Annotated in this window: 406 protein-coding genes, 2 tRNA genes, 1 other RNA gene and 2 pseudogenes (2 of these 411 only partly in view); 199 read left to right on the top strand and 212 right to left on the bottom strand. The window is 61.1% G+C overall.

Annotated elements, in window-relative coordinates:
* Positions 1-244, top strand: partial view of a metallophosphoesterase family protein gene (locus GTW23_RS02550; protein WP_252914506.1) — the final stretch only. Its footprint begins 668 nt before the window's first position; only the last 244 of its 912 coding nucleotides appear in the window; the start codon falls outside the window, past its left edge; it ends in the stop codon at positions 242-244.
* Between the two features lie 180 nt (positions 245-424).
* Here the strand turns inward: GTW23_RS02550 and GTW23_RS02545 are convergent, their stop codons facing one another.
* From GTW23_RS02545 to leuA, 3 genes are all read right to left on the bottom strand, one after another.
* Positions 425-1,150: a hypothetical protein gene (locus GTW23_RS02545; RefSeq protein WP_252914505.1), complete on the bottom strand. Its 726-nt coding sequence runs from the start codon at positions 1,148-1,150 to the stop codon at positions 425-427.
* Between the two features lie 153 nt (positions 1,151-1,303).
* Positions 1,304-2,080 (bottom strand): alpha/beta fold hydrolase, encoded by a 777-nt coding sequence (locus GTW23_RS02540; RefSeq protein ID WP_252914504.1) that lies wholly within the window; start codon positions 2,078-2,080, stop codon positions 1,304-1,306.
* A 119-nt stretch (positions 2,081-2,199) separates the two neighbouring features.
* Positions 2,200-3,906 carry a 2-isopropylmalate synthase gene (gene leuA, locus GTW23_RS02535; protein ID WP_252914503.1) on the bottom strand — a complete coding sequence of 569 codons (1,707 nt, stop codon included), beginning with the start codon at positions 3,904-3,906 and terminating at the stop codon, positions 2,200-2,202.
* Between the two features lie 542 nt (positions 3,907-4,448).
* On the opposite strand from leuA, the gene GTW23_RS02530 reads away from it, so the two are divergent.
* Entirely contained in the window at positions 4,449-5,729 is a 1,281-nt protein-coding gene (locus GTW23_RS02530) for a hypothetical protein (RefSeq protein ID WP_252914502.1), read from the top strand.
* Between the two features lie 220 nt (positions 5,730-5,949).
* On the opposite strand, the gene GTW23_RS02525 is transcribed toward GTW23_RS02530, so the two are convergent.
* Positions 5,950-7,098, bottom strand: a complete 1,149-nt coding sequence (locus tag GTW23_RS02525; protein ID WP_252914501.1) for a hypothetical protein — start codon at positions 7,096-7,098, stop codon at positions 5,950-5,952.
* 302 nt (positions 7,099-7,400) lie between these two features.
* Between GTW23_RS02525 and GTW23_RS02520 the strand changes: the two genes are divergently transcribed.
* Together GTW23_RS02520 and GTW23_RS02515 are read left to right on the top strand one after the other, a co-directional pair.
* Complete coding sequence (locus GTW23_RS02520; protein WP_252915551.1) at positions 7,401-8,498, top strand: carboxynorspermidine decarboxylase; 1,098 nt, start codon at positions 7,401-7,403, stop codon at positions 8,496-8,498.
* A gap of 37 nt (positions 8,499-8,535) precedes the next feature.
* Entirely contained in the window at positions 8,536-9,777 is a 1,242-nt protein-coding gene (locus tag GTW23_RS02515) for a saccharopine dehydrogenase family protein (protein ID WP_252914500.1), read from the top strand.
* A 91-nt stretch (positions 9,778-9,868) separates the two neighbouring features.
* Here the strand turns inward: GTW23_RS02515 and GTW23_RS02510 are convergent, their stop codons facing one another.
* Complete coding sequence (locus GTW23_RS02510) at positions 9,869-10,399, bottom strand: GNAT family N-acetyltransferase (RefSeq protein ID WP_252914499.1); 531 nt, start codon at positions 10,397-10,399, stop codon at positions 9,869-9,871.
* A 148-nt stretch (positions 10,400-10,547) separates the two neighbouring features.
* On the opposite strand from GTW23_RS02510, the gene rsgA reads away from it, so the two are divergent.
* Complete coding sequence (gene rsgA, locus GTW23_RS02505; RefSeq protein ID WP_252914498.1) at positions 10,548-11,615, top strand: ribosome small subunit-dependent GTPase A; 1,068 nt, start codon at positions 10,548-10,550, stop codon at positions 11,613-11,615.
* A gap of 68 nt (positions 11,616-11,683) precedes the next feature.
* Here rsgA and GTW23_RS02500 read toward each other — a convergent pair whose 3' ends face one another.
* The 3 genes from GTW23_RS02500 to GTW23_RS02490 all read right to left on the bottom strand — a co-directional run bounded on the left by GTW23_RS02500 (position 11,684) and on the right by GTW23_RS02490 (position 15,141).
* Complete coding sequence (locus GTW23_RS02500; protein WP_382265820.1) at positions 11,684-12,268, bottom strand: ATP-dependent Clp protease proteolytic subunit; 585 nt, start codon at positions 12,266-12,268, stop codon at positions 11,684-11,686.
* Positions 12,269-12,445: 177 nt separating this feature from the next.
* Positions 12,446-13,894, bottom strand: a complete 1,449-nt coding sequence (locus GTW23_RS02495; protein ID WP_244615111.1) for a DEAD/DEAH box helicase — start codon at positions 13,892-13,894, stop codon at positions 12,446-12,448.
* 308 nt (positions 13,895-14,202) lie between these two features.
* The gene (locus GTW23_RS02490) at positions 14,203-15,141 is read right to left on the bottom strand and encodes a DMT family transporter (RefSeq protein ID WP_252914496.1); all 939 of its coding nucleotides are present in this window, start codon (positions 15,139-15,141) and stop codon (positions 14,203-14,205) included.
* Between the two features lie 57 nt (positions 15,142-15,198).
* On the opposite strand from GTW23_RS02490, the gene GTW23_RS23360 reads away from it, so the two are divergent.
* Positions 15,199-15,321 (top strand): hypothetical protein, encoded by a 123-nt coding sequence (locus GTW23_RS23360; RefSeq protein ID WP_290128855.1) that lies wholly within the window; start codon positions 15,199-15,201, stop codon positions 15,319-15,321.
* Positions 15,322-15,477: 156 nt separating this feature from the next.
* Entirely contained in the window at positions 15,478-16,452 is a 975-nt protein-coding gene (locus GTW23_RS02485; protein ID WP_252914495.1) for a threonine ammonia-lyase, read from the top strand.
* A gap of 57 nt (positions 16,453-16,509) precedes the next feature.
* On the opposite strand, the gene GTW23_RS02480 is transcribed toward GTW23_RS02485, so the two are convergent.
* From GTW23_RS02480 to GTW23_RS02460, 5 genes are all read right to left on the bottom strand, one after another.
* Positions 16,510-17,409: a cation diffusion facilitator family transporter gene (locus GTW23_RS02480; protein WP_152007679.1), complete on the bottom strand. Its 900-nt coding sequence runs from the start codon at positions 17,407-17,409 to the stop codon at positions 16,510-16,512.
* A 5-nt stretch (positions 17,410-17,414) separates the two neighbouring features.
* Positions 17,415-17,771, bottom strand: coding sequence for a c-type cytochrome (locus tag GTW23_RS02475; protein WP_252914494.1), 357 nt, complete (start codon positions 17,769-17,771; stop codon positions 17,415-17,417).
* Entirely contained in the window at positions 17,768-19,957 is a 2,190-nt protein-coding gene (locus GTW23_RS02470; RefSeq protein WP_252914493.1) for an anthranilate synthase, read from the bottom strand. Before GTW23_RS02470 ends, GTW23_RS02475 begins: the two co-directional genes overlap by 4 nt.
* A gap of 220 nt (positions 19,958-20,177) precedes the next feature.
* Positions 20,178-20,966 (bottom strand): DUF1206 domain-containing protein, encoded by a 789-nt coding sequence (locus tag GTW23_RS02465; protein WP_152007677.1) that lies wholly within the window; start codon positions 20,964-20,966, stop codon positions 20,178-20,180.
* Positions 20,963-21,718 (bottom strand): phosphatase PAP2 family protein, encoded by a 756-nt coding sequence (locus GTW23_RS02460; RefSeq protein ID WP_252914492.1) that lies wholly within the window; start codon positions 21,716-21,718, stop codon positions 20,963-20,965. The genes GTW23_RS02465 and GTW23_RS02460 overlap by 4 nt, the downstream gene beginning before the upstream one ends.
* Positions 21,719-21,904: 186 nt before the next feature.
* On the opposite strand from GTW23_RS02460, the gene GTW23_RS02455 reads away from it, so the two are divergent.
* From GTW23_RS02455 to GTW23_RS02430, 6 genes are all read left to right on the top strand, one after another.
* Positions 21,905-22,681, top strand: coding sequence for a YHYH protein (locus tag GTW23_RS02455; protein ID WP_252914491.1), 777 nt, complete (start codon positions 21,905-21,907; stop codon positions 22,679-22,681).
* Positions 22,682-22,845: 164 nt separating this feature from the next.
* Positions 22,846-23,199, top strand: coding sequence for a DUF4342 domain-containing protein (locus GTW23_RS02450; protein WP_252914490.1), 354 nt, complete (start codon positions 22,846-22,848; stop codon positions 23,197-23,199).
* 103 nt (positions 23,200-23,302) lie between these two features.
* Positions 23,303-24,832: a pyruvate kinase gene (locus tag GTW23_RS02445; RefSeq protein ID WP_252914489.1), complete on the top strand. Its 1,530-nt coding sequence runs from the start codon at positions 23,303-23,305 to the stop codon at positions 24,830-24,832.
* Positions 24,833-25,023: 191 nt separating this feature from the next.
* Positions 25,024-25,998 (top strand): L,D-transpeptidase family protein, encoded by a 975-nt coding sequence (locus tag GTW23_RS02440; RefSeq protein WP_252914488.1) that lies wholly within the window; start codon positions 25,024-25,026, stop codon positions 25,996-25,998.
* Positions 25,999-26,002: 4 nt separating this feature from the next.
* A complete protein-coding gene (locus GTW23_RS02435; RefSeq protein ID WP_252914487.1) occupies positions 26,003-26,875 on the top strand; it encodes an extensin-like domain-containing protein in 873 nt (290 codons plus the stop codon).
* A 414-nt stretch (positions 26,876-27,289) separates the two neighbouring features.
* A complete protein-coding gene (locus tag GTW23_RS02430; RefSeq protein ID WP_252914486.1) occupies positions 27,290-28,519 on the top strand; it encodes a hypothetical protein in 1,230 nt (409 codons plus the stop codon).
* A 60-nt stretch (positions 28,520-28,579) separates the two neighbouring features.
* Here the strand turns inward: GTW23_RS02430 and GTW23_RS02425 are convergent, their stop codons facing one another.
* A complete protein-coding gene (locus tag GTW23_RS02425; RefSeq protein WP_252914485.1) occupies positions 28,580-30,259 on the bottom strand; it encodes a formate--tetrahydrofolate ligase in 1,680 nt (559 codons plus the stop codon).
* A gap of 464 nt (positions 30,260-30,723) precedes the next feature.
* Between GTW23_RS02425 and GTW23_RS02420 the strand changes: the two genes are divergently transcribed.
* A complete protein-coding gene (locus tag GTW23_RS02420) occupies positions 30,724-31,833 on the top strand; it encodes a histidine kinase dimerization/phosphoacceptor domain -containing protein (RefSeq protein WP_252914484.1) in 1,110 nt (369 codons plus the stop codon).
* A 49-nt stretch (positions 31,834-31,882) separates the two neighbouring features.
* Here GTW23_RS02420 and putA read toward each other — a convergent pair whose 3' ends face one another.
* A complete protein-coding gene (gene putA, locus GTW23_RS02415) occupies positions 31,883-34,996 on the bottom strand; it encodes a bifunctional proline dehydrogenase/L-glutamate gamma-semialdehyde dehydrogenase PutA (protein ID WP_252914483.1) in 3,114 nt (1,037 codons plus the stop codon).
* 113 nt (positions 34,997-35,109) lie between these two features.
* Between putA and GTW23_RS02410 the strand changes: the two genes are divergently transcribed.
* Both GTW23_RS02410 and GTW23_RS23355 read left to right on the top strand, forming a co-directional pair.
* Positions 35,110-35,571, top strand: coding sequence for an Lrp/AsnC ligand binding domain-containing protein (locus GTW23_RS02410; RefSeq protein ID WP_152007668.1), 462 nt, complete (start codon positions 35,110-35,112; stop codon positions 35,569-35,571).
* Between the two features lie 141 nt (positions 35,572-35,712).
* Positions 35,713-36,426, top strand: a complete 714-nt coding sequence (locus GTW23_RS23355; RefSeq protein ID WP_290128853.1) for a helix-turn-helix transcriptional regulator — start codon at positions 35,713-35,715, stop codon at positions 36,424-36,426.
* A gap of 49 nt (positions 36,427-36,475) precedes the next feature.
* Here GTW23_RS23355 and GTW23_RS02395 read toward each other — a convergent pair whose 3' ends face one another.
* The 7 genes from GTW23_RS02395 to GTW23_RS02365 form a co-directional block, all read right to left on the bottom strand.
* A complete protein-coding gene (locus GTW23_RS02395) occupies positions 36,476-37,588 on the bottom strand; it encodes a DUF2333 family protein (RefSeq protein ID WP_252914482.1) in 1,113 nt (370 codons plus the stop codon).
* Positions 37,581-38,882 (bottom strand): DUF6638 family protein, encoded by a 1,302-nt coding sequence (locus tag GTW23_RS02390; protein WP_252914481.1) that lies wholly within the window; start codon positions 38,880-38,882, stop codon positions 37,581-37,583. Before GTW23_RS02390 ends, GTW23_RS02395 begins: the two co-directional genes overlap by 8 nt.
* Positions 38,879-40,795, bottom strand: a complete 1,917-nt coding sequence (locus GTW23_RS02385) for an AAA family ATPase (RefSeq protein ID WP_252914480.1) — start codon at positions 40,793-40,795, stop codon at positions 38,879-38,881. Before GTW23_RS02385 ends, GTW23_RS02390 begins: the two co-directional genes overlap by 4 nt.
* Positions 40,796-40,799: 4 nt before the next feature.
* On the bottom strand, positions 40,800-41,945 hold the full coding sequence (locus GTW23_RS02380; RefSeq protein ID WP_252914479.1) for a hypothetical protein: 1,146 nt from the start codon (positions 41,943-41,945) through the stop codon (positions 40,800-40,802).
* Positions 41,946-41,974: 29 nt separating this feature from the next.
* On the bottom strand, positions 41,975-43,063 hold the full coding sequence (locus GTW23_RS02375; protein ID WP_152007662.1) for a hypothetical protein: 1,089 nt from the start codon (positions 43,061-43,063) through the stop codon (positions 41,975-41,977).
* A gap of 194 nt (positions 43,064-43,257) precedes the next feature.
* The gene (locus GTW23_RS02370; RefSeq protein WP_382265494.1) at positions 43,258-43,656 is read right to left on the bottom strand and encodes a c-type cytochrome; all 399 of its coding nucleotides are present in this window, start codon (positions 43,654-43,656) and stop codon (positions 43,258-43,260) included.
* A 139-nt stretch (positions 43,657-43,795) separates the two neighbouring features.
* Positions 43,796-44,386 carry a thymidine kinase gene (locus tag GTW23_RS02365; protein ID WP_252914478.1) on the bottom strand — a complete coding sequence of 197 codons (591 nt, stop codon included), beginning with the start codon at positions 44,384-44,386 and terminating at the stop codon, positions 43,796-43,798.
* A gap of 243 nt (positions 44,387-44,629) precedes the next feature.
* Between GTW23_RS02365 and choX the strand changes: the two genes are divergently transcribed.
* The 8 genes from choX (at position 44,630) to GTW23_RS02325 (ending at position 52,114) form a co-directional block, all read left to right on the top strand.
* Positions 44,630-45,559 (top strand): choline ABC transporter substrate-binding protein, encoded by a 930-nt coding sequence (gene choX / locus GTW23_RS02360; protein ID WP_252914477.1) that lies wholly within the window; start codon positions 44,630-44,632, stop codon positions 45,557-45,559.
* A gap of 67 nt (positions 45,560-45,626) precedes the next feature.
* Entirely contained in the window at positions 45,627-46,481 is an 855-nt protein-coding gene (choW, locus tag GTW23_RS02355; protein WP_152007659.1) for a choline ABC transporter permease subunit, read from the top strand.
* Entirely contained in the window at positions 46,478-47,539 is a 1,062-nt protein-coding gene (gene choV / locus GTW23_RS02350) for a choline ABC transporter ATP-binding protein (protein WP_252914476.1), read from the top strand. Before choW ends, choV begins: the two co-directional genes overlap by 4 nt.
* 76 nt (positions 47,540-47,615) lie before the next feature.
* Positions 47,616-48,377, top strand: a complete 762-nt coding sequence (locus GTW23_RS02345) for an SDR family NAD(P)-dependent oxidoreductase (protein ID WP_152007657.1) — start codon at positions 47,616-47,618, stop codon at positions 48,375-48,377.
* Positions 48,378-48,393: 16 nt separating this feature from the next.
* Positions 48,394-49,140 carry a HugZ family pyridoxamine 5'-phosphate oxidase gene (locus GTW23_RS02340; RefSeq protein WP_252914475.1) on the top strand — a complete coding sequence of 249 codons (747 nt, stop codon included), beginning with the start codon at positions 48,394-48,396 and terminating at the stop codon, positions 49,138-49,140.
* A gap of 112 nt (positions 49,141-49,252) precedes the next feature.
* Positions 49,253-49,549 carry an ArsR/SmtB family transcription factor gene (locus GTW23_RS02335; RefSeq protein WP_152007655.1) on the top strand — a complete coding sequence of 99 codons (297 nt, stop codon included), beginning with the start codon at positions 49,253-49,255 and terminating at the stop codon, positions 49,547-49,549.
* 101 nt (positions 49,550-49,650) lie between these two features.
* The gene (locus GTW23_RS02330; RefSeq protein WP_252914474.1) at positions 49,651-49,863 is read left to right on the top strand and encodes a heavy-metal-associated domain-containing protein; all 213 of its coding nucleotides are present in this window, start codon (positions 49,651-49,653) and stop codon (positions 49,861-49,863) included.
* A gap of 10 nt (positions 49,864-49,873) precedes the next feature.
* Positions 49,874-52,114, top strand: coding sequence for a heavy metal translocating P-type ATPase (locus tag GTW23_RS02325; RefSeq protein WP_252914473.1), 2,241 nt, complete (start codon positions 49,874-49,876; stop codon positions 52,112-52,114).
* Between the two features lie 166 nt (positions 52,115-52,280).
* On the opposite strand, the gene GTW23_RS02320 is transcribed toward GTW23_RS02325, so the two are convergent.
* Complete coding sequence (locus GTW23_RS02320; protein ID WP_252914472.1) at positions 52,281-54,227, bottom strand: methyl-accepting chemotaxis protein; 1,947 nt, start codon at positions 54,225-54,227, stop codon at positions 52,281-52,283.
* A gap of 77 nt (positions 54,228-54,304) precedes the next feature.
* Positions 54,305-54,910 carry a hypothetical protein gene (locus GTW23_RS02315; protein WP_252914471.1) on the bottom strand — a complete coding sequence of 202 codons (606 nt, stop codon included), beginning with the start codon at positions 54,908-54,910 and terminating at the stop codon, positions 54,305-54,307.
* Between the two features lie 363 nt (positions 54,911-55,273).
* On the opposite strand from GTW23_RS02315, the gene GTW23_RS02310 reads away from it, so the two are divergent.
* The 3 genes from GTW23_RS02310 to GTW23_RS02300 all read left to right on the top strand — a co-directional run bounded on the left by GTW23_RS02310 (position 55,274) and on the right by GTW23_RS02300 (position 58,118).
* Positions 55,274-56,227: a nucleoside hydrolase gene (locus GTW23_RS02310; RefSeq protein WP_252914470.1), complete on the top strand. Its 954-nt coding sequence runs from the start codon at positions 55,274-55,276 to the stop codon at positions 56,225-56,227.
* Positions 56,228-56,263: 36 nt separating this feature from the next.
* Positions 56,264-56,968, top strand: coding sequence for an SDR family oxidoreductase (locus tag GTW23_RS02305; protein ID WP_252914469.1), 705 nt, complete (start codon positions 56,264-56,266; stop codon positions 56,966-56,968).
* Positions 56,969-57,047: 79 nt separating this feature from the next.
* Positions 57,048-58,118 (top strand): Gfo/Idh/MocA family protein, encoded by a 1,071-nt coding sequence (locus GTW23_RS02300; RefSeq protein WP_252914468.1) that lies wholly within the window; start codon positions 57,048-57,050, stop codon positions 58,116-58,118.
* 11 nt (positions 58,119-58,129) lie between these two features.
* Here GTW23_RS02300 and GTW23_RS02295 read toward each other — a convergent pair whose 3' ends face one another.
* From GTW23_RS02295 to GTW23_RS02285, 3 genes are all read right to left on the bottom strand, one after another.
* Positions 58,130-59,269, bottom strand: a complete 1,140-nt coding sequence (locus GTW23_RS02295) for a Gfo/Idh/MocA family protein (RefSeq protein ID WP_252914467.1) — start codon at positions 59,267-59,269, stop codon at positions 58,130-58,132.
* A 90-nt stretch (positions 59,270-59,359) separates the two neighbouring features.
* Positions 59,360-61,630: a glycoside hydrolase family 9 protein gene (locus tag GTW23_RS02290; protein ID WP_252914466.1), complete on the bottom strand. Its 2,271-nt coding sequence runs from the start codon at positions 61,628-61,630 to the stop codon at positions 59,360-59,362.
* A gap of 133 nt (positions 61,631-61,763) precedes the next feature.
* Entirely contained in the window at positions 61,764-62,600 is an 837-nt protein-coding gene (locus GTW23_RS02285) for an alpha/beta hydrolase (RefSeq protein WP_152007646.1), read from the bottom strand.
* Between the two features lie 203 nt (positions 62,601-62,803).
* Between GTW23_RS02285 and GTW23_RS02280 the strand changes: the two genes are divergently transcribed.
* The 4 genes from GTW23_RS02280 (at position 62,804) to GTW23_RS02265 (ending at position 67,299) form a co-directional block, all read left to right on the top strand.
* Positions 62,804-64,153, top strand: a complete 1,350-nt coding sequence (locus tag GTW23_RS02280; protein ID WP_252914465.1) for an NAD(P)-dependent oxidoreductase — start codon at positions 62,804-62,806, stop codon at positions 64,151-64,153.
* Between the two features lie 16 nt (positions 64,154-64,169).
* On the top strand, positions 64,170-65,480 hold the full coding sequence (gene preA, locus GTW23_RS02275; RefSeq protein ID WP_252914464.1) for an NAD-dependent dihydropyrimidine dehydrogenase subunit PreA: 1,311 nt from the start codon (positions 64,170-64,172) through the stop codon (positions 65,478-65,480).
* 190 nt (positions 65,481-65,670) lie between these two features.
* Positions 65,671-66,273 carry a DUF2799 domain-containing protein gene (locus GTW23_RS02270; RefSeq protein WP_252914463.1) on the top strand — a complete coding sequence of 201 codons (603 nt, stop codon included), beginning with the start codon at positions 65,671-65,673 and terminating at the stop codon, positions 66,271-66,273.
* A gap of 138 nt (positions 66,274-66,411) precedes the next feature.
* Complete coding sequence (locus tag GTW23_RS02265) at positions 66,412-67,299, top strand: YiiX/YebB-like N1pC/P60 family cysteine hydrolase (protein ID WP_252914462.1); 888 nt, start codon at positions 66,412-66,414, stop codon at positions 67,297-67,299.
* 2 nt (positions 67,300-67,301) lie between these two features.
* On the opposite strand, the gene GTW23_RS02260 is transcribed toward GTW23_RS02265, so the two are convergent.
* Positions 67,302-68,060 carry a helix-turn-helix transcriptional regulator gene (locus GTW23_RS02260; RefSeq protein WP_252914461.1) on the bottom strand — a complete coding sequence of 253 codons (759 nt, stop codon included), beginning with the start codon at positions 68,058-68,060 and terminating at the stop codon, positions 67,302-67,304.
* Between the two features lie 87 nt (positions 68,061-68,147).
* On the opposite strand from GTW23_RS02260, the gene GTW23_RS02255 reads away from it, so the two are divergent.
* Positions 68,148-68,684: a peroxiredoxin-like family protein gene (locus tag GTW23_RS02255; protein ID WP_252914460.1), complete on the top strand. Its 537-nt coding sequence runs from the start codon at positions 68,148-68,150 to the stop codon at positions 68,682-68,684.
* A 25-nt stretch (positions 68,685-68,709) separates the two neighbouring features.
* Here GTW23_RS02255 and arsH read toward each other — a convergent pair whose 3' ends face one another.
* On the bottom strand, positions 68,710-69,426 hold the full coding sequence (gene arsH / locus GTW23_RS02250) for an arsenical resistance protein ArsH (protein WP_252914459.1): 717 nt from the start codon (positions 69,424-69,426) through the stop codon (positions 68,710-68,712).
* Entirely contained in the window at positions 69,423-69,827 is a 405-nt protein-coding gene (gene arsC, locus GTW23_RS02245) for an arsenate reductase (glutaredoxin) (protein WP_252914458.1), read from the bottom strand. Before arsC ends, arsH begins: the two co-directional genes overlap by 4 nt.
* Positions 69,828-70,065: 238 nt before the next feature.
* Between arsC and GTW23_RS02240 the strand changes: the two genes are divergently transcribed.
* Complete coding sequence (locus GTW23_RS02240) at positions 70,066-70,824, top strand: SDR family oxidoreductase (RefSeq protein WP_252914457.1); 759 nt, start codon at positions 70,066-70,068, stop codon at positions 70,822-70,824.
* A gap of 12 nt (positions 70,825-70,836) precedes the next feature.
* Here the strand turns inward: GTW23_RS02240 and GTW23_RS02235 are convergent, their stop codons facing one another.
* The gene (locus tag GTW23_RS02235; protein ID WP_152011417.1) at positions 70,837-71,463 is read right to left on the bottom strand and encodes a TetR family transcriptional regulator C-terminal domain-containing protein; all 627 of its coding nucleotides are present in this window, start codon (positions 71,461-71,463) and stop codon (positions 70,837-70,839) included.
* A gap of 263 nt (positions 71,464-71,726) precedes the next feature.
* Between GTW23_RS02235 and aptA the strand changes: the two genes are divergently transcribed.
* The 12 genes from aptA to ade all read left to right on the top strand — a co-directional run bounded on the left by aptA (position 71,727) and on the right by ade (position 84,323).
* Complete coding sequence (gene aptA / locus GTW23_RS02230) at positions 71,727-73,055, top strand: omega-aminotransferase AptA (RefSeq protein WP_252914456.1); 1,329 nt, start codon at positions 71,727-71,729, stop codon at positions 73,053-73,055.
* 2 nt (positions 73,056-73,057) lie between these two features.
* Positions 73,058-74,548 (top strand): CoA-acylating methylmalonate-semialdehyde dehydrogenase, encoded by a 1,491-nt coding sequence (locus GTW23_RS02225; RefSeq protein WP_252914455.1) that lies wholly within the window; start codon positions 73,058-73,060, stop codon positions 74,546-74,548.
* Between the two features lie 14 nt (positions 74,549-74,562).
* On the top strand, positions 74,563-74,850 hold the full coding sequence (locus GTW23_RS02220) for a cupin domain-containing protein (RefSeq protein WP_252914454.1): 288 nt from the start codon (positions 74,563-74,565) through the stop codon (positions 74,848-74,850).
* 9 nt (positions 74,851-74,859) lie between these two features.
* Complete coding sequence (locus tag GTW23_RS02215) at positions 74,860-76,110, top strand: Zn-dependent hydrolase (RefSeq protein ID WP_252914453.1); 1,251 nt, start codon at positions 74,860-74,862, stop codon at positions 76,108-76,110.
* A gap of 4 nt (positions 76,111-76,114) precedes the next feature.
* Positions 76,115-76,876: a class II aldolase/adducin family protein gene (locus GTW23_RS02210; RefSeq protein WP_152007632.1), complete on the top strand. Its 762-nt coding sequence runs from the start codon at positions 76,115-76,117 to the stop codon at positions 76,874-76,876.
* A 76-nt stretch (positions 76,877-76,952) separates the two neighbouring features.
* Positions 76,953-78,410 (top strand): dihydropyrimidinase, encoded by a 1,458-nt coding sequence (gene hydA, locus GTW23_RS02205; protein WP_252914452.1) that lies wholly within the window; start codon positions 76,953-76,955, stop codon positions 78,408-78,410.
* Between the two features lie 94 nt (positions 78,411-78,504).
* Positions 78,505-79,290 carry an ABC transporter ATP-binding protein gene (locus GTW23_RS02200; protein ID WP_152007630.1) on the top strand — a complete coding sequence of 262 codons (786 nt, stop codon included), beginning with the start codon at positions 78,505-78,507 and terminating at the stop codon, positions 79,288-79,290.
* Between the two features lie 25 nt (positions 79,291-79,315).
* Positions 79,316-79,765, top strand: coding sequence for a GNAT family N-acetyltransferase (locus GTW23_RS02195; protein WP_252914451.1), 450 nt, complete (start codon positions 79,316-79,318; stop codon positions 79,763-79,765).
* Positions 79,762-80,649, top strand: a complete 888-nt coding sequence (locus tag GTW23_RS02190; RefSeq protein ID WP_152007628.1) for an ABC transporter permease — start codon at positions 79,762-79,764, stop codon at positions 80,647-80,649. The genes GTW23_RS02195 and GTW23_RS02190 overlap by 4 nt, the downstream gene beginning before the upstream one ends.
* Positions 80,646-81,515, top strand: coding sequence for an ABC transporter permease (locus tag GTW23_RS02185; RefSeq protein WP_252914450.1), 870 nt, complete (start codon positions 80,646-80,648; stop codon positions 81,513-81,515). The genes GTW23_RS02190 and GTW23_RS02185 overlap by 4 nt, the downstream gene beginning before the upstream one ends.
* 31 nt (positions 81,516-81,546) lie before the next feature.
* Complete coding sequence (locus tag GTW23_RS02180) at positions 81,547-82,539, top strand: ABC transporter substrate-binding protein (protein WP_152007626.1); 993 nt, start codon at positions 81,547-81,549, stop codon at positions 82,537-82,539.
* 83 nt (positions 82,540-82,622) lie between these two features.
* Positions 82,623-84,323, top strand: coding sequence for an adenine deaminase (gene ade / locus GTW23_RS02175; protein WP_252914449.1), 1,701 nt, complete (start codon positions 82,623-82,625; stop codon positions 84,321-84,323).
* A gap of 22 nt (positions 84,324-84,345) precedes the next feature.
* Here the strand turns inward: ade and bglA are convergent, their stop codons facing one another.
* Both bglA and rirA read right to left on the bottom strand, forming a co-directional pair.
* Complete coding sequence (bglA, locus tag GTW23_RS02170; RefSeq protein ID WP_252914448.1) at positions 84,346-85,998, bottom strand: beta-galactosidase BglA; 1,653 nt, start codon at positions 85,996-85,998, stop codon at positions 84,346-84,348.
* 155 nt (positions 85,999-86,153) lie between these two features.
* Entirely contained in the window at positions 86,154-86,612 is a 459-nt protein-coding gene (gene rirA / locus GTW23_RS02165; protein ID WP_152007623.1) for an iron-responsive transcriptional regulator RirA, read from the bottom strand.
* Positions 86,613-86,746: 134 nt separating this feature from the next.
* Here rirA and GTW23_RS02160 point away from each other — a divergent pair, with 134 nt between their 5' ends.
* A complete protein-coding gene (locus tag GTW23_RS02160) occupies positions 86,747-87,928 on the top strand; it encodes a serine hydrolase domain-containing protein (protein ID WP_252914447.1) in 1,182 nt (393 codons plus the stop codon).
* A 7-nt stretch (positions 87,929-87,935) separates the two neighbouring features.
* Here GTW23_RS02160 and GTW23_RS02155 read toward each other — a convergent pair whose 3' ends face one another.
* The 5 genes from GTW23_RS02155 to GTW23_RS02135 form a co-directional block, all read right to left on the bottom strand.
* Positions 87,936-89,096 carry an Mrp/NBP35 family ATP-binding protein gene (locus GTW23_RS02155; RefSeq protein ID WP_252914446.1) on the bottom strand — a complete coding sequence of 387 codons (1,161 nt, stop codon included), beginning with the start codon at positions 89,094-89,096 and terminating at the stop codon, positions 87,936-87,938.
* A gap of 89 nt (positions 89,097-89,185) precedes the next feature.
* Complete coding sequence (locus tag GTW23_RS02150; RefSeq protein WP_252914445.1) at positions 89,186-90,223, bottom strand: AbrB family transcriptional regulator; 1,038 nt, start codon at positions 90,221-90,223, stop codon at positions 89,186-89,188.
* A 210-nt stretch (positions 90,224-90,433) separates the two neighbouring features.
* Positions 90,434-92,005 carry a putative bifunctional diguanylate cyclase/phosphodiesterase gene (locus tag GTW23_RS02145; RefSeq protein ID WP_252914444.1) on the bottom strand — a complete coding sequence of 524 codons (1,572 nt, stop codon included), beginning with the start codon at positions 92,003-92,005 and terminating at the stop codon, positions 90,434-90,436.
* 296 nt (positions 92,006-92,301) lie between these two features.
* Positions 92,302-93,312 (bottom strand): glycosyltransferase family 4 protein, encoded by a 1,011-nt coding sequence (locus GTW23_RS02140; protein WP_252914443.1) that lies wholly within the window; start codon positions 93,310-93,312, stop codon positions 92,302-92,304.
* An 87-nt stretch (positions 93,313-93,399) separates the two neighbouring features.
* Positions 93,400-95,739, bottom strand: coding sequence for a cytochrome P450/oxidoreductase (locus tag GTW23_RS02135; RefSeq protein ID WP_252914442.1), 2,340 nt, complete (start codon positions 95,737-95,739; stop codon positions 93,400-93,402).
* Between the two features lie 109 nt (positions 95,740-95,848).
* Here GTW23_RS02135 and GTW23_RS02130 point away from each other — a divergent pair, with 109 nt between their 5' ends.
* Positions 95,849-96,523 carry an IclR family transcriptional regulator gene (locus GTW23_RS02130; RefSeq protein ID WP_252914441.1) on the top strand — a complete coding sequence of 225 codons (675 nt, stop codon included), beginning with the start codon at positions 95,849-95,851 and terminating at the stop codon, positions 96,521-96,523.
* Positions 96,524-96,647: 124 nt separating this feature from the next.
* Here the strand turns inward: GTW23_RS02130 and GTW23_RS02125 are convergent, their stop codons facing one another.
* The 8 genes from GTW23_RS02125 to GTW23_RS02090 all read right to left on the bottom strand — a co-directional run bounded on the left by GTW23_RS02125 (position 96,648) and on the right by GTW23_RS02090 (position 108,907).
* A complete protein-coding gene (locus tag GTW23_RS02125) occupies positions 96,648-97,334 on the bottom strand; it encodes a lysophospholipid acyltransferase family protein (RefSeq protein WP_252914440.1) in 687 nt (228 codons plus the stop codon).
* The gene (locus GTW23_RS02120) at positions 97,327-98,631 is read right to left on the bottom strand and encodes a glycosyltransferase (protein WP_252914439.1); all 1,305 of its coding nucleotides are present in this window, start codon (positions 98,629-98,631) and stop codon (positions 97,327-97,329) included. The genes GTW23_RS02125 and GTW23_RS02120 overlap by 8 nt, the downstream gene beginning before the upstream one ends.
* A 93-nt stretch (positions 98,632-98,724) precedes the next feature.
* Positions 98,725-99,897 (bottom strand): site-2 protease family protein, encoded by a 1,173-nt coding sequence (locus tag GTW23_RS02115; protein ID WP_252914438.1) that lies wholly within the window; start codon positions 99,895-99,897, stop codon positions 98,725-98,727.
* 99 nt (positions 99,898-99,996) lie between these two features.
* A complete protein-coding gene (locus GTW23_RS02110) occupies positions 99,997-100,902 on the bottom strand; it encodes an NAD(P)-dependent oxidoreductase (protein WP_252915549.1) in 906 nt (301 codons plus the stop codon).
* 39 nt (positions 100,903-100,941) lie between these two features.
* Positions 100,942-102,378, bottom strand: coding sequence for an aldehyde dehydrogenase family protein (locus GTW23_RS02105; protein ID WP_252914437.1), 1,437 nt, complete (start codon positions 102,376-102,378; stop codon positions 100,942-100,944).
* 10 nt (positions 102,379-102,388) lie between these two features.
* Positions 102,389-103,939, bottom strand: a complete 1,551-nt coding sequence (locus GTW23_RS02100; protein WP_252915548.1) for a trimethylamine methyltransferase family protein — start codon at positions 103,937-103,939, stop codon at positions 102,389-102,391.
* Between the two features lie 76 nt (positions 103,940-104,015).
* Positions 104,016-106,463, bottom strand: coding sequence for a GcvT family protein (locus tag GTW23_RS02095; protein ID WP_252914436.1), 2,448 nt, complete (start codon positions 106,461-106,463; stop codon positions 104,016-104,018).
* The gene (locus GTW23_RS02090; RefSeq protein WP_252914435.1) at positions 106,460-108,907 is read right to left on the bottom strand and encodes a GcvT family protein; all 2,448 of its coding nucleotides are present in this window, start codon (positions 108,905-108,907) and stop codon (positions 106,460-106,462) included. The genes GTW23_RS02095 and GTW23_RS02090 overlap by 4 nt, the downstream gene beginning before the upstream one ends.
* A gap of 135 nt (positions 108,908-109,042) precedes the next feature.
* On the opposite strand from GTW23_RS02090, the gene GTW23_RS02085 reads away from it, so the two are divergent.
* Entirely contained in the window at positions 109,043-109,906 is an 864-nt protein-coding gene (locus GTW23_RS02085; RefSeq protein ID WP_152007610.1) for a LysR family transcriptional regulator, read from the top strand.
* Positions 109,907-109,933: 27 nt separating this feature from the next.
* On the opposite strand, the gene GTW23_RS02080 is transcribed toward GTW23_RS02085, so the two are convergent.
* The 3 genes from GTW23_RS02080 to GTW23_RS02070 all read right to left on the bottom strand — a co-directional run bounded on the left by GTW23_RS02080 (position 109,934) and on the right by GTW23_RS02070 (position 112,725).
* Positions 109,934-110,527 carry a protein-methionine-sulfoxide reductase heme-binding subunit MsrQ gene (locus GTW23_RS02080; RefSeq protein WP_152007609.1) on the bottom strand — a complete coding sequence of 198 codons (594 nt, stop codon included), beginning with the start codon at positions 110,525-110,527 and terminating at the stop codon, positions 109,934-109,936.
* Between the two features lie 196 nt (positions 110,528-110,723).
* Positions 110,724-112,277, bottom strand: a complete 1,554-nt coding sequence (locus GTW23_RS02075) for an alanine/glycine:cation symporter family protein (protein WP_252914434.1) — start codon at positions 112,275-112,277, stop codon at positions 110,724-110,726.
* 10 nt (positions 112,278-112,287) lie between these two features.
* Positions 112,288-112,725 carry a universal stress protein gene (locus GTW23_RS02070; RefSeq protein ID WP_252914433.1) on the bottom strand — a complete coding sequence of 146 codons (438 nt, stop codon included), beginning with the start codon at positions 112,723-112,725 and terminating at the stop codon, positions 112,288-112,290.
* 218 nt (positions 112,726-112,943) lie between these two features.
* Here GTW23_RS02070 and GTW23_RS02065 point away from each other — a divergent pair, with 218 nt between their 5' ends.
* Entirely contained in the window at positions 112,944-113,414 is a 471-nt protein-coding gene (locus GTW23_RS02065; RefSeq protein WP_252914432.1) for an Lrp/AsnC ligand binding domain-containing protein, read from the top strand.
* Positions 113,415-113,459: 45 nt separating this feature from the next.
* On the opposite strand, the gene uxuA is transcribed toward GTW23_RS02065, so the two are convergent.
* The 9 genes from uxuA to uxaC form a co-directional block, all read right to left on the bottom strand.
* Positions 113,460-114,653: a mannonate dehydratase gene (uxuA, locus tag GTW23_RS02060; RefSeq protein WP_252914431.1), complete on the bottom strand. Its 1,194-nt coding sequence runs from the start codon at positions 114,651-114,653 to the stop codon at positions 113,460-113,462.
* Positions 114,650-116,098: a mannitol dehydrogenase family protein gene (locus GTW23_RS02055; protein WP_252914430.1), complete on the bottom strand. Its 1,449-nt coding sequence runs from the start codon at positions 116,096-116,098 to the stop codon at positions 114,650-114,652. The genes uxuA and GTW23_RS02055 overlap by 4 nt, the downstream gene beginning before the upstream one ends.
* On the bottom strand, positions 116,088-116,816 hold the full coding sequence (gene kduD, locus GTW23_RS02050) for a 2-dehydro-3-deoxy-D-gluconate 5-dehydrogenase KduD (protein WP_252914429.1): 729 nt from the start codon (positions 116,814-116,816) through the stop codon (positions 116,088-116,090). The genes GTW23_RS02055 and kduD overlap by 11 nt, the downstream gene beginning before the upstream one ends.
* Positions 116,813-117,637 (bottom strand): 5-dehydro-4-deoxy-D-glucuronate isomerase, encoded by an 825-nt coding sequence (kduI, locus tag GTW23_RS02045; RefSeq protein WP_252914428.1) that lies wholly within the window; start codon positions 117,635-117,637, stop codon positions 116,813-116,815. Before kduI ends, kduD begins: the two co-directional genes overlap by 4 nt.
* 13 nt (positions 117,638-117,650) lie before the next feature.
* Complete coding sequence (locus tag GTW23_RS02040; RefSeq protein WP_252914427.1) at positions 117,651-117,977, bottom strand: cupin domain-containing protein; 327 nt, start codon at positions 117,975-117,977, stop codon at positions 117,651-117,653.
* Between the two features lie 7 nt (positions 117,978-117,984).
* Positions 117,985-119,265: a TRAP transporter large permease gene (locus GTW23_RS02035; protein ID WP_252914426.1), complete on the bottom strand. Its 1,281-nt coding sequence runs from the start codon at positions 119,263-119,265 to the stop codon at positions 117,985-117,987.
* 2 nt (positions 119,266-119,267) lie between these two features.
* Positions 119,268-119,780, bottom strand: coding sequence for a TRAP transporter small permease (locus GTW23_RS02030; protein ID WP_252914425.1), 513 nt, complete (start codon positions 119,778-119,780; stop codon positions 119,268-119,270).
* A gap of 71 nt (positions 119,781-119,851) precedes the next feature.
* Positions 119,852-120,832, bottom strand: a complete 981-nt coding sequence (locus GTW23_RS02025) for a TRAP transporter substrate-binding protein (RefSeq protein WP_252914424.1) — start codon at positions 120,830-120,832, stop codon at positions 119,852-119,854.
* A gap of 25 nt (positions 120,833-120,857) precedes the next feature.
* The gene (gene uxaC / locus GTW23_RS02020; RefSeq protein WP_252914423.1) at positions 120,858-122,264 is read right to left on the bottom strand and encodes a glucuronate isomerase; all 1,407 of its coding nucleotides are present in this window, start codon (positions 122,262-122,264) and stop codon (positions 120,858-120,860) included.
* Between the two features lie 95 nt (positions 122,265-122,359).
* On the opposite strand from uxaC, the gene GTW23_RS02015 reads away from it, so the two are divergent.
* A complete protein-coding gene (locus GTW23_RS02015) occupies positions 122,360-123,064 on the top strand; it encodes a GntR family transcriptional regulator (protein WP_252914422.1) in 705 nt (234 codons plus the stop codon).
* Positions 123,061-123,954, top strand: coding sequence for a sugar kinase (locus GTW23_RS02010; protein WP_252914421.1), 894 nt, complete (start codon positions 123,061-123,063; stop codon positions 123,952-123,954). The genes GTW23_RS02015 and GTW23_RS02010 overlap by 4 nt, the downstream gene beginning before the upstream one ends.
* A 375-nt stretch (positions 123,955-124,329) precedes the next feature.
* Here the strand turns inward: GTW23_RS02010 and GTW23_RS02005 are convergent, their stop codons facing one another.
* The 6 genes from GTW23_RS02005 to GTW23_RS01980 form a co-directional block, all read right to left on the bottom strand.
* Entirely contained in the window at positions 124,330-125,073 is a 744-nt protein-coding gene (locus GTW23_RS02005) for an alpha/beta fold hydrolase (RefSeq protein ID WP_252914420.1), read from the bottom strand.
* Positions 125,066-126,085, bottom strand: coding sequence for an ABC transporter ATP-binding protein (locus GTW23_RS02000; RefSeq protein WP_252914419.1), 1,020 nt, complete (start codon positions 126,083-126,085; stop codon positions 125,066-125,068). The genes GTW23_RS02005 and GTW23_RS02000 overlap by 8 nt, the downstream gene beginning before the upstream one ends.
* A complete protein-coding gene (locus GTW23_RS01995; RefSeq protein ID WP_252914418.1) occupies positions 126,082-127,128 on the bottom strand; it encodes an ABC transporter ATP-binding protein in 1,047 nt (348 codons plus the stop codon). Before GTW23_RS01995 ends, GTW23_RS02000 begins: the two co-directional genes overlap by 4 nt.
* On the bottom strand, positions 127,125-127,925 hold the full coding sequence (locus GTW23_RS01990) for an ABC transporter permease (protein WP_252914417.1): 801 nt from the start codon (positions 127,923-127,925) through the stop codon (positions 127,125-127,127). The genes GTW23_RS01995 and GTW23_RS01990 overlap by 4 nt, the downstream gene beginning before the upstream one ends.
* Before the next feature lie 89 nt (positions 127,926-128,014).
* Positions 128,015-128,956, bottom strand: a complete 942-nt coding sequence (locus GTW23_RS01985) for an ABC transporter permease (protein WP_252914416.1) — start codon at positions 128,954-128,956, stop codon at positions 128,015-128,017.
* 58 nt (positions 128,957-129,014) lie between these two features.
* Positions 129,015-130,598, bottom strand: coding sequence for an ABC transporter substrate-binding protein (locus tag GTW23_RS01980; RefSeq protein WP_252914415.1), 1,584 nt, complete (start codon positions 130,596-130,598; stop codon positions 129,015-129,017).
* A 257-nt stretch (positions 130,599-130,855) separates the two neighbouring features.
* On the opposite strand from GTW23_RS01980, the gene GTW23_RS01975 reads away from it, so the two are divergent.
* Entirely contained in the window at positions 130,856-131,872 is a 1,017-nt protein-coding gene (locus tag GTW23_RS01975) for a LacI family DNA-binding transcriptional regulator (RefSeq protein ID WP_252914414.1), read from the top strand.
* A 50-nt stretch (positions 131,873-131,922) separates the two neighbouring features.
* On the opposite strand, the gene GTW23_RS01970 is transcribed toward GTW23_RS01975, so the two are convergent.
* Entirely contained in the window at positions 131,923-133,206 is a 1,284-nt protein-coding gene (locus tag GTW23_RS01970) for an ATP-binding protein (protein ID WP_252914413.1), read from the bottom strand.
* Positions 133,199-133,906, bottom strand: coding sequence for a response regulator (locus tag GTW23_RS01965; protein ID WP_252914412.1), 708 nt, complete (start codon positions 133,904-133,906; stop codon positions 133,199-133,201). Before GTW23_RS01965 ends, GTW23_RS01970 begins: the two co-directional genes overlap by 8 nt.
* A gap of 210 nt (positions 133,907-134,116) precedes the next feature.
* On the opposite strand from GTW23_RS01965, the gene GTW23_RS01960 reads away from it, so the two are divergent.
* Genes GTW23_RS01960 through GTW23_RS01945 form a run of 4 tightly spaced genes read left to right on the top strand, consistent with a single transcriptional unit; the run spans position 134,117 to position 137,687 of the window.
* Positions 134,117-134,518, top strand: a complete 402-nt coding sequence (locus GTW23_RS01960) for an EF-hand domain-containing protein (RefSeq protein ID WP_252914411.1) — start codon at positions 134,117-134,119, stop codon at positions 134,516-134,518.
* A 34-nt stretch (positions 134,519-134,552) separates the two neighbouring features.
* Positions 134,553-135,812 (top strand): HlyD family efflux transporter periplasmic adaptor subunit, encoded by a 1,260-nt coding sequence (locus tag GTW23_RS01955; RefSeq protein WP_252914410.1) that lies wholly within the window; start codon positions 134,553-134,555, stop codon positions 135,810-135,812.
* A complete protein-coding gene (locus GTW23_RS01950; RefSeq protein WP_252914409.1) occupies positions 135,809-136,987 on the top strand; it encodes an FtsX-like permease family protein in 1,179 nt (392 codons plus the stop codon). The genes GTW23_RS01955 and GTW23_RS01950 overlap by 4 nt, the downstream gene beginning before the upstream one ends.
* A 7-nt stretch (positions 136,988-136,994) precedes the next feature.
* Entirely contained in the window at positions 136,995-137,687 is a 693-nt protein-coding gene (locus tag GTW23_RS01945) for an ATP-binding cassette domain-containing protein (protein WP_252914408.1), read from the top strand.
* 91 nt (positions 137,688-137,778) lie between these two features.
* On the opposite strand, the gene GTW23_RS01940 is transcribed toward GTW23_RS01945, so the two are convergent.
* Positions 137,779-138,369: an alpha-ketoglutarate-dependent dioxygenase AlkB gene (locus GTW23_RS01940; RefSeq protein ID WP_252914407.1), complete on the bottom strand. Its 591-nt coding sequence runs from the start codon at positions 138,367-138,369 to the stop codon at positions 137,779-137,781.
* A 456-nt stretch (positions 138,370-138,825) separates the two neighbouring features.
* Positions 138,826-138,902: transfer RNA gene (locus GTW23_RS01935), tRNA-Met, on the bottom strand.
* A 354-nt stretch (positions 138,903-139,256) separates the two neighbouring features.
* Here GTW23_RS01935 and GTW23_RS01930 point away from each other — a divergent pair.
* Positions 139,257-140,222, top strand: a complete 966-nt coding sequence (locus GTW23_RS01930; protein ID WP_252914406.1) for a Gfo/Idh/MocA family protein — start codon at positions 139,257-139,259, stop codon at positions 140,220-140,222.
* Positions 140,223-140,309: 87 nt separating this feature from the next.
* Here GTW23_RS01930 and mnmA read toward each other — a convergent pair whose 3' ends face one another.
* Positions 140,310-141,503, bottom strand: coding sequence for a tRNA 2-thiouridine(34) synthase MnmA (mnmA, locus tag GTW23_RS01925; protein ID WP_252914405.1), 1,194 nt, complete (start codon positions 141,501-141,503; stop codon positions 140,310-140,312).
* Between the two features lie 250 nt (positions 141,504-141,753).
* Here mnmA and sciP point away from each other — a divergent pair, with 250 nt between their 5' ends.
* The gene (sciP, locus tag GTW23_RS01920) at positions 141,754-142,029 is read left to right on the top strand and encodes a CtrA inhibitor SciP (RefSeq protein WP_097105782.1); all 276 of its coding nucleotides are present in this window, start codon (positions 141,754-141,756) and stop codon (positions 142,027-142,029) included.
* A gap of 206 nt (positions 142,030-142,235) precedes the next feature.
* On the opposite strand, the gene GTW23_RS01915 is transcribed toward sciP, so the two are convergent.
* Positions 142,236-142,694, bottom strand: coding sequence for a paraquat-inducible protein A (locus GTW23_RS01915; protein WP_252914404.1), 459 nt, complete (start codon positions 142,692-142,694; stop codon positions 142,236-142,238).
* A gap of 138 nt (positions 142,695-142,832) precedes the next feature.
* Here GTW23_RS01915 and GTW23_RS01910 point away from each other — a divergent pair, with 138 nt between their 5' ends.
* Positions 142,833-143,111: a GNAT family N-acetyltransferase gene (locus GTW23_RS01910; RefSeq protein ID WP_252914403.1), complete on the top strand. Its 279-nt coding sequence runs from the start codon at positions 142,833-142,835 to the stop codon at positions 143,109-143,111.
* A 188-nt stretch (positions 143,112-143,299) separates the two neighbouring features.
* Here GTW23_RS01910 and GTW23_RS01905 read toward each other — a convergent pair whose 3' ends face one another.
* Positions 143,300-143,656, bottom strand: coding sequence for a flagellar export protein FliJ (locus GTW23_RS01905; protein ID WP_152007592.1), 357 nt, complete (start codon positions 143,654-143,656; stop codon positions 143,300-143,302).
* 437 nt (positions 143,657-144,093) lie between these two features.
* Here GTW23_RS01905 and ctrA point away from each other — a divergent pair, with 437 nt between their 5' ends.
* Positions 144,094-144,795 (top strand): response regulator transcription factor CtrA, encoded by a 702-nt coding sequence (gene ctrA, locus GTW23_RS01900; RefSeq protein ID WP_097105788.1) that lies wholly within the window; start codon positions 144,094-144,096, stop codon positions 144,793-144,795.
* 140 nt (positions 144,796-144,935) lie between these two features.
* On the opposite strand, the gene GTW23_RS01895 is transcribed toward ctrA, so the two are convergent.
* Together GTW23_RS01895 and chpT are read right to left on the bottom strand one after the other, a co-directional pair.
* Positions 144,936-145,298: a response regulator gene (locus GTW23_RS01895; protein WP_193217177.1), complete on the bottom strand. Its 363-nt coding sequence runs from the start codon at positions 145,296-145,298 to the stop codon at positions 144,936-144,938.
* 138 nt (positions 145,299-145,436) lie between these two features.
* Positions 145,437-146,087, bottom strand: a complete 651-nt coding sequence (gene chpT / locus GTW23_RS01890; RefSeq protein WP_252914402.1) for a histidine phosphotransferase ChpT — start codon at positions 146,085-146,087, stop codon at positions 145,437-145,439.
* 238 nt (positions 146,088-146,325) lie between these two features.
* On the opposite strand from chpT, the gene GTW23_RS01885 reads away from it, so the two are divergent.
* Positions 146,326-146,913, top strand: a complete 588-nt coding sequence (locus GTW23_RS01885) for a DUF1134 domain-containing protein (RefSeq protein ID WP_252914401.1) — start codon at positions 146,326-146,328, stop codon at positions 146,911-146,913.
* Between the two features lie 194 nt (positions 146,914-147,107).
* A complete protein-coding gene (locus GTW23_RS01880; RefSeq protein WP_252914400.1) occupies positions 147,108-148,472 on the top strand; it encodes a hypothetical protein in 1,365 nt (454 codons plus the stop codon).
* A gap of 73 nt (positions 148,473-148,545) precedes the next feature.
* On the opposite strand, the gene GTW23_RS01875 is transcribed toward GTW23_RS01880, so the two are convergent.
* Complete coding sequence (locus GTW23_RS01875; RefSeq protein ID WP_252914399.1) at positions 148,546-149,391, bottom strand: TrmH family RNA methyltransferase; 846 nt, start codon at positions 149,389-149,391, stop codon at positions 148,546-148,548.
* 2 nt (positions 149,392-149,393) lie between these two features.
* On the bottom strand, positions 149,394-149,789 hold the full coding sequence (locus GTW23_RS01870; RefSeq protein WP_152007587.1) for a hypothetical protein: 396 nt from the start codon (positions 149,787-149,789) through the stop codon (positions 149,394-149,396).
* Positions 149,790-149,818: 29 nt separating this feature from the next.
* On the opposite strand from GTW23_RS01870, the gene GTW23_RS01865 reads away from it, so the two are divergent.
* Positions 149,819-150,886, top strand: coding sequence for an RluA family pseudouridine synthase (locus tag GTW23_RS01865; RefSeq protein WP_382265565.1), 1,068 nt, complete (start codon positions 149,819-149,821; stop codon positions 150,884-150,886).
* Between the two features lie 165 nt (positions 150,887-151,051).
* Positions 151,052-151,954: an RNA polymerase sigma factor RpoH gene (gene rpoH, locus GTW23_RS01860; protein ID WP_152007585.1), complete on the top strand. Its 903-nt coding sequence runs from the start codon at positions 151,052-151,054 to the stop codon at positions 151,952-151,954.
* 1,098 nt (positions 151,955-153,052) lie between these two features.
* Here rpoH and GTW23_RS01855 read toward each other — a convergent pair.
* Together GTW23_RS01855 and GTW23_RS01850 are read right to left on the bottom strand one after the other, a co-directional pair.
* The gene (locus tag GTW23_RS01855; RefSeq protein ID WP_152007584.1) at positions 153,053-153,832 is read right to left on the bottom strand and encodes an ion channel; all 780 of its coding nucleotides are present in this window, start codon (positions 153,830-153,832) and stop codon (positions 153,053-153,055) included.
* A gap of 89 nt (positions 153,833-153,921) precedes the next feature.
* The gene (locus GTW23_RS01850; protein WP_252914398.1) at positions 153,922-154,821 is read right to left on the bottom strand and encodes an AraC family transcriptional regulator; all 900 of its coding nucleotides are present in this window, start codon (positions 154,819-154,821) and stop codon (positions 153,922-153,924) included.
* 184 nt (positions 154,822-155,005) lie between these two features.
* Between GTW23_RS01850 and GTW23_RS01845 the strand changes: the two genes are divergently transcribed.
* Together GTW23_RS01845 and GTW23_RS01840 are read left to right on the top strand one after the other, a co-directional pair.
* Complete coding sequence (locus GTW23_RS01845; RefSeq protein ID WP_152007582.1) at positions 155,006-155,425, top strand: hypothetical protein; 420 nt, start codon at positions 155,006-155,008, stop codon at positions 155,423-155,425.
* Positions 155,426-155,721: 296 nt separating this feature from the next.
* Entirely contained in the window at positions 155,722-156,783 is a 1,062-nt protein-coding gene (locus GTW23_RS01840) for an aminopeptidase (protein ID WP_252914397.1), read from the top strand.
* A 128-nt stretch (positions 156,784-156,911) separates the two neighbouring features.
* On the opposite strand, the gene GTW23_RS01835 is transcribed toward GTW23_RS01840, so the two are convergent.
* A complete protein-coding gene (locus GTW23_RS01835) occupies positions 156,912-158,642 on the bottom strand; it encodes a hypothetical protein (protein WP_252914396.1) in 1,731 nt (576 codons plus the stop codon).
* 54 nt (positions 158,643-158,696) lie between these two features.
* Positions 158,697-159,995 (bottom strand): adenylosuccinate synthase, encoded by a 1,299-nt coding sequence (locus GTW23_RS01830; protein ID WP_152007579.1) that lies wholly within the window; start codon positions 159,993-159,995, stop codon positions 158,697-158,699.
* Positions 159,996-160,256: 261 nt separating this feature from the next.
* On the opposite strand from GTW23_RS01830, the gene GTW23_RS01825 reads away from it, so the two are divergent.
* From GTW23_RS01825 to darG, 3 genes are all read left to right on the top strand, one after another.
* Positions 160,257-161,135: a DMT family transporter gene (locus tag GTW23_RS01825; RefSeq protein WP_252914395.1), complete on the top strand. Its 879-nt coding sequence runs from the start codon at positions 160,257-160,259 to the stop codon at positions 161,133-161,135.
* Between the two features lie 164 nt (positions 161,136-161,299).
* Positions 161,300-162,016: a DUF4433 domain-containing protein gene (locus tag GTW23_RS01820; protein WP_252914394.1), complete on the top strand. Its 717-nt coding sequence runs from the start codon at positions 161,300-161,302 to the stop codon at positions 162,014-162,016.
* Entirely contained in the window at positions 162,013-163,050 is a 1,038-nt protein-coding gene (gene darG / locus GTW23_RS01815) for a type II toxin-antitoxin system antitoxin DNA ADP-ribosyl glycohydrolase DarG (protein WP_252914393.1), read from the top strand. The genes GTW23_RS01820 and darG overlap by 4 nt, the downstream gene beginning before the upstream one ends.
* Before the next feature lie 329 nt (positions 163,051-163,379).
* Here the strand turns inward: darG and GTW23_RS01810 are convergent.
* A pseudogene (locus tag GTW23_RS01810) lies at positions 163,380-163,630 on the bottom strand (phosphoglycerate dehydrogenase); the annotation flags it as partial.
* Positions 163,631-163,664: 34 nt separating this feature from the next.
* A complete protein-coding gene (locus GTW23_RS01805) occupies positions 163,665-164,573 on the bottom strand; it encodes a LysR family transcriptional regulator (protein WP_252914392.1) in 909 nt (302 codons plus the stop codon).
* 98 nt (positions 164,574-164,671) lie between these two features.
* Here GTW23_RS01805 and GTW23_RS01800 point away from each other — a divergent pair, with 98 nt between their 5' ends.
* Positions 164,672-165,373, top strand: a complete 702-nt coding sequence (locus GTW23_RS01800) for a DUF4386 family protein (RefSeq protein WP_252914391.1) — start codon at positions 164,672-164,674, stop codon at positions 165,371-165,373.
* Position 165,374: 1 nt separating this feature from the next.
* A complete protein-coding gene (locus GTW23_RS01795) occupies positions 165,375-166,277 on the top strand; it encodes an NAD-dependent epimerase/dehydratase family protein (RefSeq protein WP_252914390.1) in 903 nt (300 codons plus the stop codon).
* A gap of 105 nt (positions 166,278-166,382) precedes the next feature.
* On the opposite strand, the gene serA is transcribed toward GTW23_RS01795, so the two are convergent.
* The 15 genes from serA to ybgC all read right to left on the bottom strand — a co-directional run bounded on the left by serA (position 166,383) and on the right by ybgC (position 183,276).
* A complete protein-coding gene (gene serA / locus GTW23_RS01790; RefSeq protein ID WP_252914389.1) occupies positions 166,383-167,978 on the bottom strand; it encodes a phosphoglycerate dehydrogenase in 1,596 nt (531 codons plus the stop codon).
* 87 nt (positions 167,979-168,065) lie between these two features.
* Positions 168,066-169,241, bottom strand: coding sequence for a phosphoserine transaminase (locus tag GTW23_RS01785; protein ID WP_252914388.1), 1,176 nt, complete (start codon positions 169,239-169,241; stop codon positions 168,066-168,068).
* A gap of 160 nt (positions 169,242-169,401) precedes the next feature.
* Positions 169,402-170,241, bottom strand: coding sequence for an outer membrane protein (locus GTW23_RS01780; protein WP_252914387.1), 840 nt, complete (start codon positions 170,239-170,241; stop codon positions 169,402-169,404).
* A 232-nt stretch (positions 170,242-170,473) separates the two neighbouring features.
* On the bottom strand, positions 170,474-171,325 hold the full coding sequence (locus tag GTW23_RS01775) for an outer membrane protein (RefSeq protein ID WP_252914386.1): 852 nt from the start codon (positions 171,323-171,325) through the stop codon (positions 170,474-170,476).
* Between the two features lie 209 nt (positions 171,326-171,534).
* Entirely contained in the window at positions 171,535-172,887 is a 1,353-nt protein-coding gene (gene glmM, locus GTW23_RS01770) for a phosphoglucosamine mutase (RefSeq protein WP_152007569.1), read from the bottom strand.
* A 173-nt stretch (positions 172,888-173,060) separates the two neighbouring features.
* Complete coding sequence (gene ftsH / locus GTW23_RS01765; protein WP_152007568.1) at positions 173,061-174,998, bottom strand: ATP-dependent zinc metalloprotease FtsH; 1,938 nt, start codon at positions 174,996-174,998, stop codon at positions 173,061-173,063.
* A 112-nt stretch (positions 174,999-175,110) separates the two neighbouring features.
* Positions 175,111-176,478, bottom strand: a complete 1,368-nt coding sequence (gene tilS, locus GTW23_RS01760; protein WP_252914385.1) for a tRNA lysidine(34) synthetase TilS — start codon at positions 176,476-176,478, stop codon at positions 175,111-175,113.
* 4 nt (positions 176,479-176,482) lie between these two features.
* A complete protein-coding gene (gene ybgF, locus GTW23_RS01755; RefSeq protein WP_252914384.1) occupies positions 176,483-177,385 on the bottom strand; it encodes a tol-pal system protein YbgF in 903 nt (300 codons plus the stop codon).
* A 166-nt stretch (positions 177,386-177,551) separates the two neighbouring features.
* Complete coding sequence (gene pal / locus GTW23_RS01750; protein WP_152007565.1) at positions 177,552-178,058, bottom strand: peptidoglycan-associated lipoprotein Pal; 507 nt, start codon at positions 178,056-178,058, stop codon at positions 177,552-177,554.
* 166 nt (positions 178,059-178,224) lie between these two features.
* Entirely contained in the window at positions 178,225-179,499 is a 1,275-nt protein-coding gene (gene tolB / locus GTW23_RS01745; RefSeq protein WP_382265824.1) for a Tol-Pal system beta propeller repeat protein TolB, read from the bottom strand.
* A gap of 57 nt (positions 179,500-179,556) precedes the next feature.
* Positions 179,557-180,612: a hypothetical protein gene (locus GTW23_RS01740; protein ID WP_252914383.1), complete on the bottom strand. Its 1,056-nt coding sequence runs from the start codon at positions 180,610-180,612 to the stop codon at positions 179,557-179,559.
* 10 nt (positions 180,613-180,622) lie between these two features.
* Positions 180,623-181,075, bottom strand: coding sequence for a protein TolR (tolR, locus tag GTW23_RS01735; protein WP_152007563.1), 453 nt, complete (start codon positions 181,073-181,075; stop codon positions 180,623-180,625).
* Between the two features lie 9 nt (positions 181,076-181,084).
* On the bottom strand, positions 181,085-181,801 hold the full coding sequence (gene tolQ / locus GTW23_RS01730; protein WP_152007562.1) for a protein TolQ: 717 nt from the start codon (positions 181,799-181,801) through the stop codon (positions 181,085-181,087).
* 243 nt (positions 181,802-182,044) lie between these two features.
* Positions 182,045-182,803 carry a type I methionyl aminopeptidase gene (gene map / locus GTW23_RS01725; RefSeq protein ID WP_252914382.1) on the bottom strand — a complete coding sequence of 253 codons (759 nt, stop codon included), beginning with the start codon at positions 182,801-182,803 and terminating at the stop codon, positions 182,045-182,047.
* Positions 182,803-183,276 carry a tol-pal system-associated acyl-CoA thioesterase gene (ybgC, locus tag GTW23_RS01720; RefSeq protein WP_152007560.1) on the bottom strand — a complete coding sequence of 158 codons (474 nt, stop codon included), beginning with the start codon at positions 183,274-183,276 and terminating at the stop codon, positions 182,803-182,805. Before ybgC ends, map begins: the two co-directional genes overlap by 1 nt.
* Before the next feature lie 125 nt (positions 183,277-183,401).
* Between ybgC and GTW23_RS01715 the strand changes: the two genes are divergently transcribed.
* From GTW23_RS01715 to GTW23_RS01705, 3 genes are read left to right on the top strand one after another with little or no spacing between them, the layout of a single operon-like run.
* Positions 183,402-184,622: an NAD-dependent epimerase/dehydratase family protein gene (locus tag GTW23_RS01715; protein ID WP_252914381.1), complete on the top strand. Its 1,221-nt coding sequence runs from the start codon at positions 183,402-183,404 to the stop codon at positions 184,620-184,622.
* Positions 184,619-185,491, top strand: coding sequence for a glycosyltransferase (locus GTW23_RS01710; RefSeq protein ID WP_252914380.1), 873 nt, complete (start codon positions 184,619-184,621; stop codon positions 185,489-185,491). The genes GTW23_RS01715 and GTW23_RS01710 overlap by 4 nt, the downstream gene beginning before the upstream one ends.
* Positions 185,488-186,375, top strand: a complete 888-nt coding sequence (locus GTW23_RS01705) for an NAD-dependent epimerase/dehydratase family protein (protein ID WP_252914379.1) — start codon at positions 185,488-185,490, stop codon at positions 186,373-186,375. The genes GTW23_RS01710 and GTW23_RS01705 overlap by 4 nt, the downstream gene beginning before the upstream one ends.
* An 83-nt stretch (positions 186,376-186,458) precedes the next feature.
* Here GTW23_RS01705 and GTW23_RS01700 read toward each other — a convergent pair whose 3' ends face one another.
* Positions 186,459-186,764, bottom strand: coding sequence for a YciI family protein (locus GTW23_RS01700; protein WP_152007556.1), 306 nt, complete (start codon positions 186,762-186,764; stop codon positions 186,459-186,461).
* Positions 186,765-186,874: 110 nt separating this feature from the next.
* On the opposite strand from GTW23_RS01700, the gene GTW23_RS01695 reads away from it, so the two are divergent.
* A complete protein-coding gene (locus GTW23_RS01695) occupies positions 186,875-187,483 on the top strand; it encodes a TetR/AcrR family transcriptional regulator (RefSeq protein ID WP_152007555.1) in 609 nt (202 codons plus the stop codon).
* Positions 187,484-187,573: 90 nt separating this feature from the next.
* Here GTW23_RS01695 and GTW23_RS01690 read toward each other — a convergent pair whose 3' ends face one another.
* From GTW23_RS01690 to ruvC, 8 genes are all read right to left on the bottom strand, one after another.
* On the bottom strand, positions 187,574-188,083 hold the full coding sequence (locus GTW23_RS01690) for an NUDIX hydrolase (RefSeq protein WP_252914378.1): 510 nt from the start codon (positions 188,081-188,083) through the stop codon (positions 187,574-187,576).
* Positions 188,080-189,117, bottom strand: a complete 1,038-nt coding sequence (gene ruvB, locus GTW23_RS01685; protein WP_152007553.1) for a Holliday junction branch migration DNA helicase RuvB — start codon at positions 189,115-189,117, stop codon at positions 188,080-188,082. Before ruvB ends, GTW23_RS01690 begins: the two co-directional genes overlap by 4 nt.
* Positions 189,114-189,512, bottom strand: a complete 399-nt coding sequence (locus tag GTW23_RS01680; protein WP_152007552.1) for a type II toxin-antitoxin system VapC family toxin — start codon at positions 189,510-189,512, stop codon at positions 189,114-189,116. The genes ruvB and GTW23_RS01680 overlap by 4 nt, the downstream gene beginning before the upstream one ends.
* Entirely contained in the window at positions 189,499-189,765 is a 267-nt protein-coding gene (locus GTW23_RS01675; protein WP_252914377.1) for an AbrB/MazE/SpoVT family DNA-binding domain-containing protein, read from the bottom strand. The genes GTW23_RS01680 and GTW23_RS01675 overlap by 14 nt, the downstream gene beginning before the upstream one ends.
* Before the next feature lie 69 nt (positions 189,766-189,834).
* Entirely contained in the window at positions 189,835-190,452 is a 618-nt protein-coding gene (gene ruvA, locus GTW23_RS01670; protein ID WP_252914376.1) for a Holliday junction branch migration protein RuvA, read from the bottom strand.
* Between the two features lie 7 nt (positions 190,453-190,459).
* A complete protein-coding gene (locus tag GTW23_RS01665; protein ID WP_252914375.1) occupies positions 190,460-190,870 on the bottom strand; it encodes a type II toxin-antitoxin system VapC family toxin in 411 nt (136 codons plus the stop codon).
* A gap of 3 nt (positions 190,871-190,873) precedes the next feature.
* Positions 190,874-191,125, bottom strand: coding sequence for an AbrB/MazE/SpoVT family DNA-binding domain-containing protein (locus GTW23_RS01660; protein WP_252914374.1), 252 nt, complete (start codon positions 191,123-191,125; stop codon positions 190,874-190,876).
* A 71-nt stretch (positions 191,126-191,196) separates the two neighbouring features.
* Positions 191,197-191,703, bottom strand: a complete 507-nt coding sequence (gene ruvC, locus GTW23_RS01655; RefSeq protein WP_152007547.1) for a crossover junction endodeoxyribonuclease RuvC — start codon at positions 191,701-191,703, stop codon at positions 191,197-191,199.
* Between the two features lie 144 nt (positions 191,704-191,847).
* Here ruvC and GTW23_RS01650 point away from each other — a divergent pair, with 144 nt between their 5' ends.
* On the top strand, positions 191,848-192,834 hold the full coding sequence (locus GTW23_RS01650) for an LLM class flavin-dependent oxidoreductase (protein ID WP_252914373.1): 987 nt from the start codon (positions 191,848-191,850) through the stop codon (positions 192,832-192,834).
* A gap of 60 nt (positions 192,835-192,894) precedes the next feature.
* Here GTW23_RS01650 and GTW23_RS01645 read toward each other — a convergent pair whose 3' ends face one another.
* Positions 192,895-193,641: a YebC/PmpR family DNA-binding transcriptional regulator gene (locus GTW23_RS01645; protein WP_152007545.1), complete on the bottom strand. Its 747-nt coding sequence runs from the start codon at positions 193,639-193,641 to the stop codon at positions 192,895-192,897.
* An 80-nt stretch (positions 193,642-193,721) separates the two neighbouring features.
* Here GTW23_RS01645 and GTW23_RS01640 point away from each other — a divergent pair, with 80 nt between their 5' ends.
* The 4 genes from GTW23_RS01640 to GTW23_RS01625 all read left to right on the top strand — a co-directional run bounded on the left by GTW23_RS01640 (position 193,722) and on the right by GTW23_RS01625 (position 196,279).
* On the top strand, positions 193,722-194,198 hold the full coding sequence (locus GTW23_RS01640; protein ID WP_252914372.1) for a GFA family protein: 477 nt from the start codon (positions 193,722-193,724) through the stop codon (positions 194,196-194,198).
* 94 nt (positions 194,199-194,292) lie between these two features.
* The gene (locus GTW23_RS01635) at positions 194,293-195,126 is read left to right on the top strand and encodes an MBL fold metallo-hydrolase (protein ID WP_252914371.1); all 834 of its coding nucleotides are present in this window, start codon (positions 194,293-194,295) and stop codon (positions 195,124-195,126) included.
* Positions 195,126-195,704: a tetratricopeptide repeat protein gene (locus tag GTW23_RS01630; RefSeq protein ID WP_252914370.1), complete on the top strand. Its 579-nt coding sequence runs from the start codon at positions 195,126-195,128 to the stop codon at positions 195,702-195,704. Before GTW23_RS01635 ends, GTW23_RS01630 begins: the two co-directional genes overlap by 1 nt.
* 107 nt (positions 195,705-195,811) lie before the next feature.
* Complete coding sequence (locus GTW23_RS01625) at positions 195,812-196,279, top strand: DM13 domain-containing protein (RefSeq protein WP_152007541.1); 468 nt, start codon at positions 195,812-195,814, stop codon at positions 196,277-196,279.
* 63 nt (positions 196,280-196,342) lie between these two features.
* Here the strand turns inward: GTW23_RS01625 and GTW23_RS01620 are convergent, their stop codons facing one another.
* Positions 196,343-197,167, bottom strand: a complete 825-nt coding sequence (locus GTW23_RS01620) for a TIGR00282 family metallophosphoesterase (RefSeq protein ID WP_252914369.1) — start codon at positions 197,165-197,167, stop codon at positions 196,343-196,345.
* Positions 197,168-197,186: 19 nt separating this feature from the next.
* Positions 197,187-197,747 (bottom strand): 5-formyltetrahydrofolate cyclo-ligase, encoded by a 561-nt coding sequence (locus GTW23_RS01615; RefSeq protein WP_252914368.1) that lies wholly within the window; start codon positions 197,745-197,747, stop codon positions 197,187-197,189.
* 242 nt (positions 197,748-197,989) lie between these two features.
* Here GTW23_RS01615 and GTW23_RS01610 point away from each other — a divergent pair, with 242 nt between their 5' ends.
* Positions 197,990-198,199, top strand: coding sequence for a helix-turn-helix transcriptional regulator (locus GTW23_RS01610; protein ID WP_152007538.1), 210 nt, complete (start codon positions 197,990-197,992; stop codon positions 198,197-198,199).
* A gap of 63 nt (positions 198,200-198,262) precedes the next feature.
* On the opposite strand, the gene ssrS is transcribed toward GTW23_RS01610, so the two are convergent.
* The 3 genes from ssrS to GTW23_RS01595 form a co-directional block, all read right to left on the bottom strand.
* Positions 198,263-198,419: non-coding RNA, 6S RNA (ssrS, locus tag GTW23_RS01605), on the bottom strand.
* Positions 198,420-198,614: 195 nt separating this feature from the next.
* The gene (locus GTW23_RS01600) at positions 198,615-198,977 is read right to left on the bottom strand and encodes a cell division protein ZapA (RefSeq protein WP_152007537.1); all 363 of its coding nucleotides are present in this window, start codon (positions 198,975-198,977) and stop codon (positions 198,615-198,617) included.
* 66 nt (positions 198,978-199,043) lie between these two features.
* Positions 199,044-199,316 (bottom strand): DUF4164 domain-containing protein, encoded by a 273-nt coding sequence (locus GTW23_RS01595; RefSeq protein WP_152011411.1) that lies wholly within the window; start codon positions 199,314-199,316, stop codon positions 199,044-199,046.
* A gap of 235 nt (positions 199,317-199,551) precedes the next feature.
* Here GTW23_RS01595 and tkt point away from each other — a divergent pair, with 235 nt between their 5' ends.
* The 7 genes from tkt (at position 199,552) to GTW23_RS01560 (ending at position 209,357) form a co-directional block, all read left to right on the top strand.
* The gene (gene tkt / locus GTW23_RS01590) at positions 199,552-201,543 is read left to right on the top strand and encodes a transketolase (protein ID WP_252914367.1); all 1,992 of its coding nucleotides are present in this window, start codon (positions 199,552-199,554) and stop codon (positions 201,541-201,543) included.
* A gap of 47 nt (positions 201,544-201,590) precedes the next feature.
* Positions 201,591-202,601 (top strand): type I glyceraldehyde-3-phosphate dehydrogenase, encoded by a 1,011-nt coding sequence (gene gap / locus GTW23_RS01585; RefSeq protein WP_152007535.1) that lies wholly within the window; start codon positions 201,591-201,593, stop codon positions 202,599-202,601.
* 231 nt (positions 202,602-202,832) lie between these two features.
* A complete protein-coding gene (locus GTW23_RS01580; protein ID WP_252914366.1) occupies positions 202,833-204,632 on the top strand; it encodes a potassium/proton antiporter in 1,800 nt (599 codons plus the stop codon).
* Between the two features lie 110 nt (positions 204,633-204,742).
* Positions 204,743-205,939: a phosphoglycerate kinase gene (locus tag GTW23_RS01575; RefSeq protein ID WP_252914365.1), complete on the top strand. Its 1,197-nt coding sequence runs from the start codon at positions 204,743-204,745 to the stop codon at positions 205,937-205,939.
* A 163-nt stretch (positions 205,940-206,102) separates the two neighbouring features.
* Entirely contained in the window at positions 206,103-206,996 is an 894-nt protein-coding gene (locus GTW23_RS01570) for a fructose bisphosphate aldolase (RefSeq protein ID WP_152007532.1), read from the top strand.
* 131 nt (positions 206,997-207,127) lie between these two features.
* Positions 207,128-207,877 carry an SGNH/GDSL hydrolase family protein gene (locus GTW23_RS01565; RefSeq protein WP_152007531.1) on the top strand — a complete coding sequence of 250 codons (750 nt, stop codon included), beginning with the start codon at positions 207,128-207,130 and terminating at the stop codon, positions 207,875-207,877.
* 241 nt (positions 207,878-208,118) lie between these two features.
* Positions 208,119-209,357: an MFS transporter gene (locus tag GTW23_RS01560; protein ID WP_152007530.1), complete on the top strand. Its 1,239-nt coding sequence runs from the start codon at positions 208,119-208,121 to the stop codon at positions 209,355-209,357.
* 50 nt (positions 209,358-209,407) lie between these two features.
* Here GTW23_RS01560 and GTW23_RS01555 read toward each other — a convergent pair whose 3' ends face one another.
* Positions 209,408-210,388, bottom strand: a complete 981-nt coding sequence (locus GTW23_RS01555) for an NAD(P)H-quinone oxidoreductase (protein WP_252915546.1) — start codon at positions 210,386-210,388, stop codon at positions 209,408-209,410.
* 152 nt (positions 210,389-210,540) lie between these two features.
* Between GTW23_RS01555 and GTW23_RS01550 the strand changes: the two genes are divergently transcribed.
* Both GTW23_RS01550 and rcdA read left to right on the top strand, forming a co-directional pair.
* Entirely contained in the window at positions 210,541-210,732 is a 192-nt protein-coding gene (locus GTW23_RS01550) for a DUF1192 domain-containing protein (RefSeq protein WP_152007529.1), read from the top strand.
* Between the two features lie 460 nt (positions 210,733-211,192).
* Positions 211,193-211,711 (top strand): protease adaptor protein RcdA, encoded by a 519-nt coding sequence (gene rcdA / locus GTW23_RS01545; protein ID WP_152007528.1) that lies wholly within the window; start codon positions 211,193-211,195, stop codon positions 211,709-211,711.
* 153 nt (positions 211,712-211,864) lie between these two features.
* Here the strand turns inward: rcdA and rpmE are convergent, their stop codons facing one another.
* Positions 211,865-212,086 (bottom strand): 50S ribosomal protein L31, encoded by a 222-nt coding sequence (rpmE, locus tag GTW23_RS01540; RefSeq protein ID WP_152007527.1) that lies wholly within the window; start codon positions 212,084-212,086, stop codon positions 211,865-211,867.
* Between the two features lie 203 nt (positions 212,087-212,289).
* On the opposite strand from rpmE, the gene GTW23_RS01535 reads away from it, so the two are divergent.
* From GTW23_RS01535 to GTW23_RS01525, 3 genes are all read left to right on the top strand, one after another.
* Positions 212,290-214,119, top strand: a complete 1,830-nt coding sequence (locus tag GTW23_RS01535) for an ABC transporter transmembrane domain-containing protein (RefSeq protein ID WP_252914364.1) — start codon at positions 212,290-212,292, stop codon at positions 214,117-214,119.
* 128 nt (positions 214,120-214,247) lie between these two features.
* A complete protein-coding gene (locus tag GTW23_RS01530) occupies positions 214,248-215,156 on the top strand; it encodes a fatty acid desaturase (RefSeq protein WP_252914363.1) in 909 nt (302 codons plus the stop codon).
* Positions 215,157-215,185: 29 nt separating this feature from the next.
* On the top strand, positions 215,186-215,971 hold the full coding sequence (locus tag GTW23_RS01525) for a phosphate/phosphite/phosphonate ABC transporter substrate-binding protein (protein WP_252914362.1): 786 nt from the start codon (positions 215,186-215,188) through the stop codon (positions 215,969-215,971).
* Positions 215,972-216,019: 48 nt separating this feature from the next.
* Here GTW23_RS01525 and GTW23_RS01520 read toward each other — a convergent pair whose 3' ends face one another.
* The 6 genes from GTW23_RS01520 to GTW23_RS01495 all read right to left on the bottom strand — a co-directional run bounded on the left by GTW23_RS01520 (position 216,020) and on the right by GTW23_RS01495 (position 221,474).
* On the bottom strand, positions 216,020-217,051 hold the full coding sequence (locus GTW23_RS01520) for a peptidoglycan -binding protein (protein ID WP_152007523.1): 1,032 nt from the start codon (positions 217,049-217,051) through the stop codon (positions 216,020-216,022).
* A gap of 3 nt (positions 217,052-217,054) precedes the next feature.
* The gene (locus GTW23_RS01515; RefSeq protein WP_152007522.1) at positions 217,055-218,077 is read right to left on the bottom strand and encodes a MotA/TolQ/ExbB proton channel family protein; all 1,023 of its coding nucleotides are present in this window, start codon (positions 218,075-218,077) and stop codon (positions 217,055-217,057) included.
* Positions 218,078-218,185: 108 nt separating this feature from the next.
* Positions 218,186-218,986 (bottom strand): inositol monophosphatase family protein, encoded by an 801-nt coding sequence (locus tag GTW23_RS01510; protein WP_152007521.1) that lies wholly within the window; start codon positions 218,984-218,986, stop codon positions 218,186-218,188.
* A 91-nt stretch (positions 218,987-219,077) separates the two neighbouring features.
* Positions 219,078-219,641 (bottom strand): elongation factor P, encoded by a 564-nt coding sequence (efp, locus tag GTW23_RS01505; RefSeq protein WP_152007520.1) that lies wholly within the window; start codon positions 219,639-219,641, stop codon positions 219,078-219,080.
* 121 nt (positions 219,642-219,762) lie between these two features.
* Entirely contained in the window at positions 219,763-220,770 is a 1,008-nt protein-coding gene (locus tag GTW23_RS01500; RefSeq protein WP_252914361.1) for a tetratricopeptide repeat protein, read from the bottom strand.
* A 50-nt stretch (positions 220,771-220,820) separates the two neighbouring features.
* On the bottom strand, positions 220,821-221,474 hold the full coding sequence (locus GTW23_RS01495) for a thiamine phosphate synthase (protein ID WP_252914360.1): 654 nt from the start codon (positions 221,472-221,474) through the stop codon (positions 220,821-220,823).
* Between the two features lie 92 nt (positions 221,475-221,566).
* On the opposite strand from GTW23_RS01495, the gene GTW23_RS01490 reads away from it, so the two are divergent.
* The 3 genes from GTW23_RS01490 (at position 221,567) to GTW23_RS01480 (ending at position 224,480) form a co-directional block, all read left to right on the top strand.
* A complete protein-coding gene (locus GTW23_RS01490; RefSeq protein ID WP_252914359.1) occupies positions 221,567-222,343 on the top strand; it encodes a sulfite exporter TauE/SafE family protein in 777 nt (258 codons plus the stop codon).
* A gap of 66 nt (positions 222,344-222,409) precedes the next feature.
* Positions 222,410-224,062, top strand: a complete 1,653-nt coding sequence (locus GTW23_RS01485) for an acyl-CoA synthetase (RefSeq protein ID WP_425494094.1) — start codon at positions 222,410-222,412, stop codon at positions 224,060-224,062.
* Positions 224,063-224,222: 160 nt separating this feature from the next.
* Positions 224,223-224,480, top strand: coding sequence for an ArsR/SmtB family transcription factor (locus GTW23_RS01480; protein WP_152007515.1), 258 nt, complete (start codon positions 224,223-224,225; stop codon positions 224,478-224,480).
* A 161-nt stretch (positions 224,481-224,641) separates the two neighbouring features.
* Here the strand turns inward: GTW23_RS01480 and GTW23_RS01475 are convergent, their stop codons facing one another.
* Entirely contained in the window at positions 224,642-224,818 is a 177-nt protein-coding gene (locus GTW23_RS01475; RefSeq protein WP_152007514.1) for a YdcH family protein, read from the bottom strand.
* 212 nt (positions 224,819-225,030) lie between these two features.
* Between GTW23_RS01475 and GTW23_RS01470 the strand changes: the two genes are divergently transcribed.
* The 6 genes from GTW23_RS01470 to GTW23_RS01445 all read left to right on the top strand — a co-directional run bounded on the left by GTW23_RS01470 (position 225,031) and on the right by GTW23_RS01445 (position 228,915).
* Positions 225,031-225,234, top strand: a complete 204-nt coding sequence (locus GTW23_RS01470) for a YdcH family protein (RefSeq protein WP_152007513.1) — start codon at positions 225,031-225,033, stop codon at positions 225,232-225,234.
* A gap of 14 nt (positions 225,235-225,248) precedes the next feature.
* Positions 225,249-225,749, top strand: coding sequence for a 5-(carboxyamino)imidazole ribonucleotide mutase (gene purE / locus GTW23_RS01465; protein ID WP_252914357.1), 501 nt, complete (start codon positions 225,249-225,251; stop codon positions 225,747-225,749).
* Positions 225,746-226,843 (top strand): 5-(carboxyamino)imidazole ribonucleotide synthase, encoded by a 1,098-nt coding sequence (locus GTW23_RS01460; RefSeq protein ID WP_252914356.1) that lies wholly within the window; start codon positions 225,746-225,748, stop codon positions 226,841-226,843. Before purE ends, GTW23_RS01460 begins: the two co-directional genes overlap by 4 nt.
* A gap of 150 nt (positions 226,844-226,993) precedes the next feature.
* The gene (gene ykgO, locus GTW23_RS01455; protein WP_003497670.1) at positions 226,994-227,119 is read left to right on the top strand and encodes a type B 50S ribosomal protein L36; all 126 of its coding nucleotides are present in this window, start codon (positions 226,994-226,996) and stop codon (positions 227,117-227,119) included.
* Positions 227,120-227,189: 70 nt separating this feature from the next.
* On the top strand, positions 227,190-227,795 hold the full coding sequence (locus GTW23_RS01450) for a tetratricopeptide repeat protein (protein ID WP_252914355.1): 606 nt from the start codon (positions 227,190-227,192) through the stop codon (positions 227,793-227,795).
* Positions 227,796-227,901: 106 nt separating this feature from the next.
* A complete protein-coding gene (locus GTW23_RS01445; RefSeq protein ID WP_152007509.1) occupies positions 227,902-228,915 on the top strand; it encodes an alpha/beta fold hydrolase in 1,014 nt (337 codons plus the stop codon).
* A 39-nt stretch (positions 228,916-228,954) separates the two neighbouring features.
* On the opposite strand, the gene pyk is transcribed toward GTW23_RS01445, so the two are convergent.
* Both pyk and GTW23_RS01435 read right to left on the bottom strand, forming a co-directional pair.
* Positions 228,955-230,394: a pyruvate kinase gene (pyk, locus tag GTW23_RS01440; RefSeq protein WP_152007508.1), complete on the bottom strand. Its 1,440-nt coding sequence runs from the start codon at positions 230,392-230,394 to the stop codon at positions 228,955-228,957.
* Positions 230,394-230,789, bottom strand: a complete 396-nt coding sequence (locus tag GTW23_RS01435) for a DUF1036 domain-containing protein (protein WP_152011409.1) — start codon at positions 230,787-230,789, stop codon at positions 230,394-230,396. Before GTW23_RS01435 ends, pyk begins: the two co-directional genes overlap by 1 nt.
* A gap of 300 nt (positions 230,790-231,089) precedes the next feature.
* On the opposite strand from GTW23_RS01435, the gene GTW23_RS01430 reads away from it, so the two are divergent.
* Both GTW23_RS01430 and GTW23_RS01425 read left to right on the top strand, forming a co-directional pair.
* Positions 231,090-231,872 (top strand): N-formylglutamate amidohydrolase, encoded by a 783-nt coding sequence (locus GTW23_RS01430; RefSeq protein ID WP_252914354.1) that lies wholly within the window; start codon positions 231,090-231,092, stop codon positions 231,870-231,872.
* A 126-nt stretch (positions 231,873-231,998) separates the two neighbouring features.
* Positions 231,999-232,265: a DUF2312 domain-containing protein gene (locus GTW23_RS01425; RefSeq protein ID WP_152007506.1), complete on the top strand. Its 267-nt coding sequence runs from the start codon at positions 231,999-232,001 to the stop codon at positions 232,263-232,265.
* 184 nt (positions 232,266-232,449) lie between these two features.
* Here the strand turns inward: GTW23_RS01425 and GTW23_RS01420 are convergent, their stop codons facing one another.
* Both GTW23_RS01420 and GTW23_RS01415 read right to left on the bottom strand, forming a co-directional pair.
* On the bottom strand, positions 232,450-234,234 hold the full coding sequence (locus tag GTW23_RS01420; RefSeq protein WP_244615102.1) for a peptidoglycan L,D-endopeptidase MepK: 1,785 nt from the start codon (positions 234,232-234,234) through the stop codon (positions 232,450-232,452).
* A 235-nt stretch (positions 234,235-234,469) separates the two neighbouring features.
* On the bottom strand, positions 234,470-236,008 hold the full coding sequence (locus tag GTW23_RS01415; protein ID WP_252914353.1) for a sigma-54-dependent transcriptional regulator: 1,539 nt from the start codon (positions 236,006-236,008) through the stop codon (positions 234,470-234,472).
* Positions 236,009-236,211: 203 nt separating this feature from the next.
* On the opposite strand from GTW23_RS01415, the gene GTW23_RS01410 reads away from it, so the two are divergent.
* The 8 genes from GTW23_RS01410 to GTW23_RS01375 all read left to right on the top strand — a co-directional run bounded on the left by GTW23_RS01410 (position 236,212) and on the right by GTW23_RS01375 (position 246,325).
* Positions 236,212-238,059, top strand: coding sequence for a M3 family oligoendopeptidase (locus tag GTW23_RS01410; protein WP_252914352.1), 1,848 nt, complete (start codon positions 236,212-236,214; stop codon positions 238,057-238,059).
* Between the two features lie 93 nt (positions 238,060-238,152).
* A complete protein-coding gene (locus GTW23_RS01405; protein WP_252914351.1) occupies positions 238,153-239,604 on the top strand; it encodes a homospermidine synthase in 1,452 nt (483 codons plus the stop codon).
* A 135-nt stretch (positions 239,605-239,739) separates the two neighbouring features.
* The gene (gene omp10 / locus GTW23_RS01400) at positions 239,740-240,102 is read left to right on the top strand and encodes an outer membrane lipoprotein Omp10 (RefSeq protein ID WP_152007502.1); all 363 of its coding nucleotides are present in this window, start codon (positions 239,740-239,742) and stop codon (positions 240,100-240,102) included.
* A 19-nt stretch (positions 240,103-240,121) separates the two neighbouring features.
* Positions 240,122-241,375, top strand: coding sequence for a phenylacetate--CoA ligase family protein (locus GTW23_RS01395; protein ID WP_252914350.1), 1,254 nt, complete (start codon positions 240,122-240,124; stop codon positions 241,373-241,375).
* Positions 241,376-241,515: 140 nt separating this feature from the next.
* Entirely contained in the window at positions 241,516-243,459 is a 1,944-nt protein-coding gene (locus tag GTW23_RS01390) for a 5'-nucleotidase C-terminal domain-containing protein (RefSeq protein WP_252914349.1), read from the top strand.
* Between the two features lie 180 nt (positions 243,460-243,639).
* The gene (gene hemH / locus GTW23_RS01385) at positions 243,640-244,686 is read left to right on the top strand and encodes a ferrochelatase (RefSeq protein WP_252915545.1); all 1,047 of its coding nucleotides are present in this window, start codon (positions 243,640-243,642) and stop codon (positions 244,684-244,686) included.
* A gap of 155 nt (positions 244,687-244,841) precedes the next feature.
* Positions 244,842-245,873 carry an SPFH domain-containing protein gene (locus GTW23_RS01380; protein WP_252914348.1) on the top strand — a complete coding sequence of 344 codons (1,032 nt, stop codon included), beginning with the start codon at positions 244,842-244,844 and terminating at the stop codon, positions 245,871-245,873.
* The gene (locus tag GTW23_RS01375) at positions 245,870-246,325 is read left to right on the top strand and encodes an NfeD family protein (RefSeq protein WP_152007499.1); all 456 of its coding nucleotides are present in this window, start codon (positions 245,870-245,872) and stop codon (positions 246,323-246,325) included. The genes GTW23_RS01380 and GTW23_RS01375 overlap by 4 nt, the downstream gene beginning before the upstream one ends.
* Here the strand turns inward: GTW23_RS01375 and GTW23_RS01370 are convergent, their stop codons facing one another.
* A complete protein-coding gene (locus tag GTW23_RS01370) occupies positions 246,326-247,321 on the bottom strand; it encodes a KpsF/GutQ family sugar-phosphate isomerase (protein ID WP_252915544.1) in 996 nt (331 codons plus the stop codon).
* Positions 247,322-247,458: 137 nt separating this feature from the next.
* On the opposite strand from GTW23_RS01370, the gene GTW23_RS01365 reads away from it, so the two are divergent.
* Positions 247,459-249,060: an outer membrane beta-barrel protein gene (locus tag GTW23_RS01365; RefSeq protein ID WP_252914347.1), complete on the top strand. Its 1,602-nt coding sequence runs from the start codon at positions 247,459-247,461 to the stop codon at positions 249,058-249,060.
* A 55-nt stretch (positions 249,061-249,115) separates the two neighbouring features.
* On the opposite strand, the gene galU is transcribed toward GTW23_RS01365, so the two are convergent.
* Positions 249,116-250,000: a UTP--glucose-1-phosphate uridylyltransferase GalU gene (gene galU / locus GTW23_RS01360; protein WP_152007497.1), complete on the bottom strand. Its 885-nt coding sequence runs from the start codon at positions 249,998-250,000 to the stop codon at positions 249,116-249,118.
* A gap of 194 nt (positions 250,001-250,194) precedes the next feature.
* Between galU and GTW23_RS01355 the strand changes: the two genes are divergently transcribed.
* Positions 250,195-251,412, top strand: a complete 1,218-nt coding sequence (locus GTW23_RS01355; RefSeq protein ID WP_152007496.1) for a lytic murein transglycosylase — start codon at positions 250,195-250,197, stop codon at positions 251,410-251,412.
* Positions 251,413-251,468: 56 nt separating this feature from the next.
* Entirely contained in the window at positions 251,469-252,623 is a 1,155-nt protein-coding gene (locus GTW23_RS01350) for an SGNH/GDSL hydrolase family protein (protein ID WP_252914346.1), read from the top strand.
* Positions 252,624-252,762: 139 nt separating this feature from the next.
* Here GTW23_RS01350 and GTW23_RS01345 read toward each other — a convergent pair whose 3' ends face one another.
* Genes GTW23_RS01345 through gltB form a run of 3 tightly spaced genes read right to left on the bottom strand, consistent with a single transcriptional unit; the run spans position 252,763 to position 259,288 of the window.
* Entirely contained in the window at positions 252,763-254,217 is a 1,455-nt protein-coding gene (locus tag GTW23_RS01345; protein WP_252914345.1) for a glutamate synthase subunit beta, read from the bottom strand.
* An 11-nt stretch (positions 254,218-254,228) separates the two neighbouring features.
* Positions 254,229-254,555 carry a heavy metal-binding domain-containing protein gene (locus GTW23_RS01340; protein WP_152007493.1) on the bottom strand — a complete coding sequence of 109 codons (327 nt, stop codon included), beginning with the start codon at positions 254,553-254,555 and terminating at the stop codon, positions 254,229-254,231.
* 5 nt (positions 254,556-254,560) lie between these two features.
* Entirely contained in the window at positions 254,561-259,288 is a 4,728-nt protein-coding gene (gene gltB, locus GTW23_RS01335) for a glutamate synthase large subunit (protein ID WP_455429337.1), read from the bottom strand.
* 575 nt (positions 259,289-259,863) lie between these two features.
* Here gltB and GTW23_RS01330 point away from each other — a divergent pair.
* From GTW23_RS01330 to GTW23_RS01310, 5 genes are all read left to right on the top strand, one after another.
* Positions 259,864-260,913 (top strand): threonine aldolase family protein, encoded by a 1,050-nt coding sequence (locus GTW23_RS01330; protein ID WP_252914343.1) that lies wholly within the window; start codon positions 259,864-259,866, stop codon positions 260,911-260,913.
* 180 nt (positions 260,914-261,093) lie between these two features.
* Positions 261,094-261,399 carry a BufA1 family periplasmic bufferin-type metallophore gene (locus GTW23_RS01325; protein ID WP_252914342.1) on the top strand — a complete coding sequence of 102 codons (306 nt, stop codon included), beginning with the start codon at positions 261,094-261,096 and terminating at the stop codon, positions 261,397-261,399.
* A gap of 32 nt (positions 261,400-261,431) precedes the next feature.
* Entirely contained in the window at positions 261,432-262,352 is a 921-nt protein-coding gene (gene bufB / locus GTW23_RS01320; protein WP_252914341.1) for an MNIO family bufferin maturase, read from the top strand.
* On the top strand, positions 262,339-263,142 hold the full coding sequence (locus GTW23_RS01315) for an HvfC/BufC N-terminal domain-containing protein (RefSeq protein ID WP_252914340.1): 804 nt from the start codon (positions 262,339-262,341) through the stop codon (positions 263,140-263,142). The genes bufB and GTW23_RS01315 overlap by 14 nt, the downstream gene beginning before the upstream one ends.
* Positions 263,139-263,729, top strand: a complete 591-nt coding sequence (locus GTW23_RS01310) for a DoxX family protein (RefSeq protein WP_152007487.1) — start codon at positions 263,139-263,141, stop codon at positions 263,727-263,729. Before GTW23_RS01315 ends, GTW23_RS01310 begins: the two co-directional genes overlap by 4 nt.
* Positions 263,730-263,823: 94 nt before the next feature.
* On the opposite strand, the gene GTW23_RS01305 is transcribed toward GTW23_RS01310, so the two are convergent.
* Positions 263,824-264,291 (bottom strand): Hsp20 family protein, encoded by a 468-nt coding sequence (locus tag GTW23_RS01305; protein WP_152007486.1) that lies wholly within the window; start codon positions 264,289-264,291, stop codon positions 263,824-263,826.
* Positions 264,292-264,678: 387 nt separating this feature from the next.
* Here GTW23_RS01305 and GTW23_RS01300 point away from each other — a divergent pair, with 387 nt between their 5' ends.
* Entirely contained in the window at positions 264,679-265,659 is a 981-nt protein-coding gene (locus GTW23_RS01300) for an alpha/beta fold hydrolase (protein WP_152007485.1), read from the top strand.
* Here the strand turns inward: GTW23_RS01300 and hisN are convergent.
* On the bottom strand, positions 265,646-266,422 hold the full coding sequence (hisN, locus tag GTW23_RS01295) for a histidinol-phosphatase (protein ID WP_252914339.1): 777 nt from the start codon (positions 266,420-266,422) through the stop codon (positions 265,646-265,648). The two genes, GTW23_RS01300 and hisN, sit on opposite strands and share 14 nt — an antisense overlap.
* A 313-nt stretch (positions 266,423-266,735) precedes the next feature.
* The gene (locus GTW23_RS01290; RefSeq protein WP_193217403.1) at positions 266,736-267,602 is read right to left on the bottom strand and encodes an N-formylglutamate amidohydrolase; all 867 of its coding nucleotides are present in this window, start codon (positions 267,600-267,602) and stop codon (positions 266,736-266,738) included.
* A gap of 228 nt (positions 267,603-267,830) precedes the next feature.
* On the opposite strand from GTW23_RS01290, the gene cpdR1 reads away from it, so the two are divergent.
* From cpdR1 to GTW23_RS01260, 6 genes are all read left to right on the top strand, one after another.
* Positions 267,831-268,196, top strand: a complete 366-nt coding sequence (gene cpdR1, locus GTW23_RS01285) for a response regulator CpdR1 (protein WP_152007482.1) — start codon at positions 267,831-267,833, stop codon at positions 268,194-268,196.
* A gap of 200 nt (positions 268,197-268,396) precedes the next feature.
* Positions 268,397-268,471 (top strand) — tRNA-Val (locus tag GTW23_RS01280).
* 308 nt (positions 268,472-268,779) lie between these two features.
* The gene (locus GTW23_RS01275) at positions 268,780-269,802 is read left to right on the top strand and encodes a nucleotidyltransferase family protein (protein WP_252914338.1); all 1,023 of its coding nucleotides are present in this window, start codon (positions 268,780-268,782) and stop codon (positions 269,800-269,802) included.
* Positions 269,803-270,052: 250 nt separating this feature from the next.
* Positions 270,053-270,454, top strand: a complete 402-nt coding sequence (locus GTW23_RS01270) for an XRE family transcriptional regulator (RefSeq protein WP_252914337.1) — start codon at positions 270,053-270,055, stop codon at positions 270,452-270,454.
* A gap of 351 nt (positions 270,455-270,805) precedes the next feature.
* Positions 270,806-271,063: a DUF2293 domain-containing protein gene (locus tag GTW23_RS01265; RefSeq protein ID WP_252914336.1), complete on the top strand. Its 258-nt coding sequence runs from the start codon at positions 270,806-270,808 to the stop codon at positions 271,061-271,063.
* 171 nt (positions 271,064-271,234) lie between these two features.
* On the top strand, positions 271,235-271,720 hold the full coding sequence (locus tag GTW23_RS01260; protein WP_252914335.1) for a hypothetical protein: 486 nt from the start codon (positions 271,235-271,237) through the stop codon (positions 271,718-271,720).
* Between the two features lie 556 nt (positions 271,721-272,276).
* Here the strand turns inward: GTW23_RS01260 and GTW23_RS01255 are convergent.
* From GTW23_RS01255 to GTW23_RS01235, 5 genes are read right to left on the bottom strand one after another with little or no spacing between them, the layout of a single operon-like run.
* Positions 272,277-272,759: a hypothetical protein gene (locus GTW23_RS01255; RefSeq protein ID WP_252914334.1), complete on the bottom strand. Its 483-nt coding sequence runs from the start codon at positions 272,757-272,759 to the stop codon at positions 272,277-272,279.
* A gap of 21 nt (positions 272,760-272,780) precedes the next feature.
* Positions 272,781-273,791: a DUF4424 family protein gene (locus GTW23_RS01250; protein WP_252914333.1), complete on the bottom strand. Its 1,011-nt coding sequence runs from the start codon at positions 273,789-273,791 to the stop codon at positions 272,781-272,783.
* A 14-nt stretch (positions 273,792-273,805) separates the two neighbouring features.
* A complete protein-coding gene (locus GTW23_RS01245) occupies positions 273,806-274,294 on the bottom strand; it encodes an SH3 domain-containing protein (protein ID WP_252914332.1) in 489 nt (162 codons plus the stop codon).
* A gap of 11 nt (positions 274,295-274,305) precedes the next feature.
* On the bottom strand, positions 274,306-275,019 hold the full coding sequence (locus tag GTW23_RS01240; RefSeq protein ID WP_252914331.1) for a hypothetical protein: 714 nt from the start codon (positions 275,017-275,019) through the stop codon (positions 274,306-274,308).
* An 11-nt stretch (positions 275,020-275,030) separates the two neighbouring features.
* Complete coding sequence (locus tag GTW23_RS01235) at positions 275,031-279,815, bottom strand: hypothetical protein (protein ID WP_252914330.1); 4,785 nt, start codon at positions 279,813-279,815, stop codon at positions 275,031-275,033.
* Positions 279,816-280,036: 221 nt separating this feature from the next.
* On the opposite strand from GTW23_RS01235, the gene GTW23_RS01230 reads away from it, so the two are divergent.
* Positions 280,037-280,633 (top strand): hypothetical protein, encoded by a 597-nt coding sequence (locus tag GTW23_RS01230; RefSeq protein WP_252914329.1) that lies wholly within the window; start codon positions 280,037-280,039, stop codon positions 280,631-280,633.
* A 981-nt stretch (positions 280,634-281,614) separates the two neighbouring features.
* Here the strand turns inward: GTW23_RS01230 and GTW23_RS01225 are convergent.
* The 4 genes from GTW23_RS01225 to GTW23_RS01210 are packed head-to-tail and all read right to left on the bottom strand — an operon-like array spanning position 281,615 to position 288,119.
* Positions 281,615-282,358, bottom strand: coding sequence for a M48 family metallopeptidase (locus GTW23_RS01225; RefSeq protein ID WP_252914328.1), 744 nt, complete (start codon positions 282,356-282,358; stop codon positions 281,615-281,617).
* Positions 282,359-282,360: 2 nt separating this feature from the next.
* Positions 282,361-285,375, bottom strand: a complete 3,015-nt coding sequence (locus GTW23_RS01220; protein WP_252914327.1) for a type I restriction endonuclease subunit R — start codon at positions 285,373-285,375, stop codon at positions 282,361-282,363.
* A 7-nt stretch (positions 285,376-285,382) separates the two neighbouring features.
* Entirely contained in the window at positions 285,383-286,639 is a 1,257-nt protein-coding gene (locus GTW23_RS01215; protein WP_252914326.1) for a restriction endonuclease subunit S, read from the bottom strand.
* The gene (locus GTW23_RS01210) at positions 286,629-288,119 is read right to left on the bottom strand and encodes a type I restriction-modification system subunit M (protein ID WP_252914325.1); all 1,491 of its coding nucleotides are present in this window, start codon (positions 288,117-288,119) and stop codon (positions 286,629-286,631) included. The genes GTW23_RS01215 and GTW23_RS01210 overlap by 11 nt, the downstream gene beginning before the upstream one ends.
* A gap of 147 nt (positions 288,120-288,266) precedes the next feature.
* Between GTW23_RS01210 and GTW23_RS01205 the strand changes: the two genes are divergently transcribed.
* Positions 288,267-289,232: a hypothetical protein gene (locus tag GTW23_RS01205; protein ID WP_252914324.1), complete on the top strand. Its 966-nt coding sequence runs from the start codon at positions 288,267-288,269 to the stop codon at positions 289,230-289,232.
* A 381-nt stretch (positions 289,233-289,613) separates the two neighbouring features.
* Positions 289,614-290,264 carry a hypothetical protein gene (locus GTW23_RS01200; protein WP_252914323.1) on the top strand — a complete coding sequence of 217 codons (651 nt, stop codon included), beginning with the start codon at positions 289,614-289,616 and terminating at the stop codon, positions 290,262-290,264.
* A 369-nt stretch (positions 290,265-290,633) separates the two neighbouring features.
* On the opposite strand, the gene GTW23_RS01195 is transcribed toward GTW23_RS01200, so the two are convergent.
* Positions 290,634-291,386 carry an NYN domain-containing protein gene (locus GTW23_RS01195; protein ID WP_290128845.1) on the bottom strand — a complete coding sequence of 251 codons (753 nt, stop codon included), beginning with the start codon at positions 291,384-291,386 and terminating at the stop codon, positions 290,634-290,636.
* A 162-nt stretch (positions 291,387-291,548) separates the two neighbouring features.
* On the opposite strand from GTW23_RS01195, the gene GTW23_RS01190 reads away from it, so the two are divergent.
* The 10 genes and pseudogenes from GTW23_RS01190 to GTW23_RS01150 all read left to right on the top strand — a co-directional run bounded on the left by GTW23_RS01190 (position 291,549) and on the right by GTW23_RS01150 (position 306,982).
* Positions 291,549-292,256: an endonuclease/exonuclease/phosphatase family protein gene (locus GTW23_RS01190; RefSeq protein ID WP_252914322.1), complete on the top strand. Its 708-nt coding sequence runs from the start codon at positions 291,549-291,551 to the stop codon at positions 292,254-292,256.
* Between the two features lie 1,002 nt (positions 292,257-293,258).
* Positions 293,259-293,753, top strand: a complete 495-nt coding sequence (locus GTW23_RS01185) for a hypothetical protein (RefSeq protein ID WP_252914321.1) — start codon at positions 293,259-293,261, stop codon at positions 293,751-293,753.
* A 104-nt stretch (positions 293,754-293,857) separates the two neighbouring features.
* Complete coding sequence (locus tag GTW23_RS01180) at positions 293,858-294,316, top strand: hypothetical protein (protein WP_252914320.1); 459 nt, start codon at positions 293,858-293,860, stop codon at positions 294,314-294,316.
* A 680-nt stretch (positions 294,317-294,996) separates the two neighbouring features.
* Positions 294,997-295,101, top strand: a pseudogene (locus tag GTW23_RS23540) (hypothetical protein); the annotation flags it as partial.
* A 62-nt stretch (positions 295,102-295,163) separates the two neighbouring features.
* Entirely contained in the window at positions 295,164-296,144 is a 981-nt protein-coding gene (locus tag GTW23_RS01175; protein WP_382265655.1) for a tyrosine-type recombinase/integrase, read from the top strand.
* A 289-nt stretch (positions 296,145-296,433) separates the two neighbouring features.
* A complete protein-coding gene (locus GTW23_RS01170; RefSeq protein ID WP_252914318.1) occupies positions 296,434-299,550 on the top strand; it encodes an AAA domain-containing protein in 3,117 nt (1,038 codons plus the stop codon).
* Complete coding sequence (locus GTW23_RS01165) at positions 299,522-301,096, top strand: coiled-coil domain-containing protein (RefSeq protein ID WP_252914317.1); 1,575 nt, start codon at positions 299,522-299,524, stop codon at positions 301,094-301,096. The genes GTW23_RS01170 and GTW23_RS01165 overlap by 29 nt, the downstream gene beginning before the upstream one ends.
* Positions 301,093-303,114 (top strand): McrB family protein, encoded by a 2,022-nt coding sequence (locus tag GTW23_RS01160; protein ID WP_252914316.1) that lies wholly within the window; start codon positions 301,093-301,095, stop codon positions 303,112-303,114. The genes GTW23_RS01165 and GTW23_RS01160 overlap by 4 nt, the downstream gene beginning before the upstream one ends.
* Positions 303,115-303,188: 74 nt before the next feature.
* Positions 303,189-304,622 (top strand): hypothetical protein, encoded by a 1,434-nt coding sequence (locus GTW23_RS01155; RefSeq protein ID WP_252914315.1) that lies wholly within the window; start codon positions 303,189-303,191, stop codon positions 304,620-304,622.
* Positions 304,619-306,982, top strand: a complete 2,364-nt coding sequence (locus GTW23_RS01150) for a hypothetical protein (protein ID WP_252914314.1) — start codon at positions 304,619-304,621, stop codon at positions 306,980-306,982. Before GTW23_RS01155 ends, GTW23_RS01150 begins: the two co-directional genes overlap by 4 nt.
* Before the next feature lie 285 nt (positions 306,983-307,267).
* Here GTW23_RS01150 and GTW23_RS01145 read toward each other — a convergent pair whose 3' ends face one another.
* From GTW23_RS01145 to GTW23_RS01090, 12 genes are all read right to left on the bottom strand, one after another.
* Complete coding sequence (locus GTW23_RS01145) at positions 307,268-308,872, bottom strand: hydantoinase B/oxoprolinase family protein (protein WP_252914313.1); 1,605 nt, start codon at positions 308,870-308,872, stop codon at positions 307,268-307,270.
* On the bottom strand, positions 308,869-309,966 hold the full coding sequence (locus GTW23_RS01140; RefSeq protein ID WP_252914312.1) for a M24 family metallopeptidase: 1,098 nt from the start codon (positions 309,964-309,966) through the stop codon (positions 308,869-308,871). The genes GTW23_RS01145 and GTW23_RS01140 overlap by 4 nt, the downstream gene beginning before the upstream one ends.
* A 19-nt stretch (positions 309,967-309,985) precedes the next feature.
* Positions 309,986-311,644 (bottom strand): hydantoinase B/oxoprolinase family protein, encoded by a 1,659-nt coding sequence (locus GTW23_RS01135; protein ID WP_252914311.1) that lies wholly within the window; start codon positions 311,642-311,644, stop codon positions 309,986-309,988.
* A gap of 14 nt (positions 311,645-311,658) precedes the next feature.
* Positions 311,659-313,734 (bottom strand): hydantoinase/oxoprolinase family protein, encoded by a 2,076-nt coding sequence (locus GTW23_RS01130; protein ID WP_252914310.1) that lies wholly within the window; start codon positions 313,732-313,734, stop codon positions 311,659-311,661.
* Positions 313,734-314,234, bottom strand: a complete 501-nt coding sequence (locus GTW23_RS01125; RefSeq protein ID WP_252914309.1) for a GAF domain-containing protein — start codon at positions 314,232-314,234, stop codon at positions 313,734-313,736. Before GTW23_RS01125 ends, GTW23_RS01130 begins: the two co-directional genes overlap by 1 nt.
* Positions 314,231-315,049, bottom strand: coding sequence for an ABC transporter ATP-binding protein (locus GTW23_RS01120; RefSeq protein ID WP_252914308.1), 819 nt, complete (start codon positions 315,047-315,049; stop codon positions 314,231-314,233). Before GTW23_RS01120 ends, GTW23_RS01125 begins: the two co-directional genes overlap by 4 nt.
* Positions 315,046-315,924, bottom strand: coding sequence for an ABC transporter ATP-binding protein (locus GTW23_RS01115; RefSeq protein WP_252914307.1), 879 nt, complete (start codon positions 315,922-315,924; stop codon positions 315,046-315,048). Before GTW23_RS01115 ends, GTW23_RS01120 begins: the two co-directional genes overlap by 4 nt.
* Positions 315,921-316,754 (bottom strand): ABC transporter permease, encoded by an 834-nt coding sequence (locus GTW23_RS01110; RefSeq protein WP_252914306.1) that lies wholly within the window; start codon positions 316,752-316,754, stop codon positions 315,921-315,923. Before GTW23_RS01110 ends, GTW23_RS01115 begins: the two co-directional genes overlap by 4 nt.
* Complete coding sequence (locus tag GTW23_RS01105) at positions 316,751-317,776, bottom strand: ABC transporter permease (RefSeq protein WP_252914305.1); 1,026 nt, start codon at positions 317,774-317,776, stop codon at positions 316,751-316,753. Before GTW23_RS01105 ends, GTW23_RS01110 begins: the two co-directional genes overlap by 4 nt.
* Positions 317,777-317,859: 83 nt before the next feature.
* Positions 317,860-319,455 (bottom strand): ABC transporter substrate-binding protein, encoded by a 1,596-nt coding sequence (locus GTW23_RS01100; RefSeq protein ID WP_252914304.1) that lies wholly within the window; start codon positions 319,453-319,455, stop codon positions 317,860-317,862.
* 35 nt (positions 319,456-319,490) lie between these two features.
* Entirely contained in the window at positions 319,491-320,141 is a 651-nt protein-coding gene (locus GTW23_RS01095) for a helix-turn-helix domain-containing protein (RefSeq protein ID WP_210385758.1), read from the bottom strand.
* A 690-nt stretch (positions 320,142-320,831) separates the two neighbouring features.
* Positions 320,832-329,261 carry a VCBS domain-containing protein gene (locus GTW23_RS01090; protein WP_252914303.1) on the bottom strand — a complete coding sequence of 2,810 codons (8,430 nt, stop codon included), beginning with the start codon at positions 329,259-329,261 and terminating at the stop codon, positions 320,832-320,834.
* Positions 329,262-329,591: 330 nt separating this feature from the next.
* Here GTW23_RS01090 and GTW23_RS01085 point away from each other — a divergent pair, with 330 nt between their 5' ends.
* From GTW23_RS01085 to GTW23_RS01045, 9 genes are all read left to right on the top strand, one after another.
* Entirely contained in the window at positions 329,592-330,668 is a 1,077-nt protein-coding gene (locus GTW23_RS01085; RefSeq protein WP_252914302.1) for a transglutaminase-like cysteine peptidase, read from the top strand.
* A 134-nt stretch (positions 330,669-330,802) separates the two neighbouring features.
* Entirely contained in the window at positions 330,803-332,500 is a 1,698-nt protein-coding gene (locus GTW23_RS01080; RefSeq protein WP_252914301.1) for a sulfatase-like hydrolase/transferase, read from the top strand.
* Positions 332,501-332,751: 251 nt separating this feature from the next.
* Complete coding sequence (locus GTW23_RS01075; protein ID WP_382265673.1) at positions 332,752-335,223, top strand: glycogen/starch/alpha-glucan phosphorylase; 2,472 nt, start codon at positions 332,752-332,754, stop codon at positions 335,221-335,223.
* A complete protein-coding gene (glgB, locus tag GTW23_RS01070) occupies positions 335,220-337,427 on the top strand; it encodes a 1,4-alpha-glucan branching protein GlgB (RefSeq protein WP_252914300.1) in 2,208 nt (735 codons plus the stop codon). Before GTW23_RS01075 ends, glgB begins: the two co-directional genes overlap by 4 nt.
* A gap of 30 nt (positions 337,428-337,457) precedes the next feature.
* Complete coding sequence (gene glgC, locus GTW23_RS01065; RefSeq protein WP_152010352.1) at positions 337,458-338,729, top strand: glucose-1-phosphate adenylyltransferase; 1,272 nt, start codon at positions 337,458-337,460, stop codon at positions 338,727-338,729.
* Positions 338,726-340,174 carry a glycogen synthase GlgA gene (gene glgA / locus GTW23_RS01060; RefSeq protein ID WP_252914299.1) on the top strand — a complete coding sequence of 483 codons (1,449 nt, stop codon included), beginning with the start codon at positions 338,726-338,728 and terminating at the stop codon, positions 340,172-340,174. The genes glgC and glgA overlap by 4 nt, the downstream gene beginning before the upstream one ends.
* A complete protein-coding gene (locus GTW23_RS01055) occupies positions 340,171-341,799 on the top strand; it encodes an alpha-D-glucose phosphate-specific phosphoglucomutase (protein WP_252914298.1) in 1,629 nt (542 codons plus the stop codon). The genes glgA and GTW23_RS01055 overlap by 4 nt, the downstream gene beginning before the upstream one ends.
* A complete protein-coding gene (gene glgX, locus GTW23_RS01050) occupies positions 341,799-343,778 on the top strand; it encodes a glycogen debranching protein GlgX (RefSeq protein ID WP_252914297.1) in 1,980 nt (659 codons plus the stop codon). The genes GTW23_RS01055 and glgX overlap by 1 nt, the downstream gene beginning before the upstream one ends.
* Positions 343,779-343,908: 130 nt before the next feature.
* On the top strand, positions 343,909-344,394 hold the full coding sequence (locus GTW23_RS01045) for a MaoC family dehydratase (protein WP_252914296.1): 486 nt from the start codon (positions 343,909-343,911) through the stop codon (positions 344,392-344,394).
* Between the two features lie 57 nt (positions 344,395-344,451).
* On the opposite strand, the gene GTW23_RS01040 is transcribed toward GTW23_RS01045, so the two are convergent.
* The 5 genes from GTW23_RS01040 to GTW23_RS01020 are packed head-to-tail and all read right to left on the bottom strand — an operon-like array spanning position 344,452 to position 349,950.
* Positions 344,452-345,006: a sarcosine oxidase subunit gamma gene (locus GTW23_RS01040; RefSeq protein ID WP_252914295.1), complete on the bottom strand. Its 555-nt coding sequence runs from the start codon at positions 345,004-345,006 to the stop codon at positions 344,452-344,454.
* Positions 344,999-347,995 (bottom strand): sarcosine oxidase subunit alpha, encoded by a 2,997-nt coding sequence (locus GTW23_RS01035; protein ID WP_252914294.1) that lies wholly within the window; start codon positions 347,993-347,995, stop codon positions 344,999-345,001. The genes GTW23_RS01040 and GTW23_RS01035 overlap by 8 nt, the downstream gene beginning before the upstream one ends.
* The gene (locus tag GTW23_RS01030) at positions 347,992-348,315 is read right to left on the bottom strand and encodes a sarcosine oxidase subunit delta (RefSeq protein ID WP_152010359.1); all 324 of its coding nucleotides are present in this window, start codon (positions 348,313-348,315) and stop codon (positions 347,992-347,994) included. Before GTW23_RS01030 ends, GTW23_RS01035 begins: the two co-directional genes overlap by 4 nt.
* A 14-nt stretch (positions 348,316-348,329) precedes the next feature.
* Positions 348,330-348,680, bottom strand: coding sequence for a cupin domain-containing protein (locus GTW23_RS01025; protein ID WP_375590522.1), 351 nt, complete (start codon positions 348,678-348,680; stop codon positions 348,330-348,332).
* A gap of 16 nt (positions 348,681-348,696) precedes the next feature.
* Positions 348,697-349,950 (bottom strand): sarcosine oxidase subunit beta, encoded by a 1,254-nt coding sequence (locus GTW23_RS01020; RefSeq protein ID WP_252914292.1) that lies wholly within the window; start codon positions 349,948-349,950, stop codon positions 348,697-348,699.
* A gap of 335 nt (positions 349,951-350,285) precedes the next feature.
* Between GTW23_RS01020 and rpsU the strand changes: the two genes are divergently transcribed.
* From rpsU to GTW23_RS01005, 3 genes are all read left to right on the top strand, one after another.
* Positions 350,286-350,522, top strand: a complete 237-nt coding sequence (gene rpsU / locus GTW23_RS01015) for a 30S ribosomal protein S21 (protein WP_152010362.1) — start codon at positions 350,286-350,288, stop codon at positions 350,520-350,522.
* A 190-nt stretch (positions 350,523-350,712) separates the two neighbouring features.
* Positions 350,713-351,504 (top strand): tetratricopeptide repeat protein, encoded by a 792-nt coding sequence (locus GTW23_RS01010; RefSeq protein WP_252914291.1) that lies wholly within the window; start codon positions 350,713-350,715, stop codon positions 351,502-351,504.
* A gap of 182 nt (positions 351,505-351,686) precedes the next feature.
* On the top strand, positions 351,687-352,187 hold the full coding sequence (locus GTW23_RS01005; protein ID WP_252914290.1) for a DUF992 domain-containing protein: 501 nt from the start codon (positions 351,687-351,689) through the stop codon (positions 352,185-352,187).
* An 80-nt stretch (positions 352,188-352,267) separates the two neighbouring features.
* Here GTW23_RS01005 and GTW23_RS01000 read toward each other — a convergent pair whose 3' ends face one another.
* The 8 genes from GTW23_RS01000 to GTW23_RS00965 form a co-directional block, all read right to left on the bottom strand.
* Entirely contained in the window at positions 352,268-353,668 is a 1,401-nt protein-coding gene (locus GTW23_RS01000) for an NAD(P)(+) transhydrogenase (Re/Si-specific) subunit beta (RefSeq protein WP_152010365.1), read from the bottom strand.
* Positions 353,669-353,678: 10 nt separating this feature from the next.
* A complete protein-coding gene (locus tag GTW23_RS00995; protein WP_252914289.1) occupies positions 353,679-354,098 on the bottom strand; it encodes an NAD(P) transhydrogenase subunit alpha part 2 in 420 nt (139 codons plus the stop codon).
* Positions 354,098-355,249: a Re/Si-specific NAD(P)(+) transhydrogenase subunit alpha gene (locus GTW23_RS00990; RefSeq protein ID WP_152010367.1), complete on the bottom strand. Its 1,152-nt coding sequence runs from the start codon at positions 355,247-355,249 to the stop codon at positions 354,098-354,100. The genes GTW23_RS00995 and GTW23_RS00990 overlap by 1 nt, the downstream gene beginning before the upstream one ends.
* An 80-nt stretch (positions 355,250-355,329) precedes the next feature.
* A complete protein-coding gene (locus GTW23_RS00985; RefSeq protein WP_152010368.1) occupies positions 355,330-355,554 on the bottom strand; it encodes an aa3-type cytochrome c oxidase subunit IV in 225 nt (74 codons plus the stop codon).
* A gap of 147 nt (positions 355,555-355,701) precedes the next feature.
* Entirely contained in the window at positions 355,702-356,439 is a 738-nt protein-coding gene (locus GTW23_RS00980; protein WP_252914288.1) for an N-acyl amino acid synthase FeeM domain-containing protein, read from the bottom strand.
* Between the two features lie 237 nt (positions 356,440-356,676).
* Positions 356,677-359,004, bottom strand: a complete 2,328-nt coding sequence (locus tag GTW23_RS00975; protein WP_252914287.1) for a putative bifunctional diguanylate cyclase/phosphodiesterase — start codon at positions 359,002-359,004, stop codon at positions 356,677-356,679.
* Positions 359,005-359,162: 158 nt separating this feature from the next.
* Complete coding sequence (locus tag GTW23_RS00970) at positions 359,163-362,645, bottom strand: indolepyruvate ferredoxin oxidoreductase family protein (protein ID WP_252914286.1); 3,483 nt, start codon at positions 362,643-362,645, stop codon at positions 359,163-359,165.
* 210 nt (positions 362,646-362,855) lie between these two features.
* On the bottom strand, positions 362,856-363,629 hold the full coding sequence (locus GTW23_RS00965) for an SDR family NAD(P)-dependent oxidoreductase (RefSeq protein ID WP_252914285.1): 774 nt from the start codon (positions 363,627-363,629) through the stop codon (positions 362,856-362,858).
* Positions 363,630-363,857: 228 nt separating this feature from the next.
* Between GTW23_RS00965 and GTW23_RS00960 the strand changes: the two genes are divergently transcribed.
* A complete protein-coding gene (locus GTW23_RS00960) occupies positions 363,858-364,442 on the top strand; it encodes a TRAP transporter small permease subunit (RefSeq protein WP_152010372.1) in 585 nt (194 codons plus the stop codon).
* On the top strand, positions 364,435-366,261 hold the full coding sequence (locus GTW23_RS00955) for a TRAP transporter large permease (protein WP_152010373.1): 1,827 nt from the start codon (positions 364,435-364,437) through the stop codon (positions 366,259-366,261). Before GTW23_RS00960 ends, GTW23_RS00955 begins: the two co-directional genes overlap by 8 nt.
* A gap of 382 nt (positions 366,262-366,643) precedes the next feature.
* On the opposite strand, the gene GTW23_RS00950 is transcribed toward GTW23_RS00955, so the two are convergent.
* A complete protein-coding gene (locus GTW23_RS00950; protein ID WP_152010374.1) occupies positions 366,644-367,750 on the bottom strand; it encodes a TRAP transporter substrate-binding protein in 1,107 nt (368 codons plus the stop codon).
* A 296-nt stretch (positions 367,751-368,046) separates the two neighbouring features.
* On the opposite strand from GTW23_RS00950, the gene GTW23_RS00945 reads away from it, so the two are divergent.
* The gene (locus tag GTW23_RS00945; RefSeq protein ID WP_152010375.1) at positions 368,047-368,817 is read left to right on the top strand and encodes a gamma-glutamyl-gamma-aminobutyrate hydrolase family protein; all 771 of its coding nucleotides are present in this window, start codon (positions 368,047-368,049) and stop codon (positions 368,815-368,817) included.
* A gap of 114 nt (positions 368,818-368,931) precedes the next feature.
* Here the strand turns inward: GTW23_RS00945 and GTW23_RS00940 are convergent, their stop codons facing one another.
* The 3 genes from GTW23_RS00940 to GTW23_RS00930 form a co-directional block, all read right to left on the bottom strand.
* Positions 368,932-369,906, bottom strand: a complete 975-nt coding sequence (locus GTW23_RS00940; RefSeq protein WP_252914284.1) for a 2-hydroxyacid dehydrogenase — start codon at positions 369,904-369,906, stop codon at positions 368,932-368,934.
* Positions 369,903-370,931 carry a LacI family DNA-binding transcriptional regulator gene (locus GTW23_RS00935; RefSeq protein WP_152010377.1) on the bottom strand — a complete coding sequence of 343 codons (1,029 nt, stop codon included), beginning with the start codon at positions 370,929-370,931 and terminating at the stop codon, positions 369,903-369,905. Before GTW23_RS00935 ends, GTW23_RS00940 begins: the two co-directional genes overlap by 4 nt.
* Before the next feature lie 80 nt (positions 370,932-371,011).
* Positions 371,012-371,584 carry a MarR family winged helix-turn-helix transcriptional regulator gene (locus tag GTW23_RS00930; RefSeq protein WP_252914283.1) on the bottom strand — a complete coding sequence of 191 codons (573 nt, stop codon included), beginning with the start codon at positions 371,582-371,584 and terminating at the stop codon, positions 371,012-371,014.
* Between the two features lie 79 nt (positions 371,585-371,663).
* On the opposite strand from GTW23_RS00930, the gene GTW23_RS00925 reads away from it, so the two are divergent.
* The 4 genes from GTW23_RS00925 to GTW23_RS00910 all read left to right on the top strand — a co-directional run bounded on the left by GTW23_RS00925 (position 371,664) and on the right by GTW23_RS00910 (position 375,683).
* Positions 371,664-372,407, top strand: a complete 744-nt coding sequence (locus GTW23_RS00925; protein ID WP_252914282.1) for a creatininase family protein — start codon at positions 371,664-371,666, stop codon at positions 372,405-372,407.
* A 122-nt stretch (positions 372,408-372,529) separates the two neighbouring features.
* Positions 372,530-373,495: an NAD(P)/FAD-dependent oxidoreductase gene (locus tag GTW23_RS00920; RefSeq protein WP_252914281.1), complete on the top strand. Its 966-nt coding sequence runs from the start codon at positions 372,530-372,532 to the stop codon at positions 373,493-373,495.
* 63 nt (positions 373,496-373,558) lie between these two features.
* Positions 373,559-374,680: a CobW family GTP-binding protein gene (locus tag GTW23_RS00915; protein WP_252914280.1), complete on the top strand. Its 1,122-nt coding sequence runs from the start codon at positions 373,559-373,561 to the stop codon at positions 374,678-374,680.
* A gap of 13 nt (positions 374,681-374,693) precedes the next feature.
* Entirely contained in the window at positions 374,694-375,683 is a 990-nt protein-coding gene (locus tag GTW23_RS00910; RefSeq protein ID WP_252914279.1) for a WD40 repeat domain-containing protein, read from the top strand.
* Positions 375,684-375,695: 12 nt separating this feature from the next.
* On the opposite strand, the gene GTW23_RS00905 is transcribed toward GTW23_RS00910, so the two are convergent.
* On the bottom strand, positions 375,696-376,142 hold the full coding sequence (locus tag GTW23_RS00905; protein WP_252914278.1) for a glyoxalase superfamily protein: 447 nt from the start codon (positions 376,140-376,142) through the stop codon (positions 375,696-375,698).
* A 297-nt stretch (positions 376,143-376,439) separates the two neighbouring features.
* Here GTW23_RS00905 and GTW23_RS00900 point away from each other — a divergent pair, with 297 nt between their 5' ends.
* The 3 genes from GTW23_RS00900 to GTW23_RS00890 all read left to right on the top strand — a co-directional run bounded on the left by GTW23_RS00900 (position 376,440) and on the right by GTW23_RS00890 (position 378,913).
* Positions 376,440-376,883, top strand: coding sequence for a sorbitol dehydrogenase family protein (locus tag GTW23_RS00900; RefSeq protein ID WP_252914277.1), 444 nt, complete (start codon positions 376,440-376,442; stop codon positions 376,881-376,883).
* 46 nt (positions 376,884-376,929) lie between these two features.
* Complete coding sequence (locus GTW23_RS00895) at positions 376,930-378,546, top strand: GMC family oxidoreductase (protein WP_252914276.1); 1,617 nt, start codon at positions 376,930-376,932, stop codon at positions 378,544-378,546.
* A gap of 94 nt (positions 378,547-378,640) precedes the next feature.
* The gene (locus GTW23_RS00890; RefSeq protein ID WP_252914275.1) at positions 378,641-378,913 is read left to right on the top strand and encodes a hypothetical protein; all 273 of its coding nucleotides are present in this window, start codon (positions 378,641-378,643) and stop codon (positions 378,911-378,913) included.
* A gap of 12 nt (positions 378,914-378,925) precedes the next feature.
* Here the strand turns inward: GTW23_RS00890 and GTW23_RS00885 are convergent, their stop codons facing one another.
* Together GTW23_RS00885 and odc2 are read right to left on the bottom strand one after the other, a co-directional pair.
* Positions 378,926-379,504, bottom strand: a complete 579-nt coding sequence (locus GTW23_RS00885; RefSeq protein ID WP_252914274.1) for a GNAT family N-acetyltransferase — start codon at positions 379,502-379,504, stop codon at positions 378,926-378,928.
* A gap of 99 nt (positions 379,505-379,603) precedes the next feature.
* A complete protein-coding gene (gene odc2 / locus GTW23_RS00880; RefSeq protein ID WP_252914273.1) occupies positions 379,604-380,737 on the bottom strand; it encodes an ornithine/lysine decarboxylase in 1,134 nt (377 codons plus the stop codon).
* Between the two features lie 544 nt (positions 380,738-381,281).
* On the opposite strand from odc2, the gene GTW23_RS00875 reads away from it, so the two are divergent.
* The 3 genes from GTW23_RS00875 to GTW23_RS00865 all read left to right on the top strand — a co-directional run bounded on the left by GTW23_RS00875 (position 381,282) and on the right by GTW23_RS00865 (position 383,941).
* Positions 381,282-382,175 carry a LysR family transcriptional regulator gene (locus GTW23_RS00875; protein WP_152010389.1) on the top strand — a complete coding sequence of 298 codons (894 nt, stop codon included), beginning with the start codon at positions 381,282-381,284 and terminating at the stop codon, positions 382,173-382,175.
* A 93-nt stretch (positions 382,176-382,268) separates the two neighbouring features.
* Entirely contained in the window at positions 382,269-382,925 is a 657-nt protein-coding gene (locus tag GTW23_RS00870) for a DUF1007 family protein (RefSeq protein ID WP_252914272.1), read from the top strand.
* On the top strand, positions 382,919-383,941 hold the full coding sequence (locus GTW23_RS00865) for a nickel/cobalt transporter (protein ID WP_375590504.1): 1,023 nt from the start codon (positions 382,919-382,921) through the stop codon (positions 383,939-383,941). The genes GTW23_RS00870 and GTW23_RS00865 overlap by 7 nt, the downstream gene beginning before the upstream one ends.
* Positions 383,942-383,947: 6 nt before the next feature.
* On the opposite strand, the gene GTW23_RS00860 is transcribed toward GTW23_RS00865, so the two are convergent.
* The 3 genes from GTW23_RS00860 to GTW23_RS00850 all read right to left on the bottom strand — a co-directional run bounded on the left by GTW23_RS00860 (position 383,948) and on the right by GTW23_RS00850 (position 385,416).
* Positions 383,948-384,172 (bottom strand): hypothetical protein, encoded by a 225-nt coding sequence (locus tag GTW23_RS00860; protein ID WP_252914271.1) that lies wholly within the window; start codon positions 384,170-384,172, stop codon positions 383,948-383,950.
* Positions 384,173-384,271: 99 nt separating this feature from the next.
* The gene (locus tag GTW23_RS00855; RefSeq protein ID WP_252914270.1) at positions 384,272-384,736 is read right to left on the bottom strand and encodes a GNAT family N-acetyltransferase; all 465 of its coding nucleotides are present in this window, start codon (positions 384,734-384,736) and stop codon (positions 384,272-384,274) included.
* Positions 384,736-385,416, bottom strand: coding sequence for a GNAT family N-acetyltransferase (locus tag GTW23_RS00850; RefSeq protein ID WP_252914269.1), 681 nt, complete (start codon positions 385,414-385,416; stop codon positions 384,736-384,738). The genes GTW23_RS00855 and GTW23_RS00850 overlap by 1 nt, the downstream gene beginning before the upstream one ends.
* An 82-nt stretch (positions 385,417-385,498) precedes the next feature.
* On the opposite strand from GTW23_RS00850, the gene GTW23_RS00845 reads away from it, so the two are divergent.
* Positions 385,499-386,677 (top strand): pyridoxal phosphate-dependent aminotransferase, encoded by a 1,179-nt coding sequence (locus GTW23_RS00845; protein ID WP_252915542.1) that lies wholly within the window; start codon positions 385,499-385,501, stop codon positions 386,675-386,677.
* Between the two features lie 211 nt (positions 386,678-386,888).
* Here the strand turns inward: GTW23_RS00845 and GTW23_RS00840 are convergent, their stop codons facing one another.
* The 8 genes from GTW23_RS00840 to GTW23_RS00805 all read right to left on the bottom strand — a co-directional run bounded on the left by GTW23_RS00840 (position 386,889) and on the right by GTW23_RS00805 (position 396,303).
* Positions 386,889-387,509: a LysE family translocator gene (locus GTW23_RS00840; RefSeq protein ID WP_252914268.1), complete on the bottom strand. Its 621-nt coding sequence runs from the start codon at positions 387,507-387,509 to the stop codon at positions 386,889-386,891.
* 211 nt (positions 387,510-387,720) lie between these two features.
* Positions 387,721-389,337: a TRAP transporter large permease gene (locus GTW23_RS00835; RefSeq protein ID WP_252914267.1), complete on the bottom strand. Its 1,617-nt coding sequence runs from the start codon at positions 389,335-389,337 to the stop codon at positions 387,721-387,723.
* 6 nt (positions 389,338-389,343) lie between these two features.
* A complete protein-coding gene (locus tag GTW23_RS00830; RefSeq protein ID WP_252914266.1) occupies positions 389,344-390,024 on the bottom strand; it encodes a TRAP transporter small permease in 681 nt (226 codons plus the stop codon).
* Between the two features lie 90 nt (positions 390,025-390,114).
* Positions 390,115-391,119 carry a DctP family TRAP transporter solute-binding subunit gene (locus tag GTW23_RS00825; protein WP_252914265.1) on the bottom strand — a complete coding sequence of 335 codons (1,005 nt, stop codon included), beginning with the start codon at positions 391,117-391,119 and terminating at the stop codon, positions 390,115-390,117.
* A 287-nt stretch (positions 391,120-391,406) separates the two neighbouring features.
* Complete coding sequence (locus GTW23_RS00820; protein WP_252914264.1) at positions 391,407-392,774, bottom strand: sigma-54-dependent transcriptional regulator; 1,368 nt, start codon at positions 392,772-392,774, stop codon at positions 391,407-391,409.
* 81 nt (positions 392,775-392,855) lie between these two features.
* The gene (locus GTW23_RS00815; protein WP_252914263.1) at positions 392,856-394,649 is read right to left on the bottom strand and encodes a sensor histidine kinase; all 1,794 of its coding nucleotides are present in this window, start codon (positions 394,647-394,649) and stop codon (positions 392,856-392,858) included.
* Positions 394,650-394,803: 154 nt separating this feature from the next.
* Entirely contained in the window at positions 394,804-395,502 is a 699-nt protein-coding gene (locus GTW23_RS00810) for a tellurite resistance TerB family protein (RefSeq protein WP_152010400.1), read from the bottom strand.
* Positions 395,503-395,664: 162 nt separating this feature from the next.
* A complete protein-coding gene (locus GTW23_RS00805) occupies positions 395,665-396,303 on the bottom strand; it encodes a 2-dehydro-3-deoxy-phosphogluconate aldolase (protein ID WP_152010401.1) in 639 nt (212 codons plus the stop codon).
* A 133-nt stretch (positions 396,304-396,436) separates the two neighbouring features.
* Here GTW23_RS00805 and trhO point away from each other — a divergent pair, with 133 nt between their 5' ends.
* The 3 genes from trhO to GTW23_RS00790 are packed head-to-tail and all read left to right on the top strand — an operon-like array spanning position 396,437 to position 399,647.
* Positions 396,437-397,378 carry an oxygen-dependent tRNA uridine(34) hydroxylase TrhO gene (gene trhO, locus GTW23_RS00800; protein WP_252914262.1) on the top strand — a complete coding sequence of 314 codons (942 nt, stop codon included), beginning with the start codon at positions 396,437-396,439 and terminating at the stop codon, positions 397,376-397,378.
* Positions 397,375-398,619: an NAD(P)/FAD-dependent oxidoreductase gene (locus tag GTW23_RS00795; protein WP_252914261.1), complete on the top strand. Its 1,245-nt coding sequence runs from the start codon at positions 397,375-397,377 to the stop codon at positions 398,617-398,619. Before trhO ends, GTW23_RS00795 begins: the two co-directional genes overlap by 4 nt.
* Positions 398,620-398,642: 23 nt before the next feature.
* Positions 398,643-399,647, top strand: coding sequence for a 4-hydroxyproline epimerase (locus GTW23_RS00790; protein WP_252914259.1), 1,005 nt, complete (start codon positions 398,643-398,645; stop codon positions 399,645-399,647).
* Here GTW23_RS00790 and GTW23_RS00785 read toward each other — a convergent pair whose 3' ends face one another.
* The 5 genes from GTW23_RS00785 to GTW23_RS00765 form a co-directional block, all read right to left on the bottom strand.
* On the bottom strand, positions 399,648-401,015 hold the full coding sequence (locus tag GTW23_RS00785; protein ID WP_252914258.1) for a GH1 family beta-glucosidase: 1,368 nt from the start codon (positions 401,013-401,015) through the stop codon (positions 399,648-399,650). It lies immediately after the preceding gene.
* A gap of 39 nt (positions 401,016-401,054) precedes the next feature.
* Positions 401,055-401,852, bottom strand: a complete 798-nt coding sequence (gene pcaD, locus GTW23_RS00780) for a 3-oxoadipate enol-lactonase (RefSeq protein WP_252914257.1) — start codon at positions 401,850-401,852, stop codon at positions 401,055-401,057.
* A 151-nt stretch (positions 401,853-402,003) separates the two neighbouring features.
* Positions 402,004-403,317: a xylose isomerase gene (gene xylA / locus GTW23_RS00775; protein WP_252914256.1), complete on the bottom strand. Its 1,314-nt coding sequence runs from the start codon at positions 403,315-403,317 to the stop codon at positions 402,004-402,006.
* Positions 403,314-404,768, bottom strand: coding sequence for a xylulokinase (xylB, locus tag GTW23_RS00770; RefSeq protein WP_252914254.1), 1,455 nt, complete (start codon positions 404,766-404,768; stop codon positions 403,314-403,316). Before xylB ends, xylA begins: the two co-directional genes overlap by 4 nt.
* A 48-nt stretch (positions 404,769-404,816) precedes the next feature.
* Positions 404,817-405,839: a LacI family DNA-binding transcriptional regulator gene (locus GTW23_RS00765; RefSeq protein WP_152010409.1), complete on the bottom strand. Its 1,023-nt coding sequence runs from the start codon at positions 405,837-405,839 to the stop codon at positions 404,817-404,819.
* Between the two features lie 273 nt (positions 405,840-406,112).
* On the opposite strand from GTW23_RS00765, the gene gltX reads away from it, so the two are divergent.
* Both gltX and lysS read left to right on the top strand, forming a co-directional pair.
* Positions 406,113-407,585: a glutamate--tRNA ligase gene (gene gltX, locus GTW23_RS00760; RefSeq protein WP_252914253.1), complete on the top strand. Its 1,473-nt coding sequence runs from the start codon at positions 406,113-406,115 to the stop codon at positions 407,583-407,585.
* Between the two features lie 4 nt (positions 407,586-407,589).
* Complete coding sequence (gene lysS / locus GTW23_RS00755) at positions 407,590-409,086, top strand: lysine--tRNA ligase (RefSeq protein WP_152010411.1); 1,497 nt, start codon at positions 407,590-407,592, stop codon at positions 409,084-409,086.
* 20 nt (positions 409,087-409,106) lie between these two features.
* On the opposite strand, the gene GTW23_RS00750 is transcribed toward lysS, so the two are convergent.
* From GTW23_RS00750 to GTW23_RS00725, 6 genes are all read right to left on the bottom strand, one after another.
* A complete protein-coding gene (locus GTW23_RS00750; protein WP_152010412.1) occupies positions 409,107-409,739 on the bottom strand; it encodes a hypothetical protein in 633 nt (210 codons plus the stop codon).
* 107 nt (positions 409,740-409,846) lie between these two features.
* The gene (locus GTW23_RS00745; RefSeq protein WP_252914252.1) at positions 409,847-411,136 is read right to left on the bottom strand and encodes an amidohydrolase family protein; all 1,290 of its coding nucleotides are present in this window, start codon (positions 411,134-411,136) and stop codon (positions 409,847-409,849) included.
* Positions 411,133-412,077 carry an ABC transporter permease gene (locus GTW23_RS00740; protein ID WP_252914251.1) on the bottom strand — a complete coding sequence of 315 codons (945 nt, stop codon included), beginning with the start codon at positions 412,075-412,077 and terminating at the stop codon, positions 411,133-411,135. Before GTW23_RS00740 ends, GTW23_RS00745 begins: the two co-directional genes overlap by 4 nt.
* A gap of 1 nt (position 412,078) precedes the next feature.
* Positions 412,079-413,128 carry an ABC transporter permease gene (locus tag GTW23_RS00735; RefSeq protein ID WP_252914249.1) on the bottom strand — a complete coding sequence of 350 codons (1,050 nt, stop codon included), beginning with the start codon at positions 413,126-413,128 and terminating at the stop codon, positions 412,079-412,081.
* Complete coding sequence (locus GTW23_RS00730; protein WP_252914248.1) at positions 413,118-414,668, bottom strand: ABC transporter ATP-binding protein; 1,551 nt, start codon at positions 414,666-414,668, stop codon at positions 413,118-413,120. The genes GTW23_RS00735 and GTW23_RS00730 overlap by 11 nt, the downstream gene beginning before the upstream one ends.
* Positions 414,668-415,705, bottom strand: coding sequence for a BMP family protein (locus tag GTW23_RS00725; protein WP_244615265.1), 1,038 nt, complete (start codon positions 415,703-415,705; stop codon positions 414,668-414,670). The genes GTW23_RS00730 and GTW23_RS00725 overlap by 1 nt, the downstream gene beginning before the upstream one ends.
* Before the next feature lie 271 nt (positions 415,706-415,976).
* Between GTW23_RS00725 and GTW23_RS00720 the strand changes: the two genes are divergently transcribed.
* Positions 415,977-417,137, top strand: a complete 1,161-nt coding sequence (locus GTW23_RS00720; RefSeq protein WP_252914247.1) for an acetate/propionate family kinase — start codon at positions 415,977-415,979, stop codon at positions 417,135-417,137.
* A 6-nt stretch (positions 417,138-417,143) separates the two neighbouring features.
* Here the strand turns inward: GTW23_RS00720 and GTW23_RS00715 are convergent, their stop codons facing one another.
* The 9 genes from GTW23_RS00715 to GTW23_RS00675 are packed head-to-tail and all read right to left on the bottom strand — an operon-like array spanning position 417,144 to position 423,975.
* Positions 417,144-417,542 (bottom strand): CBS domain-containing protein, encoded by a 399-nt coding sequence (locus GTW23_RS00715; protein ID WP_252914245.1) that lies wholly within the window; start codon positions 417,540-417,542, stop codon positions 417,144-417,146.
* Complete coding sequence (locus GTW23_RS00710; protein ID WP_193217348.1) at positions 417,535-417,699, bottom strand: hypothetical protein; 165 nt, start codon at positions 417,697-417,699, stop codon at positions 417,535-417,537. The genes GTW23_RS00715 and GTW23_RS00710 overlap by 8 nt, the downstream gene beginning before the upstream one ends.
* 12 nt (positions 417,700-417,711) lie before the next feature.
* On the bottom strand, positions 417,712-418,677 hold the full coding sequence (locus tag GTW23_RS00705; protein ID WP_252914241.1) for an FAD:protein FMN transferase: 966 nt from the start codon (positions 418,675-418,677) through the stop codon (positions 417,712-417,714).
* A 4-nt stretch (positions 418,678-418,681) separates the two neighbouring features.
* On the bottom strand, positions 418,682-419,902 hold the full coding sequence (nqrF, locus tag GTW23_RS00700) for an NADH:ubiquinone reductase (Na(+)-transporting) subunit F (protein ID WP_252914240.1): 1,221 nt from the start codon (positions 419,900-419,902) through the stop codon (positions 418,682-418,684).
* Positions 419,899-420,498, bottom strand: a complete 600-nt coding sequence (gene nqrE / locus GTW23_RS00695; protein ID WP_152010421.1) for an NADH:ubiquinone reductase (Na(+)-transporting) subunit E — start codon at positions 420,496-420,498, stop codon at positions 419,899-419,901. The genes nqrF and nqrE overlap by 4 nt, the downstream gene beginning before the upstream one ends.
* The gene (locus tag GTW23_RS00690; RefSeq protein ID WP_252914239.1) at positions 420,495-421,148 is read right to left on the bottom strand and encodes an NADH:ubiquinone reductase (Na(+)-transporting) subunit D; all 654 of its coding nucleotides are present in this window, start codon (positions 421,146-421,148) and stop codon (positions 420,495-420,497) included. The genes nqrE and GTW23_RS00690 overlap by 4 nt, the downstream gene beginning before the upstream one ends.
* 1 nt (position 421,149) lies before the next feature.
* Positions 421,150-421,950 carry an NADH:ubiquinone reductase (Na(+)-transporting) subunit C gene (gene nqrC, locus GTW23_RS00685; RefSeq protein WP_252914238.1) on the bottom strand — a complete coding sequence of 267 codons (801 nt, stop codon included), beginning with the start codon at positions 421,948-421,950 and terminating at the stop codon, positions 421,150-421,152.
* On the bottom strand, positions 421,943-422,761 hold the full coding sequence (locus GTW23_RS00680; protein WP_252914237.1) for an RnfABCDGE type electron transport complex subunit D: 819 nt from the start codon (positions 422,759-422,761) through the stop codon (positions 421,943-421,945). Before GTW23_RS00680 ends, nqrC begins: the two co-directional genes overlap by 8 nt.
* On the bottom strand, positions 422,758-423,975 hold the full coding sequence (locus GTW23_RS00675; protein WP_252914236.1) for a hypothetical protein: 1,218 nt from the start codon (positions 423,973-423,975) through the stop codon (positions 422,758-422,760). Before GTW23_RS00675 ends, GTW23_RS00680 begins: the two co-directional genes overlap by 4 nt.
* 278 nt (positions 423,976-424,253) lie before the next feature.
* Here GTW23_RS00675 and GTW23_RS00670 point away from each other — a divergent pair, with 278 nt between their 5' ends.
* The 15 genes from GTW23_RS00670 to GTW23_RS00600 all read left to right on the top strand — a co-directional run bounded on the left by GTW23_RS00670 (position 424,254) and on the right by GTW23_RS00600 (position 441,558).
* A complete protein-coding gene (locus GTW23_RS00670) occupies positions 424,254-425,339 on the top strand; it encodes a cytochrome c3 family protein (protein ID WP_252914235.1) in 1,086 nt (361 codons plus the stop codon).
* Positions 425,340-425,434: 95 nt separating this feature from the next.
* Positions 425,435-426,595 (top strand): cation:proton antiporter, encoded by a 1,161-nt coding sequence (locus GTW23_RS00665; RefSeq protein WP_252914234.1) that lies wholly within the window; start codon positions 425,435-425,437, stop codon positions 426,593-426,595.
* 216 nt (positions 426,596-426,811) lie between these two features.
* A complete protein-coding gene (locus tag GTW23_RS00660; protein WP_152010427.1) occupies positions 426,812-427,906 on the top strand; it encodes a TRAP transporter substrate-binding protein in 1,095 nt (364 codons plus the stop codon).
* 105 nt (positions 427,907-428,011) lie between these two features.
* Positions 428,012-428,599: a TRAP transporter small permease subunit gene (locus tag GTW23_RS00655; protein ID WP_152010428.1), complete on the top strand. Its 588-nt coding sequence runs from the start codon at positions 428,012-428,014 to the stop codon at positions 428,597-428,599.
* A 34-nt stretch (positions 428,600-428,633) separates the two neighbouring features.
* A complete protein-coding gene (locus tag GTW23_RS00650; RefSeq protein WP_152010429.1) occupies positions 428,634-430,001 on the top strand; it encodes a TRAP transporter large permease in 1,368 nt (455 codons plus the stop codon).
* Between the two features lie 2 nt (positions 430,002-430,003).
* On the top strand, positions 430,004-431,338 hold the full coding sequence (locus tag GTW23_RS00645; protein WP_252915541.1) for an amidase: 1,335 nt from the start codon (positions 430,004-430,006) through the stop codon (positions 431,336-431,338).
* A gap of 21 nt (positions 431,339-431,359) precedes the next feature.
* Positions 431,360-431,560: a hypothetical protein gene (locus GTW23_RS00640; protein ID WP_252914233.1), complete on the top strand. Its 201-nt coding sequence runs from the start codon at positions 431,360-431,362 to the stop codon at positions 431,558-431,560.
* Positions 431,557-432,519: a 2-hydroxyacid dehydrogenase gene (locus GTW23_RS00635; RefSeq protein WP_252914232.1), complete on the top strand. Its 963-nt coding sequence runs from the start codon at positions 431,557-431,559 to the stop codon at positions 432,517-432,519. The genes GTW23_RS00640 and GTW23_RS00635 overlap by 4 nt, the downstream gene beginning before the upstream one ends.
* An 87-nt stretch (positions 432,520-432,606) precedes the next feature.
* Positions 432,607-433,773: a carboxylate-amine ligase gene (locus tag GTW23_RS00630; protein WP_152010433.1), complete on the top strand. Its 1,167-nt coding sequence runs from the start codon at positions 432,607-432,609 to the stop codon at positions 433,771-433,773.
* Positions 433,774-433,877: 104 nt separating this feature from the next.
* Entirely contained in the window at positions 433,878-434,609 is a 732-nt protein-coding gene (locus tag GTW23_RS00625) for a DUF1194 domain-containing protein (RefSeq protein ID WP_425602789.1), read from the top strand.
* A 398-nt stretch (positions 434,610-435,007) separates the two neighbouring features.
* Positions 435,008-436,108 (top strand): ABC transporter ATP-binding protein, encoded by a 1,101-nt coding sequence (locus GTW23_RS00620; RefSeq protein WP_252914230.1) that lies wholly within the window; start codon positions 435,008-435,010, stop codon positions 436,106-436,108.
* 78 nt (positions 436,109-436,186) lie between these two features.
* The gene (locus GTW23_RS00615) at positions 436,187-437,296 is read left to right on the top strand and encodes an extracellular solute-binding protein (protein WP_152010436.1); all 1,110 of its coding nucleotides are present in this window, start codon (positions 436,187-436,189) and stop codon (positions 437,294-437,296) included.
* A 92-nt stretch (positions 437,297-437,388) separates the two neighbouring features.
* Entirely contained in the window at positions 437,389-438,972 is a 1,584-nt protein-coding gene (locus tag GTW23_RS00610; RefSeq protein ID WP_252914229.1) for an ABC transporter permease, read from the top strand.
* 344 nt (positions 438,973-439,316) lie between these two features.
* Positions 439,317-440,156: an ABC transporter permease gene (locus GTW23_RS00605; RefSeq protein ID WP_244615455.1), complete on the top strand. Its 840-nt coding sequence runs from the start codon at positions 439,317-439,319 to the stop codon at positions 440,154-440,156.
* Positions 440,157-440,325: 169 nt separating this feature from the next.
* Positions 440,326-441,558 carry a M24 family metallopeptidase gene (locus GTW23_RS00600; protein WP_252914228.1) on the top strand — a complete coding sequence of 411 codons (1,233 nt, stop codon included), beginning with the start codon at positions 440,326-440,328 and terminating at the stop codon, positions 441,556-441,558.
* 39 nt (positions 441,559-441,597) lie between these two features.
* On the opposite strand, the gene GTW23_RS00595 is transcribed toward GTW23_RS00600, so the two are convergent.
* The gene (locus tag GTW23_RS00595) at positions 441,598-442,392 is read right to left on the bottom strand and encodes a DeoR/GlpR family DNA-binding transcription regulator (protein WP_252914227.1); all 795 of its coding nucleotides are present in this window, start codon (positions 442,390-442,392) and stop codon (positions 441,598-441,600) included.
* 239 nt (positions 442,393-442,631) lie between these two features.
* Here GTW23_RS00595 and GTW23_RS00590 point away from each other — a divergent pair, with 239 nt between their 5' ends.
* The 5 genes from GTW23_RS00590 to GTW23_RS00570 all read left to right on the top strand — a co-directional run bounded on the left by GTW23_RS00590 (position 442,632) and on the right by GTW23_RS00570 (position 450,156).
* Positions 442,632-443,618, top strand: coding sequence for an ABC transporter substrate-binding protein (locus tag GTW23_RS00590; RefSeq protein WP_382265730.1), 987 nt, complete (start codon positions 442,632-442,634; stop codon positions 443,616-443,618).
* Positions 443,619-443,768: 150 nt separating this feature from the next.
* Entirely contained in the window at positions 443,769-444,791 is a 1,023-nt protein-coding gene (locus GTW23_RS00585) for a quaternary amine ABC transporter ATP-binding protein (protein WP_252914226.1), read from the top strand.
* Positions 444,792-444,814: 23 nt separating this feature from the next.
* A complete protein-coding gene (locus GTW23_RS00580) occupies positions 444,815-446,818 on the top strand; it encodes an ABC transporter permease (RefSeq protein ID WP_382265733.1) in 2,004 nt (667 codons plus the stop codon).
* Between the two features lie 3 nt (positions 446,819-446,821).
* Positions 446,822-447,718, top strand: coding sequence for a phosphotransferase (locus GTW23_RS00575; protein ID WP_252914224.1), 897 nt, complete (start codon positions 446,822-446,824; stop codon positions 447,716-447,718).
* Positions 447,715-450,156, top strand: a complete 2,442-nt coding sequence (locus tag GTW23_RS00570; RefSeq protein ID WP_252914223.1) for a GcvT family protein — start codon at positions 447,715-447,717, stop codon at positions 450,154-450,156. Before GTW23_RS00575 ends, GTW23_RS00570 begins: the two co-directional genes overlap by 4 nt.
* A gap of 15 nt (positions 450,157-450,171) precedes the next feature.
* Here the strand turns inward: GTW23_RS00570 and GTW23_RS00565 are convergent, their stop codons facing one another.
* Positions 450,172-450,804 carry a class I SAM-dependent DNA methyltransferase gene (locus GTW23_RS00565; protein WP_252914222.1) on the bottom strand — a complete coding sequence of 211 codons (633 nt, stop codon included), beginning with the start codon at positions 450,802-450,804 and terminating at the stop codon, positions 450,172-450,174.
* 102 nt (positions 450,805-450,906) lie between these two features.
* On the opposite strand from GTW23_RS00565, the gene GTW23_RS00560 reads away from it, so the two are divergent.
* Positions 450,907-451,818 carry a phosphotransferase gene (locus tag GTW23_RS00560; protein WP_252914221.1) on the top strand — a complete coding sequence of 304 codons (912 nt, stop codon included), beginning with the start codon at positions 450,907-450,909 and terminating at the stop codon, positions 451,816-451,818.
* A 74-nt stretch (positions 451,819-451,892) separates the two neighbouring features.
* Positions 451,893-452,597 (top strand): type 1 glutamine amidotransferase, encoded by a 705-nt coding sequence (locus tag GTW23_RS00555; protein ID WP_252914220.1) that lies wholly within the window; start codon positions 451,893-451,895, stop codon positions 452,595-452,597.
* Between the two features lie 106 nt (positions 452,598-452,703).
* Here the strand turns inward: GTW23_RS00555 and GTW23_RS00550 are convergent, their stop codons facing one another.
* The 5 genes from GTW23_RS00550 to GTW23_RS00530 are packed head-to-tail and all read right to left on the bottom strand — an operon-like array spanning position 452,704 to position 456,523.
* On the bottom strand, positions 452,704-453,951 hold the full coding sequence (locus GTW23_RS00550) for an ABC transporter substrate-binding protein (protein ID WP_382265831.1): 1,248 nt from the start codon (positions 453,949-453,951) through the stop codon (positions 452,704-452,706).
* Positions 453,952-454,000: 49 nt separating this feature from the next.
* Positions 454,001-454,408: a hypothetical protein gene (locus GTW23_RS00545; protein WP_252914219.1), complete on the bottom strand. Its 408-nt coding sequence runs from the start codon at positions 454,406-454,408 to the stop codon at positions 454,001-454,003.
* Complete coding sequence (locus GTW23_RS00540; protein ID WP_252914218.1) at positions 454,409-455,458, bottom strand: aldo/keto reductase; 1,050 nt, start codon at positions 455,456-455,458, stop codon at positions 454,409-454,411.
* Positions 455,445-455,801: a TIGR04076 family protein gene (locus tag GTW23_RS00535; RefSeq protein WP_252914217.1), complete on the bottom strand. Its 357-nt coding sequence runs from the start codon at positions 455,799-455,801 to the stop codon at positions 455,445-455,447. The genes GTW23_RS00540 and GTW23_RS00535 overlap by 14 nt, the downstream gene beginning before the upstream one ends.
* Positions 455,798-456,523 (bottom strand): GntR family transcriptional regulator, encoded by a 726-nt coding sequence (locus tag GTW23_RS00530; protein ID WP_252914215.1) that lies wholly within the window; start codon positions 456,521-456,523, stop codon positions 455,798-455,800. The genes GTW23_RS00535 and GTW23_RS00530 overlap by 4 nt, the downstream gene beginning before the upstream one ends.
* A gap of 99 nt (positions 456,524-456,622) precedes the next feature.
* Between GTW23_RS00530 and GTW23_RS00525 the strand changes: the two genes are divergently transcribed.
* The 5 genes in view from GTW23_RS00525 to GTW23_RS00505 are tightly spaced (each overlapping or abutting the next) and all read left to right on the top strand, a layout consistent with a single transcriptional unit that may run on beyond the window.
* A complete protein-coding gene (locus GTW23_RS00525) occupies positions 456,623-457,405 on the top strand; it encodes an ABC transporter ATP-binding protein (RefSeq protein WP_252914214.1) in 783 nt (260 codons plus the stop codon).
* Complete coding sequence (locus GTW23_RS00520; RefSeq protein WP_252914213.1) at positions 457,402-458,133, top strand: ABC transporter ATP-binding protein; 732 nt, start codon at positions 457,402-457,404, stop codon at positions 458,131-458,133. Before GTW23_RS00525 ends, GTW23_RS00520 begins: the two co-directional genes overlap by 4 nt.
* Positions 458,130-459,044, top strand: a complete 915-nt coding sequence (locus GTW23_RS00515; protein WP_252914212.1) for a branched-chain amino acid ABC transporter permease — start codon at positions 458,130-458,132, stop codon at positions 459,042-459,044. The genes GTW23_RS00520 and GTW23_RS00515 overlap by 4 nt, the downstream gene beginning before the upstream one ends.
* Positions 459,045-460,010 carry a branched-chain amino acid ABC transporter permease gene (locus GTW23_RS00510; RefSeq protein WP_252914211.1) on the top strand — a complete coding sequence of 322 codons (966 nt, stop codon included), beginning with the start codon at positions 459,045-459,047 and terminating at the stop codon, positions 460,008-460,010.
* Positions 460,007-461,373, top strand: partial view of an aldo/keto reductase gene (locus tag GTW23_RS00505; RefSeq protein WP_252914210.1) — the 5' portion only. It continues 100 nt past the right edge of the window; 1,367 of the gene's 1,467 nt are visible here — the first part of the coding sequence; it begins with the start codon at positions 460,007-460,009; its stop codon lies off the right edge, out of view. The genes GTW23_RS00510 and GTW23_RS00505 overlap by 4 nt, the downstream gene beginning before the upstream one ends.

The following is a 461,373-nucleotide window of genomic DNA, read 5'->3' as shown; positions in this document are numbered from 1 at the left end:
TACCCATCTCGACACGCTGCATTACCTGAAGGGCCGCGATGGCGAGGTGCCGGTGGTCGGCATAGCCTCGGCAAGCCAGGGCCCGGGCGGGCGCAAGCCGCTCGCCGGCTTCAACATCTTCGAAATCGACGGCGGCCCGGGCGATTGGCAGACCATTCATCGCCGCATGCAGCTGGGCGAAGACGGCCCGGGTTTCGCCGAAAATCCGGCAAGCGTCATCGCGCTGGAAGAACGTCTCGGCTGATCAGGTAGGGGCGGCACCAGCGAAAGCGGAAACCGGTCTCGCCCAAGGAACTGCCCTGAAACAAACAGATAGCGCATTCATCGCGATTGTGTTTTCGCAGAAAGCACTCTGGTGAGACGTGTAGCCGTCTGGAAGCGCAGATGCCACTCCGTCACCTTTGATTTCAGGGCATCATCGGCTTCAGCCGATCATGGCTGAAATCCGGTCCCAGAAGGCCACGACCAGTGCGGCCGCACCGGCCACGCAGCCGAGAATGAACCAGGAGGTGCCAAGCACCAGGCCGGCTCCGCCGGTGCGCGCAGGTACGGAAGTTTCGGTCGGCCTGGTCTGGTCAGCCCTGTCCGCTTGCCGCGCAGCTTCGCTTGCCTGCGGTTTCGCAGTCTCGCTCACGGTCTCGACGTCATTGTCAGGTTCGGTCCGGGGCATGGCGGGAGCGTCTGCGGCGGCTTCATCCGCCATCTTGTGCCCGGCGGCACCGGCCTTCAGTTCCTCGAAATCACCCGCCAGGATCCGTTCCCGCTCGATCACCCGTTCGGCAATATAGCGGCTGACCGCATCCGCCGTCGCTGCCATGTCGCTGGTATCGGACATGATCACCCGGCCAAGCCGCGTGTCACGGACAAAGCGGAACACCCTGCGATCATGGCCCATGTGGACATGCGCCACCGCATCGATCCACAGCCGTGGCTGCAGCCCCTTGGAAAGGCCGAAGTCGAAGCGGTCGTCGTCAGGATCGATGTCGGCCAGCACGGGCCGGATTTCCTCGGCCAGCAGTTCCAGCCGGGCGCGGTCGGCATCACGCATGTCGACCACCACATCGGTACGGTCGGCCGCGGCGATTTTCACGTCGCGCACGATATCCGACAGGCGGCGGTCATTCGATGGCGTCTTGGGTCGGTCGGTCATGGCATGGATCCAGGCGGAATCGGGGCTGGGAATTGGTTAACAACTCCTTACCACAGACCGGCATTGATGGCGACAATGCGGCAGCGCCCGATTGTGGACGTGGTAAAGACGCCAAATCCGGCTTTTCCGGCGCTTTCAAACCCTTCGGGATCCTCAACCCTCGCCGCCGACCGCCTCCGTCAGCACCCGCACCACCGCATCCGGCGCTTCCTCGGGCAGCATGTGGCCAAGACCCGGCAGCACGTTGAAGGCAAAGGACGCCGGCAGCGCCGATGGCTTCGGGCACGGCAGCACCGTGTCGCCGGTGCCCCAGATCACCGCAACCGGCATCGTGAGCGCCGCCAGCGCCTCGCCCGGCAGCACCCCCTGCCCCTGCTCGGGCCCGTCGGGGAACATCGCCCGGTAGGTCTCATCGAGCGCCTCGGTCTGGCCCGGCTTCGCGCGTGCCGCAGTGAAATGATCGATCACCGCCTCGGCTGTCACGAAATCCGGCGCCGACATCTCGTCGAGACAGCCGCGGATCTCGGCCTCCGTCGTGGCCTTGGCGTAACGCGCCAGCAGGTCCGCATTGATCTCTTTTGCCATGCCGCCCGGCGCCACCAGCGTCAGCGACTTGACCCGGTCGGGCGCCCGCATGGCAATCAGCGCCGACACCGCCCCGCCCATCGAATGGCCAGCGAGGTGGAACGCCATGACACCCGCAGCCTCAAGCCCCGCCAGGATCGCCTTCGCCATCCGCCCGGCGCCGCCGCGGCCATCCGAATTCAGCGAACCGCCATGGCCGGGCAGATCGACCGTAATCACCTGCACCGTGTCGGGCAGTTCCGCCCTGACCGCATCCCAGGCCGAGCCGTCGCCGCCAAAACCGTGCAGCAGCACCAGCGGCGTGCCGGTGTCAGCTCCTGAAAAGTCCATGTGAAGTCCGGTCACGGCGCGCTCCTCCTTGATCACTAAAAAACCGCCGCGCTTCTTACAGCGCCGCGCATCCTGTTGGATGCGCAAAGGTCGCTGTAACTCTTTTCAGCACGCGGCGGTCAATTCGTCCTGTCTCAGCCCTTTGCCGCCAGCGCCCGGTTGGCCGCCGACACCACCGCCTCGAGCGACGCCGCCACGATGTTGGTGTTGACACCAGCGCCGTAGAGCATGCCCGCCGGTGTTTCCATCTGCATGTAACAGATCGCCGCCGCGTTCGAGCCGTGCTGCATCGAGTGCTCGGCATAGTTCGCCACCGTCAACTCGATGCCGAGATAGGTCGCAAGCGCGTTGACGAAGCCGTCGATGGGCCCGGTGCCGCGGCCTTCGATCCGCCTGGTTTCGCCATTGTCGGTGATCTCCGCCGAGACAACCCTGATCCCCTTGTTGTTGGGGTCCGTGTGGGTGTGGTGATCGACGAAGCCGAGCCGCGCTCCGGGCTGGTTGACATAGAGCTCCATGAAGCTCTCGTAGATCCGCTTTGGCGGCAGCTCCACGCCCTCCTCGTCGGTGATCCGCTGGATCTCCTCGCGGAACTCCACCTGCAATGCCCGCGGCAGGTCGAGCCCGTAATCCTCCTTCAGGATATAGGCGATGCCACCCTTGCCCGACTGCGAGTTGATGCGGATGATCGCCTCGTAGGAGCGGCCGACATCCTGCGGGTCGATCGGCAGATAGGGCACTTCCCAGTCCGGCTTGTTGGCCTTGCGGATCGCCTTCATGCCCTTGTTGATCGCGTCCTGGTGCGAGCCCGAAAACGCGGTGTAGACCAGTTCGCCGACATAGGGGTGCCGCTCGCCGATCTTCATCTCGTTGGAATATTCAAACACCGCCTTGATCCGCTCGATGTCGGAGCAGTCGAGCTCAGGGTCCACCCCTTGCGTGAACATGTTCAGCGCCAGCGCCACCACGTCGACATTGCCGGTGCGCTCGCCATTGCCGAACAGCGTGCCCTCGACCCTGTCGGCGCCCGCCATCAACCCCAGTTCCGTGGCGGCAATGCCGGTGCCTCGGTCATTGTGCGGATGCAGTGACACCAGCACGTTCTCGCGATTGTCGATGTTGCGGCACATCCACTCGATCTGGTCGGCATAGATGTTCGGCGTCGACATCTCCACCGTCGATGGCAGGTTCAGGATCAGCTTGTTGTCGGGCGTCGGCTGCATCACCTCGACCACGGCGTTGCAGATCTCCAGCGCCACTTCCAGCTCTGTGCCGGTAAAGCTCTCGGGCGAGTACTCGAACCGGTAACCGCCGCCCGCCTTCTCCGCCATCTCCCTGACCATCTTCGCCGCATCGACGGCGATCTGCTTGATGCCTGCGACGTCCTTTTCGAACACCACCCGGCGCTGCAGCTCCGACGTCGAATTGTAAAAATGCACGATCGGCCGTGTGGCGCCTTCCAGCGCCTCAAAGGTCCGCGTGATCAGTTCCGGCCGGCACTGCACCAGCACCTGCAGCGACACGTCATCGGGCACCCCGCCCTGTTCGACGCACCAGCGGGCAAAATCGAAATCGGTCTGCGAGGCCGAGGGAAACCCGATCTCGATTTCCTTGAAGCCCATGTCGATGAGCAGCTGGAACATCCGCGCCTTGCGGTCATGCCCCATCGGGTTGATCAGCGACTGGTTGCCGTCGCGCAGGTCGACCGAGCACCAGATCGGCGCCTTGGTGATCTGCTTGGACGGCCAGGTCCGGTCGGAAAGGTCCACCTGCGGGTAGGCGTGGTACTTTTGGGCTGCCTTCGGCATGCCCTTCGGTCCGGATGCGGTATGTGCGGTCATTGGTATCTCTCGTTTCCTGGCCCAATCCCGGGAGCCGCGTGTAGCGCGACATCAACCGGCCTCAGGCCGTCATGTTGCATTCAGGAAAAAATGTAAAGTCGAGAGAGGAGCAGGAGTGCCACGCGGCGGTTTCGACCGCCGGACGCTCCTCAACGAGCCCGGCGATCGCCGCTAAGCGCGAGAAGAAGAAGACCGCCGAGACGCGCATGCGAGAACGCCGCCGCCGCAAAGCGGGCGAAAGAGGTCTCGGAGGGGCGCGGGGTCGTGTTCATGGGCGGAGTGATACAGCGGGCGGGGCGGGATGGCAAGGGGGATTGGGAGGCAAGACGGTAATGGGTTTCTTCCAATAAAATTTCTCGAACGTCAAACCGAACTCACGGATCCGATCTGCCCATACAGAGAACAATAGGCCGAACTGGTGCGTGCCACTTAACGATCCCAAAACTTCGAAAATTCTCACCGCATCTTGAGCTCGGTGTCGCTTGTGATTGCAGCATGCCCGGCGTATCAATTTCTATACATTGAAACCGGAGGTTTAATCGGTGGACAAGCAGAATTTTGAATTCGTAAATTTTCCATTTTCGTACTCAGCGCGTCCACGAGATGAAAAGAGCATAGAGAACATACGATACGCCGATCGAAACGCATACCTATTATTGAGTAAAATAGCGCTAAAATTACTGCCTAATGATGAGACGTATTTAAGAAACTATGTCAAAAAAGTTGTACAAAACATCTCCAATAGTGAAGACGTAGCTAAGCTATTGCCACCTCTTGGTGTGGATGCGGTTCAGGAGTTTTCAGCTCGGCTCGATAGCGTGTTATCCCAGTCACCTAATATTTACGCTCACATCGGATTTGCGCTCGTCTCAGCATTCCTCGTCGAGACCGCATACGCAGCAGGATCATCGCCTGATCTGGCGCAATCAAATTTTGGATCTGCCATTTCAATTGAAATCTCGAGTTATTTGAGCTGGAAATCATTGCAGGAAGTTGAAATTTCCACTCAAGGTTGGATATCCGAGGCAATTCAGAATTTTGAATTAAGTGGGCAAAATGCTATCGCGCACGCCTCCAAACAATTGGAGACAATGAACCAAAGAATCTTAGATCTCCAAGAAAACGAGATGGCGATTCGAAAGAAAACTGAAGGTCAAGAAATTGCTTGGGATCGCAGACTGGGTGCAATATCAAAGCAAACTAGCGGCCTTGAAAGCACGTTAAAATCATTACAAGCCCAAGCCTTTGAAAGCGCAAAGAAAATTGACCTGACTGACAAAAACATCGCTGCATTTAAAGAGGCACTCATTGAGGACGTTCGAGGAACGGAGACGCGGAAACTCTGGACAGATAGAGGCAACGACAGCTGGGTAGCTTTCCTCATTTCTGCTGGAGTTCTGGCGGTTTTTTTATTGGTGGTACCCATTGCAGGGTTTTGGAATTTGGACCAATTGCTCGGCGTTCTGAAACATATAGGCGATGCAGCTACTGAGGGAATTCCGCTCAACGCCACAAATACACAGCTAACCGTCGCAACCTTAAGTAGATTAGTCGTGATCACTTTCCCGTTGGTTTTGTATCTTTGGGTTATCAGGCTGGTTGTGAGATTCAATACACGATCTTTGGTGCTGCACGACGACGCGAGACAGCGGCAAACTATGATGGATACTTACTTCCTGCTCATTGCTCAACAGGCGGCCTCAAAGGAAGAGCGTGGATTGATTTTGAATGCACTTTTTCGACCTTCACCTGGCCACGGCAGTGATAATATCGAGCCACCATCATTCAGCGAGTTGGTTGGAAGAGGTGGCTCAAATCAATAGCTTGTTCACTGATCTATCAGACCGGATCTACGACCAACACGAGAATTACCTTTGTAGGCTATTCAAGCCCCCCCCAATCTCCGCCCTTGCGGGGGAGATGTCACCATAGGTGACAGAAGGGGGTGACACCGCAAACACCGGACCCGGATCAATACCCCCCTCTGCCCTGTCGGGCATCTCCCCCGCAAGGGGGGAGATCAGTGGCTGCACGCATCGCTCCTCACGGCGCCGCCAGCCGAAAGCTCTCCACCGCGGCGCGGATGCGTTTTTCGCCCTGGGCGTCGCCGAGGAAATGGTAGCCGACAACGGTGAAGCCGCGCTTCTTGTTCACCACATAGGCGGCGACGCTGCGCACTGTGGCGCCGTTGATTTCGCCCTGGTACTCGCGCAGGATCCCCGGCGTCTTGGCAAGGCCCACGCCCGGATGGTCCTTCTGCGGAACCGCAAGGCGGTTCTTCATGAAGAAGATCTTGTCGGCCAGCACCAGTTCCCAGGCGTCGGCGTATTCCTTCACCTTCGACGTCTTGGTCATATCGACCACAAAGACGATCACGCCTTCGACCCGGTCGGGATGCTGCATGTCGACGGAATAGGGTTCGGACTGATCGGCCTTGTTCGACCAGGTCGACGGCACCGCGATCCAGAAGTCGCGATCGGTGTTGTGCCGCCAGATCAGCGTTTCCTCGCTGCCCGGAGCCACGGCGTCGGGAACCTCGGTATCCTGGGCTTGACCCTCCGGAGCAGCGGGCGGCTGGGGGGCGGGTTGCTCGGGCGCGGGCTGTTGCGGCGCGGGCTGTGACGAAACCGGCGGCGCGGGCGTGCCCGCGGCCTCGATCTGCAGCGTCGCCGAGCAGTTCTGGAACACCCGCATCTCCTGATCGAAGCTCTCGTCGGGCGCCGAATAGGACATCAGCAGGAAGGCGCGCGGCGTGGTCACCACCATCTGGATATGCCGGAAAGCGCGCTGTGTGTCCGCCGTGTCCAGCGCCGTGTAGCCGGCGATGAGATACGGCACCTGCTGTCCGGCAATCGGAGCGGTCCCCTCGTTCAGGATCCGGCCGTCAGGGGCGCGGAGAAGCTGTTGTTTGAGCGCTTCAAGCTGCCCGGCCACTGTCTTTTCCGCAGCCTTGTCCTGCTCGATCACCTGGATGATGATGGTCGCGTCCGGAGCCTTCGCACTGGTGAAGATCCGGTCGAAATTACGCGCCTGATCGAAGTCCCAGTCCGACGGAAACTCGCAGGAGAACCCGGCGACATCCTTGTAGGTCCGGAATGTCACGTCCTGGGCCATGCCGGCCTGCGCGCCGGCGATCACCAAAAGCGCCGCCATCAGCAAGCGCCAAACCATGTCCTTGCCTTGTGTACGCATCAGCGTCGACCCTCACATTGCAGCTTTGCTATATTAGCAAGACAGAAAGGATCTCGGCATTGACCGAGGTCAATACATTCGCCACCAGCTTAGGACCCGTCACAGGAATATCGGCAGACCCGGCCCGCGCCGCCATGTTCAACCTTTGCCAACGCAGAGAAAACCTGGCTTTTTCGCCAAATTCCCGTTTCGGCCTTGCGTGTGACACCGGATTTTCCTAATTGCCCCTGACGCCCGGGTCCGCGCGACCGCGTGCAAACGCCTTTCCGTGACAGCCAGGATGCCCCAGGATGGATGAGACCGTGATCCAGACCCCCTATTATCTGATCGACAAGTCGAAGCTCCAGATCAACATGGAGAAGATCGCCCGGCTGCGCGAACTCTCCGGCGCAAAGGCGTTGCTGGCGCTGAAATGCTTCGCCACCTGGGGCGTGTTTGATTTCATGGCCGACTACATGGACGGCACCACCTCGTCGTCGCTCAACGAGGTGCGCCTCGGCCGCGAGCGTTTCGGCAAGGAAACCCATGCCTACTCGGTGGCCTATGCCGATCACGAGATCGATGAGGTCGTCTCCCACGCCGACAAGATCATCTTCAATTCCATAAGTCAGCTGACTCGCTTTTCGGATCAGTCGTCCGGCATCATCCGCGGCTTGCGGCTCAATCCCGGCGTCTCGTCCTCGACATTCGATCTGGCCGATCCGGCCCGGCCGTTCTCGCGGCTCGGCGAATGGGATCTCAAAAAGGTCGAGCCGGTGATGGAGATGATCTCCGGCTTCATGATCCACAACAATTGCGAAAACGGCGATTTCGCGCTGTTTGACCGGATGCTCGGCGACATCGAGCAGAAATTCGGGCCCCTGCTGAAAAAGGCCGAATGGGTCAGCCTCGGCGGCGGCATTCATTTCACCGGCGCGGATTACCCGCTCGAGCAATTCGCCGAGCGGCTCAAGCGCTTCTCCGGCGAGTATGATGTGCAGGTCTATCTCGAGCCTGGCGAAGCCTCGATCACCAAATCGACGACGCTGGAAGTCACCGTGCTTGATACGCTCTACAACGGCAAGAATCTGGCCATCGTCGATTCATCCATCGAAGCCCACATGCTCGATCTCTTGATCTACCGCGAAAGCGCCAAGATCGAGCCCAACACGGGCGGTCACCGCACCATGATCTGCGGCAAGTCCTGCCTCGCCGGCGATATCTTCGGCGAATTCGATTTCCCGGCCGAAGTGAAGATCGGCGACCGGATCTCGGTCCAGGACGCCGCCGGTTATACAATGGTCAAGAAGAACTGGTTTAACGGCGTGCAAATGCCGTCAATCGCCATCCGAGAACTGGATGGCAGCATCAGAACGGTCCGTGAGTTTGACTACGCGGATTTCGAACACAGCCTCTCCTGAGGCATCTGACGATTGGACACAGGAGTTAGTCCCCATCATGAAGAAGAACGTCCTCATCATCGGCGCCGGCGGCGTCGCGCAAGTTGTCGCCCACAAATGCGCCCAGAACAATGACGTGCTCGGCGACATCAACATCGCTTCGCGCACCAAGGCCAAGTGCGACGCCATTGTCGCCTCGGTTCACGAGAAGAACGCCCTGAAGCAGGAAGGCGTGCTGGCGGGCCACGCACTCGACGCCATGGACATCGAGGCCACCAAGGCGCTGATCAGGTCGACCAACTCCGAGATCGTCATCAATGTCGGCACCGCCTTCCTCAACATGTCGGTGATGCGCGCCTGTCTCGACACGGGTACTGCCTATATCGACACCGCCATCCATGAAGAGCCAGGCAAGATCTGCGAGACCCCGCCCTGGTACGGCAATTACGAGTGGAAGCGCGCCGACGAGGCCGCCGAAAAGGGCGTCACCGTCATCCTCGGCGCCGGCTTCGATCCCGGCGTCGTCAACGCCTACGCGGCACTGGCCAAGAACGACTATTTTGACAAGGTCACGGATGTCGACATCGTCGACATCAATGCCGGCAGCCATGGCAAGTATTTTGCCACCAATTTCGATCCGGAGATCAATTTCCGCGAATTCACCGGCGTGGTCTATTCCTGGCAGAACGGCGAATGGCAGACCAACAAGATGTTCGAGATCGGCAAGACCTACGACCTGCCCGTCGTTGGCCCGTCGAAGGCCTATCTTTGCGGCCATGACGAGGTCCACTCACTGGCCAAGAACATGGACGGCGCCGATGTGCGCTTCTGGATGGGCTTTGGCGATCACTACATCAACGTCTTCACCGTGCTGAAATCCATCGGCCTCCTGTCCGAACAGCCGGTCAAGCTGGCCAATGGCGATGAAGTCGTGCCGCTCAAAGTGGTCAAGGCCTGCCTGCCCGACCCGGCCTCGCTGGCGCCCGAGTACACTGGCAAGACCTGCATCGGCGATTTCGTCAAGGGCACCAAGGATGGCAAGGAACGCGAGGTCTTCATCTACAACGTTGCCGACCACAAGGACGCCTACAATGAAGTGGGCAGCCAGGGCATTTCCTACACCGCCGGCGTGCCCCCGGTCGCAGCTGCCATGCTGGTCGCCACAGGCGAATGGGACGTGAAGCGGATGGCCAATGTCGAGGAACTCGACCCAAGGCCCTTCCTCAACATCTTGAACCACAACGGCCTGCCGACCCGGATCAAGGATGCAGACGGCGACCGCGCGCTGGATTTCTCGTAAATCAAGCTATCGGTTGCACCATAGTCACCTGATATCAGGCGCAAGTTAAGCCCCCGTTGGTAATTCCGGCGGGGGCTTTTTCATGAAGCCGTTACCGCATGTGGCGGTAGACCAGCACCTCCGGCCCTGGGCGGTCCGGATCGAGTTCCAGCACGGCGCCAAGCCGCTCGGCAAGCTTGCGCGAGCGGTGATTGCCGGGATCGATGTGGCTGACCAGCGTTTCAAGTCCGCGGACGGTGAAAGCCCAGCGGCGCATGGCTTCGGCCGCCTCGAAGGCATACCCCCTGCCCTCGGCGCCCGGATAGACCATCCAGCCAAGCTCGTGCTCGGGAAACAGCGGCCCGTGATTGATGCCGACCTGACCCATGCATTCCCCGGTTTCCCGGTCATCGATCATCAGCGCGCCGCAGCCCAAGAGCGGCCATTGCGCGAGATCATGGCAGAACAGCCCCCAGGCCTCGGCCATAGTGTGCGGGCCTTCCATGTGAACCGCCCGCTCCGACATCATCAGGTTCGCATAGGCAGGCCAGTCCTGCATGGTCTGCGCCCTCAGTCGCAGCCGTTCGGTCTCAAGTGTCGGGATCAAGAAGCAGGCCTCGCTTTTGTCTGCTGTTTTCCACATGACGGAATCGTTTCCGCATCGATAGCATGGAATGCTATGATGAAAGCCTGTAGAGAGCGCCAGGCGCCGCAATGCAAGGCAGAACAAGCGCTGCAGCTGATATTCCGCATTCGAGTTTCAGGACCCGTGAGCATGAAAGCCATTCTTGATGACGCGTGACGCCACGCCGCCTGCCGGCAACGGCGAAAGCCCCGTACAACAGGTCACGCCGCTCAAAAGCCTCGGCTGGCAGAATGTCTTCGCCCAGCAGATCAGTGTCGATGACATGCACGCGACGCCGCCGGTCCGAGTCACCGAGGTGCATCGCAGTGGATTGCGCGTGCTCGGCGAAGGCATCGACATGATGGTCCCGCCCCGTGCGGATGCCACCGTTGGCGACTGGCTGCTGCTCGATTACAATCTGCCAAGCGCAAGCCAGCTGCTGGAACGCAAGAGCCTGATCAAGCGCCGCGCCGCCGGTCACGACCGCTCGGTCCAGCTGATCGCCGCCAACATCGACACCGCCTTCATCGTCACCTCCTGCAATCTCGATTTCAACGTCGCCCGGCTTGAGCGCTACATCGCACTCGCCTTCGACGCAGGCGTGACACCCGTGATCCTCTTGACCAAATCCGATCTCTGCGATGACCCGGCGCCTTACATCACGGATGCCGAGGCAATTTCCGCCGATGTTGCGGTGCTGACGCTCAACGCCAAGAGCGACGAGCCGGCATCGAAACTGGCACCCTGGTGCAAACCCGGCCAGACCATCGCCTTCCTCGGCTCCTCCGGCGTTGGCAAGTCAACGCTAACCAATGCGCTGTCGGTCAGCGAGGTCGCCGCCACGCAGGCAATCCGCGAGGACGACGCCAAGGGCCGCCACACCACCTCGCACCGCCAGCTTCACATCCTGCCCAATGGCTGCGCAGTGCTCGATACGCCGGGCGTACGCGAGCTGCAGCTGACCGATGCGGAAGAAGGCGTCGCGGAGGTCTTTTCCGACCTCGACGATCTGTCCACCCAATGCCGCTTCAACGACTGCAGGCACACGAGCGAACCCGGCTGCGCCATCCTCGCTGCACTTGAACGTGGCGACATCGACGAGGCGCGCCTGAGCCGCTGGCGAAAGCTGGTGGCCGAAGACCAGCACAACACCGCAAGCCTTGCCCAGCGCCGCTCGAAGGACAAGGCCTTCGGCAAGATGGTCAAGCAGGCCAAGAAGCTGAAATCGAAGTAAGGCCATCGATGCAAAAGCCCCGCCGGCTTGCACCGGCGGGGCTTGATAAGTCAGTCAGCGGACTCAGTTCAGATTTCGCTCTGATTGGTGATGATCTTGCCCACCAGGCCGTACTCCTTGGCGTCCTCTGCCGACAGCCAGTAATCGCGGTCGGTGTCGGCGGCGATCTTTTCGATCTTCTGGCCGGTGGCCTTGGCGAAGATCTTGTTCAGACGCTCGTTCATCTTGATGATTTCGCGCGCCTGGATCTCGATGTCCGAGACCATGCCGCGAGTGCCGCCGGACGGTTGATGCAGCAGGAAGCGGGTATTGGGCAGGCAAAGCCGCTGCTCCTTGGGCACCGAGACATAGATCAGCGCACCGGCAGAAGCCACCCAGCCGGTTCCGATGATCCAGACCTTGGGCTTGATGAAGCCGATCATGTCATGGATCGAATCACCCGATTCGACATGGCCGCCCGGTGAATTGACGAAGATGCGGATATCGTCATCGCTGGCCGCGGCAAGCGCTGCAAGCTGGGCGCAGACCTTGTACGCCAGTTCCTGCGTGATGCCACCGTAAATGAAGATCGAGCGCGATTTGAACAGGTTTGCTTCCGCTTCCTTGCCCAGCGGCAGTTCGGTCGTCTTGTCGTCTTCGTCGCTCATAAGCAGTCTCCGTGTGTTTGCATGTCTCGCAGATAGTACGATCCGGGCCACGAAACAATGGCAGAGCCGCGAATGGATCATCAACATGCAAACGGCGCCGCGAAAAATCGCGACGCCGTCCGGTTCTGGTTTGGAAGACGCCGATCCCACATCAGCGCCGGTCAAGGCTCAGGCGCGGCCCTGTCAGCCCTGCGCAACGGCCTTGTTGCCGCCCTGCTCGGGGCGCGGACGACGGTCACCGCTGCGACGGCGGCGGCGCGACTTGGCTGCCGGCTGGTCGCCGTTCTGGTTGGCTGCTGCGGCAGGTTGATGCCGGTTGGCGCCCGGCTTGCCGGCCTGCTGACCATTGGCAGGCTTTCCGCCCTGACCCTGGGCCTGCCGCCCACCCGGCTTGCGGCCCTGGCCCTGCGGCTTGGCGGCTCCCTGTGGCCGTGCACCCTGGCGCGGACGCTGGGTGCGGTTGAGCGGGGCAAAATCCCCATCCGGATCGGCCAATGCGTCGACATAGGTGCCTTCCGGCGCCTTTTCGACCGGGATCTCGGTCTTCAGCATCTTTTCGATATCGCGCAGCAGCGAACGTTCGTCCGGTGCACAGAAGGTCACAGCAGTGCCTTCGGCGCCGGCACGCGCGGTGCGGCCGATGCGGTGGACGTAGACTTCCGGAACATTTGGCAGTTCGTAATTGACCACCAGGCTGACGCCCGGCACGTCGATGCCGCGGGCGGCAATGTCGGTGGCGATCAGCACCGGCACGGTGCCGGCGCGGAAGCCTGCAAGCGCACGCTCGCGCTGGCCCTGCGACTTGTTGCCGTGAATGGCTGCAGCCGAGATGCCGTCGGCTTCAAGCCGCTTGGCGGCCTTGTCGGCGCCGCGCTTGGTGCGCGTGAACACGATCACCCGTTCGCCCTTGCGATCGCGGATCAGCGATGCGAGCGCGCCCATCTTCTGGGGCGTCTGGATGTGCATGACGGTATGCTCGACCCGGTCGGCGGTCTTCTTCGCCGGGATCACCGACACTTCCTTCGGGTTCTTCAGGTGGCGCGAGGACAGTTCGCGGATTTCCTTGGGCATGGTTGCCGAAAACAGAAGCGTCTGCCGGGTGTTCGGCGTCATCGCCAGGATGCGCTTGATCGCCGGCATGAAGCCGATGTCGAGCATCTGGTCGGCCTCGTCGAGGACAACGACTTCGATCTCGTTGAGCGACACCGCGCGCTGCTCGATGAGATCCATCAGCCGGCCAGGGGTGGCGATCAGAATGTCGACACCGGAAGCCAGCGCCTTGATCTGCGGACGGATCGACACGCCGCCGACCACGACAGTCGAGGTCAGGTGCAGCCTGCGGCCGTAATCCTTGACGCTGCGGGCGATCTGGGCGGAGAGTTCGCGGGTCGGCGCCAGGATCAGCGCACGGGCCTTCTTCGGCGCGGCCTTCTTGCCGGGCGCCAACCGGTGCAGGATCGGCAGCGAAAACGCCGCGGTCTTGCCGGTGCCGGTCTGCGCCAGGCCGATGACGTCGCCGCCCTCGAGCACAAGCGGAATGGCCTGCATCTGGATCGGTGTCGGCTTGGTCAGGTGAAGACCTTCAAGCGTATCGAGAAGGGCCTTGGAGAGGCCGAGTTCGGAAAACAACATGATATAACTTTCGAATTTTGGGCAATACGTCGGGGAGCGCCTGTGCGCTGCCATTCGCGGACCATGCCCGATAACAAATACCCGCCGTCTGCGATCAAACCGCAATCGGTGGAGTTCGGGTTGGGCGCATCGCCGCTGGCCGACGCGAAAATTTCAAGATGGATGTTAGGGGAAGTCAGAACACGCTCATCTCTAGGGAGGCGTGCAGCGGCCGAATGGGCCCCTATCCAGTTGGGTCTCTTAGGCCTGACAAATGCGGCCATGTCAAGGCGTGGCGCGGGATTTTCGCTGCGACGCAGCAAACAGGCTTAACGATTTGAACGATCCTCGCCTTCCACAGCGATGTTCGCCGCCACGCTGCGAATCGATCTTCCGGGCGTCAGCGCGATCGCCGATATGACGATGCCGCAGGCGATCCACTGGGTCAGCCCGACAGGTTCCGCAAAGGCGAACCAGCCCACCAGGAACATGGTTGGAAGCTCGAAGCTGCCGGCAATGGCGGTCCGCGCAGTTCCGATCACCGGCGCGCAGACTGTATAGAGCAGCTGCGGCACCAGCGCCGAACCGAACGCGATACCCGCCACCAGCCACCAACCTGACACGCTGCCGGGCATGAGTCCTGCCACCGGGGTAGCGGCCATCAGCGGCAGCAGCCCCAGCACCGAGCCGAGGCTGACACAGGCAATGCGCGCCAGCGGATCCAGTGCGGTGAGCTTGTGCACCAGCACGTTGATGCCGAAGCCAAAACCCAGCGGCGCGGCAAGGGACAGGATCAGCGCCGGTGCCTGTTCGGGCGACACCGCTTCTGGAGACGTGGCAAGGGCTGCGGCCGCCACGATCATCAGCGATGCCGCGACAGCCCGCCGGCCGGGCATGTCGCCGAACACCAGCCAGGCGATCAGCAGCGTGAAAACCGGATAGGTCATGTAGAGAATGCCGGCCGTCGACACCGGCACGATTTCCACCGCCCGAACATAGCCGACCCAACCGACGCCCATGCCAAGTCCGGCAAACAGGCCCCACGCGAGTGCTTTCCATCTCGCCCTGGCCCGCCAGACAAACGGCACAAGCACGGTTGCAGCGAAAGCGTAACGGAAGAAGGCGATTGCATGCGGCGCCATGCCTTCGGCCGTCAGCGTCCGGGCGAAATAGGGAACCAGCCCGAAACCCACCGACGCCGCGATCACGCCCAGCGTTGCAAGTCCCGGTCCGAGCAGATGCGGATGGTCGGTGTTTTCGACGCTCATGCAGGTTGAGTAGCAGCCTGTTCCTGCCTGGGCAATCGCCTGCTCAGCGAGGCTCCGGTGCTGGTCGTCATCATCGAGCCGGTTGCCGACCTCGCTGTGCTGGCAATTGCCAAGAACGTTTCAGGCATCGCGGGCAACCCGATGTTCAACGGCCGGCTGCACACCCCTGCCACCGCCTGATACTGGCTTTCACGATCTCTGAAACTGGGCCGCGCGGGACACCCTCGCGCGGCTTATTCTTGCTGGCAATGGTTCAATTCGCTTGGAGAATCAGCCCTGCCCGCCCTACCCTGCCCGCCCTACCCTGACCGCATCTTCGACATCGGGAAGTCTGACATGAACATCGAGATGATCCGCGCCGCGCGCGACCGGCTGGACGGTCATGTCCGCCGCACGCCGCTGCTCAATTCCCCGTTTCTCGACGAGATCGCCGGACGTCGGGTCTGGGTCAAGCCCGAATGCCTGCAGCACACCGGAAGCTTCAAGTTCCGCGGCGGCTGGTCTGCGGTCTCGGCCCCGTCGCCTGAAGACCGGGCCCGTGGCGTCATTGCCTTTTCCAGCGGCAATCATGGTCAGGGCGTGGCTTTTGCAGCCGCCCGCCATGGCGTCCCGGCGGTCATCGTCATGCCGTCGGATGCGCCGAAGATGAAGATCGACAACACGGGCGCACTGGGCGCCGAAGTGGTTCTCTACGACCGGGCCACGGAAAACCGCGACGAGATCACCGCACGTCTGGCTGCCGAGCACGGCCTGACACTGATCAAGCCCTTCGACGAGCCGCTGGTCATTGCCGGCCAGGGCACCTGTGGGCTGGAAATCGCCGAACAGGCCGCCGAACAAGGCATCGCCAAGGCCGATGTCCTGGTCTGCTGCGGCGGTGGCGGCCTTGCGTCCGGCATCGCGCTGGCGCTTGAAGCCGATGCCCCGGGGCTGCGCGTGCGACCGGCCGAACCCGAAGGGTTCGACGACATGGCCCGCAGCCTGCGCTCGGGAACCATTGAGCGCAACGCGCGGCTGTCCGGCTCGATCTGCGACGCGATCCTGACGCCGCAGCCCGGTGAGCTGACGTTTCCTATCCTCAGGCGTCTCGCCGGCCCGGGCATCGTCGTCACCGAGGACGAAGCGCAGCACGCCATGGCGCTGGCTTTTTCAAGGTTGAAGATCGTGGCTGAACCGGGGGGAGCAGTCGCCCTGGCCGCTGCGCTTTTTCACGGCGGCGAGATCGAGGGTGAGGACGTGATCGTCACGGTCTCAGGCGGCAATGTCGATGCAGAGGTGTTTCGCCTGGCGCTTGAGCGCTTCACCGGCTAACCGGACGCCGGCCCTCTTGCCCATGCCCCGCGGACGGCCCACCTCTGCCGAGATCGCTCAGCCCAGCACGACACCCTCGTCCTTGGCCTTGTGACCCGGCTCTACATGGATGATCACCCGGATGCCTTCGACCTCGGTGCGAAGCGCCGTTTCCAGCCGGTCGCAGATCCGGTGCGATTCCTCCACGCTCATCGCGCCATCGACGACCAGGTGAAACTCGACAAAGGAGGCGCGGCCCGCCATCCGGGTGCGGATGTCGTGCGCCTCGATCGCGCCATGGGCCTCAGCCTTGATGATCTCCTGGATGCGCTGCTCATCGACCGGATCGATCGCCCGGTCCATCAGCCCGTCGACGGAGGACGCAATCACCTTCCAGCCCTGCCAGAGCACGTTGATGGCAACGATCAGCGCCAGCAGCGGATCAAGCCGCGGCTGATCGAAGGCCAGCGCCAGACCCAGGCCGAAGATGACGCCAACCGATGTGACTACGTCCGACAGGATGTGGTGGCCATCTGCCTGCAGTGCCGGCGACCGGTAACGGCGGCCAAAGCGCAGCAGCACCGCTGCCCAGATCCCGTTGATGACGGCAGCGCTTGCATTGACGGCCAGGCCAAGCACCGGCGCCTCGATCCGGCGAGGTTCCAGAAGCCCGCCGATTGCTTCATGGACAATCAGCAGCGCCGCCACGACAATCAGCACACCTTCGAGAACGGCGGAGAAGTACTCCGCCTTGTGGTGGCCGTAAGGGTGCGAGATATCGGCAGGTTTCTGCGCGTAACCGATGGCGATGAAGGCCGCCGTCGCGGCAATCACATTGACGATCGATTCAAGCGCATCGGAGTAAAGCGCGATTGAACCGGTCAGGTACCAGGCGACGAATTTGAGCCCCATCACCCCGAACGCAAGCGGAATGGACCAGAACGCCAGCTGGCGGATGGTTCGTGAGGAGTGGGGCATGACGGCTAGTCCTGCAGGGACGCGATATAGGCGATGATGGCATCCATCTGTTCGGGTGTTGCGATGAACTCCGGCATGTCCGGGTGACCCGAATAGATCCGGCCGTCGGAGAAAGCTTCCTCCAGCGCGTCCATCGGAAACATGTCCGACAGTTTGCGGAAGGGCGGCGGCCCCTCATGCGGGCTGGCATCGGCTTCACCCACCGCATGGCACTTGCCGCAATTGACCTCGACCAGTTGCCGGCCCTGATCGATCCCGTCGCCGGACTGGGCCCGCGCCGGTTCGCCCGGCAGCAGCAAGAGCATCGAGGCCCCAAGCACCGCTGCCGCCACCAGCCTGTTCACGCCGCGTGCATCGATCATGCTGCCTCCACCTTTTTCCGCCGCGCCAGATGCGCGACCACGTTCTCGATCATCCGCATTCCGGCATCCTGGCCCAGCGTCATGATCGATTCAGGGTGAAACTGCACCGCCGCGATTGGCAGGCTTTCATGCTCGAACGCCATGATCACCCCGTCATCGGTCTCTGCTGTAACACGGAATTCCTTCGGCAATGTCGCGTAATCGGCGAAAATCGAATGATAGCGCCCGACCGTCACTTCCTTCGCCAGACCGGAGAATATCACCCCGTTCGACGATACCCTGATGCGCGACGGTTTGCCATGCACAGGCACTGCCAGTTCGCGCAGGCTGCCGCCGAAACTCTCGGCAAGCGCCTGCAGGCCAAGACAGACGCCAAAGACCGGCAACTCGCGCGTCCGGATCTTCTTGATCGTGGCAGCGCAATCAAAATCCTTCGGATTTCCCGGTCCCGGCGACAGCACCACCAGATCCGGCGCCACCCGGTCAAACACCTCGTCGGACACCGGCGAGCGCACTGTGGTCACCTTGGCCCCTGTCTGGCGGAAGTAGTTTGCCAGGGTGTGGACGAAGGAATCCTCATGGTCGACCAGCAGGATCGAGGTGCCCTCACCCACCTTTGCCGTTTCGCGGGTTCCCGAACCGGCATTGCCGAGCCGTGCATCCCGGATCGCCGAGAGCATCGCCGATGCCTTCAGTTCGGTCTCGGCTTCCTCTTCCTCGGGATTGGAATCAAACAGCAGCGTGGCCCCGGCGCGCACCTCGGCAATGCCGTCCTTGATGCGGATGGTCCTGAGCGTCAGGCCGGTGTTCATGTCGCCGTTGAAACTGACCATGCCAACCGCGCCGCCATACCAGGCACGCGGGCTCTTCTCGTTGTTTTCCAGAAACCGCATCGCCCAGAGTTTCGGCGCACCGGTCACCGTCACCGCCCAGGCGTGGCTCAGGAAGCCGTCGAACGCATCCATGCCATCGCGCAACCGACCCTCAATATGGTCGACCGTGTGAATCAGCCGCGAATACATTTCGATCTGGCGGCGACCGATGACCTTCACCGATCCCGGCTCGCAGACCCGGCTCTTGTCGTTGCGATCGACATCCGAACACATGGTCAGCTCCGACTCGTCCTTCTTCGAATTGAGCAGCTTGAGGATCTGCTCGGAATCCGCGATCGCATCCTCGCCGCGCTTGATGGTGCCGGAGATCGGACAGGTCTCGATCCGCCGTCCATTGACCCGCACGAACATCTCCGGCGATGCGCCGACCAGGTATTCCTGGTTGCCCAGGTTGATGAAGAAGGAATAGGGCGACGGATTGATCGCCTTGAGCCGCCGGCTGATTTCCGATGGCCGCGCCTCGCAGCGCTCGAAAAAGGTCTGCCCCGGCACAACCTCGAACAGGTCGCCGCGCCGGAAACTCTCCTTGGCGCGCTTGACCAGCTCGGCATATTCGCCCGGCGTATGATCGCCGCGCGGTGGCATCCGGTCGGCGGGCTTGAAGGCTTCGGGCGCGATCTCTGCATCACGGCCTTCCGTGGTCATGCCGTCGAAGCTGAAATCATAGCGGTCGATCCAGGCCTTGGCGGCGTGGTGGTCGACGATCAGGATCTCGTCGGGCAGGAACAAGAGCAGGTCGCGCTGATCCTCGGGCCGTGTCAGCTTCGGCGCCACCGGGTCGAACTGGAACGCCAGATCATAGCCGAAGGCTCCGTAAAAGCCGATATTGCCGTCTTCGGCCGAATGGAACAGATCGACAATCACCCGTAGCACTGAAAACACAGTCGGTGCGCGCGAGCGTTCTTCCTCGGAGAAGACCCGGTCAGGCCTCGCGATCTCGATCTCGATCTTACGCGCGTCCTTGCCGGTGATTGCAAATTCCGCGTGCCCCTCGAGCCGCCCGGCCAGAATGGAAATCAGCGCCTCGCCACGGCCGTTATAGGCCTCGATTGTCAGCTTGCGCTCCCGCGACGAGATCCCGAGCGGCGGATCGACGATCGCCGTATCCCACCGGGTGTAACGTCCCGGATATTCGTAGTTTGACGAGAACACCGCGCCGCGGCGGCTGTCGAGCGCATCGATATAGCCCGATATGGCATCCGCGTAAGGGGTTTCACGCCGCCGCCGCGTGACCAAAACCCCGCCGCGCGTCTGGTAGTGCGCAGCCTTGTCCGAAAGTTCCGTCGTGCCCATGTTCAAGCTCCGTTTGAACCGGCCGGAACTCTCTTGGCCAGCGGGTCAAACAAAAAGCCGCCGGACCTTGAGGTCCCGGGCGGCTTGTTGATCTCTAACGCGCATGCGTGGTCAAGGCCGCCTAGAAGCGAACCCACCACCAATTCTTCTGTGCCACGTGCATCGTCATGAGGAAGTTCTTACCGCAGGCTTTATGCCGCTTCAAGTGGAGATACACAGCTCATGCATCTTCGACGTTGATGCGCCGCCAGATGCCCTCCGAAAAGGAATAGAGCGAAAACAGCAGGAAGCCCGTTCCGGTTGCCCCAAGCAGCCATGCACCAAGGGGAAGGCCGGCAATGAAATCAAGCGCGTCCGCCAGGCTGGCCCGTCCTTCCTGCCCGGCAAGACCATGGCGGAACAGCAGGAAGGCGATAACGAGGAAGATGATACCGCGGGCGCAAAGACCGCCGATCGCGGCAATGTCGATCCACCTCTTTGCCTCCGCCGAAGCCTCAATGTGGTCGCGGTACTTGCGGCTGACCGCCTTCCAGATATGCGCCCCGCCGACAACGACGAATATCGAGCTCAGGATCAGGGATACAGGTCCGGCCCCGATGAAGCCGGCAACCGTGCGCGCAAACCCGCCGCCGGATCCGTCTTGAGACGAAAACATCCCTCCCCACCACAGGGACAGGGCGTAGAGCATGAGCAGGCCATAGGTCGCAGCCGATCCCAGCAGACCGGCACGCACAGCCAGGCCGGAAGGCTTTACGCCGTGATCATCGGTATCGAAGACAGCCTGCACGATGCGCCACAGGCAATAGCCGGCAAGACTGACAATGAGCAGCGGCGCGAGGATGGCACTTGCCGTGGACTGTGTGAGGAACCTCACCGCATCCTTCGAATCGCCGCCGCTGCCGGTTGTCATGGCAGCGCTGACGATGAAGAAGGCGAGCACCAGGTAAACCAGACCTCGGGCGCCGTAGCCAAGACGTGCGAACGGCTTGAACCAGTCATGCCAGCTCATCGTGCATCCTCCGTTTGGCGCAGCGGCAGTGCCCTTGCCCTGCGTCTTTGCAAGACATGCACGATGAGCCAGGAAAAACTCGCCCAGGCAACACCGAGCGCCCAGCCGGCGGCCACGTCGCTCGGCCAGTGCACGCCGAGATAGACCCGGCTGACGCCAACCATCACGGCAACCAGCACGGCTACAAAAAGCACATAGACCCGGGCCCGCGCGCGCTCGAGATAACCGATGACGATGGCGGCCAGTGTCAGATAGGCGACCGTCGTCACCAGCGCATGCCCGCTGGGGAAACTGGCGGTGTGAACCGCATCGAGATGATCCACAAGATCGGGCCGCGGACGACCGTAATACTGCTTGAGCGTCTGGCTCAACAGCGCACCGGATCCCACCGCCAGAACGGCATAAAGCGCCGCACCATGGCGCTTGGTGACGATGAAGAAGCCGGAAACCGCAGCCAGGGTCAGGATTATCAGCGGGTAGCCGCCGATCGAGGTGATCTCGAGCGCCGTCTCCTGCAACCAGGCTGGCCCCAGCGGTCGCGACGGGTCGGTCGCCTCCCGCATCATCAGGAACAGCATTTCATCCAGCTGCCGGATTTCGCCTTCAGCCATCTCGTCGGCAATTTCGATGAAGGCGTAGACGCCAAGCGTAACAACACCAAGCAGCATCACCGGCATGCGGTTGGCGTTGCCATTCTTGAGCCCGCGGACAAGCCATTCCCGCGCTGTTTGAACAATCGATTTTTCAGTCACTCACGCCCACCCCGGGATCTTTCTGTCGGAATCAACAACCTGCAAGCCGATGTTTCGTTCCACGAATTGCAGCATTCGCGCCCAAAACCTTACCGACACGTAACTTTCTCGCCACCGCGTGGAAAGGTTGGGGAGTTCATCTTCACCAGGTCCAGACCGGGACGCCAGATCTAAAAGGAGACCAGCATGGACCGTCCGTTATCCTATCTCGTCATCGCCGGTGTCACCATCATTGGTATTGTCGCAAGCGCCGTCGCGGCCGGGGCCGCATCCGGATCCGTTTCAATCACGAAAAGCCGTGGCAAGATCTGTATGACCTCGAACGGGTTGCCGGATCACGCCACCGGCAGATTTCCCAACCCGGGCAACCCGCACCGGATGACGGCGCAATTCATCGAGGTCTGCGTTCCCGAGAACCCTGTCAAAACCTCCCGCGCCACCCAGCTCCGCGGCTCGACCGGCTTTGCACTCAACGGTGTCATCATCCGCCCCGGGACCGCCGATTATTACGATCCATCCTCGCGGCGCGGTTTCAGCCGAAATCCGGCCTCGGGCTGGAAACTCGACGGCAAGGGCGCGGGCGCCATGCTCGGCCTCGACCAGAACAATGCCCATGTCGATCACCGTGGGCTCTACCACTACCATGCCATGCCAACGGGCCTGCTCAAGGGCAACACCTCGACCCTGGTCGGCTTCGCAGCCGACGGGTTTGAAATCCACTATGTCGGCTCGAAAGCGAAATCCGGGTTCACGCTCAAACCCGGAAACCGCAGCGGTGGACCCGGAGGCCGTCACGACGGCACCTATCTGCAGGACTGGCAGTTCACCGGCGGAACCGGGACGCTCGACCAATGCAACGGCGGAAGGCTCGACGGCAGGTTCGTCTACTTCGTCACCGACAGCTACCCATACTTCCCCCATTGCGCCTGGGGCGAGATCAGTCGCGATTTCGCCAGGCCCTGAGGGCCGGCCGCGGCTGTCATGATGCCTTATTGTCGTCGGGCTACAACTTCTTCGCTATTCCGGATGGCAGCTTCAGCCGATTGATCACCATCAAGGCTCTCACTGAAGCAACCGTCTAAGGAAAAACAGTCTCAATCACCTTCAGGCTCACCAAGGAGAAATCCATGAACACGCAGGACGGCAAGGGAAAGAGAACATTCACCGAAGAAATCGAGGTGCTGGGCGACCAGCTTGTGCAACAGGTCAAGGATTTGCTCAACGAAGGCAATGTCCGGCAATTGCGGATCAGGGCGTCCGATGGCGATATCGTGCTGGAAACGCCGCTGACCTTCGGCGTCGTCGCCGGTGGCGCGGTGGCACTCGCCGCCCCGTGGCTGGCAATCCTGGGCGCCATCGCCGCCTTCGTGACACACGTCCAGATCGAGGTGGTCCGCGAAGTCGAAGAAGCCGATGCAGAAACGGCCGACACGGCGGATGAAGCGGCAGATCCACCGGCCGACAAGTCCGGCGGCGCCTGAGGCGGCAACCCTGTCGTCCCGGTGAAATCCTATGCCGTTGCCCCCCCGGGGCAAGGCATCCCATCAGAAAACCGTCGCCTCCCACCGGCCAGGAAAGACCGTCGTGACCGAACAAGCCAGCCTTTCACAGCAACCCGGTCCTGCAAGCGGACCAACAGCCGGAACTTCCGCCATCAAGGACTGTCGCTGCCTGCTGGCTGAATGCATCGAAAGGATCGAAACTGACAGCACTGCGATCTTCAAGGATTGGGAAAGTGAAATCGCGCGTCCGGTTTTCCGGCCGGGCGCGGAAAACCTCGCCTTCTACCTGGCCGCCCGCCAGTACGATCTGACGGGTCTTCAATCAAACCTTTCCGTGCTCGGCCTGTCATCGCTCGGACGCTCGGAATCCCATCTGCGCAAGTCCCTCGCCGCCGTCAGCGCAACGCTTGACGGGCTGTCCGGACTGCCCGCGACATGGCCCGAACCGTCAGTTCTCGACGCAGGACTGGTGCAGATCACCAATGATCAGGCCCGTTTCTTTGGCGACTATCCCGGTGAGCGCAACACCCGCATCATGGTGACGGTCCCGCCGCAGGGCGCCACCGATCCTGCCTTTGTCGATCAACTCGTCGAGGCGGGCGCCAGCTGCTTTCGCATCAACTGCGCCCATGACGGACCCGAAGTATGGGCGGCGATGATCGCCAACATTCGCGCCGCTGCAGCCAAGGCCCGAAGAACCTGCCCCGTGCTCATGGACATCGCCGGGCCGAAATGCAGGATCGAAAGCATTACGCCGCCAAAGGCAAAGCGCCTGTCTCGCGGCGACCGGTTCAGGTTGCTGGCCAGGCCGCCAGCGACGCCCGGCCGGCTGCCCGCGATCACCATCACCTTTCCGGAGATTGCCGCCAGGCTGCAGCCCGGACTGCAGGTCTGGATCGATGACGGCAAGATCGGCGCGCGCGTTGTCGAACTGCTTGAAGACGGCGCCGTGCTGGAAGTCACGGTGGTGGCCGACAAGGGCAAGAAGCTTAAGCTCGAGAAGGGGATCAACTTCCCTGCCATCGATCTCGAGATCGAGCATCTGACCGCAACAGACCTTGCCAACCTTCCGTTTGTTGCGGCCAATGCCGATATCGTCGGCTGTTCCTTCGTCCAGCGCCCGGAAGACGTTCGCGGCATTATGGCGGCGCTCAGGCAGCATCGCGGAGACCGCCCGCCACAACCGCTGCTTCTCAAGATCGAGACCGGACTCGCAGTCCGCAATCTGCCCCGGCTGATTGTCCAGGCCGGGTCACATCATCCCGTCGCGGTGATGATCGCCCGCGGCGACCTGGCCATGGAAGTCGGCACCGAGCGCCTGTCTGAAGCCCAGGAGGAAATCCTCTGGCTCTGCGAAGCAGCGCACATTCCCGTGGTATGGGCGACGCAAGTGCTTGAAACGCTGTTGAAGACTGGTGCGCCTTCACGCGCCGAAGTCACCGACGCCGCCATGGGCCAGCGGGCCGAGTGCATCATGCTCAACAAGGGCCCCTATATTGCCGAGACGATCCGCTTTCTCGCCGGCATCCTGCGGCGCATGGACCGCCACCAGTTCAAGAAGACTGCGCGGCTTTCGGCGCTCACATCCTGGCGCGGTCCGCAACCGCTGTGAGCCGGCTGCTTTTACCGGGCCCAGCTCCCGTTCCCTCGTTTTCCCTCACCTGAACCAGGGGCACGGCGGATCACTTTGAAGCCTGCTGATCCCCACATGCATCTTTCTCGCCCTTCGTGCGTTGTAGCCATGTGACAGGCTTCGAGCATTTGCGACGACACGCCGTCACGGTCGCAACGGGAACACTGACGATGGACAGATTTCAGGTCATCCTAGCAATTGCCGCCGCCACATTTGCAGCGGCAGTGACATTCGCCAAGGCAAACGCCGCGCCCATGGATCCGGTGGCGATCAACGCCGCGACGTTTGCCGGTGAACAATTGCCCGAAGGCCAGAGCCCGCTGGCGGCAAAGTTGCAGATCCTGCTTGATCGGGCCGGGGCTTCGCCTGGGGTGATCGACGGCTATGCCGGTGACAATGTCGAGAAGGCGATCCGTGGCTTCCAACAGGTCAACCGGCTTCCTGACGACGGCCTTATCGATGAGATGACGTGGAACACCCTGCAGGCCATGGGCAACGACGTGATCGTCAGCTACATCATAACCGGCGCCGACGTCTCCGGCATTTCAGAACCCTTGCCGGACGACTATGCGAGGCTCGCCAGACTCGAGCATCTCGGCTATACCAGCGTCCAGGAAAAGCTTGCCGAACGTTTCCATATGGACATGGAATTCTTAGCCGAGCTCAACCCCAACGCGGCATTCAGCGCCGGCGAAACCATTTTCGTCGCAGACCCCGGCAGCGACCAGAAGGCTGATATCGCCAGCCTTGTCGCCGACAAGAGCCAAGCGCGGCTCTTAGCCTACGATGCCTCGCAAACCCTGGTCGCGATCTATCCGGTCACGATCGGCAGTGCGAGCACGCCATCGCCCAGCGGGATCCACACGGTCAACGCCATCGCCATTGACCCGACCTACAGCTACAATCCGGAAAACTTCGTTCAGGGCGACAACACCGAGCCGCTGACACTTCCGCCAGGGCCGAACGGACCGGTTGGCAAAGTCTGGATCGATCTGTCAGAACCGACCTACGGCATTCATGGTACTCCGGAACCCTCGAAGATCGACAAGACCATCAGTCACGGCTGCGTCCGCATGACCAACTGGGATGCCAACGAGCTTGCGCATCTGGTCAGCAAAGGTGTGACCGTCGAGTTCCGGGACTGAGAACATGCGCCGAGTGTTTTTGCTGCCCCTGATCGTGACGCTGTCCATGGGCGTAAAACTGCCGGAGACCGGCCCAGTTCCGGTTGAGAGCCCGCGCGGTGAGACCGCGAAGGGGAAAGCCGTCGCGGTTCCCGCAGTCCCGGCTCCTGCAGTCCCGGTCCCCGAAGCAAAGCCCGATGCTGACACGTCAACGGCCAAACCAGCCCCCGGCGCTTCCGAAGAAGATTCCGACCAGTCCGGTCAAGCCGGATCCGCCGGGCAAGAAGCCGAAGAATCGGAAAACGCTGACAAGCTTCCCGTCATCAGTGCGCCGCCGGTCGATGAGGCCGCACTCGCCAGCTGCGAGGCCGAGTTGCGTAAGCTTGGTGCCGTCTTTGACAGACAGGATTCTGTCCGCGGCGAAAACGGCTGCGGCATTGAGGCCCCCTACAGCATCGAACAGATCGTCCCCGGCGTTTCCCTCTCACCCGCCTCGCAACTGCGGTGCCCGACCGCCCTCGCCCTGGCGCGCTGGATGGAGGGTGTTGTCGTTCCTGCGACCGAAGCCCTGCCGGCCGCTGTCACGCTTGCGCGGGTCAATCACGGCTCGACCTATGTCTGCCGGCGCCGCAACAACTCCGCCACCGGCAAGATGTCGGAACACGCCATCGGCAATGCCATCGACATCATGAGCTTCGAGTTCAAGGGCCGGGACCCGATCCCTGTGTCGCCGCGCGCCGGCGACGGCACGGTGGAAGAAGCTTTCCAGCGCGCCGTGCGCGGCGGCGCCTGCCTGCATTTCACCACCGTGCTCGGCCCCGGCACCAATGCCAGCCACGCCGACCACCTGCATCTCGACATCATTAAGCGAAACCGCGGCTACAGGCTGTGTGAGTGACGGCAGGCCAATGGGAGGGATTGCCCGCCAAATCTCCGTTTAACGCGGGCTTTCGATCCCGCCAATATGATTGAGAGGACGTTCCCAACATTGAAAATCATACACGTAATGGTAGCATTTTAGAAACGGTTGCGACATAGGCTGCGCCGACATCAAACTGCGCAATAGGAGACCGCCGTGAAGTGGGTCGCGATAATTTTATCAATCACCATACCGGCGTCGATTGTAGGGTTTTTGAATCCCAATATTATTATCATCCTAATGTTCACCGGCATAGGAATACCGATAGCGCTTCTAATTATTTCAGCCCCCACAATATCTATATATACTATATATACTATAATTTCTATTTGGATTTCCGTATTAATTTATTCCGAACGTACCAAGAAGATAACAATATCAATAATTTCTACAATGATTATATTGTTTTCGTTGCCAACAGCAATGAACCTAATAACCAAATCTTCTGCAACCACGGAATATATTTCGGGCGACTTCAACGACATCGCGCAGCCAATGAGTGCATCCACAATTGCGGTTCGCCAGGACGTCGGAATTTACCCGGTGAAGGAAATCAAATGCGACGGGTTTTGTCTGCATGCGCTGTTGACCGGCGTCGCAGATAGAATTTTGATGTTGCCCACCAAACATCCGTTTGCTGAAATCGATCCGGAATTGGAATTGCTCAGTTACCGTTTCGAAAAACGGGACAGCTGTCCCATCGTCAATATCAATCCAAATTCCTCCCAATTTTCATTGCCAAGAAAACCGGGAGACAATCGAAAACAGCAAAATGCTGCAGAAGAGGCCAGGCTTCGGATCAGCGAAGGTCAATGCCTTATCGAGGAGAAAGCCAGGCTGTCGGATGCCGACATCATTCTGTCGAGAGGACAATTTTACAGCGCAGATACCCGGAAAATCTACTCGTACTCGCTGACCGCAGATACATTTTCAGTTCATCGAATTACCGCACACATTCCTAACGTAAAAGGTGAGTTTGAACTGGTGTTCAGAAGCACGACGGGCCAATACATGCCTCTGTTCGCACCCTTGATCCCGACATTTGTGAGCTCAGGACAGCTTCACGTTAAACCAGGGTGGCTGAGAACCAAAGAAAGCCTGAAAGCTTCCCGTCAGGGAGCGCAGACTTCCGACTGGGTTTATTTTCTAACCGCCACTCTAGGCTTGGACCTGGAGCTGAAAACTGACGATCTAAATAAAAGATATCGCCAACTTATCAATGTGATTCTCGATAATATAAATCCGCCCAGCGCGGCAGACGTAAGCACAATCGAGTCCTATTTTCGTCAGCTTAACACCTGGAAGAAGCCCGGAATGGGTAAAGCCGACCATGATCTGATCTCCCGTATCATGGATAGGCCTGATTTCCCACCTCCGCCAAAATTGTATGCCGTTACCCGCAGGTTGATCGATGGCGGTGATCGTCAGCAGATGAACAATTGGGTTACGAAAATGATTGATCGCTATGAGTCTGGGCAGACATGGTCCGGTGACCTTCCAGTCAACTGGACCATGGGGATTGAGCGGATTCACGGTGGTCTGAAAGAAACTCCAGCCAACCATACGAAAGCATATTCTGACCAGCTTGCGAAACTGGCGTCCGAATTGGACATGCAAAAATAGACACTCGACATAGGCAGCGATTGCAAGCTGACCGGGCGGACACGCCGCCCGGAAACTCGTCTAGAACAGCCCCTCGATCTGGCCTTTGTCATTGAGACAGATCTTTTCTGACGATGGCGTTCTTGGCAGGCCGGGCATGGTCATGATCTCGCCGGTGATAACGACGATGAAACCAGCGCCCGCCGACAGCCGTACCTCGCGGACGGGGACGGTGTGACCCGAGGGCGCGCCACGCAGATTGGGGTCGGTCGAGAACGAATACTGTGTTTTCGCCATGCAGATCGGCAGCTTGCCATAGCCCTGCGTTTCCCATTGCCTGAGCTGCTCGCGCACGGATTTCTCGGCAATCACCTCGCCTGCATGATAGATCGACTTGGCGATGGTTTCGATCTTGTCGAACAGCGGCATCTCGTCGGGATAAAGCGGCGCGAACTGCGCCTGCCCGGATTCGGCAAGTTCGACCACCTTGTGCGCCAGATCCTCGATGCCGGCCGAGCCCTGCGCCCAGTGCTTGCACAGGATCGCCTCGGCGCCGAGCGTCGCAACATAGTCCTTGACCGCCTGCACCTCGGCTTCGGTGTCGGTGACAAAATGGTTGATCGCCACCACCACCGGAACGCCGAATTTTTTCACGTTCTGCACGTGGCGGCCCAGATTGGCGCAGCCCTTCTCCACCGCTGCGACATTCTCCGGCCCGAGATCGTCCTTCTTGATGCCGCCGTTCATCTTCATCGCCCGCACGGTGGCGACGATCACCGCCGCATCGGGCTTGAGGCCGGCCTTGCGGCACTTGATGTCGAAGAATTTCTCCGCGCCGAGATCGGCGCCGAAACCGGCTTCGGTAACGACATAATCGGCAAGCTTGAGCGCCGTTGTGGTCGCCACCACCGAGTTGCAGCCATGGGCGATATTGGCAAACGGCCCGCCATGCACGAAGGCGGGATTGTTTTCCATCGTTTGCACCAGATTGGGCTGCATCGCGTCTTTCAGCAGCACCGTCATCGCACCATCGGCCTTGATGTCGCGGCAATAGATCGGCGTCTTGTCGCGGCGGTAGGCCACCACGATCGACCCCAGCCGCTGCTGCAGATCCTCGAGATCCCTGGCCAGGCACAGGATCGCCATCACTTCCGACGCCACCGTGATGTCGAACCCGGTCTGGCGCGGAAACCCGTTGGCCACGCCGCCAAGATTGACCACGATGTCTCTGAGCGCCCGGTCGTTCATGTCCATCACCCGGCGCCAGACGATGCGGCGCGCATCGATTTCAAGCTCGTTGCCCCAGTAGATGTGGTTGTCGATCATCGCCGAAAGCAGATTGTGGGCGCTGGTGATGGCGTGGAAATCACCGGTGAAATGCAGGTTCATCTCTTCCATCGGCACCACTTGCGCCATGCCGCCACCCGCGGCCCCGCCCTTCATGCCGAAATTCGGCCCCAGCGAGGCTTCACGGATGCAGATCATGGCCTTCTTGCCGATGCGGTTGAGCCCGTCGCCAAGTCCCACCGTGGTGGTGGTCTTGCCCTCGCCCGCGGGCGTCGGATTGATCGCGGTGACGAGGATCAGCTTTCCATCCGCCCTGTCTTTCTGCCGCGCGATGAAGTCGGCGGAGATCTTCGCCTTGTCATGGCCGTAGGGAACGAGATCCTCAAGCGGAATGCCAAGCTTCTCGCCGATCTGCTGGATCGGCTTCTTGTTCGCCGCGCGGGCGATCTCGATATCGGTTTTGTACTCAGCCATGGTGTCGTTGTCCTCTTCCCGACCCGGCCACATCTCCCGTGCGGCCTTGGCCATGAATAGAAACCGAAAGCAGGCTTCATGCTTGCATGAAACGGGACGCGCAATGCGCCAATTGCGACACTGGTGGCCCCCACCGCCGGATCCGCGGCATCAAGGCCGCGAAAACCACCTAATGCGACTCCGCCCCCTGTCTTCAAGCAGCGCGTTTACCTCTCAAGCATTAATCCCGCAAACACAATGCAGGTTAAAGAACGTCGGACACAGATCGTGTATCACTCCCACCATTCGCACATTTGCCCCGAGGCTTGCATGAGAGTCCACCCGGCAGCGTGATGCTGTTTCGACAGCGAAATCAGCACCACCCGGATACCGGCTGTAAGACATTGCCATTTGCGTCATTCCCCACGTGAGCAGAAGCGGCACGCTTTCTGACCGAACTCGAGAATTTGAAAAAGGTATAAGTTATGAAGGCTCCCCTGCACCCCCGCCAGGCCGAACGATTGCAGGCGCTGCATGCCTACGAAATGCTCGACAGCAATCCCGAAAAGGATTTCGATGACATCGTGCAACTGGCGTCCTCCATCTGTGGAACGCCGATCTCCCTGATGAGCCTGGTGGATTCCGAACGGCAGTGGTTCAAGGCGTCAGTCGGTCTCGATATCAGCGAAACACCGATCGAGAACGCCCTGTGTGCCCACGCCATCCTCGAAGATGAATTTATCGAGATCGAGGACACGCTGGGTGATGAGCGGATGAACGACAATCCGCTGTGCACCTCGGATCCGGATCTCAGATTCTATGCCGCGGCCCTGCTCAAGACACCTGACGGTCTGCCGATTGGCACCTTGTGCGTGCTTGACCGCAAGCCACGCAGCCTGACGCCGCTCCAGCGCGACACGATCAAGGTGCTGGCACGTCAGGTGATGGCTCAGCTGGAAATGCGAAAGGCGCTCGCAACCGCCGCCACCATGCGTCAGGAGGTCGACCACCGGGTGAAGAACTCGCTGCAGTCGCTTTCCGCCTTCGTCCGGATACAGGAGCGTCGGCTGCAAACGGAGGAAGCCCGGGTGGCTGTCTCCAAGATCATGACCCGTATCGATGCGGTCTCGACGCTGCACGAGTATCTCTACAAGACCGATGCCGGATCGAATGTAGATCTGGGCGTCTATCTCGAGAAGATCGTCGACTATTTGAGAGAAACCGCTCCGGCCAATGTCGAGATGGAATTCACGCCCGTTTCAATCACCGTCGGCTCGCAGCAGGCGGTCTCCGTCGGCACCCTGGTCAACGAATTTGTCGCCAACTCCTTCAAGCATGCATTTCCCGACCAGCGGAGAGGCGCTGTCAGCATCGTATTGGCAAAAACCGCATCGGGCGCGGTTTCTGTCACCTGTTCCGACAATGGCACCGGCATGACGCCGGATATCCCCAGCCAGTCCGGCGGCCTGGGCATGAAGATCGCCGAAATCGCCTGCATGGAGTTGAGGTGCGAGCTTGACCTGAAGATCTCCAATCAGGGCGTCACCGCCTCGATCGAGTTCACGCCCGAACCACGCCCCCAATACCGGAGCTAACTTCCCACCGCGCGGGGTTTCCCGACGCGGCCTCTCTTGGCGAGGACGGCTACCCGTCACCCATGGCGATCAACCCGGCATTGCCGCCGGCCGCTGCGGTATTGACCGAGACCGCCTGCTCGACCGCGAACCGCATCAGGTAGTGCGGACCGCCGGCCTTGAAGCCGGTGCCCGACAGGCCCGAGCCGCCGAACGGCTGGGTTCCGACCACCGCGCCGATCATGTTGCGGTTGATGTAGACATTGCCGGTGTCGAGCCGGTCGATGACCTTTCGCACCGTCGCCTCGATGCGCGAATGCACGCCGAGCGTCAGGCCGAAACCGGTGGCGTCGATGGCGTCGAGCACTTGGTCGAGCTTCTTCGCCTTGTAGCGAACCACATGCAGCACCGGACCGAAGATCTCGCGGTCGAGAGCTGCCGCCTCCTTGAGTTCGACAATATGCGGCGCAAAGAACAACCCCTGGTTCGGCGCATCTCCGGCATAGACCAGTTTCTGGGTTTTCGAGATCGTCGCGATGTGGTCCGCCAGCATCTGGCGCTGAGCTTCGTCGATCACCGGGCCGACATCGGTCGACGGTTTCGACGGATCACCGAGCTTGAGTTCGCGCGCGGCCCCCTCGATCATCTCGATCATGTGATCGGCAACATCATCCTGCACGAACAGGAGCCTCAGCGCCGAGCAGCGCTGTCCGGCGGAGCGGAACGCCGACATCACCACGTCGTCGGCCACCTGTTCAGCCAGCGCCGTGGCGTCGACGATCATCGCGTTGAGCCCGCCGGTTTCGGCGATGAACGGCACGATCGGACCGTCCTTGGCGGCAAGCGTGCGATTGATGGCGCGCGCCGTTTCGGTCGAGCCGGTAAAAGCAACGCCGCCGATCTTCGGATGCGAGGTCAGCGCCGCGCCCACATCGCCTTCGCCCGGCAGGCACAGCAGCACGTCCTTCGGCACGCCCGCCTCATGCATGAGGCAGATCGCTTCATGGGCGATCAGCGGCGTCTGTTCGGCCGGCTTGGCGATCACCGCATTGCCGGCGGCAAGCCCTGCCGAGACCTGGCCAAGAAAAATTGCCAGCGGAAAATTCCACGGCGAGATGCAGACGAAGACGCCCCGGCCGCGCCAGCCGAGCCGGTTTTCTTCGCCGGTCGGGCCGGGCATCGGCTGCATCTTCGAGAACATGTCGCGGGAGCGGGCGGCGTAGTAGCGCAGGAAGTCGACCGCCTCGCGGATTTCTGCAATGCCGTCATCGAGTGTCTTGCCCGCTTCGATCGACAACAGCGCCATGAACCGGTCGCGCCTGTCTTCAAGCAGGTCGGCTGCCCGGTCGAGCGCCGCCGCGCGGACACCCGGGTCTGTTCGCGACCAGCTCTTGAAGCCTTTCAATGCGGTGTTCACCGCCGTGTCGACATCCTTGGGATCCGTGAAACGCACCGTGCCTGCAACCTTTGACGGATCGGATGGCGAGCGAATCTCCTGCGCCGCACCAGCTTTCAGCCCCGGTGCCAGCGGTCCGGCATCCACTGTACCGGCGGAGCGCCCCATGCCTTCGGTGAGCGAGGCAAGCTGGAAGCGGTCACCGAACTCGACACCGCGCGAATTCGGCCGGTCAGGATAAATCGCAAGCGGCAGCGGAATCTGACTGTTGCGGGCCGACTGTCCCCTGGAGATACCGAGCTTGGAGTCCGGCCGTTCCAGCAGCGATTCGATCGAAATGTTCCTGTCGCCGGCCACCGCCACGAAGGACGAGTTGGCACCGTTCTCAAGCAGCCGGCGGACGAGGTAGGCCAACAGGTCGCGATAACCGCCCACCGGGGCATATATCCGGCACGGCACCCGGTCATTGCTCTTGCTCAGGCTCTCATAGACCACCTCGCCCATGCCGTGCAGGCGCTGGAACTCGAAGCCACTGCGGTCTTCCGCCATCTCCACGATGGTGGCGACGGTGAGCGCATTGTGCGTGGCGAACTGCGGATAGATCACATCGCGCATGTCGAGCAGTTGCCGTGAGCAGGCGAGATAGGACAGGTCCGTTGCAGCCTTGCGGGTATAGACCGCGTAGCCTTCGAGCCCGCGCTCCTGCGCCCGCTTGATCTCGGTGTCCCAGTAGGCGCCCTTGACCAGCCGCACCATCATCCGGCGGCCATGCTTGCGGCAAAGCCCTGCGACATGGTCGATCACCTGCGGCGCGCGCTTCTGGTAGGCCTGGATGGCGAGGCCGAACCCGTCCCAGCCGCCGAGCGACGGATCGGCGAAGGCACGATCGATCACGTCGAGCGACAGTTCCAGCCGGTCGACCTCTTCCGCGTCGACGGTGAAATTGAGGTCATGCGCCTTGGCCATCTGGGCGAGCTTGACAAGGTCCGGCACCAGTTCTTCCAGCACCTGCTCGCGGTGGGTGGCGAGATAGCGCGGATGCAGCGCCGAGAGCTTGACCGAAATGCCCGGACGGTCCGGCAGCTTGCGCCCGGCGGACACCTTGTCGGCAGATTTTCCGATGGCCGCGATGGCATCGGCGTAGGACTTGAAATAGCGCTTGGCGTCGGCGCGGGTCCGCGCCCCTTCGCCGAGCATGTCATAGGAATGGCGGAAACCCCGCGCCTCGTTCTTGGCGGCGCGGTTGAGCGCCTCGCCGATGGTTTCACCGAGCACGAAATGGTGCCCCAGGAACCGCATCGCCTGCCGCGTCGCCGTCCGCACCGTCGGCATGCCCATACGCTTGACCAGCCCGCGCATCACCCCTTCCGGCGTCTCGCCCGGCTTTATTACCCGCGCCGACATTCCGAGCGCCCAGGCGGAGGCGGACACAAACCAGGTATCGCCATGGCCTTCATGTTCGCTCCAGCCGCCTTCCTTGAGCTTGTCTTCGATCAGCCGGTCCTGGGTCAGCGCATCCGGCACCCTGAGCAGCGCCTCTGCCAGCACCATCAGCGCGAGCCCCTCACGCGTCGACAAGCCGTATTCGCGCAGGAAGTCCTCAACCCCGCCCATCTGGCCTGAATCGGTGCGGATCGCCTGGATCAGCTTCGTTGCGCGCGCATCGATTGCCCTCTCCTGGGTACTTGTGAACGCCAGACGTTCACTGAATTCGCGGATCAGACGATCATCGTCTGGCGCGTGGGCGGCATGAAATGCGGTGAGAGCGGGCGCGGCAGTAGCGGTCATGGCATTTTCTCCGTGGATGCCGCAGCATAACGCTTGATGACTAGCGTTTCTCTCTATATTTGGGTTCAAGATACAATTTATTCTCTAGAAATTTGACGTATCAGGGGGACTAAATGAAGGAACTGGATCGCATCGACCGGAAGATCCTTCGCGCCATGCAGGACAATGGCAGATTGACCAATCTCGAGCTCGCCGACAAGATCAGCCTCTCACCCACCGCCACGGCCGAGCGCCTCAAGCGTCTTACCCGTGACGGCTACATCCAAGGCTACACCGCAAAGTTGTCCGCCGAAAAGCTTGACAGGGGCATGCTGGTCTTTGTCGAGGTCAAGCTTGACCGCACCACTCCGGATGTCTTCGATGCGTTTTCACAGGCAGTGCAGAAGTCCGACGACGTGATGGAGTGTCACATGGTCGCCGGCGGCTTCGATTACCTGGTCAAGGCCCGGGTCAAGGGCATGGATGCCTATCGCAGCTTTCTGTCAGACGTCATTCTGTCCCTGCCCGGCGTTCGCGAAACCCACACATACCCCGTCATGGAAGAAGTAAAAAACACGGGCAAGCTGCCAGTCTGATTGAACCGTTACTTCATTCATAATAACATCGCCCGATGAATTCCCGGCAAAATAACGGAAAACCAGACCCCGCATGAACAGCCCGAAGGAACACTGGATCACTCATGTCGCGATTTGCGGTTCTGCGACGGCCGGGTTCTGATGTCCGACCACAACCACCTGCTGCAGGAATTGAGCACGATACGTACAGAAAGCGAATTGGTGTCCTTTCTGCGAGAGTTGTCGAGACACTTCGATTTTTCAGGCTTCATCCTCTTTACCATTCCAGCCGCAACCGACGAAGCCCTTAAGGGCCGCATCGAGCTCGCCGATTTGCCGCGCGGCATGATCGAGACCTACGACCAGCTCGGCCTGTTGAAGAGCTCGAAGATCTTTCAGATGCTGCGTCGGGCAACCATCCCGCTCACGCTCGACACGCTGACATCACACGACACCCGGACAGCCGCAGAAGCGCAGACCGCCGCCGATTTCTTTAGAAGCTACAGCATCACCACCGCCGCCTTCTTTCCGGTCCACGGCCCGGGAGGCGCAAGGGCGGCTTTCAGCTTTCTGGGCGACCGCAATCAGCTCACCCATGCCGAACTTGGCGAAATGGGCATGTTCACCGCCCACGCCTACAACGTTTTCGCAAACCTCAGGAATGCTTCAAAGGCGCCTGAAGATCTGCTGTCGCCGCGCGAACTCGAAGCGGTGCACTGGGTGGCGAACGGCAAGACCTCCAGCGAGATCGCCTCCATTCTCTCGCTGTCCGAACACACGGTCAACACCTACATCAACAACGCCATCCGCAAACTCGACTGCGTCAACCGGACCCAGCTTGTCGCCAAGGCACTCAGGCTGCACCTGATCCACTAGAGCCGCATACCCCGACCTGGTTCAGGCGATCGGCTTGAATCAGCACCACTCAGCGATCGAGAATATCGCGCATTTCCACCAGGTTCGAACGCACCCGCAACAGGTAGAATCCCATTGTCGCCAGGTGCGACGGCATGATCCAGCTCGCTTCGTTGCCGTTCGAGATGATGAACGGCGTCATGTCCAGCGCCTGGCGAAGCTGCTCTCTGGCAACATTCCAGACAGTGCCGATGCGACGGTCGGCGAAAACCTCGCTGAAATCGGATTCCGTCGCGATCAGGATGCCGTAATAGGCATAAAGCTGGCCGTAGGTGAACCAGAACCTGTCATCAGCCCGTGTATCGAACCACCCCATGTCGCTCGCTTCCATCTGGCCGCGCAGGATATCGGAGGTGGAACCGATGTCGCCGGTAACCCGGTCGAGAAACTGCAGGAGATTGTCCGTTCGCGCATCGAACTGGCCGCTGCAATCAGCCATTTCCTTGTTGAAGGCGTCCAGCGATTCAATCGCTGTACGATGCCGTTCCGGCGTCGATGGTTGAATGAAGGGCGCCGAGAAGGTCAGCCACCAGGCATCTTCATTGTAGGACATCGCCTCCTTGGCGTCCTGAAGATTCTGGTTGATCTGCGATGTGCCGCGCACCCGGCCAAGCCTGTCAGCCAGCTCGATCGTGGTCCGGCGGATGACCGTGTTGATACCGAGCTGGAAGGCGGCCTTGTTGTCCATGAAGGGTGTGTTCTTCCACGGCACACCGAAAAAACCGGCCTTTGACAGCGGATGCGAAGGAATCCATGTGTTCTGGTTGACGTTGAAATCAATCAGGCCCTTGGTCACTTCGACGATCTGCGAAGTCACGCAGCTGTTCGGGTTGGCAGCATCGACCGGCTCCCCGACAGTACCTGTCTTGACGCCTGCCTCATACTGCGCCGGATAGTCCGGGTTCCAGTTCACCCAGCGCTCCGCCACCCAGAGGAACTGTGCATAGCCGAAGACGATCGCCAGCAGCACGATGATGATCGGCACACGGATCAGCCAGTTGCGCTGCCGGTACCATCGCCCGATCGCCACGAATGGCCAGAGCAGCGTCGAGACAACGACACCGATTCCACGGCCAATGGCGTGAAACACACGCTCGAAGAAGGCGATCACGGGATCAAGCATCGTCTTGGTATCCTTCCAGTCCGTAAAGCCGCGCCCTCAGCGCCGCCTTGTTGTTCAGATAGGTTTTCCCGAGCACATCCACAACATGAGTACGATAGCTTTCGGAATAGCCTTCATAAGCTTCGTAAAATCCCTGCTTGTCAAAGACGAAGCGGCTGACAAAGTCAAACGGCGCCAGCCTGGCCAGAAGCCGGTTGATTAGCCACTGGTCCGGATGCTCGGGCACTGCACGGCACAGCATCAGCCTCCGGTCGGCCCGCACCTCCCGCATTTTCACCTGCCCGGTGGAGGCTACCTCCCGCATTGCTTCCTGCAGGAACGGATAGATTCCCTCCTCGGCTATCAGCGAGGAATTGCGGTGCATCCATGTCTGCAGCCAGATCCTGTCGGTGCCGGCAAGATCAACCGACGGATCGGCGCGGCGAATGAGATCGTCTATTGCCATTTCCGCCCGGTGCACAAAAAAGCCCGATGGCTCGACCCAGGACGCCCGCGGCAATTGCAACCGCTCCGATTTCGACAGGTACTCGAAGATCCGGGCATGGTCGCGGATGTCGATATAGCTCACTTCCCACGGCCGCGAGCGCCGGAACCCCGGCGCGTGACTGTCGCAGATAACGGTGGTGGTCCGGTCATCTCGAAAGATGAAGACACCACCGAAATGGTTGGCCCAGTAGGATGTGTGCGGAAACACCAGCCTGTCCGGCACCAGGGCGTTCTGCCGGATATCGCCGGTCTCGCGGGCAAGCTCGACCATCCTGTTGAGCATCACATCGTCGCGCCAGCCGTCCCGGGACGTCTTGAGCCGGTCGACAAGTCCGCGCAGTTCCGCGGCCTTGCCGAGCATGTTTTCGGCCGACATCACCCGGAAGCGGACCTGGTCGATCGACAACAGGTCCTCCACCCCGGTGACCTGGTCGACCGGCTCTTCGATCTCTCCGAACAACGCGTCCTTGATCGTCACCGCGTGCACGGCCCGGCGATTGCCGTCGAAGAACTCGTGCATCAGGCCGGCGGTGTTGGAGAACTGCGTGTGGACCACCGGCAGGTTCTCCTGCTCCGGGGTCAGCACCACGAACCGCCGGTTGACGCCGTTGGGATCGAGATACTGCACGTCGCCGAGCTCTTCCGCGATTTCCGGCGAAAACCCGGTCATGTCGATGCGGAACTTTTCGAGCTTGGTTTCCGGCAGTCCGAACGCGCTGAGCGCCTTGTTGTAGCGCGCGACGAGATGCGGCTCCGCCACCGGCAGCAACCGTCCATAGATCAGTTCGTTTTCGACGAGCCGCTTCATTGCTGCCAGCGCCCGTCCCGCTTCATCTCCTCGATCTCGCGGATCGCGCGTTCGCGCTGACGCTCACGCCGGATGATGTCATCCACCGCGGTGGCGTCGGAGCGGTCGGTGTAGCGGAATTCGGAATCGGCGTAGCGGTTGATCTCCTGCAGCACCATGTCGATGGTGAACGGCTTGCGCAGTTCCGAAATCATCGCGACCTTCTCATCATAGGATTTGTGCATGAAGGCTTCCGGTGTCGCAAACCATTCGTCGGGCAGATCGATGTCCATCGCCCGCATCTTGATGGCGTCAGTGATGTTCTTGATCGCCCGGCCGGTGAAGCGCGGTTCGGCCAGCTTGATGCGGTGCAGATAGGCGCCGATATCGGCGATGGTCGCAACCTTCCCCTGCTCGCTTTCGAACCGCTCCCAGACCGCAAGCAACCCCTCCTCCTGCGGCCGGTCATGGCCGTCGTAGGATCGTGCCACTGCCTGCTTTATTTCCTGGTTGGCGAAGAGGTCGTGCGAGCCGAGCGGGATCGAATGATTCTTGCCCGCCAGCAGCGCGAAGATGTCGATGTAGTCATCAAGCGATTGCGGCCCGTCGACCAGCCATCGCGCGCCGGCGCGCTGTCTCAAGGCATCGTCGACATTCTCCGGATAGTTGGAAAACATGCCGAAACTGCAATTGCCGCGCACCACGGTCGAGGCGCCGGCGAAGGCCTCCATCAGCACCGCTGTGACTTCCTGCTGGCCCGCCGACGCGCGGTCGTCCGAACGCTTGGCGGCGACCTGGTCAATGTCGTCTATGGTACCGAAACCGATCGCCCGCGGGTTGAGCACATTGTCGACAAAGGCCTTGCAGTTTTGCCCCGATTTGCCCTGGTAGGAGGAAATCTGGTCGACGCCAAAATTCTCGTAGTGGAACGGATAGCCTGCAACCTCGCAGTAATCATTGATCATTCCGGCCAGCATCTGGATCAGGATGGTCTTGCCCGTTCCCGGCGCGCCGTCGCCCATGAAGGTGAACAGAAAGCCGCCGAGTTCGACGAACGGATTGAGCTGGCGCTCGAAATCATAGGCCACGATCATCCGCGCCAGCCGCATCGCCTGGTGCTTGGCGAGATGGTTGCCGATGATCTCACCCGGCTTCTTGAAGCTCATCACCAGCGGCTTGCGCCGCTGCCCCGGCGCCACGTCGAAGCCGTCGAGGGTGAAGTTGTCGCTTTCCAGCCTGAGATGCGTCTGCGCGAAACTGCTCAACGCATCAAAGCGTGCCCTGCGGCTGATCAGGCCCTCGATCGCAACCCGGGCCAGAGCCCGGGCCCGGGCAATCATCGCAACCTCGTCCGGTGCACCCGAGATGGCCTCGTCCAGCGCCGCGACAATGGATTTCAGCGCATCCTGCGGCGTATCGAACTGGAAATCCGGCTCATCGGTGTCGTTGGCCGGTTCGCTTTCGCCATCGACCGTCTGCAGGATGTACGCCGCAAGTGTAAAAGCAGCCACATAGGCCGAGGCCGACAGCAACCGCTTGAAGCGCTCCGCCTCCTCGCCCTGCAGCGGCGCACCGGCATTGCGCGACTGCAGGCTTTCGAGATCAGTCTGCCGGGAGAACATCTCCGCCACCGCCAGCGCCACCGCAATCCCGCGCCGGGTGCGGTAAAGCAGCGTGTGCTGCGGAATCGACAGCATCTGGTCATTCGCCCGGACAGATTGAATTGTCTTGCCGAACTCGATCTCACGGGTGCGACGCATGCCGCTGGTCGACACCGTTGAAACGAACCGCCGGTTGGTCCCCGCGAGCGGCGTCGAGGACGATCCGTCCTGCGCAACCAGCACGACAACGCGCGTCACCATCGACTGCGCCACCGACTGGTGCCGCGCGATGTCTTCCTCGGAAAGTGTCGTCAGCCCCGTTGTCTGGCTCATGATCTCATACCTCGCTGATGACCTGGTTGCCCGAAATCACATGCACGGTGAAGCCCGCGAAGATGGTTTCGGCCTCGCCCGACGCATACAGCGCCTGGTAGGCCTCGTGCGGAACCAGCGCATGCTTCTGGTAGGCGCTGACACCCTGACGTGTTGCCTCCAGATCGTCGGTTTCGATGTGATACTCGTCGCGCGCCGGCTCCGAACTCCACAGTCCGCGTTTGGCCGGGCGCTCCGCCTTGGAAAACACCTCCTGCATGGTCCAAGTCAGCAGCCATGCATTCTCGTCCTTGCGCACCTTCGACAGGATCGTCGAGATCAGGTCGCTGTTCTCCGTCACCCCTGCCGAATAGAACGGCCCGAGCACGAAGCGGCGCAACTGCTTGGGATGCAGGTGTTCGAAATCGGCATCGAGATTCTGGGCGATCGTCACCGGCGACAGCGAATAGGCGCCGTTGCGTTCAGCCGAGGCGTCAAAGGCACGGGCGAATTCGGGATTGAGCAGGCCGCCGACAGGAAGCGGGATATCGACATCGGGGTTGAGCTTGCCGTCCCTGGTCACCAGCATCTTCGAGATCGATTCGCTCGAATCCTCGATCGTTGCCATGTAGACCATCGGCAACGTCTGACTGCCATCGAACACACCCCAATGCACCACGTAGAAGGGGCGGCCGTTTCTCGGATTGACCGAGACCCTGATTGTCTCCGGAAGGATGAACGGCGCAAACACCGCATCCTTGCCGATGTCTTCCAGATAGAGCCGTTCGGCAATCTGTTCCTGAAGAGCCGCGGGAAATTCCTTGTGGCGGAGGATAAAGTCGGCCATCTCGGCTTTCAGCGTCTCGACGTCCGGGATCGCCGCCAGCCGTTCTTCCGCCGTCGCCCGGTCGTTCTCCAGCGTCAGCACGTTCTGGAACATCGGAAAGCCGCTGTCGGCCCGGCTGATGCGAAAGCGTTCGATGAACCCGACCCGGTTTTCCCAGGCCGAGAAGGTCGCTTCCAGCCGGTCGATATAGGGAAGCACCACCTGGCCGATCAGGCCGTGGGCGTAGAGCGGAGAATCGGCATCTGCAAGGTAGACCCGCAGCCCTTTAAGGGCCGCATGCATCGATCGGAAATAGGCGCCGGCGGCGCCGGTATCAGCCCGCATGACCGGCTCCCGGTTTCATCAAGGCGCGCTTAGGACTTCACGTAGTTGGCCGAATTGTGCTTTTCCAGAACTTCCGAGAAGCGCCGGGCGAAGGCATCGTCGGCAAGCTGCTTGCGGCGCTGGATATCCTGCGTCGACAGCATGTTTTTCTCATGCATCTCAAGAAGGTCGCCGATATGGCTCTGCGCCGCAGCACCGATACCGGCCATGGTCTCTTCCGCCGCGGTGTCGACGCGGCTTCCCAGCGTATTGATCTTGTGCGCAACGTCCTGCTGGGCCGCGGTCTTCAGCGAATCCTCCAGCGCCTTGTAGAGCACAATGCGCTGTTCGGTATCGATAGTCAGCTTGTTGATCAGCGTGTTCTGGGCCGCGATCTGGTTGTTGAGCGAATCCACGAAGGTCTGGAACATCGAGGTGTAGCGCTCCAGCGTCTGGCTTTCGGCCAGCAGTTCCTGTTCCTTGGCCTGACGTTCATTGTATTCGGTGGCGAGCCTCGACCGCTCGCTTTCAAGATTGGTACGCGCTTTCTGATCCGTCGATGCCGCGATCTGGTTTTCGATGTCCATCAGCAGCGGATTGAGTTCCTCGATCCGCTGCTGTGTCGTTTCGAGATTGGCCATGGTCACCTTGCGGCGCTCGATCACCTTGATCAGGCTGGCCTCGGAAGTCTTGTAGCGGCTGTCGAGGATGTCCTTCTGGTCCTTCAGAATACCGGTAATCGTGTCGGATTTCTGCAACAGCTCCTGCAGATTGCCCGCAAGCGACATGTTGCGGACGCGGTCCGATCGCATCCGCTGCGCCCGCGCCTTGGAGAAGACCGCCACGAAGCGCTCCATCCCCGAAAAGCCCTTCATGCTTTCGAACTCGGCGCCGAACACATTGGTCGCATCCTCGAGCCCGATGATCAGGTCGGCAATGTTCGTCTCCATCATCCGCTGCTGGCGCAGGACGTCCTGGATACGGGCATTTTCGATGTCGAACTGGGGGTCGCCAAGTTTCGCATCCGCGTCCGAGAGCCTCTCCAGCACTTCGCCGGACACCTCGATCTTCGACCGCATGTCGTTGACGACGGATTTGGTCTTTTCGATTTCCGCGTCGAGCGCCTTGATACTGGCCATGTCCAATTCCCCTGTTTTCGCGCCCGTGAACCAAGGGCACCTGCAACCCGTCCAGTAGCGCCGGACACCATGGCTTTAGTAGCACCGGTTTGGTGCTCCGCAAACCTTAACCAGTCAGAACCTAAGTATTGTGAAGGCGAAAAAAAAGACCGTTCCCGAAGGAACGGTCTTTGATCTTTAAATTGCGGGGTGTCTTATTCCGCAGCAGACGGATCCTTGAGGTAAGCAATCACGTTTGCGACCTCATCATCCTTCTTCAGACCGGCAAAGGCCATCTTGGTGCCCTTCACCACGCCGCGCGGGTCGCGCAGATACGCGTCGAGTGCTTCCTCGGTCCAGGTCGGAACTTCCGCCGCGTGCTCGGTCATGGCTTTCGAATACTTGTAGTCTTCGACCGAAGCCATCGGGCGGTCAACGATGCCGACCAGGTGCGGGCCGACCCTGTTCTTGGCTTCGGTGGCCACGTGGCAGGCGGCGCACTTCTTGAACACCTTGGCTCCCGCAACTGCGTCACCATCGGCAAACGCCGCAGAAGGAGCCGCGAGGCCTGCGGCAACAAGGGCGCCAAACATCATGGAAAGGGAAATGCGCATAAGACAGTCTCCGTTCGTTTCACTCAGGTCGCAGTGTTTATAGTGCAGATGGCGGCAAGAACAATCCTCTCCGCCGGCACTTCGGCCCGCAACCGGCCGGTTTCAGGCCGAAGCGGGACACTGAAACGCCATTATGGCGCTATTTGGGTACATCCGGATTCATCACGTCGTCCCAGTGACGGCGACAATAAGACACATACTTCTCGTTGCCTCCGACCTCGATCTGGGCACCTTCGCGGATCACCTTGCCGTTCTCATCGGTTCTTACAACCATGGTGGCCTTGCGCCCGCAATGGCAGATGGTGCGGACTTCGCGCAATTCATCGGCCAACGCCAGAAGCGCCTGGGAGCCCGGAAACAGTTGCCCGCGGAAGTCTGTTCGGAGCCCATAGGCCATCACCGGGATCTTAAGGCGATCGGCGACGCGCGCCAGCTGCCACACCTGGGCCTCGGTGAGAAACTGCGCCTCGTCGACAAACGCGCAAGCGATTTCACCATCCGCCATGAGCCCCTTGAGGGTTTCGAAAAGATCATCCTCGGGCCGGAACGCGTGCGCCTCGCTGTCCAGTCCGATCCGGGAGGCGATGCGCCCGACCCCGGCACGATCGTCGAACGCCGCGATGAACAGAACCGTCCGCATGCCGCGTTCACGGTAGTTGTAGGACGCCTGCAGAAGCAGCGTCGACTTGCCGGCATTCATGGTCGAATAGCTGAAGTAGAGCTTGGCCAAGATGGACTCCCGAAAAACGTTCCCGACACCCGAAGCGCACCGGTTCGAGGCCCGGAACCGCCAGGCTGAAGGCTGGCCACCGGGGCTCCAATCTCTTGCCGGTCGGCGCGACCGATTTCCACCCCTCAAGCGCCGCTTTCAACAGCCCTTTTGCCCAGTCCTCAAAGATTTGAAGCCATTGCGGCTTGAGTTCCCGGTCCATAAGTGGTTGTTTCTGCGCTGGGAACACCGGAGAAAGATATCATGAAAAAAACACTGACACTGTCATTCGCCGCAATTCTGCTGGCCGGAACTGCGACCGTTCAGGCCTCTGACGCCGAATCCTGCAAGAATGTTCGTTTCGCGGATGTCGGCTGGACCGACATCCAGGCCACCACCGCCGTCGCCGGCGTCGTGCTTGACGCCCTGGGATATACCCAGGAAGTTCAGGTGCTTAGCGTGCCTGTGACCTACCAGTCGCTGAAGAACAAGGACATGGACGTCTTCCTTGGCAACTGGATGCCCTCGATGGCCGCCGATGTGCAGCCTTTCCTTGACGACGGTTCCGTTGAAACCGTTGCCCAGAACCTTGAGGGTGCCGGCTACGGCCTCGTCGTCCCGACCTATGCCGCCGAGGGCGGGGTCAAGAGCCTGACCGACATCGGCAAGTTCAAGGACAAGTTCGACGGCAAGATCTACGGCATCGAGCCAGGCAATGACGGCAACCGCATCGTTCTCGAAATGATCGACGATCCGGCCAATGGCCTCGATGGTTTCGAGCTGGTCGAAAGCTCTGAAGCCGGCATGCTGTCCCAGGCAGAGAAGGCGCTGAAGAACGAGGAATGGATCGCATTTCTCGGCTGGACGCCACATCCGATCATGGGCGAGATGTCCATCACCTATCTTGACGGCATGGGGGATTCAGGCTTCGGAGCGGCCACCGTCCACACCAATGTGCGCGCCGGCTTCATCGAGGAGTGCCCGAATGTCGGCAAGCTGGTCAAGAATCTGACCTTCTCGCTATCCATGGAAAACCAGATCATGGATGCCATCCTCAAGGGTGAGGATGCCAATGATGCGGGTCTCGCCTGGCTCAAGGCAAATCCCGATGCGGTCACGCCATGGCTCGACGGCGTGACCACCTTCGATGGTGGTGATGCCGCTGCGGCTGTCGCGGCAAAGCTGGGCATGTAAGACTGCTATCACGGCCCGGGACTGCCGCGCGCGGTCCCGGGCCGTGACTTATGTCGGGGGACAGGACATGGACGGAATGGCGGACTTCATCACCGCGTGGAAAATCCCGGTCGGGAAATGGGGCAGGAGCTTCTTCAACTTCCTCACCGACAATTTCGAATTTGTCTTTGATGCCATCGCCGACTCCCTGAAGTTCTTTCTTGATTCAATGATCGACGGCCTGCTTTGGCTGCCACCGTTGGTACTCGTCCTGGCAATCGCTCTGATCGGCTGGCGCATCCAGAAGTCATGGAGACTGGCGCTCGGGATCGTGCTCGGGCTGGTCTTCATCATCAACCAGGGCCTTTGGAAGGAAACCGTCGAAACCCTGGTTCTGGTGATTTCCGCCGCCTTCATGTCGATGCTCATCGGCGTGCCGATCGGTATCTGGCTGGCGCACCGTCCGCGGCTTTACACCTATGTCCAGCCGATCCTCGACCTGATGCAGACGATGCCCACATTCGTCTATCTCATCCCGGTTCTGATCCTGTTCGGCCTCGGCCTGGCACCCGGCCTGCTGGTGACCATCATCTTTGCCTCGCCGGCGCCGATCCGGCTGACCTATCTCGGCATCACGTCCGTCCCCAAGCCTATGGTCGAGGCGGGCCTCGCCTTCGGCGCATCGAAGCAGCAGCTTCTCAGGAAGGTCGAATTGCCCGCCGCCCTGCCGACCATCATGGCAGGTCTGACGCAATGCATCATGCTGTCACTGTCGATGGTTGTCATCGCCGCGCTGATCGGCGCCAACGGACTGGGCAAGCCGGTGGTGCGGGCGCTCAACACCGTCAACATTCCGCTCGGTCTTGAAGCCGGCATCGCCATCGTCATTCTCGCCATCATCCTCGACCGCATCTGCCGGGTACGCATCGGAGCCACATCATGAGTATCGATGCTGCGCGCGGCTCGGTCCGCATTGAGAATGTTTCCATCATCTTCGGTGACAACACCGTCGAGAGCCTGGCGCTTGCCGATGCCGGCAAGTCGCGTACCGAGATCCAGGAAGTGACCGGCGACGTGCTTGGCGTGCATGATTGCAGCGTCGACATCAACGAGGGCGAGATCCTGGTGCTGATGGGGCTTTCGGGATCCGGAAAGTCCACGCTTCTGCGCGCCGTCAACCGGCTCAATCCGATCAGCCGCGGCAAACTGACCGTTCACTGCGGCGAGGAGACTTTTGACGTCGGCGCCTGCGACGACAGGCAGCTCAAGCAATTGCGGATGGACACCGTATCCATGGTGTTCCAGCAATTCGGCCTGCTGCCGTGGCGCTCGGTCGCCGACAATGTCGGCTTCGGCCTCGAGATCGCCGGCATCGCCAAATCCGAGCGCGACGTGCGCGTGACCGCACAACTGGCGCTGGTCGGGCTTTCCGACTGGGCCGACCGCATGGTCGCCGAGCTCTCCGGCGGCATGCAGCAGCGCGTCGGCCTCGCCCGCGCCTTTGCCACCGGTGCGCCGATCCTGTTGATGGACGAGCCGTTCTCTGCTCTCGACCCGCTGATCCGCAGCCGGCTGCAGGATGAGCTGCTTGAGCTGCAGTCGCGTCTCGGCAAGACCATCATCTTTGTCAGCCATGACCTCGACGAGGCCATGAAGCTTGGCAACCGCATTGCCATCATGGAAGGCGGCCGCATCATCCAGTGCGGCACGCCGCGCGAGATCGTCAATTCGCCCGTCAACAAATATGTTGCCGATTTCGTCGCCAACATGAACCCGATTGCGATGCTTACCGCCCGCGATGTCATGGCAGCCGGCAAGCCCGACGGCACGCGCGGCCAATCGCCGCTGTCCGCATCGGTCACTCCCGATACCCCGCTGTCTGACGTCATGGATGCACTCGCAAGGCGCGATGGGACCATCGGCGTGATTGACAAGGGCGTCGTGACAGGGTCCATCACTGCCGACGACATCATCCGCGGCTTGACCCGGCATCGGCGTTGACCGCCTGACCCGGACGAGGTTCCACGGACAAGGCGACACGGATACATCACATCAGTCAAGTCAAGGAGACCAGAGTATGGAAGTGAAGGGCAAAGCCGCCATCGTGACAGGTGGAGGATCGGGGCTTGGTGCGGCAACCGCGCGGGCACTGGCAAAGGCCGGGGCAAAGGTCTCGCTGCTCGACGTCAATCTCGCACAGGCTGAAAAAGTGGCCGCCGAGATCGGTGGCAAGGCGATCGCCTGCGACGTTTCCAACGCGGCGGCTGCAGAAGCGGCACTCGCCGAAGCTGCCGAAGCCCACGGCGAAGCCCGCATCCTGATCAATTGCGCCGGGATTGCGCCCGCTGTCCGGGTCGCCGGACGCGACGGCCCGCATGATCTTGACCTGTTTCGCAAGGTCGTCGAGGTCAACCTCGTCGGCAGCTTCAACATGCTGCGGCTGTTCGCAGACCGTGCTTCCAAGCTCGAGCCGCTGGCTGATGGCGAACGCGGCGTGGTCATCTCGACCGCTTCCGTTGCAGCCTTCGACGGCCAGATCGGCCAGGCTGCCTATTCCGCCTCCAAGGGTGGCGTCCATGCCATGGCCCTGCCGATCGCACGCGAACTGGCCCGCTTCGGCATCCGCATCATGACCATCGCGCCGGGTATCTTCGCCACCCCGATGCTGCTCGGCATGCCGCAGGAAGTCCAGGACAGCCTGGGCGCCTCGGTGCCGTTCCCGTCCCGCCTGGGACAGCCCGAGGAATATGCCAGCCTCGCCATGCACATCATCGACAACGCCATGCTCAACGGCGAGACGATCCGCCTCGACGGCGCAATCCGGATGGCACCCAAGTAAAGGAAATCCGGTGGCGATGAAGGAGCCCGTCAAAACCATTCGTGACACGGACGAGGAGGCGCGCCGCCTGGCGCGTCGCCTTGTCCGGGGGGCTCGGTTCGGCGCCATCGGCGTCCTCGAACCGGAAACCGGATTTCCCTTCGCCAGCCGGGTTCTGACCGGCACCGACATCGATGGCGTTCCGGTGATACTGGTCTCTGCGCTATCGGTGCACACCGGCGCACTGACGGCAGATCCGCGCGCATCCCTGCTGTTCGGGGAACCGAAAAAAGGCGATCCCCTCGCCCATCCGCGGATCACCGTTCGAACCCGCGCCGAACGGCTCGCCCGCGAGGATCCCGCCCATGGACGCCTGCGCGCACGGTTCATTGCCAGGCACCCCAAGGCCGCTCTCTACGCGGACTTTCCCGATTTCAGCTTTTTCAGGATGGTGCCCGAATCAGCCAGCCTCAATGGCGGCTTCGGCAGGGCCTTCCACCTCGACGCTTCCGACCTTTTGATCGCATCACCGGCAGTCGAGGGGGTCGCCGGGATCGAATCCGACGCCATTTCCCACATGAATGACGATCATCCCGACGCCGTTGATTCCTATGCCAGAATTCACGGAAAATCGAAAAAACCCGGGTGGAAAGTGTGTGGAATCGATTGTGCGGGGCTGGATCTCACCCTCGGTGACGAGCTTTTGCGGGTCGAGTATGACGTTCCGCTCACAGACGCATCAAGCTTGCGCTTCAAGCTTGCCGAACTCTCGCGTACGCTATGAAAAAATAGGGGTGTACATTAACCATTTTATGGTTGAAGTATGGTTGTCGAACTTTTTTGAGCATTTGCAGAATTTATTGAGACCGTCTTGAGCGGAGGGATTAGAGATAGCCATGATTGATACGCACCGTTTGGAAACCTACTCCGAAGAAGCAGCCGACCTTCTGGCGGCAATGGGCAATCAGAAGCGGATGATGATCCTTTGCAATCTGGCCAATGGCGAGATGCAGGTTGGTACGCTTGCAGAGAAGGTCGACCTGAGCCAGTCCGCTCTTTCCCAGCACCTGGCGAAATTGCGCACCCGGCAGCTGGTCAAGACCCGTCGCGAGGCGCAGGCGGTCTACTACTCGATCAATTCGGAGCCGGTCCTGCAGATGCTCAGGACACTGACCAGAATCTATTGCAACTGAGCTCACGAGTCTGATCCCGGAGTCGGTGCGCCGTTCGTTGCGGACGGCGCTTGACGATCCTGCATGCCGCGCCCCATATGAGGCGGGAAAGGATCTCCCTCATGACTATCTCACTACAGATCGACGGCATGCACTGCGACGGATGTGTCGGGTCCGTCAAAAAGGCGGCGGCGTCAGTGGACGGTGTTTCCAACCTCTCCGTCGATCTGGAGAGTGGAAAACTCACGGCTGACATTGCGCGGCCGGAGCTTGCCGAAACGCTCAGGGGCGTGATCGAGGATTGCGGGTTCGATGTGACCGGTGTGGCAGGCTGAGACCGGCCGGGTGACCGCCAAGCCTGACCATCTGACCTTCGACATTACCGGCATGACCTGCGCAAGCTGTTCTGCCCGGGTTGAGAAGGTCTTGAGCCGCCAGCCGGGGGTTTCCGGGGCTCGCGTCAATCTGGCCCTCGAACGCGCCGATATCGAAGGCCGCGACCTCGATCCTTCCAGCCTCGCTGACGCCATCGGCCGGGCCGGGTTCGGCGCCGTGCTGCGCAGGGATGATTTCACCGCGCACCGCGATGCCGACGAGGCCCAGGCAGCGCTGCGGCGTGCCGATGAACGACAGACATTGCTGCGTCTGGTCACCTCCGCCCTGCTGACACTGCCCATCGTGATCGGCATGTTGCCGATGATGACAGGGCTTGGCGAGGCCTGGATCTCTCCCGCCTGGCAGGCAGTGCTTGCAACAGGCGTGATGGCCATATCCGGAAGCCGGTTCTGGCGTGAGGCCTTTGGCGCCCTGCGCGGCGGGTCCGCCAACATGGCCGTGCTGGTAAGCCTTGGAACCGGTGCGGCCTATCTCTGGTCGCTGTGGGTGATGGCCGGCACTTGGGCCGATCCGCACGCGGGCCATGGCGATACGATGGCCTCGCATCTTCACTTTGAGGCGGCAGCCGTCGTTCTGACCCTCATCATGCTGGGCAAGTATCTCGAAGCCCGGGCCAAGTCAGGCGCTGCCGGCGCATTGCGCGCGCTTGGCCGGTTGCAGCCCGACACTGCAGATCTCAGGACCCCCGGCGGATCGATCAGCACGATTCCGGTCGAGCGCCTCGCCGCCGGCGATGTCATCGTGATCAAACCCGGGATGAGGGTGGCCGCCGATGGCGTCATCCTGACCGGTCATTCCTCTCTCGATGAAGCCATGGTCACCGGCGAAAGCATGCCTGTCTCGCGCGGACCGGGAGACCCGGTCATCACCGGAACCACGAACAGCGAGGGCGTACTCGAAGTGGAGGTCCGCGCGGTGGGATCCGACACCCGTCTTGCCCGGATGACCCGCCTCGTTGAGGAAGCCCAGACCGGCCACGCTCCCGTGCAGAAACTCGTTGACCGGATCTCGGCGGTCTTCGTGCCCGTCATTCTTATCATCGCCCTGATCACCCTTGCCGGCTGGATGCTTGCGGGTGCGGGTTTTGAAGCCGCCATGGTGGCGGCCGTGGCCGTGCTGGTCATTGCCTGCCCCTGCGCGCTCGGCCTCGCCACGCCGACTGCACTGGTTGCCGGCACCGGCGCCGCTGCCCGGGCGGGCATTCTCATCAGGGATATCGAGACACTCGAGCGCGCCACCGATATCCGCCTGGTCGCCTTCGACAAGACCGGAACCCTGACCATGGGCACCCCCGAAGTGGCCGGGCTCAGTCCTGCAGAGGGCGCAAGCGAGGCGGAACTGCTGGAGCTTGCCGCATCGGTGGAGACCGGCAGCGAGCACCCGCTCGGCCGCGCCATCCTGAGCCATGCCGGACAGCAAGGGGTCGTCATTTCCCAGGCAGACAACATCCGCGCTGTGCCCGGCCACGGGCTGGAAGGCACCGTTGACGGCCGGCTCGTCCGGGTTGGCTCCGAACGTTACCTCTCCGAAGCGGGCATCAAGACAGGCAGCGCCGGCAAAACCTTGGGGCAGGACCAGGCAGGAACCCTCGCCTGGGTCTCTTCCGGCGACCGGCTCGTCGGCGTGATCCGCCTGGCTGACAGGATCCGGCCGCAGACCCGAGAGGCTCTGGCGGAACTATCATCGCGGGGTCTGGCCAGCGTCATGCTGACCGGCGACAATCAGGCCACAGCCCGGGCTATTGCCGCTGAGGCCGGAGTGAGCGATGTCCGCGCCGGTCTGCTGCCCGCTGAAAAACTCGATGTCATCCGCGAACTCGCCAGCAGCACCGGCGGGCATGTGGCATTTGTCGGAGATGGCCTGAACGACGCACCGGCGCTTGCCGCAGCCGATCTCGGAATAGCCATGGCCAGCGGATCGGACGCCGCCCGCGAGGCCGCCGCCATCACCCTGATGCGTCCGGACCTGCGCCTGGTGCCCGCGGCCCTCGATGTGGCTGCCAGGACCCGGCGCACCATCAGGCAGAATCTCGGCTGGGCCTTTGTCTACAATCTGATCGGAATCCCGCTGGCGGCATTTGGAATCCTGCCGCCCGTATTCGCCGGGGCGGCGATGGCCTTCTCTTCGGTCAGCGTCGTCACGAATTCGGCCCTGATGGCACGCTGGCGGCCGGGCTTTACAGACAACTGAGCGCCCGGTTCTCGGCTTGATTTTGCAGGACGCGGCAATTCCGCGACCAACGCCAGGCAATCACACTGATATTCCGAGCAAGGCCAGTCATGGGATAAACAGCAAAAGACCCGCCTCCTGGAAGGCGGGTCTTTTTATGCTTGCTAGCTGATGCTGTGGGTCTTGATCAGAACTCTTCCCACTCGTCCTGTGCCACCGCGGCATTGCCCTGGCTGCGCATCTGGGGACGGGCCGGGCTGGCTGCAGCAGGCTGACGCGCTTGAGGCTGGGATGTGTGCGCCATCATCCTGGCTGTCTGATGCAGGGCTGCGGACTGGGCGCTCGCCGATCCGTCGATCTTGAACTGGGAAATCAGCTCGCGAAGTTTTCCAGCCTCGGCCGCCAGTTCCGACGATGCGGCGTTGGACTGTTCCACCATCGCGGCGTTCTGCTGGGTGGTCTGGTCCATCGAGTTGACCGCCTGGTTGACCTCGGACAGTCCGGTCGACTGCTCCTTCGCCGATATCGCGATCGCGTCCATGTGCGTGTTCATGTCTGTAATGAAGCCGCCGATGGTTCGGAGCGCCTCGCTTGCCCGGCGCACCAGGTCGACACCGCTGGAAACCTCGGTAGAGGAGTTCTGGATGAGTTCCTTGATCTCCTTGGCCGCGTTGGCCGAGCGTTGCGCCAGTTCCCGCACTTCCTGGGCGACGACGGCAAAACCCTTGCCGGCTTCACCGGCACGTGCGGCCTCGACACCGGCGTTCAACGCAAGAAGGTTGGTCTGGAACGCAATCTCGTCGATGACCCCGATGATGTTGGAAATCTGCTTCGAGCTTTCCTCGATCCGGCGCATTGCGTCTTCTGCCTGACCGACCACTTCGGAAGACTGGTTGGCCGAGGAATTGGCCTGCGAGGCAACACCGCGGGCCTCTTCGGTGCGCTTGGTCGAGTTGACCACATTGGCGGTGATTTCCTCGACGGCAGCCGCGGTTTCCTCGAGTGCTGCGGCCTGGCGTTCGGTACGCTTGGACAGGTCGTCAGTGCCGTTGGCGATTTCGCGCGTTCCGGTTTCCATCATCGACACGCTGTCGGTGATGGATGCCATCGTCGTGCTCAACTGCTTGACCGACTGGTTGAAGTCGTGGCGCAGCGCTTCGAAGTCCGGTGCGAATGCCTCTTCGAGCTGGAAGGAAAGGTCGCCTGCAGCAAGTCTCTGCAAACCGGTTGCCAGACCGGACGTCGCGACTTTCAGGCGCGCGGCGGCATCGGCCTCGGCGCGTTCCTGCGCTGCGATGCGGTCGGCCTCGGCCTGCTTGCGGTTTGCTTCGGCTTCCGACTGCAAACGCTGGTTGGCAATACCGGCTTCGCGGAAGACCTGCATGGCTTCCGCCATCTTGCCGATCTCATCCTTGCCGCCCTTTTCGATCTCTACATCTAGATCACCGTTGGCGAGCTTCGCCGTGGCGTCGGCAAGACGGCCCAGCGGACGCGACACCAGCTGGAAGTTCATGAACCCCATGCCGGCGGCCATCAAGGCCACGAAGATCGAGGCCGCGAGGCTGATGAACTCGACAGCTGTAAGCGCCGAGGCCTGTTCGCTGGAGGCAACGGCGCTCTTCTGCTGGACGGTGCTCAGCAATCCGCCGACCTTTGCACCAAACTCGCCCAGAAGCTTCGAGCCTTCTCCAGTCAGTTCCAGCACCCGCGCCAGTTCAACCGTCATCGGGTCCCGCATCAGCAGGATCTGCCGGTCGACGACAGTGGTTCGCCACTGGTCGAACACCGCGGCGGCTTCGCCGAGCACCGCCGTTTCACTGCTGGCATGCTCGGCGTAAAGTCCGTCGAGCTTGTTAAACTGGGCGTCGATCGCAGCACTGGTGTCCTCGAACGCACTGACGAATTCGCGGTTGCCGGTGAGCAGGAAATTCTTCACGTGGAGATTGGCCTTGTTCACCTGCGTGTTGAGGCCCGCCGTTTCCGCCAGCAACTCACCCATTGTCTGGCTGTGCTTAACAAGCTCGTTCGCGGTCAGGGCCCGCATGTAGATCAGGCTGGAAGCGCCGATCGCGATGAACGCAAGGATGGCGAAAGCCGCAAATCCCTTCGTGCTGACGGAGATGTTCTTGAGCATGTTAAACGTCCTGTTGGGTCTGAGGTGGCGCGGCTTGAAGTGTCAGGAAGGCGATGACGCTTCGTACCCGTGCTTGATCACGCGCCGGCGGCGACACGCCGCTGGAGTTCTGTCAAATTGACTTCCATTGTCACGGCCCCGATGGATTCGCCGTTGTCGGTGATGGTGAAGCTGACCTGGCCGCGCCAGATCTTGTTCTCGTCATCCCACTCAGGTTCATCGATGAACAACGCATCACTGGACACGTCATAGGTTTTCTGGAACTTGGCCTCGTCACCCTGCCAGAAGTCACCCGTGATCGAGCTCTGACCGACATTCAGGCCGTTGTGGTCCATGACGAAGATTTCGGCATACAAACCAAGCGATTGTCCCTGCAGCCGGGTGAGGTACACCGACAGTGGATTGGAAAGCGTGGCGGCGATCAGCGGCTTGTCATCGCTCTCGCGCTCTTCGCGCCATTGGGTATCAAGAGCGTCAATCTGGTCCTGCGGAAGCTTCTTGAGACGCTCATTCTGCGCACCGATCGAAATTCGCACGATATCCGTCTCGATCCAGCTGCGCATCTCGTCCACCACTGAAGCGGTAATGAGGCTGTTTATATCTGGTTTGGCGGGTTCCGCGGATGCGGGCGAGATCAGCGCACAAATGGCGGCTGCGGCAAGTATACTTCTCGAAAAGCCCATGATTGTCTCCTTTTGTACAACTTCTGGACCAACTCCTTTAAAACATGGTTAAGCACTAATTTTTTTATTAGAGATTCATGAAAAGACAAACATGGCCGGCTTCGTGATCCGCAGCTGTGAAATCGCGGGCAACCCGGCAGACACGCGACCGCTCATGGGGACAACGCATCCGGACCGACAGATAGACGGGCGTTATCCGGCGAGAATAACGCCCGTCAAGCGACGGCAGGGAATCCCTGCCATGCCGCCGGTCGCTGGCGAAAATGACCACCCAATCTTGCACCGGCCTTACCTTGCAGACGACCACACTTGTCGCGGCGCGCACACCATGCCAATGGAAGGCGCATGCGAGAAGGACTTTCCATGAAGCACAAGATCATAATCGATACAGATCCAGGCATCGACGATGCCATGGCGATTGCCTACGCCGTGGCCCACCCCGACCTTGAGCTTGTGGCGCTGACCACCATTTTCGGCAATGTCCGGACCCACGAGGCGACCCGCAACGCCCTGGCCCTGCTCGACCACTGGGGTGTTGCAGCCGACGTGGCGGAAGGGGAGCACGCACCGGTTACCATGCCTGCCAATGAACCAAGCTATCTGGTGCACGGCCGCAACGGCTTTGGCGAGGTTGAGATCCCGGCCTCCAGCCGCAGCAAGCATGCCCTTGATGCCGTCGATTACATCATAGAGGCAACCAAACGACATCCGGGCGAGATCTCGATCTGCGCCGTCGGACCCCTGACCAACCTCGCCCGGCTGCTCGAGCGTGATCCGGGCGTAGTATCGCGCGTCAAGTCCGTTATCGTGATGGGTGGTGCCGTGCATCGCAAGGGCAATGTCACGCCCATGGCCGAAGCCAACTTCTGGAATGACCCGGACGCGGCCGATGCCGTTCTGGCGGCATCCTGGCCGCTGGTCCTTGCCCCGCTTGACTGCACCATGCCGGTGGTGTTCACGCCCGATTTCATGCAGGCCCTGGCAAGGGAAAACCCGACACTGGGAAAACCGCTCGCAGCCATGGCCGAATTCTATGCGCGGTTCTACCGGTCGCACCTGGGTATCGGCGGCTGTGTGCCGCATGATGTCATGGCCCTGTCCTGGCTGACGGTTCCCGGCGCCTTCCGGCTGCAAAAGGGCGCGCTCGCCGTCATCACCGAAGGCCCCGCCATTGGCCAGACCCTGTTCCAGCCCGCCGGCACCCAAAGCCGCGCCCGTTGCTTTGACGGACGACCGAACCATATGGTGATGGTCGACACGGACCCGGAAATGTTCATGGCCGACTACATGATGGTGATGACGCGCCACGCCGGCTGAATCCGTTCCGGTCGGCTGCGCCAGAGGAGCAGCGATTTGGACAGTTTGAAAAGCGATGGTCTGGCTGTGGTCATTGGCAGCACCGGAGGTATCGGTGCTGCGGTTGCCGACGCCCTGCGCCACAGCGGCGCCTTTACCGAAGTGGTTGGCTTTTCCCGCAGGTCCGAGCCCGGACTTGATCTGCTTGATGAGCAGAGCATCCTCCAGGCGGCGAACACCATCAAGGCAAGGCAATCCGAACTTCGGCTGGTGTTCGACGCCACCGGTTTCCTGCATGATGACGGGCTGTCTCCGGAAAAGGCGCTGAGCGCCGTCACGCCCGATCATCTGGCGCATGCCTTCGCGGTCAACACAATTGGGCCGGCGCTGCTGATGAAGCACTTCCTGCCGCTGCTGCCCAGGCAGGGAAAATCGGTGTTTGCAAGCCTTTCCGCCAAGGTCGGCTCGATCGGCGACAACCAGCTCGGCGGCTGGTACAGCTACCGCGCCTCCAAGGCGGCACTCAACCAGCTGGTCCACACCGCCGCGATCGAGCTGGCGCGGCGCAGACCCGAAGCCGTCTGCGTGGCGCTGCATCCCGGCACGGTCGATACCGGATTGTCGTCCGATTTCGCCAAGTCCGGGCTGAGCGTGCAGCAACCGGCAGACGCTGCCGCCCGCCTTCTGAGCGTCCTCGATCGCCTGACGGCTGCCGACACCGGCGGTTTCTTCGATTACCGGGGCGATCCGCTGCCCTGGTGATCGCCGGGTTTGGCCGACTGCATCGCCAGTCGGATCCGGCCTTTACCCGGTTTTCACCAGCCTTGGCCTATAAGCGGGCATGACCGAGAACACGACCATCCGCTGGGGCATTGCCGGCACCGGAACAATTGCCACGCAATTCGCCTCCGACATCGGCTTTGCCAGGGGGGCAACCTTGTCCGCCGTCTGCTCGCGCGATCTGGCGAAGGCACGGCAATTCGCCGTTCGTCATTCCGGCGTGGCTTCATTCGGCTCCCTGCAATCGATGATCAGTTCGGGCGAAATCGATGCGGTCTACATCGCCACCCCGAACGCGGTCCATCTCGCCCAGACGCTCGAATGCATTGCGGCGGGCATCCCGGTCCTGGTCGAAAAACCCCTGACCGCCAGCCTCGGCGAAGCCCTGGAGATCGAGAAGGCGGCCCGGGCTGCCGGAAGCTTCGTCATGGAGGCCTTGTGGAGCCGCTACCTTCCAGCCACCACCAATCTGCGCAGAGCCTTGCGCGATGGCCGGATCGGCACCATCCGCAAGCTCGAAGCGGATCTGGCCTGGAAGCACGACTACGATCCCGAAAGCCGCTTCTTCGACAAGTCCCAGGGCGGCGGCGCGCTTCACGACCTGGGGATCTACGCGATCTCACTGGCACGGTATCTTCTCGGCGACCCCCTCAGCGTCGAATCCTCGTGGCGGGCTGCACCTTCGGGTGTCGACATCGCTTCAACCCTGCACATGCGTTTTTCAGGCGTTACAGCCGAGATCCGCTGCGGTTTTAACCGACAGGGCTCGAACCGGCTCCTCATCGAGGGCGACAAGGGCGTGGTGGTGATCGCCGCTCCCTTCATCAAGGCAGAACGCTTTACGGTCTACCCCTCGCGCCGTCTCGCTGATCTGCTTGAACCCGGCGGCAACAGCTTGCCTGAAAAGCTGCGCCGCAAAATCTTCACCCGCTTGCCGCTGCCGGGCGTGGAGCGGCATGTTCACGGCTTTCAAGGCTCAGGTCTGCAGTTCGAAATCGAAGCCGCGTCCAGCGCCATCCGCCAGGGCCTCGGCGAGGAACCCGACAACCGCCTCGAGGACGCCATTGCCGCGCTGCGCGTCATCGACGCCGTGTTGGCCAAGCCCCCAGCGGCGCAAGACACCGCTGCCTGATTTCAAGGCCGCTAGAAATCGGAGCGCGGCCTGAAGTGACCCGCACCTTCGTTCAGTGTCAGCGCCAGTTCCGTCAGGTGCAGGGCTCGTCGGCCTGAAAAGAACGGCACCTGCCCGTTCGCAAGATCCGCCGCCATGGCGGCAATGCCCCGGGCAAAATCGATCTGCGAGGGAAACGAGGCAAGCTTGCCCGCCCTTGCCGGAGCCGGATAGGCAACAGGGCGCCCATGGGTCAGCCGCAACGGCAACACCCGTCCGCGTTTGCGTTCGAACCTGCCCGCAAGCCTTTGCAGCAGTGGCCGTTTTTCGTCAAAGCGGCTGAGATGCACCGGCGAGCGGTCATCCCACAGGTCCCGGACCACGATGGTCCCCTGCTCGCCGACAATGGTCAGCGACCGGTCGCGCGGTGCCGCAAGGCCGCAGGTCAGGCGCGCGGTCACGCCGGAGCGAAACGACAGGCACCCAACGGCGAAATCCGGGGCCATCGCGATGCCCGCGGCTCCCGGCCCCTTGTCCGGGAATGTCAATGCCGAGAAGGCCTGGCCTTCCTCGACGGCGCCGAACAGCGACACCAGCCAGGACAGGCCATAGCCCGCGTGTTCGAGCGTGCAGCCGACTTCGAACTCGTGCAGACCCGGCCATTTTGCCCCAGACAGCGAGCGCCACTCCGTCCAGTTGTCCTTGAACACCGGCCCGTCTTCCATCTCCGCATAGGCCAGCCGTGGCTGACCGATGCGCCCGTCGGCAATCAGGCCCGCGACAAGCTGCTGTGCATCGGAAAGCCCGTTGGCCGGAGCGCCGCAGACCGTCAACCCCAGGCGCTCGGCAAGCTCGATAACTTCGCGGGCTTCCTCGAACGTCATGCCCAGCGGTTTTTCGCAATAGACATGCTTGCCCGCATTCAGCGCCGCGCAGTTCAGCGCGAAATGGCTTTCGGGTGTGGTCAGATTGACGATGATCGCAGTCTCGCCATCGCGCAGGCATTCGTCCAGCGAACCGTAAGCCCTGACATCGTGAAAACGGCAGAATTCGGCAAGCCGCGGCGCATCGTGATCCCAGACCCCGGCAAGGCCGAGCTCGGGATGGTTGGCAAGCGTCGTCATGTAGTAGTCAGCGACGAAGCCGGCGCCGACAAGTGCAATCTTGGTCATGGGTCCCCAGGTCCCGGCCTGCTGTCGCCACCAGGCTAGCAAGGCCGCGTTAAGATGCGGTTGCCTTCATTTCTGTCGAAACTGCAAAGCTCATGGTGCATCGGCCAGAAAGGATGCGATCCAGGCCAGCGGCGCATTCCAGTTGATGGCGATTTCGTTGGTTGAAAACGACCGTGAATCATCGACATAGCAGGCCTGTGGCGCACATCCGGAGAGTTTGCGGATGGCATAGTCATCGGCGAGCCCGCTGTTGGGTCCGCCCGCCAGCGCTCCCTTCGGAACAGCCGGGTAGGATGGATCGACGGAGGCGGCAAACATGTTGGAATACTGCCGCTGGGCATAGAGCGTGCCGTAGCCGGTCACGTAGGAAATCCCCAGCGCGTTGCGCCCGAGAATGTAATCCATGCTTTCGCGCACCGCCTGCAGGTAGCGCCGGTCGCCGGTGATGTCATAGGCCGTGGCGACAACAATCATGTTCTGGATCACCGACTGGTTCGAGCCCCAGCCAAATCGCTCGGGAGCGTACATAAAGCCGAAGGCTTCCTTGCGCTGGTCCCTCATGTAGGCTTCCGCCGCGTCCCGGACGGAAACCTGGACCGCCTTGAGATCCCGCTTCGGCAGCGCGGAGGGCACCGACGCAAGCTGCAGGCGCGCAAGAGCGGCCACCGAACGCCAGTCGAAGCCGTGCTCCTGGAACAGCGGCCCCGACCAGTGGGGCGACGCCTTGGCGCGCTCGAGCCAGACCGGATCGCCGGTGCTCAGGTACAGCTCCACGGCGGCCCAGTAGAATTCGTCGGAGACATCGTCATCCTGGTAATCGCCACCACCAAAGCTGCCGTCGGTGTAGGGCGCATACAACGCCGGATTTGCTTCCGCGGCGCGGTAGGCGCGAACCGCGGCGGCAAGCAGTGTTTCCGCGTATGGGCGATCAAATCCGGCAAACAGCCGCGCCCCTTGTGCCGCAGCGGCCGCCAGGTTGAGAGTGGCGGCTGTCGATGGCCGGTGCAACACCCGGAGCTCGCGGTCGCGGTGCGGCAGGACCGGCCCCACCGTCCAGCGGTTGCCGTGCACCTTGTGATGCGCCATGCCCGCCTGAGGCTCGCCCTCGGGAACCGTCATCGACAGCAGGAAATCAAGCTCCCAGCGCACCTCATCGAGGATGTCCGGAACACCGTTTCCCGCTTCGGGTATGAGGGCCAGCCCGTCCGCAAGCGCCGGGGACGAGGCACGGCTGTGATGAAGCGCCCGCTCATAGGTCCCGAGCAGCTGCGCTGCGGCAATGCCGCCATTGACCACATATTTGCCGAAGTCGCCTGCGTCATACCAGCCGCCGGCGACATTGAGCTTGTAGCCGCAGCTCCACGCCTCGCCGTAGACCTTGCGCGCCGTGCGGGTGTCGACGCAACCGACCGACGTGTCGCCCCGGTTGGGCGCCTTGCCCAGGTGCCCCGCCGGACGGCCATAGCCCTGCCCGGCCAGTTCCTCGCGGATTTCGATGCCGCTGCGCACCTTGTAGAAATAGCCGAGCGCATCGCGGCGCAGCTGGCCATAGGCCGTATCCGAAACCGAGAACGGCGGGCTGACGTCGTCACCGACCACCAGCCGGTAGCCGTCGCCAGGGGTCCTCATGCCGCTGAAATCGATGATGTGCACATCAAGGCCCGAGGAGGGATTGCGGCCTTCGGGCCTGCTGAACCCGGATGCGACGGTCTCGCCAGAGGCGGCAGTCATGCGCCATTCGACCCGCGCCTTGTCCTTGCGCACCAGGGTGGCGTGCTTGGGGCCGTCAGGGAAATAGGCGAACTGGTTGACGCGGATCGCAGACAGCGCGCCCGAAGCTGTGTCGGCCTCCGGCTCCTGGCCGGACTGCAGCGAGGCCACGTGCAGACAGAACCGCCACGGCGTATCCGACCCACCGAGCTGAAAGACCAGCTGGGCGCTTGCATGGCTCTCGGCAGCGGTGAAGTCTTCGCTCAGCGTCTGCTGGCCAACGCGCACGCTGCGCGTGATCTCGCCTTCCGCGGTCCACGGTTCCTCGGCCTTCTGCGCCAGCGCGCGCATCGGCCCGCCCGGATCGCCCGACACCGTGATCGACAGACGGTACCGCTCGCCCTTTGTCAGGCTGAGCCCGTTGAACCCGAGGATCGCATCCCAGGGCTGGGCTGCCCCGCCGGCCACCTGACCGCACAGCGAACCGGGCCGGTACTCGGCCTTGATGTTCGGAGTGGCCCACCATTCGCCGGCAAGCGTCGATTGGCCAAAGGCCGGATCAGGCAGCATTTCATCGGCTGCAGCATGTGCGGGAATGGCGGGGACCGCCAGCAAAGCAAGGAGGCCCGTCATGGCCCTGAGGTGCGTCATCGCTGTTTCCGGATTTTTTGATCGGAAAATGTGGCTGCCCTGATGGCCGCCATGGCTAAGCTCTTGCAACAAAATTAGGGTGTTGCCGTGAACAAAGGCTTAATTGCGCTCCCTCCCCCGACTTTCCATGCTTTCAGCCCTCCAGTCCGAGAAAGGCACGGCAGAGCGGATGCTCCGGATCGGAGAGCCCGTCAATCACGTCGAAATGGTGCTTGCCGGCTTCTTCGCAGATCTGCATCGGGGTCTCGAACCCGCGCCACATTTCGTAAAGCGCCCGGTTCTGCCGGACGAATTCCGGCCGCTCGTCGGCCCCCACCCAGGCCATCACCGGGATCGGCGCCAGCGGAGCGAGCAGCACCGGGCTTTCCGTTTGTGCTTCGGCCGCATCGGTATTCAGGATGTCGTTCATCTCGGTGCGCATCAGCGGACGCAGATCGTGAACGCCGGAGATCGAGGTGACTCCAACGATGCGGCTGAGGACTTCCGCTGGCAGCAAGGGGGTTCCGCTGATCATCCGGGTCACAAGCTGGCCGCCGGCGGAATGGCCGGTAAGCCGGATCGGGCCGGTCACCTCCTGTGCCGCTGCACCGATGGCCGCGGCAATTTCCCTGGCAATCCCGGAAATGCTGTTGTCCGGGCAGAGCGTATAGCTCGGCATCGCCACCGCATACCCATGCGCCAGCGGCCCCGAGGCCAGATGCGACCAGACCGACTTGTCAAACGCTTTCCAGTAGCCGCCATGGACAAACACCGCCAGGCCCTTGGGCGTGCCTTCAGGCAGAAACAGGTCGAAACGATTGCGCGAAGCCGGCCCGTAGGCGAGATCCAGTCGCGCCCTCCCCGCATTTTTCAATTCGTCCCGAAAGCTCTCCGCCATCGCCGTCCAACGAGGTGGAAAATCAGCTGCACCGGGGATATGGGCTCCATTCGCATAGGCATCGTCGTAGTCCGTAATTGGGTAATCAGTCACTTCAGGCTCCTTGGTTCTCAGCATATTTACCGGGCTTCAGCCGAAGCGCAATGTTGACAGTAAAAGTCAAATTTTGATCAATTGATAAAAAATTTGACCTTTTGATAAAACCGTTTCATTCTTTCAAAACTGCGGCGGCAAGGGCACCGGTGAGTTGCCCAAAAAAGACCGCAGACGAGGTTCTCGCAACGAGAGGGGTTCTGATGACTGTGTCCGAGACGAGCGATGTGAAGGCGAACCGGCTTTCCAGCGCCGAATATGTCGACAATTTTTCCGACATCCATCCTCCATTGACGCCGCACGAGGCGCTCGTGGAAGCCGACAGATGCTATTTCTGTTACGATGCGCCGTGCATGACCGCCTGCCCGACGTCCATCGACATTCCGATGTTCATCCGCAAGATCCAGGCCGGCAATCCGGTCGGCTCCGCAAAGACCATCTTCGAGCAGAACATCATGGGCGGCATGTGCGCCCGGGTCTGCCCGACCGAAACCCTTTGCGAAGAGGTCTGCGTGCGCGAGACCGCTGAAGGCAAGCCGGTCAAGATCGGTCTGCTGCAGCGCTACGCGACCGATACCTTCATGGAACGCGAACAGTCCCATCCCTTCACCCGGGCAACCCCGACCGGCAGGAAGATCGCCGTCATCGGCGCCGGCCCCGCGGGCCTGTCCTGCGCGCACCGGTTGGCAACACTCGGCCACGACGTCACCGTCTACGAGGCCCGAGAGAAAGCCGGCGGCCTCAACGAGTACGGCATCGCCTCCTACAAGACCACCAATGACTTTGCCCAGGACGAGGTCGACTTCATCCTCCAGATCGGCGGCATCACCATCGAGAATGGCAAGGCGCTCGGCCGCGATGTCACGCTCGAGCAGCTGACCGCGGATTTCGACGCGGTGTTTCTCGGCGTGGGATTGCCCGGCGTCAATGCGCTCGGCGTTGACGGCGACGACGCGGCCGGCGTGATCGACGCCGTCGATTTCATCGGTGTCCTGCGTCAGGCAGATGATCTTTCACTGCTCGAGGTCGGCCGCAGGGTCGTTGTCATCGGCGGCGGCATGACCGCGATCGATGCCGCCATGCAGGCCAAGCTGCTGGGCGCCGAAGAGGTTACCGTGACCTACCGCCGCGGCCAGGAGCACATGAATGCCTCGCTCTACGAGCAGGAACTGGCCCAGACCCACGGTATCGCCATCCGCCACTGGCTGATGCCGAAAAGCCTTGAGGTTTTGGACGGCGCTGTCTCGGCGATCACGCTGGAAAAGACTGCGCTCGATGCATCAGGCAAGCTTGCCGGCACCGGCGAGACCGTCACCATCCAGGCCGACCAGGTCTTCAAGGCCATCGGCCAGACCCCGGATGCCGGCCCCCTTGCAGGCGTTTCGATCACCCTCGAGAAAGGCCGCATCAGCGTCGATGAAAACCGGCGGACCTCGCATCAGAAGATCTGGGCCGGCGGCGACTGTGTCGCCGGAGGCGAAGATCTCACCGTGGTCTCCGTCGAAGACGGCAAGATCGCCGCTGAAAGCATTCACAAAGCCCTGATGGCTTGAGGAAGGAAAAGATATCATGGCTGACCTTTCCACCAATTTTCTCGGTATCAAATCACCCAACCCTTTCTGGCTGGCTTCTGCGCCGCCGACCGACAAGGCCTACAATGTCGAGCGCGCCTTTGAAGCCGGCTGGGGCGGCGTCGTCTGGAAGACGCTCGGAGAAGCCGGCCCGCCGGTCGTCAATGTCAACGGCCCGCGCTACGGCGCGATCTGGGGACCGGATCGCCGTCTGCTAGGTCTCAACAACATCGAGCTGATCACCGACCGCGATCTCGAGATCAATCTGCGCGAGATCAGGGAAGTCAAGAAGCGCTGGCCCGACCGGGCGATGATCGTGTCGATCATGGTGCCGTGCGAGGAGGCAAGCTGGAAGGCCATTCTTCCGCGCGTCGAGGACACCGGCGCCGACGGCATCGAGCTCAATTTCGGCTGTCCGCACGGTATGAGCGAACGCGGCATGGGTGCGGCCGTCGGCCAGGTGCCCGAATACATCCAGATGGTCGCCGAATGGTGCAAGCAATATTCGAAAATGCCGGTGATCGTGAAGCTGACGCCCAACATCACCGACATCCGCTATCCGGCGCGCGCTGCAAAGGCAGGTGGTGCCGACGCGGTATCGCTGATCAACACCATCTCCTCCATCGTTTCGGTCGATCTCGACAATTTCGCGCCGATGCCGACGATCGACGGCAAGGGCTCGCATGGCGGTTATTGCGGTCCTGCGGTCAAGCCGATCGCCCTCAACATGGTGGCCGAGATTGCCCGTGACGCCGAAACCCGCGGCCTGCCGATCTCAGGCATTGGCGGCGTCCAGACATGGCGTGATGCGGCGGAGTTCATCGCGCTGGGTTGCGGCACGGTTCAGGTCTGCACCGCAGCGATGACCTACGGCTTCAAGATTGTCCAGGAAATGGCCCAGGGCCTGTCCGACTGGATGGACGAGAAGGGCTATGAGACCATTGCCGACTTCCAGGGCCGCGCGGTACCGAATGTCACCGACTGGCAGTATCTCAACCTCAACTACATCACCAAGGCGAAGATCGACCAGGACCTGTGCATCAAGTGCGGCCGCTGCCACATCGCCTGCGAGGACACCTCGCACCAAGCGATTACCTCGATGGTCGATGGCGTCCGGCATTTCGAGGTGATGGACGACGAGTGCGTCGGCTGCAATCTCTGCGTCAATGTCTGCCCTGTCGATGATTGCATCACCATGGTGCAGATGACCGAGGGATCGGACCCGCGGACCGGCCAGTCGATCAACAATGATTATGCCAACTGGACCACACACCCCAACAACCCGATGGCAAAGCAGGCAGCCGAATAGCGCCTGCCATTCCAGTTGCTCACGAAATGCAGACCGGCCGCGAACAACGGCCGGTCTTTTTTGTGAAGTAATGCCGGTGCATCCGGCCGCTCGACGTCGGGGCAGGTGATAAAACCACCTGATTGGTTGTCTGGAAGTCAGCCAGTTGCTAACAAAGTTCCAGGGACTGTCTACTGCCTTGGGGATAATCATGAGACTGTATTCTGTACTTGCTCTTCTTGCCTGTCTGGTGCTGGCCTCATGCCAGACCATGTCCAAGGAGGAATGTGCGGTTGCCGACTGGCGCGTGATCGGCGAACAGGATGGTGCCGCCGGCTATAATCCGCAGGATCGCTTTGCGCGGCACGTCAAGGCCTGCACCAGAGCCGGTGTCGCTGCCGACCAGACCGCCTGGTATCAGGGTTATCAGCAGGGCCTGCCCCGCTACTGCACACCGCTCAACGGCTTGAGTGTCGGCAGCCAGGGCAAGACCTACGCCAATGTCTGCCCCGTCAATCTCGAGACAGGCTTCCGCGAAGGCTACGAACTCGGACGTCTGCACCATGAGAAGAAGCGCGAGATCTCCAGTCGGGAATCGCGCATCCGCAGCCTTGAGCAATCCATCCGCGACGATGAGAAACTGTTGACTGCCGGCACCGAGGACCGCCGCGCGGTGGAACGGCGGATAGATGACAACCGCCGCACCATCCGGGATCTCGATCGCGACATCGGCCGGATGGAATCCGATCTGCGCCGCATCGAGGACGACATGGAGGATTTCCGTTACCGCGTGGTACCGTTCTCGCAAGGCTAGGACCTGCCGCCTTGTCTCCGTATTCTCTTTCACATGGGTTTTCGCTCCGCGCGATGGCGCCTGCCGGCTGACCGGAACCCCAACTGCTCGGCACGTCGTTGCGGCGCTGCACGAAACACATGATTACCGGGTCTGCGTATGCGTAACACTGACACTCTGCCGACGGTTCGCCGGATCACCCTGGCACTGCTTCTCATCCTTGGATCACTGCTGCAGGGATGCACGGGAATCGGGACTACCGACAAAGGTGTGAAACCCGCCAGGGCAAGCCTTCAGGCCTGCTGCACCAGCATGGAGGACTATCCGCGCTGGTATGTGGACATGGCGCGCACCGTCGCCCCGGCGCTCGGCACCGTGTTGAGCCATGTGTCCTGGCGCAGCGGCTATCTCAGGTCGAAGCAGGCCGCGCAGGAAGCGGTCATGGACGTCCTGCAGCCGCTCGACATCGTTCTGGTCAGTTCCAAGGGAAAACGCTCGGGCCAGATGATTCCGGGACTCTTCGGCCATGCCGCGATCTATCTCGGCACCGAACAGGAACTGCGGTACCTTGGCATCTGGTCTGCGCCGGAAGTTGAACCGCACCATGCGAAGATCCGCGCCGGTCAAGTCTTCATCGAGGCAGATGCCGAGGGCGTGCATCTGTCGAGACCCTCCATCGTCCTCAATACCGATGCGGTCGCAGTCCTGAGGCCGCGAATTGCCAATATTGAGCGGCGCCGCAGGACAGCGGTCGATTTCTTCGCGGCCATGGGGATGAAGTTCGACTTCCTGTTCGACGTCGATTCCCCCGACTGCACCTTCTGCACCGAACTCATCCACAGGACCATGCCGCAGCTCGACCTGCCGATCATGGAAATCTACGGCGTCCGGACCATCATGCCCGACAGTGTCGCCGTTTCAGCCATCCGCAGGCGCGGCGGCACCCTGGCCTTTGTCGGATATGTCAAAGCCGACCGCTCCAACTGGAAGCAGGGCTCGATCGGTGAACTGGCAAACGACATCGGCAGCCATTGGGCCGATCGCTAGCGTTAGACTGTGGCCCGCTGCTCGCCCGCGATGCCGCGCATCGCCAGTGGTTTCTGCCCGTAGTGCTGCCGGAAGGCCCTGGCAAAACCCTCCGGGGACCGGTAGCCGTAGCGCCGCGCGACAGCCTCGACCCGGTCTCCCTTCTGTAGGTCCTGCCGGGCCAGCGTCAGCCGCCAGCGCCTGAGATAGGCCGCCGGTGTTTCGCTGACCACCGCAACAAAGGTCTCGGCGAAACGGCTGAGCGAGAGCCCCGCGATGACCGCGAGATCGTCATTGCGCCAGTCCCGTCCGGGATTGCCGTGAATGGCGACGATCGCCCGGTTCAACCTTGCATCCGAAAGCCCCGAGAGCAGTCCCGGCCGTGTCGAGCCCGCTTCGATTTGCGCCCGCAGCAGCCGAACGACCATGACTTCGCCAAGCCGGTTGACGACCGAAGCGGACCCACAGCGCGCCGCCGCGAGTTCCGAGTGCATCAGCCGGACGAGACTGAACGCTTCCGCATCCGCGGAGAGGTCAAAGCAGATCCTGTCGGGCAGTGCCGACAGAAGCGGATTTGACGCTCCGCCCCACGCGACGGCGGCAGCGAACAGGACCGTGTCCGGGTCAAGGTCAGCCCCGACGCCGGCACCACCAAACCAGACAACACCGGGAGTGCCGTCTTCGCGGCCGGTTACCACCATCGTTGCCGCGGCCAGGGCCACGGGCTTCACTTCCAGCGTGAAGCGCTCCATCAGCGTTGTCAGTCTGTCCATTTGGCTCATGTCGGCGTTTCAGTCAGTTTAATCGGATTTTTCTGACTTTATTTCCGCTATGCTGAAATCACAACCCCGATGTGAAAGGCTTTACCCATGCTGCTTCCCCGCCAGAAAACCCCGGATCTTAAACTCCCGACGCTCGATCACGGCGAATTCGACCTGACGACCGACACGTCGGATCGTGGCACGGTGATCTGCTTTTACCGCGGGCTGCACTGCCCGATCTGCGCCACCTACCTCACCGAGTTTCAGAAACGGGTTGCAGATTTTGCCGAGCGCGGCGTGGCCACCATCGCCATCAGTTCCGACGGCGAGGAACGCACCCGCCAGATGGCTGAGAAGATTGGTGCCGACACGCTCCGGTTCGGCTACGACCTGCCCTTGGCCAAGGCGCGGGAATGGGGGCTCTACATTTCCACTTCGCGCGGCAAGACTTCGATCGGCATCGAGGAGCCTGCGTTGTTCTCCGAACCCGGCCTGTTCATGGTCACCCCGCAGCAGACGCTGTACTACGGCTCCGTGCAGACCATGCCGTTCGTCCGGCCGCATTTCTCGGAACTGGTCGGCGCACTCGATTTCGCCATCAAGAACGATTATCCGGCGCGCGGCGAATACACCGGCGCGGTATAATCCCGTCCAGGGATGAATGACGGCGCTAGATCGAGCGCTGGTTGACCCGCAGGGAGAGCGCCTCGGCGCTTTCCACGCGCTCGGAGTAGCGGTCGACGAGATATTCCGACCGTCCGCGCGTCAGCAGGGTGAACTTCATCAGTTCCTCCATGACATCGACCATGCGGTTGTAGAACGGCGACGGTTTCATCCGCCCTTCCTCGTCGAATTCCGCGAACGCCTTAGGCACCGATGACTGGTTCGGGATGGTGATCATCCGCATCCAGCGGCCCAGAACCCGCATCTGGTTGAGCGTGTTAAAGCTCTGCGATCCGCCGCTGACCTGCATCAGCGCCAAAGTCCGCCCCTGCGTTGGCCGCACGCCGCCGATCGGCGCCAGTGGCAACCAGTCGATCTGCGTTTTCATCACCCCGGTCATCGCACCGTGCCGCTCCGGCGAACACCAGACCTGGGCTTCCGACCACAGCGACAGCTCGCGCAGTTCCAGGACCTTGGGATGGCCTTCCGCCTCGTCGGAGACGAGAGGCAACCCGGCGGGATCAAACACTTTGACCTCCGCGCCGAGTGCTTCGAGCACGCGCTTGGCTTCCAGTGTGAGGAACCGTGAATAGGATCGCCCCCTGAGCGACCCGTAGAGCATCAGCACCCGCGGCGGGTGGCCGGGCTCGCCCGGCAGTGAAAGCGTATCCAGGTCCGGACGCTGAAAGCTGTCCGGCTCGATGTTCGGCAGGTCCTTGGTCATGGGGCGGTGATCACCTCTCCGTCTTCCTTGGTGTAGGTGGCGCCGGGCGCGACATCGAGAAGCGCAAAGATCGCCTCCGATGGACGGCAAAGCGCTACCCCCTTCCGCGTGCAGACGATCGGTCGGTTGACCAGAACCGGATGCTCGAGCATTGCATCCAGGATCACCTCATCGCTGACCGTCGGATCAGTCAATCCCAGCTCCTCCGCCGGAGACTTCGACACCCTCAGCGCCTCACGCGGGGTCAGGCCGGCGGCGGCAAACAGGGCCTGCAATTGCCCGCGGGTCCAGCCGGTCTTGAGATATTCGATGACCACTGGTTCGCCGGCAAACGCCCTGATGATTTCAAGCACGTTGCGCGACGTCCCGCATCCGGGATTGTGGTGGATGACAATGCTCATGATCGGCTCCTGCACCATTGGCGTTGATCGGGTCGCCTTAGCGCATGCGGCGGGACAATGCCAGACTTATATCAAGCATTCTTGATAGCTCAATCGCGGGCAGCCCCCTGTCCGGACCGCCTGTCCCGATTTTCCAGGCGCCGGGGATCCCGGCAACTGATCGCGCAGGAACCCGGCCCGGCATCTTGATTACCCGCGCCATCAATTGCACAAGGTTGACCGGATAAAGGAGACCATCATGAGCATTGATCTGACCGGCAAGACTGCATTGATCACCGGCGCCAGCCGCGGCATTGGCGAGGCAGCGGCCCGCATTCTCGCAGGCTATGGCGCCAATGTCGTCCTCGCGGCGCGGTCGAGTTCCGACACCGCCCGGATTGCGGCCGACATTGGCGAAAGGGCGCTTGCCGTAACCTGCGACGTGGCAGATTACAGCGATCTCGACGCCGCGATGACAAAGGCGGTCGACCGTTTCGGCAGCCTCGACATCCTTGTCAACAATGCCGGCGTGATCGACCCCATCGCCCGGATCGAGGAGTCCGACCCTGAAGCCTGGGACCAGGTCGTCGATATCAATTTCAAGGGCGTCTACCATGGTCTCCGGGCCGCGATCCCGGTGATGAAGCGTGGGGGCGGCGGCGTCATCATCAACATCTCTTCAGGCGCGGCCACCGGTGCGCTTGAAGGCTGGAGCCATTATTGCGCCACCAAGGCCGGGGTCCTGTCGCTCACCCGCTGCGCCCATGTGGAATGCGCGGCCGACAACATCCGTGTGGTCGGCCTTTCACCGGGGACCGTGGCCACCGACATGCAGCGCTCGATCAAGGACTCCGGCGTCAATCCCGTGAGCCAGCTCGACTGGTCCACGCACATCTCGCCCGAATGGGTCGGCGAAGCCATCGCCTGGCTCACCACGGACGCGGCGCGCCCATATGATGGCGATGATTTCTCGTTGAAGACCGAAGAGGGACGCCGCGCTGTCGGGCTGATCGACTGACTGCCTCCAGCCTCAGCCTTCGAGTGGTCGCGGTGCTGCGACCGTCTTTTCATTCGGTCGCAGCCCCTCGAGAAACAGCGTCTCGAGATAGCGCGCAGCATCCTCGAACCGGCCCGCGGCACCGCGGTCCGGGCCGAGGATGACCTGAACCTGGACATCGAAATCGGCATAATGCTGCGTGGTTGACCAGATCGAGAAAATCAGGTGGCGGGGGTCGACCGGATTGATCTTTCCGGCCTTCATCCAGCCCTTGAGCACTTCCGCTTTTTCATCGACCAGCGGCTTGAGTTCGCTTTCCAGGAGCCGCTTGATCCGCGGTGCACCCTGCAGAATCTCGTTGGCAAACAGACGGCTTTCGCGCGGGAAATCACGCGCCATCTCGAGCTTGCGGCGGATGTAGGATTGCAGCTCCGGCAAAGGATCGCCAACCGCATCAAGCTCCTGCAGCGGCTCGAGCCATTTGACCAGAAGACGGGCGATCAGCGACTCGTAGATGTCCTGCTTGCGCCGGAAGTAATAGAGCAGGTTGGGCTTGGACATGCCGGCATGTTCTGCGATCCGGTCGATCGTCGCACCCCGAAATCCATGCACCGAGAACTCTTCAAGAGCGGCGTCGAGGATGCGCTCCTCGTTCTCCATCTGAATGCGGGTCTTGCGTTGGGTTTCGGTGGCCCTTGCCTTCAAGTCATGTGCTCCATTTCATTCCCACGACTGGCGGCAATCCGTTGCACCGAAGCTGTTGCGCACAACGCCGAATTTGCCTTGACCGGGTGATTGACCCTGATAGAGTTTTATCAAACAGTCAATATTTCGCAACAAAGCACTGTCGGCGGATACAAGCCACGTGAAGTGGCACTTGACTGAAGGATCGGGAACCCCACGCGTCAGGAGGCGCACCAGCCATGTCAAACCGGCTCAACACAACCCCCAATGATCTGCGTGCGTTCTGGATGCCGTTCACCGCCAACCGCCAGTTCAAGCAGAACCCGCGGATGCTGGTCGGCGCCAGGGACATGCATTTCACAGCCTCCGACGGCCGCAAGATCCTTGATGGCACGGCGGGGCTGTGGTGTGTCAACGCAGGCCATTGCCGCCCGAAGATCACCGAGGCGATTGCCCAGCAGGCAGGCGAGCTGGACTACGCGCCTGCTTTCCAGATGGGCCACCCCAAGGCATTTGAGCTGGCCAACCGCCTGGTCGACATTGCGCCCGATGGCATGAACCATGTGCTTTTCACCAACTCCGGCTCGGAGTCGGTCGAAACCGCACTGAAGGTGGCGCTCGCCTACCACCGGGTGAAGGGCAACGGCTCCCGCACCCGGCTGATCGGCCGCGAGCGCGGCTATCACGGCGTCAATTTCGGCGGCATATCGGTTGGCGGCATCGTCACCAACCGCAAGATGTTCGGCACGCTGCTGACCGGCGTCGATCACATGCCGCACACTCATCTGCCGGCGCAGAACGCCTTCACCAAGGGCCAGCCCGAACATGGCGGCGACCTGGCAAGCGAACTCGAACGCATCGTCACCCTGCATGACGCCTCGACCATTGCCGCCGTCATCGTCGAGCCGGTGGCGGGCTCCACCGGCGTGCTGATCCCGCCAAAAGGCTATCTCAAGAAGCTGCGCGAGATCTGCACAAAACACGGCATCCTGCTGATCTTCGACGAAGTCATCACCGGTTTCGGCCGCCTCGGCTCTCCCTTCGCCGCCCAGCACTACGACGTCATGCCGGACATGATCACATCCGCCAAGGGCCTGACCAACGGCGTCATCCCGATGGGCGCGGTTTTCGTCACCTCCGAGATCCACGACGCCTTCATGCAGGGCCCGGAGCACATGATCGAGTTCTTCCACGGCTACACCTATTCGGGCAACCCGATCGCATCCGCCGCAGCGCTCGCAACGCTCGACACCTACAAGGAAGAAGGCCTGCTGACCCGCGCTGCCGAACTGTCCCCCTACTGGGAGGAGCAGCTGCATTCGCTGAAAGACTGCCCGCATGTCATCGACATCCGCAACACCGGCTTGATCGGCGCTATCGAGCTCGATCCGATTGCCGGCGAGCCGACCAAGCGCGCCTTCTCGGCCTTCCTCAAGGCCTATGACGACGGCTTGCTGATCCGCACCACCGGCGACATCATCGCGCTCTCCCCGCCCCTGATCATCTCGAAGGATCAGATCGACGAATTGTTTGAAAAACTGCGCACAGTGCTCAAAGGGGTCACGTAACCATGCAGATCATTGAAAATGCCATCGGCGGCAAGCTGACGATTTCCGGCTCGGACCGCAGGTCCCCCGTCTTCAACCCGGCGACCGGCGAACAGATCGCCGAACTGCCGCTCTCGACGGTCGAGGAAATCAACGCGGCCGTGGCCAACGCCAAGGCGGCCCAGCCGGCCTGGGGCGCGATGCCACCATTGAAGCGCGCCCGCTTCATGTTCAAGTTCAAGGAACTGCTCGACCGCCACGCGAGCGACATCGCCCGCGAGATCAGCCGCGAGCACGGCAAGACCCATGACGATGCACTCGGTGAAGTCACCCGCGGCATCGAGGTGGTGGAATTTGCCTGCGGCATCCCCAACCTCTTGAAGGGCGATTTCTCCCGCAATGTCGGCCCCGGCGTCGATTCCATCGCCGACCGCCAGCCGCTGGGCGTTGTCGCCGGCATCACCCCGTTCAATTTCCCGGCCATGGTGCCGATGTGGATGTATCCGATCGCGGTCGCCTGCGGGAATACCTTTGTCCTCAAGCCCTCCGAGCGCGATCCCTCCGCGCCGATGCTGGCCTGGAAACTGTTCCAGGAAGCAGGCTTCCCCGAGGGTGTGCTCAACATCGTCCATGGCGACAAGCTTGCCGTCGACACCCTTCTCGATCACCCCGATGTCAAGGCAATCAGCTTTGTCGGCTCCACCCCGATCGCCGAATATGTCTATTCGCGCGGCACCGCCAACGGCAAGCGCGTGCAGGCGCTTGGCGGTGCCAAGAACCACATGGTGATCATGCCCGACGCCGACATGGACCAGGCCGCCGACGCGCTGATGGGCGCAGGCTATGGCTCCGCCGGCGAGCGCTGCATGGCGATCTCGGTCGCCGTTCCCGTGGGCGAGAAGACCGCCGACGCGCTGGTTGCCAAGCTCAAGCCCCGTGTCGAGGCGCTCAAGATCGGCCCTGCCACCGACGAGACGGCCGAGATGGGCCCGGTGGTGACCAAGATGCATCAGGAAAAGGTGCTGGGCTACATCGACCAGGGCGTCAGCGAAGGCGCCGAACTGGTGGTCGATGGCCGCGGCTTTTCGCTGCAGGGCTACGAGAACGGCTACTTCGTCGGCGGAACGCTGTTCGACCGCGTCACCACTGACATGACCATCTACAAGGAAGAGATCTTCGGCCCGGTGCTTTCGGTCGTCCGCGCCGGCAGCTTCGACGACGCCGTCAAGATGATCAACGACCACGAATACGGCAACGGCACCGCGATCTTCACCCGCGACGGCGACGCCGCCCGCGCCTTCTCGGATTCCATCGAAGTCGGCATGGTCGGCGTCAACGTGCCGATCCCGGTGCCGGTCGCCTATCATTCCTTCGGCGGCTGGAAGCGCTCGCTGTTCGGCGATCACTCGATCTACGGCCCTGAAGGCGTCCGTTTCTACACCCGCCTGAAAACCATCACATCGCGCTGGCCCAACGGCATCAAGTCCGGCGCGGTCTTCACTTTCCCGAGCTGAGCCCGAGCTGAACCATGACACGCGAACCTGCCACCGCAACAACCCTGGTCGATGACGACCGCGTCCGCGTGACGCGCTTCGATTTCGCCCCCGGGGCGGAGACCGGCTGGCATGTTCACGGTCATGATTACGTCGTCACCCCGGTGACCGAATGCGTCATGATGCTCGAGGAGCCGGGCGGTGGCACCCGTGAAGTGACCATGGCGCCGGGCGAGGCCTATCGCCGCCCGCTCGGTGTCGAGCACAATGTCATAAATGCCGGAACAAGGCCGATGAGCTTTGTCGAAGTCGAACTGAAATAGGAGACCACCATGTCCGCACCCGCAGCAAACCTCCGCATCAACCCCGACCGGCTGTGGGACTCGCTCATGGAGATGGCCAAGATCGGACCGGGCGTCGCCGGCGGCAACAACCGCCAGACCCTGACCGACGAGGACGGCGAAGGCCGCCACCTGTTCCGCAAGTGGTGCGAACAGGCGGGGCTCACTATGGGTGTGGACACCATGGGCAACATGTTCATGACGCGGCCCGGCACCGATCCCGATGCGCTGCCGGTCTATGTCGGCTCTCACCTCGACACCCAGCCCACTGGCGGCAAGTATGACGGCGTGCTCGGCGTTCTGGCCGGCCTCGAGCTGGTGCGCACGCTCAACGATCTCGACATCAAGACCAGGCACCCGATCGTAGTGGTCAACTGGACCAACGAGGAAGGCACCCGCTTTGCCCCTGCCATGCTGGCCTCGGGCGTATTCGCCGGCGTGCACGAGCAGGACTGGGCCTATGACCGCGTCGACGCCAAGGGCAAGCGCTTCGGCGACGAGCTCGAGCGCATCGGCTGGAAGGGCGACGAGGAGGTGGGAGCCCGCAAGATGCATGCGCTGTTCGAGCTGCACATCGAGCAGGGCCCGATCCTCGAGGCCAAGGGCAAGGATATCGGTGTCGTCACCCACGGCCAGGGCCTGCGCTGGGTCCAGTGCACCGTTACCGGCAAGGAAAGCCACACTGGCTCGACCCCGATGCCGATGCGGCTGAACGCCGGCCGCGGCCTCGCCCAGATCACCGAGCTGGTGCACCAGATCGCCATGGACAATGCGCCCAACGCGGTGGGCGCCATCGGCCACATCGACATCTACCCCAACTCCCGCAACATCATTCCGGGCAAGGCGGTCTTCACTATCGATTTCCGCAGCCATGAACTCGATACGCTCAATGGAATGGTCGACCGGCTGATGGCCGAAGCGCCGAAACTCTGCGATGCCCTGGGCGTCGGCTTCGAAGCCGAGATCGTCGGCCAGTTCGACCCGCCGGAATTCGACCACGGCTGCGTCAAGGCGATCCGCGACGCCGCCGAGCGGCTGGGCTACTCCCACATGGACATCATCTCCGGCGCCGGCCACGATGCCTGCTGGATCAACCGCGTCGCGCCCACCGCCATGGTCATGTGCCCCTGCGTCGACGGCCTGTCGCACAACGAGGCCGAGGAGATCACCAGGGAATGGGCCGGCGCAGGCTGCGACGTTCTCATGCATGCGGTGGTGGAAACCGCCGGCGTGGTGGAGTGAACCGATGAACACATCAGCCAAAGTCGTGTCCCTCGAGAACTCCGAAGAGACTCAGCTTCGCATAGACCTTGCAGCCGCTCTTCGGCTCGCTGCCTATTATGACTGGCACGAAGGCGTCGCCAACCATTTCTCGGCCGCAGTCTCGCCCGACGGGAAAAAGTTCCTGATGAACCCGCGCTGGAAGCATTTCTCGATGGCCAAGGCCAGCGAAATGCTTCTGATCGACGCCGATGATCCCGACACCATGAAGCGTCCCGATGCGCCCGATCCGTCGGCCTGGTCGATCCACGGCGCCATCCATCGCCGCGTGCCGCACGCCCGCGTGGCGCTGCATCTTCATCCGCCGCACGCCACCGCGCTCGCGGGCCTGAAAGATCCCTCGATCAAGCCGATCGACCAGACCACGGCCCGGTTCTTCAACCGGCTGGCGATGGACATGGATTTTGGCGGCATCGCCAATGACGAGGCGGAAGGCGAACGCATCGCAGCCACCATCGGCAATCATTCCAACGTCATGATGGCCAATCACGGCGTCACCACCGTCGCCCGCACCGTGGCCGAGGCCTTCGACGCCATGTACCATCTCGAGCGTGCGGCGCGGACCATGGTGCTGGCCTACTCGACCGGCCAGCCGCTCAACGTGATGAACGACGAGCTGGCTGAATCCGTGGCGCGCGAATGGGAGGTCTACAAGGACGCCGAATTCTCGCATTTCGAGGAAATGAAACGCGTGCTCGACCGGGAAAACCCCGGCTATGCCGACTAGACGACCTGCATCTTGAGAAGGCCGCATAAAGACGGCCGATCAACACACGAATTGGAACAGCAAGAGGACGTGCATCATGAGCACCACCGTCATCAAGAACGGAACCATCGTCACCGCCGACCTGACCTACAAGGCGGACGTGATGATCGAAGGCGGCGTCATCACCGCCATCGGCCCCAACCTGGTGGGCGACAAGTCGCTCGACGCCACCGGCTGCTATGTCATGCCCGGCGGCATCGACCCCCACACCCATCTCGAAATGCCGTTCATGGGCACCTACTCCGCCGATGATTTCGAAAGCGGCACCCGCGCAGCGCTGTCCGGCGGCACAACCATGGTCATCGATTTCGCGCTCCCCTCGCCCGGCCAGTCGCTTCTCGAAGCGCTGACCATGTGGGACAACAAGTCGACCCGCGCCAACTGCGATTACTCCTTCCACATGGCGATCACCTGGTGGGGCGAGCAGGTGTTCAACGAGATGGAAGCGGTGGTCAGGGATCGCGGCATCACAACCTTCAAGCACTTCATGGCCTACAAGGGCGCGCTGATGGTCGATGACGACGAGATGTATTCCTCGTTCCAGCGCATCGGCGAACTGGGCGGCATCGCCATGGTCCACGCCGAGAACGGTGACGTGGTGGCACAATTGCAGCAAAAACTGCTCGCCGAGGGCAACAACGGCCCCGAGGCGCACGCGTATTCGCGGCCTGCGGAAGTCGAGGGCGAGGCCACCAACCGCGCCATCATGATCGCCGACATGGCAGGCACGCCGCTCTATGTCGTGCACACATCCTGCGAGCAGAGCCACGAGGCCATCCGCCGCGCCCGCCAGAAGGGCATGCGGGTCTGGGGCGAGCCGCTGATCCAGCATCTCACGCTGGATGAGAGCGAATACGCCCATCCCGACTGGGATCATGCGGCCCGCCGGGTGATGAGCCCGCCCTTCCGCAACAAGATGCACCAGGATAGTCTCTGGGCCGGCCTTTCGGCCGGATCTCTGCAGGTGGTCGCCACCGACCATTGCGCCTTTACCACCGAGCAGAAGCGCTACGGCGTCGGCGATTTCACCAAGATCCCCAACGGCACCGGCGGTCTCGAGGACCGCATGCCGATGCTCTGGACCTACGGTGTCGCCACCGGGCGGCTGACCATGAACGAGTTCGTCGCCGTCACCTCGACCAACATCGCCAAGATCCTCAACTGCTACCCGAAAAAGGGCGCGGTGCTGGTGGGCGCGGATGCCGATCTGGTGGTCTGGGACCCGGAAAAGTCCAAGACCATCACCGCAGGCAGCCAGCAGTCGGCGATCGATTACAACGTCTTCGAGGGCAAGCAGGTCAAGGGCCTGCCGCGCTACACGCTGACCCGCGGTCACGTCGCTGTCCATGATGGCGAAATCCGGACCCAGGAAGGCCACGGCAAGTTCGTCGCCCGCGAACCGGTCACCCCGGTCAACAAGGCGCTGTCCTCCTGGAAGGAGCTCACCTCGCCGCGCAAGGTGGAACGCTCGGGCATCCCGGCAACCGGGGTATAATGGCATGGTCCTTGCCAGCATCACCTTTGGCGCTGGCAAGGACTGACACAAGGCAATTCTCGGGGGAATGCAATGAAACAAAAAGCGGCAACTCATGCCTGAGACAGTGATATCTGCCCAAAAACTGGACCTCACCTTCGAGACCAATGACGGCCCGGTGCATGCGCTCAAGGATATCACGCTCGATATCACTGAGGGCGAGTTTGTTTCGCTGATCGGCCCGTCGGGCTGCGGCAAGACCACCCTGCTCCGGGTTATTGCCGATCTCGAGCAGCCGACCGGCGGATCGGTTTCGGTCAATGGCCTGACGCCGGAGCAGGCCCGCCTCGCCCGCGCCTATGGCTATGTGTTCCAGCAGGCAGCACTGCTGCCCTGGCGCACCATCGAGGACAACATCGCCCTGCCGCTGGAAGTGATGGGGCTTGATGCCGCCACGCGCACGTCGCGCATCAAGTCCAACCTGGAACTGGTCAACCTGTCGGGTTTCGAGAAGAAGTTCCCCTGGCAGCTGTCGGGCGGCATGCAGCAGCGCGCCTCCATCGCCCGCGCGCTCGCGGTCGAACCGGACATGCTGTTGATGGACGAGCCGTTTGGCGCGCTTGACGAGATCGTCCGCGATCATCTGAACGAGCAGTTGCTCAAGCTCTGGGCGAAGACGAAAAAGACGGTGGTCTTCGTCACCCACTCGATCCCGGAAGCGGTGTTCCTCTCGACCAAGATCGTGGTCATGAGCCCCCGTCCGGGCCGCATCTACGAGATCATCGATTGCAGCGCGCTGGGCACGGAACGGTCGCTCGATATCCGCGAAACGCCGGAGTTCCTCAAGATCGCCCATCAGGTTCGCGAAGGTCTCAAGGCAGGGCACAGTTATGATGACTAGCGCTGTCCGAAGCCGGGGTAGCGAGATGTCGCTACGCTACGCCACCGTGGCCGATCTTTCGGTCTGCGCGGCCATCATAAATGACTATATCGACGCGACGGAATGGCTTCCGCGCACGATTGATCACGCGGCTGTCGAGGCATTGTTCGTTCCGGCCTTGCTGGAGACCCGCACCCTGTTCGTGGCGGCAGAAGATGGCGAGATCCTTGGCTACCTCTCCATGAGCAATGACGGCTTTGTCCCGGCGCTTTACTTGCGCCCCGATGCGCGCGGAAAAGGCGTTGGCAAGATGCTGCTCGACGCGGCCAAGGCGGCACACCCGGAGGGACTCGAGCTCACCGTGTTCGAACGCAACACCCAGGCGCTGCGTTTTTATGAACGGGAAGGCTTCCAGGCGGATTTCACCCGTCGTGACACCGCCACCGAAGAAGGCATTCCGACGCTGTGGATGCGCTGGCCGGGAGAGGCTGCATGAGTGAGCACAGCCTTCTCCACGACAAGATCTTGCCCATCGGCACCGTGGTGCTCGCCATCATCGCGCTCTGGTATGCGGCGGCCGTCTTCCTCAATACCCCCTTCGAGCGCGACCAGGCGCAACGTGCGGGAAACACCATCAGCTTTTCGGAAATCCTGCCGCGCACCATGGCCCAGGAACGCCCGGTGCTGCCGGCTCCTCACCAGGTCTTTGCGGAACTGTGGGACACCACGGTGGGCAAGAGCATCACCTCGAAGCGCAGCCTCGTCTACCATTCCTGGATCACGCTGTCCTCGACCCTGCTCGGCTTCCTGATGGGCACCGTGCTCGGCGTGGCGCTTGCCGTCGGTATCGTCCATTACCAGACGCTTGACCGCTCGCTGATGCCGTGGATCATTACCTCGCAGACGATCCCGATCCTGGCGATTGCGCCGATGATCATCGTTGTGCTCAATGCCGTAGGCATCTCGGGTCTGCTGCCCAAAGCCACGATCTCGATGTATCTCTCGTTCTTCCCGATTGCGGTCGGAATGACCAAGGGGCTGCGTTCACCGGAAGTCATGCATCTCGACCTGATGCGCACCTATTCGGCCACCGCGTCCCAGACCTTCTGGAAGCTCCGCCTGCCCGCCGCCGTCCCGTTTCTTGTCACCTCGATGAAGGTGGCGATCTCGATTGCACTGGTCGGCGCCATTGTTGGTGAACTGCCGACCGGCGCGGTTGCCGGCCTCGGCGCACGCCTGCTGGCCGGTTCCTACTACGGCCAGACAGTGCAGATCTGGTCGGCTTTGCTGATGGCCGCCGCACTTGCCGGGATCCTGGTCATGACCGTCGACATTATTGGAGCCTGGGTCAACCGGCGCATGGGAGTGAAGCCGGCATGAATGGTCCCTTTCTCACGGCAATCGCGTTCTGGCTCGCGGCCTGGGCAGTCAACATCTGGCTCGCCCGGCTCAAACCCTCGAGCCCGACGGTCGCAAACCTCGTCAATATCCTCATCCCGGTGCTCTTCGGTGCCGCGCTGATCGCGCTGTGGGAAGGCGTCACCCGCGGCTTCAACGTGCCGAGCGTGCTGCTGCCCGCCCCGTCGATGATCTGGGGGCGCATCCTGACTTCCACCCACATCCTCTGGGCGGATTTCCAGCAGACCTATCTCAAGGCGGTGATCGCCGGTTACGTCATGGGATGCGGCATCGGTTTTCTCACCGCCATCCTGGTCGATCGCAGCCCGTTCCTGCGCAAGGGCGTCATTCCGGTGGGAAACCTGGTCGCCGCCCTGCCGATCGTCGGCGTTGCGCCGATCATGGTGATGTGGTTCGGCTTCGACTGGCAGTCCAAGGCCGCCGTCGTCGTCGTGATGACCTTCTTCCCGATGCTGGTCAACACGGTGGCGGGCCTTGCTGCCACCGGCTCGATGGAGCGCGACCTGATGCGAACCTATGCCGCAACACGCTGGCAGACACTGTTCAAACTGCGGCTTCCCGCAGCAATGCCTTTCATATTCAATGCACTCAAGATCAACTCGACTCTGGCGCTAATCGGGGCCATTGTCGCGGAGTTCTTCGGCACCCCGATTGTCGGCATGGGCTTCCGGATTTCCACCGAAGTCGGGCGCATGAATGTGGATATGGTCTGGGCCACGATCTTTGTCGCGGCACTGGCCGGGTCGCTTTCCTACGGGCTGATTGCGCTCGCGGAAAGGGCCGTAACTTTCTGGCATCCGTCCTACCGGCGCAGAGCCGGTGCATAACAAGACGGAGCCTCAACCAGAGGAGAATGGCATGAAAAAGACGATCTCAATCACAATGGGTCTGGCGCTTTCGCTGATGGCCGGATCGGCGCTCGCTGCCGACAAGCTGACGCTGCAGCTCAAATGGGTCACCCAGGCACAGTTCGCCGGCTACTACGTCGCCAAGGACAAGGGCATGTATGAAGCGGCCGGCCTCGATGTCGAAATCAAGCCGGGCGGTCCCGACATAGCTCCTCCGCAGGTCATCGCCGGTGGTGGCGCAGACGTCATCGTCGACTGGATGCCTTCGGCACTCGCCAGCCGCGAGAAGGGTGTACCGCTGGTCAACATCGCGCAGCCGTTCAAGTCCTCGGGCATGATGCTGACCTGCCTCAAGGAAACCGGCATCACCTCGCCTGCCGACTTCAAGGGCAAGACGCTGGGCGTCTGGTTCTTCGGCAACGAGTACCCGTTCCTGTCCTGGATGAGCCAGCTCGGCATCCCGACCCAGGGCGGCGATGACGGCGTCGAAGTGCTCAAGCAGGGCTTCAACGTCGACCCGCTGATCCAGAAGCAGGCCGACTGCGTCTCGACCATGACCTACAATGAATACTGGCAGGTCATCGACGCCGGGATTTCGGCTGACGATCTCATCACCTTCAAATACGAAGAAGAAGGCGTCGCCACCCTTGAGGACGGCCTCTACGTTCTCGAGTCGAGCCTCGAAGATCCGGCCATGGTCGACAAGCTTGCCCGCTTCGTCAAAGCCTCGATGGAAGGCTGGAAGTGGGCCGAGGAAAACCCGGACGAAGCGGCCGAGATCGTGCTCGAGAACGACGCCAGCGGCGCCCAGACCGAAAAGCACCAGAAGCGCATGATGGGCGAGATCGCCAAGCTGACCGCCGGCTCCGACGGCACGCTTGACGAAGCCGACTACCGGCGCACGGTCGACAGCCTGCTGTCGGGCGGTTCCGACCCGGTCATCACCAAGGAACCGGAAGGCGCCTGGACCTCCGCTGTCACCGACAAGATGAAGTCCATGTAATCACCCGTTTCGGGTAAACTGGACCGGCCGGCTGCAAAGCCGGCCGGTTTTTGATTCGGACCACTGGACAAGAGGAACCAGCAATGAGCAGCACACTTGGCGACATGATTGACCAGGGCCAGGGCAAGGCACCGGCAGACATCGTGCTCAAGGGCGGCAGGCTTTTCGATCTGACCACCGGGACCTTGCGCGAAGGCGACATCGCCATATGTGGTGACCGGATCGTCGGCACGCTGGAAACCTATTCGGGGGTAGAGGAAATCGACATCTCCGGCAGAATCGTGGTGCCGGGCTTCATCGACACCCATCTGCATATCGAGAGCTCGCTCGTCACCCCTCACGAGTTCGACCGCTGCGTCCTGCCGCGCGGCATTACCACCGCTATCTGCGATCCGCACGAAATCGCCAATGTCATCGGCGCCACCGGCATCCGCTATTTTCTCGACTGCTCCGAACAGACGATCATGGACATAAGGGTGCAGCTCTCGAGCTGCGTTCCCGCCACCCATCTCGAGACCGCCGGCGCGCGCCTCGACATCGAGGACCTGCTGCCGTTCCGCGACCACCCCAAGGTGATCGGTCTCGCGGAGTTCATGAATTTCCCTGGCGTCCTCTCGAAAGACCCCGCCTGCATGGCCAAGCTCGAGGCCTTCCAGGGCGGCCATATCGACGGCCATGCGCCGCTCTTGCGCGGGCTTGGGCTGAACGGCTATCTCGCCGCCGGCATCCGGACCGAGCACGAATCCACCACCGCCGAGGAAGCGCTGGAGAAGATGTCCAAGGGCATGCATGTGCTGGTGCGTGAAGGCTCCGTGTCGCGCGATCTCGACGCGCTGATCCCGATCATCACCGAGCGCAATTCGGCTTTCCTGGCGCTCTGCACCGACGACCGCAACCCGCTCGACATCGCCGAGCACGGCCATCTCGACTACATGATCCGCCATGCCATCGCCAAGGGCGTGGAACCGCTGGCGATCTACCGCGCCGCCTCGATTTCCGCCGCCCGCGCCTTCGGGTTGCGCGACCGCGGCCTGGTCGCACCGGGCTGGCGCGCCGACCTCGTGGTCCTCGACAGCCTGGAAGATTGCAACGCGCAAATGGTGTTCTCCGCAGGTCGACTTGTCACCGACGCGCTGTTCGCCACGCGCGCCACGACCGAACCGGTCGGCACCGACAGTGTGCGAGCACCAAAGGTTGAGGCCGCCTCCTTCACGGTGCGCAAGAACAGAAGTTCGACACCGGTCATCGGCATCGTTCCGGGCAAGATCATCACCGAGCGCCGAGATCTCGATCTGGCCATCGACAATGGCGAGAAGCAGATCGATCTCGCGCGCGATATCCTCAAGATCGCCGTGATCGAGCGTCACGGCAAGAACGGAAACATCGCCACCGGCTTCGTCCAGGGTTTTGGCCTCAAACGCGGCGCCATCGCCTCGACCATCGGCCATGACAGCCACAATATCTGCGTGGTCGGTGCATCGGAGGCCGACATGGCCGCAGCCGCCAACCGGTTGAGCGAAATTCGCGGCGGCTTCGTCGTCGCTGAAGGCGGCAAGGTGGTTGCCGAAATCGCCCTTCCGGTAGCGGGCCTGATGAGCGACCAGCCCTATGAGACCGTGCGCGAGACCCTGATCCCGCTGCGCAAAGCGGCGAAATCGCTCGGCGGCACGCTCGACGAGCCCTTCCTGCAGCTGGCCTTCCTGCCGCTGCCGGTTATCCCGCATCTCAAGATCTCCGACCGCGGCATGATCGATGTCGACGCCTTCGAGATCATCGACCCGTAACCGGCCCGGTCCGAAGGATGGATCAGACCAGCCGGGCGCAGAATACGTCGAGGCCTTCGAGCATCACGGTGCCGCCTTCATGGCCCGGCGCAAATCCCGGCATCCTGAGGATTTCGGCAATCTGCAGGTCCGAAGATGGCGTCCACTCGACCGGTTCACGGCCCAGATTGAAGACGAACAGCAATCGCTCGTGTCCTTCGCCCCGGATGAAGGCAAGCACATCCCCATTGGTTTCGAGAAAAGCCATCGGCCCGTCGACAAGGCAGGCGTGCGATTTCCGGAAGGCCAGCGTCTGGCGGTAATGGTTGAGCAGCGAACCGCTCAGATGGTCCTGCTGGTCGACCGCCTGCCTGAGATGGCTTTCCGGGACGGGCAGCCAGGTGCGCGGAGCATCGGAAAACCCGGCATGGGCGGCGTCCTTCTCCCAGACCATCGGTGTGCGGCAGCCGTCGCGCCCCTTGTAGGCCGGCCAGAAGCGGATCCCGTAGGGATCGGTCAGATCCTCGAAGGCGATCTGGGCTTCTTCCAGCCCCAGCTCCTCGCCCTGGTAAAGGCAGATCGATCCGCGGAATGAGGACAGCATGCTGATCGCAAACCGGGCCAGATGCTCCGGGTCGTCGCCATCCCGCATCCAGCGCGACACGTGCCGCTCCACATCATGGTTGGAGAAGGCCCAGCACACCCAGCCGTCCTGCACCACCGACTGGAAATTGGCGATGCTGCGGCGGAAATGTTCGGCGGAAAACTCTCCGCCCAGCATGTCGAACGTGTAGCACATGTGCAGCTTGTCGCCGCCATTGGTGTAGGCGGCAACCGTCTTCAGCGACCGGCGGCCATCCCCCACCTCACCCACCGTCGTCCGGCCTTCATATTCGTCGAGCAGCGCGCGCAGCCGCTGCAGGAAGACGATGTTTTCAGGCTGGGACTTGTCGTAGAGGTGGTCCTGAAAGCCGTAGGGATTGGTGTCAGGCGCATCGACCCCCATGAAATTGCCGTCTTCCGCGTTCTTCGACAAGGGCGGGTTGTCGCGCAGATGCTTGTCATGGACATAGAAATTGACCGTGTCGAGCCGAAACCCGTCGACGCCGCGGTCCAGCCAGAACCGCACCGTGTCGAGAATCGCATTCTGCAGATCCGGATTGTGAAAGTTCAGATCCGGCTGCGAGGCCAGGAAATTGTGCATGTAGTATTGCCGCCGGACCGTGTCCCACTCCCAGGCCGGTCCACCGAAGATCGACAGCCAGTTGTTGGGCGCAGTGCCGTCGGGCTTGGGATCGGCCCAGATGTACCAGTCAGCCTTGGCGTTGTCCCGGCTCGACCGGCTTTCCCTGAACCAGGAATGCTGGTCGGAGGAGTGCGAGATCACCTGGTCGATGATGATTTTGAGCCCGCGGGCATGGGCCAGTTCCACCAGCTCGTCAAAATCCGAAAGCGTGCCGAACATCGGATCGACATCGCAGAAATCCGAAACGTCATAACCGAAATCGGCCATCGGTGACTTGAAGAACGGAGACAGCCAGATCGCATCCACACCCAGCGACGCAATGTGATCGAGCCGCCTGATGACGCCGCGAAGGTCGCCGATGCCGTCGCCCGATGTGTCCTGATAGGATCGCGGATAGACCTGATAGATGACACAGCCGCGCCACCAGTCCGCTAAAATTGTCTCGCTCACGGTCTGCTCCCTTCCGGGACGCAGGCCCCTGCGGGTGATCATTCTTCTAATCGTTTAAAACAGCGGGTTTGCGCTGACAAGGTCCCGGGCAAAGGACCGCGGGAAAAGACCGGTGCCCGTTAAAACCGTCCGGGAAAGGGCAAAGCAGAAGGTGATCAGGCTGCCGGTACGGCCGATTTTTCCTCGAGGCCGAGCAGGAAGTTGATCGACGGACGCGATTTGACCAGATCATCGATGGAATAGCCCGCCAGCACCTCGAAGAAAGCTCCCAGAGCCTTTCTCAATGCAGCATTCAGACCGCACGAATCCACCAGAGGGCATTCGGTTGCGTCGTTCTCGAAGCACTCCGCCATGGCAAAATTGTCTTCCGTCACCTTCACCACATCAAGCAGCGAGATCTTTGCGGCTTCCCGGCCGAGCCGAATTCCACCATTGCGTCCACGCACTGATTCCACCAATCCTGATTTGGTCAGCGGCTGCAGGATCTTGAACAGGAAAAGCTCGGAGACCGAGTAGGCCTTGGCAATGTCGCCAATCCGGCTCAGCGGCGCATCATTGGCGGCACAATACATCAGGATCCGCACCGCGTAATTGGTTTGGCGTGTCAACCGCATTTTCCGACTCCAGTCATCAGGCTCCGCTTCCAATCGGAAGAGTTAGCAGTTTAGAATGCTTCCAGAAAAAGGAAACCCTTTCATTCAAGTTTTTGTCGCTTGCCGGCAGAAAGTCGTAAAACAAGAGGATACGCATGGCGAATGCAGCACATTTCGAGACATTGAACGGTTTCCCGCGTGAAACGATAACTCTGGCCAACTGGCGCACCCGTCCCTACAGCTTCTGGGCGTTTCGAAATGTGGCGGAAATGGTCCGCTCCGCCCGGATCAGGACCAACAGCCCCGCGCTTCTGCCGCCGGTCGCGGACAACCCGGAGCTGCTGGCGCGCCCGGCGAGCCCTGGTGCAAGCCAGTCGGTTGCCGGTCTGCTCACCGGCAGCCAGGCCGACAGTTTCCTGCTTTCCCGGGACGGTCGCCTGATCTGCGAATGGCACGCGGACGGCGTTGATCGCAGCGATCAGCATCTGGTGTTCTCGATCTCCAAGTCGATCACCGCGCTGGTCGCCGGCATTCTTGAAGACCAGGGCCTGCTTGATCCCTCCACACCCGTCGGCAAGCTGGTGCCCGAGGCGGGCAACAGCGCCTATGCGGACGCCACCGTGCAGCATCTGCTCGACATGCGCGTCAGTCTCGATTTTGACGAATCCTACCTTTCCGAGCTGGACTATGCCCGCTACCGCCGCGCCATGTCCTGGAATCCGCCCTCACCTGAGGGCGGCGACGAGGCCATGCTTTCGTTCCTGTGCAGCCTTAAAAAGGCGCCGGGTAAACATGGCGGCGACCACACCTATCTCTCGCCCAACTCGGATATGCTCGGCATCGTGCTGGAGCGGGTGACCGGCGAGCGCTTCCCGGATCTCTGCTCCCGGCTTCTCTGGCAGCCGCTCGGCGCGACGGCCGATGCCTTCATAACGGTTGATCCCGAAGGCGCGCCGCGCACCGCAGGCGGCGTCTCCTGCCGGCCACGTGATCTCTTGGCGCTCGGACAGATGCTGGTCAATGGCGGCAGCGCGAACGGACGCCAGGTCGTCTCTGAACGCTGGATCGCCGACATGCAGCAGAACGGCGATGCCGATGCATGGATGCGCGGCACCCAGGCCAGTTTCCTCAAAAAAGGCCGCTACCGCAACAACTGGTACCAGGTCGGTGGCGGATCGAACGCATTTCTCGCCGCGGGCATCCACGGCCAGTTTCTCTATTGCGATCCGGACACCGGCACGGTGATCGCCTGCACCTCGTCACAGCACGAACCGCAGACCGACGGGCTCGACCAGGCTCTGCTTGCGATGTTTGCACATCTCTGCCGGGAGCCTTGAACCGGTTCTACTCGAACACGATCTCGGGCATCTCCCGCCCGCCTGCGCCCGAAAGTTCGTCAAGGCGGGCACGAACCTTGGCCGCGATCTCGAGGTAAACCTTGGCGTGCGGCCCGTCTGGCGCCGTGGCCACCACCGGGCGGCCCGCGTCAGAGGTCTCGCGGATCGGCATAGACAGCGGAACCTCTCCCAGGAACGGCGTGCCGATCCGGGCCGCCTCGTCACGGGCGCCGCCATGGCCGAAGATGTCATGCCGGCCGCCGCAATCGGGGCAGACGAAATAGCTCATGTTCTCGACGATGCCGAGCACGGGCACGCTGACCTTGTTGAACATGTTGAGCCCCTTGCGCGCATCGATCAGCGCCAGATCCTGCGGCGTCGAGACGATGACCGCCCCGGCCAGCGGTACATTCTGCGCCATCGAAAGCTGGGCGTCGCCGGTGCCCGGCGGCATGTCGACAACCAGAATGTCGAGCTCGCCCCAGGCCACTTCGCGCAGCATCTGGTTGAGCGCCGACATCACCATCGGCCCACGCCAGATCATCGGCGTGTCTTCCTCGACGAGGAAGCCCATCGACATGACCTTCAGGCCGTAATTCTCCATCGGCTTGAGCATCCGGCCTTCGAGCTGCTCGGGACGTCCATTGATTCCCAGCAGCCGCGGCATCGAGGGGCCGTAGATATCGGCATCGAGAACGCCGACCTTGAGGCCGGTCGCCTGAAGGCCCAGCGCCAGGTTGACTGCGGTCGTCGACTTGCCGACACCGCCCTTGCCCGAGGCAACGGCGATGATGGTGCCAATCCCCGGAACCCCCGCCTTGGCTCGCCCTTGTGGCTGCGCTGGCTGTGCGGGCGCATGCGAATGCGAATGCGCTGCCCTCTGCGGTGCGGGTGGAGGCGTCGACGGTCCGGATCCCGGTTCGCGGCTGGCGGTCAGGGCCACCATGGCACCCTTGACGCCCGGCACCGTCTTGGTGGCGCGTTCGGCGGCCTCACGCAGCGGTTCGAGTTCCTGCGCGCGCGCGGCCGGAACGGTGAGTGAGAAATAGACCTTGTCATCGGCGACGAAGATCTCCGACACCAGTCCGAGATCCACTATGTTGCTCTCGAGATCAGGCCCCTTGACCGATTTCAGCTTCGCCAGAACCTCTTCTTTGGTCACGCTCACCTTGCACTCCAATGTTTGTCGTTGCAGACCACTCCCACATAATGCGGATGGTCTCGCAATAAAATGGCGCGACGCCGAAAAAACCGGACTCAGTCCTCATCCCGCCGGGCGCGCAGGACAAAGATGGGGACAATCGCCGTCAGCATCAAAAGCCGCGCCACGTGGTGGCTGGCCACGAAGGTCGGATCGATGCCGAGGATCACCGACATTGCTGCCATGGTTTCAAGTCCTCCCGGCGCAAAGGCGATCAGAATGGCAATCAGGTCCATGCCGGTGATCCAGTGGGCAATGACCGCAAAGACCGCGGCGAGAGCAACACTGAGCACCGTGACCAGAACACCTGCACCCAGCGACCGGCGCAATTGCGGCCAGGTGACGCCGGAAAATCGCGACCCGATAAGACCTCCGAGCGAGACGAAGGCTGCGGCCGCCAGCCAGTAATGCATAACGCCACTGACCAGCCCCGTAGCATGCCCGATCACCGACACCAGCATTCCGCCGATCAGATAGGCAGCCGGCAATCGAAGCCGCGCCAGGACATATCCGGCAAGCGCGGCGGCAATGATCATTGCAAGAAGCGGCACCGCTGCGGTTTCAGGCGGAATGTCCGGCGGCTGATCCGGAATCTCTCCGCTGAGGGATACAACCACCGGCGCCAGCAGCGTCAGAGCCAGAACCCGGATCGACTGCACGATGCTGACCATCTTGAGATCCGCCTTGGCGCCTTCGCTCAGACCGAGCACATAGCTCAGATGGCCGGGTGAAGAACACAGAAATGCCGTCGTGCCATCCATCCCCCAGAACCGCACAAGCAGCGCTGGCGTAAGCCAGATGATCGCAAGCAGGCTGGCAGCCAGCGCCGCAAGCGTGACCGGCCAGGCCTGCATCGCGTCGAACACGTCCGGCGTAACGCCCTGTCCGATTGTCAGCCCGAGGATGATAAACACCACATCGCGCGCACTCTGCGGAGGAGCGGCTGTCCTGATGCCCGCCAGCCCGGCAAGCGTGACCGCAATTGCCGGACCGGTGAGGAACGGAGCGGGAAAAGACAGGGCGTAGGTAAGCGCCGCGCCGACTGCCGCGATTCCGAAAGTCAGCAATGGAATCCGCCAGGCTTCCGCCGTCATCCGCCTCAATTCCTGTCAGGGTTGCGTTCATCCCAATGCATGTCGCGTTCAAACGGATCCGTTCACACGACAACGTACATGCATTCGATCAAAGTGTTACAGCGTTCTTTGCGCATCCAATCGGGTGCGCAAAGAACACTGTAACCGCTCCGGCAGAACCATGATGCTCAGCCTGAGCATGGTTGGCAAACAGCCCCGGGGCCAGCCCGCTCAGGCAACCCGCGAGTTTTCAGCATCGGCCGCAGGCTTGTTGCTGTAGTCCAGCCGCTCACGCGCAATGCTCTCGAGAAACACCGGTTTTCCAAAATAGTAGCCCTGGAAACGGTCACATCCTGCGGCGTTCGCGCGCAACAGGTCGTCCTCGGTCTCGATGCCCTCGGCGACGACATTCTTGCCGGACCGCCGCGCGATTTCCACCACGGCACTCACAAATACATCTGTGACGTGGTCCGTCCCGAGCGCGCAAATATAGCTCTTGTCGATCTTGATGACATCATAGGGAAGCGCGCGCAACTGGTTGAACTCGGAGTAGCCCATGCCGAAGTCATCGAGCGCGATGCGGAAGCCCGCATCCTGCAAGGCCGAAATCTGGCTTGCGATCCGCTCATTTGCTGCCAGCGATGCACTCTCGGTGATCTCGAGCACGATCCGGCGCGGATCAGTTCCGGTTTCAGCGAGGATAGACAGCATCTTCTCCTGGAGAGCCGGCATTGCGATCTGGTTGGCCGAAAGGTTGACGCTGACCTTGACGTCCGGCAGCCTGGGGAGGTCTTCGCAGACCTGCCGCAGCACGTAGTTGCCGATCTCGCCAATCATCAGCGCCCGCTCCGCAACCGGGATGAACACATCCGGCGGAATGACACCCCTGAGCGCATGCCGCCAGCGCAGCAGCGCCTCGAAGCCGATCAACCGGCCATTGACATCAACGATCGGCTGATACGCCACCCGCAGATGCCTCAGCAACATTGCTGCCCGCAATTCGCGAACCAGAGCCTTCTCGTTGCGGATGTCGGTCAGCATGTTTTCCTCAAACAGCGTCGAACAGGCGCGGCCGCCCTTCTTCGAGGCATAAAGCGCCATGTCAGCATTGATCACCAGCGAGCTCCAGGTTTTGCCATGGTCCGGGGCAAGCGCGATCCCGATCGATGACGAGACGGAGATTCGTTGCGCACCGATGTCTACTTTCCCGGCCAATCCGGCCGCGAACTTGGAACAGGCTTCATGTGCCCATTTGGCCGTTATCGGATCCGAGTGCTCGATCAACACCGCAAACTCGTCACCGCCCAGGCGGCCCACCCGGGCGCTTGGAAAATGGGCCCGGAGTGTCTCTGCAACGAAGATCAGCACCCGGTCCCCTGAAGGGTGACCGTGGGTGTCGTTGACCTGCTTGAAATGGTCGACGTCCACGAGGAAAAGCGCAAAAAACCTGCTCTTGGCACGTGCCTCCAGCGCCTGCTTGGCTTCGGAAACGAATGTCTCACGGTTAAGAACATTGGTCAGAACATCCCGCTCGGACTGTGCGAGAAGATTGTGGTAGCGCCTTCCAAGCGTGCGGATCTTGCCCTTCAGGTCGACATGCGCAATTGCAAGGTAGATGATGACAAGAGAAAGCGCACCGATGATGGCCGCATCGAAGTTTTTGGTGAAGAACTCGTATGTGTAGTCCGCATTCCGGAAAAAGAACTCAAAAACCACGACAAGTGCAAAAAGTCCGAAAACAATTGCTGAAAAACTGACCTCGGTACTCCAGTCAAACCACCTCTTTTGCAACTTTCTAGACATATGAACAGCTCCGCCGCCGAATGGGTGCCGGACGCAATATGCCCGGCACATAAAGTCAGTTAACAGGGAGCCCTGGCGCAAGAATCCGGGCGAAAAGTGCGCACCGGTCCAGCGATAGCAGGGCTGTCCCCAAATCCATGTCCGCATCATGCGCTGCAACAGACTATCCGACGCCTGTTAACGGAGAACGAACAAACGCTTGCAATTGTTGAAAAATCTTCAGTCAGTGCCTGCAATCAAGTCTGCAGGAGTTTGCGCCATTCATCCGATCCAGACCGAACCATGATGAACAGCCGCTAGCGCTTGACACCGTAGCTTTCGTAGGTGGCATCCAGAAACTGTCGGGCACAGGCCGCCCAGGAAAATCCGAGCGCCCGGGCGCGGGCATCGTCTTTGGAAAGATCGAGGCACGCCATGGCCGCCTTGTGCAGATCCGTGTCGACCACACCCGCACCGCTTTGGCCGATGATGTCCTTCGGTCCGGTGACCGGATAGGCCGCAACCGGCACGCCGGACGCCAGCGCTTCCAGCACCACCAGCCCGAACGTATCGGTCAACGAAGGAAACACGAAAACGTCGCCCATGGCATACAGAGCCGCCAGTTCGGGTCCTGACTTGGCGCCCGTGAAGGTGACCTCGGGATATCGCGCCTTGAAGTCCGCAAGCATCGGACCGTCGCCAACCACCAGCTTGCTTCCCGGTAGATCCATGGCGAGAAACGTCTCGACGTTCTTTTCGACCGCCATCCGCCCGACATGCACGAACACCGGCCGGGGCAGATCGAGAGGCTTGGGATAGCCCGGATGGAACAGCTCCGTGTCCACGCCCCGCGACCAGATATGCAGGTTGGTAAATCCCTTTGCCGCGAGCTCGGCGCGCAGGCTTTCGGTCGCCACCATGCAGCCGCGCCCGGCATTGTGAAACCAGCGCATGAAACGGTAGAGCCAGCTTTCGGGGATCGGATACCGGGCCGAGACATATTCGGGAAACCGTGTGTGGTAGCTCGAGGTGAAGCCGTTGCGTTTGAGCGCTGCCCGTCTGCCGAGCAGCCCCAGCGGCCCTTCGGTCGCGATCTGGATGAAATCCGGATTGGCCGCCTCGATCCGGCGGGCAACACGGCCGGGTGTTGCCAGCGCCAGCCTGATTTCAGGATAACCCGGCAAGGGAACAGTGTGGAATTCCGCCGGCGAGAGAATGTCGATCTCGATGTCGAACTGCTCGAGGTCCCGCACCAGGTTCTCGATCGACCGCACCACCCCGTTGATCTGCGGGCGCCAGGCATCGGTGACTATCAGGAGTTTGGGCATCACCGTTCCGCCTGGGCGATTGGACTGTATGAAGCGTTCACCCCCTGATAGTCGCGCCTCTGCCTCCGCGCAACATCGGCGGAGAAATCAGAGCGCCAGCCGCAGCTTCTGTCCCTTGGCCCGCGAGCAGCAGGCCATCATCCGCCCGCCCTCGGCACGCTCGGAAGCCGACAGTACCCGGTCGCGATGATCGACCCCGCCGTCAAGCACCCGCACCTCGCAACTGCCGCACAATCCCTCTTCGCAATCGCTCGGCACGTCGATGCCAGCGGCACGGACCACCTCGAGCAAGGTCTGTCCGGCGGGTACGGTAAGATTGAGATCCGAATCCTCGAGTTCGATCTCGAAAGCCGTATCGCCGGGCTGCGCCGCACCGGACGCATCGGTGACAAACAGCTCGCTGCGCAACGTGCCCTCGGGCAGATTGGCGCAGAGCTCGCCCAGGGAATCGAGCAGTCTGGCCGGACCACAGGCGTGAATGCGGGCGCCGCTCTTGCCACAGCCGGCGACGATCGACGCGAGATCGGCCCCGCTTCCCTCCTCCGAGACATGCAGCACCGCCCGCGCTCCATGCTCTGCAAGCAGACGTTCGGCAAACGCCATCGCCGTACGCTTTCGCCCGCAATAATGCACGGTGTAGTGCCGCCCGAGCTGCTTGAGCCGGTCGGCCATGGCAATGATCGGGGTGATGCCGATGCCGCCGGCGATCAGCAAGTGATGGTCCGCCTCCTCCTCGAGCCGGAAATAGTTCTTCGGCCCGCGCAGCCGCAGCGTCATGCCCTTTGTGACCTTGTCATGTATGAAGCGTGATCCGCCGCGTCCCTTATCTTCGCGCAACACCGCAATGGTGTATCCGGGGTCTGACGGATTGCCGCAAAGCGAATACTTGCGCGAGAATTCGCCTGCGACCAGATCGACATGCGCACCGGGGCTCCAGGCTGGCAGGGCAAGCCCGTCCGGATCTTCCAGATGCAGGATCCTGATCCCGTCTGCCGCCTCGGTGATGTCGGCGACGCGGACGGTGCGTGCGATCTCCTTGCTCGACGGTGCGCCGATGGGAAACGAGACACGGCGATCGACGAGGGCCGGATCGGACCGTTCCGGATTGAGCGCCGGATCCCATTCGACCAGGAGCTGTTGCGGCCCGCGGAAGGCCAGATTTGGCAAGTAGCTGAATTGCTGGTCCTCGCTCAGCCGCATGTGCGGCAGGCGCCGGGAAAGCTCCTCGATGAAGATCCGCATTTCCAGCCGGGCGAAATTCTTGCCCATGCACTGGTGACTGCCGTAACCGAAGGTCAGGTGCTCGGCGGCGCTGTCGCGGTAGATGTCGAGGAAATCGCCATTCTCGAAATGCCGGGAATCATGATTGGCCGAGGCGCTGACGATCAGCAGCTTGGCTTCCGCAGGGATCGCCACGCCGGCAATTTCGGTGTCGCGCGTCGCCCGCCGGCGCCAGGCAACCACCGAGCCTTCGAGCCGCAGGCATTCCTCGATCGCGTTCGGGATCAGCTCCGGAGTCTTGCAGATCCGCTCCCAGACCAGCCGGTCCGACAGCAGCAGCTTGAGCGCATTGGTGCTTGCCAGCGACGTGGTTTCATGGCCCGCGACAATAATCGCCATCATCATCGAATGCAGGTAGGAATCGGTGACCACCTCCGGAATTTCGGCATTCATCCGTATGGCATGATGCATCCAGCCGGTGCCATCCGGTTCCCTGCGCATCTTCTCGAGCACGGTCCCGGCATATTGCCAGAACCGGCCGACCGCATCGGCAACCTTCAGCTGCTGTTCCGGCGACGGCTTGCCCCAGGTGTTGACCGTATGCGCAACCGAGAATTCCTTCAGCGCATCCATGTCCTCCTTCGGCACGCCGAGAAAATGCAACGCCACGGTGAGCGGGATCTCCCACAGCATCGCCTCCACCAGATCGACCCGTCCCGAATCGACGAAGGCGTCAACCTTCTGCCGTGTCAGTTGCCGGATCATGTCTTCCTTGGCGGCCAGGTTTTCGGGCAGGAAATGCTCCATCAGAGCCCGCCGCCGCTCCATGTGCGCCGGCTCGTCCTCGTTCACCAGGGTCCGGTTCATCTGGTAATTGTAGCGCTTGAGCGTCTCCATCGCCTCGTCGCTCGGCGGCACCACCCGTTCAAGCGCGATCGAGGGCGAGAAGGTGACATTGTCGCGGAACACCGCCTTGACGTCCTCGTAGCGGCTGACCACCCAGTAGCCGAGCTGCGGGCTGAAAAACACCGGCTCCTGGTCCCGCGACCATTGCAGCGCCGCGGCCGGGTTCGCCAGGTACTCGGCGGCAAACGGATCGAAAGCCTGCGCCTGCGTCGAGACCGGGCATCCGCCTGGAGCGGCGTGGACCGGACAGCCTGACGGTGTCTGCAAATTGCTTTCTGTTCCGGCCAGACGATCCGTCATGCCTTGCTCCGTTTACTAATAGTGCACATTATGTTCTATATTTGTAACTCACCAATTGTCCCGTGGTCAACAAACCCCCTGGTCAACGCGCCCGAAGGCAGGAGATCGAATGAGCACTTTGCAAACCCTGTCCCGCGGGCTCCAGGTTCTGGAGATCGTCTCCCGTTCCTCCACCGGCCTTTCAATTGCCGAGATCGCGCAGGTGCTGGGCGTCCACCGGGCGATTGCCTATCGCCTTGCCTCAACCCTCGAAGAGCACTTGCTGGTCGTGCGCGACGATGAGGGCCGCATTGGCATTGGCGGCGGGGTCGTGGCACTCAGCGAGCGCTATCAGCCGCAACTGCGCGCCGCGGCGCAGCCGGTTCTCAGATCCCTGGCCGAGGCAAGCGGCGGAACGGCTTTTCTCTGTATCGCCCAGGGCGATGAATGCGTGGCCATCGAGGTGGCCGAACCGGAAACACCATTTTTGAAGGTGTCCTACCGCGTCGGCAGCCGGCACCCGGTAAGCAGAGGGGCAGCAGGCCTGGCCATTGCCATGCAGCGCGCGCCACGGCGCACCGACACTGAATACCTCCAGGCCGCAAGGCGCGACGGCTTCGCGCTCACACACGGACAATTGCAGCAAGGCGCCATCGGCGTGGCGGCACCACTTGCGCGCACCGGCCGCACCGGCCTCAGTGCCGAAGCCTGCATCGGCGTTGTCGCCCTGCACGCGCTCGATACCGAACAGGCAGCATCTGCTGTGCTCCAACACCGCGACCGGCTTCTGGCCGCCTTGTCCTAGAGCAGTTTCAGCGAAAGCGGGAACCGGTTTCGCGTCCGGAATTGCACAAAACGATAGGTTTGGGCATCTCCGGTGATTCCGTTTTCACCGGCAATGATCTGGACTCCGCAAGCTTGGCAGCCGCTCAGTCGTGCGGCATCCCGGGAAGCAGCTCCCGGGCTTGCCGCTCGACCGCATCCATCGCCTGGCGCACGATCTCTTCCATCGGCATGGCGCCACCCTCGTCCACCTTGTGATCGAGCTCGATCCTGTCCCCGACAGCAACCGCAACCCGGGAAAACGGCAAAGGCAGTTCCTGCTTGTCCCAACGGGATCTTATCACGATCTTGCGCGAACTCGCCACCCCGATGGGCGCCAGCACCACGCCGTGAACGGCACTGAGCGTAAGCGCACCCGAACGGATGCGGTGAAGCGGGCCGATGGGGCCGTCAAGCGCCAGGGCAATCAGGCTGGCGTGTCCCTTGACCTGGGCCACCAGCGCCGGGAATCCATGAGCGTTGACATCGGCCGGAAGCAGAACCGGCCGGTAGCCGAACCGCTTGCAGATCTCGCCGATCACCCTGCCGCGAAACGAGTCGATGGTGATGACCACTGCATGCTTGCCTTTCGCCAGCGGGAACAGCGGCAGGTATTTGCCGTGCCAGAACACCGCCAGCACCTGTCGGCCATCGGCCATGTAACGGTCCAGCCTCTCGAGTTGTGACGTCTGCTTGCGAAGCGTCGCGCTCCAGACCCGCAGGATGGCGACCATGACCCCGGCGACCAGACCCACCGCCATGGCAGTCGCGATCTGCCGCCAGCGCTCACCCATCCTTCGTGCCCGCCATACCGTCCTCGCCTGGCATCACGGCATCGGCAGCCGCATGCGCAAGATTGCCGATGATATCCATTTCCTTTGCAAGCGCCCGCCTGACGCGCGCCCAGAGGCTGTCTTCATGAACGGCGCGGACCTGAGTGCGCTTGAGCACCTCCAGGTAATAGTTCCGGGTTCGCGCCACGGTCCGTTCGATCGTGTAAGCCGCTGCGGTCTCCTGCGCGGCCTGTTTCAGGGTCTGAAAGTCTCGCGATCCTGCAGTGCCTGCAACGTCCCAAAGCGCAACTGCAAACCCGGACGCAGAGGTCCCCGCATCAAGCAGCCGGCCATTGACACGGTCGGTGACAACATCACGTGCGCCTGGCGCATCCAGCGCAACCACCGGGCACCCGGCGGTCATCGCCTCGACCAGCACCAGACCCTGGGTTTCCGACAGCGACGAGAATGCAAAGACATCCATCGCCGCATAGGCGTCTGCCAGCGCATTGTCCCTGAGCACTCCGGCAAAATGAGCCCGGTCCTTCATTGCCGCCCGTTCGAACGCCTCCGCCATGCTTCGCCGCGACGGACCGTCCCCGACGACGAGCACATGCGCCTGAGGCGTTCGCCGGAGGAACTGCAAAAGCGCATCGGTCAGAAAACCGAGATTTTTCTCGGGCGCCAGCCGGCCGACATGGCCAACCACGAAGGCCTGCTGCGGTATCGCCAGATCGGCGCGGCCACGGCTTGCCACGCCGCTGCCGAAAGCGCGCGCATCGACCCCGGTCGGCACCACGCTGACCGGGGCGGCGACGCCGTGCTCGGCCAGGAAATCTGCAATGCTGACGCTCGGCGCGATCACCCCGTCGCAGAGATCGCAATAGCCAAGCGAAAGATTCAGCGCTAGGCGCTTCAGGAGGTCCGAATCCTGGGCGACATAGTGCCCATAAAGTTCGTAACGCGTGTGATGAGTAAACACGACCGGGACATTGAGATAGCTTGCGGCGCGCAGCGCCGTGTCCCCCAGGAGAAACGGGTGATGGCTGTGAATGATGTCCGGACCAAATGCCTCCGCCGCCTTTGCAAGGCCGGGTGACAGCGGCAGGGGCACGGAAAAATCACTCCCCGCGAAGTGCTGCACCGCCGGCATCCGAAGCACCCCGGCTTCCTCGCACGGCATGTTTTCGAACTCCGGCGCCACCACGAGAACCGCGTCACCGGCTTGCCGAAGGCCGGCCGCCAGTTCGCTGACGCTGCGCGCCACGCCGCCGACATGCGGTGTATAGGTGTTGGTGAACATCAATATCTTCATCATCCACCCTTCATCGGCCGGCGGCAGAGCTGTCCCGGTGTCGAGTTCTCTCGACCGCCCGGCAATCCGGCACCGCCATCATACCGCGCTCGGCTCTCAAGCCTTTAGCCTGGTGCCGATCTCCTGTTCCAGCGCCATATGATGCATCAGGTCCGAAAGCGAGATCACACCGACCAGCCGCCTGCCCTCGACAACCATGAGCTTGCGTCGCGAGCTTTTCATCATGAACTTGAAGACTTCGTTGAGAGGCGTGTCGGCGGCTACCGTGTTCTCGGCTTCCGCCGGCACCAGGATGTCACGCACAGGCCGCCCGCCCCATTCCTCTCTCTCGAACCTGCGCACACCGGATGTATCGGCGTATCCGATCAGCGTCTCGCCGGAAAGCACCGGCACGAAGCTGACACCGTGACGCAGCATCACATCGTCGACAAGCTCGGCGATTGTGGCCTCGGCATCGATTGTGTGAAGCGTCTCGCTCATAAGCTGCTTCGCGGTCTTGCCGCGCAGCGCTGCCTTGACCAGCAGGTTCTGATAGCTGCCATTGGAGGCATTGAGAATGAAGAAGCCGATCAGGATCTGCCAGAAACCGCCGATACCGCCACCGGAGAACACGGCAAGCGCGCCGGTCAGCATCAGGAACAGCCCGAACACCGTGCCGATGCGGCTGGAAATGCGGGTGGCCCGCAACAGATCCTGTGTCACCCCCCAGATCAGAGCCCTGAGCACCCTCCCGCCATCAAGCGGAAATGCCGGGATCATGTTGAACACCGCAAGCACCAGGTTGATCAGCGCCAGGTAGCCGAACACGGCGCCGGCGTAACTGCTTCCTGTCTGGGGTGCGGCAAGCGTCGCGGCGCCGTAAAACAGCGCCGCGAGAAACAGGCTCATCAGCGGCCCGGCAATGGCAATCAGGAATTCCGACTTGGGATCGTGCGGCTCTTCCTCAAGCTCCGCCACACCCCCGAAGATGAACAGCGTGATCCCGCCAACTTTCAGCCCATAGGATCTTGCCACCAGCGAGTGCGACAGCTCGTGCAGGATCAGCGAGATGAACATGCCGAGCATCGCGATGATGCCGAGCGCCGTGTAGAACGTCGCCGTCTCGCCCGGCAGGGCCGGCGGGAAATAGGACGTCGAAAGGCTCCAGACAATCAGCGCTGCGATCAGGAGCCAACTCGGATCAACCTTGAGCTTGAAGCCGAAAATCTCGAACAGTTGCACCGCATTCTTGAACATGATGTCTCCCGCCTGAGCGCTTGTCAGGGTCATCATGCCTCATCGGAGACGATGGCGAATTGATCGACATCATACCGGCCCGGCGATTGCGTCGAAGCTGCAGGGGCGCAGGACGGCCGAAGGCCCTTGGCGCTATTCCAGTTTGGCGGGAAACCCCGGCGCGCGCAGATCGGTGCCCAGACGGTCTTCGAGCAACTTGGCGATCATCGGCGACTGGGCGTTTCCGCCATAGGCCGCCTTGGCTTCGACATAGGTCTGCTCGGTCATCGAGGCGAGTTCCAGCGGCACCCCGAATTCCCGTCCGAACTCCATGGCGAAGCCGAGATCCTTGAGCGCAAGGTCGATGTTGAAGGCAATATCGTAGGAACCGTTCAGGATCAGCGCACCCTCGGTCTCGTGCACGAAGGAATTGCCCGACGATGCCTTGATCGCCGCCCAGGCCTGGCCGAGGTCGAGGCCACCGCGCTTGGCCAGCATCAGCGCCTCACCGCAGGCCTTCAGATGAATAAAGGCCAGCATGTTGGTGATCACCTTGATGATCGAGGAATTGCCGAGCGGCCCCATGTGGAAGATCTGGTTGCCCATTGCTTCGAGCGCCGGCAGGTGCAGATCGAACAGGTCCTTGTCGCCGCCCGCCAGCATGGTGATCTGGCCCTGCGCTGCCAGGTGCACCCCGCCGGTCACTGGCAGTTCCATGGTGCGAACACCCTTTTCGGCGGCGATTGCGCCGAGCCGCAGGATCTCGTCCCGGCCGAGCGTCGACATCTCGATCCAGGTGGCGCCGGATTTTGCGGTGGTCAGCACCTCCCCGAGAACCTTTTCTGACACCGCCGGCGACGGCAGGCAGGTGACAATGGCGTCGCAGTCGCGCGCCAGATCCGCCGGGCTGTCCGCCCAGACGCCGCCCATCTCGACATGGCGCTTGCCGAGCGATGGATCGAGATCGTTGACCGTGACCTTGAAGCCTGCCTTGAGCAGGCTCACCGCCAGATGCCCGCCAAGATTGCCCAAGCCGATGAAACCATAGCGCATGGTGATACTCCTGAGAATTTGTGTGAGATGAGGGGATAAGCCGCCCTAGCCGTGGCCGATCAGCGCCTTGGTTTCGAGGTAATCGCGCATGCCCCAGTCGGCATATTCGCGGCCGTTGCCGGACTGCTTGTAGCCGCCGAACGGCGCAAACAGATCCCAATCGGGCGAGTTGATGTGGACCTGGCCGGCCCGCATCTGCCGGGCGATGGCCCGCGCATGCTCAAGCTCGCCCGATTGCACGTAGGCGGCAAGCCCGTAGACCGTGTCGTTGGCAATTTCCACAGCTTGTTCTTCGCTGTCATAGGGCATGATCGAAAGCACCGGCCCGAAGATTTCCTCGCGCGCGATCCGCATGTCGGGCGTCACCCCGCCGAACACCGTCGGCCTGACATAGTAGCCCTGGCTCAAACCCTCCGGCCGGTCTCGCCCGCCGGTGACCAGGATGGCGCCATCCTGGATGCCCGAGGCGATCAGCGCCTGGATCTTGTCATACTGGACCTGGCTGATCACCGGTCCGAGATTGGTGGCGGGATCGCGCGGATCCCCGGTCACCAGCTTCTCCGCAGTCTCTTTCGCAATGGCCAGGGCCTCGTCGTGCCGCTCCCGCGGCACAAGCATCCGCGTCGGCGCATCGCAGGACTGGCCGCTGTTGGCAAAACAGCCTTCGACGCCGCCGGCTACTGCGGACGCCAAGTCGGCGTCTGCCAGGATGAGATTGGGCGATTTGCCGCCGAGCTCCTGCGCCACCCGCTTGACCGTATCGGCCGCGGATTTGGCCACCAAGATTCCCGCCCGTGTTGATCCGGTGAATGAGACGATGTCGATATCCGGATGGGAACTCAGCACCTGGCCGACACCCGGCCCGTCGCCGTTGACCAGGTTGAACACGCCTGCCGGCACTCCGGCCTCGTGCAGGATCTCGGCAAACAATATGCCGCTCAATGGCGCGATCTCGCTCGGCTTGAGCACCACCGTGCAGCCCGCCGCCAGAGCTGGCGCCACCTTGCAGGCGATCTGGTTCATCGGCCAGTTCCACGGCGTGATCAGACCCGCAACCCCGATGGCCTCATGCACGATCAGTGTCGAACCGCGCTGTTCCTCGAAGCTGAACGCCTTGAGCGCGGTCATTGTCGCCTCGATATGGCCCAGTCCGGACCAGGCCTGGTCGGATTTCGCCATGGCCAGCGGCGCGCCCATTTCCGTGCTGATCGCCTCCGCGATCTCGTCAAGCCGGGATTCATAGACGTCGCGGATCCGCCCCAGGAGCGCCAGCCTGTCGGCAGCACTCCACCCGCTGAAGCCCGGGAACGCCGCCCGCGCGGCGGCGATCGCTTTTTCCGCATCTGCGGATGTGCCGAGCGGCACCTTGGCGACGCTCTGTTCCGTCGCCGGATTGATCACGTCGATCAGCGTTGCGCCTTGAGAGGGAGCAACCCACTCGCCGTTGATGTAGAACCGTCCGAGATTGCCGTAATCGGCCATCGTTCAAACCTCACACATAGATTTTGAAGGCCGCCCGGATCGCCGCGTCGGTGGCAGGATCGAACAAAGGCCCCGTGGACTGCGAAAGAATCCGATTCTTCCGCTCGATTGCCTTTTGTACCAGATCCGGCTTGCCGATTTCAGCCCATTCCTTCGGGCTGGTGCGGTCGGCGACCGCCGGGTAGACATATTCGGTCTGCATCACGCTCAGCGTCTGCTGGTGGCCGAGGTAGTGTCCGGGCCCTTCCAGGCACACTTCCCGCATCGCTTCCAGGCTGACGCTGTCCTCGGTAACATCGATGCCGCGCACACATCTGAGCACCTGGCCCAGCAGATCGTCGCCGAGCACCAGCGATTCCAGGCAGAAGCCCAGGAGCGAGGCATGCATGCCGACCGCTTCATAGACCATGTTGAGACCGCTGAGACCCGCCATCGTGTTGGAGATTGCCTGCTCCCAGCCCGCCTGCATGTCGGGCAGCTTGGAATCCGCAATCCCTGCCGCAGCCCCACCGGGCAGACCGTAAAAGCGGTGCATCTGGGCGCAACCCGCCGTCAGCAGCGCCTGCTCGCCCGACCCGCCCGACATTGCGCCCGAGCGAAGATCGGAGACGAAGGGCCAAGTGCCGAACACTGCCGGATGACCCGGCGCCATGGCGTTGACATAGACGACGCCCGCCAGGCATTCGGCCACAGCCTGCACGATCGCGGTGGCGAGCGGCGCCGGCGCCGTGGCACCCGCCTGCCCGGCTGACAAGAGCAGCACCGGCATGCCGGCGCGAATGCATTTCTCCATCGTGATGCAGCTCTCTTCCGCGAACTTCATCGGCGGAACCACGAAGCAGTTGGAATTGGAGACGAACGGACGCGCCCGCCAGGCTTCCTCGCCGCCGGAGATCATGTGAATGAGATCCATGCAGCCTTCGAAATGCGATGGATCCGAGAAGCTGGTGCCGACATGCTTGGTGGTTCCGGCACAGCACGCATAGAGCGTGTTGATATCCATCTCGAAATTGTCGACCACGTCACGGCAGACCATTGCGCGCTGGAAGAAATGCACATTGTCGAGCGCGTGGGTCAGCCGCGCCGCGTCATAGAGATCCTGCGCGGTGGATTCGCGGTAGCTCCGGTTCTCGATATCGACCACATGCACCGCCGCACCTGCCGTGCCGAAATGCACCCTGGTTCCCGACAGGTCGAGATCGAATTTCGGGTCCCGGCCAAACAGCACCAGATCCTTCTTGGCCAGCGCCAGCATGTCCTCGACCAGCGCGCGCGGAAACCGGATCCGCCCGTCATCTCCGAGGATGGCCCCGGCCTTGGTCATGATCTCGACGCCCGATGGCGGAGCCTGCGACAGGCCGATGGTTTCCAGCGCATCGAGTGCGGCTTCGTGGATGCGAAGCACATTGGCGTCGGTCAGCGGCGAATACTGCCCGCCGCTCATGCCCGGCCGGATCGGCCTCAGGTTTTCGGCCAATGGCGCCGTCCTGACGGCGACGCGCCCGGCACGGCCACCCGAGCGGCGACCCTGCCTTTCCAGAACCGGCGGTTCGATCGGCATTTCTGCCAGGGTTTCAATTGCGGGTTCGATTACAGGTTCCATCGCGGTCTCCAGGAGGTCCGAAGTAAAGGTCAATTCACATCCGGACGCGGAGCGCGCCGGGGTCGTACAAAGGCTTGAGGGAAGCGATCGCGGAATGGCGTTCCCCGGCTATCTCGATTTCGTAGGTTGAGGCGAGCACATCCTCGGCGCTCTCGCCCGCGCACGGCACGTAGCCGAGCCCGATGGCGCCGCCGAGATGGTGGCCGTAATTGCCCGAGGTGATGATTGAAACGATCTCGCCGTCGCGCACGATCACCTCGTTGTGGAACAGCAGCGGTTCGGGATTCTTGAGCTGGAATTGCACCAGCCTCCGGGCAAGCCCCTGCTCGCGCTTGGAAAGCACCGCGTCGCGGCCGATAAAGGCGCCCTTCTTGGTCTTTACCGCGAAGCCGAGCCCGGCCTCGAGCACGTGGTCCTCGTCGGTGATGTCATGGCCGAAATGCCGGAACGCCTTTTCGATCCGGCAGGAATCGAGCGTGTGCAACCCGCAGAGCTTGAGCCCGTGACCGCTTCCCGCGTCAGCCAGCGCCTCGAACACATGCGCGGTCTGGTCGCTGGAGACATAGAGCTCCCAGCCCAGTTCGCCGACATAGGTGACCCGGTGCGCACGGGCGAGCCCCATGCCGATCTCGATCTCGCGCGCAGTACCGAACGGATGCGCCTCGTTGGAAAAATCATTCGGGCTGACCGCCTGGAGCAGAGACCGGGCATTCGGCCCCATCACGCAGAGTACGGATTCCGCAGCCGTGATGTCGGTGATCACCACGAACTCGTCGCCGAGGTGCCGCCGGAGCCAGCTGAGATCACGCTGCAGCGTCGCGCCCGGCACCACCAGCAGGAACGCCGTCTCCGACAACCGCGTCACGGTCAGGTCGCACTCGATGCCGCCTCTTGTGTTGAGCATCTGGGTGTAGACGATCCGCCCCGGCTCGACATCCATGTCGTTGGCGCAGAGCCGTTGCAGATAGGCAGCCGCATCCCGCCCCTCGACCCGGATCTTGCCGAACGAGGTCATGTCGAACAGCCCGACCGCCTCGCGCACCGCCAGATGCTCGCGCTTCTGGTTCTCGAACCAGTTCTGCCGCTTCCAGGAGTACTGGTACTCCCGCGCCTGCCCTTCATCCGCGAACCAGTTGGCCCGCTCCCAGCCGGCGACTTCTCCGAACACCGCACCGCGCGCCTTCAATTGCTCATGGATCGGCGAGCGCCGAACACCGCGCGCCGTCGCCATCTGCCGGTATGGGTAGTGATCGGCGTAAAGCAGGCCGAGCGTTTCGGTGACGCGGCTCTGCAAATAATGCCGGTTCTTCTGGAACGGCTGTGCCCGGCGGATATCGACTTCCCACAGATCGAACGGCGGTTCGCCGTCATTCATCCATTGCGCCAGCGCAAAGCCTGCGCCACCCGAGGAGACGATGCCGATGGAATTGTAGCCGGCGGCGACCCAGTAGCCTTTGATCTCCGGCGCTTCGCCGAGATAGTAACGGTCGTCCGGCGTGAAGCTCTCCGGCCCGTTGAAGAAGGTGTGGATTCCGGCCGTGGCGAGAAGCGGCAGCCGGTTCACCGCCTGTTCGAGGATCGGCTCGAAGTGATCGAAATCCTCGGGCAGCTGGTCGAAGCAAAAATCCTCGCTGATTCCGTTCATGCCCCAGGGCTTGGCGACCGGTTCGAAGGCGCCGAGCAGCATCTTGCCGGCGTCTTCCTTGTAGTAGGCGCATTCGTCCGGCACCCGCAGCACCGGCAGCCGCGGCAGACCCTCGATCGCCTCGGTGACAATGTAGAAATGCTCGCAGGCATGCAGCGGCAGCGTCACGCCGGATTGGGCGGCGAGATCGCGCCCCCACATGCCGCCGCAATTGACCACGATATCGGCGTCAATTGTGCCCGCCTCTTCTCCCTGCTGCCAATTGACACCGGTGACCTTGCCCCCTGCGCTGTTGACCGAAGTGACCTTCACCCCCTCGATGATGCGCGCCCCGTTCTGGCGCGCGCCCTTGGCCAGCGCCATGGCGATGTTGGCCGGATCGCATTGCCCGTCGAGCGGCAGGTGAACCGCGGCGGTGACGTCGGAAATATTGAGATGCGGATACATCTTCAGCACCTCGTCGGGGCTGATTTCCTGCACGTCGATGTCGAACGCCCGCGCCAGCGACGCCTGGCGAAAGATCTCCTCCTTGCGCGCTTCCGTCAGCGCCACGGTGATCGACCCGCATTGCCGCATGCCGGTGGCGACACCGGTTTCCGCCTCGAGCTTGACGTAGAGATCGGCCGAGTACTTGGCGAGCCGTGTCATGTTGAGCGAAGCCCGCAACTGCCCGATCAGGCCTGCAGCATGCCAGGTGGTGCCGCAGGTCAGCTGCTTGCGTTCCAGGAGCACGATGTCGCGCCAGCCGAGCTTGGCCAGGTGATAGGCCACCGAGCAGCCGGACACGCCGCCGCCGACGATGACCACGCGGGCCTTCTCAGGAACTGTCACACTCATGCCCGCAGTCTTTCGTTGTTGGGATCCCACAGCGGCTGATCCGCCTGCACCGTGGCGGCAAAGCGTTCGCCGAAGATCTCGACTTCGAGCCGTGTTCCTGGCTCGGCCAGGTCTGCCCGCACCATGCCGAGTGCGATCGATTTGCCGATCCGGTGCCCCCAGCCGCCCGACGTGGTTTCGCCCACCACAATGCCGTCATGCCACAGCGTCGACATGTAGGGCGCGTCGCAGTCCCCGGCCTCGATGATCAGCGTGACGAACCGCTTGGAGACACCCTGCTGCCTTTCGGCCTCAAGCGCCGGCTTGCCGAGGAACTCCGGCTTGTCCCATTTGACGAAGCGATCGAGGCCGCCCTGCAGCACGGTGTAATCGGTCGAAAGATCGCCCTTCCAGGCGCGGTAGCCCTTCTCGAGCCTGAGCGAATTGAGCGCGAACATGCCAAAGGGCTTCAGACCATGCGGTTCGCCCGCCTTCATCACTGCATCGAAAATCTTCGGCGTATCCTCGACCTTGGAATGGATCTCCCAGCCGAGCTCACCGGCAAACGACACACGCACCAGCTGGCACCAGATGCCATCGACCTGCGCCGACTGATGTGTAAGCCAACCCTTACTCAAATCCGCATCGGTCACGGCGAACAGGATCTCGCGTGATTTCGGACCGGTCAGGATCTGGCAGGAGAACGCTTCGGTGACGTCCTCGACCGCGATGCCGGAACTCGCGGGAAGGTGCTTCGTCAGCCATTCAAAATCATGCAGCTGCGCTGTCGCCGCGGTAATCAGGAAGAAGAAATCCTCGTCCAGCGCCATCAGCGACATCTCGGTGACGATGCGGCCCTTGGCATCGGCGAAATAGCCAAGTCCTATCCGGCCCGGTTTCGGCGCCATGCCGGTGATCAGCGAATTGAGCCAGTCGCGCGCACCCGGTCCCTGCACCCTGAACCGCGAAAATCCGGGCAGATCGAGGATCCCGGCCGCGTCGCGCACCGCCAGGCACTCATCGCGCACCGCTCCGAACCATGAGCCCTCGCGCGCCCAGGTCTGCGTCGCCTCTTCGCTCAAATCATCGCCGGGCCGCGCATACCAGTTGGCGCGCTCCCAGCCATTGTAGGCGCCGAACTGGGCACCGAGCGCTGCCACCCGGTCATGCACCGGCGAGAGCTTCTTGTTGCGCCCCGCTGGCCAGGCATGATGCGGGAAATGCATCCCGTATTCGTGGCCATAGACCTCCATACCCTTTGCAATGGTGTAGTCCTGGTCGCAGAACGCGGTGAAACGGCGCGGGTCGCACGACCACATGTCCCACTCGGTCTCGCCCTCCATCACCCATTCGGCCAGCACCTTGCCGGCGCCGCCACCCTGGCAGATGCCGAAGGTAAAGACACAGGCCTCGAACGCATTGGGCACGCCCGGCATCGGCCCGATCAGCGGGTTGCCGTCCGGCGTATAGGGAATCGGGCCGTTGATGTTCTTGGTTAGCCCGGCCGTACCCAGCAGCGGCACCCGCTCGCAGGCATCGTTGATGTACCATTCCAGCCGCTCGAGATCGTCCGGATAGAGCTGGAACGAGAAATCCTCGGGCATCGGGTCGTCGGGCGTGACCCAATGGGCCTTGCAGTTGCGCTCGTAGGGGCCGAGGTTGAAGCCGTTCTTCTCCTGCCTCAGATAGTAGGAGCTGTCGACATCGCGCATCAGCGGCAGCTTGTGCCCGGTTTCCGCCGTCCAGGCGGCCACTTCCGGCACTTCGTCAAACAGCATGTACTGATGGCTCATCACCATCATCGGCACATCCCGGCCGAACCATTTGCCGACTTCGCGGGCATAATAGCCCGCGGCGTTGACCACGTATTCGCAGCGGATCTCGCCCTTCTCGGTCGAAATCACCCATTCGTCGTTTTCACGGCGCGCGCCGGTGGCCGGGCAGAAGCGGTAGATCTTGGCACCGAGATCCCGCGCTCCCTTGGCCAGCGCCTGGGTCAGCTGTGCCGGATCGATGTCGCCATCATTGGGGTCGTAAAGCGCCCCGGTGAGATCATGGGTCTCGGCAAAGGGGTAGCGTGACTTGATCTCGCCGGGCGAGAGAATGTCGAGATCCATGCCCTGGTAACGGCCCATGCCGACCACCCGCTGGAACTCCCTGAGCCGCTCCTTCGAATGACCGAGCCGGATCGAACCGGTGACGTGGTAGTTCATCGGGTAGTCGACCGCCGCCGCCAGCCCGCGGTAGAGCTCTGCCGAATAGCGCTGCATGTTCATGATCGACCAGGAGGAGGAGAATGTGGGCACATTGCCCGCCGCATGCCAGGTGGAGCCAGCCGTCAGCTCGTTCTTTTCCAGAAGCACACAGTCGGTCCAGCCGGCCTTGGCCAGATGGTAGAGCGCCGAGACGCCAACCACGCCGCCACCGATGATGACAACCCGTGCATGCCCTGCGATCTCGCTCACCCGTCTTCTCCCTCAGTTCGATCGGTCCGGAGCGAGTATCAAGCCCGAATTTTGAGTTCGCAATCAGGCCCGAACAGCATTATTAATCGACAAACTCGATTAGGGTGCAGGGCAACAATTTCCGGGAGGCAAGCCATGCAGATCGAATTGCTGGAGACGTTTCTCGATCTCATGGAGACAAAAAGCTTCAACCGCACTGCGGACCGGTTGAACCTGAAGCAGTCCACCGTGTCGGCCCGGATCAACACGCTCGAGGCCATGCTCGGCAAGAAGCTGTTCACCCGCAGCCGCGCCGGCACCCAGCCGACGCCTGCCGGACACCGGCTGCTCGACCATGCCCGCGCGCTGCGCCATCAGTGGAACGAGGCCCGACGCTCGGTGGCAAGCACCGGCAATTTCGACCAGTCGATGCGGATCGGCATCCAGCATGACCTTGCCTCCAACCACATTGCCGATTGGGTCGCGGGGTTTCGCACCATCCTGCCGAAGGCTGCCTTCTACATCGATCTCGATTTCTCCAACCAGATGAGCGTCGACCTGCTGGCTGGGGAACTCGATCTGTCCATTCTCTACACCCCGAAGAACCTGCCGGACCTTCATAACGAACTCATTGGCGAGGTCGGTTACCGGCTGATCAGCTCCAAGGCCCGGCGGATCGCGGAGATAGAACCAGCCAGCTATATCTTCACACGCTTCTCCCCGGCCTTCGAGAAGGTGCACAACCCGATGATGGCCGATCTTGCCGAGGCGCCGCTGTCGAGCGGCCAGAACATCACCGTCTGCGGCCTGCTTTCATCGCTTGGCGGCTCGGCCTATGTGCTCGAGGAATCCGCCAGCGAGATGGTGGCGTCGCAGGGCTTCGACTATGTCGACGACGCGCCGCGTATCCCCCAGGGCGTCTATTGCGCCATGCATCTGCGCAACCGTCATTCGCATGTCCACCGGCGACTGCTCGAAAGCGTGCGCCGGCAACTGGCAGCCGACCCCGGGCGGGGTTGAACAAATGCCCCACCAGACTGGGCCAGGCTAGGCAGCAACGCCCTGCGCGGTGCGGCCCGAAAGGTTCTTCCAGATCCGCCAGGCTTCCAGCGCCGCCAGCGGCAGGAAGTTGACCAGCGCCGGCCCGAGATTGTCGTGCACGAAGATCCAGTGCACGAGCGTCAGCACCGCCGCCGGATAGACGAACCGCTGCAGCGTCTTCCATTTCTTGAGCAGCCAGCGCTGTGAAATGTTGTTGCTGGTCAGGCCAAGCGGCACGAAGATCGCGAATGCCAGCCAGCCGGTCCAGATTCCCAGTTCCATGAACTCGGCCAGCATGGGCGCCAGCGCGCCCTTTTCCATCACGTAGACAACCAGGTGAAGCACGGCGTAGAGAAAGGCCGCCACGCCCAGCGCGCGGCGCCGGCGCATCAGCCAGTTGAGCCAGCCGGCCTTGGGAAAGATCATTCTGAGTGGCGTGATCATCATCGCGATGATCATGAAACGGGCGGAAAATTCGCCGGTAGGATGCAGCAAACCCTCGGCCGCGCCCGGATCCGAAGACAGCGTTATCATCATCGGCAGCGCCGGCAGGGCGAGCAGCGCCCAGAAGAAGTATCGTGAGGAGAGTATGCTTTTCACGGTTCGAGTCCTTTCCGATCTGTCTCCCAATCCGTTTCCTGCCTTACCCCCGTACGCAGACCGCTCCAAGTTAAACTCCTGTAACAAAACGCCGTGAACCATCCGCCGAAGACAAAACGGCGCCAGCGCTGCTGCGCTGACGCCGCGAGATGAAAGGGATGCGTCTCCGCACCCCTCGCTGTGGCAATCATGCCATCTAGTGCTTGAACTTCTTGATCTCGCCTGCGCTCAGCCGTGAGGCATAGGAACGCAGTTCCTTTTTCACCAGGCCCATCAGGAAGTAGAGGCAGAAGATGTTGACCACGGCCATGGCAAAGATCGCCGCATCGGAGAAGTCGATGACCGGCCCAAGGCTGGCTGCAGCCCCGATGACAATGAACACGCAGAAGATGATCTTGAAGGTCAGCTCCGAGTTCTTGCCTTCCCCGAACAGGTAGGTCCAGCTCTTCAGCCCGTAATAGGACCAGGAGATCATCGTCGAGAATGCAAACAGCACCACTGCGATGGCCAGCACGTAGGGGAACCAGCTGATGGCCGAACCGAAGGCCGCCGACGTCAGGGCCACGCCGCTCACATCCCCCACGGTGGCGATTGCGGACCCGGCTTCGTTGAGCTGGTAGAGCCCGGTCGCCGGATCGACGATCAGCTGCTGCGAGATGGTGATGACCAGCGCGGTCATCGTGCAGATCACCACCGTATCGATGAGCGGCTCGAGCAAGGACACGAAGCCTTCGGTGATCGGCTCCTTGGTTCTGACCGCCGAGTGGGCGATCGCCGCAGACCCGACACCGGCCTCGTTGGAGAACGCCGCCCGCTTGAAGCCCTGGATAAGCGCGCCGACGAAACCACCCGCCACACCCAGTCCCGTAAACGCGCCGGCAAAGATCTGGCCGAACGCCCAGCCGATCTTGTCATAGTTCACCAGCAGGATGATCAGTGCCGCGCCGACATAGAGAATGCCCATGAACGGCACGATCTTCTCGGTCACATTTGCAATCGACTTGATGCCACCGACAATCACCGCGAACACAACCGCCGCAAACACCAGCCCGGTTATCCAGCCCGGATAGTCGCCGACAATGCCCGAAATCTGCGCATGCGCCTGGTTGGCCTGGAACATGTTGCCGCCACCGAACGCACCGAGAATGCAGAAGATCGAAAACAGCACCGCGAGGATCTTGCCGCCGGGGAGACCCAACTCGCTGAAACCCTTGGAGATATAGTACATCGGACCGCCCGAAACCGTGCCGTCCTCATACTCGTTGCGATACTTGACCCCGAGCGTGCACTCGGTGAACTTGGATGCCATTCCGAGCAATCCGGCAAGGATCATCCAGAACGTCGCGCCGGGCCCGCCGATGCCGACGGCAACCGCGACGCCGGCGATATTGCCGAGCCCCACCGTGCCTGAAAGCGCGGTCGCCAGCGCCTGGAAGTGGCTGACTTCACCTGCATCATTGGGATCCGAATAGTCGCCCTTCACCAGCCCGATGGCATGGCCGAAGAAGCGGAACTGCACGAACCCGAAGTAAAGCGTGAAGACCGACGCGGCGATGACCAGCCACATGACGATCCACGGAAACGCCGTTCCCGGAAGCGGTGCAAAGATGAAACTGACAAACGGGCCGGTGACCGTGGCGAAGATGTCGTTGACCTTCTGGTCGATGGTCATCGCTTCCTGGGCATTGGCGGTGCTTGCCATGCCGGTCGCCGCTATCGCAAACAGCATGATTTTCTTGAAGTTCATCATGATTGTTTCCTCAGTTGACGACAGTCACGGGCACGGAAGCGTGCATGACCAGGTTGGAAGCGGCACTGCCAAAGATCCGCTTGGCGAACCCGCCTTCCGATGAGCGGCTGACAATGATCTGTTCGGCTTTTTCCTCGTCCGCCACGGACATCAGGATCGATGCCACGTCGCCGTGCCGGACCTTGCCGGTCGCCTTGATTCCGGCCGCCTGAACCTTGGCCACGGCCGGATCGACGACCCGCTGCATCGCCGTTGAGATTTCCTCCTCGCGGCGTTTGTGCCGCTGGGCGTTTTCTTCCGCCGTCTGGAACGAATAGGGCGACCATTCTACCACGTAGACAATCATCAGCTCGCAATCGCCAATGAGTTTGGCCAGTCGCTCGGCATAGGCCACGGCGCGCTCGCCCGACCCGTGGCCATCAAGGCCAACAACCAGTTTTGTCGTCATCTCAAGTCCCTCTCATTGAGTTGTCGCATCCCGGCTCGCTCTTCACACAACCGGCCGAAAGGGCCAGTCACAAGCGGTAAACAGACGCCGGAATACAGGTCCAACGCGGATACCCCCGCACAATTACTTTAGTCGAAAAGACTAGCCGTTGGACCTATTATTGGTCTAATATCAAGACTATTGGCTGAAATAGAGGAAATTGAAGGAAAAAAGACCAGATGAGAAGACAATTGGATTCCATTGATTGCCGCATCCTGAATGAACTTCAGTCTCATGGCAGAATATCTATAGTTGATCTTGCCGAGCGTGTGCATCTGACAAAGACTCCGTGTTCCGAACGGGTCAAACGGCTCGAGCGTGACGGTATCATTTCTGGTTACAGCGCCAACATTGACCCCGGCGAGGTCGACATGGGACACGTCATGATCGTGCACGTGAACCTGTCGAAGACCAGCGACAGCGCGCTGGAAGACTTCAACCGCGCGGTCCGCCTGATCCCGGAAGTCCAGAGCTGTATGATGATCGCCGGTCCGTTCGACTACATGCTGAAGGTCCGCACCCGGGACATCAACCAGTTCCGTCAGCTGCTCGGCGAGCGCATCAGCCAGCTGCCCTCTGTCATGCAGACCCATTCCTACGCGGTCATGGAATCTGTCAAGGAAACCGGCATGATCGAACTGCGGCCCTGAAGGATGCCCGGATCAGCCGTCTCTGCGGCAGGCCCCGGTATCGGGTCAGCGCTGCTGGTGTTGATGTCTGCCATATGACAGGCCGGCAATGACGCCGCGCAACTCTGCCAGTCCACGCATCCGTCCGATCAGCGGATAGCCCGGATGGGTGTTCCGGCTTGCATCATCGAGAAGCTCGTGGCCATGATCCGGCCGGAACGGGATCTCGCAGTCGGCTCTGCCGGCATCGCGGCGGCGGCCCTCTTCTTCGAGCAATGCCGCAACCAGATCCACCATGTCGGTGTCGCCACTCAGATGCGCCGCCTCCTCGAAGGACCCGTCCGCATCCTTGCGGACATTGCGCAGATGGGCGAAGTGAATCCGGTCCGCAAACCGCCGGGCGATCGCCGGCACATTGTTCTTCGGGTTGGCGCCGAGCGACCCCGCGCACAGCGTCAGCCCGTTGGCGGAACTGTCGACCGCCCCCAGAATCCAGGCGATGTCATCGGCATTTGAAACGATGCGCGGTAGCCCCAGGATATCGCGCGGCGGATCGTCCGGATGCACGCAGAACCGCATGCCCAATTCTTCGGCGGTCGGGATCACCTCTTCCAGAAACCGCTTGAAATGGCTCCGCAACACCGCGCGGTCGATCCCTTCATAGAGCTTCAGGGCCGTCCTCAGCCCGTCGGCATCATATCGGTCATAGGCGCCCGGCAGCCCGGCCATCACCGCGTGCATCAACCCGGCGCGCTCATCGTCGGAGGAGGCTTGAAACCAGCTCTCCGCCTGCGCGACGACCTCCGGCAGATAATCCCGCCGCGCCGCGTCCCGTCCAAGCATGAAGATCTCCAGCGCCGCCATTCTCGGTGCCGAGAAACGCAGGCAGCTTCCGCCCCGGTCGACAGGCGCGGCAAGGTCCGTGCGGGTCCAGTCAAGCAGCGGCATGAAATTGTAGCAGATCGTGTGGATACCCTCCGCCGCCAGGTTGGCCATCGACTGCCGGTAATTTGCAAACAGCGCAGACAGGTCCCCCTCGCCGCGTTTGATCCGTTCATGGATCGGCAGACTTTCAACCACCACCCAGTCAAAGCCGGCGGCCTCGATCTCTGCCTTCCGCGCGGCGATCGTCTCGCGGCTCCAGACCTCGCCATAGGGAACTTCGTGCAAAGCCGTGACGATGCCGTTGGCGCCCGTCTGCGCAATTTCACCAAGCGAGATCTTGTCGAGTGGGCCGTACCAGCGCCAGCTTTCCTTCACCGGACACCTCCGACAGCCTTGCGGGCACCCTGTGCGGCCAAGGTTTCATAAGCGCTGGTTACGGGCCCAACCAAATCAAGGGCGAGGCGCGCACTGAACACATCGCGGCAACCAAGCAGCGCGGCAACTTTCTCATCCGCCGTCTGCGCCGCATCAGAGAGCGCGCGCAACTGGGCCGCCAGCGGGTCCTTGACCTCGATCGGCTGGCCTTTCTCGTCGATTCCGCCGACGTAACGCATCCAGCCGGCGACAGCCAGCATCAGACCCGGGCAGGCTCTGCCCGCATCAAGATTGTCGGAGATCGTACCCAGGATCCGCTGCGGCAGTTTCTGGCTGCCATCCATAGCGATCTGCCAGGTCCGGTGACGGATGGCGGGGTTCGAATAGCGCTCGAAGAGCGCGTCCGCATAGGCTTCGAGATCAACACCCTCGGGCGGTGTGAAGGACGGCATGATCTCCTGCCGCCACAGCCGCTTGACGAACGCGGCGAAAACCGGATCCGCCACGGTCTCGGCGATGGTCTCGTGGCCTGCCAGGTATCCGAGATACGCAAGCGAGGAATGCGTTCCGTTGAGCATCCGGAGCTTCATGTTTTCATAAGGCGTGACATCCGCCACCATCTCGGCGCCCGCGGCGGCCAGGTCAGGGCGGGCGTGGGTCCCGTATGCAGGAACGAAATCATCCTCCACCACCCATTGCCGGAACGGTTCGCACATCACCGGCGCTTCGTCCCGGTAGCCGATTTTCTGCGCCAGCCGATCGATATCCTCGGGCTTCGTCGCTGGCGTGATCCGGTCGACCATCGTCGCGGGAAACCGGCCCTCGGCGGCAATCCACCCGGCAAGCGCCGGATCGATCCGGCCGGCAAGATCCAGCACCGCACGGCGGACCAGCCTGCCATTCTCCGGAAGATTGTCGCAGGTCAGCACCGTAAACGGCGGTCGCCCGGCATCGCGCCGCCGCTGCAGCGCCCGGACCAGAAAGCCCGGCGCGGACTTCGGCAGAGGATTGCCCAGATCATGGACGATGTCGGGATGTCCGAAATTCAGATTGCCCGTTGCCGGATCGTGGCAGTAGCCCTTTTCGGTCACCGTCAGCGTCACGATGCGGATCGCGGGATCCGCCATCCATGTCAGAACCGCCTCGGGACTTTCGGGCGCAACCAGAACATCCTGCACGATCTCGGTCTTGCGGAAGATTTCGCCTCCATCCGGTCCTTGCGTCACCACGGTGTAGACAAAATCCTGCTGAGCCAGCCTGTCCCGTGTCGCCGGGCTTTGCAGGCTGACACCTATGATCCCCCAGTCGCCGCCCGAAATTCTGACCGCGTCGTCGACATAGATCGCCCCGAAAGCACGAAAGAACGCGCCCAGTCCGAGGTGCACGATCCCCGGACCCGGCTGTTCGACCTCCGAGCGGCGCAGTCCTTGCTCGTCAGCGCGCAAGCCAGCCTCCGTCGACGTTGAGGATTGCGCCGTGGATGTATTTTGCCGCCGGCGACGCGAGGAAAACCGCCGTCTCGCCGATATCGTCGGGCTCGCCCCAGCGTCCTGCGGGAATCCGCTCGAGGATCGCCCTGTTGCGCGCCTCGTCCCTGATCAACGCTTCGGTGTTGTTGGTGGCGATATAGCCCGGCGCAATGGCATTCACATTGATGCCCTTGGCCGCCCATTCATTGGCAAGCAGCTTGGTGATGCCGGCAACGCCGTGCTTGGAAGCCGTGTAGGAGGGAACCCGGATCCCGCCCTGCAGCGACAGAAGCGATGCAATATTGACGATGGCGCCGGTCCCCTGGCGCGCAAGCACCGCACGCCCGAAGGCCTGGCAGGTAAAGAACACCGCCTTCAGGTTCACATCCAGCACATCGTCCCAGTCGCTTTCGCTGAAATCGACCGCGTCATTCCGGCGGATGATGCCGGCATTGTTGACCAGGATATCGATCTGATCATCCGCAAAAACGTCACGCGCCGCCATCGGGTCGGAGAAATCCAGAAGCAGTTCGCGGCCATCGGCGATCTGGCTCACGGTTTCGGCGCAGGATTGTCGTCCGGCGCAGATAACGCTCGCCCCGGCCCGGCCCATGGCCAGCGCGATAGCCTGACCGATGCCGGTATTGGCGCCGGTCACAAGGGCTGTTTTACCAGCCAGCGAAAATGGGCTCACCGAAGATCTCCCATCGCCACCATGTCCATGTCGGTGAAATCGACATTGTCACCGGCCATGGCCCAGCAGAAGGTGTAGGCGCCGGTTCCCGCGCCGCAATGGATCGACCAGGGCGGCGAGATCACAGCCTCTTCGTTGGCCATCACGATGTGGCGGGTCTCATCGGGCTGGCCCATGATGTGGAAGACCCGCTGCTCCGGTCCCAGTTCGAAATAGAGATAGGCTTCCATGCGCCGGTCATGCAGGTGGGCGGGCATGGTGTTCCAGACCGAGCCCGAAGCAAACTGGGTGTACCCCATCAAGAGCTGACAGCTGTCGGCCACTTCCGGGTGCAGGAACTGCAGGATCACCCGTTCGTTCGAGGTCTCCGCAGAGCCCATTTCCACCCGCCGCGCGTCTTCGATACGGATCAGCCTGCTTGGACAGGTCCTGTGCGCAGGCGCCGACAGGATGTAGAAACGGCCGGCGCCGGAAAAGGTCACCGGACCCGAGCCCATGCCGAGATAGAGCACGTCACCCTTGTTGACCGTGTAATCGGTGCCGCCGGCGGACACGGTGCCGCTGTCGCCGATGTTGAGAATGCCCATCTCCCTCCGGTCGAGGATCGAGGCGGTGCCGCATTCCTTGACCTGGTCCAGCGTCAGCTTGCCCGCACCGGGAACCGCACCGCCGAGGATCAGCCGGTCGTAATGGGTATAGACGAGCCGGATTTCGCCATCGGCAAAGATTCCGCCGGCATGGAAATGCGCACGCAGTCCGGCCGTGTCGAGGCCTTTGGCCGTAGCCGGATCGATTGCGTGCCGGGTTTCAACGGTCAGCATGAAAAGTCTCCCTTCAAGGGTTGGGCGTCAGAAAATCATCGCGCCGCGGCGCGAACGTGTCGATCAGGGTTCCGGGCTCAAGGCAGCGGCAGCCATGCACGGCGTTGGACGGAATGACGAAGCTGTCACCCGGCCCGACGTCGAAGCTCTCCCCGGCGACCGTGAACGCGAACCGTCCGGATTCGACATAGGTCGACTGCACATGCGGATGGTTGTGAAGCTTGCCTTCCGCGCCCGCGGCCTGGAACCGGAAGGCCACAACCATCAGCTCCGGACTGTCGCTCAGGACCTGCCGCTTCACGCCTGGATCGGCCTCGACTTCGGGGAAATGCTTGATCATGGGAACCTCAGTGGAACAGCGATGGAAGCCAGAGCGAAAGCGACGGGATGTAGGTGACCAGCAGCAGCGTGAAGACCGCGGCCCCGTAGAAGGGCCAGATCGTCCGGATCGCGTCCCAGACCGATATCCGGCCCACGGCGCAGCCGACGAACAGAACCGTTCCCACCGGAGGCGTGCAGAGCCCGATACCGAGATTAAGCACCAGAATGACGCCGAAATGCACCGGGTCGACACCGAAGGCCGTCGCCACCGGCAGGAAGATCGGCGTGGTGATGACGATCAGCGGCGACATGTCCATGAAGGTGCCGAGCATCAGCAGAACCAGGTTGATCATCAGCAGGATGATGATCGGGTTGTCCGAGACCGCCTTCATCAGTTCCACCAGCTCGGCCGGAATGCGAAGGAAGGCCAGCAGCCAGCCGAAGGAAGCTGCGCAACCGATCACCAGCAGCACCATGGCCGTGGTGCGAACCGCAGCCTTGGTCGCTTCGACAAAGCTGGTCCAGTTCATCGTGCGATAGGCCAGCGTTGTGACAAGCAGCGCATAGACCGCCGCGATGCAGGAACTCTCGGAGGCAGTGAAGATGCCCGAGCGAACGCCGCCGAAGATGATGACGATCAGAAGAATACCGGGAATGGCATTGAAGAAGATCGCCCCCAGCATGGCCCAGCCGGGAAACGTCTCGGTCGGATATCCTGCCTTCTTGGCGACGAACCAGGCGGTGATCATCAAGGAGACGGCGAGCAAAAGTCCGGGAATGATTCCAGCCGTGAAGAGATCGGCGATCGAAAGCCGGCCACCGGCCGAGATCGAATAGATGATCATGTTGTGCGACGGCGGCAGCATCAGAGCGATGATCGAGGAGACCACGGTGACATTGACACCGTACTCGACGCTGTAGCCCTTTTCCTTCATCTGCGGGATCATCAGCCCGCCGATCGCGGTCGCATCGGCGGCGGCCGACCCGGAGATACCGCCAAACAGCACCGAAGCCGTGATGTTGACCTGCCCGAGGCCGCCACGCATGTGCCCGACCATGGCGCCGGCAAGAGCAACTAGCCGCCGCGCGATGTCGCCGCGCACCATGAGCTCGCCGGCGAAGATGAAGAACGGAATGGCCATCAGCGCAAACACCGAAACCCCGGAATTGAGCTGCTGGAACACCACCACCGGCGGCAGACCGAGATAGAGGACGGTCGCGAAGGACGCCACACCGAGGCAGAAGGCCACCGGCGTACCGATCAGGAGCAGGAACACGAATGTTCCGAAGAGAACCCAGACTTCCATTTTCAATCTTCCAAGGGATCGGTTTCGCCAAAACGCGCGGTGGGCATGCCGGCTGCCCGGCGGGCCAGCCGTTCCATCGAAAACAGCACCATGAGGACACCGCCGCCGACGATGGGCAGAAAATCGAAGGCGCCGGATATGCCGAGTGAAGGCAACTTCACATCCCAGGCCGACAGCGCCAGTTGCGAGCCGAACCAGACCATTCCGACCCCGAATCCGGTCACGACCAGATCGGAGACGCTGTAGAGCCAGAGCTTGGCCGACTGCGGCAGGAAATAGAGCATCACGTCGAAGCTCAGGTGATAGCCTTCCCGGATGCCCACTGCGGCACCCAGAAAGATGAACCAGCCCATCAGGATGACGGCGGCGGGTTCACTCCAGACCAGCGAATCGTTGAAGATGTAGCGGGCCACGACCTGGGCCGTGATGAAGACGGTCATCATTATCAGCCCGGCTGCCGCAAGCCAGAGCGCAAGGCGCGCGACGTGGCGCAAGGCCCACGCGACGGATTTCATTGTGTCCTGCACCTTAACCCCCGGAAGCAAGGGACCATGGCGGACAACCCGCCATGGTCTTCAAGATGAGATCAGTCGGTTGACCGGATACGGGCAACCAGATCCTTGAGCTTGTCGGATGTCACGTGCTTTTCATAGACGCTGTCCATCGCCGCCATGAACGGCGCCTTGTCGATCTCGGTGATGACTTCGACACCGGCCGCACGCACCTTTTCCTCGGATGCCTTTTCGCGGGCCACCCACATTTCGCGCATCACGGAAACCGAATCCTTCGCAGCCTGGCGAACAGCGGCCTGGTCCTCGGCCGACAGCTTGTCCCAGGATGCCTTGGACATCACCAGCACTTCCGGAACGATCAGGTGTTCGTCCAGCGTATAGTAGCCTGCAACCTCGTAATGGCCCGAGGATTCAAACGACGGCCAGTTGTTTTCTGCACCGTCAATGACGCCGGTCTGGATGGCTGAGTAGACTTCACCATAGGGCATCGGCGTTGCGTTGGCGCCGAGTGCGGTCATCATGTCGACGAAAATGTCGGACTGCATGACGCGAACCTTCATGCCCTTCAGATCTTCGATCGACTTGATCGGCTTGACCTTGTTGTAGAAGCTGCGCGAGCCGCCATCGTAAAATGCCAGCCCAACGTAACCATGCGGTTCGAAAGCCTTGAGGATATCATCGCCGATCGGGCCGTCCATGACCCGGTGCATGTGGTCGACGCCCTTGAAGACGTAAGGCAGCGAGACGACCTTGGTCTCCTCGACCAGGTTGTTGAACGGGCCCATCGAGACGCGGTTGAGATCGATCACCCCGAACTTGGTCTGCTCGATCGTGTCCTTCTCCTGGCCGAGCTGGGCGGAATGGAACACCTCGACGCAGATGCGATCGTTTGTGCGCTCCTTGAGAAGCTTGCCCATATGCTTGACGGCTTCAACCGTCGGGTACCCGTCCGGATGCGTGTCGGATGACTTGAGCGTCAATTCGCATGCGCTGGCGGTCATCGCCATGGCTGCGGTTGCCAGCAGCACGCCGGCGAGTGTTTTCATCAGTTTCATGTCAGTCTCCTCCCAGAAAAGGCTCTCAGAGCCGGTAAGCTTGCTTGGCAAGCCGATAAGCAAGGTCATTTGCGACCTCGAATGCATCCTCCCCGGACAGCCGGCCGGTCGCGACCAGCGTGGCGAGAAAGGCACAATCCACCCGCCGGCTCACATCGTGCCTTGCGGGAATGGAACAGAATGCGCGGGTGTCGTCGTTGAAGCCGACGGTGTTGTAGAAGCCTGCGGTTTCCGTCGTCATTTCGCGGAACCGCCGCATGCCTTCGGGACTGTCGTAAAACCACCAGGCAGGCCCCAGCTTCAGCGCAGGATAGGCACCCGCGAGCGGCGCCAGCTCACGCGCATAGCTGGTCTCGTCCAGGGTGAAGACGATGATCGTGAGATCCTTCTCCAGGCCAACCGCATCGAGCAGCGGCTTGAGCGCGCGGACGTAATCCGTCCTCGTCGGAATATCGAAGCCCTTGTCGCGCCCGAAGGCAGACAGGATCGGGCCGGAATGGTTGCGATGGCTGCCCGGATGGATCTGCAGCACCAACCCGTCTTCCAGGCTCATGCGCGCCATTTCCGTGAGCATGTGCCCGCGGAAGGCATCGGCTTCCTCGGCGGTGCAGACGCCTTTCAGCGCCTTGGCGAACAATGCCGCCGCTTCGGGTGCCGAGAGGTTTTCCGTGCGCGCCGTCGGATGCCCGTGATCGGAAGATGTCGCGCCGAAGTCCTTGAAATAGGCGCGGCGAATGCGGTGCGCCTGGAGGTACCCTTCCCAGGTCGACGTGGCTTCGCCGGTCAGCGCGCCAAGCTGCGCCACATTGTCGGAGAAACCCGCGAACTCGGGGTCCACAACCGGGTCCGGACGGTAGGCGGTCACCACCCGCCCCTTCCAGCCGCTGTCCCGGATCATCCGGTGCCAGCGCAGATCGTCGAGCGGGCTTTCGGTGGTGGCAATCGCCTCGATGTTGAACCGCTCGAACAGGGCCCGCGGCAGGAACTCCGGCCTGGTAAGGCACTCGGCGATATGATCATAGGTCTCGTCAGCGGTTGCCTTTGACACCGGTATGGTCATGCCGAACACATCCTGGAAAGCGTGGTCGAGCCAAAGCCGCGAAGGCGTGCCGCGAAACAGGTGATAGTTCTCGGCAAACAGCCGCCAGATCTTGCGGCCGTCGGTTTCGGTCGCACCGCCATCGGCCCGCGGCACGCCGAGGCTTTCAAGGCTGATGCCCTGCGAAAACAGCATGCGGAAGACGTAATGGTCGGGCGTGATGAACAGTTGCGCCGGATCGGCAAACGGCTGATTCTCGGCGTACCAGCGCGGGTCGGTGTGACCATGCGGACTGATGATCGGCTTATCGGCAACGCTCTGATAGAGTTCACGGGCGATTCCGCGCGTCTGCGGATCAACCGGAAACAACCTGTCAGGAACCAGAAGTGTCACCCTAATCCTCCATGCAGGCCCGCTCCCAACAGGCCTTTCAATCAATCTGGTAATGTAATATGCTAGTATGCATAGCAAGTCAACGGAGTGAACGCATGCCCGTATCTTCCTCCTTGCGGAACCTGGAACCGCTCAATCGTCCCTCGGTGGCCGACACCGTATTCGACGAATTGCACAGCCAGATTCTGCTTTTGGAACTGCCGCCGGGGACCAAGATGTCCGAGGTCGAGGTGGCCAAGGCGCTGGGCGTGTCGCGCCAGCCTGTACGGGACGCGTTCTATCGTCTTTCCAAGCTCGGCTTTCTTTCCATCCGCCCGCAACGGGCGACGCTGGTCTCGCAGATTTCCTCCACCGCTGTGCTTCAGGCCCGCTTCGTGCGCAACGCGCTTGAAGCGGAAACCGTGCGCACCGCCTGCAGGGTCCTGACCAGCGAGGATCACGCGGCGCTCGATGAAATCCTGGAAATCCAGCGCAAGGCGGTGGACGCCAAGGATCCGGTCAGTTTTCACGGTCTCGACGACCAGTTCCACAAGGAAATATGCGAGCGCTCGGGCCTCGGATTTGCCTGGGACATCATCCGCGAGAACAAGGCGCACATGGACCGCGTCCGGTTTCTTTCGCTCTCCTTCGCCTCCCAGGACGCTTACGGCGACCATTTGAAGGTCATGGAGGCCATCCGCGCCCGCGACGAGGAACAGGCAATGCACCACATGCGCATCCACCTCTCGCGCATCAAGGAGCAGATCGTTCGCATCAGGGCCGACCATGGCCGCTATTTCGCTGACGAGACTGAGGCATGAAACAGACATTCCTGTCGATCGGCGAATGCATGGTCGAAATGGCGCCAACCGCATCCGGCGACTATCATCTGGGCTTTGCCGGCGACACGCTGAACACGGCCTGGTACGCAAGACAGACACTCGCACCGCACTGGGACGTCGCCTATTTTACCGCGGTGGGCCAGGATGCCATTTCCCTGCGGATGACGGATTTCATCGGCAACGCCAGTATCCGCACCGATCTGATACGCCGTCTGCCCGACAGGACCGTCGGCCTCTACCTGATCCAGCTCGACAACGGTGAACGCAGCTTCGCCTATTGGCGCTCGGATTCAGCCGCCCGCAAGCTGGCCACGGACCTCGCGGCGCTCAGGGAAGCACTGTCGACCGCAAGCCTCATCTTCTTCTCGGGAATAACCCTTGCCATCCTGTCGCCCGGAGACCGTCAGGCATTGCTCGACGCCATCGCCGAAGCCCGCGGGGCCGGCGCCACGGTGGCCTTCGATCCCAACCTTCGCCCGCGCCTCTGGGAAGATCCCGACACCATGCGTACCGCCATCATGGCAGCGGCTGCTGTCAGTGACATCCTGCTGCCCTCTTTCGAGGATGAGGCGGCAGCCTTTGGCGATACTGCCCCGGACGACACCGCGCGCCGCTACGCCGATTGCGGCGCAGGGCTTGTCGTCGTCAAGAATGGAGCGGATGAGATGATCGCCCTGGACAAGGGCCAGACCATCCGTTTCACCCCTGCCCCGGTGACCGGGATCGTTGACACCACGGCTGCCGGCGACAGCTTCAACGCAGCGTTTCTGGCAGCCTACCTTGAGCGCACCGACCTTGCGCAAGCGATCAGGGCCGGCGCAGAGCTGGCCGCGAAAGTCATTTCAAAACGCGGAGCCCTGGTGGATTAAGCGGCAATGAGCGCGCCGGCACCATTCAACACCTTCAGAAGCGCTTGATGCCAGCGACCTGATGACCCAGTCATAACCATAATGAATGCCCCTCTCCATGGCAGCCGATGCTGCGTCGCCGTCCCCGCGCTCGATCGCCTTGATCATCCCAAACTCATGCCTCCTGCCCGGCCGCAAAAACCCCAAGATATTTTTCTCGCAAACAGGCGTTCCGCAACCGGTTGCACATGCAGGGCGCCGCCGTGCTCACGCGGCGGTCGCGGGCCGGATCGGCAGATCCATCGGCAAGTGGGATATCTCCGGCCTGAAGGATCTGCAGCGACACCTGCTCGACACAGGCCGGGAACGCGGTCCAAGCTGCACAGGTCCGAGCTTCTAGCTGTCCTGAGTTTGCGCCGCCGGTTGCGGCTGAGTTCCGGAATTACGCGAGAACCACGTCTCCAGAAGCTGGTTGACCTGTTGCGGGTGCTCAAGCGGCGGACAATGACCGGTGTTTGGGATCGTAATGAACTCGGAGCCTGGTATGCCCTTGTGAATTTCCAGGGCGCGGTCGGGTGGCGTGACTTCGTCGCCATCTCCGACAATCACCAGCGTCGGGCATTTGACCAACGGAAGATTTGCCCGCCCGTCCGGCCGCTTGATGATCGCGTGCTGCTGCGCCCGGAAAGCTTCAACACCGAGATCGACCGCACTTTGCTTCAGGGCCTCACGCTGCGAGACCTCCAGGCTGTCCACATCCAGGCAGCTGAACGCCAGGCTGCGCTCGTTGGCTGCAGCCATTCCCTCCTGCTCAGCGGTCGCAAGGTTCTCAAGCCGTCTTTCGGTGTTGGCCGGATCTTCGGGCCGGGCAGATGTCGAGATGAGAACGAAGCTTATCAATCGGTCGCTGATCCTCGGAAGCATCTGCAGCGCGATGTACCCTCCCATCGACCAGGCGACAAAGTGAAAGCGGGGCATCAACTGGTCGGTCACGCAATCAGCCATTTCGGCAATGCTGGGCCTGGAGTGATAGCCCGTTGGTACAAAAACGTCATAGCGGCTCTTCAGGTGTTCGATCTGGTAGGCCCATGATGTGTGATCCGACTGGAGGCCGGGAAGCAACACGACTGTCTCACGCATTGTCTGTCTCTATCTCGTCTTGGTTGAGAGTTGCCTGGATATCTTCCGCATGATGGCACGCGGCCTGCTGCGCACCGCCAATCACACGCAGGACAGGCACTTCGGCAGCACAGCGTGCATCGGCGAACGAACATCGGGTACGGAAATGACAGCCGGAGGGTGGATTGAGCGGGCTGGGCAGTTCACCGCTGATCCGCGACCGCTTGCCTCGGCTCGAAGGCATCGGGCGCGGCACCGCTGTCAGCAGCGTGCGGGTGTAGGGATGCGCCGGCCGGCCAAACAGATCTGCCGTCTTGCCCAGTTCGACAATTCTGCCCAGATACATCACCGCAACCCGGTCGGCGACATGGGAGACGACGGAAAGGTCATGCGAAATGAAGACCAGCGTCAGTCCCATTTCCTCCTGCAGCCGCACGATCAGATTGAGAATTTGCGCCTGGATCGACACATCAAGGGCTGACACCGGTTCATCGGCAACAATCAGGTCCGGACTGAGAGCGATAGCCCGCGCGATGCCGATCCGCTGACACTGCCCGCCGGAGAGTTCGTGGGGAAACCGGTCAAGATGGAAGCTGCTGAGGCCGACCTGGATGGCCAGTTCCTCCACGCGCCGATTGATCTCTTCCGCATTGCCCTTTCGGAAATTGACCAGTGCTTCGGCGATGATGGCCCGCGCTCTCATACGCGGGTTGAGGGATGCGTACGGGTCCTGAAAGATCATCTGAAAACGCTGCCGCGCCGCCTTCAGCTCCGTCGCGTTGAGCCCGGCGGGATCGACCCCGTCGAATGCGATTGCGCCCGAGCTGGGTCTTTCCAGTTGCATGATCAGACGTGCGAGCGAAGATTTTCCGCAGCCGCTTTCGCCCACCAGTCCCAGCGTTTCGCCACGCGGCACATCGAGCGATATCTGGTCGACAGCCTGCAGGAAACGTTCCGGTCCGCCGAACTTTTCCCGCCCCAGCGCATAGGTCTTGCTGATCTTGTCGAGTGAAAGATAGGGTTTGGAACTCATGCCCAGGCCCTCACGATGTCTGTGTTCCTGATCGTCTCGAAAACCGTTTCGGAATGGATGCAGCGCGCGCTGTGTTCAGGTTCGATCCTGCGCGGCGGCGGCAGCGGATCGAGACAGGCCCCTGTCGCGAAGCTGCAGCGCGGCGCGTAGGCGCATCCCTCGACAACCTTGTCCAGCCGCGGCACGGATCCGGGGATTTCGGCCAGAACATCGCGGTGCCGGGTCTGCGTTCCCGGAAGCGACTGCAGCAATCCGGCCGTATAGCCGTGTGACGGGCGGGCGAATAGCTTTTCCACCGGCGCTTCTTCGACAATGCGACCGGCATACATCACCATCATCCGGTCCGCCGTGCTCGACACCACGCCAAGATCATGGGTGATGAAGATCACGCTCATCCCGAGGTTTTGCCGCAGGTCGGCGATGAGATCGAGCACCTGGGCCTGGACCGTCACATCCAGTGCGGTGGTCGGTTCGTCGGCAATCAGCAGTTCCGGATCGCACGCCAGTGCCATGGCAATCATCACCCTCTGGCGCATGCCGCCGGACAATTCATGGGGATAGGCGCCAAGCCTGTTGCGGGCATCGGGGATACGCACCAGCTCGAGCATTTCCAGCGCCCGCGCCCTGGCCGCCGCGCCAGACAAGCCGCGATGCTGGCGCACCACCTCGGCGATCTGCATGCCGATCGTGTGGACCGGATTGAGAGAGGTCATCGGATCCTGGAAGATCATCCCGATCCTGTCACCGCGGACCCGCCGCATGGTCCGCTCGCTGGCGCCCAGCAGCTCCTGCTCGCCCAGCCGCACAGACCCCGAGACAATGCGGGCACCATGCCTTGGCAGCAGCCCCATGATGGACATCGCGGTCACGCTCTTGCCGCAGCCCGATTCCCCGACCAGGCTGAGGATCTCGCCCTTGCGCACGGCGAAGGACACATCATCCAGCGCGCGCACCACACCGGCGCTGTTGGAAAACTCCAGGCTGAGATTGGACACCGTCAGCACGTTCTGCCCGGTATCGATATGGGGTGAAACGGCGGTCATAGCGATCCCCTGCGGGTCTTGCGGGGATCGAGCGCGTCACTCAGCCGATCACCAAGAATGTTCACCACCAGCACCAGCATCGACAACAGTGCGCCGGGATAGGCCATCAGCTCGGGATGAATGCGGAAATAGGATCTGGCATCGGCCATCATGCCGCCCCAGCTTGGAACTTCCGGCGAGGTGCCGACGCCCAGGAAACTCAGCACCGCGGAAGCGATGATCGCCGAGGCGCAGGCATAGGTCGCCTGAACCAGTACCGGGCCGAGCGTATTGGGCAGGATGTGCCGCCAGACCATCGCCAGTCCCGAGGTCCCGATCGAGGTGGCCGCGGCCACATAGGGCTGCTCGCGCACCCCGAGCACCACCGATCGCACCAGCCGCACCATGCGCGGGATTTCCGGAAGCGTTATGGCGATGATCACCGTTACCACTCCCGCATTCATCAATGAGGCCAGTGCAATGGCCAGCAGGATCGCGGGAATGGCCATCATCGCGTCGTTCAGCCGCATGATCACCGCGCCGCCAATCCTCGACATGCCGGCATAGATGCCGATGGCGACACCGAACAGTGTCGTCAGCCCGGCAACCGAAAATCCGACAAGCATCGATGTCCGGGTGCCGTACACCGCGCGGGCGAACACATCGCGTCCGAGATGATCGCGCCCCCAGATGGCGCTTTCCGATGAGGATGTCAGCCGCTCGGCGGGATTGAGCGCGATCGGGTCGCCCGCAATGAGCGGAGCAAAAATCGCCACAAGCACAAAGAACAGCAACACCGCCACGCAGCTAGCCGTCATGGGCTCGCGCCCAACCCATCCGATCAGGCGGCTCGGCTGGAAACCTTGGCGCGGACGGAGATCGGCAATTGAGTTATCCGGCACCGGCACTAGCCTTTCACACGCGGATCAAACAGCGCGTAGCTGAGATCGACGAGAAGATTGATGAGAATGAGCAAGGCGGAGAAAAACAGGATGACGCCCTGAACGACGGGATAGTCACGCCGGGTGATGGCATCGACCGTAAGCCGCCCGATACCGGGAATGTTGAAAACGGATTCGGTGACAACAACGCCGCCGACCAGGGTTGCGAAGCCGATGCCGATCACCGTGATGACCGGCACGCCGGCGCTCTTGAGCGCGTGCACGACCAGGATGCGGAATGTCCCCAGACCCTTGGCGCGTGCCGTCCGCGTGTAGTTCTCGTTGAGCGCCTCGAGCATGGAGGCGCGTGTCACCCGGGCGATCAGCGCGGCAAAGACAAGCGCCAGCGCCACCGATGGCAATGTCAGCGAGTGCAGCGTCGCCAGCACGCCATCCTCGAGCGGCTTGTAGCCTTGCACCGGAAACCATTTCAGCCTGACCGCGAAAACATAGACAAGCAGGTAGCCGATCACGAAAACCGGCAGTGAAAATCCAAGCACGGCAAAGGCCATGATCAGCCTGTCGGCCAGACCATTGGCCCGCCACGCCGCAATCACCCCCAGCGGCACGGCGATCAGGACGGTAATGACCAGTGTCACGACGGCCAGCATCATGGTTGGCTCGATGCGTTGAGCGATCAGCTTGGTGACCGGCTGGTTCGAATAGACGGAATCGCCGAGATCAAGCTGCAGCGCGTTCCCCGCCCAGATCCCGAACTGCACGATCACCGGCTGATCGAGATGCAGCCGCTCCCGGATCTTTTCCACCTGTTTCGGATTGGCGTTGTCTCCGGCCAGAAGCACGGCCGGATCTCCCGGCATCAGATGCACCAGCGAAAAGATGAAGATCCCCACCAGGGCGAAGATCGGAACGGCAGCCAGCAACCGTCCAACAATATAACGAAGCATCGCAAACCTCTAACGACAGGGCCATCCGGCAGGCGCCGGATGGCCTGTATATCACCACCTACTGAGTGCGGCGCACATTCCAGAAGAACGGCACGGGGCTTTCGATGAAACCTTCGAGATTTGCAGCAATGCCCTGCGAGGGAAAGCTCTGTCCCAGCGGCACATAGCTCACCAGATCATGCGTAAGAACCTGCATCTGTTCGGCAAGCTGCTTCTTGACGTCCGGATCCATTTCGTCGGCGAACTTCTTTCGAAGCTCCTGCAATTCCTCCGAACAGGCCCATCCGAACCACCCGTCGCCGCAGGCACCCGCAACATAGACATTGGTCATCGGGTTGGACTGATCGACAAAGCCCCAGCCGGTGAAGAACAGGTTCCAACCGCCATCGGCAACAGGCTCCTTGCTGGCGCGTCGCGTGGCAACGGTTGCCCAGTCGGTAATCTGCTCCTCGACAACGAAGCCGGCTTCTTCAAGCATCGGCTTGAGCACGGAATAGTAGGCGTCATGCGCCGGAATATCGGTGACGTGCATCAACAGCACCGGCGTCCCGTCATAGCCGCCCTCTTCAAGCAAGGCCTTTGCCTTGTCCAGATCGCGCGTCAGCACGGCTTCGGTCCCGGCATCGGATGCATACGGCGTGTCACAGAAAAACACTGCCGCGCATTCGAGATAGCGTTCCGTGGCATTGCCGTAGGCCGCCTGCAGGAACGGGGTCTGCTCGACCGACCATTGCAGCGCCTTGCGGATCTTCGGATTGTCGAAAGGCGGGTTGAGATGATTGACGACCAGCTGCATCGAGTTGCCCGATTGCCGCGCCGCGATCGGCTTTGCACTGTCCACGCCGTCAAAGAACGCAATCATGTCCGACGGCACCTCCTCGATCCAGTCGATCTCCCCGGCAATCAGCGCGTCCACCGCGGTCGCGGTATCGGGAATGTAAACCAGTTCCACCCGGTCGAAATGCGCGACCTTGCCACCGGCAGCCATGCTGGCCGGCTCGGAACGCGGCTTGTAGTCCTCAAACTTCTCGAACACGGCAATGCTGCCGGGCACCCACTCCTCGGGCACCAGCTTGTAGGGCCCCGAGCCGATAGGCGTAACCACCGGATCCGTGGGATCATTGGCAGCCATGCCTGCCGGCATGATCACCGGAATGTTCGAGGAGATTTTGCCGATCGCCGGGATCACCTGACCCCAGGGTTCATTCATCTTCAGCACGATCGTCTTGTCATCGGGCGCGGCAATGGAGGCCATCTTCGCAAACAGCGTCTTGCCCAGACCATCCGCCTTGCCCCAGCGCTCGAGCGAGGCAACCGCATCGGCAGCGGTGACCGGGGTGCCGTCATGGAACTTAAGGCCGTCACGCAGGGTGATCGTGTAGGTCAGCCCGTCATCCGAAAGTGTATAGCCTTCCGCCATCTGCGGCTGGACTTCGTAGTTCGCGTCCATCGAAAACAACGTGTCGTACATCAGATACGCCGCGTTCCGGATGGTAAAATTCGTCGTGGCAATCGGATCCAGCGTGTTGATGTCGCCATTCATGCGCAAACGCAACGTTTCGGCCGCGCTTGCGGCTGACACGCAGACGCTCAACATGGCGCCGGCCACAATCGACGCCAGCAGTGACTTGGTTCGTACCATGATATTCTCCTCCCAACCGCTCCCTGGCGGCACAAAACGTTACGTTACGAGCATCTTCAACTACCAATTTTTACCCATTTATTGGCATTTGGATAACACGAAACGATTTGTGTTTACAGATTACAGAGCTGCCTGACAAGGGTCTGAAGTCCATCACGGGAAACCGCTATGTGGAAAAAATCCCGGTCACCAGCAAAAAATGGCATTAACGTAACGATTTGTGTATCGTTCCCGCTTCTGCATGGAGAGGGATGAAATTGTCGACCATCAAGGATGTGGCGCGTATCGCGAAAGTGTCGATCACCACGGTTTCTGCCACGATAAACGGCACCGCGCCCGTCAGCAAGGCGCTGCAGGAACGCGTCTGGGAAGCCGTCAAGACAGCCGGCTACCACCCCGACCCGGTTGCGCGGAACCTGCGTATGGGCACCTCCAAGACCATCGGCCTGATCGTCCCGGACATCGCCACCCCCTGGGCGGCGCATCTGGCCAAGGCCATGCAGCGCGCTTTGTCGGATATCGGTTACAACATGCTGTTTGCCAGCAATGACGATGATCCCGAACGCGAGTTCCGGGAGATTGAACTGTTCAGCTCCCATCGCGTCGCGGGCCTCATCATTGCTCCGACAACGCATGGGGAAGATTACGCCGGCCGCCTGGCAGATGCCGTGCACACCCCTGCGGTCCTGGTCGACCGCGTCATCGAGAACTCGCGCTTTGACTCGGTCACCGACGACAATCATTTCGGTGCCCAGCTGATCACCCGCTATCTGCTCAAACTCGGCCACAGGGACATAGCGTTCATGGTCGGCCGCCCCGGCATATCCTCCTCGGACGAGCGCTATGCCGGGTTTCTCGAAACCATGGCGGCGGCGAACGTCACGGTCCGCGATGAGCTCATCCATCACCGCATTCATCTGCGTGAGCATGCCTTTGCATCCGTTCAGAAACTGATGACCCTGCCGCGCCCGCCGACGGCCATAGCCTGCATCAACATTGCGCAATTGCTGGGCACCATGGCCGGGCTGCAAAACATGGGATTGCGTGTGCCCGACGATGTATCGGTGATAAGCTTTGACGGCTTCCACCCGGCCGAAGGCTGGAACCCGAGCATCACCGCCCTGACCCAGGACATCACCACAGTGAGCACCAGGGCCGCCGAACTCCTGCTTGCCCGAATAGAAGGCAAGGTCGACACGCCCCCCCAGATCATTCGCGTCGCCCCGAGCCTGACGGTCAGAACATCCTGCCGCGCTGTTCCCGGCACGGCATGAACACTGATTGCCCCCTTTGAATCCAGCCGGAAGGCAACAAGAGGCTTTTCCTAGCAATTTTTCTGGATCAGACGCAGTCGAGCCGTGAATCTATTGGGACCCTGTTCAAACTCCACGATGCCGCCGTGGGCCCTTGCCACCTGATCGACGATTGCCAATCCCAGTCCGGCGCCTTCGCCACTGCGTGCCGAGCTGCCGCGCGCAAAGGGGCGCATCAGCACCGGCACGTCGTCTGCAGTCATGCCTTGGCCGGCATCCCGCACTTCGATCGTCAGGACGTCTTCTTCAATCCGCGAGACAATCTCGATTGGGGGTTTCCCATACCTAACGGCATTGCCCAGAAGGTTCTCGAGCGCCCTCAGGACAGCGGCCTCCTTCACTCTAACCACGAGATCCGTCGGCACGTGCAGCACAACGGCCTCAGGCAAGTCACAGGCCTGCCTTACCTGCTCGACAAGCGGTCGCAACGGGACCGCCCGCGTCTCTTCCTCTTCGAAGCCACGGGCGAAATCAAGAAACTGGCGCAGCATGCCTTCAATCCGGATCACGTTGCGTTCCGCCGTTTTGACGAGATCGGCGTCGGCACCCTTCAACATCGCCAGAGACAGGCGGAGCTTGGTAAGAGGAGTACGCAGGTCGTGGCTGACGCCGGCCAGCATCAATGCCCGATCGGCTTCTGCCGTATGCAGCCGTGCCGACATGTCTGTCAGCGCCCGGGACACTGCGGCGATTTCGCGGGGATGTGCAATCTCTATGTCGTAGATATCGGACGGTCTGGACATGCGATCAACCGCTTCCTCCAGATGCTTCAGCGGTCGAGCGATCCTTTTTTGCAGGGCGATGCCACCGGCGAGAGCCGCCAGCAGAGCTATTCCGAAAGCCACAAAGAGACCTGCAACGGGATCGGTGGCGGGCAAGGTCCTGAGCGACAACCAATAGGGCTGGTCGGCAGTGGCCATGCGCACCCAGACATGGCCTTTGGTATCAATCGAGACATCGGACGGGGAAATTCCGTGATGGTTCGACAACACGCGCAGGAAGTACCGCGAGAACCAACTGCGTTGCATGTTGGCGTGCTTCGGCGCAGTGTCGGCCACGAGGACATCAGGGGCCTCGTTTGCACGCAGGGCTTCAGCGAAGTGGATCTGCTGAAATGCGTCCATCTGTTGGAAGGACAGCTCGAGACTGCGGATCAATTGTGCAGTGTCGGCGGCCGACCGCTCGATCTGGGGCCGCAGTACAAGACCAGCGATCAGGACGAGCGACACCAGCAAAGCGGCAAGAATGGTGGCAGAGAGAACCGCGATGTTCTGTTTCAGGAGGGAATCAAGCACTGTCGGACACCAAGACGTAACCTATGCCCCAGACAGTCTTGATCAGTTCGGCATCGCCAGCCCGCTCGCCAATCGCACGCCGCAGGCGCGCGATCTGGACATCGACTGCACGATCCGTGACCTCGGCATCGCGCCCAAGCGCTCGCTCTATCAACTGCGCCCTGCTGAGCGGACGCCCGCGGCTGCGCACAAGCGCTGCAAGCAGGGCAAACTCCCGGCTTGACAGCTTCAGCGGAACACCATCGCGCTTCACCATGTGGGTCGAGAGGTTGATTTCAATCGGACCGACCGTGATGATGTCCTCGGTACGAACATCGCGCATGCCTTGCGTCCGCCGGAGTACAGCCGTTAAGCGGGCCACCAGTTCGCGAGGTTCAAAGGGTTTTGGCAGGTAGTCGTCGGCTCCACTCTCAAGGCCGATTATTCGGTCGATCGGATCACCCCGTGCCGTGAGCATGACGATGGGCGTAACGTCACCTGAAGACCGCAGGCGCCTGCAGATAGCCAGTCCATCTTCCCCCGGGATCATCAGATCCAGCACGATCGCATCGGCGGGATTGCGCGCAAGCTCCCGGTCCAGGGCAGCACGGCCATCAACGGCCCGCGTCTCGAAGCCATGCTCGGTGAGGAACCGGCGCAGCAGCGCGCGCAGTTCCGGATCGTCGTCAACGATGATTATTCTGTCCGGTTTCCAGTTCATGCCATCGACCTTGCCATGATGGCGGTTTGGGGGCAGCATCAAAGTATTGCAAATTGTTACATTTGGCGTCTCGTGTCACAGTTTGACGCATCCTCGCCGAAATCTGCAACATTCACGAAACATCATCACTTCAAACACTGAGCGTGCCCGGTCATTTGCCTTCATTTGATGGATGGGCACTGAAACACGTCCCGTTTGAAAAGGTCTGCTATGTCTCGCACGATCCTTCTGATTGCGGTTCTGTCGATTGCCGCCGGTCCCGCACTGGCGCAATCGCAAGACCCGATCCAGCAGCTGGCCGCCAATTTCGAACGCATCGATACCAATGGCGATGGCGCCATCTCCCATAGCGAATTCCGCGTCGTTCAGGCCGCACGATGGTCCCAGATCGATCGCAACAACGATGGCTACCTGGGCGAGGATGACTTCCCTCGCATTGCGCTCAATCGTGCCAGGACGCAACTTGCTGAGATTTCTTATCTCGATGCAAACGGTGACGGCCGGATCAGCCAGAGCGAATTCCTTGATGGCCCACCGCCGATCTTCCGCCGCGCTGACCGAAATGCCGACGGGGTACTGACCAGGTCCGAACTGGAAGCGGCAGCGCCTTAGCCGTGTGGTGCAATCAAGACAAACGGAGGCCAGCATGACTTCGTCCGAAACGAACTCCGGAACTGAAGACCGGTCGGCAAAACTTCCGCTCCTCGACAATGGCAAGGATCATTCGTCATTGAAGCCGCCATCAACCCGGAAGCGCAGCTGGTTGGTGCAGGTGCTGACCGTATTTGCGGTTCTGATCGTCGGAGCAATAGTCGGTATGTATTTCCAAGGCCCGGCATTGCGCGCGGTGTTCGAATGGACTTCGCTTGAACCTGGCGCGGGGGCCAGACAGCCGATCGCTCTGCCGGTGGACCGCGTCCCTTCTGCTCAGCGCGTCGCCGAAATGGCAACCGGGGATGTTGTCGCGCTTGGACGCCTTCAACCAAAAGCCGGGATTGTTTCGGTGGCGCTTCCCCAGGGGGCCGGCGATGCGCGCCTCGACCAGGTTCTCGTGACTGAGGGCGACATCGTCGCTGAAGGGGAGGTCCTGGCGGTGCTCGACAGTCTCCCGCTCTATGAGGCTGCACTGACAAGCGCCGAGAGCACGCTGGCGATCCGACGGGCGGTGCTGGCCCAGACCCGGGTGCAGATTGCGGCGACCGAAGCCGAGCTTCGCGCGCAAATCCGCGGCGCGGAGGCGACGGTGTCGGCGTCCGAACGCGAACTTGCGCGGGTGAGAAGCCTTATAGAACGGGGCGTTGCAACCCAGGCGACCCTTGAAGCGGCCATCCGGGCCAACGACAACGCCCGCGCCGATCTCGACCGCTTGCGAGCATCGCTGGCTCGCTATCAGCCCGGACCGGGCGGCGAACAGGTGGATGTTGCCGTGGCCTCCGCTGATCTCGCTGCGGCCGAAGCTGCGGCGGAGCAGGCGCGCAGCGATCTTGACCGTGCCCGGGTTCTCGCGCCGCGGGACGGAACGATCATCGAGGTGGCGGCGCGCACCGGCGAGCGTCCTCCCGCCAACGGTCTTTTGCAAATGGGCGACACGGCGCAGATGGAGGCCGAACTCGAGGTGTTCCAGATCATGGCGCCCCGGGTTGCTGTCGGACAGAACGTTTCGCTCGTCTCCGGAGTGCTGGGCGCCGAACCGCTCACAGGAACAGTGGCGCGCATCGGCACGCTCGTCGGCAGGCAGAGCGTGACGGCGGAAGATCCCGCGGCGAACACCGATGCACGTGTGCTTCTCGTCAACGTCGCGCTGGACGAAGCGTCGAGCATTCGGGCCGCGCGCTACATCAACCTCGAGGTCGTGGCCCGGATATCGGTCGCCGAAGGCAGTCCGTCGGAAGGCTTGGAACAATGACCACCTTCCTGACCCGGCTGCTTGGGCGATTGCCAATCGGGTATCTGCAGCTCACGCATCATCCGGGCCGTCTCCTGGCCGCGTTGGCCGGTGTGGCCTTCGCCAACGTGCTGGTTTTCGTCCAGCTGGGTCTGGCCGGATCGATGGCCGAGTCCGTCGCCATCCCCTACAGGCTGTTCCAGCCCGATCTGCTCATTCTGTCGCCGGCCGAATCCGAGGCGTTGTCTGATGCGGCCACACTCCCCCGGCAAAGGCTCTTTCAGGCGCTGGTGCACCCGGATGTGACAGGCGGCACGCCGATCTACATGGGCCGTTCGACCTGGATCTCGGGACATGATGCATCCTCGTCGATCCAGTTCTTCGGCATCGCCCCCGACGCGACTGCCTTCTTTCATGATGCGCTGGCAGCACCGCTGACCAGCCTGTCGTTATCGGACACGGCACTCGTCGACACGTTGACGCGTTTTGTCGACATGCGCAGCTTTGCCGCCGCGCAACCCGAAGCACCGGTGCCCTTCGAGATACAGAGCCGCCAGCTTGGAGCGATCGGAACCGTGTCGATCGGCGGCGGATTTGGAGGGGACGGCGTCTTTCTGGTGTCCGACCAGACCTTTTTCCATCTGTTTCCGCAGCGCAGCTCAGCAACGCCGAGCCACATCCTCCTCGCGCTGGCCCCGGGCGCCGATGCCGGGCGGGCAGCTGCGGAACTGGTGCAGCTCTATCCACCGGATACTGTCCGGATCCGCCCGGTCTCCGAAGCCATGGAACAGGAAGTCCGTTACCAGATGACCGAACGCCCGACTGGCCTGATCTTCGCATTCGGGGTGGCGATCGGGATCGTCGTCGGGATTGTCATTGCCTACCAGGTCCTGTCGGCCGACGTCGCCGATCACATCCGCGAATACGCGACCTTCAAGGCCATGGGGTTCCGGCAGGGCTTTTTCATCGGGATCATCCTGGAGGAGGCGATAATTCTCGCCGCGATCGGCTTCTGGCCGGGACTTTTGTTTTCGCAGCTGTTTTATGAATCGCTCGCCTACCTTACGAACATTCCGATCTTCATGACGACAGAGCGTGCGGTCGCTGTCTTCATCGGCACCATCATCGCCTGTGCCGTCTCGGGCATGCTCGCCATGCGCAAGCTGGCCGCCGCCGAACCGGCCGATCTGTTTTGAGGACGCCATGACTGACGCAGCGATTGATGTCAGAGGTCTCGATCACTTCTTCGGCGAGGGGGAAGCGCGGAAGCAAGCCCTGTTCGACGTAAACCTGTCGGTGCGGCGTGGATCTCTGACCATTCTCATGGGGCCGTCGGGCTCCGGGAAAACCACCCTCCTTACCCTCATGGGATGTCTGCGCGAGGTCCATGGCGGGAGCATAAGGCTGTTGGAGCGGGAACTGTTTCAGTCCGAAGAGGTCACGCGGATCGACATGCGCCGGCGGCTCGGCTTCATCTTTCAGGCGCATAACCTGCACGCCAGCCTGACGGCTCGGCAAAACGTCATCATGGGCTTGCAGGTCCATGGCCGGGGCGTTCCCAAACGCCATGCCGCGGCCGCAGATCATCTTCTGGACATGCTGGGCTTGGGCGAGCGGCTTGAGTACCTGCCGGGCAACCTGTCGGGAGGCCAGAAACAGCGGGTGGCCATCGCCCGGGCCCTGGTCTCGAATCCCGACATCATCTTCGCCGATGAACCGACCGCGGCCCTCGACAAGATCAGCGGCATGGCCGCCGTGCAGCTGTTCAGGGATCTCGGCCGCACGCGCGGCACAACGACCGTGATGGTGACCCATGACCCGCGCATCCTCGATCTGGCTGATCGGATTGTCACCCTGGAAGATGGGCGCATCGTCCAGGACAACGTGCGCACCTAAGCACCGTGCCACCGCGAGACAATCGGAGTTTTGTCCTTGGGCTAACAGCGTTGCCGGCCATGAGATTTTCTCAGCATGCAATTCTCGCCGATTAGGTTTTTCGAACAACCTTCCGGAAGGTCAGCGAGATCCTGCGCGACCGCTCGATCCTCCTGCCATCGACATGGTCGCTCTTGCGCGCAGGGATTTCGTGGGTCCAGTCGTAACGCGCCGCGCCCGTCATCACCAAGGCGGAACGGGGATCAAGAATGATCGCCCGCGCCGCGCCGTCCGGCCTATGCCGGAAAACCATCTCGCATCGGGACAAGAGACTGATTGAGATGATCGTGTCATCGAAGCAAGGCAGACATTCGACATGGGCACTGATCCCCTGCCCGGGCAGGTATTCGTTGGCAATCACCTGATCCGGCGTGCCGTCAGCGAGGCCCGCCACCACCAGCCGCGCTCCCAGACGCAGGAGCCAGTCAGGCAAGGCTCCCAGATAGGCGTCTGCTGTCACCGCCCGTGCCCGGTAATCATAGCGGTATCCGAAGTGCTGCACCCGGCGCTTGAGCTCCGAATTCCATTCACCGCCGTCCAGATGGCCAACAAGCGCTGCTTCCTCTTCAAAGGAAATAAACGAGGGCAGGTATAGAGCTTCAGGCGGCAGATCCTCGGATGTGTTGCTCGACCAAGCACCCATTTCCTCGCCACCTGCTTCTTCCGGTGAAACACATGGGTCAAGAACGCATCGCCCTTGCCGATGGCGCTTGAACCATCATCCTTCGTCTTGACATGAGAATAGCCCGGACAATCGGAAAGTAGAACGGATAGGCAGCGGGAATCTCGTATAAATTGCGTTGAGCCGCGCCGTCGACATCACATGCCCCATCATGGTGAGGGCTGTTAACCGCAGACATGGCAACATTGCCTTTGCCAGTCAGATACTCGGTCGCACTTTTCACAAAACGGCGAACCGGAATATGGTCCGGATTCCGTCCGTACAGTGGGTTCCTGCTCCCAACATTCGGGAACTGAAAAACAAAGAGGTCAAATTGTTGGCGAAGCAACCAATCAAAGCAAGATGGACCGTCAGGATCATCAGGCCATGCATCCACGCGCCCCCAGTGAACGCATGCGATCATATCTGTTGCATGAATGGTAGCGGGAGAGGGACTTGAACCCCCGACACGCGGATTATGATTCCGCTGCTCTAACCAGCTGAGCTACCCCGCCGCCAGCGGCCGATTGTTATCGGGCCGGACGGGCGGCATATAAGGTGCGGCCTGCTCTGGTGTCAAGCGCCGTTCCGGCTTTTCTTGCCTTCTCGCTGATCTCACCGCAGGCAGGGCCAGCCGCGGCTAGTTTAATGCGGATTTGCCGTTGGCCTTGCAGGGCTGAACCGGCGCCTCAGGACACCGTGCCGTGCCGCTGCGGGGCGGACGCTTGTCCGCTCTGCCCCACATTGCCGAAGCTCGCCCACCTCGCCCCCTTGCCTCGTCTTGCCCCACCTCGTCTTGCCTTGTTTCGCCATCGGGTCTAATCCCCTCAGCCAAGGATCTCGAGAAAGAAAACAGGAAACGCCCTGCCATGCAAAGCGCCCCCGCCCCCAGGATCGCCGTCGTCGGATGTGGTTACTGGGGCACCAACCATGCCCGTACCTTTGCCGAACTCGGCGCGCTTCATGCCGTCTGCGACCGTCATCCCGACCGGGCCGGCCAGCTTGCCGGCGTCCATTCGGTCAGCGCCATGACCATCGAGGAGGTTCTCGCCGATCCCGAAATCGACGGCGTGGTGCTGGCCTTGCCGCCGCAATATCATGCCGACCAGACCATTGCCGTGCTGGAAGCCGGCAAGCATGTGCTTGTGGAAAAACCCATCGCGTTGTCGGTCGCCGATGCGCGGCGCGTTGTCGACGCGGCTTCGAAGTCCGGCCTGGTGGCCATGACCGGCCACGTGCTGCGCTTTCATCCCGCTTTCGAGGCGCTTGAGGCGATGATCCGGGCCGGAGAGCTCGGCGCCGTGCGCTACATCCATTCCCACCGGGTAGGCCTCGGCAAGTTTCACGCCGAGAACGACGCCCTTTGGGACATCGCCCCGCATGATCTGTCGCTGATCCTGGCGCTGACCGGGGAAAAACCGATCAGTGTGCGCGGCGTCGGCTCGGCCATGCTCAACCGGCTGTCGGATTTCGCCCATCTGCACCTGCAGTTCGCCAGCGGCGTGCGCAGCCACGTCTTTGCCTCCCGGCTCAATCCCTACCGCGAACGCCGTCTCACCGTCATCGGTTCCAAGGCCATGGCGGTGTTCGACGATGTGGCGCCTTGGAACCAGAAGCTCGCAGTCTATCGCCACAAGCTGTGGGAGGACGACAATGGCTGGCAGTCGGAAATGGTCGATCCTGACTATGTCGATCTTCCCGACGGCATGCCGCTGACGCGCGAATGCGCCCATTTCCTCGACTGCATCCGCACTGGGGAGGAGCCACGCACGCCGGTCGCCGACGGTCTGGCGGTCATCGAGATCCTGTCGGAAGGCACAGTGCGCCACGACTGAGGCTTGCGGCGGCGGCAACACACCCCGCAGGAAAATGGCAGCAGGCGATTTTCCTGGGTTCGCTGCGACCAGCCTCAGGCGTCAACCTCAGGCGGCGGGCTGCAACAGGCTCGACAGCATTGCCTCGGCCGCCGGTGACCGCTCCGAGTGATCGATGAACCCGCCGCCGAACACCCGTGCCTCGTCACCCGGGCCCGAATAGAGCACGCAGGCCTGCCCCGGGGCCACGCCGGCCTCGCCTTCAACCAGCTCGACCGAAACCTCTCCAGTCTCGCCAAGCCGGACGATCGCCGGCCGCGGCGGGCGCGTCGAGCGCACCTTGGCAAAGCAGGAAAGCCCCTCGGGGCCGGTCTCGGCAAGCGGCATGTCGCCAAGCCAGTTCACATCGCGCAGGATCAGACGGCGCGTATCGAGCGCTTCACGCGGGCCGACGATCACCCGCCGCGAGCGGGCGTCGAGATGCACCACGTAAAGCGGATCGCCGGTGGCCACGCCCAGGCCCTTGCGCTGGCCGATTGTGTAATGAACGATACCGGGATGCTCGCCGAGCACCCGCCCGTCGATATGGACGATGTCGCCGGCCAGCGCTGCATTCGGCTTCAGCTTGGTGATCACATTGGCATATTTGCCCTGCGGCACGAAACAGATGTCCTGGCTGTCGGCCTTGTCGGCGACGATCAGCCCCATTTCCTCGGCCAGTTCCCGGGTCCTGATTTTTGGAAGTTCGCCGAGCGGGAAGCGGACATAATCGAGCTGCTCCTGCGTCGTGGCGAACAGGAAATAGCTCTGGTCGCGGTCAGAATCGACCGGCCGGTACAACGCCCGCCGCCCGGGATTCTCCGGCGACGGGTTGGCACGCGAGCGGATATAGTGACCGGTCGCCAGCGCATCCGCGCCCAGGTCCCGCGCGGTGGCCAGCAGATCGGCGAACTTGACCGTCTGGTTGCAGGCAACGCAGGGGATCGGCGTTTCGCCGGCCACATAGCTTTCGGCAAACGGATTGATCACCGCTTCTTGGAAACGCTTTTCATAGTCGAGCACGTAATGCGGGATGCCGAGCGTTTCGCAGACGCGCCTGGCATCATCAATGTCCTGGCCGGCGCAACAGGCACCGGCGCGGTGCACCGCGGCACCATGGTCATAGAGCTGCAGGGTCACGCCAAGCACATCATAGCCATCGCGGGCCAGAAGCCCCGCGACGACCGAGCTGTCAACGCCGCCGGACATGGCGACCACCACCCGCGTATCGCGCGGGTCCTTATCAAAATCGAGACTGTTCACTGTCTTCCCCGGCATTCAACAGCGTTCAAGGCGCTGATCAAGCGGTTGCAAAAACGTCCCTGGGGACCTTCCCATTATAGTGTCTGCGGCCGCGCTCAACAAGGTGCCTGCCCAACCGCGCGGCAATTCGGCCGGACCGCGCAGACCGCCTGTGCCAAAACTTACCAAAACCTTGCCGGCCCCTTAGCCAATTTTTAAATCCCCGCCTGTAGTCTCTGCTCGATAGGTCTTGAGTGTGTAAGAGAGTCCAATGACCGAAATGGTTCGACCACGTGTCAAATATGTCATCGGCCCCGATGGGAGCCCGCTGACAATCGCCGATCTGCCTCCTGCCAACACCCGCCGATGGGTGATCCGCAGAAAGGCCGAGGTGGTGGCTGCAGTTCGCGGCGGCCTTCTCAGTCTCGAGGAGGCTTGCGAGCGCTATACCCTGACAGTTGAGGAATTCCTCTCCTGGCAGTCCTCGATCAGCGATCATGGCCTCGCCGGCCTGCGCACGACGCGCATCCAGCAATACCGGCATTGACCAGGCCCGGCCACGGCCGGGCAGCCTGACCGGCAACGCGTGAGCGCAACAGCATATCCCCTGCCGCCAGGCGCATCCCGACAGGGTCGCGACGGGTGCCGCCTGTGCTCGACCGCGGCGCCGGCCGGGCGCTCCACCTCAAAATCTGCCCTACATCGACAACACCGTTGATGATCGCTCTTGCGCGGCGCCGGACAGCCACCATGTCAGGCCCTGTCCGGCCCACCTGCCCGACCGGCCAGGCCGTGGGCGATGGCCGCCAGCAATGCTGATCCGCCATATAACCACAGTCCCGGCTGCGAAAACGCCTCGGCTAGTCCGCCGGTCTTGGCTGCCACGATCACCAGCGCCACCAGCACCACGTCCATCAGCGACCAGCGGCTCAGATGCGGCAGCAACCGCATGGCAAGGCCTGAGCCGCGCGCAAGCCCGACGGCCTCGGCGGAAATTGCCACCAGCTTGACCACCGGAAACACCACCGAAACCAGCCCGACCACCACCGCCAGGACCGGGTCATCGCCGGTCCACAGCATCGCGATCACGCCGAGCAGCGATGGCGACTGGTTGAAGAAGTACAGCGTCTCGAACCGCATCAGTGGAAGCACGATCCCCAGTCCGAAACACAGAGGAGCAAGCACCAGCGTCAGGGCAAGCAGCAGTCGCATGCACTCGTTCTCCTGTTCAACCCTCGTCCCGCCGGATCCCGAATCTGGTTCCCTGGCGGGCTGCCATGCATTAGCCTGTGCCGACCATACCGCTCCTGCTTAAAGGACTGCGGCCGGGATTGGCAATCAGGAGCGCACATGCAGATCACCGAGGAAAATGGCCCCACCGGCGGGCGCTACATTGCCAGGCTGGAAGGGACAGAGGCGGAAATGACCTTTTCGCGCGCCTCGCCCACGCTCGTGATCATCGATCACACCGGCGTACCTGACGCGTTGCGCGGCAAGGGCGTCGGCCAGGCCCTGGCGCTTCACGCCGTCGAGGCGGCACGCGCCGGCGGCTGGAAGATCATCCCGCTCTGCCCGTTCTTCAAGGCCCAGGCCCAACGCAACCCGGACTGGCGGGATGTGATTTCATGAACCGGCATAAGCTTGCCGGCTGAAACAGGTCAGCACATCGACAGGATGAGCGGGCTCGAAGGCGCATCTTGCACCAAAGCCCTGCAGCGCGGACGCAGCCACCCCCAACACAAACGAAAGGCGCGGGCAACCACCCACGCCAGGCCTGACGGCCATTCTGGATAAAACCGGCAGTGACAGCCTGAGGATCAGACTGCGCGGTTCGAACGGTGCCCGGCGTCGCGCACTTCCAGTGCGGCTGCCTTGTCGTATTCGGCCTGCGCTTCCTCGAGCGCCAGTTCGGCCGCATCAAGCTGCACCTTCAATTCCTTGATGGAAGTCTGCAGATTGTCGGACCGCTGGCGCGCGGCTTTTGCAAATGTTGGATAGGCGAAATGGGAAGGATCGGTAATGCCCGCCTTCTTTTCCTCGGCGGTGATCTGGTACTCCAGCTCGGCTGCCATTTTTTCCATTTCAGCCATCATCAGCTGGATCTGCCCAAGCTGACGGGTTTTCTCGTTGACCTGAAATTGCTTCAGGCGAACATGGCTCTCACGCGACTTCATACGCAATACTCCCGTGATGCGAGATCCCGGTTAATGAAACTCGTTACACTGGCCACATGCCAGTCCCGATGTGCAAATAATGACCACGACGTTAACTTTTTGCCCGTCGCGGTAACCATTCGTTTACGGGCATCGTTAATACTAACTCTCATGGTTTAAGGCGGGGTAAACGGAAAGCATGATTTTTTCACCCGCCATTCCGGAGTCCTTTGAATCACTTAGAGCCATTTCTTGATGTGTTGAATCAAGAAATTCTGAGAGTTTTTTTGGAATGAAATCAGGAGTCTGCCAGTGATAATTAACATTGTGATAGTGGTTGCCTAACCTGATCAGAATTTGTTAACCATTCCATGGCAGCCTCCAAATCAGGCAACGACTGGATCCGTATCGCGTAAGTGGATCTCAAAAACCTTGCGGCGGCGGAAAAGGGGATAAATATGCGGGTTCTACTGATCGAGGATGACAGCGCCACAGCTCAGAGCATCGAGTTGATGCTGAAGTCTGAAAGCTTCAACGTGTACACCACGGATCTGGGCGAAGAGGGCGTCGATCTCGGCAAACTTTACGACTACGACATCATTCTGCTCGACCTCAATCTTCCGGACATGTCCGGATACGAAGTCCTGCGGACCTTGCGGCTTTCCAAGGTCAAGACACCGATCCTGATCCTCTCCGGCATGGCCGGCATCGAGGACAAGGTTCGCGGTCTCGGGTTTGGCGCCGATGACTACATGACCAAGCCGTTCCACAAGGACGAATTGGTGGCACGCATCCATGCGATCGTGCGCCGTTCCAAGGGACACGCCCAGTCGGTCATCACCACTGGCGACCTGGTGGTCAACCTCGATGCCAAGACCGTCGAAGTGGGATCGCAGCGGGTGCACCTGACCGGCAAGGAATACCAGATGCTGGAGCTGCTTTCGCTCCGCAAGGGCACGACCCTGACCAAGGAAATGTTCCTCAACCACCTTTATGGCGGCATGGACGAGCCGGAACTGAAGATCATCGACGTCTTCATCTGCAAGCTGCGCAAGAAGCTTGCGACATCCGCCGGCGGCAAGAACTACATCGAAACCGTCTGGGGCCGGGGCTACGTGCTGCGCGAACCCGACGAGAACGAGATCCTCGAAAGCGCCTGATCTACCCTCCCCTTCACGGGATTGGGCCTTGAAACAAAAAACCCGCCGGACCGGCGGGTTTTTTGCTGTCTGCCAAACTGATCGCCAGCTCGGGAATACGAACGGATCTTCTTGCTCTCTTGGCGAATTCTGTGGATCGGTCAGGCAGCCGCCGCGTAGGGCGCAAAAGCTTCCGTCAGGCTGCGCCGGTCGAATGGCTTGAGCAGGAAATCATCGGCTCCGGCTCGCTTGCCCGCCATCATCTGCTTGAATTCCTTTTCGATCATCAGATAGAAAATGCGCACATCCTTGCCGCCCTCCATCTGACGAACCGACGAGATCAGGTCCAGCGCACCGGTCATGCCTGCATCGACGCAGAGGATATCGGGAAGCTGCGCATCGCACATGATCATCGCCTCTCCGGCGTTCGACGCTTCGATCACGAGATAATCAAGCCCGGTCAGGATGCGCTTGGCAACCTTGCAAATCACGGCGGAATCATCGGCGATCATAAAGCGGCGCATGGCACGTCTCCTCTGGCGTCTTTGGGACGCACCGATTTGCCGGTGCGTCCTCATTACCCAGGAGACTAGCCGAAACCAGCGAAGATTTCGTAATCAGACAGGCTTAACGGAGCGTTGCCGCCCGTTCGGCTGCCTGTGTCAGCCCGCGGCCTTCGGCTCGGCGGTGAACACCACCTCGTCCGCATTGGCCGAGCAGGACAGGGTCAGCCCTGCCTCGTCTGCGAGCAGCACCGTGTAATAGGGCTGGATCGAATGGGCATCGATCGCCTCTTCGATGTTGCCTGAATAGATCTCGAGAAACTTTGGCGGCACCCGCACCATCTTGCCCCTGCTGACCAGCCGGAAACGCGGCTCGGTCTCGGGCGTCTCGATCGTGACGTCGATCTGGCCGCCGCGCGGAATCGCCCCATAGGCGACGAGAAACAGGTTGAGCAACAGCTTGACCTGGTTCTTCGGAATGATCGCCCGCGGACCGCTCCAGCTGACTTCGGTCTTCTTGTCGGCCGACACATAGTCGATCACCGCCTTCTCGGCCTCTCCGGTATCGATCGATGCGCCGACGGAGCCCGAAGCGCCAAAGGCAAGCCGGGCAAACTTGAGCCGCACCGAGGCGTTGAGCGCGCTGGTACGGATCAGGTCCATGGCATCGGCGTCCGCACCCCCCTCGTCGAGCAGCTCCAGCCCGTTGTTGATCGCGCCGACCGGCGAGATGATGTCGTGGCAGACACGGCTGCAAAGCAGCGCAGCTAGGTCAGGACCTGCCAGGGTCAGGTTGTGATTTTTCGACATCAAGAATCTCCTCTTTGTGCCCCGCGCGTCGAATCGGCTGGGCAGCAAAATCGCACCGGGTGCAGTTGTTCGCAAGCGCTTGAGGCAAGAAGCCGGTTATTGGCCGCTTGCCGCAAGGCGCCTGAACGATCTCGCCCTAAAGACACCACATTTGGTAAACTGCTTATTAAGATCGCCGCGCCACAATGTGCTCAATCTTTCCTGCGGTATATACCGGCCAATCAACGGAGTGGACCTCATGATCGCGTCCCGCCTTTGCCTTCGCGCATTCGCCACTTTTTTCCTCGCAGCCCTGGTCATCGCCGGAACGGTGTCCGGCACCCGGGCCCAGGCAGCGAATTCCTCGCAGTACGACATGCAGGAGATCATCGACGCCGGCCATGGTTTCTTCGGCTCCACCTCAGGAGGCCTCGCCAAGCTTGTCGAAAAGGTGTTCCAGTCCTACGGCCTGCCGAACGGCTATGTGCTTGGCCAGGAAGCCTCAGGCGCCCTGATCGGCGGATTGACCTATGGCGAAGGCCAGCTTTACACCAAGAACGCCGGACAGCACGACGTGTTCTGGCAGGGGCCTTCGCTCGGCTGGGACTATGGTGGCGAGGGCAACCGCACCATGATGCTGGTCTACAACCTGCCCAGCGTGGAAGGCGTTTATGGCCGTTTCGGCGGCGTTTCGGGGTCGGCCTATGCGGTTGCCGGCCTCGGCATGACCGTCCTCAAGCGCGGCGGCATTCTCGTGGTTCCGATCAGAACCGGCGTCGGCGCAAGGCTCGGCATCAATATTGGCTACCTGAAGATGACACCGACACCGACCTGGAATCCGTTCTAGACAGGTTGAACCGGAAACTGGACTCAAGCGGCTGGAGACGGCCGCTTTTTCTTGAAATGATCTTCCATACACTGCGCCAGCCATGAGCTCATTCTGCGCTTGACGCTTGCCGATCGGGCGCCGCCATGCTTAATGCTTTTGCAAGTTTTGGCCGGAGGCGTCTTGAGCCCGGCATGTGACTGTGTGGATACGGTGTGATCGAGTTTGTCCTGTTATTTGCGCTGGGTTTTCTGGCTGCCGCTCTCGTTGCGCTGATCGTCGCGCCGATCATCCACCGGCGCGTGGTCAGCCTGACCGAGCGCCGCATTCGCGCCAGCGTGCCACTGTCGGTGGCCGAGATCCGCGCCGAGAAGGACATGGCGAGAGCCGCCTATGCTGCCGAAAATGCCCGCCTTTCCGTCGATCTCAAGCACAATCGCGACCAACTCACCGAAAGTGTAGCGCGCGGGACCCGGCTGAGCAACGAGCTGGTTGCTATCCGGGCCGAGAAACTCGACGCGGTGAAAACAATTGAGGAGCAGGAATCCAGCATCCGCGACCTCAATGCCCAGATGCATGATCGCGACGCGAAGATCACCACCCTGACCGGAAATTTTTCCGACGCCGCGCGGCTCGCCGAGGCCCGCAAGCACGAAATCGCCATGCGCGACGATCAGATCAACCGCCTTGGCTCCGAAATCGAGGAACTCCGCATCGATCTGGTCACACTCGACACGGAAGCGGAAAATTTCAAATCCCAGATCCGCGAACTCCGAACCGAGCGCAACCAGTTGCGCGAAGCCCTCAAGGACGCCGAGGCAACCAGCCGCGATCTTGAAAACCGGCTGAAGAGCAATGACGAGCGGCTGACGCAGAACGACGAAAAGCTCGCCAAGACCATCACCGCGCTGACCGATCGCGAGAATGCGCTCGAGCGGCGGATTGCCGAAGTCGACCGGTTCAAGAAGAAGAACCGCGAATTGTCCGACGAGTTGCGAGCCACCAAGTCGGCGCTGAAGGAAGCCAACAGCCAGGCCAGGAAGGCAGCCGCTGGAACCAGGAGCCAGCCGGTGACGCCGGCAAGCTCCAGCGCTGAGGCTGCCGGCAACGAGGACGCGGCCGCAAGCGAACCAGCCGAGGAAACCGAAGTCTCGGCACCTGAACCCGCATCCATTACGACCTCGGCCCGGCCGAGCGCCGAGATCCACGAGATCGTCCGCGAAAAGCCTGACGGAACCGCCAGGCCAGCGGCGGCGCAGGCTGCGGCGAAACCATCTGCGCCCCCCGCCGCCGAGCAGGCCGACACCCTCAGCGACGATGAAAAGGTCGACCGCCTCCGCGCCCGCCAGGCCGCCCTGATCGAGCGACTGCTGAAGGCCGACAAGGACGACAACGACGCCGCTTTACGCCGCGAAATCGCGATGGTTGCGGCCATGATGGTGGAACTGACCGCAAGCAGGGATGGCGGCGCATCGCCGATCCACAACATCCTCAAGGGCAGCGAAGACGCTTCGCAAACCCAAGGCGACGACCCGAGCCTCGCCGCCCGCTCAAGGGAACTGCTGTTCGGAAACCGCTAGAACTGCGACGTTGACCGGACCTGGTCCGCGGCAACATCCCAGCCAGCACTGCAGCCTGACATGAAGAAGGCTTCTAGGCTCTCGTCCGGCCCATCCGCGTGGCCGCATGCCACAGCGCAATGCCGCTCGCCGTCGCCACGTTGAGGCTGTCCATACCCGGCGCCTGCTCGATCCTGAGCGTCCGGATCCGGCTGACAAGGTCTGCGGGCAGTCCCTCCCCTTCCGTTCCGGCAAGCAAGGCCAGCCGTCGGCCCGGCTCAAAGCTGCTCAGCGCCCCGGTTCCGCGCGGCGACAGCCCGGCAACTTCGAAACCGTGCGCGGAGAGCGCCGACACCATCTCCCCGATCGAACCGGCCCGGCAGAACGGAACCCTCAGCGCCGCCCCGACCGAAACCCGGATCGCCTTGCGGTAGAGCGGATCGCAGCAGGAGCTATCCAGCACCACGCCGTCAGCGCCAAACACCCCGGCATTGCGGAAGATACCGCCGATATTGTCATGATTGGCAATGCCGCAGGCAGCCACCAGCAAAGCCTTTTCCGGCAGGCCCGACAGGAATTCCTCGAACGAGCTTGCCGGCAGATGCCGCCCGACAGCCAGGATGCCGCGATGCATGGCAAAGCCGACGGCGGCATCGAGCACCTCGCGGCCCGCAACATAGACCGGGCATGCGGGATCGATCCGGCCGAGAACGTCGCCAAGCCCGTCGACGCGGTTTTCAAGGATCAGCGCCTTCTCGAGCACGAACCGCCTGGACCCGGCCTCGGCATCCATGAGCGCCTGCAGCACCACCCGGCCTTCGGCGATGAAGCGGTCGCCGCGCCCGGCCAGGTCACGGTCGCGCATCGCGGTGAACTCGGCAATGCGCGGATCCAACGGATCCTCGATCCTGATCAGCCGGGCCGGGCTTTCGGAATGCATGATCAGCGGGTGATCACGACGATGTCGCTGACAATCCGCCCGACCGCAATGTCGTGAACGATAACGCGCCGCGAACCGTCGGCGGCCCGGCCGAAAAAGCCGATCCGGTTGCCGTCGAGCGACACGCTTTCGACGACGAACCCGGCCGGCAGCGCCGCCACGCCCTCCACCGGCGCATCGGAGGGAACGCTGCCTGCCGAGCCTGCCACCTGCGCGGTACCCGCCGCCGGGTCGTCGGCCTGCGTGAATTTATAGACAATCGCGCCCAGCACGGTCATAAGACCGATGAACATGATGCCGATCGACACGGCCAGCAGCCGGACCATCTTGCGCCGGACTTTTTCCATCTCTGGATCAAGCGGCTTCTCGTCGAGATCGTCCTCGTTGATTTTCGACATTTCCATTCCTTGCCGGGCGGACCCTGATAGTGAAGAACGCGACACCGTTTACCGAAGCCGACAGCGATAGGGAAGCCCAAGATGCCGATCAGGGCCAGCCGGGCGCCCAGACCCTGGTCGCCGGCGAAGATGCCGAGGGCCGGCTCGATGCCTGGCTCGCAGCCGAACTCGAGCCGGACCTGTCGCGCAGCCGCATCAAGGCGCTGATCGAGGCGGGGGCTGTGACCGTCAACGGCGTGACTGCCAAGCAGGCCAAGCACAAGATCCATCCCGGAGACCGGGTCGAACTCGAGATGCCCGAACCGGAAGATCCCGATCCCGTCGGCGAGGACATTCCGCTCGAAATCCTTTATGAGGACGACGACCTCATCGTCATCAACAAGCAGGCGGGGCTGGTGGTCCATCCCGGCGCCGGCAACTGGACCGGAACGCTGGTCAATGCGCTGATCCATCATTGCGGCGACAGCCTCTCAGGCATCGGCGGCGTACGCAGGCCCGGCATCGTCCACCGGCTCGACCGCGACACCACCGGGGTGATGGTGGTGGCCAAGAACGATCTCGCCCACCGCCACCTGGCCGAGCAGTTCGCCGACCACGGGCTGACGGGGCCGCTCGAACGCGCCTACCAGGCCATCGTCTGGGGCAAGCCGCAGGGGCTGAAGGGCACCATCAATGCCAGCCTCGGCCGCGCTCGGGACCGCATCCGACGCGCCGTGCGCACCGACCACGGCGACGATGTCCGCCACGCGGTCACCCATTATCTGGTCTGCGAGCGCTACGAGGAAAAACCCGACGGCACCTGCGCCGCGACGCTGGTGGAATGCCGGCTCGAGACCGGCCGCACCCACCAGATCCGCGTCCACATGGCCCATATCGGCCATCCGCTGATCGGCGACCTCGACTATGGCGGTGCCTTCCGCACCAAGGCCAACCGGCTGCCCGAGGAAGTCCGCAACGTCGTCAACGCCTTCCCGCGCCAGGCGCTGCATGCCTTCCTGCTGGTGTTCGAACACCCGACCAGCGGCGAAACCCTGCGTTTCGAGGCCCCGCTTCCCGCCGACATGGAAGCCTTGCGCGCGACCCTTGCAAGCCTCTGAGAGCGGTCGCCCGCCGCGGATCACATCACCGTGATGCCGGTTGCACCTTGAACCCGGCTTTCGCCACAATTAAATGCCATGTCAGGGCAGTTCGGGTGCGATGTTCGGTCCGAACCTGCAGGCTTGCCGCAAGGAAGCCGAAAATCGGGATAAGGGGGTGCTGTCATGGCCCAAGTCAAATTGCCGTCGATCTCTGCCGGCGAAAACGGTCTCAATCGCTATCTTGCCGAAATCCGCAAGTTCCCGATGCTGGAACCGCAGGAAGAATACATGCTGGCCAAGCGTTTCCTCGAGCACGAGGACACCAAGGCCGCCCACAAGCTCGTCACCAGCCATCTGCGCCTGGTCGCCAAGATCGCCATGGGCTATCGCGGCTACGGCCTGCCGATCGGGGAAGTGATCTCCGAGGGCAATGTCGGGCTGATGCAGGCTGTCAAGAAATTCGATCCGGAGCGCGGCTTCCGGCTGGCGACCTACGCCATGTGGTGGATCAAGGCCTCGATCCAGGAATACATCCTCAGGTCCTGGTCGCTCGTCAAGATGGGCACCACCGCCAACCAGAAGCGGCTGTTCTTCAACCTGCGCAAGGTCAAGAGCCGCATCCAGGCCGTCGAGGACGGAGACCTCAGGCCCGACCAGGTGGCCGAGATCGCGACCAAGCTTAACGTCAGCGAGGAGGAGGTCATCTCGATGAACCGCCGCCTCTCCGGCGATGCCTCGCTCAACTCGCCGATCCGCGCCAGCGAGGGCGAGTCCGGCCAGTGGCAGGACTGGCTGGTCGATGAATCCGACAGCCAGGAAGACATGCTGGTCGAGCAGGATGAGCTCGAAACCCGCCGCGCCATGCTCAAGAGCGCGCTCGGCGTACTCAACGAGCGCGAAAAGCGCATCTTCGAGGCCCGCCGCCTGCGCGACGACCCGATCACGCTGGAGGATCTCTCCACCGAGTTCGACATTTCCCGCGAGCGCGTCCGTCAGATCGAGGTCCGGGCTTTCGAGAAGGTCCAGGACGCCGTCCAGAAGGCTGCCGCCGCCCGCGAAAAGGCGCTGGTGACCGTCGAGGACTGAGGCTCGCCGCACGGCGAAACATTCAAGACCCCGGACGCGGAGACGCTTTCGGGGTTTTTTGTGTGTGCTCCAGAGTCGTCGTCCCTTCCACTGCCCCCTCACCAACAAAATCTGCGACTTATCTGCGCTAAGACGGCGATTTTGTATCCTCTCCCACGAGGGGCGAGGAGAGGGACACGCGCTGTCTGCGATCCTCCCTCTCCCCTTCGTGGGAGAGGAAGTAATTTCAGCATCTTAGCGCAAGCTAAGTGCTATAAATTGCAGGTGAGGGGGTTGGCGCCCTTCCCTGCCCCTCCATCCCACGGCAAAATCCCGCGCGCGAAAAACTTCGCCGGCGGCATGGGAGCAGTCTCGGTTTCCGGAACTTGTCCGGACTCGTGGGGCGCGGGCAACGGCCCGTGGTGGTTGGAAGAATGTGGCTTGGCGCGTTCACCCGCGCCCCACCGGCAAGGGATGCCCGCGCCTTCCGGGCGCGAGGCCGGCCCTCCTTCAAGCAAAGCATCACGCAAGCCCTGGGCGGTCTCGTCACGTTCGGCCCTTCGGGGACCAAACCCGCCCTCTCCCACCCGCGCCGCCGAAAAACTCCACCCGGCGCGGCAGGGACGTGTCAGACCAGCGTCCGGGGTGACGCCGCATCGGCCCGGGGGCCCGGCCGGCCCTCAAAACCATGCGGATCGGACGCCGCCGGCTGCACTCCAATCCAGAAGGCAACCGGTTCCGGCCATTCGCGCGAAACGCCCTTGCGTCCATCCACCCCGATGGAACAGGCGCCCGCGCTGGCCGGGGCAAAGCTTCGCAAGCTTCCGGCCCGCAGGTACGGCTCCCGCCAACCGGAACTCACCGCCTCCCGCCGGCCCGGGCTCCGTGGGCCCCGGCCATCCGTTCAGGACGGAAGGCAGGACAAGTGTGGCACGGGGCGGGAGGGTGTGGAAAAAATCTCCGGTTTCACCCGGAACGTTCGGGCCGAGAGGCGACAACGGGCGAACAGCTGATGTCCTTGCAATAGGCTTGATAGCCCATCGCGGGGAAAGAGCCGACCGTCACATCCCATGCAGCGGCGCTCAGGACCGGGGCATGCCGGCCCCTCACATCCCGGCTTCACATCCCGGTTTCGCCTTCCGTCTCGATCTTCAGCGGCTCTCCGCAATGCTTGCAGTGGATCGCATCCGGTTCGTGCCGGTTCAGGCCGCATTCCGGGCAATCATACTTGACCTTGGACGGCTGGAAGATCGCACGCGCCAGCTGCACGAAAAGCGCCACGCCCACGACCATGATGAACACCGACAACAGCTTGCCGCCCGGCGTCGTCATGGTGATGTCGCCGAAACCCGTTGTCGTCAGCGTCGCCACGGTGAAATAGAGCGCATCGATATAGCCCGCGACACCGGCCTGCTCGTCGAAAGCCAGAACGAAAACCAGCGACGTGATCACGAAGATGAAGACGAACAGGTTGACCGCAGCGAGGACCGCGTCCTCGTGACGGCGAAAGAACAGGCTCTCGCGCCTGAGGTCTCGCAGCAGATGATAGGCGTGGATCAGGCGCAAGCCGCGCAGCACCCGCAGGAAAGCCAGATTCTCGGCAAGCAGCGGCCCGAGCAGCAGCGACGCGACCACGACGAGATCCGCAAGCGTGTAGATCCGCGCAAGCTCCCGCCGCCGGTTGTCCGATATCCAGAACCGGGCCGCGAGGTCCAGGAGAATGAGCACGCCGAGACCGGCGTTCACCGCCATCATCATAGGCGTCATTGGCAATGCAGCGGTTGCGATGAAATAGGCGATCGTCAGCGCGTCGAAGACGACGAGCCCGTAGCGAAACCGCCGCGCGCCCTGGCTTCGGCCGGTGTAGAGCAACCTGATCGTTCTGTGCAATTCTTCCATGTTTTCAACATGCCACACCTTGCCGGCGGGAACCAAGTGCCGGAAACCGGCATGGGTGCGGACAAGTCCGGAGCCAAACTCGCACCTTTCTAGTGTTTACTCAGGCTTGCTGGCTCCGCAGCCTTTCGCAGACGCGGCGGATGACCGAACTCGCGCGAAAATTCGCGGCTGAACTGCGTCGCGCTCTGATAACCGACGTCGAGAGCGACGTCGGTCACGGTCTTGTTTCCTCGCTCCAGCAATCGGCGCGCTTCGAGGATACGAAGGATTTTCTGGTATTGAAGCGGCGAATGTCCCGTCACGGTCTTGAACTGTTGATGGAAGGCCGAAAGGCTCATGGCTGATAATGCTGCAAGCTCACTGACAACCAAACGCTCGCGGTAATGGTCCTGAATGTGGCGGACTGCGTGGGCGATGCGCCCGGCGTAGCCATCGAAACGCAGTACCTCTCGGAGCATCCCGCCATGATGCGACTGCAGCAGTCGAAAAACGATCTCGCGATGTATCAGGGGCCCCAACACCTTCGCTTCGAGCGAAAGCTTGCGAATGGCCAGCAATCGCTTCATCGCCTCAATCAGCGCTTCATCCGCCTCTCCAGCGTCGATGCAGCTTGTCGTTGAGGCTGGCGCAAGCTCATGCGCGACTTCCACGTAAAGACTTTGGATCGCGGCAATATCGAGCCGCGTCACCAGAGCCAGGTAAGGGTGCTGTTGTGTCCCCTCCACGACCCTGGTCGTCACCGGGACGTCGTGGCTGACGATCAAGGCGCTGCCAGGCCGCATCTCGATGCGTCTCGGTCCGATGACAATTTCCTTGCGGCCCTGCAGCACAAGGCAAAACAGGGGTTCATAGACCTGCCTATCCACACTGTCGGATGCCTGATCGCACACGATTGCAAGGTTGAGCCCCTGGATCAGATTGATCGACGATCCGGGATCAAGTTCCGAAAGCGCACGGTAAGTATCTGATATTAAGTGATCCAGAGACATGGCAGTGGGTTCCTTAGCGCCGTCTGATCATATGAGAGCAATTGCTCTGGTTCTACAGAAATCCTCAAGCATGGAGAATCGGGCAGAACATCAGGATAAATAGGCATGCTCCCGGTGATGGCGATCTTGTACAACAATCGTATTCGCCTTTCCCGTTACTTTTTCCCGCACGTGAGAGCCCGCCATGCAAAAGCTGACCGATTTGAAATTCCTGTTCCTGGCGGTTGCCATACTGGAGTTCTTCTATTTCGCCGCCGCAATGATGCCGCCGTCCATCATCCCCGTGCTGACGGGCTGGAACTTGAGCCCGGACGGACATTGGATTGTAAAGATCACGGGACTTGCTCTCGGCACCATGGGATACTTTGCATGGATATTCCGGCACGACCCGCATCTCGGTGTCGCGAAAGGCCTGGCTTTTTATCAGATGGCGAGTGCGACGGCGGACTGGGTCATGTGGCTGGTGATGCGAGACCAGGGAATTTTTGACAATGGCCTGGCGCAAACGACGGTGACCGCTGCGATCGTGTCACACTACTTTTTTGGAGTTTGCCTCATCCTGGCAATCAGGAAAAGCCAGGGCGGCGCAAGAGTATCGCAGTAACAGCGGGAGGCACATGGCGCCGATACATTTGTTGCCCGCTTGGCTTGAACGCGCCCGCAGCCCGGCTTTGACGCCGCAACGAAACCGTCAATGGCGGGCTGCATCCCTCCCTTGGGTGACAATGCTGAATGGCCGCTGAGCGCCCAAAGCGCCAGCGGCCCGCCGCACCATCCTGAATTGACCGAGGCCCGCCCGGCCACTTGCCCAAACCCGCCCGCCGCTTTACCAATGACCCGTCATCGCCAGCCTCTCGCGCCACCGGCGCCGGGGCATGAAAACAACCCGCCGGGCATACCGTGAAGCGCAGCCTCTTTCTCCCCCTGCTCCTGACCGCCCTTGCCCTGGTCCTCTCCGGCTGTATCGGGCCCGGCTATTATGCAGAATCGCTCAACGGGCATCTCAATCTCATGGCGGCGCGCAAGGATGTGGCGCGGCTGATTGCCGATCCGGCGACGCCTGGCGCCCTGCGCGGGCGGATGCAGACGGCAAGCGCGATAAGGCAGTTCGCCAGCGACGAACTCGATCTGCCCGACAATGCGAGCTACCGCTCCTATGTCGATCTCGGCCGGGACTATGTCACCATCGCGGTGTTTGCTGCGCCCGAATTCGCGCTGGCGCCTCTGGTCAAGTGCTTTCCGGTGTTCGGCTGCGTGCCCTACCAGGCCTTCTTCTCGCTCGACACCGCGCGCAAGACCGCCTCAGGGCTCCGCGAGGACGGCCTTGATGTGCATGTCTCGGGCGTCACCGCCTATTCGACGCTGGGCTTTACCGCCGACCCGCTGCTCTCCACCATGTTCCGCGATGACGACGCCTACCTGGCGGCGCTGATCTTTCACGAGCTCGCCCATCAGCGCCTCTACGTGAAGGACGACAGCGCCTTCAACGAGGCCTTCGCCGTGGCCGTGGAAACCAGCGGCGTGCGCAGATGGCTGCGCGCGGCGGACGATGGCGAGGGCTTGCGCCGCTACGAGGCCGCCCGCGCGCGCAATGCCGATTTCCTTTCCCTGATCGCGCAAGCGCGCGAGGAGCTGCACGCGGTCTATGGCGGCCCGGGCACCGCTTCCGAAAAACGCGCAGGCAAGCAAGCCGCGATCGAGCGGCTGCGCCAGCGCCACCGGCAGATGCGGGACACGCGCTGGGGCGGTTATGACGGCTATGATGCCTGGTTCGAGGCGCCGATCAACAACGCCAAGCTCGCCGCCACCTCGGTCTACAACGACCTGGTGCCGGCCTTCCTGCGCCTGTTCGACCTGTGCGGGGGCGACTACCCGCGCTTCTACACGGCGGTGAAGCGGCTGGGCGCGCTCGACAGGTCGGAACGGCCTCAAGCGCTTGAGGCAGCAAAGGCGTGTGAGTGAGAGGCAAGGCTGGACAGGAGCGCCGGCCAATCGCCCCCCTTGCGGGGGCGATTGGCCGGAGGCTGCACCCGACCATCCTTCGTCCCTGAAGAGGGGGAAATGGGAGGCAGCTGAGAAGCCTTACGCGCTCAGTTCTGCGGTTCGGCGCGCGCCCAGGCGTCGAGCGCTTGGTTGAACACCTCGGTGCCCGAAGTGCCCTTTTCCAGCGTGATCAGCGCCTGGCGGCCATTGGCGTAGACCACCGGGATGTCGATCCAGCTGCGGTCGCGCAAGAGCTCCACATTGGTGCTCCGGGCTTCCTCGAGATCGTTGAGCGCCACCATGTAGAAATCTTGGGTGATCTTGGCCGGCACCGCGATCAGCGGGGTGCCCTGGTCGGCCTCGGTCTGTTTCAGCGCGATGCGCTGCAGCTGGTCGATCGAGCCGCCGTCGAACTCCGCCGGCAGGGCAAAGACGATCTCGACCAGGTGGCTGGCGGGCAGCGACGGATCGGTGTTGCGCTTGATCGTCAAGAGCGCGGAAAGCCCCTTTTCCGGATTGTTGATCTCGCCGCGGATCACCTGCTCGTCAGGCCCGTCGCCCGACGGCTCGCTGACCAGGGTCCAGACCACGGTGCCCGGCTTGACCTCGAGCTGCTGCTGGCCGAGACGCTCCTCGTAAAGGATCATCTTCTGCTGAACGCCGAGCGGCTGGGCATCGGGCGCGGTGGCGTCTTCCGGTGCCACGGCCGCATCGGCGGTGGCGGCCTCGGCAACGCCTTCATCTGCAGGCGCCGGATCGGTCAGCTCGGCCACCGAGCGGCCCTCGACGGCATCGCTGCCGGCCGGGCCGGGCGCGGGACCGGCATCGGTTTCGCTACCGTCCGGGTTGAGCCGCTGGGTGAACTTGCCGTCCTCCGCGGGAACCGCCTCTTCGGTCAGCGCGGTTTCGACCGGCGCCGTCTCCTGCGCCGGTGCGGGAGTCTCGGCCGCGGTTTCCTCGGCAGCAGGCTCGGCATCCTCGCTGGCAACCGGCGTCTCCGCCGTGGTCGAGCCGAACAGCGCCAGAACCGTGTCCTTGTAGAGGAAGCCGCCGGCGGCAACCGCGGCTGCGAAGATCACGATGAGAAGGATCGCCAGCAGGCTGCCCCCCCTGCCGGACTTGCCGCTCGCGCGTCCGGCCGAGGCAGGCGCGTCGCGCCGCGGGGAATCATCGAGTCCGAACACCTCGTCATGCGCCTCGTCGACCAGGTCCGCCGGGCGGCGGGCAGGTTCCGGCGCGGGCACATAGGCTGGCTCGGGCGTATAGGCTGGCTCGCGCGGGTAGACCGGCTCCGGTTCCGGCTGCGGGCCGGGCTCAAGCTCCGGATAGGGCTCGTTCAGCGGATCATAGGCCGGCGCATCCTCATAGGACCGCGAAGGCTCCGCCCGGTCGGGATAGATCTCGTCTTCGGGCTCGTGCACCGGTGGCGCGACGGGCTCCGGTTCCGGTGCCGGCTCCGGCGCGACCGGCGGTGGCGGTGGCGCGACCGGCTGCGGCGCCGGCTTCGGTTCGGGCTTGGGCGCAGGTGCTGGCTTGGGTTCGGGCTCGGTGACGACGGGGCTTTTCTCCACCATCGATTCAAGCTCGGCCATCAGCGCGTCGGCTTCGTTCTCGTCGGCCGGCAGCGCCTCGGCGTGCTCGCTTTCGACCTCGTCGATGGCCGCACCGAGCTTGTCGAGCTGGCGGGCGATCACCTCGTCCGATGGCGGCGGGTTGATCGCTTCCAGCTGGCGGCGGATGGCGGCCCGCGCCTTGTCATAGACCTTGGCCCGGTTCTCCGGCGTATTGCTGGGCAGGCTATCGACCGCCTTCCGGATGACTGCTACAAAATCCGCCATGCTCTACCCTGGTTTGATCTCACAAAGCGCTCCAAATCACGCGAGTGCGCTAACCTAGTCTTCAAACGGGTCCGTCACAAGTATGGTGTCGTCCCGCTCGGGACTTGTGGACAGAAGCGCCACCGGCGCGCCGATCAGCTCCTCGATGCGGCGGACATACTTGATCGCCTGCGCCGGCAGGTCGGCCCAGCTGCGCGCACCCACAGTGGTGCCCTTCCAGCCCTCGATGGTCTCGTAGACCGGGGTGACGCGGGCCTGCGCGCCCTGGCTGGCGGGCAGGTGATCGATCTGGGTGCCGTCAAGCTCGTAGCCGACGCAGATTTTCAGCTCTTCGAGGCCATCAAGCACGTCGAGCTTGGTCAGCGCGATGCCGGTGATGCCGTTGACGGCGACTGACTGCCTGACCAGGGCGGCGTCGAACCAGCCACAGCGGCGCTTGCGGCCGGTCACCGTGCCGAATTCATGGCCGCGCTCGCCCAGGAACTGCCCGGTCTCGTCGTGAAGCTCGGTCGGGAACGGCCCCTCGCCCACCCGCGTGGTGTAGGCCTTGGTGATGCCCAGCACATAGCTCAGCGACCCCGGGCCCATGCCCGAGCCCGCCGCCGCCTGGCCGGAAATCGTGTTCGAGGAGGTGACGAACGGATAGGTGCCGTGGTCGACATCGAGCAGCGTGCCCTGCGCGCCCTCGAACAGGATGCGGGCCCCGGCGCGGCGCTTCTTGTCGAGCAGCAGCCACACGGTCTCGCGGAACGGCAGGATGCGGCTTGCCACCGAGGTCAGCTCCTCGAGGATGGTCTCGACCGAGAATTCCGGCTGGCCCAGCCCGCGGCGCAGCGCGTTGTGATGGGTGAGCAGACGGTCGACCTTGGCCGGCAGCGTCTCGAGATTGGCGAGGTCCATCACCCGGATGGCGCGGCGGCCGACCTTGTCCTCGTAGGCCGGCCCGATGCCGCGCCGCGTGGTGCCGATCTTGGTGCCGGAATTGGATGCGGCATCCTCGCGCAGCGCGTCGAGCTCGCGGTGCAGCGACAGGATCAGCGTGGCATTGTCGGCAATCCGCAAGTTCTCGCCGTCGATGACGACGCCCTGTTCGGCCAGCCGGTCGATCTCGCTCACCAGCGCATGCGGATCGATCACCACGCCATTGCCGATGACGGCGAGCTTGCCCGGCCGCACCACGCCCGAGGGCAGCAGCGAGAGCTTGTAGACCTTGCCGTCGATGACCAGCGTGTGGCCGGCATTGTGGCCGCCCTGGAAACGCACCACCACGTCGGCGCGCTCCGACAGCCAGTCGACGATCTTGCCCTTACCCTCGTCACCCCATTGCGACCCGACGACAACCACGTTGGCCATGACAACCCCTTGGAAAATGGCCTCTCGCACGAGGCCCGGAAAACAAAACCCGCGCATGCATACAGAACTGGGCTGGCAAAATCGACCCTTGGACACACAGTTCAGGCTTTTTTGCGTGACAATTTCCCCGCATCCCGGCAATCAGGGGCGGCGGCATTCCACAGCCCGTCCGTTTTGCCGCGCAATCGGCTGCGAGCCGGCCGGTTCCGGCCCTAAAACCGCTCGTGGCAGCCCCTGCCCGGCAAACCCGAAAGAGCCATCTTGATCCTGCGCGCCTACCTGTTCCTGATCATCACAGCCTTGTCCTGGGGCGGCAACGCGGTGGCGGGCAAAATGGCCGTCGGCCACATCTCGCCGATGCTGCTGACCTCGGTGCGCTGGGGTCTGGCGCTGACGATCCTGCTCGCCTTCACCCTGCCGCAAGTGCGCCGCGACCTGGCTGTAATCCGCGCCAACCTGCCCCTGCTTGTCGGCTACGGCGCGGTCGGCTTCACTTCGTTCAACATCCTGCTCTACTCGGCGCTCGAATACACCACGGCGATCAACGTCGCCATCGAGCAGGCGGGCATGCCGATGGTGATCTTTCTGGCCAATTTCATCCTGTTCCGGATCCGCGTGACGCCGGCCCAGATCGTCGGCTTCATGCTCACGCTCGCGGGCGTGGCCATCACCGCCTCGAGCGGCAGCCTGACGCGGCTGATCGGGCTCGAGCTCAACCGCGGCGACGCGCTGATGTTGCTCGCCGTGCTGTGCTATGGCGGCTACACCGTGGCGCTGCGCTACAAGCCGCAGCTGCACTGGCAGTCGATGATCACGGTGATGGCGGCCTCGGCCTTCCTCACCTCGCTGCCCTTCGCAGCCTCCGAGGTCATGCGCGAGACGGTAACCTGGCCCGACACCACCGGCTGGCTGGTCGCGGCCTTTACCGCGGTGTTCCCCTCGCTCGTCGCCCAGGTGCTGTTCATCAGGGGCAACGAGATCATCGGCTCCAACCGCGCCGGCATCTTCATCAACCTGGTCCCGATCTTCGGCACCCTGCTCTCGGTGATGATCCTCGGCGAGATGCTGCATCTGTATCACGTGGTGGCGCTGGGCCTGGTGCTTGGGGGGATATGGTTGTCGGAGCGGGGGAAGAGGTAGGGGGGCTTCAGTCCGGGAGTAAACATCAACAATCAGCAGGAACGGACGACCTAGGCCAAAATCGAAGCGAGCAAATAGCTTCAACTTGAGTTCGCTACCTAGTTGAATAACATCAGAAAATCAATACATATTGGTGTACGTCAAAACAAGTGGAAGGCCCTAGATTGCCGAAACGTTTCATTTTCAGACAAGTGTACCATGAAGATTTGGCCACCTTCCTTGCGGATGGCGAAATACGCGCCAAGCGTTATCAACCCATCCAACGGTGCCATCAAACGTCATATCAAGAAATTGTGGATCGAAGGGGAACGAATGAGTTCCAGATGCCCAACGGCGGCGTAGTGAACGACTTTGTTCCTTTTTACTTTAGCCCGATAACCTCATTCACATACACTATTTTCAGAAAAAACGTTCCCTTGGTCTCGCCGGACGGAGAACACCTTAGACAAGCTTGCGAAGATGAACGAATCTTTCTCGTGAGCTCACCGGAGATGTTTCGCGGGTCTGATTTATTTACATGTTTCAGCGATTTCGCATTGAATTCGAAGGCGCCCCTCCCAACTGTGGAAACAGATTTGGACAAGCTTGAGGCCCATGTTCACTGGGACGTATTCGATGAGAATCCGCAAATTGCAGCGATACCAGAGATCGGCTACGCTGGTGTCTGCCAGTGGTTTCAAAACATGGCAAGCCCAGCCAATCGGATGACTCGAAGCTCGAAGCGTATGGCGGAGTTCCTTGTTCACCAAACTGTACCGCTAGACAAGGTCCTTTGCATCATTGCCAAAACTGACGCGATGAAGGATACCGTGAGTGCGATGATGGCGGCTTCGGCTTGGAACATACCAATATATAAAAAGCGTGGATGCTACTACGGATGACGATAATTACCAAAAAAGGCGACATGTTTGCGGAGCCCGTAGAGGCCTTGGTCAACACTGTAAACTGTGTTGGCATCATGGGAAAAGGCGTCGCTTTAGAGTTCAAGAACCGCTGGCCCGCCAATTTCCGAGCCTACAAAAAACTGTGCGATGCCAAGAACCTGAAACCCGGGCAAATGTTTGTCTACGACACCAAAGAATTATTCACGTCAAACGGACCGCGATTCCTGATCAACTTCCCGACCAAAGCACACTGGAGGTCGAAGTCAAAGATCGAATACATTGAAGACGGTCTCGATGCGCTCTCCAGCGTTATTCGCGAGAATAGGATAAGATCTATCGCTATCCCGCCTCTTGGATGCGGCAACGGCGGTCTTGATTGGGCTGATGTCCGGCCTTTGATCGAGGCGAAGCTTTCAACCCTTGAAAACATTGACATCATCTTATTTGCTCCAAAGCACACTGCTGACGAACCGGAACATGTTCACTCTGGTCTTCCAATGACATATCCCCGCGCGGTGCTCCTTAAGGCGCTCAATGATCTCGAAAGTTTTTTTGACGGCTCCTTCGACAGAATTTCTCTGCAAAAACTTGTCTACTTCCTTCAAGCGTTAGGTGTCGATTTCAATCTCAAATTCGCTCGCAACCTGCATGGCCCCTATTCGGAAACCTTGAAACTGGCTTATGTTGCGTTGGAGCATCATGGAATGATTAGTGGATTCCTCACCGGCGACCGGCAAGCGCATGTCACGAATAGTGGATGTGCTGTTGCGGAGGATTTTTTGAGCAGATCTGATTCAAACGCCGCTGAGATCGTGGATCGTTTGAGCAAACTTATTCAAGGCTACGAGAGCCCCTATGGCCTTGAGTTATTGTCTTCGGTGCATTGGCTTGCCCGCCATGAAGGTCATTTCCCAGTCGAAAAGATCATTGAGGAGATGATGAGCTGGAATGAGACTAAACGTAATACGTATAGCGCGGAAGCTATCCGAGGGGCTTACGACCGTCTCAAAGAAGATAGCTTACTCCATTAAAAGGATAAGGAGATTAGACTCTCTCTATGCGAAATGAATCACGATAGTTCTTAGTGTGACGTCTATCGATGATGATCAAGTGCGTCCTCAATAAATTGTCGAACATACCGCTCTATACGCTTTGAAAGTACACTCAACGTTGATTGGCTAGGCAATTCTTGACCATCTAAGCAGCGTCAACCACGACCGCAGTGAGCACCAAGACTACGACAGGCTTGCAATCTGCACATAACGGATACGCGTGTATACTCCCCCCAAAAACCAAAACCGCCCCCCGAAACCCTCAGGCTGCGGGAGGCGCGCATTCAGGCACCAGTGCCCAGCACCCCTCAGTCCACGTTGAACACCAGCGGCTTCGCCTGCTTGATGGCGTGGTGGGCGGTGAGCTTGTCGAGCACGTCCTGGCTGACCAGCTCGTCGACATAGAGCAGCGCGATGGCGTTGCCGCTTTCCTTTTCGCGGCCGAGCTGGAAGTTGGCGATGTTGACGCCGGCGTCGCCGAGCGTGGTGCCCATGAAGCCGACATGCCGGGCACGTCGGTGTTGGCGATGTAGATCATGTGCTGGCCGACTTCGGCTTCCCTTTTCGCGGTCCGGGGGCTTCGCCGCCGCCCCTCACTCCATCTGCGCCTTCAGCTCGGCGCCGAGATGCGTGGCGATGTGGTCGTAGGCGCGGCGGACGCGGGTGCTGGTCCTGAGTTCGCTGTGGCAGGTCAGCCAGACCGGGAGCGTGAAGCTGGGGGTATCGGGCAGCACCCGCACCAGATCGGGCCTCGAGCGGCCCTGGAGGAGCTGCGCGACGCCGATGCCGCAGCCGGCGGTGAGCAGCTGCCAGGCGGTGAAGCGGTCGTCGCAGCGGTAACGCAGGCTTTCCCGGTCGGTATCAAGGCCGAGCGTTTGCAGCCCCTTCAGCACCTGGCCGTCGGCGTCGCCGCCGATCAGGTCGTGGGCCGCGAGATCGGCGACCGATGCGGGCGTTCCGCGCCGGTCGAGATAGGCGCGCGTGGCATAGAGCCCGAAGCTCAGCTCGCCGAGCTTGCGGGCGATCAGATTGGACTGGGTGGGCCGGAACATGCGAACCGCGATATCGGCTTCGCGCAGCAGCAAATTGGCCTCGGCGTCGCTCGGGACCAGTTCGAAATCGATCTCCGGCTCTTCCCTGGCGAGCCGCTCCATCACTTTTGGCAGCAGGAACCCCGACACGCCTTTTGAGGCGGTGATGCGCACGGTGCCGACGATCGCCTGGTCGCGCCCCGCCGCCACCGAGGCGAAGCGGTGCGCCGCCTTCGTCAGATCGGCCGCATGCGCAAAGAGCGCAACCCCGGTCTCGGTCAGCGACAGCCCGTCGCCGCGCCGCACGAACAGGGTGACGCCGAGCTCGGCCTCGAGCGTCGAGATATGGCGGCTCAGGGTGGCGGGACTGCCGCCGAGCGCCTTGACGGTTGCGGCCAGCGAGCCGTGCTCGGCCACCTGTGCAAAGGACTGGATCAGCTGCAGTTTCGGCAGGCGCTCGTGTCTGTTCATTTCAAAAATGGAAGCCTCTGTTCCGACATCCGCGATATCGTTCTGATTTTGATACTGCTAGCAAGGATCAGATGCAATTGATTTGATCGGAGCATGCCATGACGACTTCCAGGTCCCTGTTCATTGTCGGCGGTCTCGTCGTCGCCGAAGCTGCACTTCTGTTCGTGCCGCTCGCCATTCTCGGCGCGGCGATCAGCTGGCCCGACAGCCTCGATTTCGCCCCGTCCGAGGCGCTGCCGCTGATCTTTGATCAGATCGGCCAGGTGCGGCTCGGCTACGGCATCTACCTCGTCTATTCGCTCGCCTGGGCCCTGATCGGCCCGGCGATCGCCTGGATGGCGCTTGGCAGGAACAGGCAGATGGGACCGCTGTTTGTCACCGCGGTCGCCCTGATCTGCGTCTCGGCGCTGGCGCGCGCGATCGGCATCATCCGCTGGCTCACCGCCTCGACGCTGCTGGCCGAAAGCTATGGCGCGGCAACGCCCGAGCTGCGCCAGACGATCGATTTGCTGCAGTCCGCGGTCAATGCCTGGGGCGGCGCCATCGGCGAGATCCTCGGCGTCTCGCTGTTCACCGTCGGCTGGCTGATCGCCGTCTCGCTGATCATCCTGCGCAATGACGGGCTGCCGAAAATTCTCGGCTGGGCCGGCCTGATCGTCGCGCCGGTGCTGGCCTCGCCGGTGGTCGAGCTGTTCGGCATGGAGGCCAGCATTGCCCTCTCGACGACATCGATCCATCTCTGGCTTTTCGCCACCGGTTTCACCATGATCGGCATGGCTCTGTTCGGAAAGGGACACTGACATGGGATATCATGCGGTTCTTGGCGGCGACGGCGCCATCGGCGGCGCCACGCTTCAGGCGATCAAGGCAAGGGGGCTCGACGGCAAGGCGCTGACACGCGCCGACGCCAACGCGATGGAGGCCGATGAGCTGGTCAGGGTTCTCGACGGCGCGGACGTGGTCTACAACTGCGTCGGGCTGCCCTACAATTCCGACCTCTGGACCACGGGCTTTCCGGCGATCTCCAATGCCCTGGTCACGGCCTGCGAGAAGGTCGGCGCCAGGATTGTCTATTTCGACAATGTCTATCTCTACGGCCCGGCGCCGCTGCCGGTGCCCTTTGATGAAGAGACATCGCGCATCCCGCCGTCGCGAAAGGGCAAGGCGCGGAAGACCGCCGTCGAGATCGTCATGGCCGCCCATCGCGCCGGCCGGGTCAAGGCGACGGTCGGCCGTGCTGCGGATTTCTACGGCCCCGGCGCGCTCAACTCGCCCTTCTACATCAGCTTCCTCGAGAACATGCTCAAGGGCAGGCCGCCGCAAGTCGCCATGCCGGAAGGCCCGGTTCACACCTATGCCTATGCCGGCGACATGGGACGCGGACTGGTCGAACTGGCGCTTGACGAGGGCGCCTGTGGCGAGGAATTCCACCTGCCCGTCGGCCCGGCCGTGAAGGTGTCGGAGATGGCGGCGCTGTTCAACAGGGAGCTCGGCACCGCGCTCAAGGTGACCCATATCCCCGACATCGTCCTGCGCGGCCTGTCCCTGTTCAAGCCGCTGATCCGGGAGGTTCATGAAATGAGCTACCAGTTCAAGACCGACTACATCATGTCGGACGGCAAGTTCCGGCAGCGCTATCCCGAATTTGCTTCGACGTCTTACGAAGACGGCGTTGCCGCGATGGTCGCGCATTTCCGGGCATGAGCCTGGCGCCCGTAGTGCCACCCGAAGCATGGCCGGACACAAAACCGCCCCCCGGAACGCATTGTCCCGGGAGGCGGCCTGTCCGGTCCCAGAGTGCCGGCCGTCTCAGTCGACGTTGAACACCAGCGGCTTGGCCTGCTTGATCGCGTGGTGGGCGGTGAGCTTGTCGAGCACGTCCTGGCTGACCAGTTCGTCGACATAAAGCAGCGCGATGGCGTTGCCGCTTTCCTTCTCGCGGCCGAGCTGGAAGTTGGCGATGTTGACGCCGGCGTCGCCCAGCGTCGAGCCCATGAAGCCGATCATGCCGGGCACGTCGGTGTTGGCGATGTAGATCATGTGCTGGCCGACTTCCGCGTCCATGTTGATGCCCTTGATCTGGATGAAGCGCGGCTTGCCGTCCGAGAACACGGTGCCCGCAACCGAACGGGTCTGCCGTTCGGTGGTCACGGTGAGCTTGATGTAGCCGTCATAGACGCCGGTCTTGTCGCGCTTGACCTCGGAGAGCACGATGCCCTTCTCCTTGATCATGATAGGGGCCGAAACCATGTTGACGTCGGCCACCTGGTTGCGGATCAGGCCGGCGAGCAGCGCGGACGTCAGCGCCTTGGTGTTCATGCCCGCGGTGACGCCGTCATAGAGGATCTCGATTTCCTTGATCGGGCTTTCGGTGACCTGGCCGGCAAACGAGCCGAGCACATCGGCGAGCCGGATGAAGGGTTTGAGGATCGGGGCTTCTTCCGCCGTGATCGACGGCATGTTGATGGCGTTGGAGACCGCGCCGCGGACGAGATAATCCGACATCTGCTCGGCCACCTGCAGCGCCACGTTTTCCTGCGCTTCCGTGGTCGAGGCGCCCAGGTGCGGGGTGCAGACAACGTTCTCGAGACCGAACAGCGGGCTCTCTGTGGCGGGTTCGGTCTCGAACACGTCGAAGCCGGCTCCGGCCACGTGGCCGGATTTGATGGCGTCTGCCAGGGCCGCCTCGTCGACCAGGCCGCCGCGGGCGCAGTTGATGATGCGCACGCCGGGCTTGGTCTTGGCCAGCGCCTCGGCACCCAGGATCCCGCGGGTCTTGTCGGTCATCGGAACATGCAGCGTGATGAAATCGGCGCGTGCCAGCAGCTCGTCGAGCTCGACCTTGGTCACGCCCATCTCCTCGGCCCGCTCCTTCGACAGGAACGGATCATAGGCCAGCACATGCATGCCGAGCCCGATCGCCTTCTTGCAGACGATGCCGCCGATATTGCCCGCACCGATGACGCCGAGCGTCTTGCCGGTGATTTCGACGCCCATGAATTTCGACTTCTCCCACTTGCCGGCCTGGGTCGAGGCGTCGGCGGCGGGCAGCTGGCGGGCGACGGCGAACATCAGCGCAATCGCGTGCTCGGCGGTGGTGATCGAATTGCCGAAGGGCGTGTTCATGACGATGATGCCGCGGCGCGAGGCAGCCGGGATATCGACATTGTCGACGCCGATGCCGGCGCGGCCGATCACCTTGAGATTGTCGGCGGCAGCGATCAGCTTTTCGGTCGCCTTGGTCGCCGAGCGGATCGCCAGGCCGTCATACTGGCCGATGATTTCGAGCAGCTTTTCCTTGTCCTTGCCGAGCTTCGGCATGAAGTCGACTTCGACGCCGCGATCGCGGAAGATCTGGACGGCTGTTTCCGACAGGGCATCGGATACGAGTACGCGAGGTGCCATGATGGCCTCCATTGAGAGTAACTGAAGAAGGGAGTTGGGCAGCCGGACCGCACCGGGGACAGCCGGTGCGGTCACGAGGGCGTTGGATCAGGCGGCCTGCCTGAGCGCGGCCTTTTCCTGGGCGAAGGCCCAGGAAAGCCACGGCATCAGCGCCTCGAGATCGGAAGTCTCGACGGTGGCACCGCACCAGATCCGAAGACCGGCGGGGGCATCGCGATAGGCGCCGATATCGAGCGCCACACCTTCCTTGTCGAGACGCGAGACCAGCGCCTTGGCGAACGCCGCCTGCGCGTCGGCGGGCAGTGCGGTAATCTCTGGGTCGGCAATCACCAGGCATACCGAGGTGTTGGAGCGGGTTTCGTCGACCTTGGCGAGGTTGTCGATCCAGTCGTTGTCAGCCACGAAGCGGTGCAGCACATCGGCGTTCGCATCGGCGCGCGCCATCAGGCCCTTGAGGCCGCCAACGCTCTGAGCCCAGGTAAGCGCGTCGATATAATCCTCGACGCAGAGCATCGACGGCGTGTTGATGGTTTCGCCGACAAAGATGCCCTCGATCAGCTTGCCGCCCTTGGTCATGCGGAAGATCTTCGGCAGCGGCCAGGCAGGAACGTAGCTTTCCAGCCGCTCGACGGCGCGGGGGCTGAGGATCAGCACGCCATGGCCGCCCTCGCCGCCCAGCACCTTCTGCCAGGAGAAGGTGACGACATCGAGCTTGGCGAAATCGAGATCCTGCGCAAACGCCGCGGAAGTTGCGTCGCAGATGGTCAGGCCCTGGCGGTCGGCGGGGATGAAATCGGCATTCGGGACGCGTACGCCCGAGGTGGTGCCGTTCCAGGTGAAGACCACGTCGCGGTCGAAATCGATCGTCGAAAGATCCGGCAGCTCGCCATAGGGCGCGGTGATCTTGCGCACGTCATCGAGCTTGAGCTGCTTGACCACGTCGGTGATCCAGCCGTCGCCAAAACTTTCCCAGGCCACCATGTCGGTACCGCGGGCGCCAAGCATCGACCACATCGCCATCTCGACGGCGCCGGTGTCCGAGGCCGGAACGATACCGATGCGGTAGTCATCGGGCACGCCGAGGACCTCGCGGGTCAGGTCGATCGCCTGTTTGAGTTTGGATTTGCCGATCTTGGCCCGGTGCGAGCGGCCCAGAGCCGCGTCAAGGAGCGCTTCGGGCGTCCAACCGGGACGCTTCGCGCAGGGACCAGAAGAAAAACGGGGATTGGCCGGACGCAGGTCCGGCGTGGGTAGGTTCGTCATAATGGCTATCCTTCCAGATAGTGGCCCCTCGTTGGGGAGGGGTGGCCCACTGACCGGGTTAGTCCCGGGCCGATCCGAAGTCAAGCGGCATTATGCGGCGCACCATACGAAAAAGGGCGGAGATGATCCGCCCTTCTGGATGTCTGTGGAGCCACTGCGCCTACCAGAGCGAGTAGCGCAAACCGACCCGGACCTCGTGCTTGGCAAAGCCCTTGTCGACAACCTGGTAGCCTGCGGCACCGGCTGCGATATTGGTTGAATCGAAAGCCGCCTGGTTGCCGGAACCGATCTTTGAGTACTTGTAGCCCATGTCGAGCTTGATGTTGCGCGAGACATCATAGGAGACGCCGGCCATTAGCGCGTAGGTGAAGCGCCAGCTGTCGGCACCGATGCGGGTTCTGTCGGTGGCGGGGGTAGCGCCACACACATTACCGACAGCCGAGACACAGCTCACGTCATTGTTGTACAGCTCCCAGGCGACCCGGGTCACACCGGCGCCGGCACCTACATAGGGAGTGAAGCCGACAAAGGTGCCCAGATCCACATAGCCGTTCGCCATGAAGCCGTACTGATCAAAACCCTGTGTATCGGCGCTGGCGCATTGCCCGGTCGCCAAGCCGGCGCAGGCGGCTGTCGAACTCGTCGCGCCGGAAAACGTGCCCTTGGTGAAATCGAAGGTCAGGTCGCCACGAAGATAATCCGTGAAATTGTAGCCGACACCCAGGGACCCGGACCAGTCGCTGTCGAGACTTGAGGAATCGTACGCTGTGCTTGTGTAGGTGGACGGAGGACCGGCGCTGAACACCGAATAGCTTGTCGCCGGGCCACGGGTCTGGACCGAGTAGCCGAGATCGCCACGGAGATACCAACCCGACCCAATCTCGACCGGCTTGGTCACCGGCAGTTCCTTGGCATAGATGATCTCATCGAGATCCGCCGCATGGGCAGGTGCTGCAAGCCCCATCAACGTAGCAAGTGCGGTTCCAACAGCAAGTCGCATGAACATAGCCAAAATCCCTTCAATTGATCCGGCCCCGCTCGAATGCGTCCCGAATACGTGTGAAGGTCACTATGGCCACGACTGGTTAAGTCTCGGTTAAGCATGTTTATTAAGCATGTCTGTTAACCGGTTTCCCGGGCCGTGCCGGCATTTCTGCAGGCAACGAAAAACCGCCCGGCTGGAAGGCCGGGCGGCTTGAAGCTGATGGACGAAGGCCTGGTTGCCTTAAGGCTTACTTGTAGACCGCCGGCATGATCGGTGCAGGCTCGATGTAGACTTCCTGCTCGGCGCAGCCGCCGAAGCCGTAACGAAGACCGCCGCGCACCTCGTGCGAGGAGATGCTCTTGTGGTAGCCCTGGTAGCCCTGGCTGGTCAGGCTCTTGAACATCGCGCCGCTTGCCATGTTGCGGTAACGGTAGCCGACATCGCCCTTCAGGTTGCAGGTGATGTCAACCGAGGCACCCGCCATGAGAGCATAGGTGAAGCGCCATCCCTTTGCGCCGCCGTGATTGAAGGACGGATCGCAATTGCTGGAGTTGCCGGTCTGGCAGGAGGTGTTGTTGAGGTCGTCCCACTTCACGTGGGTACCACCGACACCGGCACCAGCGTAGAAGGTGAAGCGGCCCTTCTTGTAGAGGTCGACATAGGCGTTTGCCAAAAGACCGAAGCCGGAAATGCCGGACAGGTCGGTCGAAGTACAGGCCGTCGCCACACCACAGCTGCCGGTGGTCGAGCCCCGGAACTTGGCCTTGGAGAAGTAATCCAGCGTCACGTCCGTGCGCAGCCGCTGATTGATCTGGTAACCGACACCACCGCCAATGCTGTAGGATGTGCGAAGCGCAGCGGTGGTGAACGGCGCATAGGTGCCCAGGCCGCCCTGGAGGAAGTCGACGCCCCGGAGCTTGTTCCACGAGTAGCCGACGTCGCCGCGCAGGTACCATCCGCCAGACGACTCGACCGGATGTGAAACCGGCGATTCATAGATCGGCGCGTCGATGATCGGGGGAGGCAGCACGTCAGCCGCACCAGCTGCGCCTACACCGGCTAGCACCATGGCCGCGCCGGCCAGGAAAATCTTTCTCATGATTGGCTCCATCGTCGAGACATGCGCTGTCGCCGGTTCTGGTGACAACACTCTTGTTGGTTCGTGATGGAGAATGAAGCAGAAAGGTTAAAGCGCGCTTAACCACATCTATTTACCAAGAATCGCCAAAATACAGAAAAAAACGTCTCCACGACAGTTCCCGCAAGAACTGTCGCCGGCCTGCCGGACGAATACTGCCTGAGCAAAGGTCAGGCGGCGTTGCGCACTCCGGAAATCACATTGATCAGCTGGTCGACAACGGTTTCGATCATCTCGCGGTCGTCGCCTTCGGCCATGACCCGGATCAGCGGTTCAGTGCCGGAAGGCCGGATCACCAGGCGGGCGGAGCTTCCAAGTGTCGCTTCGGCTTCGGCAATGGCCGACTTCACCACTGCGTCGTTGAGCGGATTGCCGCCCGAATGCCGGACATTCTTGAGCACCTGCGGCACCGGTTCGAACCTGCGGCAGACTTCCGAAACCGGCCGCCCCATCCGCTGCACGCAGGCCATCACCTGCAGAGCAGCAACCAGGCCGTCTCCGGTGGTGGCGAAATCCGACAGCACGATATGCCCCGACTGCTCGCCACCGACGTTGAAATCATGCTTGCGCATATGCTCGACCACGTAGCGGTCGCCGACCTTGGTGCGCGCCAGCGACATGCCGTTGCCTTCAAGGAAGCGCTCGAGGCCAAGATTGGACATCACCGTGGCGACGATGCCGTTGCCGCGCAGCAGACCGTCAGCCGCCCAGGATTCGGCAATCAGCGCCATCAGCTGGTCGCCGTCCACCACCGCGCCGGTCTCGTCGACGATCAGCACGCGGTCCGCGTCTCCATCCAGCGCAATACCGATATCAGCGCGCACTTCGTGCACCTTGCGCGACAGCGCAACCGGGTGGGTCGAGCCGCAATTGAGATTGATGTTGGTGCCGTTCGGCTCCTCGCCGATGGCGATCACGTCCGCACCCAGTTCCCACAGGGCTGCCGGTGCCACCTTGTAGCCGGCGCCATTGGCGCAATCGATGACGACGCGCATGCCCGCAAGCGTGATGTCCTTGGGCAGGGTGCGCTTGGCGAATTCGATGTAGCGGTCATGCACGCCGTCGACGCGCTTGGCGCGTCCGATGGCATCGGGACGCGCGAGCTGCAGATGGATGTCCTCATCCATCAGCTCCTCGATCCGGTGCTCCAGATCATCCGACAGCTTGAAGCCATCGGGACCGAACAGCTTGATGCCGTTGTCCTGATAGGGATTGTGCGAGGCCGAGATCATCACGCCGATATCGGCGCGCAGCGAGCGGGTCAGCATGGCCACGGCGGGTGTTGGAATTGGCCCGAGCAGGAACACATCGAGGCCGGCCGCGGTAAAGCCGGCCACCAGCGCGTTTTCGATCATGTAGCCCGACAGCCGGGTGTCCTTGCCGATCACCACGCGGTGCCGGTGATCGCCGCGCCGGAACAGGTTTCCGACCGCAATGCCCACCCGCATTGCCAGATCCGGCGTCATGGGCGCCTTGTTTGCCTGGCCACGAATACCATCCGTGCCGAAATATCGCCTGCTCATGGAAAGCCCCCGGTAGTGTCCCGACTGTTTGTTTTTGTATCCCGCTTGATCCAACACATCGGCACAAGAATACAATCAGATTTTGTTACAGATCGTTGCAATACACACAAAACAGCCGCCAAACGGCGGCTGTCAACAGATCTCGGGGGTTATGGTTTACGCCACGAGCGCCTTTACTGCGGCTGCGGCTCGAGCCCGGCATCGGGCTCATCGCCCTTTTTGCCGGCCCCGCCCTTCTTTGCACCGGCGGTCGGCACGGCCGTTCCACGGGTCGGCGGCGTATCGTCGCCGATGTCGCGGGAGGGCTTCTCGCCGCGGATCAACGCCTGGATTTCATCGCCGGTAAGCGTTTCGTATTCGAGCAGCCCTTCGGCGATGGCGATGAAACCCTTCTTCTTCTTGGTCAGGATTTCCCGGGCTTCATTGTAGGCCTGATCGATCAGACGGCGGATTTCGCTGTCGATCTTCTGCGCCGTGGATTCCGAGACATTCTTCTGCTGGGCAACGGAATGGCCGAGGAACACTTCCTGCTGGTTTTCGCCATAGGCGACCTGGCCGAGTTCATCGGAGAAGCCCCACTCTGTCACCATTGCGCGGGCAAGCTTGGTTGCCTGGACAATATCGGACGAAGCGCCGGAGGTGATGTTTTCCTTGCCGAAGGTCAGTTCCTCGGCAACACGGCCGCCCATCATGATGGCGAGGCGCGAAACCATCCACTTGTAGCTCATCGAGTAGCGATCGGCCTCGGGAAGCTGCATCACCATGCCCAGCGCACGGCCGCGCGGGATGATCGTTGCCTTGTGCACCGGATCGGCCGCGGCAACGTTGAGCGCCACGATGGCATGCCCGGCTTCGTGATAGGCCGTCAGTTTCTTTTCTTCCTGGGTCATGGCTGTCGAGCGGCGCTCGGCACCCATCATCACCTTGTCCTTGGCATCCTCGAACTCGGCCATGGTAACGAGGCGCTTGTTGCGGCGAGCAGCAAGCAGCGCGCCCTCGTTGACCAGGTTCATCAGATCCGCGCCGGAGAACCCGGGCGTGCCGCGGGCCAGGACCTTGAGATCGACATTCGGCGCCATCGGCACATTGCGAACGTGAACCTTGAGGATCTTCTCGCGGCCGTTAACGTCAGGCAGCGGCACAACGACCTGGCGGTCGAAGCGGCCCGGACGCATCAGCGCCGGGTCGAGCACGTCCGGACGGTTGGTGGCCGCAATCAGGATGATGCCTTCATTGGCTTCGAAGCCGTCCATCTCGACGAGCAACTGGTTGAGCGTCTGCTCGCGCTCGTCATTGCCGCCGCCGAGGCCTGCGCCACGATGGCGGCCGACGGCGTCGATTTCGTCGATGAAGATGATGCACGGCGCATTCTTCTTGGCCTGCTCGAACATGTCGCGGACACGGCTGGCGCCAACGCCCACGAACATTTCGACAAAGTCGGAACCGGAAATGGTGAAGAAGGGAACATTGGCTTCGCCGGCGACGGCGCGCGCTGTCAGCGTCTTGCCGGTGCCGGGAGGGCCCACGAGCAGAACGCCGCGCGGGATCTTGCCGCCGAGCCGCTGGAATTTCTGCGGATCACGCAGGAACTCGACGATTTCCTCGAGGTCCTGCTTGGCTTCATCGACGCCGGCCACGTCGGCAAAGGTCACCCGGCCATGTGCCTCGGTCAGAAGCTTCGCCTTCGACTTGCCAAATCCCATGGCGCCGCGGGAGCCGCCCTGCATCTGCCGCATGAAGAAGATCCAGACACCGAGGATGAGCAGGATCGGCAGCCAGGAAATCAGGTACCCGACGAGTGTGTTGGAGCTGTCCACCTCAGGCCGCGCAGTGATCGACACGTTGCGTTCGTTCAGGCGGTCGATGAGACCGGAATCTCCGGGCGAGTAGGTCTGAAACCCAGTCGCGGAATCGGTGTAATTGCCCGAGATCCGCTCGCCGACGATCGTCACGTCACGGACCCGCCCCGCATCAACATCCTTGAGGAACTGCGAATAGGCGATGTCACGCCCTGCAGTGCGCTCGCTCGGACTCTGGAACATGTTGAACAATGCGATCAACAGGAGCGCGATGATTGCCCAAAGGGCAAAATTGCGGAAGTTGGGATTCATGCTCTTCCTCGGGATCAAGGTCTGCAGCCACCGGCGCGAGACCGAATTAAGAATGGTCAATCTACAACATAGGAGCCTGAGGGTGTCTTGCCAAGGCTGGCAGCGGCGTTTGTCATTCCGCTTTCGTCGTCTCGCCGACAGCTTGCTTCATCGCGGCAGGCCACGGACACGCCGGAAATGGCCTCAACCCGGCCAATCGCGCCACCGCCTGTGCCACCGGCAGCTGGTAGACCGGCAGGATGCGCGATGCACGGCCGGCCAGCGCCTGACAGATATAGCCACCAACGACGCCCTCTTCGGCTGTCAGGATACGCTGTGAAGCGCCATTATCGCGGCCAAAACAAGGCATGATCCCGTGTTCTCCGCCACCGGCCACCTTGAGCGCCGTGCTCCGCGAGAGATTGCGGATCTCAAAGCGCCTGTCCCAGATGCCGGTCTCTCCCGGCTCCAGCACCAGCTTGCCGATGTCGCGGTTTTCACGCCGCAACACAAGGTGGCCATTCAACCGCCGGATCAGCACCCGCCCGAGATTGGTCGCGGCCCCCTCCCCGCCCTTGGCTCCTGAAGCGATGAAGCTTGCAAGCGTCGCTTTGCCGCGCCTGTCGAGCGGTCGCGCCGCCCCGCCGAGCCAGTCAATCAGGGCTTCGAGGGCCGCCATGGCGGGATCGGACGGATCATGCGCCTCGCATCGCATCCGGACCAGGCCTGCCGCATCGACATGACACCGCTCGTCGATCAGACCGGCTGCCTGCCGTGCAAGATGCGACCGGCGGGCCGCGATGTCCGCGCCGTCCGATCCTTGTCGCAGCGCTGGATGGTCCGCAAGCCGGGCCCGAACCCGGACCCTTTCAAACCGCGGATCCTGATTGGAGGGATCCTCGATCCAGTCAGCCGCGCCGGCTTCGCGCAGGAACTGGCGTACCTGCTCCCGGTGACAGTCAAGCAGTGGCCGCAGGACCCACATGCGTCCGTCAAACAGCGTGGCCGGCGGGATGCCCGCAAGGCCCGGCGCTTCTTCCGAGGTGCTTCGGGCCTGCCGCATCACCAGCGTCTCGTTCTGGTCGTCGCGCGTGTGCGCTGTCACCATCGCCGAAAGACCAAGCCTTTCGCACGCCTCCGCAAGCAGACCGTACCGGGCGGCACGGGCCGCCGCCTGCAGCCCCGTCACCGGCTGGCCGCTTTGCCACCTGAGCGTTTCATGCCGGATACCGAGCCGCCGGCAGCGGGCCTTGACCCGCCGCGCCTCCTCTGCCGATCCGGCCCGCAATCCGTGATCCACGGTCAGTGCGACGAGTTTTTCAGGGCGCATGACCGCCGCGAGCCCGGTCAGCAGACCCAGCGAATCCGATCCGCCGGACACGGCGACGCCAAGCGGCCGGTGGTCGGTCAGGTTTGCATGAAAATGTCTCAGAAGCTCAAGATATGCGGGCGGCTGTGCCGCGGTGTCTCCCGAAAGATCTGACTTTGCGGGATCCGACAAGAATTCAGCAGCTCGCCAGCTGCTGTTCTTCGCTGACCTTGGCGCGAACCGCTGCGGAAGCGCCCGGATAGCGGATCAGCACCTCGCGCAGTGTCGCACAGGCCGTCTCGCGATTGTCGAGCTTGGCCAGCGACATGCCCAGCTTGAGCAGGGCGTCGGGACCCTTGTCGGCGCGGGGAAACTGCTTGTGTGCGTCGAGAAAGGTTTTGGCCGAATCCTGATAATGGCCTTGCGAATACTGCGCCTCGCCCAGCCAGAACATCGCATCCGCGGCCCGGGGATCTTCCGGATTGTTCGCCAGATAGTCCGCGAAAACCTGCTCGGCAAGCGCGTAATCGCCGGCCAGCATATGATTGTAGCCGGCCTGGTACATGTCTTCGGGAGAAGACAGCGAAGCCGTTTCGCTGCCGCCATCCATCGGTTCGATGATGCCGCCGATAAGGTCGCCATTGTCATTGAACCGGATGGTTCCGAGATCCGTCGCAGGCGCACCAAGCCCCTGGGTGTCCGGGGTGGTCGACGCGGTGCTCGACTGCTCGATCCCCGGCTGGGTGACCGCCGGGCCGGCATCTCCACGCTGATTGCCGGTCTTCTCAAGCTCCTGGAAGCGGAACTCGTTGTCCTGCTGCATCTGGCGCATCTGCTCCTGCATCTGCAAGAGCTGGAATCCCAGCTCCTCGATGCGGCCATTCAGTCCGCGGACCTGCTCCTCGAGCTGTCCGATCCGGAACACCGGATCTCCGCTCTGCGCCAGGATCACCGGCGCGCGGAGCGTCTCCGGAGCATCGATGGACGCCGGCGGCACCGGTGCTTGTTGCGAAAAGGCGGAAAGCAGCGGTGCAGCACTCACGGGATATGCAAGTGCGCTGATCGCCGCCGCGGCTAGTAGTCTGGAAATGGATTTCATCGGCCTGACCTCATGACGCGGGACATGTGCCCGGACAACTCGAATACCGCATGGCAGGACCCCAAATCAACGCACAAACCGGCCAAACTATGGTGAAAAGCGCCTGACACAAAAAAGATGGCGGCCCTGAGACCGCCATCCTGCATTCAACGCCCGCTATCTGCGGTCAGCTTCCGGCGCCGCCGAGAACAGTGACTGCACGCCGGTTCTGCGACCAGCAGGAGATGTCATCGCAGACCGCGACCGGACGCTCCTTGCCGAACGAGATCGTGTTGATGCGGTTTGCAGCCACGCCACGGGTCGAGAGATACTGCCGTGTGGCAGCGGCGCGGCGCGCACCGAGCGCGAGGTTGTATTCGCGGGTGCCGCGTTCGTCGGCATGGCCTTCAACGGTGATCTGATAGTTCGGATACTGGTTGAGCCACTGCGCCTGGCGATCAAGCGTCGCCGCGGCATCAGCGCGGATGACCGAAGAGTCGGTGTCGAAGAATATCCGGTCACCGACATTGACGGTGAAGTCCTGCTGCGTGCCCGGGGCTGCGTTCCCCGCAAGACCGAGATCGGCGGCATTGTTGGGCAGATTGTTCTTTTTCGATGCGCAGCCTGTCAGCATGAGCGCAGCAAAAAGCGCGATCATCGCCGGGTTGCGGGCAAGTTCTTGCATGCGGCGCATGGCCGGACTCCTTGGAAGTGTTTGGTTGACCGTTTGTAACCGGTCGCGGTTAATCGGCGTTGAACAAAGACAGTTAATTTTTCAACATTTTCGTTCCTGATTGCAGCGTTTGAACGCACAATGAGGCGCAAAGACGGCGAAATCCTGCCGTTTTCAGGATCTACCCCTACTCCAGCAAGGGCGACCAGGCCGGGTCCGACGCATAGCTCGGCGTGCTGACCAGTTGCTCGTTGTAGCCGGTCAGGTCGATCGAATAGATCTGCGGACCGCCGGCCCCTGCAGGCTGGCGGAAGAACATCAGAACCCGCCCGTTGGGGCTCCATGTCGGCCCCTCATTGTGAAAGCCGGTGGTCAGGATGCGTTCGCCGGACCCGTCGGTCTTCATCACGCCGATCGAGAACTTGCCGCCCGACTGCTTGGTGAAGGCGATCAGGTCACCGCGCGGCGACCAGACCGGCGTTGAATAGGATCCGTCCCCGAATGAGACACGCCGCTGGTTGGACCCGTCGGCACCCATGATGTAAAGCTGCTGGCGTCCGCCGCGGTCGCTCTCAAAAACGATCTGGTTGCCATCGGGCGAGTAGGACGGCGAGGTGTCGATGGCGGCGGTGTTGGTCAGCCGCGTTGTCTGACGCGAGCGCAAGTCCATGGTGTAGATATTGGCATTGCCATCCTGCTGAAGGCTCATGATCACCTTCTGCCCATCCGGCGAGAACCGCGGCGAGAAGGTCATTCCCGGGAAGTTGCCGACCAGTTCGCGCTGACCGGTTTCCAGCTGCAGCAGGTAGACCCGCGGCTGGCCGCCCTCGAACGACATGTAGGTGATTTCCTGCCGGCTTGGCGAGAACCTTGGCGTCAGCACGATGTCATTGGCATTGGTCAGCATGCGCAGATTGGCGCCATCCTGGTCCATGATCGCCAGTTGCTTCTGGCGCGCGGTCTTCGGACCACTTTCCGATACGAACACGACCCGGCTGTCGAAATAGCCCTTCTCGCCGGTCAGCCGCTCATAGATCGAATCGGCGATGATGTGCGCCACGCGCCGCCAGTTCTCCGGCCGCGTGAAGAACTGCTCGCCCGAAAGCTGCTGGTTCGCAAAAGTGTCCCACAGCCGGAACTCGGCCCGCAACCGTCCATCGGCCTCCCGCGCCAGCCGGCCCGTGACAAGCGCCTGCGCATTGATCACCCGCCAGTCCTGGAACCGCGGCGCTGCATCTGGATTGGAAATCTTCTCGATGAAGGCGGCCTTGTCGATCGGCGCAAACAGCCCCGACCGCTTCAGGTCGGCCGAAACAACCGCTGCGATCTGCGCACCCAGCTCGTCGTTCGAAATGAAATCGGTAATGGCGATCGGCAGCGGCTCGACATTGGCGCGGTTGATGTCGATTTCCACCACGGCGCGCGCCGGCCCGGCCGTGAGCAGCAGCAGTGCTGCAACCATGGCCAGGGGAACGCCAAGAATGTGATTGATCATTTTCATAATGCAGCCTTTCAGCGCTTAGAACATCTGGCTGGGATCGAAGTTGACGATCACTTCCGCCCATGAATCATACTTCTCTTTCGGCAACTGGTAGGGCTGCGCCCTGAGAACCGCGCGACGGGCGCTGCCCGACAGCGTACCACGGGTTCCAGCCGAACCGCCGCTGGCCGATACATCCGGTTCACCGATGATGTTGCCGGCCGGATCAAGCCTCATCTTTACCGTCACCCGCACATCGCCGCCATCGGCCATGCCCGGAATGATGTTCCAGTACTTCTGGATCTGTCCGCGCAGCGCATCCATCTCGCTCTGGCTGAGCGTGTTGCCCCGGGTTGTCCGGGTGCCGCCAAGCGAAGCGGTTTCGGTCGACCGCTTCGCGCCGCCACCCGCGGCATCCTGCTTGTTGAGCAGCGCTGCCACCTGATCGGCATTGAAATCGCTCTCCTTCGACGAGGCGGTTTCCTGCGCGGGCTTCGGTGCAGCCTCCCTTGCCGGCTCCGGACGGGTTTGCGGCACGGGTCCGGCACTCGGCAAGGCAGCAAATTGCGGTTCGGCCGGAGCCGCCTCGGTGATTGCTTCAGCCACCGGATCAGGCGTCGTCTCGGCCGGCAGCGCGGCGACATCGACCGGAGCCGGTGTCGGCTCCGCCGGCTTTTCAGCCGCGGGCTCTGGCACTGGGTCGGGTGCCGGCGTCGGCTCGGCCACCGGTTCCGGCGCTTCCGGTGCAGGCTTCGGGGCCGGCTGTTCTGCAGGTTTGGGCGGCGCTTCCGAAACCACTTCCCTGGGGCTGGGCGTGGCCGCCGCGCTGGACGTCAGATCAACCGAATTGTCTCCGGCGTTTTCCGCGTCCGGCACCGGGTTGGGACGTGACGTCGGCATTGGCGCAGCCCTCTCGGCGATGGGCGCGGTTTTCTCACCCTGCTGGATCTGGGTGATCTCCTCGACCGGCACGATGCTGACGGGAAACGATTCCACATCCGCGACCTCAAGCGTCCGCGGCGCGGTGAAGGACGACAGCGCAGCCCCGAGCACCAGCACATGCAAAACCGTAGATGTCGCCAGACTTCCCTTCATCAGCGCGCCGTCAACTGTCCTGTTCCTGCAGCGTCACCAGGCCGAGGTTCTTGAACCCGGCCGCGGAAATACGCGCCATCACCTTCATGACAGTGCCGTAATCCGCATTGGTATCGCCGCGCACATAAATCCGTTCATCATAACCGGTGGTGGCAATCGCCTCGAGCTTGGCCACCACTTCGTCAACGGCGATCTCGGTTTCCTGCAGAAACACCTGACCAGACGAATTGACCGAAACCGTGATCGGCTGGGTTTCGGAATTCAGTGCCCTGGCCTCGGTTTCCGGCAGATCGATCGGCACGCCCACGGTCAGAAGCGGCGCGGCCACCATGAAGATGATCAAGAGCACAAGCATCACGTCGACGAATGGCGTGACGTTGATCTCGCTCAGAAGCTGCTTGCGGCGGCCACGTCTGCCGCGGCGCGAACCGCCGCCCTGGCCGCCTGATACGGACATGCCCATTCCGGCCCCCTATTCTGCGGCCTGACGGGCGTTCATCCGCTCGTCGATCTGCCGCGACAGGATTCCGGAAAACTCGTCGGCAAAACCTTCCATCCGCGCGGACAGCTTGCCCGCATCGGATGAAAACTTGTTGTAGGCGATCACCGCCGGAATCGCCGCAAGCAGGCCGATCGCGGTGGCAAGCAGTGCTTCGGCAATGCCCGGCGCCACCACGGCAAGATTGGTGGATTTCGATCCGGCGATGGCCTGGAACGAGGTCATGATGCCGACCACGGTGCCGAACAGCCCGATGAATGGCGCGGCCGATCCGATCGACGCCAGCGAGCCGAGCCGGGATTCCAGAGCTTCCGCCTCACGCGCCAGCGCCACATCCATTGCCTTGTCGATCCGCATCTGCAGACCGATTGGCGACTTGGCGCCGCGCTCGAAGGACTTTTTCCACTCGCGCATGGCCGAGACGAAGATCGCACTCATGCCCGACGATTTCCGGTCCGACAGGGTCCGGTACAATTCCTCAAGCGACTGCCCCGACCAGAACACCTGCTCGAACTGGTCGAGCTGGCGCCGGAACTTGCCGAACGAGATCCATTTGTCCGCGACAATGGCCCAGGTCCATATCGATGCACCGATCAGTCCAAGCATCACCAGCTTGACCACAAAACCAGCCTGCATGAAGAGCGACCAGAGCGTTACGTCGCTGGTTGCTGCAAGTCCAACCTGTTCCATTCAATTAACCCTCGAATCCAAACGCCCGGCTTCATTACCGGGCGGCCAAGACGTCACTTTTACCGGGAGACCAGAAGTGAGCGATTGCCGCCTAACCACTTTCATTGTCTTCTCGCGGTCAAATTTGGTCAAAGGATGGCGCACGCGATCCGCGCAATCCTAATGATTTCTCTAATAAATTATTATGGTTAAGGCTTGGTTAGGATTCGGATCCGGTTGCGAGGCAGCCTCCGGCGCCTTCCATCAGTCCGGAAGCGTGAGGATGATCGGGCCGTTGCGGCTTGCGACAACGGTGTGTTCGAACTGAACCGTCAGCGCGCGTGGGAGGGAGTAGAGCGTCCAGGCGTCATTTTCATTGTCGCCGTCTTCGGCCAGCGTTGCTCCGAAGGACAGGAACGGTTCTATCGTGAACACCTGTCCATCCTGCATCAGGCGCTTCTCGCGACGGTCCGGCCAGGTGGCAATCTCCTCTGGCTCATCATGCAAGGACAGGCCAACACCGTGGCTGGCCAGATTGCGAATGAGCGTATAGCCGTTCTTCTTGGCAAACCGGCCGATGGATTCACCGATTGCCGCATAGCGCGCGCCACTCTTCACCTGGGTGAGACCTGCCGAGAGCGCCCTCTTGCCGTCCCGCAGCAAACGCTGGGTCTTGTTGGCCACCGGTTCGATGCCGAAGGATGCGCCGGTATCGCCGAAATAGCCGTCCTTGAGCGCCGAGACATCGATATTGATCAGATCGCCGGCGGCAATGACACGATCACTGGGAACGCCGTGAGCGACCTCTTCATTGATCGAGATGCAGGTCGCACCGGGAAAATCATAGCAGAATTCCGGCGCTGACTGCGCCCCGTGAGACTCGAGGTGCCGCCTGCCGATCCCGTCGAGTTCACGTGTCGTCATGCCCGGCTCCATTGCCTTTGCCATGACCTGTATCGTATTGGCGCAAATCTTCCCGATCTCGCGAAGCTTTCCGAGTTCATCGTCCAAGGAAACAATCACTATGCCTGCTCCTCGGCTGGCTTGTCCTCCGGACCGGAGCCGGCCAACCGCTGCATCAGCGTTTCCGGCAGCCGTCGCGCCCGGCCGAAACCGTTGATCACCGCCACAGTCACCTCTGCAGACGCCAGCACTTCATCCTCACGCCTGATCACCTGGCTGAGCAGCATCCGTGCCCCCCGCACTTCTGCCGGCGTCGTCTCGATGGTCAGCACATCGTCCATCCGCGCCGGAGTCCTGAAATCGATCTCCATCCGCCGGACCACGAAGGCAACCACATCCGCGGGATCGCTCTGCGCATGCAATTGCCCCTGCGAAACCCCGAGAAGCCGGATGAAGTCCGTGCGGCCGCGCTCGAAGAAATGCAGATAGCGGGCATGATAGACGAAACCGGAAAAATCCGTGTCCTCGTAATAGACACGCTGCGTCAGCCGGTGGCTGCCGTCCTGCATCTGTCCCGATAGCGATATGTCCATGTTTCCGGCCTGCCCGATCCTCTGCGCACTTGTCCACAACCCGAAGATGGGTTTGAGACAATCGTGTTTCTGTCATAAAACCGATCTATCAGGATGAAAACCATGCAGGCACAGGAGAATCATCGATGAAGATTGCAATCATGGGCGGCGACGGGTTCGTCGGCTGGCCGACATCACTGCATCTTTCCAATGCCGGGCATGAGATCCACATCATCGACAACCTGTCGCGGCGCTGGATCGACACCGAACTCGGAGTACAGTCGCTCACCCCGATGGATTCGATCCAGGAGCGCACCCGCATCTGGCACGCCGAGACCGGCCGCAAGATCCATTTTCACCTGATCGACATGGCACGCGACTATGACGTGCTGAAAAACTGGCTCGCCAAAGAGCGCCCCGACGCGATCGTGCATTTCGCCGAACAGCGCGCCGCGCCCTATTCGATGAAGACCGACCGGCACAAGAACTACACCGTCAACAACAACGTCAACGCCACCCACAATCTGCTCAATGCGATGGTGGAGCTCGATCTCGATGCGCATCTGGTACATCTGGGTACCATGGGCGTCTACGGTTACTCGACAGTTGGCGCGGCGATCCCCGAAGGTTATCTGCCGGTCGGCATCGACACGATGGCCGGCGAGACGGTGAAGCAGGATATCCTCTACCCGTCCAATCCCGGCTCGATCTACCACATGACCAAATGCCTTGATCAGCTGATCTTCCAGTTCTACGCCAAGAACGACAATCTGCGCATCACCGACCTGCATCAGGGCATCGTCTGGGGCACCCACACCGACCAGACCAGGCGTCACGATCAACTGGTCAACCGCTTTGACTATGACGGCGACTACGGCACGGTGCTCAACCGCTTTCTTATTCAGGCCGCCATCGGCTATCCGCTCACCGTGCACGGCACCGGCGGCCAGACACGCGCCTTCATCCATATCCAGGATTCCGTGCGCTGCATCGAGATCGCGCTTGAGAACCCACCGGCACGCGGCGCCAAGGTCGAGATCTTCAACCAGATGACCGAGACCCACCGGGTCCGCGATCTCGCCAAGATGATCTCCGGAATGACCGGTGCCGACATTGCCTGGCTGCCGAACCCGCGCAAGGAAGCTGCCGAAAACGACCTCGTTGTCCGCAACGAGAAGTTTCTCGGCCTCGGACTTGAGCCGACGACACTGAAGGAAGGCTTGCTGGAAGAAGTCGTCGACGTCGCGAAGAAATTCGCCTACCGCGTCGACCGTTCGCGTGTACCGGCGGTGTCGGCCTGGACCCGGGATATAGCCAATACGATCAACCGCGACCCGGAAGGCAAGGCGCTCAAATCCGTTTCATGAGCACCGCCGCCCCCCTGCCCGAGGGCCTGATCGCTGACAGGCCGGCCGCAAGCGACCGGGCCTATGTCACGCTCGTCACCAACCGGGACTACGCCATGGGCGCGCTGGCGCTGGCCCGGTCGATCCGGCACACCGGTGCGGATGCGGATATCGTTGTTCTGCACACCGGCGGAGTCGAGCAATCATCGCTGGCGCCGCTGTCGGATCTCGGCTGCCGCCTGGTCCGCACCGAGCTGCTCGACACCTCGGACGATTTCAACGCGCGCCATGCCCGCGGCAGGCTGCACGCCGATGCGCCCTTCACCAAGGGGCGCAAGCCGGCGTTTCATTCGCCGCTCGACAATTTCTGCAAGCTCAGGCTCTGGCAGCTGATCGATTACCAGTCGTGCGTCTTCATCGATGCCGATGCACTGGTGCTGCGCAACATCGACAAGCTGTTCGACTATCCCGAATTCTCCGCTGCCCCCAATGTCTACGAGACCTTGCGGGATTTCCACCGGATGAATTCCGGCGTCTTCGTTGCCAAGCCGTCGCTCGAGACCTTCGCCGCCATGCTTGAGATGCTGGACCAACCGGACGTGTTCTGGCGGCGCACCGACCAGACGTTCCTTCAGACTTTCTTCCCCGACTGGCATGGCCTGCCGGTGACCATGAACATGCTGCAATATGTCTGGTTCAATCTGCCGGACTTATGGGACTGGAAACAGATCAGCGTGCTGCACTACCAGTATGAAAAACCCTGGGAGGCCGACCATCCCAAGGCGGACAGGCTGCGGCCACTGATCGATTTCTGGCATGCGTTTCACGAGGGCAAGGCGATCCCGGACATTGCCTCGCTCGCCAATCCCTCCGGATCGGACGACGGATGAAGGCCCTGGTCACCGGCGGCACCGGCCTGGTCGGGCGGTATATCGTCGAGACGCTGCTTGATGCTGGTTACGATGTGACGGTTGCGGGCAGGACGCCGCCTGCCAATGACCTGTTCCCCAAGGCCGTCGCCTTCCGCCCCGCCACGCTCGATCCGGAAGCCTTCGACCAACATCTCTGTGCCGGGATCGATGCCGTTGTCCATGCCGCCTTCGACCACCTGCCCGGACGCTATCGCGGCGGAGAGGGCGATGATCCGGACCGCTTCCGCCGGCTCAATCTCGATGGCAGCATCCGGCTGTTCGAAGCCGCGAAGAACACCGGTGTACAGCGCGTGGTGTTCCTCTCAAGCCGCGCGGTCTATGACGGTGTGGCGCCGGGCACGCCACTGACGGAAGACCTGAACTTGAAGCCCGCTTCGCTCTACGGAGACATCAAGCTTCTGGGGGAACAGGCGCTCGCGGCCCTGAATGCGCCGGACTTCACCACCTCGAGCCTGCGCCTCACCGGCGTCTATGGTGATCTCAGACCGAACAAGTGGGACGACCTGTTTGCTGACTACCTGGCCGGACGCCCGGTCGAGGTTCGCGCCGGAACCGAAGTGCACGGCCGTGACGCCGGGCAAGCCGTGAGGCTGATGCTGGAGACGGATGCAGACAAGGTCGGCGGACAGAGCTTCAATGTCTCGGACATCGTCACCGACACGCACAAGATCCTCGCCTGTGTGAAAGCGGAAAACGGATGCGATGTGCCGCTACCCGCCCCCGCGGCCCGCGAGGACGTTGCAGCGATGACGACGGACAAGATCCGCGCTCTCGGCTGGCAACCGGGCGGACAGCCACTGCTCGCCGCGAGCATTGCCGAACTGGCTGCCCGATTCCGTTAGAACTTGGCCGTCCACAGGATCCAGGCACCCCAGGCGGCGACGGGCAGCGTGACCGGGAATTCCAAAAACCATGTCGCCACTGCTCAGAACTTCAACTGTTCGGCGACTTCGATGGTTCCGCCAAGCGAGAAGATCGGATTGCGGCCTGCGATTTCCAGCGCCGCCTCGATATCGGCGGCTTCGACCACGGTGTAGCCGGACAGAGGATTTCCCGCGGTTTCCTCCTGTCCCGGGCCCGTCAGAAAACGGGACTTGCCGAGGCCCGCGCCCGGGTCAACAAGCGCGTCCCCCAACTCGCCCATCCAGGTATTCCAGGCCTCCATCATTTTCGCTCCCTCTTCGGGTGATTTCGGCATGCCGCCGCGAAACGCAAGCAAGTACTGGCTCATATCGTGATTACTCCCTGTTGCTTTACAGCCAGGATGGCGGGCTCCAGAATATGTTCAAGAACATATTTTGATTCCGTGCTTTTTGTGCCGGGAACACAGGAGACTGCGCGATGCCCTACCCCAGTGACCACAAGCAGAAGACGCGCCAGCGGATTGTCGAAGCCGCAAGGGTGATGTTTAACCGGCGTGGTTACGACCAGGTCAGCATTGATGAGATCATGGCCGAGGCCCAGCTTACCCGCGGCGGCTTCTACGCTCATTTCCGCAGCAAGGAGGAGCTCTTCGCGGAAGCAACCATCAGCTTCCTGGGCGGACGCGGCGCTGAGTGGCGCCGGGAAGCCGGGATCAATCCCGCCGTGCGCGAAGCGCTCAATGCGCGCCGTATGGTGGATGCCTATCTTTCGCGCGAGCATCTGGAGGACAATGACGGCCAATGCCCGTTGATCGCCTACGCCACCGATGTCGCCCGTGCCGGGCCGCAGGTTCGTCAAAGCTATCAACGACTGGCGGAGGCCATGACTGGCCTCTTCGAGATGAATCTCGACGGCGAAGAGGATGAGCGCAGGCGCCGGGCATTGTCGATGACGGCCCTGTGCGTGGGAGGCATGATTCTCTCACGCGCCCTCAAGGACACCCACATCGGCGAGGACATCCGGGCAGCGGCGCATCAAGCGGCGACGGATATCTGGCACGACGGCGCCGCCGTTGCAGCGGAATGAAACCAGTGCGGAGGCACTGCAGCATTGCCGGCAGGTTCTGGTCCGAAGCTCGCACGCATCATGTCGCCAAGCATGCTCAATGCCACGGGTTCAGAGCACGCCGTCGTCCCAGACGACATGCTCCGTGGTGTCCGGCAGGACCTCGATCCGGTCCGCCAGGAACACCGGCGGCAATGGCAGCGCCGCGAGGCTATCGCGAGTCGCCGGCACCCATTTGAATTCGAGCCGGTTCTTGCCGTCGACAATCTCGTGGATGATCCTTCCATCCGTCGAAAACGGGAAGTCATGCGGCAGGTCCATCAGGTAGTACCAGCCGATCTCGTGCCAGGCACGGCCTTCGAAATCGAAGAAATTCTCCACCAGGAAAACCAGCCGTCCGACGCTGACCTCGATGCCGAGCTCTTCGCGCATCTCGCGTACGAGCGTCGCCCGGCTGTCTTCGCCAAGTTCCGCGGTTCCGCCGGGAATGGTCCAGAACGGCTCGTGCACGGCACGGTGGATCAACAGCTGGCCGTCGCGCAGCGCCAGTCCGGCGACGCGGGCATTGAAGCGCCGGCCCTCGTCGTTAAACCGGATCGTACGGCGTGTTGGCTGTGTCATTCGTCTTCGAACAGGCTGGCCTGGGTGGCGGCAAGGTCCTTTGGCGGATTGAGCCCCATATGCCCCCATGCCCGCGCGGTCAGCACCCGGCCACGCGGCGTGCGCTGCAGGAATCCCTGCTGGATCAGATAGGGCTCGATGATGTCCTCGATGGCATCGCGTGGCTCAGACAATCCGGCGGCAATCGTCTCGATTCCCACCGGCCCGCCACCGAAATTGCGCACGATCATGTCGAGATAACGCCGGTCGAGCTGGTCGAGCCCGATGCTGTCGACCGACAGCCGGGTCAGCGCCTCGTCGGCGATCTGACGGGTCACGGCTTCCGCCTTGGCCACTTCCGCGAAATCGCGCACCCGCCTGAGCAGACGCCCGGCGATACGCGGCGTGCCGCGTGCCCGGCGGGCAATTTCCAGCGCACCGTCATCGGTCATGCCGAGCCCCATGATCCGCGCCCCGCGCCGGACGATAAGCTCGAGCTCCTCGACCGTGTAGAACTGCAGCCGCACCGGAATGCCGAACCGGTCCCTGAGCGGCGTGGTCAGCAGCCCGAGCCGCGTCGTGGCGGCGACCAGCGTGAACCGCGACAGGTCGATCTTGACCGAGCGCGCCGCTGGCCCCTCGCCGATGATCAGGTCGAGCTGAAAATCCTCCATCGCCGGATAGAGGATTTCCTCGACCGCCGGATTGAGCCGGTGGATCTCGTCGATGAACAAGACGTCACGGTCTTCGAGGTTGGTCAGCAGCGCCGCGAGATCCCCGGCCTTGGCGATCACCGGACCCGACGTCGAGCGGAAATTGACACCCAGCTCCTTGGCCATGATCTGCGCCAGCGTGGTCTTGCCAAGTCCGGGAGGCCCGACAAACAGCACGTGGTCCAGCGCCTCGGCCCTTCCCTTGGCCGCTTCGATGAACACTTTCAGGTTGGCGCGCGCCTCGGCCTGGCCGGTGAATTCATCCAGAGTTTGCGGCCGCAGGGTCGTATCGACATCCTCGCCGCGCTTGTCCGGGGAGATCAGGCGATCGGGCTCGCTCATGCCAGAAGCTCCATACCAGGGACAGATTGGGCGGCCTTGCGGTCGAACGTCATCGTCGTTTCACATCCATTCGCGCTGTTGAGTCCGGCAATGATGACATCAGAGAAGTCCGGATGCGGCGATTTCAGCCACTCGCTCCAGCCGTCCATCTGCATAGTCTCCGGCACCTTGATTTCCACTGTGTCGAGCAGCCCAGCCACTTGCTTTCGGGCCGTCGCCCGGTCGGTCTTGTAGATTCGCTCGAGCACCCAGATGGTTTCGGCAACCACAATCGGATTGACAAACAGCGGCCTGTCGGGACCGCTGGCCTTCACCAGCCGGACCGCAGCGTCGAACTGTTCGGGATCATCCCGCGTCAAGAGCCGGACGATGACATTGGTGTCAATCCCGATCATGCGACCGCTCGTATCGGTCGGAGACAGACTCGCCGATTGCCTCGTTCATGGCTTCGACGGACACCGGTTCGCGGTCTGGTTCAAAAAGGACACCTGCGAAATCGAGGGCGCTCCGGTTCTTCGGCACCAGCACCACCTTACCGTCGACGAATTCATAGCCGATGCGATCGCCCGCCCCAACTTTCAGATATTCACGAACCTCGATCGGGATCGTTGTCTGGCCTTTGGTGGTAATCTTTGACTCCACCCCCATGTCCTTGCACTCCCATTGAATCCTTACATTTTAAAATAGTAAGGCCCTCCCCAAAAAGCAAGGAATTCGCTACCGTGCCAGTTCCTTCAACCCCAGCCTGATCAGCTTGGCTGAATCCGGATCGTCGCCGGCCACCTTCATGGCTGCAGCCACGGCATTGGCGGCCTGGTCGCGCGAATAACCGAGATTGGACAACGCCGAGACGGCATCGGCCACCGGCGCGGAGGCAACGCCCTCACCCAGTTCCTGCTTCAGCCCCATGGCTCCGCCGGCATCGCCGCCAAGCGCCGGCGCCTTGTTCTTCAGTTCGGCAACGATCCGCTGCGCCACCTTCGGCCCGATGCCCGGCGCCCGCGCCACCGTCGCCTTGTCCTGCAGCGCGATCGCATTGGCGAGTTCGGATGCCGTCAGCGTCGACAACACAGCCAGCGCCACCTTGGCGCCGACGCCCTGGACGCTCTGCAGCAGCCGGAACCATTCCCGCTCCAGCGCGCTCTCGAAGCCGAACAGCCTCAGCTGGTCCTCGCGTACATAGGTCTCGATGAACAGCACCGCCGCCTCGCCAACCGAGCCCAGCCGCGACAGCGTTCGCGATGAGCAGAACGCGACGTAGCAGACGCCGTGCACGTCAATCAGCACGTGATCCTCGCCGATTTCCTCGATGCTGCCTTTGAGCTTGCCAATCATTGAACTCTCACGAATGGGTGTCTGGCGCGATCACGTCGACACCGGGAAAATAGGTTCTGTAACCACGAGGATCACGCGTCAGCACCGAATAGCCGCGCACGGCGGCATGGGCGCCAATAAGAAAGTCTGGAAGCACTTTCTCCCTCTCTCCGCCCCGCAGCCGGTAGAGCCGGAAGGCTTGGCCAGCAGCATAAGCCGCCTCCCAAGGCAGGTTTTCCCGCTGGAACTCTTCGAAATCCAGTGCATCCATAGCCGCATCGTAGGTCTCGTAGCGGACACTGAACTCGGAAAAAACGATCGGGTTGATCACCAGTCCCCGTTCAAAGGCTTGCATCAATGCCGTCCGCGACCATTGTGCCCAGTCCGGATCGCTGACCGCCACATCCACCAGTACATTGGTGTCGACCAGCACCCGCATGTCTCACCGGTCCCGTGTTATCTGCATCAATTGATCGGCGTTGATCGCTTGATCCCCGGTTCCTTCGAGTTTGCGCAATGCCTGCATGAAACGCTCCAACCTCGCCCGGTTGGCCTTTTCCGCCTGCCGGTCGGCTGCCGCGATGATCAGCCTTCCTCCGTCAAAATCCACCGTCACCTCGGAATTCGGAGCAATCCCGGCCCGTTCCCTTAGGTGTTTGGGGATTGTGATCTGGCCTTTTTCCGACACACGCATGAGATTCACTCGGTTAGAATTTATCAGAAATTGTCAGAATTGAGTGAACAAGTCAAGAACATGGCGTTGACTCACTCAGCTGCCATCCGCCACTCCGGCGATGTGCGGTGATGGGCATGACAGATCGCGATCGCCAGAGCATCGGCGGCATGATCGCTGTCGAAGGTGGCTTTCGGGATCAGCATCTTGACCATCATCAGGATCTGCTTCTTGTCGCCATGCCCGACACCGATCACCGCCTTCTTGACCGCGTTCGGCGCATACTCTGCAACCCTCAGCCCGGCGCGCGCCGGTGCCAGCATGGCAATGCCGCGCGCCTGCCCGAGCTTCAGCGTCGCGGTGGCATCCTTGTTGACGAACGTGTTCTCGACCGCTGCCTCGAACGGCTGGAACTGGTGCAGCACCGTCTCCAGCCCGTCGTAGAGTTGGTTCAGCCGCGAGGCGAGATCGAGCTTGTTGTCGGACTTGACCGTCCCCGAGGCGACAAAGCGCAGCGAATTGCCCAGACTGTCGATCACGCCCCAGCCGGTGTTTCTCAGCCCGGGATCAATCCCGATTATCCGAATCGCTTCTTTCATGGAAAAACCCTAGCTGCATGCGTCAGACCATTCCATCGAAATGTGAACAAACCAAAAACAAACATCCTCTGGCGAAATCGCTTTGGCAATGCCGGCACGACTTCCTACATTGGGCCGACAGTGCACCGGAACCGAAAGACATTCATGACCGCCTTTTCCATTCTCGATCTCTGCCCCATCGTCGAGGGCGGCACCGCAAGAGACGCACTCGCCAGCACACGGCGGATGGCCAAGCAGGCGGAGGATGCCGGCTATACCCGTTTCTGGCTGGCCGAACATCATGGCATGAAGGGCATCGCCAGCGCCGCCACGTCTTTGGTCATAGCCGAGGCCGGCAATGCCACAACCACCATCCGCATCGGTTCGGGTGGCATCATGCTGCCCAATCACGCGCCGCTGGTCATCGCCGAGCAGTTCGGCACGCTCGAGGCGCTGTTCCCGGGCCGTGTCGACCTCGGCCTTGGCCGTGCGCCGGGTACCGACATGAACACCGCCCGCGCGCTGCGCCGCAACCTGGAAGCAGGAGCCAACAGCTTCCCCGACGATATCATCGAGTTGCAATACTATCTGGGCGAACCCGATGAACGCATGCTTCTCGCCGTACCCGGCGCCGGTTCGCACGTGCCGCTCTGGATTCTCGGATCCAGCATCTACAGCGCCCATCTCGCTGCCGCGCTGGGGCTGCCCTATGCCTTTGCCTCACATTTCGCACCCGACATGCTGATGGAAGCGCTCGACATCTACAGGAGCAAGTTCACCCCGTCGGCGCAACTCGACGCGCCTTACGTCATGGCTGCAACCATGGGCGTGATGGCGGATACCGATGCGGAGGCCAACCACCTGTTCACGACGCTGCAGCAGACTTTCGTCAACATGCGCCGCAATGCCCGTGGCAAGATGCCGAGGCCAATCGACACGATGGACGGCTTCTGGAGCGAGATGGAACAGATCGCCGTCGAACACACCTTGCGCTACGCCGTGGTCGGCGGCCCGGAAACCGCGTCGCGCAAGATGCAGGATTTCATCGCCGCCACCAAGGCCGACGAGATCATGATCTCCATGCCGATCCATTCCATTGAGGCCCGATTGAAATCCGTCGAGCTTTTCGGCGCCATGCGGTCCGCCCTTTGACCCATGAAAAAACCGCCGGTCGCAAAACCGGCGGTTCAAGATTGGCAGCGACAGGTCCGGTCAGGCGGACAGTTTCGCCATGACCTCGTCGGAAACCTCGAAATTGGCATAGACGTTCTGCACGTCGTCGTCATCATCCAGCGTCGCGATCAGCTTGAGCACGGAGAGCGCCTTGTCTTCATCGACAGGAGCCGACGTCTGCGGCTTCCACACCGCCTTGACCGATTGCGCTTCGCCAAGCGCCTCCTCGAGCGCAGTCGACACCTCGCCGATATCCTCGAACGCGCAGAGAATGACGTGCTCCTCTTCTCCGCTGGTCACATCCTCTGCGCCGGCCATGATCGCGGCTTCCATGATCGCGTCGGCATCGCCCGCGTCCACCGGATAGATGATTTCGCCCACGCGCGAGAACATGAAACCGACCGATCCGGTCTCGCCAAGCGCGCCGCCGGACTTGGTGAACGCCGCGCGCACGCTCGATGCGGTGCGGTTGCGGTTGTCAGTCAGCGCCTCGACGATAACGGCCACGCCGCCGGGGCCGTAGCCCTCGTAGCGCACTTCCTCGTAGTTCTCGCTGTCGCCCCCGGTAGCCTTGTTGATGGCGCGCTGGATGTTGTCCTTGGGCATCGACTGTGACTTGGCATTCTGGATTGCCAGTCTCAACCGCGGGTTCATCGCCGGATCCGGCGAGCCCATCTTCGCAGCGACAGTGATTTCGCGCGCGAGCTTGGAGAACATCTTGGAACGGACGGCATCCTGCCGTCCCTTGCGGTGCATGATGTTTTTAAATTGTGAATGGCCGGCCATAACGCCTCTGTTCTTTGCTCTGGAATCTGGTTTGGCGCGTTATAAGGTCCTTACCCCGTTTCGTCCAGAAGGTTCAGACCATGCAGAAAACCGCCATACCACCCCTGCCTCTGACCGGTGGATGCCAGTGCGGCCGCATCCGCTACCGGATGCTCGCAGCTCCTCTGGTGTTCTATCTCTGCCATTGCACCGAGTGCCAGCGGCACACTTCCTCGGCCTTCGGCGAAAGCCTCCGGTTCAAGCGTGAAGACATGGAGGTCGATCCCGGGCTGGTCAGCGTCAGCCGCATGAGTGAATCCGGCAAGGAGCGCCAGGGATGGTTTTGCCCCGACTGCGGTGTGCGGATCTGGCACGGCACCAATGGCTCGCCGGAGATCAACATCAAGGCCGGCACGCTCGACGATACATCCTGGCTGGTTCCGGCCGGGCATATCTGGTGCCGGTCTCGCCAACCGTTCATGAGGATAGCCGAAGATGAACTCAGTTACGACGCCCAGCCAACCGACGGCTATGAAGCGCTGAAGCTGCGCTGGAGCGAGATGACAGGCGCGCTTTGACCATGCTTGGGGTATGGCGCATCGAATTGCCCCTTTACCTTGGTTGGCCGCGCTCTAAACTCCTAGTGTGAGACTGTTTCACGGAGCCGCCGTCATGCACCGTTTCAAGGCCTTCATTCTCGTCGCCGCAGCGTTCCTTCTTGCCTCACCGGCGAGCGCGCAGGAAAGCCAACGCCCCTTCAGCCAGTGCCTGGCAGTGGCGCAAAGCCTGCCCGGCGTGACTTACGCCAACCTCACCCCCGAGGATCTCGACCTGAAGCCAGACCCGGCCGCGGCCGGAACGGGCGAGGTAGAGATCAGCTTCGCCGGCCACTCGACCTATGTCATCACCACACCCGGCGGCATCACCATCGCGACGGACTACAACGGATGGGCGGGCAACGTCGCTGTCCCGGACGTCGTCACCATGAACAAGGCGCATTCCTCGCATTTCACCCTGTCGCCGGACGAGCGGATCGGGCATGTGCTGCGCGGCTGGAATTTCGACGGCACACCGGCCGATCACGACGTGGTGGTTGATGATGTCTATATCCGCAACGTCACCACGGACATCCGCAATTTCGGCGCCATGGAGCCCGATGGCAATTCCATCTTCATCTTCGAGGTCGCGGATCTGTGCATTGGGCATCTCGGCCACCTGCATCACCCGCTGGAAGACCGGCACTTCGCCCAGATCGGCCGGCTCGACATCGTCATGGTCCCGGTGGATGGCGGCCTGACATTGAGCCACACGGCAATGACCGGAATTGCCCAGCGTCTGCAATCCTCGATCCTTCTGCCGATGCACCGCCGCGGCGCGCCCCTGTCGAGCTTCATCGAGATGATGGGCGACAAGTTCGCAACCGACTTCGTCAATGACACGGGCTTTACCATTTCGGCCCGCACATTGCCGCGCCAGCCGACAATTCTTGTTCTCAGGGGCGTTTGATGCTCGACCGCCGGCGTTTTCTGATCACGGCCACAGGTTTCCTTTCGATCGCAGCGACCCCCTCCTTGCGGGCCGAGACCTCCAGTGAACGCGCCAGGCTGTTTGCGGCGTTGAAAGCTGCAGAAACCGAGCGCGAGGGACGTCTCGCAGAGAGCGCGATATGGCAATGGTGGTTCGACCAGGCGCCCACGATCGACGTCCACGAGGCAATAGACTTTGGCATGAAACGACGCAGCAGCTACGACTACGAGGCGGCCGAAGAGGCCTTCGACAAGGCCATCGACCTCGCGCCCCAGTATGCCGAGGGCTGGAACCAGCGCGCTTTTGTCCGGTTTCTGCGTGACAATCCGGACGGCGCCCTGTCGGATCTGGAAAAGGCGGTCGCGCTTGAACCAGATCATTTTGGCGCCTGGTCGGGAATGTACCATGTCCTGATGCGCATGGGCCGCACCGAGGTCGCCGTCTCCGCTCTGACGCGCGCGGTGACAATCCATCCATGGATCCAGGAACGCGGACTTCTGCCTCCGGATCCGGATGCCAAGAGGCCTGTTGTGAAGGGCAAGCAACAGGAGCTGTGAAGCGATCCTCGAGCCTGCCCGCAAACCGCGGGTGGCTTTGGCTGATTGACATGCCCGGAAGCGAACCGCTATCGCTTTGACAGCAAACCTGCCGGGAGGGAAATACCATGCGTTGGATCGTTCTGGCCGCAACCCACGGCTTCATGCTGGCGGCAGGTTTTGCGCTCGGGATCTATCTCCTGCCGATCATCACAGCCCCGCCTTCGCCGGACCAGGCCATGCTCGAAGAGAGTGCGGCCTCCGCGCTTTATACCGCGGAATTCAGCCGCGATCTCAGGGGAAGCGATTTTCTGCACTGGGGCGAAGGCACGGTCAGCGTTTCACCCGAGCGGATCACCCACCGCGGAAGCCTGGCGCCCGGCCCGGACTACAAGCTTTACCTTGTGCCTGAGTTCGTCGAGGATGAAGCCCAGTTCGAGGCCATCAGGAACGAAGCGGTCCGCATCGGCGACATCAAGACCTTCGACGGGTTCCTGGTCGATATCCCGCCGACGGTCGACATCGAATCCTACACCACCGTCCTGGTCTGGTGTGAAACCTTCGGCGAGTTCATCAGCGCTGCCAGGTACCGCTGAGCGCAAGCGAGCCGACGGAGAAACCACCGTTGCCTCCTTGACCGGCGATTAAACCGGCCGGCTCTAGCTCCAGAACTCCGGATACGTTTCGGCCAGGCGCGGCCCGATCCTGAGCGGCGCGATCTTTTCGGCCAGCCCGGTCCGATCGGAAATCTCGACGGCGACGCCGCAGATCGTTGCCGGTCCCGAAGCCACCTCGAACCGGCCCTTCGGGATCTTGGAGACGAACCGGTTGACCGGTTCTTCCTTGTCCATGCCGATGGAGGAATCATAGTCGCCGCACATGCCGGCATCGGTCAGATAGGCTGTGCCGCCATTCAATATCTGTGCGTCGGCGGTCGGCACATGCGTGTGGGTTCCCACCACGAAGCTCGCCCGCCCGTCGACGAAATGCGCAAAGCAAAGCTTCTCGCTGGTGGCTTCCGCGTGAAAGTCGAACACCACCGCATCGGCCACTTCGCCCAGCGGGCACGCGGCGAGGATGGCTTCGCCGGCGGCGAACGGATCGTCGAGATCGGGATGCATGAACACCCGGCCCATGATGTTTGCGACCAGCACGCGCGCGCCGTTGCGCGCGATGTAGAGGTTGGAACCCCGTCCCGGCGTTCCGGCGGGATAGTTCGCCGGCCTGAGGAAACGGTCGTGCCGGTCGGCATAGACCAGCGCCTCGCGCTGATCCCAGACATGATTGCCGGTGGTCACAACATCGGCGCCGGCATTGAGCGTTTCGAGGAAGATTTCCTCGGTGATGCCGAAACCGCCCGCTGCGTTCTCACCATTGACGATGACGAAATCCAGCTTGTGATCGCGGATCAGGCCGGGAAGGCGGTTCCAAACCGCGGTGCGGCCGGATCGTCCGACCAGATCTCCAAGAAACAAAAGACGCATTCGCCCTCTATAGAGGTTGCTAAAACGAGCGCAAGCCTTGCTCTGTCAGGATCATGTCGAGGGCCACGTCATGATCATCCGCCGGCAGCGCCTCGACCTCCTGGACCGAGAAGGCGGCTCCGATCAGCGCGGGCGACTTGCCTTTGGCCCTGAGCCTTGCAATTGCCCTGTCATAATGACCGGCACCGTAGCCCAGGCGGTTGCCACGCGCATCGAAGGATGACAGCGGCATCAGCAGCAAGTCCGGGTCGATCACCTCGGCCTCCTCGCCCGGACCGGATGTGCCGAAGCCGGTCTTGACGAGATCCGCACCCCGGACGAAATCGCGGAAAACGATCGTCTCCCGGTCCAGCACCACCGGCAGGCAAAGCCGGGCGCCGCGCTCGCGCAGACGCGACAGCAACGGCCGGAGATCGGGTTCCGACCGGATCGGCAGGTATCCGGCAATCACGGCTCCCGGATCGAAGGAGAGCGTTTCCGCGACATCCACCATCGCAAGGCTCATCTCGATCCGCTGTTCCGGTGCCAGCGCATCCCGCCTGGCCAGAACCTTTGCCCGTATGCTTGCCTTGCTGTCCATCACCTGCTCCGTCGAAACCCAACCGCGGGCGGCGTAGGCTGCGCGCTGCCGCACGTCAATGGCTTCCGGCCATCCGGTCGCCCCGCGGCAGTCGATAGCATTTTAAGGATGCACTTCATCCCCCGTATACGACATCTGCGCTTTTCAATTGCCGTCGCAGGCGAGACAAGGCTATTCCCGGACTGCTGCTCGACAGCAGCTATGCTCATATTTTATTTGAACAATTTGTTTTACGGACAAAGATGACGGACTCCACGGATAGATTGACCCATTCCGAGAGAGCGTGCCTGCAATCGGTGGCGCGGGGACTGGACCCCGAGGCAACGATTGACCCGGATGGCAGCCAGGCAGGAAGCGCCCGCAAGCATCTCGAATCCGCGCGCCGGAAGCTGATGGCAAGCACAACCATCGAAGCGGTGGCGCGCGCCCTGAAGATGGGACTGATCGAATAGGCAGGAAGTGTGCAGCCGTTGCAGAGACGCCCGGTTTCCGAGCCGTCAGACCGTCAGGTGAAGGTGCGATCCACGGCAACCGATGGATTTATTGATCCTGGGAACCTACAACGTAGGTGGGCGCCATATGTCCGGACCCACGGGTCCGGTCAGGGACAGCTCCCTTTGGATCAATTAAGGCCCCAGGGATTACGTATCCTGTCGAGAGGCGCAGACCGCTTCCGCTATATAGGTCATGCCGGGCCCAACTCCAATCGGCAAATTGCGGCCCGGAGCATTAAACCGATGATGTGATGAAGACGGCCTGGCTGCAAGCACTTCAAGACCCTTGCCGGCATGGCGATGCACCTGAAGACCGCTCCTCACAAGATACGTGCGGTTGATCGGTTTCAGGCACAGACCCCGGCTCGGCCCCTCAGGCGCGTCCGGAGAGTTTTCCCGCGATCTGCTCGATCTTGCCGGTCACCTCCGAAAGCGCCTCGGCCAGATCGTGGTCTGTCTTGTCGACCTGGCTCAGCGCGTTGTCCCTGGTCTTTTTCAGGGTGTCGACCTCCGCCTCAAGCCCGCGCATCCGGCGCTGCAGCTCGTGCAACTCATCCATCACCATGATCCCCGCCATCACCGTGATCCGCAAATCGCCAATTTCGCCGAACTGGTTCTTCAGATGCCCGACATAACGGTCAAACCGCCCGGCGAGATCGCTCAGGTGCTCTTCCTGCCCCTCTTCGCATGCCATCCGGTAGGTCTTGTTGTCGATGGTAACCGTTACCTGCGCCATTCAACACGTCCTGTTCTTGCACGGCCTTGCGGGATCGAAGGCTGATGAAAATTGATAAACTATGCCTTAGCGATCCAGAACCGCCCTGATCGTTTCCATGGCAGTCACCAGACGGCGGGAGACTTCGCGGTTGGCTTCCTCGAGGCGGTTGGCCCTGTCCTGAGACTGGTCGAGTTCCAGCGCTATGCGTGTGCGATCCTCGATCATCCGGTCCAGTTCAGCCGCCGCCTCTGTCGAACTTCGGCTCGCTTCAACCTGCCGGTCAACCTCATTATCGAGCTGATTCAAGGCATTTTTCAGTGCCTCAAGTGCGGATTGTACTGTCTTTTCAACCGGCATCATCAGCTTCCCTGGATCTGGACTACAAGCCGAATCGCTTGAATTCCGGATACTTGTGAGCACGAGTTTACGCATCAGCCGAACAGGGCGTCAACAAAACCGCCTTTTGCATCCCCAGCCGTTTGCGGCCAAGCCATTTGTTGACTCCGGCGAAGCAACTGCTATGTGTGCGCGGCCTTCGGTCCGGACTAGTTCAAGCCCGGACCTGACATGAACGCGACCAGGCGGAACCATCATGATTTCACGCGAAAAACACGACCGGATGGCGAATGCAATCCGGTTTTTGTCTATGGATGCTGTAGAGAAAGCCAAATCCGGGCATCCCGGCTTGCCGATGGGCGCTGCCGATATCGCCACGGTGCTGTTTTCCCGCTATCTGACCTTCGATCCGAAAAAGCCCGACTGGCCCGACCGCGACCGCTTCGTACTGTCCGCCGGCCACGGTTCGATGCTGATCTATTCGCTGCTCTACCTGCTCGGATACGACGACATCACGCTCGACGACATCAAGAATTTCCGCCAGCTGGGTTCGCCCACCGCCGGCCATCCGGAATATGGCCACGCCGCCGGCATCGAAACCACCACCGGCCCGCTCGGCCAGGGCATCGGCAATGCTGTCGGCATGGCCATGGCAGAGCGCAAGCTTGCCGACGAGTTCGGCTCCGACCTGGTTGAGCACTATACCTATGCGCTTGCAGGCGACGGCTGCCTGATGGAAGGCATCAGCCAGGAAGCGATTTCGCTGGCGGGCCATCTCAAGCTCAACAAGCTCATCGTCTTCTGGGACAACAATTCGATCTCCATCGACGGTCCGGTATCGCTGACCGACTCGACCGACCAGCTGGCCCGTTTCGCGGCCTCCGGCTGGAACACACTCGACATCGACGGCCACGACCCCGACGCGATCGCACAAGCCATCGAGGCCGCGCAGAAATCGGACCGGCCGACACTCATCGCCGCAAAGACCGTGATCGGTTTTGGCGCTCCCAACAAGGCCGGAACCAGCGGTGCCCATGGCTCGCCGCTTGGCGACAAGGAAATCGTCGGCACGCGCAAGGCGCTCGGCTGGGCCGAAGAGCCTTTCGTCGTTCCCTCCGACATCCTTGACGCATGGCGACTTGCCGGTCTGCGTTCGGTCAAGGACCGGAAGGCCTGGGAATCCCGCCTTGCCGAGGCGGAAAATGATGTCCGCCTGGCCTTCGAACGCCGGATGAACGGTGAACTGCCTGGCGAATTCGAGCCGGCGATCACCGCCTACAAGAAGAAGCTCGCCGAAGACCTGCCGACCGTCGCCACGCGCAAGGCATCGGAGATGGCGCTGGAAGTGATCAACGGAGTGGTTCCCGAGACCATCGGCGGGTCCGCCGACCTGACCGGGTCCAACAACACCCGCACCAGCCAGACCAAGGCGATTACCCCGGATGACTTCTCGGGCCGCTACATCCATTACGGCATCCGTGAGCACGGCATGGCCGCGATCATGAACGGCATTGCGCTGCATGGCGGCCTGATCCCCTATTCGGGCGGCTTCCTGATCTTTTCCGATTACTGCCGTCCGTCGATCCGTCTGGCGGCACTGATGGGCATTCGTGTGATTCACGTTCTGACCCATGATTCCATCGGCCTTGGCGAGGACGGACCGACCCACCAACCGGTTGAACACATGGCGGCGTTGCGCGCCATCCCGAACCTGCTGATGTTCCGCCCCGCCGACGCCGTCGAAACAGCGGAATGCTGGGAAATCGCGCTCGAGCAGGCAAAACGTCCCAGCGGCATTGCCCTGACCCGACAGAACTTGCCGACCGTCCGGACCGATTTCACCGAGGAAAACCTCTGTGCCTATGGCGCCTATGACCTGGTTTCGGCCAGCGACGCCGAGGTGACGATCTTCGCCACCGGTTCCGAAATCGAGATCGCGCTGGAAGCCCGGCAGATGCTTGAGGCGAATGGTCACACCACCCGCGTGGTCTCGGTGCCCTGCTTCGAGTTGTTCGAAGAGCAGAGCTTGGAGTATAAAAAGGCCGTTATCGGGGATTCCAGGGTCAAGATCGCTATCGAGGCGGGCATCCGCCAGGGGTGGGACCGTTTTATCGGTTCCGACGGCCTGTTCATCGGCATGAGCGGCTTCGGCGCATCGGCACCTTACAAGGAACTCTACGAGCATTTCGGCATCACCGCCGCGGCCGCAGTGGCTGCGGTCGAAGCCCGCTTACATGACGAAGCCTGATCCCTTGCAGGGACAGGCGTACTCGGACCCCAGGACGGAGAACTAACATGAAGACCAGGATTGCCATCAACGGATTTGGCCGTATCGGCCGCAATGTTGTGCGGGCCATTTACGAATCCGGCCGTACCGATATCGACATCGTGGCGATCAACGATCTCGGTCCGGTTGAAACCAACGCCCACCTGATGCGCTGGGATTCGGTGCACGGAAAGTTCCCCAAGACCGTTGAGGTTGACGGCGACACGATCCGCATCGAAGGCGGCGACTCGTTCAAGGTGTTTGCGGAGCGCGATCCGAAGAACCTGCCCTGGGGCGATCTCGGTATCGACATCGTCATGGAATGCACCGGGATTTTCACGGCACGGGAAAAGGCTGCCTTCCATCTGGAAGCCGGCGCCAAGCGCGTCCTGGTCTCGGCCCCGTCCGCGGGCGCCGACAAGACCATCGTCTACGGCGTCAACCATGATGTGCTGACCAAGGACGACCTCGTCGTCTCCAATGCGTCGTGCACCACCAACTGCCTGGCGCCCGTCGCCCACGTCCTGCACAATGCCATCGGCATCGACAAGGGCATGATGACGACGATCCATTCCTACACCGGCGACCAGCCAACGCTCGACACCATGCACAAGGATCTCTACCGCGCCCGCGCTGCCGCCATGTCGATGATCCCGACCTCGACGGGCGCCGCCAAGGCCGTCGGCCTGGTGCTGCCGGACCTCAACGGCAAGCTCGACGGCATGTCGATCCGCGTCCCGACCCCGAATGTCTCCGTGGTCGACCTGAAGTTCATCGCCAAGCGCGACACCTCGGTGGAGGAAATCAACAAGGCCATCCGTGAAGCTGCTGACGGCGCTCTCAAGGGCGTACTGGGCTACACCGACGAGCCCAATGTCTCGATCGACTTCAACCACAACCCGCATTCCTCGGTCTTCCACATGGACCAGACCAAGGTCATGGACGGCAACATGTGCTCGATCCTGACCTGGTATGACAACGAGTGGGGTTTCTCCAACCGCATGGGCGACACCGCGGTTGCAATGGCGAAGCTGATCTGACGACCCTCTGCCGGGTCACGCGGCAACGCAGGCCCGGCCAAACACCTGAACATACTGGCGCCACCGTTCGAAGGGACGGTGGCGCTGGTGATTCAACACCATGGATGACTTGAGCCGGATGTCACGGCAGCCATGCGTGAAGGATCATTGATCGGCCCGGTCCGTGCCTCCATACTTGTTGGCAGAACAAAGACCTGACCGCAGCAATCAATCACGGACAAGGGGTGACGGTTGGACGCTTTCTATCTGGTGACGCTTGCCTCGATGGCGCTCATTCTCATTGCTGCCTTTTCCAGCCTGCTGGCGGAACGCTTCGGAGCACCGTTGCTGTTGCTCTTCCTTCTCATCGGCCTGCTTGCCGGTGTCGACGGGCTGGGCATCGACTTCTCCAACAACTCCGCCGCCTACATGCTCGGGTCGATCGCCCTGGCAATCATCCTGTTTGACTCCGGCTACGGCACATCGCTGCATTCCTTCAGGCAGGCCTCCGCCCCGGCGCTGACGATGGCGACCATCGGCGTATTGTTGACTGCGGTTCTGTTCGGCATCGCCGCTCGATTTCTGCTCGGGTTCACCTGGCTTGAGGGCCTGCTGATCGGCTCCATCGTTGCCTCCACGGATGCGGCGGCCGTATTCTTCCTGCTGCGCACCGGCGGCATCAACATCCGTGACCGGGTCCGTTCCACGCTGGAAGTGGAATCCGGTACCAATGATCCGATGGCGATCTTTCTCACCAGCGCGCTGGTCGGCATCATGGCCAGCGGCGAGGACCTCGGTGGAGCCGGGCTTGAGTTACTGGTTCTGTTCATCGAGCAGATCGGTCTGGGTCTTGTCGTCGGCCTCGCCGGCGGCGTTCTCATCGTCCAGATCATCCGTCGGGTTCCGGTCGAGCGCGGACTGGCTCCGATATTCGTACTGGCGCTGGCGCTGCTGGTCTTTGCCGCCACGTCGGCAATCGGAGGCAGTGGTTTCCTGGCGGTCTACGTCGCCGGGATCTACGCAGGCAACAAGAAGATCCAGCCCAAGGCATCGATCATGCGCTTTCAGGAGGGCATGACCTGGCTGGCCCAGATCGTCATGTTCCTGGTTCTCGGGCTGCTTGCGACACCGTCCCAGTTCCCGCAGATCATCCTTCCCGCCATCGGGCTTGCTGTTTTTTTGGTCTTCATTGCCCGCCCGCTTGCCGTCTGGGCATGTCTGCTGCCCTTTGACTTCACCCAGCGAGAGACCGGGTTTGTCGCCTGGGTGGGTCTGCGCGGCGCGGTTTCGATCCTCCTCGCCATCCTGCCCATCCTCGGCAATCTCGAGAACGGCCAGCTCTATTTCAACACCACCTTCATCGTGGTGATGGTATCGCTCGCCATACAGGGCTGGACGATCAAGCCGATGGCCCACAGGCTCGGCCTGATTGTCCCTCCACAAATCGGCGCCATCGACAAGCTCGAGCTTGATCTCCCCGGCACCGCCAGTCACGAGCTGCTTGCCTACAGGGTGGTGGCGGACAGCCCGGTCCTGCGCGGCGAAAGAATCCCCCGCTGGGCCCGCCCGTCACTGGTCATCCGCGACGGCAAGTCGATGCGCTATCAGTATGCCGGGCGGCTGCGCGAAAACGACCAGGTCTACCTGTTCATCGCCCCTGGCTTTTCCCGTCTGCTCGACCGGCTGTTCGCCTCCAAACTCGCCGTCAGCGAAAATGACAACGAGTTCTTCGGCACCTTCACAATCGATCCGTCAGGAAAGTGTGAGGAACTCGATGCCGCCTACGGGCCCGGGCTTCTTGGCGAGGCCGAGAAATCGCTGACCATTGCCGAACTGATGGAACAGCGGCTTGGCGGCAAGCCGGACTACGCCGACCGGGTCAAGATCGGGCGCATCGTTCTCATCGTGCGCGACACCCACGAGAACGGCCTGATCAAGACCGTTGGCATCTCGCTCGAACCGGTGGCACCCGCAACACGGCTGCCGCTGTTCCTCAACTTTCGTGAAATCCTGCAAATGGCCCGGGATTTTGCCGGCAGGCGAAAGGGTTGAGGCAGGAAGCCGCGACGGGTATTTACGTCCCCGGCTTGCGTCGTGACACATCCGGTGTAATCTCCGCGCCGAAATCCCGCCAGACCCCAACTTGACGATCGGAATATGCAATGACCACTTTCAAGACACTCGATGATCTGGCCGATCTTTCCGGCAAGCGCATTCTCCTGCGCGTCGATCTCAATGTCCCGGTCAAGGACGGCAAGGTCACCGACACGACCCGCATCGAACGGGTCGCTCCCACGATCATGGAACTGTCCCGCAAGGGCGCCCGCGTGATCCTGCTTGCGCATTTCGGCCGTCCAAAGGGCGAGGCCGTGCCGTCGATGTCGCTCGGCCCGATTGCCGGCATCGTCGAGAACGTTCTCGATCACCGGGTCCATTTTGCCGCCGACTGCATCGGCGAAGCCGCCCAAAAGGCAGTGGAAGCAATGGTCGATGGCGATGTGCTTCTGCTTGAGAACACGCGCTTTCATGCCGGCGAAGAAAAGAACAACCCCGAGTTCGCCAAGGCGCTGGCTGAAAATGGCGACATCTTCGTCAACGACGCCTTTTCAGCGGCCCATCGCGCCCACGCCTCGACCGAGGGCCTGGCCCACCTGCTGCCAGCTTTTGCCGGCCGGACCATGGAAGCGGAACTGGTCGCGCTTGAGAAGGGTCTCGGCAAACCGGCACGGCCGGTTGTCGCCATTGTTGGTGGCGCCAAGGTTTCCACCAAAATCGACCTCTTGCAGAACCTGGTCAAGAAGGTCGATGCGCTGGTGATAGGGGGTGGCATGGCCAACACCTTCCTTGCCGCTCGCGGCATCGACGTCGGCAAGTCGCTGTGCGAACACGATCTCGCAGAAACCGCCAAAACCATCGAAGCCGAAGCATCCAAGGCCGGATGTGCAATCGTCCTGCCGATAGACGGCGTTGTCGCGCGTGAGTTCAAAGCCGGCGCCGACAACGAGACGGTCGACGTCTCCGCAATCCCCGCTGATGCCATGATGCTCGACGTCGGCCCCAAGTCCGTCGAGGCCATCAACGCCTGGATCACAAAGGCTGACACGCTTGTCTGGAACGGTCCGCTCGGTGCCTTCGAGATCCCGCCCTTCGACGCCGCGACCGTATCTGCGGCGCAGCACGCGGCCCGCCGCACCCGGGAAGGCCTGCTGGTCTCCGTTGCGGGCGGCGGCGACACGGTGTCCGCACTCAATCACGCCGGTGTGGCTGCAGACTTCACCTATGTCTCGACTGCCGGCGGGGCATTTCTCGAATGGATGGAAGGCAAACCGCTTCCCGGTGTTGATGTGCTGAAAGCCTGAAGAGGGTCAACCGGCCTCGCCCGCGTTAACTCTGGTTGGCTTTCTCCAACCCATTTAAACGATTGAATTTTTTTCAATCGATTCAAGCTGCATCCAGGCTATTTTCTCTCTGTCGCGGCATCTGATAAAGGAGCCGCAAGACAGAGACAAACAGGGGTAAGGCATGATGAACTCGACCATGGCGAAACAGATGGCGGAGAAGGACGGCTTCATTGCCGCGCTCGACCAGTCGGGCGGCTCCACGCCAAAGGCGCTGAAACTCTACGGGGTTGCGGAAGACGCCTACGCCAATGACGAGGAAATGTTCGCGGCTATCCATGCCATGCGGGCCCGCATCATCAAGTCGCCTGCCTTCACCGGCGAGAAGGTCATCGGCGCGATCCTGTTCGAGCGCACCATGGACGGCGAGATCGACGGCGTACCAACCGCCGATTATCTCTGGAATAAGCGCGGCATTGTTCCGTTCCTCAAGGTCGACAAGGGCCTGCTCGACGATCAGAACGGTGTCCAGCTGATGAAGCCGATGGACGGCCTCGACGCGCTGCTCGACCGCGCCGCGGCCAAGAACATTTTCGGCACCAAGATGCGTTCGGTGATCAATGCCGCCGACAAGGACGGCATCGAGGCGATTGTCGCCCAGCAGTTCGAGATCGGAGCGCAGATCCTCGGCCACGGGCTGATGCCGATCATCGAACCCGAGGTCAACATCAAGATCGCCGACAAGGCCGAGGCCGAAGAATTGCTGCTGGCCTCGATCCTCCGTCATCTCGACCAGGCGCCCGCCGGACAGCAGATCATGCTGAAACTGTCCCTGCCGACAGTTGCCAACCTCTACAAGCCGCTGGTCGACGACCCGCGTGTGATGCGTGTCGTGGCATTGTCGGGCGGCTACTCCCGCGATGACGCCAACCGTCTTCTGAGCACCAATGACGGTGTGATCGCATCCTTCTCGCGCGCGCTGACCGAAGGCCTGTCGCATGGCCAGACGGATGCCGACTTCGACGCCACGCTCGCCGCAACCATCGACAGCATCTTCGAGGCCTCGCGCAAGGCCTGAACACCAGACTGAGAAAACCCTCGTCAAATGGCTGGGTTTCAACCCGCCGCGGCAACGCGGCGGGTTGCATTTTGCAGTGATCCCATTGTCTAAGGCTGTATGCTGAAGCCATGGGAGACACGACCAGAACCATGAACACTTTCCTTGCAGGTCTCGTCAGTTGGGTGCTGGTGCCGGTCGCCGTGGCCAAGGGTCTTGGCGTACGCAGAATCGTGCCGCGGCTGCCACCACCCCGCGGCCGTCCGATGGGACAGGTCGGCCAGGGCAGCGCGGAGATCAGGATTCTGGTGGTTGGCGATTCTTCCGCCGCCGGTGTGGGCGCCGACCGGATCGAGGATACGCTCGGTCCGCAGCTCGCCGCGATCCTCGGCAAATCAACCGGCAAGACCGTTGCCTGGCGCAATGCCGGGGCCAATTCCGCGATTGCCGCCCAGGTGCGCGATCATATGGTCCCGCATATCGAAGAGCGTGATTTTACCCATGTGATCCTGGCTGTCGGCACCAATGACGCCAAGAACTTTGTCACCAGGTCCGCCTTCAAGAAAGGGTTCGGCGGCTTGCTTTATGCACTCCATGCCCGCTGGCCGGAAGCCAGCGTCTACTGGTCACCGGTTGTTGCGATGGCGGATGTGCCTGCGTTGCCGCCGTCTCTCGCATATATCCTCGGTCTGCGCGCACAGATTATAAACGCCATCGGCACGCAGCTTTGTCGCGAGCGAACAGCCACCCCACTGGATCCTCTTCCTATCGAAGGGGCCGAAGGCTTCGCGATAGACGGCTTCCATGCCAACGCACTGGGCTACAGGCACTGGGCCGAGCACATTGCCCGGATCATTCTGGCCGAAACACCAGCGCCATCATCATCGCAAAAATCAGAATAAGCGCGATTTTCCACACATCGCTGCGCCGTTTGAGGCCGGGAAGACCGAACGGCTTGATCAAATGCAGGGACATGGCCACGAGAACCAGGACCAGCAGGATTTTTGTCGACATTCATTCCGCCTTTTTCACTTAAGCCATACACCTGTCATGATCCTGGTCAATCAGCTAGGCTTGACGAATGCGGGGCAATGATTCCCGGTTCATCGCAATCCCGAAACACTTTTTGCAAACCGGATTACCATGCGCAGCAATCTCCTTCCCGTTCTCTCGTTGCTTCTGGGCACGGCCTTTCTACTGGCAGGCAATGGTCTTCACGGCCTGCTGCTGCCAATGCGCGGATCGGCGGAGGGCTTCTCGCCGACATCGCTCGGTCTTCTGGGTACCGCCTGGGCAACCGGCTTTGTTCTGGGCTGCATCTTCTCGCAGCGGCTGGTCAGGCGTATCGGCCATGTGCGCGCATTCTCGGCCTTTTCGGCGACTATTGCCATCATTGCGCTCCTCACAGGCCTGCTGGTCGATCCGGTAAGCTGGATCCTGCTGCGTGTCGTCACCGGCTTCTCCCTGGCCGCGGCCTTCATGATCATCGAGAGCTGGCTCAATGAACGCGCCACCAACGAGACCCGCGGTCTCATCTTCTCGCTCTACATGACGGTGACCTATGTCGCCATCGTCGCCGGCCAGATGAGCGTCGCTTTCGGCGATGTCACGCAGACGACGTTCTTCATCATTGCAGGCATACTTTACTGCCTGGCGCTTCTGCCGACGGCCGTATCGACGGCATCGAGCCCGGCACCGCTGAAGGAGGTCAAGCTCGATCTGGGCATGATTTACCGGAACTCACCGGTCTCGTTCATCGCGATCCTGCTGATCGGCGTCGCCAACGGCGCTTTCGGCACGCTCGCGCCGGTCTTCGGTGCCGATGTCGGGCTGAGCACCTTCACCATCGCCACGATGATGTCGATCACGATATTTTCCGGAGCCGTCATGCAGGTTCCCGCCGGCCGCGTCTCCGACCGGATGGACCGGCGCTATGTCCTGGCGGGCCTCGCAGCCATTGCCGGTTTTTCAGGCCTCGCCATCACCCTCATCAAGCCTGATGGTCTCACCATCCTGTTTGGGCTGATTTCGCTTTACGGGGCGATGTCCTACACCCTCTATTCCATCACCGTGGCGCACGCCAACGACTTTGCCCCCAGCGACAAGTTCGTGACCGTATCCGGCGGATTGCTACTGCTCTACGGTGTCGGCACCATCATCGGGCCGCTTCTCGCCGGCCTTGCGATGGCCACGGAGCCACATCTTCTCTTCGTCGTCACCGCTGTCGCGCATCTCGGCGTTGCCGGCTACGCCCTGTTCCGGACCCGGGTGCGCGCGGCCATTCCAGTCGAAGAGCGCGAGAACTTCACCTCGACACCTTCCGCCCGCGCCGCCACGCCTGAATCGATCAATCTCGATCCGCGCGCCACGCCGGACGCCTAAGCTGGCAGGCGCTGGGGTCTGTCGATTGCCTGGCCTGTTCGGGACCAGCTTCAGCTCATGTCGAGCACGATCTTGCCGATATGGTCGCCATCCTCCATCCGCCGGTGGGCGGCAGACGCCTGATCCAGCGGAAAGATCGAATCCATCACCGGCAGCACTTTCCGCTCGCTCAGCAGCGGCCAGACATGCTTGCGCAGTTCCCTGGCGATCTCTGCCTTGAAGGCTACGTCGCGGGCCCGGAGCGTCGACCCGGTATGGGTCAGGCGCTTCGTCATCAGCAGGGCAAAATCTGCTTCCGCCTTGCGGCCACGCAGGAAGGCAATCTGAACGATACGCCCCTCGACTGCCGCAGCCTGGTAATTCCGGGTGATATAGTCACCGCCGACCATATCCAGAATGAGATCGACGCCCTTGCCGCCCGTGGCCTCCTTGACCGCCTCGACAAAATCCGTTTCGCGATAATTGATCGCAACATCGGCCCCCAGCTCCCGCATCGCCGTGCACTTGGCCTCGGAACCAGCCGTTGCCAGCACCGTTGCGCCAAACGATTTCGCGAGCTGGATGGCGGTCGTGCCGATGCCGGAGGTTCCACCGTGCACCAGGAAGGTTTCCCCCGATTTGAGCCCGCCGCGCTGAAACACGTTGTGCCAGACGGTGAAGAAGGTTTCGGGGATTGCCGCCGCCTCGGTCATGGTCAGCGCCGCAGGGGCCAGGAGCGCATTCGCCTGATCAACCGTGCAATACTCGGCGTAGCCTCCACCCGCCACCAGCGCACAGACCTGATCACCAGGCTTGAAGCCGTCAACGGAAGCACCGACCGCCTCAATCTCGCCAGCAATCTCCAGCCCCGGAATATCGGAAGCACCCGGCGGCGGCGGATAAGCCCCTTGCCGCTGGAGGCAGTCAGGGCGGTTCACCCCGGCGGCGGCAATCTTGATCAACAGTTCGGTCTCACCGTGCGCGGGCTTGTCGCGCGTTGTCAGTGTAAGAACCTCGGGGCCACCCGGTTCCCGGATTTCGATTGCACGCATCACGTCATTCTCCTGCTCACACTTTTCCACAACTTAGGCACGGGCTAGGATGACGGCAATGCCATTGGATGATGTGGATCGGAACAATACACGGGAAATCCCGGATTGTGCGTATACGGTCCACGCGAGCACCAGAACGGGAGAACAGAACCATGTTTGCAGATGACGAGAGTCCCAAACCGAAGCAGCGGCATGAAATCGGCTGTGACCTCAGTTTCCTGTCGGCTGGCGAACTGGAGGAGCGAATCGGCCTCCTTGAGGATGAAATCGAGAGGCTGAAAGCAGAAAAAGCGTCGAAAACATCAAGCCGGAGCGCTGCCGAGAGCTTTTTCAAGTCAAAATAGGCCATATGAAGCAAGGCCTTAGAAAATTAGTACTGGCTGTTAAGCTTCGGTTAAGCTTTACAAGTCTTTACTATACACATCCAGGCTTCCTGGATTTGACAGTCTGACTTGAGGTCACACTGTTTGACGCCTCCCTGTTAAACTCTTGAGAGCCGCTGATGCGGCTCTTTTTTTGCCTTGATCCTGGCCGGCAATCGCTCCTATGGTGAAGCCGCATCACGCCTATGGTTTGCGCGGGCGGCCTTCCCGGCCCGCGGCGAAGACTGCGGATCGCGCTGAAAAGTGGCGTATCCCGGTCCGGAACACAGGTGTTTTTACCGCCATTTTGGCGTTAACCTTTTCTTAAGAATAGACTTGCCGGAAGCGGGCCTGCGGTCCATTCTATTCCGGCAAGACAGAGAGTTCTCTGCCCCTGTACAAGCCGCCTACCCAGTATTTTGTAATCAGGAATTTCCGGCCCATGTCTGAAACCAGCCTCAACACCGTCAATCTCGCCGATCACATGGCCAATTCGGCCCAGTTCAAGGCGCTCTATGCCGAAGGAATGGGACTGGTTGAGGAAACCGCGAACTATCTTGACGGCCCCGGCCGCGCGGCCTCGAAGGGCCTGCCACGCCTGGCCGGCGTTCTGTATGCGGCGGAATCCATGCGGCTGACCACCCGCCTGATGCAGATGGCGTCATGGCTGCTGCTGCAGCGGGCCGTCAACAATGGCGAGATGAACCGCGACCAGGTTCTCGCCGAGAAGAACAAGGTGCGCCTGGACAGCTTCAATTGCGACCGCACTGCCCAGGGCTGGAGCGACCTGCCGGACGCATTCAAGGATCTCGTCGAGCGCTCGCTGCGCATTCAGAACCGGGTGGCGCTGCTCGACCGCGAAATCTACCGCCCGGCGGAAGCCGCGGCGCTGAAGCCGGACAACGAAAACTCCGTCCAGGCCCAGCAACACTTGCTTCAGACGGTCTTCAGCAAGCGCTGAAGCCAGTCGTCAGCACCGATTTTACCTGCAAAGCCCGCGGCACGGTCCGCGGGCTTTTTGCATGCGCATGGCAGTGATCGGCCGGATTGAAATCCGGACAACAAAAAACCCGCCGGGACCGGCGGGTTCTGTTGTCGGCAATTGCCGTACGTCTTAGAGGCTGAGGCCTTCGAAACGCTTCTTGAACTTCGAAAGACGGCCGCCACGGTCCAGCATCTGCTGGTTGCCGCCGGTCCATGCCGGATGCGACTTGGGGTCGATTTCGAGGTTCATGGTGTCGCCTTCGGCACCCCAGGTGGACTGGGTCATGTATTCGGTGCCGTCGGTCATGACCACCTTGATCATGTGATAATCGGGATGGATGTTCGCCTTCATCTTCTTTGTCCTGCCGTTGGGAGGCCCCTGCGCAGCGATGCTTGCGGCATTTTGGCCAAACACATAAATGAAGCCGGTGTCCCTAGGAACAACGACTTCCCAATTCGATGGCGAGCCTATACATGAAGGCATTGGCGATAACAAGGGCCGTGTCCGTTTTTGCAGGTCAGCCAATAAGGTGAGTACGCATACCAGGAGCAGACGTGGCTGAACAAACCGATACACCCAAGACGGCTCGCCTGTCGGTGCGGCCACTCGCCCGGCTCTTTCCCTACATCACCCGGTATCCGCATCTGGTTGTCGGCGCGCTCGTCTTCCTGCTGCTGGCCGCGGTCACCACCCTGACCCTGCCGATGGCCGTACGCCGGATGATCGACCATGGCTTTTCCGCCCAGGATGCCGGCTTCATCAACACTTACTTCTCGATGCTCGCAGCCATTGCCATCATGCTGGCGCTGGCCTCGGCCTGCCGCTACTATTTCGTCATCACCCTGGGCGAGCGCGTCGTGTCCGACATCCGCCGCGATGTCTTCGATCACGTCACCCAGCTGTCCGCGGCCTTCTATGACGCCAACCGCTCGGGCGAGATCGTCTCGCGGCTGACCGCGGACACCACCCAGATCAAGTCCACGGTCGGAGCCACCGCATCGCTGGCCCTGCGCAACACGATCCTGTGCATCGGTGCCGGCGTGATGATGTTCATCACCTCGCCAAAACTGTCCGCGCTGGTTCTGGTAGCCATACCCGTTATCGTCTTCCCGATGGTCGGCTTCGGACGCAAGGTTCGCAAACGCTCCCGTCTCGCCCAGGACAGCCTCGCCGAGGCCATGACCTTTGCCGGCGAAGCCATCGGTGCAACCCGTACCGTGCAGGCATTCAACACCGAAGCCCGGGCCCGCACCCGTTTCAGCCAGGCCGTCGAAGCCGCTTTCTCGGCAGCGCGCCAGTCCATTCTCGCCCGCTCGATTCTCACCGGCTTCGCCATTGCGATGGCGTTCGGCTCCGTCGTGGCCGTGCTATGGTACGGCGCACAGTCGGTGCTCTCGGGTGAACTCTCACCCGGTACGTTGGGCCAGTTCCTGCTCTACTCGGTCTTTGCCGCGGGAAGCCTTGGCGCCCTGTCGGAAGTCTGGGGAGAATTGTCCCAGGCTGCAGGAGCCGCCGAACGCCTGAGCGAATTGCTTGATGAGGTGCCTGAAATCCGTGCGCCGCAGGCACCCAAACCCCTTCCCTCGCCGGCCATCGGCGACATCCGCTTCGATGACGTGCATTTCGCCTATCCGTCCCGGCCTGACACGTCAGCACTCACCGGAGCGAGCTTCCACGTCCGACCCGGAGAAACGGTCGCGGTGGTCGGCGCATCCGGCGCCGGCAAGTCGACCTTGTTCTCGCTGATCCTGCGCTTCTACGACACCAGCGCCGGAACCGTGCTTGTCGACAATGTCGATGTCCGCGAAGCCGACCCGGCCGACGTGCGCTCCCGCATCGCCCTGGTCCCCCAGGACGTGACGATCTTTGCAGGCAGCGTTGGTGAGAACATCGCCTTCGGCAGGTCGGACGCGAGCCAGGCCGACATCGAGGCCGCGGCCGAGGCAGCCCAGGCGCACGAGTTCATCATGGCGCTCGACCAGGGATACGACACGCCGGTCGGCGAACGCGGCATCACACTGTCGGGCGGCCAGCGCCAGCGGGTGGCAATTGCCCGCGCGATCCTGCGCGATGCCCCGATCCTGCTGCTCGACGAGGCGACCTCGGCGCTCGATGCGGAAAACGAGAAACTGGTGCAGAAGGCCCTTGAAGGGCTCATGCTTGACCGCACCACGATTGTCATTGCCCACCGTCTGGCGACAGTGCTGCGGGCCGACCGCATTCTGGTCATGGACAAGGGCCGGATTGTCGAGGAAGGCACCCACGCCGAGCTTGTTGCCCGCGGCGGGCTCTACGCCCGTCTGGCCAGGCTGCAGTTCGAGCATGGCGCCGAAGCCCTGACAAGCGACGCTGCTCTGACGCTCGAATCGACAGCCGGCAAATAAATAGCCGGCGGCATTCTTGTGAAACCCGTCAAATCAGGATAATTCTCTGGCGTTCGTCTGGAAGCCACGCGGAGGAAGGGACCTCTGTCCGCGGGCTATAACGGGAACATTCAGAAGGTGTATCCACAATGCGGAATGACGCGGAGTGGCGGACCCTGCTGTTGGCAGGAGTTTGCTATGCTGTGTGGTTGTTGCTGGCGTTCGGATGGGCTGACCTGCCGGACATTCTTCGTATCCTGCTGCTGATCCCCGTGATCACGCTGCATTCCTCGCTGCAACATGAATTTTTGCACGGTCATCCATTCAGGAACCAGAAGTTAAACGATCTCTTGATATCACCGCCAATTGGAGTGCTGGTACCCTACCTGCGCTTCAAGTCCTGCCATCTCACCCATCACATCAATGAAAACATCACCGATCCCTATGATGACCCGGAGAGCTACTATCTCGACCGGGACATCTGGGCGACGATACCCAAATGGGTCCGGGGCCTGCTCATTGCCAACAATACCCTTGTCGGCAGGATTACCATCGGACCGGCGCTTGCCACGGTCGGCTTTCTGCGCAGCGAATTCGTTCGCACCCGGGCCGGGGACACCCTCATCCCTAAGGTATGGCTGCGTCATCTTCTGGCAGTAGCCTTGCTGTTCTGGCTGATCGGCACCTATGGCAGCCTTCACCCGGCGGGCTATTTCATCGCCGCCTATTTCGGCATGGGCCTGTTGATGGTGCGCTCCTTCATCGAGCATCAGGCCGTCGAGAAAGCCAACCAGCGCTCGGTCATCATCGAGACCCGGGGGCCGCTGAGCCTGTTGTTTCTCAACAACAACTTCCATTCCGTGCATCACGCCTATCCGTCGCTTGCCTGGTACCGGATTCCCGCGTTCTTCCGGGAGAACCGGGCGCGGTTCCTGCGCATGAACGGCGGCTATCGCTACCAGAGCTACTGGGAGGTCTTCCGCCGCTTCGGCTTTCGGCCCAAGGAACCTGTGGCCTGGCCGATAGAGCCCCGCAAGCGGCGGGACCGCGGCACTTGAATGGCTCACCAACAGCAGGAGGCAGCTCTTTGACAGGTGCTGTCTCCCTGCCCATGTATGACTGGCCGGAGGTCCGTGAGGCGACTGACCGCCTCTGGGTGACCATCCAACGGGAATTGACGGAACGCGGCATCGACGCGCCCGAGTCTCTATTGCGCTGCGCCGATCCGGAAGCGCTGTGGACCGACCCAAGCCTGCTGCTGTCCCAGACCTGCGGCTACCCCTACGCCACAATGCTGGCCGGCAAGGTGGCTCTCATTGGCACCCCGGCGCATGCCGTCACCGGCGCAGCCCCCGGAAGGTATTTCAGCGTACTCGTCGCCCGGAAGGGTGAAGCGCCGCGCGATACCGGCAAACTCGCAGAAAGGCGCTTCGCCTTCAACATGGCTCAGTCCCAATCCGGTTTCGCTGCACCTGCCAGGCTGCTTGCCGCAACTGGTCACGCATCCTTGCCGCAACCACTTGAAACCGGCGCCCACCGCGCCTCCATTTGTGCCGTGGCTGAGGCCCGGGCCGACTGGGCGGCAATCGATGCCGTCACCTGGGAACTGGCCAAACGCCATGAACCTGCCGCAAGCGATCTGGTTGTCTTTGCAACAACGCCACAAACACCGGCCTTGCCGTTGATCACCGGCTCGAGGAATTCAGAGAAAGCCGGCGCGATTGCCGATGCAGTGGAGGCGGCCATCGCGGCGGCGGACACTGAGGTTCGTGATGCGCTGTTCATCACCGGACTAACGCGTTTCAGGCCGGCGGACTATGCGCCGCTTTCAGCACCCGTGCCGGCGCGCCAGGCATTTCCGAACCTTGCATGAAACTCGCTGTAGATTGAACGTCGCTGGGACAGGCCCCGAGCAACACGATCAACGTTCGGTCAGCTTGAGCTCGATGCGGCGGTTGGTGGCGCGATCCTGGTCGGTATCGCCTTCGGCAATCGGCTGGAACTCACCAAATCCGGCAGCCACCAGACGGTTGGCCGGTACGCCCTGGGTGATCAGGAATTTCACCACCGACGTTGCGCGCGCGCTGGAAAGCTCCCAGTTGTCGGCATAGCGGCCATTGCCCGACAACGGCACATTGTCGGTATGGCCGTCGACCCGCAATACCCAGTTGATTTCATCGGGAATCTCGCGGGCAAGCTCGATGATCGCCTCCGCCAGCTTGGCCATCTGCTCCGTGCCGGCCGGGTTGAGCTCACTGCCACCCGACGGAAACAGCACCTCCGACTGGAAAACGAACCGGTCGCCAACCACCCGCACATCTTCGCGGCTCGCAAGGATCTCGCGCAAGCGTCCGAAGAAATCGGACCGGTAGCGGTTGAGCTCCTGCACCCGCTGCGCCAGCGCGACATTCAGGCGACGTCCGAGGTCGGCGATCTTTGCCTGGGTTTCGCGGTCCTTGGTTTCGGACACTTCCAGCGCGTCTTCAAGCGCCCCGAGCTGGGTCCTGAGGGCTGCAATCTGCTGGTTGAGCAGATCGACCTGGTTGAGCGCCCGCTGCGAAACCTGCTTCTCCGCGTCCAGCGTTTCCGTCAGCGTCCCGATCCGGGCTTCTGCCGCTTCACTTGCCCCCGATCCGCTCGCCAGCAGTTCCTGCAGCCGAGAGCGGTCGGACTCCGATTCCGAAAGCGAAGCCTGAAGGTTGGCCAGCGTATCCTCCAGATCCTGCTTGCCCGATCGCTCCAGCGCCAGGAGCTGGGTCAGTTCATTGATCTGGCTGTTGAGCCGGTTGAGCACCTGGTCCCGGCCGGATATCTCGCGCGACAGGAAAAACTGCGCCAGAACGAACACGGTGAGCAGAAACATGATGGCAAGCAGCAGCGTCGACAACGCGTCGACAAAGCCAGGCCAGTAATCGACCGTGCGCTCGCGCCGCCGGTTTCGTGCCAGCGCCATAGCCTATTTTTCCCCGATCTTGTCGGACAGCTTGTCAAGGGTCTCGCGCATCCGCCGCGATTCCACCTGTTGCGCCTCGATCCAGTCGCGGAGCATCTGCTGCTCGTTGCGCATGTTCTTGACCAGTCCCTGGATGCCTTCCGCAAGGCTCGCCATCGCCGCAGTGGTGCGTGGGGTCATGCCGGATTCCTGCGACATCTTCTGCATCCGCTCCGACAGCATCCGGATCTCTTCGGTGGTTCCGGCGCTTTCAGCCGGCATCACCATGCCCGAATCGAGATCCGTCATCGTCGACAGCCAGTTTTCAAGCTCGGTGTAGAAGCGGTTCTGCGCCCGGCCCGCCTGCAGGTCCAGAAAGCCCAGGATCAGCGACCCGGCCAGACCGAACAGCGAGGACGAAAACGCTGTTCCCATGCCGTCGAGCGGCGCCGACAGGCCACTCTTGAGCGTCGACAGAACGTCCTCGGTGCCGCCGCTCCCCGGATCCAGCGACTGGATCACCTGGTTGATCGAACCGATCGTGCCAAGCAGGCCCCAGAACGTGCCGAGCAGCCCGAGGAACACCAGAAGACCGATCAGATACCGCGAGGTGTCGCGGGATTCGTCAAGCCTCGTGCCGATCGAATCGAGGATCGAGCGCAGCGAAGACGTCGACAGCGCCATTTCCTGGCGACGACCAATCAGCGCCCGCATCGGCGCCAGCAGCACCGGGTCGCGCCCGACCTTTTCCGCGTCACCGGTGGCCCGCAACGAATTGACCCAGCGCACTTCCGGACGCAGCCTGAGCACGTGGGTGAACACCAGAAGCACACCGACGGCGAGAACCCCAACAATCAGCCCGTTGAGGCCCGGATTGGCGAGAAAAGCCGTCTGGATCTGCCGGTAGAGAATGGCGGCAACAAATCCGGAGAGGATCAGAAAGATCATCATGCTCCAGAAGAAAACCAGCGGGCTGGAAAGCTTGTGCGGATCCGCTCCGCTGCCGTCTTCGGAGATACCCCATCCAGACAATGTCAGTTTCGCCATGCGCTGTCCGTCCCGGCCCTTGCACCAAATCAGAAGATCAGGCGGAGACTAACCGATATTATGGCGGAAATGAAAGCACGCTTTCAAAACAACGCTGTGACGAAGCCGTCAGGCCTTCGGAACGGGTCTTTGAACCAAGTCCAGAACGCCCTTGAGGATGTACTCGTTGCCCGCAGCCACGGATCTTGAGCCGAACATGTCTGTTCCGCCCGCGGTATCGGCGACAAATCCGCCCGCTTCCCGGATCAGGATGATGCCCGCCGCCATGTCCCATGGCTCAAGCGGGGATTCCCAAAAGCCGTCCAGCCGGCCGGCGGCGACATAGGCCAGATCCAGCGCCGCGGCACCCATCCGGCGGATGCCCGCGCATTCGCCCATGACATGGCGCAGCTCGACCAGGAACTTGCCGTGATGGCCGCGGCCAAGATGCGGAACCCCGGTGCCAATCACCGCATCCGACATCGCCTTGCGTCCGGCAACCCTGAGGCGGCGGTCGTTTAGAAATGCCCCGCCCCCGCGCTCGGCCGTGTAGAGCTCGTCCGTGGAGGGGTTGTAGACGACGCCCGCAACGATCTCGCCGTTGCGCTCGAGCGCGATCGAGACCGCGAAATGCGGCATGCCGTGCAGAAAGTTGGTGGTGCCGTCCAGCGGGTCGACAATCCAGCGGTGAGCCCCGTCGGTGCCTTTTTCCTCAACGCTTTCCTCGCCCATGAAGCCATAGGTAGGACGCGCGCGCATCAGTTCGGTCTTGATGATGTTTTCGGCCTTGCGGTCGGCCTGGCTGACATAATCGCCAGGCCCCTTGAGCGAGACCTGCAGGTTCTGCACCTCGCCGAAATCGCGCGCGAGCGAGCGACCGGCCTTGAGCGCCGACTGGACCATCACATTGAGAAGGGCTGAACGCGCCATCTGTCTTATTCCTTGGTGTCGGCAAAGCGCGGATTGAACGCGCCATGGACCGTTGTCTCAGGGCTCAAGGGAGCAGTGACCTGTGGCCGGCTCAGTCGGCGCGGCGCAGATAGGTCAGTTCGTTGGTGTCGACGACCACCCGTTCCCCGGCGGAAATGAACGGCGGCACCAGAATGCGCACACCATTCTCGAGCGTTGCCGGCTTGTAGGATGATGCCGCGGTCTGTCCCTTGACGACGGGATCGGCCTCGGCAATCTGCAGCGTCACGTGATCCGGCAGGGCGATGCCGATCGGGCGCTCTTCATGCAGTTCGACAGTCACCATCATGCCGTCCTGCAGGAAGGCGCGGCGGTCGCCGACAAAGTCCTTCTGCAGTTCAAGCTGCTCATAGCTTTCCAGATCCATGAACACCAGTGCTTCACCCTGCTCGAAAAGGAACTGGAAGTCCTTCTGTTCCAGCCGGATGCGCTCGACGGTCTCGGAAGCCCTGAACCGCTCGTTGAGCTTGGTGCCGTCGATGAGGTTCTTCATCTCGACCTGGTTGAAGGCGCCACCCTTGCCGGGCTTGACGGCATTGGTCTTCACAACCGCCCACAGGCCGCCATTGTGCTCAAGCACGTTGCCGGGGCGAATTTCATTTCCGTTGATTTTCATGAGAGCGTTCCGCGTCGAGCTTTGTCCGGGCCCGGTTTTCGGCCCCGCTTGGCGGCTTCAAGACCACAAAAAGCGCAGCTTTTCAAGTCTGCCCCTTGGCAGGCGGACTGATTGGGCGAAATCAGCGCTTGCTGAACTTGTTCGCCGCCTCGATCGCCTGTTTCTGCTCTTCTTCGGTCAGCCCCTGATAGAAGTCATCAAGTCCGCGGTCATTGAAGCCGGCACGACGCGAGATGATGTACCATTTTGCCGCTTCGATAGGGTCGCCCCTGGTCCCGATCGCGTTGATGTGCAGCACCGCCATCCGGTTCTGCGCAACCACATTGCCGCGCATGGCAGCCACCTGCATCCAGCGGAAGCCGGCCTCGTAGTCCTTCGGACCGCCAACGCCGTCAATCAGCCAGATCGCGTAGTCCAGCTGTGCGGTCTCATAGCCGGCTCGTGCCGCCTTTTCCATGAACGCCCGCGCACGCGCGCGTTTTTCGTCCGGAACGCCTTCGGTGTTGCTGTAGATCTGGGCCAGAGCGTACTGCGCATCGGCAATGCCCTGCTCGGCAGCCTGCTCGAAGTAGGGCAGTGCCTCAAGCACACCTGCATCGCCGGGCTTTTCCGAAACCAGTATCTGTGCATGATTGAACTGGGCGAAAGCATTCCCGGCATCCGCGGCCTTCTTCATCAACTCTTCGGCCTTGGCCCGGTCCGCCTCCACATACTTGCCCTCGAGCAGCATCACCCCATACTTGAACTGCGCGGAAGCATCGCCAGCTTCGGCGGCCTGCTTGTACCAGAAGGCCGCATCATCCATGCTCCGCGCCACGCCCAGCCCGGCGGCGAACAGTTCCGCAAGCAGGGTCTGCGCAGCCGGGTCCCCGAGTTGGGCCCGCGGCAGCGCCAGTTCCATTGCTGTCAGATAATACCCGCGCTGAAAGGCGCCGAACGCGCGGGAAGTGGCGTCGGTCGCAGGCTTGGTCTCCTGGCCATTCCCTTCCTCCGCGGTCTCGGCCTCCACCGCGGCCTCTGCCTCGGTTTCTGAAGGAGCCTCATTGCCCGCAGTCTGGGCAGCCGAAGGCCCGCCGGCGAGTGCCAGCATCAGGACCAGGGACAGCAGACGAAACAATTGCGGGATCATGGCATTCAGCTTGCGTAAGGCACTATTGCCGGGGTCGGACATCCTCGCCATTATGGGCCGAACCGTGGCGCTTTTTCGTCAAGGACGGCATTGATTTCGGCGACGATCCGCGCGGCATCGGCCGGATCATGGAAAACGGCTTTGGAAAAGGCGATGAACTCGGCTCTGGTTTGCGCCATCTCTTCCACGAACGCGATGCTGGTCCCTCCCATCAACAGGCAGGGGATCTCGATCATGTCGGCCCACCATTCCGCCAGCGCGATGTTCTTGGAATGCGGTTCCGGTTTGATGTCGCCATCGATTGATCCGAAGATCACATAATCGGGCTGCGCCTCGCCGATCGAAAGCGCGGAATGGCGCTCGCGCGCATTGCCGCCGCCGACAATCAGCCCCGGCGCGTATTTCTGAACCGCTTCGGCCATCGCCGTGGGCCCAACCTCGATATGCAACCCGTCGGTCCGCACCCGCCCGGCAACCCGGGAATCTCCAGCGACAAGGGCTGCCGCACCTGCAGCCTGGATCACCGGAACAAGGGCCTCGCACCGCTTCTGGAAGCTCTTTTCGTCCAGATCGTGCTGCGGAATGATGACGGAAGCCACATCACCGCCACGCAGTGCATCCCCCGTCAGCCTCGCCAGTTCGGCGGCATCGGCAATGTCGGGTGTCACAAGGACGAGACGGCAGCGGTCGATCTTGTCGGTCATGGGAATTCCTGTTTGGGCCGGCGCTTGAAGCCGATATGGCCAATTTGCTCCAAACGGGATAGACCGGCGCGACACAAGGATCAACTGCCCCGATGATGACAGACCCGTACTTCTACGCCGCCGCCATTCCGGCGGTGATCATGGTAGGCCTGTCCAAGGGTGGCTTCGGCGGCGCCATGGCATTGCTTGGAGTCCCGCTGATGGCACTGGCGATTTCGCCGGTCCAGGCAGCCGCCATTCTGCTCCCGATCCTGATTGTCATGGACATCGTCTCTTTATGGACCTGGCGCGGCAACAGCGACAACAAGACCCTTGTCATCATGTTGCCAGGCGCCTTGCTCGGCATCGCCATCGGATGGGCGACCGCCGCCTGGGTCACCGCACCGATGGTCCGGCTGATCGTCGGCACCGTGGCACTGTGGTTCGTCATGCGTTACGTGGCGCAGAAATTTGCGGCCGCCCGCAATGGCGGCACCCCGCTCCCGCAGGGGCACCGGCCAGTCGAGGGCACGCTTTGGGGAACGCTTGCCGGGTTTACGAGTTTCGTTTCCCACGCTGGCGGTCCACCCTACCAGATCTACACATTGCCGCTGCGCCAGGACCCAAAGATCTACACGGGAACGAGTGTCCGCTTCTTCGCCATCATCAACGCCATCAAGCTGGTGCCTTACTTCGCGCTCGGTCAGTTCGACGCCACAAACCTGTCGACCTCGCTGGTGCTGGCGCCGCTGGCACCGGTGGCAACGCTGGCAGGTGCCTTCATCGTCAGGCGCATGAAACCCGACATTTTCTACCCGTTCATGTACGTGATGGTGTTCTTTACCGCGCTCAAACTGATCTGGGACGGAACCGCTCATCTATTGGCCTGATGACAAGCCCGCATTCTGATGATTTGATGCCGCCCTGTCCCGGACACGATGCATTGGAACCTGACCTTGAGCGCCAATCCCTACGAAACCGATCTTGACCGCAACCCGGCCAACTATCAGCCACTGACGCCGCTGGCACATCTTGAACGCGCTGCGCTGATCCATCCCGATCACCTGGCCATCATTCATGGCTCGATGCGCGTCACCTACCGACGCTTCCTCGAGCGCTCGCGACAACTGGCCAATGCACTGACCGATCTCGGAATTTCAAAGGGCGACACCGTCTCGGTGATGCTGTCGAACACACCGGCCATGCTTGAGGCCCATCACGGCGTGCCGATGATCGGAGCCGTGCTGCACTCCATCAACACCCGGCTTGATGCCCAGGCCATTGCGTTTCAGCTTGATCACGCCGAGTGCAGGGTTCTGATCGTCGATCGCGAGTTTTCGGCCGTCATGGCCGAAGCGCTCGCCCTGGCCCAGGTCAACCCGGTGGTCATCGATTATGACGACACCGAGTACCCCGAGGATGCACCCTTCCCGAAAGGCGCCCGCATCGGCTCGCATGACTATGAGGAGTTCGTCCTCGCCGCGTCCCCCGAGTTCACCCGGACCCTGCCCGCCGATGAATGGGAGGCCGTTTCGCTGAACTACACGTCCGGCACCACCGGCAATCCCAAGGGCGTTGTCTACCATCACCGCGGGGCCGCCATGATGGGGTATTCAAACGTCATCGCTTCGGGAATGGGGCGTCATCCCGTGTATCTGTGGACCCTGCCGATGTTTCACTGCAATGGCTGGTGCTTCCCCTGGACGCTCGGTGTCGTTGCAGGCACCCATGTCTGTCTTCGCTGGGTTCGCGCCAAGGCCATGTATGATGCCATCGCCGATCATGGCGTCACCCATCTTTGCGGCGCGCCGATCGTCATGTCGACGCTTCTCAACGCGCCCGATGACGAGAAGCGCGAATTTGACCAGACCGTCAGCTTCAACACCGCCGCGGCACCGCCCCCGGAGGCCGTTCTGGCCGGCATGGCCGATGCCGGTTTCGAGGTTGTCCACCTCTATGGCCTGACGGAGACCTACGGTCCCGCCGTCGTCAACGAATGGAAGGCGGAATGGTCCGAGCTTGACCGTGGTGCCCGCACCACCAAGAAGGCCAGGCAGGGCGTCCGCTATCCGGCGCTGGAAGACCTGGCGGTAATGGACCCCGAAACCATGGAGAAAGTGCCGGCCGATGGCGAAACCATCGGCGAGGTCATGTTTCGCGGCAACATCGTCATGAAGGGATATCTGAAAAACCCTGCGGCCAGCGCCGAGGCGTTCCGCGGCGGCTGGTTTCATTCCGGCGACCTCGGCGTCATGCATCCAGACGGCTATCTGCAGCTCAAGGATCGCTCGAAGGACATCATCATATCGGGAGGCGAGAACATCTCGTCGATCGAGGTCGAGGATGCGCTCTACAAGCATCCCGGGATCATGGCGGCAGCGGTCGTCGCCCGCCCCGATGACAAATGGGGAGAGACGCCTTGCGCCTTTGTCGAGCTTCGGCCCGGCTATGATCTGAGTGAAGAGGACGTGATCGAGCATTGCCGCAGCCTGCTGGCCCGGTTCAAGTGCCCGCGCACGGTGATCTTCCATGAAGTCCCCAAGACCTCGACCGGCAAGATCCAGAAATACCTGCTGCGCGACGAGGCGAAGACGCTGGGCTCTGCATGAACTTACTCCTCGGCAAGTCAATATCATCGTGAGCACCAGGAATTGATTGATCCATCCAAGGTTCACCGGATTTAATCAGCTTGCAGCCCAATAGAACAAGGCCGTTTGCAGTGCACACAAAAGACTTGCCGGGCCGGAGTCTTTTATCTAGCTTGCATCCATGACCATGGATGCTTTCCAAGCCATTGCTGATCCGAACAGGCGTTATCTCCTTGAGGAGTTGCGGCGCCAGCCAAGAACAGTCAATGAATTGGCGGAAGGCCTGCCGATCAGCAGGCCGGCGGTCTCGCAGCATCTCAAGGCGCTTCTCGACAGTAAGCTGGTAACGGTCACCAATCAGGGCACGCGCCGGATCTACACCGTGAGAACCGAGGGCTTCATGCATCTCAACCTTTGGGTCGACCAGTTCTGGTCCTGAGCTGATCAGTGACCCGTCTCGGCGCCTCCGGCACGACAGGTCGGTGCGATTGAGGGGATGAGCCCAGCCGTGGAGTTCACCATGGCCAAAAACACATTTCAAAAACAAAAGACGCGGGAAAATTCCCGCGCCTTCGTCATCCTCGTGTCATGCAAATCTGGTCAGTGTTGGGTGTCGGCCTTCAGGCGCTTGATCTCATCCTTCAGCCGGAGCTTGCGCCGTTTGATATCCACGATCATCTCGTCCTGGACGGATGGTCGGGCTTGCACCGTGCGGAGTTCTGCCTCCAGTTCGCCATGCTTTTTCTCAAGTGTGGCAAGGTGAGCATCAATCGACATAAGCGACTCCTTTGTTGGAATGCGCCGGCGCCGGAGCACCGGTGCAAATCGTTAGTGGACACTAAAGAGTGTGCCATGCCTTTTTCGATTTGTCGAAGATGATTTCTTGAACAGGGATAACTTCCCGTTACACCTGTTTTTGTGGTACGAGCGCCGCCATGAAACCCGGACCGGACCATGCGCCGGCAGGGTGCGTAAAACGGGGAAACTGCATGTCCGATCAGGAACAGGCGGAGCTTCGCATGCTGGTGGCGCGTCTGCGTCACGAGCACGAAGACTTCGACGTAGCCATCAATGCAATGATTCAGACTGGCTGCGACCAGCTTCGCATTCAACGCATGAAGAAGAAGAAGCTGGCGATCAAGGACAAGATCACCGAGATCGAGGACCAGATCATACCGGACATCATAGCCTGACCGGGGAGTAGCCGATGACAAAGCCCGAATCACCCAAGGTCGCAGTCATCATGGGCAGTCAATCAGATTGGCCAACCATGAAACACGCGTGCGAGATACTCGACGAGCTCGGCATCAGCCACAAGCCGTTGATTGTTTCGGCTCACCGGACACCGGACCGTCTGGTTTCCTTTGCCAAGAATGCCCGCTCAGAAGGCTTCCAGGTGATCATTGCCGGCGCCGGGGGTGCTGCCCACCTGCCCGGCATGACCGCTGCCTTCACTCCTCTGCCGGTTTTCGGCGTTCCGGTTGAATCCAAGGCCTTGTCCGGCCAGGACAGCCTGCTGTCCATCGTCCAGATGCCGGCCGGCATCCCCGTGGGAACGCTGGCGATCGGCAAGGCCGGCGCCACCAACGCAGGGCTGATGGCAGCCAGCGTCCTGGCGCTCGCAGATGAAGACCTGGCGCATCGCCTCGATGCCTGGCGACAGGCCCGAACCGAGGCCGTGGCCGAACAGCCAGTGGATCGGTCATGAGCTCCGAACCACTCGCACCCGGCGCAGTCATCGGCATTATCGGCGGCGGCCAGCTCGGCCGCATGCTTGCCATGGCTGCGGCCCGGCTGGGGTTCAAGACCATCGTTCTCGAGCCCGACAGCAATGCCCCTGCCGCCCAGGTCGCCAACACCCAGATTGTCGCAGATTACGATGATCCGGAAGCCCTCCAGCAACTGGCGGATCTGTGCGATGTCGTCACCTATGAGTTCGAGAACGTCCCGGTGAAGGCGGTTCAATGGCTTGAGGCACGTGTTTCCGTCAGGCCAGGATCGAAGGCTCTCGAGGTCGCCCAGGACCGGCTGCTGGAAAAGGCCATGGCACGGGAACTCGGCGCGGAAACAGCACTGTTCGCGGCAATTTCCGAGCGCGGCGATCTGGATGAGGCCATGGATATCACGGGGCTTCCCGCGGTCTTGAAGACAACCCGTCTGGGCTACGACGGCAAGGGACAGGCGAAACTCCTGCGCCCCGAGGACGCCGACACGGCCTTCGAGGCCATGCTCGGCCAGATGGCCATCCTCGAATCCTTCGTTCACTTCGAGTGCGAGGTTTCCGTTGTCGCCGCCCGCGGCCTGTCGGGCGAAGTCCGGGCCTATGACGTCGCTGAAAATGTGCACCGCAATCACATCCTCCACACCTCGACCGTTCCCTCCGGCCTCGGACCGGAAGTCCAATCGGAGGCGCTGGAGATCGCTGCGGCGATCGCCCGGCATCTGGACTATGTCGGCGTCTTCGCGGTTGAGTTCTTCGCCGTCCGCGAGGGTGACCGGCACCGCCTCCTCGTCAACGAAATTGCCCCGCGCGTTCATAATTCGGGTCACTGGACCGAAGCTGCATGCGCCATATCGCAGTTCGAGCAGCATATCCGCGCAATCACCGGCCTGCCGCTCGGAGATCCCCGGCGTCATTCCGATTGCGTGATGGAGAATCTGATCGGCGCCGACATTGGCAGGACTGCCGAACTGGCCGGAGAACCTGATGCGGTGTTGCATCTCTACGGCAAGGCTGAAGCCAGACCCGGGCGCAAGATGGGCCATGTCACCCGGATCAGTCCCCGCACGACGCGGTCATGAGCCCGATCAGGACGGGAAAAAGCCGTGCCGGAGTTGACAGCAAATGCCCAAACAGCTACATGCCGTGCCAACCGATGAGCGCGTCCCTGGCTGGCGCGCTTTTGATTGAATAGGCGGCGTTTCCGCCCCGACAACTCGCGGATCAGAACAATGAAGATCAAGAATTCGCTTAAGGCGCTCAAAGCTCGTCATCGTGACAACCGTCTGGTTCGTCGCAAGGGCCGGGTTTACATCATCAACAAGCAGAACCCGCGCTTCAAGGCTCGTCAGGGCTGAAGCCGAAGGCCTCCCGGCCTTCACATAATTTTGCATTTGATATTTGGCGCAGACGGACTAGCTTTCCGTCATGCGCCATTTTTCGTTTTCCGGATTTATCCCCGTTCTCCTCGCCATGCTCCTGGTTGGCGGTTCCGCTGACATATCCGCTTTCGCCCAGAACAGGGCCGAAGCCGACACGGCGTCGGTTCAGCCGGCAGACAGCCTCGACACGCTGTTTGCCGAACTCAAGCGGGAACGAGACGAGAGGCAGGCCAAGCGGATCAGCGAGCGTATCTGGGCTGAATGGCGCGATTCCGGCAGCGCGACGGCAAACCTGCTGATGCAATGGGCCGACAAGGCGGTGACGGACAAGAAGAACAGCCTTGCGCTGGACCTGCTCGACCAGGTCGTCGTGCTGATGCCCGACTACGCGGAAGGCTGGAACCGGCGGGCGACGCTGAATTATGCGATGGGCAATCACGACAAGTCGATGGCCGACATCAGCCGCGTCCTGGCGCTCGAACCGCGCCATTTCGGCGCAATCTCGGGCATGGCCGCCATCATGGCGGCTGCGGGAAACGACGAACTCGAACTCAAGGCCTGGGAACAGATGCTGGAGATCTATCCGGCAAACCGGCAGGCGCAGGAAAGGCTCGGCGAGCTTGCAGACAAGCTTTCGGGCAGCAGAATCTGAAACTTTTCCCCTCCGGCATCCGTAAGAAGCCAGGAAAGCCCCAAACGATTTTCCCATTCATTGGCAGCACCTTCCCATGCTCGCATCAAGACCGGTCCGCACTTCCATGATTATTCTGCTCTCCATTCTCGTCCTGCTCCTGGCAGGTCTCGCCATCTGGACCAGGGCAAAGGCGCGCGACATCGAGGCACAGCACCCCGCGACGGGGGAAATGATCGATGTCGGCGGTTACAGCCTGCACGCCGTGCATGTTCCGCGCCCTTCCGGCGCCGACCTTCCTGCGCTGGTGTTCATTCACGGCGCCAGCGGCAACCTGCTTGATCAGCTGGTGCCGTTCCAGCCGGAGTTGGAAGGCCGCGCCGAGATGCTGTTCATTGACCGGCCCGGCCATGGCTGGTCCGAGCGCGGCGGTGCTGCCAACGACACGCCCGACGGCCAGGCCGCAGCCATCGCCCGCGCGATGCAGGCCAAGGGCATCTCCAGCGCCATCATCATCGGCCATTCCTTCGGCGGCGCCATAGCGGCGAGCTTTGCGCTCGCCCATCCCGAGATGACCGAGGGTCTGGTGTTCCTTGCACCTGCGACCCACGCCTGGCCCGGCGGCATTGCCTGGTATTATGGGCTGACCCGCACACCGGTGATCGGGCCACTGTTTGCCAACACCATTGCGCTACCGGCCGGGTTGACCCGGCTTGAAAGCGGTTCGGCCTGTGTCTTTGCGCCCAATCCGAAACCCGATGACTATGTCAGCAAGACTGCACCGGCCCTGGTGCTTCGGCCCCAGGCGTTCCGCTTCAACGCCATCGACGTCGCCAATCTGAAACCCTATGTCACCCGCGTCGCGTCGCGATATTCGGAGATTGCAAGCCCGACCGTGATCATCACCGGCGACAGTGATTCGGTTGTTCTTGCCCACATCCACTCCGAAGGCCTTGCCCGTGACATCGAGGGCTCGGAACTCGTCTGGATCCGCAATCTCGGCCACAAGCCCGACCATGTGACAACGGATCTTGCGGTCCGTGCCATTGAGAAGGTCGCAGGCCTTGAAGTCGACCTGAAGGCCGCAGCGGCGCGCGCGGAAGCCTCCCTGGCAGAGGACAGCGCCGTCTGCCAAGGTTAGGCTTGTGCCGTCAGACTGATGAAGACGGCCTGCCGGTTCTCAGATGCCCGTCATCCCGTCGGAACCGATATAGGCGATACGCAGCATGTTGGTTGAGCCCGGCGTGCCAAGCGGCACGCCGGCGGAGATGATTATACGGTCCCCTGGCTTCCCGAACTCCTCGCGGAAGGCAATCCGGCAGGCGCGATCCACCATGTCGTCGAGATCGGTGGCATCCTGGGTGACGACGCAATGCAGCCCCCAGACCACCGACAGCCGTCGTGCCGTCTGGATCACCGGTGAAAGCGCGATCACCGGCACCTGCGGCCGCTCACGCGCTGCACGCAGCCCGGTATTGCCCGAAGATGTGTAACAGACGATTGCCGACAGGTTCAGTGTCTCGGCAATCTGCCGTGCCGCCAGCGAGATCGCATCCGCACCGGTGGCGTCCGGCTGCGGGCGCTGGGAATAGATGATGCCGGGATAGTTCGGATCGCGCTCAACCTTGCGGGCAATCGAGGCCATGGTCTCGACAGCCTCGACCGGGTAGTCGCCGGCAGCCGACTCCGCCGACAGCATCACCGCATCAGCGCCTTCGAACACCGCGGTGGCAACGTCGGAAACTTCGGCGCGGGTCGGAACCGGCGCAGAGATCATCGATTCGAGCATCTGGGTGGCGACGACCACCGGCTTGCCTGCCTTCCGGCAGGCGCGGGTAAGCTGCTTCTGGATGCCGGGCACCGATTCGATCGGCATTTCCACGCCGAGATCGCCACGGGCAACCATCAGCGCATCGGACAATTCGATGATCTCGTCGATGCACTCGAGCGCCTGCGGCTTCTCGATCTTCGACATCAACCCGACCCGGCCGCGGGCGATCTTGCGCACCTCGGCGAGATCTTCCGGCCGCTGGATGAAGGAAAGCGCCACCCAGTCGACATCGTTGACCGCGAGCACTGCGTCCAGATCGCTGCGGTCCTTCTCGGTCAGCGCGCCCACACCGAGCGTGGTGTCCGGCAGGCTGACGCCTTTCCGGTCGGAGATCTTGGTGCCGCTCACCACCTTGCAGACGATCGAGGTCTTGTTTGATTCGACCGCCAGCAGCTGCAACCGGCCATCGTCGATCAGAAGCCGGTGTCCGGGCTGAACCGCCTCGAGAATTTCCGGATGCGGCAGATAGACCCGGTTCACATCGCCCGGGAGGTCCTGATCATCAAGCGTGAAGGTCTGGCCAGGTTTCAGCGTCACCGATCCTTCGGCAAACTTGCCCACCCGCAGTTTCGGTCCCTGAAGATCGGCGAGGATGCCAATCGGGCGTCCACAGTTTTTCTCCACCGCACGGATACGGCCGACCAGGGTGCGCATCAGCTCATGGCTCGAATGGCTCATGTTGATGCGGAACAGATCCGCACCTGCCTCATGGAGCTTCTGGATCATCGCCTCGTCCGACGACGCCGGTCCGAGCGTGGCGAGGATTTTTACATTGCGTAGGCGCTTCATCAATTCTGGCTTTCTGGCGCTTCCGGGGCATCCGATAACTGGACCATCCAGCTGCCTTGTCTCCCGGTATCGTACTCTTTGAACCCCACGCGCTGAAAACCACGGGCGAAACAATCCTCTACACCGACAATGCGGAATTCATTGTCGGCGACGCACATGTTGATGTCCCCCGCCCAGCGGCCACCGCCGCCGGCATCCTCGGCATAAAGATAGTAATATCGCGAGCCGAGCTGGCCCTCGATCAGGGTCGCGCAGGAATTGGCGGGAATCTGCCACCAGCCCTCGGTCACCCAGCCTTCCGCCGTGCGATAACCGATCGCGCCGCCGACCAGCGATTGAGTTCCGTTACAGACCCGGAAGTCAGCTCTCGCGTCCTGCGCCGAGGCGAGCATCATCGCTCCGGCAGTCAACGGTATGAGCGCAGCGAATCTGACGATGAGGAGATAGGCTTTTGGCAACTTGCGAAACAACAATTTCGGTCAGTCTCCACTCTCGATTTGTGCTTTGCTTTTTGCGCCGGGGGGCCATGAAAGTCAACGAAGGACGATAGACTAAAGTCAAGAACACCGCCCGCCATGCCTCCGCATTCCATTCTTCCTCACAGACTGCATGATTCGGGCAGTTGCTCGTAGACCAAGCCTGTGCAATTGATCCCCAACCCCTCATACTTTTCAGATCCGGTTCCGAAATCCGTCATGCCAGGCTTCCAGCCATTTGAAATCCTTCCCGGCGATCCCAGCCACGCATTGGTAATCCTGGCCGACCACGCCATGAACCGGTTACCGGCCGAGTATGGCGATCTGGGATTGCCTGCCGAAGCATTCGCACGCCACATCGCCTACGACATCGGCGTTGAGGACGTGACCCGCAAACTCTCCGCCAGGCTGGGCGTTCCCGCAGTGCTGGGCTGCTTCTCCCGCCTGCTGATCGATCCCAACCGCGGTGAGGACGACCCGACCCTGATCATGAAGCTTTCGGACGGCATGGTGATTCCCGCAAACCATCCGCTCTCCGCCGGAGAACGCGAGCACCGTCTCAACCTGTTTCACCGGCCCTATCACGATGCCGTCGCGACCGTGATTTCCGAAACCTGGCGCAAGTCCGGCAAGGCGCCGCTGGTGATTTCGATCCACTCGTTCACCCATGCCTGGAAGGGCGTTCCCAGACCATGGCACGCAGGCGTTTTGTGGGACACGGATCCGCGTGCGGTGCGTCCGCTGATCGATGCGCTGAGTATGGATCCGGCGCTGATCGTCGGTGACAACGAGCCCTATGACGGGGCGCTCAGGGGCGACACCATGCACCGGCATTGCTCGATGACCGGCCTTCCCCATGCCCTACTCGAGATTCGCCAGGACCTGATCGGTCATCCCGAAGGTGTCCAATCCTGGGTCGACCGGCTGGCGCCGATCCTCACGGATCTGACCGCACGGCCGGGCATCCACGAGGTCGAATTGCATGGTTCGCGGGTGGTGTGACGCGCGCCCGCCTCAGACCGGGATTATTCCCCGGGTATGGCGCAAACACCCTTGACCCGAAGCCTCGCTTTGGGCACTTGAAGCCTCACGAACATCACCCCTCGTTGTCCCTACAGGAGAGACCTCATGTCTGATGCCGGCGCAGTCGCCCGCGACCAGCTCCGTTCGATCGTCGAACGCATTGAACGGTTGGAAGAAGAAAAGAAGACCATTGCCGACGACATCAAGGATGTCTACGGCGAGGCAAAGGCCAACGGCTACGACGTCAAGGTGCTGCGCAAGGTCGTCGCCATCCGCAAGCAGGACCAGAACGACCGTCTCGAGCAGGAAGCGATTCTCGATACCTATCTGCATGCTTTGGGTATGGCGCCCGAACCGGAAGACGCAATCTGACCGGACACGCCTCACTCCTGCGGGAGTGACAGGCCGTGAGACCTTCATGTAAATCCAAAAGCCGCGCATTGTCCGATGCGCGGCTTTCTTGTTTCTTTCCCAAGGGTAAGCCGGCAAGGCACACCGGGAAAAGCCGGACAGGAAATCAGGGTGCGGTACGGCGCAATCTGCGGCGGTACATGCCTCAGTCGCCGAATCGGGCCACCGTGATGAAGTTCACCGCCGATCCGGTGAACTGGCTGTGCGGAAGCTCTCCGCCATCAGGGGAAAATCCGTTTGCATAGACCACTTTGGGCGCTTCCCTCAGCTGCGCGCCGACAAACCTGCGCGGCTTTCCGGGTTCCGAAGCCATGGTCTTCATCCGGTCCTGGGCAAGGGCCCATTTCGAGATGATCCTGTCGGTCAGCATGGGTTCGGTACGGATCGAGCTGCGTTGCGGCTGCTCCGCGGCAATCGAGGCTGTCGGACGGGCGCCCTTGCGGGCGGAGGAGGCGCTTGTCGAAAGGCTGCCGACCCGACCGCCGCGCGAGACAGGCTCAAGCGAGGCCACCTCGATTTCCCGCGACGCGGTTACCGGAGCCCTGTCACCGGCGCGCTCTCCCGGCCTGCGGATCGGAAGCGGAATAAAGTCTTCCGCCGAGGGCAGAGTTGCAGCTGCTGCAACCGGCCCACCGTTCTGCGCGTCTGCGGCCCGGTCAACCAACGCGGCGGCAATCTGCAGATCTTCCGCGGCCTGTTCCGTGGTACCGACCTCCATGCGGGCCTTGATCAGGTTCGGTACCGGCAAGGCGGCCAATTCCACCGCTGCGGGTTGGGCTTCATTTGCAGGCTGGCTCGACCGTTCACTGAGCAGTTGCGGTATTGGCGCGCGAATCGAGGCCAGGTCGACAAGCCCGGACTGGGCTTCAGGCTCGAGCGCCGGGGCCGCAACCTCGGCATTTGCGGCGGCGGCAAACGCGTTGATTTCGCTCTGCGCCGGCAAAACGGGATTGGGCGGAGCAAGTGCTGCCACCACCACCGGCTGCGGCTCTTCGATGACCGGCCGCGCCACAGGAACCGGCGGCTGCAAAGGCAAGACCAGGGCAGTCTCCACGGCAGGCGCGACCTGCGCAGGTGCATCGAGAACCCCTGGCAGAGCGGCAACCTCCGTCTGTGGCGGAGCCGGGACCGGCTTCGGCGCAGATGCGACGGCATCTGGTTCTTCATCCTCGTCACCACCGCCAAACAGGGCGGCAAGCAGACCACCGGAACGTTTGCTGTTGCCGGAATCGCCGCTGCTGGTCGAGACGATGGCTCCGCCGCGCCTCTTGTAATCGGCAAGCGCGGTCTGGTAGCCGGGCAAAGGCTTTCCGTCCGGTGGCAGGTGCAGGGTCTTGCCATCCGGAAACAGCTTGACCAGTTCCGGCCTGCTCATCCGCGGCCATGCACGCACACCGGCAACATCGAGATGGACAAAGGGCGATCCGGATTTCGGATAATATCCAACCCCGCCGCCCTGCAGCTTCATGGCCGTGGCGCGAAGCTTGCTCAGGCTGACGCCGGGGATGTAGAAATCCATTGCCTTGCCGAGCGTGTGCTGGCTTTTCTTGGCTTGGCCGCCGCGTGTCCGCCGCAGCATGTCGTTGGTCGCCGGAGACCGGTAGGCAGACACGACATTGATGTAATCACGCGCGCCGACCTGCTGGTAGACCTCCCACACCAGATCGAACAGCCTCGGATCCATGTTCGTCGGCTCATTGCGCCGCCAATCCCTGAGGAACCGGTTGAGCTTGTTCAGCCCGGCCTTGTCGTAACGGCCATTGCGTTTGAAAACGATCTCGGCCTTTTCCTTGGTGTGGATGTAGTAGAGCTTGAGAGAACGGGTCTCGGCAAAGGCTTCAGGCGCGGCGGCAAATCCCGCACAGGACGCGATGACCGCGATCAGGAGGGCACGCAGCGTAGCGATGCGCGCGATGTGCCAAAAGCGCACATTGCTGCGACAAGCAGCCGTAGGCAGTACTGATACTGTTTTCAATGTCGCCAATGCTGTCCCCGGACGCCGGAAAACCGTTACAGATCACCATTTGGTGATCAAATGCGGTGACACAATGGCAACCGCTGCCACGCATCGCTGCAGGGACACTTATAGTGAATGATCACTTAACAGGGAATGAAGCAGATCAAACAGGCAACACTATTTTCCTTACCAGGTGGAAATCACCCGCTCACGCCGCCTCCTGATCCGGATCGTCCGGGTTGATCGCGTAGTCCTTGAGCTTCCGGTAGAGCGTCGAGCGGCCGATGCCGAGCCTGCGGGCAACCTCGCTCATCTGTCCGCGATAGAACGACAAGGCAAACCGGATCAGTTCCTCCTCGACTTCCGCAAGCCTCCGCACCTCGCCCTCCGGCGTCACGGCGTTCACCGCCGGCATGCCCGTGTCGACCGGAAAGCTCGGTTCGGCGAGAACCGGATCGGCAGTGGGGTCGGCGTGAGCGGCTTCTTCCCGCTGCGCCAGTCCCGGACCCTGAGGTGCCTGCAGAGACACAGCCTGGGTTTCGTCTCCGGCTTCCAGCCCATCAAGCTTGTAGCCGGGAATCTGCGCGGCAATCTGCGGGAACAGGTCGGCGGTCAGCGTTTCGCCGTCGCACAGCACGATGGCCCGGTGAATGGCGTTTTCAAGTTCGCGGATATTGCCGGGCCAGTCATGTGCGGTCAGCAGCGCCATCGCATCCGGAGCGATGCTCCGAATCCGCTTGCCGCCGATGGCACCCGCAAATCGCTCGGTGAAATGACGCACCAGCTGCGGAATGTCTTCCTTGCGCTTGCGCAGGGCCGGAACATGGATCGGGAAGACATTGAGCCGGTAGTAGAGATCTTCCCTGAAACGCCCAGCCTTGACCTCTTCGATCAGATCCTTGTTGGTCGCCGAAATCAGCCGGATGTCAACCTTCCTGGGCATCCGCGAACCGACGGTCTCGATCTCGCCCATCTGCACGGCGCGCAACAGCTTGACCTGGATTTCGAGTGGCAGTTCACCAACCTCGTCAAGGAAGAGGGTACCGCCATCAGCTTCGGTGAATTTGCCCGCATGGCGTTCGGTTGCGCCGGTGAACGCTCCCTTTTCGTGTCCGAAAAGAATGCTTTCGACAAGATTTTCGGGAATTGCCCCGCAATTAACGGTCACGAACGGTTTGTTGCGCCGGATGCTTTCGGACTGAATCGCATGGGCGATCATTTCTTTGCCGACACCCGACTCGCCTTCGAGAACCACCGGAATGGTCGACGCCGCAGCCCGCTTTCCAAGCGAGATCACCCGTTCCATGGCGGGGCTTGCCGCCACGATGCCATTGAAGCCGACGTGACGCGGCGAGGGAATTTGGGAGGAAGTGATCCGCGCGGCCTTCAGCGCGTTGCCAAGCGCCAGGGTCAGTCGTTCCGGCGATACCGGCTTGACGACAAAATCGAATGCACCTGCGCGCATCGCCTTGACCACGGTCTCGATACCGCCCTGCCCGGTCTGCACCACCACGGGAATAGTGCTGCCGACCGCCGAGAGCCGTTCCAGCACTTCAAGCCCGCCCATTTCCGGCATCATCAGATCGAGCACAACTGCCGCGAGTTCGTGATCGGGCTCCACCAGGCGGGCGAGAGCCGACCGGCCCTCGTTTGCCAGTTCGACCTCGTAGCCTGCTTTTTCCGCGGCCGCCTTGAGCAGGCGGCGCTGAACCGGGTCGTCATCAACTATCAGAATTCGTTTGGACACGGATCTCGTTTCCTCATTCCCGGTGGAGTCATCAAGGGGTCTGACCATTCCCGGACAATGGCAGCAAAGGCTGAAAAACGGATTTCGAGAAATGTTTGCATTTTAATCGTCGCTGCCGGTAAAACCGGGTGGCGCCTGGCGGGCGCCATTCGATGACCTATTTCCTCACGGGTCCGACACCGATCTTGAAAGAGAGTGCCCTGATGCCGAAATCAATTCTGGACCACGCACCCGTTCGCGCCCCCGCAACGGCACATGGCGCGGATTCTCAGCTTGGGACCCTTCCGGGCTGGAACCTGAGCGACCTCTATCCCGGTCCGGAATCCGCGGAATTCAAGACCGACCTGGCCGCAGCCCGGACCGGCGCACAGGCCTTCGAGGCCCGATGGAAGGGAAAGATTGCCGAAGCCGCGGCGAACACCGGGGATGAAGGCCTTGGTGCGGTGATCGAAGCCTATGAGAAGCTTGAGGAACTGATGGGGCGGATCATTTCCTATGCCGGCCTGGCTTATTTCACCAACACCTCCGATCCCGCGATCGCCAAATTCTACGGCGATGTGCAAAGCACGATGACGGATATCAGCGCCCATCTTCTTTTCTTCGCGCTCGAACTTAACCGCATCGATGACACGCTGATCGAGGAGAGCCTCGGCAAGGATCCGCGCGCCGCCCGTTACACACCCTGGATCCATGATCTCAGGCTGGACAGGCCCTTCCAGCTCGAAGACCGGATAGAGCAGCTCTTCCACGAAAAATCGATGACCGGGCACGCCGCCTGGAACCGGCTTTTCGATGAGACCATGAGCAGCCTCGAATTTACTATTGATGACCAGGCGCTGCCGCTAGAAGTGACGCTGTCTCTGCTGCAGGATGCCGATGGCGCCCGGCGCAAGAAGGCAGGCCTTGCTCTTGCCGAGACGTTCAAGGCAAATCTGCGCACCTTCACCCTGATCACCAACACGCTGGCCAAGGACAAGGAAATATCCGACCGCTGGCGCGGCTTCGAGGACATCGCCGACAGCCGTCACCTGGCCAACCGGGTCGAGCGTCCCGTCGTCGATGCGCTGGCACAGGCGGTGCGCGAGGCCAGCCCCCGGCTGTCGCACCGCTACTACGCCATGAAGGCCCGCTGGCTCGGGCTCGACAAGCTCGAATTCTGGGATCGCAACGCACCTTTGCCCGAGACACCCCGCGAGACAATTGCCTGGGACGCGGCCAAGAACACGGTGCTTTCGGCCTATCACGGCTTTGCGCCCGAAATGGCCGACATTGCCCGCCGGTTCTTCGACCGCAGCTGGATCGACGCGCCGAGCCGTCCGGGCAAGATATCCGGTGCCTTCGCCCATCCCACGGTTCCGTCGGTGCACCCCTATGTGCTGGTCAACTACCTCGGCAAACCGCGCGACGTGATGACGCTGGCGCACGAACTTGGCCACGGCGTGCATCAGGTGCTTGCCGGCGATCAGGGCGCGCTGATGTCGTCAACGCCCCTGACGCTGGCCGAAACGGCGTCCGTGTTCGGTGAGATGCTGACCTTCCGGGCCTTGCTGGCCCGCACCACCGACCGTCGCGAACGCAAGGCGATGCTGGCCCAGAAGGTCGAGGACATGATCAATACCGTGGTGCGCCAGATTGCCTTCTATGAATTCGAACGGCGTGTGCACACCGCTCGCCGGGAAGGCGAGCTGACCTCGGAGCAACTGGGCAGACTCTGGCTCGACGTGCAGTCGGAAAGCCTCGGCCCGGCGGTCAACCTGTCGGAGGGGTACGAGACCTTCTGGGCCTATATCCCGCATTTCATTCATTCGCCGTTCTACGTCTACGCCTATGCCTTCGGCGATTGCCTCGTGAACTCGCTGTACTCGGTCTATGAGAAAACCCCGGACGGTTTCCGCGAACGCTATTTCGAGATGCTCAAGGCCGGCGGGACCAAACATCACTCGGAACTTCTCGCTCCGTTCGGACTTGATGCATCGGATCCAGGTTTCTGGAACCAGGGTCTTTCGATGATAGAGGGAATGATCGACGAGCTCGAAGCCATGGACGGCTGACTTGTCTGATTTCGCTTTATTGTAACAGCGAAGTATGGTTTAGCCGCCGCTACCGCCGCAGACGGCTGCAGCGCCATTTTTGGAGCGAATGACATGTCCCAGCAGGATTATCCGGTTTACGCGGAAATCACCGGCCCAATCGTGATGATAGGGTTTGGGTCCATCGGCCGCGGCACGCTTCCGCTCATCGAGCGCCACTTCAAGTTCGACAAGAGCCGCATGGTGGTGATCGATCCGCGCGACGACGCCGGCGACATGGAAATCCTGGCCCAGCACGGCATCCGTCACATCAAGGCGCATGTGACAAAGGACAATTACAAGGAGCTGCTCAAGCCGCTCCTGACCGAAGGCGGCGGACAGGGTTTTTGTGTCAACCTTTCCGTCGACACCGGTTCGCTTGACCTGATGAAACTGTGCCGCAAGCTCGACGTGCTCTACATCGACACCGTGGTCGAGCCTTGGCTCGGCTTCTACTTCGACAAGGACATGAAGAACTCCGAGCGCACCAACTACGCGCTGCGCGAGACGGTTCGCCACGAGAAGAAGAAAAATCCCGGCGGCACCACCGCCGTGTCCACCTGCGGCGCCAATCCCGGAATGGTTTCCTGGTTCGTCAAGCAGGCGCTGGTCAACCTCGCCAATGATCTCGGCATCAACTTCGACGAGCCCGGCCAGCATGATCGCGAGGCCTGGGCCAGGCTGATGAAGAAGGTCGGCGTCAAGGGCGTCCACATTGCCGAGCGTGACACCCAGCTGACCAAGCTGCCCAAGCCGCTCAACGTGTTCTGGAACACCTGGTCGGTGGAAGGCTTCATCTCGGAAGGACTTCAGCCAGCCGAACTCGGCTGGGGCACCCACGAGAACTGGATGCCGAAGAACGCCAGGAAGCACAAGAAGGGCTGCAAGGCGGCGATCTATCTCGAGCAGCCCGGCGCCAACACGAGGGTGAGGACCTGGTGCCCGACCCCCGGCCCGCAATATGGTTTTCTCGTCACCCACAACGAGTCGATCTCGATTGCCGACTATTTCACCGTCAGGAACAAGGACGGCGATGTCACCTACCGCCCGACCTGCCATTATGCCTACCATCCGGCCAATGATGCGGTGCTGTCGCTGCACGAGATGTTCGGCAACGGCGGCAACGCCCAGCCGGTCCTGCACGTGCTCGACGAGAACGAGCTTGTCGAGGGCCTGGATGAACTGGGCGTGCTGCTCTACGGCCACGGCAAGAACGCCTACTGGTATGGCTCGCGCCTCTCGCTGGAAGAAACCCGCCGTCTCGCGCCCTATCAGAACGCCACAGGCCTTCAGGTGACGTCAGCGGTGCTGGCCGGCATGGTCTGGGCACTCGAAAACCCGCAGGCCGGCATCGTCGAGGCGGATGAGGTCGACTACAAGCGCTGCCTTGAGGTTCAGTCTCCCTACCTGGGACCGGTGGAAGGTCACTACACCGACTGGACGCCGCTTGACGGTCGCCCGGGCCTGTTCCCGGAAGACATCGACAAGAACGATCCCTGGCAGTTCCGCAATGTGCTGGTTCACTGACACCACTCTAATCCCAGCTGTTCCGGCCGGCCGCAAGTCCGGCCGGCAAGTTGCTGCCTTGCTTTCAACACGCCGGCGCTGCATTCTTTCATAGATGGAATCATATTGATGACGGCTCGAGGGGAACACCGGATCATGAACCTGCATCGCATCATCGTCGTGGGCGCCCTTGCCGGGCTGCTTGCCGCCTGCCAGTCGGCCACCTATTCGCCGCGTCCCGTGGCGGTTCAGCCCCAGGGTATCGACGGCCAGTGGACCGATCCCAACGGCATCATCTCGAGCTTCTACAATGGCCGCTTCGAGACCCGCACGACCGACACCAATTCGCTGCTCGCGGAAGGTTCCTACCGCTACGTGTCGGACCAGATCGTGGAGATCGAATTGACCTCGCTCCTGCGTCAGACAACGTCGCGGGTCAATTGCGCCCTCGCCTCGCAGTCGCAGCTCAACTGCACCTCTTCGACAGGAGCCCAGTTCACACTGGTACGACGCGTCTAAGCAAGCACAGGCCTTTTTCATGACCAGCCATTTCGATGATCGCGAAACGCGCGCGCCGGACGCCCGTGAACAGGAAACCTTCGATGGGCTGAGGAAGCTGCTGACCGGCAGTCTCAAGCGGCTTCCGGCGCTTGCCTCATGGCTCGGCAACCCCGATCCCGAAAGCCTGGTCGATCGCGCCGCACTGGCAAGGCTTCCGGTCCTGCGCAAGCCCGACCTGATGCAGATGCAGGAAGCCAATCCCCCCTTTGGCGGTCTTGCCGATCCCGATGCGCTCAAGGGCAACCGCGTGTTCATGTCTCCCGGCCCGGTCTGGGAACCCCAGGGCCTTGGTGTCGACCCTTGGGCCTCTGCCCGCGCCTTGTTTGCAGCCGGGTTTCGTTCGGGTGACCTGGTACATAACAGCCTCGCCTATCACATGACGCCCGGTGGTTTCATTCTTGACGAAGGTGCGCGGGCATTGGGTTGCCTCGTGTTTCCCGCAGGCATCGGAAACACCGAAGCCCAGGTTGACGCCGCTGTCCGGCTCAAGCCGTCGGGCTTCACCGGAACCCCGGATTATCTCAAGACCATTCTCGAGAAAGCCGATGAACTCGGCAGCGATCTGTCGTCCATCCGGCGCGCACTGGTGTCCGGCGGGGCATTGTTTCCGTCGCTGCGCCAGTATTACAGCGACCGAGGCGTTTCAGTGCTGCAGAGCTATGCGACCGCCGACCTCGGCGTGATCGCCTATGAGAGCGCGGACGCCAATGGCGCGCCGCATCCCGGCATGATCGTCAATGAGGACATGATCGTGGAAATCGTCCGGCCTGGTACCGGTGATCCCGTGCCCGAGGGCGAGGTCGGCGAACTCGTTGTCACCACCCTCAACCCAGGTTATCCGCTGGTCCGCTTCGGCACCGGTGACCTCTCGGCAATCTTGCCAGGGGTCTCGCCCTGCGGCCGCACCGGCCAGCGCATTCAGGGCTGGATGGGCCGCGCCGACCAGCGCACCAAGGTCAGGGGCATGTTCGTCGATCCCAAGCAGGTGGCCGAAATCCTCAAGGCACATCCCGAAATCTCCCGCGCCCGCCTCGTGGTCAGCCGCGCGGACGATGCTGACGTGATGACCCTGCTGGTGGAGCCCGCAACCGGCGCCGCTCCTGCTGCGGACAAGATCGCGAAGACCCTGACAGCCATCGCCAAGCTGCGCGGCACAGTGGAAATCGTGGCCCCGTCAAGTCTGCCAAACGACGGCAAGGTGATTGCCGACGAACGCGACTACTCGGCCTGAATCCAGCCAAATCTTCCGCACGGCAGCATCGGGTACTTGAAGTTCCAAGCCGATAGTGAAACCATCACTTCAAGCCTGCCGTGGGTAGCCGCGAAGACGGTATTCTGGCACGCCTTGAGCTGCGAAACAGGGAGTTCTCAATGAACAGATTCATCAAGCACGCGTTGTTGTCGGTCTCGGCCCTCGGGTTGTGTTCAGGCGTGGCATTTGCCGATTACACGCTCAACATCCTGCACATCAACGATCTGCACTCACGCATCGAGTCGATCAACAGGTTCGATTCGACCTGCTCCTCCGAGGACGAGACGGAAGGCAAGTGCTTTGGCGGCATCGCCCGCGTCAAGACCAAGATCGACGAACGCCGCGACGCATTGACCGGCGAGGGCGCCAATGTGCTGGTGCTTGATGCCGGTGACCAGTTCCAGGGCTCGCTGTTCTACTCGACCTACAAGGGCAAGGCCGCGGCAGAATTCATGAACGGCATCGGCTTTGACGCCATGGCCGTCGGCAACCATGAGTTCGACGATGGCCCCGAAGGCCTGCGCGATTTCATCGACATGGTCGAGTTCCCGGTCATCTCCGGCAACACCATCAGCGGCGCCAATTCGGTGCTCGGTGACCGCATCAAGCCCTACATCATCAAGGAAATCGGCGGCGAGAAGATCGCGCTGCTCTCCGTGCTTGCTGCGGACACCGTTGAAACTTCCTCTCCCGGCCCCTCGGTTCTCATCCTCGATGAAATCGACTACCTGAAGGGCGCCGTTGCTCAGATCGAGGAAGAGGGCATCAACAAGATCGTGCTGGTGTCCCATGTGGGCCTCCCCAAGGATCAGCAAATCGCGGCACAGGTCGACGGGATCGATGTCATCGTCGGCGGTCACAGCCACACGCTTCTGTCCAACACCGACGACGGCGCTGCCGGCCCCTACCCGACAATGGTCAACAATCCCTCGGGCGTCGCCGTACCGATCGTCCAGGCCTACGCCTATTCCAAGTATCTCGGCGAAATGAAAGTGACCTTCGATGACACCGGCAAGGTCGTCACCGCCGAAGGCGATCCGCACCTGCTCGATGCCAGCGTCACCCCCGACGAGGCTTTCGCGGCACGCGTCAGCGAGCTCGGCGCCCCGATCGAAGAACTCAAGACCAAGGTGGTTTCCGCGTCCACCGCGGATATCGACGGAAGCCGCGATACCTGCCGCGCCGGCGAATGCGAAATGGGCAACCTCGTCACCGACGCCATGCTCGACCGCGTTGGCGATCAGGGCGTGACCATTGCCATCCAGAACGGCGGCGGCCTGCGTGCATCGATCGACACCGGCGAGATCACCATGGGTGAAGTGCTCACCGTGCTGCCCTTCCAGAACACCTTGGCGACCTTCGAGCTCAAGGGCTCCGACGTGGTCGCGGCACTCGAAAACGGCGTCGGCCAGGTCGAGGAAGGCGCCGGCCGCTTTCCCCAGGTCGCAGGCCTTCGCTACAGCTTCGACAAGACCGCCGAACCCGGTTCGCGCATCACCTCGGTCGAGGTCAAGCAGGGCGATGGTTTCGCGCCGATCGACCCGGAAGCCGTCTACATGGTGGCAACCAACAACTACATGCGTGGTGGTGGTGACGGTTACGCAGTGTTCAAGTCCGGCGGCATGAACGCCTATGACTACGGCCCGGGCCTTGAGCAGGTGGTTGCCGATTATCTGGCCAAGAACAATCCTTACACGCCATTCACCGAAGGCCGTGTGATGGCTGCTGCGGAAAAGCCGATGGAAGAAGCCGCGCCCGCAGCCGCGGAAGCTGCTCCTGCGGCTGAAGCAGTTACGATGCCCGAGCCCCTGCCCGGTTTCAAGGATCTGACCACTTCGGCGCCGATGATTTCCGAAGAAGCCGCGCCGAGCGAGGAAACGGCCGCTGAAACCGCCGCAATGCCCGGCAAGCAGCATGTCATCGCCGCCGGCGACACATTGTGGGATCTCGCGAGAACCTATTACGGCGACGCCACCATGTGGACCAAGATCGCCGAAGCCAATCCTTCGGCCACGGCCAAGGATCTGGTGGTTGGCGAGACCCTGTCGATCCCGGCCGAGTAGGCTTTTTTCCCGACCGAACAACAAGGGCCCGGATCTCCGGGCCCTTTTTATATGCTCAAAGTTCAATATACGCCTGCCCGATGATTGATTTGTCGGCTTCCATCGCTATGTTCCGTCCCAACGATTGTGCACTGCCGAGAAAACAGAGAATTGGACGCGACCTTGAACACTCATGCGATTATGTCCGACGAGACCAGCCGGGCCATTGGCGAGCTGCCGGCGCAACACCCGCCGGTAAAAATCCAGAAGATTGGCGTTCTCATCGTCAACCTCGGCACGCCCGATGGCACCGACTTCACCTCGATGCGCCGTTATCTCAAGGAATTCCTCACCGACAGGCGGGTGATCGAATGGTCGCGCTTCCTCTGGTACCCGATCCTGTTCGGCATTGTTCTCAACACCCGCCCGGGCCGCGTCGGCAAGGCCTACGAGGAGATCTGGAACAAGGATCTCGATGAGAGCTATCTGAGAACCTACACCCGCAACCAGTCCGACAAGCTCGGCGCCGTCCTTGCCTCCCATCCTTCGGTCATGGTCGACTGGGCGATGCGTTACGGCCAGCCTTCCATCCCGGACAAGCTCAACGCGCTCAAGGATGCCGGCTGCGACCGCATTGTTTTGTTCCCGCTCTATCCGCAATATGCAGCGGCAACTACGGCGACGGTCAACGACAAGGCGTTCCAGGCCATGATGGACATGCGCTGGCAGCCGGCGCTCAGGACCGTGCCGCCCTATCACGACGATCCCGCCTATATCGAGGCGATCGCCCAGTCGATCGAGACCCATCTCGCTGGGCTCGACTGGGAACCGGAAATCGTGCTGGCCTCGTTCCACGGAATTCCGCAGTCCTACTTCCTCAAGGGTGACCCCTATCACTGCCAGTGCCTGAAGACGGCGCGGCTGGTGCGTGAACGGCTGGGCTGGTCCAAGGAGAAGCTGATGCCCACCTTCCAGTCCCGCTTCGGACCGGAAGAATGGCTGCAGCCCTACACCGACAAGACCGTCGAGAAGCTCGCCAAGGACGGCGTCAAGCGCATTGCCGTGATCAACCCTGGCTTCGTTTCCGATTGTCTTGAAACGCTTGAGGAAATCGCCGGCGAAGCAGGCGAGATCTTCCACGAGAACGGCGGCGAGCAGTTCACCCACATCCCATGTCTCAACGACAGCGATGGCGGCATGCAGGTGCTCGAAACCATCGTCCGCCGGGAGCTTCAGGGCTGGGTCTGAAGCCGGGTGCCTGCCGGCTGCCACGGTTCCGACGCGCAAACCGGCAGGCAATATAATCGCCCTGGAAGATTGCAAGCTTTGACAAGACCCACTACCTGTTTTGGCGTGGCTGCAGCAACCGCCACGCCGGATCAGGGCAGAGGAGGTCTACGGGCATGTTGGGACTGGACATCACGGTCATCGTCGTCGTTGTCATTGCGATCCTGGTTCTGTTTTCAGGAATCAAGACCGTACCGCAGGGCTTTGCCTTCACCGTCGAACGTTTCGGGCGCTACACAAGGACGCTGACGCCGGGCCTGAACATCATCGTTCCCTTCGTCGACCGCATCGGCCGCAAGATCAACATCATGGAGCAGGTGCTCGACATTCCCACCCAGGAAGTCATCACCCGCGACAACGCCTCCGTGTCCGCCGATGCCGTGTCCTTCTACCAGGTGCTCAACGCGGCGGAAGCAGCCTACCAGGTTTCGGATCTCGAACAGGCGCTGCTCAACCTGACCATGACCAACATCCGCTCGGTGATGGGCTCCATGGATCTTGATGAGCTTTTGTCCAACCGCGACGCCATCAATGACCGCTTGCTGCGCGTCGTCGACCAGGCCGCCGCGCCCTGGGGCATCAAGATCACACGCGTCGAGATCAAGGATATTGCGCCTCCGCTCGATCTGGTCGAGGCCATGGGCCGGCAGATGAAGGCCGAGCGCGAGAAGCGCGCCGATGTGCTTGAAGCCGAAGGCTCGCGAAACGCGCAGATCCTGCGTGCCGAAGGCGCCAAGCAATCCGCCATTCTCGAGGCGGAAGGCCGGCGCGACGCAGCATTCCGGGATGCCGAGGCCCGCGAACGCCTGGCGGAAGCCGAAGCCAAGGCGACGCAGATGCTGTCGACCGCCATTGCCGAGGGCGATATCACCGCAATCAACTATTTCATCGCGCAGAAATACACCGAAGCGCTGGGCCAGATTGCATCGGCACCCAACCAGAAGGTGATCCTGATGCCGCTGGAAGCTTCCTCGCTGATCGGCTCTCTGGGCGGGATCGGCGCGATCGCGCAGGAAGTGTTCGGCAAGGATGGCGGCGATGGCGCCACGCCGGTTGCAAGGCGCACGCCCGGCCAGCCGCCACGCCAGCCGCGCCCGACGACAACACCCGGATATCCTGCCGCTCCGCAGGGAGACCAGGAAACATGATCGCTAGCATCGTCGCCGAGCTCGGTCCGTGGAGCTGGTGGATCATCGGACTGGTCTTTCTCGGCCTCGAGATCCTGATCCCCGGTGTCTTCCTGCTCTGGGTCGGACTGGCGGCCATGGTGGTCGGCGTCCTGTCGTTCCCGCTCTGGGGCACCGCTTTCTGGGGGTGGCAGGTCCAGCTGGTCGTCTTTGCCGCCCTCGCCCTCGCTTTCGCCATGATCGGCCGCCGCATCTCCGCTTCCAGCGCGGAAAGCGATCAGCCCATGCTCAACCGCCGCGTCGAAGGGCTGGTAGGCCGCACCGCAACACTGGAAGACCCGATTTCCGAAGGCAAGGGTCGGATCCGGCTCGATGACACGACCTGGATCGTTCAGGGCCCCGACTTGCCGGCCGGCACGCGGGTCCGCATCACCACGGCTCAGGCCGGTGGGCTTACTGTCGAACGGGCCTGATCAGGCGACGCCGATCCTCAACAGATCGTGGAAATGGACGATGCCGATCGGTGACAGGTTCTGGTCGGTCACCATCAACGCGCCAATCGAATTCTTGTTTAGAATCGCCATCGCGGTGCTGGCCAGCGCGGTCGGCGCGATCGTCTTGGGCTGGCTCGTCATGATCGCATCAATCGGCTGATCGACCAGGTTGCGGCCCAGATTGCGGGCCACATCGCCGTCCGTGACGATGCCGATAAGGCGTCCGTCCGGCCCGGTTACCCCGACACAGCCGAACTTGCGCTGTGACAGCGTCATAATCGCCTCTGGAGCCGGTGTTCCCGAGGGAACCAGCGGAACCGAATCGCCGGTGTGCATCACATCGGCCACATGCGCCAGCGTCGCACCGAGTTTCCCGCCCGGATGGAACGTGTGAAAATCGCCCGCGGTAAATCCCTTGGCTTCGAGCAGGGCAACCGCAAGCGCATCGCCAAGCGCCAGTTGCATGAGTGTCGAGGTTGTGGGCGCAAGCCCGTGCGGACAGGCCTCCTGCTCGCGCGGCAGCAGCAGCACGATGTCCGCCTCCCGCCCGAGCGCGGAATCCGCGCCCGCCGTAAAGGCGATGAGCGGAATTCCAAAGCGGCGCGAATAGGCCAGAATGCCCTTCAACTCGGCACTTTCACCTGACCAGGACAACACAATGATTGCATCGTCCTTGGCAATCATGCCCAGGTCGCCGTGATTGGCTTCCGCGGGGTGGACGAAATGCGCCGGCGTACCGGTGGAAGCCATTGTCGCCGCGATCTTCGCACCGATATGGCCGCTCTTGCCGACGCCGGTCACGATGACCCGTCCGGAGATCACTCCAAGGGTTTCGACCGCCCGGGCGAAAGCTTCAGCCAATCCGTTGTCGAGCGAAACAGCAAGCGCCTCGAGCCCGGCTTTCTCGGTCTGGATGGTGCGAACGGCCGAGGCCAGGATCTCGGTGTTCGTAAAGTCTGGCAGGATCTTCTTCATCTGGCCCGAATACCCCTTACCCGCTTGCGTGTCCATCAACCACATCAGTGATCAGCAAAGCTGCCGATCGAAACCTTGCGTTAACCACAAGTGTTTACGCTTTGACAAGATTTGGACAAGTCCGGAACCCGACACGCATGCGCAACCGCATCAAGACGGCACAAACACGACTGGCGGTTGGTCGCAACGGCTTTCGGATCAGCGTGTCGGCAATCTGTGTCCTGTCGGCACTCGCTCCGGCCGCATCGCAGACACTTGGAAATCAAAGTGCCTCGGAATCACCCTATCAGTTACGCGGCACCACCGGCAGCAGCGTCACAGGTACGGCCAGTGCGGCCTCGACGCTTTACGGAGCCCTCCCTGCGGCCCGCCCGACGGGCGCCATATCATCATCCGGGGTCGGCGATGCGGGGAGCCTGGGCGCAACCAGCGCACGGCCGACCGGCGCGGGCGGGTTTGACGCAAATGCATCGGCGGAAGATCTGACCGGATCCATCGGCTCTCCGACGGGTCTCAGCCAGGCCGATCAGGATTATGCTGCCAGCCTTGCCCGCCAGAACGAACGTGTGGGCACCATCGACGGCCTGCCACTGGATTCCTCGTCGGATGCAGCCGAATTGCCGGGATTTGCCATCGGAACTCTGACCCTGCGCCCAACGCTCGACCAGCGCATCATCCGCGAAGCCGTGCGTTTCGGAACCTCGAAAACAAGCCGCACCTACAGCCAGACCAGCCTGTCCGGAACCCTTCAATCCGACTGGTCGCGTCATCAATTGAGCATCGACGGAACCGGAACCTGGCAGGAAAACATTTCCGGGACCGGCACCGAATCCCCGAGCGCCGACATCAACGCGCGGCTCGATCTCGATCTTGTCAACGACATCACGGCACGCCTCGGCGCAGGATACAGCTATTCTCAGGAAAGCCGCACAGACCCCAACGCCATATCAGGCGCGTCCACCCAGTCCGGCATTCATGAATTGCGGGCCAGCATTGGCCTTCAGAAGAACCTTGGGCTTCTGCGCGGAACCACGGGGCTCGAAGTCACCCGCAGGATGTACGGAAACGCCACGCTGCCGGACGGCACCAGCATTTCCGCCGACGACCGCGATACGCTCGGGGCAAATCTGACCGGCCGCATCGGCTATGAACTGTCGCCGGCACTGGTGCCATTTCTGGAGGCATCGATCGGCCGGGAGAAGTACGACCAGCGCGTCGATTCAACCGGCGCCGAACGCTCTTCCAACACCTATGCCGTCCGCGCCGGGGCAGAAGTCGACCTTGGCGAGAAGCTTTCGGGCGAATTTGCCGCCGGCTATGTCTTCCGCACCCTGGACGACAACAATCTGGCGGATATCTCCGGCTTGAGTGCGAACGGGGAGCTCAACTGGTCCCCGGCACGCGGAACCGACGTCAATTTCGGGCTGGCCACCACACTTGAATCGGCCACCATTGCCGGACAATCGGGCGCCATCGTCTATGAGCTTGATTCGACCCTGACCCAGCAGATCCGCAGCGACGTGGTCGCAAGGCTCGGCGCAACCGCGAGCTATCGCGACTACGACAGCGGAAGCGGCCGCTCCAACCAGCGCAGCTACGGCGCATCGGTCGGCCTGACCTGGAGCGTCAACCGCTATCTCGATCTGGAAGCCGACGCCAGTTACGAGCGGACCGAGGAACCCGGCGCGACCGATGAGGAAACAACCCGCATCGGGCTTGGTCTCAAGCTTCGGCGGTAGCGACAGGCGGGATCAATGAACCCCGCCTGCTCCCGACACCTCTTCCATGCTGCATTCAGACCCTTGAGATCAGGGCCTTCAACTCTGCGGCCACATCCGGCTTGATGTCTTCCCGGTCTAGCGCAAAGGCGACATTGGCCAGAATGAAGCCGGCCTTGGAGCCGCAGTCATAGGTTTCACCGCCGAATGTATAGGCCGAGAACGGCTGCTGATCCGCCAGTTTCAGCATCGCATCCGTCACCTGGATTTCATTGCCGGCACCACGTTCCTGTTTCGACAGGATATCGAAGATCTCCGGCTGCAGGATGTAGCGCCCGTTGATGTAGAAGTTTGACGGCGCGGTGCCTTCAGCCGGCTTTTCCACCATCTCGGTGATGCGGAAGCCGCCGTCCAGCGTCTCGCCCTTGCCGACGATGCCGTATTTGTGCGCCAGCGCCGGATCGCATTCCGCGACCGCGACAATGTTGCCTCCGACCTTCTCGTAAAGGTCCACCATGCCGGACAGGCAGCCGACGCTGTCGCGCATCACCATGTCCGGGAGCAACAGGGCAAACGGTTCGTCCCCGACGATATCGCGGGCACACCAGACCGCGTGCCCCAGACCCAGCGGGGCCTGCTGCCGGGTAAAACTGGTGGCCCCCGCTGTCGGCAGCATGTCTTCCAAGGATTTCAACTCCACCGTCTTGCCGCGCGCCCGCAAGGTCTCTTCGAGCTCGGGCTGGATATCGAAATGGTCTTCGATGACGGATTTGTTGCGGCCGGTGACGAACACGAAGTGTTCGATGCCGGCAGCCATGGCCTCTTCGACAACATACTGAACCACTGGCTTGTCGACGACGGTCAGCATCTCCTTCGGCACGGCCTTGGTTGCGGGAAGAAACCGGGTCCCGAGGCCTGCAACTGGCAAGACGGCTTTTCTGACTTTACGTATTTTCGTCATCTATTTTCCTCATTCTTCATAAATGATCTTCCCGGTGCATCCCGGCGCTTGCTGGCCAATACGCACCATTTGTTAGGAAGAGGCAAACGCCGAGACCGGGGCATGCAACATGGTAAACGATTTGTTGACGGCTGGGGTGATAGGATCGTCAATCAGTCACCCGCAATTGCCCTAAACCACAGGATGCTTGGAATATGATCCGATCACCCAGGAAATTTGTTCGCGCCGCCAGCCTTTTCCTCCTTGCCGGTGTTTTTGCCCCGATGTCCGCAAAGGCCGATGCCGGCTTCCAGAAATGGGTCTCGGGCTTCTACAGCACCGCCGCCAAGGAAGGCATTTCGCGCTCGACCTACGAGACAGCATTTAGGGGCGTGACCGCTCCAGATCCAGTGGTGCTCGAAAAAGCCCGTTATCAGCCCGAATTCACCACCAAGGTCTGGGACTATCTCGATTCCCGTGTAAACCCCTATACCATTGCCAAGGGACGCGAGATGGGCGCCAAGCACGCCAGGACACTGTCTGCCCTTGAGCGCCATTTCGGGGTGGAGGCATCGGTTCTCCTGGCGATATGGTCGATGGAATCCAATTACGGGGAAATCCTTACCAAGACCGATCGTCTGCATTACGTGCCCCAGGCGCTTGCAACCCTCGCCTATGCCGATCGGAAGCGGGCAAAGTTCGCACGCCAACAGCTTGTCGCGGCCCTGAAGATCCTCCAGTCGGGGGACGTCACCACCAGGGAAATGACCGGGTCCTGGGCAGGCGCCATGGGTCACACCCAGTTCATTCCGACCAGCTATCTTGCCTACGCAATCGATGCAGACGGCAATGGACATCGCGACATCTGGAACTCGATCCCCGATGCGCTGGCCACGGCGGCAAACCTTCTCAAGAAGAACGGCTGGCGCACCGGCGAAACCTGGGGTTATGAGGCCATAGCTCCGCGTGGCGGCGCCAAGTACGATGGCCAGACCAAGACCCTGTCGCAATGGGCGGCCCTTGGTTTCGCGCGGCCCGGCGGCAAGGGTTTTCCGGTAGGCGACCGCCGCGCCGAACTCAAGATGCCTGGCGGTGCCAATGGCCCTGCCTTCCTGATGACGAAGAACTTCTTTGTCATCAAGCGCTACAACAATTCCGATTCTTACGCTCTCGGCGTGGGTGTTCTGGCTGACGAGATTGCCGGATTTGGCGGTGTTGACCAGCGCTGGCCCCGGCCCGCGGGCACCCTCGATGTGAAGGAAAAGTTCGAGTTGCAGACCCGGCTCAAGCAACTGGGATACTATGACGGCGAAATCGACGGCAATTTCGGTTCCGGATCCCGCGCGGCCATAGCGGCGTTCCAGTCGCGGGCCGGGTTGACCGGCGAGGCGATTCCATCGCAGAAGATACTCGACGCGATCCGCCGCTACTGACGACCGGCGCGGCTTGAACCAACGGGGCAAACTGCCCAGCAGGAGATGATTTCCGCGTGTTCCACCGCCTGACCTTGTTGCGCAAGACAGTTGTTGTACTCGCTGCTGCGGTAACGGGTATGGCTGCGCTGCATCTGGTGGAACCTGCGGCAGCGCAGGAACGCGTTGAACGGAAATCCATCCTGCAGCTACTGTTTGGCGGCGGAAACTCGAGCAAGTCCGAGGCTCCGCAGCCCGAGCGGACCAGCCGCGTCAAGCGATCCGAACCTCGCAGCGCGGCCCCTGCGCCAGAACCGGTCGTTGAAAAGCTCGAGAACGCCCGCAAGATCCTCCTCGTCGGGGACTTCCTCGCCGGCGGCACGGCGGACGGGCTGAGCGCGGCCTTTGCCCAGGCTCCGGGGGTGGTCGTGGTCGACCGCTCCAACGGCTCCTCCGGCCTGGTCCGCGACGACTATTATGATTGGCCAGGAGAGGCGCGCGGTATCGTGGAAGAGGTCCAGCCCTCGATCATCGTGGTGCAGCTCGGCTCCAACGACCGCCAGCAGATGCTGGTCAATGGCGAACGGGAAGCAGTCCGCTCTCCCAACTGGCTCGCCGAGTACGAACGGCGCACCCGCTCACTTATCGATGCATTGGGAGGCCGCAACACCCCGCTTTTGTGGATTGGTCTGCCGGCCTTCAAGTCACCTTCGATGAGCACAGACATGGTTGCGCTCAACAGCGTCTTCCGTGCCCAGATTGAAAAGGCAGGCGGCGAATTCATCGATATCTGGGACGGATTTGTCGATGAAGATGGCAAGTTCATCTTCACTGGATCCGACATCAACGGACAACAGGTCAGGCTTCGCGGATCAGATGGCATCAACGTGACTGCAGCCGGGCGCCGCAAGATCGCGTTCTATGCAGAGAAGTCGATCAGAAGACTGTTGGGAGATGCCGCAGCTGAAGGTGTCTCCTCGATCGATTCAGCCGGTTTTCCGGAGATCTTCATGCCTCCGGCACCCGGGGAGAACGCCGCGGCGGTGATGCGGACAATGCCGGTAGCCATGACCGATCCGGCACTCGACGGCGGTTCGGCACTGCTCGGTGAAATGCCCTCGACCACGGGGCTTGTACGTTCGCCCCGCGATCAACTGGTGCTCGACGGCACCCTGCCCGAACCGCCACAGGGCCGTGTCGACAACTTCGCCTGGCCGCGAACCGACCCCTGAGCGTTTCTCCGCAATCGCCTGCCCAGCTGCGGACCCCGTATGACGCCCTAATTCACAAAAGAACAGCGCCTGACGCTCTCACGCAAAGCGCCCGGACCGTCTCCGGCCGGGCGCTTCGTGGTATTCAGTGTTTGCGGGATCAGCGCGGCAGGTCGGTGGCGCCCATCAGGCTCAGATCGATTTCCCGCGCGGCCTGACGTCCCTCGCGGATAGCCCAGACCACCAGGCTCTGACCCCGGCGCACGTCGCCCGCAGCCCAGAGTTTGTCGACGGAAGTCCGGTAGTCTTTCTCGTTGGCGGCAACGTTGGTCGAGCCGCGCCTGTCGGTGTCCATCGACAGACGGTCGCCCAGATCGCTGACCACACCCGTGTCAAGAACTCCGCGGAAGCCAATCGCCACGAACACCAGGTCCGCCTTGATGACGAATTCGGTGCCCGCCACAGGCTTGCGCTTTTCATCCACCTGGCAGCATTTGACGCCGGCCAGGATGCCGTTCTCACCCACCAGCTCCAGCGTCCCGACCTGGAATTCGCGAACGGCGCCTTCTGCCTGTGAGGACGATGTGCGCATCTTCGTTGCCCAGTAAGGCCAGACAGCGAGCTTGTCTTCCTTCTCCGGCGGCTGCGGCCGGATGTCGAGCTGCGTGACCTTGACCGCGCCCTGGCGGAAGGCAGTGCCGACACAGTCGGAGGCGGTGTCGCCGCCGCCGATGACGACCACATGCTTGCCCCCGGCAAGAACCGGATCGGACGGCCAGCCGACATTGTCGATGCTTTCGCGCGCAACCCGCTTGTTCTGCTGCACCAGGTAAGGCATCGCATCGTGCACGCCGACCAGGTCGGCGCCCGGAATGCCCACATCGCGCGGCTTCTCCGAACCGCCGGTGTATAGCACCGCGTCGTAGGTTCCGAGCAGCTCTTCCATGCTCTTGTCGACGCCGACATTGACGTTGCAGAAGAAGGTGACGCCCTCGCCTTCCATCTGCTCGATCCTGCGGTCGATGAAGTGCTTTTCCATCTTGAAGTCAGGAATGCCGTAGCGCAGCAGGCCGCCGGGGCGGCTTTCGCGCTCATAAACATGCACTTCGTGCCCGACGCGACCGAGCTGCTGCGCGGCAGCCATACCTGCAGGTCCAGATCCGATGATTGCCACCTTTTTGCCGGTCTTGGCCGTCACCGGCTGCGGCACGATGAAGCCCATCTCGTAGGCCTTGTCGGCAATCGCCTGTTCCACCGTCTTGATCGTGACCGGCGCGTCCTCGAGGTTGAGCGTGCAGGCTTCCTCGCAAGGCGCCGGGCAAATGCGGCCGGTGAATTCGGGGAAGTTGTTGGTCGAATGCAGGTTGCGGATCGCCTCTTCCCAGTTGTTGTTGTAGACCAGATCGTTCCAGTCGGGGATCTGGTTGTGCACCGGACACCCGGTGGGACCATGGCAATAGGGGATGCCGCAATCCATGCAGCGCGCCGCCTGTTTCTGCACTTCCTGGTCGCTCATCCGGATGGTGAACTCGCGGAAATGGCGAATCCGGTCAGACGCCGGCTGATACTTCGCCGTCTGCCGGTCGATTTCGAGAAAACCCGTTACCTTACCCATAATCTACTCCCTCACCGGATGACGACCGCAGTCCCCGATGCTGATACCATCAGCATCGAACCACTGGATCCGGTTGAAATATTTTCGTAGTCGAGATCGATGCCAATGACTGCATTCGCACCCAGTTTCCGCGCTTCGTCCTGCATCTCGTCAAGCGCGATTTCCCGTGCTTCGCGCAGTGCCTTCTCGTAGGCGCCCGAGCGTCCGCCGACAATGTCGCGAATGCCGGCGAAGATATCGCGGAAGATATTGGTGCCAAGAATGGCCTCGCCTGTGACGATGCCTCTGTACTCGGTGATCTCCCGGCCTTCGATCGTGTTGGTGGTTGATGTGATCATCGAACTCACTCCGCCGCCACGCCCATGCGCATCCGCTCCATGTCCTCAAGCGCGCGCCGGTATTCGACCGGCATCACCTTGCGGAACTTGGGACGATAGTCCGCCCAATTGTCGAGGATCTCCTTGGCCCGCGTCGACCCGGTGTAGTGCATGTGGTTGGAGATCAGCTGGAACAGCCGCTCCTCGTCATGCCGGGTCATGTCGCCCGATACGTCGACCCGGCCCTTGTGAGCCAGATCGCCGCCATGGTGATGCAGCTTCTCGAGGATATCGTCCTCCTCGGGAACAGGCTCGAGCTCGACCATCGCCATGTTGCAGCGGCTGGCAAAATCGCCGGCCTCGTCAAGAACATAGGCGACACCACCGGACATGCCGGCTGCAAAGTTGCGGCCGGTCTCACCGATGACAACCACGAGACCACCGGTCATGTATTCGCAGCCATGGTCGCCCACGCCTTCGACCACCGCGATGGCGCCCGAGTTGCGCACGGCAAAGCGCTCGCCGGCAACGCCGCGGAAGTAGCACTCGCCCTCGATCGCACCGTAGAGCACGGTGTTGCCGACGATGATCGAGTTTTCCGCGGTGATCGATGAGTTCTCCGGCGGGCGCACAATGATGCAGCCGCCCGACAGGCCCTTGCCGACATAGTCGTTGGCGTCGCCGGACAGATCGAAGGTGACACCATGGGCGAGGAACGCACCGAACGATTGTCCTGCGGTCCCCGAGAGCTTGACCGAGATGGTGTCTTCCGGAAGGCCCTTGTGGCCGTACCGCTTGGCAACTTCACCCGAGAGCATCGCACCGGCCGAACGGTCGACATTCTTGATATCGACGTCGAACTCGACCTTCTCCTTGCTCTCGAGCGCAGGCATTGCCTTCTCGATCAGTCTCCTGTCGAGAATATCGGCGATCGGGTGGTTCTGCCTTTCGGTCCAGTAGGTCTTTTCCTTCGGCGCATCGGGCTTGTAGAAGATCCTGCTGAAATCGAGACCCTTGGCCTTCCAGTGTTCGATCATGCCATCCTTGGCCAAGAGTTCCGACTGACCGATGATCTCGTCGAGATTGCGGTAGCCCATCGCAGCCAGCCACTCGCGCACTTCTTCCGCGATGAAGAAGAAGTAGTTGACCACATGCTCGGGCGTGCCCTTGAAGCGCTTGCGCAGAACCGGATCCTGCGTCGCCACGCCCACCGGACAGGTGTTGAGATGGCACTTGCGCATCATGATGCAGCCCGCGGCAATCAGCGGAGCGGTGGAGAAGCCGAATTCATCGGCTCCGAGCAACGCGCCGACAATCACGTCGCGGCCGGTCTTGAGCCCGCCATCGACCTGCAGCGCGATGCGCGACCGCAGGCCATTGAGCACCAGCGTCTGGTGGGTTTCGGCCAGGCCGATTTCCCAGGGGCTGCCGGCATGCTTGAGCGAGGTCAGCGGTGATGCGCCGGTGCCGCCGTCATAGCCGGAGATCGTGATGTGATCGGCGCGCGCCTTGGCCACACCGGCCGCAACCGTTCCGACGCCGACTTCCGATACCAGCTTGACCGAGATATCGGCCTCCGGGTTGACGTTCTTCAGATCGAAGATCAGCTGCGCCAGGTCCTCGATCGAATAGATGTCATGGTGCGGCGGCGGCGAAATCAGGCCGACGCCAGGTGTGGAATGCCGGGTCTTGGCAATCGTCGCATCGACCTTGTGGCCGGGCAACTGGCCGCCCTCGCCGGGCTTGGCGCCCTGTGCGACCTTGATCTGAATCATGTCGGCATTGACCAGGTATTCGGTTGTCACGCCGAACCGGCCCGAGGCCACCTGCTTGATCGCCGAGCGCTCCGGATTGCGGCCGCCGCCGTAAAGAGGCAGGTAGCGATCGGGCTCCTCGCCGCCCTCGCCGGTGTTCGACTTGCCGCCGATCTGGTTCATCGCGATTGCCAGCGTCGTATGCGCTTCCCGGCTGATCGATCCGAACGACATGGCGCCGGTTGAAAAACGCTTGACGATCTCCGCAGCGGGCTCGACTTCATCAAGAGGTACCGGCTTGCGCCCTGCGGCCTCCGCCGTGCGGATATCGAACAGGCCGCGAATGGCGTTCATCCTGAGCGTTGAGCGGTTGACCATCTCGGCGAATTCCCGGTAGCGGTCCTGGGCATTGCCGCGCACGGCATGCTGCAGCGTAGCCACCGCATCGGGTGTCCATGCATGTTCCTCGCCACGTATCCGGTAGGCGTATTCCCCGCCCACTTCCAGCGAAGTGGCAAGCACCGGGTCGTTGGAAAATGCCAGGCGGTGACGTTCGGCGGTCTCGGTTGCGACTTCATCGAGCCCGACGCCTTCGATCGTGGTCGCAGTACCGGTGAAATAGGTGTTGACGAAATCACTCGACAGACCGATCGCGTCAAAGATCTGCGCGCCGCAATAGGACTGGTAGGTCGAAATCCCCATCTTCGACATCACCTTGAGGATACCCTTGCCAATCGCCTTGATGTAGCGCGAGACAACCTCGTACTGGTCGACTTCCGGCGGAAACTCGCCGCGCTTGTGCATGTCGAGCAGCGTGTCGAAAGCCAGATAGGGGTTGATCGCCTCGGCGCCATAGCCCGCAAGGCACGCAAAATGGTGCACTTCGCGCGGCTCGCCGGATTCCACCACCAGGCCCACGGACGTGCGCAGACCCTTGCGGATCAGGTGATGATGCACGGCTGCGGTCGCCAGCAGCGCCGGAATTGCAATCCGGTCAGGGCCGATCTGCCGATCGGACAGGATGATGATGTTGTAGCCACCGGTGACGGCTTCCTCGGCCCGGTCGCAAAGCCGCTCCAGCGCCGCCTTCATGCCGTCCGAGCCCTTGTCGCTCGAATAGGTAAAGTCGAGCGTCTTGGTGTCAAAGCGGTCCTCGGTATGACCGATCGAGCGGATCTTCTCCAGATCGCCATTGGTCAGGATCGGCTGACGCACCTCAAGTCGCTTCTTCTTTGCAGCACCCTTGTGGTCAAGGATATTGGGCCGCGGTCCGATGAAGGAGACCAGGCTCATCACCAGCTCTTCGCGGATCGGGTCGATCGGCGGGTTGGTCACCTGGGCAAAGTTCTGCTTGAAATAGGTGTAGAGCAGCTTCGACTTCTGCGACATGGCGGAAATCGGCGTGTCGGTGCCCATCGAGCCGATGGCTTCCTGCCCGGTGGTCGCCATCGGCGCCATCAGGATCTTGGTATCTTCCTGCGAATAACCGAAGGCCTGCTGACGGTCGAGCAGCGAAACATCCTTGCGCAGCGCCCGCGGTTCGACCGGCTTGAGGTCTTCCAGGATGAGCTGGGTGCGTTCCAGCCATTCCCGGTAGGGATCCTTGGCGGCCAGCCGCGACTTGACTTCCTCGTCGGAAATGATCCGGCCTTCTTCCATGTCGATCAGCAGCATCTTGCCGGGCTGCAACCGCCACTTCGCGACAATCGTACTTTCATCAACCGGCAGCACCCCGGCCTCGGACGCCATGATCACCCGGTCATCGCTGGTGACGATATAGCGCGCGGGCCTGAGCCCGTTGCGGTCCAGCGTCGCGCCGATCTGGCGGCCATCGGTGAACGCGACGGCGGCAGGACCATCCCACGGCTCCATCAGCGCCGCGTGGTACTCGTAGAATGCCTTTCGCTCGGCGCTCATCAGCGAGTTGCCGGCCCACGCTTCCGGGATCAGCATCATTACCGCGTGGGCCATCGAATAGCCGCCGCGGATCAGGAATTCGAGCGCGTTGTCGAAGCAGGCCGTATCCGACTGCCCCTCGTAAGAGATCGGCCAGAGTTTGGAGATATCGTCGCCGAACAGCGGCGAGGACACCGACGCCTGCCGTGCCGCCATCCAGTTGACGTTGCCGCGCAGCGTGTTGATCTCGCCATTGTGCGCGACCATCCGGTAGGGATGGGCAAGTCTCCAGGACGGGAATGTGTTGGTTGAGAACCGCTGGTGCACCAGCGCAACCGCGGATTCAAAACGCGGGTCGCTCAGATCCTTGTAGTAGGCGCCAACCTGGTAGGCCAGGAACATACCCTTGTAGACGATCGTCTGGGTCGAAAGCGAAACGAAGTAGAAGTCCTTGTCACCGTTCTCGGCTTCGTGGTGAACCCGGTTGGAAATCACCTTGCGGAGCACGAACAGCTGGCGTTCGAAGGACTGCTGATCCTCGACGCCCTCGCCGCGGCCGATGAAGACCTGGACATGCCGGGGTTCCGTCGCGGCGATTTCCGGTGCCTTCGACAAGGATGAATTGTCCACCGGCACCTCGCGGAAACCGACCAGGACCTGGCCTTCGGCGGCAACGACATCAGCGATGATCTTTTTGAAGTGATCGCGCTGGGTTTCGTCCTGTGGCATGAAGACGAAGCCGACCGCGTAGTCGCCGGGCGCAGGCAGGGTGAGGCCCTGCGCGGCGAGCTCCTCGCGAAACAGCCGGTCGGGAATCTGCACCAGCAGCCCCGCGCCGTCGCCCATCAGGGGATCGGCGCCGACAGCGCCGCGATGCGTCAGGTTTTCGAGCATGAACAGGCCATCACGCACGATCTGGTGCGACTTCTGACCTTTCATATGCGCGACAAATCCGACGCCGCAGGCATCATGCTCGTTGCGTGGATCGTAAAGACCCTGTTTGGGCGGCAATCCAAAGGTATGCGCGGTGGCCGGCTTGGTCTCGGAACGAGCCTCACAAGCGGTAACGTCCGTCACAGATGGTAAAAGGTCTGCCATCTTCATTCCTCCTTCATGGCCGCCGTGGCGGTTGATCCCGGCTCATCGTTCGCCCCCGCCGGGTGCGGCGACGCTTCACGTTCCGGATACTTTTATCGTCTGGCCTTGCGCGCCTGTAAGGCTTCACCCGGTGTGCGCGGGCGCGCGGCGTGGTTTTGTATCATGAAGGGGCAGTACGGTCACGTTCCACCGATGGATCGCAAATAGCGACTGCCACCGCCAGCCCCTTGCATCCGCCTTGGTCAATATCGGCCCTGACAGACACAAATAGGACAGCAAGGCTGTCCTATTTCGGATGTTCTATGACAGAATGCGGACCTCAGCGCAAGATAGAGACCTTAAAAAACCTTTGCCAGACGACCGTAAATGACCTCTGCGACAAAATGCGCGCAACAATATTGCGCAGCAAGGCCTTTTGCCGCCTTTTTGCTGTTGTCAGGACGGAATCAGCGGTGATCGACCTTCCCGGTGCCGGGAAGCCTGGCTGGCGCCGATCAACCGACTTCGGCTTACACGCCCTTTGAAAGCCGAAAAAATCATGCGATAGCCGCATCAATGAAAGCTACCGGAGTCCCCATCTCATGATCTTCACCTCGGACAACTGGGCCGGCGCCCACCCGGCCGTTGCAGCCTCGCTGACAGCCCATTCCAGCGGCTTTGCCCCCGCTTACGGTGCGAGCGATCTGGACCGCAAGGTCGAGAAGACATTCAACGAGGTGTTCGGGCAGGAAGTTGCGGTTTTCTTCGTGGGCACCGGAACCGCCGCCAATTCGCTGGCGCTGTCGGCGATCAACCTTCCCGGCGGCGTGTCGTTCTGCCACCGGGAAGCGCATGTGATCGCCGATGAGTGCGGCGCACCGGAATTCTTCAGCCATGGCTCGAGGCTCGTTCCCGTGGATGGGCCGGAGGGCAAGATGGATCCGGCAGCGCTGGAAGCGGAAATCGCCCGTTTCCCGGCCGGTTTCGTCCATGCCGGCCAGCCCATGGCCATCACCCTGACCCAGGCAACAGAAGCCGGAACCGTCTATACGCCGGACGAGATCCGCGCGATTTCAAGGATTGCCAAGGCCCACGGCCTGCCGCTGCACATGGATGGCGCCCGTTTTGCCAACGCGCTGGTGGCGCTCGACCTCACACCTGCACAGATGACATCTGAACTTGGCGTGGATATCGTTTCCTTTGGCGGCACCAAGAACGGCTGCTGGTGTGCCGAGGCGCTTGTCTTCCTCAATACTGATATGGCCAGACAGGCTCCCTTCATTCGCAAGCGGGCAGCCCACCTGTTTTCCAAGAGCCGGTTCATAGCCGCCCAGTTCGATGCCTATTTCGAAAATGGCCTCTGGCTCGAGACCGCCCGCCACGCCAATGCCATGTCTGCGCGTCTGCAGGCCGGGATTGGAAACTCCGACAATGCGCGACTAGCCTGGCAAAGCCCGGCCAATGAAACCTTTCCGATCGTCTCCAAGGCGCTCGCCGCCGACCTCGCCAAGAAAGGCGCGATGTTCTATGAATGGTCGGCGCCACGCTCCGCCGCCCACCTCGTCGGGCCCGGAGAAACCATGCTGCGCCTGGTGACCAGCTTCGCCACCACTCAGGATCACGTCGACCAGTTTGTCGACCTCTTGGGCTAAGCCCGGTCAAAGCCACGCAAAACCGCAAGTCGAAAGAATAGACAGCATCACGCCTGGCTCACGGCCAAGTGATGCCGGATAACGTGCGCTTGATTTCCAAGTGATGCGACAATTCGTCATGGTTCTCCTGCCGGACACGAAAAGTCCGGGAATGGTTTTGAAACATCCAAGGAGAACACCATGTCGCAGAAAGCACTTATCGGCGCTTCCACTCTGGCCGGCGCAGTAGCGATGGCCATTTCGGGCGCAACTTTCCTCGCATCGACCCAGGGCGCAGCAGCCGCAACTGAGAAGTGCTATGGCGTTGCCATGGCCGGCAAGAATGACTGCGCAGCCGGCCCCGGCACCACTTGTGCAGGCACCTCGAAGGTCGACTTCCAGGGCAACGCCTGGAAAACCGTCGATGCAGGCACCTGCACCACGATGAGCGTTGAAGGCGGCCGCATGGGCTCGCTCGAGCCGCTCGACCGCGATCTTCCGGCCTGATCCGAAATCATCTGGAAAACGGGAAACACGAAATGACACAGTCCGCCCCCAAACCGCCGATTGTCGAAAACTCGCGTTTTCCGTCCGGCCCTCTCCCGCCTCGTGCGGGAGCGGGTCTGAAGACCGACCACGTCGATGCCATTCTCGCTGACGACTACAGGATAGGGTTTCTTGAAGTTCACGCGGAGAACTACATGGGCGAAGGCGGTCCCGCCCATCGCGCGCTTGCCGCGATCCGTAGCGAATTCCCGCTGTCCGTTCACGGGGTCGGCCTGTCGATCGGGTCCGAAGAGGGCATCGACACGGCACATCTGGAACGCCTTGCCCGCGTCGTGGACCGCTACCAGCCCAGCATGGTCTCCGAACACTTGGCCTGGTCGAGCCATGATGCAGGCTATTTCAATGATCTCCTGCCGGTTCCCTACGATCGGCAGACGCTTGATCGTGTCGTCGCCCATATCAGCCAGATCCAGGACCGGCTCAGGCGCCCGATCCTGCTCGAAAACCCATCCACCTACGTGGCCTTCGAGCAGTCGACGATGAGCGAGACCGATTTCATCCGCGAGATCGCCCAGAAATCCGGCTGCGGGCTGCTGCTCGACATCAACAATGTCTTTGTCTCCGCCACCAACCACGGCTGGAAGCCGATGAACTACCTGCGCGACTTCCCGCTGGAACTGGTGGAAGAAATCCACCTCGCTGGTCATGCCGAGGATGTCGACGACGAGGGTGATCTCATCCTGATCGACGCCCATGACCGCCCCGTTGCCGATGCCGTCTGGAAACTCTACGAGACTGTCATCTGTCAGGCCGGCGCCCTGCCGACGCTGATTGAATGGGACAATGATGTTCCCGAATGGCCGGTGCTGCGCCGCGAAGCCCGTCTCGCCGATGCCATTCTCGACCGGCTCGGACCGGCCTCGCTGCTCGGATCCCGTCATGCCGCGGAATGAACCAATGGTCGGCTCCGGCCAGCACGATTTCGGTGCGGCGCTTCTCGACCCTGACCTGCCGTTGCCCGAAGGCATTACCGCTCCGAACGGCAAGAAGGCCGCCAGACGTTTTGCCATTTACAGAAACAATGTCACTGTCAGCCTGATTGACGCCCTTGCAGGCATATTCCCCGCGCTCCAGCGTCTGGTCGGCGAGACGTTCTTTCGTGACATGGCCCGGCTGTACCTTGTCCAGGAGCCGCCGCGGTCTCCGGTCATTTTCGAGTATGGCGGCGGCTTTGCGGATTTTCTAAGCCAATTCGAGCCGCTCGCCGCGTATCCCTACCTGCCGGATGTGGCCCGGTTGGAACGGGCATGGCTTGATGCCTTTCATGCTGCCGACGCCGATCCACTGCACCCCGGCAGCCTCGGTGCCATTCCGCCCGAACGCCTGGCTGACACGACCTTCACCCCCCACCCGGCAACCCGGATCGTGCAGAGCCGGTTTGCAGCGATCTCCATCTTCTCGGCAAGTCGCGAGGAGCGAACACTTGATGGGATTCGGCCAGCCAACGCCGAAGACGGGTTGATCACGCGACCGGCCTATTCCGTCGAGGTCCGCCAGCTGCCCGCAGGTGCCGCCGATTTCTTCCTGGCGCTGATTTCGGGCGCCACCCTCGGGGAGGCAGCTGATTCAACTATCGCGCGATATCCGGAGTTCGACCTTCCATCAGCCATTTCAGCCATGCTCGAGGCCGGCGTATTTTCCGCCTGTTGGTTCGGCGAGCCAAATTCGGAGGACCCTTCATGACATCGACAATCGACTTCCTTACCGGTCTCCATGCCCGTGTTTTTGCCGGGATTGAGCGTCTCGGCGACAGCTGGCTGCTTGGCCTGATCGCACGGTTCGCCTTCGCCGCGGTGTTGTGGAACTACTTCCTCCACTCAGCAAACACCAAGGTCGGAGACGGACTGCTGGGATTTTTCTCGATCTCGCCGGGTGCCTACTACCAGATCGCCCTGCCGGCGGTGGAAGCTGCCGGAGGCGATGTCAGCGCCGTTCCGTTCTTTCCCTGGGGCCTGCTAGTGGTCATGGGCACCTATGCGGAGTTCATCCTGCCGCTTCTCGTTGTCATCGGTCTGTTTTCACGCCTGGCCGCACTTGGCATGGTTGGCTTCATTGCGGTGCAGACATTCGTCGACATCACCGTGCATCAGATTGGCGCCGAAAGTATCGGAACCTTGTTTGACCGTTTTCCCGATGCCATCATTGCCGATCAGCGGCTTTTGTGGCTGGTGCCGCTTGCCGTCATCATCATCAAGGGCCCGGGACTGCTCTCCGTAGACGCATGGCTCAGCCGCGCACGCGGCGGCAAGCCACATTACGCTCCCGCGTAAACCCCAGCAGCCTGAATTGCTGCAGGCTGCAGACCGAAAAAATGGCGCTCAGTCTCCTGAGCGCCACGAAACCTGTTCCATCTGGGGGAATGGATCAGGCCTGTTTGGCTTCGATCTGCTTCGGGTTTCCGCCAGCATCCTTGCTGATTGCAATCCGCCTCGGCTTCATTGCCTCGGGGATTTCCCGCACCAGATCCACATGCAGCAGACCGTTGCGCAGCGATGCGCCGGTGACCTCGACATGATCGGCGAGCTGGAAGCGGCGCTCGAATGCGCGCTTGGCGATCCCGCGATACAGGAACTCCGTACCTTCGGACGAAGTGTCTTCGGCCTTCTCGCCCTTGACCGTCAGCACGTGTTCGCGTGCCTCGATCGAGATCTCGGTTTCATCGAAACCTGCAACCGCCATGGTGATGCGGTAGGTGGTTTCGCCGGTTCGCTCGATATTGTAGGGCGGATAGGATTGTGACTGGTCGGCGGGAGCAAGGCTGTCGAGCATCGTCAACAGCTTGTCGAAACCGACCGTCGAACGGTAGAGTGGTGAAAAATCAACGTGACGCATGGGTGTCCTCCTTCAGAGCGACTTGAGTTTGCGTTGTGGCCACTGGTCTGCCCCGCATTGGGCGGCATTCCGGCCAGCAGACCCGGTATCCGGCGCCTGCAGGATCAATGTGGGAACTCCGTTGAACCGGTTCAAGACCTTCCACCAAGCCCAATCCGCCGCGACCCAAGCCGTGAACGCACAATGAACAGCCCGTTCGGCCCGCATTCAGTCGCCGGTCGCTATCCTCGCCCCATCAGACACGCAAGGTCTGAATCGCCGGGAACATCCCGTCCCTTCTGTTCCGGGCATCTGGCCGGGGTTGTCCGCAGGGCCGCCCCGGCCTTTTTGCGTCTCGTGACCTTTTCCTTTTGACCAAACAGGGGCGAAGCACTAATCGAAAGCACCATGAGTGACGATACTCCCCTGCTGATTGAGACCGAAGGCAACCCGTTGCCTGGCAATCACGTCGCCGGCTGGTTCGAAGGATCCGGCGGCAAGAGGCTGCGCTATGCCATCTTCAAGTCCGACGTGCCTGTCGCGCGCGGCACGGTCGTTCTGCTGCAGGGACGCAATGAGTGCATCGAAAAATACTATGAAACCATCCGGCATTTCACCGGCCGCGGTCTGTGGGTCGCAACCTTTGACTGGCGGGGCCAGGGACGGTCCGACCGCCTCGTGAAAAATCCGCTGCGCGGGCATGTGCGCCGTTTCCGAGACTTTGAAGCAGACCTGTCGGGGTTTCTGGAATCCATCGTGCTGCCCGAAACACGGCTGCCTTTCTGCCTCGTCGCCCATTCCATGGGCGCGCTGGTCGCACTTTCCATGGCGCCGCAACTGTCGAACCGGATAGAGCGCATGGTCCTGACGGCTCCCTTTATTGAGCTGTCAAATCAGCCTCTGCCGACCTGGAGCCTGCGCATGATGACCAGGCTGATGCGCATGATCGGGTTGGGCTGGGTTGGTTCGGGCAGAGACAGCTTTCCAAGACCATTCGACGGCAATCCGCTCACGACCGATATCGAACGGTTTGCACGCAACCGGGCGCTCTACACCAGCCATCCCGAACTCAGGCTCGGTCCGCCCAGTCTTGGCTGGATCAGCGAGATGCTCAACGCGATCGATCGCGTCACCAGGTTCGAACATCTTGACCGGATCAAGGTCCCGACCTTGCTGATCGGTGCCGGCAATGACCGCATCGTTGCACCGCAGGCCATAGAAAACCTTGGCAACCGCTTCCGTGCCGGTCGGGCAATCGTGATCGATGGAGCACGTCACGAATTGCTGCAGGAAGCCGATCGCTACCGCATCCCGACCCTGGCTGCCATAGATGCCTTCATCCCGCCGGACCAGGCATCGGACGCACCGGCCGCCGTCAGTTCCGGTTGAGCAGGTCCAGAACCGTTTCATGCAGGGCGGCGGAACCGCTGGCCACGATCGTGCCACCCATTTCCGGACGACCACCGCTCCAGGTCGTCATCACCCCGCCCGCCTCCTCGACCAGCGGGATCAGCCCGCCAACGTCATAGGCCTTGAGATCGGCTTCGACGACGAGATCTATGTAGCCGGACGCCACCATCGCATAGGCGTAGCAATCGCATCCGTACCGGGCCAATCGGACGCTGTCCTCGACCCGCTTGTAGCGCGGTTCATGCGCCTCGGAGAAGATCTTGGGCGAAGTCGTCATCATGATCGCCTGGTCGAGGGCCACACCCTGCCGGGTGCTCAGCCGGGACGTGGTCCCGTTTCGCCTGACCATCGCCTCGCCCGGCCTGGCGATGAAGCGCTCCCCGGTGAAGGGCTGGTCCATCATCCCCATCACCGCCTTGCCCTTGTGATAAAGACCCACGAGTGTGCCCCAGACCGGCAGTCCGGAAATGAAGGCCCTTGTTCCGTCGATCGGATCGATCACCCAGACATAGTCCCGGTCCAGTCCGACATCGCCATGCTCTTCGCCGAGAATGCCGTGATCGGGAAACCTCTCGGCGATGATCTGCCGGATCGCCTTTTCGGCGGCCCTGTCGGCTTCGGTGACCGGGTCGAACCCGGCCGCATGCTTGTTGTCGATCGCGACCGGCATCCGAAACCGGGGCAGCGTTTCCGCAGCAGCCGCTTCGGCAATGGCGTCAAAAACAGTGATGTCGGGAAGCATTGGATATTCCATGAAACGCAGAGGGTGTCTGGGCCCAGGGGCCCGCTTTGAAGGCACTCCTGGCCGGGCTTGACCGGAAATGCAAGTTCAGGCCGGAGTTCGGATGAGTTGTTTCGCACGCGCACAAAGAACAAGGCGCCAGCCATTGACATTTGTGCGTTGCAGCATTAGGCTTTTCTATACAGTCTCTGACTGTAAATGCCCTCCTTGGGCGTTTCCTCCCTAGATTTCACCGCGCCAACAAGCGCGGTTTTTTTTGACCCGTCTCGCCGGTCCGGGCAAGAGCCGAGGATTTCCCGGACCGCAACATGTGTTACTCCGCAGCCAACCGGTCTTCCGACAAGCCTTCTCGGACATGGTCCATCATCTGGCCGGCGAATTCTGTCAAATCGGCCTTGAGCACATCAAAGCCGGAGGTTTTCTCGAGCCTTGCCTCGTCAACATAAAGCCCCCGGTTCACTTCAATCTGCAGCGCATGCAACCCGCGTGAAGGCCGCCCGTAGTGCTCGGTGATGAAACCACCGGCATAGGGCTTGTTGCGCACCACGTGGTAGCCGAGCCCCGACAGGAACGACACCGCGGCGCGCGACAGGTCATGTGCCGCGCTCGCCCCGTAACGGTCGCCGATGATGATGTCGGGTCTGCGGCTGCCACCTGCCACACGGACACTGGCCGGCATCGAATGGCAGTCGATCAGGATCGCCTTGCCGAACTGGACATGAGTCTGCGCGATCATCCGGCGCAGGCTGGCGTGATAGGGGCGGTAGACCCGCTCGATGCGCGAAAGCCCCTCTTCCACGCTCAGCCGTCCCCGGTAGATATCCATGTTTTCCGCCACCAGGCGCGGAATTGTTCCCAGACCGCCGGCAACCCGCATCGACCCGATATTGGCAAACGGCGGCAGCGGGCCGTCGAACATCCGCGGATCGAGTTCATAGGGTTCGCGATTGACATCAAGCCAGGCGCGCGGGAATTGCGCCGCCAGCAAAGGCGCGCCCAGCTGAACCACCCCGGCAAACAACTCATCGACGAAATGATCTTCCGACCTCCGTATCGACAAGCGGTCAAGCCGCGATGACTGGACGAATGGTTCGGGGTAGATCCGGCCTGAATGCGGAGAATTGAACACGAAGGGTTCTGTCTGCTGCACGGGGCGATGTATCTCGAAGGGAGCGACCATTGTTGAACCCGCATCCGGCGTGCCGCCCGTGGCGGGCCTGTCGGCTTCCTGCATATCTGTCCCTTTGCCCCTGCAACTGCCCCGTTCACATTGCCAGTTGCCCCGACGGCTGTCCAGTCCGCCACAAACGCATCGCAAAATCGTCACGATTCACCTGATGTTTACTGGACTGCTCCATAGATGGACGAGATAGAGCTCGAAGAGCACGCTGACAGGTTTGGAAACAGAATGACCCCGAAAATTCTCCTTGCGGAAGACGACAATGATATGCGCCGGTTCCTGGTCAAGGCTCTGGAAAAAGCCGGTTACGAGGTTCGTTCCTTTGACAATGGCGCCAGCGCCTATGACCGCCTGCGCGAAGAGCCCTTCTCGCTGCTCCTGACCGATATCGTCATGCCGGAAATGGACGGGATCGAACTGGCCCGCCGCGCCACCGAGCTCGATCCGGATCTCAAGGTCATGTTCATCACCGGCTTTGCCGCCGTTGCGCTGAACCCCGACTCGAAGGCGCCCAAGGACGCCAAGGTCCTGTCCAAGCCCTTCCACCTCCGCGACCTGGTCGACGAGGTCAACAAGATGATTCTCGCGGCCTGATCAAACAGCCCCGCCTGTCACACCCCTGCTGGCGAACTGGTCTTGAAACCCGGGCATGTCTGTCCGGGTTTTGCCGTTCCGGGCGGGATTGTCCGCCCCTCCGGCGGGCCTCTGCGCCGGTTCGGCAGACAGCCCGAAAAAACGCGATAATTGCGTATTGACGCCGCAGGGGTTTCTGTGGTGTATGCGGCCCATCGGATGGGCGTATAGCTCAGCGGGAGAGCACTACATTGACATTGTAGGGGTCACAGGTTCAATCCCTGTTACGCCCACCATCCTTTCAAGCACTTAGCCGTGGTTTACGTAGTGGACGACAGGTTCACTGAACCTCGGCTCGATTTACTTACTACTCCCAAAAATACGGCAAGGTGCTGAATTCACGAGCCTAACGGGTTTCCAAGACGTCGTAACGCCCTGCGATCTAACGTGTCCAGGAACTTCCGCCGTCCGGCCGGCCGAGGCCGAGCCCGCTTCACGGTTCCTCTCTCTGCTGGTGTGTGCATCATTGTTTTTCTTGATGCACACTTGCTTTTGTGTGCATCAAAAATTAGATTGATGCACACAACGCCAGGAAACCGATAGAATGGAAATCGTCGCTCAAAGCCGTGCTGCCGTCGTCGCATACCAGGACTTGCTGCGTCTTCATCTCGACGAAAGGGCATCAAGCCTGATTGGCACCATTGAGGAGCGAAAGCGCAACGGACGCACCTATCTCTATGAAAAGTTCCGCATTGGCACCGAGATGGTCAGCCGATATCTCGGCGAGGACAAGCCGGAGTTGCGCGCACGCCTGGACCGCGCCGAAGCGCTGAAAGCAGAATCCGAGAACCGGCAGAAACAGATGACCAGGCTCGCCAGAGTGCTGCGCGCCGAGGGCTTCATCACGACCGACCGCGAAACAGGATCACTGCTTCTCGCATTCTCCCGGGCCGGCGTGTTCCGGCTTGGCGGCACACTGGTCGGCACGTCGGCCTACAGCCTCTATCAAGGCGAGCTCGGCGTGCGCATGGATTACGAAGAGCTGGCCCAGACCGGCGACATGGATTTCGCCAGCTTCGAGCGTCTCTCCGTTGCTCTGGAAGACCAGGTCGACGAAAATCCCGACGAGATCCTCAAGTCGCTCAAGTTCGATCCCGTTCCCGGTGTTAACGATCGACAGGTCTGGAGATGGCGGCAAAGCCATTCCGAAGCGATGGTCGAATTCCTGACGCCGGCCTTCGGCGATGAAACCGTCAAGCCACTGCCCGCCCTGGGGGTAAGCGCGCAGGGCCTGAACTATCTCAACTTCCTGATAGCCGACCCCATCCAGGCCGTCGCTCTTTACCGGTCGGGTGTTCTGATCCAGGTGCCACGACCCGAGCGTTTTGCCATCCACAAGCTGATCGTGGCGGACCGGCGCAAAGGCGGTCCCGATCAGCTAAAGGCACGAAAGGACCGTGCACAGGCAGAGTTCCTTATAACGGTTCTGGCCGAGGACCGGCCGCACGAGCTCCTGGAAGCTTACGAGGAAGCGCTATCGCAAGGTCCGAGATGGCGGGAGCGGATCGAAGCAAGCCTGAAAAGGATGCCTGAGACAAGAGAACGGCTTTCCGCGATAGATCGATAATCGCTAGGCTTCCAATCGGCCCGGAATGATCCGAAGTCATCGACTGCGGGCGTGCGTCGTCGCATTCGGGCACCTGAATTCAGTGGTTCCAACCTGCCCCAACAGCCGAGGAAAGAGGCCCTCGAGGCCACGCGGCCTTGGCATCCAATAAGCCACCCAGTTCCCAATTTCCCTCCGATAATGACCATCTCCCCTTCGCTATATCTGACTTAGCAGCAAGCTCGCTGCATCAGCGAACACGGAGAACAGATTGTCGACCAAGCCCTACCGAAACAGCCGCCTCGCCCAGTTTGTCACCAGGCGTGTGCTAGAGTTGAAATCCCGAAAGACCCAGGCCCAGATCGCCGCCGAGGCCGGCTTCCCCAATCCGAACATTATCTCGATGATCAAGGGCGGCGCATCCAAGCTTGCGCTCGATCGCGTTCCGAGCCTCGCCACAGCCCTGGAGTGCGACCCGGCACGGCTCTTTCTCATGGCCCTCGAGCAAATCGAGAACCCCACAACGGCCAATGCCATACAGCGCATCTTCCGCACGGCTGTCACCGAGAACGAAGGCGACTGGCTCCGCGCAATCCGGGAAGCCAGCGAGAACACCGACCCACCGCTGACCGCCAGGGCACGGTCAGCAGTCAGGGGGATTTTCGGCAAATGACGATGTTGTCACTGACAGAGAATGAGTGCTCCTGGATCGAATTCCTCCGCCTGATCGCCGACGGCACAGACCCAGCGCCGGATCTCAGAAGTGTTCAGGCCTTGAGGCACGCCCTGGACATCGGACAGTCCGACGGCGCACGCCACGCCGCCTTGGATCCGAATTTTGGGAACCAAGGCGCTCCGTTTACATCGCCCGCGTCGGCGGGCCCCGCAAGCAAACCGAGAAAGGTGACAGTCTTCAGGAGTGCCGCTCAGAACCGTCATCGACAGCCCTGTCTCGGCCAGGTCGGCGGAGAAGGTGCGTCCCGTGACTGAGCAACGATTTCAATCAAAGGCGGTGAAGAAGCACATGCAGAAGCACTTCCCGAACTGCCCCCCTTCCCATCGCGACGAGATCGTCAGGAGGGTGACTGAGAGGACCTGGCAGAACGCCACAATCGGACGGGCCGTCGGCATCACTGTGACGAATTATGTCCGGCACCGGCTGACCGACTATGAGCGGCTGATGAAGCTGCACGGACTGACGCGCGAGGAGGCGAGGATAGCTGAAGCGGGGACAGTCGCGGACATCTGGAGATCGTGGCAATCGCCTTCCCTCCTCGACTAGCCCGGGCGTCGCGATCCGCGAAATGACGTGGATATGCCGCAGAGGAGCCATATGACCGGGGCGACGCTGAGTGTTGCGGAAATGTCGCAACTTTCGGCGGATCGCCATGTTCGTTTCGCTATAGAATCCGAAGTGGGCCAATAATGGCCTGCCTCTTCTATTGGAGGTTTCATGAACATTGCAGTCGGCAGAATCCCTCGCCGTTGTCGAGACGAGATATCCGTGTGGCTACAAGAACAGCGGTTCACCCACTTCATCACCCTGACCACACATGATCCGTCACTTACTATCGAGGGTGCACGCGGTCGCCTCAAGCAATGGGATGCGCGACTCAACCGAGCCCTTTACGGACCGAAGTGGGCCCAGAAGCGGGATGAGCTTGTCTGGTTCTTCGCCTTCCTGGAAGCGCCCTTCTCAAATCCGCACTGGCACCTCTTGCTCAGAGTTGATGACAGCCCGGTCACTGGGAAGCTCATTGAGACCCGCACGCCTTATGATACCGTCAAACGCGTTTGGTCCAGACTTGCTCCGGCTGGAACGATTGACGTTCAGCCCGTCACCGACAAGATTGACACGGAACTTGTTGATTATGTTGGCAAACAGCTCGGATCTGTGACACGATATACATCGTTCGTGACGCCCGACGAGTTCCGGTGAACATGACACACTGAGGCGAAAGCCAAAGCCCGTTTGCGACGCTACGGGAACAACGATGACCTCAGTCGAAATTCGATCATGCCATCGCAGGTCAGAAGCCCGCGATGGCGCAGCTTTGCCTGGAAGGAAGAGCATTACGCTACAAGCAATCAACCCGGGCCAGTCGCATCAGGTCACTGGGCCATACAGAATAACGAGCAAGCCACCACGCCCAAGGCTCTTCCTGCAAAACCTACCCGCAGCGCTTTCGTTCAACCCCTTGATGACGCCGACGAGCTTATTGGCGCGGGCAATATAGATGAAGGGATTCGCAGAGCAGAGGCCATAAACCTTCACGCCTTCTTCAGTCAGATGCTTACTCGGCTTCAGAGTTGCCTCGTTGGCACTTACGACCTCTCCGCACCGGCTCGACTTTCCGTGCCGAAGCATGAGTTCGATGTTGTCGAGCCAAGCCTCTCGCCCTTACCAGTCCAGTGGCAACAGCTGGAAAAGGTGGACTCTCATGCCAGTTGATCGAAACCTCCAACATTGAAAGCCCCACCTATTCTGTTCAGGTTCAACCACATGGCCCATCAAGAGATTTTGCACCGCGCTCGACGATTGGTTCCCACTCCATCCCATCGCGGGCGGGATAGCGGAATTCGATGTGGTGAAGGATGTCGCCATTACAGCCGGCTGGACGTTCGACGCGCTGATAGAGAATGAGCCCCTGGTTTACGCCCGAGAGCACAAACCAGTTTTCGCCCGACGGCGTGTAGGTCAGCTTCCAGCCCTCGCTCTCAAGCGTGTCTTTGAGAAAGCTCCGGTAGCCAGAGAAACTGCCGGTGAAATCGAAAGCGCCGTAGACGGTAATCGTGCCATTGGGTCCGTCAAATCGCTGGCCATCACCGTTTTCCGGCGGTGGCGCAGGGGCAAAAGCGGCGGGGACATCGGCGCTGGTTCCGAACCGGGCATTCTGATAGTTCCGCCAATCCATGGCCGCAGCGCTGCCGGCAGTCACAAGTGACATCAAGATCAATGAGAGAGTTGCAACACGCATGCCGGTCTCCTTTCGGATGGGTCAATTATCCAGGGGCTTCGAGATCACGAAAAGCACATCCAGATCTGAAAAGGGCCAGAATTGCGCTTCACTCAGCTCGAGCCGCGAAGGCGAGATGCGCTTCAGCCCAGGAAGGCAGGCGAAGACGAAATCGACCGGTTCCCGCGCCTCAATGACGAGATGAAAATCCCGGATCGCGCCGCTCCAGTTCGCCGCAGTCTTGAGGATGTAGCCAAGCTCTTCGGAAAACGCCGTATAGGTCCTGCCATCGATCTTGCCGTCATGAAGCGCATGCAGAGCTTTCCTGTCCTGTTCCGAGATGCAAAACCTGATCGCAGCCCGGGCTGCGTCATGGTTGTCCGGATCGCTGCTGATAGGCGCATCGAAGCTCGATCCGGTAAGAGGTCGATATTGATGCTCGATCACCGTGTCCTTGCCGGCCGAAAAGACCTGGGTCCAGTAGAAAGTCGTCGCCACCGTCCACCCCGGCGAGGGATGTCCCTGCGGATCGATCCGGAGCAACCCCAGCGCGGCAAGCTCGCTCCACTCTGCCTCGCTCAAGCGCGAAAGCCCGTGAAAGGCAGACCGCGGATCTGTCGGAGGAATGTAGGACCCGATCGGGACACCAAGACGGTTCAGGATCTCCGTCCGGTCGAGGCCGAGCGCCAATGCCTTCTGCTCGACTTGGGTGACAACCGGCGTTCCGTCGGCCCATGTCTTGAAATCCACGAAATTGGCAGTGACGCCATCGCCGAAATTGTAACCTCCGCCGATGTCGCCGGAAGGTGCGGCCTCCGGGAGCGGGAAGGCAACAATCGTCTCGAGATCAGTGGCCGTTTCGTTGCGAAACACATACCTTACGCGGATAACGTCGGGAGAGATGTAGAGATCTTCCGATTGCATGACAACGCCAAGCTGCTTGCCGAAAACCAGACCACCGCTGGCGAGACGGGCGGAGGTGTCATTGGCCATCGCCATAGGGGCTGAGACGGTGGCCATGCAGACTGCCCATGCCAAGACGCGGATATTCATGGTGTGTCCCTCGCTCACGGGTAGTATTTCAACGGATCATGGAACTGGGTCATGTGTCCTTCGAGCCAGTCGAACTCAACACCTCCAACGTTAGCGGCACCTGAAGCGATGCCGCCGGCAACGGCCGGTTCCTGATAGTCCTCAACGGGCACATCTCCAGCTTCATCGTTGACGACACCAAACGGCGCGGCATTGTCAGGTCGCGGCGCATTGCCGCCGGGCAACCCGGGGAGAATGTAGTTGCCATGCGCCCAGCCGATACGCCCGTCCTGGGTTTGGATGTAGAACCAGTCGCCATCCGCATCCAGAATCTCGACAATCGTTCCCGGCCCCATGCGGCTGATCTCTCGCGATTTCGCGGTCGCATATTGGCGTAGCGTGAGGTAGTTATCCCCGTTGGGATTGAGATTGCCGACATAGTCGGCCAGCGTCGGCGTTACTGACAAAAGCATGGCCTGGAGAAAGGCGAATGCGACGAGTGTCATGGTTGCGAAACGTGTCATCTCCGCCTTCCTCAATTTCCGGTTTCCGCTGACGGCTGGAACTGTTGCTGCATTTGTTTGAGCAGATCCTCGATAGCTGCGGGGTTGGTGGCAGGATCAGCAGGAGCAGGAGCAGGCACGGCAGCCTCAGCCGCGGCGGGCGTTCCATTCAATCCCGGCGACCCCGGACCATAGGCAGTCAGAATACCGGTTTCGCCAAACAGCGCTGAGAATGGCTTTTCGCTCATCGGCAATACCGAGAAAGCGGTGATCATCAGAAATCCGCTGCGGGTGCGGATCAGAAGCAGCCGGGCACTGACAGGCTTGTCGCCTTCCGAGACCAGATCGAGCCCGCCCTCGAAATCCGCACCGGCTATCTCAAAACGGCCGCTAACGAGTTCAAACGGCGTGCGAGCGGTGACGGCACTCATAAGCTGGCCTGCAACAATGTCGGCGGCCTGATCGCGCATCGCCGCGATGTCAGGCCACGGATCGCCGTCCAGAAAGGTGACGGTTACCGAGATTAAACCGGACTCCTTCGGCGCCGGGTCCCAGGTATCGGCGCGCAGATGCCAGACTTTCAGAGCAGCGTCATCGTGATCTTCGAGCTTCCAGCCCCGCGCCGGTGGATTGAGACCAATACCCGATTTGCCAAGATCTATGGCGTTTGCGACGTCGGCCACGAGCGCCATCAAGAGAAGCGCCGACAGCATGAGCAAATAAATTCCCGAATTGAGCCTTGGCATGCGCATCTCTCCTATTCCGGGCTGGCGATCCAGCCGCCTCGATCGGACTGGTAGTTGTTTCCGGCGGTCCAGCTGCCGGTGAAAAATCCGTTGGCAAAGGCTCCCCTCACGGTCCCTGTGATCGAAACGCGCCCGAAACGGCCGGAGGAATCGATAAGGTAACCACTCAACGGAACGCTGAATTGGTTGCCGTCGGCATTGCCCTGGAAGGTCAGATTGATCTGGTCGCCTTCATAGGTGCCGGTGATCTGGCCATTGACCTGGCCATTGGAAAACTCGAAGGAAAGACGGCATAGCGGCGCGCCTTCAACAGAGCCTGAATAGCGTGTCGGTTGAGGCGTTGACGGCGCATCCATCGACTTGGGCTCGACAGGCTGTGGTGCCTGTTGTGCCGCGCGCTCCGCATCTGCAGCCTGCCTTGCCGCCTCTTCGGCCTGGCGCTGGGCATCGGCCTGAGCCTGCTGTTCCCTTACGATGGCTTCTTCGATAAGCACAGTCACCTGCTCCAGATTGGCAACGCGATCGGGATCAGCACAGATCGCGACACTTTTTCGTAGTGCTTCCAAGCCCCCAGTCCGATCACCTGCGCCAAGCAGATCGCTACCCCGGATCCAGCTTGCTTCGGCATCCGCGTAACGCGCACCACCTGGTTCGCAGTCCTTCACGGCCTGCTTGACCGCGTCCTCGATGCTCGTCGGTGCGCTCGGATCACCGGCGTCTCCGGCAACCTCGTCGCCATTTTCCTCGGAGATATTCAATTGCTGCCTGAGGGCTTCGAGCTGGGACTGGCGCGTGTCATCCGGACAGTCCCCGACGCTCATCTCCAGGAGGGCCACGCCCGCGCCGCTTTCACCGCCGCTGATCAGCGCGATGCCGCGCCGCCAGGCGTCCTCGGCAGATGCATACCGGTCACCGCCCGGCAGGCAGGCGCCGGCCTCCCCGGACTGCGGAGCGGCCGCCGCTTCAAGCTGCGTCTTCAACCGGTCGAGCTGGGACTGGCGTTGCAGGTCGGGACATTTTTCGAGGCTCCGCTCCAGAGCCACGACGCCGACCTTGTGATCGCCGGCGCCCAGCAGGGACAGACCCTGCTGCCAGTGGCTCATCGCTTCCACATAATCCCTGCCGCCTGAGCTGCAATCGACGGCTGGCAAGGGGGCCTGAGACGGTGTCGCCCCTGCCCCACCAAGCTGCTGGCGCAGGTTCGTGAACTGGGCTTGACGCGTTGGATCGGGGCAGACGACCAGACTTGCCTCCAATGCTTCGAGGCCGACCTCTGCATTGCCTGCCGAGATCATCGAAAGCCCCCGGGTCCACAACTCCACGGCGGCCGTATATTTCGGCGAACCGATCGCGCATGCCGCAGCTGCAGGAGGTGGTGCCGGTTGCGGCGGTGCGGGTTGCGGAGGGGCGGACTGCGGCGGCGTTGAATCTGGCGGCGGACTAGCGGGTTCTACCGGTGTTGGCGATGTGGTGGGACTGGCGGGCGCCGCCGTGGCGGGTTGTTTCGCGACAGGCGCAGGTGTGGCGGGAGCCGGTATCGGACGGGCGGGGTCCTGCCTCTGCGTCAAAGGTTGGCTGTCCGGTGTGTCAGCCGCATCCGGAACCGGTGCGGGTTTGGACGCGACCGACCCGGATTTATCAGTGGGTGGCTGCTCTTGCGCCTGCACGCTCAGGCTGATCGATCCCGACGCGAGCTCGACGCCGTTCTTGTCCGTGGCCATCACCTTGGCATCGATCTGCCCCGCTTGAGACCGCGAGACCGTCGGGGTCTGCGAGATCTCGTTTGAGATCGAGGTGCCATCATTGACCGACCAGCGCCACCGGACGTCGGCTGGCGCATCGCCGCCCGCGAACTCGGCACGCAAGTCGATCTCCTGTCCGTCGACATATTGCCCGTCGGGTAGATCGACCAGACCGCCACTGGCTCTGTCCCAAATTTGCGGCCGCGGCCCACGCGATCTCGCCGTGACATCGAGACTTCCAGCGTCCAGACTGTAGCTGCCGGTGACCGACCCGATCTCGTCGCCGTAAAAGGCGACATTGGCCGTAGCTTCGAGCGTCACAGGCTTGCCCGCCGCGCCGGAAAAGCGGATTTCGGAGCCGTTATCGTTGAGCTCCTCCCGGTCGGCGGTCGGCGGCTCCAGCCACCGGACAGTCCAGTATTTCGGCAAGACCATCGGGGTCGCGACGACCGTCGCCTTGATCTTCGATCCCGCCTTGGCCCCCGAAGCCGGATCGAACCTGATCGAAAGCGACGGTGCCAGAACACTTACGGTCTGCTGCTCGGTCTCGGCAATGGTCGAACCCTGCTTGACCACCTGGGCCCAGATCTTCATTTCACCGATGCGCTCGAAGGTCGCAAATGTCCGGCCATCGTTTGACGTCGTCGGCTCGAAGGTCACACCCTCGCTGCCGTGCCAGATATATTCAAGGCTTGGCAAAGGTCGGGCCGGACCGAGATCTTCGGTGTCATCGGCCGGTCCGATATACACGCTGGCTCCACTGGTTCCTGACGGTGTAACCTCGCAGCCCGTGAACGGGTTGGTGCTGTTGGGGTCGCACTCATCCGAACCGCCGGCAATGTCCTCGCCCCGGTAGGGCGTCGAGATCTGAATGGTATCGCCGAGATAGACCTGGCCGCGCGCAATGGTGAGGCCGACAATATTGTCGGATCCGGGAGCCGATGGCGCTACCTCGTTGCCGGCCCCGGCAGCGTCTTCGCCGGCCTCAGCTGCCGAACCGTCAACGGTTTGATCTGTTGAAGGCTGCTCCGGCGCGTCCACTGAATCGGCGGCTTGATCTGTGCCGGTCTCTTTAATGCCCACCTTGGCCGACTCGGGCGGCACGTCCACATCACCGGCGTCGTCCGTTCCGGCATCCACATCTGCCTCTGTCCCGGCCGCTACGGCGGGAACATCCCCCGCCGTCTCGGGACCAGGCACATCGCCCGCCGGCTCGGCGGGCTGTGCGGGCGCATCAGGCGCGGTTGCCTGCTGGGCAGGAGGTTGTTCCGGCTCTTGCGGAACAGGTTGCGGGCTCACAGGCTGCGGCCTGTCCGGCGCAACCGGCGCCGGCGAAACCTGCTTCACGGCAGGTTCAACCTCGACTTTCGGCTGATCGACTTCGGCATCCGCCTTTCCGGCGGCATCTTCCTTGCCGTCGGTGTCCGCCTCGTCCACGGTATCTGCCTCCGGCACAGCCTGCGCGGCTTTTTCGCGTTCCATATAGATGGTCGCAAACCTGCGCTTGGCCGAAAGGCTCAGTGACTTCAGCGCCGGCTTGAAACCTTCCGCGTCCACTTCGACGCTTAGTGGGTGGCGGGTATCGACCAGCGCCTCGATCCGGGTGAATTCTGCAACCCGCCTCTTGCCGGCTCCCGCCTCGCCGAAAACCAGCGGGATTCCGTCGATGCGGACGTCGCTCACATCCGGCGATTGCTCTCGGTCACGCGGATAGACATCGATGGTTACGGAAGCGAGATGGCGATAGCGGTCCGCCAGGTCACGCATCAGCCGACGCATGCGCGGATCGTAAAGGCACAACCCGCTGATTTCCGCGGAACGTGTAATCGCCGGCTGAAGCACCGTGCCGCTGGGCGCCCGGACTGCACCGGCATGGTCGAGCACATCGAATTGCCGCAAGATCGCGCGGAAACTCCTGTCCGAAAAAAGCTGCGCGTAATCATCGCATTCAGGCTTTGCCACGATCACTTTCGACCGGGTAACGACACGTGCGAGTGCCATGAACACAGCCGGGCTGGCGCGCTTGCTGTTGGAGGCGATCTTGCTTGACTTGAGCGCACGGAACGGATCGAGCAGATCCGGCTGATTGCCCGACGTCAGATAGGCAGCAACATCATGGTCCTTGTCGTAGAAGAACGTCTCTTTGCTTTCGGCATGGGTCCAGACGAGCACGGGCTTAAGCAGCGACTGCAGCTCGTAATTGGTATAGAAATTGATGCAGGACCCGCCCTTGATGTGTTCATCGAGCGCCTTCAGCTCTGCCGACAGCACGCCGAGCTGACCGCAGATGGACCCGTCGCGAGCATCGAGGATCCTGGTGTTCAGCTCGTCGAGCGCCTGGGTGAACTGTTCAGTCGCATCGATGTAGAAATCGAGAAGATGGCCGAAACCTGGAATGGCCTCGGTGATGTCCTTCATTGCACCAAGCACGTTGCCAATGGCCTTCAGGCTGGTGATCGGAGAATCCGGATCGACATTCGAAGGGTCGAACAGGGCGACAAAATCCAGCATGTCGCCGACCTTGTCGATATACTCCGACCCTTTCGCGAAACGGTCTTTCAATTTATCGAGTTTCTCGAAGACCCCACTCTTGCGCAGGTTCCGCTCGTAGCCGCTGAGCTGATACATATAGCCATAGAGTTTTTCGCGGCCCTGCTTGTCGACAAGCATTTTGAGCAGTTTCTCGGTATCGGGGATGCCGATCTGGATGCCGAGCTCCGCCTCGACCTTCTTCATCTGCTCGACGAACTCCTCGCTCAAGACCTGCTTGAGCAATTCGTCGCGCCCGGCGACCAGTTCACCTTCGAAGAGATCGTTGATGTCCTTGATCGAAGCGTTCTGGGTGCGTTTGGTTGTCGCCTCCCGCCAATTGGTGACAGAGCTTCGGATCGAACTGACTTTATCGTAAAGGTTGGTGAATTTGTCCTTCGCATTGTCGAAGGCGGTTTTCACCTCCGAATGCATTTCCTGGTAGATCTTTTGCTCCGCCTCGTCCTCGGCAAACGAATTGAGCGGCACCACTAACGCGAAGCAGACGGCAAGGAGCATGAGCACAAAGGCTCGCCGGCCTGACGTGGCCAAAGAACCCGTCCAGGGCAATGCAATCAGCCGCAAGCTCATGAAAATAATGTCTCTTTGCCCTGCCCTCCGGCGTCCGAAAGGCTTCTTTCAAGGCGTAATGACAACAGCTTTGCGCTGCCCGATCATTGACAGAAGTCAAGTCAGGAACGGATTTCGAGGTTTATACAGCCCCTACTGAAAAAGGGATTTGGATGATGTCAGACCCGATAGCCTGGACGGTCAACGTGCCTCTCCTGACAACACCGATCATTGTCAGGCAGCTTGCAGCCGTGACCATGATTCCGCTCGCAATTCTTGCGCTGCTGTTGATCGGCCTTGCCTGGCTCGAAGGCAATTTGCACCAACTGGGCGCCATCCTTCGGGCGATCCTCGGAGTTTCGGCCATTCTGTTGGTTCTTGTGCTCGCCGCTGTGGTGCTGTTCTTCAACAATCGCATGACGGTAAGTTTCGAAATCGACGCAGACGGCGTCAGATCCCGCGTCGTTGACAGGCGCGCAAAATTCGGCCGGACCTTGGCAATTGTTCTTGGCGCGCTGGCGCGCAACCCAACCGTCGCCGGCGCGGGACTGTTGGCCCGAAGCAACTCTTCCCGCTTCACCGGATGGGATGAAATTCGATCGCTCGAAACCGATCAGAAGAGACATAGTGTCTTGCTGCGGAGCAATCGGCTGGTCCTGGACGCCGTATTCTGCACGGAGGACAATTTTACGGATGTCAAATCCACAATTGAGAAAGCGATCCACAGGTCGCGAAAGGCGACACGGAATAATAGCGAAAGCGGAAATACATAAGCACCAGCCGGGTTGCCCTTGGAACACCGCATCCGACATCGAAAATACACAACGCGGAACGCCCTCTTTAGTCTTCGCCATTTGCTCCGCCCCCTGTTCGGAAATTGGGAACCAATGAACTCCATTTACCGGATCGGTGGATCCCAGGCGGCGCGACGTCCTAGCGAAAATCCAAGATCAGAAGGGGATGCCTTCTGGCGCCACCGCGGCTCCAGACGATGAGCCCAACTAACCGTAACGACGCCAACAAATTGAGATACAAGCCCTTGAAAACCCTCACGCAAATCCCCATATGTATCCCGTCTATGCAGGGCATCCCCGCCACACTATGAAGTTCCATAGGCCCGCCGCGAAGGCACTTACCAGCGAAACCACCAACTTGCCTGCCAGCTTAGCCGCGAACCGACCTTTGGCCAGTAAAGCGAACGTCGATACCCGTCACGTAGACGACGTGCCTCTTCCTGTCTTGGAATGCGAACCATAGCGGACTTGAATACAACGGCTAAGCTCTCATACCACGGGGGCACCATGAGGTATCCGCAACCGCCCGGAAGATCGATGCGCAAGCTCCCCAGGTAGAGAATACCTGGACGCCCGCACTCGGTTGTCGCCGGACTACAAAGGACCCCTAAAAGATCGCGGCACCGTATTGGGAAATACGACCGCGTGTCGCGTGCCGGTTGGAGTTAAGCCGAGCGCGATGATGTGAAGGCGTTACGGCGTCTTCGCTAACCGGATGGAGCCAATCGGCTCGGGATTCGGAGTTATGGACAGGTTACGCATCCCACCTGTTCGCCCTGACAAGGCTAAGCTCTTCCACACTGTCGATGCAGATTCGACAAATCCCCCTTGCAAGCCAATCGCACACTTCGCTGTGCGTTTTTGCCTTGCAGGGGGAAAGTCAATCTCAGCAGGGAACAATTCATATCAGTCAGAAGGCACGCTCCACGCACAAACGGTTAATGCAGCAGGGGGCGAGCTTCACGCGAACGGCTCCACCCTCTCCCAGCCGAGCATGTGTTCGTTCTCGTCGAGCCAGCCCTTCCGCTCTTCCCAGTCCGGTAGGATCTGCCCGACCAGGGTCCAGAACTCCGGCGCGTGATTGCGGTGCTTGAGGTGGCACATCTCGTGGACGACGGCGTATTCGAGCACCGGCTTCGGTGCGAAGATCAGGTGCCAGTTGAGATTGATCTGCTTGTCCTGGCCGCAGCTGCCCCACATGTGCTTCTGCTCCTTGATCTGGATGCCGCACGGCTTCAGGCCGTTCGGCTCGCCATGCCGGCGGACGAAGACCTTGGCGTCATCCCGAACGCGGCGCTTCAACCAAAGGCGCAGCGCCACCTCGATCAACGCGTCGGCGGAACCAGGCGAGAGCGCTTCCGGCTTGCGGATCTGGAAACCGTTGTGAAAGCTGACCTCGACGAGGCTGCCGTCGAAGGGCTCAATGGTCATCCTGGTCATCCGGCCGCGATAGGGGATCTTCGCTCCGGTAACAAACTGGCAGACTCTGGTCTGTGCCTTGGCGCGTTCCTGCATGTGCGTGACGGTCTGAAGGATCCAGGCGCGGCGGCGTTGCAGGACAGCGTCGATCTGGTTCTCGGTCGTCGCCTCCGGAACAAGCAGCTCGAACGACTTCGGCGTGATGCTGAGGCTTGCCTTCTTGGCCTTGGTCGAGCGCCTGAGCGTGTATTCGATCTCGCGTTCGCCGATCCGGAACACCGGCATGGCTAGTGCCCCGCGAAGTGCTTGAGCGCGTAGGCTTCGACCTGGTCGGGGATTTCCCTGAACTCGGTCAGGCCGGCCAGGTGCGCCATGGAACGCACCTGCTGACGCAGGCTTTTGCGCAGGCCGTCCTTCTCCCACCACCTTGCCGGCGCAGTCGCCGGATCGGTGTAGAGGCTCTCCAATCTGATCGCGAGGTCCTGCCCCTCCGCGCCGGCATCGAAGTCGTTGAGGATCTGCAGGATGCCGTAAGCGCCAGGCGAGAGACCGGCATCGACGTGCGCCTCGTCTTCCGCGGCGAGATCCTTCGCCATTTCCTCGGCCGCCTTCAGCTTGTCCGACCAGCTCAGCTGCGCGCTTTCGAGCTTCTCCAGCAGCTGGCGCAGGCGCTCGGAGAACTTGCCGTATTGGTGCGGGCTGGCGTCGATCCGCTCGCTCACGGTCTTCCTCAGCTCCGTTGTCTTGCGGATCGCGGCCGTCATCAGATCTTCCTCGGTCTTGCCGTCGGTGTCGAAGTCCTCCCAGAAATCCGGATCGGTGATGTGACGCAGCTTGACCGTGACGCTCAGGCCCGTTGCCTCCAGGTGATGGTTCAGCATCTCGCGGATCTTCTCGCTATAGTTCATCTGGTCGAAGGCCTGGCGCTTTTCGAAATGCTGCGTGCCGTAAAGCAGGAAGCTCGCCACCCATTTCAGATCCGCGGTGAACTCCAGCACACTCGGATCCGGGCTCAGCGTCTCGTAGAGCGCGATGAAGCTGCGCGCCCGCGCCTTGAACTCGAACCACTTGTCCTCGCTGCCCAGGGCATTGATAAAGGCGTCGAACTCCCCCTTCAGGCCATCCTTGTCGGACGCCTTGCGCTTGACCGGCTTCAGCATCACGGCCACTACGGCATGGGCCGTGCGCAGCTGGTTTCTCAGATCATCGAGATCGCGCATGGCGTTCTTCACGTCATCGGCGCGGTAGCTAGCGAGCGCCTCCTCCAGGTTCGCCGAGACGCCGATGTAATCCACGATGAGGCCGTTGCGCTTCTTCGGGTCGGAGACACGGTTGGTGCGGGCGATCGCCTGCAGCAGGCCGTGCTCCTTCAGCGGCTTGTCGAGATACATCACGCTTTCGATCGGGCAGTCGAAGCCGGTGAGCAGCTTGTCGCAGACGATGAGAAATTGCGGATCTTCGCCCTTGCGCCCGAATGCCTGCTTCACCTGCTTCTCGGTTTCGGCGTCGACATAATGCGCCTTCAGCCCGTCGCGGATCGCCTGTCGGTGCGCGTCCTCGCTCGGCTTGCCGTCTTCCTGGTTGATCGAATAGACGCAGGCCGACATGGCATCGGCACGCGCATGAGCTTCGGCTGCATCCAGGCCCTCGGCCTGCAGATCCTCGGCGATCACCCGTGTCAGCGCCTGCTTGTAGAGGATCACCGCCTCGCGATCGATGGCGACGATCTGCGCCTTGAAACCGTCCGGCTGCGCATAGGCCTTGAAATGGGTCCAGATATCATAGGCAATCAACTCGACCCGGCGCGGATGCTTGACCAGGTCCTCGATCCTCGCTCCGCGCTTCTTGATCTCGTTGAGCTTGTCGTCGTCGAGTTCGGCAAACCAGGTGTCGAACAGGATGTCGATCTTCGCCTCGTCGATGTGCCAGTCGGTCTTGCGGCCGGTGTAATAGATCGGCACCGTCGCGCCGTCGGCCACCGCGTCGTCGATGCCGTATTTGTCGAGATAGCTCTCGCCCGGCACGCCGAAATTGGCATAGGTGTCCTTGTCGTCCTTCTTGACCGGCGTTCCGGTGAAGCCGAAGAAGCGCGCATCGGGCAAGGTCGCACGCAGATAGGCGCCGAGATCCTTTTCCTGGGTGCGGTGGGCTTCATCCACCATGACGATCCAGTTCCCGGAATTGGCGATTGCCTGCTTCGAGCCCTGGAACTTGAAGATGGTCGACAGCGCCGTGTGCCCGTCCTTGCCGCTGCGGATCAAGGCGTGCAGATCCTTGATGCTGCCGATCGTCGTCGGGTTTGGCAATCCGCAGGCGACGAACGTGCCGCTGATCTGCGTGTGCAGGTCGACGCGGTCGGTCAGCACCAGGATGTTCGGGTTGGTCAGCGCCTCCGAGACGATTGTCCGATGCGTCTTCAGCTTCAGCGCCGCAAACACCATGGTCAGCGATTTGCCGCTGCCCTGGGTGTGCCAGATCAGCCCCTGGCGGTGCTTGCCTTCCAGCACGCGCTCGACGATGCGGTTGACGGCGCGGAACTGCTGGTAGCGGCAGATCTTCTTTATCGTCCCCGCATCGGTCTTCTCGAACACCACGTAATGGGCGATGAGATCGAGCAGCCGGCCCGGCTCCAGCAAGCACCAGAGCCCCTTGGCCAGGCTGTCGGCGAAGTTGACATCGCTCTTCGGCCAGGGGTCGCGCCATTCGCCGAAATATTTCGAGCTGGCGCCAGTGGCGCCATAAAGCACCAGCGCGCCGTCGGTGACGATGTTGAAGACGTTGGAGAAGAATAGGCGCGGAATGTCGCGCTCATACTGCCTTATCTGCTCGAAGGCCTCGCCGGTCTTGTCCCTTATGTTGAGCGGGCTTTTGGCCTCGATCACCACCAGCGGAATGCCGTTGACATGGACCACCAGATCCGGCCGGCGGGTGTTCTCTGCCTTCACGCGCAGCTGGTTGGTCACGCTGAACCGGTTGTTGCCGGGGGCGAGAAAATCGATCACCCGCAGCGTCTGCCGCGTGTCCTGGCCGGAGACCTTGCGACTGTAGTCGCCGCGCAGCACCTTGAGCCAGGTCTCGTTGTCGCTGATCGCGGCAAGCTCGCCGTAGGCTGCCTCGGCGGACGGCCGATCGATCCCGTTGATCCGCATCAGCGCCTCGATCAGCTGCGGGCGAAACAGCACCTGGTTCTCACCCTCGCGCAAACCCGAATGCTCCGCCGGCGCCACGAAGCCGTAGCCCATGGCTTGCAGAAGCTCGATCGTGGGACGTTCGGCGAAGTGCCACTCGGGGCCTTGGCTCATGGCGCGCTCACTCCGCCGCCATTGGGACGGTGTCCGGCATACGCTTGCGACCGGTGAGAAGGTCGGACATCAGGGCGGATTTAAACCCCATCTGCTGTTCCAAGTTCCGCTGGAGCGCAGCCTCGGTGCTCGCAAATTCTTGGACATGCGCCACGATCTCCTGTTGCTCGTTCAACGGCGGCAGCGGCAATTTCATCTGCTTCATTGCTCCGACATTGAAGTGCTTTTGCGCCAAGCCTCCTTCTGCCTTTAGGACTTGGGTCTTTCCGCTTGCGCTGTTGATGAACGTCGAAAGGAAGTAGGGATCGGCAAGTTCATTCTTTGGCCGCGCGAAGATGATGTCGATACAATTGGCTCCATCATACCTCGGCGGGACCACACAAGAGGTTCCTGGATAACCCGTTCGAACAACAAGAACATCTCCGGTCCGAAGGACTGATTTCCGGTTTGCGCGATTGCCCTCTTCACTGATGTAAACCCAGTCCGCATCTTCAACGAAGCCTTCACGGACATTGGCAGAACGGAAGCAGCGGACTCCGTTCTCGACATAATACTGGGACGGCTTGATAACGATCCCGACACTGACTTGCGTGCAGACGTTGTCGACACTTGTCAGCGGCCACCCCTCCGGAATCTCCCCGATCTCTGTCTGCTTGAAGCGCGTGTGGCCGATGCCTTTGGTGAGCAGGCGTTCCAGCACGCCCTGTTTGACCTTCTTGGTCTGCTCGATCACCGACCGCGTCGCCGCGATGGCCCCATCGACGCTGGAGAGGATTTCGGCGATGCGGCGCTGTTCGTGGAGTGGGGGGACAGGCACCTGGAAATCAAGAACATCCTGCTTCGTGATGTTCGGATCCTTCCTGCTACTAGCCGCGACCTTTCTCCAGTTGGGACGCAATGAGACCAGGCAATAGTTTAGGAATTCGCCCAGCATTTTGTTTCGATCCGGAATCAAAGCTGAAATGGCTTGATTGGTCGTCGCCGGGCATTCGAGCAAGGCGGACCGACCGATTTGTTGGAGCCCACCATACATGGCGACGAGAACGGTGCCCGGTGGGTGAACAGACAGTGATGTTTCGTTGACAGCCTCTTCTGTTACTCGCTCTTCCGTAGCGTAAAGCCGACCGTTATTGAGGTCCCCGGTCTTGACCCAGTTTATGGTGCCCCCGATGTAAAAGCGGTCCCCGTTTTTTCGTGCCGGTGTCGCGCCAGCTTTGACCGTGGCCAGGTTCCCAAGGCGCTCCCAAGGTAATTCACGCGACATAACCAAGCTCCCGCAGAAAGCCCATCATCCCCGCTTCCGCCGCGTCACGCTCAGCCTGAAGCGCGACCAGCTTCTCCACTTCCGCCGCGACATCGACCTCTTCGGCCTCCTCGCCCAGATGCACATAGCGGCTGATATTGAGGTTGAAATCATTCGCTTCGATCTCGCCCACCGGCACCACCCTCGCCAGCCTCTCGGCATCAGCGAAGTCGCCATAGGCCTTTGCCAGCGCGGCGACATTGGCCTCTGACAGATGGTTCTGCGCCTTGCCTTCGACGAACTGTTCGGCGCCGTTGACGATCAGGATCTGGCCCTTGCGCGCCGCCGGCTTCGTCTTGCGCAGGATCAGGATGCAGGCCGGAATGCCGGCGCCGTAGAACAGGTTGGGGGCGAGGCCGATCACGGCCTCGACCAGGTCGTCGCGGATCAGCCCTTCGCGGATCCGGCCCTCCGCGCCGCCGCGAAACAGCACGCCGTGCGGCAGCACCACGCCGCAAACGCCGTCTTCCTTCAGGCTCGCCACCATATGCTGCACGAAGGCCAGGTCACCGTAGGACTTCGGCGGGCAGCCATAGCGGTCGCGGCCATAGGCATCGCCCCGGCTCCAGACATCATGGCCCCAACTCTTCAGCGAGAACGGCGGGTTGGCCAGCTCCCGGTCGAAGGTGCGGATCGCCTTCACGCCCTCGCCTGTCAGGTGCTTCGGCTCCAGCAGCGTGTCGCCGCGCGCAACCTTTGCGTCGTCAATGTCGTGCAGGAACAGGTTCATCTGGCAGATGGCCCAGGTGTTGAGGTTCTTCTCCTGGCCGAACAGCGACAGGCTCTTCGGGTTCTTGCCCTGCCGCTCCAGGTGATGCACGGCTTCCAGCAGCATGCCGCCCGAGCCGCAGGTCGGGTCGTAGATCGACATGCCCTCCTCCGGCTTCAGGCACTCGACGATCAGCCGCACCACCATCTTCGGCGTGTAGAACTCGCCGCCCTTCTTGCCGGCATCGTCGGCAAATTGTGCGATCAGGTATTCATAGGCCTGACCGAGCACGTCCGGCTCGACATCGGATTTTCTCAGCCGATAGGTCTCGAAATGCTGCAGCAGCTTTTCGAGCATCGCATCCGGAAAGCGCTCCTTGTTGTTGAAATCGACATCCTGGAACACGCCGCGCAGCTTCATGTTGGCATCTTCAATGGCGCGGAAGGCGGCGTTCAGATGCGTGCCGATATCGGTCGTGTGCTTGCGCACGTCGCCCCAGAAATGGCCTTTGGGGATATCGAAGCGATGCTCTTCCGGATCGGCTGCGATCTCGGTATCGCCATAGCGCGCCAGCCGCTCCTCATACTCCTCCTGCCAGACGTCCGAGAGCCGCTTGAAGAACAAGAGACCGAAAATGTAGTGCTTGTAATCGCCTGAATCGATCGATCCGCGCAGGATGTCCGCCGCCCGCCAGAGATGGGTCTCCAGCTGCGAAAGGGTCAGAGTGGTCACGTTATGCGTTCCTCGCCATGCTTTGCGCCCACAGTATCAAATCAGAGCACTGGGGCAATTTAGCTGGACATGCGGGCTGAGGCGAATAGAAATAATCACCCGACACACAATCATGGCGAGCGATCCAGCGCAGCCGGGGTAAGTTGAATGAGCGAGCTTTTAGAGAATGCGGTTGTATCGATCCAGCTTGGAGTCGAGGACTATCAAGCCAATGATCCACGTCGTGCAATCTCTGCCGTCAGAAACTTCTATGCAGGCGTTTTGCTTCTCGCAAAAGAGACGCTTGTAAGGGCAGCTCCCGAAGCCGATCTCGATGACCTTGTCGCAGCAAGGTATAAGCCCATCCCTGATGGCCAGGGTGGAATTGAAGTCGTTCCCGATGGACGCACGACGATTGATTTCGTAACTATTGGCAAGCGCTTCAAAGACTTCGGACTAGCCATTGACCAGAAAGCTCTCGAAGAACTCAACAAGATCCGAAATGACGTTGAGCATCTTTACACACAGAAACCTCGAGAGGCTGTTCGCGAAGCGATTGCGAACGCGTTTCCTGTTGTTGTGCAGTTGTTCGAACATATGGGGGATCGTCCAGGGGATCACCTTGGCGAAGCTTGGCCTGTTATGCTCGAAGCTAAGGCGCTCTATGACAAGGAATTGGTTCGTTGTCGCGATAGCTTCTCAAAATTAGACTGGATTTCCGAAACGGTGGCAAATGCCGGACTGATTTGCCCGGAATGCGACTCAAAATTGATTAGGCAGAGGGATGTCGAGAACGCAGAACAACGACATATCGAGTTGATTTGCAGTTTGTGCGGTGCGGAGCCAGACTTAGACGCTGCAATCAAGGATACGCTAGTTGGTGAACTTAGCGGTGAAGCCTACCTTCGGATCAAGGATGGCGGCGAAGATGGCCCACTTTTCCTTTGCACAGAGTGTGGCAATGAGACTTATGTTGACTTCGAAGGCGCATGTGCGGTTTGTGGCTACGAATATGGTAGCCCAGACTGCGATCGTTGCGGCGTGGAGATTCCTCTAAACGAGATAATTTATACTGAACACCCCGGACTATGTAGCTATTGCAGCCACATGCTGGATAAGGTCATGAGAGAGTAGTTGTCCGATGGCTTTGCCCGAGCGCTGAGATAGGAATTGGAAGGCAACTGTTTTGGTTATCGGCTTCGATTCCGTCTAGACAGACAATCTGAATGAGCTGGGTCCGGTATTCATTATCAGGGTTAATGAGCACGGCTACCGTTTTCAAGTCGCGCAAAAACTTGCCTCTTTTTTTAAACACCGGATGCCATTCAGACATAAATGCGCGTCTCCCGAAACCACGTGATTGCAGTCGACGGTCCGCGCCGAACTTTTGAGGCTCGCGCTCGGTCAATAAGGTCGCCGGCTCGCGCATCCCTGCGTCGCGGACGCCGTCACGTTAAAGCACTCTTCATTTTCATCTATTACGTGTAGCCAGAAAAGGGAGCTCGCTTTTCTATTATGCCCAGTGCCACTATCGAATTCACCGTAGGCCAATATCAATCTGCTTTTCAGCTGGCAGCAGCGCTAAACTTTGGGTTAAGTATTTTTAGACAGTTGCGACAACCGTCGCAGGAGGCCGCTATTTCGCAGGCCAATTCAGTTCTTGAGCTTGCGAGAAGATCATCAGATTGGGCCGATTCGAAAATGCGTGCTATGGAAGAGGCCGCTAAGAATAAGTGTGTCGAAGCGGGTGGGAACCCAGACACTGAATTTGTGATTTACCTGGACCAGAAAGGCTATGATTTAGCTACTCAAAAAATGGTAGATACTGCAGAGTTGGAAAATGACGTGCTTCAGGTCTCTTGGGAGATTGACAAAAAAAGAATCGATTGGAACAGAATTGATGAAACTCTGGAGTGGTCAGCAATGCTTTTCTTTGTCTTTTCTATTTTTTGCCTGGGATATGCCACGTATTTTTCTAACATAAATCTTCTAGGAATTGCAGCGAACGCTTCAAATGACGTATTTCTATTAATAGCAGTATTGAACTTTCTACCAGTATTTGCATCGTTTGCATTAGCTGCTTTCGCGCGTTTTCGGCTTTCAGATACTAGGAAGAAACTACGCTGCTACGAACGCAGGATCGTTCGTTTGGAATTCAAGAACTAACGTACATACAGTGAGCGTCAAGTCAGCGTGCAACCCTTTGGAGCAGAGAGAGATCGCCGCCCTTCTAAATCTTGGCTCATTCACCAAAACCGAAAACCTGCCTGCCGACCGGGCCTCCAGCCCGCGAACGTATGGGAGTAGGTGCTGCGTGGCGACTGGATGCGAATACTAACTCAGGGACAACTGCGAATCGGAAGACATCAGGCATTGGCTCCCAAATGCGTTTACCAAACAAGCTGCTCGATCGTGGCGAGATTGGAATACAGATGCGATTACAAACTGCTTTGTTAGGATTGATAGCAAGGGACTCTGGGGCGCTCAGTTCTGGTGCAAAATCCGACCCCCGCCAGGACAAAAGCTATCAACTCATCAAGCATCAGCCTTCTTGCGGCGAGCCGGCTTCATGCGGACGCGCAAGTTTCTGCCTTCGCCCTGGTCGAGCTCGAAGGCGCCGGTCTTGCGGACAAGATCGCTCAGCTTGCGAAAACCGTAGGTCCGGGGATCGAAGTCGGACGAGAGGTTGGCCAGCTGCGTTCCGAGAGCGCCAAGGGGAACCCAGCCGTCTTCACTGTCCATTTGCATGATGACCTTTCTCAACACCGGCGTCGCGGCACTTGGCGGCTGGAGCGATTTCGACGCGTCAGCGGCATCGCTATTCTCGGATGCGAGTTCGGGCAGCAGGTTCTCGGTGTAGGTGAACCTCCGGCAAGCCTGCCGGAAACTCTCGGGCGTCTTCTGCTCGCCGAAGCCGAAGACATCGACCCCCTGTTCGCGGATGCGGGATGCGAGCCGGGTGAAATCGCTGTCGGACGAGACCAGGCAGAAGCCATCGAAGCGGCCGCTGTGCAGGAGGTCCATGGCGTCGATGACAAGGGTGATGTCCGAGGCGTTCTTGCCGCTCGTGTAGGCAAATTGCTGTTGCGGGATGATCGCATGCCGGGCCAGGACCTCCGTCCAGCCCTTCGACCGAGGACTGGCGAAATCACCGTAGATCCGTCGCACGCTCGCCTCGCCGATCTTCGCTATCTCCTCGAACAGTCCATCGACTATCTTGGCTGATGTGTTGTCGGCGTCGATCAGGACGGCAAGCCGTGGTGCGCGTGGTTCGGTTTGTATGGCCATGCTTCATTCCTCATGCGACTGATTGCGAGCAAAATCTTCCTTTGAGCATACACTATCGGCAATCAAATCAGCTGGAGGACTTTGCATACTGCTCAATCGACACCACCATGCGCAGCGCTCGATTGTCGCAAATCACCTCTTCAGGATTCGAAATCCGTTCTCATGCTGACCCTCCTCAACTGGAACCTTGAATGGAAGAAGGCAGGTAGTCTTCCTGGCCGCGAGATCCTGCGGATTATCTCGGCCTCAAATCCAACCATCATCTGCCTTGCGGAAGCCTATGACGATTTCCTTGATCCCTCTTCCTGGCATTCGGTTTATCCCGACGGCGACAGCGGCTATCCGACCCTTGAAGGCCGGAGGAAGGTAATGTTGGCCAGTAGATCTCTCTGGACCGAAACACTAACCGATCTAGACAATGCGCCCCCAGGGAGGTTTGTCAGTGGGTTGACAAGCAGCACAGTCGGACCGGTGAGAGTTCATGGTGTCTGCGTTCCCTGGTCGCATGCCCATGTGTCCACCGGACGACGAGACCGAAAGGCATGGGAGGATCATACTGCCTTTCTCAAGGCCCTCCTCGCTTACGACGGGCTTGTCGATCCGGTGTATCCCACGATCCTGGTCGGAGACTTCAATCAGACCGTCCCTCCCAAGCGCGCACCGGACGAAGCCCGTAAACTGATATCGGTCCTACTCGATAAGTTCGAACTGGCCCCGCCAAAGCATGTTGAGCACCGGACAGTCTGCCATACGCTATTCTCCCCCGGGATGAGGGGCACTGCGATTGACGAGCTACCCGCCAAGAAGGACGGCCTGCACTTGAGTGACCATCATGGGCATGTTCATCGTCTTGCGATATCTCAACCTTGATCCCCTTCGGGATAGATGGAAGCCATGTGACATCGTCATGGACATCAAGCGAGGTCCTAGAAAGTATGTCTTCACGGCAAGGGGATGCGTTCTGGCGCCGCAAGCTTTCCGGAAACCAATCCACCTCTGTGCACCAGGACGTAAAGGTCGGACGCTTGTGACCTTGTCATCATGTAAAGATATTCACTCCTCGCGCGCCGGCTTCGACAACAATTTCCCGTTTTGGTTGCTCGTTACGACAAGTTGTTTCTTAGGCAAAATAAGAGCCAGTTTACACTAAGTTGTCGCCAGGTTGTCGGCGAATCGGGGAATTCGACTTTTTTGTTGATACCGGCATCAAGAAGCACAACCATGGATGTCGTCGGCAATGAGCGGGAGGTAGCTGATGCTGTCGAACGACGAGTGCGCTGACAATCTCCACGATAACTATTTCCGAACGAACTCCACGGATCGCAAGCAACATCACGTCCATCACCTCCGACGCATACGAGGCAAGGTAAAATAGCTAATGACGACCGGCGTATGGACGCATCGACCCCGCCGATAGCCGACACCTGGTGAGCATGCTGCAGGCCTTTCACATGTTGTTTGATGTCAAATCAATTGCTTCCGTCTGACGCTCATAGCATCAGGATACATATAGTCCACGCAGCCCTAGACGACCCGCAAACGAACGCCGAGATCGCGTGCTGCCAACGATAGAAAATCTTGACCACCGCTATCGGCGGGAGACGTGTTGTTACGCCCAGCCTGACCTGGCGTGATCGATCGCAATCCCCACACCCACGCCTGTTAGCCAGCATATGAGCGCCTTGCCCGCGCACTTTATCCGGCCGCACCGGTCTACCTTCGCAGCGAACTCATCGGGGCCGTTGGCAATTTGAACATTCGGTCAATCGAAATTTTCTCCTGCGAGGGTCAGGGCGAATAAATTTTGGCAGAAAGTAATTGACTCCAAGGGTGTCGGTGTCTATATATTTGGACACCAAAGGAGATCTAACTATGGCACTGTCTAACGCAGAGAAAATGAAACGCCGTCGTGAACGCCAGAAGGCTGCACAACAAAGCCCCAAAGCCCGCAAGGAAGCTCTCAAACCGACGGAAGACGAGCTTGCTTCCTATCTGAAATCATCGTTTGCGGAGTTCTTGAAAGAGCGATCGAGCAACACCCTCTTTTACGAGTCCCTTCATTGGTGTGGTGTCGAAGTAGACGTCAATCTTGAGAACGACCATCCTGATTTCGAGATGGCATCAGAATGGCCGGAGTGGTCAGGATTGGAGCCAACATCACTGAACGTCGCGACTGGCCTCGTCGGTGCGTTCATCGACGCCGCCAAGGAGCTTTCAAAGCTCATCAATGAGTTCAAACTTCAAGAAATCGATGAGGCGATGAAGACCGCCTCACCCGCCGACAAGGTCAGGCTCGAATACATGCGCAAGCCGCTGACGAGGAAGACCAGCCATTTCTTCCCGGTCATACAAGTCAAGACTGACTGATCGGAGGAATCTGCCGGCTCGGCCAAAGTTTGGTAGCCGAAGCCGAACCGGCAGCAATAGCGAGGCAGGCGCTTTCCTGCCATCACCCAAGGAGAATAACTTACATGAATATCAACAATACCACCACCCCCGCTTATGGCGCAGTGTGGACTGAAAAGGAGCTGTTTCAACACTTCCTGACCATGACGCTGAAGGACTATGACGCCTTCGGCAATGTTCAATATGAGTATGAACCCGACATCCTGCTCGGTTGCCCCGGTGGGTTTGAAACCCTTGAAAACCTTTTCGATCAGATCGTCGATGATTTTAACGAAGACGACGAGCCAGAAACTCGGCTGGAGAACATGATTGACGATCTGGAGGGTTATATCTCTATTCTAAAGAAACTCCACGCCGCATTCGACGTCCTTAAACGGGATCGAATAATCATGCCACCAGAGCCTGAGGAAACCGTCGACAATGCCACTTGGCATGAATGGGAGAGAGCTGCAAACGAGGCGGAAAACAATCCACGCTTTCGACCCATTGTAACCGAAACAACACTTTCTGGGGAGGCAGCATAATGGCAAATCGCCACGAACGCCGTCGAGCCGCGAAGCTGTTTACGGAAAAAATGTCGGTTCAGGAATTCATTTCACTCCCAAGCATGTGTGCTTGGGCCGGATGTGGCAAGACTATAGAATCCCCAGACAGCGAGGGGTGGAGCAAAATGCTCCTCTACAAGGGAAAAACGCAACCCGACATTCGACACATCCATCCCGCTGACATGCAACGCGATTGTGTTCTGTGTCCGGAGCATTCCCGACATCTCGACGAGAATCTCATGATCGATATTGGCGGCCGACTTCGCGTGTTCGCTGGGACCGCATAGCGGGACCCAATTCCGAATGCGCTGTTAATGCCCGCCGCTCTTCTTTTTTGCGGCGGGCTGTTACAATATTGTGTTCGGATTCCCCGCGCTAGCACACCACCGGAAGCTGGTTCTAATGGCCACTGTCGGCGGGTCAGGCAGTAGGTGACCGGAACATCGACGTCTTCAAGTATGGTGCTCTGTCGAGCTTAGACTGGCATGATCAGTTTTGATAAAAAATCAAAAAAGTTTGCCCGCCAACGTCATTCCCTCGGCCTCGTTGCTATACTGAAATTTATCGAAAACAGAACGGCCTAAGCATGGCCGAGATCAGCGACGTCACCAGCAACCCGTTGGTGGCGAGGGATAAATATTGCGAACGTGCAGGAGAATATGACCAAGAGCGATTTCGAACCCCAGGTGCTCACACCGTCAATGCTGGCCGAACGCTGGCAGTGCTCAACCAGACACATCCGAAACCTTATCACAGATGGCGACCTACCCGCCTTCAAGATTGGAAAAAGCTGGCGCATCCGCGCCGCAGAGATCGAGGATTACGAATGCCGGAATGGAAACTCAACCGCTTCCGCGGTGCCTTCTGTATCGTCTGGAACGAAGGTGACACACGAAGACGCTATTCCCTTGGAACGAGCGATCATGAAGAGGCGCTCCGCCTCGCCCCGGCTAGATTCGCCGAGCTTACGCGCCCGAGCGGGACAACCGTCGAGGACCTCTGGTCAGGCTATACCAATGACCGACAGGGGCGCCCCGTGACTGGAACCATGAAGCACACCTGGAAGGCCTTGGCCAAACGCTTCGGCCCCTTGGAGCCATCGCAGTTAACTGCCGCGCACTGTCGAGCGCACATTGAAGACAGGCGGAAGGCCGGGATCAAGGACGGCACCATTCATACCGAACTCGGTCACCTTCGGATGGTGCTTCTATGGGCGGAGAAACAGAATCTCATTTCCAAGGCGCCCCATGTGGAGCGCCCAGGAAAGCCGGCACCGAAAGACGCCTGGCTGACTCGAGAAGAAGTGCGTGCGTTGATTGACACAGCCCAGGCACCACATTTGAAGCTCGCTATCAGGCTCATGATCGCCACCGGGGCGCGGAATGAAGCTGCACTCCAACTCACGTGGGATCGCGTCGATCTGGAGCGGGAGACCGTCTCCCTGCGCGATCCGCTCGACACGACACGTCGCAAGGGACGGGCTACGGTTCCGGTGAATGCCTCGCTAAAGGCTGCCTTGGTTGAGGCCAAGTCCGCAGCACTTACACCCTATGTGATAGAATGGGCCGGTCATCCGATAAAATCGATCAAGAAGGGCTTGAAGGCTGCGGCGAGAGCTATCGGCAGACCTGACACCTCACCACATATGCTCCGGCATTCTGTTGCCGTCTGGTTAGCCGAAGATGGGCACTCAATGGATGAAATCGCGCAATTCCTGGGGCACAAGAACTCCCGGATAACGGCCAGTGTGTATGCGCGCTTCTCTCCGACCCATCTTCGAAAACTGGCAAATTCATTGGACGTATGAATCGAGAATGAACCGGGCTTTCATGTCAAAAGGCGGCCTAGGATAAGCCGGCAACATATCTGTTGAGTAGCAGAAAGAAGATGGCGCAACCGCTTTTTTATTCTGACAAAAAGGCTTACAAAACAGACATATGAGTATGCCTGATGACTCGCTTCCGGTTCAAAGGCAGAATGACGAACACCTCTGTTTCAAACCATATCGAACCTTGCGAGGCCGTTCCGGCAATCAGTGCATGTCTTTACTCCTTCGAACAATTGAAAGCTTTCCTCGAGGAAGGACAACGGACGAATTGTTGGTCTTGATCGGGGCAGGTTTCTCGCACAACAAGCGGCTAGCAGCGCTGGCTGAGCTTGATGAACTTGTTCGCGACGGTCGGGTATCTAAGGGACGAGATGGTAAGTGGCATGCAAACACACAATCAGTTCCTCGACAAGAGCCAGCTAGCGGCGGGATTTCGTCACGAGCGTTCGGGGACCAGCATGAGCATTTGATCGCCGCACCAGCGAAATTCTCCCATTCTGCAGCAGTAGAAATGGAAGCGTCTGGGAGCGAGGATGTATCCGATTTCGGCAAATTCGATCACACCGCACTTCTTCGATATTGGCGGTCGGCTCTGAGAGCAGATCCACGGGGCTCCACTACTCAGGTGGCAGACAAGCACGGAATAGAGTGGGTCCTTGTCTCCGGTCGTGGTCCGATCGCGCCGCCTGAAGGAGAGGATCTCAAGCTGACCATTGGGCTGGATTCGCTGGCGTCGACCTTTCGAGAAGCCCTCGTCCGCAGAGAAGGCCATGAAAACGCACTCGCAATTGGATGGCCTATTGCGATAAACCGCCAAAGCGGCGTGCCAGTATTTCAGCCAGTCGGTCTATTATCTGCTCGTTGGGAACGTCGCGATGAAGACCTCATCCTCCACGTTGATGCTGATGATGTTCTGGTCAATCCCAACTGGTTACGCGAAGCAGCTCGCCAGACCGGATGGCGTCGCGATTCCCTTAACGAGCTATTCGATGCGGAGGACGGTGTAGGCCTGCTCGCTTCAGATTTCCTGCTTAAGCTCAAGGATGCGGTAGCAAGCCAAATTCGCGGAAAAATCACCGGAGAGGATCTTGTAACGCAGCTCGACGCTAGCTCGAGCGGCATATTCGACGCTGCAGCCCTTTTCCTACCAACAGATTCGAGTTTCACAGCAGGTGCCGCGAGAGACCTCGACATCTTGAGCACTTGGACAGCAGACCGCATTGCAAGAACCGCTCTAGCAGCGATATTCGATCTTCCGGCAGCTTACGACGCAAATGAAATACCAGCCTTGAATGTCGGGCCGCTCAATGAAGAGCAAACGACAGCGGTGATTAATGCGTGTTTACACCCGTTGTCGGTCGTCACAGGTCCACCAGGGACTGGGAAAAGTCAGGCAATTATATCCATGGCTGCTTCTGTGCTGCTTAATGGCGGTAGTGTGATTGTCGCTTCAAAAAACCATCAGGCACTCGATGCGGTGGAAGATCGCTTGGGATCGCTTGCACCTGACATTCCTTTTCTAATCCGAACACTAAAGCCCGAAGAAGGAATCGACGTCGGATTTGAGGATGCACTGAAGCAGATGGTGGATCAGGAACAGGCTGCTCGGCTGGGTTACGCAGACCAAACACTTTCAGAGAAACTAGCAGCTGCTGCCCGCTCCAGGAGTGAGGCAATGGATCAGCTCAAGACCAATACCGCACGAGAATGCGAGATCGCAGACTTGCTCGAACGTATTGAAGCGCGTGCCACAGTCTCCCGCCCGGAGGCTGCAACCGCCGAAGTGCCTGATCCAGCGTCATCTTGGTGGAAGCGCCTACTCGCCTCTCTCTTGATGTTCTTTTCGTCGAAAAAAGGAAACGCCACAAGTGAGGCAGCAGACCTTACTGCCCCCGGGGCTAAGCTCTCTGACCTTCGAACCCGGTTGGAGCAATTGAGAGCAGAGCGGGACTCCATAGAAACATTCTCGGATCCGATCGCTCTAGGCGACATGGTTCGAAAACTTGCCACAACACTCCTCCCGAAGGCGATGGCGCAGCGCGTCGCTCTTGGTAATGTCGAGCGCCAGTTGATCGGAGAAACATATGACGACTGGACCTTTGCCGGCGGCAAAGGTCCTCTCCCAGGTGATTTAGCTCGCGGAGTTTTGAGGCACAGACCACTATGGCTCGCTTCCATTCTTGGCGCACCAAAACGTATTCCGCTGGATGATGGACTATTTGACCTTGTGATATTCGACGAAGCCAGTCAGTGCGACATCGCAACCGCCATTCCTCTGTTCGCGAGAGCCAAGAGAGCGGTTGTCGTAGGGGATGATCAGCAGCTCTCCTTCATTGCCCAATTGGGCAGAGAGCAGGACCGCAACCTTATGCAGGCTCAGAATCTGCCGATTGCGAAGATGGGCCGCTTTGCGCAAAGCCGCCGATCACTATTCGATTTCGCGTCCAGAGTGCCCAATGTGCCGCGGATAACCCTCCGCCATCAATATCGATCTGCTGGGCCAATTGTCGATTACATCAGTGAAAACTTCTACGGGGGACAACTAACGACCTCCTATGATCCCGAAACCCTAAACGTTCCGCCTACCATGAAACCAGGTCTTGCTTGGGAGCATGTGCCGGCACCAGCGATACCGCAAACTGGCAACGTGAATCTGGTCGAGGTTGATGCGATCGTTCGCCACCTTCGAATGCTCCTCGTCGATCAACAGTATACAGGCAGCGTTGGAATCATTTCGCCTTTCCGCGCCCAGGTCATGGCACTGCAGCAAGCCGTAACGAGTATTCCAGAGACGAAGCGGATAGGCGCACAGCTGAAGGTCGGCACCGTCGATGGATTCCAGGGACAGGAACGGGATCTCGTTCTGTTTTCGCCATGCATCGGCCCCCGAAGCCCCAGATCCGGGGTCACCTTTTTCCAGAAGGATGCGCGCCGCCTCAATGTCGCGATTTCGCGTGCTCGCGCAGTCGCGATTGTATTCGGCGATCTTGAGTATGCCCGCTCGGGCGTGTCCAGAGCTCTTCAAAAACTGGCCGCGAGAGCGACCGAACCAAGAAAGAAATCCGCCGAAGGCGTCTTTGACAGTGACTGGGAACGCAAGGTCTTCCATGCTTTGCGGGATCGTGGTCTCGACCCGTTTCCGCAGCACGAAATCGCCGGACGACGTCTGGATTTCGCGCTCTTCGGCAAGGGCGGAATAAAACTCGATCTCGAGGTCGACGGCCGACGCTGGCATCAGACGCCCGACGGTCGTCGCAAGACAAGCGACCTGTGGCGTGATCACCAATTGAATTCCATGGGCTGGCGCGTGCGCCGGTTCTGGGTCGACGAACTTGCAAGTGACATGGAGCGATGCCTTGACATCATCGAACGGGACCTCTCGTAAAACAAGCCGGAACACGTGGTTTGCAATCGGACTAGCATCGACTGCCCTGGTCGTATCCGGATATCTGCTGTTTCAGGTAAACAGCTTGGACCGGGAGTATGGACATATTCGCTACGATCTTCCGCACCTTGAGAGCCTCCGCGAATCTGCTGTGCAGCAACGTGACGAGGCGCGTCAGCAATGGATCGAGAGACAGGCAGAGATTTCGATACTTCGGGACACAAAAGCCGACCTAGACGCTGAACTCGCAGATCTCACACAGGCTCGCGATAGTGCTGAGAAGCGGGAAGCGGATGCAATCGAAAGGGCGAATGATGAGCAGGAGCGTCTAGAAGCGATTCAGGCTCAGCTAAGCGAAGCGAAGTCCACGATCGCAAATGCCGGCCGCATTCGGAGTGAGGTTACTCGACTTGAAAACGAGAAATCAGAAATCGAGCAAACCATCGCTGCGAGAAAACAGACGCTTGCGGGGATCGAAAGTGACTTGGAAAGCCGGAACACCGAAAGGGCACTTCTCGAAAAGAGTATTTCAGAGCTGAAAGAGACCCAGAGTGGGCTGCAATCCGCGGTCGCTTCACTCGGGCCCACTGTGGTGAACCTCGAAGCCCAAGCGGCAAAAGTAGACCAGTTGAAAGAACAAAAGTCTGAACTGGAAACCGCGATCGAAAGCCTTAAGGAAAAACGACGAGACGCTGAGCAATCCGCGACGACATTGGGCAATGAACTGGCCTCGCAACGCGAAGAACTCAATGGCCTCCGAGGTGAGCTTGAACAGTCACAAGCAGCGCTCAGAGAGACCAGTGGCCAGCTGCAAGAGAAGCAAAATCAACTCGCTGAACTGACAGCAAAAGCTGAAAGCGCACGCACGACGGCCGAAGCTCAGGTTGCACGCGCCGCCGTTGCGGAGCAAAAAACATCTGATGCTGGCACAGAGTTAAGCCGATTGAATGAAGCTGTTAAGAACACACAGAAAGAACTGAGCGGTGTGGTTGCACAGCTCACGACCTCTACCGCACAGCTGGAAGCTTCAAAACGCGAGCTCGCAAATCTCGAAACACTACGAACAGATGTAGCCCGCCTGACGGCCGGCAAAGCGGAACTAGAAGCAGCCACCACAGCACTGGCAAATGCACTACCTAAATTCCGCGAAGAGGCTGACGAACTCCGCACAGCAAGAGCGGAAGAAGCGGCGAAGCTCGACGCCGCTCGAGAAAATCTGACCCAACTGACCGCGCGGGCTTCCGTTCTAGAGCAGCGGATTAGCCTATTGGAAGCCGACCAACAAAAACTCGAATTAGCCACCCAGGCGGCAAGCGCTGCATTAGAAGCAGCCCGATCGAATCTGGAAACGATCAATGTCGAAAAATCAAAAGCGCGAGCCGAGCTATCAGAAGCCAACGACCGCAAAAACGACATCCTGCGCCAGATCGCTAGCGCTAAGGAAGAGCTGGCGAACCGGCAGAGAGAGATAACAGAAGTGGATGCCAATTCTGCCACACCTGGTCGAATAGATGAGAAATCGCAGGAGGCGGAGCCGGCCCAATGATTACTGACAATACACTGCTCGTTTTCGTCATCATCGGAGCTCTGGCGCTTCTTGCGGTCATCCAGATAACTCTCGCCATAAGACAGGACCGCCTGATAAGCGCTGCAGGTCCGATTGAGGAACTCGCTGTTTATGACAAGCGCTTGGAGGAAAAGCAGCGCCTCATGGAAGATCTTGAAGTCGAAGTGCAGAAGCGACGTGAGGCTATGGCACATGTCACCGATGTCGAAGCCGAAGTCGACGGTTTGCGGCGGCAAAAAGAGGAGCTTCTCACCGAGTGGAACTCTCTGGAAGAAAAGAGAAACGAAGTGCGGGCCGTCCGAGGAGAAATCGAAGACGCTGTGATTGAACGACAGTCAATCGAAGCGGAACTGGTCCCCCTTAGAGCAGAATACCTTTCAATTAAAGAGAGACTAGAAAAGGCGGAGGAGCTTGAAGGTCGGGTAGAATCCCTGACAGCCCAGTATGAGGAAATGGCCGGCAAGATAGCCGAAACGCGCGATGAACTTCAGCGTCTCGAAGAGGCTGAATTGCGAGTGGAAAAACTTGAAACGCGCGAACGAGAGCTTGAAACAGAGTGCTCCCGTGTCCAGGGACGATTGGAAGCTCAGAACGAAGAGCTAGAAGAATTTGCCGCACGGATTGCCAAAGAACGAGAGGTTCTAGCCGAAGCTCAATCCAAACACTCGCAAGCGCAAGCCGAAGCGGCCGCTGTCGCCCTTGAGCTGCGCCGTCAGCAGGGTGAAATCGATGCTCTCGGAGAAACGCGCGGCAAACTGGAAGCCCGACTTGCCTATCTCAAGGGTGAGATTGCTAAGGCCGAAGGCCGAGCCCCCGATGAAGAGGACAACGCGACCGACAAGCTGCGAGAACTGCGGGAAACGCCGCCTGTCATCCGGCAGCTTAGCGAATGGAAACTGGCCGACTGGGAAGAGGAAAAAACAGCCCTGCTCCGAGTCGGTCAGCGCCTGGAAGCGAAGGGCCTTTATTACCCGTCAAGAACGCTTCGAGCGTTCCACACCGCAATGAAAGTCAATGAAACGACACAAATGGCAGTCCTTGCGGGCATCTCGGGCACGGGCAAGAGTCAATTGCCCCGTCAATACTCCGCTGGGATGGGCATTGGGTTCTTGCAGGTTCCTGTTCAGCCTCGTTGGGACAGCCCCCAGGATCTGATGGGCTTCTACAATTATATCGAGGGCAAGTTCCGACCAACCGACATGGCCCGCGCGCTCTGGGCCTTGGATGAAGAAAACAATGAAGAAGAGGCCATCAAAGACAGGATGATGATGATCCTGCTTGATGAGATGAATCTCGCGCGCGTTGAATACTACTTCTCCGATTTCTTGAGTCGGCTCGAAAGCCGGCCGGGGCCGGAGCATGTATCGAACAAAAATGAACGCAAGGATGCGGAGATCGAACTAGAAATTCCGAACATGCTGCAGCCTCCGAGAATCTTCCCCGGTTACAATTTGCTTTTCGCGGGAACGATGAACGAGGACGAGAGCACGCAATCACTGTCTGACAAGGTCGTGGACCGGGCAAATATCCTGCGCTTTGCGGCACCGAAAACAATCCGCACAGTGCAACCTAATGGGAAAGTGCCGGAGATCCGCGCCTTATCTCGACAGCGTTGGCAGAATTGGGTCCGTCCTGTTTCTTCGGTTTCGGAAGACCAACGCGTCACTGGTGGCGTCGACAGGATGGTGGACCTGATGAAGCAGTTCAAACGTCCGTTTGGCCACCGCCTCGGACGCGCAATCATGGCCTATGTCGCAAACTACCCAAAATTCGATGGCTCGGATCCGATCAACGAAGCGCTTGCGGATCAGATTGAAATGCGGCTGTTGCCCAAATTGCGGGGGGTTGATGCGGAAGCTGCGGATGCGCCCTTCCGCGAGCTGCTCAACTATGTCGAACAGGAGCTTGGAGACGCCAAGCTGGGCGAAGCGATTCGGACGTCGATGTCAGCGTCGGAGGAGACCGGGCAGTTCGTCTGGAGCGGAGTAATGCGCTGATGCGCAGGATTTCGAGGCCTTGGTCAATGTCATCAATCCCGGAGGCCACTCCCTTTGGAGCAGATGATTGCCTCATGATCTCCTATGACAGCGCCAAGCCTCCTAAAACATTAGCGCGCGCCGTCTTGATGTCGGGAACGTTCCGCGGCCAGGACATCTGTCTGGCACTCTGCCCGTATCCGAAGCGAGATCACGCGACTAAGCCGGACAGATCGGGCTTTCCAGTCCGTCCCCGCCGAGGACAGGATCCAAAGGATGAAGCCGAGGTCTTCGCCGCAAATGCCCTTCAACGCATGAACGAGGTGCTTGCGCGGATCCAAGAGCTCGAAGAAGCTCTTGATGATCCTGACGACATCTGGACCCGACTGAGAGCAGCGTGGAAGCGTGCGGAGGACGAAGAAGATCCACGAATGTCCGAGATCGTCAAACAAGCGAGGCAGCTACGTCCGGTATTGACCGATTTGGAGAAGCGTATACGCCGGGTGCTCCGGCGCCATCGAGAACTTACTCCCCTGGACCGTGTGCAGGAAATGGATCGTGCCTCCATGGTCTGGCTCAGCCGCCAACCAGGCCGAAGTGTTGCCGAGCGAGCTGGCTCTGATCAGAGAATTCTTGCTACGGTTCGTAGAGAAAACTTTGACACACTCGAAAACCGCGTTCTTCACGCCTACACACGTTTGGCTGCAGATGCGGCGCGGGAGTGGATTCGCGAGCATCCGCGAGCCAAACAGAGTGCCAGATTTCGCGACGTCGACAGTTTCAGAAAGAAATGCAGATCTATTGCTGCTGACCTGGAAGCGCACGACGTTTTGATCGCGACTCCGGGCGTCACACCGAATTATGTCCTCATGCAGGACAAAAGCTATCATCAGGTCCATGACGGATGGGAGCGGCTTCTCAAGCGGGAGAAGGCGATTGATGATCTCTGGGCCTGGCAAGCGCAGACGTGGACCGATTTCGCAGTTCTTGCGGTAACATTGGCTATCGATGAGTTGGAAGAAGCTCAGCTCATCGCCCAATCGCCGATCGTTTGGAAATCCGAAGCAGTCACTGGCAGGTGGTTTGAACAAGACCGACCCATCGCAGTGTTCTGGCTTCGAGAAACAGGCCGAATTGTGGAGGTCCAGGCTCGTCCGGAAAAGCCTGGTCCCCTCCTCATAGGAGCCCAGGCGCATGTCGCGCTGAGAATAACCGATCCCACGCGCTCAGCAGTGCCGCGTCGTGTTGCCGTCTGGACCCCTCATGCGATGAATAGAATTGACTTGGGTGAAAGCGTGAGCGAGGTCGCAAATCTAATCGACCAGTTGCAGCAATTCGCACAGACAGAAGTCTTTAAACATGGCCTTGTGCTTACTCCCGACCACGGGGAGCCTGAAACCATCAAATTCGAAGGAAGTCGTTGCCGCGTGAATGGCATCGCATTCGGGGCCTCCGGAAAAAGCCTAGCTGCAGGGATGGAGGCAATCCGAGGATTCGTCCGTGATGAATTCAAGGGAGCATCGGTATGAGCCTGAAAAAGGCGGCCGGCCTGGATGTGAACGGCTGGCTCGATCATGTCGCAAGGAACTGGTCCATTGATCTCAGTGGAGACGAACAGATTGGCGATTTTTTCGTCGGGCAGGCGGGGCCGTTAACGGCGGTTGTCAAAACCGGAGATGGGAAGTGGATAGGGGGAAAGCCAGCCGATCTGGCTCCGCACGGCCGTGGCGGAGGCTGGGGCCAAGTTGGTGCCCCGGATCGAAGGGTCTTCGTTCGCGACTTGATCGAGGGGAAGAACGATTCCGCTCAAAAACTTGCCTCTGCATTCACGGAATTTGCGAGGGGCGCTACCAATACAGTTCTTGCAATTGAGGACAGCGGCGAAACCACGGAACAGGTTCAGGAGCGGCTCCTCGCTGCAATGTCTATCGCGAGACTGCGGAATCCTGCGCTTGTGTGGCGAACAGTTCTGTCGACACTTTTCGCGATCGCGGAGGGACTAATCAAAACGGAATGTGTCGTGGGGGTCATATCCCATGCTTCGTGCGGTCTTTCTGTCCAGAAGTTCAGGATTCGACTTGAAGGAGAGAAAGGCGATGTGCTCGCTCCGGAACGTAGAAGCGCTGCCAAAATACACGCCGAAGCGCTTGGGTTGCGCCAGCTCGTCTCAAGGGTCAGAGAACAAGCCTTGAGCTCTCAAAGGGCTTTACTAGAGACAAGCGGCGTCGCAGATTCAAAAACGCTTCCGAGACTGGCTTTCGGACTGCCTTACCAGCCCGAGATCATTCGGCGAGATAACGGTGACTGGGAAGAAGTCAAACTGGATGCGATGGACTCACTTCCCTCCGGCGGCATCGAAGCCGCCTCCTTAGGTCTTCAGGATTGCGACCAGATATTTCTGGAGACTATATCGGAGGGAAATATCCGATCTCACTTGGAGCGGATTCTCGAAGCTGCAGGCATCTCTGTCACTTGCACCTTACCCTCGGACGCGGTTGCCCGCGGAGCCTTGGTGGCAGCTCAGCGAATGGGTAATGGTGATCCAGTCTATTTCGATTTCTTGCCTCGCATCTCAACAATCGTGTCCGGCAGCGAAGGCGCCCGCAATTTTGATCTCGTAGACGAGACCGAAACACTTGAAGCTGGTAGAGTCTACAGAAGTCCAGAGCCAGCGCAGCTCGCCATTCCGAGAGGCTACACCACGACACCGGTGTATTTGAGGAAGGAAGCCGAACTTCATCCGCGGAAGGCAACAATTCAGCTCACTGAACCATTGGCAGAAGCTACACCTGTCTCACTCTGGGTGGAGCAGAAGCCAGCAGCAGGCCGAGCTAGGATCGTTATGGAGGCGCCCTCCCTCGGTCGGCATTTCACAATCGATTGGGACCAGGCCGACGAAGATCCGCGAGAATGGGACAACATCATCAACTCCCTAACGACCCCTCCACCCTCGATTCCGGAACGCCTAATCCTGAAATGCGGAATGATGCCTTGGAATGATGCGCCAAATTCCCCAGGCATGCTCTCGTTGCTTGAGCAGATGGACGATGAAAGAATTGACTGGCGTCAGATGGCGCAGAAAGCAAGTTCCCGACCGAACGGGGAGTATAGTGTATCCAGCGACGGTGAGCTGCCATCGGAATTATCGCCAGTGGCCGTGAAGCAGCTCGATAAATTGGTCCGCCAGGCTGTAAGTGACACAGAGAAACGTCTGAGAGCGGGCTCGAGGCACGCGGAACAAGACAATGCAGCGCTTCAGTTCCTCACTTGGCAGTTCCGCCGCACTCCGGACCAGGTGGCACAATGGCTGCTTGATTGTATTGAAAATCATTCCGGAGCCGTAGGCTCTCACCCTTTCGTCTGGCATCAGGCCAATTGGGTCCTTGTCTACCAAGGCATTGCGAGAACAGTAAATGATCAAGCGACCGAGGAACGCATCCTCGCGTCAATTCTGAAACGTGGGATTGAATCCTGGAATTACCGTGCAGAAAGCGCTTGTGTCTCTCTGTTGCTGTCACGTTCACAGACCGCCCCACTACTGCTATCTCGCAGTGATGTCGATAAGATTGCCGAACGCGCAATCTTCGAGTTCAGGCGGGAATATGAAACGCAATACACACGGTTCAACTATGCGCCATTCCTGGTCGGTGGGCTGTTACGCTGGAGACTGAAGGAACCTTGGGCCCTTCTCGTCGGCCAGGATCCCGTCGCAGATCGACTGGCACAGGCGATCATTGATGCACGTGCCGACCTCTTAAACCGATGGGGCACGGATGATGCTTTTGAGAAGAAGCAAAGGAAGTATCTGCCGATTCTCGATGACCTTTTGGCATATCTCACCGGCGAGGGCGGAAATCCGAACTTGCTATTAGCACTCTATGAAGCCTAAGCCGTGGTCAGCAGGAATTGGAACCGGTTCATACGTAGTGCCCTTTGGTTCACTGAACCTGGTTTCGTGACTTGACCCGCACCTTCATGCCGGAAACTGTAGAAACTGCCGTTTCATGTAGTGCTCTTTTCCCGAAAAGCCGCGCTATGCCGCTGTAATTGCTACATTGACATTGTAGGGGTCACAGGTTCAATCCCTGTTACGCCCACCATTCGATCTCCAAAAAATCATAGTGTTTCTGATTTCCGGAAATGCAAGGCCTGCTTCTCCTGCAGCTGCTCGCAATCAGCCTCGCGGGAACATGTTTCGTCCGTTTCCACCCGTTGGTTTGCCCCATCCACCGCCATTGGCGGTCGAAATTGTGATTTCATCGCCGGGCTCGATCACAAGACCGCTGACAAAGGCGTAGCTCTCGCTCGATCCATCCCTGCGTGTGACCGCAATCGCATTGGTGCCACCGTTTTCACCGCCGTTCAGGCCCCAGACGGGAACCCGGTTGCGGCTATAGCCGCCCGCAAGCACGGTGCGTCCGCGCGGCTTGTAGGAAACCGACAGGCCCTTGCCGCCGGCATGTTGACCATGTCCGTCAGCGCTTTCGTTGAGCCGCTTGTAGCCGACATCGATGCCGTAGCGGGTCTCGCAGATCTCGACCGGGCAGTTGAAGGTCTCGCCGTGGCTGGCCGAATACATCGCATCCAGCCCGTCACGCTCGGCTGTCGCGCCCCAGCCACCCATCTGCGGCTCGACCATGGTGAAGCGGCGGCCGGTGTCGGGGTGGTCGCCCGCAAGAACCGTTCCACAGATCGAGGCGAAATGGCCGGCCGGCATCCGCTCGGGCAGCGCCCGCGCCATGCATTGCCACAGCATGTCGTAGAGCCGGATGCGGGTTTCGAAATAATAGCCATGCGGCGCGGTGCCGGTGGCATGGAAGATGGTGCCCTCCCGGGTGATCACCTTCAACGGCCTGAAAGATCCCGCATTGGCCGCGAGCGTTGGATCCGACAGGGCCCGGAAGATCATCTGCGAGGAGATCACCGCCCCGTCGCGGCTGGTGTTGTAGGGTGCTGCCCGCTGGTCCGGATTGCCCGAAAGGTCCACCGTGAACGTGTCGTCGGTGATCCGGATCTCGGCCTGCCAGTGCGCGCCGTCATCTTGCTCTTCCTCGATCCGGAAAGTACCCTTCGGCAACAGCGCCAGACCGGCGCGGGCGCGCCGCTCGCCTTCCTCGAACAGGTTTTCAAGCGCTGTCTTGAAAGTGTCGAGGCCATAGGTCTCCACCAGTTGCGCCACACGGGATGCAGCCCTGCGGCTGGCAGCCACCTGCGCCCAGAGATCGCCGCGGACGAAATCCGGCAAGCGCGAATTGGCCATGATGATGTCGAACACCGGCTGCAACAATTCGCCCCCGTCGAACAGGCGCACCGCCGGCAGCCGCAGGCCTTCCTGGAAGATCTCGCTCGCCGTGGTCGACATCGATCCCGGTGTCATGCCGCCGATATCGTTCCAGTGCGCGATCGAGGCCGTCCATGCGACGAGTTCACTTTGTGCAAACACCGGCATGGCGATCACCACATCGTTGAGATGGGTCACCCCGCCATAGGAAGGGTCATTGGTGACGAAGAGGTCGCCCTCGCGCACATTGCTTGCACCTTCGATTTCGAGGATGCGCTTGACCGCCTTGTCGAGCACGCCGACGAAGGTGGGAATGCCCGCGCCGGATGACACCAGTTCGCCACGGGCGTCAGTGATGCCGGTGCCGACATCGAGAACCTCGTAGATGATCGGGCTCATCGCCGTCTTCTTCAGCACGGCAAACATCTCGTCGGCAGCCGCCGTCAGCCCGGCCTGGATGACGCTGAAAGTGATCGGATCATGTGTGTGCGGTGTCATGCCGGAGCCACGTGGAGATCGCGCGGCAGCGACGACAGGATCTCGGGACCGTCGGCGCGAAGGATGACGATGTCCTCGAGCCGCAGGCCGAAGCGGCCGGGAAGATAGATGCCGGGTTCGATGGAGAACACCATCCCCTCGTCCAGCACGGACTGTGACGTCGAAGTCAGATAGGGTGGCTCGTGCACCTCGATGCCGAGCCCGTGGCCGAGCCTGTGAACGAAATACTCGCCATAGCCGGCCTCGGCGATGACATTGCGCGCCGCCGCATCCACATCCATGGCCTTGACGCCGGGGCGTGCCGCAGCCAGTGCGGCTGAGACAGCGCGTTCGACAATGGCATGCACCTCGTCATAGCCGTCCGGCGCGTGTCCGATGACCGCCATGCGGGTCATGTCGCTCGGGAATCCGTCCTTGCGGCCGCCGATGTCGATGACCACGGCATCGCCGGCCTGGAGCTTGCGGTTGCCGGTGGCATGGTGCGGAAAAGCGCCGTTCGGGCCTGAACCGACGATGGTGAATTCCGGCTTTGCGCCATGCTTGCCGAACTCGGCACGGATGACATCGGCAATCTCCAGCTCGCTGACACCCGGCCTGAGCGCGGCCAGTCCTGCCTGCATGGCGCGGTCGTCAATCAGCGCGTTCTGCTTGAGCTTGGCATACTCGCCGGCATCCTTGCGCATGCGCAGCGCACCGACCGTATCGAGGGTGAAATCGTGACGGGCTCCGGGCAGTGCGCCGAGTACCAGAAGCGCGAAGTCGGCGCGCATGGTTTCGTCGAGAACCACCTTGACGGCTCCCTTTGCTCCGATGCGGTCGAGCGCCTGCTTCAGCGCCGCATCCGGCCCGTTCTCGTCGGCCCATTCACAAAACGCGATGTCGGTCTCGGCCCGCGTGCCCTGCGCATTGAGCGCGGGCATCAGGAACACCTCATGCTCTCGGCCGATCATCAGCAGGCAGGGCCGTTCGTCGCCATGGGGATGAAACCCCAGGAGCCAGTGCATATGCGCGCCGGGGCCCAGCACCACCAGATCAGTGCCGGTCTCGGCCATGGCTGCGCGCAGGTTTTTCAGTCGTATCGCTGTTTGGGTCATGATCTTTCGTGCTCCCTTGTCAAGCTTCGACGCCGTAGACGGCTTTTGCCCGTTCGGGCGTGATCAGGCCATTGCGGATATCGGCCCGGACCTTTTCGGGGTCACGCCGTTTCGGATCGCCCGAGCCGCCGCCATTGCCGGTGACGACGCGGATGACGTCATCCTTCTTTGTCTGCAGGCCGGAGACGAAGGCATAGCGCTGCGGCTCGCCCTCGCTCGGCCGGTACTCGACATAGTTCGAGGAGCCCTCCTGGCCTCCGTCGACCGCCCAGGCCGGGAACTTCGAGCGCGTGTAGCCCGCCGTCAGGAACCCATTGTCCGCGCGGACGCGGTAGTCCATGACGATGCCGCGGCCGCCGGTGAACTCGCCTTCGCCGCCGGGTTCCATGTTGAGCTCCATGCGGTCGACATAAAGCCCGTTGCGGGCCTCATTGATCTCAGCCGGGCAATTGTAGGTCTCGCCGTGAAACCCGCAGAAGATGGCGCTGTTGCCGTCGTGGCCCTGGCTCGCGCCCCAGCCGCCGATCTGCGGTTCGATGATGGTGTACTGCCTGCCGGTGTCGGGATGGATGCCGCCGATGAAGGTGCCGCAGACCGACCCGAAATGACCCGCCGCCAGCTTGCCGTCCATATGCGGCGCAAGGCAGCGCCACATCAGGTCGTAAACCCTGAGCTCGATCTCGTAGTAGAAGCCGATCGGCGCCGGCTCCTTGGCATGAAACACCGAGCCTTCACGCGTCAGCAGCGTGATCGGCCGGAACGAGCCGCCATTGGCCGGCGAATAGGGATCGGTCAGCGACTTGAAGATCATCTGCGCGGCGACCATCACGCCGTCGCGGCTGGTGTTGACGGGATTGGGCATCTGGTCGGGATTGTCACGCAGATCGACCTTGAACTCGTCGTCGGAGATGGTGATCTTGACGTTGAAGATACGCCCGTCGTCCTGCTCTTCCGACAATTCGAACGTACCCTTCGGGAGATGCGCCAGCTCCGCCCGCGAGACCTTTTCGCCGTAGTCCTGGAAATGCGTCATGGCAGCCTGGAAGGTCTCGCTGCTGTACTTCTCGGCGATCTCGGTCAGGCGCCTTGTGCCGATACGAACCGAGGCGATCGCCGCCCAGACGTCCCCTTCCAGAACATCGGGCATGCGCGAATTGACCTTGATGATGTCGAACACTGGCTGGATCGGCTTGCCCTTCGAGATGATCTTGATCGCCGGAAGCCTGAGCCCCTCCTGGAAGATCTCCGTGGCGTCGCCGGTCAGCGACCCGGGCGCCATGCCGCCGACATCGGAGTTGTGGGCGATGTTGGCTGTCCAGGCGATGATCTTGCCCTCGAAGAAGACAGGCATCGCGACGACGATGTCGTTGAGGTGAGTGACCCCTCCATAATAGGGATCGTTGGTGGCAAAGACGTCGCCGGGCTCGATGTCACCGGGCTTGTCATACTTGGCGACCACCACCTTGACGGCCTTGTCGAGCACGCCGATGAAGGCCGGGATGCCGGCGCCGGAACAGGCGATCTCGCCCTCGGCATCAAGGATGCCGGTGCCCATGTCGAGCACTTCGTAGATGATCGAGCTCATCGCGGTCTTCTTCATCGCCGCGAACATCTCGTCTGCTGCCGATTGCAGCGAATTCTGGATGATCTCCAGGGTGATCGGGTCATTCGTCGTCATGGCGTTTTCCCTTCTCAGTTCGCAAGCGTGATGATGACATTGCCGTAACCGTCGATCGCGACCCGGTTGCCCGGATGGACGACAATCGTGGTTCCGGGATCCTCGATGATCGCAGGGCCGGCGAACTCCATCCCGGGCTCGAGCTTCTCGCCGTCATAGATCTGCGCCAGATGGCGGCCCTCGGTGGCGTAGTCCACCTCGCGCTCGCCCTTCCTTGCAGCACCCGCCTCAGTGGAACCGAGAGGCTTCTTCTCCATGGTCAGCTTGCCGACCTCCGCGGAGGCCACAAGGTGAATGCCGACCAGTTCGACGGGCGCGTCGAGACGGTAGGTGTATTCACGCTCATAGGTATCGTGGAACGAGGCCGCGATCTCCGCGATGCGTTCGGCGGTCACGTCGCCATCGCCCAGCAGAACCTCGGTCGTGTGCTCCTGGTTCTGGTAGCGGAACTTGCCGAACCGCAGGAACTTGACCTTGGACGGTTCAACCCCTTCTGCCTCGAACTGGCTCTTCGCCAGCGCCTCGGTCTCTGTAAACAGCGCCTCGATGGAGGCTGCGCTGTCGGGCTTGAGGTCGGCGAGGCTGGTGACAAAGAAGTCGCGGCGCAGATCCGACATCATCATGCCCCAGGCCGAGAACACCGCGGCACCGGCGGGCACGACGACCTTCTTCACGCCCAGTTCCTGGGCCAGAGCCACGGCATGCATCGCGCCGCCGCCGCCAAAGGCAACAAGGGTGAAATCGCGCGGATCGAAACCGCGGTTGAGCGAGACCAGCTTGAGCGCATTGACCATGTTGTTGTTGGCGATGCGGACGATGCCGCGCGCCGCCTCGTCGGTATCGACTCCGAGCTTCTCGCCGACAGCCCGGATCGATGCCTGGGCGGCGTCCATGTCGGCATCGACCGATCCCCCGCAGAAATAGTCCTTGTTGATGCGGCCGAGCCAAAGATTGGCGTCGGTGGTGGTGGCCTCGGTGCCGCCGCGGCCATAGGCGGCCGGCCCGGGGGCTGCGCCCGCCGATTGCGGACCGACATGCAGCTTGGCGTAATCGTCGACCCAGGCGATGGAGCCGCCGCCATTGCCGATCTCGACCAGATCGACCACCGGCACCATGATCGGGTAACCCGCCGAGGTGCGGTCGCGCTCGATCCAGTAGTCGGTCATGATCTTGACCTGGCCGTTCTCGATCAGCGAGCATTTCGCCGTGGTGCCGCCGATGTCGAGCGCCAGCACATTGTCCTCGCCGATCATCTTGCCGAGTTCGGCCGCGCCCCAGAAACCCGATGCCGGGCCCGATTCGACCATGGTGATCGGAACCCGCGCCACCGCGTCGAGCGAATCCACGCCACAGTTGGACTGCATGATGTAGGGGCTGCCCTTGAAGCCGCGCGAGGTGAGACCCTCATCGAGCCGCTTGAGATAGCGCGCCGCGACCGGCTGCACATAGGCTGACAGCACCGCCGTGTTGGTGCGCTCATACTCGCGCCATTCACGGGTGATCTGGTGTGAGGAGACGGTGGCGACCTCCGGCCACAGCCGCTCGACTTCTGCCTGAACCGCCTTTTCATGCTCTGGATTGGCATAGGAATGCAGGAAGCAGATCGCCACGGCTGCGACACCATCGGCCTTGAAATCATTCAGGATCGCCTGGAGCGCACCCATATCGAGCGCTTCGCGCTCGATACCCTTGTAGGTCATGCGTCCGGGCAGTTCGCGGCGCAGGTAACGCGGCACGAACGGCGCCGGCTTGCGGTAATGCAGGTTGAAGAAATCCGGGCGGTTGCCGCGCGCAATCTCCAGCGTATCGCGGAAGCCCTCTGTGGTGATCAGTCCGACCTTGACGCCCTTGCGCTCGGTCAGCGCATTGATGACGACCGTCGTGCCATGGGCAAGGAAATCGACGGTCGTCGGATCGACGCCACCCTTTTCCAGAACGTTGAGCACGCCCTTTTCGAAATCCGGCGGCGTCGTGTCGGACTTTGCCGTGCGTATGGTGGACTTGCCGGTGGTCAGGTCGGTTTCAAAACAGACCAGGTCGGTGAAGGTGCCGCCGACATCGGTTGCAACGCGGATGGTCTTGTTTCCCATTAGAGCACACTCCTCGATGATATGGATTGGTTGAGCAGGAAGGCCGCCGCGCCGGGCAGCTTGAGAGTGTCGGAAGCCGCCACGCGCTCGGGCGTGTAATGGCCGGCCGCGTCAAGGCAGTTGATCGTGCCATAGACCGTGCCGTTGACAATGATCGGCACGTTGATCACCGATTGGCAGCCGAGCGATGAAATCAGTTCGTGGTCGGGAAAGACTTCGGCGATGGCGTCAATGTCATTGGCGACGAAGGTCTTGTGGCCATCGAGGACATGGTTTGTCCACCAGGTCTCGTTGACCGGCTTGGTGCCCAGTTCGGGATAGGCATCGGGCATGTTTGAAAAGATCCGCTGCGCACCACGCGTGCAGGCGTCGAACGTCATCAGGGTGAACAGCTTCGCGCCGACGGTCTGCTGCGCAAACGCGCACAGCGCCTCGAATGTGGTCCGCGGCTGGTTGTCGGAAGACGCCAAGGCGTCGGCAAGATCATGCAATTGGTTCATTCCGTCGTTTCCTCCAGGCCCGCTGCCAGCGAACTGCGCAGCGCGGCTTCTTCAAGTGTCACCACAGGTACCGCGCTGATCAGACGGCGCGTGTAAGGGTGGGCAGGGTTTGCAAACAGGGTTTCGGTATCTCCCAGTTCGACCATCCGCCCCTTTTCGAAGACGGCGATGCGCGTGGCGATGTTGCGCACCACAGACAGGTCATGGGTGATGAACACAAAGGTGAGATCGCGCGTTTCTCGCAACTGGTTGAGCAGCTTGAGGACCCGTGCCTGCACCAGGACGTCGAGCGCCGAAGTCGGCTCGTCCAGCACCACGATCTCGGACTGGCAGGCAAGCGCCCGGGCGATCGCCACACGCTGGCGCTGACCGCCGGAAAGGGCCGTCGGCGAACGTCTGGCAAAATCGGCAGGAAGCCCGACTTCCTCGAGAAGCGCGCCGACAAGGTTTGCCCTCTCAGCGCTCGCGCCGATGTCATGCACATCGAGCGCCAGGCGCAGCGAGGCGCCGATCGACCGCTTCGGATTGAGGGACGACAGCGGGTTCTGCTGCACCAGCTGGATGGCGCGGCGATGTTCGAGCTTGCGGCTCGCGGGAAGAGCGGTGCCATTGAGCCGGATCTCTCCGGACGAGGGCGGATAGATCCCAAGGATCATGTTGGCGACAGTGCTCTTGCCCGATCCGGATTCGCCGACGATCGCAAGACACTCGCCCCTGTTGACGGCAAACGAGATCGATTGCGCCGCGTGGACCGCATCGGCTCCGGTTCCGAAGGTTTTTGAAACAGCGTCCAGTTCGAGGATGGGAGCGGTCATGCCCTGCCCTCCGCATCATGGGTTTCGAGCGGCGCGCCGAAGTCCGGGGAATCCTCATCGATATCGGGAATGCCGCCACCGGTCAGCCGAGGTACCGCCGCCATCAGCGCCCTTGTGTAGGGATGACGCGGGCCTTCGAAAACCGCGCGTGTGGGCCCCTGCTCGACGATCCGGCCCTTGTAGATGACGTAGACCCGGTCGGCGAATTCGCGCACCACGCCGAGATTGTGCGAGATGAACAGCACCGCGGTGTGATGCTCTTCCACCAGCTTGCGCATCAGCTGCAGCGTCTGCGCCTGCACCGTCACATCAAGTGCCGTTCCGGGCTCGTCGGCAATCAGCAGTGCCGGCTCGTTTGCAAGCGCCATGGCGATCATCACCCGCTGGTTGAGCCCCCCGGACAACTGGAACGGAAAGGCGTTGAGCACGCGCTCGGCGTCGCGGACCGAGACTTCCGCCAGAATGGCCGCGGCACGTTCGAGCGCGGCATCGCGGGTAATGCGGGGATCGGCGCGGCGCAGCACGTCGTGGAACTGGTCGCTTATCCGGAACACCGGATTGAGCGAGGATGTCGGATCCTGAAAGATCATCGACATAGCCTTGCCGCGCAGGGCGTGGCGCTCGCGCTTGTTCAATCCGTCGAGCTCCCGGCCCTCGAAGAGGACGCTGCCGCCGATCCGCGCCGTACGCAGTTCCTGAAGCAACCCCAACACGATGCGGGCGGTGACGGATTTGCCGGAGCCGGATTCGCCGACCAGCGCCACGCGTTCGCCCGGTTCAACGGAAAGCGATATGCCGTGAAGCACTTCGGTGAAGCCGGTATAGCCCTTGAAGCCAAGCGTCAGGTTCCGGATATCGAGCGTCGGCGTACTCATTGCTCGGCTCCCAGAATGTCACGCAGCGCATCGCCGATCAGGTTGAAGCCGAAAACGGCAATCAGAATGGCGAGACCTGGAAAAATGGTCAGCCACCAGCTGTCGGGCAGATACTTGGCACCATCGGCCACCATCGAGCCCAGATCCGGCGTCGGTGGCTGGACGCCCAGCCCGAGGAAGGACAGTGACGAGGCGATCAGGATGACAAAGCCCATGTCCAGCGTCATTTTGGTGATAATCGCGGGCACGCAATTGGGCAGGATTTCACGGAAGATGATGTGGGCCTTGGACGCACCGATCACTTCGGCGGCGAGCACATAGCCCTCTTCCTTCTCGCCGCGGGTGATGTTGTAGACAAGACGCGTGTACCAGGGCCACCACATGGCGGTCACGGCCAGCATGCCGTTGGCCAGCGTCGGCTGCAGCACACCCATGATCGACATCGCCAGCACCAGCGGCGGCACGGACAGGAACACGTCGGTGAGCCGCATCAGCAGATACTCGGTCCAGCCGCCGAGATATCCGGCCACCAGGCCGATGGTGACGCCGATCGGAACGGCAATGGCCAGCACCACAATGCCCAGAATCAGGGAGATCCGGTAGGCGTAGAGGATGCGGCTGAACATGTCGCGTCCGACAAGGTCGGTTCCGAAGATGTAGGGCCACTCGGGCGGCTTGTTGAAGTTGGCGAAATCCACCACCGCGCCACTGTGCTCGGGAAACGGCGCGATGAAATCGGCAAACACTGCGGAGAGGATCACCACCGAGACCAGGACAACGCCCAGCAGCGACAACGGATTGGCCAGAAGAATGGCAAGGGTGCGTTTCATGCCGGCCTCTGAGAGTAGCGAATGCGGGGATTGAGAAGTGCGATCAGCAGATCGACGATGATGTTGACCAGGAGGAAGGTGGCCGAGATGATCAGCACCGTGCCGACAATGGCGTTCAGGTCCTTGCGCAGGATCACCGCCACGCCGTAGCGCGACAGGCCCGGCCAGGCAAAGATCGCCTCGACCAGGAACGCGTTGCCAAGCATGGCCGCGAAATCGAGCCCGATAATGGTCAGCGACGGGATCAGCGACGGGCGGAACGCGTAGTGATTGGCAATTCGGCGCGCCGGAAAGCCGTAGGACTGCGCCATTTCGATATAGGGCTTGTCGTAGGTTTCCACCATGTTGGCGCGGGTCAGCCGCGCCGCCTGTCCGATACCCGACAGGGCCAGCGCGAATGCCGGCAGCACGATGTGCCAGGCGGCGTTGCCAAAGGCGCGAACGTCTCCCTGGAGCAACGTATCGATCAGAAGGAAACCGGTTACGGAGGAAATCGCATAGCTGTCGGAGATACGGCCGGCGATCGGAAACAGCGGCAGATAAAAGGCAAACAGCAGCATCAGGATCACCGCCCAGACAAAGCTTGGCGCCGACACCCCGAGCAGCGAGACCAGCCGGATCATGTTGTCCGCCGCCCGCCCGCGCCAGCGCGCCGACCAGATGCCGAGCGGCAAACCGATACCGACCATCATCAGACCCGCAACCAGCACAAGCTCCAGCGTCGCCGGCAGATAAAGCGCGATATCGGCTGTCACCGGTCGGTTGGTGTAGAGAGAAACACCGAGATCGCCCCGGGCAACGTCGGCGACGAAATGACCGTACTGGACGACGATATGATCGTTGAGATGCAGGGCAGCCCGCAAATCGGCGATCTGTTCGGCAGTTGCATTCGGTCCCAGCGCAATACGCGCAGGGTCGCCGGGAATGATCCGGGCTATGGCGAATATCAGCATGGACACGCCGATGAGGACAATCAGCGACGTTGCCAGCCGCTTCGCAAGAAGGCGGGCCAGGGGTATCATGGTCTTGTGCTCCATCAGGCCGGGAAAGCTTGCCGCCCAAGGTCACCTAGGGGCGAGCGCTCCCGGCCGTCCCGGGAGGGTCCTTAGTCAGCGACTTCCATCAGCCGGAAGGTGAAACCCATTCCGTCCAGACCGAAGGCTTTCGAGGGGTCGGACAAGGCCGGAACCTTGACACGGGCACTGGCTGCGAACACCGACTGGCGGTCATAACCATAAATGGTGGGCGCGATCTCCATCAGCCGGGCATTCAGCGCGGCATAGGCTCCCTCGCGTCCCTCCGGCGTGGCGGCGGTCCGGCCTGCCTCGAGTTGCTTGTCCACTTCGGCGTCGTTGAGATATTCGGGCGACTGCCAGGTGCCGGCTGCTGACGAGTGGTACATGCCGTAAAGCAGCGTGTCGGGATCGCCGGTTACTGCGTTGACGAAGAGCTGCGACAGGTGCGGCGTGTTCTCGGGCTTTGACACCTGTTCGGCAAACAATGCCCAGGGCAGCTTCTTGATTTCGGATTTGACCCCAAGTTCCGCATAGTTTGCCTGCATAAGCAGTGCAAACCGCTCTTCCACCGGCACTTCCGCGATCCAGGAGATTTCAAGCGTGAAATCCTCGGGCTTGTACTTGCACTCGGCCAGATGCTGCTTTGCGGCCTCCAGGTCACGGGTAAGCACCTGATCGGCCGGGTTGGCTCCGAACATCCCCACCGGGACCGCGCCAGTGGAGGCTGCACCCTGGGAGACCGTATCTGTGACCGCAATCATCTTGATCGCCGCGCCGTAGTCGAACGCCTTGGCAAAGGCCATGCGGCAGTTGACGTCATCCAGCGGTGGCTTGGTGGTGTTCATCTTGACGTAGAAAGCCCCGGTACCGCTTTCCGTCAGCACCTGCGCCCCGTTTGCGGCCAGCGCCTTGATGACTTCGGGCGGCAGCCACTGCGAGGCAATGTCATGCTCGCCCTGCGCGATCAGTGTGCGGACGGTCGCCGCTTCCAGGCCGTAGCGAAGACGCGCGGTATCGGGAGCGGGAGCCGGAACGCCGAGGAAATAGTCGGGGTTCTTCTCCATCACGGTTTCTTCCTGCGGATTGTGCGAGACAATCCTGTAGGCCCCGGTCCCAGCGCTGGTGGATGTGAGGTAGGCAGCACCCCAATCCTTCATTTCGCCTTCGCCCTCGCCGAGGTTGGCCATCACCGTCTGCTTGTCGACGATCGGCAGGCGCAGGAGTGAAGCAACAAAGGGTGCATAGGGCTTGGTGAGTGTGAATGTGACGGTGGAAGCATCGACGGCCTCGGCCTTCTCGACATTGGCAAACAGGTAGGAAAGCCCCTTGCCCATCGCCTTCATCCGGTCCAGCGAGAAAACCACGTCCTCGGCTGTCATCGCATTGCCGGAAACGAATTTCACATCGTCGCGCAGCTTGAATGTGTAGCTGGTGCCGTCGCCTTCCCAGCTTTCTGCCAGGTGTGGAACATGGCCGGGAGCCCCCTGGGCCGGCAGCACCAGCGTGTCATAGACATTGAACATCAGGATCGAGTCGGCATAGTCCGAAGCAATCGCCGGATCGAGTTCGCCGACGGCGACTTCATCAAGCCGCAAAACGCCGCCTGCCTGCGCACTTAGAGGCGCTGTTGCCAGCATGGTCGACGCCATGGCGGCAATCGAAAGCAATTTGAGTGATTTGGTCATCTGTTGAGCCCTCTCTGAGTTCAGACCTTCAAGGATCATTTGTGGTGATTCAGGTGTCCTGCCCGGTTCCCGGGTTCTTGGTTTTGCTGCGGATTGTCGCCAAACACGTCCATCGTGCAGACGTGCAGGATGGTGGCCGGCTCGGCGGTATGGTTCCACGACGAGTGCCGCCGCATCGATGCGAAGTGAATCGAGTCCCCGGCCTGCAGCACGGTCGTTTCGTCTTCGACCTCGAGCGTGATGGCACCCTGCAGGACAAAGAACATCTCTTCGCCCACATGCTGAATCGGCTCGGAACGATAGCCCGGAGGCTCGTGAACGATAACGGAATTGAGAACACTGCCCGGAAACGTGGTCGAAAGACGCTCGTAGCTCAATGCAGCCTTGTCCACCGCGTAGATCGGGCGCTCATTGTGTCGCGTAAGTTGTGACTTACCTTCGGGTTGAGCGAGGAAGGTGGTTACATGGGAATCGAGAACGCCGGCGATCGATGCCAGTGACGACAGTGACGGAACGGTAAGCCCGCGCTCGACCTGTGAAATGAAGCCGACGGACAGTCCGGCGCCGTCGGCAACTTCCTTGAGTGTGAGCGACAATTCGCGGCGTCGAGCCCGCAAGCGCTTGCCCAGGGGGTCCTCAGTCTTGCCGGTATCGATGATCGCTTCCGCTGCAGTCTGATTGGTCAACTCATGCCCCCAATTTTAGTATTGGTAAAATTTAGGAGCATTTGCTTTTGCGTGTCAAGCAGATTTTACCAATACTAAAACTTCGGTCGCGTCCGTCAATGGCCTTCGATCACCCAGTCGACCACCAGAATTGCGTGGAATCCTCCCCTCTGCGATGCATTCTCAGGCCTCCTGCTTGGCATGGTCAGGAATCCAGGGAACATCATTCTGACCAAAGGCGGCTAGCGGCGAACGGCAGCATCAAGGCGTCCCCGCATTGCGAACACCGCCTTGTGCGCTTCCAACGCACCAATTGACCGCTTTGAAGTGCGCCTTTGCCACTCCCCGCAGCCTGATGGGGAAAGCCCCAGATCTTGATCAGGCCCTGTCACATCGCCAAACGCGCAACAATCGATTTTGCTTGTTTACTCTGGGCGAACAGGGATGAGAGGGTTCTGCCACATCATCGGTCGCAGTATGGCGGCCATGGATTTAATCCCCGGCACGCCCACCGTCCCCTCAAGGTCTTGTCAACACCGGACCAGACAAAATTTCAGCCGGGAAGCCCCAGCTTTCCCGGCCAACACTCGGAAGAGTCCTTGAACCGCGTGAAGACATGCTGATCTCGCATTTCTCACCACGCAATTCGTGCACGAACATCCCGGTCAACGCACCACGGCCGGGATTGTCCGGCCGTGCGCAAACGAAGCATCATATGACCACGGTCACATCGGCAGGATCGTCATCAACCAGGATTCTGAGCCCGTTTGTCGTTGGCACATCGATGAATTCAGCGATCCGGACAAAGCCGGCGCCACCCGCGGTTCCGTCCACGTCAACTTCCAGGAAAACCCCGTTCATCTTCACGTAGTCCGCCGCATGGCCGACAACGGTCTGCCCTCCGAGCAGCGACGACAGATCCACCACATCGCCCTCGGCAAAATCGTAATCTGCGATCAGATCGCGGATGTTCGCGCCGGCATCGGCGAGAGCGTCCGCGTCAAAGACGAAGGTATCGGCCTGGCCGCCGCCAAACAGAATGTCGCTGCCGAGGCCACCATTGAGCAGTTCCGCCCCGCCCTCTCCAAGAAGCACATCGTCCCCAGCAGTACCCGGGATCGGCGCTTCGTCCGCCCCGGTCAGCACCACCTCGATATCCTCGCTCACCGTCCCGCCATTGCCGTCGTCTATGGTCACCGTATAGGTCTGGGTAATCGCTTCCCCTCCCGCCAGGTGCTGGATGTCGGCATCGGCAACATTGAAGGTCCAGTTGACGGTGCCGTTGCTGCCACCGCTCGATTGGGTAGTGACGGCAGCGGAGAAGCTGCCCAGATAACCGGCCGCTGACGGAGAGACTGAAACAGTGTGCGTCTCTCCGACATCGTCATCGGTGTAACTGATCGTGCCTGCGGTGGTCTCGGTACCCGGCAGCTGCACCACCGAGATTTCATCCACGAACATCAGGTTCACTCTGTTCTCAAGCGCCAGCGTCAGCGTCGACGTGTCGGATGTAGCCGTGAACGTGTAGGTGAATTCCGTGTAGTTCGGCAGCGGCCCCCTGTAGGCGAGGTCGACTATGGATGCTACGGTCGCGCCGTTCCAGGTCACATGCAACGAATTGTCCGGCGCGGCATTGCCGTTGTTCTGAGCCCAGAAACTGATCGTGTAGGTCACGCCGGCAACCGTGCTGAATGTCTGGCTCATGGTCGCCGGGGTGTAAGGGGAATAAACCGTCCAGCCGCCCGCTGCATAACCACCCGAATGGACATACTGGAAATAGCCGGAAACGTAGGGCCCGCTGAAGGACCAGCCGCTCGAATTGCCCGTTTCAAAGCCGCCATTGGTGATCAGGTTCGTACCGCCTGCATAGGAGGCGTCCTCGGTCACCCCGCCGTCGGTGTGCGCAGTGATGACAGGCGCGACCGGCGCACTGTCGATTGCCAGTTCGAACGTGTCTGCGACCGAAAGGCCGCCGGTGTCGGTAGCGGTGACGGTGACCTCAAGTGTCTCTCCCGCAACGCCTACCGAAGGTGGCGTGCCGGTCAGCCGCCCGGTCACCTCGTCGATTGAAAGCCAGGCCGGAAGTGGCGCGCCGCCGTTCAATGTCGCCGAGAAGCTGAGAACATCGCCCGGATCGATATCGGCGAACGACCCCGACACATCGATGTCCACGGCGATGTTGGAGAACACTGCCGCATCGGCAATATTGGTCACCAGCACCGGTGCATCATTGACATTCTCGATCGTGAGGCTGACCGTATCGGTGTCGGCGGAATAGGCAGTCCCGCCACCAACAGTTCCCGGAGCAGAGATCTTGCCCCGTGGACTCGCTACACCATCCCACGCACGGAAGGTGATTGCCTGATCGACTGTGCCCACGTAACCTGCATTGGGTGCGAAATAGAGCTGGTCCTGGGCCCTCAGGTTCAGCACTTGGCCGGGCGCCAGATTGGCATTGAACCAGTACGGCCTGCCATCCGGCGCGTTGTACCCATCCAAATGATAGTACCAGACGCCGTGGCTGGTATCGAAGGCAGTGATCGACATGCCGGGCGCAGACGTCTTGCCATCCACATCGCTGACATTTCCCACACTGCCGCCCGGAGCGTTGACCAGTGTCGAGACCTGCGTGCCGACATCGCCGATCGGCAGCCCGGCATCCTCGGCCTGCGTCATCGCCGGAGAGGCGGCAACATCAAGCACCGGCGCATCGTTGCTGCCGGTTATCTCCACTTGAAGCGCACCGGTCGAGCCATCCGAACCATCTCCATGGAGCCGGTAGATGATGTCGATCTTCGCCGTTTCGCCGCGCCGCATGCTCTGCCAGGCGCTGTTGTTCAATTCGACCTGGATCCTGTTGCTGGCATCGACAGTGATGGTAAAGAACCCCGAAGTCAGCGGGTCGAGACTTGTCCCCATGGCCAACCCCGGTGCCCCATAGACGCGGATGGTGCTGAGGCTGATGCTGTTGGCTGCCCCCGCATCCACGTCCAGCGTGTCGTTGCCGAGCACGTCGAACACCCGGGCCACGGTCTCGTCTTCGCTGATCCTGAACTCCGGAAGCGAGCCATTGGGGTTGTCGTTCCTTGCCACCGGAAGATCATTTGTGCCCGCGATGGTGAAGACCAGCGGCTGCGCGGCAGATGTCGCCGTTCCGTCGGAGACGGTCACGTCGTAGCTGACGGTCAGCGACTGTCCCGCCGCGAGGAAATCGAGATCGGCGGCGGCCGGATCCCAGCTGTAACCGATGCCGACAGCGCCACCGTTGGAAACGGCGGACCCTAGTGTGAGCGCGCCGGTTCCAAGTACCGTCATCAATGCGCTGATCTGCACCGGCGAGAGTGTTCCGCCGCTCCAGCTGATAACCGGTGTTCCGGCCTGCGCCGTCAATGTGTCGCCGGCGTCCGCATCGGTGACCGACAGCGTCCCGGTGACCGGCGCAATATCCTGCATCGAGGCATCCGCGATCTCGGCAACAGCCGAGGTCTGCACGATTGGCGCGATCTCCGGCGCGTCGTTGACCGGGTCGATCGTCACCGTGAAGGTTTCGGTCGTGGTGGCTGCATCTCCGTTGGAGGTCTCGGTGGACGTCACCGAAACCCTCAAGTCGAACGAGCCGTTCCAGTCCTGCGGCGCTCTGAGGGTGAGGCCGTTCAGATCAGCCTGGGTCAGCGTCCAGGTGCCGTCATTGTTGTTGGTTCCGGCAGACAGGATGACGCCGGCGGGCACATCGGAGATGGTCACGTCAGACAGTGTTTCCGAACCATCCGTATCGCTCAGTGCGACCGAGAGATTGATGGCGATATCGGTGTCCTCATTCCCGCCTGCTCCCGGGGGAAGCTCGAAAAGGCGATGCTCGATCTCGCCCGCACCGGAATCCTGATCCCAGACAACGACGAGTGTTCCGTCATCCGTAACCGCGACCCCCGAGCCACTGAAGGCGCCATGCCTGTATTGATCTCCCTCGATGTTGTCGTTGATCCTGAATTCCCCGCCCTCGGGCGCGCCGTCGCTGGCATAGCGCTGCGCATAGATGCCGTTGCCGCTGCCGTCCTGAACGTAAGACGACCAGGTCACGACATAGCCGCCGTCAATCGCCGAAACGGAAGAATAGATCTGAGTGTTTGCCGTCGTGGTGTTGACCCGCGTCTCCCCGTCCTGGGGCGTTCCGTCGCTGGCATAGCGCTGCGCATAGATGCCGTAGCTGCTGCCATCCTGACCCAAAGACGACCAGGTCACGACATAGCCGCCGTCGATCGCCGACACCGAAGAATATTGCTGATTGCTCGCGGTCGTGGTGTTGACCAGCGTCTCCCCGCCCTGGGGGGTGCCGTCGCTGGCATAGCGCTGCGCATAGATGCCGTAGTCGCTGCCATCCTGATCGCGAGACGACCAGGTCACGACATAGCCGCCGTCAATCGCCGAAACAGAGGGATATCGCTGAGCACCTGCCGTCGTGGTGTTGACCAGCGTCTCCGCGCCCTGGGGCGTGCCGTCGCTGGCATAGCGCTGCGCATAGATGCCGTAGCCGCTGCCGTCCTGATTGTAAGACGTCCAGGTCACGACATAGCCGCCGTCGATCGCCGACACCGAAGATTCTTGCTGATTGCTCGCGGTCGTGGTGTTGACCCGCGTCTCCCCGCCCTGGGGCGCGCCGTCGCTGGCATAGCGCTGCGCATAGATGCCCCAGCCGCTGCCGTCCTGATTGTTAGACATCCAGGTCACGACATAGCCGCCGTCGATCGCCGACACCGAAGAATACGCCTGATCGCTCGACGTCGTGGTGTTGACCAGCGTCTCCCCGTCCTGGGGCGTGCCATCGCTGGCATAGCGCTGCGCATAGACGCCCCAGCCATTGCCATCCTGATTGTAAGACGACCAGGTCACGACATATCCGCCGTCGATCGCCGACACGGAAGCAAATTGCTGGGTGTTCGCCGTGGTGGCGTTGACAACGGCATCACCCGAGAGCGGAACCGGGTCGCCAATGCCGGGCACGCTGATCACCGGCGCGTCCGCCACCGGCGCGACGTCGATGCTGACGGTGCCCTCGTCCGTGCCGGCTCCATTGTCGAGCGTGTAGGTGAACGACGCCTGGCCCGAGAAGTTCGCGTCCGGTGTGAAGGTGATGACGCCGGCATTGAGCGACACCGCACCGTTGACCGCACCCGAGACGCTGGTGATCGACAGCGGCTGCTCTCCTGGCGGATTGCTGTCATTGCTGATGAGATCCGCCACCGCGAAACTGACTGCGGTATCTTCGTCGGTCTTCGCGGTATCGTCCACCGCTGTCGGCCCTTCCGGCACGTCTGTGACCGTGACCGCGATATCCTGCGTATCGATACCTCCGGCACCATCGGACACTTGCACTTGCACATCGTACACGTTGTTTCCGCCCGTATCGGCGGCGACTTCGAAATTGGGCGCGTCGGCAAAGCTGAGCGCGCCGGTGGTGCTGTCGATCCGGAACAGTGCGGCGTCCGCCCCCCCGGAGATGGAATAACTTGCCGCACCGCCGTCAACATCCGTCGAGGTTACGGTTGTAATCGCCGTGCTGTTCTCTGCAATGGACACCGTAGCCGTCGATGCGCCGCCATCCGACGTGATCACCGGCGCGTCGTTGGTGCCGGTAACGGTGACGGTGATGGTCTTGGTAACCGTGTCGCCGTCGCTGTCCTCCACGGTGAAGGGGATCTCCATCAGCAGGGATTCGCCTTCGGCCAGGGCATCGAATGCAGTCCCCGGCGTGATGCTGACATCATAGCCGGTTGCCGTCTGGACCAGGGCAATGCCGGGTGTGCCCGGCACCACGCCCGCAGGCAGGTTGGAATAGGTCGGCGTTCCAAGGGTCACGGTCACATCGTCGGCGCCGGAAATGTAGGCCTCGCCGGCTTCGACAGTGGCACCGTCCCCTTCAACAAGAGAGATCAGGGTGGCCGTGTTCTCTTCCACTGTCGCGGTGACGTTTACCGCATCGGGCGCATCGTCATTGATGGTGACGGTGAAGGTGTTCTCAGCGGTTTCGCCGGCGCTGTTCTTGGCTGTTACCGTGAAGTCGAGCGGCATGCTGTTGCCGTCGCCGGGACCTACATGATCGAGATTGCCGCGAAGTTCGAAAGTGTACGCCACCTTGAAGCCTCCGGATCCGTCGGCAACAATCTTGACCTCAAGAACGAATATGGTCTCACTGGTCCGGAAGTTGATGGCTTCGAGCCTCTGTAAGCCTGGGCCTGGATTGATTAACAACGAGTAGCCCAGCGCCTGACCATCTGAGCTCAGGAGTATGAGGTTCCCCGACGGATCGAGCGGAGTGGCGCCGGACGTTTTAATCCGCGCAGACAGGCCGACCGAACTGTAGTCATTGAAACTGAGACCGACATCTCCACTGAAGGTCAGCGCGCCGGAATTGCCATTGGTCAGATCTTCCTCGTTGACGACGAAGTTGTCAGCCGCGCTGACCGTCGGCGCATCGCTGGTGCCTGTGACCGTGATCACCACATTCTGGGTTACGGTGCCGCCGTTAAAGTCATAGATCGTTACCACATAGGTCAGTTCGACACTGTCGCCGTCGCCGAGGAAATCCACGACGGAGTTGGCGACATGGTAGGTCCAGCCGGTCGAGCCGACGCCTGTCGTGTTGGAGAAGTTCGACAATGCCGCATCGTCCAGCGAGAACCCCGCCTTCAATGCGGCGATCTGCTCATCCGTCGGCGTGTAACCGTGGGCAAACGACATGTTCGTCACCGTGCCGCCGTTATGGCTGGCCTCGGGATCGTCCGACAGGTCGACATCCAGAAAGCTGATGGTCCCGGTCGCAGCGGCCGGATCAGGGTCAATGCCGCCCACCACATCGGCCGTCTCTTCGACCGCCCCCGTCTGTGCGCCCGAAGTGATCACCGGGCGGTCATTGCGCCCGGTGATGGTGACCGAAACGGTAGAGGTGGTGGTGCTGTTGGCCTCGCCTTCATTGTCATCAAGAGTGACGGTGTACGTGAGCGTGACCTGCTGGCCAGCGGACAGGTAGTCGAAGGCGCGGTCGACCGCGGCAAAGTTCCACCTCAGCGATCCGAATTGAGTGTTGATTGCCTTGGAAACAGAGTTGATGGAAACAGCGTTGTCGATCAGCGAGATATCGAGCCCTGCTGTCACTCCGGTCGCGCCTGCAAACGATGCATCGGCGCTGTGACCGACATCGTCCCGGTCCGCGTCGTAAAACAGCATGGTGCCGTTGTGTGTTTCCAGCGCATCCGATCCGGTCTGGTTGCGGTTCTCGCGCCCGGACGCAGTGGATGGAAACAGGATTTCCGGGCGATCATTCGTGCCGGTGATCGTGATTGGCACCTGCTGGGTTGTCACGCCGCCATCGCCATCCGAGAGTTCGACGGTGTAGGTCAGCGTCACCGACTGCCCCTTGGCCAGGTAGTCAAATGTCAGGTCGGGTACGGAGAAGGAATAGTCTATCGAGCCATCGCCGGACCCGGCGGGCTTTGCAACAGCGTCGATTGTCAGGAAAGCGCGCAGAACGCTGTCCGGCAAGGGGATTCCCAGAATGGACAATCCATCGGACTCCCCCGAGCGGATGACCGCGCCGACGACGCTGGCGCTGTGCCCGGTGTCGGACAGATCGACATCGGTGAATGTCAGTTGACCGAACGCAGTGACAGCCGCAAGCGAGAGCGTCGAATCGACGAGTTCGGAGCTCGAGGCGCCAGCCGTGACGTCGATCACCGGCGCATCATTGGTGCCGGTAATGGTCACCACGATCTGGCTCACGGCCGAGGCAGCGGTGCCGGTTCCGCTGTCATCCTGAACAATCACGTCGTAGGTGATGGTCAGCGTCTCGCCGGCGGAGAGGAAGTCCAGTGCGCTATCAGCGACCGCGTAAGTCCAGTCAGCCGTGTCAGCGCTCTGATTGAGAGCATTCACAACCAGTGCTCCCGGATCAGCCGTCGGGTTGACGCCGGCCGACCATACTGCCGAGACGAAGCTCTGGCTGGCCGTGTGCGTGTCGGTCAGGTCGACATCGGACAGAACGATCCGCCCCGTTGCCGTCAGCGGCGTTGCCGCACCCGTCATGTCGGTCTGCTCGGTGATCGTGCCGGCGAGAACCGAAGTCCCCTCGATCACCGGCTGATCATTCGTGCCTGTCACGGTGATGGTCACCGTTTGCGTCACGGTAAAGATGCCGTCATTGATCTGCACATCAAAGGACAGGGTAATGACTTCGCCGCTGGCCAGGATATCAACCGCTTCATTGCCGACCTGATAGGTCCAGTCGATCGAGCCGCCTGCAGCCGTGGTCGATTCGACGGTGATCCCGCCGGGCGTGTCGAGGCTGAAGCCGGCGAGCAACGCATCAAGCTGTGCGGCGGTGAGCGAGCCACCGCTCTTGAGCACCTGGGAGACCACGTTGCTGGCTGAGATTTCGGCGGTGCGGGTCTCGCCAAAATCCGGATCGAAGAAGGTGATCGAGCCGGTGGCGGCAACCGGGTCGGCATCGACGCCGCCAGGGTTGTCGGCCGATTCGACGATCTCGCCGGCGGAAACGCCACCGCCAAGCACCGAGGCGACATTGCCAGGTTCGATGATCTCGTCACCGGCACCATCGCCAGCCCCACTGGCTGCGTCGTCCCCCAGCAGGCCCAGCGTTTGCAACTTGCCATCGATGATCGTGGCATCGCTGGAATCCCCGAACTCTCCGCCCGAGCCAGTCGGCGCTTGCGGCGTCACCGACAGCGTATTGTTCGGACCGGCGGCGACGTTGAAGCCGCTGGTTTCCAGCGCCGCAACCAGCACCTCCTGCGGCACCTCGATGTCGCCGATGACGAAGGTCGGCACGCTCAGAGCGCCGCCAATGATCCGGATCTGGGAACCGTCCGGCTGAACCAGCAGCAGGTCGTTGCCGTCCAGCTGGATATCCTCGATGCTGGTATCTGCCGCAAGCGTCACGCGATTGCTCGCGTCAGGAACGATCACGCTGATCCCCGGCGCTCCGCCGGATGCGGAAGGATCGGATGGAGGAGTGCCCGCCGGGTCGGTACCGGTGTCGGCCTGGGCCAGCAAAACCGCATCCATGCCGCTGTCGGATGAGCCGCCGTCGATTGTGGTTTCAGAAGCATCAACAAAATCAATTTTCAACATAAACGTGTTCCTGGCTAAAATTACCCTTTTTTAACCAGTTAGTATTTCACAAACAATTTCTTTCACATCTTCACTACATATCAATATATGCAAAAATCTCTCTGTTAACGGTTTGGTCAATTTGAAGCATAATTTGATATGCTTTTAGCAACCATTACTTTAGCAGATTCGCAAAATATGCCGTCTTGCACGCAACTCACCTGCGCTTGAACAAGAATGGTTTCGATCAATTTTTATCGAAACAACACCGGTTTCGTTAGTTCTGTTTGTTTCTAAGATCTTATGTTTATTCGAGTAGTCTTTTCCCAACAAACGGGGAAGGCCAAAAAGATGTATAGCTTTGCAAAAGAGACAGCAACTCTCAGAAATACTGCAATTGCATTCTCTTTGTTCTGCGCCACCGCAGCACAGGCCAATGTCTTCGCCGAACCCGAGGCACAACTCCAGGTCTCATCCCCCGCCACCACGCCAGCCCTTCTGGCCGAGACCGGGGTCCCCGCTCCGCAATGGCCCGTTCCCGCCCTGCGCGCATCCACTCTTCACCTGACCGCGGCCGGGCTCGCGCCGCTTGCCTTCGTCGACACAACCCGTTCAGCCTATGCCCTGCCCGCTCTTACCCTGTCGGCAGGTCTTGCAGCTCTCGCACCCCGCGACCGGATCACCACCGCCTCGATCCCCGTCCCCGCGCCCCGCCCCGCAACCCGGGCCGCAACCCGGGCCGCCAGGCAGGACACCAGTTATCAGGCCACCAGTTATCAGGCCACAAGCCAGGCCGTCAGCCGCACCATCCGCCAGGACCGGCCGCTGTTCGGCGCCCACCGCATCCGCTTCGGCAAGATCGGCAGCGGCGCCCGCATCTCGGGCCTGATCCGCAAGGCGGCAAGCACCGGCGCCTCCGCCATCTGCATCAACAGCTGCGCTGACCTCGCCGACCGCCTCGATCTCGGCGGTGCCGACATCACCGCCCAGCTCCGCCACGTCTCGGCTTCCGTCAACACCCTCGTCACCTACCGCACCGACGAGGAAACCCACGGCCGCCTCGACCAGTGGTCGACACCCAACGAGACGCTCGGCCGCGCAAGCGGCGACTGCGAGGACTACGCCATCCTCAAGATGGCGGTACTCGCAAGGCTCGGCGTGCCGGTGAACGCCATGGAGATCGTCGTCGTCAAGGACACAAGCCGCCGCCTGTTCCACGCCGTGCTCTCCGTCACCCTGGAAGACCGCACCCTCATCCTCGACAACATGACCAATGCCGTCGAGACCGACACCGCAAAGCGCAGCTACGCACCGCTGTTCTCGCTCTCGGGCACTGCCAACTATGTCTTCGGCTACAAGGGCGGAAAGCAAAACCTCACAGCCTCGCTTAAAAACATCGCAAGCATCGCGCCAGGTGCGGGCTTCTGATACGGCGGGCGGCTTAAGCGAAGCGACAGCTGCCGAAACCGAGGCCACCCCGTTAAGGTTAACCGATCATTGCATTTGCCTATTGGGGGAATGAATGCGCTTTCTCTCCGGGAGTATTGACCGGAGAAGACTACATGGCGCGGATAATCAGCGACAGGCTGTTACAACGGCTGCAGGCATTTGTCCTGCACCCGCTGACTGCCGTCGCAGCCATTCTGCTTTGCGCCACGTTTCTCTACGCGCTCGAACGGGCGGTGGAACACATGCCGTTCGTCATGCTTTCGGTCCTCGGCATTGCTGCGGTGCTGTTCCTGGTCAGCTGCCGCCTCTACTTCTCAATTTATGCAGCGCTCGCGGCGACGGCGCTGATCTCCGTCATTTCCGTAATGAAATACAGAACAAAGGGATTTGATCTCCATGTCTACGATTTCGTGTTTACCGGAACGGACACCAAGGCCTTTGCCTTTCTGATTGACGGTTTCGCTATCTACATCGCTCCGGTCGCAGTCCTGCTGATCAGCTGTGCAATCGCGCTCTGCCTCGTTTTTGCCTGGGATGGAAAGCGCGAACTCTCCGCCATCAAGCGAAGCGCGCTGGTGGCCGCAACCTTTTTGCTGATTCCGGTCAGCTACCCACTCAAGGCCGATGAGCCCCGATATTTTCATTATCTCGGCGGCTTCAATGCCTCTGCGTTCTTCGTATCATTTCTCGATCTGCGGGATGCGGCAATCGGCAGAGGCTTTGCCGACCGCTTCGCTGGCATGCCCGATGTCAAGCCTTTCGCCGCCGCCGGTCCGTGCGACATGGCAGGACCGAGGCCGGACATCTTCATCGTGCTCAGTGAAAGCCAGACCGATCTCGGCCAGTTTAATCAGCATGGCCTCGCAGAGCAATTCGGAGGGCGGTTCAGATCCGCGGACGGTAAGCGACGCGAGCTTCGTGTCGAAACCTTCGGCGGCGGCACCTGGATTTCCAATTTCTCGCTGATGACCGGCCTTTCCAGCCTCGATTTCGGTTGGCGGGCTCCTTACCTGACCACGGCCTTGGAGGGCAAGGTTCAGCAGTCACTGGCGACAGAACTGTCCCGCTGCGGCTATCGAACCGCGGTGCTGATGCCCATGGATCATGGGTTCGTCAACGAGGGACCGTTTCTCGAATCAATCGGTTTCGACGAAGTCCTTGACTACGATCGCATCGGCGCCAGTGAATATGCCCATCCCGACCGGTTTTACTTCGAAGCCGCCCGCACCTTCATCGAAGACCATCGCAGAACAGATGGCAGACCCCTGTTTCTGCAGGTTCAAACCATGTTCGCCCATTCGCCCTATGGCAATCATCTGGCGGATAGCGAACAAGATGCTTTTGCACAAAGCGGCAATTCCGAACTGGACGAATATGTCCGCAGGGTTGCGCAATCCCAGAGAGATTTCGACTGGTATCTGGCCCAGGCCAAAGCGGAAAGCGCCAATCACCCTTCCATCGTTCTGGAGTTCGGTGACCACCAGTCCTTTGCAACGCGTGAGCTGGTCAATCATCTCTATCCGGACTTCGCCGTCGACAAGCTGACATCATCGGCCTATCGGACCTATTTCACCATCCATCCGATGGGCGCGGAGGTCGACATGAAGCCATTCGAGTTCGCCAGCCTCGACATCGGCTATCTCGGCGTGTCCCTCCTTGAGTCGGTAGGACTGGCAACATCGCCTATGTTCGCTGACCTCGCGGCGCTTCGCGACAGGTGCGACGGCCGTCTGCATTTTTGCGCCGACCGCGCGGCAGTCGATCGTCATCTGCAAAAGCGCATAGCCTCGGGTCACTTGACCGTCGATTGAGACAGGAACGGCTGCCACTGTCGGAAGACCTGGTGTTGCCCCGTCACGATTGAGGGCTGGCAGGGCTCCGAAAGGATTGATTGTCCGGGCCTGAACGAGGGTTATCTCCTGCAAATCGACGATCTAATGGATTTAAATTCTGGATATTCACGCCGAAATCATTCATTGCTTGGAGCGCCAAGTACCCTCATGATGCCCTCCACTGGGAGGAATCATGCGGCGTCCAACGCCCAAGCTGAATGGGACATCCGATGATATCCAAATCCGCCATTGCCGATCTTCCTGCTCCCGCACCGCGTTCCGGTGACTCCGCCACACTCGCTGCCGACATCATCGAACGTCTGACCTATTCGATAGGCAAGGACGCCAAGGTCGCCAAGCCGCATGACTGGATGACCGCCACCATTCTGGTGATCCGCGACCGTGTCATCGATCGCTGGATGGCATCCACCCGCAAGACTTACGAGGACGGCTCCAAGCGGGTCTACTACCTGTCGCTCGAATTCCTGATCGGACGGCTGACACGCGATGCCGTGTCCAATCTCGAGATGCTCGACGAGGTTCGCGAGGCCCTGCAATCGCTCGGCGTCGATTTCGATGCGGTTGCGGCGCTGGAGCCGGACGCGGCGCTGGGCAATGGCGGGCTTGGCCGCCTTGCGGCCTGCTTCATGGAATCGATGGCGACAGTCGATATTCCTGCCTATGGTTACGGCATCCGTTACGTCCACGGCCTGTTCAAGCAGCAGATGAGCGACGGCTGGCAGGTTGAACTGCCTGAAACCTGGCTCAGTCATGGAAACCCCTGGGAGTTCCCCCGCCGCGAAAGCGCCTACGAAATCGGCTTTGGCGGATCGGTAGACACCATCGGCAACGGTTCGGACGAAACCCAGCGCTGTATCTGGAAGCCGCAGGAGCGGATGATTGCCGTGGCCTATGACACGCCCGTGGTCGGATGGCGCGCCAAACGGGTCAACACGCTCCGGCTCTGGACGGCCCAACCGATCGATCCGATCCTGCTTGATGCCTTCAATGCCGGCGACCACATCGGCGCGCTTCGCGAAAGCAACAAGGCGGAGGCTCTTGCCCGCGTGCTCTATCCCGCCGACCAGACTCCTGCCGGCCAGGAACTGCGCCTGCGCCAGGAGTACTTTTTCTCCTCCGCCTCGCTGCAGGACATCCTGCGCCGTCATCTGCAGCAGTATGGCGATCTGCGCACCTTGCCCGACAAGGTGGCTATCCAGCTCAACGACACCCACCCTGCGGTGTCGGTGGCAGAGCTGATGCGGCTGTTGATCGACGTGCATCGCATGGAGTTCGATCCGGCCTGGGACATCACCCGCAAGACCTTCAGCTACACCAACCACACGCTTCTGCCTGAAGCGCTGGAAAGCTGGCCGGTGCCATTGTTCGAGCGGCTTCTGCCGCGCCACATGCAGTTGGTCTATGCGATCAACGCCAAGGTCCTGCGCCAGGCCCGCAAGGAACGTGGCTATGACGAGGGCCAGATCCGTTCGGTTTCGCTGATCGACGAAGGTGGCGAGCGCCGCGTCCGCATGGGCAATCTTGCCTTCATCGGCTCCCACTCGATCAACGGTGTCTCGGCGCTCCACACCGACCTGATGAAGCAGACCGTGTTTTCCGACCTGCACGGCCTCTACCCGGACCGGATCAACAACAAGACCAATGGCATCACCCCGCGCCGCTGGTTGATGCAATGCAATCCAGAGCTGTTCAAATTGATCCGGGAAGCGATCGGCGACGACTTCATGGATGACGCGGAGGCGTTGTCGGCTCTCGGCAAATTTGCCGACGATACCGAATTCCGAACCCGGTTCGCCGCCGTCAAACGCGAAAACAAGATCAAGCTGTCAAATCTGGTGGCCCGCCGCATGGGCATCAGGGTTGATCCCTCGGCCCTGTTCGACATCCAGATCAAGCGGATTCACGAATACAAGCGGCAATTGCTCAATATCATCGAGGCAGTGGCGCTGTACGACCAGATACGTTCGCACCCCGAACTCGACTGGACGCCAAGGGTGAAATTCTTCGCCGGCAAGGCGGCACCGAGTTATCACAACGCCAAGCTGATCATCAAGCTGGCCAATGATATTGCCCGGGTCATCAACAATGATCCATCTGTGCGTGGCCTGCTGAAGATCGCGTTTATTCCCAATTACAACGTCTCGCTGGCTGAAATCATGGTGCCGGCCGCTGACCTCTCCGAGCAGATATCAACCGCCGGCATGGAAGCGTCGGGAACCGGCAACATGAAGTTTGCGCTCAACGGCGCGCTGACAATTGGCACGCTTGATGGCGCAAATGTCGAGATCAAGGAATGTGTTGGTGACGACAACATCATCATCTTTGGCCTCACCGCGGCCGAAGTCGCCGAGCGCCGCGCAACCGGCCACGACCCACGAGGCATCATTGAAAGCTCGCCGGAACTGTCACAGGCGCTCACCGCCATCGCCTCGGGTGTCTTCAGCCCCGATGACCGCAACCGCTATGGCGATCTGATTGCCGGACTGTACGATCATGACTGGTTCATGGTCGCTGCCGATTTTGACGCCTATGCCCAGGCGCAGCGCCAGGTCGACAGTTTGTGGGTTGACGAGGAGGCCTGGTATCGCCGTACTATCCTCAATACCGCGCGTGTGGGATGGTTCTCTTCGGACCGCACCATCCGCCAGTATGCAAAGGAAATTTGGAAAGCCGGCCCATGACCCAAAAGGGAACCGTGCCAGACGCCGATCACAAGGTGCCTCACCTGTCGGCGGAAGAAGCAGAAGCAATCGCTTCCGGAACGCATGGAAACCCTTTTTCCATTCTCGGCGTCCAGGAAATCCCTGAGGGATTTCTCGCCCGCGCCTTCATCCCCGGCGCCAAGGATGTTCAGGCACTGACGCTTGATGGAGCACATGTCGGCCAGCTCCAGCCAGGCGCAGTCAGCGGTCTGTTCGAGGGCCGCCTCTCAATCACGATGCGCCAGCCCTTGCGCTATGCCGCAACCAATTCGACCGGCTCCTGGGAAGTCGACGACCCCTATTCCTACGGGCCCGTGCTGGGCCCGATGGATGACTACTTCATCGCCGAAGGCTCGCATCTGCGCCTGTTCGACAAGATGGGGGCCCATCCCATCAGCCACGAAGGCACGAATGGCGTGCATTTTGCCGTCTGGGCGCCCAATGCGCGCCGGGTTTCGGTCGTCGGCGATTTCAACGACTGGGATGGGCGCCGCCATGTCATGCGCCTGCGGGCCGATGTCGGGATCTGGGAGATCTTTGCCCCCGGCGTGAAGCCCGGTGCCGCCTACAAATATGAGATCATAGGTCCGAACGGCGAAAGACTGCCGCTCAAGGCCGATCCCTATGCCCGCCGCGCCGAACTCAGACCGGCGACAGCCTCGATCGTGGCGTCCAATCTCGACCATGACTGGGGTGACAGCGCCCACCGCGCCCACTGGGCCCAGGTCGACGCGCGCCGCCAGCCGATTTCAGTCTACGAGGTGCATCCGGGTTCCTGGCGCAGACAACCCGATGGCTCGTTCCTGTCATGGGACCAATTGGCCGACGAACTGATCCCCTACTGCGTCGAAATGGGCTTCACCCACATCGAGTTCCTGCCGGTTTCCGAACACCCTTATGACCCCTCCTGGGGCTACCAGACCACGGGGCTCTACGCCCCCTCGGCAAGGTTCGGCGAACCCGAAGGTTTTGCCCGCTTTGTCGACGGCGCTCACCAGGTCGGTATCGGCGTCATTCTCGACTGGGTGCCTGCGCATTTTCCGACCGACGAACACGGGCTTTCGCGTTTTGACGGGACCGCATTGTATGAACACGCCGATCCGCGCCAGGGTTTTCACCCCGACTGGAACACGGCGATCTACAATTTCGGCCGCCGGGAAGTGTCCTCGTTCCTCGTCAACAACGCGCTGTTCTGGGCCGAGACCTATCATGTCGATGGCCTCCGGGTGGATGCCGTCGCCTCGATGCTCTACCTCGATTACTCGCGCAAGGAAGGCGAGTGGATTCCCAACAAGGATGGCGGACGGGAAAACCTCGACGCGGTCGAGTTCCTCAAGAGCATGAACAAGGCTGTCTATGGCAGCCATCCCGGTATCGTCACCATTGCCGAGGAATCCACGTCCTGGCCAAGGGTCTCCGCCCCGGTGTACGAGGGCGGACTCGGCTTCGGCTTCAAGTGGAACATGGGGTTCATGCATGACACCCTGTCCTACATGCAGCGCGACCCGATCTACCGCAAACACCACCATGGCGACATGACCTTCGGCCTGCTTTACGCGTTCTCGGAAAATTTCGTTCTGCCGATTTCCCACGATGAGGTGGTTCACGGCAAGGGCTCGATGCTCAACAAGATGGCCGGTGACGAGTGGCAGAAATTTGCTTCACTGAGAGCCTATTACGGCTTCATGTGGGGTTATCCTGGCAAGAAGCTGTTGTTCATGGGCCAGGAATTCGCCCAGCGCGGCGAATGGAGCGAGGCGCGGTCTCTTGACTGGGACCATCTCGATGATCCGCGCCATCACGGCATGCAGGACCTGGTGCGTGACCTCAACCGGCTCTATGCAAAGACACCTGCCTTGCATGCGCGTGATTGCGAGCCGGAAGGGTTCGAGTGGCTCATCGCCGACGACCATGCAAATTCGGTCTTCGCCTGGATCCGGCGTTCACCCGGCGAGAAACCGGTCGTCATCATATCGAATTTCACGCCCAATGTGCTGACCGGTTATCAGATACCATTGCCGCAGGATGGCGTCTGGCTTGAGATTTTCAATTCGGACTCCACCATTTACGGAGGCTCCGGGAAGGGCAATCTTGGTGAGGTCATGACACGGCTTGAGGGTGGCCGTCACATTGCCGAGCTGACACTGCCGCCGCTGGCGACAATCATGTTCAAGCCCGGCTGAACCGGGCCGGGATCAAAAGGGGAGGTTACTATGGAGCAGAAACGGGTTCAGCCGCTGGCACGTGATGCCATGGCCTATGTCCTGGCCGGTGGTCGCGGCAGCCGCCTGATGGAACTCACCGATCGCCGTGCCAAGCCTGCAGTCTATTTTGGCGGCAAGACACGCATCATCGACTTTGCCCTCTCCAATGCCTTGAATTCGGGGATCAGGCGCATCGGCGTTGCCACCCAGTACAAGGCCCATTCGCTGATCCGGCACCTGCAGCGCGGTTGGAACTTTCTGAGACCGGAACGAAACGAGAGTTTTGACATTCTGCCGGCCAGCCAGCGTGTTTCGGAGACCCAATGGTACGCCGGCACCGCCGATGCGGTGTTCCAGAACATCGATATCATCGAGGACTACGGTCCCGAGTTCATGGTCATTCTGGCCGGTGATCACATCTACAAGATGGACTACGAGTTGATGTTGCAGCAGCACGTCAATTCAGGCGCCGATGTCACCGTCGGCTGCCTTGAGGTGCCGCGCATGGAAGCCACAGGTTTCGGTGTCATGCACATCAACGACAAGGACGAGATCATAGACTTCGTTGAAAAGCCCGCTGACCCTCCAGCCATGCCGGACAAGCCCGACATGGCCCTGGCGTCAATGGGGATCTACGTCTTCAACACGGACTTCCTGATGGACGAGTTGCGACGCGACGCGGAGGCTCCCGGTTCAAGCCGTGATTTCGGCAAGGACATCATCCCCTATATCGTCGAAAACGGCAAAGCCGTGGCGCACCGGTTTGCGGACTCCTGCGTTCGCGAGACGCCCGAGAAGGAAGCCTATTGGCGCGATGTGGGAACGGTAGACGCCTATTGGCAGGCCAATATCGATCTCACCGACATCTTGCCAGAACTCGACCTTTACGACCGCTCATGGCCGATCTGGACCTATGCCGAGATCAGGCCGCCGGCAAAGTTCGTCCACAATGAAGAGGGCCGGCGCGGCATGGCCTTGTCCTCGCTGGTATCGGGAGACTGCATCATCTCGGGTTCCGAACTGCATCGATCGCTGCTGTTCTCGGGCGTTCTGTGCCGGTCCTATTCCAGGCTGAACGAGGCCGTCGTGCTGCCCGAATGCGTGATCGGCCGTCACGCCAACCTGTCCAAGGTGGTGATCGACCGGGGCGTCAAGATTCCGGCCGGACTGGTGGTTGGTGAAGACCCCGAACTCGATGCAAGCCGGTTCCGGCGAACCGCGTCAGGCATCTGCCTGATCACCCAGGACATGCTCGATCAGGCGGGGTTGATCTACGAATGAGGGTTCTTTCTGTCGCCTCTGAAGTCTACCCACTGATCAAGACCGGCGGTCTGGCCGATGTCGCAGGTGCCCTGCCCGCGGCCCTGTCGGCCCATGGTGTCGACATGCAGGTTCTGCTTCCGGGCTATCAGCAGGTCATGGGCAAACTTCGCGATCCGGTGGCGCTGGTCCGCTTCGAGGATCTCCTGGGTGTGAGCGCAACCATACTTACAAGCACGATTGACGGCGTGGAGTATCTCGTTCTGGACGCGCCCGATCTGTTTGACCGAGAAGGTGGTCCCTACACCGACGCCGCCAATGCCGATCATCCCGACAACTGGCTGCGCTTTGCCGCACTCTGCCGCGCGGCCGCCAACATCGCCGAGGGCGCACTGGCGGACTGGACGCCCGACATCGTTCATGCGCATGACTGGCAGGCAGGCCTCACCCCTGTCTACATGAGACAGGGCAAGGCAGCACATACCCCGACGGTGATGACCATTCACAACATTGCGTTTCAGGGACAGTTTGGACCGGATATTTTCCCCGAGCTCGATCTGCCGCAATCGGTGTTTTCGATGGATGGGGTCGAGTATTACGGCGATGTCAGTTTCCTCAAGGGCGGCCTGCAGATGGCCACCGCCATCACCACGGTCAGCCCGACCTATGCCCAGGAAATCCGCACGCCGGAATTCGGCATGGGGCTGGATGGCCTTATCAACGCCCGCGCCGATAATTTGCACGGCATCGTCAACGGTATTGATGCCGAGGTCTGGGACCCCGCGACGGATACGATGATCGCGGCAAACTACAGCCTCGCCAAACCGAAGAAGCGCCAGGCCAACCGAAAGGCTCTCGCCGACTATTTCGGGTTCGGGGATACCAACAAACCGGTCTTCACCGTTGTCAGCCGGCTGACCTGGCAAAAGGGCATCGACGTGCTCACCGAACTCGCCGACGACATCGTCGCAATGGGCGGCAGGTTGGCGGTGCTTGGATCCGGCGACAAGGCTCTGGAAACCGCCTTACAGGCAGCGGCAGAACGGCATCCAGGCGACATAGGGCTCGTCATTGGCTACAACGAACCGCTGTCGCATCTCATGCAGGCCGGCGGCGATGTGATTCTTGTCCCGTCGCGGTTTGAACCCTGCGGCCTGACCCAACTCTACGGACTGCGTTACGGTAATGTCCCGGTGGTTGCGCGCACCGGTGGCCTTGCTGACACGATCATCGACGCCAACGAGGCCGCGAGCGCGGCCGAGGTGGCAACCGGCTTTCAATTTTCGCCAATTACACCCGATGCCCTGCGCGAGGCCCTGCGCCGCACCATCCGCGCCTTTGCCGAACCCAAGGTATGGGCGCAGCTGCAGAACCAGGGCATGAAGGCCGACGTCTCCTGGGATCGCAGCGCCCTGCGCTACGCCAGTCTTTATGCCGAACTTCTCAATGCAAAGAGCGACACATGAACCGGACCATATCCGTCTCCCCCTTTTCAGACCAGAAACCCGGGACATCAGGTCTCCGCAAGAAAGTACCAGTGTTCCAGAAAACCGGCTACACCGAAGCCTTCATACAGTCGATATTCGACAGTCTCGACGGCTTCGAGGGCAAGTCGCTGGTCATTGGTGGGGATGGACGGTTCTACAATCGCGAGGTCATCCAGACCGCGATCCGCATGGCCGCAGCCAATGGTTTCGGTCGCGTTCTGGTTGGTCAGGGCGGCATACTGTCGACCCCTGCCGCCTCCCACCTGATCCGGAAGACGAAGGCCTTTGGCGGACTGATCCTGTCGGCTAGTCACAATCCCGGCGGCCCCACCGAGGATTTCGGCATCAAGTACAACATCTCCAATGGCGGCCCTGCCCCGGAGAAGATCACCGAGGAAATACATGCCAGATCGCAGGTCATCGACCGATATATGATCGCCGATTTCGACGATGTGGATCTCGACCTGATCGGCACGTTCGAAGCGGGCGGCATGGCCATCGAGGTCGTCGATCCGGTCAGCGATTATGCCGACTTGATGGAAACCCTGTTCGACTTCGACGCCATCCGCACAATGGTCGCAGGCGGTTTCAAGGTCGCTTTCGACGCCATGCACGCCGTCACAGGCCCCTATGCAAGCGAAATTCTCGTCCGGCGGATCGGCGTCGATCCGGCACTTGTCTTCAATGCCACGCCGCTCGAGGACTTCGGCGGCCACCATCCCGATCCCAATCTGGTTCACGCCAAGGCGCTGTATGATCTGATGATGGGTCCTGATGCCCCCGATTTCGGCGCCGCATCGGATGGCGATGGCGACCGCAACCTGATCATCGGCAAAGGCGTGTTCGTCACCCCCTCGGATTCGCTTGCCATGCTGGCTGCCAATGCCCATCTCGCCCCGGGCTACAAGGATGGACTGAAGGGCATCGCCCGTTCGATGCCGACCAGCGGTGCCGCTGACCGCGTTGCCGCAAAACTCGGCGTCGAGATGCACGAGACACCCACCGGCTGGAAGTTCTTCGGCAATCTTCTCGATGCCGGGCGCTGCACCATCTGCGGCGAGGAAAGCGCCGGCACCGGCTCGGATCACGTCAGGGAGAAGGACGGGCTCTGGGCGGTTCTGCTCTGGCTCAACATACTCGCCGCACGTCGCCAGAGCGTGAAGCAGATCGTCGAGGATCACTGGGCCGAATATGGCCGTACCTACTACTCCCGTCATGACTACGAGGCGATCGAAACCGACAAGGCCAACGAGCTGATGGCGGCCCTTGAGGAGACACTTGACACCATGGCTGGCCGGCAGACCGGATCCATGGTCGTTGAACGGGCCGACAGCTTCACCTATCACGACCCGGTCGATGGTTCGGTGAGCCGCAATCAGGGCATTCGGATCTTCTTCGAAGGTGGCTCGCGTCTGGTTTTCCGTCTGTCGGGCACCGGCACTTCCGGCGCAACACTCCGGGTTTACATGGAACGCTACGAACCCGACTCCGCACGGCACGACCAGGAAACCCAGGCTGCGCTTGCACCGCTCATCGAAGCTGCAGAGAATCTGGCAGGCATAGCCGGTCGGACCGGCCGCACAGCTCCCACCGTCATCACCTGATGACCCGCTTCACAGACATCGGCCTGCCGGGAAAAGCCGGCGTTGAACTGAGTACGGCGGGTACGCGCTTCACCGTGCGGGCGCCATCGGCTTCAAGTGTCACGCTCTGTCTTTTCGATCGGTCCGGTCATGAAACAGGGCGTCATGATCTTGGTCAGGACGGGGATGGCACCTTCACCACCATGGTGAAAGGGCTTGAGCCTGGCGTCCGGTACGGCTTTCGCGCCGATGGGCCTTGGCAACCGGAAAACGGCCACAGGTTTGACCGGTCCAAATTGCTGGTTGATCCTTATGCAGTACGGCTTGACCGACCCTTTGTCTACGACCCGCGTCTGGCGGCATTCGGTGAAGATACTGCTGGTATTGTCCCCAAGGCGGTTCTCGAAGAACCATTGCCCCCGCTCAATCCGGGCCGCCCGAGGTTCGAACCCGGGGGGCTGATCTACGAGGTGCCGGTCCGCGCCTTCACCATGCTGCATCCGGATTTGCCGCGTGCGGAGCGTGGCACCCTGCGGGCGCTGGCGCATCCCGCGATCATCGACCACCTGCGCAAGCTTCATGTCAGCGCCGTTGAATTGATGCCGATCACGGCCTGGATCGATGAGCGGCATCTCCCCCCTCTCGGACTGACCAACGCCTGGGGCTATAACCCCGTCACCATGCTGGCGCTTGATCCCCGTCTCGCACCGGGCGGCATTGCCGACTTGCGCTACGCGGTCGACGCGCTTCATGCTGCGGATATCGGTGTCATTCTCGATGTCGTCTTCAACCACACCGGTGAAAGCGACAAGGAAGGACCGACCCTTTCCCTGCGCGGACTGGGCAACGCCACCTATTATCGCCACGACCGGGATGATCCGGGAACATTGGTCAATGACACCGGCTGCGGCAACACGCTGGCCTGTGACCGGCCCGAGGTTCAGGAACTCGTGCTCGCTGCCATGCGCCACTTCGTGACCCAGGCCGGGATTGACGGGTTCCGCTTCGATCTCGCACCGGTTCTCGGACGGGATGCCAACGGTTTCTCGAAAGATGCACGGCTGTTGCAATACATCGCCGATGATCCGGTGCTGCATGACCGCATCCTGGTCGCCGAACCCTGGGACATCGGTCCGGGCGGCTACCAGCTCGGTAATTTTGGCCCGCCCTGGCTCGAATGGAACGACCGCGCCCGCGACGACATGCGGCGCTACTGGCGAGGCGATCACGGCATGACTGGCGCCCTGGCGACACGGCTGTCCGGCTCATCCGATATCTTCCATGACTCCGGCCGGAACAGGACGCGCAGCGTGAATTTCATTGCAGCGCATGACGGCTTTCCGCTGGGCGACCTTGTCTGCTTCCAGAACAAGCACAACGAGGCGAACGGCGAGGACAACCGTGACGGCCACGGCACCAACTATTCCTGGAACAATGGAGTGGAAGGGCCAAGCGACGATCCGGCGATAGCTGCCGCTCGCGAAGCCGACGCACGCGCGCTGATCGCCAGCCTGTTTGCCAGCCGTGGCACCATTCTTCTCACCGCCGGGGATGAATTCGGCCACAGCCAGGGCGGCAACAACAACGCCTACGCCCAGGACAATACGATCACCTGGCGTCATTGGGACGAGTTCAATCAGGGCCGGTTGGAATACACCCGCGCTTGGGCCGAGTTGCGGGCCCAGTCTCCCCCGCTGACCGGCACCCGCTTCCTCAAGGACAGTGATGGCTCCGCCGAGCCCGACCAGGTTTCCTGGCTGACTGCCGATGGCCATCCGATGCAACCGGTCCACTGGGAAGACCCCGAGCGTCAGGGATTCATGATGGTTCTGGGGCCACCCGGTGAACGGCTGACGGTGGTTTTCAATCGCGGGCAATCGGAAATCCAGTGCGCGCTGCCCGCCACTCCCGGACTCTGGCGCCCCGCGAGCCCGGAAGCTTCGGTGGAGAAGGCGATTCCGGCCCGTTCGGTCGTCTGTTGGCGCGAAACAAGCGGCTGAGCACCTGAAGACCGCAGTTACCCGTCCATTTTCATTTCATTAAGCTGATGCATGGATTGATGTCACCGCCTGGATGGGCCAAAACGCCTCCGCACCAAAACGCCTCCGCATATGAGATCGGGAGAAACCTGTGCAGCGAGAAATTTCACTTTCAGAAGTCGAGGGCCTCGTCGGAAGCGAGCTCGGACTGTCCGACTGGATGGAGGTCCCGCAATCCCGCATCGACAAGTTTGCCGATGCCACCGACGACCACCAGTTCATTCACGTCGATCCCGAACGTGCAGCAGAGACGCCCTTTGGCGGAACCATTGCGCATGGTTTCCTGACCCTCTCGCTGCTTTCGGCGATGAATTACAATTGCGTCCCCAGGATACGTGAGCAGACGATGGGGATCAATTACGGCTTCGACAAGATCCGCTTCATGGCCCCGGTGCCTGCTGGCGCGCGTGTCCGCGGCCGCTTCGTGCTGGAATCGGCCCGGTTTCGCGGCGCCGGCATGCTGATGACCACTTATGTGGTGACCATCGAGATCGAGAATTCCAAAAAGCCGGCGCTGGTCGCCAATTGGCAAACCATCATCCAGTTTGACCCCAAGGATCGCCCTTCGGACGATTGAACGTCGACTGACGATCCCAAACGAGTTGCCGCCTCCGCCGGAATTCCTACCCGGCAATCAGGCCAGGCAATCCCTCGCCGCTTCCGAAAGCAGAATGAAAGCATAATCTGAAAACGAACGCCAGCATTCCACCCTGTAGTCGTCCTCGCCGGTCCGAATGATCACCACCTCAATCTTACCCATCACCGTACGGGTGGCTGAACCGACCGGAAAGACCCTGTCACTCAGGTTCTGCGGACAGCCGCTTTGCACCGTTGCCCGCGCGCCATTGCCGCTGACAAGTACCGCCGTGTTGCGGTGAGAGATGTCGACCGCGGAATGTAGCGTGGTGATTTTCTCAAGATCCTTCAGCGGATCGGCGTTTTCATCGATGATCAGCCATTCGTCCGGGCCAAGCCATGCGGCCAGCCGCCCCTTGTCGTTCTGAACGGATGTCTTCGGGGTCATCGGCAACTCAAGACCAAGCTTCTTGGAAACGGTCTTGGCTGCGGCCGGGTCGACACGCAACGAAACGCGATAAGCGGCACCAGCAGGCGTCAAGCTGACACCCGCGGCTCCGCCGACGCGGCCTGATAACGGTTCGATGCGATTGGCGTGAGCGATATCAGCCATTCAGGCGCACTCCTTCCTTGTCGATGAACACGGTGTCCGTGACTTCCACTTCGATGGTCTTGTCGGGCATCGGCACGTAAAGCGTCTTGCCCTTGATCGACCGCCCGTCAATGACCACACCCATTGCAATCGACCGGCCACAGTTCTCCGACCAGTAGGAGGATGTCACGTGACCGATCATCGTCATGGGAACCGTCTGGTTCGGATCGGCAACGATCTGAGCGCCTTCCTCGAGAACCGTGTTCGGATCCTTGGTGACGAGACCGACAAGCTGCTTGCGGCCGCTTGCCACCAGATCCGGCCGTTTCATGCCGCGGATGCCGACAAAATCGGCCTTCTTCTTGGCAACCGCCCAGTTCAGGCCCGCGTCATCGGGTGTCACCGTGCCATCGGTATCCTGGCCGACGATGATATAGCCCTTCTCTGCGCGCAGTACGTGCATGGTCTCGGTACCATAAGCGCAGGCGCCAAGCGGCTCTGCCCGTTCCCACAGCGCCTTCCAGACCGCCTTACCGTAATCGGCCGGAACATTGACCTCGAAGCCGGCTTCCCCGGTGAACGACATTCGGAACAGCCGTGTCGGCACACCGCTGATCTTGCCCTCGCGGACGCTCATATGCGGCATCGCCTCATTGGAAAGATCGATGTCTTCGACCAGTGGCGCGATGATCTCACGCGCTTTCGGCCCCTGTACGGCGATTACCGCCCATTGCTCGGTCGTCGATGTCAGCCAGACCTTGAGATGGGGAAACTCGGTCTGCAGATAGTCTTCCATATGGTGCATGACCCGCGGCGCGCCGCCGGTCGTCGTGGTCACATGAAAGCGGTCCTCGGCCAGACGCCCAACCACGCCATCATCATAGATGAAGCCGTCCTCGCGCAGCATGATGCCGTATTTGCAGCGGCCCGGCTCCAGCTTGTCCCAGCCATTGGTGTACATCAGATTGAGGAACTCCGCCGCGTCGGGACCGACCACCTCGATCTTGCCCAGCGTCGAGGCGTCGAACATGCCGGCAACCTCGCGCACAGTGCGGCACTCGCGGTTGACCGCCTGGTGCATGTCCTCGCCGGCACGCGGGTAATACCATGCCCGTTTCCACTGGCCGACATCCTCAAACACAGCACCTTGGGTTTCTTCCCAGCCGTGCATCGGCGTCAGCCGGGTCGGGTCGAACAGCGCTCCGCGCGAATGATTGACGATCGCGCCGAACGTCACCGGCGTGTAGGGCGAGCGGAACGTGGTCAGTCCCACCTGGGGCAAGGGCTTGTCGAGCATTTCGGCGGCAATTGCCAGGCCGTGAATGTTGGAGGTCTTGCCCTGATCGGTGGCCATGCCATTGGTGGTGAAGCGCTTCACGTGCTCGATCGAGTGCATGCCTTCGCGCACGGCGAGACGAATATCCTTGGCGGTCACATCGTTCTGGAAGTCGACAAAAGCCTTCACTGTTGTGTCCGGGCCCGCGCCACCCGCCGAGCCCATCATGCTTCCAGCCCAGGAGGTTTGTGTCTCCGCGTCCGGCGCAGCGGGCGGTTTGCCGGCCTCAACTCCTGCGGAGAGTGCCGCCTCATGGCCTGCCTTCATCGCACCGGCAATCGCTTCGGCCAAATCGTCAACGCCATTGCAGGCACCGACGCTGACGCAATCCTGGACATTGCGGCCCGGCAGGAAGCGTTTGCTTTCCTCGTCCCAGACCACCTTGCCGCGCGATTGCGAATACATGTGCACCGAAGGTGTCCAACCGGCCGACATGATCAAAGCATCGACGGCAATATCCCGTGTCGACCCGCCCGACGCCTTGCCAACCTTCATAGATTTGACGCGGAGTTTCCCGGAGGTGTCGAGAACCGATTGACCGGCGAACACCTCGATACCGAGTTCCTTGGCCCGCGCCACCAGTGCCGGATCTGGATCAGGACGCACATCGACGATCGCCGGCACCGATACGCCCGCCTGCTTGAGATCGAAGGCGGCGTTCCAGGCCGAATCGCAGGCCGTGTAGACCCCGACCTTGGCGCCGACCGCGACACCGAAGTGATTGAGATAGGTCCGTGCCGCCGAGGCAAGCATGATGCCGGGCCGGTCGTTGTTGGCAAACACCATGTGCCGCTCGATCGCGCCGGTGGCGATCACCACCTGCCTGGCCCGGACCTGCCAGAGCCGCTCGCGCGGCAGGGACGGATCGGGATTGGCGAGATGCTCGGTCACCCGTTCGACCAGGCCGACATGGTTTTGTGCCTGGTATCCGAATGCCGTGGTCCGTGTCAGTACCCGGACATTGTCCATGGCGCGAAGCTCTGCCGTCACCGCCTGCGCCCAGTCCCAGCCCGGCTGACCATCCACCGTCGCATCGGTTTCGTGGTGAAACGCGCCGCCGGTCTCCGGCTGCTCGTCGCACAGGATCACTTGCGCACCGGCATGGGCTGCCGCAAGGGCTGCCGAAAGACCGGTGGCGCCGCCGCCGATCACCAGCACATCGCAATGGGCGAAATGGTTGGAATAATGGTCCGGATCCGGCTCGCTCGGAGCCACGCCGAGACCGGCCGCAGCCCGGATCACCGGCTCGTAGATCTTCTTCCAGGCAGCCTTCGGCCACATGAAGGTCTTGTAGTAAAAGCCAGCCGCGAAGAATGGCGACGCGAGATTGTTGAGTCCGCCGACATCGAAGGCGAGCGACGGCCAGCGGTTCTGCGACCGGGTCTGCATGCCGTCATAGACTTCCTGCACCGTCGCCCGGATGTTCGGTGTCCGCCGCACCGCATCGCGGCCGACATCCATCAGCGCATTGGGTTCCTCCGGCCCGGCTGAGAGCATGCCTCGCGGCCGGTGGTACTTGAACGACCGCCCGGTCAGGTGAATGCCGTTGGCAAGCAGCGCCGAAGCCAGCGTATCGCCTTCCACAGCGGTCAGAATCCTGTTGTCGAATTTGAAACGCAGGGTTTTCGCCGGCGTCAGCCGGCCCTTGCCCTTGATCCGGTTTGCGCCGCTCATTGTGCCGCTCCCTTGACGGTCAGCACACCGTCGTCACCACGCTCGACCTCGGCCCGCGGTTCGCCCGCCTTGTAGGTCGTGACAAAACGGTCGCTCACCGTGTCGCGTACCGCGTTGAAGAACCGCGCGCAGCCGTGAATATGCCGCCAGCGCTCATAGGTGACACCCTTCGGGTTGGCGCGAATGAAGAAGAACTTCTCGAACTCCTCGTCGCTGATACCGGCGATGTCTTTCGGCCGTTCGATATGTGCCTCGCCCGTGTTGCGGAATTCGAGCTCGGGCCTTTCTTCCTGGCAGTAGGGACAATGGATCAGAAGCATCGCTTGGTCCTTGGTCAGATCTTGGTTTTGATCACGGCGGTTTCGGGGTCGCCGGTATTGGGTGTGCCGGCAGGCTCGATAATGACGAGATGGGTTTCCTCGTCGGCGCGCGGGCAATGTTCGACACCCTTCGGCACCACGTACATCTCGCCTGGCCCCAGCACGACATCGCCATCGCGCATCTGGATGGTCAGCCTGCCTGAGAGCACGAGGAACAGGTCATCGGTATCGGGATGCGAGTGCCAGTTGAACTCGCCATTCACCTTCACCACCATCACGTCATGGCCATTGAACCCGGCGACAATCCTGGGGGACCAAAGCTCGCCGAAGGTTGAGAGTTTCTCAGCCAGATTGATGGATTGCATGTTCATCACCCGCGCCTCAATGCGCCACGGCCGCTGCCGCGGCTTCGTCGATCAACCGGCCCGTCTGGAATCGTTCCAGCGTGAACGGAGCGTTGATCTTGTGCGGCTCGTCACGCGCGATCGTATGCGCAAAAACATTGGCCGATCCGGGGGTGGCCTTGAAGCCGCCGGTGCCCCAGCCGCAATTCACATAGAGCCCCTTCACCGGGGTCTTCGAAAGAATCGGCGAGCGGTCGGGCGTCACATCGACAATGCCGCCCCAGGAGCGCAGCATCTTCATCCGTGTGAACATCGGGAACATCTCGCAGATGGCATCGAGTGTGTGGCTGAGAATGTGCAGCCCACCGGTCTGCGAATAGGACGTATACTGGTCGGTCCCTGCCCCGATCACCAGCTCGCCCTTGTCCGACTGCGAGATATAGGCATGGACCGTGTTGGACATGACCACGCAAGGGAAAACCGGCTTGACCGGCTCGGAGACCAGCGCCTGCAGCGGGTAGCTCTCGAGCGGCATCCGCACACCGGCCATTTCCATGATCACCGAGGTGTGCCCGGCCGCCACGATGCCAACCTTCTTGGCACCGATGAAACCACGGCTGGTATCCACACCCGAAACTGATCCGTCCGCCGCACGGCGCACGCCGGTGACTTCGCAGTTCTGGATGATATGAACGCCCATGTCGGCCGCGGCGCGCGCATAACCCCAGGCCACCGCATCATGGCGGGCCGTGCCGCCGCGGCGCTGCAAGGCCGCACCCACTACCGGATAGCGTGCCGACTGGTTGATATTGAGCGGCGGGCAGAATTCCTTGGCCTGTTCCGGCGTCAACCATTCATTGTCAATGCCGTTGAGCCGGTTGGCATGGATATGCCGCTTGAAAACTTGCGTGTCATGGACATTGTGCGCCAGCATCATCACGCCACGCGCCGAATACATCACATTGTAATTGAGGTCCTGCGACAGCCCGTCCCAAAGCTTGAGCGCGTGGTCGTAAAGCCCCGCGCTTTCATCATAGAGATAGTTTGAGCGGATAATCGTGGTGTTGCGGCCGGTGTTGCCGCCGCCGAGCCAGCCCTTTTCGATTACGGCGATATTGGTGATACCGTGCTCTTTGGCCAGATAGTAGGCGGTTCCAAGCCCGTGGCCGCCGGCGCCGACAATGATAACGTCGTAGTCCTTTTTCGGCTCGGGCGAGCTCCATTGCTCGGGCCAGCCCTTGTGGCCGCGCATTGCCTCGCGGGCAACGGCAAAAGCAGAGTACTTGCGCATATCTGTCTGGCTCCAAACGGGTTTGGTATTACGTGACCAAGCAAGAGCAAATTCGAATGCTCCGCATCGGCTCTTTTGCGACTTCCGGACCACCATGAATGTCGCAGTGCGCTTTGTCGCACCCGGACCTTCCAGCCTGTCCTTGGAAACCTGCATGTTTTGCACGGCAATGAAAAATACTCCGGCACCTGCATTGTCAAGTTGCCGGGGACTGGACTTGAGCGTTCGAAACTGGTATCTGCCACCTCAATCGTAACGCCCTCGGCCGAACGAACGGAATTTTTGTTTGCCAGGGTTGCTTCAGCCAACCGAAAACTCGAAGGAACGGGATCAACGTGCAGGTACTTGTCCGCGATAACAATGTCGATCAGGCGCTCCGCGCTCTCAAGAAGAAAATGCAGCGTGAAGGCATTTTCCGCGAAATGAAGATGCGTGATTTTTATGAGAAGCCGTCGCAGAAGCGGGCTCGCGAGAAGGCAGAAGCCGTTCGCCGCGTCCGCAAGCTGGCCCGCAAGCGGGCGCAGCGCGAAGGTCTTATCGGTGGCGGTCGCCCCGCAGCGCCTTCTCGCTGATCCAGCCGTTTTTTTGCCCTTTTAGGGTTGCATGAATTGGAGGCGGAGACGAGTATTCGTCTCCGCCTTTTTCCGTGTGGTGGGCCGGCTTGATGCCGGGCAAGCAAATGATGGGGCGTGAACGATGGGCTTGATTTCAGCCGTTGAAACAAAACGAAGGGGGCCGACCGGCACCCGTTCCTTGTTGTTGATGGCTGCGTTTTCCGCAATCTCCATCGCACTGACAGGCTGTAATACAACGGCACCGGTCGACACGATCTCGATCGACCGGACCCAGGGCACGGAAGAAAACATCTCCTCGCTGACCGATGTTATCCGGCGGAACCCTTCCGATCCCGAGGGCTACAATGTGCGCGGGTCGGCCTATGGGCGCTCCGGTCAGTTCCGCAACGCTCTGGACGATTTCAACCGCGCCATCGAGCTCAACCCGTCCTTTTTTCAGGCCTATTCGAACCGCGCCCTGATCCACCGGTCGATGGGCAACCTGGTCGAGGCCGCCAATGACTACAATCGCGCGCTGCAGATCAATCCGCGCTACGATGTAGCCTATATCGGCAGGGGCAACCTCTATCGCCAGGCCGGGCGGACCAACGAGGCGATGAATGATTTCAATCGCGCCATCAGCCTGCAGACCACGGATCCGCGTGCCTACCACAATCGCGGACTGATCAAACAGTTGCGCAACGAACATACGCAGGCGATCGAGGATTTCTCCGCGTCCATTTCGCTGGCTCCGAATTCGCCCGAACCTTACAACGGCCGGGGCATTTCCTACGTCGCGCTGAACGACGATGAAAATGCTTTCGCCGACTTCAACCGAGCCATCGAGCTCAACCAGCGGGTAGCAGAATCCTGGGCCAATCAGGCGCTGATCTATGAGCGTCGCGGTGACAAGGCACGGGCTGCAAAATCCTACGCCCGCGCGGCTCAACTTGATCCCAAGTACCGCCCAGCGGTCGATGGGCTTGCCCGCGTCCGCTGACATTTCCGTCGCATTCTCAGCCGCAACACTCTGCCGGACACTAAAAGCGGATACCGCGCATGGTGGTGACCAGAGGCAGGCGGCTGATCGATTTCACTCCTTATCCAAAAGCAGGTCCGCGGAACCATTGAAACCCGAGCACGTTGTGGTGTCGAACCAACAAACAGAAAAGTGAGTTCGACATGATCGGGAAGACGAAAATTTCGGCTGCGGCTGCAGCCATCGCTACCATCGCACTTGGCGCTTCAGCCGTTCCCTCACAGGCGGACAGCGTTGAACTGGGACTGCTGGAATGCGTCGTCGATGGCGGCACTGGATTTATCTTCGGCTCCTCCAAGGACCTTTCCTGCGAGTACACGCCGGCAAACGCCACCGCCCCTACTGAAGCCTATTTCGGCGTCATCAACAAATTCGGACTGGACATTGGTGTGACCGGGACCACCGTCATCCAGTGGATCGTTCTTGCACCGACCACGGACTACGAGTACCAGCCCGGCTCGCTTTCCGGCGATTATCAGGGCGTCTCTGCCGAAGCCACCGCAGCGGCCGGCGCCGGCGTCAACCTGCTGGTCGGCGGCTCGGACGACACATTCTCGCTCCAGCCTGTCAGCGTTCAGGCGCAGGAAGGCGTCAATGTCGCCATCGGCATTGCGGAACTGCAGCTACGCTCGATCGCCGACTGATCGAACAATCAGCATCCACAATGCAAGAAAGGCCCGGACACTTGTTCCGGGCCTTTCCATTTCAGCTTCGCGCTTAATGCTCAGCCGTGTTCGATCGCCTTGACGATGTCGTCGGTCATCTTCTTGGCATCGCCCAGCAGCATCATCGTGCCGTCCTTGTAGAACAGCGTGTTGTCGATACCGGCATAGCCTGAACCGAGCGACCGCTTGACGAAGAGACAGGTACGGGCCTTGTCGACATCCAGGATCGGCATGCCGTAGATCGGCGAGGACTTGTCGTCGCGTGCTGCCGGGTTGGTCACGTCATTGGCGCCGATCACATAGGCCACGTCGGCCTGTGCGAATTCCGAGTTGATGTCCTCGAGTTCGAAGACCTCGTCATACGGCACATTCGCTTCCGCCAGCAGCACGTTCATGTGGCCGGGCATGCGACCGGCCACCGGGTGGATGGCATACTTCACCTCAACACCCTGCTCCTTGAGCTTGTCTGCCAGTTCGCGGGTTGCGTGCTGCGCCTGGGCGACTGCCATGCCGTAGCCTGGCACGATGATCACCTTGGAGGCATTGGCCATCAGGAATGCGGCATCGTCGGCGGAGCCGAGCTTGACCGTACGGTCGATGTCGTCGTCGCCTGCCGCCGCACTCTCGCCGCCAAACCCGCCGAGAATGACGGATATGAACGACCGGTTCATGCCCTTGCACATGATGTAGGACAGGATTGCACCGGAAGATCCCACCAGCGCACCGGTGATGATCAGCGCCAGGTTGCCGAGTGTGAAGCCGATACCGGCCGCAGCCCAGCCCGAATAGGAATTGAGCATCGACACCACCACCGGCATGTCGGCTCCGCCGATCGGAACGATGATCAGCACGCCCAAGACAAGCGACAGCACGACGATCAGCCAGAAAACGGTGTAGCTTTCGGTCGCCACCAGCATCCCGACAAGTACGACAATGCCAATGGCAAGCGCCGCATTGATGACATGGCGCATGGGCAGCATGATCGGCTTGCCGGACATCCGGCCGTCCAGCTTCAGGAACGCGATGATCGATCCGGTGAAGGTAATGGCACCGATTGCAACGCCAAGCGACATCTCGATGAGTGCCTGCGCATGGATCTCGCCCACCTCGCCGATACCGAAGGCGTGCGGCGAATAGAGCGCCGCAGCAGCAACCAGCACGGCGGCAAGGCCGACAAGGCTGTGAAAGCCTGCGACCAGCTGTGGCATCGACGTCATGGCGATCTTGCGGGCAATGTAGGCACCCGCGCCGCCACCGATGGCAAGACCCGCGATGATCAGCACAAACCCGCCGAACGACGGTTGCGCCAGAAGCAGTGTCGTCACGATGGCGATCGCCATGCCGACCATGCCGTAGAGGTTGCCCTGGCGGCTGGTGGTCGGATGCGAAAGGCCCCTCAGAGCCATGATGAAAAGAACGCCCGAAACGAGGTAGGCGAATGCGGCAAAATTTTCTGACATCAGCCGGCCCTCACTTCTCTTTTTTCTTGTACATGGCCAGCATCCGCTGGGTGACGAGGAAGCCACCAAAGATGTTGACCGACGCGAGCACCAGCGCAACAAATCCGAACCCGGTTGCCCAACCCGAAAGCGAAGCACCGACTGCGAGCAACGCACCGACGACGATGACGGAGGAGATCGCGTTCGTGACCGCCATCAGCGGTGTGTGCAGCGCCGGCGTCACCGACCAGACCACGTAGTATCCCACGAAGATCGCCAGCACGAAGATCGCCAGCCGGAAGACGAACGGATCGATCGCGCCGCCGCTTGCGGCATGAACCGCGGCAGCCACGCCATCACCGGCGGGACCGGCATTTTCCGCAGCTGCCCGGACAGCGCTTACGGCCTGCTCCAGGTTTTCAAGAGCGGTATCAAGTGCGGACCCTGCCATCATGCTGCTCCCTTGCTTGTTTCGCCACCAAAGGCCGGATGGACGACGGCACCACCATGGGTAAGCGCGGTTGCTTTGACCAACTCGTCTTCCATGTTCACGGAAACCGTCTTGGCTTCCTTGTCGATCATCGTGTCCAGGAATGTCAGCAGGTTCTTCGCATAAAGAAGCGATGCGCTTGCCGCGATCTGGCCAGGCATGTTGAGGATGCCGATCACTGTCACTCCATCGACCGTGACGGTTTCTCCCGCCTTGGAGCCTTCGATATTGCCGCCACGCTCGACCGCGAGATCGACCGCGACCGAGCCGAGACGCATGCTCTTGAGCATGTCCTTGGAGATCAGCTTGGGCGCCGGACGCCCGGGAATAAGTGCCGTGGTGATGACGATGTCCTGCTTGGAAATGTGATCTGCGACCAAGGCGGCCTGCTTGGCCTGATATTCCTTCGACATTTCCTTGGCGTACCCGCCCGAGGTTTCCGCTGCTTTGAACTCATCGTCCTCGACGGCGATAAACTTGGCACCAAGCGAGGCAACCTGTTCCTTGGCGGCAGGCCGCACGTCGGTCGCCGAAACCGCCGCTCCGAGACGGCGGGCTGTTGCAATTGCTTGCAGTCCTGCCACGCCGGCACCCATGACGAACACCTTGGCGGCAGGGACCGTGCCCGCTGCGGTCATCATCATCGGCATCGCCCTGTCAAACACATGCGCCGCTTCGATCACGGCCTGGTATCCCGCAAGGTTTGCCTGCGAGGACAGCACATCCATCGATTGAGCGCGCGTGATCCGCGGCATCAGTTCCATGGCGAAAGCGGTAACACCTGCCTTGGCCAGAGCCGCAAGGGCCTTCTCGTTGCCGTAAGGATCCATCTGCGCCAGCACGATCGCGCCGGATTTGAGAGACTTGATTTCGGTCTCGGACGGACGCCGCACACGAAGCACGACATCGGCCTTCTTCGCATCCGCGGCTGTCCCGGCCTTTGCGCCGGCTGCAACGAAGTCCGCGTCAGCAATCCGCGATTTCTCGCCGGCGCCTTTCTGCACGATGACATCGAGACCAAGCGCGGTCATCTTCTTTACGGTCTCCGGCGACGCGGCAACGCGCGATTCCAGTGAATCTGATTCTTTGGCTACAAAAACGATGGCGCCCACGAGAGCCCCTCCTTTGGCAAACAGGATGAGACGAGTCGAGACGGATCAGACGGGATCCGATACCAACACGCGGCGAACGTTCAACGGGCGAGAAGGCTGCCGCCGATGCTCAGAACGATGAATGACAGGATACCGGTTATCGCACCTGCGCCGGTAAAGAAGTACACGGCCATTGCGATGAGCAAGGCGACAATCACGATTGTCCCGTACTTGGCGCCTGCCAGAAACAGCGCATAGGTTTTTTCATGCTCGGAATAATCCATAGCAGCACCGGTTTCGGCAGGACCGTTCATCTGTTCAGCCATACTGTAGCTCCCCAATTGGCAATTCATGCACGGATTACACAAACCTCGACCATTGTGCAATGGACATCAGGTCACAGGACGGTGGCAAAGCCCCGGCGCATTCTCACCCGCGCCTCAGCCAGACAGCCGCATGAACGTGCCGATTGATCAGCCGGCCTGCTGGAGTGCATAGCGTGCCGTCGGCCGGATGGTCAGCGGCGGCATGTACAGTTCCTGCCTTGGCGCGAACATCAGTCGGCGCTCGCAGAGTTGGGAATTGAAAAATGGAAAACGGTCATAGATATTCTGCAATTCGACATGCGCATTGGACGCATGCAGCTCGATATTGCTGTCGTATTTTTCAAAATACCTCGGCTCCACAAGCGGATGGGAATTGAAGATCCGCTTGTAGAAAGCCCGATGATTCGGCTTGATTACCGAGAGGCAGTAGTCCGTGTGAAAATAATCTGTGGCCATGGTCGCGACCCTGAGGGTCAGGTACGGCAGGGCAGGATACTCGCGCATGATATCCGGGTCAGCTGCAAACCTGACTGGATCGATGAACGTCTGGCCGGCATCCAGCAAGGGGTTCATAACGTCGGGAAAATGCGAAACCGCAACGCTATCGCGCTGTGCGGAGGTCACGTGATGAACGCGGATGGTCGACACCAGTTGTTCGTCGAAATAGATGCCCATCACATGGGCATTGGGCTTGAAATCAAGGTCGTCGATCAGCAATGAGCCATTCTGCGGCGCAAGCCCCACCATGGTGAAGGCCTTGTAGCGAATACGGGCAACATCCTCGAGATCGTTCGCGTTGTCGACGCGGCGATACTCGATGCTCTCCAGGAAGCGCATGACGCTTGCACTGAAGCCCGTAATTTTGCCTTGAGCCGCATTGGCCATTGATGACAAGTCCTCATCGTTGCGTACGACGAAAGCTTATCGTTAAATTTGTCTTAATCAATCGCGCCAGGCCGGCTTCAGCGCGCTAACCCTTCATTAAGGTTAACGAAACCTGAAATTGCGATGGAAAAACAATGACGCTATGAAAAAATGCCGGGGAGAATTCATCGGTCTAATTGCAAGCTCGTTTTGCCTACAACCAGACGAGAGCTTGTGACTGTATGTGCGGCGAACGCCTTAGTTGCCGGACTTCCGCACCTGCTCCGCCTCGCCGACAACGCTAAGCCGTCGCGGGTTGCTGGACAGCTTGTTTGCCAGCTCGATAAAGGATCCGTGCGGCATCGGGGTGCCGAAAATGTATCCCTGGATGATATCGGCGCAATTGTTTTCGCTGATCATCACCAGCTGATCTTCGGTTTCAACACCCTCGACAACCACCTCAAGTCCGAGCTCACGGGCAAGGTGGACCACTCCCCGCAGCAGCTTCAGCTTTTTCGGATCCTTGGTCAGATCCCGCACGAACGACCGGTCGATCTTGACCTTGTTGAGCGGCAGCATGTCGAGATAACTCAGGCTGGAGTAACCGGTACCGAAATCGTCGATGGCGATCGACAGGCCCATGGAACGAAGTTCCGTGAGGATTTCGCGCGCGGTCTTCAGGTCATTCATGAGACCGCTTTCGGTGATCTCCAGTTGCAGCCGGCCGGGCGGTAGGTCGGTGCGGTCGAGAGCGTCGGCAATCACCGAAATGATCGCCCTGTCATTGAGATCATGAGCGGAGAGATTGACCGAGACCTGAAGGTTCCCCGGCCAGTTCGCCGCATCCTGCAAGGCGCGCTCGATTACGCACCGCGTCAGTTCGCTGATGATTCCCATTTCTTCGGCAAGCGGAATGTAGACCGCCGGCGAGACCGGCCCCAGCTCAGGATGAATCCAGCGGGAAAGCGCTTCAGCACCCACGATCCGGGTGCCCTGGGTGTTGAACATCGGCTGATAGAACAGGTCCATTGCCCCGGTCCGGATCGCCTCACGCAACGCCGCCTTCATGCCCTGGCGCTCCGAATAGCGCTGGTCCATGGAAGCCTCGAACAGGGTCCATCGGTTCTTGTCCCGCCGCTTTGCCTCATACAGCGCAAGATCGGCCTGGATATGCATTTCCTCGATCTGAACGCCCGATACCGGCGCCATCACCACACCGCCCGAAAGGCTGATGAAGAGCTTGTGCCCGTCAATGATGTAGGTTCCGCGCAACGTGTCGATCACGTGATCCATCGTGGCGTGAAGATCATCGAGATCCTTCACCTCGGGCAGGAACAGCACGAACTCATCACCACCGAAACGCGAAACCACGAATTTCGGCCGCGACAGCGAGCGGAGCCTGTTGGCGATCGCACACAGCAGCTTGTCGCCGTTGACGTGACCCATCGTGTCGTTGACATGCTTGAAATCATCAATGTCCAGCACGGCCAGCGCCAATTGTTGGCCCGGCTTTGCGCTGGCAATCTTCATACCAACCACTTCCTTGAACCAGGACCGGTTTGGCAGGTTGGTAAGATTGTCAAACCGCGCCATGTGCAGGATACGCTTCTCGGACTGGATCCGTTCGGACACATCTTCGAATATCAGCACCACGCCCTTTTCGCCGCGATAGCGCGCGGTGAATTCAAGCCAGGTTGTCTTGTCAAACCGCACCAGGGCCCGATCATCCCGACCACTGACGAGACTGTCGAGATGCTGGTTGATTTGCCCGAAATTCTCTTTCGCGATCACTCCATTGCGGGTACCCAGCCTCAACGCGGCTTTGAGCGCGCGCCCGGTCAGGTCCGTGTTCCTGTCAATGCTGAAGAATTCGCGTGCCTTGCGGTTGGCGACTTCTATCCGCCCGTCCCCGTCAAGCATGAACAGGCCATGGGACATGTTGTTGAGAGCAGTATCAAATCTTTCGGCAATTTCCGCGGTCTTCCGTTCGGCGGTAACCGAGTTGAAAAGGAAATCACGCACGCCATTGGCCATCGAGCGTGTCGTCAGGAAAAGCGGCAGCAGCAGCACCGCAAGAACCATCATGAACGGGTCCCGCGCCATCAGGAAGCCCGCCATCATCGGCAGGCAGGCGGCGAGGATGATCATGTCGACGTTGAGTTTAGAGCCAAAGTTCCGCCCGACCACCGAGATCATCGTGGCGATGGTGACCGAAATGGCCGCAAGTTCGGCAAACGGATCCTGCGCCATGACAAGCGCATGACCACAAACGGTCCCCAAAATGAAGGCCGCGACGAGGGAGCCGGCGACATAGCGCTTCTCCCAACGCAACGTGTCTGCCAGCTTGAAAGTCGATTTGTCCTTCCGGTCGAAGGCCATCATGTCGAGGGTCCGCGCTGCCCAGGTCACGAACAGGGCCAGGGCGGCATAGAGATAGAAAGGATCATCGATACGCAGATAGATAGCCAGGGTCGTGACGAGATGGGCCACCATCCCTGCAGCCAACGTGCCCCGCTTTTGATAAAGCGAGGCAACGAAGGACAGACGAACCTCGTCTGCAAATGTTGTGTTGTCTGCGGGCTGCATGAACACTAATCCCTGAATCTGAGACAGCAACGTACCAGAGGGAAATTAAGAACACATTTATCCGACACCCATTTTGGACAACAATCTCAATGAATTATCGTTTCCAAAATCTCGGTTAACAAGTTAATAATTAGGAAATACTAAAGTAACTTGAAAAGTTATTCCGCAGCAATTGAATCAGGTCTGGAAACTCCTTCAAGGATTGACTTCTTGGATTTCTCTTTCTCGGGAAATATTGACTTGAAATTACGCTTCTTGACGTGCCCGTAACCTTTTATTTTCATGGGATATGCAAGAAACTCCGAAATCTGGTCAGAATTATCCCTCCGCAGGGCAACGCAGATCTGCTTCAATTCATCCACAAACACTGCCAGGATCTCGCGCTCCATACGCCGTTCGTCACTGTAGCCGAACATATCAAGAGGCGTTCCTCGCAACACCTTGAGCGTCGCCAGAACAGGAAACAGCACCCTCATTGCTCCACCAAAAGAGGTTTTCTTCGGGTGGCCGTTGGCGTCCTTGCGTCCAAGTACCGGGGGTGCCATGTGGTATTCGAGCTTGTCATAACTCTCGAACTGTCTACCCAGCTGCCGCTTGAAGCTGCCATCGCTGTAAAGACGCGCCACTTCGTACTCATCCTTGATCGCCATCAGCTTGAACAACGAACGCGCGGCAGCCTCGGAAACCGGCCCCGCTTCGCCGCAGGCAAGCACTTCGGCTTCCACAAGCGGTTGCAGCGTTTCCCGGTATTTCACGGCCCAGGCCTTGTTCTGGTAGCCGCGGAGAAACTCCGCTCGGCGGTCGATGATGTCGGCAACGGTTTCCTTGGCCGCAGGCTCCGCGGCCCCAGGCTGGTCGGACATCAGCGCCTCGACGGACTGCGGGTCATGCGCCGCCTTCCTGCCCCAGCGGAAAGCCGCGATGTTCATCGTCACCGCCTGGCCATTGAGACGAATGGCTTCCTCCACCGAGGCAGGTGTCAGAGGCAGGGCACCCTTTTGCGACGCCATTCCCAGCATGAACATGTTGGCCGCGATGGCGTTGCCGAACAGGCGCGTGGCTGCGAGCGTCGCGTTGAAGAAACTGGTGCGATCCGCTCCGGCAGCCTTGACAATCGCCCGCTTCAGCCGCTCCGTCGGCAGGGAAAAGTCCGCATTGCGGGTGAAATCGCCTGGCATGACCTCACTGGTGTTGACCAGGAACGCGGTTTCACCTTCACGCACCGACGTCAGCACCTTCCGGGATCCCGAAACAACCAGATCACAGCCAAGCACCAGGTCGGCCTTGCCCGCGGAAATTCGGATGGCGTGAATGTCTTCAGGCTTGCTGGCGATGCGGACATGGGAAAACACCGCCCCGCCCTTCTGCGCCAGGCCGGCCATGTCGATCATGCCGCATCCCTTGCCTTCCAGATGCGCGGCCATGCCCAGAATGGCGCCAATTGTCACCACGCCGGTTCCACCAACGCCATCGATGATCGATGCCCAACCATGGTTGAGGGAGGCAACTTGGGGATCCGGCAGCCCTTCCAGGGGATCGGGCGCCGATTTGAGCACAGTGGTGTCCGCCTTGCGGATGCGTCCGCCATGCACGGTTACGAACGACGGACAAAACCCCTCGATACAGGAATAGTCCTTGTTGCAGCTGGACTGGTCGATCTTGCGCTTGCGCCCGAATTCGGTTTCGACAGGCTGGATCGAAACGCAGTTCGACTGGACACCGCAGTCACCGCAACCCTCACAGACCAGTTCATTGATGAAGACCCGTTTGTCCGGATCGGGATAGGTGCCCCGCTTCCTGCGCCTCCGCTTCTCGGCAGCGCAGGTCTGATCATAGATCAGAACCGTCACACCCGGCACGTCCCGCAGTTCGCGTTGCACGGCATCCATCTCGGAGCGGTGATGAATGCTCATTGCGGACGGCCAGGCCGTGCCTGCCGGATACCTGTCCGGATCATCGCTGACCAGAGCGATACGTTCGACACCTTCGGCGCGAACCTGGCGCGCAATGGCGTCAGCGGTCAGCCCGCCTTCATGGGTCTGTCCACCCGTCATCGCAACGGCATCATTGTAGAGGATCTTGTAGGTGATGTTGGCGCCCGAGGCGATCGCAAACCGCAACGCCAGAACACCGGAATGGTTGTAAGTACCGTCCCCGAGGTTCTGGAAGATATGCTCACGCGTGGTGAATGGCGCCTGGCCGACCCACTGCGCCCCCTCGCCGCCCATTTGCGTGAACCCGCTTGTATCCCTATCCATCCACAACGACATGAAATGACATCCGATCCCGGCTGCGGCAACCGAGCCCTCCGGAACCTTGGTCGAGGAATTGTGCGGGCACCCCGAGCAGAAATAGGGCGTGCGCGTCGACACGTCCGAAACAGTCGCCAGCATGCTCTGGAACTGGCGGATGCGCTTCACCTTGGCGTCAATGTCTTCAGCGTATCCGATTACCTTCAGGACGCGTTCGCCGACGGCGACGGCGATATCGTTGGGATCGAGCGCCCCCTTCACCGGGAACAGCCAGTCGCCGCGCTCGTCGCGCTTGCCGACCACCACCGGCTGGCGCGCGGTGCCGTAGAGCGCTTCGCGCAACTGGCTTTCCAGCAGCGACCGCTTCTCCTCGACGACAATCACCATGTCGAGACCATCGACGAATTCGGCCATGTCGGGCAAATCAAACGGCCAGGGACAGGCCACCTTGAACAGCCGGACGCCGATCTGGTTGGCCCGCGCCTCGTCGATCCCCAGGTCGTCAAGAGCCTGGCGCACATCCAGATAGTTCTTGCCAACCGTCAGGATGCCGATCTTGGCATTGGTCCCGCCTGAATAGATGATCCTGTTGAGGCCGTTTGCGCGAATATATGCACTCGCCGCATCGCGCTTGTATTCATGCAGCCGCATTTCCTGACCGAGAAAATCGAGGTCGTTGGCCCTGATGTTGAGCCCGCCCGGAGGCACTGTGAAATCAGGCAGGATGATCTTAAGACGGTCAACACCCGCATCCACCGATGCAGTCGATTCGACGTTGTCCTTGACACATTTGAGAGCGGCCCAGGTTCCGGCAAACCGGGACATGGCAAACCCGTGCAGGCCGTAATCGATCATTTCCTGCACGCCGGCCGGGTTGAGAATCGGAATCATCGTGTCGATGAAATTGAACTCGGTCTGGTGCGCATTGGTCGAACTTTCCGCCGTATGGTCATCGCCCATCAGCGCCAGCACGCCGCCATGCCGGGATGACCCGGCAAGGTTTGCGTGACGGAACACGTCGCCCGAACGGTCGACGCCAGGGCCCTTGCCGTACCAAAGCGCAAACACGCCGTCATACTTGCCGGTTCCATCCAGGCCGGACTGCTGCGTTCCCCAGCAAGCTGTCGCGGCAAGTTCTTCGTTCAGACCCGGCTGGAACACGATATTGCGCTCCGTCAGGGAGCGCTGCGCACGCAGGATCTGCTGGTCGAGGCCACCAAGCGGAGATCCACGATAGCCGGAAACGAAGCCCGCGGTGTTGAGACCTGCCCGACGGTCCCGCTCATGTTGCATCATCAGCAGGCGAACCACTGCCTGGGATCCAGTGACGAAGATGCGCTCCTTGGTCAGGTCGAACTTGTCGTCGAGCGAAACATCATGGACTGTCATTTCCGGTCTCCTCAAACCTGTGCAGCCGGGCTCACCGCTATGCCGGCCTGCTACGGGCTACTCCCAACCCGTGAACTTTGAAGTGATATTTGGGCCTGCGCTCGAAACGGTCAATCGATTTCATGACCGGCCTCCGATTGCGCAATCAGACAGGCGACCTATACGCCGAAACGAAATTATCTTTCGCCGCAACGCTCTTTGGCGACCGATTCAACGGCCGATCGAATGCCCGCCGTCGACGGTTATGGAGCTACCGTTGAGATAGGCGCCCGCTTTTGACGCGAGCAACAGCACGACGCCGTCCAGATCATGCGTCTCGCCAAGCCGTCCCGTGGGATTTTGGTCGGCCATGATCTTGGCTCCCGGCCCCTTGAGGAACGGCGCCGTCAGTCCGGTATCGAACCATCCAGGCCGGATCTCGTTGACCCTGATCCCGTGTTTGGCCCATTCCAGCGCAAGGCATCGCGTCATCTGGCTGACCGCTGCCTTTGACGCTCCATAGGCCGACACCTGCCGCATCGGCATCTCCGAAAGCACGCTCGACACATTGATGACCGACCCACCGCGACCGTCGCGGATCATCCGCCGCGCAGCTTCCTGGGCCACCATGAAGGCGCCTTCCACATTGATGGACATCAGGTTGCGCAGTGTCTCGCGAGCAAGATGTGTCGCTTTGTCGCGATGCGCGACACCGGCATTGTTGATCACCACGCTCACCGGGCCGAGGGCTGCCTCGGCAAGGTCGAACCCCGCGCTGATCGTGTCGTCATCGCGCACATCCATCGGCACCGCCACGGCCTGTCCGCCAAGTTCCAGAATAGAGTTCACCCCGGCTTCAAGGCTTTCCGGATCGTTGCCAGCAAGCGCAAGCCTTGCGCCATTGACCGCCAGTGCCCTCGCCATGGCAAACCCCATTCCGGTGCCACCACCCGTCACCAGCGCAACCTCTTCGGACACATTGAACAATTCGCTTGCCAGCACCATCCACCTCTTCCTGCCACATGCAACAAGCGGTATAGCGGCAGTCGGGGTTTGAAGCCACCGCCCGCGATCCCATCGACTGGTAAAATTAATGCACCACTCGTTGCTTTTCGCGTGTTTTTCCTGATATGGGCTGGCGCAGCATCCTGCAAATGCTATGGGTGATGCAAAACGGGAACCATGGTTGATCACACCTTGTACAAACAGGGGTGAAATCATCGGGAGGGCAATATGGGAAGTCTTTTGGCATTGAGCCGGCTCATCGACCGGATCAATGAATTCGTTGGACGCAACGTGTCGTGGCTTGTCCTGGCAGCGGTGCTTATCAGTGCCGGCAATGCGACGATCCGCAAAATGTTCGACATGTCGTCAAATGCCTGGCTGGAGGTGCAATGGTATCTCTTCGGAGCCGTTTTCATGCTGGCAGCGGGGTACACCCTGCGCAAGAACGAGCATGTCCGGATCGACGTGATCGCCGGCAACCTGTCGAAGAGAACCCGAGACTGGATTGATCTGTTCGGCCACTTCCTGTTCCTGCTCCCGTTCTGCCTGATGATGACCTACCTCGCCTGGCCGTTCTTCTGGCGCTCCTTCAGCTCCGGAGAAATGTCGAGCAATGCAGGCGGCCTGATCATCTGGCCAGCCAAGCTGAGCATTCTGATAGGCTTCATCCTGCTGACCGCACAGGCCTTCTCCGAGATCATCAAACGCATTGCGGTTCTTCGCGGCATCATCAACGAAGAGCCTGGGCATGATCACTCCATGCCGCCACAGGTCGAAGCAGCCTCTGAAATGAAGGACGGCAACAATGCTTGATCTCATTGCCCACAACCTCGCACCCATCATGTTCGTCACCGTTATGGCGATGTTGCTGATCGGTTATCCGGTAGCTTTCACCCTCGCCGCCGGCGGCATGTACTTCTTCGTCGTTGGTGTGGAACTCAGCCACATCTCTCCGGAAATCCGTCTGTTCTGGCCGCTCGCCCAGGCGAACATGAACCGTGTCTTCGACATCATGCGCAATGACACGCTGCTGGCGATCCCGTTCTTCACCTTCATGGGACTGATCCTCGAACGGTCGCGCATGGCCGAAGATCTGCTCGACACCATTGGTCAGCTTTTCGGCACACTTCGCGGCGGCCTCGCCTTCGCCGTGGTCGTCGTCGGGGCATTGCTTGCAGCAACCACTGGCGTCGTCGCCGCATCCGTCATCGCGATGGGGCTCATCTCTCTGCCGATCATGATGCGCTACAACTATCATCCCGGTCTGGCGGCAGGCACCATTGCGGCATCCGGCACACTTGCACAGATCATCCCGCCGTCTCTGGTCCTTATCGTGATGGCCGATCAGCTCGGCCGGTCAGTCGGCGACATGTATGTAGGCGCCTTCTTCCCTGCGCTGATCATTGTCGGCATGTACTGTGCCTACATCTTCGCAATCACCCTGATCAAGCCGGAATGGGTCCCTGCCCTACCGCCGGAAGCCCGTCCGCTTGGTGACGGCGGACGCTCGCTTTATGTCATTATCGGCTTGGCAGTCGCATTGTTCTTCGTCTGCGACTACTTCGTCTTCGACGATCTTCGCTATGAAACGCGAGTAGTCTGGTCAGCCCTCGTCGCCACCATGATCCCCTACGCCTTCGCGCTGCTCAATCGCAGCATGAATCTCGGCTATCTGTCGAAAATGGCTGAGCAGGTTGTTATCGTGCTGATCCCGCCACTGGCGTTGATCTTCCTCGTTCTCGGAACGATTTTCCTCGGCATCGCCACACCCACCGAAGGTGGCGCGATGGGCGCAACCGGCGCTCTGATCATGTCGCTGATGAAGGGCCGGCTTGATCGGAAGACACTTCTGCAGGCACTGGATTCGACCGCCAAGCTCGCAACCTTCGTGATGTTCATCCTGATCGGAGCGCGCGTTTTCGCCCTTACCTTCTACGGTATCTCCGGGGACCGCTGGGTGGAAGAGCTTCTGCTGGCGCTGCCCGGTGGAGAGGTCGGCTTCCTGATCACCGTTTCGATCGTCGTCTTCATTCTCGGCTGCTTTCTCGATTTCTTCGAGATTGCCTTCATCATGGTGCCGTTGCTGGCGCCGGTGGCCGAGAAGCTGGGGATCGATCTGATCTGGTTCGGTGTCCTGCTCGGTTTCAACCTGCAGGCCAGCTTCCTGACGCCGCCCTTCGGGTTCGCACTGTTCTACCTGCGGTCGGTGGCGCCAATCAAAGCCTGGTACGACAAAACCACAGACCGGATGATCGAGCCGATTTCGACTAGGGCGATCTACACGGGCACCCTGCCGTTCATCGTGATCCAGATCGTCATGCTTGGCATCCTGATCGCCTTCCCGGGCCTTGTGACGCACTACAAGACCGAACCGGTGATCATGAACCAGGGCGACATCAACGAGGAGATCAACAACATCGGCGGCGGCGGATTTGGCCTGCCGGGCTCGGGTCTCAGCCTCGATGGTGGCCTCAGCCTGCCCGGCTCGCCCAGCCTTGGAGAACCCGGAAACGGCATGCCGGCGATGCCAAGCTTCGGCGAACAGCCCGCTCCGGCCGATCAGGGCGCAGCCCCTGCGCCTGGCGGCTTGCCTGCTCCGGGCGGAGCGACCGGTTTGCCGAACTTCGATTGATGGAAACACACCAACCGCGCGACTGAAGTCGCGCGGTACCCCTCAAGACCCGGCAAAGAAATCTGCCGGGTTTTTTGTCTGTCACTTAGGGCGAAGAACTGTACCTCGTCCGAGCCTTTGCCAAGGCGCGCCAGGACAGGTGGGATCTGACGTCCATTATCCTGCAACTGTCTGCGCGACAGCCGTGAAGCACGCGGTATGAGTTGCCGGCAAAGGCGCTGCGGGAAAGGCAACGGAAACGCCGGCACTTCGTTTGAGGCAGCCCCGCCAATAACCCAGGAATGAGCCGTGCTGCCTTTCGGGCCGCAATCATTTTCATACAGAAAAGCCCCGGAGCTCTTCAGCTCCGGGGCCTTGAAGGCATTTTGCGAAGTGGCGTGGCTTAGAGCTTGCCGCCGCGCTGCTGGATCATCATGAAGGTGTCCATGTTGTATTCGGACAGCTGGAACCAGAGGTAGCCGTCGCCGCGATAGCCCATGTAGCTGTCATGCAGCTTCTTGAAGTCAGCGTTTTCCGCGCCGATTTCCGCATAGACCTTGTTGGCTGCATTGAAGCAGGCTTCCAGGATCTCGAGGCTGTAGGGACGCAGCTTGGTGCCTTCCGACACCAGCTTCTTCAGAGCCGGCGGGTTGAGCGTGTCGTAACGCGCCATCATCACGCTGTTGGCCAGAGCCGAAGCCGACTTGACGACGCCCTTGTAGGCGCTCGGCAGTTCGTTCCACTTGTCGATGTTGATCAGGTTCATCAGCGTCACGCCGCCTTCCCACCAACCGGGGTAGTAGAAGTACGGGGCAACCTTGTTGAAGCCCAGCTTGGAGTCATCGTACGGGCCAACGAATTCGGCCGCGTCGATGGTACCCTTTTCAAGCGCGGCATAGATGTCGCCGCCAGGAATGTTCTGCGGCACAACGCCGACTTCCTGGATGATCCGGCCGCCGAAGCCACCGATACGCATCTTGAGGCCCTGCATGTCGGCCACGGTGTTGATTTCCTTACGGAACCAACCGCCCATCTGGGCGCCGGTGTTACCGGCCGGGAATGCGATCATGCCGTTCTTGGCATAGAACTCGTTGAGCAGGTCGAGACCGCCGCCTTCATAGAGCCAGCCATTGGTCATGCGCTGGTTCAGGCCGAAGGGAACGCCCGTTCCGAACGCCCAGGTCGGGTCCTTGCCGAAGAAATAGTAGGATGCGGTATGTGCCATCTCGATGGTGCCGTCGCGAACCGCGTCAGCGCCTTCAAGCGCGCCAACGATCTCGCCAGCGCCGTAGGTCTGGATTTCGAAATTGCCATCTGTTGCTTCAGCAACAGCCTGCGCGAAAACTTCGGCAGCGCCGTAGATGGTGTCGAGCGCCTTCGGGAAACCCGACGAGCAGCGCCATGTGACTTTCGGCATTGTCTGAGCAATGGCCGGAGCGGCCAGGGTTGTTGCGGCTGCGGCGCCTGCACCGGCTACCCCAGCCTTTTTGATAAAGGAACGACGATCCATAAAAACCTCCCAGTTGAAGTAACGCCGCGAGGCAAGGGATTTGTCTACCAATTGCACCCCAGCGACATGGGCTGACCTAACCATGTTGCGGCAGGCCTTTCAAGCAAAAGAGGTCAATTTCGGCCACAATGGTCAATTTTTCTTGCCAGTTCGAACCCAGGCAAATTTCAGTAAAAATTTTCGTAATTCTCAGGCGCTGCCTCAAGCGCTGCGGAATTGACAAAGAACCCGCGAAACGCAAAAACCTCAGACTGCAGGTCGGTGTGGCCGATCGGGCGAACCAAGGGAAACGGGCGATGCACAGTGGACTAGTCGCAATACCGGCGGATATCCGCGAATTCGATGGATACAGTTGGCACGCCGCCCCCGATCAGTACATCATGGCAGCCGTCAAAGGCTCGAATGTGTTGCCACTGATTGTGCCGGCGCTGGCGGATGGGACTGATGTCGACATGGTGCTGGACCGTGTCGATGGCGTGCTGATCAGCGGGTCACGCACCAATGTCCACCCGTCCAATTACGGCGAGCCGGAAACCGAACACCATGGCCCCTTCGATCCTGCCCGCGACCTGCTCAGTATCGCGCTCATTCGCCGCACAATCGAGCGCGGCATTCCGCTGCTTGCCATCTGCCGCGGCATCCAGGAACTCAACGTGGCGCTGGGCGGTTCGCTTGCGACCGAGATCCAGGCCCTTCCGGGCAGGATGGATCACCGCAAGCCCCAGACCGAAGACCGGGATGCGGCTTTCGCCATCCGCCATTCCATCAAGGTCAAGGAGGGAAGCTGTCTCGCCTCCATCGTTGGCCATGGCGATGTGAATGTGAACTCGCTGCACCGCCAGGCGATTTCGGAACTGGCGCCGAGGCTGGCGGTCGAGGCGGTCGCCGAAGACGGGACGATCGAAGCCGTCAGCGTCATCGATGCCAAGGGCTTTGCCATTGGCGTACAGTGGCACCCCGAATACTGGGTCGGAAACGACGAGATCTCCGACAAGATTTTTGCGGCCTTTGGAGACGCCGTCCGCGCCCGCCACGCGCATCCGGCCGCGGCCGCGGCCGCGGAGTAGCGCAGACCGGCCAATGACACTCAACCGGCTTCGACTGCATGGCGCAATCGAAGCCGCAGAGCGATCACAAGCCACCGGCTTGATCAATTCACATGGCGTGCAACTGGCTCACTGTCAGCTGGATGCGCGGTCAAGACCGGTGCATTCGGGAACCGGTGTCAGTGCAGGACGTCCGGAAAGCCATGCCGCCAGATTATCCACCACAAGATCCGCCATGGCGTTGCGCGTCGACACCGAGGCGGACGCCACGTGTGGCAACAGGCAGGCATTCGGCAGATCCATCAGCTCCTGCGGCACATGCGGCTCATGCGCGAACACGTCGAGCCCCGCGGCCGCGATCCTCTTTTCCTGGAGCGCCGCGATCAGGGCAGGCTCGTCAATCGTGGATCCACGACCTACGCTGATCAGCACGCCCTGCGGACCAAGCGCATTCAGAACTTCCACGTTCACCGCCTTCTCGGTAGCGGCACCACCCGGAACCACCACCACAAGCGTGTCCACCGCTCCAGCCAGATCAATCAACCGTGCGTGCCAGGGATAGTCGACATCCGTGCGCTTGTTTCTGGTGTGATAATGGATCCCCAATCCGAACGCTTCCAGCCGCCGTGCGATCGCAAGACCGATCCGACCCAGCCCGAAGATCCCGACGGTCCGGCCCCTGAGGCTCAGGGACGTCAGCGGGTAGGCACCCTGGCTCTCCCAATTGCCGTCGCGAAGGTAAGCCTCCGCTTTCGGCAGCTCACGAACCGTGTTGAGCAAAAGCCCGACGGTCGTATCGGCAACCTCGTCCGACAGCACGTCAGGTGTGTTTGTCACCATCACCCCGCGGCTGGCCGCATGGGCCGCATCAACGGCATCGTAACCCACACCGAAATTGGCAATAACCTCCAGATTGGGCAGGGAATCAATGAACTCCGCCGAAATCGCAGTCGCGGCGGCGACGCCTCGGATGCGTGCGCGCGCATCCGTATCCAGAAGCGATGAATCACCATTCTCGATTGAAATCGCCTCGAACTCGGCCTCGACCCGCTCCCGGACCCGGGGATGAACCTTGCCGGCGAGAAGAACGGTTGGACGCGGATTGCTCATCGGCCTGCTCCCGGATTGAGTGGCGAGGTTGATTGCCTGATCCGCATTTCGGGCTTGATCAGGTGAAGCCCGTCGGCCTCGCTGGAGCCATTGAGCTTGTCAAGCAGCGCCCGCGCCGCAAAGCGGCCGACCTCCGACTGTCCATTCCACACGGTGGTCAGCGCTGGAGTGGCAATCGCCGCCTCCTCGAGATCGTCATATCCGGTCACCGAAATATCCTTTCCGGGCACGAGGCCCGCACGCGCGATACCGTTCATCAGGCCGATGGCCACAAGATCGTTCCAGCACACCGCGGCTGTCGGTTTCAACGGGTTGGCGAGGAAGTTAACTGCCGCTTCAAATCCGCTCTGCTTTGTCCGCGGCCCCGGAATCCGGAGTGCAGGATCAACCTCGATTCCCGCTTTTTTCAGCGCATTGGCATATCCCGCATAGCGGTCCCGGCCGGTCGAGGTGTGATCCGTTCCGCCGATCATGGCGATGCGGGTGTGTCCTAGACTGATCAGGTGATTGGTCGCAAGCGCGGTTCCATAGGCATCGTCGCCACGGAAGGTGGGTACATCGATCTCCGGCACCGAACGGGCGATGAGGATCGCCGGCATGCCGTTGTCCTCTGCCAACCGGATATCCGACGCTGGCGTACCGATCGCCGGCGACATGATGACGCCGTCCCCGCCCAGTTGCAAAAGCGTCTCGATGAAGTTGCGCTGCTTGTCGACCGAATCATAGTGATTGGACAGGATGAAGGTCTGCCGGCTGCGGTCGAGTTCCGTTTCGATCGCCTTGAGGATCTCGGCATAGAACGGGTTCATGATGTCATGCACGACCACGCCGATGATTCCCGACCGGGACGTTCTCAGCGAGGCCGCGCGACGGTTGTAGATATAGCCGAGTTCGATGGCCTTTTCCTTGATCCGGTCGCGCGTCACGTCGGCCACCAGCGGACTGTCGCGCAAGGCCAGGGAAACGGTTGCCGTCGAAAGTCCGAGCGCCTCCGCTATCGTAGAAAGCTTGATCTTTTGAGCCAAATTCCGATTCCCCCTCACGGAGCAAACCGCTCCGATTCAAACAATTAAACAAAACTAAAAGGTTTAAACCGGGCTGGCAATCAGGCAGCGTCACCGGACGTCGTGTCAACGGCAGCAGAACCTCCGGTCCGAAGCTGCTCCGGGGTGCTGGTCCCGGCGCTGTCAGGTACCACGGCTCCGTCCGGACGCAGGGTTGCGGAGATGTTCGCATCCACCGTCGCAAGCAGCCTGAGAAGTTCCGCAACTTCCTTTTTCTTCAAGCCGGCAAAGGCAGCTTTCTCGGTCTTGCGCTGGGATTTGCGTATCGACTTGATCTGGTCCCTTCCCGCCCCGGTCAGGAAAATCAGCATCATGCGCCCGTCATCGGGAGAGCCCTCACGCCGGACGAACCCCTGCGCGGCAAGCCGGCCGATGGTCTTGGTCACGGTCGGAGCCTTGACCCCGAGCGAGATCGCGATGGCTCCCGGTGTCTGCCCGTCCTTGGCGTCCAGTGCCAGCATCACGCCGTCCTGGCCCGCGTAGAGGCCGAGATCCAGCAGGTGCCGCGACAGCGCTGTCCGGGCATTGCGCGCCACCTGTGTGATCATCGACAGGGCCTCGGCCTGATCGCCCTTTTTGGCTTTCGGCATCTTGCTCTTCTTTTTGGCGGACATGGACAGCTCCTTCTTGCGGCCTTTGCTCCATCACCCTACGGTCCCGACACTAATCATGCCTGATCGGAATAACCACCCTATGTCTGCACGACCCGTACCGATTGCAATATTGCCGCTGGGAGCTCACGAGCAGCATGGTCCGCACCTTCCGTTCGAGACCGATGCGCTGATTGCGCAACATGTGGCCGAGCGGCTTCGGGATACAGCACCAGCCTCCGTCATGACGGAACTCCTGCCTGTCGAATCGGTCGGCTATTCCATCGAGCATATGGGTGTGACAGGTACGCGAACCTTGGCTTTCGACGAAGCGGTCAACCGCTGGATCGAGATTGCCGGGCGTTGTGCCGCACGTGGTGTAAGGCGGCTCATGCTGCTCAATGCCCATGGTGGCAATTCACCGCTGTTGACGATCGTTGCCACCGAGGCCCGCGCCCGCTTCAACATGCTGGTGGTGGCGACCAGCTGGACCCGGTTCGGGTTTCCGGCCGAAATCATCCCACCCGAAGACAAGGCCTTGGACATTCATGCAGGCGACATCGAGACTTCGGTGATGCTGGCCATACATCCCGAGCTTGTTCGCATGGACGCCATCGCGGACTTTCCTTCGCGCCAGGCGGAGTATGCCAGACGGTTCAGGCATCTGCGGGCCTATGGCCCGCATGCGTTCGGCTGGAAAATGTCCGATCTCAACGCCGACGGTGCCGCCGGCAACGCCAGCAGAGCGACAGCGCAGAAAGGTGAAGCATTGATCAACCACGCGGTTAGCGGATTGACGGAATTGCTCGCCGACATGGCCGAATTCGATGTCGATGAACTCGGCTGAAGCTGCTTGTGTGCAGACCTCATGAATGCACTGGCCGCCCTCTCCATGGCTTGAATTGCACAGGATCTCTCTAGTTCCGCAAACAAGGCATTTCGGGCCTCCGGTAAACTGGAACTATCAGAATGATTGAAACCGACATCCTTGTCATTGGCGCAGGCCTGGCCGGACTGACGCTGGCGCGGGAGCTTTGCGCGAAAGGCACAAAGGTGCTGCTCCTCGAGAAATCGAGGTCACCGGGCGGCAGGCTCTCTACCCGCCGTAGCGAATTCGGCAGTTTCGATCACGGTGCCCAGTACCTGACCAGCCGCACACCCGGTTTCACAAAAACGCTCAACCATCTTGCCGAAACCGGCGACCTCGCGCAATGGAACCCACAAGGCAAGGACAGTGACCATCCCTGGTGGGTTGGCAAGCCGGGAATGTCGACCCTGGGCAAGGCCCTCGCCCGGGACCTCGACATCAGCTTCGAGACAAGGGCCACCCGGATTGAAAAGCAGGGACAGAGATTCCTGGTTCACACCGAAATCCGGTCGGAAGCCGGCCCAAGATATCTTGCGTCGAGAGTAATCGCAGCCATCCCTGCCCCTCAGGCAATCGATCTGCTCGGGCCGCTTGATCCTGCATTCCAGCAAATCCGCAATGTTGAAATGGCCCCCTGCTGGTCGGCAATGCTTGCTTTCGACACCCCTCTCGAGGGGTTGCCGGATCTCATCCGTGGGCAGGATCCGGACACGCTGGCGCTGGTTGCCCGCAACGGTTCCAAGCCCGGACGCAGCGGCGAGACCTTCATCCTCCATGCAACGCCGCAATGGAGCCACGCGCACATCGAGAGTGAGCGCGATGCAGTAAAATCAGCCATGGTCGACGCCTTTGGAACCCAGACCGGCCAGAAGGACATCCTGCCCGCTCCGGTTCATTGCGAGGTTCACCGCTGGCTTTATGCGCTGGTGGAACAGGCGCTCGATCAAGCTTTTGTCGGCAATCCTGAAAACACCCTGTTTGCCTGTGGAGACTGGTGCATTGGCGGCCGCGCTGAAGCAGCACACCAGTCGGGAGAAGCGCTGGCCCGGCACATCATAACCTTGTGAGTGGCGCAAGGCGCACGAAACGCCTATATGGGGGAAAACACTCCTTCCTGACTGAGAGATCCGATGAGCGAAGCGCCCGCATCCACCCCCGTGTCCCCCGTTCCCGTGGCCCCGATCCCCGTGACCGTGCTGACCGGTTACCTCGGCGCCGGCAAGACCACCCTGCTCAACCGCATCCTGTCAGAACCGCATGGCAAGCGCTACGCGGTCATTGTCAACGAGTTCGGTGAAATCGGCATCGACAATGACCTGATCGTGGAATCCGACGAGGAAATCTACGAGATGAACAATGGCTGTGTCTGCTGCACCGTGCGCGGCGACCTGATCCGTGTCGTCGAAGGACTGATGCGCCGTCCTGGCCGGTTTGATGCCATCATTGTCGAAACCACCGGACTGGCCGACCCGGTGCCGGTCGCCCAGACCTTCTTCATGGACGATGATGTTCGCGCCAAGACCAGGCTGGATGCCGTTGTCGCACTGGTCGACGCCAGACACCTGCCAGCAAGGCTCAAGGACAGCCGCGAAGCCGAGGACCAGATCGCCTTTGCCGACGTTGTGCTCTTGAACAAGACGGACCTGGTGACCCCGGAAGAGCTGGAATCCATCGAACGCACAGTGCGGGCGATTAATCCGTCGGCACGGATTCACCGCACCGAACGCGCCGCAGTCCCGCTCGATAAGGTGCTCGACCGCGGTGCCTTCGATCTCAGCCGTGCGCTCGAGAACGATCCGCATTTCCTCGACCACGATCACCCCGACCACGCCTGCGGCCCGGATTGCGATCATGATCATGACCATGACCATGGTCATCACCACCACGATCACCATGATCACACGCACGATCATCATCACCACGGCCACGGCCACGCCGCCCCGGCGGCCATCCACGACATCACCGTTCAATCGGTTTCGTTGCGAGCTGGTCCCGTCGATCCGAAAAAGTTCTTTCCCTGGATCGAAAAGATCACCCAGCTTGAGGGACCCAACATTCTCAGGCTCAAGGGAATCATCGCCTTTGAAGGCGACGATGATCGCTATGTAATCCAGGGTGTCCACATGATCGTCGAGGGCGATCACCAGCGGGCCTGGAAGGAAGATGAGAAGCGGGAAAGCCGCCTTGTCTTTATCGGCCGTGATCTTGACCGCGAGAAGCTCGAACGGACTTTCCTCGCCTGCCAAGCCTGAGGAAAGCAATCTCATGCCGACTGTCGCGCCTATCGACATTGATGACCATTGCCTCACGGCTGTATTTCTGGACGACGTTCCGGTCTTTGCACTTGCCTCCGGGGAGGTTGTTCGCCTTGATCACGGAACACACCGCCACACCCTGCATGACGGCTTGCTGTGCAGCGCAGTCGGTTGGGACGGCAAGAGCCTGGTTACCGGCGGCGAGGACGGCAAGGTGATGCGGCTCGGCGCCGATGGCAGCGAGACCACATTGCGTGCCCCGGCCCGCAAATGGGTCAGTGCCATCGCCGCAGGGCCGCAAGGTGCCGTTGCATTCGCCGAAGGTCGCGCAGCAACGGTACTGCTGGCCGATGGTACCGAACGGACATTCGAAGAGGCACGGACCATCGAGGGGCTTGCCTTTGCCCCCAAGGGGTTGCGGCTGGCGATGGCCCGTTACAATGGTGTGTCGCTGACCTTCGTGCACGGCAGCGCGCCGGCCATGGATTTCGAATGGAAAGGTGCCCACAACCAGGTCCTGTTCAGCCCCGACAACCGGTTCCTCGTGACCGCCATGCAGGAGAACGCACTGCACGGCTGGAAGCTGGATGGCAAGCCGGGCGGTGAACAGCGCCACATGCGCATGACCGGCTATCCGGCCAAGGTCAAATCACTGTCATGGTCGAACAAGGGCAAGTGGCTCGCCTCGTCCGGCGCACCATCCGCAATTGTCTGGCCGTTTTCGGGCAAGGATGGTCCCATGGGCAAGGCTCCACTCGAACTCGGCCAGCGGGCTGACACCATGGTGACGTGCGTCGCCTGTCATCCGGTCGAAGATCTCGTCGCCATCGGGTTCGGCGACGGTATGGTGCTCGCCGTGCGCATTGCCGACAGCAAGGAGGCGCTGTTGCGCCGCCCGGGCAAGGGCCCGATCACCTCTCTGGCATGGAACAGGCCAGGTCGCCTGCTCGCGTTTGGATCGCAAGCAGGCGATTGTGGCGTTGTCGACATCGCTGGATGACAGCCGCCACGGTCACGACCAGGACAGCTCCAGTTGCGGACGGCCGTTCGACGTTCGGGCCTGGCTCACGCCATCCTTGCCGATGACGCCATTGACCCGTTTCCGAAACGACGAGAAGCTGTCGAAGGTGACAACGTCCACCGCTTCATCCAGATCCAGCGACACCCTGTAACTTCCCGGTGACGAGGTGATGGCGTGAATGCCGACCACTCGCGCCGAGAACGGCTGCCCGAGATAGGCCCCGGTCACGCGGGCGCCGGGAGCAAGGCTTTCCGGACCCCGCCGATTGCCCAGCGCGGCGTGCAAGGTGTTCCAGTCGTTGTACCCGTATTGGGCAGCGATCAGTTCCAGCGCGCGAGAGTGGCCGATTGTCTCGCCGCCGGCCTGCAGCCGGCTTCTCAGGCGCTTCGCCTGATCCTTCAATGTACTCAGATTTGGCAGTGGCGTGTCATCACGCATGGCAGTTCTCCTGTCATGACATGCCTTTGACTTTGGGGTATCCGCATTCCACCATCTGGCATGTCATCGAAAAAGGTGACTGCTCGAAAGCTGGAGGCTTCACCATGGCTCACGCCTGCGGACGGCCGGGGCTCCAGACCCGAAGACGCCCAGATAGGGATCCCGAAGCACATTGTCAATCGGAGAAGCCGAAGTGACGGCTCCAACCCCTGAACGTGGCCGCCAGCGTGTTTCCGGTTTGATCGGGAACCTTTGGTGCCCTCGGGCGTTAGCTGAGTGAAGACGCAAGGAGATAGGATGCCCCGAGCCAAGATTCCCAGCCAGTATTCGCCCACACGGCGTCATCTTCTCATCGGCGGGTCCGCTGCAGCTCTTGCGGCCTTTGCACAATGGCCGGGCGCCGCCTCGGCCGCTGAGCTCGATCCGGAGCGTTTCCTTGCCCTGTCAGAACGCCTGACCCGCAAAGACGACCTTTCCGGTGACATCGCCACTGCCATGCTTGAAGCGTTCAAGGCAACCGGCAGGGCAGATGAACTCGCCTCACTGGTGGATGGGACCGACAATCAGGAACTGGCAAATGAAATCGTTGCTGCCTGGTACAGTGGCGTCTCGCCCGATCCGGACAGCAACGATGTCCTAACCTACACGGACGCGCTGATGTGGCAGGCCATGAGTTTCACCAAGCCTATGGGCTACTGCGGTGGAGCGATGGGATACTGGGCCGAACCTCCAGCCGGCTGACCCACCTCTCCGCCGCGCGATTTTTTGACTACCGGGAGCCAGATTCATGGCCAATGACATTACTGCAGACATCTTGATCATCGGAACCGGCGTGGCGGGAGCCATCGCCGGTGCAAAACTTGCAGCCCAAGGGCTGACCGTCGCCTTCCTCGAATCCGGAAAGCGCATTGATCGGTACGAGGCGGTGGAAAGGTTCTGGAACGCCAAGATCAAGGTCCCGGAATCCGCCTATCCGAACGATCCCGAAGCCGCTCACCCGCTCACCCACCGGATCGAGGACTTCTACCAGCAGCAGGGGCCTGAGCTGTTCAAGTCGACCTATATCAAGGTCCTGGGCGGAACCACCTGGCACTGGCTCGGAACAACCCTGCGTAACCTTCCCTCGGACTTCAAACTGAAATCCCTTTACGGGCAAGGCGTGGACTGGCCGATCAGTTATGACGATCTCGAGCCCTTCTACCTCGCCGCCGAAAACGAGATCGGGGTTGCAGGCAACTCGAACGAAGACCTCGGCTCACCGCGGTCTGGCGATTTCCCCATGCCGCAGATTCCGATGACCTATCTCGACAAGCATTTCGCGTCAGCGCTGGATGGCACGCCCTACCAGGTAAGCTCCACGCCTCAGGGCCGCAACTCGGTCTACCGTCAGGAGAGACCGGAGTGCTGCGGCAACAATTCATGCATCCCGATATGCCCGATTCAGGCCAAGTATGACGCGACAGTCCACGTCGCGCTGGCCGAGAGTGCCGGCGCCCAAGTTCATTCCGAAACCACGGCAACCCGACTTAATGTCGGGAGCGACGGATCGATCTCCTCTGTCGATTTCCGGCGGGCCGACGGCAGCACCGGAACCGCTTCCGGCAAGGTTGTCATCGTCGCCGCTCATGCTGTTGAAACACCCCGGTTGTTGTTGAACTCGGCGCAGGAAAACGCCCCGAACGGAGTCGCCAACAGTTCCGATCAGGTCGGACGCAACCTCATGGATCACCCGACGCGGCTCAGCTGGGCGGAAGCCGCAGAACCTGTTTTCCCCTATCGCGGCCCGCTCTCGACCTCGGGGATAGAAAATCTCCGCGATGGCGATTTCCGCCAGGAACGCGGCGCCTTCAGGATCGAAATCGGCAACGATGGGCACAGCTGGCCCACCGGCGCACCAACGACCACGGCTGCGGCTCTTGCCGCTCAGGGTTTGCGTGGCGAGGAGCTGGATGCAGCTCTCAAGGATGCCGCCTCCCGGCAGATCCGGCTCGCTTCCCTGGTGGAACAGTCACCCGATGCTGAAAACCGCATAACCCTCGATCCGGAAAAGCGCGATGCCAACGGCGTTCCTCTGCCGCGGATACATTACGATTTCGATGACTATACCCGCAACGGCCTTGAAGCTGCAGAAAAGGCTCATGACGAGGTGTTCAAGGCATTGGGCGCAAGAAACATCCAACACTCCCCGGACATCCAGGGGGCGGGACATATCATCGGCACCGTCCGGATGGGCGCCGATGCATCCAGTGCGGTGGTGGATTCCGACCTGCGCAGTTTTGACCACCCGAATCTGTTCCTGCTCGGATCAGGCACTTTCCCGACCTCTGCAACTGCAAATCCGACGCTGACCATCGCGGCACTTGCACTGCGTTCCGTCGACGCCATCGCCGCCTCTGTCAGATAGGAGCATAAGGACGTTGACACCGCCGCGGAGGCAACGTGGCCATCTTCACCGGTTTGCCCTACTCTGTCAGTGCCAAACCGAAGGGAGCAAGGTCATGACCCATCTCCGCTTGATATTCGCGGCCCTGGCCCTGGGCTCGATGTGCAGCACCGGTATCGCCCAGGACCTGGACTTCAACAACCTGCCGGGCGTGGTTCAGCAAACTGGTCCGGCGGTCGATTTCAAGGATACCCAGGGTGCCGCAACACCTGACTGCACCACCGCGTTTGAAGTCTATGGCACCGAAAGCAACGTCCCCAAGCGCGTCTACAAATGCCGGCAGGGAAACATCACCATCACCAGCGATGAACGTCCCGAAGGATACTGAGGAACTGGCCTTTCAGGCAGCTTGCAGCTCTCTGGCGTTGTCCCTGTTGTTCCGGCGCAGCCATCGCCGGCCGGAAGCCACGAGCAAACCAGCAAGCCCGTCGAGATAGCCCGGCTTGAGGTCAACACCCAGCAAACGGTCCCGCTCGACCGGACCCGGCATCATCAGCGAACCGGTCTTTCCGGCAGAAAAACCAAAACGCTGATAGTAGGGCGCATCGCCCACCAGGATAATGGCACCATGGCCCTGTTCTTTGGCCCGGGTGATGGCATGCCGCATCAGCACGGAGCCGATACCCTTCCCCTCGCTCGACGCATCGACGGCGAGTGGACCGAGGAGAAGCAATGATCTGCCGCCTGCCGCAACATCCCAAAGCCGCACAGTGCCGATAACCTGCCCCGTTCCATTGCGCACAACAAATGCAAGCCCGCTCGAAGGCAGCCGCCCATTGCGAAGCTTCTCGGAACTCTTGCGCCGCCGTCCAGGACCCATGGCGCAATCAAGCAGGGCTTCACGCGCCAGCCTATCGCCTTCAGCTTCATCTTCGACAACGAAGCTCTTTTCACTGAAACTCATGAGATCGGATGTCATCGGCAAATCCTCGGCCACGGCACCATGAAAACGGGACACAGGTACCCCTCCGCAAGCATTCCATGCGCGCGGAAGGGAAGATCTGAACGGAGATTCCGTTCAGATCACGTAGGATCGGAGAGGCTCAAAGCCGTTGAAGGCGACAGCCGAGTAGGTCGTCGTGTAGGCGCCTGTGCCTTCGATCAGCACCTCGTCACCGATGGTCAGCGAAACCGGCATCGGATACGGGGTCTTTTCATAGAGCACATCGGCGGAATCGCAGGTCGGGCCGGCGAGCACGCAAGGTTCCATCGCGTCGCCGTCACGTGCGGTGACGATCGAATAGCGGATGGCTTCGTCCATGGTTTCCGCCAGGCCACCGAACTTGCCGATATCGAGAAACACCCAGCGCACGTCATCCTCATCGGACTTGCGTGACACCAGCACGACTTCCGCCTTGATGGCGCCGGCATTGCCGACCATGCCGCGGCCCGGCTCAATGATGGTTTCAGGAAGCTGGTTGCCGAAATGCTTGCGCAGCGAGGCGAAGATCGACTGACCATAGGCCTGCGCGGTCGGGATATCCTTGAGATAACGGGTCGGAAAACCGCCGCCCATGTTGACCATCTTGAGGAAGATGCCCTGCTGGGCCAGCTTGTCGAAAACGCGCTTCGCATCGCCGAGCGCCGAATCCCAGGCATCGAGCTTGGTCATCTGCGAACCGACATGGAACGACACCCCATGCGAGACAAGGCCGAGTTGGTGGGCATAGACGAGCACGTCTACGGCCATCTGAGGAACGCAGCCGAACTTGCGCGACAGCGGCCATTCGGCGCCTTCCCCATCGGTCAGGACGCGGCAGAACACCCGGGCGCCAGGCGCCGCGCGAGCGATCTTTTCAACTTCCTCGTGGCTGTCGACAGCAAACAGCGACACGCCGAGCGCATGAGCGCGGGCGATGTCGCGTTCCTTCTTGATGGTGTTGCCATAGGACACCCGATTGGCAGTCGCCCCGGCCTTCAGCGCCATTTCGATTTCGGCGACGGACGCGCAATCGAAGTTTGAGCCCAGGTTTGCAAGCAGACGCAGGATTTCCGGCGCGGGATTGGCTTTCACCGCATAGAAGATCGCGCTGTCGGGCAATGCCTTTCGGAACGACTGGAAATTGTCGCGGACCACATCAAGGTCGACCACCAGGCAAGGGCCATCTGGACGTCGGGTGCGAATGAAATCGAGAATGCGTGCAGTCGTCATCGGGTGCTCCGTTCCCGGCCCTTGCGGGGGCCATATCTAGACAGAGCATCGTACGGCCACTTGCAGGCCCGGCCTTTGGAGGAACCGGAGCATGAGTGTACGCTTGATGCGTCGATGAACCACGCCTGTCTGGGCGTTGGTTCGCTCTTGTCTGCCTTGGATTGGAGGGAGAACCCGACCGCACTTCCGGCAATGAAGGTGTGCCTCTTCAGTAACCCCGGCTGTTGGAAAGCCGGCAGACACCAGAAAGGCCCGCACCGTCGTTGCTTCAAGATGTCCTCGCTCTTCCGGATGGCCGGAGAAACGACTGGAGGGGTTAGTTCCAGGTACCTTACCGATTTCCTCACCATATCGAGGGTCGGCGGACACCCACAGGCACGTGCGACTTTGGGCAACTCGGACTTATGGTTTTCCGCTGTCGCAATCAAGTGTTTTCTTGCACTGCCCTTGAAAAACATCATTCCTGAACGAATATCCGGTAATCGTTCAAACAATGATGACGGTCCGGATCCGGGCCGGCGTGTATCGCAAGGAACTGCAGCCCATGGACACATTGACCCGGATCCGCGCTTTCATCGATGTCGTTGAGGCGGAGGGCTTTTCGGCCGCAGCGAGAAAAGTCGGCCGTTCCAAGGCGCTGCTATCGAAATATGTCCGTGAACTGGAAGACGATCTGGGAGCATTGCTGCTCAACCGGACAACCCGGCAGTTTTCACTCACAGAGGCCGGGCACACCTACTATCGCACCGCCTCCGACATCCTCAAGGAAATCGACAACCTTGCGGACCTCGTGAGGGAAGGCTCAACCGACCTCAAGGGCCGCATTCGTGTCTCGGCTCCACGCACCTTTGCGGACGCTGCCATCGGCAGGTCGCTGATCGATTTTGCCGCCGCCCATCCGGACATATCGCTCGAAGTCATTTCCGACGACCGTTTCGTCGATCTTGTCGAGGAGGGCTACGATGTGGCCATCCGCATCACCAAGCTCGAGGATTCAGGACTCATCGCCCGCAAGCTGTCGGCGTTTTCATTGATTCCCTGCGCGTCACCCGAATTCATCGAGAAACACGGCCCGATAACCCACCCTTCGCAGCTTTCAGGTATTCCCTGCATCGTCGACACCAATGGCAGGTTTCTCAACAACTGGCGGTTCGATGGTCCCGATGGCGCCACGGTGGCGGTCACGGTTCACGGCCGGCTGGAGGTCAACAGTCCGCTCACCGCCATGCGCGCAGCCGAGGCCGGCCTCGGCGTTGCAGTGCTGCCGGATTTCATTTTCCGCGAACGTCAGCCGAGCGGCACGCTTGTCCCCATTCTCGAGGAGTACCGGTCAAACGATCGCGGAATCTACGCAATCTACCCGCATCGCCGCTATCTGCCTGCCAAGGTTCGAGCTTTCGTTGATTATCTGACGCAGTGGTTCAAGACAGCGCAATGATTCCAATTGTCGCGGGATCTGGCGTGTGCCGAAATTTCGTCCATATTCTGTGCCACGGGAACTGAACCGAAATCATCGACAGGTCGGGACACCATGAACAACCCCTTTAAATGGCAATTACCGGCATTGGCGGTGCTTGCAGGCTTGTTTCTGGCAACCCCTGCATCGGCCCATCCCCACGTGTTCGCCGAAGCGCGCCTCGAGATTGATACTTCCGCGGATGGTCTTGTCACCGAGCTGCGCAACGTCTGGCGGTTCGATGAGGTCTTTTCCTCCAGCGTTCTTCTCGATTTTGACGAGAACGGTGATCTGCAGCTCGATCAAGCTGAACTCGCCGAGATCAGCACCATGGTGACCGCCTCGCTGGCGGAATTCGACTATTATGTCAGTCTCTCCGTCGACGGCAAGGATGCGGGCATATCACTGCCTGAAGACATCAAGGTCGATTACCAGGACGGCCAGTTGCTGATGTTCTTTGCGGTGGTGCCTGCGAAGGAACTCCGCCTAAGCGGCAAGATTGCCGTCGGTGTTTTCGACCCGACAATGTATGCGGCGCTGGATTTCATCAATGATGAAGACATGATGGTCACCGGCGGTTCGTCGGGACAATGCGCACGCAACGTCGTCCGGCCCGATCCGGACGAGATCATTGCCCAGAACCAGGCCTCGCTGACCGAAGCCTTCTTCGAAACCACGCAAAGCGGCGATCTGTCCAAGCTTCTCGCCACCCGGCTGGAGCTGACTTGCTGATGAAATCAGGCTCCGCGCGCTTTCTGCTGACGGCATCCATCGCGCTTGCCCTGCTTGCAGGTGCGGCGCACGCCCAGTCATCCCTTGGTATCGGTTCCGCCGAACCCGCGATCACCCCAACTGGTTTTGGCGGCTCGGTGCTGCACTGGATCAACCAGCAACAGCAGGCATTTTACCGTTCGCTGACCGGCGCCCTCAAAGCCATGCGGTCTGATCCCTGGCAGATGTGGGGTCTCGTCAGCCTGTCATTTCTCTATGGCGTGTTTCATGCCGCCGGCCCCGGTCACGGAAAGGCAGTCATCTCCTCCTACATGATCGCCAACGAAGTGGCCCTCAAACGCGGCGTGGTTCTAGCCCTTCTCTCCTCGATGCTGCAGGCCTTGACCGCGGTGACTGTTGTCGCCGCAGCTTTCTTTTTCTTGCGTGGCCTCTCGATCTCGATGACCAGCGCCACCTATTTCATGGAAATCGCCAGCTATGCGCTGATCACCGCCTTCGGTTTGTGGCTGCTCACGCGGAAGCTGCTCTCATTGCGCGCAGCTCAGACCATCAGCACTCATGCGGCGGCTGCGCAGACCGCAGGTCATCATCATGGGCACGACCACGCCCATCACCACCATCACACCCATGCCGAGGGAGAAGTCTGCGCGACCTGTGGTCACGCGCACCTGCCCGATCCGAAAATGATATCGGGCCGGGATTTCAGTGTACGGGAAGCATGGAGCGCAGTTATCGCCGTTGGGCTCAGGCCCTGTTCTGGCGCGCTCATCGTTCTGACATTCTCCATGCTCAACGGGCTCTGGATCGCTGGCATCGCTTCGGCCTTCGCAATGGCGCTTGGAACAGCGATTACCGTATCGGCACTGGCAACTCTGGCCGTGTTGGCCAAGGGCACGGCGATCCGTATCGCCGGCGCCTCCATGGGCGGCACCGTTGGCACAGCCATAGAACTCTTGGGCGCCGCTACGGTATTTCTGCTAGGACTTCTGCTGCTTGCCGCCTCGCTGCAGGCCTGACCGGAATTAGTCTGTCGTCCCCTGGTCCTTGCGCTGGCGCCTGCCACGCAGCCAGAACACCGCGAAAAACGCGAGCACGAACGAAATCGCCAGCGCATAGGACAACCACGGCGATATTTCAGAAAGCGACACCATCATCGCCGGCATGAAATAGAACACCAGCCCCGTGCCGAGCAGGATCACCGCTGCGGCGATCGCGGCAGAGCGGTTGGAGGTCGTCGGTTCGCTCATGAGCATGTTCCTTTGCAATCGGTGCTCCTGCACCAGATAGACCTTTTCGGCTTCACTGCAACACCTTCGGCTCGACATGAAGCTTCCGATGCCCGAAATTCATCCTTGGGACGCTCTAAGCGTTGAAACAGGCCTCGTCATGTGAACGATGCGGCGGTTTTCCTCGACCTCTTCATGGATCACTGAAAACCCCATGCGACCATACCATGCAAGCGCCGGGTTACGGCTGTTGGTGATCAGCCCGACGCGGTTCAGCCCGATTTCAGCCGCCCGCCGGAATGTCGCTTCGAGCATCTGCCGGCCGCAACCTGTTCCCGCAAAATCCGGTGCGGTCGCGATGGACTCGAGAAAAAGCTCGTCCTCGAGCACGCGCAGGATGAGCACGCCCGCAAGCACCCCGTCGCGTTCGTCCAGCCAGACCTCGCATTGCTCGAAGATCAGGCCGTAGTCCCACTCGAGCGGGATGGCCCGCGCACCGACCGCAGCCTCTGTCCGGGCGTAGGCCGCTCGCTGAAACAGCTCCACACGTGATCGGTCTTCGATCGAGGCCCGCCGCAAGTCCATCAGACCTGCCCTGCCCTGATGTCCTCCAGCCGTCTTTTCTGCGCTCCATCCTGATTGAAATTAGACGGTTCGAGCCACGCCTCGAAGGCCGTCTTGAGAGCCGGCCACTCGCCGTCAATCATCGAGAACCAGGCAGTATCGCGATTGGCGCCCTTCGACACGATGTGCTGGCGAAAAACGCCTTCGAACTGGAAGCCAAGCCGGGCGGCGGTAACCTTGGAAGGTCCATTCTCGTTGTGGCACTTCCATTCGTACCGGCGGTAGTCGAGATCATCGAAGACGTGCCGCGCCATCAGGTAGTGTGCTTCGGTCGACATCGGGGTTCGCGCCATCGCTGCGCCATGCGCCACCGAACCGACTTCGACCACCCCGTTCGCCGGATCGGGCCGCATCAGCGATGCCATGCCGACGATGTCACCAGTTGTCCGGCTGCGGAAAATACAGGTCACCCATCCGAGCTCGCGCTGTGACCGGTCCAGCCAGTCACACAGCTGGGACGGCTCCGCATAGGGGCCGTTCGGAAAATAGCGGATCAGCTCGCTGACGCCTGCCCCGCCGAGAGCGTTCCACAAGATCGTTTCATGGACCTCGCGCCTGTAGGGTTCGACCATCACGTAACGCCCCGTCGACGAAAAACCCGCCGGCGCCGCCCTCGGCGTCCATTTGCTCAAATCACGCATTTTGCCACCTGAATTGAAATTCGCGCCGGGATAGGACATGAGTTCAGCGGACAAGACAACCACCTTCGGCAGGAAAACCACGATGATCCATCCAGTTGCAGCCTTCGACCGCATCGGCGAGGAAAATGCCTTCGCCGTTCTGGCGCGCGCCACCGAACTTGCCAACCAGGGCCGCGACATCATCAACCTCGGCATCGGACAGCCCGACTTCAAAACTCCGGGGCATATCGTCGAGGCAGCGGTAAAAGCCCTGCGCGACGGCCATCACGGCTACACCCCGGCCAACGGCCTTCTTCAGACACGCGAAGCCGTATGCCGCCGCACCCATTTCATGACCGGCGTCGAGATCTCGCCCGACAGCGTGATGATCATGCCGGGCGGCAAGCCCACCATGTACGCAGCCATCCGCATGCTGGGCGAAGCGGGTGTCGATATCCTGTATCCGGACCCCGGCTTTCCGATCTATCGCTCGATGATCGAGCATGTCGGCGCAAACCCGATTCCCGTGCCGATGCGCGAAGAAAACGGCTTCGCCTTCTCGGCCGAAGAGACCCTGGCTCTGATCACGCCGCAGACACGGCTGCTGATTCTGAACTCACCCGCAAACCCGACCGGCGGCGTCACGCCAAAGGCGGAAATCGACAAGCTAGTGGCGGGCCTCGCCGCACACCCGCAGGTCGCCATCCTGTCCGATGAGATCTACGATGTGATGACCTATGACGGCGAGAGCCATACCTCGCTGCTGACCTATCCTGAAATCCGCGACCGGCTGATCGTGCTCAATGGCTGGTCCAAGACCTGGGCCATGACCGGCTGGCGCATGGGCTGGTCGATCTGGCCCGACAGCCTGATCGGTTATGTTCGCAAGCTCGCGGTCAACTGCTGGTCATGCGTCAACGCGCCGTCTCAATTCGCCGGTATCGCCGCAATCGACGGACCGCAGGACGCGGTGGCCGAGATGCTCACGGCTTTTGACCGCCGCCGCCGGCTGGTCACCGACCTGCTCAACGATTTGCCCGGTGTCTCGTGCATTCTGCCAAAAGGCGCCTTCTACGCATTCCCGAACATTTCGGCCACCGGCTGGAAGTCCAAGAAGCTTGCGAGCGCATTGCTTGAAGAAGCGGGGGTAGCCCTGATCGGAGGGCCTGATTTCGGCATCCTCGGAGAGGGCTACATCCGGGTGTCCTGCGCCAATTCCGACGAGAACATCGAAAGCGCGATCAAGAGGGTCGGTGAGTTCCTCGCTGCTGGCAAGACCTGATACGGTCCACAGATCAAGGGCGGCTTTCGCCGCCCTTATCCGTCATGCCGTTCTTGGGAGGAGTGAAGGGGCATGTCTGAGGATCAGGGTGCGCTTCAAAGGTTAACGACGTCTAAACGCCCGATGGCCTGATTTGACCTGCAGCTTCCAGAATGCGCCAATTCGGGATCGGTAATGGTTCACCAGTGCAGGCCTCTGGCAGGCAGCGGCGTCACATCCGCCGGGTGAGAAGCGTTATCCCGGCGAGGCCGAACGCGACGGCAAACGCGCCTTCGAACCACCGTCGCATACGCAGATACATCGCCACGATCCGGCTGCTGGAAAACATCAGCGCGTAGGCCGCAAAAACCGCTAGGCTCTGCAAGCCGACGACAACCACCACCAAGCCGATCTCAAGCGGCGAGGCTGTGACTGGCACACCGACCGAAAACAATGCTCCGAAGAACAGGATCGCCTTGGGATTGGTCAGATGCATCGCCAGCCCCTTGCCATAGGAAGCGCGGTAACTTCCCACGGAAACCGAACGGAGCTTTGCATGACCCGGAGATAGCGCGCTGCGGGCGCTCTTGTAAGCCAGAAACAGAAGGTAACCGGCACCGCAATAGCGCAGCACTTCGAAGACCCAGGCATTGGCTTGCATCAGCGCGCCAAGCCCAAGCGCGGCGGCGACAGACCAGCTCCAGGAACCACAGGCGATACCTGCCACCAGCGCCAGCGCCTGCGCACGCCCGTGGGCCATAGCGGTTCCGGCAATCGCAAGGGTGGAGGGACCCGGGCTGGCAGTCGCCAGCAAGGCCGCAGTCAGGATCAGGGGAAAGTTGATATCGCTCATTGTGGCGGCAGCATTGCACCGGACCGGGGCAAGCACAACGCGGCAAACAATGACTTTTTCTGAAGCCAGCCATCACGGAAGCTGATCGAGACCGAAGCGTTGCCCAACCATTGGCATGTCCGCCTGCATCGGCCCCAAATGAAAAACGGGGCGCTTTCGCGCCCCGAGAAGTCTGGTTTTGGGTTTTCTTTGTCTGAGGCACCCAACTTGCCTATCTGGTCACGATCTCTGGCCCCATCAGACTGTAGGGCAACCATGTGGAGATCGCCGGCACATAGGTCACGATGATCAGGAACAGGAAAAGCACCGCAACGAACGGCAGCGCCGCGCGCACCACCTGCACCAGGCTCATCCCGGTAATCCCGGAGGTGACAAACAGGTTGAGCCCGATCGGCGGCGTGATCATGCCGATCTCCATGTTGACCACCATGATGATGCCGAGATGTACCGGATCGACACCCAGTTCCATCGCGATCGGAAACACAACCGGCGCCACGATCAGCAGCAGGCCCGACGGTTCCATGAACTGTCCACCGATCAACAGCAGGATATTGACCGCGATCAGGAAAGTGAACCAGGTGAAGCCGTAGCCCAGCATCAAATCGGTGATGGCGTCGGGAATGCGCTCGGACGTCAGCACGTGGGCGAACAACAGGGCGTTGACGATGATGAACATCAGCATGATGGTGGTCTTGGAAGCGTCGACCATCACCTTGCGCGTGTCTTCGTTGAAGAAGGCGCGGCCGAAATTCCGGCCCATCAGCGACAGGTTGCGGCCCCAGATCGGCAAGCCGGCCATCAGCGCGGCAGGCACACCGGCAATTCCCTTTTCACCGCGCCAGGCAGTGTAGGCCACGAGAATGAAGAGCGAAATCGCAAGTCCCAGGTTTGAGCGACCGGCAAAGGTGACCGTCTCGGAACCACTTGTGGCAAAGAACGACAGGATCATCCAGACGAAATAGAACGCCACCGCATAGACCAGACCCGAAAAGCCGGCGCGTGCCCGGCGCGAATCCGTATCGTTGACCCATGTGATGCCCGCCATGGGCCCCATGTCGCGATAGATGAAGATGGCAATGAAGAACGAGTAGATCGCAGCCACGGCCGCAGCCTCGGTAGGCGTGAAGACGCCGCCATAGATGCCACCAATGATGATGATGATCAGGAACAGGCCCCAGCCTGCGTCCTTGCCGCCGGCGACGATTTCGCCAAATCCACGCCAGGGTTCAGACGGCAGACCCTTGATCCGCGCCACGATGTAGATCGCGATCATCAGCATGAGACCGGCAAGAATGCCCGGGATCACACCGGCAAGGAACATGCGACCGACCGACACATCCGTGGCCGCGGCATAGACCACCATGACGATCGATGGCGGAATCAGAATTCCGAGCGTTCCCGCATTGGCAATGATGCCGGCCGCGAACTCCTTGGAGTATCCAACCTGCCGCATCCCGGCGATGGCAATGGTGCCGATCGCCACCACGGTAGCCGGGGAAGACCCGGACAGTGCGGCAAAAAGCATGCAGGCGAGCACGCTCGCCATGGCCAGGCCACCGCGAAAATGCCCCACCGTTGCAATGGCAAAGCGTATGATACGCTTGGCCACGCCCCCGGTCGACATGAACGCCGAGGCCAGCACGAAGAACGGAATGGCAAGCAATGTGTAGTTCTGCGCGGCAGTGAACAGCTGGATGGCGACCGAGGACATCGAGTCGGCGGAAAAGAAGGCGATCAGGATGATCGAGGAAAGACCCAGCGACACTGCAACCGGCACGCCGACAAACAGAAGCCCGAGGACGAGAATGAAGAGAATTGCGGTTTCCATGACGGATCAGTCCTTCAGCACGTTGCGGTTTTCGGCAACGAGGTCTTCCGCCTCATGTCCGGCAATGATCAGCTCACGGTCACCGCGCCAGATGGCCACCATGGCCTGCAGCGCACGAAAACCGAAAAGGCCCAGTCCGATCGGCAGAATGAGGTAGGCAATCCAGCGCTGCACCCGCTCCTTCAGGCCGAATGTCTCCTGCATCCATTCCGGATAGCGCAGGTCATCGAGGCCGATGCCGATCTGGAAGAATTTCGCCCAGTAAACCATCGCGCCGCCGCTGGTGTTGGCGCCGAAGATCCCGAGCCATGCCGATTCGATCAGAATGGCGGCATAGAGAAAGGCGCAGACAGCGCCGAAGATGGCGAAGAACCGGAACACCGGTTTGGGAAACAGCCGCAGCAGCGCGTCGACGCCCAAATGCATGCCCTGCTTGAGCCCATAACTCATCCCGAACAGGATCATCCACGCAAACAGGATCCGGGTGAATTCCAGCGCTCCGGTCCAGCCGCTGTTGAAGCCGTAGCGGGCCACCACCTGTGTGAAGGAAACAATCGTGATGAGCGCCAGAAGAAAAGCCAGCACGTTTTCTTCAAACCGGGTGACCGCATCCGGGTTGCGGCGTTCCGCAAGCCAGAAAAGCGCAATCACCGCGCCCATGATGATGTAAGGCAGATAGATATTCATTGCGTCCCCCAGGATGCCGGATGCCCCAGCCGTCGTCGGGGTGGACCCGGCCTTTCCCGGGTCCACCCTTTTTTCGAGCTCGCGTCTTGTTTAGCTGGCGTCGTTCGAAGCCACGGCGGCATCGATCAGGTCGGTGCCGATATCGCCTTCGAACTTCGACCACACCGGCTTCATCGCATCGACCCATGCCTTGCGCTGCGCAGCATCGAGTTCGCGGATGGTGCCACCGGCATCCAGAATGTTCTGGCGGTTGGCTGCTTCCTTGGCAGCGACCGAAGCATTGGCTTCGTTGGTCACATCGTTGACGATGGAGACGAACTGGTCACGCACATCGGCGTCAAGGCTGTTGAGCCATTCCGTCGAGGTCACCAGAAGGTAGGCCAGCAGCTGGTGGTTGGTTTCGGTAACGCCATCCTGCACTTCGAAGAACTTCTGGGTGTAGATGTTCGACCAGGAATTTTCCTGCCCGTCGACAACGCCGGTCTGCAGCGCGCCGTAGACTTCCTTGAAAGCAAGCTTCTGGGCGGAACCACCCATGGCTTCGATCATTGCCACGGCAACGTCCGAGGTCTGAACGCGGAACTTCAGGCCATCGGCATCCGAAGGCACCAGCAGCGGCTTGTTGGCAGAGAACTGCTTCAGGCCTGAGGACCAGTAGCCCAGGCCGGTGTAGCCGACATCTTCCATAACCGTCAGCAGGCCCTTGCCGGCATCCGACTGCGTGAAGCTGTCGACAGCCTTGAGGCTTGCAAACAGGAACGGAAGGTCGAACAGGCGGTACTTGAGCGTGTAGGCCTCGAACTTCGACAGCGAAGGCGCTGCGAGCTGGACGTCGCCCAGCAACAGGGCTTCAAGTACCTTGTCGTCGTCGAACAGCGTCGAGTTGGCGAACACTTCCATGCAGGCCTTGCCGTTCATTTCGGAGTTCACGCGCTCGGCGAGCAGCGTGGCGGCGTCACCCTTGGGGTGACCGGTTGCAGCTACCACGTGGCTGAACTTGATGACCATCTCGCCGTCATCGCAATTGGCCGAAGCGGCATTGGCGGTGAACAGGAGAGCGGCGGCGGAAACGGCGCCGAGAAGAAGCTTTTTCATGAGATATCCTCCACTGGGGCAATATGCCCGGAACTTGTCAAGCGAAGCGCAGACCGGAGGAAGCGGCAGGACCGGGCTTTGGCCCGGCATCCTCCCGGCGATGACCTCCCGTCCACCGCATTCAGCGTAAGAGCTCTGCAAGGCCCGTGCCAATTGAAGAATGAAGGGGTAAAAGCAGCAAAATAAGCTCAAACAGCACAAGCTACGGCATCAAGGAGGGGAAAAGCATGATGCGCGGCCGCGATTACGGGCAACAGACAACCCGTCAGCAGGCAAGCATGGGCACTCTACGACCCATCGGCACTGTCTCCGGATGAGATCCCCAGCCGCCGCATCTTTTCATACAAGCCCTTGCGGGAGACCCCAAGCTTCTCATAGGTGGGCTTCAGCGCACCGCCATTGCGGCTGATCTCGGCCCTGATCACCGCGCTCTCGAACGCGTCCATCCGCTCTGCGAGACTGCCGCTTCCGATCTCGAGCCCCGTGTCGGGCTCGGAGCCGAAACCCGCCCACATGCCGAGCACGAACCGGTCCGCCACGTTTCGCAACTCGCGCACATTGCCGGGCCAGTCATGGGCAAGCAGCCCGGCCTCGATCTGCGGCGCGATCTCCGGGATCTCGCGGCGGTAGCGGGCACGGGCTTCGCGTGCCAGGTGGAAGAACAGCAACGGAATGTCGTCTTTGCGGGCGCGCAGGGCTGGAATATCCAGGGTGATTACATTCAGCCGGTAGTAAAGGTCTGTTCGGAACGCTGGGTTGTTGTTCAGATCAGCCTTGGTCGCCGCCACGAAACGCACATCGAGCGCCACCTGCCTGTTCGATCCAAGCCGCTCGATCGACCTTTCCTCGATCGCGCGCAGCAGTTTGGCCTGCAGGTCGATCGGCATGGATTCAATCTCGTCAAGAAAGACCGTGCCGCCATTGGCATGTTCGAGCTTTCCGATCCTGAGTTTCTGCGCCCCGGTGAACGCGCCGGCCTCGTGGCCGAACAGTTCGGATTCAAAGATATCGGCCGGCAGCGCCGCGCAATTGATCGCAACAAAGTTGCCCTTGCGCCGTGGACCGAAATCATGAAGCGCCCGGGCGACGACTTCCTTGCCGGTTCCCGTTTCGCCGGTGATCAGCACATCGGCATCGGTATCGGCCACGGCCGAAATCTGTGCCCGCAGCCGCTGGATGGCAGGATTGCGGCCCACCAGCCGCGACGAAAGATCGTCGCTGCCTTCGAGCGCATTTCGCAGCGAACGGTTTTCCAGCACCAGCCGGCGCTTCTCGAGCGCCCGCTCGACCACCGAGAACAGGCGATTTGCGGCAAACGGCTTCTCGATGAAGTCGTAGGCGCCGGCACGCATCGCTTCGACAGCCATCTGAACGTCGCCATGTCCGGTGATGAGCACGACCGGAAGAGTAGGGTCGACACCCAGAATGTGGCGCATCAGCGCGAGACCATCCATGCCCGGCATCCGGATATCGGAGACAATCACACCATAGAGACTGCGAAGCGGCAGATCACCGATATCCTCTGCGCCGGTGTGGCACCTCACACTCAACCCCTCGAGTTCCAGCGATTGCTTCAGCGCATGCCTGAGGTCGGCATCGTCATCGACCAGATGCACGACCCTGTCCTGCGGCCTCAGCGCTGAACTGTCTTCCAAATTGGGGCTCCTCCCGGGTCAATTTCTGCACTGCCTGAAATCATGAAGCAGCCGTTTTGTCCAGCATCATGGCATTGCCGCTTAAATTGCCGCTTCAGCGGCTGGCGCCGTGTGGTCATTCCTTCCAGCCACGTCAGCCTCCGCTGCCCGCAGATTGATCGTGAAACAGGCCCCGCCTTCCGGTCTGTTGTCCACCATGATGGTTCCGCCAAAATCACGGATGATATTGTCAACGATGGACAAGCCGATACCAATCCCCTCACCCACCCCCTTGGTGGTAAAAAAAGGCTCGAAGACCTTCGGCAACTGCGCGGGGTCGACCCCCGGACCGTTATCGATAACGGTGACGACGACACGGTCTCCCTGCCGCCGCGCGTCGATCTCAACTGTCGCATCGGCCTGCCCGGAAAGAGCATCGATCGCATTGTTGACGAGATTGACGAACACCTGCCCGAGCCTGATCCTGCCACCCAGCACGAAGAGCCCCGAAACGCCGTCACCGACGCGAATATCGGTGATACCTGCGGCCCGCGCCCGCGGGCGCGCCAGCAACAAGGCTTCGTCGATAATGGTGCCAAGCGGAACCGGTCCAACGCTGGCGCCCGGCTTGCGCGAGAAGGAAAGCAGCGTTCTTGACAGCTCCGCCATGCGCTCGACCAGTCCGTTGATCCGCGCCAGATTGCCCGAAACCTCGGAAAGTGCACCCTTGTCGAGAAACCGCAAGGCGTTGTCGGAATAGGACCGTATCGCGGCCAATGGCTGATTGTATTCATGGCTCAGCGCCGTAGACATCTGTCCGAGCGCGGCGAGCTTTGCGGTCTGCACCAGTTCGTTCTGTGTCTTGCGCAATCGCTCCTCCGCCTCGCGGCGGACCTCGACTTCCTGGCTGAGCGACTGGTTGGTGATTGAGAGCGCCCGCGTCCGGTCCCTGACAACGCGCTCAAGACGCAGCGCGGTGGCCCGGTCGGTGCGCGCCTTGATGATCGCCTCCTCGTTGCGGCGGAGAACCACGAGGGCGATCATCCCGGCAAGCAGCCCGACAAGCGTCGCAATCGACGCCGCGCTCAGACGTGCCGCAGCCACCGGGGCTGGATCGGCCAACACATGCAGATCCCATTCCAGCAGAGGCAGGCCGCGAACAAGATCCAGTCGCCGTTCGAAACGGCCATCGATTAGATACCGGTCGCTCTCTGCCGTCTCGCGCAGGTCGGCGATGTTCTTGAGCCGCCAGGCAGCATCATTTGCCAGAAACACGGTGCCTGTCTTGTCGGTGACAAAGATACGGCGCGCCGACAGCGCCCAGGCTGCTTCGACCCGATAGAAGTCGACATAGACGATCACGACACCGACGAATTTTCCCTCGCGGTGAACGCCGGAAGAGAAAGCATAGGTCCGCTCTCCTTGCCTGTTGGCAACAGCTGCACGGCCCAGCCTGCCCTGAAGGGCGACCTCGATAAGCTCCGGCAACCCTTCAGCGCGATCGACGAGTGAACCCCGAGCATTCGCCAGCAATTCTCCGTCAGGAAAGAAAAAGGCCACATCCATGGCAGCCGACATGCTCGCAGTCGATTCAGCAATCCTGCGCGCATCCAGAGCCTGAGCGTTGCCTTCGGCATCGCGAACGAACAATGCTCGGATTGATGATTGGCGTGACAGCAATGGCGGAAGCAGGCGGTACTTGTCGAGAACGCCGGACAGGATTTCGGTTTGCACCGACAGTGTCTCGCCGGCCTTCTGCATGACCTCCGAAAGCGCACGCTCTCTGGCCGAGCGGACGGACCATGCCACGATGATCGCCAGCAGGATGGCCCAGACAACAAACAGGCCAAACCTGAACCGGCGGAATTGTCTCTCGATGGCGGCGCGCGATTGCATCGGCTGACTCTAGAGCCAATCATCGCCAAAGGAAATCTCCCGGGCGACGGGATTTCACGGTCGCCCGGGAGCCGGCTTCATTGCAGCGTCAGTCCCGGGCCGGGTGAAAAAACCCGGCGCGAGACCCCACCAAGAGACTGAGATACCTTGATGATCAGACCTTAGCCGCCGCGACCGTTGCCTCGATATGGTCAACCAGGGGATCGGCCAGCCCAAGACGGCCTGCCAGCAGGTCAAGAAACCCGCGTTCAGCCCTTGTGTCGGGGTCGATCGCAAGCCGCGCAGCAGTAAACATCTCGATTTTTTGAACCTCGGTTGAAGCTGAGGCCAAGATGCCGTCCATGTCGACGGGCTTCGACAGCTCGTCATCAAGAAACGCGATGGCGTCTTCGCCGAGACCCGACAGCGCCAGCTTGTCGTGAATCCGCGCGCGCTCCGCATCATCCACATGGCCGTCCGCCCGCGCCGCGGCAATCATTATCCGGATCAACGAGAGGGCGAAATCGCTGTCGACACGGGCCGGTTCGGCGGAGAAATCCGAGTCCGCGGGCGGTGCCAGCATTTCAGGCTGCTGTGCGGCTGCGCCCTCCACCGGCGTCTTTCCGGCCTGGTAGTTTTTCCAGGCCTGGTAGCCGAGACCGGCAATGGCGGCCATGCCGCCAAGTTTCAGGGCTGACCCGCCGATCGCCCGTCCTGTTCCTGTCCCCAGGAGCACGGCCACGATCGCACCCGTGGCCAGCGGATTGTCCTTGGCAAGCTGCGTCGCCTGGCTGGCCTTGTCACGCACCGTACCTTGGGTACCGGGAACGTTGGAGCCGAGAAACTGGTCAAGCAGGGCTTTGGGATCGAACATTGGTGCAGGTCCTTGTCTTCCTGGTGTGGCAGCGCGTTCCGGCCGCTTCCAGCATCAGATAGGAATTCGCGGACCCGCTTTCAAACCATGGTCGACTTCTGACACTGACGCATCGAGGCCACGCACCGGTGGCTTCGATGACGACAAGAAAAAGCAGTGATCTCAGGCAGAAAACCGCGATGCCTCTGTGGCCAGCCGGGTGATGCCATCCCAGTCTCCGGCTTCGACCAGCGCATTGGGGGCCACCCAGGACCCACCAACGCAAACCACGTTCGGCAACGAGAGGTAGTCACGTGCATTGTCTGGCGTGATCCCGCCGGTCGGGCAGAACATCATTCCGGCCAGCGGCGATGAAAGCGATTTGAGGTAGGCGGCGCCACCTGCCTGTTCTGCCGGAAAGAACTTGAGGACCTCATAGCCTTCTTCCCTGAGCGCCATTACCTCACTCGGCGTGGCAGCTCCCGGCAACAACGGCACCGGCGACTTGCGGGCAACATCCAGAAGTTCAAGCGTCGTCCCGGGTGAAACGATGAATTGCGATCCAGCCTCGACAGCCTGGTGGTACTGTTTCGCGTTCAGCACCGTACCGGCGCCGGGAACAGCACCCTCGACCTCATCTGCCACCGCGCGGATTGCCTCCAGCGCCACCGGCGTCCTCATGGTGATTTCGATGGCTTTCAGCCCGCCCGCGACCAGGGCACGCGCCAGAGGTACCGCATGAGCGAGATCCTTGATGACAAGTACGGGCACCACAGGCTGCAATTTCAGAATGGAAATGAGGGCTTGGGTTTTTTCACCCATGGCGCTTGTCCTTTCGCGTCATCAACAGGAGCGCACCGAATAGCCTTTCGTCCAGGGATTGTCTACGCTGCGGCCTCAACCGGGCACCACAGACCGATTGCCTGAAATGCGCGAACGCGCTATTGCGGCTGGCATGAAGACACCTGCCAAAACACCCGCCCCGAACCAGCCCGTGGTCGTCGCGGCGCTGTACCATTTCGCCCGCCTCGAGGGCCATGAAGCGCTGCAGCCGCCGCTGGCGGAATTATGCGCCGAGCAGGGCGTCAAGGGCACCCTGCTGCTGGCCCGCGAAGGCGTCAACGGAACCATTGCCGGCTCCCGCTCGGCCATCGATGCCCTGCTGTCCCACCTTCGGGCCATTCCCGGGCTCGAAACCCTGGAGCACAAGGAAAGCAGTGCCCACAAGATGCCGTTCAGGCGCATGAAGGTGCGACTGAAAAAGGAAATCGTCACCATGGGTGTACCCGACATCGATCCGCTGGAGGGTGTCGGCGCCTATGTCGACCCGGCGGACTGGAACAGGTTGATTTCGGATCCTGACACCGTCGTAATCGATACCCGCAACGATTACGAAGTCGGCATCGGCACCTTCAAGGGTGCGATCAATCCTGAAACCAGCACCTTCCGGGAGTTCCCGGACTGGGTGGAAAAGGCCGGCATCGAAGACAAGAGCAAGCCAATCGCCATGTTCTGTACCGGCGGCATCCGCTGCGAGAAGGCAACCGCCTTCATGCGCGCAAAGGGCTATGAGAATGTCTACCATCTCAAGGGCGGAATTCTGAAATACCTGGAGAATGTTCCCGAAGACGAAAGCCTCTGGCAGGGCTCCTGCTTTGTCTTCGATGAGCGCGTGGCTGTCACCCACGGCCTTCGCGAAAGCGACGAGATACTCTGCCGCGCATGCCGCAATCCGGTGACGCCCGAGGAGCAGGCCTCGCCGCTCTACGAGGAAGGCGCGTCCTGTCCGCACTGCTACCACAGCCGCACCGAGGAAGACCGCGTCCGCTTCCGCATGCGCCACCGCCAGATGCTGGCCGAGCGCGCCGCAACACGCGCTGAAGCTGAGGACGCATGAGCCCCAGAAGGATCATCATTGTTGGCGGCGGCGTGGTCGGCATCGCCACCGCAGCACTGCTTTCAGAAGCCGGGCACAAGGTCACCGTAATCGATCGATCCGGCCTTGCGCAGGAAACAAGCAAGGGCAATGCCGCGGCACTGGCATTCTCCGACATCATGCCGCTGGCCTCGCCGAAGATCTTGCTCAGGGCGCCGAAATGGCTGCTTGATCCGCTCGGCCCGCTGACCATCCGTCCGTCCTATCTGCCGCGGCTCACACCCTGGCTCTGGCAATTCTGGAAGGCCAGCCTTCCCGCCCGCTACAGGGCTTCCATCGAAACGCAGACAGCGCTGATGCGGCTTGCCGAGGTCGAGATGATGGCGCTGGTCGACCGGGCCGGTATTGGTGCGATGGTGCGCCATGACGGCTCACTGGAACTTTACGAAAGCGAAGGAGAGCTCAAAGCCGCTTCTGCCGGCTGGCAGCAGCGGGAACAGGCCGGCATCGCCTTCGAGCATGTCCGCGGCGAGAGGCTGGCCGAGCTTCAGCCCGGACTGTTATCGCGCTTTGTCGCCGGCACCTATGTCCCCGGCTGGAAGACCGTGTCCGAACCGCAGGCCTTTGCCCTGGCGCTCTGGGCCCATGCGGAACGCTGCGGAGCCACCTTCGAAAAGGCTGAGGCCGCGGGTCTGGAGCGGTCCGAAGCGGGCCCATCTGTCAGGCTTGCTGACGGCACCACGCGCGACGCCGACCGCATCGTCATCTGCGCCGGGGCCTGGTCGACGCGCCTGATCAACCCGGTCACCAAGCTGCGCATTCCGCTCGACACCGAGCGCGGCTACAACACCACGCTGCCCAAGGGCGCATTCGACCTCAAGCGCCAGCTGATCTTTGGCAACCATGGCTTCGTCATGACGCCGCTTTCGACCGGCGTGCGGGTCGGCGGCGCGGTCGAACTCGGCGGCCTCGACTTGCCGCCAAACTATGCCCGCTCGAAATCCATGCTCGAAAAGGCCGCAACCTTCCTGCCAGGACTAAAAACCACCGGAGGCGTCGAATGGATGGGATTCCGGCCTTCCCTGCCCGACAGCCTGCCGGTGATCGGCGTCCTCCCCGAGGATCCGTCGATCCTGCTCGGCTTCGGCAATGGCCATCTCGGGCTGACCCAGGCGGCAGCCATGGGGCGGCTGATCGCCGATCTGGCGGGCAACCGGACTCCGAGTATTGACATCGCCGCCTGCCGGCCCGACCGTTTTTGATAACCCCGTAGTGAGAGCAAGCCATGGCGCGCAATCGTTTCTTCTGCATCGACGGCCACACCTGCGGCAACCCGGTCCGCGTCGTAACCGGCGGTGGCCCGCAGCTTGACGGCGGGACAATGCTCGAGCGTCGGGCGCATTTCCTCGCCGAGTATGACTGGATTCGTACCGGCCTGATGTTCGAGCCGCGTGGCCACGACATGATGTCGGGCGCCATACTCTATCCGCCGACACGGGACGATTGCGACATCGCCTTCCTGTTCATCGAGACTTCGGGCTGCCTGCCGATGTGCGGCCACGGCACCATCGGCACGGTGACGATGGCGATCGAGAATGGCCTTGTCAGCCCGCGCGAACCGGGCGTGCTGGCGATCGACACGCCAGCCGGGCGCATCGTCGCCCGTTATCAGCAGAACGGCCGCAAGGTTACCGAAGTCCGGCTGACCAACGTGCCGGCCTTCCTGCATTCAACCGGCATCAGGACTTGGTGCGAAGGTCTGGGCGAGATTACCGTCGATGTTGCCTATGGCGGCAATTTCTACGCCATCGTCGATGCCCAGGAAAATTTCGCCGACATGGCGGACTTCTCGGCCGGCGATCTGGTTCGCATGAGTCCGGCTTTGCGCGAACGCCTCAACAGCGAGCACGAGTTCGTCCATCCGGAAAAGCCCGATATCCGCGGATTAAGCCATGTCCTCTGGACCGGAGCGCCGACCAGACCCGAGGCCCATGCCCGCAATGCGGTCTTTTACGGTGACAAGGCCATCGACCGCTCGCCCTGCGGCACCGGCACATCGGCGCGCATGGCGCAGTGGGCGGCCAAAGGCAAACTCAACCCCGGCGACGATTTCGTCCACGAGAGCATCATCGGGTCGCTGTTTCATGGCCGGGTCGAGGAAGCAACCCAAGTGGCCGGCAAACCCGCAATCATCCCTTCGATCGCCGGCTGGGCGGTCGAAACGGGGCTGAACTCCATCACCATCGACGACGAGGAAGACCCTTTCGCCCACGGTTTCGTCGTCCGCTGATCAGCTATTGCCTGCCTCGTGGGCGGCGATCAGCGACTGATACCAGTAGCCGGATTGCTTGATGGTGCGTGTCTGCGTTCCATAATCGACATGCACGATGCCGAAACGCTGCGAATAGCCCTCGGCCCACTCGAAATTGTCCATCAGGCTCCAGGCGAAATAGCCCTTCAGCGGATAGTTCTCGGCAATCAGGTCGGCAGCCACCGAGAGATGGCTTGCGATGTAATCGAGCCGCATCGTATCGCTGACGGCACCGTTCTCGACTTCGGTGTTGTCGGCGGCTCCGTTCTCGGTGATATAGAATTCCGGCAGCGTGTAGCGGCCATAGAGATCCTTGACCACGTGCGACAGGCCCATCGGCTCGATTTCCCAGCCGATGTCGGTCTTCCCCGGTTGGACCGCCGGCGCGCCAGCCACATGCGGAAACTGTGATGCGGCATCGTCCCTCACCCGCATCGGCGTGTAATAGTTCAGACCCCAGAAATCGAGCGGCTGGTGGATCGTCTCGAGATCGCCGTCCTTTATATGTCCCTCAAGAACCGGACATCCCTCGAGTACGGAGTGCGGATAGGATCCCTTGAACAGCGGCCCGAAGAAGACCCCGTTGTGAAAGTCATTTGCCCGTTCCGCGGCCTTGCGGTCCGCATCGCTGTCGCTGGCCGCCATCACGCTCATCGCATTGAGAACGATACCGACCGGCAGATCGGGCCGCTCCGCCCTTATCGCCTGCACTCCGAGACCATGCGCCAGATTGGTGACATGCAGCGCCGACATCGCCGCTTGCATCGACCGCTCGCCGGGCGCGTGAACCCCCATCAGATGGCCGAGATAAACCGAGCACCACGGCTCGTTGAAGGTAACGATGGTGTCGAGCCTGTCCCCAAGACGCCTGGTGACGATCCCGGCATAGTCGGCAAAGGCCTCAGCTGTCCCCCGGTCCGTCCAGCCGCCCCGCCCCATCAGCGCCAGCGGCAGGTCCCAGTGATAGAGCGTCGCGAACGCCTTGATGCCGCGGGCTTTCAGACCATCGAGCAGACGATCGTAAAAGTCGAATCCCTTTGCGTTGATCGCACCGGTGCCGTCAGGCAGGATCCGCGGCCAGGCAATGGAAAACCTGTACGCCTCGACGCCCAGTTCAGCCATCAGGTCGAGATCGGCGTCGAGCCTATTGTAATGATCGCAAGCCTCGTCGCCGGTGTCCCCGCCCTTGACCCGGCCGGGCATGTGGGAGAACGCATCCCAGATCGACGGCTTGCGGCCGTCCTCGGTCGCCGCGCCCTCGATCTGGTAAGAAGCCGTTGCCACCCCGAACAGGAATGCGTCCGGGAACCGGCGGGCCAGTTTCTGCGGCGAGGTCTCGGATGTCATGTCGATCCCGTTCAGGTGATGCTCTTCCAGAGGCAGGTTTCAGTTCGTCGAAAGCCGTTCGGTAAAGGCCTTGATGATCTCGCTCAGTTCAACCGGCTTCTCGATGCAGGGCAGGTGTGCGGCTCCGGGGATCTCCTGGTACATCGCGCCCGGGATCAGCCGCGCCATTTCCCCCACCAGAGACGGCGGTGTCGAGCCGTCCTCGGTGCCCACCACGCATATGACCGGCATCACTAGTTCCGAACTCGACTTGGTGAAATCGCTGTCGCGAATCGCGGCACAGGTGCCGACATAGCCTTCGACCGGTGTGCGTTCGAGCATCATCCGATAACCGGTAAAATCAGCATTGTCGGCCCTGCGGTAGTCCTTGGCAAACCAGCGCTCCAGGATCGCGTCCGAAATCGCGGCAATTCCCTGCTCCTTGATCGCCGAGATCCGCGCGTTCCACATATCCGGCGTCCCGATCTTGTGGCCGGTGTCACACAGGATCATCGCGCGCACCAGGTCCGGCCTTTTGGCGGCCACCCCTTGCGCGATCATGCCTCCGACTGAAAGTCCGCAGATGATGACATTCTTGGCTTCGAAATGCTCGATCAATGCGATCAGGTCATTGATATGATCATCCATGGTGATTTCGGCATTGCCCAGTTCCGACAGGCCGTGACCGCGCTTGTCATAGGCTATGATGCTGTAGTCACCGACCATCCGCACGATCACGTCGCGCCAGATCCGGTAGTCCGTTCCAAGCGAATTGGCGAAAACGATAGTGGGCTTGTCCGGAGCCGCGCCGATCACCTGGTGATGGATGACGACACCGTTCAGGCGGGCAAATTGCATGGCGAGGCTTCCTTCCGGGATGATCTGCAGATTGGAAGCCTGATTTACGCGACAGAACGCCGGCACGCAAACAAAACACTGTTCAATCAGACGGCGGCCCGTCACCATGAGCCGCCGTCCTCATCAATTGGATGTCAGGAATACCCGTCTGTCAGACGTAACGATTGACGACATTCTCCAGGTACTCCTGCCGGCCGGATTTCGGCTGCGGGTTGATGTCGGCCTTGCGCACCCATTCTTCGATCTCCGAAAGCGAGAAACCGCCATCAAGCATCTTCTTGGCTTCTGCACCGTTCCAGCCGGCATAGCGTTCCTCGACGAAGCTCGTCAGCACCCCGTCCTCGACCATTTTCGCCGCCGCCTTCAGCGCCCGTGCACAGGTATCCATGCCGCCGATATGGGCATAGAGCAGATCTTGCGGGTCGAGCGACTGACGCCGCAGCTTGGCGTCGAAATTGGTGCCGCCGGTTGCGAACCCGCCGCCCTTCACGATCGCGTAGTAAGCGAGCGCCATCTCGGGCACATTGTTGGGGAACTGGTCGGTGTCCCAGCCCGACTGATAGTCGTTGCGGTTCATGTCGATCGATCCGAAGATCCCCAGCGCCTGCGCCAGTTCCAACTCGTGCTCGAAGGAATGGCCGGCAAGGATCGCATGGCCCTGCTCGATATTGACCTTGACCTCGTTTTCGAGCCCGTGCCGCTTGAGGAAGCCGTAGACGGTGGCAACGTCGTAATCATACTGGTGCTTGGTCGGCTCCTGCGGCTTCGGCTCGATCAGGATCGTGCCCTCGAAGCCGATCTTGTGCTTGTACTCGACCACCAGGTTGAGGAAGCGGCCCAGCTGCTGGTCTTCCCGTTTCAGGTCGGTGTTGAGCAGGGTCTCGTAGCCTTCGCGCCCGCCCCACAGCACGTAGTTTTCACCGCCGAGCTTGTGGGTGGCATCGATGCATGTCTTCACCGTCGCCGCGGCGAAGGCAAAGACGTCCGGATCGGGATTGGTCGCGGCCCCCGACATGAATCGACGGTTGGAAAACAGGTTGGCCGTCCCCCACAGCAGTTTCACACCGGTATCTTCCTGCTTGCCGGCAAAATAGTCGACGATCTCTTCGAGGTTCTTCGTGTTCTCGGCGAAGTTGGAGCCTTCCGGACGCACGTCCGCATCATGGAAGCAGTAGAAAGGTGCACCCAGCGCAGAGAACATCTCGAAGGCAACATCGGCCTTCAGCTTCGCGAGTTCCATCGAGTCCTGCGGATACCAGGGCCTTTCGAAGGTGCGGCCACCAAACGGATCACCGCCCTCCCAGGCGAAGGAATGCCAGTAAGCGACCGCAAAGCGCAGGTGGTCCTCCATCCGCTTGCCCATGACCATCTCGTCGGCATTGTAATGGCGGAAGGCGAGCGGATTGCTGCTCTCCGGCCCTTCATACTTGATCCTGGTGACGTCTCCGAAAAATCCTGTGCTCATGACATGGCTCCTTTGATAGCGGGATAGAGCGCGCGATAGGTCTGGTATGCCTCGTCGAAGGCCGCCGAGAGATCGCGATTGGGGTGAATGGTTCTTTCCGTGGCCGGCTGCGTGCACACGGACAAGGGATCGGCGTTTTCCGCCGCGATCAGGCCAAGCCGGGCGGCGCCGAACGCGGCACCGAAGTCGCCGCCCTCGGGTATGTCCACCGGAAGGTCCAGCACGGTGGACAGTGCTTCCAGCCAGTAGTCCGACTTCGAGCCGCCGCCGATGGCGGTGACCCGTGCCAGCGACGTGCCCGCCTGGGCCAACGCGGCAAGACTGTCGCGGAAGGCAAAGCAGACCCCTTCAAGCACCGAACGGGTGAGGGAAGTGCGATCGGATGCGTGTTCGAGACCGGTAAAACTGCCGCGAATGGCGGCGTCATTGTGCGGCGTCCGTTCGCCCGAAAGATAGGGCAGGAACATCACCGAGCCCGGAGCCAGCAGGGTGTCGCCGAGCTCTGAAGTCAGCGCCGAAGGCTTCATCGAGGTGACCCCGGCAAGCCAGTTGAGCGAATCCGTTGCCGAAAGGATCACGCCCATCTGGTGCCAGGTCCCGGGTAGCGCGTGGCAGAACGCGTGCACGGCGCTGCCGGGATTGGGCAGATACCGGTTGTTGGCCGCAAACAGCACGCCCGAGGTTCCGAGCGAGGCAAAGGCGTGGTTGTCGCCCACGGTTCCCATGCCGCAGGCCGAGGCAGCATTGTCACCCGCCCCTCCCGCAATCGGGATGCCGGCGGGCAAGCCCAGGTCCGCGGCCACATCGGCGCGCAACGCCCCGGCCCGCTCCGTGCCCTCGACCAGCGCGGGCATGTGGCTCCGGTCAAGACCGGTGGCTGCGAGAAGACTGTCATCCCAGGCGCGTTTGCCGGTGTCGAGCCAGGACGTTCCGGCCGAATCCGACATTTCGGAAATCGCCTCGCCGCTCAACCAGAGCCGCAGGTAATCCTTCGGCAGCAGCACCCTGGCGACGCTTGCGAAGGCTTCCGGCTCGTTGGCAGCCATCCATTTGAGTTTCGGCGCGGTGAAGCCGGGGAAGACGATATTGCCGGTCAGGCGCCGGAATATCGGATCGGCATCCAGTTCCGCGGCTTCATGATAGCTGCGTGTGTCGTTCCACAGGATGCAGGGCCGGATCACCTTGCCGTCGCGGTCGATGGTCGTCGCGCCATGCATGTGACCCGACAGCCCGATGCCGCGCACCCTGGCCAGTTCCGCAGCATAGGCCTTGCCAAGCTCCGAGAGCGCTGCCCGGGTTGCATGGATCCAGCTGTCGGGATCCTGTTCCGACCATCCGTGATGCGGCCGCTCGACGGTGAGTGGCGCACTGGCCGAACCCAGGATGCGCTGATTGTCATCAATCAGCAGCGCCTTCAGCGATGAGGTTCCGAGATCAAGTCCGAGATACATGGCGGCGGATCCTTTCAGCAAGATGCGGGATTGGCTCGGGACACGGGCTCATGGCAGATTGTCCTTTAGGAAAATATCGATGCGAATGCGCTCCTGTGCACTGATCGGCATCAATCCATCGGCCCGCGCTTTGAGCACCCGGATCGCGCTGCGTACTTCATGCCCGCAATCCTGGTTGATGACGGCATCGAACAGACCCTCGGCAAGCGCCTGCCGCGAATGCTCCGTCACTTCGTGCGCAACAACCGCAAGCTTGCGCTGTTCGCGGTCCGGAAGGGCCTCGATCAGTCCGCGCGTGCCGGCGCCGAGACTGTAGATAGCTATGATTTCTGTTTCAGCGTCGAGCGCAGCCGTCACGGCCTGCCTGACCGTGTCCGCGTCATCATTGGTCTCCACCGGTCCAACGATTTCGAGGTCGGGAAATTCGCTTCTGAGCACGGCGGCAAAGCCCGAAGCCCGGTCCATATGGTCCGACAGCTTCATCGAGCCGGCCACGACCAGCACCTTCCCGGCTCGGCCATTGCAGAACCGTCCGATCAGTCCGCCGGCAGTCCGGCCGGCGGCGAGGTTATCGATGCCGCAGAAATGAATCCGCTGCGATCCCGGCAGATCGGATACCAGCGTGGCCACGTGAACACCCCTGTCGACCAGACGATCCACCGCAGCCGACACATCGGGCGTATCGGTTGCGACCAGTGCCACACCGTTTACCTCTGCCGGATCGAGTGAATCGAGAACACCGACAATGGCCGCCGGATCGAAGGGCGGCACCGTTTCGATCCGGATCGCCGTCCGCTCGACCGGCGAGCGCTGCATGGCGGCGCGGATTTCCGCTTCAAGCCCACGCATGAAACTGTTTGGCCCTTCCGGCAGGATGAACACAAGCGGATAGGTCCGTTTCTTCGCCAGGTTTGCAGCAGAGACGTCGCGCACATAGCCCAGGCGCTCAACTGCTGCCTGCACCTTGTCGACGGTCTTCCGCCGCACCCCCGGCCGGGCATTGAGCACCCGGTCGACGGTCGCCAGGCTGACTCCGGCCTCAGCCGCGATGTCGTGAACGGTTGGTCGCATTGTCTCCTCCTGCGAGGTCTTCTAGAACAATTCTTGAGGTACGTAAATCAGAAATCTGCGGGATCCGGCACCTGCTCTGCAAACCGCCAATCCTCTCGCGGCAGACCGGCAAGCGGCCCTTATACTTGACGCCACCGGCACAATATGGCCTAAGGCAGCGCCTGCCGGTCTCCGCCGCGCCTTGCCTGGCTGCAGCGTTACCGGACAGCGATCGCAGCCGGCAAAAGCCGCCGCGCGCATCATTCAACCGGACCTGAAAGCGGGCGAACAAAAATGGCCAACACTGCAACGCGGGTGCGCATCGCACCGTCTCCGACTGGCGAGCCGCATGTCGGAACCGCCTACATCGCGCTGTTCAACTATCTTTTTGCGAAGAAGAACGGCGGCGAGTTCATCCTGCGTATCGAAGACACCGATGCCGCCCGTTCGACGCCGGAGTTTGAACAGAAGGTTCTCGACGCGCTGAAATGGTGTGGCCTGTCCTGGTCCGAAGGCCCTGACATCGGCGGACCCTACGGTCCTTACCGCCAGAGCGAGCGCAAGGACATCTACCGTCCCTATGTCGACAAGATCGTGGAAAACGGTCACGGCTTCCGCTGCTTCTGCACGCCCGAGCGCCTTGACGAGATGCGCGCCGCCCAGCGCGCGGCCGGAAAGCCGCCGAAATATGACGGCCGCTGCCTGAGCCTCACCGCCGAGGAAGTCACCGAACGGATGAATGCGGGTGAACCATCAGTGGTGCGGATGAAGATCCCGACCGAAGGCTCCTGCAAGTTTGTCGACGGCGTTTACGGCGAGGTCGAAATTCCCTGGGAAGCCGTCGACATGCAGGTACTGCTCAAGGCCGACGGCATGCCCACCTATCACATGGCCAATGTGGTCGACGATCACCTGATGAAGATCACCCACGTTGCACGCGGCGAGGAATGGTTGGCCTCTGTCCCCAAGCACATCCTGATCTACCAGTATCTGGGTCTTGAGCCGCCGGTGTTCATGCACCTGTCGCTGATGCGCAACGCCGACAAGTCGAAACTGTCCAAGCGCAAGAATCCGACCTCGATCTCCTATTACGCTGCACTCGGTTTCCTTCCCGAGGCGCTGATGAACTTCCTCGGCCTGTTCTTCATCCAGATCGCCGAAGGCGAGGAACTGCTGGCCATGGATCAGCTGGTCGCCAATTTCGACCCGGAGAACCTGTCCAAGGCCGGCGCGATCTTCGATCTCCAGAAGCTCGACTGGCTCAACGGCCGCTGGCTGCGCGAGAGCATTTCCGAAGAGGATTTCGTCGCCCGCGTTCTGGCCTGGGCCCAGGAAAACGGCCGTTTCCGCGAAGGCATGAAACTGGCGCAGTCCCGCATCACCAAGCTCTCCGACCTGCCGGATCTGACCGGCTTCCTGCTCAAGGGTGACCTCGGCCTGACCGCGGCGGACTTCTCCAACATCAAGAAGGTGTCGCTGGAAGACGTGCTCCAGATCCTGCAGACGGTTCAGCCGGATCTCGAAAAGATCTTCGAGTGGAACGCGGAAAGCATTGAGGCCGAACTGCGCGCCATTTCCGAGCGCAGCGACATCAAGCTTCGAAACCTGCTGGCTCCCCTGTTCATTGCGGTATCAGGTTCGTCGCGGTCCTTGCCGCTCTTTGACTCCATGTCCATTCTCGGCCGCTCGGTCGTGCGTCAGCGCCTCAAGCAGGCCGAAACAGCGGTCAAGGCCGGCGTTGAAGCAGCCAAAGCCAACAACGGGTAGAACAATGAACGAAAAGACACCTGAAGCCGGCCTCTCCTCCGACGTCACCGAGGTGCGCGCCCAAAAGCTCGCCAGACTGCGCGAGACGGTCGCCGAGGTCTATCCGGCGCATTTTCACCGCACCATGACCAACCAGGAGCTGGCGGAAAAATACGCTGACATCGAACCTGATACGCTGACCGGCGAGATCATCACTGTCGCCGGGCGCGTCTATTCCTCGCGCAATTCCGGCATGTTCATGGATATCCATGATGCCTCGGGCAAGGTGCAGATCTTCAGCCACAAGGATACCACGCCGGAAGCGGCGCGCGATCTCCTGCCGCTGATCGATCTGGGTGACATCATCGGCGTCACTGGTGAAGTCAGGCGCACCAAGCGTGGTGAACTCACGGTCAACGCCCACGAGATCACCATGCTGACCAAGTCGCTGCTGCCTATGCCGGAAAAGTGGCATGGTCTTTCCGACATCGAACTGCGCTACCGCAAGCGCCACCTCGACATCCTGACCAACGAGGATTCCAAGCTCCGCTTCCAGCAACGCTCGAAGATCGTCTCCGGCATCCGCCGCTTCATGGAAGACGAAGGTTTCATGGAAATCGAGACCCCGATGCTGCATTCGGTCTATGGCGGCGCAACGGCGGAGCCTTTCAAGACACACCACAACACGCTCAAGCTCGACATGTACCTGCGCATTGCGCCCGAGCTTTACCTCAAGCGTGCGCTTGTCTCCGGGCTGACCGACAAGGTCTTCGAGGTCAACCGCAACTTCCGCAACGAGGGCGTGTCGACCCGGCACAATCCCGAGTTCACCATGCTGGAATGCTACTGGGCCTATGCCGACTATGAAGACATCATGGGGCTGGTCGAACGATTGTTCGAAAAGCTGGCCCTGGCGGTCCATGGAACCACCGACATCACCTACGGTGAGGAGCAACTCTCCTTCAAGGGACCGTTCCGCCGGGTTGCCATGCCCGATGCGGTAAAGGATGCGACCGGCATAGATTTCCGCGCGATCGCCACCGACGAGGAGGCGAGGGCAGCATCCAAAGCGGCAGGTTTTGAGATCGAGGACGACTGGACCTGGGGCGAATGCCTGGCGTTCATCTTCGAGGAAAAGGTCGAGGCCTCTCTCATTCAGCCAACCCATGTGATCGATTTCCCCAAGGACATTTCGCCCTTCGCCAAGGAAGTGCCGGGCGAACCGCGCCTGGTTGAACGCTTCGAGACTTACTGCAACGCTTGGGAGTTGGGCAACGCATTCTCCGAGCTCAATGACCCGGAAGAACAGCGCAAGCGCATGGTCGAACAGCTCGAGCAGGCCCATGCCCGCGGCGAGAGCGAGAAACAGCTCGATGACGAGTTTCTTGATGCTATCGACCAGGGCATGCCGCCGGCAGGTGGCCTCGGCATCGGCGTAGACCGCCTGATCATGCTGCTGACCAATGCGCCGTCCATCCGCGATGTGATCCTGTTCCCGGCCCGCAAGACGCGCAGCGAATAGTCAGAACCCCAAGCCGGGCATCAATGCCCGGCGGCTTTCGCCGGCTCGCTTGCTGCTACGGTCTGGGCCTCCTCATCAACCTGGTCGCCATCACAGCCCTCAATCTTTTCGATTTCATGGGCGATGGCTTCGATCTCGGTTTGGGGCATATCGACCCGTTCGCCGAAATAGTAGCCGGTGCTGGTTGGCACTGTGTTGATGTAACGTACTTCCCACGGCTGTGACACGGCAAGCGTCCTCGTAGGAACCGGCGCGTAGACGATTTCAGCACCGATCGCGGAACCGCGAAGTTCGGCTCTTGTAGTCGGTCCGCGATGATCGGCGACCTGGACAATAATGAGATCGGGATCGAGCTTTTCGGAAAGATGGCGCGCAAGGCGCATGCCTGTCTTGACCCGGTCCCTGGGCTCGGCATCGTCGCCCGCGACAAGGGCGATCAGCCGCTTTTCCTTGCCGCGCCGGAATTCGGACTGATACACCGTCCGGCAATGACCGCCGGCCTCTTCCTGGAACCCCGGGATCATGTTTGCCGGGGCGAACACCAACGCAGCCGTTCCGGAAGCTCCGAGGACAAAAAGAAACCCGCCTGACAGCAAAACGAGCTTGCGCGAGACACGAAACAGACTGAACAGATTACGCTTGGCGGCTGCCATGACTGGATACCCTTGACGCAGAACAACTCTGCACAGTGTAGCCAAACGCCCTTACGTAAGTATTAACCCTGTTTCTTAAGATGTGCTTCAATCCGGATCAGACGGGATCAGCTTGGATCAGCAATCCTGAAGCGGCGATCAATGTCAGCTTTACGGCCAGGAATATCAAGCCGCATGGGCGATCGCTCACGCCGGGCGATGACCTTGCCGCGTGCCATCACCATCAGCCGCGTTGCCCGCAACCTTATTGCCTCGATCGGGTTGCCCGCATCAAGCACCACCAGATCGGCGCGCTTGCCGGCCTCAAGGCCATAGTCCTCGAGCCCCATGATCGCGGCACTTTCGGTGGTGACCATCTCATAGCAACGCCGCATGTCCTCAGGGCTGGTCATTTGCGCCACGTGCAATCCCATGAAGGCGACGTCAAGCATGTCGGCCGTGCCCAGCGAATACCACGGATCAAGCACACAATCCTGACCGAAACCGACCCGGATTCCATGCTTGAGCATTTCCGGCACCCGCGTCATGCCGCGTCGCTTCGGATAGGTGTCGTGGCGGCCTTGCAGCGTGATGTTGATCAGCGGATTGGGAATTGCCGCAACCTCGGCCTCCGCAATCAGCGGCAGCAGCTTGGAGACGTAGTAGTTGTCCATCGAATGCATCGAGGTGAGATGCGACCCCGCCACCCGGCCCTGCAGCCCGAGCCGCTGCGTCTCGTAGGCCAGTTGCTCGACATGACGCGACAACGGATCATCGGTCTCGTCGCAATGCATGTCGACCATCAGACCGCGTTCAGCGGCAATTTCACAAAGCTCCGTCACCGATGCGCGCCCATCCGCCATGGTGCGCTCAAAATGCGGAATCCCGCCGACAACATCCACTCCAAGATCAAGTGCCCGGATGGTGTTCTCCCGCGCTGTCGAAGACCGGTAGAGCCCGTCCTGCGGGAATGCCACCAGTTGCAGATCGATATAGTGCGCGATCTCTTTTTTGACTTCCAGCAAAGCCTCGACCGCCAGCAGCCGGTCATCGCAAACATCGACATGGGTGCGGATGGCGAGCAGGCCCATCGAAGCGGCCCAGTCGCAATAGGCAAGCGCCCGTTCCTTCACCGCTTCGTGGGTCAGGAGCGGCTTGAGTTCGCCCCAGAGGCCGATCCCCTCCAGCAGTGTGCCCGAGGCATTGATCCGCGGCAGTCCGTAGGACAGCGTCGCATCCATGTGAAAATGCGGGTCGACGAAGGGCGGCGAAACCAGATCGCCCGTGATATCGATGATCTCGCCCGCTTCCGCCTCGATGGCTGGGGAGATCGCCGCGATCCGTCCGTCGCGGATGGCGATGTCGGCGGTCGTCCCGTCAGGCAGCACGCCGCCCTTGAGCAAGGTGTCAAAACTCATCTCTCGCCTTTCTGGTAGGGGATCATCAGCGCTTTCGGATAGGTCGCCCGCCGGGCGACCACGACCAGCGCGACGATCGACAGCACGAACGGCATCATCAGGAAGATCTGGTAGGGAATAACGCCGCCGGTGATCTGCTGCAGCCGCACCTGATAGGCATCGAATGCTGCAAACAGGATGGCGCCGATCAGCGCCTTACCCGGCCGCCAGGAGCCGAACACCACCAGCGCGATCGCGATCCAGCCGCGGCCGTTGATCATCTCGAAAAAGAACGAGTTGAAGGCTGACATGGTGAGGAACGCACCACCGATCGCCATCAGCGCCGAACCGACCATGACCGCGCCGATCCGCACGGCGGTCACCGATATGCCCTGCGCCTCGACCGCAGAAGGATTTTCACCCACCGCCCGCACAGCCACGCCAACCGGCGTCCGGTAGAAGACGAATGCGACAGCGGCGACGGTGAAATAGGCGAGATAGGTAAGCGGCGTCTGATTGAACAGCGCCGGACCGAGCACCGGGATATCGGACAGAACCGGAACCGCGAAAGGTTGGAACGGCTCGATCTTCGGCGGCGAGGACACTTCCGGCAGCAGGATCCGGTAGGTGAAATAGGTCAGGCTCGCCGCAAGCAGCGTGATCCCGATACCGGTCACATGCTGCGACAGCCCGAGCGGCACGGTCAGGAATCCGTGCAGCAACCCGAACATCGCCCCGGTCAGGGCGGCGACAAGCACGCCGGTCCAAAGGTCTCCGCCCATGTAGACGGTAAACCAGCCGGAAAACGCGCCAGCCACCATGATGCCCTCGATCCCCAGATTGAGCACACCCGCCCGCTCGCAGATCAGTTCACCCATGGTGGCGAAGATCAGCGGCGAAGCGATGCGGATGGCGGCAACCCAGAAACTGGCGGTGAACAGAATCTCGAATGCTTCGTTCATGTCACCTCCAGCGCACGCGGTAGCGCATCAGCATGATCGCCGCGACCATGGTCAGCAGCGATGTCGCCACCATCACCTCGGCAATGTAACTCGGCACATTGGCGCTTCGGCTCATCGCATCGGCGCCAACGAAGATGCCGGCCACGAAGATCGCGGCGGCAATGACTCCGAGCGGGTTGAGCATCGCCAGCATGGCGACGACAATGCCGGTGTAGCCGTAGCCCGGCGACAGATCGAGCGTCAGGTTCCCCTTCAGCCCCGCCACTTCGGAAAACCCGGCCAGCGCCGCAAGCCCGCCCGACAGGAGAGCTGTCTTGACGATCACGCGGTTGACAGGAATGCCGGCAAAGCGTGCCGCTTCCGCATTGTGTCCGACCGCGCGCATCTCGTAGCCCAGCGTTGTCTTCTTCATGATCACCCAGACCACGATCGCCGAGGCGATGGCCAGGATGAACCCGAAATGCAGCCGCTTGCCCTTGATCAGCCGCGGTAGCTGCGCTTCTTCGATCACCCGCCTGGACTGCGGCCAGCCAAGACCCATCGGATCTTTCAGCAGGCCTTCAAGCAGCATGGAGACGAACAGCAGCACGATGAAGTTCAAGAGCAGCGTGGTCACCACCTCGTCGACTCCAAACTTTGTCTTCAGGATCGCCGGGCCGAGCAGGGCAAGCGCACCCGTCAGCATCGCGGCGATCATGATCAGTGGAATCAGCCCCGCCGATGGCAGGGTCACAGCACCCGTGCCAATCACCACGGTCATCACCGCTCCAAGATAAAGCTGTGCTTCGGCGCCGATGTTCCAGAGCTTGGCTCGGAACGCCACCGCCACGGCAAGCCCGGTGAAGATCAGCGGTGTCGCCCGAGTCAGGGTTTCCAGAAGCGCGAACTGCGATCCGGCCGCGCCCTTCAAGACAAGCCAGAATACCGTCAGCGGCGACGCGCCGGCGATCATCACCAGCAGCGAGGAAAACACCACGGTCGCCAGGATTGCCCCGGCCGGCCACAAGATGCTGGCCGCGGCTGACCTGGCCGGTCTCGGTTCAAGCCGCATGGCTCGCCCCCTCGTCGTGCCCGTGCCCGGCCATCAGTTCGCCGAGCTGCATGACGCTGAGTTCGCCCCGCAGGGATGGCCTCGACAATTGGCCCCGGTGGATAACCAGGATCCGGTCAGACAGCGTCTGGATCTCATCGAGGTCCTCGGAAATCAGCAGCACTGCAGCCCCCCGGTCGCGCGCCTCGATCAACCGCGCATGCACATAGGCGACGGCCCCGACATCAAGCCCGCGGGTCGGCTGGCTGGCGAGAATGATGTCCGGATCCCCGTCAAGCGCCCGGCCCAGAATGAGCTTCTGCATGTTGCCGCCGGACAAGAGCCGCACTCGGGCATCCGGCGACGGGCATTTGACGTCGTAGGCCTTGATGATGTCAGTTGCGAAGTCTGCCGCGGCCTTCCAGTTCAGAAACCCGAACCTCGAGAACCGTGGGCTGCGATAGGCCTCTGAAATCACGTTCTCGGCCACGCTCATGTCGCCGATCATGCCGGTTGCATGCCGGTCTTCCGGTATCCGCCCCAGGCCCCGCTCCAGCGCCGCGCCGGGAGACCATCGCTCGGCCTTCTCGCCATGAACGAGGATGTCACCCTCCACAGATTCCAAGGTCCCCGAAATCAGCGCCGCCAGTGCAGCTTGGCCATTGCCGGAAATGCCCGCGAGGCCGGTAATCTCGCCACCGCGCAACTGCATGGAAATCTGCTTGAGCGCCGCGCCGCCCAGGCTTCGCGTCGAAACACCCTTGAGTTCGAACAGGCAATTCCGGGGCGATGCTGGTCCGATCTTGTTGACCGGCAATTGCCCGCCAACCATCAGTTCGGCCAGTTCCCTGCGTGTCGCCTCGGAAGTCTTGCGCTCGCCTGCGAGCTTGCCGCCCCGCAAAACCACCACGCGATCGGAAACCGCCTGAACTTCGCCGAGCTTGTGCGAGATGAAGATCACCGAAAGCCCCGCCGCGACCAATTTTGCGAGCGTGGCAAAAAGCGCCTCGGTTTCCATCGGCGTCAGCACCGCGGTCGGTTCATCGAGAATGAGAATCCGCGCCTCGCGGTAGAGCGCCTTGAGGATTTCGACCCGCTGCCGCTCCCCGACAGACAATTCGGTGATCATCCGGTCCGGATCGACTTCAAGCCCGTAGTCCACGGCCAGACGCCGGATCTTATCCCGCGCGGCTGATTTGCCGAGGTTGAACGACCACAGCGGACGCGTGCCAAGCACGATGTTTTCGAGCACCGTCATCTGATCGGCAAGCGTGAAATGTTGATGCACCATACCGATGCCGGCAGCCAGCGCCGCGTGCGGGTCTCCAGGCGGCAGCGTCTTGCCGAACACCTCTATCTCTCCCTCATCGGCGGTGTAATGGCCGAAAAGGATGTTCATCAGCGTGGTCTTGCCGGCACCGTTTTCGCCAAGCAGTGCTACAACCTCGCCACGCTTCAGCGACAGCGAAATGGCATCATTGGCAACCAGCGGGCCAAATCTCTTGGTAATGCCCGAGAGGCGGAGAACCGTCTCCGCCTCCGGGCCATTGTTGGCGTCCATCAGCTGGACTTGGGCTCTTCGTCGTTGATCTCGACCACGAAGGAGCCGTCCTTGATCGCGGCTTCCCGCTCCATGACCAGCTTCATCGCCTCTTCGGGAACCTTGCCCTCGAAGGTTCCGAGCGGTGCCAGCGAACAGCCGCCTTCCTTCATGAAGGAATAGACCCCGTAATTCTCGGCCTTGAACGTGCCCGCCTTGACCATCTCGATGGCATGATCGAGCGTCGGCTCGAAATGCCACAACGCCGAGGCCACCACCGTATCCGGGTAGTCTGCCTGGGTGTCGATCACGTTGCCGATCGCAAGGATGCCCTTTTCCTTCGCCGCATCGGACACACCGAAGCGTTCGGCGTAGAGAATGTCCGCTCCACCATCGATCTGCGCGAAAGCGGTCTCCTTGGCCTTCGGCGGATCGAACCACGAACCGATGAATGCAACCTGGAACTTGGTGTCAGGTGCCGTTTCCTTCACGCCCGCCATGAAGGCGTGCATGAGCCGGTTGACTTCCGGAATCGGAAAACCGCCGACCATGCCCATATTGTTTGACTTGGTCATGGCGCCTGCGATGATACCGGACAGATACGACGCGTCCTGGATATAGTTGTCGAACACCGCGAAGTTCGGTGCATCGTCCTTGGGCAGGAAACTCGAGCCCATCAGGTAGGCAGTTTCCGGATAATCGGCGGCCACCTGGCGAGCCGCATCCTCGACCGCAAAGACTTCGCCGATGATCAGGTCATGACCGGCTTCGGAGTATTCGCGCATCACGCGCTCGTAGTCATTATTCGAGGTGTTTTCGGAAAACACATACTCGATGTCGCCGCGGGCGACGGCCGCGTTGGCGGCCTTGTGGATACGGCTGACCCACTGCTGTTCGACCGGAACCGTGTAGATCGCGGCGACCTTGAGCGGCCCTTCGGCGCGCGCCCGGCCCATGAAGCCCGGCATGGCGAGCGCTGCGGCACCGGCAGCGGCACCTGCGAGAACCTGGCGGCGTTTGAGGAGATTGGGATGGCTGGACATGGTTGTTCTTGTCATGGCTGACGCTCCTGTTTGACAAAGATTTAAGCTGCACCCGTCATTATTTTTGACCAAATGATAAAACGCCCATCCCGCCTTGGCAACAGCGTAATACTTGCTGTGCACAATCCTCGCGGTCTCGTCCTTTTGCCCGGCAATCAGGCCAATTCACCTTCGTCAGGCAGACCAGCGCGGATTTTTGGTTGCACATCGCGCTCGAAGCGGCACAACAATGGCATCAGCGAAACACCCGGCCTCGCCGGCGCCAACTGAAAAGGACGCGATCGGGATGACCGACAGCTCGGGCAAGAATCTGCTGGCGCTCAATTGCGGCTCGTCTTCGATCAAGTTTGCAGTATTCACAGACCGGCTCGAGCGCAGCTTCTCCGGACTGGTCGAGGCAATCGGCCACGGCCAGACGCCACGGCTTAAAACGTCGACCGGTGAGAAGATGGAATTCGGCGACCCCGATCAGGGCCACGCCGAGGTGCTGCCGCGGCTGATCAATGAGATCGTCCTGCCCCGCGCGGGAGCGATCGAGGGTGTCGGCCACCGCATTGTTCACGGCGGCGAACTGTTCAATGCCCCTGTCAGGATCACCCCAGAGATCCGCTCGGGCATCTCAGAACTCTCACCTCTGGCGCCTGGCCACCAGCCGCACAATCTGGCGGGCATCGACGCGGCCAAACAGGCCCTTCCGGATGTTCCGCAGATCGCCTGTTTCGACACCGCGTTCCATTCAGACATCTCCGCAGTGCGCCGTGAAATGCCCCTGCCGCGCCATTATGCCAGGGATGGACTCATTCGTTATGGCTTCCACGGCCTGTCTTATGAGCATGTCGCCGCCAGCCTTTCTGGCCTGGGCCTTTCCTCGGGCCGGGTGATCGCCTGCCATCTCGGCAATGGCTGCTCGATCTGCGGCATGATCGATGGAAAAAGTGTCTGGACGTCGATGGGTTTCACCCCGCTTGACGGGCTGATGATGGGCCAGCGTCCGGGCCGGCTCGATCCTGGCGCAGTGCTCTGGCTGGTCGAACAACACGGCGGCAACACCGCAGCGGTCGGCAAGCTGCTCTATCACCAGAGCGGTCTGTCGGGCGTATCAGGCCTGTCAGGCGACATGCGAACGCTTCTGTCCAGCGAGCAGCCCGATGCGGCCTTTGCGGTCGAAATGTTTGTTGACCGGCTAGTTCAGGAGATCGGCGGCGCGGCGGTGAGTCTTGGCGGCATCGACGCACTGGTCTTCTCCGGCGGCATCGGCGAGAACGCGGCGCCGATCCGCGTCATGGTTCTCGAAAAGCTTGAATGGCTCGGCTTCAGTCTCGACGCAGCCGCCAATACCGCAGGAGCTAGTCGCCTGACCGCCGCAGAAAGCGCAAGACAGGCCTTTATTGTCAAAGCCGACGAGGAACACATCATCGCCCAGGCTGTGGCCGGGCTGTTGGGCTGATTGAGCCTATTGCCAGTTGCCGGCCAGTGCCCGCAGCAGGTCCGATCGGCTGATCTGCCCCACCAGCCGCCCCTCCGACATCACGGGAAAGCGCCGGAAAGAACTCGCCAGAAACACTTCGGCAGCCTCCACAAGGTCGAGATCCGCATCCAGCGACACCGGATTGGAGGACATGTAGTCGGCAACACTGCCGCCCCACTCCCGGTAATAGCTCGCATGCAGCGCCGCCTTGAAGCAGTCCTTCTGGGACAGCATGCCGAGAAGATCCCCGGTTGCATCGAGCACCGGCGCGCCGGAAATCCGGTTGTCGATCAGCAGGTTCATCGCCCGGTTGATCTCCATCTCGGGCGTCAGCGTGATCAGTTCACGGCTCATATAGGTCCTGATCCGCGGCCGCTCACTCATCGGTCCCACCCTTGCGGCAACCGCTGCACGACAGCCCGGTGGCGCAGGCCAGGCCGCCGCACGATCCCTTGAGCGGCGAGCGTCCGAAAATCACACCCAGCGCCAGCCCCAGCACGGAGAGCAGAACCAATCCAAATGCGAGTAGAAATGTCTCCATCGCCTGTTCCTCCTAGGCAATCACGTAAGTGCCGAAGCCGGCGGTCATGATCTCGTGGCTGCCGCCCTTCTCAAACCGGACAAAAAGCGCCGGAATGGAATGGGTCTCGGCGAACGCCGCCCCCCGCTCCATCCCCATCACCATCAGTGCGGTCGCCAGGGCATCAGCGCGCATTGCGGATGCGTCCAGCACCGACACCGATGCCGGCAGGGCGTCGACCGGACGGCCGGAGCGCGGATCGATCAGGTGGCTGACACCGCCCTCGCCCAGGCTGATGTATTGCCTTCCGGTTCCCGATGTCGCCAGAGCCAGAGGACCAGGTGCAACAACATGCTCGACGAGACCTGGCTTGGCGTCCGGCCGTTCGATGCCGACCCGCCAGGCCCGCCCGTCCGGATGACGACCGAGTGTGCGAACCTCGCCGCCAAGCTCAAACATCACCGAATCCACTCCAACAGCCGGCAGCTCCTCGATGATCCGGTCTAGCGCATAACCTTTGGCGATCCCGCACAGATCCAGCGTCAGGCCGGGCAATCGCTTGCGCAATCCGTTCGACGAAACCGACAGGTCTGCCGGATGCGCCCGCTCTCCATGGATGGGCCCGAATCCAAAACGATTGACCAGCGGACCGATCGTCGGATCAAAGGCGCCTTCGGTCAGCCGGGAGATCTCGAGCGCGTGGCCCGCGACATCGGCAAGCGGTGCCGAACAGCTTTGCCAGTCGGCCGTATCCGCGCGATTGAAAACCGAAATCTCCGACTGGGCCAGATAGGGCGACATCGACTGATTGATGTCGGCGACAATGGAAGCCACCAGCTTGCGGACTGCAGCCGACTGGCTTGCGTCCGGCAACGCCGCCCGCCAGGTGCTGCCGAATGCCGGACCACCGATCCCAACCGTCCCGGCCGCTGCAGGCCTCATGGTCCAGGCCATCGCTGCTGCAGTCGAGACAAGAAAACTGCGTCGTGTCATCCGCATGGCATCAGACTCCGAAATCATCTGTGAAGATATGGGATTTGTCGACACCGGCATCATCCAGCATCGCCAGCACCGCGCGGATCATCAGCGGCGGTCCGCAAAGATAGTATTCGCAAGCCTCCGGCGCCGGGTGATCCCTGAGATAGTTCTCCCAAGCCACCATGTGCACAAATCCGGTGCTTCCCTGCCAGTTGTCTTCGGGACGGGGATCGGAGAGCGCCACCGTCCAGCCGAAGTTCGGATGCTTGTCCGCCAGCGCGTCGAACTCGTCCTGGTAGGGCAGATCGGCCTTGTTGCGCGCGCCATACCAGTAGCTGATGCTGCGGCGCCCTTTGAGCCGCTCCAGCTGATCGAAGATGATCGCGCGCAGCGGCGCCATGCCGACGCCGCCGCCAATGAAGATCATTTCAGCCTCGCCGGGCTGTGCCCGGAAGCTGCCGAACGGCCCGGATGTATCGACCCTGTCTCCCGGCTTGAGCGAGAACAGCCACGAGGAAACCACGCCGGGCATGACGTCGGGACGCGACGGCGGTGGCAGTGCCAGCCGGATATTGAGCACGATCCGCCCCGCTTCCGTATCTTCGGGACGGTTCGAGACCGAGTAGGCACGGGTCACGGGTTCGGAACTGGAAACCTTGAGTGCCCTGAGCGTTTTCCAGACCTCGGCATGGGCATCCGGCACATCGAAATCCGCATAGTCGTGCTCGAATGGCGGAGCGGTAACCTGCACGAAGGATCCGGCCTCGACATCGAGGTCCATACCTTCGGGCTGGTGCAACACGATTTCCCTTATCAGCGGTGTCAGTGCCCGCACGCTTTCAACCGTGCAGACGAATTTTTCCGCCGACATCAGGTCGTTGTCGACTTCGACCTCCATGTCACCGCGCATTACCACCTGGCAGGCAAGATGAACATGGTCCTTCAGGTCCGCTTTGGTCAGCCGGGCAGCTTCCGTCGGCAGCGGCGCGGAGCCTCCCTTGAGGATCTTGACCCGGCACAGCCCGCAGGTGCCCGCACCGGCACAAGCGGATGGCACGAGAATTCCATTGTCGTTCAGCGCCGTCAGCAGCTTGACCCCGGTCTTTGCGTCGAACTCGCTCGATCCGTTCACTGTCAGCACGGCAGGGCGCGAGGGCGACAGGATCGATCGGGCAAACATCACCGTGATCGCCAGCACCAGCACGATCACCGTCAGCAGGACAATACCAAGAGCGATCTCTGTCATGGCGTCACCAGGGCGAAGGCCGAGAAGCCGAGTGACATCAGGCCGGTGACGATGAAAGCACTGGCCAGCCCCTCGACGCCCTTCGGCATGTCGCTGTATTTGAGCCTCTCGCGAATCGCCGCGAAGGTGATGATCGCCAGTGCCCAGCCGACGCCGCTGCCGATGCCGTAGACCACAGACTCCCCGAAATCATAGCGGCGTTCGACCATGAAAAGGCTGCCGCCGAGGATCGCGCAATTGACCGTGATCAGCGGCAGGAAGATGCCGAGCGCCCGGTAGAGCCGCGGCGCGAACCGGTCCAGCGTCATCTCCAGGATCTGCACCATCGCGGCAATGACGCCGATGAAGCTCACCAGCTTCAGGAATGTCAGATCGACTTCCGGCAACCCGGCCCAGGCCCATGCGCCCTCCAACAGCAGCAGGTTGAAGATCAGGTAATTGAGCGGGACGGTGATCGCCTGCACCACGATGACCGCCAGCCCAAGGCCGACAGCAGTATCGACCCGCTTGGAGACGGCGAGAAAGGTGCAAATCCCTAAGAAGAAGGACAGTGCAAGATTTTCCTGAAAGACCGACTTGATCAGCAGCTCGCTCATGGCCGGCGGTCCTCCGCAGTTTCCAGCCGGAACTCGGGCCGCTCCACCTGCTCGGGACGCAGCACCCGCACCAGCCAGACCATAAGTCCGAGAATGAAGAACGCGCTCGGCGCCAGCTGCATCAGGCCGAGCGGCTCGAACCAGCCGCCTTCGGCTACGGTCTTGACCAGCGGCACACCCAACAAACCGCCGGTTCCGAGAAACTCCCGCAACGTCCCGACGATCAGCAGGATCAAGCTGTACCCGAGGCCGTTTCCAAGCCCGTCAAGCGCGCTTGGCACCACCGGATTGCGCATGGCGAAGGCTTCCGCGCGTCCAAGCACAAGGCAGTTGGTCACGATGAGCCCGACGAAGATCGACAGCCGCTTGCTCATCTCGAACATGAAGGCCTGCATGAACTGGTCGATCACGATCACGATCGAAGCCACGATGGTGATCTGGATGATCAGCCGGATCGATGGCGGGATGTGGTGCCGCATCAGGCTGATCACGCCGCCCGACAGGCAGAGCACCACCGTCAACGCCACCGACATGGTGATGGCTGTCGACAGGGTGGTCGTTACCGCCAGAGCCGAGCAGATACCCAGGATCTGCAGGGTAATCGGGTTGTTCCCGATCAGCGGGCTGATGAGGTGATGTTTGAGCGACATCCTAGAGCCCCTCCTGCCTGAGCCTGGACAGGAACGGGCCAAACCCTTGGTCCCCCAGCCAGAACCGCAACATGTTGGTGATCCCGTTGCTGGTACGCGTGGCGCCGGATATCCCGTCGACTTCATAGGGGGTCGAAGCCCCACCGCGCACCAGTTCGATCCGGACAGCCCCGGTCTCGTCGGCAATCTTCTTGCCGGGCCAGAGCGCAAGCCATTCCGGTTCCTCGATCCGCGCGCCAAATCCGGGCGTATCGCCCTGCTCCACGATCGCCAGCGCCGCAATGGTCGTCAGGTCCGCCTCTATCGCCAGCGCGGCCCGAATGGTGGATTGGTAGCCTGCGCCATAGACCGGCAGCACGATCAGCTTCAGGTCGCCATCCTTCTGCAGCAGGTAGACCGGCGACAGATTTGCCCGGCGCTTGATGCCCGCAGTGTCTGCATCCGCTTGAAGCGCTATGCTTGCCTCAGAATCTTGCAGCGCCGCGTCGAGATCAAAACCAGCCGGATCCTCGCTGCTCGCAAAACTACCATCATCCAGGTTGACCAGCCTTGTTTCGAGCGTATCGACGCCCGATTCCATCATCAGGTCACGCATGCCAGGCAGCGTATCAAGCATCTGATCGATACGCGCCTGCCGTTCGGCCGCCCGGTTGGCCTCCTGGTAGGGTTTCAGCATGACCGAGGTAATCGACACCGCTGCAGAGGATACCAGGGCAACAAGAACCGCCATGCCGATGATCTTGACCAGGTCATCGTTCGAGCGGGCGAAGAACTTTCGAATGGGTGACAACAGCTCAGCCATGGCGCGCCTCCCGCCGTCTGACCGCCAGTTTTACATCAAGATAATCGATGAGCGGCGCGAACAGGCTCGCAAGCAGGCAAGCGAACACGATGGCCGCCGGCGCTATCGCCGGACCCTCAATTGTATCGAAGAGGACAATCAGCAGGCCGGCCAGACCACCATACACCAGCCGGCCCGGCTGAGTGGACGCGGCAGCCACGGGATCCGCCACGAGGAAAACCAGCCCGAACACGGCTGTTGTCAGCACCAACAGCAAGCTGTCCGCACCATCTCGCGCCAGACCGAAAGCAATCAGCACGGCAACCGCCGAGACCAGCACCCGCCAGGAGATCAGGCCTCCCAACAACAGCAGCAGGGCGCCGGGAAGCGTCGCCAGTGCCATGGCGCCACTCACCGTCGCCAAGCCCGCCCCGGTGAAGGAAAACACCAGGAAACCGGCGGCAGCCGCTGCACCCGACACAATGCCATAGCCGCGCCCGCCAAACACCAGTTCGCCGAACACAACCCCGAAACTCGCAGCCATGGCGACCTGCCACAACGGCAGCGTCTCGGGCGCCAGAACCGTGAAGATCAGAGCCACTGTCGCGGTATGCCAGCTCAGCGCCCGCTCGCGGATCAGGGCAAAGGCCATTTCCCAGATGAGACAGGTGACCAGAGCCGTTGTCAGAACGCCAATCTGAGCTGCCCCGCGCTCAGCCACACTGACGCCCACGGGGGCGGCCAGCGCAATCAACTGGGCCAGCGTGACTCGCGCGGGCGACCATCCGCTGCGCTGTCGCATGAGATGAGGATCAAGGAGCCAGCCGGTCATGCATCCTCCGCCAGTTCATCAAGCACATGGCGCAGCATCCGCCCGTAATCAGCCCCGCTGGTGCAGGCGAGAGAAACAGCTGCCAGATCCTCTTCGACCATTTCCAGGCATCCTAGGCGACTTGCAGTCTCTGCATCACCAACGCTCAAGGCGCGCAGGAACGGGATGACCGGAACACCAAAGTCCAAGGCGCTTTCGAGTGCCGCTGTGGGTATCACCGGTGCCGGCCGCGAAGATACAAGGCACAGCCGTTTGACCAGGCCTTTGGCGGAAGGCTCCCGCCGTGAAGGGACATCATCCAGCAAGGTAATCTGCTGGTGATAGCGGCCGAGCCAGGCTGCCCGCCGTCCACTTGTCGCAGAGCCGGAAAGAACACAGGGCGGCAGGCCGCGAGGATCCGGCAGGGCTTCTCCGCCAGTCAGCTCAGTCAGGCTGGCGCCGGTGATGGTCCGGACAAGCCGCGGCTCACGGGCCCGGGGTCCCGTCAGGGCAACAACGCGGCTGAAATCATGAGCACCTGTCATCACCATCTTCCCGATGGACAAGACATCCTGATAGCCGATGCTCCAAACCGAGCGCCCCGGACCGACCGGATGCAGTCGGTGAATATGGGTCCCGGTCAGGCCGGAAGCCCCGCCAGACGCAAAGAAGGCGCCGCGAATGCGGTCACCAAGACCGGCAGCGATGTCTGTTGCGGGAGTCTGGCAGACATGGACTTTCCCTGACGTCAGCAACGCCACGGCCTTGAGGCCCGCCGTAAAGACATCCTGCTCGTCGGCAAGCACCACGCGCGGATCAGGCGCATGCGGGTTGTCAGGCGTCATCGTCACGAAAATCGCCTCGGCTTCCGCGTCGGGTGCAGGGATCCGCCCGAAGGGGCGGGTCAGGAAGGCGGGCCAGAAGCCCTTGGCGAGCAGCGCCGCGCGCACCTCCGTGGCCGACGACATCGGCATAGTGATCGGATCTGGCTCGTGCTGGCCGACTTCCAGTCGGATCACCAGGGCCGAGAGGCTGCGCCGCGGTCCGAGCGTGATCGACTCGACGACACCCGACACCGGAGAAACGAAGACGATTTCCGGATGAAGACGATCGTGGAACAGCGTCTGCCCGCGCATGACATGGCTGCCCTGGTCGCACATTAGCCGGGGCCGAAGTCCCGGCAGATCAGCGCCCAGCAGCGCAACGCAGCTGACCGCAGGTCCGGCATGGATCACCTGCGCGGGCAACCTCGTATGGTCAGTCCTCAACCCCGGAAACACGTCCTGGCCCCACCCTCTGTTTCTTCCTTACCGGCAGCCAACCAGAAGGTCGCTGGGAGAGCACCAGCAGACCCTGTTGATCAATCACGGTACCAGGACACTATCAGGATCAATCCGTGCCTCCATTGAGCGAGATCAATGCAGCCACGCGATCAGGCGTCATTATCGGGGGACAAGAAGAGCATCCAGAATTGCCGGAAACATTCATTTGTCTGAACCGCTGGAGGTCTGCCGTGTTCCGAATTCGAACTTTACTGTCCCTGATCCCGCTGATCATCATCGCCATCCCTGCCGGTCACGCGCAGGACACATCGCCGATTACCGCAATCGTCGAAAGCTGGATGGCCTCGCCACACGGCGACCGCAAGTCAGAATCCTTTGTTCACTGGAACAAGGATGGCGCGGTGCCCGAAGATTGCGCCACCTGCCATTCCGGCCCCGGCTTGCTGGATTTTCTCGGAGCGGATGGCTCGATGGCTGGCAAGGTCGATGCGCCCGGCACGATCGAATCGCCCGTTGATTGCGTAGCCTGCCACAACCAGGCTGCAAGCAGTCTCGAGCAGATCACCTTCCCTTCAGGTGAAATCATGACCGAAGCCAGTCCGTCCGCGATCTGCATGGTGTGTCACCAGGGCCGTGCGTCGGGCGACGCCGTCAACGCCGCCATAGCTGGCAGCGAGAATGACACAATCAACGCAGAACTTGGCTTCATCAACGTGCACTACGCCGCCTCGGCCGCGACCATGTTCGGCGGCGCAGTGCGCGGCGGCTACCAGTATGAGGGCAAGACTTACGCCGAAAAATTCGCCCATGTACCCGATTTCAACAGCTGCACCACATGCCACAATCCGCACACCACCAAGGTTGTCGCCATTGATCAGTGCGTGGCCTGTCACAAGGGCGCGGAAACAATCAGCGCCATTCGCACGACGCCAGCCGATATTGATGGTGATGGCGATGCGCAGGAAGGCATCAGCGCCGAAATCGCCACGCTGCACGAAAAGCTTGGTGACGCCATCATGCTCTACGCGAAAGACGTGGTCGGCAAGCCGGTGGTATATGATGCGCACGCCTATCCGTATTTCTTCAATGACCTGAACGGAAACGGTCAGGCGGATCCGGACGAAGCCAAGTTCCCCAACAGCTACAAGAGTTGGACGCCGCGACTGTTGCGGGCTGCCTATAACTATCAGTTCTTGGCCAAGGAACCCGGCGCCTACGCCCACAATCCGCGTTACGCCATCCAGCTTGCCTATGACAGCCTCGAGGATCTCTCCTCCAAGGCCGCCGTCGACATGGCCGGAATGACAAGGCCCTGAAGGCCATCTCCACCCGATTGCGAGCGGTCCGGCACTTCCCGGGCCGCTTTTTCATTCCCTATCGCATGATCTTCTGACACCAAGGGCGGGAACCGATGGCCAATTCCGAAATACTCATCGCGGTCGGCATTCTGTTTCTTGCCGGGCTTTTGCTCGACAAGGTCGGCCGCATCGTTCACGTTCCCCGTGTCACCCTGCTGATCCTGCTGGGAGCCGTCGTCGGACCACCCCTGCTTGATTGGCTACCGCATGACTTCAACAAGTCCGACGAGTTTTATGCTCCGACAGCCCTGACCATGGTCGCTTTCCTGCTCGGTGGCAGTCTGAGTCCCGAGACACTGAAGTCTCATGGCCGTGAGATCATGATCATATCGCTGACCCTCGTTGCCGTGTCGGTCGCTGTGGTGGCCACCGGCCTCTGGCTTATCGGTCTGCCAGTGGGGATCGCGGTGCTTCTGGGAGGCATGTCGGCCGCCACCGATCCTGCCGCAACCCATGACGTCATTACCCAGGCCGGAGCCAAGGGCAGGTTTGCCACAAACCTGCTCGGGATTGTCGCCATTGATGACGCCTGGGGCTTGCTTGCCTTTTCGATGGCAATGACACTGGCCGGAATCATGGTCGATCAAAATGCCACAATGGCACTGATCCACGGGGCGACAGAGGTAGGTGGAGCCATCGCGCTGGGGCTTGCCATCGGTTTGCCCGCAGCATTTCTCACAGGGCGGATAAAGCCCGGCGAACCGACGCTCATAGAGGCCATCGGCCTGGTCTTTCTGTGCGCGGGCCTGGCGTTGCACTTCCAGGTATCATTCCTGCTGACCGGCATGGTCTGCGGCACCACCATCGTCAACCTGGCTCGCCACCACGACCGCCCGTTCCACGAGATCGAACGAATCGAGTGGCCGTTCATGCTGCTGTTCTTCGTCATGGCCGGCGCTTCCCTAAAGACCGGAAACCTGATGGAAGTGGGTTACATCTGCATTGCTTATTTCATCTTGCGCGCGTTCGCCCGGCTGCTTGGCGGCTGGGCCGGAGGCCGCCTGGCCGGACTGCCCCATCATGAAAGCAGAATGACCGGACTGGGCTTGATGCCCCAAGCGGGCGTCGCCATCGGCATGGCCCTCGTGGCCAGCGAGCGCTTTCCAGAAATTGGAGAGCTGTTGCTCGCCGTTGCAGTCGCAAGCACCATTGCCTTTGAGTTGATCGGTCCGTTTTTGACCCAGACCGCCATCCGCCGTGTAAGTCCAGCGTAATCGCCTATACGACTAAAGACCAATGAATGAATTTGAATTGCAGCCTGAAAACCTGCGGGGGCAAGGATCGTGCGCTTGCCATCAATGCATTCAAATGACACTATGAATTCGCTGTCATATTGTTCAGCTCGATCCGATCGAGCCAGAACAAGCGGAGGGAACGAATAAAGACAGCACCGAAAAACTGTTAAGCAAAATATTTCCTTGGGAGGAAACATGTCCAACGTACTCAACCGCAGAAGATTCCTGCGCGGTTCGGCTGTCGCCGGTGCTGCCGCTCTCGCAACCCCGGCAATCGCCCAGAACGCACCGACCACGCTGAAGATGCAGGCCGCCTGGGGCGGCGGTATCTTTCTCGAGAACGCTCAGTCGTTTGCCGCCCGTGTCAACGAAATGTCAGGCGGATCCCTGGTCATCGAAGTCTTGTCCGTCGACGCCGTTGTCAAGACCAGCCAGATGCAGGACGCGGTCCACCGTGGCGTGCTCGATGCAGCGCACTACGTGTCGGCCTATTGGTACGGCAAGTCCAAGGCGGCTTCGCTCTTCGGCACCGGCCCCTGCTTTGGCTGGTCAAGCCAGGAAATGCTGGGCTGGATATATGCCGGCGGCGGCCAGGAGCTGTTCGACGAGCTGATGAGCAATCTGCGTCTGAACGTCGTCTCGTTCTTCAACTCGCCGATGCCGGCGCAGCCGCTGGGATGGTTCCAGCAGGAGATCACCGACGCCAGCCAGATGCAGGGGCTGAAGTACCGGACCGTTGGCCTCGCTGCTGACGTTCTCCTCGAAATGGGCATGTCCGTGGTGCAGCTGCCGGGCGGCGAAATCCAGCCGGCGATGAAATCCGGCCTGATCGACGCCGCGGAGTTCAACAACCCGACCTCCGACCGCGATTTCGGCATGCAGGACGTCTCGAAGTTCTACCACCTTGCATCCTACCACCAGAGCCAGGAGTGCTTCGAGGTCACGATCAACAAGGACAAGTTCAACGCGCTGTCGCCGGAACACCAGGCGATCATCCGCAACGCGTCCATGGCCGAGAACTCAGGCTTCTATTGGGGCAACACCAAGCGCTACGCTGACGACCTCGTCAAGCTTCAGGAGCAGGATGGCGTCAGCGTCTTCCGTACGCCCGACAGCGTGATGGCCGCACAGCTCGAAGCATGGGATGTGGTCACCAAGCGGATTGCCGATGAAGACCCCTTCTTCGCCAAGGTGATGGAATCGCAGATGGCCTACGCCAAGAATGTCATGGGTTATCTCAACCTGAACCAGCCCAACTATCAGCAGGCCTACAAGCACTACTTCGGCTGATCTGGAAGCGTGACAATCGGATAGTCCGGGGCTCCTTGCGATCCCCGGACGTCCAGCGCCTAGGGGTGGGCGACAAACACCCCGGCTATTCTGGAGGGGCAACTCATGAAATTTGTTTACGCCGTGGAGGGTTTGAGCCTCTGGGTCGGCAGGGCCTTCGGCTGGTGTATCCTGATCCTCACCCTGTCGGTCTCGTACGAGGTTTTCGTGCGCTACGTGCTCAATGCTCCGACCGTCTGGGCCTTCGACATGATGATCCAGATGTATGGCGCACTGTTTCTGATGTGTGGCGCCTACGCTCTGGCTCAGGACACCCATGTCAGGGCAGACGTGGTCTACCGCCTGTTCCCGGTCAGGGTGCAGGCCACCCTCGATTTCGTGCTCTACTTCCTCTTCTTTTTCCCCGGTATCCTCGCATTGGTGTGGTTCGGCTATGAAATCGCCTCCGACAGCTGGCGCTACAAGGAAGTGAGCTTCAACAGCCCGGCAAGCATCCAGATCTATTTCTTCAAGTCGCTGATCCCGGTGTCGGGCGCACTGCTCATGATCCAGGGCGCGGCCGAACTTGTTCGCTGTGTCATCGCGATGCGGCACGGCGTCTGGCCCGAAAGGCTTGCGGACGTGAAAGAGACAGAAGACCTGCTCACGGAAGCGGACATGGACACGATCCGTTCCGTCATTCCGGGCAAATAGCAATTTCGCATGGCGCTGTGAGAAAGAGTAAGAGATGACAAATCCCGAAGTCGCCCTGCTTATGCTTGGCTTGTTTATCGTGCTGGTCTTGCTGGGTTTTCCGATTGCTTTCACCCTGCTGGCCATGGGTGTCGGCTTTGGCTATTACGCCTACCATCAGGGTCACCCGATCGAGACCTTCACCGACATCTTCAACAACAACATCTTCTATCTCCTGAACCAGAATACCTATTCGGTGATGGAGAATCCCACGCTGGTGGCCATCCCGCTGTTTCTGTTCATGGGATATGTGGTGGAACGGGCCAACATCGTCGACAAGCTGTTCTTCTCCCTCTACATGGCCGCGCGCAACCTGCCCGGCAGCCTGGCGATTGCTGCGCTTCTCACCTGCGCGGTGTTCTCGACAGCTTCCGGGATCGTCGGAGCCGTGGTGACGCTGATGGGCCTTCTGGCGTTCCCGGCCATGGCCAACGCCAACTACAACAAGAGCTTCGCCTCGGGCGTGATTTGTGCGGGTGGCACGCTTGGCATCCTCATTCCGCCTTCGATCATGCTGATCGTCTACTCGGCGATCGCCGACCTGTCGCCGCTGCGGCTTTATGCGGCTGCGGTCTTTCCAGGCCTGCTGCTCGCTGGCCTCTATATCGTCTATGTGATGGTTCGGGTCTGGATCACCCCCAGCCTGGCGCCCAAGCCCCAGATGGATGACGTCCCGCCACCGCGCGAGATTTACTGGAACCTGCTCGTCAGTTTCGTTCCGCTGACGGTATTGATCGCGCTTGTTCTGGGGTCCATCCTCGGCGGTCTCGCGACACCTGCGGAGGCCGCTGCAATGGGCGCGCTGGGCGGCATCGTTCTGGCCATCCTCTACCGGTCGATGTCATGGAAGAAACTCAAGGAAAGCGTCTTCCTGACCGCCAAGGCCACGGCCATGGTGTGCTGGCTGTTCGTAGGCTCCTGGACCTTTGCCTCCGTCTTCTCCTATCTTGGCGGGCACGACATCATCGCCCATTGGGTCGGTGGCATGGACCTCGAACCCTGGCAGTTCCTGATCCTCGCCCAGGTCATCATCTTCCTGCTTGGATGGCCGCTGGAATGGTCGGAGATCCTGATCATCTTTGTGCCGATCTTCCTGCCCCTGCTCGAGGTTTTCGGGGTCAACCCGTACTTCTTCGCCATGCTGGTGGCGCTCAATCTTCAGACCTCGTTCCTGACGCCGCCCATGGCCATGTCGGCCTATTATCTCAAAGGCGTGCTCAAGAAGCAGATCGAACTCATGGAGATCTTCCGCGGGATCATGCCCTATCTCGGCATTGTGATCCTGACCATGGTGATCATGTACCAGTTCCCCGGTATCGCACTGTGGTTCCCCGACTATCTCTTCGGTGTGTACATCCCGTGAAGATGGATCCCGCATCGCTGACAGCACAGGAAGCTGCCCAGCAGATCAGGCAGGGGCTGATCAGTTCGGTCGATCTGGTCAAGGCTTGCCTTGCCCGGATCGAGCAGACCGACGGGGCGATCCATGCCTGGGCTCATCTTGATCCGGAGCAGGCTCTTGAGCAGGCATCGGAGATGGACCGGATCAAGCGTGCAGGCTTCGGCATTGGGGCGTTGCATGGCGTACCCGTGGGCCTCAAGGACATCGTCGATACCGCCAGCATGCCGACCGAGCGCGGCACACCTATCTTTGCCGGGAGGCGGCCCGACGCCGATGCCGCGATGGTTGAACGGTTGCGCGATGCCGGCGCTGTGATCATGGGAAAGACGGTGACCACCGAGCTGGCTTTCCTCAATCCCAGCCACACCCGCAATCCGCACGATGCCGATCGCACCCCCGGCGGCTCTTCAAGCGGATCCGCCGCGGCGGTAGCAGCCCACCACGTGCCGCTGGCGGTTGGCACCCAGACAAACGGCTCGGTCATCCGCCCCGCATCCTTCTGCGGTGTCTATGGCTTCAAGCCGACGAGGGGCATCATCTCGCGCCGCGGGATCCTGCAGACCTCGGTCTCGCTCGACCAGGTCGGTGTTTTTGGCCGCTCACTCGGTGATGTCGCGCTGCTTGCCGACGCCCTGGGCGGCTATGACCAGACCGATCCGGCAAGTTTTGCAAGGCCAAGACCAGCCATGGCCAGAGGCGCGGCGGAAACGGCGCCCGTGGAACCCGATTTTGCCTTTTTTGACATGCCGTTTCACGATCGCCTTGCCAGCGACGCCAGCGAAGGCCTGGAAGCAGTCATGGAAACTCTCGGCAAACAGGCAACGCGGCTCCAGCCGGCCGATACCATGGCTGGGCTGGTTGCGGTACAAGCCACCATCCATGAATACGAAATCTGCATGCATCTGGCCGACAGTTTTAACACCCACTGGAGCCAGGTAAGTCCGCTCCTGCAAGGCGTTGTCGAGCGCGGCCGACGGATCAGCAAGACCCAGTATGAAGACGCACTTGCCGTCAAGGCTTCAGCCGAAAAGTTCTTCGCGGATTTCTTCGTCGAATTCGATGCCATCATCGCACCGAGCGCTGCGGGCGAGGCTCCGATGTCCGAGCAGGGCACCGGGGATCCGGTCTTCTGCACGTTGTGGACGCTCGCGGGCCTGCCATCAGTCACCCTGCCGTTACTGGTTGGCGACAATGACTTGCCGATCGGCGTGCAACTGATCGGACCTGCCGAGAAGGATGACCGGCTGCTCAGGACTGCCGGCTGGTTGCAGAACAGACTGGCGGAGGAAACAGCATGAAGCCCGCCAAAGGAGAAAATCATGTCCTACACAGTTAAACTGCTTGCCGGCTTCATCGGGACAGCGCTGCTTGTCATCTTCGTGGTTGGCTTGTCGCACAGTATCTCCACGGGCTTCGCCGGCTTCTGGGGCGGATTTCCGTTCATGATGATCATCATTGTCGTGCTCGGGATGGCAATCTACGACTTCTGGGATGAATGCGTGCGCAGGAACAACGAATGACTGGCAAGCCGAAGCTCTGGGTCACGCGCAGGCTCTCCGACGCGACCCTTGAACGTGCGGCACGCGACTACGACGCCGTCATCAATTTCGACGATGGCCTGAGTTCGGACGACGATCTGGTGGCAATGAGCGCACAGGTCGACGCCATCATTCCCTGTCATTCAGAACGGTTCACAGCCGAAATTGCAAAGAAGCTCGATCCGCGCCTGAAGATCATCGCCAACCATTCGGTCGGCGTTGATCACTGCGATCTTCCCGCCCTGAAAGCCCGTGGCATCGTTGTTACCAACACGCCGGATGTGCTTTCCGACGCCACAGCCGAAATCGCCATGCTGCTCATGCTTGGCTCTGCCCGCCATGCTGCCGAGGGCGACCATCTGGTCCGGTCAGGCAACTGGGATTTCTGGAGCCCCTCCTTCATGGTCGGCAAGCAGGTCACGGGGGCGCGTCTGGGCATTGTCGGCATGGGGCGCGTCGGTCAGGCCTTCGCCCGCAAGGCGCGCGGCTTCGACATGGACATCCACTATTACAACCGCACCCGCCTGCCACCTCACCAGGAGCACGGCGCCACCTACCATGCATCGGTGGAAAGCCTGCTGGAGAAGGCCGACTTCCTGTCACTGCACTGCCCAGCGACACCCCAAACCACCGGCCTGATGAATGCAGAACGCCTGGCATTGCTGCCAGCCGGCGCTGTTCTCGTCAACACCGCACGGGGGGCGCTGGTCGATGAAAGCGCCCTGCTCGCGGCCATCGAGAGCGGTCACATCGCAGCGGCCGGTCTCGACTGCTTTGTCACCGAGCCCGGCGGCAACCCCTCCTTTTCGGCGCACAGGAACATCTTCATGCTGCCCCATATCGGCAGCGCCACAGTGCGAACACGCGACGCCATGGGCTTCAGGGCGCTCGACAATGTCGACGCGTTTTTCAGCGGCCGAACACCGAAAGACCTTCTTTAACAACGTCTTCAGCGTTCTGCGGACCCGTCGCCTCAACCATCACAGACCCATCTTGCGCCATGATCGTTTTCAGGTTCAAATCCTCCCATGAGCTATCCTGAACCCAGCTTCACCCTCGGGGTGGAAGAGGAATACCTGCTTGTCGATTGCGAGACGCTCGACCTTGTTGCGGCCCCTGAATCCCTCATGGCCGATTGCGCGGCGGAACTTGCAGGGCAGGTCAGCCCGGAGTTCCTCCAATGCCAGATCGAGGTGGGTACGCAAGTCTGCCAGACCGTGGCCGAGGCAGGCCGGGACCTCGCGCATCTGCGATCGGTAATCGCCAGGATTGCCGGCAATTACGGCATGGCTCCGCTTGCAGTCTCCTGTCACCCTTTCGCGGACTGGCACAAGCAGCATTTCACCGACAAGGAACGTTATCGTGAACTCGAGCGCGATCTTGGCGGCGTCGCGCGGCGGATGCTGATCTGCGGGATGCATGTTCATGTCGGTATTGACGACGATGAAACCCGCATCGATCTGATGGCCCAGTTTCCATATTTTCTGCCCCATCTTCTCGCCCTTTCAACCTCCTCTCCCTTCTGGAAGGGAGACGATACCGGGCTGAATTCCTACAGGCTGACAGTGTTCGACAATCTGCCCAGAACCGGCCTACCACCGCGCTTTTCGTCGTGGTCCGAATATCGCCGGTCCGTCCAGATAATCATCGATACCGGCTTGATAGAGGATTGCACCAAGATCTGGTGGGACCTGCGGCCCTCAGACCGCTTCCCGACACTGGAGTCGCGGATTTGCGATGTCTCACCGCGGCTTGATGATACGCTGGCCATTGTCGCCTTGACCCAGTCGATCATGCACATGCTCTGGCGCCTGCGGACGAGAAACCAGAGATGGCGGATCCATGACCGGTTTCTTGTCGGCGAGAACCGCTGGCGCGCGCAGCGTTACGGCGTTTCCAACGGCTTGATCGATTTCGGCAAGGGGACTGTTGAAGACTTTGCTGATCTGCTTGAGGAGCTGATAGAACTTGTGCGCGAAGATGCAATCGAACTGGGCTGCTGGGCTGAAGTACAGGCCGTCCGGAGGATTGTCGAAGACGGCACCAGTGCAGACCGGCAACGTTCTGTCTACGCCACCGCGGTGGCAGGAGGCGCGAGCACCAAGGAAGCGCACAGGGAGGTGGTCCGATCCCTGATCGCGGAGTTCAGCACGGGGCTCGAAGCACACCGCAACGCGGAACTCGTCACCGGTTGACCACGCTTGGCGCAGGCCTGAAAAAGATGAAGCTTGGTGGTCACATTTGGCTTTTGCCGTCGCGTCCGGCATGATCGGCCCAGACATCTGAGGCATCAGCGCGGATGCCAAGACCAACGGAAGGTTCAGTTATCCGAGTTCCGGTCATATCAGCCATTCTCCTCTCCGGCCTGACAGCCTTGACGGGATCTTCTCAACCGCAGGCCTTTGCCCAACCGATTTGCGGGCTTTCGCTTTTGCTTGCGCTGGATGTGTCATCCAGCGTGGACACCGAGGAGTTCGCCTTGCAAACCGGCGGCCTCGCAGGCGCTTTGCGCGATCCGCAGGTCCGGCAGGCAATCAGGGAAACGGGAGGCATACAGGCCACCGCACTGGAATGGAGCGGCCGTTACCAGCAGGTCACGATCACCCCATGGGTACTGCTGTCAACCGATGCGGATATTCTCGCTTTTGCAGGACGCATAGAAGCTCATGAACGGGTCTTTGAAAATTTCCCGACCGCGCTGGGCTATGCTCTGGGTCATGCCTCAACCCGGTTGCGCAACGCGCCACTGCAATGCGCCCGTGCCGTGATCGACGTCTCCGGCGACGGCGTCAACAACGAAGGATTTGGACCCGATCTCGCCTACCGGAACTTCGACTTCAGCAATGTCACCGTCAACGGGCTGGTCATCCAGGGGGCAGATCCGGATCCAGTGTCCTACTATCAATCCGAAGTCGCCTATGGGCCTGGTGCTTTTGTCATCGTTGCCGCCGAGTTCGAGGACTACGAAACGGCCATGAAACAGAAACTCTTGCGCGAGATCTACGGCGCCAGTCTTGCACGCAATAATTGAGTTAACTCGATGGTGCAGCGCACCTTTAGCGGGTATGATCTACTCTTCTGTGCGGAAATCCTGCCGCGGACGCTCTCGTGTAAACTGACGCTTCGGCAGGGCTCCAGCCGATCGAAAATCCGGCCTCAAGGCTTGATACCGCTGCAATTCGCGTGCTCGCCATATCAAACCCGAGCTGCTCGGAATGCCGTCAAAATCGCGCAAAAAGCCGGCAATTTCGGTGATTTTCGATTCATTGTGCGGTGCGGGTGGACAGCTGTGCCATGATCTGTAACCATTAAGAGCGTTCTTAACGGAACGCCAACGTAATCGACAGGAGGGTCATGGCGCAATGAAGCGCTTGGGTCTTCTGACAAGGGGAAGGGCGCAACAGCCCGCAGCAAGTTAGGGAGCGTGTTTTGGTCTCAACCAACACGGATGACTCGTTCGTCGTGTTCGACGGTGTACAGAAAAGCTATGACGGCGAAAATCTCGTCGTCAAGGATCTAAACCTTTCCATCGCCAAGGGCGAATTCCTGACCATGCTCGGGCCTTCGGGCTCCGGCAAGACGACCTGCCTTATGATGCTTGCGGGTTTTGAAACCGCCACCAACGGTGCGATCAGGCTGGGCGGCAAGGAGATCAACAACATCCCTCCGCACAAGCGCGGCATCGGCATGGTCTTTCAGAATTATGCCCTGTTCCCGCACATGACGGTGGCCGAGAACCTCTCTTTCCCGCTTGAAGTTCGCAAGATCGGCAAGAGCGAACGCGAGGCAAAGGTCAAGCGGGCGCTCGACATGGTGCAGATGGGCGATTTCGGCGGCAGAAGGCCGGCACAATTGTCCGGCGGACAGCAGCAGCGCATTGCCTTGGCCCGTGCACTGGTGTTCGAAGCCGAACTGGTTCTGATGGATGAACCTCTCGGCGCGCTCGACAAGCAACTGCGCGAGCACATGCAGTTCGAGATCAAGCACATCTCCGACAATCTCGGCATCACGGTCGTCTACGTCACACACGACCAGACCGAGGCTCTGACCATGTCGGACCGCGTCGCTGTCTTCGAGGATGGCAGGATTCAGCAGCTCGCCCCGCCGGATGAGCTGTACGAGCAACCAAAGAACAGCTTCGTTGCCCAGTTCATCGGCGAAAACAATACGCTGATGGGCAAAGTCGAAAAGATCGACAAGGACCTCGCGGTTGTGAGGCTCGACAATGGCGATCTGATCGACACAGTCCCTGTCAATGTCAGCGGGGTCGGCGACAGGACTCTGGTTTCAATTCGCCCCGAACGGGTCGAATTCAACCGTGAACGTCTGTTACCGGACGCTCACACTCTCAAGGCTGAGGTGCTGGAATTCATCTATATGGGTGACATCTACCGCACCCGGCTGCGGGTGGCGGGCAAGGACGATTTCATCGTCAAGACCCGTAATGCACCCGACCAACGCCGGCTCAAGCCCGGTGAAATGATCGAGATTGGCTGGCGTCCTCAGGACTGCCGGGCGCTCGACGCCTAAGCCTTAGACCACACCCCCAAGCGACGGCCCGATCCATGGGGGGAACCATAAACGGGTATCCTAACAAGGAGAACAAACATGAAATCCAAACTCGCAACACTGATGTGCGGAGCCGCACTTGCGATGACCGGCGCCCATGCCCATGCCGCCGACATGGCGGACTCAATGACCATTGTCAGCTGGGGCGGCGCTTACCAGAAAAGCCAGATCAATGCCTATGCCGAGCCCTACAAGGCTATGCATCCTGATGTCGAAGTGATCTGGGACGAAAGCTCCAACGAAGCTGTGGCCAAGCTCCGCGCCATGAACGAGGCAGGCAACATCACCTGGGATCTGGTCGATGTGGTTGCTGCGGACGCCATCCGCCTTTGCGACGAAGGCCTGGCAATGGAATATGATCCCGATGAGCTGCTGGCCGCGGGCGATGATGGTTCATCGGCATCCGACGATTTCGGCGACCTGATCGTCAGCGACTGCTTCATCCCGCAGATCGTCTACTCCACGACATTCGGCTACCGCACCGACATGGTTGGCGACACCCCGCCGACCGACATCTGCGACGTGTTTGACCTCGAAGCATACCCGGGCAAGCGCGCGCTCGAAAAGCGTCCGATCAACAACATGGAATGGGCCCTTCTTTGCGACGGTGTCGCCAAGGCGGACGTCTATGACGTGCTTGAAACGGAAGAAGGCCAGGCACAGGCGCTGGCCAAGCTCGACACCATCAAGGACCAGGTCGTCTGGTGGTCTGCCGGCGCGGATACGCCACAGCTTCTCGCTGACGGCGAAGTCGTCATGGGTTCGACCTACAATGGCCGTCTTTTCAGCCTGATCGAAGAGCAGGATCAGCCTGTCGCCATGCTCTGGGACGCCCAGGTGTTCGACCTTGACGGTTGGATCATCCCGGCCGGTCTTCCCGAAGATCGCCTCGCTCGTGTCAAGGACTTCGTCAAGTTCGCTACCGACACACAGCGTCTGGCCGACCAGGCCAAGTACATCTCCTACGGTCCGGCGCGCAAGTCGTCTGCACCGTTGGTAGGTCAGCATGCCGACCTCGGCATCGATATGGCTCCGCACATGCCGACGGATCCGGAAAACTCGAAGAACACCTTCCTGTACAACTACACATGGTGGGCTGATTACCGCGACGACCTAGACGCCAAGTTCCAGGCCTGGCTCGCACAGTAATCGACGAGAAAGATCGGAAGGGGCCGCCAGCCGGCCCCTTCCACACCAAGTTTGCAGCATGATTTGACGCGATAGCAGGACGGAGCCGGCCCATGACCGATGCCACGAACAGCCCTTCAACTGGCCCCATGCTTTCTGCTGACGGCACTCCGTTGAAGAAAAGCCTGCAGATCGCGCTTCGCCGCCAGAAACTGCGGGCCCTGGCGCTGGTCGCCCCTCTGCTCCTGTTCGTTCTGATAAGCTTCATCGCACCGATCGCGGACATGTTGTTCCGCTCGGTCGAAAACGAGATCGTCTCCGAGACCATTCCACGTACCGTGATCGCACTGGAGCAGTGGGATTACGAAGACGGCAATGCCGCTGCACCGAGCGACGACGTCTACGCCGCGCTCTACGTCGACTTGTCGGAGGCGGAAGAATTCAAGACCCATACACGCCTTGGATCCCGGCTCAATTACGAAACCACCGGCATGTCGTCCCTGTTGCGCAAGACCGGTCGCGGCATCGGCCGGATGGACACCGACGAGTACACCAAGCAGTTCGAGGCTCTCGACCCGAAATGGGAAGATCCGGCGGTTTGGGTGGCAATGATGCAGTCGCCCGGGGTGGCCGAAATTCTGCCCGAAACCGCCTCCGCCTGGCAGTCCTGGCAGCGGATCGTGGCCAACAAGAACGACGTGCTGGCGGAAGAACAGCCGGAAGATTTCATCTACACGATGCTCTATCGTGATCTGATCGCGCAGCCCGCATCCGCCGTCGCCGCTTATTCGGGCTCCGGGGCAGAGATGCTGCAGACAGCCGACAGCGCGGTAGACGGATTCGAGGCCATCTCGCTGCGCGAACAGTTTCTCGACATCGACGAGGACTGGGCCGATGCGCAGATTTGGGGTACCATCAAGGCCTTCTCTTCGCCCTACACCGCAGGCTATTTCCTTTCCTCTGTCGATCTCCAACTGACGCCGGCGGGCGTCGAGGCTCAACCCGAAAACCAGCAGATCTACATGTTGCTGTTCGGCCGCACGATGTTCATGAGCATGGTCATCATGGGCTCGTGTATCCTGCTCGGCTATCCGATCGCCTATCTGCTCTCCAACCTGCCGCTCAGGACCTCCAACCTGCTGCTGATCCTGGTGCTGCTGCCCTTCTGGACATCATTGCTGGTGCGGACTTCCGCCTGGAAGGTGCTGCTGCAGCAACAGGGTGTCATCAACGATATCCTGGTCTGGCTCGGACTCGTCGGCGACGGGGACCGGCTGGTGATGATCAACAACCAGTTCGGCACCATCGTCGCCATGACGCATATCCTGCTGCCCTTCATGATCCTGCCGCTCTATTCGGTGATGAAAACCATCCCGCCGAGTTATGTGCGAGCGGCAAAATCGCTGGGCGCCACCAACTGGACCGCGTTCTGGCGGGTGTATTTCCCGCAATCAGTGCCCGGCATCGGCGCCGGATCGATCCTCGTCTTCATCCTGTCCATCGGCTATTACATCACCCCCGAACTGGTGGGTGGCACGACGGGCACCTTCATTTCCAACCGGATCGCCTACCATATCTCGTCCTCGCTCAATTGGGGCCTCGCGGCTGCGCTGGGGACGATCCTGCTGGCGGTCGTGCTGCTGCTCTACTGGGTCTATGACCGGATTGTGGGCATCGACAATGTGAGCCTGGGATAAGAACAATGAGCAAATACACCAAGCCTGCAGTCGATCTTGTCCGCTTTGTCCTGCCACTTATGGCACTCGCCGGCGCCGCGATGGGTTTCCTTGTCGGTACAGCCAACGGAGTGTCGTTGCTGGGCGCCATCCTCGGCGTGATCTGCGGCGTCGTTCTTGCATGGGTGCTCGCAAGCTTTGTTCCTTCGACGCGCACCGGCATCCTCGCAGCCACCGCGCTGTTTGCGATTGCAGGCCTGATGATCGCCGGCCCAGCCGGTATCGTCGGCGGCGTGATCGTCGGCTTCGTGCTGTCGTGGCTGTCCTATTGGCTGTTCACCGGCAGCTACCGCGCCGGCACGCCGATTTATGCCACGCCAGGCCAGGTGCTTTGGCACAACACCTTCAAGTTCATCTGCGGCGCGATCTTCTTTTTTCTCATCGCGCCAATTCTCACGATCATCCCGCTGAGTTTCAACGCCGAGAACTTCTTCACCTTCACCCCGGCAATGCTGTCGTTTGACCCCGAGGGTTACTCGCTCAAGCATTACCGCGACTTCTTCACCAACCCGGACTGGCAGCAGGCTCTGAAAAACTCGGTGCAGATTGCTCCGGCGGCGACACTTATCTCGGTTTCGCTGGGCACACTGGCTGCAATCGGCCTGTCGCAGCCGCATGTGCCGTTCCGGCGGGCGATCATGGCGATCCTGATTTCACCGATGATCGTGCCGCTGATCATTTCCGCGGCCGGCATGTATTTCTTCTACTCGCGCATCGGCCTGCAGGGCACCTATGTCGGGGTTGTCCTCGCCCATGCGGCACTTGGCATTCCTTTTGTCATCATCACCGTGACCGCTACACTGGTGGGTTTCGACAAGTCCCTCACCCGGGCTGCCGCCAACATGGGCGCCGATCCGGTCACCACGTTTTTCCGGGTACAGATGCCCTTGATCCTGCCGGGCGTGATCTCGGGAGGCCTGTTTGCCTTCATCACCTCGTTTGACGAAGTGGTTGTCGTTCTCTTCGTGGGTTCGGCCGGACAGAAGACGCTTCCCTGGCAGATGTTCACCGGCCTTCGGGAGCAGATCAGCCCGACCATCCTCGCGGTGGCCACCATCCTTGTGGTGATTTCGATCATGTTGCTGACTGTCGTGGAATTGCTGCGCCGCCGGTCCGAACGCCTGCGTGGCCTGTCACCGGGCTGACAAAAGCCCGGGCTCCGGTGTCGCTCTGGTACCAGACCATGTCAAATTCTGTAGCTGCATGACAGGACAGATGGCCTATAATACAAAAGCCGGTTTCACTTCCCGGCCAGGCCAACGTCCGCGGCAATAGGGTCGCGGGCCATCAGGCCCAATTGAAGCGATCCCCGACATGACAAAGCCAAACAGCACTGACGATATGCTGCACGTCTTCCAATGGAAGAACGGAGACAAGGAATGGTCGCCATTCTCTGCTGCCGAAATGGACCGGCGTCAGAACGCGATGCGCGCCCATCTCGCGACCAAGAACATCGATGCCGCGGTTTTCACCTCCTACCAGGGCATCTGCTACTACTCGGGTTTTCTCTACTGCTATTTCGGCCGCAAGTTCGGCTTCGTCTTGACCCAGGACAATGCCACCACCGTCTCGGCGGGAATTGACGGCGGCCAGCCCTGGCGGCGCAGCCATGGCGACAACATCATCTATTCCGACTGGCGCCGGGACAACTTCTTCACGGCGCTGAAATCTCTGATCCCCTCCGGCGCGCGCCGTGTCGGCATCGAGTTCGACCACGTCTCGCTCGATTTCCGCAAGCTGCTCGGCGATGCGTTTCCGGGTGTGGAATTCGTCGATGTGGCCGAAGCCTCGATGTGGATGCGCACGATGAAATCGGCCGAGGAACACGCGCTCATCCGCGAAGGCACGCGTGTGTGCAACGTCGGCGCCCGCGCGGTGATGGAGGCGGTGGCTGAAGGTGTGCCGGAATACGAAGTGGCGCTCGCCTCCACTCAGGCCATGGTCCGCGAGATCGGAACGAGCTTTCCCTTTGTCGAACTGATGGACACCTGGACCTGGTTCCAGTCAGGCATCATGACAGACGGCGCACACAACCCCGTCACCAACAAGAAGATCGCCCGCGGCGACATCCTGTCGCTCAACTGCTTTCCGATGATCTTCGGCTACTACACCGCCATTGAACGAACCCTGTTCTGCGAAGAGGCATCCGATGCCCATCTCGATCTGTGGCAAAAGAACTGCGCGGTTATGAAAGCGGGCTCGGACATGATGGCACCGGGCAAGAAGTGCTCGGACATCGCCCTGGCACTCAATGACATGTACCGCGGCTGGGATTTATTGAAATACAGGTCCTTCGGCTATGGCCACTCTTTTGGAGTGCTTTCGCACTACTACGGCCGTGAAGCTGGCGTGGAACTGCGCGAGGATGTCGACACGGTGCTTGAGCCCGGCATGGTTGTCTCAATGGAGCCGATGATCATGATCCCGGAAGGCATGCCGGGTGCCGGCGGCTATCGCGAGCATGACATTTTCATCATCACCGAAACCGGTGCGGAAAACATCACCAATTTCCCCTATGGCCCGGACGAGATGATCATCCGTCGCTAACCGGTCCGCTCGGGCGGGTGGAGCCACCAGCAGATGGCTTCATTCGCCCGGCGCCTCGCTTTCTGGTACCGCGGCGCGATCCCCGATGATCAGCCGCGTTCCCCCGCCTTCCAGCGTGGCTGCGATCTCGTCGGACACCGGCTCGTCAGTCACCAGATTGCCGATAGCCTCAAATCCCGCCACCTGCACCAAGCCACGGCGGCCGAACTTGGTGTGATCGGTCACCACGTAGCTGTGAGCGCCGCGCGACAGCATCATCCGCGCAAACTCGGCCTCCTCGAGATCGAAGTCCATCACTCCCAATCCTGCGTCGATCGCACCGGCGGAGATGATCGCGTGGGTGACCGAAAACTTGGCGATGAACTCGATCGCCGAGACCCCGAACGCCGCACCGGAATCGCTCCTGAGCTCGCCTCCGGCCATGTAGACCTTGTTGCCGTTTACCGTTGCCAGCGTCCGCGCGATGTCGGAGGAGTTTGTCACGACGGTCAGACGCCTGTGGCCAAGCAGCTCCCGCGCAACGAAACTTGTCGTGGTCCCTGTATCGAGCATAACTGAATCGCCGTCATGGATCATCTGCGCCATGGCCCGCGCAATGAGTCGCTTGGCGTCGGCATTCTCACGCATCCGGCGCTGAAACGGCGCTTCGCCGACCTGCCCCGCCAGTCCGACCGCACCGTGGATCTTGAGCACCGATCCGTTGTCGGTCAGTGGACGCACGTCACGGCGTACGGTCTCGAGTGAAACACCCAGCCTGCTTGCGAGCCCGGAAATCGTGACCGTGCCCTCATCAGCCAGTATCCGCATGATCTCTGTGTGACGTTTGGACAGCATATGAAGGCCTTCCTGATCTGCTCTGTTTTTAGGCGAGACCCGCCTCCTTATCAATCAAAACCAAACAATCCGGTCATCAAAGCAAAAAATAACCACAGAATTGATTGACAAGGTAGGGGGTGTGGTGTGGGATCAAGAGGTTAACAAGTCGCGCACGGGTGCGCTGCCGTCTGACCTTTTCGGCTCTGCGGGGAATGTACCTGAATGCGGGATAAAACAGGGTGAACAGGAGGCTCGACATGCATTCAGCCAATCTCTTTTCCGTCCGCACATTCAGGCAAATCACCGCAGCGCTCGTAATCTCGGGCGCTTCGTGCTTTGGCATGTCCGCGTCGGCAATGGCACAGGAATCCACAGACCCGATCAAGCTGACGCTCCATGACTGGACCGGCCAGCTGATCACCACCGAAATCATGGGCGAAGTGCTCAAGAAGGCCGGCTATTCCATCGAATACGTCCAGGCCGATTATCTCGCCCAGTTTGCCGGGCTGGAATCCGGCGACCTCCATGTCGCCATGGAAATGTGGGAAACCACCGGCCGCGAAGCCATGGACGCCGCCACGGCGACCGGCAAGGTCGAGAACTTCGGCCCGACCGGGATGAAGGCAAAGGAAGAGTGGTGGTACCCGTCCTACATGCTCGAGAAATGTCCCGGTCTTCCGAACTGGGAAGCGCTCAAGGACGAAGCCTGCGCCGAGGCCTTCTCGACCGCGGAAACTGCACCCAAGGGCCGTTATCTTGGCGGGCCGGTGACCTGGGGCGGCTTTGACGACGAACGTGTCGAGGCTCTCGACCTGCCCTTCGAAGTCATTCACGCCGGCACCGATGCGGCCCTGTTTGCGGAACTCGAAAGCGCCTATCAGCGCAAGGCGCCGATCATGTTGTGGATCTACGCTCCGCACTGGGCGCCCGCAAAATATGATGGCGCATGGATCGAGTTCCCGGAATACTCCTCCGAGTGCTACAATGATGCTTCAGCGGGCATCAACCCGGATGCCGCCTATGACTGCGGCAAACCGTTCGGCGAAATCTGGAAGGTTGGCTGGGCCGGCGTGAAGGACAAGTGGCCGGGCGCCTATGACGCGATCAAGGCTTTCACCATCGACAATGACGAAATGGGCAAGATGATTACCGAGGTCGATCTCGACGGAAAGACCGTCTCTGCCGTCGTTGGTGAATGGATGACCGCCAATGAAGCCCGCTGGTCGGAGTGGATCAAGAAGTGATCTTTCTCTGAGCGGGCTGTTTCCGAACCCGCATCGCATTGGCAGCCGGGTCTTTGGGACCGGCTGCCGGTCACCCCGCAACGGATCCTCCCGGTTCTGTCCCAGGCCGGATCCGGCACCAAGACAACAGTATTCCCCACCGGGTAATCCATGACCACTCCCGAAGCCAAGCTTGTCTGCCGCAATGTCTGGAAACTGTTCGGCGCCGACGCTAGCGGCTTTCTCGCAGCCCATGACGGCCAACCCGAAACGGATGCAATCACCAGAGCCGGCCTTGTCGGGGCGGTACGCCGGGTTGATCTCGACGTCCGCGAGGGTGAGATCTTCGTCATCATGGGGCTTTCGGGATCCGGCAAATCCACGCTCGTCAGGCTGATGTCCAGGCTGATCGAGCCCACCGGCGGCGATGTGCTGTTCAAGGGCGAGAACCTCTTGAAGGTCTCGCAGGCCCGGATGATCGAAATCCGTCGCCACCAGATGGGCATGGTGTTCCAGCACTTCGCGCTTCTGCCGCATCTGACCGTGCTCGACAATGTGGCCTTTCCGCTCGATATCCAGGGAATGAGCCGCGCCGCACGCGAGGCCCGTGCCCGCGAGATGATCGAGCTCGTCGGCCTCGCCGGAAAGGAAAGCGCCTTTCCGCGGCAGCTCTCCGGCGGCCAGCAACAGCGCGTCGGCATCGCCCGCTCGCTCGCCGTCGAACCCGAGATCTGGTTTCTCGACGAGCCCTTCTCGGCGCTCGATCCGCTGATCCGCCGCGAGATGCAGGACGAGTTCATGCGCCTGCAGACCGTGCTGCACAAGACCATCGTCTTCATCACTCATGATTTCGACGAAGCCATTCGGCTGGCCGACAGGATCGCCATCATGAAGGACGGCGAAATCGTCCAGGCTGGTACACCCGAGGATATCGTTCTCACTCCCGCCACATCCTATGTCGCCGAATTCACCCGGAGCGTGGCCCGCGCCAAGGTCATCCGCGCCCGCAGCCTGATGGTCGCGGCAAAGCCCGGCGACGCGGAAGGCCCGACAGTGTCCGACCGGTCCAACATCGCAGATGCTGCCCCGCTGTTTCTCGATGGCGTCAGCTATCTCGGCGTGACCGATGACACCGGCAAACTCGTGGGCCGGCTCGACCGCGACGCGGTTGTCTCGCTGATGTTGCAGGGCTGAACATGACCAGCTCGAACCCATCCATGACGGGAACGGATGCGAGGCAGGGTCAGCCGATGGCCAGTCGGCTGCCGCTTGCATGGCTCACAGTCCTGGGCGCCTTCGTCATCTTCTGGCTGTTCGCCGGGTCCTATCTGCCGGCCGCGTTCGAATATCCGAAGGAACATGTCATCAAGCTTGCCAAGTGGATCAGCGCGGCGATGAAATGGCTGATCGACGAGGCGAGTTTCGGTCTGTTCAGTTTCACCGATCTGACCCGCTTCATTTCCGCTGTTCTGGATGTGCCCTACACTGTGGCGGCCAGCCTGCTCTCCACCGGCTTCCTCGAAGGCAGCGGCTCTTCGGCCATCCAGATCGTACCGCCCTTGTCCTGGATTGCCGTCATTGGCCTTGTCATGCTGCTCGGACACTGGCTCGGCGGCAGGCCGCTGGCCCTGCTGTCCGGTGCCTGCTTCCTGTTCCTCGCCGTGTTCGGCCAGTGGACCAGCGCGATGATCACCCTCGCCTCGATCCTCGTCGCGGCCCCGCTTGGCGTCCTTTTCGGGCTGCTGTTCGGTATCGCCGCCTGGCGTTGGCGCTGGCTTGAGCGGATGATCATGCCGCTCCTGGACCTGATGCAGACAATCCCGGTGTTTGCCTATCTGGTGCCGGTGCTGTTCCTGTTCGGGTTTGGCCCGACGGCGGCCGTCATTGCCACTCTGATCTTCGCGACCCCGCCGATGATCCGCATTGCCATTCTGTCCTTGCGCGCGGTCCCGGGCGAAATCATAGATCTGGGCCACATGGTCGGCTGCACCGAACGCCAGATGACCTGGCGGGTCATGGTGCCCGCAGCACGCGAAAGCCTGATGGTCGGCATGAACCAGGTCATCATGTTGTCGCTCAACATGGTCATCATCGCATCGATGATCGGTGCCGGCGGTCTGGGTTTTGACGTTCTCGCCGCCTTGCGCCGGCTCGATTTTGGCGCCGGTCTCGAGGCCGGCTTCGCCATCGTCGCCCTTGCCATCGCCATGGATCGCCTCAGCCAGGCAGCCGCCGAAAAGCTCTCTGCCCCGTCGCCGGAAAACAATGCCTCGGGATTTGCAGCCCGGCACCCCTATCTGATGGCCGGTGTGGCGCTGGTGCTCTTCACATCGGCGCTGGGCTACATGATCCCTGCCATACGCACCTATCCCGAGGCCTTGCAGCTGTCGACCGGCACCTTCTGGTCGGAAGTCGTCACCTGGATCAACATCAACTTCTTTGACACTCTGGAAGCCATCAAGAACGCGATGCTGCTCAACGTGCTGATTCCGTTCAAACGTTTCCTGGGCGGTCTGCCCTGGCTCGGCGTAACTGCGCTGCTGGGCTTTGCAGGTTTCCGGCTCGGTGGCTGGCGCCTGGCACTGCTCACCACCTGCCTTCCCCTGTTCATCGCCGTGACCGGGCAATGGGAAAAGGCCATGATCACTGTCTACCTTTGCGGCATTTCCGCTGTGCTCGCAGCACTGATCGGGTTGCCCATCGGCATCTATTCGGCCACCCGTGACCGGGTCTGGAGCTGGGTACAGGTTGCCATCGACACGCTGCAGACCTTGCCGAGCTTCGTCTATCTGATGCCGGCGGTGATGCTGTTCCGCGTCGGCGATTTCACCGCAATGATCGCGGTCGTGGCTTTCGCCATTGCGCCGGCCATCCGCTACACCGCGCTCGGCATCCGCAAGGTCGATCCCAAACTGATCGAGGCCGGCCGCGCCATGGGCTGCACCGAATGGCAGATCCTCACCCGCATCCGGCTCAAGCTGGCGCTGCCCGAAATCCTGCTCGGCCTCAACCAGACCATCATGTTTGCCCTGTCGATGCTGGTCATCACCGCCCTGGTCGGAACCCGCGATCTTGGCCAGGAAGTCTATATCGCTCTGACCAAGGCCGACACCGGCCGCGGCCTCGTCGCAGGCCTTTCGATTGCCGCCATTGCCATTATCGCAGACCGCCTGATCTCGGCCGGCGCCATCCATGCCAGACGCCGCCTGGGCCTGGAGTAACCCATGACCGACAACGCCTCTACCGACCGCATCCGCGCCCTGCCTTGTTTTTCCGGCTCCATCGAAATCGAGCCGCTGACGGGTGGATTGAGCAATGAAAGCTGGCTGGTCAGGGATGCCGCCGGACGCCATGTCGTCCGCCTGGGCCAGGATTACCCGTTCCATCACGTCGATCGCCGCCGGGAAGTCATGACCGCACGTGCAGCACATGAGGCAGGTTTTGCTCCCCGCGTGGAATACGCCGAGCCCGGTCTCATGGTCTCGGCCTTCCTGGATGCCCGCACTTTCGATGCCGCCGATGTGCGTGCCAACGCTGAGCGCGTCGGCCGCCTCATCCGCGATTTCCATTCATCCATGCCGCGTCATGTCGAGGGCCCGGGCTTCATGTTCTGGGTGTTCCATGTCATTCGCGACTATGCCCGAACGCTCGCCAGCGGCGGTTCGCGAATGGCTGACCGGCTGACCGGCTGGCTTGAACTTTCAGATCAGCTGGAAGCCGCCCAATGCCCCCTGCCGATTGTCTTCGGACACAATGATCTGCTGCCCGCCAATTTTCTTGATGACGGGCACAGGCTCTGGTTGATCGATTTCGAATATGCCGGGTTTTCAACCGCCATGTTCGACATCGCCGGGGCTGCATCAAACGCCGAAATGGGCGAAGACGAGGCTCATTCCCTGCTCGAGGTGGCGCTGGGGTTTCCGCCCGATGCTGCCGTTACCCGTTCGCTGAACGCCATGCAATGCGCCTCGCTGCTGCGCGAAACCATGTGGAGCCTGGTCTCGGAACTCTACCTCGACGCCCCCGGTGCCGACTACGAAACCTATACCGCAGAGAACCTCGCCCGTCTGGATGCGGCTCTCGACCAGTACCATTCGACCTATGGAAAGACATCATCATGACACTCCCTGACCGGGCCCAAATCGTCGTTATCGGCGGCGGCATCATCGGTTGTTCGACGGCTTACCATCTTGCCCGTGACCACAAGGCCGATGTCATTCTTCTGGAGCAGGGCCAGCTGACCTCCGGTTCGACCTGGCATGCTGCAGGCCTCGTCGGACAACTGCGCTCGTCGGCATCGATCACCAAGGTGCTCAAATATTCCGTCGATCTGTACAAACGGCTCGACCAGGAAACCGGCCTTGAAACCGGCTGGAAAATGTCAGGCTGCCTTCGGCTCGCCACCAACCAGGACCGCTGGACCGAATACCGGCGGCTGGCCACCACCGCGCAGAGCTTCGGCATGGACATGCATCTGCTCTCGCCTGAGGAAGCAAGGGCAATGTTCCCGCTGATGCAGGTCGATGATCTTGTCGGCGCCAGCTGGCTTCCCACCGATGGCCAGGCCAGTCCTTCCGACATCACCCAGTCGCTGGCCAAGGGTGCGCGCATGCATGGCGCGAAGATCTTCGAACACGTGCGCGTCACCGGTTTCGACATGAAGGACGGCCGCATTCTTGCCGTGAAGACCGACAGGGGCGACATCGCCTGCGAAAAGGTGGTCAATTGCGCCGGCCAGTGGGCGCGCCAGATCGGCGCCATGGCCGGAATCAATGTGCCGCTCCAGCCGGTCAAGCACCAATATGTTATCACCGAGAAGATCGACGGCCTGTCAGCCGATGCGCCGACCATCCGCGATCCCGACCGCCGCACCTATTTCAAGGAAGAGGTCGGCGGCCTGTCCTTCGGTGGCTACGAACCCAACCCGCAGGGCTGGACCACCGGCGATATCCCCGACGATTTCGAGTTCCAGTTGTTCGACGATGATTACGACCATTTCGAGCAGCACATGATACAGGCGATTGCACGTGTTCCCGCGCTTGAACATGTCGGCGTCAAGCAGATGATCAACGGACCGGAAAGCTTCACCCCGGATGGCAACTTCATCCTCGGCCCGGCGCCCGAATGCATCAACATGTTCGTCGGCGCCGGCTTCAACGCCTTCGGCATTGCCTCGGGCGGCGGCGCCGGCTGGGTGCTGGCGCAATGGGTGATCGACGGCGAGGCGCCGCTTGATCTCTGGGTCGTTGATATCCGCCGCTTTGCCGACATGCACCGGGACCGGCAATGGGTCAACGACCGCACGCTCGAAGCCTACGGCAAGCATTACGCCATCGGCTTTCCCCATGTCGAATACGAGAGCGGGCGGCCGCGCATCGTCTCCCCGCTCTATGACCGGCTCAAGGCCCATCGCGCCGTGTTCGGGTCCAAGCTTGGCTGGGAACGCCCCAACTGGTTCGCGCCCGAGGGCATGGAGCCGCAGGACATCCCCACCATGGGTCGCCAGAACTGGTTCGACGCGGTCGGCGATGAACACCGTCATGTCCGCGAGAAGGTTGGCATCTTCGATCAGTCTTCCTTTGCCAAGTATGAGGTCAGCGGCCCTGATGCGCTCGCGGCGCTGAGCCATATCTGCGCCAATGATGTGACCAAGCCGGTCGGACGCCTGACCTACACCCAGCTGCTCAACACCAGGGGCGGTATCGAGGCGGATCTGACCGTGGCGCGCCTCGCAGATGACCGGTTCTACATCGTCACCGGCACCGGGTTCCGCACCCACGATCTGGCCTGGATCCGGGAGCACATAGCAGAAGGCGCCGATGTCCGGATCGAGGACATCACCGAAGCCCATGGCACGCTGTCGCTGATGGGCCCCCATGCCCGTGATGTTCTGGAAAAGATCACGTCGGCGGATGTCTCCAACGCTGCATTCCCCTTTGGCCATGTCCGTGAAATCGACATTGCCGGCCACACCGTCCGCGCCTTGCGGGTAACCTATGTCGGCGAGCTCGGCTGGGAACTGCACATGCCGATCGGCGCCACCGGCGAGATCTTCGACGCGCTGATGCAGACGGGCAAGCCGTGGGACATCCGTCCCGTCGGCTACCGGGCTCTTGAATCGTTGCGCCTGGAAAAAGGCTACCGCGCCTGGGGCTCGGACATCACCCCCAACGACACGCCCCACGAGGCCGGCCTCGGCTGGGCGGTACGGCGCAACTCAAACACAGGTTTTGTCGGCCAGCAGGCTCTGGCGACAATCACCGGCCAGCCACTGAAAAAAAGCTTCGCCGGGTTCGTCATCGATGATCCGGATGCCGTCCTGGTCGGACGCGAAACCATTTTGCGCAATGGCCAACCCGTCGGCTACCTGACCTCAGGCGGCTATGGCTACACCATCGGCAAGAGCGTCGGTTACGGCTACGTTCGGAACGAAGATGGGGTCTCCAACGACTTTCTTGAACACGGAGATTACGAACTGGTCATCGCGATGGAGCGTTTTTCTGCGCGGATCGGCCTGAAACCTTTCATCGATCCGGCCAACGCCAGGGTGAAAGCCTGAACCGGCAAATCCGGATCAGGCGACTTTCAGCGCAATGCAGCGGCTTGGCGTGGTGCCCGCCTCGCCGGGCATCGAAACATAGGGGCCGGTGTCATCGATCAGAGTGCATATGCCATTCGCTTCAAGCCCGGCGAGACGCTGACGGAAGCTTGCCTGCCACAAGACGTCCTTGATGGTCAGCACGATCACGCCGCCGGACTTGCAGATCCGCAGCAGGTCGTCGAGGCCTTCAACACCAACATGGCCCGATGTGAAAACCCCGGCGGAGATGATCGCGGCAAAATGGTTGTCGGCAAATGGCAGCCTCGTGCCGAGCGCGGCCTGGTGCAGCGCCTTGTAAACACCCTTGCGTTCGGCCACCGCAAGCATGCCCCTGGAGAGATCGAGCCCCTCGACGTGCGTGTAACCCGTTATCGCCAGCCATTCCCCGATCAGCCCGGTCCCGGCACCCGCATCAAGCAGCGGCCCGGCGCCCTTCGAGACAAACCGAGCCAGCAGCGCGAGCGAAATGGCAGGATGGCGGTAACCGGCGAGAGACATGTCGCTGTCGTAGTTCTCCGCCCAGGCATCATAGACCCGCGCGACATCTTCCGTGCTGTCAGCCTGGTACACAGCGCCGAGGCGGGCAGTCTTGTCATCCGTCGTCATGTCACGCTCCACTGTCATTCCGTTACCGGTTACCATAGCCATTTCAATAACTTTGTGGAACTGTGTCACAAGAGCTGAACGAGGAAAAGGAGGCGCACCGCCATGCCAGATAAAACCGAGACCCGGCTGCGCGCCAGCCTCTCCGCAATCCCGTCGCTCGTGAACTACACCGGCCCGGTCGAACGGCTGGGCGGTCTGACCAACCTGGTGTTCCGGGTCGGCGACACTTGTGTGCGATTGCCCGGTGCCGGAACCGAGGAATACATCAACCGGGCGCACGAGGCGGTTTCCGCCCGGGCTGCGGCGGATGCAGGCGTCAGCCCCGAGGTCATTTTTGCCGATCCTGAGACCGGGGTCATGGCGACCCGGTTCATCGATGGCGCCGCAACCATGACCCCTGCCGGTTTCCGTGCGGACATCGGCACCGTCCGCCGCGCCGGCCAAGCCTTTCGACGGCTGCACACGTCCGGCGCGAAGTTTCCCTTCACATTCGAGCTCTTTGCCATGATCGACGAGTATCTCGGCATCCTTTCGACCAAGGATGTGGCACTGCCGGACGGCTACCATGACGTGGTCAGCGAAGCCCAATCGGTCCGCGCGGCCCTGGCGCGAAACCCGGTCCCGCTGGTTGCCTGCCATTGCGATCCGCTTTGCGAGAACTTCCTCGATACCGGCGAGCAGATCTACATCGTCGACTGGGAATATTCGGGGATGAACGACCCGATGTGGGATCTGGGCGATCTTTCCGTGGAGGGAGAATTCGATGCCGCCCAGGATCAGGCCTTGCTCGAGGCCTATGCCTGCGGTGAGCCGCAAGCCGCCGACCGGGCGCGGATGATCATCTACAAGGCGATGTGCGATCTTTTGTGGACGCTCTGGGGTTTGATACAACTGGCCAATGGCAATCCGGCCGACGATTTTCGTGCCTATGCGGATGGCCGCTTCGCCCGCTGCAGGACACTGATGGCAAGCGACACGTTCGCCGACAGTCTCCGCACCCTGCAAACGGCTTGAGGCCCGCAATACAGACTGCAAAAGCGATTGCCCCTTTGCCGGGGCTGACGTCGAACTCTTACATGGTTACGCCGATGCGCATCCTCATCATTCAGCACTCCGGCAAAGAACATGCCGGCGGGTTCAGGCCGCTGTTTTCCCGCGACGGGCATCAGGTGATTGCCTGTACGGCGCCCGACGAGATCGGCGACGCCGAGCTGAACGGCATCGACGGGCTCTGGGTTCTGGGCGGCCCGATGCAGGTCTGGGAGGCTGGCGAACTGCCGTGGCTGTCACGCGAGATCGACCTGATCCGCGAGGCGGTCCTCGAACGCAAGCTGCCCTATTTCGGAATCTGCCTCGGCCATCAGCTGCTGGCGCACGTGCTCGGCGGCGAGGTTGCTCCTGCGGCCAAATCCGAGGTCGGGTTGCTGCATGTGAGCAAATGCGGCAATCCGCCGATGTTCGAAGGCCTGTCCGAAGAATTCGGGTGCTTTCAATGGCACAGTGCGGAGGTGAGCCGCTTGCCGCCGGGTGCCGAGGTCACTGCATCTTCCGACCACTGCAATGTTCAGGCCATGGTCTGGGGCGGAACGGCACACTCTTTCCAGTTCCATGCCGAGCTGGATACCGGCACTCTTGCCGACTGGTATGATATCGAACAATGTGAAGAGATGCTCCGCACCCATATCGGCGACGACGCAAACCGGATCTTCGACGATCTTTCCGCTGCCGAGGCGAGCCTCTCGCTTATGCGGGAAAACCTCTACCGCCACTGGATCTCCAGCTTCGCGCGGTAAAACTCGCTCCAGTCAGTACGGAACTGCCTCCGACCGGGTGAGAGGCGCCACCGTGATGGCGCCTCTTTCGTATTCCTGCAGGCGTAACCGCCCCCGGGGGGCCGGGTTACTGCATGGAAGCCTTCACATCGGCAACATCGGCGGCGGTCATCTGGCCATTGGTGACGACTTCGCCACCCTTGATCTGCCAGAGCCGGAACGGACCGGAAATGTCGCCATACTGGTCGAACGACACATTGCCGATGACGCCCTGGTAATTGATCGCCTTGCCTTCATTGATCAGCGCCAGTGCTTTCTTGAACTCTTCGGGTCCGGCATAGATCGTCTCGCCTGCCGGATCGACCACCGAACGGATCGCATCGCGGATGGCGTCGGATTCAGCCTTGCCGGCCTTGGCCACGGCCAGCCCGACAATAGCACCGGCATCATAGGACCGGTCGGCGGCGGGCGCCGACGGCGCGATGCCCCCCGAGAAAGCCTCGTAATTGGCGTAGAAATACTTGGTCGACTCCGTCTCGGTCGTCCCCGAAGACGTGCCAAAAGCGCCCTCGAGATATTCGGCGCCGACGGCCTCGATGAAATCCGTCGAGTTCATCCCGTCATTGAGCAGGAACTTCTGCGGGCCGCCCTGGCTGATCCAGGCCCGGGCAACGGTTGCACCGTCGACCGGATAACTGATCAGGTAGAGTGAATCCGGGCTGCCTTCCATGGCTGCGGTGACTTCGGCACCATAGTTGGGCTGGTTCTCGTTGTAGGGCGTGACAGATGTGATTTCACCGCCGAGCGCTTCATAGGAAGCGGAGAATTCGCGCATCAGGTTGACGCCGAAATCATTGTTGACGTGAATGATGGCCAGCTTCTTCAGGCCTGAATCGATCGCGTATTTGGCAGCCGCAATGCCCTGCAGCGCGTCGGACGTGATGGTCCGGAAGAAGTAGCCACCGGTCTTGCCGTCACGGCTCAGTTGCGTGAGCGTCGGGCTTGAGGATGCGGGCGACACCTGCACGACGCCGGCAGCGGCGGTCACAGACGTCAGGATCGGGATCGAGACCGACGAAATGATCCCGCCGATCACCACAGGCACCTGCTTGACATTGACAAGCTGCGTCGCCTGGTCGACGGCGACATTGCCCTGGCTCTGGCTGTCTCGGGTATCGGTGACCAGATTGCACCCAAGCACACCCCCGGCTTCGTTAAGGTCGCGGAAAGCCATCTCCACGGACTTGGCACCAGCCTGCCCGTAGGCACCTGCGGGACCGGTGAGCTCCATCACCATTCCAATGGTGATGTCGCAGGCTTGCGAGCTGAGCGCCGAGGCACAAAGCATGGCCAAGGCAAGGCCGGATTTGCGGATCATGTTCATTCTCGTTCTCCTTGTTATGGGGCCTCTCTCGCCCGTTTTGTTATGTCGTAATCCAGGTTTCCTGCAGATGCCGCCAGACCACCCCCTCGGGTGCTTCAGGATCGGCACTGAACACGGCAGAGGAACGGCGGGCGGACTTTTCGCCAGCGATCACCTGATGTTCATCGTAGACGACAGCAACCGTGTCGCTGTCGATGAGGCGCGCCGAGATCAGGTCCACCCTGATTTCGAAATCCGCCGGGCGCTTGCCACGGGCGTTGCTGATCATGACCACGACGTCGTCCCTGCCGATGGTGTTGGCGTCGGGCTCGATCATCACCATGTCTGGCGCAAAGGCGCGCAGTGAAGCCTCAAGCTCTGCCTCGCTGGCGCGGCCGGTGAACCATTCGACGAAAAAATGGTGCCGGTTGACGACTTCGGCCTGAGCGCGCGTGATCAGGTCCACCATTCAATGCCCCTGTTTGTTCAGATTGTATTTCATCACCGAACCATGCTTGCCGTTCCGGTCCCGTTCCAGCGTGTAGACATCGCCGGGCACAGGATTGGCCTGCGCCAGAACGGCGTTGATCTCGGCGAAATCCCGTTCGCTCAACTGGATGCCGGGGATCGCCAGATTGCGCTCGAGATGGTTGCGGTTGCGCGCACCGACGATGACGGCTGCCACGCCGGGACGCTCGAGAACCGCGCGGCTGGCGATCGAGGCAATATCGCTGCCATGCCGCGCCGCGACCACGGATAATGCCTTCAACAGCTCCTGGAACAATGCCCAACCGCCGAACTCGTCGACGATCAGCTTGTACTTGATCAGCGACCGGTTCTCGAAGGGCGGCGTCAGTTCGGGCGCGCCGAGCATGCGTTCGGAAAACAGCCCGCCGCCGACCGACCCGTAGCAAAGAAAGCGAACCCCGTGCTGGGCAGCCGCGGTCGTCATCGCGCGCGATGGACGGCCGTCGATCAGCGAATACTGAACCTGCATGGAGACCAGCGGCACACCGGCATCGATGATCCGCAGCATCTGTTCCGTGTCGAAATTGGTGCCGCCGATATTGCCGATCTTGCCTTCCTGCCGGAGCTCGGCAAGCCAAGTGGCCACTTCAACCTGGCGGTCGACTTCATAATCCCACCAGTGAAACTGTACCAGATTGAGCTGGTCCATGTTCAGGCGCTTGAGCGAGGTCTCGATGGCGGCGGCCACGTCGGCTTTTGTAAGTGTCGCGAGATTGCCCAGATCGGGAACAAACTTCGTGTGCACCTTGATCTTGTCGAGCGCCTCGGCGCCGCGGACCCGTTCATACTCCTTTCGGAAATCCCCGATAAGGGCTTCCACCCCGGTGTAGATGTCGGCACAATCGAATGTCGTGATCCCCGAATCGGCAAAGGCGATCATATCGTCGATACTGGCCTGCCGGTCGATATCGCCATGCCCGCCGGCCAGTTGCCAACCACCCTTGATGACACGGGAAATCCGATGTCCCGGAGCCAGGTCATAGGTCTGCATTGTCATCTCCCAGTGGCACGGCAGTGGTCTCGGAATGGCTGAAACGCCTCAGCCCGGTACGCGTTATCCTCAACCGCGAGGGACAATTCGGATCCGGACAGGCAATCTCAGCATCGGTGGACATCCAGTCATTCGCATCTGTCTGACGCTGCTTGGCGGCCAGCAGGGGCAGCACGGAAGCCAGCGAGTAGATCGAGATTCCCTGCCCGTCAGGCAGGTGCAGCATCTCTCCGCGCAGTTCGAAATAATCGCCCACATTGGCGCCGCACCAGATCTTTGCGCCTTCCGGTGCAACCACTTCCACCTTCAGATCCCACAGCTCGAAGCCATCATCCTTGCTCATGATGCGCCTCCCTCGCCCTCGTTCCAGAAATCCGGATCCGCCCTTTCCAGAATGGCGAATGACTGGCTGATATCAGCCGTCAACTCGCTGGCAACGCGGGCCTTGTCGCCGGCCTGGATGGCTTCGAGAATGCCCCTGTGATGCAGCGTGGCGGCCGTGTCTGTGAGTGGCTTGTGCAGCTTCGCCGCAGCCCGGACATAGGGCCCTGCCTGCATCCAGAGACTTTCAACGATGGGCATGAACACCGACGAGCCTGCCGCCTCGTACAGATGGAAATGGAAGGCATGGTTCAGCGTCGCGACATCCTGGGCGTCGCTCGTATCCTCATACTCTGCCGTCAGCATTTCCAGCCGCTCGATATCGTCATTGGTCAGATTTGAAATCGCACGGGCGGCCAGCTCGCTTTCGATCAGGGTTCGTGCCTGAGCGATATCCCGCGCCCGCTCCAGTGTAAGCAACGGCACGCGCACCCGACGGTTCGGCATCGCTTCCAGCGCACGTTCAGACACCAGCCGCGCCAGAGCCTCGCGTACCGGCATCGAACTGACCGACATGCGCTGAGCCACGTCTCCGGCGAGAAAGATCTCGCCGGCATCGAACCGCGCCTGGATGAGAGCGATGCGGAGCTGCCGATAGATCCGGTCCTGAACGGTCTCGCGGCCGACGGGCGAAAGCGCGTCGAGCCCGGGCCCGTCAAACTTGGTGGTGGTCTGGATGTTCATTCCGACAATGCCCGCCTTGCTCGTTTGGATCTTTACTTTAGGCCTGAAACATGATCGTGTAAATGATAAATGATAGTTGATCAACTTTGATTGAGCCTCATGACCGGATCCAGTCAGCCACCAATTCTCAAGGCCCGCGGCATCACCAAATCCTTTGGAGGATTTCGCGCCGTCAACGACATTTCGCTGGATTTGGCCGCCTCGGAAATTCTGGGCGTGATCGGGCCGAACGGCGCGGGCAAGTCGACGCTCTTCAACCTGTTGGCCGGTGCATTGCCGGTCGACGCTGGCAGCATCCACCTGGCCGGCAAGGATCTGACCAAAGCACGGCCGGAAGCCCGGATCCTGTCCGGCCTCGGCCGCACCTTTCAAATCCCCCGCCCCTTCCCCCGCATGACGGTGCTGGAGAATGTCATGACGGCGGCTCAGAACCAGCTCGGCGAAGGATTGTTTTCGGCGCTCATCGCCCCGCGCCAGGTCGCCGCGCAGGAGCGAACGAATGTCGTTCGTGCTCGCGACATCCTGGATTTCGTTTCCCTCTCGCATCTTGAGGATCAACCGGCAGCGGTGCTTTCGGGCGGGCAGCGCAAACTGCTCGAACTTGCCCGTGTGCTGATGGCCGAGCCAAAGCTCATCCTGCTTGACGAACCGGCGGCCGGGGTCAATCCCGCGCTTCTCGATCTGATCATCGACCGCATTCATGCCATCAACAAGCTGGGAATCGCGATTCTGTTGATCGAGCACAACATGGAAATGATTGCGCGCCTATGTCCCCGCGTCATCGTCATGGCCGCCGGCAAGTCCTTGGCCGAGGGTGCGCCGGAAGAGGTCACCAGGCGCGCCGATGTGATCGATGTCTACCTCGAGGGAATGCCCGCATGACCGCGCTGTCCGTCGCCGGTCTGCACGCCGGCTATGATCCCGATCTGCCTATCGTCAAGGGTGTGAGTTTCGACATCACCCGAGGCGAGGCTGTCTCGATTCTCGGCCCCAACGGCGCCGGAAAATCCACCATGATCAAGGCCATTGCCGGCCTTGTGCCATGCTTCGCAGGCCACGTTCGGCTCGGACAGACCGATGTGACCGGACTTGCCTCTCATCATCTGGTGCGCAACGGCATGGGGTTCGTGCCCCAGACCGAGAACATCTTCACCCGCCTGACGATTCTCGAAAACCTGCAGATCGCGGCGCAGTTGCTGCCAAAGGCCGAGCGCGCCGGCCGGATCGCAGCGATGCTCGACATGTTCCCCGACCTTGCCGCCCGGCCTGGCGAACTGGCAGGTGCACTCTCCGGCGGCCAGCGCCAGATGCTTGCCGCTGCTCGTGCCCTTCTGACCGAGCCGCAGGTGCTCATGCTCGACGAACCTTCCGCCGGCCTCTCACCAAAGCTCGTTGGCCAGGTGTTCGACACCTTGCGCCGTATCTCCGAAGCCGGCGTGACGCTTGTCCTCGTCGAGCAGAATGTCCGCGCGGCCCTGACGCTGACAGAACGCGCACTTGTTCTGGTTGACGGCAAGCTCGCCCATGACGGCCCCTCGGAAACCCTGCATGACGGCAAGCTGCTGGGCGAACTGTTCCTTGGCCATCGCACGGCGGAGGCTAGAACATGAACCCGCAAGCCATCATCGACGGATTGATAGCCGGATCGACCATCGGTCTTGGCGCGATCGGCCTGACCCTGACCTATTCGATCCTGCGCTTTGCCAACTTCACCCATGGCGATTTTCTCGCCTGGGGCGCCTACCTGACATTGACCGTGGCTGGTGTCCTCGGCGGGCTTGCCGCCGGGCTCGGCGCGCCAGTCTATCCCTTCAGCTTCGGTTGGGGACTTCCGCTTGCCATGTTCGGCGGTGTGGCGCTGACCGTGGCTTTGACACTGGGACTGGACCGTATCCTGTTCGGCAAGCTGCGGGCCCGTGGTGCCGATGCGATCATCATCGTCATGGCAAGTTTCGGTGCATCGATGGCGTTGCGGTCGCTGCTTGAGTTCATCTTCACCGCCAAACCCGCCTACTTCACCAAGGCGCTGCAGATTGCCAAGCCACTGGGGCTCGGCATGCGCGCCACACCTGACCAGTTGCTGGTGATCGGCATGACCGCTGTACTCGTGGTGGTGCTGCATCTCCTCGTCACCCGCAGCGCCACCGGCAGGGCGATGCGGGCGGTCTCGGAGAACCCGAGCCTTGCCGGGGTCTACGGTGTCAATGTCGAGAATGTCATTCGCGTCACCTGGATCATCGGTGCGGGCCTCGCCTGCATCGCCGGCGTCATGGCCGGACTGCTGGTGCAGATCCGTCCTTACATGGGGTTTGACCTGCTGCTGCCATTGTTCTCAGCGGCCATTCTCGGCGGTATCGGCTCCATCCCGGGCGCCATGCTGGGAGGACTGATCATCGGGCTCGCGGAAGCCTTCGCGGTACAGATCGTCGGCGCGGAATGGCGCGCCGCCATCTCCTTCGTCATTCTTGTGCTGGTGCTCATGCTGCGCCCTCAGGGCCTGTTTGGCCAGAAGGGGGCGTAAATGGAACTCCTCGCTTACGCAGCCTTCTTCCTCACCATTGCGCTCACCTACGCGATCATCTGCCTGGGACTGAATGTTCAATGGGGACAAACCGGGCTGTTCAATGTCGGCATCGCCGGTTTTGTCGGCCTCGGCGCCTATGTTTCGGCGGCCCTGACGACACCTGACGCGGCCGAACGCATCGGCGGCTTTGATCTCCCCATCGCACTCGGCTGGCTGGCAGCCATGGCGGCCGGCGGTGGCCTCGCGCTTGCGGTCGGCCTGCTGACCCTGAGAATGCGGTCGGACTACCTGGCCATCACCACCTTCGGCATTGCCGTGGCGCTCCAGCTTGTCTTCCAGAACACCGAGAGCCTGACCGGCGGCGCCTTCGGCATGGCCTTCATCCCGCGGCCCTTCTCGGGGCTTCAGGGAGAAGCCTTTGCCTTCAATGGTCTCAACCTGGCACTGACGGCTGCGGTGGTCCTCGCCTGTTATCTGCTGCTTGAACATCTCCTGCGAAGCCCGTGGGGCCGCGCCCTGCGGGCTGTGCGCGAGGATGAGGTCGCCGCCCAGGCGCTCGGCAAGAACCCGGTTCTTCTACGCATCCAGGCCTTTGCCCTCGGCGGTGCAATCATGGCGCTGGCAGGCGCCGTACAGGCCCATTTCATCGGCTTCATCGCACCGGGCAACTACCTGCCGATGATGACCTTCCAGGTCTGGGCGATGCTGATCGTCGGTGGCTCCGGCAACAATCGCGGCGCAATCCTCGGCGCAGTTCTTGTCTGGGCCATCTGGGCCCTGTCCGGTGCGCTGATCTCGGAGGTTTTCCCCGCCGATCAGCAGGCCCGCGCGGCCTCGCTGCAGATCGTCATCATCGGCGTGATGCTCTGCGTCATTCTATTGTGGAGGCCGCAGGGCATCCTGCCCGAAGTGCGCTCCGTATCGCGTCATCTCGGACGCCGCAACAAGGACATCAAACCATGAAACCCGACCGCAAGGATCTCGCGCCCGGCCTCTCGATCAGCCGCATTCTGACCGGCCTGTGGCAGGTTGCCGACCAGGAAAAGGACGGCGTCACGCTAGACCCGGTCGCTGGTGCGAAGGCGCTTGCCGACTATTCCCGGGAAGGATTCGACACCTTCGACATGGCGGACCACTACGGCACCTCGGAACTGATCACCGGCGAGTTGCTGCGCAGCTGGCAGGGTGGCGACCGCCCCCGGGCCTTCACCAAGTGGTGCCCCGAACCCGGACCGATGACACCGGAGATCGTCCGTGCCGGCGTGCAGGAACGTCTCGACAGACTAGGCGTCAAGCGTGTCGACCTGCTGCAATTCCACTGGTGGACCTTCGAACATCCCGCCTGGCTCGATGCCCTGCACGAGATGAAGCGGCTCAGGCAGGAGGGCCTGATCGGCGAAATCGGCGTCACCAATTTCGATGCCGCCCATCTTGATCTCGCATTGGCCGAAGGCATCCCGTTGGTTTCCAACCAGGTATCGTTTTCGCTGATCGATCGCCGCGCCGCGGGGCATCTGGCGGAGATCTGCAAGAAGCATGGTGTCCACCTGCTTGCCTACGGTACCCTTTGCGGTGGCTTCCTCTCCGAACGCTGGATCGGCAAGCCCGAACCCGAGGCGGTCAAGGACTGGAGTGGATCCAAGTATCTCAGGTTCATCCAGGCTGCCGGAGGCTGGAACGGCTACCAGGGCATTCTCAAGGCTGCCGACGAGATCGCCCGCAAGCATGGCGTCTCGATCTCCAACGTCGCCACCCGCTGGGTTCTCGAGCACGCCCATGTCGCAGGCGTCATTGTCGGCGCGCGCCTCGGCGAAAACCAGCACCGCGCCGACAATCTGCGGCTGTTCCAGTTCGAACTCGATGCGGACGACCATGATCGTCTCGACCAGGCCTTCGCCGCGACCCGCATGATCCCCGGCGATTGCGGCGACGAGTACCGCCAGCCACCCTTCCTCACCGCATCGGGCGATCTGAGCCATCACTTGTCGGAGATGCCGAGCGCCATGCAGGCCGTCACCGACCCGGACAATCCCGACCGGGCACGTGTCTTCTCCGGATCCCTTTGGGAACCGATCGCCGGCTATTGCCGGGCGCTGCGCGACGGCGACAAGATCGTGGTTTCCGGCACCACAGCAACCCACGGCGTCGACCGCACGGTTGCCCTTGATGACGCCGGCGCCCAGACAACCTACATCCTCGACAAGATCGCGGCATCGGTGCGGGCGCTCGGCGGAGACCCGAAGGACATTCTGCGCACCCGCATGTATCTGCGTGGCGAGGAGGACATCGAGGCCGCAGCCCGCGCCCACGGGCTTCGCTTCACCAC

This window comes from Parahoeflea alexandrii, assembly GCF_024105735.1.
Lineage (GTDB): Bacteria > Pseudomonadota > Alphaproteobacteria > Rhizobiales > Rhizobiaceae > Hoeflea > Hoeflea alexandrii.
Note: the sequence above shows the minus strand (reverse complement) of the source record. Positions and strands in the feature narration are given on the sequence as shown.

Excerpts from the sequence above, each read along its gene's own strand:
- GTW23_RS00690 (WP_252914239.1), bottom strand. The coding sequence starts at position 421,148 with ATGTCGCTCAAACATCACCTCATCAGCCCGCTGATCGGGAACAACCCG.
- GTW23_RS01260 (WP_252914335.1), top strand. The coding sequence starts at position 271,235 with ATGAACATTGCAGTCGGCAGAATCCCTCGCCGTTGTCGAGACGAGATA.
- GTW23_RS01160 (WP_252914316.1), top strand. The coding sequence starts at position 301,093 with ATGATTACTGACAATACACTGCTCGTTTTCGTCATCATCGGAGCTCTG.
- GTW23_RS00815 (WP_252914263.1), bottom strand. The coding sequence starts at position 394,649 with ATGCAATCGCGCGCCGCCATCGAGAGACAATTCCGCCGGTTCAGGTTT.
- GTW23_RS02035 (WP_252914426.1), bottom strand. The coding sequence starts at position 119,265 with ATGGAAGTCTGGGTTCTCTTCGGAACATTCGTGTTCCTGCTCCTGATC.
- GTW23_RS01710 (WP_252914380.1), top strand. The coding sequence starts at position 184,619 with ATGAGCACCGCCGCCCCCCTGCCCGAGGGCCTGATCGCTGACAGGCCG.
- GTW23_RS00705 (WP_252914241.1), bottom strand. The coding sequence starts at position 418,677 with ATGCGGATGACACGACGCAGTTTTCTTGTCTCGACTGCAGCAGCGATG.
- glmM (WP_152007569.1), bottom strand. The coding sequence starts at position 172,887 with ATGAGCAGGCGATATTTCGGCACGGATGGTATTCGTGGCCAGGCAAAC.
- GTW23_RS00975 (WP_252914287.1), bottom strand. The coding sequence starts at position 359,004 with ATGCAGCCCGCAGACAACACAACATTTGCAGACGAGGTTCGTCTGTCC.
- ruvB (WP_152007553.1), bottom strand. The coding sequence starts at position 189,117 with ATGAGCGAGCCCGATCGCCTGATCTCCCCGGACAAGCGCGGCGAGGAT.
- GTW23_RS01150 (WP_252914314.1), top strand. The coding sequence starts at position 304,619 with ATGAGCCTGAAAAAGGCGGCCGGCCTGGATGTGAACGGCTGGCTCGAT.
- GTW23_RS02345 (WP_152007657.1), top strand. The coding sequence starts at position 47,616 with ATGGAAGTGAAGGGCAAAGCCGCCATCGTGACAGGTGGAGGATCGGGG.
- GTW23_RS02075 (WP_252914434.1), bottom strand. The coding sequence starts at position 112,277 with ATGATGAACTTCAAGAAAATCATGCTGTTTGCGATAGCGGCGACCGGC.
- GTW23_RS00850 (WP_252914269.1), bottom strand. The coding sequence starts at position 385,416 with ATGCGTGATTTGAGCAAATGGACGCCGAGGGCGGCGCCGGCGGGTTTT.
- GTW23_RS01330 (WP_252914343.1), top strand. The coding sequence starts at position 259,864 with ATGATCTTCACCTCGGACAACTGGGCCGGCGCCCACCCGGCCGTTGCA.
- arsH (WP_252914459.1), bottom strand. The coding sequence starts at position 69,426 with ATGACCAAGGACCTGCCGAACATCGAGCCGGACAGCTTTCAGCGTCCG.
- GTW23_RS00645 (WP_252915541.1), top strand. The coding sequence starts at position 430,004 with ATGGATCCCGCATCGCTGACAGCACAGGAAGCTGCCCAGCAGATCAGG.
- GTW23_RS01100 (WP_252914304.1), bottom strand. The coding sequence starts at position 319,455 with ATGACCAAATCACTCAAATTGCTTTCGATTGCCGCCATGGCGTCGACC.
- GTW23_RS01510 (WP_152007521.1), bottom strand. The coding sequence starts at position 218,986 with ATGGCGCGTTCAGCCCTTCTCAATGTGATGGTCCAGTCGGCGCTCAAG.
- GTW23_RS00575 (WP_252914224.1), top strand. The coding sequence starts at position 446,822 with ATGACCGACAACGCCTCTACCGACCGCATCCGCGCCCTGCCTTGTTTT.
- GTW23_RS02440 (WP_252914488.1), top strand. The coding sequence starts at position 25,024 with ATGGACAGATTTCAGGTCATCCTAGCAATTGCCGCCGCCACATTTGCA.
- GTW23_RS01695 (WP_152007555.1), top strand. The coding sequence starts at position 186,875 with ATGCCCTACCCCAGTGACCACAAGCAGAAGACGCGCCAGCGGATTGTC.
- GTW23_RS00810 (WP_152010400.1), bottom strand. The coding sequence starts at position 395,502 with ATGTTCGATCCCAAAGCCCTGCTTGACCAGTTTCTCGGCTCCAACGTT.
- GTW23_RS02310 (WP_252914470.1), top strand. The coding sequence starts at position 55,274 with ATGAAGCACAAGATCATAATCGATACAGATCCAGGCATCGACGATGCC.
- tolR (WP_152007563.1), bottom strand. The coding sequence starts at position 181,075 with ATGGGCATGTCCGTATCAGGCGGCCAGGGCGGCGGTTCGCGCCGCGGC.
- glgA (WP_252914299.1), top strand. The coding sequence starts at position 338,726 with ATGAGGGTTCTTTCTGTCGCCTCTGAAGTCTACCCACTGATCAAGACC.
- GTW23_RS01645 (WP_152007545.1), bottom strand. The coding sequence starts at position 193,641 with ATGGCCGGCCATTCACAATTTAAAAACATCATGCACCGCAAGGGACGG.
- nqrE (WP_152010421.1), bottom strand. The coding sequence starts at position 420,498 with ATGAGCGAGCTGCTGATCAAGTCGGTCTTTCAGGAAAATCTTGCACTG.
- GTW23_RS01110 (WP_252914306.1), bottom strand. The coding sequence starts at position 316,754 with ATGAAACGCACCCTTGCCATTCTTCTGGCCAATCCGTTGTCGCTGCTG.
- GTW23_RS02180 (WP_152007626.1), top strand. The coding sequence starts at position 81,547 with ATGAAAAAGACGATCTCAATCACAATGGGTCTGGCGCTTTCGCTGATG.
- GTW23_RS01675 (WP_252914377.1), bottom strand. The coding sequence starts at position 189,765 with ATGGGGGTGGAGTCAAAGATTACCACCAAAGGCCAGACAACGATCCCG.
- GTW23_RS00540 (WP_252914218.1), bottom strand. The coding sequence starts at position 455,458 with ATGCAGACCTATGACCTGGCTCCGGGACATCGGATTTCCCGTGTCATC.
- GTW23_RS01200 (WP_252914323.1), top strand. The coding sequence starts at position 289,614 with ATGCCCAGTGCCACTATCGAATTCACCGTAGGCCAATATCAATCTGCT.
- nqrF (WP_252914240.1), bottom strand. The coding sequence starts at position 419,902 with ATGACAGAGATCGCTCTTGGTATTGTCCTGCTGACGGTGATCGTGCTG.
- GTW23_RS02260 (WP_252914461.1), bottom strand. The coding sequence starts at position 68,060 with ATGAGCCAAATGGACAGACTGACAACGCTGATGGAGCGCTTCACGCTG.
- GTW23_RS02390 (WP_252914481.1), bottom strand. The coding sequence starts at position 38,882 with ATGAAGCGGCTCGTCGAAAACGAACTGATCTATGGACGGTTGCTGCCG.
- GTW23_RS01830 (WP_152007579.1), bottom strand. The coding sequence starts at position 159,995 with ATGGCCAACGTGGTTGTCGTCGGGTCGCAATGGGGTGACGAGGGTAAG.
- sciP (WP_097105782.1), top strand. The coding sequence starts at position 141,754 with ATGACCGAAATGGTTCGACCACGTGTCAAATATGTCATCGGCCCCGAT.
- rirA (WP_152007623.1), bottom strand. The coding sequence starts at position 86,612 with ATGCGGTTGACACGCCAAACCAATTACGCGGTGCGGATCCTGATGTAT.
- GTW23_RS00655 (WP_152010428.1), top strand. The coding sequence starts at position 428,012 with ATGAAATTTGTTTACGCCGTGGAGGGTTTGAGCCTCTGGGTCGGCAGG.
- GTW23_RS02315 (WP_252914471.1), bottom strand. The coding sequence starts at position 54,910 with ATGGGCTTTTCGAGAAGTATACTTGCCGCAGCCGCCATTTGTGCGCTG.
- ruvA (WP_252914376.1), bottom strand. The coding sequence starts at position 190,452 with ATGATTGGCAAGCTCAAAGGCAGCATCGAGGAAATCGGCGAGGATCAC.
- pal (WP_152007565.1), bottom strand. The coding sequence starts at position 178,058 with ATGCGCCGCATGCAAGAACTTGCCCGCAACCCGGCGATGATCGCGCTT.
- GTW23_RS01915 (WP_252914404.1), bottom strand. The coding sequence starts at position 142,694 with ATGCGACTGCTGCTTGCCCTGACGCTGGTGCTTGCTCCTCTGTGTTTC.
- GTW23_RS01965 (WP_252914412.1), bottom strand. The coding sequence starts at position 133,906 with ATGAACTGGAAACCGGACAGAATAATCATCGTTGACGACGATCCGGAA.
- GTW23_RS02495 (WP_244615111.1), bottom strand. The coding sequence starts at position 13,894 with ATGTTGTTTTCCGAACTCGGCCTCTCCAAGGCCCTTCTCGATACGCTT.
- GTW23_RS02470 (WP_252914493.1), bottom strand. The coding sequence starts at position 19,957 with ATGGGCACGACGGAACTTTCGGACAAGGCTGCGCACTACCAGACGCGC.
- GTW23_RS00920 (WP_252914281.1), top strand. The coding sequence starts at position 372,530 with ATGATTGAAACCGACATCCTTGTCATTGGCGCAGGCCTGGCCGGACTG.
- GTW23_RS00860 (WP_252914271.1), bottom strand. The coding sequence starts at position 384,172 with ATGAGCGAACCGACGACCTCCAACCGCTCTGCCGCGATCGCCGCAGCG.
- GTW23_RS01175 (WP_382265655.1), top strand. The coding sequence starts at position 295,164 with ATGCCGGAATGGAAACTCAACCGCTTCCGCGGTGCCTTCTGTATCGTC.
- GTW23_RS01080 (WP_252914301.1), top strand. The coding sequence starts at position 330,803 with ATGGCGCGGATAATCAGCGACAGGCTGTTACAACGGCTGCAGGCATTT.
- GTW23_RS00835 (WP_252914267.1), bottom strand. The coding sequence starts at position 389,337 with ATGGAAACCGCAATTCTCTTCATTCTCGTCCTCGGGCTTCTGTTTGTC.
- GTW23_RS01520 (WP_152007523.1), bottom strand. The coding sequence starts at position 217,051 with ATGGCGCTGGCACGAAACCGGCGGCGCGAGCGCACGGTCGATTACTGG.
- GTW23_RS02040 (WP_252914427.1), bottom strand. The coding sequence starts at position 117,977 with ATGATCAAGCATTTCCCCGAAGTCGAGGCCGATCCAGGCGTGAAGCGG.
- GTW23_RS01325 (WP_252914342.1), top strand. The coding sequence starts at position 261,094 with ATGTCGCAGAAAGCACTTATCGGCGCTTCCACTCTGGCCGGCGCAGTA.
- GTW23_RS01620 (WP_252914369.1), bottom strand. The coding sequence starts at position 197,167 with ATGCGTCTTTTGTTTCTTGGAGATCTGGTCGGACGATCCGGCCGCACC.
- darG (WP_252914393.1), top strand. The coding sequence starts at position 162,013 with ATGACGATAATTACCAAAAAAGGCGACATGTTTGCGGAGCCCGTAGAG.
- GTW23_RS01355 (WP_152007496.1), top strand. The coding sequence starts at position 250,195 with ATGATCCGATCACCCAGGAAATTTGTTCGCGCCGCCAGCCTTTTCCTC.
- GTW23_RS01715 (WP_252914381.1), top strand. The coding sequence starts at position 183,402 with ATGAAGATTGCAATCATGGGCGGCGACGGGTTCGTCGGCTGGCCGACA.
- GTW23_RS02545 (WP_252914505.1), bottom strand. The coding sequence starts at position 1,150 with ATGACCGACCGACCCAAGACGCCATCGAATGACCGCCGCCTGTCGGAT.
- GTW23_RS01430 (WP_252914354.1), top strand. The coding sequence starts at position 231,090 with ATGCCAGGCTTCCAGCCATTTGAAATCCTTCCCGGCGATCCCAGCCAC.
- GTW23_RS02485 (WP_252914495.1), top strand. The coding sequence starts at position 15,478 with ATGAACATCGAGATGATCCGCGCCGCGCGCGACCGGCTGGACGGTCAT.
- GTW23_RS00570 (WP_252914223.1), top strand. The coding sequence starts at position 447,715 with ATGACACTCCCTGACCGGGCCCAAATCGTCGTTATCGGCGGCGGCATC.
- GTW23_RS01435 (WP_152011409.1), bottom strand. The coding sequence starts at position 230,789 with ATGATGCTCGCCTCGGCGCAGGACGCGAGAGCTGACTTCCGGGTCTGT.
- GTW23_RS01105 (WP_252914305.1), bottom strand. The coding sequence starts at position 317,776 with ATGATACCCCTGGCCCGCCTTCTTGCGAAGCGGCTGGCAACGTCGCTG.
- GTW23_RS01365 (WP_252914347.1), top strand. The coding sequence starts at position 247,459 with ATGCGCAACCGCATCAAGACGGCACAAACACGACTGGCGGTTGGTCGC.
- preA (WP_252914464.1), top strand. The coding sequence starts at position 64,170 with ATGGCTGACCTTTCCACCAATTTTCTCGGTATCAAATCACCCAACCCT.
- ybgF (WP_252914384.1), bottom strand. The coding sequence starts at position 177,385 with ATGAAATCCATTTCCAGACTACTAGCCGCGGCGGCGATCAGCGCACTT.
- GTW23_RS02160 (WP_252914447.1), top strand. The coding sequence starts at position 86,747 with ATGGCGAATGCAGCACATTTCGAGACATTGAACGGTTTCCCGCGTGAA.
- GTW23_RS01515 (WP_152007522.1), bottom strand. The coding sequence starts at position 218,077 with ATGGCGAAACTGACATTGTCTGGATGGGGTATCTCCGAAGACGGCAGC.
- GTW23_RS02425 (WP_252914485.1), bottom strand. The coding sequence starts at position 30,259 with ATGGCTGAGTACAAAACCGATATCGAGATCGCCCGCGCGGCGAACAAG.
- GTW23_RS02410 (WP_152007668.1), top strand. The coding sequence starts at position 35,110 with ATGAAGGAACTGGATCGCATCGACCGGAAGATCCTTCGCGCCATGCAG.
- GTW23_RS01215 (WP_252914326.1), bottom strand. The coding sequence starts at position 286,639 with ATGTCGCGTGAATTACCTTGGGAGCGCCTTGGGAACCTGGCCACGGTC.
- ykgO (WP_003497670.1), top strand. The coding sequence starts at position 226,994 with ATGAAGATCAAGAATTCGCTTAAGGCGCTCAAAGCTCGTCATCGTGAC.
- GTW23_RS02280 (WP_252914465.1), top strand. The coding sequence starts at position 62,804 with ATGACTGTGTCCGAGACGAGCGATGTGAAGGCGAACCGGCTTTCCAGC.
- GTW23_RS01300 (WP_152007485.1), top strand. The coding sequence starts at position 264,679 with ATGAGTGACGATACTCCCCTGCTGATTGAGACCGAAGGCAACCCGTTG.
- GTW23_RS00720 (WP_252914247.1), top strand. The coding sequence starts at position 415,977 with ATGACCGACAGCTCGGGCAAGAATCTGCTGGCGCTCAATTGCGGCTCG.
- GTW23_RS00970 (WP_252914286.1), bottom strand. The coding sequence starts at position 362,645 with ATGACAGTCCATGATGTTTCGCTCGACGACAAGTTCGACCTGACCAAG.
- GTW23_RS01380 (WP_252914348.1), top strand. The coding sequence starts at position 244,842 with ATGTTGGGACTGGACATCACGGTCATCGTCGTCGTTGTCATTGCGATC.
- GTW23_RS01225 (WP_252914328.1), bottom strand. The coding sequence starts at position 282,358 with ATGCCGGTGTTCCGGATCGGCGAACGCGAGATCGAATACACGCTCAGG.
- GTW23_RS01805 (WP_252914392.1), bottom strand. The coding sequence starts at position 164,573 with ATGAACAGACACGAGCGCCTGCCGAAACTGCAGCTGATCCAGTCCTTT.
- GTW23_RS00545 (WP_252914219.1), bottom strand. The coding sequence starts at position 454,408 with ATGGTGGACCTGATCACGCGCGCTCAGGCCGAAGTCGTCAACCGGCAC.
- GTW23_RS00790 (WP_252914259.1), top strand. The coding sequence starts at position 398,643 with ATGGCGCGCAATCGTTTCTTCTGCATCGACGGCCACACCTGCGGCAAC.
- GTW23_RS00510 (WP_252914211.1), top strand. The coding sequence starts at position 459,045 with ATGGAACTCCTCGCTTACGCAGCCTTCTTCCTCACCATTGCGCTCACC.
- GTW23_RS02450 (WP_252914490.1), top strand. The coding sequence starts at position 22,846 with ATGAACACGCAGGACGGCAAGGGAAAGAGAACATTCACCGAAGAAATC.
- GTW23_RS01570 (WP_152007532.1), top strand. The coding sequence starts at position 206,103 with ATGATGAACTCGACCATGGCGAAACAGATGGCGGAGAAGGACGGCTTC.
- GTW23_RS00950 (WP_152010374.1), bottom strand. The coding sequence starts at position 367,750 with ATGGATCGTCGTTCCTTTATCAAAAAGGCTGGGGTAGCCGGTGCAGGC.
- GTW23_RS00895 (WP_252914276.1), top strand. The coding sequence starts at position 376,930 with ATGGCCAATGACATTACTGCAGACATCTTGATCATCGGAACCGGCGTG.
- trhO (WP_252914262.1), top strand. The coding sequence starts at position 396,437 with ATGAAGACACCTGCCAAAACACCCGCCCCGAACCAGCCCGTGGTCGTC.
- GTW23_RS02240 (WP_252914457.1), top strand. The coding sequence starts at position 70,066 with ATGAGCATTGATCTGACCGGCAAGACTGCATTGATCACCGGCGCCAGC.
- GTW23_RS01250 (WP_252914333.1), bottom strand. The coding sequence starts at position 273,791 with ATGAATATCCGCGTCTTGGCATGGGCAGTCTGCATGGCCACCGTCTCA.
- GTW23_RS00740 (WP_252914251.1), bottom strand. The coding sequence starts at position 412,077 with ATGAACGAAGCATTCGAGATTCTGTTCACCGCCAGTTTCTGGGTTGCC.
- GTW23_RS02375 (WP_152007662.1), bottom strand. The coding sequence starts at position 43,063 with ATGGCCAGTATCAAGGCGCTCGACGCGGAAATCGAAAAGACCAAATCC.
- kduI (WP_252914428.1), bottom strand. The coding sequence starts at position 117,637 with ATGCTGACCGTTGAAACCCGGCACGCAATCGATCCGGCTACGGCCAAA.
- GTW23_RS02150 (WP_252914445.1), bottom strand. The coding sequence starts at position 90,223 with ATGACGGCGGAAGCCTGGCGGATTCCATTGCTGACTTTCGGAATCGCG.
- GTW23_RS01955 (WP_252914410.1), top strand. The coding sequence starts at position 134,553 with ATGACTTCGTCCGAAACGAACTCCGGAACTGAAGACCGGTCGGCAAAA.
- GTW23_RS01240 (WP_252914331.1), bottom strand. The coding sequence starts at position 275,019 with ATGCCAAGGCTCAATTCGGGAATTTATTTGCTCATGCTGTCGGCGCTT.
- GTW23_RS01120 (WP_252914308.1), bottom strand. The coding sequence starts at position 315,049 with ATGACCGCTCCCATCCTCGAACTGGACGCTGTTTCAAAAACCTTCGGA.
- GTW23_RS00635 (WP_252914232.1), top strand. The coding sequence starts at position 431,557 with ATGACTGGCAAGCCGAAGCTCTGGGTCACGCGCAGGCTCTCCGACGCG.
- GTW23_RS01795 (WP_252914390.1), top strand. The coding sequence starts at position 165,375 with ATGGGATATCATGCGGTTCTTGGCGGCGACGGCGCCATCGGCGGCGCC.
- GTW23_RS01930 (WP_252914406.1), top strand. The coding sequence starts at position 139,257 with ATGCAAAGCGCCCCCGCCCCCAGGATCGCCGTCGTCGGATGTGGTTAC.
- GTW23_RS00795 (WP_252914261.1), top strand. The coding sequence starts at position 397,375 with ATGAGCCCCAGAAGGATCATCATTGTTGGCGGCGGCGTGGTCGGCATC.
- GTW23_RS02395 (WP_252914482.1), bottom strand. The coding sequence starts at position 37,588 with ATGCTTGATCCCGTGATCGCCTTCTTCGAGCGTGTGTTTCACGCCATT.
- glgB (WP_252914300.1), top strand. The coding sequence starts at position 335,220 with ATGACCCAAAAGGGAACCGTGCCAGACGCCGATCACAAGGTGCCTCAC.
- GTW23_RS00830 (WP_252914266.1), bottom strand. The coding sequence starts at position 390,024 with ATGAATATCTATCTGCCTTACATCATCATGGGCGCGGTGATTGCGCTT.
- GTW23_RS00595 (WP_252914227.1), bottom strand. The coding sequence starts at position 442,392 with ATGCTGTCCAAACGTCACACAGAGATCATGCGGATACTGGCTGATGAG.
- GTW23_RS01005 (WP_252914290.1), top strand. The coding sequence starts at position 351,687 with ATGATCGGGAAGACGAAAATTTCGGCTGCGGCTGCAGCCATCGCTACC.
- GTW23_RS01575 (WP_252914365.1), top strand. The coding sequence starts at position 204,743 with ATGACCACTTTCAAGACACTCGATGATCTGGCCGATCTTTCCGGCAAG.
- GTW23_RS02065 (WP_252914432.1), top strand. The coding sequence starts at position 112,944 with ATGAGAAGACAATTGGATTCCATTGATTGCCGCATCCTGAATGAACTT.
- GTW23_RS23355 (WP_290128853.1), top strand. The coding sequence starts at position 35,713 with ATGTCCGACCACAACCACCTGCTGCAGGAATTGAGCACGATACGTACA.
- GTW23_RS01475 (WP_152007514.1), bottom strand. The coding sequence starts at position 224,818 with ATGTCGATTGATGCTCACCTTGCCACACTTGAGAAAAAGCATGGCGAA.
- GTW23_RS01910 (WP_252914403.1), top strand. The coding sequence starts at position 142,833 with ATGCAGATCACCGAGGAAAATGGCCCCACCGGCGGGCGCTACATTGCC.
- GTW23_RS01500 (WP_252914361.1), bottom strand. The coding sequence starts at position 220,770 with ATGATCCCGCAATTGTTTCGTCTGCTGTCCCTGGTCCTGATGCTGGCA.
- GTW23_RS02095 (WP_252914436.1), bottom strand. The coding sequence starts at position 106,463 with ATGAGTGTGACAGTTCCTGAGAAGGCCCGCGTGGTCATCGTCGGCGGC.
- gltX (WP_252914253.1), top strand. The coding sequence starts at position 406,113 with ATGGCCAACACTGCAACGCGGGTGCGCATCGCACCGTCTCCGACTGGC.
- GTW23_RS02000 (WP_252914419.1), bottom strand. The coding sequence starts at position 126,085 with ATGAGTTCCAAACCCTATCTTTCACTCGACAAGATCAGCAAGACCTAT.
- GTW23_RS01460 (WP_252914356.1), top strand. The coding sequence starts at position 225,746 with ATGAGCTCCGAACCACTCGCACCCGGCGCAGTCATCGGCATTATCGGC.
- GTW23_RS02430 (WP_252914486.1), top strand. The coding sequence starts at position 27,290 with ATGATTATATTGTTTTCGTTGCCAACAGCAATGAACCTAATAACCAAA.
- GTW23_RS00580 (WP_382265733.1), top strand. The coding sequence starts at position 444,815 with ATGACGGGAACGGATGCGAGGCAGGGTCAGCCGATGGCCAGTCGGCTG.
- tkt (WP_252914367.1), top strand. The coding sequence starts at position 199,552 with ATGATTTCACGCGAAAAACACGACCGGATGGCGAATGCAATCCGGTTT.
- GTW23_RS01550 (WP_152007529.1), top strand. The coding sequence starts at position 210,541 with ATGTTTGCAGATGACGAGAGTCCCAAACCGAAGCAGCGGCATGAAATC.
- GTW23_RS01980 (WP_252914415.1), bottom strand. The coding sequence starts at position 130,598 with ATGGTACGAACCAAGTCACTGCTGGCGTCGATTGTGGCCGGCGCCATG.
- GTW23_RS01000 (WP_152010365.1), bottom strand. The coding sequence starts at position 353,668 with ATGTCAGAAAATTTTGCCGCATTCGCCTACCTCGTTTCGGGCGTTCTT.
- GTW23_RS00665 (WP_252914234.1), top strand. The coding sequence starts at position 425,435 with ATGGCCAATTCCGAAATACTCATCGCGGTCGGCATTCTGTTTCTTGCC.
- GTW23_RS02195 (WP_252914451.1), top strand. The coding sequence starts at position 79,316 with ATGTCGCTACGCTACGCCACCGTGGCCGATCTTTCGGTCTGCGCGGCC.
- GTW23_RS01845 (WP_152007582.1), top strand. The coding sequence starts at position 155,006 with ATGCAAAAGCTGACCGATTTGAAATTCCTGTTCCTGGCGGTTGCCATA.
- xylA (WP_252914256.1), bottom strand. The coding sequence starts at position 403,317 with ATGAGCACAGGATTTTTCGGAGACGTCACCAGGATCAAGTATGAAGGG.
- bufB (WP_252914341.1), top strand. The coding sequence starts at position 261,432 with ATGACACAGTCCGCCCCCAAACCGCCGATTGTCGAAAACTCGCGTTTT.
- GTW23_RS00735 (WP_252914249.1), bottom strand. The coding sequence starts at position 413,128 with ATGCGGCTTGAACCGAGACCGGCCAGGTCAGCCGCGGCCAGCATCTTG.
- GTW23_RS00980 (WP_252914288.1), bottom strand. The coding sequence starts at position 356,439 with ATGGCCAATGCGGCTCAAGGCAAAATTACGGGCTTCAGTGCAAGCGTC.
- GTW23_RS00940 (WP_252914284.1), bottom strand. The coding sequence starts at position 369,906 with ATGAGCAATCCGCGTCCAACCGTTCTTCTCGCCGGCAAGGTTCATCCC.
- GTW23_RS01130 (WP_252914310.1), bottom strand. The coding sequence starts at position 313,734 with ATGGGAAACAAGACCATCCGCGTTGCAACCGATGTCGGCGGCACCTTC.
- GTW23_RS02120 (WP_252914439.1), bottom strand. The coding sequence starts at position 98,631 with ATGATGAAGATATTGATGTTCACCAACACCTATACACCGCATGTCGGC.
- GTW23_RS00910 (WP_252914279.1), top strand. The coding sequence starts at position 374,694 with ATGCCGACTGTCGCGCCTATCGACATTGATGACCATTGCCTCACGGCT.
- GTW23_RS01020 (WP_252914292.1), bottom strand. The coding sequence starts at position 349,950 with ATGCGCAAGTACTCTGCTTTTGCCGTTGCCCGCGAGGCAATGCGCGGC.
- GTW23_RS02070 (WP_252914433.1), bottom strand. The coding sequence starts at position 112,725 with ATGACGACAAAACTGGTTGTTGGCCTTGATGGCCACGGGTCGGGCGAG.
- GTW23_RS01995 (WP_252914418.1), bottom strand. The coding sequence starts at position 127,128 with ATGACCGCCGTTTCACCCCATATCGATACCGGGCAGAACGTGCTGACG.
- GTW23_RS01775 (WP_252914386.1), bottom strand. The coding sequence starts at position 171,325 with ATGAGAAAGATTTTCCTGGCCGGCGCGGCCATGGTGCTAGCCGGTGTA.
- GTW23_RS02125 (WP_252914440.1), bottom strand. The coding sequence starts at position 97,334 with ATGGGTGAGCGCTGGCGGCAGATCGCGACTGCCATGGCGGTGGGTCTG.
- GTW23_RS01690 (WP_252914378.1), bottom strand. The coding sequence starts at position 188,083 with ATGACACAGCCAACACGCCGTACGATCCGGTTTAACGACGAGGGCCGG.
- GTW23_RS01490 (WP_252914359.1), top strand. The coding sequence starts at position 221,567 with ATGATGACAGACCCGTACTTCTACGCCGCCGCCATTCCGGCGGTGATC.
- GTW23_RS02225 (WP_252914455.1), top strand. The coding sequence starts at position 73,058 with ATGCAGATCATTGAAAATGCCATCGGCGGCAAGCTGACGATTTCCGGC.
- GTW23_RS01660 (WP_252914374.1), bottom strand. The coding sequence starts at position 191,125 with ATGCGTGTGTCGGAAAAAGGCCAGATCACAATCCCCAAACACCTAAGG.
- GTW23_RS02190 (WP_152007628.1), top strand. The coding sequence starts at position 79,762 with ATGAGTGAGCACAGCCTTCTCCACGACAAGATCTTGCCCATCGGCACC.
- GTW23_RS01135 (WP_252914311.1), bottom strand. The coding sequence starts at position 311,644 with ATGACGACGAATGACCCGATCACCCTGGAGATCATCCAGAATTCGCTG.
- GTW23_RS02295 (WP_252914467.1), bottom strand. The coding sequence starts at position 59,269 with ATGACCAAGATTGCACTTGTCGGCGCCGGCTTCGTCGCTGACTACTAC.
- GTW23_RS01625 (WP_152007541.1), top strand. The coding sequence starts at position 195,812 with ATGCGTTGGATCGTTCTGGCCGCAACCCACGGCTTCATGCTGGCGGCA.
- GTW23_RS01370 (WP_252915544.1), bottom strand. The coding sequence starts at position 247,321 with ATGAAGAAGATCCTGCCAGACTTTACGAACACCGAGATCCTGGCCTCG.
- GTW23_RS01800 (WP_252914391.1), top strand. The coding sequence starts at position 164,672 with ATGACGACTTCCAGGTCCCTGTTCATTGTCGGCGGTCTCGTCGTCGCC.
- GTW23_RS00750 (WP_152010412.1), bottom strand. The coding sequence starts at position 409,739 with ATGGCAGCCGCCAAGCGTAATCTGTTCAGTCTGTTTCGTGTCTCGCGC.
- GTW23_RS01010 (WP_252914291.1), top strand. The coding sequence starts at position 350,713 with ATGGCTGCGTTTTCCGCAATCTCCATCGCACTGACAGGCTGTAATACA.
- GTW23_RS01665 (WP_252914375.1), bottom strand. The coding sequence starts at position 190,870 with ATGCGGGTGCTGGTCGACACCAATGTACTGGTGGATGTGGCGGTCAGC.
- GTW23_RS00875 (WP_152010389.1), top strand. The coding sequence starts at position 381,282 with ATGGACACATTGACCCGGATCCGCGCTTTCATCGATGTCGTTGAGGCG.
- GTW23_RS00520 (WP_252914213.1), top strand. The coding sequence starts at position 457,402 with ATGACCGCGCTGTCCGTCGCCGGTCTGCACGCCGGCTATGATCCCGAT.
- GTW23_RS01155 (WP_252914315.1), top strand. The coding sequence starts at position 303,189 with ATGATCTCCTATGACAGCGCCAAGCCTCCTAAAACATTAGCGCGCGCC.
- GTW23_RS01555 (WP_252915546.1), bottom strand. The coding sequence starts at position 210,388 with ATGCGTGCAATCGAAATCCGGGAACCGGGTGGCCCCGAGGTTCTTACA.
- GTW23_RS01145 (WP_252914313.1), bottom strand. The coding sequence starts at position 308,872 with ATGACACCGCACACACATGATCCGATCACTTTCAGCGTCATCCAGGCC.
- GTW23_RS02455 (WP_252914491.1), top strand. The coding sequence starts at position 21,905 with ATGGACCGTCCGTTATCCTATCTCGTCATCGCCGGTGTCACCATCATT.
- hydA (WP_252914452.1), top strand. The coding sequence starts at position 76,953 with ATGAGCACCACCGTCATCAAGAACGGAACCATCGTCACCGCCGACCTG.
- GTW23_RS01650 (WP_252914373.1), top strand. The coding sequence starts at position 191,848 with ATGACCGCCTTTTCCATTCTCGATCTCTGCCCCATCGTCGAGGGCGGC.
- GTW23_RS01405 (WP_252914351.1), top strand. The coding sequence starts at position 238,153 with ATGTCCCAGCAGGATTATCCGGTTTACGCGGAAATCACCGGCCCAATC.
- GTW23_RS01905 (WP_152007592.1), bottom strand. The coding sequence starts at position 143,656 with ATGAAGTCGCGTGAGAGCCATGTTCGCCTGAAGCAATTTCAGGTCAAC.
- GTW23_RS00825 (WP_252914265.1), bottom strand. The coding sequence starts at position 391,119 with ATGAAAAAGCTTCTTCTCGGCGCCGTTTCCGCCGCCGCTCTCCTGTTC.
- GTW23_RS00555 (WP_252914220.1), top strand. The coding sequence starts at position 451,893 with ATGCGCATCCTCATCATTCAGCACTCCGGCAAAGAACATGCCGGCGGG.
- GTW23_RS02185 (WP_252914450.1), top strand. The coding sequence starts at position 80,646 with ATGAATGGTCCCTTTCTCACGGCAATCGCGTTCTGGCTCGCGGCCTGG.
- GTW23_RS00630 (WP_152010433.1), top strand. The coding sequence starts at position 432,607 with ATGAGCTATCCTGAACCCAGCTTCACCCTCGGGGTGGAAGAGGAATAC.
- GTW23_RS00845 (WP_252915542.1), top strand. The coding sequence starts at position 385,499 with ATGATCCATCCAGTTGCAGCCTTCGACCGCATCGGCGAGGAAAATGCC.
- GTW23_RS01565 (WP_152007531.1), top strand. The coding sequence starts at position 207,128 with ATGAACACTTTCCTTGCAGGTCTCGTCAGTTGGGTGCTGGTGCCGGTC.
- GTW23_RS00715 (WP_252914245.1), bottom strand. The coding sequence starts at position 417,542 with ATGAGTGAGCGGCCGCGGATCAGGACCTATATGAGCCGTGAACTGATC.
- arsC (WP_252914458.1), bottom strand. The coding sequence starts at position 69,827 with ATGAGCATTGTCATCCACCACAATCCCGGATGCGGGACGTCGCGCAAC.
- GTW23_RS00640 (WP_252914233.1), top strand. The coding sequence starts at position 431,360 with ATGTCCTACACAGTTAAACTGCTTGCCGGCTTCATCGGGACAGCGCTG.
- GTW23_RS00530 (WP_252914215.1), bottom strand. The coding sequence starts at position 456,523 with ATGAACATCCAGACCACCACCAAGTTTGACGGGCCCGGGCTCGACGCG.
- GTW23_RS01055 (WP_252914298.1), top strand. The coding sequence starts at position 340,171 with ATGAACCGGACCATATCCGTCTCCCCCTTTTCAGACCAGAAACCCGGG.
- GTW23_RS00585 (WP_252914226.1), top strand. The coding sequence starts at position 443,769 with ATGACCACTCCCGAAGCCAAGCTTGTCTGCCGCAATGTCTGGAAACTG.
- GTW23_RS01855 (WP_152007584.1), bottom strand. The coding sequence starts at position 153,832 with ATGGAAGAATTGCACAGAACGATCAGGTTGCTCTACACCGGCCGAAGC.
- GTW23_RS02115 (WP_252914438.1), bottom strand. The coding sequence starts at position 99,897 with ATGACCCTGACAAGCGCTCAGGCGGGAGACATCATGTTCAAGAATGCG.
- GTW23_RS00960 (WP_152010372.1), top strand. The coding sequence starts at position 363,858 with ATGGGAAGTCTTTTGGCATTGAGCCGGCTCATCGACCGGATCAATGAA.
- GTW23_RS00525 (WP_252914214.1), top strand. The coding sequence starts at position 456,623 with ATGACCGGATCCAGTCAGCCACCAATTCTCAAGGCCCGCGGCATCACC.
- GTW23_RS00650 (WP_152010429.1), top strand. The coding sequence starts at position 428,634 with ATGACAAATCCCGAAGTCGCCCTGCTTATGCTTGGCTTGTTTATCGTG.
- GTW23_RS01470 (WP_152007513.1), top strand. The coding sequence starts at position 225,031 with ATGTCCGATCAGGAACAGGCGGAGCTTCGCATGCTGGTGGCGCGTCTG.
- GTW23_RS02330 (WP_252914474.1), top strand. The coding sequence starts at position 49,651 with ATGACTATCTCACTACAGATCGACGGCATGCACTGCGACGGATGTGTC.
- GTW23_RS01990 (WP_252914417.1), bottom strand. The coding sequence starts at position 127,925 with ATGACGGCTAGCTGCGTGGCGGTGTTGCTGTTCTTTGTGCTTGTGGCG.
- GTW23_RS01610 (WP_152007538.1), top strand. The coding sequence starts at position 197,990 with ATGACGGACTCCACGGATAGATTGACCCATTCCGAGAGAGCGTGCCTG.
- GTW23_RS01265 (WP_252914336.1), top strand. The coding sequence starts at position 270,806 with ATGCAGAAGCACTTCCCGAACTGCCCCCCTTCCCATCGCGACGAGATC.
- GTW23_RS02145 (WP_252914444.1), bottom strand. The coding sequence starts at position 92,005 with ATGTCTAGAAAGTTGCAAAAGAGGTGGTTTGACTGGAGTACCGAGGTC.
- GTW23_RS01700 (WP_152007556.1), bottom strand. The coding sequence starts at position 186,764 with ATGAGCCAGTACTTGCTTGCGTTTCGCGGCGGCATGCCGAAATCACCC.
- GTW23_RS00870 (WP_252914272.1), top strand. The coding sequence starts at position 382,269 with ATGAACAACCCCTTTAAATGGCAATTACCGGCATTGGCGGTGCTTGCA.
- GTW23_RS01495 (WP_252914360.1), bottom strand. The coding sequence starts at position 221,474 with ATGACCGACAAGATCGACCGCTGCCGTCTCGTCCTTGTGACACCCGAC.
- choW (WP_152007659.1), top strand. The coding sequence starts at position 45,627 with ATGGACGGAATGGCGGACTTCATCACCGCGTGGAAAATCCCGGTCGGG.
- GTW23_RS00900 (WP_252914277.1), top strand. The coding sequence starts at position 376,440 with ATGCCCCGAGCCAAGATTCCCAGCCAGTATTCGCCCACACGGCGTCAT.
- GTW23_RS02300 (WP_252914468.1), top strand. The coding sequence starts at position 57,048 with ATGACCGAGAACACGACCATCCGCTGGGGCATTGCCGGCACCGGAACA.
- omp10 (WP_152007502.1), top strand. The coding sequence starts at position 239,740 with ATGAACCTGCATCGCATCATCGTCGTGGGCGCCCTTGCCGGGCTGCTT.
- GTW23_RS02235 (WP_152011417.1), bottom strand. The coding sequence starts at position 71,463 with ATGGAGAACGAGGAGCGCATCCTCGACGCCGCTCTTGAAGAGTTCTCG.
- GTW23_RS01950 (WP_252914409.1), top strand. The coding sequence starts at position 135,809 with ATGACCACCTTCCTGACCCGGCTGCTTGGGCGATTGCCAATCGGGTAT.
- GTW23_RS00915 (WP_252914280.1), top strand. The coding sequence starts at position 373,559 with ATGAGCGAAGCGCCCGCATCCACCCCCGTGTCCCCCGTTCCCGTGGCC.
- GTW23_RS00600 (WP_252914228.1), top strand. The coding sequence starts at position 440,326 with ATGACAAAGCCAAACAGCACTGACGATATGCTGCACGTCTTCCAATGG.
- GTW23_RS02010 (WP_252914421.1), top strand. The coding sequence starts at position 123,061 with ATGAAACAGACATTCCTGTCGATCGGCGAATGCATGGTCGAAATGGCG.
- GTW23_RS02220 (WP_252914454.1), top strand. The coding sequence starts at position 74,563 with ATGACACGCGAACCTGCCACCGCAACAACCCTGGTCGATGACGACCGC.
- GTW23_RS01480 (WP_152007515.1), top strand. The coding sequence starts at position 224,223 with ATGACCATGGATGCTTTCCAAGCCATTGCTGATCCGAACAGGCGTTAT.
- GTW23_RS01195 (WP_290128845.1), bottom strand. The coding sequence starts at position 291,386 with ATGGCCATACAAACCGAACCACGCGCACCACGGCTTGCCGTCCTGATC.
- ctrA (WP_097105788.1), top strand. The coding sequence starts at position 144,094 with ATGCGGGTTCTACTGATCGAGGATGACAGCGCCACAGCTCAGAGCATC.
- GTW23_RS02210 (WP_152007632.1), top strand. The coding sequence starts at position 76,115 with ATGAACACATCAGCCAAAGTCGTGTCCCTCGAGAACTCCGAAGAGACT.
- GTW23_RS01600 (WP_152007537.1), bottom strand. The coding sequence starts at position 198,977 with ATGGCGCAGGTAACGGTTACCATCGACAACAAGACCTACCGGATGGCA.
- GTW23_RS01595 (WP_152011411.1), bottom strand. The coding sequence starts at position 199,316 with ATGCCGGTTGAAAAGACAGTACAATCCGCACTTGAGGCACTGAAAAAT.
- purE (WP_252914357.1), top strand. The coding sequence starts at position 225,249 with ATGACAAAGCCCGAATCACCCAAGGTCGCAGTCATCATGGGCAGTCAA.
- GTW23_RS00710 (WP_193217348.1), bottom strand. The coding sequence starts at position 417,699 with ATGGAGACATTTCTACTCGCATTTGGATTGGTTCTGCTCTCCGTGCTG.
- GTW23_RS00995 (WP_252914289.1), bottom strand. The coding sequence starts at position 354,098 with ATGGCAGGGTCCGCACTTGATACCGCTCTTGAAAACCTGGAGCAGGCC.
- GTW23_RS00930 (WP_252914283.1), bottom strand. The coding sequence starts at position 371,584 with ATGTCCGCCAAAAAGAAGAGCAAGATGCCGAAAGCCAAAAAGGGCGAT.
- hisN (WP_252914339.1), bottom strand. The coding sequence starts at position 266,422 with ATGCTTCCCGACATCACTGTTTTTGACGCCATTGCCGAAGCGGCTGCT.
- GTW23_RS01985 (WP_252914416.1), bottom strand. The coding sequence starts at position 128,956 with ATGCTTCGTTATATTGTTGGACGGTTGCTGGCTGCCGTTCCGATCTTC.
- GTW23_RS00515 (WP_252914212.1), top strand. The coding sequence starts at position 458,130 with ATGAACCCGCAAGCCATCATCGACGGATTGATAGCCGGATCGACCATC.
- GTW23_RS01220 (WP_252914327.1), bottom strand. The coding sequence starts at position 285,375 with ATGAGCCAAGGCCCCGAGTGGCACTTCGCCGAACGTCCCACGATCGAG.
- GTW23_RS01275 (WP_252914338.1), top strand. The coding sequence starts at position 268,780 with ATGGAAATCGTCGCTCAAAGCCGTGCTGCCGTCGTCGCATACCAGGAC.
- GTW23_RS02140 (WP_252914443.1), bottom strand. The coding sequence starts at position 93,312 with ATGCCCAAACTCCTGATAGTCACCGATGCCTGGCGCCCGCAGATCAAC.
- GTW23_RS02490 (WP_252914496.1), bottom strand. The coding sequence starts at position 15,141 with ATGAGCGTCGAAAACACCGACCATCCGCATCTGCTCGGACCGGGACTT.
- GTW23_RS00805 (WP_152010401.1), bottom strand. The coding sequence starts at position 396,303 with ATGGGTGAAAAAACCCAAGCCCTCATTTCCATTCTGAAATTGCAGCCT.
- GTW23_RS01835 (WP_252914396.1), bottom strand. The coding sequence starts at position 158,642 with ATGGCGGATTTTGTAGCAGTCATCCGGAAGGCGGTCGATAGCCTGCCC.
- GTW23_RS01635 (WP_252914371.1), top strand. The coding sequence starts at position 194,293 with ATGCACCGTTTCAAGGCCTTCATTCTCGTCGCCGCAGCGTTCCTTCTT.
- GTW23_RS00785 (WP_252914258.1), bottom strand. The coding sequence starts at position 401,015 with ATGACATCCGAGACCTCGCCGCAGAAACTGGCCCGCCGGTTCCCGGAC.
- choV (WP_252914476.1), top strand. The coding sequence starts at position 46,478 with ATGAGTATCGATGCTGCGCGCGGCTCGGTCCGCATTGAGAATGTTTCC.
- GTW23_RS01390 (WP_252914349.1), top strand. The coding sequence starts at position 241,516 with ATGAACAGATTCATCAAGCACGCGTTGTTGTCGGTCTCGGCCCTCGGG.
- serA (WP_252914389.1), bottom strand. The coding sequence starts at position 167,978 with ATGGCACCTCGCGTACTCGTATCCGATGCCCTGTCGGAAACAGCCGTC.
- GTW23_RS02270 (WP_252914463.1), top strand. The coding sequence starts at position 65,671 with ATGAGACTGTATTCTGTACTTGCTCTTCTTGCCTGTCTGGTGCTGGCC.
- GTW23_RS01945 (WP_252914408.1), top strand. The coding sequence starts at position 136,995 with ATGACTGACGCAGCGATTGATGTCAGAGGTCTCGATCACTTCTTCGGC.
- GTW23_RS00565 (WP_252914222.1), bottom strand. The coding sequence starts at position 450,804 with ATGACGACGGATGACAAGACTGCCCGCCTCGGCGCTGTGTACCAGGCT.
- GTW23_RS02200 (WP_152007630.1), top strand. The coding sequence starts at position 78,505 with ATGCCTGAGACAGTGATATCTGCCCAAAAACTGGACCTCACCTTCGAG.
- rsgA (WP_252914498.1), top strand. The coding sequence starts at position 10,548 with ATGACGCGTGACGCCACGCCGCCTGCCGGCAACGGCGAAAGCCCCGTA.
- GTW23_RS02320 (WP_252914472.1), bottom strand. The coding sequence starts at position 54,227 with ATGCTCAAGAACATCTCCGTCAGCACGAAGGGATTTGCGGCTTTCGCC.
- GTW23_RS02510 (WP_252914499.1), bottom strand. The coding sequence starts at position 10,399 with ATGTGGAAAACAGCAGACAAAAGCGAGGCCTGCTTCTTGATCCCGACA.
- GTW23_RS01445 (WP_152007509.1), top strand. The coding sequence starts at position 227,902 with ATGATTATTCTGCTCTCCATTCTCGTCCTGCTCCTGGCAGGTCTCGCC.
- gap (WP_152007535.1), top strand. The coding sequence starts at position 201,591 with ATGAAGACCAGGATTGCCATCAACGGATTTGGCCGTATCGGCCGCAAT.
- GTW23_RS01025 (WP_375590522.1), bottom strand. The coding sequence starts at position 348,680 with ATGCAATCCATCAATCTGGCTGAGAAACTCTCAACCTTCGGCGAGCTT.
- GTW23_RS01785 (WP_252914388.1), bottom strand. The coding sequence starts at position 169,241 with ATGACGAACCTACCCACGCCGGACCTGCGTCCGGCCAATCCCCGTTTT.
- GTW23_RS01345 (WP_252914345.1), bottom strand. The coding sequence starts at position 254,217 with ATGGGTAAGGTAACGGGTTTTCTCGAAATCGACCGGCAGACGGCGAAG.
- GTW23_RS01640 (WP_252914372.1), top strand. The coding sequence starts at position 193,722 with ATGCAGAAAACCGCCATACCACCCCTGCCTCTGACCGGTGGATGCCAG.
- GTW23_RS00905 (WP_252914278.1), bottom strand. The coding sequence starts at position 376,142 with ATGCGTGATGACACGCCACTGCCAAATCTGAGTACATTGAAGGATCAG.
- GTW23_RS01630 (WP_252914370.1), top strand. The coding sequence starts at position 195,126 with ATGCTCGACCGCCGGCGTTTTCTGATCACGGCCACAGGTTTCCTTTCG.
- GTW23_RS02215 (WP_252914453.1), top strand. The coding sequence starts at position 74,860 with ATGTCCGCACCCGCAGCAAACCTCCGCATCAACCCCGACCGGCTGTGG.
- putA (WP_252914483.1), bottom strand. The coding sequence starts at position 34,996 with ATGACCGCTACTGCCGCGCCCGCTCTCACCGCATTTCATGCCGCCCAC.
- GTW23_RS00840 (WP_252914268.1), bottom strand. The coding sequence starts at position 387,509 with ATGAGCGATATCAACTTTCCCCTGATCCTGACTGCGGCCTTGCTGGCG.
- GTW23_RS01090 (WP_252914303.1), bottom strand. The coding sequence starts at position 329,261 with ATGTTGAAAATTGATTTTGTTGATGCTTCTGAAACCACAATCGACGGC.
- GTW23_RS01425 (WP_152007506.1), top strand. The coding sequence starts at position 231,999 with ATGTCTGATGCCGGCGCAGTCGCCCGCGACCAGCTCCGTTCGATCGTC.
- GTW23_RS02515 (WP_252914500.1), top strand. The coding sequence starts at position 8,536 with ATGAAGAAGAACGTCCTCATCATCGGCGCCGGCGGCGTCGCGCAAGTT.
- GTW23_RS01615 (WP_252914368.1), bottom strand. The coding sequence starts at position 197,747 with ATGGACAGCAAGGCAAGCATACGGGCAAAGGTTCTGGCCAGGCGGGAT.
- GTW23_RS01230 (WP_252914329.1), top strand. The coding sequence starts at position 280,037 with ATGTCAGACCCGATAGCCTGGACGGTCAACGTGCCTCTCCTGACAACA.
- GTW23_RS00745 (WP_252914252.1), bottom strand. The coding sequence starts at position 411,136 with ATGAGTTTTGACACCTTGCTCAAGGGCGGCGTGCTGCCTGACGGGACG.
- GTW23_RS01290 (WP_193217403.1), bottom strand. The coding sequence starts at position 267,602 with ATGGTCGCTCCCTTCGAGATACATCGCCCCGTGCAGCAGACAGAACCC.
- GTW23_RS00890 (WP_252914275.1), top strand. The coding sequence starts at position 378,641 with ATGACCCATCTCCGCTTGATATTCGCGGCCCTGGCCCTGGGCTCGATG.
- ybgC (WP_152007560.1), bottom strand. The coding sequence starts at position 183,276 with ATGGACATATCGCTATCGGGACAGATGCAGGACGGCAGCCACCGGCTG.
- GTW23_RS01850 (WP_252914398.1), bottom strand. The coding sequence starts at position 154,821 with ATGTCTCTGGATCACTTAATATCAGATACTTACCGTGCGCTTTCGGAA.
- glgC (WP_152010352.1), top strand. The coding sequence starts at position 337,458 with ATGGAGCAGAAACGGGTTCAGCCGCTGGCACGTGATGCCATGGCCTAT.
- GTW23_RS02380 (WP_252914479.1), bottom strand. The coding sequence starts at position 41,945 with ATGCGGGCTGATACCGGCGCCGCCGGCGCCTATTTCCGATCGATGCAT.
- GTW23_RS00765 (WP_152010409.1), bottom strand. The coding sequence starts at position 405,839 with ATGCGACCAACCGTTCACGACATCGCGGCTGAGGCCGGAGTCAGCCTG.
- GTW23_RS02015 (WP_252914422.1), top strand. The coding sequence starts at position 122,360 with ATGCCCGTATCTTCCTCCTTGCGGAACCTGGAACCGCTCAATCGTCCC.
- rpmE (WP_152007527.1), bottom strand. The coding sequence starts at position 212,086 with ATGAAGGCGAACATCCATCCCGATTATCACATGATCAAGGTGGTCATG.
- GTW23_RS02435 (WP_252914487.1), top strand. The coding sequence starts at position 26,003 with ATGCGCCGAGTGTTTTTGCTGCCCCTGATCGTGACGCTGTCCATGGGC.
- GTW23_RS01310 (WP_152007487.1), top strand. The coding sequence starts at position 263,139 with ATGACATCGACAATCGACTTCCTTACCGGTCTCCATGCCCGTGTTTTT.
- GTW23_RS01315 (WP_252914340.1), top strand. The coding sequence starts at position 262,339 with ATGCCGCGGAATGAACCAATGGTCGGCTCCGGCCAGCACGATTTCGGT.
- nqrC (WP_252914238.1), bottom strand. The coding sequence starts at position 421,950 with ATGGCTGAGCTGTTGTCACCCATTCGAAAGTTCTTCGCCCGCTCGAAC.
- GTW23_RS01125 (WP_252914309.1), bottom strand. The coding sequence starts at position 314,234 with ATGAACCAATTGCATGATCTTGCCGACGCCTTGGCGTCTTCCGACAAC.
- GTW23_RS01085 (WP_252914302.1), top strand. The coding sequence starts at position 329,592 with ATGTATAGCTTTGCAAAAGAGACAGCAACTCTCAGAAATACTGCAATT.
- GTW23_RS01140 (WP_252914312.1), bottom strand. The coding sequence starts at position 309,966 with ATGACCCAAACAGCGATACGACTGAAAAACCTGCGCGCAGCCATGGCC.
- GTW23_RS02005 (WP_252914420.1), bottom strand. The coding sequence starts at position 125,073 with ATGCGTGAGACAGTCGTGTTGCTTCCCGGCCTCCAGTCGGATCACACA.
- GTW23_RS00855 (WP_252914270.1), bottom strand. The coding sequence starts at position 384,736 with ATGGACTTGCGGCGGGCCTCGATCGAAGACCGATCACGTGTGGAGCTG.
- hemH (WP_252915545.1), top strand. The coding sequence starts at position 243,640 with ATGTCCGACGAGACCAGCCGGGCCATTGGCGAGCTGCCGGCGCAACAC.
- GTW23_RS02335 (WP_152007655.1), top strand. The coding sequence starts at position 49,253 with ATGATTGATACGCACCGTTTGGAAACCTACTCCGAAGAAGCAGCCGAC.
- pyk (WP_152007508.1), bottom strand. The coding sequence starts at position 230,394 with ATGAAGCGCCTACGCAATGTAAAAATCCTCGCCACGCTCGGACCGGCG.
- GTW23_RS01560 (WP_152007530.1), top strand. The coding sequence starts at position 208,119 with ATGCGCAGCAATCTCCTTCCCGTTCTCTCGTTGCTTCTGGGCACGGCC.
- pcaD (WP_252914257.1), bottom strand. The coding sequence starts at position 401,852 with ATGCAATTTGCCCGCCTGAACGGTGTCGTCATCCATCACCAGGTGATC.
- GTW23_RS02265 (WP_252914462.1), top strand. The coding sequence starts at position 66,412 with ATGCGTAACACTGACACTCTGCCGACGGTTCGCCGGATCACCCTGGCA.
- ftsH (WP_152007568.1), bottom strand. The coding sequence starts at position 174,998 with ATGAATCCCAACTTCCGCAATTTTGCCCTTTGGGCAATCATCGCGCTC.
- GTW23_RS00725 (WP_244615265.1), bottom strand. The coding sequence starts at position 415,705 with ATGACAAGAACAACCATGTCCAGCCATCCCAATCTCCTCAAACGCCGC.
- GTW23_RS01340 (WP_152007493.1), bottom strand. The coding sequence starts at position 254,555 with ATGATCACATCAACCACCAACACGATCGAAGGCCGGGAGATCACCGAG.
- GTW23_RS02370 (WP_382265494.1), bottom strand. The coding sequence starts at position 43,656 with ATGCGCATTTCCCTTTCCATGATGTTTGGCGCCCTTGTTGCCGCAGGC.
- GTW23_RS01115 (WP_252914307.1), bottom strand. The coding sequence starts at position 315,924 with ATGAGTACGCCGACGCTCGATATCCGGAACCTGACGCTTGGCTTCAAG.
- GTW23_RS02480 (WP_152007679.1), bottom strand. The coding sequence starts at position 17,409 with ATGCCCCACTCCTCACGAACCATCCGCCAGCTGGCGTTCTGGTCCATT.
- GTW23_RS01680 (WP_152007552.1), bottom strand. The coding sequence starts at position 189,512 with ATGATCGGGATTGACACCAATGTCATCGTCCGGCTCTTGACGCGGGAT.
- leuA (WP_252914503.1), bottom strand. The coding sequence starts at position 3,906 with ATGACCGCACATACCGCATCCGGACCGAAGGGCATGCCGAAGGCAGCC.
- GTW23_RS02290 (WP_252914466.1), bottom strand. The coding sequence starts at position 61,630 with ATGACGCACCTCAGGGCCATGACGGGCCTCCTTGCTTTGCTGGCGGTC.
- GTW23_RS01075 (WP_382265673.1), top strand. The coding sequence starts at position 332,752 with ATGATATCCAAATCCGCCATTGCCGATCTTCCTGCTCCCGCACCGCGT.
- choX (WP_252914477.1), top strand. The coding sequence starts at position 44,630 with ATGAAAAAAACACTGACACTGTCATTCGCCGCAATTCTGCTGGCCGGA.
- GTW23_RS01410 (WP_252914352.1), top strand. The coding sequence starts at position 236,212 with ATGCCGAAATCAATTCTGGACCACGCACCCGTTCGCGCCCCCGCAACG.
- GTW23_RS01940 (WP_252914407.1), bottom strand. The coding sequence starts at position 138,369 with ATGGGTGCTTGGTCGAGCAACACATCCGAGGATCTGCCGCCTGAAGCT.
- GTW23_RS01040 (WP_252914295.1), bottom strand. The coding sequence starts at position 345,006 with ATGGCTGATATCGCTCACGCCAATCGCATCGAACCGTTATCAGGCCGC.
- GTW23_RS01205 (WP_252914324.1), top strand. The coding sequence starts at position 288,267 with ATGAGCGAGCTTTTAGAGAATGCGGTTGTATCGATCCAGCTTGGAGTC.
- GTW23_RS01190 (WP_252914322.1), top strand. The coding sequence starts at position 291,549 with ATGCTGACCCTCCTCAACTGGAACCTTGAATGGAAGAAGGCAGGTAGT.
- chpT (WP_252914402.1), bottom strand. The coding sequence starts at position 146,087 with ATGTCGAAAAATCACAACCTGACCCTGGCAGGTCCTGACCTAGCTGCG.
- GTW23_RS01875 (WP_252914399.1), bottom strand. The coding sequence starts at position 149,391 with ATGCATTCCGAAAGCCCGGCCCGGCTGATCAGGATCGAGGATCCGTTG.
- GTW23_RS02475 (WP_252914494.1), bottom strand. The coding sequence starts at position 17,771 with ATGATCGATGCACGCGGCGTGAACAGGCTGGTGGCGGCAGCGGTGCTT.
- GTW23_RS02385 (WP_252914480.1), bottom strand. The coding sequence starts at position 40,795 with ATGAGCCAGACAACGGGGCTGACGACACTTTCCGAGGAAGACATCGCG.
- glgX (WP_252914297.1), top strand. The coding sequence starts at position 341,799 with ATGACCCGCTTCACAGACATCGGCCTGCCGGGAAAAGCCGGCGTTGAA.
- GTW23_RS02255 (WP_252914460.1), top strand. The coding sequence starts at position 68,148 with ATGCTGCTTCCCCGCCAGAAAACCCCGGATCTTAAACTCCCGACGCTC.
- GTW23_RS01255 (WP_252914334.1), bottom strand. The coding sequence starts at position 272,759 with ATGCGTGTTGCAACTCTCTCATTGATCTTGATGTCACTTGTGACTGCC.
- GTW23_RS00955 (WP_152010373.1), top strand. The coding sequence starts at position 364,435 with ATGCTTGATCTCATTGCCCACAACCTCGCACCCATCATGTTCGTCACC.
- lysS (WP_152010411.1), top strand. The coding sequence starts at position 407,590 with ATGAACGAAAAGACACCTGAAGCCGGCCTCTCCTCCGACGTCACCGAG.
- GTW23_RS00590 (WP_382265730.1), top strand. The coding sequence starts at position 442,632 with ATGCATTCAGCCAATCTCTTTTCCGTCCGCACATTCAGGCAAATCACC.
- GTW23_RS01740 (WP_252914383.1), bottom strand. The coding sequence starts at position 180,612 with ATGAAGGGAAGTCTGGCGACATCTACGGTTTTGCATGTGCTGGTGCTC.
- galU (WP_152007497.1), bottom strand. The coding sequence starts at position 250,000 with ATGACGAAAATACGTAAAGTCAGAAAAGCCGTCTTGCCAGTTGCAGGC.
- GTW23_RS02135 (WP_252914442.1), bottom strand. The coding sequence starts at position 95,739 with ATGACGGATCGTCTGGCCGGAACAGAAAGCAATTTGCAGACACCGTCA.
- GTW23_RS02085 (WP_152007610.1), top strand. The coding sequence starts at position 109,043 with ATGCAGATCGAATTGCTGGAGACGTTTCTCGATCTCATGGAGACAAAA.
- GTW23_RS01885 (WP_252914401.1), top strand. The coding sequence starts at position 146,326 with ATGATCGCGTCCCGCCTTTGCCTTCGCGCATTCGCCACTTTTTTCCTC.
- GTW23_RS01960 (WP_252914411.1), top strand. The coding sequence starts at position 134,117 with ATGTCTCGCACGATCCTTCTGATTGCGGTTCTGTCGATTGCCGCCGGT.
- rpoH (WP_152007585.1), top strand. The coding sequence starts at position 151,052 with ATGGCCCAAGTCAAATTGCCGTCGATCTCTGCCGGCGAAAACGGTCTC.
- GTW23_RS00925 (WP_252914282.1), top strand. The coding sequence starts at position 371,664 with ATGTCTGCACGACCCGTACCGATTGCAATATTGCCGCTGGGAGCTCAC.
- rcdA (WP_152007528.1), top strand. The coding sequence starts at position 211,193 with ATGTCTGAAACCAGCCTCAACACCGTCAATCTCGCCGATCACATGGCC.
- ruvC (WP_152007547.1), bottom strand. The coding sequence starts at position 191,703 with ATGAAAGAAGCGATTCGGATAATCGGGATTGATCCCGGGCTGAGAAAC.
- odc2 (WP_252914273.1), bottom strand. The coding sequence starts at position 380,737 with ATGACGACTGCACGCATTCTCGATTTCATTCGCACCCGACGTCCAGAT.
- GTW23_RS00615 (WP_152010436.1), top strand. The coding sequence starts at position 436,187 with ATGAAATCCAAACTCGCAACACTGATGTGCGGAGCCGCACTTGCGATG.
- GTW23_RS00985 (WP_152010368.1), bottom strand. The coding sequence starts at position 355,554 with ATGGCTGAACAGATGAACGGTCCTGCCGAAACCGGTGCTGCTATGGAT.
- GTW23_RS01185 (WP_252914321.1), top strand. The coding sequence starts at position 293,259 with ATGGCACTGTCTAACGCAGAGAAAATGAAACGCCGTCGTGAACGCCAG.
- GTW23_RS00660 (WP_152010427.1), top strand. The coding sequence starts at position 426,812 with ATGTCCAACGTACTCAACCGCAGAAGATTCCTGCGCGGTTCGGCTGTC.
- GTW23_RS00560 (WP_252914221.1), top strand. The coding sequence starts at position 450,907 with ATGCCAGATAAAACCGAGACCCGGCTGCGCGCCAGCCTCTCCGCAATC.
- GTW23_RS00730 (WP_252914248.1), bottom strand. The coding sequence starts at position 414,668 with ATGGACGCCAACAATGGCCCGGAGGCGGAGACGGTTCTCCGCCTCTCG.
- GTW23_RS00965 (WP_252914285.1), bottom strand. The coding sequence starts at position 363,629 with ATGGTGCTGGCAAGCGAATTGTTCAATGTGTCCGAAGAGGTTGCGCTG.
- GTW23_RS00680 (WP_252914237.1), bottom strand. The coding sequence starts at position 422,761 with ATGACCGGCTGGCTCCTTGATCCTCATCTCATGCGACAGCGCAGCGGA.
- ade (WP_252914449.1), top strand. The coding sequence starts at position 82,623 with ATGAGCAGCACACTTGGCGACATGATTGACCAGGGCCAGGGCAAGGCA.
- GTW23_RS02130 (WP_252914441.1), top strand. The coding sequence starts at position 95,849 with ATGAGCACTTTGCAAACCCTGTCCCGCGGGCTCCAGGTTCTGGAGATC.
- GTW23_RS02025 (WP_252914424.1), bottom strand. The coding sequence starts at position 120,832 with ATGAAACTGATGAAAACACTCGCCGGCGTGCTGCTGGCAACCGCAGCC.
- GTW23_RS02525 (WP_252914501.1), bottom strand. The coding sequence starts at position 7,098 with ATGCGTACACAAGGCAAGGACATGGTTTGGCGCTTGCTGATGGCGGCG.
- GTW23_RS00535 (WP_252914217.1), bottom strand. The coding sequence starts at position 455,801 with ATGAGCAAGGATGATGGCTTCGAGCTGTGGGATCTGAAGGTGGAAGTG.
- gltB (WP_455429337.1), bottom strand. The coding sequence starts at position 259,288 with ATGAAGATGGCAGACCTTTTACCATCTGTGACGGACGTTACCGCTTGT.
- GTW23_RS01245 (WP_252914332.1), bottom strand. The coding sequence starts at position 274,294 with ATGACACGTTTCGCAACCATGACACTCGTCGCATTCGCCTTTCTCCAG.
- GTW23_RS00945 (WP_152010375.1), top strand. The coding sequence starts at position 368,047 with ATGCACAGTGGACTAGTCGCAATACCGGCGGATATCCGCGAATTCGAT.
- GTW23_RS02030 (WP_252914425.1), bottom strand. The coding sequence starts at position 119,780 with ATGAAATCCGTCGCGTGGGCCTTGCGCCACGTCGCGCGCCTTGCGCTC.
- GTW23_RS00625 (WP_425602789.1), top strand. The coding sequence starts at position 433,878 with ATGCCAAGACCAACGGAAGGTTCAGTTATCCGAGTTCCGGTCATATCA.
- cpdR1 (WP_152007482.1), top strand. The coding sequence starts at position 267,831 with ATGACCCCGAAAATTCTCCTTGCGGAAGACGACAATGATATGCGCCGG.
- xylB (WP_252914254.1), bottom strand. The coding sequence starts at position 404,768 with ATGTATCTCGGACTTGATCTCGGAACCTCATCGCTGAAGGCGCTGCTG.
- GTW23_RS01375 (WP_152007499.1), top strand. The coding sequence starts at position 245,870 with ATGATCGCTAGCATCGTCGCCGAGCTCGGTCCGTGGAGCTGGTGGATC.
- GTW23_RS01030 (WP_152010359.1), bottom strand. The coding sequence starts at position 348,315 with ATGCTTCTGATCCATTGTCCCTACTGCCAGGAAGAAAGGCCCGAGCTC.
- GTW23_RS02340 (WP_252914475.1), top strand. The coding sequence starts at position 48,394 with ATGAAGGAGCCCGTCAAAACCATTCGTGACACGGACGAGGAGGCGCGC.
- GTW23_RS01450 (WP_252914355.1), top strand. The coding sequence starts at position 227,190 with ATGCGCCATTTTTCGTTTTCCGGATTTATCCCCGTTCTCCTCGCCATG.
- GTW23_RS01035 (WP_252914294.1), bottom strand. The coding sequence starts at position 347,995 with ATGAGCGGCGCAAACCGGATCAAGGGCAAGGGCCGGCTGACGCCGGCG.
- GTW23_RS02100 (WP_252915548.1), bottom strand. The coding sequence starts at position 103,939 with ATGCCGATCGAACCGCCGGTTCTGGAAAGGCAGGGTCGCCGCTCGGGT.
- GTW23_RS01705 (WP_252914379.1), top strand. The coding sequence starts at position 185,488 with ATGAAGGCCCTGGTCACCGGCGGCACCGGCCTGGTCGGGCGGTATATC.
- GTW23_RS01895 (WP_193217177.1), bottom strand. The coding sequence starts at position 145,298 with ATGCGCCGCTTTATGATCGCCGATGATTCCGCCGTGATTTGCAAGGTT.
- GTW23_RS00610 (WP_252914229.1), top strand. The coding sequence starts at position 437,389 with ATGACCGATGCCACGAACAGCCCTTCAACTGGCCCCATGCTTTCTGCT.
- GTW23_RS02465 (WP_152007677.1), bottom strand. The coding sequence starts at position 20,966 with ATGAGCTGGCATGACTGGTTCAAGCCGTTCGCACGTCTTGGCTACGGC.
- tolB (WP_382265824.1), bottom strand. The coding sequence starts at position 179,499 with ATGGTTGCAGCACTGCTGCTGCTCACGGCCGGGCCGGCGCGCGCCGTG.
- GTW23_RS01780 (WP_252914387.1), bottom strand. The coding sequence starts at position 170,241 with ATGCGACTTGCTGTTGGAACCGCACTTGCTACGTTGATGGGGCTTGCA.
- GTW23_RS01180 (WP_252914320.1), top strand. The coding sequence starts at position 293,858 with ATGAATATCAACAATACCACCACCCCCGCTTATGGCGCAGTGTGGACT.
- GTW23_RS02105 (WP_252914437.1), bottom strand. The coding sequence starts at position 102,378 with ATGGCCGATTACGGCAATCTCGGACGGTTCTACATCAACGGCGAGTGG.
- tolQ (WP_152007562.1), bottom strand. The coding sequence starts at position 181,801 with ATGGAACAGGTTGGACTTGCAGCAACCAGCGACGTAACGCTCTGGTCG.
- efp (WP_152007520.1), bottom strand. The coding sequence starts at position 219,641 with ATGAAAATCAACGGAAATGAAATTCGCCCCGGCAACGTGCTTGAGCAC.
- GTW23_RS00885 (WP_252914274.1), bottom strand. The coding sequence starts at position 379,504 with ATGACATCCGATCTCATGAGTTTCAGTGAAAAGAGCTTCGTTGTCGAA.
- GTW23_RS02420 (WP_252914484.1), top strand. The coding sequence starts at position 30,724 with ATGAAGGCTCCCCTGCACCCCCGCCAGGCCGAACGATTGCAGGCGCTG.
- aptA (WP_252914456.1), top strand. The coding sequence starts at position 71,727 with ATGTCAAACCGGCTCAACACAACCCCCAATGATCTGCGTGCGTTCTGG.
- GTW23_RS01395 (WP_252914350.1), top strand. The coding sequence starts at position 240,122 with ATGACCAGCCATTTCGATGATCGCGAAACGCGCGCGCCGGACGCCCGT.
- GTW23_RS01305 (WP_152007486.1), bottom strand. The coding sequence starts at position 264,291 with ATGCGTCACGTTGATTTTTCACCACTCTACCGTTCGACGGTCGGTTTC.
- GTW23_RS01870 (WP_152007587.1), bottom strand. The coding sequence starts at position 149,789 with ATGTCGAAAATCAACGAGGACGATCTCGACGAGAAGCCGCTTGATCCA.
- GTW23_RS01530 (WP_252914363.1), top strand. The coding sequence starts at position 214,248 with ATGCGGAATGACGCGGAGTGGCGGACCCTGCTGTTGGCAGGAGTTTGC.